Below are 461,373 nucleotides of genomic sequence, written 5' to 3'. Positions count from 1 at the left end.
TTGATTTACAGGCATTTTGTTTGACTTTGAACTTATTTCAAGGGAGGGAGACGGGTCTCGAACCCGCGACCTCTAGAACCACAATCTAGCGCTCTAACCGACTGAGCTACAACCTCCGTTTATTCTTCTCAAACACGGATAATCCCGTTTTCGAGGACACAAAAGTAACAAAAGGTTTACAGCTTGCAAGAGATTTTATCTAAAAATTTAGCAGCTGCAAACCCTTTGCCTATATATCAGACGATTACTTCGCCGAAGTGAAAAGCGCGTCAGCGGCTTTCCAATCCACTACATTCCAATATGCTTCGATGTAGTCAGGACGCTTGTTTTGGTATTTCAGATAGTAAGCATGTTCCCAAACGTCCAGACCGATGATCGGTGTGCCTTTTACTTCGGCGATGTCCATCAATGGGTTGTCCTGGTTTGGCGTAGAAGTGATCGCAACGCCGTCGCCGGATTTGATCAGCCATGCCCAGCCTGACCCGAAACGGCCGATGGCTGCTTTTTTGAATTCGTCTTTGAAAGCAGCAAACGAGCCAAATTTCGCATTGATCGCCTCAGCCAGTTTGCCGGTTGGCTCTCCGCCACCGCTTGCAGAAAGTGATTTCCAGAAAAAGCTGTGGTTCCAGTGCCCGCCGCCGTTATTCCGAACTGGCGCAGGCGCCTTGCTGATGTTTGCAATAATATCTTCTATTGTTTTGCCTTCCAATTCGGTTCCTGCTACTGCTGCATTCAGGTTGGTAACATAAGCCTGGTGGTGACGGTCATGATGTATCTCCATAGTCAATGCATCGATATGCGGCTCCAATGCATTGTTTGCGTAAGGTAAGGGATCAAGTGTAAATGCCATTTTCTGTGTAGTTTAAGATTAATAAATCTGCTTTATCAGTTGGCTAACAGCAGAAAAACGCTTTATGTTCTTAATTGCCTAAAAAATTTGAGCAGCAATTCCTGCGATTCCGCCGCCAAAATGCCCTTCGTGAGCTGGGTTTTTGGGTGTAAAATGGGTTTTCCAAGACGCGTGAAACCGCGCTTTTCGTCCGATGCCCCTATCACCACCCGCTTCATTTGTGTCCAGTATAAAGCACCCGCACACATGACACAAGGTTCGAGCGTGACGTACAATGTGCAATCGGTTAGGTACTTGGCACCCAAATGGTCTGAAGCCGCTGTGATCGCGATCATTTCGGCGTGGGCAGTTACATCGCGCAATAATTCAGTTTGGTTAAAGCCCTTTCCAAGGACCTTTTCGCCACTTACTACCAGTGCCCCCACCGGAACCTCGCCGGCGTCGTAGGCCTTATGCGCCAGCCGCAGCGCCTCGGCCATAAAGTAGCCGTCCAGAATGTCCGCTTGTATATCCATTTGGTTTATCAATAAAAAACAGGACATCGGTATGACGTCCTGTTTTGTTTTTTTTAATGCTCAATATTTAAGGTTTCATCACCCGCTGCACCGTGCTCTGATCACCGTTTTTGATGCGCAGCAGGTACAAACCGGATGGATAGCTGCTGAAATTGATCTCTGTCGTTTTTTCGCGGATCACATTTATCGCTCTCGACCGGCCGCTCAGATCAACCACCTCAACCGACGCCTGTTTTGGCACCAAGGTACCAGTGATCTCCACAATGCAATTCGCCTGGATCATAGTCGGATACACTTTCACCCAGTCGGCAGATTTCGATGGCTCTACGCCCAGGATCGGATCTACCTGCACCCTTGCCGAGCCGACGCCGTTTCCAATACCGCAGCCATTCGTTACTCTTGTGATGGTATAGGTCGAAGTTGTCTTTGGCGTTACCCTAAACGTATAGGGTGTAACGGAAGCTGTGATCAAGGTATCCTTCGTGCCATTGTTCAAGGTCAGTGTCCAGGGTGATCTGCCGGTGATTTCCGCTTTGAGATTCGCACTTTCACCTACCAGGATCGTTTGCGTGCCGGTCAATGTTGCTATCGGGAGCGGACTTGCGGTGATCGTAATTGCGCTGACACTACCTTTCACTGTAAATTCGGCATTCGCGCCTGAGCTGATCACCCGTACAAAATAGCTCCCGCCTTTGGTTGTATCAGGGAATGTCGCAGTTACGATGTTATTGGTCGCGGTCGATGGGATGGTCCGGAACTGCGCGTCTTCGTTGTTGGCCGCGATCTGTACTTTAAAGGTATTTTCAGAAGGAAAATCGCCAGACTGCTGGAAAGGAACGCTGAATGTTTTTCCTGCGCAAACTTCCGCAACAGATGGATTTCCTGAATTGATCGTCGGCACTTTCACCGTCACCAGCGCGCTTCCGATCGGCAAACCTTTGCCGCAAGCATTGGAAACCTCGGTCACGACATACGTGGTCGTCGTGCTCGGCTTCACTTCCACCTGGTGGTTCGATTGGTCGGTTGTGTCGGTCAAACCATTTGAAAGCGCATAAATCCAGGGACCGTCGCCGGTAAACTTAATGTTGATATTCGCCGTGCTGCCCAGATCAATGGTAGAGTTACCGGTAATCGTGGCCGATGGCAGCGACTTAATGTGAATTTTGATCTCTTCTTTCGGACTTTCGCAACCATTCGTAGCACCGGTTTGGGTTACAAAAAACGAGTAATCCTGTACCTTTTCGGTAAATGGCGTGAAGGGGACGCCCTGAAATTCCGTAGCATCCGCCGAGCGGTACCATTTTAAAACATTACCAGTCGCTTCCAATCTCGGTGCCACTTCATTCTGGCAATATGCAAGGGATGTTTTAGTGTCTGGAACCGGTGTTGTGTTGATTTTGACATCGATTTTCGCACGGTCGCTGGTACACCCTTCCAATGTTTGTGCCACGAAATAAGACTTTGTCCCACCCTCGGCAGTAGAAGGAGTTGGCGCAGTATTGCTTCCGCTTCCGCCAGTCTGGCTGTCATACCAGTTCAAAGTAGCATTGGTAACAGGCGTCGCAGTCAAAGGATCTACTTTGATAAATTGGCAATATTCGATTGAAGGCTTTTCGATTGTTGGAACATTCGGTAATTTCTTGATGCGCACCTTCTGCGCTACACGCGCCGGACTTTCGCAGTTTTTCGCTGATTTCTGTGTGACATAGAATGTCGCTTCGCCAGCAGTTTTAGCATTGACGGTCGGCGTAGTCGCAGAGCCGGTCCCGCCTGATGCTGCGGTATACCAGTTCAATGTGTTTCCGTCCGCCGCTTTTGTCGGGAATGTGTAGGTTGAATCTCCTCTTGTCTGGCAATACGCTTCGGAAAGTGCCGCCAGGTTTGCTGGTGTTGGATTGACGGTCACATCCAGCTTAGCGCGTGGGCTTTCGCAAGATAGTGATCCGTATGCGCTTAATTGCGTAACATAAAAAGAGGTTACGCCAGCGGTTGTAGTTAATGGAATAGGAGCCGTTCCTGTACCAGTACCACCTGTCAGGGCAGCATACCATTTATAAGTGGTCCCAGAGGGCGTCAGAGGATCGGCCTTGATGCCAACGCAATAGTCCAACGCTTTAACAGTCGGTGCCGCGGGAGTAGCGTTTACGACTACATCAATTTTAGCCCGTGGACCTTCGCAAAGTGTCGCAGCTGTCTGACTGACATAATAGCTGGTCGTTCCAGCTGTTGTAGTGACTGGGATGGGAGCTGCACCTAGCGCTGTCCCCCCTGTCGCAGTAGTATACCATTTTGGTGACGTTGCAGTAACAGTTAGAGCCGTTGCGTCAGAATTTTGGCAGATACTAACAGGCGAGGTAACTGTGGGCAGCGCAGACAAATTTTTGACAGTCACTTTCAATTCGCTTCTCGCGCTCTCGCAACCATTTACTGTCTGGCTTACAAAATAGCTTTTTGTACCCAAACTATTAGTAGTTGGCGTGGGCGCCGAAGCAGATCCGGTCCCGCCGCTGGACGCAGTATACCAAAGCAATGATGTGCCGGTAGCCGTAAGCGTTGGAGCAGTCGCATTTAAACAATAATCGATATTGTCGACCGCTGGTGGGGAAGTTTGATTAACTGTTACCTTGATTTCCGCCTTTGAACTTGTACAAGCACCAACCGTTTGTGTCACGAAGTAGGAAACTGTTCCAGCAGCATTAGTCGAAGGTGTTGGAGCAGAACCAAGAAGATCTCCATTTGCATTGTACCATTTGAGACCAATACCTGTTGCTGTTAGCGGTGTCACCGTTTTACCAAAACAATACGAAACGTCAGCTACTGTTGGCGCATCCGGCGGCGTACATGCGGTTACAGTAACTTTGATTTCTGCCCTGGCACTTTCGCAACCAGAAGCCGATGATTGCGTCACGAAATAACTTGTAACTCCAATTGTTCCGCTGGATGGTTTAGGTGATGTTGCCGATCCAGTTACATCACTTGAAGAAGTATACCATTTCAGATTAATTCCATCGGCCTCAAGTGCTTTCGTTGGAGCATTTAAAGTATAACTAACATTCGCAACTTTGGGTGGATCAGGAGGTGTGCAGGCCGCTACGATTACCTTAATTTCCGCCCTAGGGCTTTCACATCCACCTACCGTCTGAGTCACAAAGTAGCTGGTAGTTCCAGCAGTGGCAGTGGACGGTTTAGGCTTAACGGTTGTACCATCTCCTCCGGTTGCAGAAGTATACCATTTTAAATTTTCACCAGTTGCATTCAAAGTGAACTCTGGATCGCCGATTTTCTTGTTCACGTCGGAAACTGCCGGTGCGGCAGGGGGGGTGCACGCACTTATAGTTACGACTATCTCTGAGCGTTCGCTTTCACAACCATTTACGATTTGGCTTACCCAATAGCTTTTTGTACCAGCCACGGCACTTGATGGTTTTGGAGCTGCTGGAAGTGGGCTTCCCGCTGTCTCCACATCATACCATTTGAACGTAGCTCCGCTAGTTCCTGTAGGATCAGGAATTATTGCCGTAGATGCATTAAGCGTATATGAAATTGATGAAGAAAGCGGAACAGGTTTTACAGGAGCTTCCTTAATTGTAACAGTAACTTTTACTTTTGGGCTTTCACAAGCAAGTGCATAATCAGCAGTAACAAAATAATCCTTTGTTCCCACTGTGGATGTGGAAGGAGTAGGGGTTGTTTGGGTACCTCCACCTGTCTCACTTTCATACCAAGTTAATTGAGCGCTAGATCCACCAGGTGCACTGGCAAAAACCGCGTTTTTAAGAATATCAGAAGTTATTGCGGAATTCTGGCAAATAGGCGCTGGTGGAGTAACGCTAGGTTGATGAGCGACTTCGTAAACGTTTACCATTATTGTGGCCTTCCCACTTTCACAACCATTTACCGTTTGAGAATAAACATAATTTCCACCTATATGTGAGTACGATGTGTTTATAACAGGTGTTCCAGAAAGCGGTGTACCATCTGGAGCATACCATGTAAAGGTTGTTCCTGGAGTTGTCGAAACTGGAAGAGCGGCTTTTGTGTCACCAACACAAAAACCTGGATAGACTCCGCTATATGGCGTAGCTGGGGTTGCTTTGACACTAAATGCGGTACTTTCTGAACCCGCATTTGCCGGAGTGATAACTAGCACTTTCGCCTTATAACCCTCGCCAGCAGTTGCATTTGGGGGGACTGCTATATTTATCGGACTTGACGTACCAGTAGCAGTTTCCAATGGATTAGCAAATGATCCAGTCGCATCTGATAGTTGCACTGTATAAGTTGTCCCACTGGAAAAGCCTGATGCAGTAAATGCAACAGATATCGACCGCCCCGAGCATACGGACTCAGGCGTGACCTTAACCTCGGTGATCGTTTGCGCTAGTGAAATTGCCACTGAGAAAAGCGTGGCGAGAAATGTTAAAAAAAGGGCTTTGCAGGTAAATGTTTGTTTCATGTAATCGTCTAAATATCTTTCCTCTACCAGTTTGATTGGTAAAGTTAGAGATATTTTTCAAATACACTTAAACCACATTACGGAAGCTGGCTTTTCCTTTCCAGGAGCGAACTGTACACAATGTCCTGGATTTTTCGGCGTGTCCACTGGGTTGTAATCTTCGTATTTTCAGGATCGGGATTCACGCGATTGGACAAAAATATAAACAATAAGTCCTCTTCCGGGTCCATCCAAACCATGGTACCGGTAAACCCTGTATGTCCGAAGGAATTGACCGAAGCCTGGGGCGAAACGTACGAACTGCCGCCATCGCCGGGCGCTTTATCCCAACCCAAACCTCTGTGATGCGACTCATCATACACCCGCGAAAAGAAAGGGACCGTGGCTTGCTCGAAATACCGTTTTCCGGCATAATTCCCTTTCCAAAGGTTCATTTGAAACAAAATCGCCAGGTCACGCGCCGTACCAAAAAGCCCCGCATGTCCCGAAACGCCGCCCACAATTGCGGCCATTTGATCGTGCACGGTACCTTGCAAAAGTTGCCCGCGGAACCGGTAATCATTCTCTGTCGGTGCAATTTGTTTCTCGGGAAAACGTCTCAGCGGATTGAATCCCAGGTATGCCAAACCCAGCGGATCGTAAATGTTGGCCGCCACAAAAATGTCCAGCGATTGTCCGGTAATCCTTTCTACCACTTTTTGTAAGGTCAAAAACCCGAGGTCGCTGTACAGAAAACCGTAGCTGCCACTGCGCTCTTTCCGGTTGTTCATCGGCGACTCGATCACCCAATTCCACACCGAATCACGCAATGCTCCTTTGGCAAAAAGCTTCGGAGCCACCTGCAAATAATAGGACGTATCGGCCCGTGAACTGTAATATTCCGGAAGCAGCCCGCCCGCGCTGGTTTTGGTACGGTCCCAAAGCGGGGGATAAAATGATACCAGACCCGAGCGATGCAATAAGAGGTCACGAATGGTGAAATTCTGCTTATTAGTACCTACCAGTTCAGGCAGATAGGTTGATGCTTTCGTATCAAGATCAATTAGCTTGCGGTCATAAAGCAACATGATCGCCTGCAAGGTGGCGGAGACTTTGGTGACAGAAGCCAGGTCATAAATCGTTTCAGGCGTCACCTTTTCTGCCGTTTTATAACTCAGTCCGCCAAATTGTTTATCATAAATGACTTTACCCCTGCGCGCCACAAGAACTTCGCAGCCAGGAAAAACATGATCCGCGACGGACGCATTGGCGATGTCATCGATGCGTTTTAAAAAGGTACCATTCATGCCCACACTTTCGGGTGTTCCAAATGCGATGCGGTTGATCGAAGTCGTATTCACCCCAGTGCCAGATTTAAAAGAAAGCACCGAAACTGGCAGCTTGCCTTTCGAGCTCAGCGCGCCAAAAATCACCTGCGGCACAATTTCCTGCGGATCCTGACCATCCTGATTGGCACAAATTAAAACATCGGTTTCAGGAAAAAACTGAATGCTGTAAGGCGACCCGAAAAGGCACAGGATCACTTTTTTATTTTGTTGTTTCAACTGGCTGACAAAATCCGCCATGCCGGAAGTCACCCCGTAATTTCTTTTTGGGTTGGACGCAATGCCGTGAATGTCAACAATAACCGTATTGTAAGGTTGCAAATAAGTCAGCATCTGAGAAATCTGCTCCTGCGACGACGGCCCTTCATAAAATGCGTAAGACCGCATTGGCTTGTAAGTCGAAAGCATTTTTTGAAACGCGACACTGCTCCCCTCCCCGATGCTCACCGACGCCATATTCTGGTCCATCACCGAGCCGATCGGCAGCAGGTTATTATCATTTTTGACGACAGTGACGGAAGCCTCGCAAAGTTCGCGGTACAGTTCCTTGCTGCTTTCCTGGTTCAGGTCGGTATAAAGATTGTTAATGTCAATCGGTGTGTACTTGCTCAGTCCGGCCCAGTATTTAGCCTGCAAAATCCTTTTTACCTTATCATCAATGATTTTCTCGCTAATGATCTTTTTATCAATCGCTTCCTTGATCTTGGCGACAGTTTCGGCGATACTTTCAGGGTAAAGCAGCACATCATTTCCAGCTACAACCGCTTTCAGGTTCACGTCAGCAGCTTTACCATTTTTCAAAACACCTTTCATATTCATCGCGTCGGTGAAAACCAATCCGCGGAATCCTAAGTCTTTACGCAGCAAACCATTCACCACTTTATCAGAAAGCGAGCTGGCCTGGTTTGGCGTGCTATCCAGCGCCGGAACATTCAAATGTGCATTCAAAACACCCATCAAACTATCGGCAATCATTTCGCGGTAAGGATACAGGTCAGTTTCAGTCAGCTGCTCCAACGAATGTGTCAGTACCGGCAGTGTAAAATGAGAATCTGCATCTGTATCGCCGTGGCCGGGGAAATGTTTGGCAGTCGCGATCACTTTATTATGCTGCAAACCTTTCATATAAGCCACAGCCTTGCGGGTCACATTCTCGCGGTCTTCGCCGAACGAACGTATACCAATCACCGGATTAGCGGGATTACTGTTAATGTCGGCCACCGGCGCGAAGTTGATCTGGATTCCGAGGCGGCTGCATTGTCTGGCAATGTCGCTGCCCATGCGGTAAATGAGCTGGTTGTCCTGGATGGAGCCGAGCACCATTTGTTTCGGAAAAGAAATCGTGCTGTCTAGACGCATACCCAGGCCCCACTCGCCGTCGATGCCAATAAAAAGAGGAACTTTTGATTGCGCTTGGTAGCGGTTTGTGAGCTGCGCCTGCCCTACCGGACCGCCCTGGAAGAAGATAAGTCCGCCGATATGAAAGTCATTGATCAGGCGATCAATGTATTTATAATGTGCATCGTCACGGTTTGAAAATGTAGCCACCATGAAAAGCTGCCCGATCTTCTCCTCAGTGCTCATGGAATTCAGTGTGCTGTCGACCCACTCATTTTCAGGCAGGACAAGCACCGGATCAGCACGTTTTTTTGGGGCTTTTTTCAATTGCTTTTTAACAACCTTTGCCTCCCCAATAACCGGCATCCCAACACTCAAATGCTTCCAGGCTACGGAAGCGACCGATGTCAGAACAACCAATAAAATGACACTTGCAAGAACACGAAACCGGCCGAAAAACCAATTTTTCATATCTGGATCACTGACTTTAACGAGGGAATGTTAGGTTATTCGAATTTAACATTGATTCTCAGAGTTTATCAACAGTTACATGGATAACAATTTTCATTTCCGTTTTAATCCAAAAAAATGAAGTTTTAAGGCAATTCTAATAATTGTCTGAGCAACTACTTTCTTCACAATAAAGTTAGCTGCTACTCGCTCCGGGTAAGGTTTTTAAAAATTTCTTCCAGCGAATTCCCCGTCGAACGCAGTTCATCCAGCGAACTGTCGCTCACCACCTTTCCTTTATTAATGATAATAACCCGGTCGCACAAAGCTTCCACTTCCTGCATAATATGGGTCGAAAAAAGTACCGTTTTATCCTTCCCAGCCGTGCGGATCACCTCCCGGATTTCCTGTATCTGGTTGGGATCGAGGCCGGTAGTAGGTTCGTCCAGGATCAAAACCTGCGGATCGTGCAAAAACGATTGCGCCAATCCTACCCGCTGGCGGTAACCTTTGGAAAGCTGACCGATCTTCTTCTTTTTCTCCGGTTCAAGCCCGCACATGGCGATCACTTCTTCCACCCGCGTTTTCAATGTTGCACCTGACATTCCGTACAATTTCCCCGAAAAAAGCAGGAATTCCGTCACGAACATATCCAGGTAGAGCGGATTATGCTCAGGCAGGTAACCGATGGATTTTCTGGCGGGCATCGGCTGTTCAACCACATTAAAGTCCGAAACTTTCGCCAAACCCTCGGTCGGTTTAAGATAACCCGTTAATATCTTCATGGTCGTAGACTTACCCGCACCATTTGGCCCAAGAAAACCTACGATTTCCCCTTTTTTCAATGTAAATGAAATCCCATCTATCGCCCGCTGCGCCCCGTAAACTTTTGTGAGATTGGTTACTTCGATTGACATTTAGTCGGTTTTGAAAAGGAAAGAATAAAGGATGAAAAGGTGAAGGGTTATTGGTTAATGCTAGACTTTCAGGAACAGTTTGTTTCTGTATAACAAATACATAAATGCCCACTGGACGGCCAGAAAGGCGAAAACTTCACCCATCGCCTCAACCGGGTGAGGGAAGTAACTGAGTATCCCTCCAAAAAGTGCCTCGGCTGTATAACTGAATGAAATGAACCGGCCGATCATATAAATCACGATGGAATTCATCCCGATCACAACAAAAAACAGCGTCCATCTGCGGTAATTCAGCACGTCGACGATCCAGTAAAACAGAGCCAGCAGCAATGTGCTGAACCCGCCTGCGCAAAGCACGAACGAACTCGTCCAGAGATTCTTATTGATCGGGAAGAAATAATCCCAGACCAGGCAAACCAGCAAACTTACGATACCCGCGAAGAGCAGGTAAATCACTTTCATGTTTTTAGAAATAATCTCCTCGCTCGTTCTCAAAAGTTCACCTGCAAAAATACCCATCAATGCTGTCGCAATCGCCGGAATGGTCGAAACCAAACCTTCCGGATCATGAATCCCAAGATGCAAACGTCCGGGAATCAGCATTTTATCAAAATAACTGGCTGGGTTACATTCAATCGTCATGAGTCCGGCGCCACATCCCGGGACCGGGTAAAACTGCATAAATAAGTAGTAACCGATCAGCAAACCCGCGAACCAGATCCAGCGCGCTTTTTTTCCTGTGTATAAATAAATGATCTGGGCAAACATTCCCGCGAGACCTATCCGCGCCAAAACGCTGGGATACCGCATGTTATGCCACTCGGTTTCGAAAATTCCGTTATTGTAAATGATGCCCAGAAGTACCAGGATCAATCCCCGCTGAATTACTTTGCGGATCAGATCAGACGGTGGGACGCCTTTTTCAAGCCGGCTTCCCAGGGAAAATGGTACCGAAACACCGGCCATAAAAAGGAATGTCGGGAAGATCAGATCGTACGCCCGGAAACCGTTCCAATCGGGGTGGGTAAACTGGTGCGCCAGGAAAATCGCCCACGACCAACCGGTCACTTTGGCGAGCACAGCGAAAATTTCTTCGCCACCCGAAATCCAGAACATATCAAAACCACGCAATGTATCCAGCGACAACAACCTTTGCGGAGGGGTACTTTCTTTCATTTGATAAAAAAGGGTAAAAGGAAATAAAATTTGGAAAAACAGCCGGACATTGAAATAAAATATACCATACCTACTGCAAAGATGCTAAAAAATACTACTTACGAAGGTTAATAATACACATTTTATATTTTTCTGCAGCCGCTTTACGTTATAAGCATCACATTTTAATCCATAGTTAATCTCGCCCCATGAAAAAATTCCTGATGCTCTGTTTTGTAGTAACCGCCTTGTGGTTTACCGGCTGCGCAACTTCCAAGACTGCCAGCACGTCCAACCACGACGACGATTTCCAGACCGAAGAACAAATCTCCAACAGCAAGCTCAACAACCGCCGCCTCGAAAAGAACCTCGATAAGTTCTCCGCAGAACTGGACCTAAGCAAACGCCAACTGAAACAATTCAAAAAAATCGACCGCCGCTACGCCCGCCTGGAAAGAAAAATTTCCCGCAAAAGCGATTCAAAACGGCGTGATAAAAAACAGTTGGCCGAAGAAAAAAGAATTGAAATGATCGGAGTTTTGACTGCGGATCAGCAGCAGAGATTGGAAGCTTTGGCTAAAAAGAACCGGTTTAGCCTGGATCAGATTTTTGGAAGATAGAGGGTCAAAAACATGATGAAAATGGATTCAAATCCAAAATAATCATAATATAAATGGATTTAAATCCTTAAATATTATGATTAAAATGGATTTGAATCCAAAAATATTATAGTTTTGTTGGAACCGCTTATTGATATGATAGCCAGAAACCAGCTCAACTTCGCCCTAGAACACCTTTTCAAAAGGAAAGCCTTCATCATTTACGGACCCAGGCAGGCGGGCAAAACTACCTTCTCCGAGCAGCTTCTTGAAAATTTGGGCAAAAAGGTACTCCGACTAAATGGTGACGATGCTGATATCCGAGGCCTTTTTCTGAAACCAAATGCCACTTTACTGGAAAGAATTATAGGTGACAATGAAATCGTCTTCATTGACGAAGCTCAGCGAATCGCGGAAATTGGAATTGTTATCAAAATTATCGTCGATCAATTCAAGTCAGTTCAGGTAATCGCGACAGGCTCTTCTTCTTTTGAATTAGCAGGTAGCATTAACGAGCCCCTGACCGGCAGGCGATATGAAATGCGGCTTCTGCCCCTATCTTATGGCGAACTGATTAAGCACACAGATTTTCTAACCGAACAAAGGCTTTTGGAACAAAGGCTCATCTATGGATCTTACCCCGAAATTATCGTAGACCCGAATAATGCTGAAAAACATCTTAAACTGATTGCAAACAGCTATTTATACAAAGACCTTTTGATCTTGGAACAGATTAAAAAACCGGTGTTATTGGAAAAAATCGTGAAGGCGATCGCCCTGCAAGTCGGCAGTGAAGTGAATGTGACGGAAATAGGCAGGCTCGTGCAGGCCGACAATAAGACTGTTGAAAAATATATCGACTTGCTCGAAAAAGCATTTGTGATTTTTACGGTGCCGGCATTTGCAGGCAATGTGCGAAATGAAATTAAGAAAGGCCGGAAAATCTACTTTTATGATAATGGGATCATTAATGCAGTTAATAACAACTTTAATGCATTGAGCAGCAGAACCGACACAGGTGCATTGTGGGAAAATTATCTCATCAGTGAGCGTAAAAAGCTTTTAAATGAGAAGGAGATGGATGCGAAGATTTATTTCTGGCGTACCACGCAGCAGCAGGAAATTGACTATATCGAACAAACCGGAAACCAGCTCAGAGCCATTGAATTTAAATGGAGCGCAGCTGCTAAAAAAAGATTTCCATCCACATTTCTGGAAGCATATCCACACGCAAAGACCGAGATTATCACTCCTGAAAACAGGGACGATTTTCTGACAAAATAACTCTTACCTCAATCCTTCAAGCCACCCCTGCACGGTAGGTCCACTGATATTGAACAAAATTCCCGGCAAAATTCCCAGCAGAATCGTCAGTAAAACCAGTGGGAATAACATTCCTTTTTCCCTGATCGTCAAGTCAGTGAGCACTTGCGACTGGTGGTTTTTATACCAGAAGGCGCCGAAGAACATGCGCTGGTAGGTCCAGAGGAAGTAGGCGGCGGCGAGGACGATGCCTAATGTTGATACGGCAGGGATCCAGACGGGCAGGGAGTTGGATTGGAATGCGCCCATCAATGTGAACAATTCGCCTACGAAACCGGAAAATCCGGGTAAGCCCAGGGATGCAAAAAAGGCAATGCCGGTGATGATGGTGTAATGTGGCATGACGCCGATCAGGCCGCGGTAATGGTCGATGCGGCGGTCGTGGGTACGGTCGTAGAGGACGCCGGTGAGGAGGAAAAGCATGGCGGAAAGTACGCCATGGCTGACCATTTGGTAGATTGCTCCGTTGATACCTTCGGCGGTGAATGCGGCGATGCCCAGCAGTACGAAACCCATGTGCGAGACGGAAGAGTAGGCGATCATCTTCTTTAAATCGGTCTGCCCCAATGCATTGAAACCTCCGTAGACAATCGAAATCATTCCGAAAATTGCCAGCGGGATCATGCTGTACTGAGCTTCGAGCGGGAAAAATCCATCGACGATCCGGATAAAACCGTAACCTCCTATTTTTAACAAAATACCAGCCAGAACTACGGAAATGGGTGTAGGTGCCTCTACGTGGGCGTCGGGCAGCCAGGTATGTACCGGCACGACAGGAAGTTTGACGGCGAAACCGATGAACAAAAACCAGAATGCCAGCAGGCGCAAAGGAATGTCGGCGATGGAATATTGCGAAGTAAGACTGAGCAACGAGCCGGGAATGTAATTGCCGGGATCGGCCAGGTAGGCGAAACGGAATGTATGTATCAGCTGCTCCGGCGCGATTTTCCCGTCGATGAGCCACTGCTGGATTTGCGGAATAATGTCAGGATGCGCCGCATCGTCCATGCCCAAAATGCCGACTGCGCGCGCGGTTTCCAGCGGATCGATGACCGAAAGGTACAGGCCGATCATGACGATCAGGATCAGCAATGAGCCAAAAAATGTATAAATAAAGAATTTTAGTGCTGCATATTCTCTTCTTGGCCCGCCCCAAAGTCCGATCAGGAAATACATCGGCAGCAGCATGAATTCGAAGAAAAGATAGAAAAGGAAGAAATCCTGCGCCAGAAAACAACCGATCACACTACCCGTCAGCAGCAGGTACAATGCAAAATAAGCCCTCGTTTTTTGAACAATATTCCAGGAACTGACTACCCCTACCAGCAAAACGACCACCGCCAGCAGCACCAGTGGCATACTAATACCATCCACGGCCATGGCATAATCGATCGAAACGACGCCCAGCGAGCCGATAGGCAATGTAATCCAGTCGGTTACCTCACTAAACTGATGTCCCGGATTTTGATTTTGAAATGATGCATATAAAAGAATCGCCACCAGCAGATCCAAAACCAATGCTGCGAGGGCGATAATGCGGAAATTTTCGGTTTTCGGGGAAGGCCAGGCGGCGACGGCCAACGCGCCCAGCAAGGGTATGGCAACTAAGAGGGAAAGTATATGATCGATCATCAAATAGGTATTTAAATGCGGCCAGGCCCTGTTTTCAGAACATCATCAGCCACAAAATCAATAAAAATACGCCCGCTGCGGTAGCGACGTAGTAAGACTGGATTTTCCCATTCTGTACGTTGCGGACGGCTTGGCCGGCGGCACGAATTGAAAAAACAGTCAGGTTAACCCCGCCATCGACAAAAATCCGGTCGATCCAGGCGATCAAATGTGCGCCTATCACGCTCCACCTGGCAACAATGTCAATAAATCCATCAACAATCCGCTTTTCAAATATTTGCAGATATCGGGTAATGAAGGCAAAAGGCCTGATAAAGTAATGTTCCTGAGAATAATCCTGCAGCCAGCCGATTTTTACATTTGCCACTTCTGATTCCCGGGTTGAAGCTTTTATTGAAAACGGATCGTCCTTTTGAAACTGCCTGTAAGCCAGAAAAATAGCGATCAAAGTAGTTGCTGTCGCCACGATCGGTACCCAGAATAAATGTCCCGATTCTTCACCGCCGATGAAATGCAGGAACCACCCCTCGGCATTGAACGGATTGATTGAAAACCAAAAGAAAAGCGATAATGCGGACAGCAGCGCCATCGGCAGCCACATTACCGCAGGAGATTCGTGCGGATGTATCGAAGGAAAAGCTTCAAACCGCTTTTCACCAAAAAACACCAGCCAGATTTGCCGGGTCATATAGTAAGCTGTCAAGCCTGCCGAGAAGATCACGATAATCGGAAAAATGTAGCCTATCATCCCAAATTCCGAAGCCCACAAAAATCCTTCGGTAATGATGGCATCTTTGGAAAGAAACCCTGAAAACAAGGGCAACCCTGCCAATGCTGCGCCGCAAACCGCAAAGCAAATGAAGGTAACCGGCAGTTTTTCCCGCAATCCGCCCATCGTCCGCATATCCTGCGGGTCGAAATTTTCGTCTGAATTTGAGGGTGTTACTGCGTGGATTACCGAACCTGCCGAGAGAAAAAGTCCGGCTTTGAAAAATGCGTGCGTCACCAAATGAAACAATGCCGTTTGCCAGCTTCCAAAACCGACGGCGATCACCATCAGGCCCAGTTGCGACATGGTAGAATAAGCCAGCACGCGCTTGATATCCCAGGCATTCAGAGCTTTGAATGCGCCGGTGAGCATGGTAATGGTACCGATGATGGTGACGACCAACCGGGCATCGAAGGTGAGGAGGAAGGAAATTCTTGCCAAAAGAAAAATACCAGCCGCCACCATCGTAGCGGCGTGGATCAATGCGGAAACCGGCGTGGGGCCTTCCATGGCGTCGGGCAGCCAGCCGGAGAGTGGGAATTGAGCCGATTTTCCGACGCAGCCACCGAAAAGACACAGACCGATTGCGGTCAAAATTCCGGGATTAATGTCGGCAATTCTTAATGTTAGTACCTCAAAGTCGGTAGAACCTGTATAGTAAAACAACATTAATATACCCGTCAGAAATGCGGCATCACCGATACGGTTGAGCACAAAAGCCTTTTGCGCAGCCCAAACTGCCCTGGGTTTGAAATACCAGAAACCGATCAGCAGATAAGACGATAATCCCACCAGCTCCCAGAAAATGTACATCACCAGCAAGCTTTCAGCCAGCACAATGCCGATCATCGAGAAAAGGAAAAGCTGGATAAATGCGAAATAGCGGTGCAAATTGGCATCGCCATGCATATAAGCCGTGGAATATAGCTGCACCAGCGCGGCCACGAAATGCACGACCACCAGCATCACGCAGGTCAGAATATCAAAGCGAAAAGATAAGGTAATGTTGGTATCGCCGGTGCTCAGCCAGTCGAAACGGACAATGTTGATTGCTTCTGTATCAGCGTATTGGAGGGCGATAATTAGTCCCAGTGTTGTGACGCCTGCACTTACCCAGCCTGCCATTTTATTCAGACTTTTTCCGCCAAGCCAAAGCACCAGAAAACTTAGAAATGGCAGTCCCAGCAGCAGGCAGGCAGGTAAAAAGTATGCGGAATTGGGCATAAGGTGCTGGAAAACGATGGTTCGGCAAATATCCTGATTTCACAGCCGAATTCAAACAATGCTAGATCTCTTTCTCGATATCCGCGATGGCGCCCGAACCGTGCATTACCTGCAAAAGCTCTTTCAAATCGTATGTCGAGCGGTTGTAAGTATTCCCCAAAACAATAATCACCGCATCGTCCTCGGGCGCTATCCAAAGCATGGTGTTGTAGCCTTTCCACCAGCCGCCATGGTAAATGAAGCGCGGCGTATTGTCCTCCTTGGTGTGCATCCTGAACCCGTAACCGTAATTCCGGATACCTGCGCGTTCGAAACTGCGGGGCTTAAATGCCTCGTCGAGCAGCTTTTTATCGATCACCAAACCTTGTGTCAGACCATTATAAAAACGGTAAATGTCGCCCGTGGTGGAATACAAGCCTTTATCCCCGACTACATCATCATAATAATCTTTTTCCAGCCTGCGTCCGTACTGATGGCCGGCTGTGCGGCCGACGATGGCTTTGGCGGTGGTATCGGTGACCAGGAATGTATTGGTCATGCCGAGCGGTGTCAGAATTTCTGTGTTTAAAAAGGTACCAAAAGGCTCGCCGGTCACTTTTTCGACGATTGCCGCCAGCACGCAATAATTGGTGTTACAATAATTGAATGACCTTCCGGGCCGGTTGTAAGGAGTTGGCGTAGGTTTTACTTTGGCGTACCAGTCGAGAATGTCCAGGTTATCAGGATATTTCTTGCCGTGACGGACGCTGTCATCGAAAGAATAAATGTAGTTGGGAAGCCCGCTGCGATGACTCAGCAACATATCGACTTTCACGCCGTGATAAGGAAAATCTGGAAAGAACCTTTGAACAGAATCGTCAAGGTTAACCCTGCCTTCCTGTATTAATTTTAAAACCGCAACCGCCGTAAAAGGTTTGGAAAGTGACGCCAGCTGAAACCGTGACTCGCTCGTCAGACTGTCTTTTTCCTTCATGTGGGCAAAACCGAAAGAATTCTGGTACAGCAACTTACCTTTCTGGACAACCAGCACATTGCCATTAAAACCAGCCCGTCTTTTCCGCTGGAATATCTCTTCGATCTTGGCAATTTTGAGCGCAGTTTCAGCATCCGGCTTTTCCAGCGGAGCGGGGTCCAGGTTGGACACCATCTTGCCGTTCACCATTTTCGGTTCGTTTTCCGATTTGCCTTTCCTGACTAACCCCCAGGAAACCACCAGAATAACCAGGATAGACAACGCCATCCACCACACTTTCGGCTGCACTTTTCTCAACATAGGCTTGTGGCCTTTAATTTTTTCGGAACGTTGTAATCTAAACGATTGAATGTCGAAGAACTTCATATTTAGATTCTACAAATTAAACGCAGAATGGTTTATGGAACTAGTATTTTAACATGTTCTTTGCGTCCATTTTTTTGATAAGTTAATAAATACAAACCGGATTTCAGAGGCTTGTCAGGATACAAATGCATCCGATTTGTGCCTGCGGATTCAAAATGAAAGGAAATCGGAATTCCAGTAATGCTGGTCAGGTTGATTTGAGAAGGATCAACCGCCAGGCCGGTAAATGTAATTTTTTCAGGAGATGCAGGATTCGGGGCGACAATCAATGTGGTTTCCTGACGAACATTCACAACATCGATCACATTCGAAAATGAAAAGCTGTCGTCCTGATCAATCATTTTTAAGCGGTAATAACTCGTTGACGCAAGCGGATTTTCGTCTGTAAAATTGTACTGCGTCCGCCCCGCAGTTTCTCCCGCTGCGTTTAATGTTCCAATGGTTTCGAATATTTGCAAATCCGTACTACGCTCAATTTCAAATGCTTTACTATTCTTCTCCCAGGTTGTCTCCCAGCTTAGACCAATGTTACGCTCACGCTTTTCTGCTTTAAAATAAGTCAGATCGACAGGCAGAATAATCGCCAGCACCTGACCATTGATGATGATTTCATCAAACCACAATGTGCCGTAAATCGTGTTTGAACCATAACCGTAAATCCGCAGCGCAAAGGTATTGGCCGTCAAATTGTTGAAACTGACGGGAATGCTATAAGAATTAAACTTCGCCACATCGGATAATGTGTACGCCCCGAGGTCAGCCGAAAAATTATCCATGCTCGTCCGCACCTTGATCTGCGGCGGCCCGTCGGCAGAGCGCCGGAGCCGGAAAGAAATGGAGGTAATGTTGTATTTGAATGAATTGGCAGTGAATTTGAATTCTACATAACGACCCGCTGAAAAGCTGGCAGGCCACGGCCGCGCGACATATCCCGCCACAATCGCATCGCCAAATCCGTAGCCACCATTCAAAGCATACGTATTCGCCCCGCCGAAGAGCGCGGCATTGGAGGGAGAAAAATTCGCGTGGCTCGACACACCGATCAGGTTAAGATCCATCGCCCATTTCACCTGAAAATTGGTCTGCGCCTGAACATTAAAAACAAAAAACAGCATCGCGACCATCGCAATGCTGCTCAAAAATTGATTGTGGTTCCTTTTCATGTTTGTGTCGGTTTACAGTATTTGCTTTATGCAATACGATAAGCCGACGAAAAGGTAACAGGCTTGTAGAAGTGGATTTTTTGACCGAAGAATTTAGAACAAAGTAAACTGTGTCATTTTTATCGGGTGAAATGTCCCAATGATGACAAATGGATTAAGTGCCATCATGTGAAACTCCCGGGTGGTGCCCAAAAACAGATATAGGTCTTTCGTCTTGGCGAAATCATCAAAATATTTCTTCCTAACGTCATCACACGCTTTTGCTTCGTCACCCTCATGACGTTTCAAACAATTCCAATACAACATTCCGATTTCCCAATCCTCGATCATCATTGTCCTTTCAATACCATCGTCGCTGGTGAATTTGTATGAAAATTTATATGGAAGCTTTGGAACAACCTCGAATGGATTGTCTGAATTCTTGAAGAGATTTAATTGGCTCGCATTAGCTTTTAACATGTCGAGCTTCTTCTTATCCAATCCCTTTCCACTTTTTCAATTTTGAAGTCCAGAGTTGACTTGGGTTTGAAAACAGCCAAAGAAGTGTACAATTTACTGTCTTTCGCATTGGCAATCAGTGTCGTCATGTTCGTATGAACATTCCTTAGTACAATGTCCTTTCTAAGCCGCCAGGTACCGTTCTCTGAGCCGATACTTCCGACAATTTTGAATGTCGCATCAATTGATTTCGGCTTGTAACTTTCCGAACGAAAATCAGATTTATTCTTTTCTAGATCAATTTCAATCCAATTATATTTACTGTATTGCTTGTCATATTCAAGCTTTCGAAACGGAATTGGATAAATCCTGATCCAGCTTCCGTCTTCGAGGAAACCTGCGGTACAGACCAGTTCATCATACTTATTTGATAGTGTGGGATAAGTTTTGACCGCGATCAAAACCCTTGTTAGTGCCATTTCAGATATGTTTTAATTCAAAGTTCCATTCGGGTAAATTAATGATTGCTTCCGCTAAATGTTTTCTGTGGCACTGGCAAATGTTTGCTTCGAAACAAGTCAATGCAATTCGCTTCTTTTCTTTTAACAAGTTCAGGATTTGCCCCTGCTGACTTACCGTCTTTTTTAAATTTTGCTCTTTATATATTTCAAAAAGATAATCGTAATCTTTCTGAGTGTTAAGTTCTTGTCTTTGGTCAGATTTGATTCCAACCTCGGGAATATGCAGGTAATCAATGCCTAAATTCTCGCAAAAAGTTTTCAATTGCTTTTTAGAAAAACCAAACTTCATGCTCAGTGAATTATTCCTAACATCAACCAAAACTTTCACATCATTTTTAATAAGTCGATTGAGATATTCTTCCAAAGAAATTCCCTCATAGCCAATAGTATATAGGATCGTCTTATCATTAACAGGCTTTGCCTTTAAAACATCCTGGTACTCTTCATCAGTAAGGATCTCCTTTGCCTTGACACTGTTGATTGAATAATATTGATAATTCACATAGGTCAATCTAATCAGTGAATTTGTCGATAGATTGCTGTAAGAGTTTTTAACATCAACTAAGATTTTCTTGTCCCGCTCATTCAGCAGCTTAATGTAATTCTCCGTCCCAGTTTTAGTATAGCTTGCCTGATCTTCTGATAATTGTCCATGTCCAACCATCGCCACGAGGTCCGCATTGGCTGAAAAGGAATAGCAACCGTATTTATACGGAACAAAGTCGTAGTCACGCTTTGATTGCCTCTCGGTAAAAAGAAAAAGCAGCTTTTGTAAGGATATTTTGGGCAAATTTCCCTCAAAGGCTTGTAATAAGGCCAGTATGATTTTTCGTCTGTAAAACATGTTGTAAAGGTAGAGAAATAGTCACAAAGACGTTTCGAGTTGGCAAATGGATGAATTAACGGTAACCAGCTTCCAAATCCCCCTCCTACCCCCGATTTGCTTTTTTCCCCACAAAATCTGCATATTCGCATTCCTATTAATACAGCACAAATGAAAAACTTACACGATCTGCCCTGTCATGGTGCGGGCCGGCGAAAGCCCCCGGATGCACGTACTGTAGCATTAGGACACCTAAAACAGGGCGCCCACATTTATCCTAAAATATAGTACAATGAACAATCAAACACACTCTGCCGAGTCTCCGGACTCGATGTGCTTGGCTTATGGCCAGCAAGTGCAACAATTATTTGAACTCAACACCCCCGCTGAGATGGCCGAGCATCTGTGGGAGATTTACAGCGGTTTTCAATTGTATGATCACCAAGCCGGTCACAATCCGCGCAAGGTGGACATTTTCTACACTTTTCGCGATCTCGTGCACTTCTGCCAGAATGTGGCGGCGATGAAAGCGGCGTAGGAATGAAGCTTTGCTATTAGAAAAGAATGCCCAGGTGTCAGAAATACTACCTGGGCATTTATTTTACACCTCTACCTGTTTGCTAGTATCGCCCACCTTTCTCTTTTTTTCCTCTAATCTTCGAAAAGTGCTTACTAGTGATTTGGATTCGAAATGTTCAAGTGGATGAGAATTCCTTGAAAAACGAACCTCGAAAGTAATGTCAAGCGCTCTGGCCATTAAGGACAAAATTTCCAGGTTAGGCATCCTGTCTCCTCGAAATAGCTGGGTTATCCAGCTTGGAGATGTACCTATGGCCTGGGCCAGACTTTTCCGGGTCATCTTCTTTTCCTCCATCGCGTCATTTATTATTTCCAAGAATCGGGCAGCCAATACTAACGCATCTATTTTATTATCTTCTGACGGCGAAGACGCAAAAAGGTGAGCGTAGTCGGCTGAAACTTCGTGGTTATTACCAGACATAAATTTGCGGAAGTTAAAGATGAGTTATAATTGGGGCGTGTATGCATAATTCGCAATGGCTGTTATTTTCGATATTTCTTTGGCTTTGTTCTTTTGTGATTTCTTCTTTTCGTGCAGAATAGCCATGATAACTACGAAGCATCCCTTTTCAGATCTGATTTCCTTGCAATAGATCCTGTCATTACTCCCTCCCTTGAAAAATTTCATAGCAGTTACATCCTTGCACTTTTGATTAATATCCTCTTTGTCATAAGAGTCCGGCATTCTTATCTTGTTCAGAATGAGGTTCGAGATATATCTAAATTTGCTTTTATGCTTATCTGAGCGCGTCAGATATTCCATTATTTCAGCTTTGTTTCGAGAATCGACGAATATTGCCCTCATACGATCTTCGGAAATTACGATCTTTTCACATGCTCTTAGTTCCACAAAATTAATCTATAGGTAAATATTTATAATCAAAAACCACAAAAAAAGCTACGTCCAAATGGAAGAAAATTTCTGTTTTCCATTTAGACGTAGCTTCTTAAAAAAGTAACGCTCTCAGCCGTAAAAAGGCAAAGCGTTTATTTAAAGGTTAAAACTCCGCGCTCTTCGGATACCTCGGGAAAGGAATTACATCGCGAATGTTGCCCATGCCGGTCACGAACTGTACAAGTCGCTCAAAACCAAGCCCGAAGCCGGAATGTGGCGCGGTGCCGAACTTGCGGGTTTCGAGGTACCACCAGATGGTTTGCGGGTCGATACCTACCTCATTGACACGTTCCAGCAGTTTTTCGTAGTTATCTTCCCGCTGACTTCCACCGATAATTTCACCGATTCCAGGGAAAAGTACGTCCATCGCGCGGACTGTTTTTCCATCTTCGTCGAGCTTCATATAAAACGATTTGATCTCGCGCGGATAGTTGGTCAGAATCACCGGTCTTTTGAAATGTTTCTCTACCAGATACCGCTCGTGCTCGCTCGAAAGGTCGATTCCCCAGCCCACAGGATACTGGAATTTCTTTTCTTTATGCGGTTTTGATTTTAATAAAATATCAATCGCCTCAGTGTAAGTCAGTCGCTCGAAAGGATTGTCTACCACAAAGCTCAGCTTTTCCAAAAGCGGGATAGAGCGCTCATTCTGAGGCTTGTTCTTTTCTTCTTCCGCCAAACGGTTTTGCAAAAAGTTGAGATCATCCTTGCAGTTTTCCAGCGCATAAGTGATCACTTTTTTCACAAAATCCTCGGCGAGGTTCATGTTATCTTCCAGCTCGAAAAACGCCATTTCCGGCTCGATCATCCAGAATTCAGCCAAATGTCGGGTCGTATTTGAGTTTTCAGCGCGGAATGTGGGGCCGAATGTATAAATCTTGGAAAGCGCCATCGCACCCAGTTCGCCTTCCAGCTGACCGGAAACCGTCAGGTTTGCTTCTCTTCCAAAAAAGTCTTCTTTAAAGTTGATCGCACCTTCCTCAGTCCGCGGTAAGTTATTCAGGTCCAATGTGGTAACCCGGAACATTTCGCCCGCACCTTCCGCATCCGAAGCGGTGATCACCGGCGTGTGCAGGTAGAAAAATCCGTTATCATTATAATATTGGTGCACCGCAAAAGCCAGCGCGTGGCGAATGCGCAGGATCGCGCTGAAAGTGTTGGTCCGCGGACGCAAATGCGCGATTTCACGCAAAAATTCCAGCGAATGTTTCTTAGGCTGCAAAGGATAAGCGTCCACATCCGCCGCGCCATACACCAGAATGTCATTGATTTTGACCTCAACCGCCTGGCCAGAACCCTGAGAAGCAACCAGTTGGCCCTCGATTTTCAAACACGCACCGGTCGTAACAGTCAGCAACAACTCCGCCGAAAATTGGCCCGGCTCAGCCACGGCCTGGATATTATGTATGGTAGAACCGTCATTCAGCGCGATGAAAATTGCATTCTTGCTTTCCCTTTTTGTCCTGACCCAACCTTTGACGGTAACAGCCTGGCTTTCAGGAGCAGTTTGTAAAATTTCCTTGATTTGCAACGGTCCCATTTTTTGTCAATTCAATGTTAATGTCAATTATAAATGTCGCCCGGTTTCCCGAATGAGGCGCAAAATTACAAAAACCCGTTTTAAAACCTATCGACGCGCTACAACTAACTTTTCTGGTGGTTACCAACCTTGTAGACGCTGGAATTCGCTTAATTTTGCCGCCCTGTACTGCTAAAAAACACCACATTGAATAACCGACTTGCGCTCATATTATCAGTCATTTTCCACCCGCTGATCCTCACGACCTACCTTTTTGCCCTGCTGTTTTTTGTCTCGCCGGATCTGGTCGGGGTCAGTGCATTTGAGCTGCCTGCCCTTGGAAGCCTGCTGATGCTACTTTTCCTGAACACCTTTCTGGCGCCGACGATCATTATTTATTATTTCAAAAAGATGGGTATGATCAGCAGCCTGCACGTGGACAATCTGGAAGAGCGGAGGCTGCCTTTTCTGGCCTGCGTGATCATTTACGGCATTGCCACCTACCTTTTCGGCTGGCAGTTACAGCCCATCGACGAACTCGCGCCGCAGATTTCCGTGATCCTCGGCAGCGCCACACTTTCGCTGGTGATCGTCACGATGGTCAGCTATTTCTGGAAAATCAGCGCGCACGCGGTTGGTATCGGCGGGTCGATTGGCATATTGTCCGGACTTTTGATCCGGTTCGATGAAGGCACATTACTTATCCCGCTGCTCATCACGATCCTGATCGGCGGCTGGCTGCTCAGTGCCCGCCTACAACTCAATGCACATAATCCTTTGCAAATTCTTGTCGGCGTGCTTTGCGGCGTGCTGGTCAGTAGTATGACGGTCTATTTTTTCTTTTGATACAAACACTTCGCGCATTAATATGTATCAAAACATCATTTACGAAAGCAAAAACGGCATTGCGACCATCACGCTAAACCGCCCGGAAGTTTACAATGCGCTGAATCCTGTCATGATCGCCGAAATCACGCAGGCCATGCAGGAAGCCGAAAACGATGCGACAATAAGAGTGGTAATACTCACAGGCTCAGGCGAAAAAGCCTTCTGCTCCGGCGCTGACCTGAAAGATGCGCTCAGCTCACCCAAAAGTGCCTGTGAAATTTTGCAGGAATTTTACGACCCCATGATCCGCTCGATCCGCAACATTCCCAAGCCGGTCGTCGCCAAGCTCAACGGCCTGGCCGTCGGCGCCGGCTGCTCCCTGGCCCTGGCCTGTGACATAATCATCGCCAGAGAAGATGCTTATTTGAGTTTATTATTTGTTCAAATCGGCCTCATGCCCGACGCGGGTGCTACTTTCTCCCTCCCGCGCCGCGTTGGAATAGCCAAAGCATTTGAACTTTCTTCGACCGGCCGCAAAGTCTACGCACCGGAAGCCGAGCAAATCGGGCTAATCAATAAATCGGTTCCGGCCGAAGAACTGGACAGAGAAATCGAACAACTATCGAACTACTACCGATCGGCTCCTACCCTCGCCATCGCCGCCATGAAAAAAGTTTTGAACGAATCCTATCAGTCAAACCTGTCTCAAATCCAGGACTTTGAGCGTGAAAACCAGGAAATGTTGTTTAAAACGCGGGATGCACAGGAAGGTATTTCAGCCTTTTTACAAAAAAGAAAGCCTGATTTTCAGGGGGAATGATCTAGAAAAATATTTTTTAGCGCCTCACATTTGTTAAAAAGACCTCTTTTCCTATCTTTGCAGTCCCGTTTGGGAATTGGTTGCGTAGCTCAATTGGATAGAGCACCTGACTACGGATCAGGAGGTTTGGGGTTCGAATCCCTACGTGACCACTTAAAAAGCGCCCTTCGTGAGATTGGCGCTTTTTTGTTTTGTGTGTATAAACTGCAGTGATACCCTCTAATTCAACTGTAATTGGATGTTGGCCTTTTGATCCAAATAGTGATGAAACCGATCGGCTGCTAGTAATATTGACTAAAAAGCAATCTGAAAGCTCCGACGATTTGGCTTTGGAGTACTATAAAAATCGGGCTGACGATTTCAGGAGCAATGCCAGCGCAGTTATTAAGGCAGCAAAACCTTTGCATTAATCATCCAATAAATAATCTTCGGGATGAGTTCTCGAACGAAAGTTGGATCTTCCCAGGAGAGAAAGGTTTCACAAAGGACGGATTGATCTTCTGCGCGAATCGTAAGGGTAAATTTTCCAGTGAAAGGAGACACAAGTTGCATCCTGTTGGGGCTTTTGATAAATTCCTTAATACCGTTGATGCCCGCCAGACACTTGTCAAGATTATCAAAAATTTTAAGTGAGCGAAACAAGACCTGATCTTCTGGAATCACAAATTGCCAATGACAGGTTTCTGATCCAGTTCTTGTAAGCACTTCAAAGCGTGGTTGAGAATTGAGAGAACGCTGCTCGGCCGGACTGAGGTCGGGACTACGTAGGTGCAAATAATCAATCGCTTCATCGGTGTACGTGGGGGTAATTTCAAAAATCTTAAGCTCCTGATAAACAGTTTCTGATACTTTCTCGCCCGAGGTTGATTGAAAGAGTTTTACAAACTGCTGAGCCGTATACATATGAAAATACTGGCCTGTTTTTTCGTAAAATTCTTTGTGCAAAGCGGGGAGAGGACCTTGTTTTAATCCAGACTGTATTAGAATCCAATCTTCTTTCTGATCGTCGCTTATAAATATGATAGGAGTTTGGTCTTCCTTGGCCTTTTTAATCAATTCTTGCCAGATAATGAAGTCTCCGAAGCCAGCAAAAGGATCTTTTGGCCGATCATTTTTTTTATCTACCCAATCTTTAAAACCTGGTGGAACATTTGCACTGAGGCGTTTTTCACCCAATTCTAGATAGTTTTTCAATTCAATATCGGTAGGCGGAGTACCCATGCTATCTCCGACTATTTCAGCAATTTGGTCTAATATTTGGTCATGGGAAATTCGCGCCGCAAGGCTGTCTTTGGCAGATTCAATTTCAGCGTTGATTTTTTTGATAAGCTCTCCGAGGTCTTTCAAAAGTTCTACGCTAAGAAAAGGGTGCTTCCGATCATTTTCAAAGGCCTTCTGGACGCTACTCAAATTGTTCAGTGGCTCTTTATAGGAAGAAATTTGCTCGCTGATTATTGGGAGACGATTTTTAAAAAACTCCTTTCCAACCCAATAAGGCACCCATAATCGACCTTGCATTTTTGTTAAAATATCTATGAGTTGTTCGCGAGTTCCATCGGAGTAGCGATACAAATTAAGGAGTATGTTGGTATCCAGACAGAAGACCGCGTCTCTCCAAAGGTCTTTGTAGTGCTGTTCTGGCTTGCGAAAATGTTCATGGAAAAGTGCTCTCATGTACTTTTTGAATTTTTTAAGTCTCAGAAATCAAGTCATTGACCGGGCATTTCCGTTACAACTTTGCTAGTCACATTTTTATTAGGACTTGATTAACTATTGTCTTTGCCCGACTCCAATGTTCGGCTTGCTAGCTGGTTTAATTTATCGCCAAGTTCAACGGTTATTTCACCTCTACCGCCTGGAAAGAACCTTTTTCGTGAGTTACCCCCGCTTTTATACCAAAATGATAAGTCACGAAAATTTCCTTTTACAATCCCTCCACAGCCGCAGAGCGGCTTCCTGTTTCTAGAAAAGAATCACATTATTAGATTTTTTAGCCCCAGCGGGGCGACCTAAACAATTGCAGTTTTGTAGAAGGCTCCTAAAGGAGCCATTTCTGTCACATTTGAAAATATTTCTACAAACAGGCAGCCCGCCGGAGCTACATTGTTGCACTACCGCCCCCCAATCAACCGCTCCAACCGCCCCATCATGTCATCCTTCTCCTTCAACATCCGCTCATAAAGCGCAATCTTCTCTTCATGAATCTGAATGATCTTTTCGATTGGGTGAAAATTGATGGTGCCGTTATTGAAAGAATTCTCAAACGCCTTTTCGTGAAATGTATTTGAGATAATGTTGACAGCCTGTTCCTCATCAAAATTCCGGATCGCCTCAGCAGGAATTTTCAAGATAGCCGCGACTTGTTCCAGAATGCTCGAATCAATTTTTTCCTTCTGTTCGAGTAACGAGACTTTCTGCTGGTTCCAGTCTTCGCCGAGCTCGAATGCCAGGAAATCTTGCTTGATCCCAAGCATTTCTCGGAAGCGTTTCAGGTTACGCCCTTCGTGGATCTTCGGATTGGGAGTAGTATGTGTCATTGCGGAAAGGTTTTTTGGTTAAAAAGGCAATTTATACAAATCCGCCGGGAAGTTTCCGGGTAATTTACGGGCAGCCCGCGTAGGGCTTGTGATGTAAGTTACCGGGATACCCGCGCAGGGTAGTTGCATTGATAAGCACCCTGACCATCATTAAACCAACTAATAACAATTGGTTTCGATTATGACAGACTTCTTGCATTATATTTAGGTTATCTTTAGCCTTTCTTATGATATGGCTTCTTACCACCAAAGTACTGATCTCGAATTAGCTGCGCTGATAGCAAATGACGATGACCAGGCATTTGCCGAAATCTATCGTCGCTACAAAGGCGTGCTCTTTTTGCATGCTTACAGGATGCTGGGGGATCAGGAAGAGGCCAAGGACATTTTGCAGGAGCTTTTCACTACACTCTGGCTCAACAGAAAAGTAATCAAGCCGCACACCTCCTTCTCTTCATATTTATACAAGGCGCTTCGAAATCGTATCTTTGATGTCATTTCCCACAAGAAAGTGAAGCAAAAATACATTAGCTCGCTGGCTGCATTCATTGAACAAGGTGAATGTGTTACAGACCAGCAGGTAAGAGAAAAAGAACTCACAGTAATCATTGAGCAGGAGGTTTCTCTGCTACCTCCCAAAATGCGTGAGGTTTTCGAGATGAGCAGAAATACGGATCTTTCCTATAAGGAAATCGCACAGGAGCTCCATATATCAGACAAGACAGTAAAAAAACAGGTCAGTAATGCCCTTCACATTCTCAGGCAGAAGCTGGACCTGGCTTTCGTTCTGATGTTTATTTCTAAAGATCTTTAAAAAAGGTTAAATTTTTTTTGCGCTAGTCTACTACTTCCATCCACGCAGCCCGTCTTATGCACAGACGCAGAAAACATGGATAATGGACGAATCTCTGGCCAAGGAGTTATTTCAAAAATACAAAGACGGCACATTGACCGAGCAGGAAATGGCGCTGCTGGAAAGCTGGTATACTTCCCATGCAAAATCCTCAACGGTAACCATTACGACCAATGAGATGGAGCAGCACCTGGATCAGGTGTGGGAGTCCCTTCCGGTACACAAAGACAAGACTGCATCTTACAGCAGCCCGGTAAAACCTTTGTTTAAATGGGTCGCCGTCGCCGCTTCCATTGCGATCCTTGCTACAATCGGCGTGAATATTTTCATTAGACAAAAAAATACGCCCAAGATCGAAACCGTTGCCATGGTTCAGGATGCGGCACCAGGGGATAACAGAGCCAAGCTGACATTGTCAAACGGAACGAGTATTATGTTGCACGAAGCTGGCAACGGTAAACTGGCCCAACAGGGGCAGACTGCTGTGATCAAAACAAAACAAGGGGAAATTGTATATGAATTTGATATGCAGGAAGTTGACAGCCGCACAAAGAAAATCACCTACAATACCATTTCCACTCCAAAGGCAGGGCAATACCAGGTAAAGCTGCCCGACGGTACGCGCGTCTGGCTCAATTCGGCCTCATCTATACACTTTCCCACCGTTTTCCCGACAACGGAACGAATAGTTGAAATTGCCGGCGAAGCCTATTTTGAAGTGGCAAAAGTTACCAGAGATTCCAAGCGCGTGCCGTTTAAAGTAAAAGCAGGCAACCAGGTTGTAGAGGTGCTCGGCACACGCTTTAATGTGAATAGTTATGCCGATGAAGCTATCATTCAAACAACCTTAGTGGAAGGCAGTATCAAACTGGAATTGGCGGGAAAAGAAAATCAAGGCGTATTGTTGAGGCCAGGAGAGCAAGCTTTGTTAGCCAGGGATATGAAAAAGAGTACTGGAATAGCGGCTGGAATGTTTGAAGTCAAACAGGTGGATACAAAGACAGTCATCGCATGGAAGGAGGGATATTTTCGCTTCAACAACGTAGGCTTGCCCGAATTGATGAGACAGCTTTCACGCTGGTATGACATGGAGGTGGTGTATGAAGGGCCTGTCAAAGAGTACGAATTTGTAGGCCAGATCGAACGGAATACTAAACTATCAAAGGTCCTGCAGATACTCGAACTGGGGGATGTCCACTTCCGGATTGATAATAAGAAAATAGTAGTGACTAACCAACCCTCTGATTTAAACCCAAACCAGCCGATTATGGATAAATAAAAGATGAACATCTGACATTGAAATTCCAGGAATAAAAAAACCGTCTCAGATCTGACCTGAAACGGCTAGTTGATCCGGAATGCTCCCAGACCCGCAAAAGCGGAACGGGAAAAAACTGCCCTTTTTTGATGGAAAAACAATTTTTACAATCCAAACCCAAACAAAAATATGCAAATTATTTTACACAGGAAAGTGACGTGTATTAACATCCGTTACTCGCTTAAACTCCTTTTGATAATGAAACTGATAGCGCTTTTGATAGCCGTCGCTTGTGTTCATGTATCAGCCGACGGCCTCTCGCAGAAAATTGTAGTTTCTGTTAAAGACGCGACGCTCCCAAACGTATTTAACCGGATTGAACAACAAAGTGGTTACAAGTTTTTCTATGATAATAAAGTCATAAAGAAAGCCAGGAATGTGACTGCGTCACTTCAGAGCAGTTCTGTCCAGGAGATCATGGATGAGATATTGAAAAACCAGCCGCTTACTTATACAGTGGTGGATAAAACCATTGTGGTCAAGAAAAAAGTGGAAAAGCAGTCTGTTCCACAGTCCGGATTATCACCGGATCTTCCGCCACCCGGAGAAAGTGCCAATCCAGGCGTGCAGCAGGGCATGGAAAAAAGAATGCAAGGAATGCTCATCGATAAGCTGACCCGCGCTGAACAAAAGGACATAGCCGTGCGAGGAACCATTACGAATGTAGCCGGCGAAAGCCTTCCAGGAGTTAGCATTCTGCTGAAGGGCGCACAGCTTGGGACAACGTCTGATGAGAACGGGAAATTTCAAATTGATGTGCCGGATCAGAATGCAAGACTGGTTTTCAGTTATGTAGGCTACGTGTCTCAGGAAATTTCTGTGGGTGCGACAACCGTTTTGGAGATCAGGTTGGCAGAAGATGACAAAGCTCTGGAGGAAGTAGTGGTGGTAGGGTATGGTACGCAGAAGAAAACCTCAGTTACAGGAGCTATTGCTACGATGAAATCCGATGATGTCAAAAACAATCCGGTGCCCAACCTGTCGAGCTCGCTGGCTGGACGTTTAAGTGGGGTCTATGTAAGCCAGGCATCCGGTGCTCCAGGGTATGCTCCGCCTATCAGGATCCGATCTGTTAACACCTGGAAAACTACCGGTAACGACCCGTTATATGTGATCGATGGTGTGATCATGGACAAAAGAATGTTTGACGCACTGGATTATTCCGAAGTTGAAAATATTACTGTACTGAAAGATGCGGCATCCGGCGCGATATACGGTGCAAGAGCTGCCAATGGAGTAGTGCTTGTAACTACTAAAAGAGGGACATCCGGTAAGTTTCAGCTCAATTACAATTATTCATACAGTTTCGATAATCCATCCAAAATACCTAGTTATGTGGATGCCCGCGACATGGTCAGGCTCAACAATTATGCACGTACAAGCAGAGGCATCGCACCGGCCTATGACGCTGAGGAAGTTGCTTTTTTTGAAAATAATGATCCGGGACGAGGATGGTACACACAGGCCTACATCGATCCTGTACTGCAAAGACATTCTCTATCCGCCAGTGGTGGAAGCGACAAGGTGAAGTATTTTGTGGCCGGCTCCTACTTTGATCAGTCGGCCTTTATTAAAAATGCCGATTTTAAAAAGTATAATTTCCGCTCCAACATTGACGTCAATCTGACCAAAAACCTGACAGGTACCTTCAATGTCGCCTACAATGAGGGCAAAAAGACGCGGTTTGCCATGCAGGAGGACCTTGACGGCTTTGACACGAATCCGACTTTTGGTAGTTTGTGGGGCAGGTTGCTTTACTATTTACCTAACACAGGACCAAAGACATCAGATGGCAAATTCATCAATCCAGGCTGGATAGGCAATCCACTCGCCTTTGTGGAAGAAGGCGGCTCGGTTACGCGCACAGAACGAAACATTGCAATGGTTTTAGGGTTAACCTACAATGTTCCATTTGTTAAAGGGCTGTCTGTGTCAGGTAAATTCAGTCCGAACTACGAGGCCAGGACGATGAAGCTTCATGAGCTAAAAACAACGCTTTATGATGTAGTCAAAAAGGGAACCAATGGAGCCATTTTCACGGACGAGATTATCGGCAGCATAAAATCCGCTTATCCAAATAAAGAGCGGCTGGTGAAAACCCAGGAAGCAACCAACAATTACCAGTTGAACTTCAGCGCGAATTTTACCAAACAGTTCGGCAAGCATAACATCGACGCAATCGCAGTTTATGAGCAGAGCGAAGGCAAATACGATTATTTCTACGGTGTAAGAGAAAACTTCCCGCTTGTGCAAAAAGACCAGTTCTGGGCGACATCCTCGGCCAGGGCTGATTCCTATGTAGACGGAACAGAATCGGAAACCGGCCGCGCATCCTATATTGGCCGGATCATATACAGTTACGACGACAAGTATTTTCTTAATGCAACTGCTCGTCGTGATGGATCAATGCTTTTCGGACCGGAATATCGCTGGGGTTTGTTCCCTTCTGTATCGGCTGGGTGGGTATTGTCTAAAGAGAATTTTTTCAAAGTACGGCACATTGAATTTCTGAAACTGCGCGGGTCATGGGGGTTGGCCGGTAATGATGCTGTCGGCGGATGGAAATGGAGCGAATCGTATGGGGTAAACGGCGACTATCTGTTTGGAACTACGCCCCAGCCGCGAGTAGGTTACAATGGAATTGTGAACGAAAAACTTACCTGGGAGAAAACCAGTGAGCTTAATGTAGGCTTTGATACACAGATATTTGATCGTTTTTCACTATCCGGGGAATATTTCAAAAGACACAATTACGATATCCTTGACACCCGGATCGCTTCCCTGCCTAATTCTTTCGGAGGAAGTATGCCGCCAGAAAACTACGGGATTGTCGATGGACACGGTTATGAGATCGAGCTGGGCTACAATGGTAATGCCGGTGATGTAACGTATGGCATTAAAGGCAGCTTCTCGTATTCTAACAACAAGGTGAAAGTGAGGGACGTCGCTCAGAATGCCCAGGACGTAGATAACCCGAACGGGCGCCCGACCGACTATATCAGAATGCTTGTATCCTCTGGCATCATCCGTACAAGCGAACAATTGGACGCATTGCCATCGGGCTATACTATTTATGGAAAGCCAGCTGTTTTGGGTATTATCAATTTTGAGGATGTAAATGGTGCACAGGGCGTTCCTGATGGCAAGATCGATGATTACGACAGGCAGGTTTTGAAAGGCAAACATTCTCTTAATCCTTACACATTTGGATTAAATCTTAGGGCCAGCTGGAAAGGCATTGGACTGGACGTATTCGTGCAGGGTGTAACCGGCGGCTCGAAGCTCTATGACGATGGATATAGCAGAAGGTTTTTCGACGGCGCAAGACCACCTTCATTCTGGCTCGATTCTTGGTCGCCTGAAAATGTAAATGCGGCCTATCCGCAGCCGGTCACCTGGGACGCATCGAATGATCATTTGCCATCCACTTTCTGGTTAAAGAATGGCAGTTTCCTGCGCTTTCAAAACATAAATCTTAATTATTCGCTGCCCAAAACTTTGACTAAAAAGATCGGCATGTCAGCAGTGAGCTTTTACTTGTCCGGGGCAAACTTGCTTACACTTTCGAAATATGACTTTCATGACCCGAGCGTCGCAAGTATGAACGCATATCCGACGATGAAAACCTACACGATGGGCGTAAACCTCTCATTCTAATTAGTTTCCACTTTCTTATAGACTTACAGACATGAAAAAAACATATATATATATATCGAGCCTGTTTTGCCTGATGCTGCTGGCCGGCTGCGATCCTTTGGACAAAGCCAACCTTGCAGCCCTCAGCAGCGAGGACGTTCTCACAAACCCCAAAGTGGCTGAGGCTTATGTGAATGACATGTACGCCAACTTTATGCCGTCCTCATTTTCAGTTGGGCGACTTACGGATGAAACCATGGTGATCAACGGGGAGTATGCAGCAGGACTCAGTGATTATCTGAAAGGAACCCTGACCTCGGACACTTATAATGATTTTCCCTACGAAAACATCCGGAAAATCAACATTTTCCTTGCCCAGGTGGATAATGCAACATTCGATGAAAACGTCAAAAAGTCATTGAAGGGCGAAGCGCTTTTCTGGCGGGCATTTGCCTATTTCAGGATGGTCAAAGCTTATGGAGGGGTCGAGCTGATTTTAAAGCCAGAAGCGCCGGCCAACAAGGATGCGATTTTTGTACCCAGAAGCAAAACCTCCGAGTGTATTGCCCAGATTGTTAAAGACCTGGACGAAGCCATCACATTGGCAGAGCCACTCAGTACGATCGGACGGATTGATAAAGGTGCTGCCATGTCTTTCAAAGGACGCGTGCTGCTGTATTGGGCCAGCCCGCAGTTCAACCGTACGAACGATCCGGCGCGCTGGACAGCGGCCTATCAGGCAAGTAAAGATGCCCTGGCATTCCTGGATGCAAATGGCAAAGGACTTTATGCGAATTATAAAGACCTGTGGACTGATGAGATGAACAAGGAAGTGATCATGGTCAAACGGTTTCAGTACCCCGGGTTTTCGAACGGCTACTCGCAAGCGGGAATGCGTCCATTGCTTTACTCACGCGGGGCAGTAGGTGATAATGTTCCTTCTCTCGAACTGGTGAATGCTTATCCAATGAAAGACGGCTCGAAGTACGATCCAGCCAAAATGGACTATAGAACCCTGTTTAAAGACAGAGACAAGCGTTTTTATGCTTCCATCGCTTACAATGGTGCGGATCCTTATCTGGCTGAAATGTTCGGAAAGGAAAATATGTGGACCTATTACTATGATGCCGATGGTAACGCGGCTACGGGGATCAATGGGAAAGAAGCCAGGGCAGATAACAGCGAAAACCTGTATTCACATTCGAGTTTTTACCCTGCCAAAATGCTGGACCGTAACATTACCCGGACCACCGTAGAAGACGGGCAGGTTGACTGGATTGAGATCAGGTATGCAGAAGTACTCATGAACATGGCAGAGGCTGCCAACGAAATTGGTAAAGCCAGTGAGGCACTGGTTGCGATGTACAAAATCAGAAGCCGGGCCGGCATCGAGCCGGGAGCCAAAGCGAACTATGGCATCGCTGCAGCAACGCTTCCCGAGATCAGAAAAGCAATCATGGACGAGCGTTTAGTGGAGTTTGCTTTCGAGGGACAACGCTTCTGGGATTTGCGCAGATGGCGTATTTACAGCTCCACATTTAACAGTTTCAAGGATAAATACTTCCACGGATTACGGGTGGAATGGAATGGGACAGCAGCCGACCGGCCAAAAGGTATTGTTGATATTAACTCGATCGCCAGCAAATTTACCATCACCGAAACCCGCGATTACCAGCCGATCGTCATGCTGGATGAAGATAAGTATTCTTTTTTTGGTATTCCAAAAGCCATTCTGGACCGCAGCAGCAAAATCGAACAGAATAAAAGCTGGGGAGGCACATTCGACCCACTGCAGTAGTAATATTTTCAGCAAGAATTCCCTGAATAAATGATGGTTCCGGGAAAAATGCATGGACTTTCCTAAACCCTTTTAGATACGGGAGCGCGTTGCAGCGCGCTCCCTCTTTTTACCACAGGCTAAAAAGCAAGCTACATTTGCAGCAGGCCCGCCGGGTATCTTAAATCCTTATCCACAATGAAATACATTTTTCTAAGCATGCTGCTTTGTTTGGCCGTGGGCGTAACCGGGCAAAACAGCGAGAAATATATCTCCATCGAATCCGCTAAAAAGCAATATGCAAAACTAGCCGGGCAACCTTTTTATGTTTTTCAAGAAAACAGGGAAAACCCCATCCGGTGGAACGATTCGCTGAAGGTGTCCTGGTTAACCCAGGATATTACTAAAAAACAATTTGCACTCTCTGCGCGGCCCGGCGAATACTTTGTCTACCAGATCGGAGTCTGGGCAGGTAGCGGTAACATTCAGAACTTGGAAATAAAATTTTCAGATCTGAGAAGCAAGGATGGAAAAACGATCTCTTCAAAGCGGGTAAGTTGTTTCAATGCGGGCGGAATTGACTATCTGGGCAAGCCTTTTTCTAAAAAGATCAATATTCCGAATGGTAAGGTGCAGGCATTATGGGTGGGCGCAGATCTTACCGGTGTGACTAAAGGAATTTATAATGGTACCACTAACATATTAATCGATGGTAAAAAACAATCTATAAAAATACAACTCGCGGTTGACGGCAATGCTGTTGAAAACCACGGCTACAACGAGGGAAAAGGTTTATCGCGCATGAACTGGTTGAACAGTACTGTCGGCATCAATGAGGAAATCGCGAAAGGTTACCAGCCTGTGACCCGCAAAGACAAAACCCTGCATATCCTGGGAAGATCCTTTGTGATCGGAAACGACGGTATGCCAGCAGAAATCAACAGTTTTTTTACGAGTTCCAATCAAAGCATATCTGAAAAAAGTGAGCCGATCACTGGTGGCGCATTTCGTTTTGTAGTGGAAAAAGCAAATGGCGAGATTATAAGGCTAACGCCAGGAGCTGTGAAGTTTATCGAGGAAAAGGAAGACCATATCAATTGGCAGGTAAAGAACACATTGGCGGAATGCGAGCTGATGTGTTCCGGCAGCCTGAACTACGATGGATTTGTAGATTATAAAGTCTCTTTGAAGGCATTGAAGCAATTAAAAATCAAAGACATCCGTCTTGAAGTGCCGGTGACCAAAGAAAAAGCAACATACATGATGGGTCTTAACCGGGAAGGTGGCCTGCGGCCCAATTCCTGGAAATGGCAATGGGATACCACTAAAAATCAGGATGCACTGTGGCTGGGTGCGGTAAATGGCGGACTGCGCCTGAAATGGAAAGCGGAGAACTATAAGCTGCCGCTGGTTAACATTTATTACAAGTTCGAGCCCCTGCGTCTTCCTCCCTCCTGGGGAAATGAAAATAAAGGAGGCGTAAATGTGGAGCAGAAAGGCAATTCCGTCGAGGTGATGGCCTACTCCGGCAGCCGGGACATGGCCGCGGGCAGCGTGCTGAATTATGACTTTGAGCTTTTGATCACGCCCTTCAAAACCATCAGCAATGAAAAAAAATACGGCGACCGATACTTCCACGGTGGAGGCACTAATGCGATCAGTAAAATTGACAAAGCCGAAAAGGCCGGGGCCAACATTATCAACATCCACCACGCCGAAGACATTTACCCGTTCATCAATTATCCCTATCTCGATGAAAATACGACCGAACTGAAAACGCTGGTGGATAAAGCCCACAGCCAGGAAAAACGGCTAAAACTGTATTACACAACCCGGGAGCTCACCAAGAATATTCCCGAATTTCAGGCATTTTACAGTCTGGACGGAGAAGTACTATTTCCCGGACCGGGCAATGCGAGCCGGACGGAAGCATTGCACCCAAAAGGCCCTAATGAATGGCTGGTTAAGAATCTAAGGGAAAAATACGTTCCGGCCTGGTATAACCCTGTCAGCGAGGGCAAGTTCAAAGGCTCGTTCGATCTGTCGGTGATCACCACGCCCAACAGCAGGCTCAACAATTTTTACATCGCGGGGCTCGACTGGATGGTTCAGAATTTAAAGATTGACGGCATCTACATAGACGATGCCGCGCTCGACCGCTTTACCTTGCAGCGGGCCCGAAAAGTCATTGACCAGAACCGCCCGGAAGGTCGGATCGACCTGCATAGCTGGAACCATTTCAACAGTTGGGCAGGATTTGCCAGCTGCCTGAACCTCTATATGGAACTACTTCCGTATCTAGATCTGGTGTGGATTGGAGAGGCACGAGATTATAACCGGGCGCCGGATCATTGGCTCGTGGAAGTGTCAGGCATTCCGTTCGGCTTGCCGGGACAAATGCTGGAAGGCGGCGGTAATCCATGGCGGGGAATGGTTTATGGCATTACCAACCGGTCGGGCTGGACCGGCAACACGCCCGACGAGCTATGGAAATTTTGGGATGAACACAATTGCAAAGATAAAGAACTGCTTGGCTACTGGGACAAAAACTGCCCGGTTACGACCAATAACGAGCACATCATGGCTTCGGTTTTCAAAGGAGAAAACGAGAGCATTATTGCGATTGCCAATTGGGAGAAAGAAGCGCAGAGTACATCGGTTTTGATTGACTGGGATGCGTTAGGTTATGACGCCTCTAAATGCACTATCTCGATGCCATTTATCAAGAACTTCCAGGAAGAGCAGCCTCTCCAATCGCTGAGTTCCGTACATGTTCCGGGAGGTAAAGGGTTCATGATTGTGCTAAAAGAAAATAAATAACAGACTTATCAAGAATCGGTAAATGAGAAATAGTATCCGTGCCATTATAACATTTGTGATTGCCATGTATCATTTGGCAGGCACCCATGCACAGACCATTAATATTGACAACTTGCCTATTTACAATAAGCAAACATTGCGCAGCAAAACCGACTGGCTTATCACCGGCAATGCCCAGAAATCGGCTATGTACAAAACTCCGGAAGGGCACATGGTTTTGAGTAACGGGCTGGTGTCGCGAACATTCACGATTAACCCGAATGGTGCCACCATTGGACTGGACAACCTGATTACCAATGAAGCATTGGTTCGTGCGGTATCTCCCGAGGCGGTGATTTGGGTGAATGGACATGAGATCAACGTGGGCGGACTTACCGGTCAGCCTATTGGAAATTACTTGCTGCCCGAATGGATCTCCGGTATGAAAGCCGACCCGTATAGCCTGAAATTAATGTCTTATACTTCGTCGCCGATCAAAGAACGTTTCGAATGGAACCGCCATACTGAATGGTCGTCCCAGCAATTGCCCTGGCCGCCGAAAGGGATAGAAGTAGCATTCACTTACAAGGCCAACGAGGACGTAATCAGGAATTTCAAAGACCTGAAAGCACAGGATTCGAAAAGGGAAGTTTTGCTGAAAGATGATTTCATAAAGTTATCATCGGATTGGAATATTGTGTCGTCCCATACTTTGGCCAATGCGTTTAATAATGAAGGTAAGGCGGGAGAAATCCTCGCGCCGGCCAACGCGGTGGTTTTTGGAGAACGCGCGCTGCCACAGCAAACCAAAGTGATCATTTGCAAGCTCAATTCGGGAACGGATCAAAGTAGCGGATACGGTCCGGGCGTTGCATTGCAGTTTGAGGGTGACAAATCTTCTAAATTTCATCTGTCACCGGGTAACAAGCGTTTCCGCGTGTATCACGATGGTAAAAGCCAGGATTTTGAAGGTTTTGATACCGGCAAATCCTATTTTCTAAAAGTACTGCTGGCAGAAAAAAAGATGATCTGCTCGGTTTCTGAGGATGGAAAAACTTACCGGGTACTTACAGAGTTGCCGACCAGCACCTATCCGACACATATTCGGCTGGGGAAAACTGATCCGCGTGGGGGTAAAGTGAAAGGTAATGGTGTAGACGGGGCGGTGGGAAGAGGCAAAATAGAGCAATTACTTTTATTAGGTGGAAATCAAGGATCGGATGCCGATTTTGACTTTCTCGAAAGCCTGAAAGTGACGGTACACTATGAATTATATGACGGACTGCCCTTGATCAGCAAATGGTTGAGTGTGGCAAATGAAGGAAAATCAGAATTTATCGTCAACAATATAAAAAGCGAGCATCTGGCTGTAACCGAGGCGGAAAGTGCCGTGGAACACAAACAACGCTGGGAATTGCCGCCCATATTTGCCGAAAGCGACTTTGCATTTGGCTCTATGTCGCCAAATGCCGCGCAAAATGCCTGTGTGGAATGGAAGGTAGACTCGACTTATACGACGCAGGTCAACTATCTTTTGCAAACCCCCTCGCTGCTGGTATGTATGCCCAAAACCGGCATGGGACAGGAAGTTGCCGCCGGAGCTTCATTTGAAAGCATGCGGCTCTGGGAACTGATCTATGATAGCTACGACCGGGAACGCAGAGGCCTGAGTGAAAGAAAAATGTACCGAACAATATCGCCTTGGGTTACTGAAAATCCGGTGATCATGCATGTAAGCAGCGCCCAAGATCAGCCGGTGAAAGCGGCAATTGATCAATGTGCCGAAGTAGGTTTTGAAATGGTGATCATGACGTTCGGCAGCGGGTTTGATATCGAGAATACGTCGCCCGAAAACTTGCAGCGAATGAAGGCATTGAAGGATTATGCCAAATCGAAGGGTGTTGCGCTGGGCGGCTATTCGCTGCTGGCGAGCCGGGCCATTAACAAAGAAAATGATGTGGTAATGCCTGCTGGAAAGACGCCTGCATTCGGGAATTCTCCCTGTCTGGAAAGTGAATGGGGGAAGGAATATTTCAAGAAGCTATACAATTTTTACGAAACAACCGGGCATGATCTGCTCGAACATGACGGTTCCTATCCCGGCGATGTATGCGCCTCCACCACACATCCTGGCCACCGCGGGCTGGAAGATTCGCGCTGGAAGCAGTTCGGGGAAATTCAAAAGTTTTACCGCTGGTGTAGAAGCAGAGGCATTTACCTGAATGTACCGGACTGGTATTATTTGAACGGCAGTACCAAAGGCGCCATGGGCTACCGGGAAACCAACTGGTCATTGCCGCGTGAATTGCAGGAAATAATAGAGCGTCAAAACATTTATGATGGCACCTGGGAAAAAACGCCGTCGATGGGCTGGATGTTTGTTCCATTGGTCCAATATCACGGCGGGGGCGCAGCTGCAACCATTGAACCGCTTAAAGAGCACCTGCCGCATTACGAGCAGCGGCTGGCCAATTTATTTGGCGCAGGTGTGCAGGCGTGCTACCGCGGCCCGCAATTGTATGATGCCCCACAAACCAAAACAATGGTGAAAACTTGGGTTGATTTTTACAAAAAGCACAGAAGAATACTCGACTCGGACATCATCCACATCCGCAGGCCCGACGGCAGGGATTACGACGCGATCATGCACGTAGATCCGCATGGAAAAGAGAAGGGTTTGCTCATGATTTACAACCCGCTCGACCAGCCGATCACCAGGGAAATTGATATAGACCTTTACTATACGGGACTGCAAAGGCAGGTTAGTATTTCGGAAAATGAAGGGGCGGCTAAAAAAATGGCATTGAACGGTACTAAAATGACTTTGAAAGTCTCCATCCCGGCCAAAAGCCAGAAATGGTTTTTGCTGACACCTTAGTGCATTTACTTTTACCCACATTATCTCACCGACATGCGATTCTTGATACTTAAAACACTGGTTTTAAATGCATTAATTTTATTCTTCACTCCGTACTGCCATGCGCAGCATGACTTTGCTACTGACTATTTTAAAATCCATATCAACAATAAGGGATGGATTACAAGTATGAAGAATGTAACGGGAAAAACTGCTCAGCGGGAATTTAGCCCTGCTGACAAACCTTCGCCATTGCTTTCTCTTTACGATAGTAAAAAAGGGATATATTACCAGCCAACGAAGGCCACGTATAGTAAGTCAAAAAACACTTTTGCACTGCAATATCCCAATGGTTCGGTTGCCACTGTCGTATTGGTTTCTAACAAGAAGTATTTCAAGCTGACTTTGCAATCGCTTGGTCCCAAAAATGGTATCGACAACATTCAGTGGGGTGCCTATCATACCAATATCATCAACCTTTTTGGAGAAATTATCGGGGTTGCCCGCGATACCAGCGATGCTGTCAATTATGCGATTGGCATGCTGGCGCTGAACGATAATACTCTGGGCGGAACTTCTGAAACAATAGCCGACGCGGCGCCTTTTCAGTATATTATTCATAGTCCCGATAAAAAGCGCTTTCCGCTGCCCTCGCACCTGCAAGAAGGTCAGATTTTTCCCATTGGCGGAGACGGTATCAACGACGTCGCTTTCTACGCGCACAAAGAACCTTATTATCGGATTTTATATGGAAACGCAGCCCAGATCGATAGTCAGGGCAGAATCTCCATTGCGTACAGTTCGAGAGACCGGGCCCCGAAGCGGGAGGTTTACTTTTCGCTGATACCGAATATGGAAGTCAACAAACCAAATCACCTGGAAGTACAGCCGTTGCCTGGTATAGATTATAATGGCTCTTCGGTTGCGTTTTGGGGAAGTCCGGATAGTACGGCATTGCTGGATGTCGTGCAAAACATTGTGCTGTCGGAAGGCCTGCCTTATCCTACAATCAATGGAAAATGGGTAAAAGATCCGACCGCATTTGTTCCGGACGTCATCACTGTTGGTGGGGTGTATGATAGCATTGTACCCTATGCCCATCATTTAGGTTTTAAAGCAATCAGCTTATATGATCAGGGTTTCGTCAGGCCTGACCGAGCGAACGCGGGATATCTGGACGGAAAAAACTTTGAAAAGAAACCATTGAAAATGGCGTCCGGAGACAAATCGCATAAAGAATTTGCTGAAATCGCTGCCAAATCCGGATTGATCATTGGCCGCACGCCGATTACGACTGCGTTGGCTCCCGGAACACAGGATGCAAGCCCGGTTCCCGGTGTTAGTTTGTGTTATCAGCAAAAACGATTGCTCGTGAAGAGTATAGCGCCTGGCGATACGATTATTCTTGTCAATGATCCAAAAGATCTGGACGAAATCGCCAGCTGGGAAGGTCACGCCAAAAGCCTTAATATAATCAAGATCGGCAAGGAGCTGATTCATTATATGGGGGTTTCTGATTCAGCACCATTCCGGCTGCTCAATGTGAAACGTGGCTACTGGGAAACCACCGAAGGCAATCATGAAGCTGGGGATACAATCTACAAATTGCAGGTGACCATCAATTATGGCTACGACGGGCTCATTCCCAACATGCAATTGCAGGACAAAATAGCCGAATACTATGCCGACGTATGTAAGATCAATGGACTGGCATACTATGATTTTGACGGTCAGGAATTTTTGTTCAACAATGGTCACGGTTATTATTCCGTCAAACGGTTTTTCCATAAGATGTTTGAGCGGGCGAATAAGCTTGGTGTGCCGTATATCCGTTTCACTGGATCTACCTTGTCCGAAGGTTCCTGGCATTATCAAAGCATCTGGAATGTGGGCGGCGGTAAAAATCTTTATGACGTTGAAACCAGGGAATGGGGCAGTGCCACCAGCCAGGGCAAAGATCTGAGAGACGTCACGTATGCCAACTTCTTCCCATCCGGAATGGGCGCAAACTTCCCGATCAACGCAAAATCCACCGTCGCCGAATATGAGCACATTCAAGCAATTTCGGTAGGGATCGGCTCTACTTATAGTCTAAAACTTGATCAGAAAGAAGTCGAAAGCTGCCCACAAAAGGACGCCATTTTTAAAGCGATCCATACTTGGGAAAACGCCCGTGCTGCAAATGCCTTTCCCCGCTGGCTCAAAAAAGAACTTGCCGATCCTGTCAATCAATTCCATCTGGAAGAGCGCAGTGTTGATAGCTGGCAGCTGTATAAAACAGACTTTGATGGTAAAAATAGAAAGCCCTATTGTATGCTTAAACGAGATTAGAATTACATAAAAAGGGTTGATATTCTTATTCCTGTTAACCAACTTCTAAGGCACCAAAAAATTAAAAAAGGCCTGTAAATCAAAAGTTTACAGGCCTTTTTGTTTGCCAAAAAACCATATACGCGCCGCCGCACCCTCATGCCTGGCATACATTTTATAAAACAGGCCAGCCAAACTAAAAACCTGTTATTATGAAAAAGTTAAGTGTAATGTTAATGCTGTTGTGCAGTATGTCGGCGATGGTTGCGTGCAATGATGACGATGACGACCAGGACACGATGATCCCGGAAAGTGACCGCATGTTTGTAATGAATGCCGCCGATGGGGGGATGTTTGAGGTCAAAGCAGGCGAAATGGCCGTGGCAAAAGGTGACAGTTCCAAAACGGGTATGGTGATGGCGGGCGACTCGATGAGTGTCAAATCCTTCGGGCAAATGATGATCACGGACCATACCAAAGCGAATAACGAATTGAAAACACTCGCCGATAAGAAGGATGTGACCATTCCGACCACGCTCTCAGCTACCAAGCAAAAAATGCTCGATAGCCTTTCCGCAGCTTCGGGAACTGCGTTTAATATGATGTATACCAAAATGATGGTAAGCTCACATCAGGAAACCGTGTCTTTATTTGAGAAGGAATCGAGCTCAGGCCAGGATGCGGACCTCAAATCATGGGCTACCGCCACTCTACCGACGCTCAAACACCATTTGGAAATGGCCCAAATGATGCATAAACCCTGAGCTATTACTTAAATTGAATTACTTACATTTGAAAGCAAAAAGCCCGTGACATAACACGGGCTTTTTGCTTTATTAGTTCTATTAAATTTTTCCGGCAGTGCGGCAAGTAGCTGTCGGAGAACCATTATTCTTCATATGAGAATTCCAAAATCGCTCCCTCCTCTTCCGAACCTTTGGGATTTTCAGCCGACGGGCCTGACGTAACTGCGGAACTGTCTGTCACCAGGTAAATGCGGCGCCCGTCCGCGGAAACTGCGACGTCGCGGTAGCGAACCTTCTTGGAAAAATAGTCCGTTTCGCTCTCAATCTGCGTTCCGCCCTCTTTGAGTTTCAGACGCACAACTTTTCTACTTTTAAGAGAAGTAATTAACAGGGAGCCTTTCCAACCTGGTATGGCTTCCGAAGTATAAGCGGCAATGCCCGAAGGTGCCAGCGAAGGCCACTCGGGACTTTTTTTCCCTGCCCGGATTGTGTCCGCATAGGCATGTAACTCGCTGTTTTTGGTAGGAAAAAAGCTTTTAATTGGTGGCACGTAATTTTTTAGCAAGCCGGCATTCTGCTGTTCACTGACGATCAGCGGGTAGGTGCTGTTCCAGATTCCGGGGAGTGCTTCTTTATCAGTCACGCCGGCGCAAAGACCATTGTAGTTACCATCCGGATAGCCGATCACCAGCGGGTGACCGTAGTTACTGCCGCGTTTAATCACATTGATTTCATCGTCGGAAAACGGCCCGTGCTCAGAGGATATAAGCATTTTTTCACCATTCACCGGCATTTCGGCTAATCCCTGCGGGTTCCGATGGCCAAGGGTCCATACCGCATTACGTGACCGGCCGTTAAAAGGGTTATCGGCCGGAATCCATGCTTCCGGGGTCATTTTATCATTTTCCGGCTCCGTATTGAACCGCAGGATTTTGCCCTCGTACACAGAAATATCCTGTGCATGGTTTTTCCGCTCGGCATTCCTAAACTGCCCTGCACCCATATCGCCGACTGAATAGAACAGATAGTCCTTTCCGCCTACCTGTGAAATCAGCAACCTTCCTCCATTGTGATCATTACTGCCGGGAATGTTCTCACAAATGGTCTGCAAATTTTTCAGTTTACGGGCTTTCGGATCATATTGACAGCGGACAATTTTGGTTTTGAAATGAAAACCATGATCCTTCGGGTCCTGCCCATCGCCCTTCCGTTGTTTGCCCTCGAAATCGTACACAAACGCCAGATAAACAAAAGGTTTTCCGTTGAGTAGCTGCGGGTGCAGTGCCATGCCCATCAAACCACCCTGGGGGGACGGCTTTCCGCCATCAATGGAATCGTTAAGTGCGTCGTAGTCAGGAAAGCTTTTTTGGTCACTCAAATCCAGCAAAATTTCCTTTTTCCCACTACCCGGATCTATCTGCACAACGTGGTAAGCTTTGGATTCAGTAACCCACAACTGTTCGTCCGGCCCAAAAATAATTTCCCACGGCCCTGCAAGCCCTTTTGCAATCACCCGGTCTTTGAATTTTTCCTTACCTGGCCCCTGCGCCAACGCCGTCATGTGGAGTTGGAAAAGAATAAAAGCCGTGAAAAGCAGGGCACTTTTCACTTGGTTACGCAAGTCGCCAGCATGTTTCAAATGAATGTATCCGCAAAACCTGTTACTCTGCATTCGCCTCGTCATTAAAATCGTCGTTTCTGTTGCGCTCAACCCCATGCTGACCTGTGCCACCTTTGATCCGGTCACGCGCCTGTTGCTCGGTCAGATCTGCCTCATCCTGGTAATCATCCGTTTTTTCATCGTTGAAATTGTCGTTCGCATTTCTGCCTTTTGCGAGTGCCTTTGCAACTTCCGGGTCGCGCACTTCTTCATTTTGGTTTTCCAGATCCGAATTCATAAATGTTTGTAGTTAGTGAAGAACTTAATCGCGGCCAAATGTCAAAAAATGTGCCACGCCTGCAACCAGTGGCCACATCCAAACCTGCCATCTAACTAATTCGCTTAAAATTTCTGCAATCCTAACTCGTTGTGCCAGATTATACTTTGATGATTTTGAATACACCCTTATATTTATAGTATTATTACTACAATACTATATGAGATTAAACCTTTACTACATCCTCTTCCTTTTCCAATTTTCCTGCCTGCCTGTCTTTTCACAGACCGATCCTTTTCATTTCAAACACATTTCTGCTGAGACCGGGCTGGCAAATAATAATGTCAACTGCATATTTCAGGATCACCTCGGTTTCATCTGGATTGGCACAAATGGTGGGCTAAACCAGTACGATGGACACGATTTTAAGGTCTATCAAAATAAGGATTCGAACAAAAACAGTCTTACAAATAATCTGGTAACCAGCATTACAGAGGACAAAGCGGGGAACCTCTGGATCGCGACGAGCGGCGGCGGTCTTAACCGACTGGATCCGGCACGCAAGCATTTTAAAGCCTTTGTATCAGTAGCGACAAACAGGGGGACCATTTCCGGTAACTATATCAACAAAATCACATTCGACCGCCATGGCAAATTGTGGCTGGCAACTACCGGCGGACTTGATGAGTTTGATCCGGGCACTGGCCTGGCTATTGCCCATTTCAGGTCTGATCCGGGAAAGCCAGGCAGCCTGAGCGATGATAATGTTAACACCGTCTACTGCGACCAGCAGGACAATATCTGGGCCGGAACTTCCACCGGCCTGAACCTGCTGGACCGTAAACAAGCAGCATTCAGATTATTCAATTCGAATAAGAAATCGCCCGCATTTATTTCTGGAAACGATGTCAGGGCTATATTTCAAGATTCCCGTGGCAGGATATGGGTAGGCACAAACGGCAGTGGCCTCAATCTTTACGAGGCGGAAAAAGGGAGTTTCCGTTTATTCCAGCATCAGCCCAATGATGCGTCGAGCTTGTCCAATAACAATGTCACCAGCATCAATGAAAATGAAGGCGCGATATGGGTAGGGACAGAAAATGGCGGGCTGAATGTTCTCGACACCAAAAAATGGCGCTTCACAGCCTACGTGCACGATGAGGTAGATGTGACCAGCGTGGCGGGAAATTCGGTGGATTGTATTTTTAAAGATCGTCAGGATAACTTCTGGCTGGGCATTTACAGTGCAGGGGTCAGCATTTACAAATCGCACAACCATTTTGCACATTACCTGCACAGTTCGTCGCCAAACAGCCTTTCCAACAATTTTGTGATGTCTTTTAACGAAGACCTGCAAGGCAACTTATGGATCGGTACGGACGGTGGTGGACTCAACCGGCTGAACAGGGAATCGGGCCAGTTTACCACATTGAAACAGCAAACCGGGCGCTATGCTATTTCGGGAAACCATGTACTCAGCATTGTTTTGGAAAATGATCAGACACTCTGGCTCGGTACCTGGGGAAACGGCTTATGCCATTTCGACCCAAAAACGGGAAAACAGCAAACATTTAAAAAGCAACCCGGTGCCGCCGGCATTTATTCCAATGACATTTATGCGATTGCAAAAACTCGGGACGGCGCACTTTGGCTGAGCACTTACGGCGAAGGTATTGACAGATATGATCCTGCCACCGGCGTTTTCAAGCACTACCTCAGCGATCCGGCGAATAGCCAAACGCTTTCAGATAATACGGTCAGTTGTTTTTTAACTGATAAAAAAGGGAATTTATGGCTGGGGACAGACGACGGCAAGCTGAACCGGTACAACCAGGCGAGCGATTCCTTTACCCGCTTTCAGATACCCGGCTCCCAGGCGTTTTCCACTGCGGTAATCAACGCGATCATCGAAGACCGGAAAGGTATCTTGTGGATGGCCACATCCCGGGGCCTTTGCAGTTTTGATCCCCTGACCAGCAAAACAAAGAGATATACTGAGAGCGAGGGATTGATCAATGATGCTACCCAGGCCATCGTGGAGGACGATTCCGGAATGCTCTGGATCAGTACTGCAAACGGTATTTCAATGTTCAATCCTAAAACAGGTAGATTTCAAAATTATCCGGTAGAGTATGGGCTGCAGGCGAGAGAATTCAAGCAAAAAGCTGCGTTTAAGGACCGCCAGGGGAATCTTTATTTTGGAGGTGTAAACGGTTTCAACAGATTTAATCCACATTTTATCAAAAATGAGCACCGTACTTACCCGATCCTGATCACCAGTTTTACCATTTTCGACCGGCAAGACTTGGGTGATAAAAACAATGTAGCGCCCGACAGCACCAGCATTTCCGAAACGTCCCTCATGCGGCTGACTTACGACCAGTCTTTTATTTCTATCGGTTATTCTGCGCTTGATTTTGTTTCGGAAGGCAAGAATTATGCTTACATGCTCGATGGTTTTGATCACAACTGGAACTACGTCGGCAGCAAAAACACCGCCACTTACACGAATCTTCCGCCGGGTTCCTATACATTCAAAATCAAAGCGCAAAACGTTTCCGGTGAATGGGTGGCCGGCGGGCAAAACTTTCAAATTGTGGTGGCGCCACCGTTTTGGGCAACCTGGTGGTTCCGCCTGGGAGCAATTACTGCTTTTTGCTGTATTTTATATTTACTTTATAGTCAGCGAATTAAAGCGGTTGTACGCCAGAAAGAAAAGCTTGAAGAACTGGTGGAAGAGCGTACCATTACCACGCAGCAACAAGCACGGGAGCTTTATGTACAGTCCGAACATTTGCAGGCGCTGAACGAAGAGCTGCAGGCACAATCGGAGGAACTGCGGGCGCAAACCGATGAGCTTTACCAGCAGCACGAGCGGGCCCAGCTCGCCCGCGACGAAGCCGAGCAGGCCAACCGCGCCAAAAGCATATTCCTGGCAACCATGAGCCATGAAATCCGGACACCGATGAACGGGGTGATCGGGATGACTGCCCTGCTCTCGGAAACGGAACTCAGCCCCGAGCAACGCGACTACACGAATACCATCGCCAGCTGCGGCCAGACTTTGGTCAATGTGATCAACGACATTCTTGATTTCTCAAAAATCGAATCCGGCAAGATCGATTTGGAAGAGCATGAATTTGACCTGCGGCTCACAATTGATGAAATACTGGCACTATTTGCTCCCCAGTCGGCACACAAAAATATCGAGCTGTCCTGCGAGATCGACCCCCGCCTTCCGCACTACCTGCTCGGCGACAGCTCACGATTGAAACAAGTACTGGCAAACCTGATCAGCAATGCACTGAAATTCACAGAAAAAGGCAGCATTTCTGTTCGGGCCTACCCACGTGAAGAAGCGCGGGATGGCAAGATCACAGTCGGTTTTACGGTAACAGATACGGGGATCGGCATTCGGGAAGACAATCTGCAAAACCTATTTAAGGCTTTTTCGCAGCTCGATTCGTCGGTTAACCGGAAGTACGGCGGTACCGGCTTAGGCCTGGTAATTTGTGAGAGACTGGTCCGGCTGATGCAGGGAGGGATCACTGTGGAAAGCAAGGTTGGGAAAGGGTCATCATTTCATTTCCACATTGTAACCGGTTTCACAGAAAAAGTTTCGCCCAACCTGGCCGCGACCGTTGCGCCCAATCCCCAGGCGAAGCTGCTGGACAACGAGTTCGCCTCTCGCTTCCCTTTGCGCATTATGGTAGCGGAGGATAACCTCGTCAACCAGAAATTCATCGATTATGTGCTTGGAAAACTGGGCTATAAGAACATTACGATTGTAAATAACGGGACGCGGGCCGTAGAAGCACTTGCCCACCAGCCGTACCAGGTTATCCTGATGGACATTCAAATGCCGGAAATGGACGGTCTCGAAGCCACCCGGGTTATCCGCGAATCACGGGATCAGCAGCCATACATTATCGCATTAACCGCCAACGCCATGAGCGAAGACCGCCAGAGATGCATAACCGTCGGAATGAACGACTATATGTCAAAACCAGTAAAGCTCGAAGTGATTAAAGAGGTACTGGAAAAGGCCTTTTGCTGTCTGCAAACGGCGGTGGTTAGTGAGAGGACAGTCCAGCGTATGTAGGTAATATGAAACTCGCAGGAAGTTCGGTATCAGCCAATTTTCAAAGATCAAAAATCAAGTCTTTTTTATAAAAATCCCTGCTTAATATCCTAAGATACCCGCCTACCAGCCTCCAAAGACTTTCCGTATACCTTTTGTACACCTTACTGCACCGCCCTGTGCACCTTTTATACACCCTTTGAAATTGCATTACCCCTCGCCGGGCTGGTAAGTTTGTATCGTCGATTCAGGACACACATCTGGTCGGCGGATACATTCATTTTTTAACACTTATAAAAATTTCAAAGCCATGAAAAATCTAGTACTGAGTATTGCTTACCTCTTTTTATCATTTACATTATTCTGCTGCAACGATGCCAACAATCCGCAGCCGGTTTCGGCGCAAGGGGCTCAGGTTATGAGTGAAGCACAATCCGGGCCACTTACTTCGGCCATGCAGGTTAGTAATCCTATTACGGACCGACCGCGTCCGGGTTCGAAATTTGAGTGGCAGCTGGCAACGACCGCAACATTGCCTTACCTGAAAGGAATGAAACTGACAGCGCCGTTTGCCATCGTAGAGGAAGCGCAAGGTGACATTAGCTGGGGAAATTACGTGGGCTGCTACACCGAGCTGAAAGCCTGGACGATGCCTTTTGCCGAATTAGGGATCGTTGATGTGAAAACGATCACACCAGAATCCCTGAAAACATTGACCTATTATTTAGGAACAGTTTCTACGGCACCGGCAAATTCGACTTTTTGGAAAAATGAATTACCAAATGGAGCGGTGCTGGCTTACAAAGATGCGAAGGGTAAAATGACGCTTGTCAGAATCAAAGGCACATCTCCGCTGGTGATGGAAATTTACAAGGAACACTACTACACCATCTATTAAAAGAAAGAGGGTGCCTCAGTTAACTTTGAGACACCCTGCTTTTTAACATTAAGGAATAACCACAAAAGACGTTGTCGCCTGGCGATCAGCGCTTTTGATCTTGATACTGTATTTCCCCGGCGGGATATCCTGCAACTTTGGCCGGACGATCTGCTCCCCGGAATCGGTTTGCGGCGTCGGGTCTGAAAAAACAACGGCTCCCTGCACATTGTAAATCACCGTCGTAAATCGCTCGGTCGCTTTCAGACCGGTTATTTTAAAACCGATGTGTTTACTCTGCCCCGGATTTGGAAGTGCCGTCACCGTCAGCGCTGCGTCGCTTGCTTTAATGCTGATAATTGCGCTGTACTGGATCGTCCCGTCAAAATCCACTTGTTTGAGCCTGTAATAGGTATAAACCGGATAATCGTTAAAATCCTGTTGCTGATAACTATGGAGCGTCGCCGTGGAGCCGGCGCCTTTCACTTTGGCGACTGTAATGAAGCCGCGGCTCGGATTGAGCGTGCGCTCCACTTCAAAATAATCGTTATTGGTTTCCTCGCTGGTTTCCCAGGTTAGCGCAACATTTGCATCGTCAATCCTTTCCCCTTCAAACTTGATCAGCGTCACAGGCAAGCCACCCTGCTTACATACTACACCTGAGCAGTCACCTTCGTAAGGAACGCGGTCGTTCACCAACAAATTAGTGTAATAATCTGCCTGTGTCATAGCGAAAAGCGCATCGGCCGCTACCTTCTCGGGAGGGTCGGGCGCATTGTCTTGCGCCAGAACAGACTGGCAGCATGCAAAACAAACTGCGCAGTATAAGATGAATCTCATAAAATTCATTCGGTTGGCGGGTCGCTGATCAGTAGGTGTTGGTTGCAGTTTTCAGATTATACATGAAGGGCGAAGGATCGGCGGTCCACTCTCCGGTTTTGTCATTTTGTGAGTAGGTCGTAATCTTAATTGCTTCATAAGTCAGCTTGTAACTTTCTGCAATTTGTGTGCAACCCGATTCGCAGCCATTGGCAGCACTGGTTGCGTAACTCACAATAACTGGATTTCTAAGCTGGATTTTGTTGGTAACCACTCTGGTTCCATCACCGTGAGAAGCTGTTGTGGCTACGATTTCGACTTCATCAATCCGTGTGGGTTTCGTCATCGTGGCCAGTAATTTGTTTGAGGATAAGTCAGACAGTTTCGTGATTACCATCTCTTGAAAACTCACATTTCCAGGTTTTTGGCCAGCTCCGGCAGTCACAGAAAATTGCCTGCTGGAAATCTCTGTATAATCCTGAAAAGGACCAGCAAGACTTGCATCCCTGGTCAATTGGCCGGCTTTCATGTAATATTTTTGAGCAAAACTAACTTGTGTAAAAAAGCAAAACGCAAGCGTAACAAAAGGAAGCAAAAGTTTTTTCATTAATAGATTTGGTTAAGTTTATTTAAAAGTAATTCAAAAGCCCCGATTATTTCGGAACCTGTCGAAAAAGACGTAATATAAATTTGCCAAGAAATTTTAAAACGAGGTTAGACTTGATGACTGGTTCGCTTTGAGTTACAAAATGTCAATTCATTTGATATAAATAATAAATCACTACGTATACGCACCTGCTCCAACTTCACAGCCGAATTCATCCATGAACAGAAGAACTGCTATAACACACGTCGCGGCCCTGCTTGGCGGGGCATTTTCTGCGCCGACTTTGCTGGCCATGAAGCGCTGGGAAGACCGCGTGGCCCCGGAAAATTTTTCTGCGGAATTAACATTGACCGAAAACCAAAAATTGATCGTCGCCGAAGTGACTGAAATGATCATTCCCAAGACCGCTACACCCGGCGCGAAGGACGCGGGTGTTCCGGGTTTTATCGTGATGATGGTGCAGGATTGTTATAAAACGCCTGAGCACCGAAGCTTCGTGGAGGGACTTAATAATCTGGAAAAGAAGCAGTTCTTAACGATGAACCCGGAGCAAAAAACAGCGTTATTGACGCAGGTTGAGGCAGACGCTGTCGAAGAAATGAAGGCTTATCAGGTGCAGCAAACTAAAATGGGCGATAATGAAGACCGTGAACAAATGGCCGCCCAGGCAAAAGGCCTGCCTTACTGGCGACTGATGAAAGAGCTTACCATGCTGGGTTATTTTACGTCGGAGGAAGGCATCAAGTCATCTTTCGTATACGCGCCGGTTCCGGGAAAACTGGAAATGATCAAGATGCAGCCCAACCAAAAATCCTTCGCCTACTAGCTAACATTCACCATGAATTTGAATTTAAAATCGGATAAGACACATACATTCGACGCGATCGTGGTCGGCTCGGGGATGACGGGCGGCATGGCAGCCAAAGAATTGACAGAGAGAGGCTTGCAGGTATTAATGATCGAGCGCGGGCGGGAAGTGAAGCACATTGAAGATTACGATACCGCCATGAAAGGCCCGTGGGAATTTGAGCACCGCGGGAAAGTTTCGGTCCACTCGGCGGAAGAATATTGGGCAAACAGCCGGTTTGGGACATTGGCGAATGAAGAAACTGCTCCGTTTTTTACCGATGACAAAAAGAATCCATACATAGAAAAACGACCTTTTGACTGGATCAGGGCCTATCATACCGGTGGAAAATCGATGCACTGGGGCCGACAGTCGTACCGGATGAACAAGAAGGATTTTGAGGCAAATGCAAAAGAGGGCATCGCGATCGACTGGCCGATCCGGTACGAAGACCTGGAACCCTGGTACACGCATGTCGAAAAATTTGTAGGTATCAGCGGCCAGGCCGAGGGCTGGGACGTACTGCCCGACGGACATTATCTGCCCGCGATGCCGATGAGCGCGCCTGAACTTTATTTCAGGGAAACCATGATGAAAAAGCTGAACCGGCCGGTCACGATCGGACGCGTCGCTAACCTGACCAAGCCGCAGCCCTGGCATACCGAACTCGGCCGCGCATCGTGCCAATATCGTAGCAAATGTGCCCGTGGATGTCCTTATGGCGCTTATTACAGCTCATTATCGGGCTCCATACCTGCCGCAAGGAAGACCAATAAATTGACGGTTTTGCACGATACCATCGCCAGCGAGATCATTTACGACGAAAAAACGAAGAAGGCCAAAGGTGTCCGCGTGATCAACCAGAATACGATGGCGGTCGAAGAGTTTTTTGCCAAAATTGTTTTCCTGAATGCGGGCTCGATAAACTCGGCGGCACTTTTACTGAACTCAAAATCAACCCGTTTCCCGACCGGGCTCGGCAATGACAGCGACCAGGTCGGCCGCAACATTATGGACCATCATCTGGGCGTAGGCGCGAATGCGACGGTGGAAGGATTTGAGAATGATTACATTTTTGGTCAACGACCTAATGCGCTGTACATCCCGCGTTTCAGGAACTGGGGAACCGACAAAAAAGACTTTCTGCGCGGCTACGGATACCAGGGCGGCGCAAGCAAATCGGACTGGAAGCGGGGAATCACGATGAATGGTTTCGGGGCGAATTTTAAGGAAGATATGTCGCACCCGGGCGCGTGGACGATGGGTTTCGGAGGTTTTGGAGAAATCCTGCCGGATCCTGCAAACCGCATGTTTCTGGACAAAGAAAAGAAAGATAAATGGGGCATTCCCATGATCGTTTTCGACGCAGCTTTTGGCGAAAATGAGCTGGCGATGCGGAAAGATATGATGGCCTCGGCGGTCGAAATGCTGGATGCAGCTGGTTTCAAGAATGTTACCGGCTTCAACCGCACCGATACGCACCCCGGCCTGGGTATCCACGACATGGGCACGGCGCGCATGGGAAAAGATCCGAAAACATCGGTACTCAACAAATTCAACCAGGTGCACGAGTGCAAAAATGTCTTCGTAACCGACGGCACGGCGATGGTATCGTCTTCGTGCGTCAACCCGTCGATTACCTACATGGCGATGACGGCGCGGGCGGCCGACTATGCTGTTGCGGAGTTGAAGAAACAGAATTTATAATGTACCGGGAGGCTAACCGTATTTCGGTTGACTAAATAAGTCAGCGAAAAGGACCAAATGTCACTTCGCCATTCTGGTTCCTTTGATAAACGGCAATGCAGTTAGCCTCATATTTTTGATCAAAATGAGGCTCTGCGCCGGATAATTCAGCAGGTACAGGCTTGGCCGCATTAAAGAAATAAACCGTCGTAGTACCATACTTCGTGTAGGGCATCAGGTCACCATACTTCCTCATTTCACCCATCGCCGGCGCTTCCACAGAAACCGCATAAACCCGCGTAATCGGCCCGGTATTATTCTCATTCCGATAAACCGCCACTTCCTTGAAATCCCCTTTCAGGTCACTTGCTTTGGGCAGAGTTGCGGAATCGTAAATGATATAGCCGATAAGCAAAAGTGCGGCAAGGAAAAGGATGAGTTTTTTATTCATGTGTCAAAGGTAGTCTCTTCTTACCTTTTTTGATAGAGAGAATCCCCTGCGCCGGTGCTTTACTGGTTGAAACAACTCCCTGACAAATGTCTCGAAAACTACTACTCCACATCCTTTTTTTGATTTGTACTTCGGTGGCGGCGCAGCAAAATGCAGATTTTAATCTCGATTTTGAAAATGTAAAAACTCCGCAAAAGCTCCCTGCAAACTGGATGCAGTGGGGTACTGGCTACCAGGTAATTACCGATAGCTCGCACAAATTTGAGGGTGCGCGATCAGTGCTGATGAAGGCGCCGGAGGACATTAAGCCAGGTACATTCGGATGCGTAGCGAGCACACTGCCAGCCATTTATGAGGGTTCGGAAATAGAATTGAAAGGGTATTTGAAGTTTGAAAATGTCGTGGGAAGTGTGGGTTTAATGCTGCGGATTGACGGCAATTCGGGGCCTCTGCAATTCGAAAACATGCAAAGTCAGGGCATCCAAGGGACGCAGGATTGGACGCAGTACAGCATCAAACTCCCCTACTCTTCCAATGCAACCAAGATTCATGTCGGTGCATTGCTGGTTGGAAAAGGGGTGGTTTGGGTCGATCATTTTGAAATTTTCATCGACGGCAAGCCGCTTGCCCAGGCGCCTGGCCGAAAACCTGCCGCTGCCTTACTGGACAAAGAATTCGACGGAGGATCCGGCTTCACGATTTCCAAACTTTCTCCCACGCAAATCGATGACTTAACAAACCTGGGAATGCTCTGGGGATTTTTGAAATACCATCATCCAGCCGTGGCAAACGGTGATTACAACTGGGATTACGAGCTTTTCAGGATTTTGCCAAAAATTATGGCCAACATTTCCGCTACCGAAAAGCAGAGAATTATTCATCAGTGGATTACGAAACTGGGCCCGGTAAAAACTACTTCTAAACAATTTGATGAAAGTACAGCAGTGCTAAAACCACAACTGGATTGGCTTAAAAAAGCTGGCTTTGGAAAAGAGGTGGAAACGTTGCTCGACAGCATTCAGCACGCGTCCAGAAAGGATACCGGCTACTACATTGCCTTGCAGTCCGGCGTCGGCAACCCTGATTTTCAGAATGAGAATGCCTACGGCCAAATGTCTTACCAGGATGCAGGAATGCGGCTTTTGGGGTTGTTTCGCTACTGGAACATGATCGAATATTTTTTCCCGTATAAGCCTTTGATAAAGGAAGACTGGCACGCCGCGCTCCGTGAGTTTGTGCCAAAATTCGCGGAAGCCGGCGACGAAACTTCGTACAAATTGGCCACGCTGGAACTGATCACACGGGTGAAGGATACGCACGCAAATGTGTACAATCAAAGCCCATCTTTGGACAAATATTTTGGCAGCCGCTACTCCGCGGCGCAGCTTTCTTTTGTAGAGAACAAGCCAATAGTGACGGATTTTTTTAATGCTTCGCTCAGCAAGCAATCAGGGCTCGAAATTGGGGATGTGATTGAGGAAGTGAATGGTAAAAAACTGGGAGACATCATTAAAACCCAGCTGCGCTACACTCCTGGCTCCAATATGTCGACCAGGCTAAAAAATCTCGCACCCAATATGCTGCGTACCAATGATTCTCTGTTGACAATCCGCATCAAACGCGGGACTAAGACTATGAATTTAAAAGTGCCGGTTTACGGACAAGAGCAGGTCAACCTTTATGCGAATTATAACAAGAAAGACACCTGCTTCAAATTGCTCCAACCAGACATTGCCTATCTTTTTCCAGGTAAATACAAAAATAGTTATCTGCCAAAAATCCTGCCTGAAATCTCAAAAACAAAAGGTTTGATTATTGATATGCGGTGCTATCCTTCCGAATTCATGGTATTTACATTTGCACCTTATCTTTTGCCAGAAGCCCGTGCATTTGTAAAATTCACCACCGGGAGCGTCCAGAGTCCCGGACTTTTCACATTTACGCCGGTGCTGAGGACCGGGGCCAACAATCCCGACTATTATAAAGGTAAAGTGGTGCTGATCGTAAATGAAACCACATTAAGCCAGGCGGAATATACTTCTATGGCCTTCTCGACGGCGCCCAATATCACCATTATCGGAAGTACCACAGCCGCAGCCGACGGCAACGTGTCGCCCATCGTCCTGCCGGGCAACATCCGTACCGGTATCAGCGGAATCGGTGTATACTACCCCGACGGTCGGGAAACACAGCAAGTCGGAATTGTGCCGAATGTTGAAGTGAAACCGACAATAGCCGGCATTCAGGCCGGACGGGATGAGCTGCTGGAAAAAGCGGTGCAAATTCTTGGGGCTAAATAAATTAACCCCACCCCGCTATTTCAGAAAGTTATTAGGAGAAACACACCTTTTCCAATACTCTACAATCACCCGGATGGTCTCTACGAGTTCACTATAAGCGACTGGTTTTACAAAATAACCCTGTGCCAGTGCGTTGTATGCGCCTAAAACGATGTTTTGGTTGAGGCCAGTTGTGAAGTACAGGTAAGGAATGGTGAGCAGGTTGGTCTTGGCGTCGCCTTTTAATTTTCGTTTCAGCTCAATGCCATCCATGACGGGCAGATTGATGTCGGACAGGATCAGAAACGGCGCGGGAATATCGCCTTGCAGATAATGAATGGCGGAAGGGCCGTCGTCAAAATAAATGCGTTTATTGGTATAACCCAGTTCAACAAAAGCCTGCTCCATGAGGCTCTGATCTTCCAGATCGTCTTCAATAATAATAATCGAACCGTTTCTATTCATGTCAAGGGTAAGTGTCAGTTGGCAATAACGAAGTTAGCCGATTTTGCGGCAAAGCTGGCGAATAACTTCGAATTCCTGCGTAGACCACGTCAGCCCCAAACCGATTTTAGCGTGAGGAATGTGGGTTACCAAATCCTTGGCAACCCACATTTAATTCTAATACTTCAATTCCTTCAACTTTTTCGCAACGCGGTTTGCTACCAGCTGATATCCTTTGTCATTCAAATGGATTTCGTCGGTACTGTCGGCGGCGCGTAGTCCGCGGGGGAAATTCTTTTGGGCGATGTCAGATTCGTCATTTGAATCAGGTGTGTAATTGACTTCGCTCATTTCGGCGGGGGTGGGCGGTGTCATTTCGACGTATGCATTGCCGTATTTCGAAGCCAGTTTCTGGTTGATATCCATTACCTGATTGTAGTTGCTGGTGCCTTCATTGTCCGGGGTTGCCAGAAGGATACCAAGTACCACATACCGTTTTGGATCCGAAATGTAGGCGATGGAGCTGTCGAGGGCACTCATGATTTCGTCCTCGGCGTTGAAGTTGCCAATGTTGTTACGTCCATACCACAAAATCTGGGTGGCAGACCGCAGCCGTACGGCATCATCCAGTTCAAAAACCGAATCAGCCGGGATTTCAACATCACTTTCGGTCTCAGGCTTGATCGTATACACCTCATCTCCTTCAACTTTCCGGGTGATCGTGCATTTTACCCCAGCCACCGTTCCCGTGCGGCTGTAAGTATCATTGTTGATCGGTGTGGATAGAAATTCGTTGTTGATCTTGGTGACCTTTACTTCATTCACCCCGTCGAATTTGCCCTTGTCCACGGAAATTTTCAGCGGCATCCCACCTTGTCTGATGGCGATCGACAAGGCAATCTGGCCGACGATTCCGTCCGTGGCGACTGGCCGGGATTTCATTGCGGCAGCGACATAATTTCCATAAGGCATTGAGCCGCCCGCGCCAATGGTGAGACTGTCGCCGAAAAAGGCCAATGTCTTGTCGCCCACTGGTTCATAGTCGTCGGGATTTTTACCGCCTGTCCCCTCTTCCCCAACATTCCTTTTGGGGAACACCTCGTCGAGTAAACTGCTGCAAGAAGTCAGCAAACTTGTGGCCAAAATAGCCGCCCCAGATTGATGAAAAAATCGTCTGCGGGACAAAAAACGGTCCGGCCCCTTAGCGCCAGACTTAGTGTGATGGTCGTCGATCATTCGTTTAGAAGAACTTTGAGTTGATGAAGAGGGTGTTAAACAAGTCCCTCCTGCGGCATATCAATCAATAATCGTTCCAACTTTTTTCGAATTTTCAAACCTCATATTAGCCAAAAAAGCGACTTACGGTGACATATGAACGCAGCCCGCTATTTTGTTGTGTTACTAAATCCAGCTTATGACGTCTAAATTATAAATGGCGGTGAAAAGCTAGCACGATCAGCGCCATCATTTTTTTCGTCAATTTTTTAAATCCTCACAAAATGAGCTGGACAAGCATTTGGGTGCACATGGTATTTTCTACGAAGTATCGAACACCATTTTTAAATGACTCGATACGAAAACGGGTGTTTTATCACATGAAAGAAAATGCTGAGAAAAAAGACATTTGGCTAGATGTCGTTAACGGTTATCACGACCATGCACATTGTTTGTTCGTGCTGGGACGAGATCAAACATTAGCAAACGTGGCGCGGCTGATCAAGGGAGAGTCTTCTTGCTGGATTAATCAAAATAAACTGACCCGGGAAAAATTTAGCTGGCAGGATGATTACTGGGCCGTCGGTGTCAGTGAAACACACATTGCTCGCGTCCGGCAATATATCCTGAACCAGGAAGCGCATCACCGGAAAAAGACTTTTGAGGAAGAGATTGATCGTTTTAATAAAAAATACGGGTGGCAGCAGTTGAAGGATTGAATTTGCCGCGCGGTTTCTTAGCGTTAGCCGTCAGCTAAAGCTGGCGGTAAGAAAACAAAAATTGACTCCCCCTTTCCTTATCCGTCAGATAAATCTGTCGGCTAGCGAAGAAAACAAATCTTCCTCTCATTTTCCGTCAGCTTAAGCTGACGGCTATAGGGGGATGGAATATTGCGAAATCGCGGTACGAATGAATTTACATCGCCACCAGCCGCTTCACGGCAACAAACCTCTTGTGATAGTAGCTTGCATTGAGCAAATCGTAGCGGATGCCGCCTTTCCAGGCTGAGTGAATGAATTTTACGTAGCCGGGAGCAACTTCGGTGATTATACCAACATGCCCTATGCGGCTGCTTTTGGAGCTTTCGCCTTTGAAGAAGATCAGGTCGCCGGGCTTGGCGTCGTCGATATCGATGGTTTCGCCGTGCTCGGCTTGTGCGGCGCTGGAATGTGGCAGGGTAATGTTGAGCTTGTTGAAACAGTATCTTACAAAACCAGAACAGTCAAAACCTTTTTTGGAAGTGCCGCCGGAGCGGTATGGGATATGTAAATGTTTGTTGGCAAAGGTGACCAGCGACTGAATCGTACCGACGCTGTCTGCTGCGACGGTTTCTGATTTACTCTCGACCGGACGCAAAGCCTCCGCTTCGGACGGGTTGCTGAATGAAGAAACAGTTAGCAGGAGGGCAAAAACAACTATTGAACGAATCAAAAAATGCATGAACTAATGAAGGGTTCGGACTTTTACTGACAAACAATAGATTCTATGGTTTCAGATATTAAAAACCCTAGAAATGTAAAGCTAAACAGTTTTTTCTAATATCGGATTTTAATAAATCGTTAAATTTTGGAATATTTTGTAATTCACTTAGGTTTCAGCAAGTAGCACTGTTTTCGTTAAAGTAAAGGTTTAAGAGGCTTTTTGCCTACTTTTGCAGCCGAAACGAGCGTGCAGCATTTATTCAAAAACATTCAGATGAAAACAACCGACCGTTATCTTCAGCGCGGTGTGTCGGCTTCCAAGGAAGATGTGCATAAGGCCATTGAAAAGATCGACAAAGGCATTTTTCCAAAAGCTTTTTGCAAAATTGTCCCCGATACTTTGGCTGGCGACCCTGACTATTGCACCATCATGCACGCCGACGGCGCCGGGACCAAAACTTCTCTGGCGTACCTCTACTGGAAAGAAACCGGCGACATTTCGGTTTGGAAAGGCATAGCGCAGGATGCGATCGTAATGAATACCGACGACCTTTTGTGTGTCGGCGCGACGGGGCCAATGTTGTACTCCTCTACCATCGACAGAAATAAAAACCGCATCCCCGGCGAGGTGATCGCGGAAGTGATTAATGGAGCAGAGGAAGTGCTGGAAATGTTGCGCAGCTACGGCGTGGAAATTTATAGTACCGGCGGCGAAACGGCCGACGTAGGCGATCTGGTGAGAACAGTGACCGTCAACAGTACGGTGATTGCCCGGATGAAACGTTCGGAAGTGATTGATAATGCTAATATCCAGGCTGGCGACGTGATTGTGGGGCTGGCTTCCTACGGCCAGGCGACTTATGAAAATTTCTATAATGGCGGTATGGGCAGCAATGGTCTGACTTCTGCCCGCCATGATATTTTAGATAAATATTTAACCAAATATTCCGAAAGCTTCGACCCGGAAGTAAGTGAGGATCTGATTTACAGCGGCACCAAAAAACTCACGGACAATGTCGAGGGCGCGCCGGTGAATGTGGGCCAGCTGATCCTCTCTCCTACCCGCACCTATGCGCCGGTGGCCAAGGCCTTACTCGACGAGATGCGGCCAGACATTCATGGCATGGTACACTGCAGCGGCGGCGCGCAGACGAAAATTCTACACTTTGTTGATAACCTTCACATTATCAAGGACAATCTGCTTCCAGTCCCGCCACTTTTTAAACTGATCCAGGAAGAAAGCGGCACGAGCTGGCAGGAAATGTACAAAGTCTTCAATATGGGCCACAGGCTGGAAATTTACCTGCCCGAAGCCTTTGCGCAGCGCGTGATAGACATTTCAAAATCCTTCGGCATCGACGCGCAGATCGTGGGTAGAGTGGAAGCTTCGGAGAGCAAAAAGCTCACGATCCGCTCTGAATTCGGCGAATTTATTTATTGATTTTAGCTTAAATGTTTGAAAGCTTCCTGACCAGATCGGTTCAGGAAGCTTTTCTGATTTCATGACTGGTACAATCATTGCGATAGGCATTTTATTGTAGTATAAATTCTTTGTTCAACATAGAATTTATTTTGAAACAAATTTTGCCACACTTAAAATGATTGATGATGAAAAACTTTATCCTGCCAAAAATTGCGGTAACATTCATAATGTTGCTTTCCTACGCACTAATGCCAGCCCCGGCATGCTCGCAAAGTCCGGATGTGAGGATCGATTTAAATAATAACAACGGCTATATCAACGGTTTGTCAGCGGCGATCAATATGGTCCATGCAGGCGACGGCTCCAAGCGCATTTTCGTTGCCGAGCAAGGCGGGACTGTAAAAGTTTACCAGCAAAACGACCGGACAAACCCAACCATTTTTCTGAACATGAACAGCAACGGCCAGATCATCGGCAGCGGCGGCGAGCGTGGGTTGCTGAGCATTGCATTCCATCCGAATTATGCGGTAAACGGCTTTTTATATGTGTATTACACCAATGTGGCAGGCAACCTGGTGCTGGCTCGGTATACGGCTGCAACGCCTTCCGGCAATACTGTCCCGATTTCCAGCCGGGTGCAGATCCTCGAAATCCCGCATCCAGGCCAATCTAACCACAACGGCGGCGAGCTGCATTTTGGCTATGACGACGGATACCTGTATTTATCGACAGGCGATGGCGGAGGCAGTAATGATCCGAACGGAAATTCCCAAAATACAGCGTCGCTGCTGGGCAAATTGCTCCGTATAGATGTTGACGTTCCGGCCGGCTCACCACTGCCTTATGAAGTGCCGGCTGACAATCCCATCACCGGGTCGCTAGTGTATGCACGTGGATTGCGCAATCCCTTTCGATGGAGTTTTGACCGGGAATCGCATGATATCTGGATTGGTGACGTGGGACAAAATAATCGCGAGGAAATCGACCATTTATCTGCGGCAGACCTCAAAGGTGCGAATTTTGGCTGGCGGTGTTTCGAAGGTGAAATCGCCACGCCCACGATACCCAACCGCGACGGTTGCCCAACCCAGGCGAGCACGGTCGCACCGGTCTACACCTATCCCACCGGCACCGCGCGCGGAAGGTCGGTAATCGGCGGCGTGGTGTACCGCGGGGCGAGCTCGCCGCTCATGTACGGTTACTACATTGGAATGGACAATTCTTCGGGGCAAATCCATAAAATGCGGCCGGGACTTACGCCGGAGGCCTACCAGACTTCCCCGATCACGGGCATTACCGACATTGCGGAAGACGAAGACGGCGAGATTTACGCAGTGACCGGCAGCACCATCTACCGGATTTACACAGAAAGCCCGCTGCCCGTCAAGCTGATGAGCTTTTCCGGCGCGCCGGGCAATGAAGGTGTGAAGCTAACCTGGCAAACAACGACCGAAGAAGACTCAAAACTCTTTGAAATTGAGCATAGTGTGGATGCTATTACATTTGAAACGGTAGGCAAAGTTCCGTCGCAAAATTCCATCACTGGCGGCAGCTACCAGTTTTCTCACGCTACCAAAGAAGCCGGAATACATTATTATCGCCTGAAAATGATCGATACTGACGACACATTCGAACATTCCAGGATCATTGCTGTGGATACCGGCCCGGACGGACTGGCCGCAAATTTCATCCGGCCGTCGCTGATCACAAACCGGATCATGAACCTGGTACTCGACGAGCCTTTCGAATCCGTAGAACTGATCGGCACTGGCGGCCAGGTGATGCTACGGGAGGAAATCACAGGCAAAACCGGCGCGATCAACATTCCGTTTTCGTCGATCGCTTCCGGGATTTATTTGGTGCGGTTATCGGATCACGACCGTGTGGTGCAGCAGAAAGTGCTGGTGATGGAATGATAAGGCGGACGATTTTCTCAAAAAATACCAGATCACATCCCGCGATGTGAAATCCTATGCCATATCGCCGAAGGCCTCACCAGCCTCTGAATCGGCTAAAAGCTCTTATAGTGGGGTTACCATAAATAAGCATTGGCGGAATATTTGCCGGAAATTGAATATTTACATCTCGGTGGGGTTGTTGAGTTTTGTGAGGAAGAATCGGTTGATGTATTGATTACTTTTCAGCAATAAAAAATAATTTTGTAGTAACGGGATAAATCGAACTTTTTGAGAATATGACCTAAACCTTAAAACCCAGCGGCACGGGTTATTGATACAGCGTTATTCTCCAATATATAAGGTTGCTGATAAAGGCTCTTAAATAGTTTTGTTTCCAAGAGGCTGCGTTGATATTGAGTAATTGAATTATAAGTAAGACTACCAATTTCGATATTAATTTTCATTTGGTTAGTAACAATTTTCATATTGTCCTCTCCTTTTAAGGCAGGTTTTACATTCTCAGTTAGTTCCAAATCCGCTTCGATAACTTCAATCCATTTTTGTTTAATATCGTTAAGAGATGGAAGTAAAGATATTTTCTCTTCAAAAATATCCTTTATACATTTCAATAGATTATTTCCTATCGCATTATTGAACTGCCCAATTTCCTCTTCGGTTAAATTTTGATGATAATACTTACTCAAAGAATCGGATTTGTTAATCCATTGGCCTAGCGGTATTTGATTAATTGAACGTAAAATGCTCCCTTCAAGAATTGCATATTCTATTCCATAATGATAATCTTGTAATCGAACAACAATCATTAAGTCAACAGAAAACGGATTTTCTGCAACTTTAAACTCTTGAAATCTAATATTGTAAACCTCAAAAAAATCGTCTTTCTGATAGTTGTGAAAAATGTTCCCAATTTCACCAAGAAAGCTTATCGAGGAATAATACCATTCTCCAATTGCTTTGTCGAAAAATCGCTTTTCCTCATGATATGACATGAAGAGATCTTTAAATTCAGATATTGATTCTAACAACTTGACAAATAGAGGATAAACAGATTCTTCATACACCACATGCTGAGCTTCCAGAGACCGCTTTACCTCTATCTTATCCCGCCTTGCCTCTACCTCTTTTTTAAAAAGAGTAATTTTCTTTCTCAAATCACTAGGATCGTCAAGGCTTTCTCCATTTGCACCTCGAACATAAACATTAAGTGAAGAAATAAGAGCTTCCCCTATATAACTAACAAATGGCTCATAAATCCCAATATCTGCCTGACTTAAAGCCGCAAAATATTCATCTTTTTCACTATTCTTTACAACCGCAGGCGGGTAGCCAAATCGCATCAGAATTAAATTCATCAATAGCCGACTCATCCTGCCGTTTCCATCATCAAAGGGATGAATTGCTGTAAATCTATGATGAAATATAGAAGCAATTACAAGAGGATGAAGCTCTGCTATGCTGGATACTTGTTTATACCAGTTTAAAAGATCATTCATCAGAAATGGTGTGTCCTCCGGCGTCGCATAGTAGTGGATTTCACCAGTTCTGGTTTCTACATGATTTGGCATTCGCTTATACTCGCCCAGGTGTATTTTCCTTTGAACAGTTCTCCCATCCTCGGCTTTTGACAAATTTTCATAGGGCTTAACCAAAAGCATCTCATGCATGCCCCGGATCTCCTTTTCAGTGAGCTCTTCTCCGTGCTGGACAAAATGTGCCAGATAGTCAATCACCTGATTATGTCCTTCGATGTCAAAATAATCTTTAAGGGGTTTGCCTTTCGCTGTTACGCCGTGCATCAGTAGTGCCACCGTTTCTCCATAATCCAGAGAATTTCCCTCGATGGCGTTCGAATTGTAGTTCCACTCCAATCTCAATTTTTGCATAATGCGACCCTCGACGTCCTTTGCCAAAGGCCTTAAAGCATCAATTTTTTCTCTCAGAGAATTGACTTCTTGAATGACTTCCAGATCGTTAAGAGCTGAAAAAGATTCATTAATGATTAACTCCATTTTGAAGCAAGATAGGATATGTCTTATTGCGAATTAGCCGGTAGGCCAATTTATGCAATATAACCGGATTTAGGAATTTGCTTTTCTACCTACAAAATCTGCATATTCGCATTCCTATTAATACTAAGTCTTATGAACAATCTTGCAAGAAATGCCCTGTTATGGTGCGGGTCGGCGAAAGCCCCCGGATGTTTACTTAGTAACATTAGGACACCTAAAACAGGGCGCCCCAGTATCCATCCTATAATATCTAAGTACAATGAACAAACCAATTCCAGACGGGTCTCCGGACTTGTCACAACAAGCTTATGCCCAGCTCATTGAGCAGCTTTTCGAGCTCAATAAGCCTGCCGAGATGGCAGAACATCTTTGGGAGATTTATAGCGGGTTTCAGATGTTTGACCATCAAACAGGTTATAATCCCCGAAAGCTGGACATTTACTACACCTTTCGTGATCTGGTATTTTTCTGTCAGAATGTGGCAGCGATGAAGGCAGCTTAAACTGTCAACCTGAGCGGACAGGGCAACCGGTCCGTTCAGGTTAATATTAATTATTCCTTTGCAAACCCCACTTTAATCTCTCTAACCTCCCGCACCCACCGCGCCGGTTTCCTATCATGCGACACTATCATACGGAACGGCCCTTCGCCATTTCCAAGCGGCTGGCCGTCTTTTTCGAAAGCTACCATGATTGTCTGATCTGTAAACTCAGGATCGACTTCCGCCAGGGAATAGATCACTTCGTAGCCGTCGGCGGCTTTGATGAGGGCGAATTTGGCCAGGCTTTTGCCTCGCAATTTCGCGCCAGTGGTTACGCCCGCTTTTTCCAGGATTTCGATTAATGCTACGCCTTTGAAGTCGTGTTCGGTTCCGTCGCGGTCTTTCATTTTCTGGGTTACCGGCCTATAGGCGGAGAAATCTTCTTTTTTCAATATCAGCGGCGTAGCTACTTCTCCGCTCACGCTTAATGTTTGACCAAAGGAAAAATTGACCAGAATAATAGAAAGTGCGGCAGTAGCGGCGATTCGGGAAAGGAATGTTTTCAGCATTTCAAAGTGCGCTTTAAAAATGAAAGAAAGAATTTCAAGCGATATGTACGTACGGATATATCGCAAAGATAAACAGTGAACATTTAAATCAATAGCTTAAAATTCAGATCAATGCCTGAATTTCGTTTTCAGTGGAAATCACCTCCTGTAGCCTGGCGTCGAGTCTTTTATAGGCTGCGATCACGTTTTTTGCCGTTTCGGTCAGCTCGGTGCCGCCGCCCTGCTGGCCGCCTTTGTGGGTGATGACGTAAGGTTTCTGGCCGTGGGTGTTCATGTGGTCCACCATTGCCCAGGCTTTTTTGTACGACATCCCCATCGCTTTCGCCGCCTGCACGATGGAGCCGGTTTCGGCAATGCGTTCGAGCAACTCCACCCTGCCGGGACCAAAAAATTTCACGTCGTCGATGAAAACCCAATGCCGAAAATGTACGCTGATATTTTTGTCCATGATGTGCTGGTTAAGATCTTTCAAAAATAGGGACTTTGACCGCAAAAGCAGAAACAGGCTGCTTTGAGCTGCTTACAGCCGGTATTTCAGCTTTTTACTTCTACATTTGCGATTGAGCATTTTTGCGCTCTGCACCCTGATAGCTAACATTCATTTTTGAAAATACTTTAACACACAATGGGTTTTTGCCTGCTGCCTTTTTCTGTTGTTCTGATATTCGTCTTTTTCTTTCTCAGGTCGCGGCAGGCGGGCATTTATACCAATATCCGCCGGTCTTTTATCTTTTCTTTGATCGCCAATGCCGTCCTGATTTTCGGGTTTAATGAGCTGGCGTCTGCATTTAACATCCTGAATTCCAGTGCTGCTATCATTTTCTGGTTATCAGAGGTTGTCGCGGTATCCGGTTTTTTATTTTATCAAAATTCAATTAGTAAAATCAGTTTCTCGAAACTGGGCACATTAAGAAATGCTATCAAACTATCGGGATTTTCAAAAACCAATAAAATCATCGTTGCTGCGGCCCTTGTTTTTTACATAATTCCACTCCTTTTCCTCAGCATTTACGCATCGCAAAACAATTTTGACTCCCACAGCTACCACCTCAACCGCATCCTGATCTGGATCCAGAATGGCAATCTCGACCATTTCCCGACGGTACATTTGCAGCAAACCTATCTCAATGTTTTTGCCGAATACCTCGCGCTGGACACGTTCCTCCTCGCCGGCTCCGACCAGTTTACGGGTATCATTCAATTTGGCTCATTTTTAGGATCGCTGGCGGGGATAAGTCTTTTGGCAAAAAGATTTGGATTAAAACAAAACGGGCAACTGCTGGCCGCAGCATTGCAGCTTACATTACCCATCGGGATTTTCGAAAGTACCTCCACGCAGGTCGATTACTGCGCCTGCTTTTTCTTTGTCCTCTTTGTTTATTTCGGTTTTGAGCTGCTGCAAAAACCTTCGAATTCCACACTTTTTGTATTCCTGCTTTCGCTGGCTTTCGGTGGTTTTTCCAAATACACCATTTTTATTTTCGGGCTGCCTTTTGCGGTTTATTTTGGTTTCCGTATCCTGCTGCAATACCGGATTGCGTATGCTTTGAAAGTTTTGGTGCTGGCTGTCATTTTGTTGGGAGCGATTTTCGCGCCATTTTTTTACCGCAACTACGAAATCTTCGGGCATGTGATGCGGCCTTTGCGCGGGACGGCTTTTGCGTCGGAGGAATTGCCGGTGGATAAATATGGTTTGAAATACACCATTTCAGGTATCGTCAAAAATGCTTCGCTGAGCCTCGGTTTGCCGGATACGCGTTTTAATCAATTTCTGGAAAACAAGATCCGCGATTTTCATCATTTGATTGGTGTGGATGTGGACGATCTGGGCTTGCGGCTGGATGCTTTTACGGTGAAATATTCGGTGCATGAGGATATGATCCCGAATACGCTGCAACTTTGGATGATTGTTTTGTGCAGCATTCTTTTATTTTTTATAAAAGGCAATACAGAGTTTAAATGGCTGTGGATCTGTGCGGTACTGGGTTTTGTATTGTTTTGCACGCTGATGAAATTTCAGGCGTGGAGCACGCGGACACAGATGCCATTCTATACCATGGGCTCGCTTTTGATTGCCTATGTTTTTGTTCAAAAATTGAACTGGAAAATTGTCTGGCTGGCGGTGCCCATGATGCTCATTTCCAGTGTTTTTGTTTACGGTAACCCCAATAAAGAAATCGTTTCTATCAATTTTTTTACAAGGAAAATGCTCGGCCACATTCCGGTAGCTATTTGCGAAACCGGCGGCGCGCAGCAGGAATTGTATGAAAAAACGCTAGGTGCTTACTATGTTTTTCCGGGTGAAAATCATTGTCACCCGCTGAGAGACTGGCCGGGTTATGCCGAGCGGCGGAAAGTTTTTTCGCTGCTGGAAAAAGTGGGTTATTATGATGAAGATAAAGCTTCCAACATTTTCCGGATCGACCGCGCCCATGCGTATTTCCTGAGCCACCCGGATAATTTTGCCAACTTCAAACCGATACTCGATCAGGTCGATTGGGAACATAAAAATGTGGGAATACTCTTCCGTCAAAATGGTTATTACGACTATTGGGCAGCGATTTCCACCAAAACTGCGCATCCCGGCAAGATGCAGTACATCCGCTACAAAAAGGAATTCATGACGTTGCCCAATGCGCAGAAGGAATTTTGCTACGATTACATTCTATCGGACCTTCCCGCTGAGTTGGCGGCATTTGTCCCCGCTGCCAACATTGATACCATTTACACCACGCGGTTATTTCAATTGGTCAAATTGAAGAAGCCCAGTTGCGAGCGTAACCTGTATTGACGGTCGCAATCCTGAATTTTCCCGTAAATTTGCGCCATCATTTATCCACCCAAAACGCCTGCTATTTTGAAACTCTGGCAAAAGGAAAATACGATTACCTCTGAAAAAATTGAAAAATTTACGGTCGGCAAAGACCGTGAAATGGACCTCCATCTGGCCGAATTCGACGTCCTCGGCAACCTCGCCCACGCGACCATGCTGGAAACGATCGGCCTGCTGACAGCCGAAGACCTTACTGCATTGAAGGCCGAGCTGAAAGTGATCTATGCCGAAATTGAAAAAGGCGAATTTGTGATTGAGGACGGGGTAGAGGATGTACATTCTCAGGTAGAGTTGCTTTTGACGCGGAAACTGGGCGATACCGGCAAGAAAATCCATAGCGGACGCTCGCGGAACGATCAGGTGCTGGTGGATATGAAACTGTATACCCGCGCGCGACTTTTTGAAGTGGTGCAGGCGACGGAAAAGCTTTTTAATGTGCTGGTTCAAAAATCAGAAGAACATAAAAATGACCTGCTGCCCGGTTATACGCATTTGCAAATTGCGATGCCGTCTTCTTTTGGACTGTGGTTTGGGGCTTACGCCGAGGGTTTGATCGATGATATCATTCAACTAAATGCAGCTTACCGACTCGCCAACCGCAATCCGCTGGGTTCTGGCGCAGGTTATGGTTCTTCCTTTCCTTTAAATCGCACATTGACAACCGAGTTGCTGGGTTTTGAAGGCATGCATCACAATGTGGTTTATGCGCAAATGAGCCGCGGACGCACTGAGCAGGCAGCATTAACAGCAATTTCTTCTCTGGCGGCCACGGTTTCCAGACTGGCGATGGATGTTTGTTTGTACAATAGTCAAAACTTCGGCTTCATCATTCTCCCCGACGACCTCACGACCGGCAGCAGCATTATGCCGCACAAAAAAAACCCGGACGTAGCTGAACTCCTGCGCGCTAAAACCAACAGGATGAAAGCATTACCGATGGAAGTGACGATGGTGCTGAGCAACCTGCCGTCGGGTTACCACCGCGATATGCAACTTTTGAAAGAGATCCTGATGCCGGCATTCGACGAAATCCTGGATTGCCTGGATATCGCCGCATTCATGCTGGAACATTTGAAAGTGAAGCAAAACCTGCTCGACGACCCGAAATACGACTTGCTTTTCAGCGTGGAGCGGGTGAATGAGCTGGTGATCAGCGGCGTACCTTTCCGGGACGCGTATAAACAGGTAGGCGCCGAAATTGGCGACGGAAGTTATGTCGCGCCGCGTGAATTGAAACATTCTCACGAAGGCAGCATTGGCAACTTACAGTCTGCTGAAATCCGTGAGCGGATGCAGCGGGAAATTGCGGTTTTCGGATATGACAAAGTGCAGGCTGCATTACAAAAGCTGATCAGTGAATAAGTATGGTAGCATTCAGGGCAGGCGCTGTGGTTTCTGTTACGGTTTGGATTTTGGGATTTACATTAAATCCTGATCAAAAACCTGTCCCTGAACAACCGACTTTACATATTACCGCGCCTGACGGAAGGCAACTGGCGATGCAATATTGCCAGCGGTGCCATCTTTTTCCGGAGCCTGATTTGCTGGATAAAACTACCTGGCAAAACAACGTTCTGCCGAATATGGGTAGGCGGCTGGGAATTCCGGTGGCGAATGCTGACCAACTCATCGAGCCGGAACCGGCGGATCAGGAAATTATCAAGCAACTCAAAATTTATCCTGAAAAACCTTTAATTCCCGAAGCCGACTGGCAGAAAATCGTGGATTATTATGTAGGTACCGCGCCTGCCGAACCACTTCCGCAAAAACCTTACACCGCGCCGATTGAAGAGCTTACCTTGTTCAAAGCTGCTACGGTATCGATTGGTGATAAGTCAGTTCCAAAAACAACCTTACTCAAATACGATCCGGTTTCTTCGAGGCTGTACATTGGCGACGACCAAAATGCCTTGTACGCGCTGGACAGCACATTCCAGCTGGCCGATAGCTGGTGGATTGACACAGCACCGACGGACATTGATTTTCCTAAAAATGCGCCGCCGCGATTATTGACCATCGGTAAATTCAACCCGTCGGACCAGAAATTGGGAAGGTTAATGTCGCTTTCCAAAACAAAATTGCCGGCCAATGCGGTGAACATTCAAAACCTGCCGCGGCCGGTGCAGTTTACAGCGGGTGACCTGAACCTCGATGGGAAAGAGGATGTGATGATCTCTGGTTTTGGAAACAATGTGGGCAAATTGTTCTGGCTGGACGGTTTTCAGCCTGAAAAAGAACATATCCTGAAAGAATTACCGGGTGCGAGGAAAACCGAAATCCTCGATTTGAACCGGGACAAAAAGCCGGACATCGTCGCCTTAATGTCGCAGGCCTGGGAAGGGGTTTCGATTTTTTATAATGCTGGAAATGGGAATTTTAAGGAAAAGCAGGTGCTGAAATTTCCACCTTCTTATGGTGTCAATTATTTTGAAATGGCGGACTTCAATAAGGATGGTTTCAAAGATATCCTGCTAACAAATGGGGATAACTGGGACTTATCGCCGATCCGAAAGAATTACCACGGGGTCCGCATTTACCTGAATGATGGGAAAGACAATTTCAAAGAAACCTGGTTTTACCCGCTCTACGGCGCCAGCAAGGCAGTAGCGCGGGATTTTGACAACGATGGTGACCTAGACATCGCGGCGGTTTCATTCTATACAGACCTCGATAATCCAGCCCATGCATTTGTGTATTTGTCCAATGAAGGAAACCTCAAATTCAAGCCTTCCGCCACGCCCGAGGCGATTAATGGAAAATGGATGACCATGGAAGCCGCTGATTTCGACAAAGACGGCGACGTGGACATTGTACTCGGCTCCTACTTCCAAACCCTGGGCGAAATGACAAAGCTGATGTCGCACGGCGTTCTTACATTCCCGCAGCTTTTGATTTTGACCAACCAGAAAAAGTAGGCACAAAAAAATGGCCGACGCTCTGGCCGGCCATTTCAACATTCAATTCACTTTATTTCAAAGACTATTTCACATCCCAGAAAAGCTTGGTAGTCAGCTTGTCGCTTTCGCGTACCAAAGCGTAGTTGTCGGTATTGTAGGTGATCTCGTTTCCTGGGTAGTTCCATCTCACAGGAGGCGTAGTCTGGTTGTTGGCATTGTCCGTCTGGAATGTTAGCGCTGGCAGATCCAGTCTGCGGATATCCGCCCAGTTTTCGTAAGGCTGAACCACATTGTAGTGCAACCACTTCTGGGTAGCGATCAGGCTTAGTTTCGCAGCGCTGGTTGTTGCTTTTGTCCAGTTTACAGCGTCAGTGGCGATGTAAGCGGCAATCTGCGCATCGGTTGGCGAAACCGGTTTGGTACCCAATGTTGCATTGCTCAGGTTTGCAATTGCTGTGTAAAATTTCACAGATTGCGAGATGGCAGTTTCATAAGCTGTTTTAGCAGAACCATCCACACCAGTTCTCAGGTAATATTCCGCTTTGATCAGGTTAATCTCCGGCGCATTGATGATCACACCTGGGAAAAACTGGTTGGAGCTCAACACATAACGGTTGTAGATTGATACGGTACCCGTGTTAAAAAGCGCAGTTTGCGTTGCAGAAGTACCGATCGGGTCGATACCGATGTAAGCGCCTTTTGCATTTTCTCCCGGCTCAAAAAGCAGTTTCAGACGTGGGTCGGAAGTGCTGTTCATGAAGTCGATCATTTTCTTGCCAGCCGTGTTACCGTACCAGCCAGCCGAAGCCAGACCATCCTGGAAGCCTTTGGAGTTAACGTCTGTATTCACATCATACACATTGATCTGAATGTTCTGGTCATTGGTTTCAACCACAGGGTAAGTCGCAGGATTGTTCAGGATCTCAGCAATTTCAGTATTTGATCTTCCGGAAAAAGTAGCGGCAGCAGAAACACGGTTCAGCATGCGCAGACGCAGGGAGTTTGCAAAACGCTTCCACATTGTGATATCGCCTTTATTAACAAAATCCTGGGTCTGGAATCCTTTCAGGTAACCTGCACCTACTGTAATGGTATTCAGTTCAGTAGCGATGGCTTTCAAATCGTCCAGCATCATCGTGTAAAGCGATTCAGGCGAATCGAACTTTGCATTTGAACCTGCATAATCCCCACCATTTGTGCTCAGCATACCCGCTTCTGTGAAAGGGATCGCGCCGTGCAGATCCACCATACGCTGGGTATAGTTGTACAGATAAACTTTGGCGGTGAGCATGAAAATCCTTTTCGCAGCCTGCTCTTCGGCAGGTCTTGAATTATAAATCTTTTCAAGCTCGCGGTACTGCGCAAGGGAATTGTAATAGTTGAACCACATATCCTGCACACCAGCCGATGCGGGTACATATTGTCCCGATTCGTTTGGCCAGCCTACTGCCTGGTTGTAGCGGCTCAATGTTGTTCTCAGGGTTACGAAATACTGTCCGTAGCCTGGAAGGATGTAATCTTTGCTCGCGAACAAGAATCCTGTATACTGCTTCTCAACTGTTGACTCAGCAATTTTAGACGGATCGGCATACCTTTCGGTGAACTCGGATTCCTTGCAGGATGCTGCTACCAGCATAAGTCCTGCCAATATGAATGATGATATTTTTTTCATTGTCATGATCAGATTTGAAATTAGAAGCTGGCTCTCAACATTACACCCATCGTGCGGAATGAAGGGTTACTTCCCGCATTGTTGATGTTCTCGTACCACCGTGAGCTTACGCTGGTTTGTTCAGCATCCATGTCTTTGATGGTTCTGTACAAGAAGAAGAGGTTACGGCCAAACACAGAGAGTGATACATTCTGAGCTCCGATTTTTCTACCCCAGGTCGCCGGCAGTCTGTAAGCAAGAGAAAGCTCGCGCATTTTGAAGTACGTGTTTTCCTGTACGTACAGCTCGTAACGTGCGTTACCGTATTGAGGACCACCCCAGTTGTAAGTCGCATTGTAGTAAACTGCCTGCGAAACTACGTTCGTGTTAGTTTCGCCATTGGCTGTCACACCTTGCATCAGCATACCGTCGTGGTAAACCGGCTGACCATTTGGACCTGCGCTCTCGGTAGTTTGAACACCATTTCCGGCTGCGTCCACATAGTAAGAAAGACCGCCGTGCTCTGTATCCATTGCATTCAAGCTTTCTTTTGTCAAACCTCTTGAAGTCATCCAGTTGATACCGGTTGGCATCAGGTGACCGCCTACACGGAAGTCAATTACCGCATCCAGCGTAAAGTTTCTGTAACTGAAACTGTTGATAAAACCACCTGTCAGTTTAGGCATTGCATTACCTACCTTGATCCAGTTATCGCCATCCAGCTGGTACAAACCATTTGGTCCAACCACGCTTTCACCTTTATCGTTTTTCAAAACACCGTGTGCAAAAATGTCACCCATCGGACGGCCCACTACGGAGCGGATCTGCGCAGCATTACCATCGAAATCGGCATGCAATAACTCGGTAGAACCGTTAGCCAGTTTCTCAACCTTGTTTACGTTTCTCGACAGGTTCAGGGTAAGGTCCCAGTTCAGGTCGGTGGTTGTTTTTGCTCTCAGCGGGCTTACGTTGAATGCAACTTCAACACCCTGGTTGCGCAATGTACCAATGTTGGCAAGAATAGTTCTTGCACCAGAGGTCGCAGCAATGTTCAAAGGAAGGATCTGGTCAACGATCTGTGCATTGTAGTAAGCGATGTCCAGTCCGATGCGGTTGTTGAACAATTTCGTTTCCAAACCGAATTCAAATTCACGCTTCTGCTCAGGACGGATTTTATCATTGCCATAATCGGAGCTGATCGTCGTGTAAAGTACCGATTGGCCGCCTGGCTGCTGAATGTTCAGCGATCCCTGCTGGTAGGCATTGTTTGCCTGGTAAATGGTTGGGTAGTTACCCACGATACCGAAAGAACCTCTCAGTTTACCATAGCTCAGGAATTGAGGCAGCTGGAATGCGTCGGAGAACACAAAGCTGGCATTCACAGAAGGATAAACAAATGCATTGTTTCCTTTCGCCAAAGTAGAAGTGCGGTCTCTGCGGATCGTTCCTTCCACGAAGAAAATGCTCTTGTAGTCGAAGTTAACTGTTCCAATGTATGCGTCGCGCAGCCAGCGGCTTCTTGTCTGTGCGCCGCCTGGCGTATTCACACTCGCAGAAATATCGAAGAAATTCTCTGTGCTCAAACCGCCATTTACTGATCTTGACACAAATGTGTTCAACTGCCTGTTGGCAGAATAACCTCCTAAAACTGACAATGTCACATCAGACGCCAGCTTCTTTGTATATGTTAAAAGAAGGTCACCGTATACGTTGTTGTACTGGTTGTTGTTCATTCCGAAACCACCTGAGTAACCGAAAGCCAGAGGGACGCTGCTGTAATCATGGTTTTCCAATCTTTCGGAAGTATAATCCGTAGCAATACGTCCGCGCAGTTTCAGGCTTTCCAGGATCTGCCAGTGCTGGGTAATGCTGGCAATAATACGGTCGCTGTATTCAAACGACTGATTTTTTCTGGTGCTCCAAACGTAATCCGCGATATCGGATTTGAAACCATTGTAAATAATGTTTTCACCAGGCGTGAGGCTTGGGTTAGTACCCGTTACGTATTTGTAGCCGAGGCTTGTTTGATATTTGTCAAAATACCAGTCAGCCGACTCGAACCGGTTCATCATACCTGTAAAGTTGTTGATCATACGATCCACTTTGTAAGGACGGTTGCGGGTAGTCTGGTTCACGTAATTCACCATCAAATCCGTAGTCAGCTTTTTGTTCAGATTAAAGCTCGCATTCAGGTTTGCGATGTTCTTGCTGTTTTTGGAATTATAGCTGATCATTCCGTTGTCCTGACGGGTAAACGAGAAACGAATGTTTGCGTTGTCAGTCGATTTGGAGATGGAAAGGTTGACATTGGAGCTGCTCGCATTTTCGAACAAATCGGCGTAGCTGTTTCCTGATGGAGAGTACGGGCGGATTTTTCCGTCGAATGCCATCACAGGCTGTCCGTCGAATTTAGGACCAAAGTTTACCGTAGCACCCAACAAGCCACGGGTTTCTTTTACACCGTCACCGTTGGTATCATAGTAGATAAATCCCGCCGCATCCTGACCGCCATCGTTGTAGTTCAAAGGATAACCCGGACCTCTTACATCCTGGTAACGTGGCAGATAAGCAATTTTATCAACATTGTAGCTGGCGCTGAAATCAACACCGATCCCTTTTTTTCCTTTACCGGTTTTGGTAGTAACAAGCAGCACCCCGTTCACCGCCTCAGATCCGTAAAGCGCAGCAGCAGAAGCACCTTTCAATACTGAAATGTTCTCAATATCAGCAGGGTTCAAGTCCAGAAGACCATTACCCCGAATACGCTGATCGTTCCAAAAGTCACCGTTACGCGCTTCACCGTTACGTATTGGAATACCATCCAAAACGATCAATGGCTGCGTGTTACCTGTAATTGAGCTGAAACCGCGGATGTTGATACTCACACCCGAAGTAGCTCCACCCGGCGTTGCGTTGATCGTCACACCCGGAGCCTTACCGTACAATGCAGTTGCAAAGTTGGGGGAAGCGGTTTTCACCAGAGCGTCGGCATTTACAACCGACGTAGCATAACCCAGTGCGCGTTGTTCCTTGGCAATACCAAGCGCGGTAACCACCACTTCACCAAGCTGGTTGGCATCTTCTGTCAGCGCAATGTCCAGGACAGTCTGGTTTCCAATAACTGATTCAATGGTTTTGTAGCCGATGTAGGAGAAAACCAATGTGTTACCGGGAGCAGCAGCCAGGCTGAATTTTCCCATAACGTCGGTCGTGGTACCATTCGTGCTGCCTTTAACCAGCACAGATACCCCCGGAAGTGTGGAGCCATCGGCTGCTGATTTGACCGTTCCTGTAATCGTTTGAGCGAATACAGGAGCACTTGCCAGCATAAACATGACGACAAGCCTAAGTAAATTTTTGCCCATAAATGAATTAAGTAATTATTGAGGATTAGAAAATTAACACAATTTTAACAGTAATTTTTTTAAAGCAAACTTCATTCTTAAAAAAAATTACTAATTGTTCGGAAATAACTGCATCTCGCAATAAGATATTGCATCAATCCGAAAAAAGAGGAAGAGTATTTGGGATATAAGGGTGACGGCAGATATTACCCTAATTTTACGAAATCAGGTGGGCAAGGTTTGTTGCTAAATCGATTTCCGTAAATCCAGGAATCAGATTTCTAATTACGGACTCACATTATAATGTAATGATCGTCCCCGCCAGCCCCTCAACCGCCTGCAACAAATCAGCCGCGTGGCAAATCGTTACTGTTGAAACACCGGCTTCGAGTGCTGCGAAGGAGCTGTCCAGCTTGGGGATCATGCCTTTGTTGATGACGCCGGTGGATTTGTAATCGGCGTAAGTAGGCGGCGTGAGGGAGGAAATTACTGCGTTGTCGTCGTCAGGGTCGGATAGGACGCCCTTTTTTTCGAAACAATAGATCAGTTTTGTTTTGAAGAATTGGGACATCGCTACTGCCGTACCCGATGCCATGTTATCGGCATTGGTATTCAACAATAAACCTTCCGAACTGTATGTGAGCGGCGCGATCACCGGGATAAGTCTGGAAGTGAGCAGGGCGTTGATCTGCGTACCGTTTACTTCTTCAATGTCTCCTACGAATCCGTAGTCGATGGTTTTCACGGGACGCTTTACCGAGCGGATAATGCCGCCGTCGGCTCCGGTGAGGCCGATTGCATTGCAGCCCGCAGCCTGTAACTGGACTACGAGATTTTTGTTGACCAAGCCACCATATACCATTGTTACTACATCCAGCATCGGTTTGTCGGTGATCCGGCGGCCTTCTACCATTTGTGTTTCTATCTGCAAGCTGGCGGCAATCTGCGTTGCGATCTTGCCGCCGCCATGTACAAGTATCTTGGGCGCATTGATTTTCGCGAAGTCGTTCAGAAAAGCGGAACATGCCTCGGGGTTGTCGATTACATTGCCGCCGATTTTAATGATATATAAGGATTGGGACATCTGGGCCGGATTTATTGTGTCGGGATTCGAAGGCGGCAAAGTTAGCACAAACGCATTGTGACAGAAATGTGAATTTTAAATGATGAATTTTTTTAGCAAAATTACGTTGACTAACTCAAACCGGTGCGCGGTGCCGGTGAACCGCAGATGTATCCCACCAGCTATATGAAAAGGCGTTTTTTCTTCCTTCTGATCAGTGTTTGTTTTTTCCTCACGCAAACAACTTTTGCGCAAATTCAGAAAGCCAAGGCACATTGGACCTATACTTTTTCTAAACCCGAAGTCAAAAAAGGTGAGACCGTCGACCTGATTTTCAGCGCGACGATCGATAAGGATTGGTATATGTATTCCTCCGATTTCGATCCCGACCTGGGGCCGATGCTGACGACTTTTACATTTGAGAAGAACAATACTTTTGAGGTATCCGGGAAGCTTAAACCACAGAATCCGAAGACTAAGTTTGAAGAAGTTTGGGGTGGAAATGTTCGTTATTTTGAAGGAAAAGGTGTTTTTATACAAACAATAAAAGTACTCGCCGACAATCCGGTGATCAAAGGCACCTCCGAATACCAGACTTGCAGCCACGTAACCGGCTTATGTATCCCCGGAAATGAAGATTTTGAATTTAAAGGATTAAAAGTAGCGAGTGTCGGCGGAGCAACGCCCAATGTTGGCGCAGTAGTTGGCACGCAGGATTCTTCAACAGCCGTAGTCGCAACTCCGACGGATAATCTGGTCGATTCCGCATTTTCAAAAGATGCTCAGGGACCAGATTCTGCTTCAAAATCGGCCACCATTAAAACATCTGCAAATTCCGATGATCCTGCGGCAGGCAAATCATTGTGGGGTTTTGCGCTGGCTGCCTTTCTGTCCGGTCTGGTGGCTTTGTTGACTCCCTGCGTTTTCCCGATCATCCCGATGACCGTCAGCTTTTTCACCAACCAGGAAAAAGGCAAACTGAAAGCGCTCATATACGGCATATCGATTGTGCTGATCTATACATTAATAGGTACCGTAGTTTCACGGCTTAATGGTCCGGCTTTTGCCAACTTTCTGAGTACCCACTGGCTGCCGAACCTGCTCTTTTTTGGTATTTTCTTTGTCTTTGGACTTTCATTCCTGGGACTTTTCGAAATCGTTCTACCAAGCGGCTTTGTCAATAAAATGGACCAAAAAGCCGATCAGGGTGGTTATGCCGGGGTTTTCTTTATGGCATTTACCTTGGTACTGGTATCATTTTCCTGCACGGGACCAATCGTCGGGAGTTTGCTGGTAGCCTCGGCGGGTGGCGAAGTCGTGAAACCGATCATTGGCATGGCGGCATTTTCATCTGCTTTTGCAATTCCCTTTACCTTATTTGCGCTTTTTCCGCAGTGGCTGAAATCTTTACCAAAATCGGGCGGCTGGCTGAATACCGTTAAGGTGGTTCTGGGCTTCCTGGAACTTGCCTTAGCATTAAAATTTTTCAGCATCGCCGATCAGGTTTACCACTGGCGGTTGCTCGACCGTGACATTTACCTGGCATTCTGGATCGTGATTTTCAGCTTGTTGGGGTTTTATTTATTAGGAAAAATCAGGACGCCGCACGATTCTCCGCTTGAAAAAGTAAGTGTCCCAAGGCTTTTATTATCGATCGTCACATTCACATTCGTCGTCTATATGATCCCCGGCATGTGGGGCGCGCCGCTCAAAGCATTGGCCGGCTACCTTCCTCCGCAGCATACCCTGGATTTTGATTTAAACAAAAGAACCGCTGGAATCGCCTCCACCCTACCCCCCGGAGAATCCCGCAAATACGCAGACCTTTTTCATCTCCCCCACGAGCTGGATGGTTTCTTTGACTACAAAGACGCGCTGGCCTACGCCAAAAAAGTCAATAAACCCGTTTTCATCGACTTCACTGGTCATGGCTGTGTGAACTGTCGGGAAATGGAAGCCCGCGTATGGGTTGATCCGGCAGTGCAGCAACTCCTCCGCAATGATTTTGTGATCGTAGCATTGTACGTCGACGACAAAACCGAGCTCCCGGAAGCCAGCTGGTACACTTCGAAATACGATAACAAAGTCAAAAAAACCATCGGCGCCCAAAATGCTGATTTGCAGATCGTAAAATACAACAACAACGCCCAGCCACATTACTGCCTGGTAGATCACGAAGGAAACCTGCTGGTACCGCCAAAGAATTACGATTTGAAGCCTGAGAATTTTGTGGCGTTTCTAGAGAGCGGGAAGGCGGCGTTTAAAAAGTAGTATCTTTCTTTAAATTTTAGTTTATGGAAGAGTTGGCAAAGAAAGCGGCAGATTTTTTCAAGGACAAGCCAGTAAAAAAAGCTTATGTCTTTGGCTCGACCGCGCGGGGCGAACAAAACCTTTCCAGTGACATTGATATCCTGGTCGACCTGGATTACGAAAACGGTGCCGATTTTTTTACTTTTTTGGATATGCGCGACCAGTTATCCGAGTTACTTCAAACACCGGTTGACCTGGTGAGTTCAAATGGTCTTTCTCCCCATATTAAGCCTCATATTGATCAGGAAAAAAAACTGATTTATGAAAAGAGCTGACTTCGATGAGGCTCGCCTGCTGCACATTGCGGAAGCGATTGGTTACATACAAACCTTTACTATTAATAAAACGAAACAGGATCTTTACTCCGATCCGATGCTCCGATTTGCGATCGAACGTCAACTGGAAATTATCGGCGAGGCTGCCAATCATTTATCCGAAAACTTCAAAACTACGATACCGGAAATTGAGTGGCAGAAAATCATTGCATTCAGGAATTTCATCGTCCATGAGTATTTCGGAGTCGATCTTGAATTAGTCTGGGATATTGTCGCCAACAAGATACCCGAGCTGAAAGCTGCTTTGAAACTATAATGCAAGACCTCAGATCCCAATACCAAAGTCCTGGCCGAAGGGCTTCTTTTGTGGACAATTTCCTATCATTGCGGGAATTTTGAATGATATATACTTTCCTAAAAAACTCAATCTTTCATGACTAAGATTTGGTCGACTGCGCTGCTCAGTATTTTTTCTCTTGTACTTTTTGCCCAAACTCTCCGCCCGCCGGCTACCCCGCTTGTTTCCATTGATCCTTACACCAGCGTCTGGTCGTTTGGTGACCAGTTAAATGGCTCTCCAACAAAACATTGGACCGGCAAGCCGCAGCCGATGGATGGATTGATCCGGGTGGATGGGAAAACCTATCGCTTTATGGGCGCGCCGACGCCGGTGATGAAAACGATTTTGCCGACTGCTAAGCAAGGCGGGTATCTGGCTAGGTATACTACCGTAAAACCGGATGCAGATTGGTGGTATAAAGAGGGTTATAACATTACCAACTGGAAGCAGGTGCCTGCGCCGTTTTCGACCAAAGATAAAAATGACGCGATGCTGAGAAGCGGCACCGAGTTTCAAAAAGAGGTTTGGTATCGTCGCGAATTCACATTGACGGCTGCTGATTTTGAAAAGCCCACATTGAATATCTTTCACGACGACGATGTGCAGGTTTATATCAATGGTGTTCCTGCCTACGACTGCGGCCCTTGTTTTACAAGTGATTACGAATTCAAACCGATCAGCGCCCCGGCACGCAAGGCTTTAAAAAAAGGCAAAAATATCCTGGCGGTTTATTGCAAAAACGGCGTCGGTCCGGGATACATTGATGTGGGGCTGGCGGATGAAATTGCTCCGAAAGGCGACGATGTAATATTGCCAGCCAAGCAAACTGCTTTTGAAATGAAGGCTACGCAGAGCATTTACACTTTTGAAGCCGGGCCTGTGCAGCTAAAGGCCAGTTTTGTCGCGCCTTTGATCATGAAAGACCTTGAAATGATTTCCCGGCCGGTCAATTATGTGGTTTATGATCTGAAAGCAAACGATGGCAAAACACATCAGGTTGAAATCCTGAACTCGGTTTCCGGACTTTGGGCGGTGAATGATGCGAGCCAGAAAGTGGAGGGCAAAACTGAAAATCAGAATGGCCTTGTGACGCTTTCGCTGGGTAATGTTGAACAAAAGGCTTTGGTTAAAAAAGGCGATGACGTCCGCATTGATTGGGGGCGTGCTTATCTGGCGGCTGGTGCTGGCAATGTGAAAAGTTCTGCAATCGGAGCGCCGGAGGAATTGCTGAAATCGTTTTCAAAAAACGGCTCAATTAGTACGAATCAAACAAGCGCTGCATCGGCTGATACCAAATCCATGGGTGTCCTCCTTTCCGAAAAGGTAGGGAACGAAGGCAAATCGCTGCATGTGATGCTCGGTTACGACGACGGTTATTCCGTTTTATATTTTGGTCAAAACCTGCGGCCGTGGTGGAATAAGGATGGGAAAAACAGCATTCAGAATGAACTGAAAAATGCGGAGGCTGATTTTGCCAAAATCCTCAAAGAATGTGAGGCGACGGATGAAATGATCTATCAGGATGCGTTGAAAGCCGGAGGTAAGCAGTATGCCGAATTGTGCGTCCTCGCATACCGGCAGGCGATTTCGGCGCACAAACTGGTGGCTGATGCTACCGGCACGCCGCTGTTTTTTTCGAAGGAAAATTTCAGTAACGGTTCTATCGGGACGGTGGACATTACCTATCCTTCGGCACCGCTGTTCCTGCTATATAATCCGGTTTTGCTGAAAGGCATGATGGAGCCGATCTTTTATTATTCCGAAAGCGGCAAGTGGACAAAACCTTTTGCCGCGCACGATGTGGGCACTTACCCGCAGGCCACCGGCCAGACTTACGGTGAAGATATGCCCGTGGAAGAATCCGGGAATATGCTGACATTAACCTACGCGATTTGCAAGGCTGAAAACAACATTGATTTTGCCAAAAAACATTGGAAAGTGCTCACTACCTGGGCGAATTATCTGAAAAAAGAAGGTTTTGACCCTGCCAACCAGCTTTGCACCGACGATTTCGCCGGTCACCTGGCGCGTAATGCCAACTTATCGATCAAGGCAATTATGGGTTTGGCGTCTTACGCGAAAATGGCGGAGCAGCTTGGCGACTCTAAGGAAGCAGCGGAAGTAAATGCATTGGTTAAAGATTTCGCGCAAAAATGGATGCAGCTGGCTGATAGCGGCGACCACTACGCGCTTTCTTTTGATAACAAAAACTCGTGGAGCCAGAAGTATAACATTGTGTGGGATGAGCTCCTGAACCTGAACGTATTCCCCAAAACGGTAGCCGAAAAAGAGATCAAATACTACCTGACGAAACAAAAACCCTTCGGCCTCCCCCTTGACAGCCGCAAAACCTACACCAAATCTGACTGGATCGTCTGGACGGCCACACTAGCCAAAAACAAAGCCGATTTCGAAGCCTTAATCGCCCCTATTTATAAATACGCCAATGAAACCCCTGACCAGATCCCGCTCTCGGATTGGCATGAAACGGTGGACGGAAAGTCGGTTGGATTCCGGGCGCGGTCGGTTGTTGGCGGGTATTGGATGAAGGTTTTAGGGGAGCGGTGGAAGTGAGGGGGATAGATGTACGTTAGATTAAAATATTAAAAGGCTGCTCAGAATCTGATACAGCCTTTTAATATTTAATTGCTAAATACTAATTCAGCTGCTTAACCGCGTTGTCAGGCATCAAAATATGTGCATATGAGTATTGACCTGGATTTTCCGGTGCCGCGAAGAAAATAAAATCCATCTCCGGGCCAGGCGCAGTGAAAGTAAGTGTTTTCTCCACCCAAGTATTTTTAAAACTGGTAAAATCCACAGATCCATCATAAAACGTATTGCCTGATCGCACACTGAACATGGCCGTTTTTGCAAAGGTTGAGATACGGTTAGTCGTACCTGCTTTGGGTACAGTAGTGGCTACCCAAACAGTCAATGCGTATTTTTTTCCTGCTGTCAAAGACTTGATTTTAGTTGTAACAGAAGACATTGTACCGTGATTATACATACCTGACGTCGTGATCGTGACAAACGTATTGGTGGTCGACAGTCCTGGAATTGTGCATAGATTTTGAACCCAAGGTATTGTAGGTTTTCCCCACAATGATACCAAGTTAGAAACTCCAACCGGGTATAGAGTCTGATTTTGAGAAAAGCCCAGCGCGGTAGTCCTTTGCCAGTTTGCAGGAAGTTTATTCTCGCCAACTGTCGATTTTGTCGGAGAGCTGAAATACAAGCTTTCTGTCTTCAAATTCGAATTCTCATTCAAATGATCCGCTTTCGGTTCCGGTGTTTGGACTTCATTTTTTGAACAACTGCTTATCATCATAAGACAAGCCAGGCCCAGGGCCGCAGGTAATTTTTGTGTTAGATTCATTTTCTTAAATTTTAGTGTGATAGTTAATTAAAGCTTGACAGGCGCAACATTCTTCAACTCGTAAATGCCGTTGCTGGGGACAAAAAGGTTAGTAAAAGTGTAGGTGTCTTTGTCTGGCTCAGTAGCCTGGAAATAGAAGGGCGCGTTGTCCTTAGTAGGCGTGAAAGTAATGGTCTTCTTAACCCATTTCGCCTCATTTCCAGTAAGATCGACATTAACCGTCAGCGGCATGTCATTTGTGTAAGGATACATCTTGATTTTTGCTGCTTTAGCATATTTGCATGTACCATCGGCGTTAAAAGGCTCATTGCGAATCGTAGTTGCCAGGTACAATGTAATCGAGTACGTTTTTCCCGGCACCAGATTCTTGATTGTAGTGGTTACACCAGGGGCCCAGAAAGGTTTTGAATCATAATGATGCTTGGCTCGCAGGGTCAACATTTTGTAGGCGTTCAGGTATCCGGGTATATATGCCATTGGCTTTAACCATGGTCCCCACGGAAAGCCGGTCTCACCCCACACAGAATAAAACGATGATAGTCCCGAGAGAGGCCCATTATAGCCATCTGGAATTGCGTTGAGGCTTTGAGCCCAGTTTGCCGGATACTGAAATATTCCGGTAGTCGGCCCCTCTACTGGCGCAAAATAAGGGGCCAGTGTTACTTCTCCGTCTGTCTTCAAGCTGGAATGCCTATTGTCAGTGCCTGCCAGCGGCTGCGGGGTTTGTACATCGTCTTTCGAGCAGCTGCTTAGCATCATCATGCAGGCAAGGCCTAATCCAGCTGATAGTGTTTTTACTGTTTTCATTTGTTTACTGTTTTAGTTGAACATTTGATTTTGTCGACAGCAAAAGAAGTGGATCAACTTTGTAAAAAGCGTTTAGAATGATCCGGTGGAGCGGGTCGGTTATCCTGCGGTAAATGAGGCGATACCCTTCGAAATAATGGTTTTTAAATAAAATCAATTACTGATAACCCGCGCGTGGAATTACTTCGGCTGATTATTAACCGTTACTTATTGCACAAAATGGTTCTTCAATGATTATTATCATTTATGGTAATTAATGGCAACAAAAAGGCCGTCTCAGCTGATGTAAGACGGCCCTTATATATAACTTAGCCTCTTCTACTTCTGCCAGATTGCATTCTGACCTATGAAAAGGTGGGCATATGCCTTTTTCCCTTTTTGTGAGGAGGTAGCACCAAATGTGAACGTCATTTCCGTATCGTTGGCCACAAATTCAATGGTTCTTTTAATCCAGTTATTTTGTGGGTTAGCTAACATATAGGTGTCAAAAAACTGGTTCGTACCTTTTGCGCTTAATGTTACGAGCGCGTTGCCCACATAAGCTGCCGAAGCATTTGCCTTTGGACGCGCAGATGTAACATAAAACTCCATGACGTATGTATAGCCCGGCTTCAAATATTTAATTGTGGTTTTTGCCTGAGACATATCTGCTTTTTCCCATTTATAGTCAGTCGTTGATGTTACGGTGACAAAAGAATTCCACGGTTGGGCCGGAACCATCGGAAAATATTCGAGCCAAGGAAACGCTTTATTAGCCCATAGACCCATGCTGGTAGAAGTGCCGGCCGGATATGTTGCGGTGTTACTACCTTCACCTCCACCAGTAACTCGCTCCCACAAATAAGGAAAAGTATTGAAACCTCCATAAGATTTTGTTGGCGCAATCCAGGGAAGCGCCGCCGTTTTCAAATTCGAACTCGGATTCACACTTACCGCCTGCGGCTCAGGCGTTTGTACATCTTCTTTCGAGCAGCTGGTCAGCATTACCGCGCACGCCAGGCTCAAGCCAACGGACATTTTTTGTACTAATTTCATTTTTCTAGCTTTTGTAGTTAAACATTTGTTTTTGTTTGGGCTACAAAAGAAGTTTGTCCGCGCTGCACAATTGCCTTTAAACAAGCATTTGGCTGATATGGCTTATTCTGCGGTTATATTAGGTGACCTATTTGCAAATAGTACTTTCCATATAGGAGTATTTGCTAGTGGCGGATGCGAATAAGTACGATATGCTGCGCGGAGGGGTTTGGTTTTTTAGTAGAGAAGCTGATAACGCCGATCATTCATTGAGATATACCGCTGGATAATCCATTTTTAAATCGCAGGCATTACCTAAGAATTCAGACTTGGCTTTTTAAAAACAAAAAATGCCGCCCGGGAGCCCTGGGCGACATTTCAAGCATTTAAATGGTCCAAAAATCGGCCTAGTTGAGCTCTTTAATCGAAGTTTTATCGACATAAATATTGACCCAGGAATATTCACCTTTTCCAGCCAACTTGGGTGCGAAGGTAAACTGCACATCCTGGGAGATCGCCGTGAATATGATCGTTTTTGAAATCCACTGGCCTTCTTTTCCCGCAAAGTCGACATAGTCGCTGTTGGCAAAGCCAAAGTCAGCCCCCGAAGCATATTTGGCTATCTCTATTCCTTTCGAGTACGCGGCGGAAACCGCTCCGGGCCGCAGATCGCCGAGCGTAGTAGACACATTAAAAATGATCGCGTATTTCTTACCAGGTTTCAGATACTTGATCTTGGTTGTCACAGCCGACCGTTCTCCCTGCGGCGAATTGGGGGAAAATTGTGTGGTTGCTGTAAGGATCGTGGCATTTCCCGGCACAAAAACATTGGCTGTCAGCGGCTTAGCCCAGGGGAATTTCGTATCCCCCCACTGGTGCGTCAGAGTAGAAGTTCCTGTCGGCAAAGCCGCCATATCCAACGATTCATTTTCTCCGCGCTTCCAATTTGCCGGGTAAACATTCCATCCCACTGGACCGTTTGTAGACGGGAACGAAGGTGCAGCTGACAATACTGCATTAATTTGCCTAAGACTTGAATTTGCATTAACACTTTTCTCCTCCGGTTGCGGCGTTTGAATATCTTCTTTCGAGCAGCTGCTTACTATCATTCCACAGGCCAGGCTCAGGCCAACTGACCACATTTGTACTAATTTCATTTTTCTAGCTTTTGTAGTTAAACATTGTTTTTATTTTGGGCTACAAAAGAAGTTTGTCGTCTGCTATAAATGCCTAGAAACGAGCATCTGGCGGGGGTGGTTTATTTTACGGTTGCGGGAAGTGGGTGATTTGCAAATAGTACTTTTGGTACAGGAGTATTTGCTAGGGACGGGGACGAATAAGTACGATAAGCGGTTTGGGCAGGTTTGCAGTCCCAGCATTAATAATCCGCCTCATATCCATGCCCGCGGCTCGCGTAAAAGTTGAGCCACCTTGCGGCGGAGTAAAGAATGTGAATTTTGCTTGCAAGGCTATCCTCCGGTGAAGTTGGGGGGTAATCTTTGAGTCTTTAAATGCAGCAAATTGTTCTTATCAGCGATTTTATCCGCCACCTTTGAAACCCTTTCGGCATAAATCAAAGCCTGAGAAGCGAATTGTGTTTCCCAAGCCAACTCAAATAGGTCTGTACCTATAAGGTCCTCAGTATCTTTTAAAAACTGCGCTCGAAACACATTGATTTCCTCAACTCCGGATAAATACACGGATAACCCATCAAATTCAGTTGCAAGTTCGAGAACATAGTATCCATGATATTCCCTTTGAAAGTCACTTTTTGAAATTTTAGGCCAAGCCGCAAGCGAATCATATTTTAACCAAAGCCAATCGTCCGCAACCTTATCCCTTCCCACGATGGGAGCTCCTATTATGTCGAGAGGAGAATCTTAAATGTTATTCCATTCATTTCGAAGCTCTTCTCCACTTAAAACCCGACGACCCAGTAATTTTCCGAACCGTCCAGGCTTCTTTGCTTTCTCCTTTCCGGTAAGCACAAAATATATTTCTTCAAAACGTCTTTCAAATCCGTTTTTAGGTTTCCGCATCGGAATCCAATTAAGTCCCATACTGCCAGATTAAGTTTCTCGAAATAAGTAAAAAGCCCCCCTGGGTTCTGATTTATCCCCTATCATTTATCCAGAGGTCACTTTTACGTGACCAATGCCAATCCCCGATTTGCTTTTCTCCTCCCACTTCCCGAATTTTCGAATTCCTATAAACACAATACCAATGAAAACTCTTAGACGAACTGCCCTGTTATGGTGCGGATCCGGCGAAAGCCCCCGGATGCCTCGTATTGTGTGCATTAGGACACCTTAGACAGGGCTTTATTAATCCTAAAAACAACAATACAATGAACAAAACACACTCTCCCGAGTCTACGGACTCGAAGTGCGAGGCTTTTGCCGAGCAAATCCAGCAGCTCTTTGAGCTCAACACGCCTTCCCAAATGGCAGAGCATCTTTGGGAAATGTACAGCAGTTTCGAATTGTATGAGCAACAAACCGGCCACAATCCGCGGAAACTCGACATCTTTTACACTTTCCGGGACCTTGTTTTCTTCTGTGAAAAAATGGCAGCATTAAAAGCTGCTTAAGAATCCATTTTTTTCTTTTCCCGTCGGCTTAAGCCGACGGCAAGGGATTCAGAATGATCTGGAACGATCTTGTGTGAGTCAAATGATTTGAGTTGATTGAAATTGATCCAAAAAACAAAAATCCCCTTCCGGGGGATTTTTGTTTTTTAAGAGGAAGATTTACAGAATATTACGCTTCCAGAAGCAATTCTTCTTTTTTGGCTTTTTTCTTTTGTGAACGTTTCGCAAATCGTTCTTTGATCCGATCCACCACGTAATACACACTCGGAACCAAGAAAATTGTCAGTAAAAGTGAGCTTGTAAGACCACCAATAATCACCCATGCCATACCATTTTTGATTTCGGCACCGTCGCCGGAGGCGAGGGCGATGGGGAGCATACCGGCGATCATCGCGATGGTCGTCATCAGGATCGGGCGGAGACGTTCTTTGCCGGCTTCGATCAATGCATCTTTCAAAGCGTGGCCTTCTTCTTTTAGCTGATTCGTAAAATCGACGATCAGAATCGCGTTTTTAGCGACCAGACCGAGGAGCATGATCATACCGACAATCGAGAAAATCGTCAAACTTTCCATCGTCAAAGCCAATGCCGTCAGTGCGCCGACCAATGCTACCGGGATCGAGAACAAAACCACGAAAGGATAAATGGTACTTTCGTAAAGCGCCACCATGATAAGATAAATCAGCACGATACCCAGGATCAGCGCTACGCCCAGACTTCCAAATGCATCAGCCTGGTTTTTCAAATCACCACGGTATTCGATGAAAATACCCTCAGGCAACTTCACAGTGGCCATTTTTGCCTGAATGTCGGCACCGATAGAACCCGACGGACGACCTACTACCTGCGAGTTGATCGTGATCGAAGACAACCTGTCGATTCTTTGCAGGACGCTTTCGCCCATACCTTCCCGGATGGTCGCAAATTGCGCCAGCTCGAATGTTTGGCCCTGGTTATTTACAAATGTCAGGTGGCGGATATCGTCGGCTTTTGAGCGGTCGAACTGGTCGAGGCTGATCATAATGTCATATTCGCGACCATTTTGCTTAAATTTCGAGCGATCGTCACCACGGAATGCGGTTTGCAGCGCAGTACCTACTTCGGTTGCATTGATACCCAGCTCAGCCATTCTTTCACGGTCGAGCGTCACGCCTACTTCCGGTTTCGGATCATCCACGGAGTAATCAACATTCTGAGTTCCAGGGATCGACGCTACAATGTCCTTCACCTGCGCCGCAGTTTTCCGGATCACATTCATATCGGTCCCCTTAATCGCCACCTGGATCGGCGCCTGGTTGGCATTACCCGTAATCGAAGTCGGCGAAACGGTCACTTTCACGCCCGGTATCTGCAAAATTTCTTTTTGTATTTCAATCCCGAAATCTTCCGAAGAAATCGTTCTGTCCTTTTTATCAACCAGTTGCACCGTCAAATTTGAAATGTTGCTGCTTGACGTATTTCCAAGACCGGTATTGCTGTAACCCACATTGGTAAATACCTTGGTCACCTCTTTTTTGCTCAAAAGCAACTTTTCGACACGCTGAGAAACCTGGTTACTTTGATATACCGAAACCGTCGGCGCGAGTTCGAGTGAAATATTCAGCTCGCCGCGGTCGCTTTGCTGCATGAATGCCGCTCCGATAAATCCACCCGGTACCAGTGCGATGGAACCTACGATCAGCATCAGCGAAAGAATGAAAATGTATCTTTTGTGACCCAAAATCCAGGTCAGGATGCGACCGTACTCGTCTTTGATCCGATCCAGAAAATTTTCAAAAGCAATGTTCAAGCGGCCCCAGAGGCTGTTTTTACTTAAAACTTCGATTTTACCAAAACGCGAAGCTAGCAGCGGCGTCAATGTGAAGGATACGAACAAGCTCATCAATGTTGAGAAAACGACCACGAGCGAGAATTCCCTCAGAATGTTACCGATCAAACCTGAGGTCAAAGCCAGCGGAACGAATACCACGACGTCTACCAAGGTGATAGCCAGCGCGGTAAACCCAATTTCGCTCCGACCGTCCAGCGCAGCCTGCCGCTTGGCTTTGCCCATTTCCATGTGGCGGTTAATGTTTTCCAAGACCACAATCGAGTCATCCACGAGGATACCGACCACGAGCGAAAGCGCCATCAGCGTCATCAAATTCAGCGAAAATCCGAGCAAACTCATCAGAATGAATGTCGGGATCATCGAAGAAGGCAGCGCGACAAGAATAAACATCGAGCTTCGGAAACTGTGCAGGAAAAGCAGCATCACCACGGACACGATCAGAACCGCCAGTCCCAGGTCAAAAACCACCGCGTCCGCAGAAGCCAACGTATAAATCGACTGGTCGGAAGCAATGTTGAATTTCAAATCCTGGGCCGCATATTGCTTTTCAAGTATAGTCAGCCTTTCTCGGGTCAACTTACTTACATCCACTGCATTAGCGTCGGATTGTTTCTGAATTTGCACCGCAACCGAAGGCCGGCCATTAATGTGGTTCACGGCAGTTGCATCGGCGATCCCGTCAACTACCTCGGCCACATCTTTCAGAAAAATCTGTCCGCCAGTTTGCGAGCGACCGATAATAATATTTCTCAAATTCTCCACCGTAGTCAGTTTCGCATCAAAGCGGATCGACAGCTGATCGTCCTGCGTTTTTACCTGACCCGCTGGGTATGAAGTATTTGCAGCGTTTACTGCCTGTGCTACCTGCCCGATCGAGAGCCGGTAACCTTTCAGTTTTTCCTGGCTCACATTTACCTGAATCTGACGCTCGGTACCACCGATAATGGTCACCTGCCCTACTCCCGGCACGTTCGAAAGCTGCGGTTTTAGTTTATCGTCGAGCAAATCATATAATGCAGATGGCGATAAATTGGCAGTAACACCCATTCTCAAAACCGGAATTTCGTCGGTCGAGAATTTATTGATCACCGGGCGGTCGGCGTCGTCAGGTAAAAGAGAAATCACCTGCTCTACCTTGCGCTGGGCTTCCTGCTGCGCCAAATCGACGCTCACGCCTTGTTTCAGCTGAATAATCACCGACGAAACGCCTTCCTGCGAAGTGGAATTGATCTGGTCCAAACCTTCGATCGCAGAAACCGCGTCCTCGATATGTTTGGTAACATTGGTTTCAACCTCATCCGCCGCAGCGCCGCGGTAGGTTGTCATGACGCTTACAACATTGGCCTCGAATTTTGGCAACAAATTGTAAGACAACTGGTTATAGCTGATCAAACCGAAGAGTATCAATACTACGAATACTACGGTGATGAAGAGCGGTCTTTTTACGGCTACCTCTGTGATTGACATAATCTTGTAGTTTCCTGATGAAAATTATTTTGTGACATTCACCGCAGCACCATCGCTCAGGTTGATCTGACCGGTTGTGATCACTGTTTCGCCTGATTTCAAGCCACTTAACACCTCAATGTTACTGCCCAATTCACGTCCAACTTCTATTTTGCGCTGCTTGGCCACATTGTTTTCAACCACATATACATAAGGATTTCGGATACTTTCCACCAATGCGCTGCGCGGGATCAGCAGGGATTGCTGACTTGTTTTTTGAAGAAATGACACCGAAACAAATGTCCCTGCACGAAGCTGACCGGCATTTTTGATCACAATCTCCACCGGATAATTGTGCGATTCGTCACCCTGCGGCGCGATATAGGAAATCACACCATCGATTTTATTAGGATTAATGTCCGCGGCAACTTGTACATGCTGGCCTTCTTTCAATTTATACACATCATTTTCACCCACCATCACCTGCACTTTCAGCCGCGAAACATCCAGTACGGTACCGAGCGAAGTACCTACATTCACAAATTCACCTGGCTCAATGTTCTTTTTCACAATCCGGCCGCTGATCGGTGCCTGGATCGACGCGTCACTAATTTGCTGCTTGATCTGCTCAGCCTGATTCAAGGCATTTTCGTAGTTGTATTTGGTATCATTTACCTGTACTTCGGTGGCTGCATTTCCTGCCAGAAGCTTTGTATACCTCTCCGAATCTTTTTTCAGCTTGTTGATATTCAGCTCAGTGGCTTGCAGCGAGAGTTCTTTCAGCTTACTATCCACTTTCACCAATGTGGCTCCCTGATTTACGTAAGTTCCAAGCTCATATTTCACCGAAAGCACCTTACCGGCAGAAGTTGCCATGATTTCGGCTTCTTTAAATGGGATCAGACTTCCGGTTTTGACCAGCTGCTGGTCCGTGCTGCCTTCTTTCACCGTCGCGGCCGTCACCGGAATGGTAACATTCTTGGTATCAGGCATTTTTTTCTTCTCGTCCAGTTTGGACTTATTAGCAACCAGCCGGAAGCCGATGAGCAGGCCGATGACGAGGATAGAGCTGGCTATGATTATTTTTCGTTTCATGACTTTTCAATTTTGAATGACTGACCGGGCCGCCGGGCGATGAATGATAATTTTTATTGACTACTAATGACTTAATGACTATTAATGACCTTTTACGGAAGTGCTGTATAAAAATCGTTTAATGTGCCTTGCGACTGCTCGATGCCCAGTTGCGCCTGGTAGTAGCTCAGCATGGAGTTGATGTAGTTGCTTTGCGCTTCTTTGTAGGAGGTTTCAGCATTCAGCAGGTCTGAAAGCGGGATGGTACCTTCACGGTATTGGAGGGTTGTCACATCATACACTTCCTTTGCCAGCGTCACATTCGCCTCGTCGTTTGCCAGGTTCAGCTTCGCTTTTTGCAGCTGTGTGGTAGCATTGTGGTTTTGTAATTCGTAATTCTGGGTGTTTAGTTTCAGCTGTTCTTTTTGGGTTAATAAATTGAGATCAGCCTGCTTGTACTGGGCATCGCGTCGGAAACTATCGAAAATCGGAATGGTCAATTTCAGTCCCACAGCACCGTAACTGAACCAGTTTCCCCAGGACTCACCCAAATGACTTCCCAGCGCCTGCATACCGTAGCGGCCGTAGACCGAAACTTTGGGAAGATAACCTGCCTTAATACGCTCTTTTTCAATCTGCTGCAATTCCATATTCACATTCTGGATGCGAAAATCCGTCAGGTTCGAGGCATCAAACTTTCCCGGGTCCATCAGCTTAAATGGTTTGTCCAGAGGATTATCCGTCAGTTCCAGCTGCTCCGAGAGCGGCATACCCATCTGGAATTTCAGCTGGTTGTTTGCCAGAATCAGGTTACTTTCTGCCAATGTCAGCTGCGATTGAATGTTGTTCAAACTCACCTTCGTACGGTCGTAATCCACTTTTTTGATCACGCCATTGTCCAGTTGCAGTTGTAATGTTTGGAGGATACGGTTCGTTTTTTCAAGGTTATCTTTCAAAAGATCGATCTGTGCATTCGTCACAAATACCTGATAATAAGCATTTGCAATGTTATAAATGATCGTCTCCTGCGTCTTTTTCGAGTTCAGCTCGGCATTGGCAATGTTAGGCTTGTTGGCTTTGATACCGGCCAGGAGCTGCTGGTCAAAAATCACCTGATCGGCTTGTGCCGAAACGTTGGTGGTATACTTGGTACCCAGCGCCACCCGCCTATCTTCCCCGCCAAACAATGCACCCGGCAAAACCGTCGACTGCAATTTGAGGTTATCGTCCAGCGCACCATTACCTGCTACCTGCGGCAAATAGTAAGAAAGCGCCTCGCGCGACTGCTGGTTGGCAACTCCTTCCTGATACTGCGCAATTTTCACATTGCTGTTGTTCTTGACACCGTAGGCGATACAATCTCTCAGCGTAAGCCGCGTCGTCTGGGCCGACGCTGCCTGAGCTATGAGCACCGCAGCGAGCATCACCCATATTTGTTTCAGATTCATTGGATTTTTCATGTAATTATTGTGGCTAATCTTTTAGATAGTTGATACCTCTACTGGTGATATATCAACTATTATTTCAAAAAATTTTATTTTTCAATGACGGTGAGCACCCTGTCGAGAAAGCCGATAAAAGTCTTTCTCTCTTCCTCAGAGAAATGCTCCATGATCTGGTTATTAAATGCGATGGCTAATGTTTGGATACGTTCACAGACAAACTTTCCGCTTGGTGTAAGTGAAACCATATTCTTTCTTTTGTCCTCCATGTCACTTTCGATTTTCAGGAAACCATCTTTGTGCAAAGTCTGCACAGATCGCTGAATTCCTGCTTTATCCTTTTGCAACACATTGGCAATGTCCTGCTGCGTCATGGCATTAACCTGGAAATATACAACCATCAGGATAGGCAGCTGCTCGGCCAGTACCGGAATCCCCTCACTGATGAGTTGCGCATTCATTTTTTTGAAAACAACTTTGGTAACCGAGCCTAATTTGAACTGCAAAGAGTTCTTCATCTCTTCCCGAAGGTTTTCCCACTTGTTAATTCCTGCATCCATGTTGTTACAAAAGTAATTTGCGTTGACATATCAACCAAATGTTCAAAAGAAAAGTTTTGTAAGTGGAGAAAATTCAGGGATAGGCGGTTACAAAAAAACCCAGGACCTGAATCCTGGGTTTAAATGACTAAAGAAAGAGCTTATTACTTACTCAGTGTCTTGATCAGCATTCCCTTTGTCACCTTATCTGAAAGCGACATACCATTGATAATCGCCAGATCGTCCATTTGCTTGTCCGATTGGTTGCTGTCGCGCAAAGCATCTCTCAAAGATCCGTCGCGCTGAACCGTTTTGATGCGGATGCGGTCAGGCTGGCGGTTGATAATGTTGGGATCGGAAACCGATTTGAAACCCTCGGCCACCGATTTAAACTGACCCACACTGCCTCCAAAGTTAGATGCCTGTGCTATGCCATGAATCGCGTAAATGCTGCCGCCGTACTGGATCAGCCAGGTTGCTACCTGGATAGAATTGGCTGTCGCTGCTGCCGGCTGGCCGGTTTGGGTTTGTGCAGCCTGCGTCGAAATCATGACAATCGCCGGGTTACCATTGATGGTCGTCTTGTTATTTTCAGAAACCTGCAGACTGTAATTTTTAACAACCGTCTGTGCGGCTTCTTCCAAAGATTTGCCCGGCGCCAGCATAAAGAGCATCATAGACTTACCGTCTTTTGCTGCCATCTGGAATTGAGCCGGGGAGTTTTCATATTGCCAGCCGCTCGGTACCGGAAGTTGGAACCTTAATGTTGGGTGATAAAAGACATTGTTTTCAACAAAACCCTGCTTGGGATCTGTACCATATATAATGCCGTCGATTTTGCGTAAATAAGTGTCGCGGTTTACATTATATTTTGCAGGATGCGCGGTCTGATATTCCGTAGCCCACTTTTCAACTTTTGATTGCCGTCCGCCCGGATCTGGGTGGGTGGACTGGAATGTTGGGATAGACTGGCCGCTTTTGTCGCTAATCTTTTTTAATGTGCCAAAGAAATCCGCCATTTGATGAGCATCGTAGCCAATCTTGCTTGAATACTCCACGCCAATTTTATCTGATTCGGTTTCATGCTCGCGGCTATAACTTAAAAGTAGGAGCCCCAGTGCCTGCTGCGTCTGGTCGGCCAGACCGCGCACCGTTTCGGAAAGTACCATCCCGGCAAGCAAACCTACCTGACCGAAAATCTGTGAAGTCTGCTGACGTGCCGAGTGCCGTGCCGTAATGTGCCCGATTTCGTGACCCAAAACGCCGGCGAATTCTGCCTCATTATTGAAATGTGCCATAATGCCCCTTGTGAAATATACGTAACCGCCAGGCACAGCAAAAGCGTTGACTACCGGCGAGTCCACAATGAAAAATTGGTACGGCAAATCGGGCCGGTGCGAGATGTTGGCCATCGCTTTTCCTTTCTCGTTAATGAAGGCATTCAGGCTCTTATCGTCGTAAATACCCATCGTAGCGACGATTCCGGGGTGTGATTCGGCACCAAGGGCAATCTCTTTTTCCTTGGACATGAATATGATTTCCTTCTTGCCGGTGACAGGATTTTTGGAACACCCTGTCAACAAACTGATTGCGACAAGGCCTGTCAGAATGTGATTCTGAAATTTCACTTTCATACGTTTTTTGTAAAATGCGGTTGGACTACGGAGTTGTTCAAATCTAGTTTTAGTAACGGATTTATGCAAAGAATCATGCCAAATCACCTCATGGAAGGCAAACGTGGATTTCAATTAATTTTTACATTATCTGCTGTAATCTATAAATTACCATCGATTGGTACAGAAGTTGTCCAAAAACATTCCAAGCAAAACCGAAGCTTTATGCGCCATACTTTACATGCCCTATGAACCCGAAAAAGACCACATATAGTCTGCTCCCTTCCTGGCTGATCCGGTTTGATGTTTTTGGGCTTTTTGAAAAGGATCCTTTCGGCAACTTCCTGTTTATCAAAAGGGTACTGATTTTCATTTTAGGCTGGTTTACCTATTATCGCTACACGGCGGTCAACAAAATCAACATTATCGGCGGCGAGCAGCTCCTAGAATTGCCCGACAGCGGCGTGCTGTTTTTATCCAATCACCAGACTTACTTCGCCGACGTCATCGCCTTTTTCCATATTTTTTGCGCTGCCAAATGGGGCTACAAGGATACGCTTTCACCTCCTTTTTACCTGTTTTCCCCGCGTGCACGGTGCTATTATGTTGCGGCGGCGGAAACCATGAAGGAAGGTATTCTGCCAAAACTGTTCAGCATGGGCGGCGCGATCACCATCGAAAGATCGTGGAGGGCAAATGGGGAGAATGTAAAAAGAGAGCTGGACAATTCCGCGCAGGACCGCATTGGGCTGGGGCTCGGGCATGGGTGGGTGGTAAGCTTTCCGCAGGGTACCACCAAACCATACGCGCCGGTGAGGAAAGGCACCGCGCATTTAATCAAAGAACACAATCCGATTGTAATTCCGGTGGTAATCAATGGTTTCCGCCGGGCATTTGATAAAAAAGGGTTACGTTTCAAAAAGCGGAATACCAAACTAACCGTCTATTTTAAGCCTCCCATGCATTTCCTCCCCGATGAATCCGTCGAAAGTATGGTGCAGCGCATCACCAAAGCCATCGAGCAGGAAGCACCCAGCGATGGTAGCGCAGTTGTAAATTAACTTTCATGGTATGCTTTTTTCAACATATATACTATGGGTAAAAAAGTATTGATCACCGGCGGTACCGGCGTAATCGGAAAGCATTTGACTAAAATTCTTTTGGAAAAAGGATATGAAGTAGCTTATCTGAGCCGACAAAAAAAGAGCATTCCGTCTGTTCAGGTTTTTGAGTGGGACATTCAAAAAGGATACCTCGAAGAAGGCGCGCTCGACAATCTGCATTTTCTGATCCACCTGGCAGGCGAAGGTGTAGCCGAAGGAAAGTGGACTGAAAAACAAAAAAAGCTCATCCTTTCCAGCCGGGTAGATACGATCACATTTTTGACCAATCAATTAAAAGTGAAAGGTATTAAACCGGCGGCATTTGTATCCGCCTCCGGTAGCAGCTATTATGGCGAAGATACCGGCGATGTAAAACATACAGAATCCTCCCCGCCCGGCAACGATTTTTTATCATACGTGACAGTTGAGTGGGAAAAAGCCGCTGATCAAATTGCGGAAATGGGCGTTAGGACTGTAAAATTGAGGACCGGCGTAGTGCTGGATAAAGAAGGTGGCGCACTGCCGAGAATGGCCGCTCCTGCTAGATTAGGCTTCGGCGCCCCGCTGGGATCGGGAAATCAGTGGATACCCTGGATTCACATGGAAGATATTTGCAGCATGTACGTCGCGGCGCTGGAAGATGAAAGCTGGACAGGCGCTTACAATGCGGTGGCACCAAATCCGGTCACCAATGAAGAACTGACCAAACAAATCTGCAAAGCCCTCGGCAAACCCCAGTGGCTCCCTAATGTTCCGGCATTTGCGTTAAAATTGGTTTTCGGAGAAATGGCGAATGTGGTAATCGGAAGTAGCTACCTTATTAATGAGCGGATCTCGAAAACATCTTTCAAATACACATTTCCCAACATTGAAGCCGCAGTCAGGAAAGAGTTACAAGAAAACTGATAACTATTCCTCCTCTTCCTCAATGCTTAAAACCTGCGAAGTCGACAGCCACTTATCGCGCTGCAATTTGGCTTTGAAATCATCCAGCACATTCAGCTGAATGTTTCCATTACTGAAAGTCGACATTTGTAGACCTACAAAAGCCAGCGCTTCATTCAGCCTGTTTTCGAGCGGCTCTGCGGTAAAAATGCAGTCATGCCAGTACCATTCCAGCGATTCACCCGCCACTTCTTCTACAATTTGAATGTAATCTTCGAGCGTATAACCAATAAACGGTTTTCCAAAACGCACCCAGAGCAGCCGCATCACATCGTCCAGAGAATGTGCGTGATTGGTTTTCTTTCTGAGGTACAAATCGAGGATCAGTGCCGCCAGCGCACCTTTATGGTACACCGAGACTTTACGGTTCGGGATACCTTTTTCGTAACCATCAAGCCAGAGATCAAAAGAAGAATCAGCCAGGGATTGCGTGGCATAAGCAGCGGTTTCAAAATGCCGCTTCATGTACACCTGCAATTCCTTTATATAGGTATCGTGACTGAAAACCCCGGCGCGTTTCAGGAAAAGATCTCCGTAATAAGTGGTGCAGCCTTCGGCCACAAAGCAGGTGCGGAAGTAATTTTCTTTGGTAAAATCATAAGGCAGGAGCTCTTTCGGGCGAATGCGGATAATGTTCCAGGTATGAAAAAGCTCGTGTGAACTTACGCCCAGCAAATCGGCGTATAGACCTTCGCCCTCATCATCAGGCCCCAGCACGATCATCGTGGAATTCTGGTGCTCCACGCCGTGGTAGAATGCAGTGGGTAAAATCAGGTTTAGAAAATGGTAATCTTTTTCAGGAAACTCCTGCATCATTGCAATCTGCTCCCGCGAAAACCTTCTGAAATCCCGCTCGATCCGCCGCCAGTTGGGTTTCAGGTTTCCATGCATCCAGATCTTGAAATGTACCCCTCGGACATGATATTCGCATTTTTGAAGTGATTGCGAAGCCAGCAGCGGACTATCTACCAATTGATAAAAATCCCTCGCCGAAAGTGTATTCAATCCGCTCGAAGGCAGCCCGCAGGCGATCTGGTAACCCTCCGGCAAATCCAGGCGAATGGTATAAGGCTCCTGGATGCGGCCTTCGGTGTACATGCAGAAGTTGATGAAATTGAGGTACCATAACTCGCTGTCAATGTAGCTGCTGCCCGCATTCTGGATATTAGCGTAATATGTGTATCGGATGCTTACCTCGCTGAGACCAGCGGTTCCAACGCGCCAGCGGTCTTTGGTTACCTTATGAAGCGGCACTTTCTGGTTTCCCTCCGAAATCGCTTCGATAAATTGAATATTTTTGGCGAAGTTTTGAATTTCGTATCGTCCTGGTCTCCACGCTGGCAGCTGAACTTCGATAAAGTCGCTGCTGATTTCGGGAATGTTGTAAGTAATTTCTAAAAGGCGGGACTGAGGATCTGATACCGAAATGTGATAATGCATACGTCGTCAACAGGTATTTAGAGGAGCTTTTGAGCAATAGAAGGCAGGTAAACCAAAATCCGCGAATCCTGCGTTACTAGTTACCATTATATAAAATAAATGATTTTAAGATGAAAAGCAAAATCCTCCTATCCTGCATTTTCCTGCTCACGATACTGGCTAGTCTGCCACTCCTGGCGCAGGACGATTACTACCGTCCCGACTCGATCGGCAAGGAAAAACCGGTAGAAAAAGAGGTGCCGCCAGTGGAATATAAAAAGCCGGAAGCGCAAAAAAGTGATGTAGATTTCAGCCAGCGGCCCTTTAAGGAGCGTATCAGGCTGGGTGGAAGTTTCGGGCTGAGTTTCGGGACCGTTACCAATATTAATCTTTCGCCGATGGCTGGTTACGAACTCACCGAAAAGTTGGTGGCAGGTGTGGGACCAACATTGATGTATTTCAGATATAAATATTACGATATCAATACGGCTTATTATGGCGGCAGAGCTTTTATGATGTACCAGATCTTTCCGGTGGTGAATGTCATCGCCGAGTTTGAGTCGATGAATGTGGAGGGATCTTACCAGAAACGTCAGTGGCTCGGCTCTCCTTTGGTCGGGGCCTCCTACTCCACGCCGATCGGCGGAAAATTCATTAAAGCCGTGCATTTCACAGCATTATATAATTTGAATTACAATAATCAGATCGATAAATATAGCGGGCAGAACCTTTCACCTTATGGAAGCCCGTTTGTGTTCCGGGTAACATTTTTGTAAAAATGATACCTTATTAAACTTAAATATACCATCATGGAAAATCCGGTTTTAATTTTTGGCGCAGGCGATCTGGGATTGCAGGCGCTTGATATTTTCAGAAGAAATAATGTGCTCGTTTATGGTTTTCTGGACGATCATACGGAGCTGCAAGGCAAAGAATTCGGTGAGGTAAGTGTGCTCGGGCATACGGACGACACGAGTTATCTCAGCATTATCGGCTCCAAATGTGAAGTTTTCGTGGCTATCGGTGAAAAATCGGTGAGAGAGCGGATCGTCGAAATGTTGTCCGATGAATACAAAGCGATGCCCGTCAATGCGATTCACGACAGCGCGGTGGTTTCCGATATCGCCTCGATTGGTCACGGCAACTTTATCGGCGCCCGGACGACGATCGGTGCAGGTTCTAAAATCGGCCATCATTGTCTGGTGCAAACTGCTGCGGTTATCGATACTTCGGCTGAGATCGGCGATTTCGTGACCATCGGAGCAGGCGCTGTTATCAATGATCGCGTGCGGCTGAATGATGGTGTTTTTATAGGTTCGGGGGCGATTATCGTGGCCGGCATACAGGTTGGCAAAAACGCCCGCATCGGCGCGGGTTCTGTCGTGGTGGAGAATGTGCCAGCCGGAGCGACGTATTTTGGTAACCCTGCGAAGAAGATTTAATTCCTCCTTTGTTTTTTTATTAAACTGTAACCATTACTTTTGCAGTCCTTTTGACAGAAAAAGTGAAAGAGCTAAGTAAATATAACATAGACATTTACGGTTTGGAAGACAAACAGTATGACTATGACATGGAATCCGGCGACGCATTTTTTCAGGAATTAGAGCAGGACCTGATCGAGCAGGGACATTTCAAAACGCATGTTGTTTTGAACAAGTCGGCCACCATGATCCAGCTCAATTTCCACACCATCGGAAGTGTTACGCTGACTTGTGACCGCAGCCTTGAACCCTTCGAAGAACCGTTTGACTCCGATGAAAGGATCATTCTGAAATTCGGGGACCACGACGAAGAGCTGACAGACGAGATCGAGATCATCAACAGGAATACGCACAGAATCAACATAGCCCGGTACATTTTCGATTTCATCGCGCTATCACTTCCAGTGAAAAAGATCCACCCGGATCTGCGCAGCGAGGAAGACGAAGTGGAACTGGAAGAGGGTGAAGAAGACGGCGTATTAGTTTATTCTTCGGCTGACATGGAAGATCCTGAAACCGAGGAAGAAGAAAAAGTAGACCCCAGGTGGGAGGCATTGAAAAAATTGAAAGGCGAATAAAACCGTCGGTTAAAACCGACGGAGAATGAAAAATAGATCGTTTACCGTCGGCTTCAGCCGACGGCTAAGACAAAAAAGCAATACATAAACAAATAGACATAAAGCATCATGGCACATCCTAAGCGGAGACATTCTTCTACTCGTCGCGATACACGCAGAGCGCATGACTTCCTTACCGGAAAGCAGCTTGGTACAGATTCTTCAACCGGAGAAATCCACCAGTTACACCGCGCTCACATTCATGAAGGAAACTTGGTTTACCGGGGAAAAGTGGTAGTTGAGAACTACACCAAAACCGTTTAAAATCAGTCAATGAAGATATCAATTTCGCAGCAGCCCTATAAAAGTTGTTGCGAAATTCTTTTTTACTGCGGCACATCTGCTAAATTTACACCTTCGATTTCCAACTTATTAGTCTAAAATAACAGCGTGTAAATGAAAATTGCGGTAGATGCTATGGGGGGAGATTTAGCTCCACAGGCAATTGTTGAAGGGGTCATTCAGGCTTCTTCTGAACTACCATCGGAGGCGAGAATCGTTTTGATTGGCCGTGAAAGTGCGATTTGGGACATATTCAACCAGCATCATTTCACGCCTACTAATGTTGACGTCGTTCACGCAGAAGATGTTATTGAGATGGGGGAGCATCCTACAAAAGCCCTGTCCCAAAAACCAAATTCCAGTATCGGTGTTGGTTTTAAGCTGCTTAAAGAAAAGGAAGTTGATATTTTTTGTAGTGCCGGAAATACCGGTGCCATGCATGTAGGAGCACTTTTCAGCATTAAGGCGATTGAAGGAATCCTGAGGCCTGCCATTGCGGGATTTGTACCACAGGTCGGCGGCGGTTATTCGATTATGCTGGATATTGGCGCCAATGCCGATTGCAAACCCGAGGTACTGGCGCAATTTGGCGAAATCGGTTCCATTTTTGCCCAATACACGTTCCAGATCGAACGTCCCCGTGTAGCCCTCATGAATATCGGCGAGGAAGAACAAAAAGGCTCCCTCACCTCCCAGGCTACATTTCCTCTTCTCAAACAAAATAAGAAAATCAATTTTATCGGTAATATTGAAGGTAAAGACCTCTTTACCAATAAGGCCGATGTGATCGTAACCGACGGTTTTACAGGTAATATCCTGTTCAAGCTCGGAGAATCGCTTTACGAAATCTCGAAAAAGCGAGGTTTCCAGGACGATTTTATTGATCAGACCAACTACGAATCAATAGGGGGAAGCTCCATCATAGGTGTGAACGGCAATGTGATGATCGCGCATGGCATTTCTTCTCCCCTGGCAATCAAGAACATGATCGGCTGGGCTTATAAACAAGTAAAATCCAAGGCATATTTACATATTGCGCAAGCATTGAATTGATCCGGATACAGACAACCACATGTATAAAGCTGATACTGTCTTTTTTTACCAAAACCTATTCGGATTTTGAATAGTTAATTTATCATGACCCAAATAAGAGCCTCCATAACAGGAATACAAGGGTATGTGCCTGAATATATTTTGACAAATGCCGAATTGGAAACAATGGTTGCGACAAACGATGAGTGGATCGTAAGTCGTACCGGTATTAAAGAAAGGCGTATTTTGAAAGGGGAAGGTCTGGGGAGTTCACACATGGGTGCCGAAGCTGTAAAAGGTTTGCTTGCCAAAACCAATACGTCGCCCGGAGAAATTGATTTGCTGATTTGTGCTACCACTACACCCGACTTTGTTTTTCCCTGCACCGCAAATTTGATTTGCGATATGGTCGGCATCCGGAATGTCGGTAGCTTTGATATCCAGGCTGCGTGCTCCGGATTTTTATATGCATTGACATTGGGTTCCCAGTTTATTGAGACTGGAAAATATAAAAAGGTGATTGTTGTCGGTTCCGATAAAATGTCAGCGATCGTCGATTATACCGACCGCAAAACCTGCATTCTTTTTGGCGACGGAGCCGGCGCAGTTTTGCTGGAACCGGATACCGAAGGAAACGGAATCATTGACTCCATCATTAAATCCGACGGCGCGGGGTATCCTTATCTCAACCAGAAAGCCGGCGGAAGCAGATACCCTCCCACCCGCGAAACGGTAGATAACAGACAACATTTTGTGTACCAGGACGGCGCGCAGGTGTTCAAGTTCGCGGTTACCAATATGGCCGATGTGGCTGCCGAAATCATGGGCAGAAATGGCCTGACCGGCGACAATGTTTCGTGGCTGGTACCGCATCAGGCCAATCGCCGCATAATCGAAGCCACTGCCAACCGCATGGGCGTGGGGATGGAAAAGGTGATGGTAAACATTCAAAAATACGGTAATACAACAGCAGCAACCATCCCGCTATGTTTGTGGGATTACGAATCACAACTCAAAAAAGGCGACAATCTGATCCTGGCCGCTTTCGGGGGAGGATTTACCTGGGGCTCCATCTACCTTAAATGGGGGTACCAGGCCTAGTAAGTGATTTGAAAAGCTTTCATTTAATTTTATTGACACAAAATGGCAACTACTGCAGATTTGCGTAACGGACTGGTAATCAATTTCAACCATGATCTGTTTCAGGTAATTGAATTTCAGCACGTTAAACCAGGAAAAGGTAATGCATTTGTGCGTACCAAGCTGAAAAGCCTGACTTCCGGGAAAGTACTGGACAATACTTTCTCTTCCGGCGCAGGAATCACCCCTGTACGCGTCGAAAGACATAAATTCCAATATTTATACAAAGACGAAGTCGGCTATAATTTCATGAATGCCGAAACTTTTGACCAGGTTTTGATCGACGAAAAACTGGTAACCAATGCGGATCTGATGAAAGAAGGCCAGGAAGTGGAGATCCTGATCAATACTGAAACTGACGCAGCATTGCTTTGCGAATTGCCCCCTTTTGTTGAACTGGAAGTAACTTATTCAGAACCAGGTTTGAAAGGTGATACGGCCAACTCGCCCAAAAAAGCAATCGAAGTAGAGACTGGCGCGAGAATTATGGTTCCTTTGTTTATCGAGGAAGGCCAGAAAATCAAAGTCGATACCCGCACTTACGATTACGTTGAAAGAGTAAAATCATAATTATTTGTTTTCTGTGAGAGGTAAATGATCTTTCTCAAATACTTATAACTGAGCCGCATATTGGGTCAGTCAACACAGTTTAAATTACAATAAATGGAAACCAGAGAAATCCAGAAGCTGATCGATTTCATTGCCCAATCCGGTCTTGATGAAGTCAATATTGAAACGACAGATTTAAAAATAAAAGTAAAACGTTACGGCTCCGCGCCTGCTGTGGCCAGCGTTTCTACGGCCCCGGCTACGCCAGCCCCATCTTTTGCACCAGCGGTACCTACCACGGCGGTTACCCAGTCGGCTCCGTCAGAGGCAGTTGCTTCCAGCCAGTCTGCCACGCAAAACCTGATTACCATTAAATCCCCGATGATCGGAACATTTTATCGTGCATCAAGTCCCGAAACGCCATCTTTTGTGAGCATCGGCGACGAGATCAAGCCGGGTAAAGTCGTTTGCGTGATCGAAGCAATGAAACTTTTCAACGAGATCGAATCTGAAATCTCGGGTAAAATCGTGAAAGTACTGGTTGAAAATGCTACGCCTGTGGAGTTCGACCAGCCGTTGTTCCTCGTGGAGCCAGCCTGATCCAAAAGGCCGGTTTATTAAACTAAATTGATTTTCATGTTTAAAAAGATACTCATTGCGAACCGGGGCGAAATCGCCTTGCGTGTTATCAGGACCTGTCGCGAAATGGGCATTAAGACTGTTGCGGTGTACTCAACAGCTGATCGGGACAGCCTTCATGTAAGATTTGCCGACGAAGCGGTGTGCATCGGTCCTCCGCCCAGCCGCCAGTCATACCTCAGCATTCAGAGCATCATTTCCGCTGCCGAAGTAACCGGCGCCGACGCTATTCATCCGGGTTACGGCTTTTTGTCCGAAAACGCTGAATTCTCACAGATTTGCGCTGATTATGGTATCAAATTTATTGGTGCCACTGCCACGCAGATCAACGGAATGGGCGATAAAGCCACTGCGAAAGCGACCATGATCGCTGCCGGCGTACCGGTTGTACCTGGTTCAGAAGGTCTGCTTGAATCCATTGAGCAAGGAAAAAGACTTGCTGAGGGAATCGGATATCCGGTGATCGTAAAAGCTACTGCGGGTGGTGGTGGCCGCGGAATGCGGATTATCAACAAGCCCGACGAATTTGAAAAAGCCTGGAACGATGCCCGTACAGAATCTGCTGCGGCATTTGGCAACGACGGCTTATATCTTGAAAAATTTGTAGAAGAGCCCCGCCACATTGAAATCCAGATTATCGGAGATCAGTTTGGTAAAGTTTGCCACTTATCCGAGCGCGATTGCTCCATCCAGCGCCGGCATCAGAAACTGGTAGAAGAAACACCTTCACCGATCATTACGCCGGAACTTCGCGAGAAAATGGGTGCGGCTGCCATCAAAGGCGCGCAGGCCATCGGATACGAAGGTGCGGGTACCATTGAATTTTTGGTCGACAAGCACGGCGATTTCTTCTTCATGGAAATGAACACCCGGATTCAGGTAGAGCATCCTATCACAGAAGAGGTTACAGATTTTGATTTGATTAAAGAGCAGATCAAAGTGGCTGCCGGCGAGCCGATTTCAGGCCAGAATTATACGCCGAAATTGTATGCGATGGAATGCAGGATCAATGCTGAGGACCCGGCCAACAATTTCCGCCCGGCTCCTGGTAAGATCACTAATCTGCATTTCCCAGGCGGCCATGGTGTACGGATCGATAGCCACGTTTACAGCGGCTACACCATCCCACCAAACTATGACTCAATGATTGCGAAGCTGATCGTCAGCGGACAGTCTCGCGAAGAAGTGATTACCCGCATGAAGCGTGCTTTACAGGAATTTGTGATAGAAGGAATCAAAACCACGATCCCTTTCCACATCAAACTCATGGACGATCCCAGCTTCAAATCAGGAAACTTCACAACCAAATATTTGGAAACATTCGATTTCTCGACGCTCTGACTTTTGGTTTGATATAATGAAAAATGCCCTGTAAACGAGATGTTTGCAGGGCGTTTTTGGTTTTCTTGATTATCCCAATATTGCTTCCTCGGAAATGTCAGGATAGTCAGACATTAATTTATAATGCCGATTAAAGGCTTCCTGTCTCACTTTAAAATGTTCAGAAAGTTTACGAATGACTTCTTTTGACATGCCTTTTTTATAATGCAGGATTTCAGAAACGTAACCCTTACTTGTATTTAAAATACCGGCAATGTCACGCGCTTTTAGCTGATGATCAGCCATTAAAGATTGGAGCATTTCAACCGGATCATAATTTGGTAAAGTTTCTTGCTGTGCATCATAGGTTTCAATTAGCAGCGTCAAAAGCTCAATTTCATCCACAAATTGACTTGCATCCTCGAAATCGTCGAGCCTCTCCAATTCCCTGCAATATTCATCATACTGCTCTCTCGTCTTAATAACCTTATATTTCAAAACTTCCATCTTTAAAATTGATTAATCGAATATTGAAGCCCCCGTCTGCACAAAGTGGTGTATTCGGCATGGGTGCCAATCCAACATACATACAAGCGCACATTATTTGAGCCGAACACATACTTGCAAATCACCCGATAATTGTTTCCACCAATATCAAACACCGCACGTCGAGATCCATTTCCCAGAAAATCAGCCGTGGAAAATGTGTCCCTAATATCTTCCGGCGATTGCCAATCCGCCCATTTCAATCTTTCAAGCCAATCTTCAAAGGAAGTTTTACTTCTAGTATGCGCTCTTACAAAGTCATTGACACTTTGCTTCTTAATCAGATGGACTCTCATAAGTAAGTGTGTAAATATAAAAAAAGTTCTCATGAAGAGAACTTTCTACAATTTAGATTTTTAAGAATAATCAAACAACCCCAGGCAACGAATAAGGCGACCGGTATTTTCTCGTCAGCATCTTGTTAGCCTCATCATCCCCAACAAATTTCTCCGCTTTCGGGTCGAATGTCAATGCTCGTCCAGTTCGGTAAGCAATGTTACCCAAATGTGCCAGGCCGGATGATAAGTGCGCTGTTTCGACGGGTCCATTCAACAATTTTGGATCGCGTGCTACTACTGCGTCGATGAAATTTTTGAAGTGGTCGCCGCCAGCTTTTCTGGTGGGGCCGGGTTTCTTTTCTTTGCCCAGGAATGTTTCGTAGAAGTCGTAGCCTTTTACGACCATGTAGCCCTCAGAGCCGTAAAAGATGTTTCCGATACCCATGCCGCCTTCATCATTAGTCATCCACGGACGGACTTCAAATTCAATGATCTTTTTTTCTTTTGGATAAACAAATGAAGAACTCAGCACCTCCGGCGTTTCCTTCGCATCATTCCACAGGAATTTACCGCCTGACGAAGTGATTTTTTCCGGGAAACTTTCGACGCCCAAGCCCCACATACACATATCGGTTTCGTGGATTCCCTGGTTGCCGATATCGCCATTTCCGTAGTTCCAGTGCCAGTGCCAGTCATAATGCACGTAGTTTTTTGAGAATGGCTTCATTTCGGCCGGGCCAGTCCAAATATCGTAATTCAAACCTGCCGGTACTGCTTCCGTACCTCTATCGCCGATGTCCGGGCGCCATTTATAGACCAGGCCGCGCGCCATGTACACATTACCGATTAGTCCGTCGCGCAAATGTTTTACAGCTTCCTTTAATGCTTCCGAGCTGCGTAGTTGCACGCCGTGCTGCACCACTCTTTTATATTTATTTGCCGCCTCGATCATTTTGCGGCCTTCATGCAAATTGTGCGAACCTGGCTTTTCCACATACACATCTTTACCGGCCTGACAAGCCCAGATGGTCGCCAGTGCGTGCCAGTGGTTGGGCGTCGCGATACTTACCGCGTCGATGGATTTGTCGTCAAAAACCTTCCGAAGATCATTTTCGGTCTTTACTTTCTTGCCGGTTTTCGTTTCGAATTCCTTTGCCCGGGTTTGCAGAATGTTGTTATCCGGGTCGCAGAATGTGGCGACTTCCACGTTAGCCAGATTATTAAAACCGGAAATGTGCGACTGGCCGCGGCCATTTACACCCAATACCGCCACACGCACTTTGTCATTCGCGCCGAAAGCGCTGGCCGGAATAATGCTCGGAATAGAAAGTGCCACGGCAGCACCGGTCGAATTTTTGATAAAGTCCCTTCTTGAAACTTCGTTTGGTTTTTCCATGAGTATAAGGTTTAGAATCGCAAAACAAGTAAGGTAATGTTCTTGCATGCAATCGGTTAGACGACATTTAAGGTTGCATACCCTATCGGTTACTTATTAAAAAATACTGTTGAAATCCTCATTCGGACTATACCCGGTCACAGAATTTGTATGACGCCGTAGCCGCTCACGGTTAAAATCGAAATGACGCTGATCCAGAAAAAGATGTCGTAAATCACCGATGGCCTCAACATCTGGGGCAGTTCGCGATATCGGAATACCAGTGAGACGTAGACGACCAGCAATAAGAGTATGGAAGTGGCAATTCCGCCCAAAATCACCATCTGGACCGGCGACTGCATGAATAAAAACAGCACGCACCAGATGCCCGGCAAAGCCCAGGAAAGTATGCCGATCGTTTTTCGCTGCTCCTCCGAAGTATTGAATTTCATCCAGCCTAACTGCCCGAATGCATCTGCCCAAACCCTCGCCCAGCTGGCCGCTGCCGTAAAAAGTGTTGAGTACAAAACAAAAAATGCGCCGACCAAAAAGAGGTTTTTGGCCCAGGGACCCAATGTCTCGGTAAATATCCGCGAAAGCACATCGATCATTTCGTACCCTTCGGGCACATTGCCGCCGCTGTGCAGCACCGCCGCGCCCAGCAGGTAAAATGCTGCGGTCACCGCGGTATAAACCACCATCGATAAAACCGCATCGAGATACATGACCTTAAACCAGCCTTTGGCCCGCTCCGTCCACTCCGTGCTGCCGTCATTTGGGCCGGTGTAGGCGGCGTAGCCTTTTTCAATACACCAATAATTGTAGTACATGATTTCGTCGCCACCTACGCCGGTGATCCCGAAAGCCCCGAAGCCCATCGCTACCATACTGGCTGGTAATGTGAACTTTAAGCCCTCTTCGATCTGCGGCCAGTGGATGGCGTATCGCGTGCCTTGAAGTAAAATGAGCGAAATCAGGATAACCGCGGTGAACAGGATGATCATCACCAGCGCACCTTTTTCAATTGGTCCGTAGTTGCCGCGATACACGAGAAATGAAGTGAGCAATACCGCAATGATTGCCCACACATTTACTGGTATCGCCGGAATCGCCATACTTAACACAATAGCAACCCCACCCACGATCCCACCAACCTGCAAAAGCTTCAATCCCTGCAGCGATAGCCACAGCCAGATACTCCAATGCGCTTTGCCGAGCCGGAGCCCAGGCAGCTTATTGAAGTTATGCATGATGAATGTGCCGGTGTAAATGGCGTTTTTCCCGAATTCCAATTGAAGCGCCACTTTCGCCAGACAGCTCAGAATGATCAGCCAGAACATGACGAAACCTGCTTTGGCGCCTAATGCGGTGGTTGCGATGAGTTCGCCGGATCCGACGATGGCAGCCGAAAGTATAAAGCCGGGCCCGAGATAACGAAGTCTGCCCGAGAAGGTTTTGGGAGGAGAAAGTATCTTGGACATTTAATATTTTTAATGTCCAAAGTCAAATTTGTTTTCCGATTACTCTTTATTAATGCCACGAATACACGAATGATGCACGAATGTATTCGTGGTTGATTCGCGGCCGCCGCTGCGGTGTATTCGTGGCATAAAAACCTTATAAATTCCCAACAGCCTGATGAATCTGCGTCACCGTATCCGCATAATTATCTTCGCTGGGCAGTCCGAAAAGTGACTTTTCCTTGATGATTTTTGCCACGTTTTCCGGCACGAGTTCTTCCCAGCCAGGCTCGCCACGTTTTATTTTTTCCAAAACAAAATCGGTGGTAATGTGCATCCGCTCTTTGTTATAATTCCGGATATCCTCGATTTTATCATTAATAATCAGATACTGGAACAAAGGCCGCAAATGATCGGGTACCACAAAATTCTCGCAGCTGTAAACCGAACCGTCGGGTTGTAATGTAGGGTAAATGAACAACTTAACCTTCCTGCTAAACAATGTTGCGAAAGATTCCAGGATACCTCCCGGAAGAAATTCATAATGTTTTTCTTCAAAAATATCCTGCAAACTCGGACTTCCCAGCAGCAACCCTGCCTTTAATTTGGTAAGCCTCGACAAGAATGACACGAGCTTATAATATTCATGGTGATTCGAGATCATTACCATGTGGCCCAGCGAGCAAAGAATATCGACGCGGTCGAGAAAATCCTTTTCGTCAATGTCGCGGTCGCCCGCTTTGAGGTTATGCAATGTAAGTTCCGAAATCAGCACCACTTTCGATTCGTCGACATCCGGCTCGGCCAGAAATTGCTTCGTACCATTGCTGATCAGGTCAATATGCACATTCGTGATCGGCCGCAGACGGCCTCTCATCATGAGGATATGCTTTTTGTATAAGGCCTCCGAAGGTTGCAGCACGCCCCCATCGCTACCGAACAGCGCCGCATCTGTAAACCCATTTTTCACCAGACGAAGGCTCATTAGCCGGTTGTCCACCCTCGAAAAATCTGGCCCGCTGAAACGTACCATATCGATTTCGATACGATCCGTCGTCAGGTCGTCCATCAGCGAAAGCAGCAGGATTTCAGGTGATTTGTAATAAAAAAAACAGCCGTACATCAGGTTCACCCCAATGATGCCCAGTGCCTGCTGCTGCAAAATATTCTCATCGTCCCGCATCCGCACGTGGATCACGACGTAATTGGTCGGCCCCATCGGCGTGAGCTGGAACTGCAGGCCTATCCAGCCGTGTGATTCGTTGGTTTTCTGAAAGTTGAGTGCTACTACTGTATTCGCGAAAGCAAAGAACTGACTGTCTTCGCCGCGTTTTTCCGAAAGTCGTTTTTCGACCAGGTTATATTCCCGGTTGAGCATTTTCATCAGCCGCGATTCCACCACATACCTGCCGCCCTCTTCCGTCCCGTAAATCGCGTCACTGAATGTCATATCATAGGCAGACATCGTTTTCGCAACCGTTCCCGACGCCCCGCCTGCCTTAAAAAAATAAGCTGCTGTTTCCTGACCAGCCCCGATTTCAGCGAAAGAACCGTAAATCCGCCGATCCAGGTTAATTCTCAGTGCTTTTTGTTTTGTACCAAGGTTCTTTTCGTACATAACTTTAATAGGTAATATGAAACGCTATACTTGTAAATATAGGAAAAATACACGACCATATCATTACATTTAATAGTCTTGTGGCATGAGAATGGAAAAGTTCTAATTCTTAATGTTGGGTTAATTTCAATTTTAAATCAAAATATGGTCCCGGAAAGCCCCTATTTTTTTACCTACGGAACATTGATGAGCAGCTTCGAGAATCCTTTTTCGGAGAAATTAAGGTCAAATTCCAGCTTTATTGGCAGAGGTACATTTACCGGAAAACTGTACCGGATCAGCTGGTATCCCGGTGCGGTTTTTAATGTTTTGGAAAAAACGAAAGTGTACGGAGAAATTTACCGGCTGCATGCACAGGAAATCTGGAAGGAGCTGGACGAATATGAGGATGTGCTGGAAGACGAAAATGCCAGTTTGTACGTCCGCAAAATCATTCCGGTCACATTGGAAAGTGGCGGGGAAATTGCATGCTGGACTTACCTGTACAACCAGCCCGTAGAATTTTTGGAACAAATAAAAGACGGAATCTTTAAAAGCTAGGCTTGCAAGCTTTCGCCGATAATACGCAGGCCGTCCAATGTGAGTTTCCGGTCGATTTCTACAAATTCATCCTGCAAGGTTTCGATGATCGAGGATAACCCGCCGGTGGCTACGGCGATACATTCACCGCCCAGCTCAGCGCGGATGCGGGCTAATAATGATTTTACCAAACCTTCATAACCCAATAAAATTCCGGCCTGGATCGCCTCAGTAGTGTTTTTACCAATCGCAGTAGCAGGTAGTTGCAGCGGGACTTCCGGGAGCTGGGCGGTATTAGCAAATAAAGCTTTTACAGCTGTCACCAAACCAGGCAGGATTGCCACGCCCAATATTTTGCTTTCTTTTGAAACCGTCGTGAATGTCAGCGCGGTACCGAAGTCTACCACCACGCAATTCTCTTTGTACCTGTTACTTACCGCTACGGCATTGGCAATCAGATCGGCGCCAATCTCGTGGGGATGGTCGATTTCAATGCTGAGTGCGGGATAAATTTCGGGGCCTACCACAATGATATCTTCCCCAAACATCGTCCGTAACATGCGCTGGATCACCGGCGTCAGGGCGGGTACTACGCTGCACAAAACCACGGTTTCCACATCGCCAAACCATAATCCCGCTTCCAGGAAATGCAGCCGCAGCTTCGACTCATAATGTACCTCATTTTCCTGCACCAGCGAGCGCGTACGCCATATATGCTCCCAGTTTCCAAATTGGTACAGTCCAAAAACAGTGTCGGTATTACCCACGTCGACGGCTAAAAGCATACATTTGAATTAGATCCTGAGGCAAATTACGGGCATTAATCTATAATTTTATCAAAAAATCAGCCGAGCCGCCAGCCCCAACAATGATCGCAGACACTTATATGCACTTTTTAAATCGTTACCGCCTTCTTTTTCTGGGCTTTACCTTATTTTTCTTTTACCAAAAAGGTCACACACAGGCTATCCCGGAGTGGCAAGACCCCCAGGTAGTGGCCGTCAATACCGAAAAACCGCATACCGATTTCACACCCTATCCTACCGAAAAAAGCGCACTGCTCGGAGATAAAAAAACGCCCTTTGTGCAATCCCTGAACGGAAACTGGAAGTTTAAATGGGCGCAAAACCCTTCTAAAACGATCCTGAATTTTTATGATCCCAAAATGCCCGATGCAACCTGGGAGAACATTCCGGTACCCTCCAACTGGCAGGTATTCGGCGCGCGCGAAGGCAGGAGTTACGACAAGCCTATTTTTTCCAACATTAAACATCCTTTCAAAGCCACGCCGCCGAGAGTTACGGCGGATACGAACTCCGTGGGCATGTACCGGACCACATTCAATGTGGAGAATGTGGCGGATAAGCAGATTTTCCTGCAATTTGGCGGGGTGCAGTCGGCCTGCTATGTGTGGCTCAATGGCGAGGCGATCGGGTACCACGAAGACGGGATGACACCTTTTGAATTTGATGTGACCGAAGATGTAAAACAAGGCGCGAATGTGCTGGCCGTGCAGGTAATCAACTGGTCTGACGGTAGTTATTTGGAAGACCAGGATTTTTGGCGGCTCTCCGGGATTTTCCGGGATGTCAATCTTTTGCTGCTGCCCAAAGTGGCATTGACCGACTTCTCAGTCAGGACAATCCTTGACGCAAACCATGAAAATGCGACTTTAAAGCTGAGTGCTTTTGTTAAAAATTTCAGCCCGCAGGCGATCCACGCACACCAGGTTTTATTCACTTTATATGACGCCAATAAATCGGTGGTGGTGACGCCGGTGAGCCAGATGATCACCACTTTGGAAACCGGTAAGGAAAGTTCGGTGCGGGTGGACGTGCCTGTACCAAACCCAATTAAGTGGAATGCTGAGACGCCCTATCTCTATACATTGAGCATTCAGCTGATGAATTCCGACGGCAAAGTGATCGTCGCGACGAGCCAGAAAGTGGGTTTCAGGGATATTAAAATTAAGAATGGGCAGCTGCTGGTTAATGGAAAAGCGATCACAATTAAAGGCGTCAACCGGCACGAATTTGATCCCGAAACCGGCCGCGTGATCAGCCGGGAAACGATGGTCCGCGACATTACCTTGATGAAGCAAAACAACATTAATGCGGTCAGGACGTCGCATTACCCCAATAATTCAGAGTGGTACGACCTCTGCGACCAGTTTGGGTTGTATGTGATGGACGAGGCCAATATTGAAAGTCACGAGCTTTGGAGCAAAAATGTCATCCTCGCTGACAATCCGCAGTGGCGATTTGCCTTTCTGGCGCGGGGAAATGCGATGGTCGAGCGGGACAAAAACCATCCTTCGGTGATCATCTGGTCGCTGGGAAATGAGTCCGGGATGGGGCAGAACTTTACGGCCATGGGCGATTTTATCCACCTCGCCGATCCGACCAGACCGATACACTACGAAGGCCGGAAAGAGTACAAACCTACCACATTGAGCAGTTTTGACATTATTTCGGTCATGTATCCCTCAGTTCAGGATATGATGGATTTGGTTAAAAAAGATAAAACCCGTCCGCTGATCGTCTGCGAATATGCCCACGGTATGGGCAATAGCATTGGCAACCTGAAAGAATACTGGAATGTGATTGACCAAAACCCAACCATGCAGGGCGGCTTTATCTGGGATTGGGTGGATCAGGGTTTGAAACTCAAAAAGCCGGACGGAACCACATATTGGGATTATTTCAACTACATTGACGGCGCCAATGCCGGCGACGGACTGGTTAACCCCGATCGCACGCCGCAACCTGAATTGGCCGAAGTGAAAAAAGTGTATCAATACGTCAAATTCGAAGCGCCGGATACTTTGCGCAGCGCCGACAAGCAGATTGTCGTGCACAATGCATACGATTTTCAGCCTTTGAACGCTTACGAACTTGCCTGGACATTGCTGGAAAACGGCAAACCGGTAGGCAAAGGCGGCACAATCACCAACCTGGCAGCGATGGCATCGCAGAAACAGCAGCTGAACATTCCCTACCAGCTTCCTGCCACGCAAAAACCGAATGCTGAATATTTCCTAAACCTCAGCGTAAGATTAAAGGAAGCTTCCTCCTGGGCACCGAAAGGACATGAAATTGCATGGCATCAGATACCCATCGCGAAATCCGGCCCGGCAGCGCCGAATGTAAGTTTATATGGTGAAAAACCTTTGCGGATCGCGCAGATTAGTTCTGGCAGGATTTCCGTTTCAGGGCAGGATTTTGCGGTGACATTTGACAAAACAGCCGGTCGGATCATTTCTTTTAAAAACAAAAAAGAAGAAATGCTGGAAAGCGGACCATATCCCAACCTTTGGCGGGTACCAACCGATAATGATGAAGGCGGCGGCGCGAATAGTTTCGCTGCTAAATGGCGTGCTGCCGGGCTGGACACTTTGGAAGTAGTTTCTACGGAAATGAAAACCCAGAAACTTACTGCACAGATTTACCGCGTGACCATTGAAAGAACATTAAAAAGCGCAAAAGGCGAAGTTACCGTGCGCTCGGAATACAAGGTTTATGCCTCGGGCGATGTGCAGGTGGACAACAATTTTACATTCACCGGCGAGTGGCCAAACCTGGCAAAAGTCGGCTTGCAACTCGCCATGCCCGCAACATTTAACAAAACCCAATGGTACGGAAACGGCCCGCAGGAGACTTATGCAGACCGGAATACCAGCGGGAAAATCGGGATTTATGGCAGTACCGTAGCCGAGCAGCATTTCCCCTACATTGCCCCGCAGGAGAACGGAAACAAAACCAACGTGCGCTGGGCAACCATCACCAATGCCGAAGGTTTGGGCCTACTTGCGATCAGCGATTCCGTTTTTAACTTTAACGTACATGACTATACGGACAAAGCATTGCTTGCCGCCAAAAAACGTGGCTCAGTGCTTGAACGCGGCAATGTGACGGTCGCCAACATTGACCTGGCGCAAATGGGATTGGGCGGGGATGATAGCTGGTCGCCGCGGGTGCATGAAAATTACCTGCTGCCGGCTAAAAGTTATTCGTACAGTTTCAGACTGCGGGCGATTGACAATACTTCCAACATTGAGCAGATCACCAGAACGCAGCTGCCCTATACCAAAAAAGTATCGTCTAGTCAGAATGTTGCCGCTACGGATGAAGCTGTTTCGGCGGAAGACAATGCGGTAGAGGAAGAAGAAGTGGCAGCACCCGCGGAGCCAGTTCGCAAGCCGGTTGTGAGAAAAGCGCCGGTCAGAAAAAAACCGGTTCGCAGGAGAAGTTCTTCGCGACGCAGGAGAAGGCGTTAGACAAAAAGCCGGACCTAACACATCGGTCAGATCCGGCTTTTTGATTGCTTTATTTCTTCGGCGAAAGCGCGTATTCCGTCTTCACCGTGATAATCTGCGCGATTTTCACAAAAACCACCTGTGGCACTTCGATTTTGTGATCGGTCAGAGGTACTTCAAATTCAGAAGTAATTGTGATTTTTCCGCCCTCAATCTTCATTTTTCCTTTGATCGTCCGCTCTTTCGTCACGCCGTGCACGGTGAATTTTCCGGTTGCCGAGGCGTCGTATTCTCCGTCTTTTGAATAATCAGGAGCCTTGTCAATCGTACCGCTGAATGTGGCCGTCGGGTATTTGGCCGATTCAATGTAGTTTTCATTGAAATGTTCCTGCATTAATTTATTGGGAAAATCAAAATCGCGCATGTTCATCCGGATCGCGAGCTGATTGTTGGCCGTATTCAGGATCACCTGACATTTGTTATTCTTCGCATCCACATTCTCCAAAGGTGTTGCCGATATGAAACGCGTAAAGCCGGATGAAGTCGAAAACATGCCTCCCTGGGCGAAAACACTACCAGAACACAAAGCGATACTGAGCACGGTAAGCATGACCGCGCGACTCAAATGCAGTTTCATAGTTTGTTAGTTGGTCAGTTGTTGGATACTCTTTTATTCTTTTTATCGAAGCTGAATGTCCGCGACAGGTTGAAACCGTAGTGAATGTCGCCTTTGCCCCAGCTCCCCGCCGTCTCGCCGATGAATTGCTTTTCAATCATTCCCAGCGAGTTAGTAAAATGCAGCTGGAAAACGTGCCCGCCGGTTTCGATATCCACCCCGAACGACATGGAATCGTAGTAAGGCGCGGTCTGCGTATTTTTTTCTCTGGCCGTATAAAAATACTCACCATTGATAGATACCCGTTTCGAGATCTTGTACCGCCCGCCGATTCCCATCGCGAGCAGCACCTTTTCGTCGCCGGTTACATCCGGATGATTCCGGTGCAAAAAGCTTGGTGAAAGTTGCAGCGAAAGCCTTTCTCCGAATTTCCGGGCAATCAGGATCTGCGCAGTGTAGGTGATCTTATCCTGAAATTCGAGCTCTTTGTTGAGGGTAGCAATCGCCAGACTACCAAACGCCGTCACCGAAATGGGCATAGCGCCCGCGCCTGAACTTTGTTTCAGCAATTTCAACTTCCCCAAAAAATCATAGGCTTTCTGGTTCGTGCTGCGTCCTACCCCGATCATGAAATCGTCGGTGAGCCCGTACTCAAATCCTAGTCGCATCGTCGCCTGGTCTAGCCCAAAAAACTGGTACGCGCCGGAATTCAGCTTTCCGAAACGATGCGAGATCCGGAAGTCCATGTGCTTTTTCTTCATCGTCTCCACCGATTGTCCGTTGACAACCCGCGTCGATTTGAATGTGGCGGTAACCGGTACTTTTTGCGAACTATCCTGCTTGGAAAGCTCATTTAATAAATCATCTTGTGCGTAAGCACCTGTTGCTGAGCAAATCAGCAACACTATCAGGCGGAGTGACTTCATAAAGATGTGCAGTTTAAGCTGTAACTGTAAGTGTATTTCCGTCGGTAGACAGCGCCGTTTTGTAGGCTTTGAGGGCAGTTGTGGCAGGTCCTTCTTCTACCGCACCGGTTGTAGAAAATTCAGAACCATGATTTGGACACCTAAAATCGTTTTGCGCTGGACGGAACCCGATGGTAGTACCCTCATGTGTACACGTTTTCGAAAGCGCCACGTATGATCCGCTGGCGGTATGTGCCACAATCGTATCGCCGATTACCTGAAAACCTCCGGCGGCGGCTAGCCCGGTAGCTTTGGTAAGATCCACGGTAAAGTTGATCGCGCTGCCTGTCGTTGTTCCGCTGATGCCATTTGTACCTGTTCCAGTCCCCGGGTCAGGTGTAGGGTCATTGTCGCTGCTGGAACCGCAGGCGGTCATGGTGGTTCCGATGCAATAAAATGCCATCAATGTGGAGGTACTAAGCCCAAGGCTTCTCAGGAATTCTCCCCGTTTCATAGTTTCTGGTTTGTGAGTCTCCATGGTGATCTGTTTAGTATATAGATAAACTGTATTAGTGGAATTAGTAGATATAAATCCGGTATCAGGTAATGCTAGTATCTTACCTGTAAAACGCTGGCGTGTAACGTACGGACAGCCATGCACCTGTCGTAAACAGGTTTACCTTACCATAACCAACCCCTTTCAAAGGGATTCTTACGTACGGCTCGGCCAGGATGGAGAGTTTTCTCGTGATGGTATGCTCATAACCGACAGATGCATTCAGGTGACTGAGGAGAAACAAGCCTGTTTTACCTTCCCAACCTGGTCTTTGATTATGTTTATATTCTTTGTAATAATAGGTATACTTCTCCTTCTGAGCATAGTACGATGAAAATCCGGTCCCAGCAAACCATCTGGAATGTGGCATCTGCGCAATATCAAACCTTACTCCGATAGGAATTTCAAACATGGTACAAGTTCCATCTACCCCATAAGGAGTGTTGATATCCGTAACATATTTATTCAATTTATACTCACTGGCATTGGCGTAGTAATCTTTTACACTTCTTACCACACCTGCCTGCACATATAGTCTCTTGGAAATTCCATATTCTCCGAGCAATGAAAAGGCAGCGCCTGGTTTCGTGAAATTCTTGAAACCTACCGTACTCAGATCCGGAGAATAACCTAGTCTGATCGCCCACTTTGGTGATTCGATCACCTCAATATCTTTTGATCCGGCCGAAGATTCTGCTCGTATCTGATCATTTGGTTCTATTACAATACCAGGATAAGGAATGCTGTTTTTCCAGGTCAAAGACCTTCCGTCAAGCATCGAAGCAGAGATCAAAAGTTTTTGTTCTGAAACATTTGAGACACCTTCCAGATTTTTACCTTCAATATTGCCAGCTTCCGCTCCAACCCCGTCAGGACCAGTTACCTTCCTTGCCCCAAGTTCGGAGGCAACGGTCCTTCTAGAGTCGCTTATAAGGTTTTTGTTTTCACTGGATAAAATAAGAGCCCCGTCGCCTCCTCCCGTCTTTGAGCGGTTAGGCTCTAAGTACACTCCGCCTGCCTTAGATTGGCTCCGGGGCAATGATTTTGAACTACTGTTGATTCTATTTGCTAACTTCTCATCGTGATAAATCCTATTTACTTTCACCGGTTTCTCAATGCTGGCAACCGGCTTTTCTACTTTTACAGCAGGGCTTTCTTTAATGTTATTTTCTTTTTCTAAATCTATTGTCTTTTTAAAATCAGCATTTTCCGAAGCAGCATCTTCCGAACCTGCTATTTTTTCTGAACCAGTTATTTTTTCACGGTCTGCTGTTTTGTTCAAATCCTCAGTATTTGCTTCGGTAACATTCTCCGCACTGGTTTTCGGAGCTGCTGTCACCGTCGGCTGCTGCAATTTCCTGGCTTCTTCATTTCTGGAAGACACCCAGTAGTACGATGCGATTCCGGCCGGGATCAGCAGGAGCAGCATTCCCAGCGGCCACCATTTTTTGAGCCAGCCGCCCGCAGTCTTTCCATCCTGCTGGTCAAGCCGTTTTTTCAGACTGTCCCAGTCTGCTGGGTCAAAGTGTGGATCAAGCTCTTCGGATGACTTTCTGAAGAGCTTGTCCAGTTCGTCATCTGGCAACTCTATCATAGTCGTCAATATTAATTTTGGATAACATTTCTCTCAATTTTTCTCTTGCACGCGACAAATTTGATTTCGACGCTCCGACCGAAATACCCAGCTGCTCTGCAATTTCTTCGTGTGTATAGCCGTCGATCACTGATAAACTGAATACAATCCGGTAAGAGGGCGTAAGTTTCTGGATCAGGGCCACCAGCTCTTCATGGGCCAGTTTACTGATCACCGTTTCGTCAACAGACACCTGGTCGGCTACTTCCACATCATCAAACACATCCCTGCGCACTTCCTGCCGGTAATGGTCCAGCGCTGTGTTGATCATGATCCGTCCCAGCCAGGTCTTAAAAGGTCGGCTCTGATCGAAGCTTTCCAGCTTGGTAAAAACCTTTAAAAATCCGTCGTTTAGAATCTCTTTTGCCTCATCCCGGCTCCGTGTATAGCGTAAACATATACTCATAGCATAGCCGTAAAACTGTTTATACAACAGCTCCTGACTGCGGCGGTTTTTTTCTAAACAGCCGTCGAGTAGTTCATGAAGAACGGCGGAGTTATACTCGGGCATGCTATTCGCTTTTTTTCACTTATACGTGCAAACCAAAAAGACGGTTGCTTGAAAGCTTGAAAAATTAAAATAAACTTTATTATCTACTTTTACAATCTGAGTTTTTGCAAAAAAGACCCACTGTAATATTGTTTAAAAAGAATTGAATAAGAATGGCAAATAATGAAAATAGCAGTGACCGGACGGCTGTTCTTGGCGTGAAGAAAATGAGCTGGCAGGGATTGAAAACCACACTCGCCCTGCTGCGCTATCTACGGCCCTACCGGGGCACATTTATCATCGGAATGGTGTTCCTGGCGCTTTCTACTGCCACCTCGCTGGCTTTTCCGAAACTCGTCGGAAGCATTGTTGAGGTAGTGGAGGGTAAATCACAATATACGATCAACCAGATCACCGTCTTCCTCTTTTTTGTGCTGGTAGCCCAGGCATTATTCTCGTACTACCGGATTTATCTTTTTACCAAAGTCAGCGAGCTGGCGATGACCAATATCCGGAGGGATGTTTTCAGCAAGATTATCACACTGCCCATCGCATTTCTGGAACAAAGACGCGTCGGGGAGCTCACGAGCCGCATTACCTCCGATGTGTCGCAGCTGCAAGGTCTGCTTTCCTTCACCCTGGCCGAAATGTTCCGGCAGATCGCCACATTGGTTGTCGGTATCGGAATCCTTTTTTATACCTCCTGGAAACTGACCCTTTTTATGCTGGCCACATTTCCGGTACTCGTCGTAGCGTCCGTTTTCTTCGGCCGGCACATGCGGAAACTGGCTAAAAAAGCGCAGGACGAGCTCGCTGCCGCGAATGTGGTGGTGGAAGAAACATTGCAGTCCGTGAATGTAGTCAAAGCATTTACCAACGAACCGCTCGAAATTAACCGGTACCAAACCATCCTGCAAAGAGTGGTGGATTTGTCGCTATACGCGGCCAAGTTTCGCGGTGGTTTTGTTTCGTTTATCATTTTCGCCTTGTTTGGCGGGATCGTAGGTGTGATCTGGTACGGTGCCGGGTTGGTACAAGCCGGTGAATTCGGGCTTGCGGATCTGTTTACTTTTATTCTTTACACCACATTTATCGGTGCATCCATCAGTGGTATGAGCGACTTATATGCGCAGATAAATCGCGTCATCGGTGCATCGGAGCGGATTTTTGAAATCCTGGAAGAAACCCCGGAAGTGACGGTAGAAGAAGCCAATACGGCCGAAGCCGGACGCATGACCGGCGAGATCACCTACGACGATGTACATTTCTCGTACCCTTCACGAGCCGATTTGCCGGTTTTGAAAGGCATATCCTTTCACATCAATCCAGGTGAAAAAATCGCGCTCGTCGGGTACAGCGGTGCGGGAAAATCCACGATCGTGCAGCTGCTGATGCGTTTTTATAATCACCAATCCGGCGAGATACGCATTGACGACAAACCGCTGCAGGCTTTTGGCATTTCGGAACTTCGGAAGAACATTGCCATCGTGCCGCAGGAAGTAATGCTTTTTGGCGGTACCATTTACGAGAACATTGCCTACGGAAAACCGTCGGCCACGCGCGAAGAAATACAGGACGCGGCAAGGCGGGCACATGCATCTGAATTTATCGATACCTTCCCTGAAAAGTTCGAAACCATCGTCGGCGAGCGCGGTATCAAGCTTTCCGGTGGGCAGCGTCAGCGCATTGCCATCGCACGGGCCATTTTGAAAAACCCTAAAATCCTCATCCTCGACGAAGCTACCAGCTCGCTTGATGCCGAGTCTGAAAAGCTGGTGCAGATCGCGCTGGACGAACTCATGCAAAACCGCACGACCATTGTCATCGCCCACCGCCTGGCTACGATCCGGAAAGTGGATATGATTTACGTCATCCGCGAGGGCCGCATCGCCGAGTCGGGCACGCACCAGCAACTGACCGTCATGGACAACGGTCTTTACGCCAATCTCATCAAGCTGCAGTTTGAAACCGCCGAAAGTCATTAATGGAAAATAACATTGAAGTCAATCAATCTTCGTCCCAGGTTTTCTTTGAGACGGAGCTGAATAAAGCGCGCCAGGCGGAAGCCGGGGCCAGTGAACAATTCGCACAGTTATCCGTAGCCCGGGTCGCCATTTTCTTACTAATAATTGGCCTGGCGTGGATCTGGAACCGCACGGAACAAAACTTTTGGGGGATCGGTGTGGCGCTGCTGCTGGTTGTTTTTTTGTTTTTAATGAAAAAACATCAGCGCGTCAGAAGGACTAGGGATTTTCAAAAAAACCTGACAACGGTTAATGAGGACGAGCTGGAAAGGCTGGGATTTCGCTTTAAAAGAACTGATACCGGAGTCCAGCACCAGGAAAAAGACCACGCTTATGCGACCGATCTGGACATTTTCGGGGAATATTCTTTATACAAATTGCTAAACCGCACCCGCACCTCCGAAGGTAGCCGGCGACTGGCCAACTGGCTGAAAAATCACGCTGCGCCGGATGAAATTTCAAAGCGGCAGCAAGCATCTTCTAATTTCACCGAGCACCCGCATCTAATGCAGGAATGGGAAGCTACGGCGCTGCTCCACGAAGCGGCCGCCGGCAATGTGGGCGTGCTTCGCGCCTGGGTGGCCGAATCTCTGGCAACGGAACTTGCTGCTATGCTCCGTCTGAGGTGGTTTGCGGTCATCACCATCATCATTGCAATTTTGATAACTGCCGGGATTATCCCGACGTGGGTACTGCTGATTAGCTTTCTGGTCAATGGTCTTATTCTTAGGCGGTTTCTTCCCATCATTCAAGACATTACCAACCGCACCGGCTCGCTGGGCAAGACGCTGGTAGCTTATGGGGATTTGCTAAAAAATGCCGAAGCCGCACCATTCCAATCAGCCTGGTGGGCGCAGCGCCGCACATTGATCGATCATTCAGCCAGAGAGCTGAACCGTATCGGTCAGCTTTTTGAAAGACTCGATTACAGAAATAACCCATTTTTTTCACTGCTCATCGGGCTCCCGACCTTGTGGGACCTGCATTGCCTTGCTGCAATTGAAAATTGGAAAAAAGCCAATCACACCAAACTCCTTGACTGGCTGGACGTGCTGGCGGACATTGAAGCGATGAACAGCCTGGCCGGTCACGCATTTGCCAATCCGGAATGTGTTACCCCAAATGTGCTCTCGCAGGAAGCCGTTTTTATCAAAACTACGGCGATGGGACACCCGCTGATCCCGGCGCAAAAAAGGGTCAGCAATGATTTCGGCCTGGAAGGTACTGGCCACACGATGCTGGTAACCGGCTCCAATATGTCAGGAAAAAGTACGTTCCTGCGTACGATCGGGCTGAACCTGGTACTGGCGCAAATGGGCGCGGTGGTGAGCGCGACGGCATTCAGCTGTTCGCCGGTGCGGATTTTCAGCAGCATGCGCACCCAGGATTCGCTCGAAGAAAGCACTTCGTCTTTTTATGCTGAACTAAAAAGACTGCGAAAGCTTCTTGAACTGGCTGATGAAAATGCTTCCTCCGCGGTTTTTTATCTGCTCGATGAAATCCTGAAAGGTACAAACTCCGCCGACCGTCACCGGGGTGCCGAGGCGTTGATCCGCCAGCTGCATGCCAAAAATGCTTCCGGCCTGGTTTCGACGCACGATCTGGAACTGGGTGAGTGGGGCGCGACGGAAAATTATGTGCACAACTTTCATTTCCGGTCGGATGTGGAGAATGGCCAGCTGCATTTTGACTACCGGCTTTATGAAGGAATTTGCCGCAGTTTCAATGCTTCCGAATTGATGCGGATGATGGGCATTAACATTGACCTGACAAATAAACCGCTCCCGAAGTAGTCCGCCGGGTCGGTTTTAATGTTACAAAATGAATTACGTAACTTTACTCATTACATTTACGTTTATAAGTACTATAAAAAAAGGATGGTCCAAGAACCCTTCTCTGGTTTAATAAATTAACTGATAACGATTACAAAACCTGAATGGAAGTATTAATAATGGCGGGACAGCTCATATTGGGCTTGTCCATTTTGGTAGGATTACACGAGTGGGGCCACATGGCGGCCGCCAAGTTGTTCGGAATGCGGGTAGAAAAGTACTTTATTGGTTTCCCTCCAAAGATTTTCAGCATTACAAGAGGCGAAACGGAATATGGCATAGGCGCGATCCCCCTGGGTGGATTTGTGAAAATATCGGGGATGATCGACGAATCGATGGATACTGCCGCGATGGCACAAGAGCCGCAGCCGTGGGAATTCCGCTCGAAACCAGCCTGGCAGCGTCTGATCGTGATGCTAGGCGGTATCATCGTTAATGTGATCGTCGGGATTTTCATTTTTATAGTCATCGCTTATAAAGAAGGTGATAAAGTCCTTTCGGTAGACGAAGTCAATAAATATGGTATCGCGGCAGGCCCGCTTGCACAGGAAATCGGCCTTAAAACCGGGGATAAAATCGTTAAAGTCAATGGAAAGGCGATCACCGATTTCAGTGATGTGGTAAGCTCGGACGTATTCTTGGGCACAAACAGTTCCTACACCATTAACCGGAACGGAGAAGAAATCCAGATCGAGATTCCAAACAACTTTGTAGAGAAGCTGGACGGCAAAAAAGGCCCGGAAGCGAGAGGTAACTTTATTCGCGCCGCCGAACCATTTGAAATCGGTGAGCTGGTACCCGGCCTGCCTGCTGAAAAAGCCGGAGTAAAAACAGGTGATAAGGTGGTTTCGATCGCCGGAAAGCCGATCCATTTCTTTCATGAAATGCAAAATGAATTGCAGCAGCTGAAAGGAAAGAAAACGCAGCTGGTCATCCAGCGCGGCGGGGAACAGAAAACTTTGAATGTGGAAGTGTCGGAAGATGGCACGCTGGGTTTTTATCCGCTTAGTCTTTTGAAATATACCACCATCGAATACACATTGAACGAGGCGATCAAAATTGGCGCGAATGATGCATTCAAAGTGGTTTTTGACAACATTAAAGGTTTTGGTAAAATCTTCCGCGGCGAAGTCTCCGCCTCTAAAGCATTGAGCGGCCCGATCGGTATCGCCAGAATGTTTGGCGGTGTGTGGGATTGGGGACGTTTCTGGTACCTGACCGGCCTGCTTTCGATGGTGCTTGCCTTCATGAATGCATTGCCGATCCCTGCTCTTGACGGTGGACACGCCGTGATCCTTACCTACGAAATCGTTTCAGGCCGCAAGCCTTCCGACCGGTTTTTGGAAAATGCCCAGAAAGTCGGAATGGTACTTTTGTTGGGCCTGATGGCTTTTGCAATATTCAATGATGTCTGGAAAGCTGTTTTTTAACCCGGGAAAATGGAGCGTGTTGCTGCTCTGCCTGGCGCTTTCGCTTACTGGGTTACGGAACCACGAATACCACGTGTCCGTGACCCAGATGCTATACAATCCTTCTGCCAAATCATTTGAAGTGAGTATCAGGGCGTTTACGGACGACCTGGAAAAGGGTTTGTCGGAGGATAACGACAAGCGCCGGTTTACGATCAAAAATGATGACAAGAATGACCAGGCCGTCGAGCAGTATATCCGGAAGTCTTTTGTTTTTACAGACAGCCAGAAAAAGCCCGCCGCGATCCGCTACGTCGGGAAAGAGCAGGAAGAAGACGCTACCTGGATTTATCTGGAAATCCCTTTTCAGGGAACATTGAGCGGCTGCAAGCTCCAAAATACTACGCTCATGGAGGTTTTTGAGGACCAGGTGAATATGACAAACCTCAAAATTTCCACTGAGAAAAAGACTTTCCTGTTTAAGAAAGGTCAGACCACACATTCGCTTTAATACGAGAAAGTTTGTAGAAAAACTACTGCCACATTGTTTGGTGGCATAGGTATTTTTGTTTATACTAACCTTTCTTTAGAGAGTCGTTTTATATATATTGGGAAATGATTATCTGTCATTTTGACAGAATGCCTATGAAATTTGAACCTTCTGACTTATATAGTCGGCTACTTATGTCCGATTCGGATATGGATAGCCTTGAAATTGTCCCCCTCGGTAGCCCCGACGGCTCCGATGAGCCTTTTGAACTTCCCAATGAACTAGCCATACTGCCGATCAGGCAAACAGTACTTTTTCCCGGGATGGTTATTCCGGTTACCGTCGTGCGTCAGAAAGCCATTCGGCTTGTTAAGAAGATATACCGCAACTCAGACATAAACCAACGTATACTAGGCGCTGTTACTCAGGCGATTCCCAATAAGGAAGACCCTACGGCTGAGGACTTGTATAATGTAGGTACGGTTGCTCAAATACTGAAAATGATCACATTACCCGACGGGAATGTGACGATCATCGTGCAGGGCAGGCAGCGTTTTGAGATCAAGTCGATCGTGAGTGAGGAGCCTTACCTGACAGCCGAAGTACGCGGGATTGAGGATTCATTTGTAGGACCCACCAAAAAGGAGTCCAAGGCTTTACTGCAATCGCTGCGTGATGGTGCGCATAAGATTATGCGCCTCAACCCGGAAATCCCTCAGGAAGCCCGGATCGCGCTGGATAACATTGAAAGCCCGATTTTCCTGATTCACTTTTTGTCCTCGAACATTAATGTTGAAGTAGCTGATAAACAAAAGCTGCTGGAAGAAAGGAACGGCCACAAACAGGCGACGCTCCTGCTGCAATACATGATGCGGGAAATTGAAATGCTGGAACTGAAACGGGAAATTCAGACGAAAGCAAGCTCCGACATTGACCAGCAGCAGCGTGATTATTTTCTCCGCCAACAAATAAAAGTGCTGCACGACGAGCTGGGCATGGATAGCCCCGAGCGTGACCTGGACGATATCCGCCTGAAAGCCGGACAAAAAAAATGGTCGGACCAGACGCGGGCGCATTTTGAAAAAGAACTCAATAAGCTGCAACGCATCAACCCCATGGCGCCGGAATATCCCGTGACCATGAACTACCTCGAAACATTGGTGGATCTGCCCTGGGGACAATATACCAAGGACAATTTTGATCTGGTGCGGGCACAAAAAGTGCTGGACGCCGATCACTTTGGTCTTGAAAAAGTGAAGGAACGCATCATCGAATACCTGGCCGTTTTGAAGCTGAAAGGCAATTTGAAAGCGCCGATCCTTTGTTTGTATGGCCCTCCGGGAGTGGGTAAAACTTCACTTGGAAAATCCATTGCCAAAGCACTCAACCGGGAATACATCCGCATGGCACTGGGTGGTGTGCACGACGAGGCGGAAATCCGCGGGCACCGGAAAACCTACATTGGTGCAATGCCGGGCAAGATCATTCAGAACATTAAAAAGGCAGGTTCTGCCAATCCGGTATTTATATTGGATGAAATCGATAAGGTAAGCTCCGATTACCGCGGCGATCCTTCGTCAGCTTTGTTGGAAGTACTCGACCCAGAACAAAACTCTTCATTTACAGATAATTACCTGGAAGTCGAATACGATCTTTCAAAGGTATTATTTGTAGCCACTGCCAATGCGCTGGACACCATTCACCCGGCGCTGCGGGACAGAATGGAGATCATAGAAATGACCGGCTACACGATTGAGGAGAAATTACAAATCGCAAAACGGTATCTGGTTCCGAAACAACGCAAGGACCACGGTTTGAAAGCTACCGACGTGAAGGTAGATGATTCGGCATTGCTTAAAATTATCGAAGGCTATACCCGCGAATCGGGCGTCAGAAACCTGGAACAAAAGGTAGGCGGTGTGGTTCGGAAAATTGCAAAATCCGTGGCGATGGAGCAGGATTATCCCAAAACGATCAAAGCGGAGCACATTGAAAAATACCTGGGTGCGGAGATTTTTGATAAAGATCTGTATCAGGATAATGATTTTGCGGGCGTGGTAACCGGGCTTGCGTGGACTTCGGTAGGCGGTGAAATTCTTTTTATAGAAACGAGCCTGAGCCGCGGAAAAGGTAACCTGACATTGTCCGGCCAGCTTGGGGATGTGATGAAAGAGTCGGCGGTAGCAGCATTGTCGTACCTCAAAGCCAATGCCGATCGCATGGGTATTGATTACCGGATTTTCAATCACTACGACCTGCACGTGCACGTTCCTGCGGGCGCGGTGCCCAAAGACGGACCTTCTGCGGGTGTGACGATGGTGACTTCGATGGCTTCTATTTTTACGCAGCGCCGGGTGAAACCATTTATTGCGATGACCGGCGAGATAACCTTACGCGGAAAAGTGCTTCCGGTGGGTGGCGTGAAGGAAAAGATTTTGGCGGCGCGCCGGGCAGGTGTAAAAGAAATTATTCTTTGTATTAAAAATAAAAAAGACGTGGAGGAAGTGCCTGCGAACTACATTAAAGATCTGAGCTTCCATTATGTGGACCAGATCGATGAAGTTTTGGCTTACGCGCTTTTGCCGGATAAAGTTAAAAATGCGACAACCTTCATTTTCCCTGAAGAAAGAAGAGAAAAAGAGGAAAGCGGCTATGTAACGCTGAGTGTCTAGCCCCGATTTTTTAGTTAAGGTTCAAAATGAGAAAGAGACGTGTAAAAGCGTCTCTTTTTTTAGGGGCATACCTGCCCAAATCGCGTCAAACATATTGTACTTATCATTACCCAAAATGGCTTTACCACTTCTCTCTCCGGCATTATTGGATCAGCGCCCCGAGCTGCTCCCCAATCACCAGGCTTTACTGTCCCTTCCCGAAAAGATCATCCAGTTTGGCACCGGTGTTTTGCTCCGCGGCCTTCCCGATTATTTTGTGAATAAAGCCAATCAGCAGGGGATTTTTAACGGCCGGATCGTGGTGGTGAAATCAACTGGAAATGGGGGTACCGATGCTTTTGCGGAGCAAAATAATGTGTATTCGCATAGCATTCGTGGCATTGAAAATGGCAGCCAGGTGGACGAGACGGTGATCAATGCGGCGATTAGCCGGACACTTTCGGCGAGCACACATTGGGCGGATATCCTGCAATGTGCGCACAATGCTGAGCTGAAAATTGTTATTTCGAATACGACGGAAGTGGGTATTCAACTGGTAGACGATGATATTCTGGCTTCTCCGCCGGTATCGTTTCCAGGTAAACTGACGGCTTATTTGTATGAGCGTTTCAAAGCATTTGGCGGCTCGGAAGAATCGGGTATGGTGATTGTGCCAACGGAATTGATTGTGGGAAATGGGCCGAAACTGCGCTCGATTATTTTGGAACAGGCTACGAGACATAACTTGGAGGAGGCATTTATCCAGTGGCTTGAAAAGTCAAATCATTTTTGCAGCTCGCTGGTAGACCGGATCGTACCGGGCAAGCCCGATTCAGCGACGGTAAGTGAGATATGCGAGAAGCAGGGTTTTGAAGACAATTTGTTGATCGTTTCGGAGGTATACCGTCTCTGGGCGATTGAGGGTGATGAAAATGTGCGGAAGGTTTTAAGCTTTGCGGATGCCGACAGCGGCGTAGTGATCGAGCCTAACATTGATCTTTACCGCGAGCTAAAACTGCGTTTGCTGAATGGGACACATACATTGGCTTCGGGATTGTGCTTCCTGCATGGACTGGATACGGTGCGCGAAAGCATGGAAAATGCGGAAACCTCGGCTTTTATCGCGGACTTAATGTTGAATGAACTGGCGCCCGCCATACCTTATGAAGTGGATCCGCAAAGGGCTGCGGAATTTGGCAACCAGGTTCTGGACCGGTTTAGAAATCCTTTTATCCGCCACCAACTGATCGATATTACAGTACAGTACACCGCCAAAATGAAAATGCGGAACATTCCGACGCTTTTAAATCACTATGAAAAAACAGACGAGGTACCAATGCTTTTTGCCAAAGGTTTCGCTGCTTTTCTAAGATTTATGAAGCCAGTCGTGCACAAGGAAGGCGCATTTTACGGCGACCGAAACGGTGAACCATACTCCATCCGCTGCGACTCGGCCGCCTATTTCGACGAAAAATGGCAAAACGCCGCCTCCCCGCTCGACCTCGCCGACCAAGTCCTGAGCGATACCACATTATGGGACACCGACCTGACTCTGCTACCCGGCTTCGCCGACGCCGTGAAGGAAAACATGAAAGAATTAATCGACACCGACGATACCAGCATTAAGGTGACAGGGTTTTGAGATAAGATATGTGCGACCCGGTTATATTCGTGGACAATCTTATGTTTATATTTGAGAAAATACACCATTATGATTGTCCCTTTAAATATTCCTGTCCACGAATTTTTCAATGATGAAGAGCTGGTTGCGTTCAGCATTGCCAATCCGGAATTGGTAATTGAAAGGGATGAGCGCGGACAACTCTTCATTAATATGACACCCACTTTTGCGATCAGCAGTTCAAATAACAGTGAGTTAATTACAGAACTTGGCATCTGGAACCGTAAGTATAAAGCGGGCAAGGTCCTGGAATCCAACGGAGGCTATTTTTTGGCGGATTCTTCCATGCGCGTTCCGGATGTAGCGTGGATCAAACTGGATCGCTGGAAGGCATTAAGTATGGCGGAGAAGAAATCATTTCCGCATCTCGCGCCTGATTTTATCATAGAATTAAAATCAGAAACGGATAGTCTTACCGACCTGCAGGCAAAAATGATAAAATGGGTGGAAAACGGTGTGAGACTGGCCTGGCTTATTTGCACAGATCAACAGCTTACCTACATTTATACGCCTGATTCGCCGGTTTCGACTATAACATTTGACGAAATATTATCAGGCGCAGAAGTGCTGACCGATTTCTCGGTCAGACTCGGCGATATTCTTGAATACTAGTTACTTACCCCGAAACTCTTTCACCAGCGCGATGCTCTCCGCAACTTTTTGCTCGATCCAGGGATAATTTCCTTCGGCTACGACGTCTTTTGGAAAAAGATTGGATCCTAAACCAACTGCGTAAGCGCCAGCTCCAAACCATTCGTTGATGCTTTCGCGGGTGGGTTGGACGCCGCCGGTTACCATGATTTTTACTTTTGGCATCGGGCCGCGGATCGCTCTGACGAATGCTGAGCCTACGACTTCTCCCGGAAATAATTTCACGACTTCCGCGCCGGCTTGCTGGGCGTTATAGATTTCCGTTAATGTGGAAATGCCTGGTATCCAGGGAATGTTTGCCTTTTGGCATGCCTGGCCCACTTCCGGGTTCAGGCAGGGTGTTACGATAAAATCGGTACCGGCATCGATAAATTTTTGTGCAGTCTCGGCATCGTAAATAGTGCCGATCCCGAGTGATAATCCGGGCAGGCTTTCTTTGGTATAGGCCAAAAGCTCGGTAAAAACGTGATACGCATTCTCGCCGCGGTTGGTAAATTCAAATGCCCTGGCACCGCCGCGGTAACTTGCGTTGATCACTTCCTTGGCAATTTCTATGTCTGCGTGATAAAATAAAGGGACGATGCCGACTTCATTAATCAGCACCAATGTTGTTTCTCTGTCCATATTCTGGGGTGTTTATCTTTTGATCCTTCCCGAAGTTTCTCCTTTTCTGATCGCTTCCACTTCCGCGACCGTCGAAATTAATGCGTCTCCCTCGATCGTGTGTTTCAGCGCTGAAGCCGCTACGCCGAATTCCAATGCTTTCAGTTGATCGTCGAAAGTGATCAGACCGTGGATAAGCCCGGCGATGAAAGCGTCTCCTCCTCCTACCCTGTCGATGATCGGGTTGATTTCAATGTCGCCCGTTTCAAGCAGCTCTTTTCCGTTCCACAAATAGGCCCGCAAAAGGTTGTGAGAGGCGCTAATGGAAGTTCTTTTGGTATCTACAACCATTTTTACTCCGGGATAAGCCTTCTGTAAATTGACACAGGATTCGACAAAATCATTCCCGTCAATGTCAAAAATCTCCTTGATATTTTCACCGTTTGCAATCACAATATCCGTGTTAGCAGTGATTTCTGGCAGAATTTCCGTCGGCTTTTTACCGTATTTCCACAAATTGGGCCGGTAAAAAATATCTCCTGAAACAGTTACCCCCAATTTTTTGGCAGCCTTCACACCAGCGAGCAAAGTGTCAGCAGCACCCTGAGACAATGCTGGCGTAATTCCTGCCCAGTGAAACCATTTGGCATCCTTCAAAATCTCCTCCCAGTTCACATCTTCCGGCTGCATTTCGGCCAAAGCAGAATTGGCACGGTCGTACACGATTTGGCTTCCGCGCATGGCAACGCCGGTTTCGAGGAAATAAACAGCGATCCGGTTTCCGCCGTAGACAATGTGCGAAGTATCGAGTCCGATAAAATCGAGGTATTGGGTGGCAGCCCTGCCGATCGGTGAGTCGGGAAAACGGGTGACGTGTGCTGCGTGGTGACCCCAGTAGCTTAGTGCGGCAGACACATTGGCCTCGCCGCCTGCATAGGTTACATTAAACTGACGGGCTTGTTCGAAACGTGAGAAACCGGGAGTGGAAAGCCGCATCAGGACTTCGCCGAAGGAAACAATCTGAGCCATATTATTAACTATTGCCTGCCTGCTCCTTGAAGTCAGTTCCAGGACTTTGATAGATGAATGACGGTCAAAAATAAGGATTAAACATTAAAATAGCCCACAACAATCGGTCGGGGCTATCTTTAAAATGTCGTTAAAACCAGGTTTATTCTAAAAACCAAAGTACCTGTTGGCATTGTGATAAGAAATATCCTCCACCATTTTGCCAAGCCAGGGAATATCATTGGGTAACTCGCCATTTTCGACGTCGGCGCCGATGAGATTACACAAAATCCGGCGGAAATATTCGTGTCTCGGATAAGACAAAAAGCTTCTCGAATCCGTAAGCATTCCTACAAACTGGCTCAGCAGGCCCATATTCGATAATGCATTCATCTGGCGCTCCATACCATCTTTCTGGTCCAGAAACCACCAGCCGGAGCCGAACTGCATCTTACCTGCCACGCTACCATCGTTATAGTTACCCGTCATGGTAGCAAGCACCTCGTTATCAGATGGATTAAGATTGTAAAGTATTGTTTTCGCGAGTTGATTGGTCGAATCCAGTTTATTTAAAAACCGGGACAATGCCTGCGCCTGACTATAATCGCCAATGGAATCCCAGCCGGTATCCGGGCCGGTTTCGCGCAACATTCTCGCATTATTATTCCGTAAAGCCCCGAGGTGAAACTGCTGCGTCCAGGATTTGGCGTGATCCATTTTGGCCACTTCGTAGAGCAATGCCGATTTGAAAGCAGTCCGCTGCATTTCAGTTGGTAACTGACCATTAAATGCCAGATTGAATCCTTCCTTTGCCGCCGCCTCATCGTAAGTTGCATAAATGTGCTCCAAACCATGATCCGAAAGCTTCCCGCCCATCGCGGCAAAAAAGTCGTGACGGTTTTGCAAAGCTGCTAGCAAATCATCATACGTGCTGATTGTCAAGCCGGAAGAAGTTTCCAGTTTGTCTAAGTACTCTTTGAAATCTACCGGAGAGTCGATCAGCAGCATGGATTTATCAGGCCGGAACGTCGGTAAAACCTTGATATCAAAACCACTATCGGCGATTTGCTGGTGGTATTCCAGGTTATCGGTCGGATCGTCTGTGGTGCAGATCACTTTCACATTCATGCGTGTCAGCAGGCTTTTTACAGAAAAATCCGGCTGCCTCAGTTTCGCGGAACATTCATCGTATATCTCTCTCGCGGTATCTTTATTTAACAAAATATCTACGTCAAAATAGCGCAGCAATTCCAGGTGTGTCCAATGATAAAGCGGGTTACGCATCGTGTAAGGCACCGTCGCAGCCCACTGCTCGAATTTCTCCCAGTCGCTGACATCGCCCGTGCAATACTTTTCATTGATACCATTTGCGCGCATGGCCCGCCACTTATAATGATCGCCGTAAAGCCAGATCTGCGTCAGGTTTTCAAATTGCTTGTCGCCGGCAATCTGATCGGGTGGCAGATGGCAGTGGTAATCAATGATCGGCATTTCCTTCGCATAATCATGATAAAGGATGCGTGCCGTTTCGGAGCGAAGCAGGAAGTCCTCGCTGATAAAAGTTTTTTGCGCAGTAGCTATTGTTGTCATTTTAGTGAGTTTGAGCTGCCCTCTCAATGCCATATTCTAATCCCCGGAGCTCTGCCAGGCCGCGGAGCCTGCCGATAGCCGTGTAGCCGGGGTTGGTTCTTTTTGTCGCCGAAAGATCGTCGAGCATCCGGTGGCCGTGGTCCGGCCGGAAAGGCATGCGCAGATCTGTGCGTCCCGCCTCCTGTCTTTTTTTCTGTTCGGCTACCAAAGCTTTCATCACGCTGTACATATCCACATCCCCATCCAAATGATCGGCCTCGTAAAAACTGCCGTCAGGTTCGCGTTTTGTGGCCCGCAAGTGGATGAAATGTATCCTGCTTCCCAATCTGGTTACCATACCGGGCAGATCATTATCCGGCCGCACGCCATAAGATCCGGTACAAAAACAAATGCCATTTGCCTGATGATCAAAAGCATCCAGTAACATTTGGGCATCATTTTCAGTACTTACTACCCTCGGCAAACCCAGGATCGGATAAGGAGGATCATCGGGGTGGATGGATAACCTTACCCCCGCTTCCGCCGCTACCGGGCCGATGGCCTGGATAAACTGGTACAAATTCGTACGTAATTCCAGGTCCCCTACATTGTTGTAAGTTTCCAGCACTTTACGGAATTCTTCAATCGTGAAGCTTTCCTCTGATCCAGGCAAACCCGCGATAATGTTGCGGACAAGTTTATGAATGTCAGCCTCAGAAGCTCCGTCGAGCCATGCTTTTGCAGCTGACTTTTGTTCTTCGGTATATAATGCTGCTGCCTCGGGCCGGTTCAGAAGATAAAGATCAAATGCTGCGAAATGTGTTGCATCAAACCTTAACCCCGTCGAGCCGTCTTTCATCGGCGCATCCAGATCGGTCCTGGTCCAGTCCAGGATCGGCATAAAATTGTAGCAAACCGTATCAATGCCGCATTGGCCAAGGTTACGCAGTGTTTGCTGGTAGTTTTGAACGTATGTCTCAAAGTCCCCGGTGCGGGTTTTGATCGCTTCGTGGACCGGCACGCTTTCCACCACCGACCAGGTGAGGCCGGCCGCTTCAATGATGGATTTTCGTTCCTGAATGTCGGCGATTTCCCAGACTTGACCGTTGGGAATGTGGTGCAGCGCGGTGACGATGCCCGTCGCCCCGGCTTGGCGGATATCCTGCAAGGAAACCGGATCGTTTGGGCCGAACCAGCGCCAGGTTTGTTCTAATGCCATTTTTACTAAATCTTTTATGCTACTAATCGATGTTCCGGTACACGCTCGCGCAAAACTTTTAATGCCCGGCTCATCTGCGTTTCAACGGTTTTGACTGAAATTTCCAGGCGCTCGGCGATATCGCGGTAACGCAGCCCTTCCTCCCTGCTCAGCCTGAAAATCAGCTGGCATTGGCGTGGAAGCGCCTGGATACATCCTTCGATGTGTGCGTAAAATTCGTTAAAGGAAAGTTCTTCAACAGGCGAGAAGTGATCGGCATGGGTCATATTCCACTGAACCGATTCCAGCGACTCCCTCTCGTTCTGGCGATGTACCCGAAGTTTGAGATAATCGAGTGCCTGGTTGCGAACTGCCCTGTAAATGTAAGCCTGAAATGAAGTATGAACCTCAATCTGATCGCGATTTTTCCAAAGTTTTACAAATACATCAGAAACCACTTCTTCGGCAATTTCCCTCGTCACCACCACCCGCATGGCATAGTTGCACAGCGCCCTGTAATGATTTGTGAAAAGCTCGCGGAATGCCTGGTAATCTCCACTTTTTACGACTCTGCCGAACAGATTTTCAAGTACATTTTTTTGAGAATACACAGACTTAAGGTTGTTGGTAAATGATTGAGTCTCCATTTAACTGGGCTAGGTTAATTATAGAAAATTTCCTGGATGTGTAATGGGGACGGGTATAGGAAGACCGTCAGAATGATATCTAGTTAAAGAGAGATTCGTTGATACACAAAAATAAATCTTGAAAAAAAGCAATAAATCTACGCAACCGTTCCCGGAACCGTTCCCGATTACGCAATTTTTCCCGGAACCTGCGCGGATTTTTATTACTTTGTGCAACTTGAAGCGATGGGTGAATTTTTAGAAAATTTAGTACGATTGCATTATTCCAATAACATCATGAAAAAAGTTTCTATCACCATCAAAGAGATTGCCCGGCAGCTCAACATTTCAAAATCCACCGTATCCCGGGCCCTGCGCGACAGCAGTGAGATCAGCGAGGAAACGAAGAAAAGGGTGATCGATCTGGCGGAAAAACTCAATTACTACCCCAACCCCATCGCCATCAGTTTGTTAAAAAACCGCACGCAAACGATCGGCGTCATTGTGCCCGACATTGCGAACCGGTTTTATTCCTCGGCGATTGGTGGCGTGGAAGATATTGCGTACAGTCGGGGATACCATACCATGATTTACCAAAGTCACGAGCTGCTGGAACGTGAGCGCTCGGCGTCCAGACACATTGCTTCCCGCCGCGTTGACGGGCTGGTGGTGGCGATTTCCAGTCAGTCAGAGAATGTGGACCATTTTGTTTCCCTGCAGGAACAAGGTATCCCGGTGGTTTTTTTCGACCGTGTGAGTGATGCGATGCAGACGCATAAGGTGCGGGTAGACGATTACAAAGGCGCATTTGAGGCGACCGAACATTTGATCAAGCGCGGCTGCCGGCGCATTGCGCACATTGCGGGACCGAAGCCGGTATCCATCACGCGGTTCAGGCTGGAAGGTTATAAGGATGCGTTAAGGAAACATAATATTGAATTTCAGGAAGAGTGGGTTTTGCACAGCGAGATCACGCAGTCGGGCGGGACTGAGAGAACTTACCAGCTGATGGCTTTGCGGGAGCGACCCGACGCCATTTTCGGCGCCAGCGACCGGATTACGATGGGAATACATTGGGCGCTGCGGCAGCTGGGCTACAAAATGCCGGACGATGTAGCAGTGATCGGCTTTTGTGACCTTGCCATGTCGTCACTTCTCGACCCGCCGGTGAGCTCCATCACGCAGCCTTCCTTTGAAATGGGCCAGCAGGCGACTTCGCTTTTGCTGGATTTGATAGAAAGCAAAAATACCCCGGTCGAATTTGAGACCAGGGTACTTCCTTCTAATCTTGTTATTAATAAATCCTCGCTAAAAAACTAATCTTTAAGCGCCTGTTCCGCCGGTCAGTGATCTCAGCTTTCTGTCGAACTCGGCCAGGATGCGCTCTTTCATCTGCACTTTGCGCTTTTGAATGTTAATGCGTCCTGCGGCTTGTTTGTCTATCTCAGGGTCGCCAGTGGCAGTTCTGTCAAATTCGAGGATCGCAAATTCGAGGTCGCTCTTCTCGCGTTTGGCCAGCCATTCCAGCTCGCGGTACTTGGTGCGGATCTGCTCTTCCTGACTTTTCATTTCAAATGCAGGATACTTGCGGCTGATCACGCGCGCCAGGTAACTGAGCTCAAAAATCTTGTCGCAAATCATCCGGAAACGTTCTGCCAGCTCTTTGTCGGCCATTTTGAAAGGAATTTTGATCTCCTTCCATTTGCTCAGCAAAATTTTGGCTTCCTGCGATGCCTCAATGATATCCGGCCCTTTCAGCAATGCTTCGGCTTGTTGCAACAATTTCTGTTGTTCCACAATACGCGGGTCTACACGTACTTTTGGCTCGATACCTTTGGCCAGGTTATACTTGTCGTAAAACAGTTTCAGGAAGTGGCGATAAGCTTTGTTGACCTTGAAAAAACGTTTGGGAGGCACTTCTCCGACATTGTTCCAGGCATTGCGAACATCTCTTGCTTTTGCGTACGCATCGTCCAGGTCGCGGGAGTAGCTCAGTGTTTTCGTGATCTTGATCAACTTTTCGTACTCCTCGATACGCGCCTGGTTCACCCGGTTTTGCTCATCGAAATAGTCACGGCGGCGCTGGAAGAAATCGTCCAGGATTTGCTGAAAAGTAGTCTCAACTTCTTCCTGATACTCTTTTTCAACCGGTCCGGTGCGTATCCATTTCGCTTTGATTTCCTGGATCTGATCGGTAGCAGCTGCGTAATCTTCCACGGCGGCGGCCACTTTCACATCCTCTATCAATGCCCTTTTGATTTCCAGGTTTTTCAACTGGTTTACTTCAATCAGGCCTTTCAGGTATTCTTCTTTCTCTTCCAGTCTTTGCAGCAGGGGGACAAAATCGCCGAGCGCATCAAAACCTTTTAGCTTACGTTGCAGTTGGATCAGCTTGGTCAGATAGGAGCCTTTATTAAGTGCCTCGTCTATTTCCTGTTCCAGTTGCTCTACTTTGTTCAGGACAATGTTAAAACGATTCTTGAAATAATCTATCGCTTCCTGCTCTGTCCTTTTTACTTCTCCAATTTGCCGGTCGGGGAATTCCAGGTACCCCTTTAAAAATACTTTGCTGTCTTTGACGTAGCCGTATTCATCATTCAATGTGGCATTTTCCATTCTTTCAATTTTTTTATCTGCTAAGTGTAGGGATATATAACGATATTTGTTACGCACAAATTAAACAAAAAATGAGTAACGAAACCATTATTTTCTCAATGTCGGGAGTGAACAAAGTCATTCCGCCAAACCGGCATATTATTAAAAACATCTATCTATCCTTTTTTTATGGTGCAAAAATCGGGGTACTAGGTTTAAATGGTTCAGGTAAGTCCACACTGCTCCGTGTCATCGCGGGCATTGATAAAGACATTCAGGGAGACGTGGTTTTCTCTCCCGGCTACTCGGTGGGAATGCTGGAACAAGAGCCTAAACTCGACCCCAACAAAACGGTAAAAGAAGTAGTAGAAGAGGGTGTTCAGGAGATCGTCAACCTGCTGAAAGAATTCGATGAGATCAATGAGGCTTTCGGTGCGGAAGATGCTGATTTTGACAAACTGCTTGAACGCCAGGGAGAAGTGCAGGAAAAACTGGACGCTGCCGATGCCTGGAACCTGGACAACCGCCTCGAAATTGCCATGGACGCCCTGCGCTGCCCGCCTTCCGACACGCCGGTAGCTACACTTTCAGGTGGTGAAAAACGCCGCGTAGCACTTTGCAGGCTGCTCCTGAGGACGCCGGACGTGCTTCTGCTCGACGAACCTACCAACCACCTGGATGCCGAGTCGGTACTCTGGCTGGAAGAACATTTAAGACAATATAAAGGAACGGTTATCGCCGTGACCCACGACAGGTACTTCCTGGATAACGTGGCCGGCTGGATCCTGGAACTTGACCGGGGCGAAGGTATTCCGTGGAAAGGAAATTATTCGTCCTGGCTGGAACAGAAGCAGGAACGTTTGAAAAAAGAAGAAAAAACCGAATCAAAACGTCAAAAAACCTTGCAGCGTGAGCTGGAATGGGTAAGAATGGGCGCGAAAGGTCGTCAGGCGAAATCAAAAGCACGTCTCGGAGCATACGAAAGATTGCTCGGCGAGGAAGGCAGGGAGAAAGAAGAAAAATTGGAAATCTTCATTCCGGCAGGGCCTCGACTGGGTAATAAAGTCATTGAAGCACACAATGTTTCGATGGGATTTGGTGACCGCCTGCTTTATGAAAACCTGAATTTCTCGCTTCCGCCAAATGGTATCGTCGGCATTATCGGGCCCAACGGAGCTGGTAAAACGACACTTTTCAAACTGATCACCGGTCAGTTGAAGCCGCTTGAAGGACATTTTGATGTAGGCGAAACCGTGGAACTGGCTTATGTGGACCAGGAGCATGATAACCTGGACGCTAACAAAACGGTGTATCAGAGCATTGCGGACGGAAACGACTGGATCATGATCGGCGGAAAACAATCCAATGCGCGGGCTTATGTGAGCCGGTTCAATTTCGGCGGCGGCGACCAGGAGAAAAAAGTCGGTAACCTGTCGGGTGGAGAACGCAACCGGGTACATTTGGCAATGACCTTGAAGGAAGGCGGTAACCTGCTGCTGCTCGATGAGCCTACCAACGACTTGGACGTAAACACATTACGTGCTTTGGAAGAAGGTCTGGAAAACTTTGCAGGCTGCGCGGTAATCATCTCCCACGACCGCTGGTTCCTGGATCGCGTGGCAACACACATCCTGGCATTTGAAGGAGATTCTCAGGTTTACTGGTTTGAAGGTAACTTTTCCGAATACGAAGAAAACAGAAAAAAACGCCTGGGAACGGAATCTGTACCCAAACGAATCAAATACAAGAAGTTAGCATAAGAATATTCATCAGTATCCACCATCAATGAGTCAAAATCCAACTTCGTCAAAAATACATTTCATATCTATCGGTGGCAGCGTGATGCACAATCTGGCCATCGAGCTTCATTTGAAAGGTTATATAGTTACGGGGTCCGACGATGAAATATATGAACCCTCGTCGAGCCGGCTGGCAAAACACCATTTGCTTCCTCAGGAAATAGGCTGGTTTCCCGAAAAAATCACGGCAGATCTGGACGCCGTCATCCTGGGCATGCACGCCCGACAGGACAATCCCGAGCTGGCAAAAGCCCACGATCTGGGAATTAAAGTGTATTCTTATCCCGAATATATATTTGAACAAAACCAGAATAAGCAGCGTGTAGTGATTGCCGGAAGTCACGGAAAAACGACCATCACTTCTATGATCCTGCATGTACTGAAATTCAACAACCGGATTTTCAACTACCTGGTAGGCGCGCAGATCGAGGGTTTTGAGAATATGGTGAAGCTGTCCGATGAAGCGCCGGTGATCGTGATCGAAGGAGATGAATATTTCACTTCGCCGCTCGACCACACGCCGAAATTCATGCATTATCAGCCGCACATTGCATTAATCAGCGGTATTGCGTGGGACCATTACAATGTTTTTCCAACCTGGGAATCTTATGTAAAACAATTTGAACTCCTGGCAGATGCCATCCCAAAAGCCGGCGCGATCATTTTCGATGAAACCGATGATATGCTTGATGTGATCGGCCAGAAAGAACGCCCCGATGTAGTGAGCGCTCCTTATAATGTACATCCCAACAAAATTGAAAATGGTAAAACGATCCTGATCACGCAGGAGCAGGGAGAAGTTCCGGTGCTGGTTTTTGGAAACCATAACATGAAGAATATCAGCGGCGCACGGATCGTTTGCGAAAGGCTGGGTGTGACTGACGAGGATTTTTACGCGGCAATCCAATCATTTAAAGGTGCTTCCAAAAGAATGGAATTGCTGGGTGCCAATAGTTCCGTAAGCATTTACCGTGATTTTGCGCACGCGCCTTCCAAAGTGGAAGCCACCACTGCAGCATTAAAAGAGCAATTTCCGGAACGTACCCTCGTAGCCTGCGCCGAGCTGCATACTTTCAGCAGTTTGAACAAGGCTTTCTTGAAACAATACCGGAGAAAGCTGAAAGCCGCTGACATTGCAGTCGTATACTACAATCCACTTACCGTCGAGCACAAAAGATTGGAAGCGATTTCGGAGGAAGATATCCGGGTGGCTTTTAAGCGGGACGATTTAAAGGTATTCACGGATGCCGGCGAATTGACCTCATTCCTGAAATCGCTGAGCTGGGAAAATGCCAGTCTGCTGCTTATGAGTTCCGGCACTTTCGGCGATACGGATCTTAAAAAACTGGCGGAAGAAATTCTTGCAAAAGCAGAATAAGTAACTAATAATCACACATTTAAATAAAAAGTATGCAGTCCATAGTCGTTTATTGTGGTTCTAATCCCGGCAAAAAAGCATTATATAGTGAAGCTGCCTACGCGCTCGGCCACGAGCTGGCAAAGCGGAGTATTAAGTTGATTTACGGCGGCGGAAATATGGGTTTGATGGGCCGGGTTGCCGACGGGGCGATGGATCACGGCGGTTTTGTGACGGGTATCATTCCTAATTTTCTGTCAAAACTGGAAAATGCGCATAAGACACTTTCTGAACTGCATTTCGTGGAAACCATGCACGAAAGAAAGGCCAAAATGGTGTCCATGTCGGATGGCGTGATTGCGCTGCCGGGCGGATACGGCACATTTGATGAGCTTTTTGAAATATTAACCTGGTCGCAGCTGAGGATTTTCCACGGCCCGGTGGGTTTGTTAAATGTCAACGGTTACTACGACCTGCTTCTGGCTCAGCTGGATAAGATGGTGGAAGAAGGGTTTATGCATCCCGATAACCGGAAGCTGCTTTTGGTGGATGAAAACCCAGATGCGTTGCTGGAAAAAATGGAAATTTACCGCAAAGAAAATCCGGGAAATAAGCCTCTGGACAGGTCGTTATATGTAGACAATAATTAACTACCTCCCTTTGATGCGTCACTCACTACTGATCACAATTTTTACTTTGTCTGCTTCCCTGTGCGCCCACGCGCAGCTGGAAAATCTGGGAAAGACAGTCAACACCGAATACAATGAAATAAGCCCGATTATCGCCCCGGACGGGAAGACCATTTACTTTTCAAGGATAAGTCACCCGCAAAACACGCACGGCTCGAAAGGCAGCCAGGATATCTGGTATTCGGAGTTGAAAAACGACAAATGGTCGCAGGCAAGACGGCTTCCGCCACCACTTAATAAAGAAGATTACAACAGCCTTTACAGCATTACGCCTGACGGTAACACCTTGCTGATCAAGGGTTCGTATAAAAACGGGGTTTACGAAACCCGGGGATTTTCTACCAGTAAAAAAACTGCCCGCGGCTGGTCTGCTCCTAATAAAATTGAAATTCCCGGATATGCCAAGATCAGCAAAGGGCAATTTGATTGCGGCTATATGTCGACTGACGGCAAAGTACTTGTAATGTCTTTCAGTGAAAAAAAGAATAGCAAGACCGACGATCTTTATGTCAGTTTCAAGCAAAAAAGCGGAGAATGGACAAAACCGCTAAACCTGGGACCTGAAATCAATACCGAAGAATTTACGGAAACTACCCCTTTTCTCGCCCCTGACGGAGTAACATTGTATTTTTCCAGTGACCGGAAAGGCGGCCAGGGCAGCAACGACATTTATTACAGCAAGCGCATCGACAAGTCGTGGAAGCGGTGGAGCCGCCCGGTGAATCTGGGCCCAGCGATTAATACTGATGGTTATGATGCATATTATACGATTTCCGCGCTGGGAGATTATGCTTATATGATCTCTTTCAAAGGTACCGAGGGCAAAGGTGATGTCGTACGTTTTGACTTGCGCCCCAAAACGGTTCCGGCCGATACCACTGCCGAGGCGCCTATCGCCAACATTCCGGTGGCCGATCCTGTGGTGATGATCAGTGGAAAAGTGATCGATTCCAAAACCGGAAAACCGGTCGAGGCTACCATTATTTATGAAAACCTGGCGGATGGCGAGGAAGTGGGCACGGCTACGACAAACCCTACAACCGGAGAATACAAAATCGTACTTCCTTACGGCCAGAAATACAGCTGGCGGGCGGTAGCGCCAAACTTCATCGCCGAAGGTGAGAACATTGACCTGACCGACTCGACCGGCAGCGGAAAGGACAAAGGTTTTAGAGAAATTGCAAACAAATCACTGAAACTGATCCCGATAGAGGAAGGTCAGATCGTGCGGTTGAATAACATCTTTTTCGCCACAGGTAAGTCAACATTAAACCCCGAATCATTCCCGGAGCTGAACCGCATCGCGATTTCGATGACCGAAAATAAGACATTGACCATTGAACTGGGCGGACACACCGATAATACGGGTAGTGCGGAATCCAACATCAAGCTTTCGCAGGACCGCGCCGACTCCGTGCGGGAATATCTGATCGGCAAAGGCATCGAGCCCGACCGGGTAGCCAGCAAAGGTTACGGGGAAACTTCTCCGGTTGCGAAAAATGACACGCCTGAGGGCCAGCAGCAAAACCGCCGCGTGGAATTCAAGATTTTAAAGAAGTAGGTTTTCGTCAACACGCCGGATTTTCCTTTTATTTTTAGGGAAAATCATTTCTGTATGACCGCAAAACGTACGCCTGCACTTGGCTTTATCTTTATTACGCTTCTTATAGATGTGATCGGGCTCGGAATTATCATTCCGGTCATGCCAAAACTGATCAGCGAATTGACAGGGGACAACATTAGCGCCGCATCCCGGGACGGCGGCTGGCTTTTGTTTGCTTATGCTTCCATGCAGTTTGTTTGCGCACCCATCATCGGGGCTTTGAGCGATCAATTCGGTCGTCGGCCGGTTTTATTGGCCTCTTTATTTGGTTTTGGGATCGACTACATTTTCCTTGCTTTCGCACCTACATTGGCCTGGTTATATGTTGGCCGGATCATCGCTGGGATCCTGGGCGCCAGCTTTACGACGGGTGCGGCATACATTGCGGATATCAGTACACCTGAGAAAAGAGCGCAGAATTTTGGCTTACTCGGTGCAGCATTTGGGCTGGGTTTTATCATTGGGCCGGTGGTAGGCGGACTTTTGGGTCAGTTTGGCACCCGGGTTCCGTTTATGGCGGCGGCTGGATTTTCATTGCTTAACTGGCTGTACGGCTACTTTATTCTCCCGGAATCCCTGGCGCTTGAAAACCGCCGCAAATTTCAGTGGTCCCGTGCTAACCCTATCGGCTCGCTGCAAAACCTCAAACGCTACCCGGTTATTTATGGACTGATCTTTTCGCTGGGGCTTGTCTACATTGCGGTACATGCTGTCCAAAGTAACTGGGCATTTTATGTGATTGAAAAATTCAAGTGGGACGAGGCGCACATTGGTTACTCGCTCGGGGCAGTCGGCATTCTGAGCGCTGTGGTACAAGGCTATCTGATCAGGCTGATCTTACCAAAGCTGGGGCAGCGCAGAGGTGTATATGTGGGTTTGTTGCTGTATGCGCTCGGTTTTGTCTTGTATGCATTTGCTACCGAAGGCTGGATGATGTATGTTTTCATGATCCCGTACATTCTAGGCAGTATCGCAGGGCCTTCTATCCAGGGCATCATTTCTACGCAAGTGGCAGCCAATGAGCAAGGTGAAATTCAGGGTGCATTGACAAGCCTGCAAAGCCTTACTTCCATCATCGGCCCTCCGCTGATGACCAATCTTTTTTCCACATTCACGCGGCCTGAGGCGAAAATTTATTTCCCGGGCGCACCTATGCTTACTGCCGCAATCCTGACACTAGCCAGCACTATTTTGGCGAGAAGAAGTTTGAAGAAAAATTTGATTGAGCCTAGTAAAGAAGTACCAGGAAAATAAAAACCACCAGCCAGAGAGCGCCTGTAAAATGCCAGTATCGTGTAAAAAGCTTGATACGAAGCCGGTTTGGTGGGTTCACGCTATAAACGAAAGAATCGACGTAGCTCCGGTTTTTGATTGCCTTGCGGAATAGATAGATTAGGTAAAAAACACCGCCCAGAATGTGGGCCAAATGCAGACCGGTTAGCAAATAAATAAATCCCTGAGAAGTACTGGCACCAATAAACACCCCGGTTTTTACCATCTCGGCCCAGCCACCCACTTGCAGCAGAATGAATGTCAGCCCGAGCAGCAGCGTAGCGCCCAGGAATACCCGGTAATGCAAAAACCGCTCATTACTAAATGCCAGATGGGCTTCATGCAAAGTAATGCTGCTGAAAAGGATGACCAGCGTACTCAGCCAGAACATGTCCGGCAATGCTACCAGATGTCCGGTTTCCCGATGCATCCGCACCAGGAAGATGAGAAAAATAGATGTAAAAAGTAATGAGCTGCCCGCAACACCAAGCCAAAGCATGAACCCGAGCGGTTCACGTCGCTTTGTAAAAGGGCTTTCCCTTAATTTGGTAGTTGGTTTCGGACTCATTTAATAATGCAATAGGGATACAAAAGCATGTCGGCTGCTGAATATAACGACTATTTCAAGTAACCGGACATATTATATTTCTAATTTACTTTAAGTGACCTTGCCAGACTTTAAATTCCGGAAAAGTGGCTCTCAAATCTGTTTCCTGATCAAAAATCCCGAACAGTGTTGAACCCGACCCACTCATAGACGCATAAACTGCGCCAACGTTGTATAACTCGCTTTTTATTTCTTTTAAAAGCGTATACCTGCTGAAAAGTGTTGCCTCAAAATCATTTCTTACCCGGTCTTTCCAGCTGGTAATCGGGTCTTTCAAGATCTTACGCAAATCCTCTTCACTTGGTTGCGCCCTCACTCCCGCATAAGCCTCCGCAGATGAGATATGTATACCCGGATTGACGAGTACGATCCATTTTCCTTGTAAGCTCAATGCTATTTCTTCAAACTCATCGCCTTTACCATAACAGTAAGCCGGACGGTCAAGAATGAAAAAAGCACAATCGCTGCCCAATCTACGTGCGTAAGAAATTTGTTTTTCAACAGAAATTTCAAGGCTAAACAGTTGATTTAACGCTTTGATCGTAAACGCAGCGTCAGAAGAACCTCCACCCAGCCCCGCTCCGATCGGGATATGTTTGAGCAAATGCAAATTTACCGGCGGCAAATCGTAGTCACTGGCGATCAACTGGTATGCCTTGGAACACAGATTATCAGAGCCATCACCCGGTATTGTAATACCACTGGATTGAAAACGAAAATTGTCGGCAACCGAAATTTCTAGGGCATCGGTCCAATCTACCGGATAGAAACAGGACTCGATGTTGTGAAAACCATCCTGTCTTTTTTCTACAATGTTTAAACCAATGTTAATTTTTGCATTCGGAAATACCAGCATCATTCTGCGAAATTAGGCAACAGCCTTATCAAAAATTATTGCTCCCAGCGCCAATCCTGGCCGATAATCAACTCCTCTTTCAAACCTTGCGTGATCAGGAATTCTTTGGTTTTCTGGTCGGACAATCTTTTAACAGGTATGTCCGAGGTGTTCGCTAAGGCATACAAATACATGGAGGCAATACGGACCGTATTTTCAAGCTGCGCTTTATTTACCAAACTAAAATCGTCACAATCGGCGTGGTAACATTGCAGTACGCCCGGTTCCAAATTACCCGATAGCCCTGCAATGGGCACGCCTTGCAGCATAAACGGCTGATGATCGCTGTGCAAACCTGCCCGGTTGATCGTCTCATTTTTGTAATTTGGATCTACATCGTGTATCGCCGCACCGACATTCGCGAAAAAATCATTCATATTATCCCAGCCAAACGCATTCACGCCCTTCGGATCATTGGTCATGTCCAGGTTCATCATATAACTCACCTTGTCGAGCCCTCCCGACTTTTTCAGTTCGCTCACAAAATGTTTAGATCCCAAAAGCCCCTGCTCCTCGCCCATAAACAAAACAAATTGCACCGTCTTTTCAGGTTTGACCTTCAATGCTTTAAATGTTCTTGCTATATCCATCACTGCAAATGATCCGATACCATTATCGATCGCGCCGGTTGCCAAATCCCACGAATCAAGGTGCCCGCCGATGATCACTTTTTCATCCGATTTTCCTTTCAATGTGGCAATCACATTTCTGGCTTTGATCGGCTTCGACAGGTTGTGCATATCGATATGTGCTTCCAGCGGAGCTTCTTCACTTAGCCATTTTCTAATCTCCTTGCCGCTGTCATTAGATACGCAAACCGCTGGAATTGAAATAATTGCTCCGGTAACAGAAGCTGTGCCCGTCAGCAGAATTTTGCCCGGCGCGCCATTTACCATGATGACACCACGTGCCCCATACTTGATAGCCAATGCTGTTTTTTCAGAGCGGTGCAGGTTCTTTTTCCCTGTCACGCCCACCAGGTTAATGTTAGCCAGGGCGACTTTTCCCTTCACTTTTTCCTTGACGGCTTCGAAATCTTCCTCCAAGCCGTTTCCCACATCCACAATCTCACCCTGCAAGTTTGCCTCAACGGGAGAATGTGCGAGTGAAACCACGGGCACGTCCCTAAAATTATCGCTGCTGCCTGGCGCGATGGAGAGTGTGACAGTGTCGCGCATCCACGCTTCAACCTCAAACGGCTGGTAAGCCACATCGGTAAAACCGTAACTTTTCAAAAGCTTAAATGCGTACTCCTCGGCCTTTTCACCGTTGGCGCTGCCGGTTAGCCGGTGACCGATGGTCTTTGTAGCATCTTCGAGTGTAGTATAAGCCTTACTGTTTTTTCTGACCTCACTGTCAATTTTCGAGAAGGGCTTTTCCCATTTTTTTTCGCCTGGAAGAAACCCGGAAAAGGGCACAATCAACCCACCAACCAAGACTGCTAGTAAAACTTTTTTCATATTTCCCGATAAAGGATGCTGTGATTTAATCGTAATTCAAATATCCACGGATATTTGACCTTGTGCAAGATAAACACAAAATAGGCTCAAAATAGATTCCATGAAATCAATTATGTTATAGCGCATGCAGAATTTTTTCTACGCAGCACATAACGCCTAGTTCTATCAGCTTTCTGGTCGATTTGCAGCGCTATTAATTAAGTGTAAATTTTACACTTAATTAACTTCCTTTCCTTGAACTTTTTGACCAATTTTGTACTTTTCAACTCTTATATTTAAAAATTAAAGCATTCTGATCCATTAACCTGATATAACAATGTATTTTCTGGGGTTTGATTTAGGCAGTTCTTCCGTCAAAGCATGTTTGATACACGCAGACTCGGGCGCAGTGGTTGCATCCGCATTTTATCCCGAGCGCGAAATGACGATAGCCTCTCCCAAGCCAGGTTTTGCCGAACAACAACCTGAAATGTGGTGGGAAAACGCCTGCCTGGCTTCTAAATCTGTCATTCAAAAAGCGGGTATCCCGGCTGAGGAAGTCGGTGCAATCGGTATTTCCTATCAAATGCATGGCCTGGTAGTTATTGATAAAGACATGAATGTGCTGCGGCCATCGATCATCTGGTGCGACAGCCGGGCGGTGGAGGTAGGCAACCATGCGATGGAAACTATTGGGGAAGAATATGTTCTTCCACATCTGCTCAACTCCCCCGGCAACTTTACTGCTTCCAAGCTCGGCTGGGTGAAGCAAAATGAGCCAGAAGTTTTCGGCAAAGTATATAAATTCATGCTTCCTGGTGATTATCTGGCGATGAAAATGACCGGCGAAGTTGTCACAACCCCTTCCGGACTATCCGAAGGAATATTCTGGGATTTTGTCAACCAAAGACCTGCAGATTTCCTTTTCGACTATTTCGGTTTCGATGCTTCTTTGCTTCCCAATATCCTCCCCACTTTTGCAGAGCAGGGAAAAATCACTGCCGAAGCTGCTACGGCGCTTGGTTTGAGAGCAGGTATTCCCGTCACTTACCGGGCTGGCGATCAGCCTAATAATGCCTTCTCCCTGAATGTTCTGGAACCAGGGGAAGTTGCCGCCACTGCGGGTACCTCCGGCGTGGTTTATGGCGTGAGCGATCAGATCAAATTTGATGCTCAATCCCGGGTGAACACCTTCCTGCACGTCAATCCGGTTTCGAATGCTTCCCGCTATGGCGTTTTGCTTTGCGTTAATGGTACCGGTAGCCTGAATGGCTGGCTTCGTAATTCCTTGTTCCAGGGAAATGTCTCTTATCCCGAAATGAACCAGATCGCGGCGCAGGCACCGGTTGGCTCTGACGGACTGCTTTGCTTTCCTTTTGGAAATGGTGCCGAAAGAATGCTGGAAAACCAGGATCCCGGCGGAACATTCAAAGGGCTTCAATTCAGCCGTCACGGCGTAAGTCACTACACGCGCGCTGCCCAGGAAGGAATCGTTTTCGCCTTGTACTACGGGATGGAAATCATGGAAACCGTTGGAGTTTCTTTGAAAAACATCCGCGCAGGTGAGGCCAATATGTTCCTGAGCCCTGTGTTTCGCGAAACATTTGCGAATGTTTCGGGCGCGACTGTGGAACTTTACAATACGGACGGTGCACAAGGTGCTGCACGGGCAGCAGGCTTTGGTTTGGGCTATTACAAAACCCGCTCCGAAGCATTCACCGGCCTGACCGCGCTGCAAACCATTGAGCCACAAACAAATCTGACGGAAAGCACCCGTGAGGCTTACGCTAACTGGAAAGAAGCACTTTTGACAGAATTGTAATTACAGCCTGGCCTCATCACTTTTTCCAAGTATGGTGAGGCCAGCTCATAACATTCCCAAAATGCTTCCCGCAAACTGTTGAAGCCAAACAACATTATCCATGACTTCCGGCCGCAGCTGGCGCTTTGGAATATTCCTCCACTTTAAAGGCCTGGATTTCTGTGACATTCACTGTCTGATCTTCCTTATTCTGATATTGCCGGTAAACGATTTTACCCTCCACGGATACTAGCTTTCCTTTGTCCAGCAAGCTTTCGCAAATCTGCGCTAACTGCCCCCAGGCTACGATCCTGTGCCAGCTGGTTTGCTTGACTTCCTCATTGCTTTTATCAATATAATTTTCATTTGTGGCCAGGGAAAAGCTGGCCATTTTCCGCCCGTCGAAATCTTTTATTAAGACCTCACCTCCGACATTTCCGATTAGTCTGACTGAATTCATGACTGTACATGTTTAAAATAATTGTGAATAAACTCTGTCGCAGAACGACTTCACAAAAGTGCAGGATCAGAAACTTTCGATCCGGTTTTTAAACATTTGTAGTCGGATATAAACGTTTGCACCCGTTTGCAAACGGATAAATGGCCGTTTATGAAAAAAACGAATGAATGTATATATTGCGAGCAGAGAATATACACACTTGTCGACGCCCAAAACCGTCGGCCATAAAGGAGCATCGATGAAGAATTGCGATGAATGCGGGAGGTCAGTGATGGGCCGGGTAGACAAAAAGTTCTGCTCGGATATGTGCCGGAATACCTACAATAACCGGCTTAATTCAAGTTCTTACAACATTATCAGGAAAGTGAATAATCAGCTCCGGAAAAACCGGCGCATACTCGAACAGCTTTGTCCGGAAGAGAAAAATAAGACGACCAAAAGCGTCCTAACGGCAAAAGGATTCGATTTTACCCTGATCACCAACCTCCGCCCGACACTCAAAGGCAGCATTTATCACTTTGTATACGATTACGGCTATCTCGAACTGGAAAACGATTTTTATCTGATCGTAAAAGATAAAAGGTTGGAGAAATAGATATTTTTGCAACGATTTCAACCACATATCGAATGAAAAAAGTAAGCCTCAGCGACTCAGGACCCAAAGTATCGGAAGCAATTTATGGTTTTTGGAGATGGACGGACGAAGGTGCCGTCACCACTTCCCAGATCGAAAAAACGATCAATCTGTGTCTTGATTTGGGCATCAATACCTTTGATCATGCAGATATTTATGGTGACTTTACGATTGAGGAGCACTTTGGCAAAATCATTCAAAACAAATCTTTCAAGCGCGAGGATATCGTGCTTTTCAGCAAATGTGGCATCCGGAAATCGGCCGATAAGTATCTGACTTACTATGATACTTCTAGGGAGCACATTATGAATAGTATCAACGGTTCCCTGAAAAGACTTAAAACGGATTATCTGGACATCTTTTTGCTGCACCAGAGCGATTTTCTGTCTGATCCCGAAGAGACTGCGGGAGCACTGGCAGAGATTGTAACTTCCGGAAAAGCGAAACACATTGGTGTCGCCAACTTTACCGTTTTTCAGCACCAGTTGCTGGCTTCTTACCTCCGTATACCGATCGTAACCAACCACATTGAGCTGAATCTGATGAATACTTCGGCCATCGAGGACGGCAGGATTGATTTCATCAAACAAAGTTTTAGCAAACCGCTGGCCTGGGCACCTTTGGCAGGAGGAAAAATCCTGAACGGTACCGACGAAAAGGCTGTGCGGCTGCGGGCAAAGCTGGAAGAAGTAAGCAAAAAATACAATGCGAACATTGAGCAGACAGCGGTTGCCTGGCTCATGAAACTGGGCACTTTGCCAATTATCGGCTCACTTTCGGAGGCGCGGATAAGAAATGGTGCCAGCGCTTCGGACATTGCGCTGACGCGGGAAGATTGGTACGAAATCTATCAGGCGACCGGAAAATAAGATTTAGGGCGGCTACTTATTTAGCACAATCCGCCAGGTATTACCGCTGAACACCTGATATTTTTCAGAAAAATTACCCATGTTGATGGCGAGTGAAAAGTTGAGTAGACTATTGAAATAGCCGACATTATCTCCTTCTTTCACCTCGCCAAAAGTATTTACGTAGCGGACTTCACCTTCGTAAATCACCTTATTATTATTCAAAACCTGCACTTTGATCAGGTCACCGACCTTAACATTCAACTTTTCAAAAACCGGCTTGCCAATATTTGTCCAGACATTTCCATACTGAATGTCCAGGATCGGGATCCCGCCGGTTACTTTTCCATTTTCAAAAACCGCTTTTTGGTAAGGTATCGAAACAACTTCGGTCGCCAGCTTTTTACCAACCCCTTCAAATGTGATGACCTTCGCCGCAAGCCTTGCACCAGTGTACGCATATACGTCGCGACCGTGGAAAGTGTAGGACTCGCCTGAATTTTTCCGCCGGTTGACCGCCTCGTCGATTTCCCGGACTTCCTGGATTCCCATTTGTTCGGCTACCAAAGTCAGGGTACCATTGTCGGGCGTCACAAAGTAATGTCCTGTTTTGGTCAACATGACTACGGATTTCCTTTTTGTACCTACGCCAGGGTCAACCACCGACACAAAAACAGTCCCCGCAGGCCAGTAAGGCGCAGTTTGAACCAATCTGTAAGAAGCCTCCCAAATGTTATAAGCTGGAATCTCATGCGTCACATCAAACATTTTAATGTTAGGCGAAACGCCGGCCGCCACTCCTTTCATCGCAGAAACCGCACCATCTTTTAAACCAAAATCGGATTGAAAAACTAAAATGTTGTTTTGTGCAAACAATGTCAGAGGAAGCAAGAACAAAAAGAGGAAGCAGAATTTCCGGGTTATGCTCCGAGTGTCGCGAAAGGTTTGAAAGTGGAAAAGTCCAACCATAGGTCTGTTTAATTCATGTGTTAGAAATACAGTCTTTACAAAGTTAAAAACGTGGCATGACTTTTTGAAATACGGCGGCATCTACTCATCTACAATCAAGTATAAAATATGGCTGTCATCGGAGAGCTGATAAAGCGAGCAATTGACTTCACAGGAATGATCACGAGCGATCCCGACCCTGTCCACGCCCAGGAAAAAGTCCTGAGAAATCTGCTGGAAACTGCCCGGCTTACTGCATTCGGAAAAGCATACGGATTTACCCAAATACTTGAAAGTGATAACATTATTGAAGCTTTTCAGTCAGCGGTGCCGGTTCATGATTATGATAAACTGCACGGTGAATGGTGGCATTATCTGCTTGAAGGACACCAGAATGTAACCTGGCCAGGTGGTCAGCAATATTTCGCACTGAGCAGCGGTACCACCAGCAACAGCAAGCATATTCCGGTGACGGACGATATGCTCAACTCCATCCGCCGCGCCGGGATTTCCGAAATCACCAACATTAACGCATTCAATTTACCGGGTGATTTTTTTACCAAACAAATATTAATGTTGGGAAGCAGCACCAGCCTGATCCAGAAAGATGATCACCAGGAGGGCGAAATCAGCGGGATCAGCGCGGCTAACCTGCCGACCTGGTTTGGCGGGATTTATAAACCAGGAAGGGAAATAGCGGACATTCCCGATTTTGATGAAAAAATAAAAAGGATTGCGCAGGAAGCTGCCAGCTGGGATATCGGCTGTATCTCGGGCATACCGTCGTGGGTAGAGCTGATGCTGAAAGAGGTAATCAACTATAACAAGGTGGCCAACATTCATGAGATCTGGCCCAATTTGATGGTATACACAACAGGCGGCGTTGCGTTTGAGCCTTACCGGAAAAGTCTGGAAAAACTTTTCGCGCATCCGTTGATTTACATTGATACCTATCTGGCGTCGGAAGGATTTATTGCAATGCAAAAAAGGCCCGATACCTCTTCGATGGCGCTGTTTCCGGAAAATGGTATTTTCTACGAGTTTGTGCCATTTGATAATGATCATGTAGATGAAGACGGCTTGGTAAGACCGGACGCAAAAGCTTTTTCTCTCGCAAATGCGGAGGAAAATGTGGAGTACGTACTCGTTATTTCCTCCGTTTCCGGCGCGTGGCGGTATATGATCGGCGATACGGTAACGATCACCGACAAGCAAAAAGCGGAAATCAAAATTACCGGCCGGACAAAGCATTTCCTGAATGTGACGGGCTCCCAACTATCTGTTAATCAAATGAATGATGGCCTACGGGTTATTGAAAAGGAGTACGACGTGGTGATCAAGGAATTTATCGTGGCCGCAGTGCACCGGGGCGACGATTACATTCACAAATGGTTTTTGAGCTGTGATAAATCGCCGGACAAGGTGAAGGTGGCGGAGTCGCTGGACAATACATTGATGGAGAATAATAAAAATTACAAAGTGGCCCGGGGACGCGCATTGAAAGGAGTTGAAGTAGAGCTGATCCCGGAAGAAATTTTTTATAAATGGAGCGAAGAAACCAAAAAGCTGGGCGGCCAGATCAAAATCCCGAGGGTGATGAAGGAGCCCGATTTTCTGGAATTTGCAGCATTTGTGGAAAAGAACCTAGGAAGCCTTTAACTCAGCTTCTTCCAGTTTTCGGACCTGCTCGATAATGTCATTTGGCGATAGATACAGCCTCGCAATTTTGCTTTTATACTTTTCCGAAAGGTTGGCGTGATTGAGAATGAAATGTTTGGTCTGGACGATGTAGCGGCCCAGTCCATGATTGACCGCGTAGGTATCGGCAGCACGCTCCGCCTGCTTGATAAAGCTGGCAGAAAACAGGTACCCCAGGCCAAAACGGGCCATTTGTGCTACACTTTTACTTTCGTAATCCATAATGTGGCCCAGCTCGTGACCGATCCAGCCAACCATAATATCGGACGGAATCTGGTGGATCGGGATCGCGGAGGTTGTCAGGCGGAACATTGCGCTGATGTTAATGTTGTATTCCCTTTTGCCACTCAGCATCGTGCTGAATTTAGGCTGAGCCTGCATCACCGATTTCCTGATCCTGCGTTTGAACACAAAATGAATGCAGGTATCTCTCAATTCCGGGTAAAATGACAAGGCTTTTAAAACCTCGTTCTCAATAATTTTCGGGATTGTTTTATTCGATCTGTACGTCGAATAATCCGGCGCGGCGGTAACTTTCTCTGTTTGCAGCATAACATTTACAGCTGGACGTTTTGATACCAGGACTGAGAAAGGTTTTAAAAAATTGTTCCCGTGAATGCATAATTCGCTATTCCTTCAACTGCTTTACATCCAGCTTCCGGATAATTTCTTTTTTACTGAACAAAAGTCGCCAAACCGCAAAGCGCATGTCGTCGTTTTTCATGCATTCCTTGCAAATGATACTTTCCGCATCGACCGGAACATTGTATACCAGCAAAGTATCATTGAGCTGCTGCAAATTTTCTCCCGCTGTGGCTTTGCTTTTTGCGCTGAAAAGATAGGCGTCCAGAATTTCGCGCTCCTTAGGTGCCAGCTTCGGATTTTTAATGTCCTGCACGCCCAGCAGCTCAATATTAACACCATACTCTTTTTCCAAAGCGGCTATCACCGGAATGTTCCCAAGGTTTCTACAAAGTGTATCAGCCGTTTTTGGATCCTTCGAGAGCTGGGTATCTAGCGATTTTTCCGCGATTTGCGCAATTTTTTTGCCCCACTCATTGACGTAATAAACCAGCTGCGTGTTGGTCACCCGCTTGATCTGCGTCGCTTTCATCTCTTTATTGAGCTCCTTTGTATTTCCAACACGCCCGCCGGAATCACATCCGCCAAGTATTGCAGCAAAAAAAATGGCAACCAGTATTTTTTTCATTTTGTAAAATGGTTTCAAAAGCCTTTTGGCTGAGTTCCAGACCTTTTTCCTGGAAATATTCATAAACCTAAATTGCGTATCTTTGTGCCCCAAATGGCCCGTGTCAAAGATATTCAATAAAGATGATCGATAAATTAGAAGCTATAAAAGAACGTTTCGAAGAAGTTTCGCAACAAATCATACAGCCCGAAATCGTTTCGGATTCGGCGCGGTATTCCAAAATTAGCAAAGAATACAAGGATCTGGGCAGGATCGTTGAACAATACAACCTGTACCTGAAAATCCAGAAGGACATCGCGGGCACGAAGGAGCTCATCACCACCGAAAAGGATGAAGAGCTTCGCGAAATGGCGAAGGAAGAACTCGACGAGCTGACACCGAAACTGGAAGAGCTGGAACAATCGATCAAGGAATTACTCATCCCGAAAGACCCGAATGATAGCCGCAACATTATCCTGGAAATCCGGGGCGGCACCGGCGGTGATGAGGCTGCGATTTTTGCCGGTGATTTGTTCAGAATGTATCAGCGTTTTTTTGAAAAAATGGGCTGGCGGTCTTCTATCATGGATTTTACCGAGGGGACCAATGGTGGTTACAAAGAAATTATCTGCAAGGTCGAGGGCGAGGATGTTTACGGTAAAATGAAATTTGAATCCGGCGTGCACCGCGTGCAGCGCGTTCCGCAAACCGAATCGCAGGGGCGTATTCATACCTCGGCTGCTTCTGTGGCGGTCTTGCCGGAAGCCGAAGAAGTAGATGTGCAGATCAATATGAATGATGTCCGGGTGGATACATTCCAATCCTCAGGCGCTGGTGGTCAGTCAGTTAACACGACATATTCGGCGGTTCGGCTTACGCACATTCCTTCCGGGCTCGTTGTAAGTTGCCAGGATGAGCGGTCTCAGCTAAAAAACAAGGACCGTGCATTGAGCGTTTTGCGTTCGAGATTGTACGAGATCAAGCTGAAAGAACACAATGATGCGATCAGCTCGCAGCGCAAATCCATGGTAGGCAGCGGCGACCGCTCCGATAAAATCAGGACTTATAATTATCCTCAAAGCCGCATCACCGATCACCGCATCGGGTACACAGTTTATAATTTGCCCGCCGTAATGGAAGGTGACATTGCGGAATTCATTGAGCGTCTGCGCATTGCAGAAAATGCCGAGCGGATGCAGGAAGGTGAGACGGTTTAATTATTTAAAACTCAAAAATTGGATTGCTACTAATTCTCTCCCCACCTGTTGGACACCATCCAGGATACGCTGGGTCTGTTTTGCAGAAGGTTTCTTGATTCCATTAATGTATTGGGCCAGCAAGCTTTGACTCATGCCGATACGTCGGCCCAATACTTTCGCATTGATTACCTTATAAAATGCGAAAAAACTTGGAAGGTCTGGCCTCAAAATAATCTCATCAATCGTATACTTGAATCCCGCCTCCTCAAATCCGAGGTTCACAGCTTCGAGAATGTTGGCTTTCAGCTCCTCGAAATCTTCCCCCTCTGTTCCTATAAATTTGTCCAAAACCGTAGTGACGGCACTATATCCGACATCTTCCTTGATGATGTCCATCGTGATTTTTGGCTTTTTCATCTTTTATCAGTTTTGATTTCTGCCTGTTTTAAAATGGCTGTCAACAGACCTTTTTTCACTTCTTTCGAACCATGAAAGGGCACAATGAGCTGCGTAGGCTTGGTACGATGCTTCATGATAACATGGCTTCCCGATTGCCTAACTACGTACCAGCCATCTTTTCTCAAGATCTTAAATAACTCTCTGCTCTTCATACAAAAGTAATAAATATATTACCCAGGAGAACTTTCGTTTTCCTGAGATGCACATTAATTTGTAGGAAGTTGAGTGATTAAGCTTAAATCAGAAATGCGTTACTTCGCCGGAAAGCGCTCCGTGTAGGTCTTTGCTTTGTAAGTTTCGAAGGCTTCTTTTTTGTGGTAATCTTCGCCGATGAAGGTGATGATTTGGTGGAATTCTTTGGCTTTGAGGTAGCCGGGGAGCGGCTGGATCATGTTGAACTGGTCGTCGAGGAAGACGGTGGTGGGGTAGCTCGGCTGGTTGTTGGTTAGGGCAAGGGCGATTTCGTTGATGCCTCTTCCGCCTTGCGCCAGGTATTTGAAGTTTTGGTTACCGAGTTTAATCGCTTCTTTTTGCTCGGCGTCGAGCTTTACTGCGTAATACTTTTTGTTGACGTAGTCGATGACGGCTTTGTCTTTAAAAGTTTCGCGATCCATCACCTTGCACCAGCCACACCAGTCTGTGTACAAGTCGATTAACACTTTTCTTGGCTCCTTTTGAATTTTTGCATAAGCCTCTTCAATGCTCATCCACTGGATTTGCTCGGCAGGACGCTCCGCTGAATCGGATTTGAAACCGGTTGAAACTGTGAAGGTTACCAGGATCAGTAATGTGCTGGTGATGAGTGCTTTCATAGTGCATCTGCTTTCTTTGGCTAACAATTTACGAAAGAAAATAATTGTTCCTGATTATTCTGGTTGACCTTCGACATGCTCCTCCGTCAATGTTTTCTTTTTAGCCAATGAAATCATGATCCCGCCACCCACAATCAGCGCCATCCCGAACAATGTGAAAACCGACGGAAAGGCCTCTCCCATCAAAAAACCGATTAAAACTGAAAAAAGAATGTTGGAATAACCGATCGCGGCGACACGCCCGGCTTTATCATAAGTGAAGGATTGCGTCAGCATTTTTTGTCCCATCAATGCGGTCAATCCCAATGCCAGAAATCCGGCCCACTGAATTAAATGGTCGGGCCAGCGGAATGTACCGATCAGAAAATCAAGGTGTTCGACGGGATAGTACGTGCCGATCAGCATGGATACGATCGGCATTAGGATCCCGCTCAACATGAATGACAAAATAATGGCGCGGGTGTCGTAAACTGCGCCGAGCTGCCGGATGGATAAATAGGAGACTGCGGTCAACAATGCATTGCCCAAACCCAGGGCATTGTCCCGCAAAGAAATCGAAAGATCGGGCCGGAAAACGAACAGGATACCAGAAAAGCCAATAAATATCGCGAGCCACTCGCGGGAATTGAGCGTTTCGCCAATTAACAGCCAGGAAAATAATGCAAGAAAAATGGGATACGTATATTGGTAAGTCGAGGCGCGGCCCAAACCCAATGTTTGTATCGCATAAAAGAGCATGTATAGCGACAATGTTCCGACTACGCCCCTGAAAATCAGCAGCCCTAGCTTTCCACCTTGTTGCTTGCGCGGCCTACGCCAGATGCTGGTCAGGACGAATACCACTCCGACGATATTTCTAAAAAAAACGAGCTGTACAATATGAAATTCCTGACCGAGCCACTTCGAAATTGCAGAGGTCAAGGAAAAGAAAAAAGCGGCTCCCAGCATCAGGATAATGCCTTTTTGTGGAGAATCGGTAGACAGATTTTGAATGTTAGCAGCCAAACGAATAGCGTTTGGCCAAAGATAGCGCATATCTCAAAGAGACGAAAATCAATTCAAATCCCTACCTTTGCGGGCGTTTGGTGCCAAAGCTGGTTCAATCCAGCCAATGGCTTAATAGGGAATTCCGTCGAACCGGAAGCTGTCCCCGCAACTGTAAGTCTGCAAATCATTGACCCGATCTTCTTTGCCACTGTTTCTTGTAAACGGGAAGGCGCGGAGTCAAAAGACGAGCCAGGAGACCTGCCAAATGTTTGATCTGCGTGTTTTCGGAGGAAAAACAAAGGATCGTCCGCTTACTATTTACAACATTCAGGTGACCGTCGAACGGATTTTTATGGCTTTTTGCTGCGCGGGTGCGGGATTTTTCCTGTGTCAACCCAGCTATGCACAAAACGATAGCATTAGCCTTAATCCTGTGACTGTGAAGGGTTTTGTTCCTGAAAAATTCATGAGCGGGCTCAAAATCCAGCGGATTGACTCGGCTGCATTGGCGCAGTTTCAGTTTCAGAATATCAGCAACATTTTGTCTGCCTATACACCGATTGCATTTAAAAATTACGGTTCCGGACAACTGAATACGGCTTCTTTTAGAGGTACTTCGGCCAACCATACGGCGGTTTTGTGGAACGGGCTAAACATTAATTCGCCTTCGCTGGGACAGACGGATTTTTCGACGATACCCGTGATGGGTTTTGATAAATTGTCGGTTCAATATGGCTCGGCTGCCAGCATTGTCGGCTCGGATGCGGTGGGTGGAAGTATCCTGCTGGAAAGTGCGGCTTCGAGCGAACCGCTAAGAATATCCGCTGGTATTCAGCAGGAAAGCTTTGCGAATCGTCAGGTTCAGGCTTCGGCGCGCTACGGAAGCGTAATGAATAGTCAGTGGAAATTTTCGGGAAAAACAGCTTCTTATGCCGGGCGAATGAACAATCATTTTCCTTATTCGGAGAGAAAAAATTACCCGGTGCTTCCTTCGGAAACCATGCAGCGTGGGCTGGTGCAGGATTTTTTTTTACAATCTAAAAATGATCAGGAAATCTCCGCGCACATTTGGCTTACCCGTAACAAGCTGATTTTGACTCCGGATGAAATCGCGGCGAGGGAACTGACGTTGACCGAAGCTTACCGCACCATGCTGCGCTATCGGATTAAAGATTTGACATTCAGAACTTCCTGGGTGCGCGATATCATTGATTACGCAAAAGGCGATCTTGATAATCCCGACCATGCGGTGACGGATAAATTTACTAACCGCATTGAAAAAGATTTTGAGTGGCTGGCAGGCAAACTAAATAATGCGATTCAGATCAAGGCAGGTGGAGAGTGGAGCCACTACCGCGCGCACATTGCCGGTTATGAAAAACCGCTTATTACTGAAAACCGGGGTGATTTTTTTCTATTAACCCGCTGGCAGGCATTGAATCGGTTCTTGATTTCTGTAAATGTCAGGCAAGCTTTGGTAACCCGGTTCAGTCCGCCGCTGACGCCTTCGGCCGGGCTGGAATATTTATTGGTAAAAAAAGGAGGATATGCGCTGAAACTCAAAGGTTCTTACGCCAGAAGTTACCGGGTACCTACATTGAATGAGCGCTACTGGCGTGAATTGGGAAATCCTGACATTAAGCCTGAAACCGGCTGGAACAAAGAAATCGGTTTGGAACAAAGTTTTAAAACGGATGAAAATCAAATGTTGACGGCTTCATTGACCGCTTATCATAACCGGGTGAAAAACTGGACTTACTGGAATCCGGTGAAAAATTATCACGTCGAGAATTTGCAGCAGGTTCTGGCAAAAGGCCTTGAATTTCAGCTGGGTTGGCGCAACCAGTTCCAACATTGGAAATCGGGTGCGAATGTTGGTTATGCACTGAATAGCAGCCAGCAGGAAAAAGCCTATGATGCTTATTCGCAGGATGTAGTTGGGAAACAGTTGGTATTTGTGCCGCTGCATTCCGGAAATCTGACCGCATTTGCACAGTACAAAAACACCAGGTTAACTGCTCAGGTACAGGCGATTGGCAAACGTTTCAGCACATTCGACAACTCGCAATCACTGGATGCTTATGCACTGGGAAATCTGGTAGCCGAAACAACCATCTCTTTGAAAAAAGTATCTTTTCGCATTCAGGGACAGGTTAATAACATTACAAATACGTTTTATCTGAACGTAAGAAATAACGCGATGCCGGGAAGAAGCTTTTCGGTGAGCCTTATCGGGAATTATCAATCAATTTAAATAAACATGAAAAAACAACTAGCCAGATTATCAGCAGCGTTTTTGTTCTCACTTGTAATTTGGTCGTGTAACCAAAGTGACCCGGATCCGAAAGGCGATTACATCAGGGGTGTCTTTGTGATCAATGAAGGCAATTTTTCTCAAAATAACGGTACGATTTCCTTTTTGACCAGAGAACAAAATACTGCGGAAGCCGATATTTTCACAAAGGTAAATGGTACCGGACTCAAAGGCGGCGTGCAGGGATATGCGGTTTCGGGTGATCTGGGGCTGATTTTGGTCGACAATTCGGCGGCGGGACTAGACAAGATCGAGTTTGTGGATGCCAATACATTTACCAGCACAGGCAGCATCGGCTCGCCGGACATTGAAAATCCACGGGAAATTGTGGTAGCAGGCGCAGGCAAAGCTTATGTTTCCTGCTGGGGAACCAACGCGGATTACACTTACAAAACCGGCTACATTGCCGTAATTGATTTGTCCACGAAAAAGGTAATCAAGAAAATCGACATTGCGTCCGGGCCTGAGAACCTGGTATATAGCAATGGTAAACTTTACGTAGGAACTGTTTCTTACGGCGGTGGAAAATCGCTGACGGTAATCAACACCAGTACCGATGTAGTGGACAAGACGGTTGCCCTGGATGGTGCTGTGACGCCGATCGGTATCGATGCAAATGGAAAACTTTGGACGGGTGCAGGCTTGAAAGCCGTGCGGATGAATGCTGAAACTTATGCGGTAGAAGCCTCCATGCCGATCGGTACCGATGCTTCCAAATCAGCCGGAAATTTCGTTTTCAGTGGCGATTTGAAAACCATTTTCTTTATCCTGTCATACTCCGATGTCAACTATGTGACGCACGGTGAAACCTACAACTTTGCCGTGACCGACGCTCAGATCAATGTTACTACGCCGGTTATCAAACGTGTTTTCTCAGGGTTGGCGGTTGATCCTTCGCAGGGCTTGATCTACGCCGGGGTTACACCTTCGTATGCGCAGGCGGGTTATGCACTGCGCTACCGCGCCGACGGAACATTGGTAGATTCCATCAAAGTAGGCGTTGCTCCTACCGGTTTTGTTTTCAAATGAAAATGAGCTTTTTATAAAAAAAGGCCTCCCGAGTGTTCAGGAGGCCTTTTTTTATTTTCTTATCACTTGAAAAACCCTTGCGGGTCAGGCATTTTCGCTTTGAGTAACTCGACAAAATCGAGGTTCAAGCCCGAGAAATCCAGGTTTCTGCCCTTATGCAAATGTTCCCAGGACTTATCCAGCTCATTCAAATTATAATGTAAAAGAGCCAGATTATATTGTCCCAATGCGTAGCTCGAATCGATGGCGGTAGCATGTTTCAGCAACTCGCCGGCTTCGTCTAACTCTTCTTTCCGGCTGGTAATCGCATATAATTTCAGGTCGACTGTCGAAAGATCCACAAGCAGCGGAACATTGTCGGCTGCGAGGTTCACACCTTTGCTCAACATTCTTTTGGCGTCCACCCAGTTCTCGCGCTGGTAAGATACCACGCCTAAGCCCCAGTATGCCTCCACATTCTTATCATTCAGCAGCTGGGCAAGATTAAATCGGTAGCAGGCCGTATCCAGCGAGCCTTCCTGTAAATATTCCCAGGCGCGTGTAGCGAAAAAGGTACTGGCTTCGGTGCGGGTAGTGAAAGACTTGTCACATTCACTCAGAAATTTGATCTCTTCGTCGATCTGCTCGGAGGTTTTGCTGATCTCTCCAAACAGGGGAAGTACGCGTCTTTCTTTGAGTTCGAGGGGCTTTTTTGTAGAAACGTTTGTATCCGAGTTTGGACCGGCGCTCGCAAGATGAGTGTTCTGAGCCAGGCCAATTGCAGGTATTAAAATAGCAATCCAAACAGCAACAAAATCTTTCATAATTGACTTAAAATAGAGAAACAGGTTTTCTATTGTCCAAGTTAAACGGATTTCTCCAAATAGTATTGCATTATTTCCGTTTACTTCTGCCGTGCCCGTTCCGGCGGTTTTGGTTACCTTTTGCAGCCGTCCTGGCCGCTGGCCGGTATACCTTTTTCTTCTCGTGAAACGCCCCCAGAAACTCAGGATTCTCCTTCCTTTTCTGGTTGTCAATTTCTTTTAACATATCCTGGCGCTCGGTAAATGGTGTCGCCGCAATCTCTACATCGTCGGGCAGTTCCAGCCTGGGAATCTCCATCCGGATCATATTTTCGATCTTCGCAATGTGGTATTCGTCCGCGACGGTCATGAATGTGATGGCCTCGCCAATGTTGTTTGCCCGGCCGGTCCGGCCGATCCGGTGCACGTAATCTTCATAAATCAGCGGTACATCAAAGTTGATCACGTGGCTTACTTCCGTGATGTCGATACCCCGCGCCACCACGTCCGTAGCTACCATTACCCGGATATCGCCGGCCCGAAATGCTTCCATCGCGTTGATCCGCGTGTTCTGGCCTTTGTTGGCATGGATCACCCGCAGCTCGTCCTCACGGACTACCCTATCCAGCAAATTTTGATGTACCAGCCCAGCTACCTCCCGGCTTCTGGTAAAAATCAGGACGCGTTTGAATGTTTCCCGGTCTTTCAAAAGCGCAGTCAGCAGATTCATCTTCGTCCTGAAATTGGGGACTTCGTATAAGGATTGCGAAACCATTTCGGCGGTCGTCGCCTGCGGAGTGACTTCAATGCGGGTTGGGAATTCGAGAAATTCATGTGAGAGCCTTTCTACTTTTTCGGAGAAGGTGGCGGAGAAAAGCATGTTCTGCCTTTTTCTTGGAATAATTTCGAGCAGCTTGCGGATCTGCGGCATAAAACCCATATCCATCATTTTATCCGCCTCGTCCAGGATCATCACATTTAAATGCTTGACAATGACCTCTTCCTGAAAATAAAGGTCCATAAATCGTCCCGGGGTCGCAACGATAATGTCTACTCCTTTCCGGATTGATTCGATCTGCGTTTTTGGCCCGACGCCGCCGTAAAGTACCACGGTCCGGATGTCGGTATGCTTGCTGAGCTGGGTAACCGCTTCGGCAATCTGCATGGCCAGCTCGCGGGTTGGCGCCAAAATCAATGCCCTGGGATGCTCTCCCTGGGCATATTTGATCCGCATTAATAAGGGTAAAGTGTAGGCGGCGGTTTTGCCGGTACCTGTTTGTGCAATGCCTAAAATGTCCTGTCCTGCCAGCGCCAGCGGGATCGCCTGCTCCTGGATCGGGGTGGGTTCTGTGTAGCCGGCGTCTTCAATGGCATTGAGTAACTGCCGGTTAAGCTTAAACTGTTCGAATTTGTTTTGCGTGATCTGCATCCCGCAAAGGTACGAAAACTAGTACGGAAGCCCATTCTTACAGCTAAACTACCTCATCGACCATCTCCGCCGAACCGATATATACCGGTGAACGCTGGTGAAAAGAATCAGGAATAATGTCCAGAATGCTCCCAAAACCGTCAGTCGCCTTGCCGCCCGATTTTTCCGCGATGAATGCCAGAGGATAACATTCATAAAGCAATCTTAACTTTCCTTTGGGATCTTTTTTGGTTGACGGATAAAGGTATATGCCGCCTTTTAAAAGGTTTCGATGAAAATCCCCCACCAGCGAACCAATGTACCTCGCACTGAAATTCATGGCTTTACATTTCGTAATGTAGGTTTTTACAAAATCGGGGTAGCTGTTATAATGTCCCTCATTGACAGAATAAATGCTGCCGCGGACGGGCGAGCAAATGTTTTTATGTGATAAAATAAATTCACCCAGCGAATGATCAAATGTAAAACCATTCACCCCGTCGCCGGTTGAATACACGAGCATGGTTGACGAACCATATAATATGTACCCAGCCGCCACCTGCTTTCTGCCGCCCTGCAAAAAATCCGCCATCGTAGCTGGCTCGTTGATCGGGGTAATGCGACGGTATATCGAAAAGATCGTCCCGATCGACACATTCACATCAATGTTGGAGGAGCCGTCGGGCGGGTCCATCGCTACTACATATTTGCCGTGGTTGTTGCCTGTGTGTATAATGTCCTCGTCTTCTTCCGAAAGTATCGCACAAACCTCGCCGCCATTTTTCAAAGCCCTGATGAAGCGAATGTTGGCCACAATGTCCAGCTTCTGCTGATTTTCGCCCTGCACATTTTCGGTACCATTTCCACCGGCAATGTCTACCAGCCCCGCGCGGTTAATTTCGCGGTTGATGATCTTTCCGGCAAGTGCAATGTCACGCAGAAGCTGCGAGAGCTCTCCCGTGGCGTAGGGAAACGCGCTCTGGCTGTGCATAATAAAACGGTCGAGCGTTACGCCTACGGGTAATGCAAGTTCCTGAGCTGTCTTGGTGTTCATGGGCGCTGAGATTGTGTTCGAAAAGTGAAATTTAACTCTTCATTAAATACAATTCCAAGTCTTTGGCCCAATTAAAATTTTTTAAAAAAGAATATAATTTTATCTCAACTAAATAATTGTTTTATCCTAAGGGTGAGTATGTTATGTAATCGTCACTTGTATTTTTTGAGTTTTATCAAAAGCAAAAAAACAAAAACAGCACAGGATAGTTTCCCGTGCTGTTCTGTTTATATGTCAGCTATTTTGACTAACCCAATCTTGCGAGTGCCTCCTTCAAAACACCGATCCGCGCCTCGGCGTCGGCTTGTTTCTGACGCTCTTTTTCCACTACATCACCCTTCGCATTTTGTACAAAACGTTCGTTGGAAAGCTTTTTCAAAACGGAATCCAGAAAGCCCTGGGTATAAGCCAGCTCTTTTTCCAGATTCTCTTTTTCGGATTCAACATCCAGCTCATCGGCGAGGTTGATGAAAAACTCATCCGATTTCACGCGGAATGATGTCCCCTCTCCTTCCTCCGTCACGTAGCGGATCGCTTCCACATTCGCCAGCTTGATGATCAATGTTTCCAGACTTTCGTAGCGCTCTCTTGAATCCGTGCGGATCGCGAGCGGTAACGTTGTCTTTGGACTGATACCTTTTGAATTCCGCAGATTCCGGATCGACGAAATCAGCTCAAAAAGAATGTCAAAATCATTCAAAAGTGCCTGATCACTCTCTCCTGCCTGCGGAAAATGTGCGATACAAATAGAGTCATTTGCCTCACGCTCAATGATATTTTGCCAGATTTCCTCCGAAATAAATGGCATAAAAGGATGCAGCAGACGCATTTGCCGGTCGAAGAAATCCAATGTGGAATCATACGTATTCAGATCGATCGGCTGCTCGAAACCTGGCTTGAGCATTTCAAGATACTGCGCACAGAAATCGTCCCAGATCAGCTTGTACACCGAATTTAATGCGTCCGAAATGCGGAATTTGGAAAAATGATCATGTACCTCGGCCAATGTCTGGTTCAGCTTGCTTTCAAACCACTGGATCGCCAAAGCAGAACTATCCGGCTGTGGAATCTCGCTATCGACCGTCCAGCCTTTCACCAGACGAAACGCGTTCCATATTTTATTACCAAAATTCCTGCCCTGCTCCACGAGCTTATCATCGTAAGGCAAATCGTTTCCAGCCTGCGAGCTGAAAAGCATTCCGGTGCGAATGCTATCCGCGCCGTACTGGTCAATCAAATCAATCGGATCAGGCGAGTTACCCAGCGATTTTGACATTTTCCGGCCCAGCTTATCGCGGACAATTCCGGTCAGATATACATTTTTGAAAGGATAAGTACCTTTATATTCATACCCGGCAATGATCATCCGCGCCACCCAGAAAAACAGGATTTCAGGGGCCGTCACCAGATCATTGGTAGGATAGTAATAATTAATGTCTTCGTTATCAGGATCTTTGATACCATTAAAAACCGAAATCGGCCACAGCCAGGACGAAAACCAGGTATCCAGCACGTCGGGATCCTGGGTAATGTCCTCTTCGGTCAGTGCAAAAAGCTGGTACTCGTGCTGCGCCTTCCGCAAAGCCTCTCTCTTTGATTTCGCCACAATCATCGTCCCGTCTTTCAGATAATAAGCCGGGATGCGATGGCCCCACCAAAGCTGGCGACTAATGTTCCAGTCGTGCACATTCTCCATCCAGTGCCGGTAGGTATTCTTGAATTTCGGGGGCAGCAGCTGCACGGTATCATTCATCACATTTTCAAGGGCTGGCTTACTGATCTTCTCCATTTTCAAAAACCACTGCTCCGAAAGCCGTGGCTCGATCACCGAATTCGTCCGCTCCGAATGTCCCACATTGGATTTATATTCCTCGGTTTTCACCAGGTTACCCGATTCTTCCAGCAACTTGATGATTTTTTTACGGGCAACAAATCGGTCTTCACCCACCAGAATCTGCGCCTTTTCATTTAATGTACCGTCTTCATTGAGCAGGTCAATAATCGGCAAATCGTGTCTTTTGCCCAGCACATAATCATTGTTATCGTGCGCCGGGGTCACTTTCAGACAGCCGGTACCGAATTCCATTTCCACATATTCGTCGGCAATGATCGGTATTGTGCGGTCGATCAGCGGGATAGCGACCCGGCGGCCGATCAAATGCTGGTAACGCTCGTCATTTGGATTAATGCAAATTGCCACATCGGCCATGATGGTTTCCGGGCGGGTAGTGGCAATGATCATTCCCTCATCCGTCAGCGCCTCGCCGATTTCGTCCACCAAAGGATATTTCAGGTAAACCAGCTTCTGGTTCACCTCTTTCATAATAACCTCCTCATCCGAAACCGTCGTCCGCGCCTGCGGATCCCAGTTGACCATGCGGTGGCCGCGGTAAATTTCTCCTTTATTATATAAGTCAATAAATACGTCGATCACCGAATCATATAAGTCCGGCTCCATCGTGAAGCGGGTGCGGTCCCAGTCGCAGGAGGCTCCGAGCTTGCGGAGTTGTTTGAGGATAATGCCGCCGTATTTGTGCGTCCACTCCCAGCAATATTCCAGAAATTCGTCGCGGGTGAGGTCTCTTTTATTGATGCCGCGCTCTTTGAGCATCGCCACCACTTTGGCTTCCGTGGCAATCGAGGCGTGGTCGGTACCGGGTACCCAGCAAGCTTCTTTACCTTCCATGCGCGCCTTGCGGATGAGGATATCCTGGATCGTGTTATTGAGCATGTGCCCCATGTGCAGCACGCCCGTCACATTCGGCGGGGGGATTACAATGGTGTAGGGTTCCTTGTCAGGATTGGGTTTCGACTGGAAGAATTTGTTATCAATCCAATAAGAATACCATTTATCCTCGATCTCCTGAGGCGCATATGTTTTGGAAATCATTGTCGTAAGAAATTTGCTAGAACCGGTTTCCGGTCATCCTAAAAAGACGGCAAGTTAGGATTTGCAGCCGAAATTTCTAAACGAATTGTTCCTCTTTGCGGAGCGGCAGCCACACGGTAAATGTGCTTCCTTCGCCCGCTTTGCTATGTACGGTGACGGTTCCCTGATGCGCTTCGACCATTTTTTTCACATAACTTAATCCCAGCCCGAAACCTTTCACATCATGCACATTGCCGGTCGGTACGCGGTAGAAGGTGTCGAAAATCCGCTGTTGCTGCTCGCGGTTCATGCCGATACCTTTGTCGGCGATGGAGATGGCGATACCGTTGTTTTCATTATAAGTGCGGATGGCTAGGTGCAGCTTTTCGGGCGAGTATTTGATCGCATTATCGATCAAATTGTTCAGAATGTTTGAAATGTGAACTTCATCGGCGGAGACAATTTCATCGGTAGCTTCAAAATCCAGGTCCACTTCACCCTCTTTTTGCTCGATTTGCACACTTAACCCATTCAAAGCCTTGCCGATCAGATCGTGAATGTCGGCGTCGCTGAGCTTTAACTTGACGTGACCTTTGTCCAGCAAGGCCATTTGAAGCACTTTTTCGACGTGCGTCCCCAGCCTTCTGTTTTCCTCCCGGATAATGCCCAGGTAGCGATTGAGCCTGGTTCCATAATTTACATGCTCCGATGAAGCCGAATTTTCCTGCGCCATTTCCGCTGCCAATGCAATGGTAGAAATCGGCGTTTTGAATTCGTGGGTCATGTTATTGATGAAGTCATTTTTAATGTCCGACAATTTTTTCTGACGCAAAATGGTGGTTACCGCCATATAAAAGCAAGCCATAATCACGACGATCAAAATGCCTGAGCCGCCAAACATTACACCCATGTTGCTAAGGATATAGCGCTGCTGGTCAGGGAAATACACGTAAAGTGCATTCTGTGCATTCACTGTTTCATTAGGAAAAAGGGAGGCTTTGTATGACCTTTCTTCCCAGTCGCGCGCGCGAAGACTGACTGTCGAGAAAATCATGCTGTCTTCATTCTGGCCTCTGACGGCAAATTCGTAGGAAAGCGAAATGCCGTTTTGGATGAGTTCTTTTCTTAATAATGTATCCAGTAAAAATCGGTTAACCCGCTGCTCGATAGGTCTTTTGGTATAAATAAAATCCTTCATGACCTCTTTCAGCAACTCGGCGCGGTCGGGCTCGGCATGGATCATTTCGCGGTTACGCCGCGCACTTTTGTTTCTATTTATGTCCGCCACTTTTCGATTGGCCATGTTACCCGGAACAGAATCTGCCTTAAATGGTACGCCGTAGGATCCTGTCCTGGTTTTGGACTGCCCATCTACGCCTTTCATTGCATTACCGAGGCGTTTTTCTTCTTCGAGCCTGCGTCTCATAAATTCATCGATCCCGGCCGCGCCGTATTGCTGCGCCTGGAAAAATTCTTCCATGATTTGTTGCTGATGATCCACCATTACCCTGAAATTCGGGCTGAGTACGTCGGTAGGCACTGCTTCTGTAATGATCTGATAATGAATCTCTTCACCGTTCGGACCGATGGCAATTTCCATCCTCGGCTTGTAGGCCACGGCAGGTTCACGGGGAGTTTGCGTTTTGCGGGCAGCGACCCTTTTGAGAGGCATATCTCTCAACTGCGAGATCCGGTCGAGCTTGCTTTTTTGCTGCTCGGTTTCGATCCTTCTTTGGAGCAAATACATCATTTCCTGCTTTTCCAGGCGATGCACCACCTCCTGCACCGACTCCGAAACTTTATGATTGAACTGATCATTCCTGATCGCAATCGCCTCCCGGATCCAATACCATTGAAACCCAATCAGGCCGATCAGCGCCAGGCACATCAGGCCCACTATGATTTGAATTTTTCTTTTGGTCATAAATTTTGATTACCCATGCAACACCTCACCCTACAAAACCGACATTCTTGGCAATAACAAATTTAGCGCTTCCAATCCCGCACAATTTGTTTTTAACATTATTTAACAGCGGCCCGAAAAGCCTTCCAATAGTTTTGTAAATCGTTCACATATAACCGAATGTAACCTATGAAGACTGTTTTCTTAAAAAGATTAACCTGGTCGGTGCTACTGCTGGCAACACCCTGCCTGACCTATTCTGCCCATGCCCAAGCCGATAAGAAAGGTAAATCGGAGGATAAAAACGGAAAATCCAACATTCACATTGAGGTGAAGGAGGACGATAATGGAAAAGTTAAAAGCATCAGGAAGGATTATAAAGTAGATGCGATGTCGGACGATGAACGGGACAAATTTGTCGAAAAGGTGCTGGATTCGCTGGGTGTGGACAAAGGCAAAAAACAAAGCATTTCGATCATTGTGGACGATGACGAGGACGATACGGTCGCGAAGAAGAAAAGAAAAGTCATCATCGACCACCGCGACGACCGTGACCCGCTGGCTTTTCACTGGGACAATAATCTAAGCTATGATTTTGATTCTAAAAAATTCAAAAGCGGCGTACGGGAATTTGAAAGAGAATTCCGTCCCAAGGCGCGTGTTTTCATGAAAGACATGGAAAATTTTGGAAACCGCATGGGGGATGTTTGGGAACGTGAGGTAACCAAACCGGCCAGCGTACGCTCGCTGACAGCTTATTCCAACAATCCGGACAATGGTATTCTTAACCTGAGATTTGTGGTACCGGATAAAGGCGATGTTCGTATAGCTGTAACGGATACGAGAGGAAAAGAAGTCGGCGTGAAAGAAATCAAGGATTTTGAAGGTGAATTTGTCGGTCAGATCGAGCTTAAAAAGAATACGAAGGGAACATTATTCGTGACGGTTGTCCAGAATGAGGACGGCATGGTGAAGAGAATTGTGATCCCGTAACATTGAATTTTACATGCGTGATCCCCTCATTTAGAAGTAATGAGGGGATTTTTTATTTTCAAAAATTGGGATACAATTAGGCTGACATCTAGTAAGAATTGTAAATTTGCCCAAAATCACCTTCTACTGCGACATCAATTTCCATAGCTACGTATGCTGAATCTTGTACTATTTGGCCCTCCCGGCGCCGGGAAAGGTACCCAAAGTGAAAAAATTATTGCCAAATACAATTTAATCCACCTTTCGACCGGCGATCTTCTCCGCTCAGAAATTCAAGCAGGATCGGAATTGGGACTGAGGGCCAAAACATTGATGGATCAGGGCATTTTGGTGCCGGATGAAGTGGTGATCGGTATGATCGAAAACAAGCTGAAAGACCATCATGACGCCGCAGGATTCATTTTTGATGGTTTTCCAAGAACAGTAAAACAGTCGGAAGCGCTGGATGAGCTGCTGGCCCGCTACGACGAAAGCATTACTGTAATGATCGCATTGGTGGTGGATGATCAGGAATTATCGGCCCGCCTGCTCAATCGCGGTAAGACCTCTGGCCGTCCCGATGACCAGAATGAAGAGTTGATAAACAAAAGAATTCAGGAATATAATAACAAGACAAGGCCGGTGGCGGATTACTACCAGCAGCAGGGAAAATTTGTCGCGATCGACGGTATCGGCGAGATCGATTTTATTTTCGAAGAAATCACAAAAACCATTGCCCGCGTCAGCCAAGCCTGACCCGGACATTTTTCACTATACGACACATGGCTTCTTCCAACTTCATCGACTACGTTAAAATCAATGTGCGCTCCGGAGCAGGTGGGGCTGGTTCCCTGCATTTCCGGCGTGAAAAGCACGTTGAAAAAGGTGGTCCTGATGGCGGCGACGGCGGACGTGGCGGTCACGTGATCCTGAAAGGAAACAGCCAGCTCTGGACACTTCTGCATTTAAAATATACCAAACACGTCAAAGCTTTTGACGGAAAAGGCGGCGAGGGCGGCCGAAGAACCGGTGCAATCGGGAAAGACATTATTCTGGAAGTTCCGCTGGGCACGATTGCCAAGAATGCGGAGACCGGCGAAGAGCTTTTCGAAATCACTGAGGACGGCCAGGAAATGATCCTGCTCAAAGGCGGCCGCGGCGGAATGGGTAATGACCATTTTAAATCAGCTACCAACCAAACCCCACAACATGCACAGCCTGGCGAACCTGGTCTGGAAGAGTGGATCATCCTTGAACTAAAAGTACTGGCGGATGTAGGCTTGGTTGGATTCCCGAATGCAGGTAAGTCTACATTGCTATCCGTAGTATCTGCGGCAAAACCTGAAATAGCTGACTATCCATTTACTACGTTAGTCCCAAACCTTGGCGTAGTGTCTTACCGCGACTATAAATCATTTGTGATGGCCGACATTCCTGGTATCATCGAAGGTGCGTCGCAAGGCAAAGGATTAGGTTTGCGTTTCCTTCGCCACATTGAACGAAATTCCATTTTACTCTTCATGGTACCCGCTGATAGTGAGGACATTAAAGCTGAGTATCAAACCCTTCTACACGAACTTCAAGTTTACAATCCCGCGCTCCTCGAAAAAAATCGCATTCTGGCGATTTCAAAAATTGATTCCCTTTCTGACGCCGAACGTAGTATATTAGAACGTCAACTCCCTGAAAATGTTTCTACATTGTTCATTTCAGCAATAACTCAAGAAGGAATAGAACGATTAAAAGATTTGATATGGGAGTCGATCAATTTTCCGTTTTCGGTAGGCTAACATCGGTTCCCCGTATAATAATAATTTCTTGAAACAGGCAACCATTTGGTGCATATTGTGTGTCCGAGAAGTTACGTTAAAGCATATTTACTCACTATGAAACACTATCTACCATTTATACTTTGGGTAGGATTAAGCTTTTTTTCTTTCGAATCCATTGCGCAAATCAGCATAAGCTTTCCATCCGATCGTGCAGTGTTTCAGCGCGATAAAGGCAATCAGGCAACCCTATACATTGCAGGAAGCTACTCCCGGCCGGCAGACCGTATCGAAGCAAAATTGTCGGCAATGAATGGCGGCAGGGACGTTGATTGGACACCGATAGACACTAATCCACAGGGCGGTTTTTTTACTTCGAGTTTACCTAATGTGCAAGGCGGCTGGTACCGGCTCGAAGTCCGGGCAAAAAAAGGCGACCAGGTTGTAGGCAATTCTTCGTCTGTCGACCACGTGGGGATCGGGGAGGTTTTCATGGTTGCTGGTCAATCCAACGGTCAGGGATTTTATAATATGGGTGCCCCGGGAGCGTCTGACGATAGGGTTAATAGCATTGACCATAACAATATTATCTCTTCTGATAATCTTCCAAACTACCCCAGGTTCGCGCACGTCGACGGCGAATCGAATATTTCTCCAAGAGGACAATCAGCCTGGTGCTGGGGAAGACTTGGCGATCAGCTGGTTGCGAAACTGGGTGTGCCGGTATTGTTCTTCAACACGGCATGGACTGGCGCTGCGGTAAGGGCCTGGAAGGAAAGTATTAATGGCATTGCTTATTCTGTTTACGCACCCGTCCCTTTCGAACCATTTGGCATGCCTTATGGTAACATGCGGAATGTGATCCAAAAATATACGCCGGTTACTGGTCTGAGGGGAATTTTATGGTTACAAGGAGAGGCCGATAACTTTGCGAATACGGGTGCCGACAGCTATGCAAATGATCTGAGAACTGTTATCGAGGCAAGTCGGAATGAGTCTGGAAAAAACATTTCCTGGATGGTTTCTCTCACATCTTACGACAATCTGCACGGCACTGATTCCAGAGTCACAGATGGACAACAAAAAGTGATTAATTCGGTTTCCAACGTATTTCAGGGACCCAACACTGATTTAATTCAAATTCCCCGTATCGATGTTGAGGGTGTTCACTTTCAAAACGAAGGGCTTTCACAACTTGGGGACGCTTGGGCGCAGCAGTTGAATGACGATTTTTTTGCGAGGTCGGAGCCTTTTCAGGGCGTAAGTCCTTTAAAAGTTACGGCTAATTGTGCTGGAAACGGTAACCTTAATTTAAATGCCGATAATGCTGGCCTCGGCTCTTACAGCTGGAACACGGGGCAATCTTCTAATTCGATACAAGTTGGAAACGGCACCTATTCCGTTTCGGCTCGCGATGGCAGGGGTAACTACATTTTCTCGCCGGAAATACGGATTACAGAAAACATCCAGCCTTCCAAACCAATGATTACACTGGAAGGCAGCAACCCGGTTTGTCTGGGTAATACCGCAACATTGATTTCAAGTACTAATGATAATATTCGATGGAATAATGGGGCGACTAATGATCGGCTTCCTGTCACTACTGCCGGTGATTATTTTGTCACAACCAGAAATTCTTACGGCTGCGAATCGACCTCTGACAAGATCAGTATGAAAGTTTTCAATTCCCCACTGCCTGACAAACCCAAAATTACGGCATCGGGCGCGGTAACATTCTGTGACGGCGGCGAAGTAAAGCTAACATCGGATTCCAAAGTGGCGAGCGTGTGGTCGAGTGGAGAAAACGCGGCCAGCATTAATGTCAGATCGTCCGGAGAATATAAAGTTAAAGCATTGGATGATCTTGGCTGCTACTCACCAGATTCCGATCCTATCAATGTAAAAGTAAATGCCTTACCACAGAAACCTTTCATCTCAACCAGCGGTTCAACCGAATTCTGCGCCGGTGAAAGTGTAACATTGACTTCCAGTTTTGACACGGGAAACATTTGGAGTAACGCATCCGTAGACAAAGCGATTTCTGTCACGGCTACCGGAAAATTCACATTAAAGCAGCGTGATTCAAATGGCTGTGAATCAACATCCGACGAAGTTTCGGTAAAAGTAAACCCGCTTCCCCCAACCCCTGCTATCACCGCATTACGCCCTACGACTTTCTGTTTGCGGGATTACACCACATTGCAAAGCAGCGAGGCTTTTTCTTACACCTGGAGCAATGGTGAAACGGGACGCGAAGTAGAGATCCGGGCTTCCGGTAACTTCACGATATCTTCAAAAGATGAGCATGGCTGCGTTTCCCAGCCTTCTCCGGTGGTGCAGGTTGTTGTAAATCCTTTGCCTGTAAAACCTACCATCACAGCCGACGGCCCGATTGTTTTTTGTGCAGATCTAAGCGTCAATCTTCAGGCCTCAGCAGCCGCGGGTTTCCTTTGGAGCAACGGGGCGTCAACGCAGACCCTGAAAGTAACGAATGCTGGTACTTACTCTGTGCAGACCATCAATCAATTCCAATGTTACTCCGATCCTAGTAACCGAATCACGACGGAAACCCTGGCATTACCGCCGGCTCCAACTGTTCAGGCACTCAGCGCAACAACATTCTGCGATGGTGATACTGTGACTTTACTGGCGACAAAAGGGAATTTGTTTTTCTGGAATAATGGAGAGGAAGGCCCGACCGTAAAAATTGTCGAATCCGGCACTTATTCGGCGCGGGTGCAGGATACGAAGGGGTGTTATTCCCCTTATTCGAAAACAATTCCTGTTGAAGTAAAACCTTCCCCAAGCACACCCACCATACGGCAGATCGGAACATTCACTTTGCGTGCTGAAAACAATTTAAGCAGCGGCGAACACATGTGGAAATTCAATGATGTAGCGCTGACGGATACCGCGGCAGTGATTAAGGCTGTGCGTTCAGGTTCTTATGTTGTCAACAACACCATTATTTACAGCCCGACACTCACGTGCTACTCCGAATTCTCACAACCTTTCATGTTCGTGCTGGATACCAGCAATCCGGGTTTTGTAGCCTACCCGAACCCCAATCCAACCGGTAAATTGACCGTCGAAACCTTGCAGAATATCAACAACGCCGAAGTACAGATCATTGACAGTCGTGGTATAATCCACAGAATCTTCTATGTTAAGAAATTCGACAGCCAGCAGGTATTTAATCTCTCAGGACTTCCAAGTGGCATGTATGTTGTTCGTGTACACTCAGTTTCGTTCACTGCCTCACAAAAATTGTTCATTGTACAGTAGAAACAGGCACTTCAAACTCGCCAATCAAAAAAACCAAATAGTGCTATTTAAGCAAAATAATCTTTTACATTTGTGACTATTTTTCTCTAAGATCAAGCTCACTCAACAACTCAATCACGCAGAATATAAAAAACTTTACCCGTATCAGAATTACCAATGCGTTATAGAATTATTCTTCCGGTAGTGGCAAAGGCGCTGCTGTTGATATGTGCACTCTCTTCAACAGTATTTTCACAAATTCCACCAATAAAGATCACCTCACCTACTTTTCAGGCTGTTTATCAGCGAGACGTAATTGGCCAGCGGGAAATATCCGTATCCGGAACATTCAATGTTACGATGGATAAAATCGAGGTAAGGGCGGTTCCGGTAATCCAGGGCCAGGGAATTGATACGCCTTGGCAGACCTTACAAAGTGCACCAAAAGGTGGTGTGTTTACGGGAACTATTAAGCTTTATGGAGGCTGGTACACCATTGAAGTACGTGCACTTCTGGACGGAAAAATCGTGGGTCGTGATGTGCTCTCACGTGTTGGTGTCGGGGAGGTTTTTATTATCGCAGGCCAATCCAATGCGCAGGGTTTACGCGCTTATCCAGGCCCTTCGGCAGAAGATGACAGGGTTTTATATATTTCAAATTACAACAATGATACCCACGATTTCCTGACCGATCCGGTTCCACCTGCATTCGATAAAATCAATTCAAATCTTGGAATTATGTCTCCACGTGGACAGTCGGCCTGGTGCTGGGGTCTGCTGGGTGATATGCTGGTTCGGAAACTGAATGTTCCCGTTCTTTTTATCAATACTGCCTGGGAAGGGACGGCTATTGAAAACTGGTCGGCCAGTGCGCGGGGGGAAACGACAAAAAATAAATACGGAGGCTTCGTTTATCCTCCTCAAATGCCTTACGCCAACCTCAGAATCGCGGCAAGGAACTATGGAAACCAGTACGGCGTCCGCGCGATCCTGTGGATGCAGGGAGAAGCAGACGCACTTTTTAAAACGCCGACTGCTTTTTACAGAGACAATCTGCAATACATTATGAACAGGCTGGGCCTGGAAACGGGTGGTAAAAGGATCACGTGGGTAATTGCGAGAACTTCGCGTACTTCTGCCGGCTCCGACATTGCTTCAAGTATTAATCCTGCAATTGTTGCCGCTCAAAATGCCGTCTTGGAAACACCATTTAATCCAACATATCCCGGCCCGGAAACGGATCCGCTGGTTCCTGACCGCGGTGACGGTACGCACTTCGTAGGTAAATCGACTTCTGACACCGAGGGTACGCTGGCTGCGCTTAAAATCCTGGCAAATGCCTGGAACGAAACATTAGGAGCTGATTTCTTCTCGACTGTGCCACCGCTTTCACCAGCACCCGTACCGACAATCAGCGCGAATTGCGTGGCGGAAAACAATGCGGTGACCATTACTTTACCCACCGGATACAGCTCTTACGAATGGTCCACCGGGGAAAGAAGCAGTACCATCCGCGTATCATCAGCCGGAACCTACCGCGCGACGGTGAAAGATGATGCCGGCAACTCGATATTGTCTTCGGTAGTAGTTCTTGAAAACGACGCGAAGCCGGTAAAACCGACCATCGCGCAGCAAGGACAGCAGCAAGCATGTGCGGATTCTACTTTCCAGTTCTCGGTTTCGGATGGCAGCGACATTTACAGCTGGTACAAGGAAGGCTCCAACACGGCAATCGCCACAGGCGCGGCGGCCAGAATTGCTGAAAGCGGCAACTATTATGTAAAAGGCCAGAATGTCTTCGGCTGTATTTCCGAGAACTCCAATTCCTCTTCTTTAATTATCAGAGAAAAAATTTCGAAGCCTGTTATTGAAGCTTCCGGGCCATTTAGCATCACCGCCAAAATTGCAGAAACCGGATTGAACGAGGAGTATCTGTGGAGAAGACCTGATACGGAAACAGATACGATAGCCGACATTATCAAAATCCTGAAAAGTGGTGTTTATTCTACCAAAGCGAAAGTTGAGTTCAACCTGAATAACAATGTGCTGACCTGCTACTCTGACACAGTGGCGCATGAATTTAAAACCAATGAGGAAAACGAGGTAGTGATTTATCCTAACCCAAGTCAGGACACTTACGTGTACATCGAGTCGAGGGATAATATCAAAAATGCCCAGATCACTTTGTTCGATATTTTCGGAAGGGTTGTGAGCACCAGTTCAACCGCTTTACTGGACAGCCGCTTACAGATCAATGTGGGTACGCTTTCTACCGGCAAGTACATTATCCGTGTCACCGGCGAGGGACAGAGCCTCACCAAGCAAATTATAATACGATAAACATTATTTCTTCTTTATATACTAAATAAGCCTCGGAAATCCGGGGCTTATTTAGTATGATCCTAATTAAACAAAAGAAAAAGTAAAGAATTTGATTGATAAATTTGCAAAGGCTAATTTTGAGATACGGGAAAGAATGTGCCCGTAGACTACTTTTACACGCACGCTTCACCAGATCTTACCAGCGTATAAGTCAATGAAAAACACTTATCTTCCTTCCGATTACCTGCCAATTTTAGTTCAATTTCTGCTGGCTGCCGGGTTTATCGGCGGTACCATGATCGTGACCCACCTCATCGGGCCAAGCAGAAAAAGCAAGCTGAAAGACGATCCATTTGAATGTGGTATTGAGTCTGTCGGAGATGCCCGGACACCGATTTCTGTTAAGTACTTTCTCGTAGCCATTTTATTCGTGCTTTTCGACGTCGAAGTAATTTTCATGTATCCCTGGGCTGTAAATTTTAAAGGCTTAGGAATGTTTGGCTTTGTTGAAATGTTATTGTTTATGGCGCTGCTACTTTCCGGCTTTTATTACGTCATCCGCAAGGGAGTGCTCAACTGGGAAGAGTAGGCTTTAACATTGAAACACGGAAAAATTATGAAAGAAGTAACGATTGTGGAGGCCCCGAAAGGGCATAGCGGATCTGGTTTTTTTGCAACTTCATTTGACGAAGCGATAGGCCTGGCCCGCAGTTATTCATTGTGGCCGCTGCCTTTTGCCACTTCTTGTTGCGGTATCGAATTTATGGCAACAATGGGTGCGCATTATGATATTTCCCGCTTTGGCTCTGAACGCCCGAGCTTTTCCCCGCGCCAGGCTGATCTGCTGATGGTGATGGGAACCATCGCGAAAAAAATGGCGCCTGTTGTAAAACAGGTATACCTGCAAATGGCTGAGCCCCGCTGGGTAATGGCAGTAGGTGCCTGTGCATCCAGTGGTGGTATTTTTGATACTTACAGCGTTTTGCAGGGAATCGACAGAATTATCCCGGTTGACGTGTATGTACCAGGCTGCCCGCCAAGACCTGAGCAAATCATCGACGGTCTGATGCAAGTTCAGTATCTGGCACAAAATGAAAAATTGCGCCGCAGAAATACCGATGAGTATCAGGAATTATTAGCATCATATAATATTCAGTAACCCATTATGCTAACAAATCAGGAAGTCGCCGAGGCGCTTTTAGAGAAATTTGGCGATCAGGTTTTTGATTTTGAAGAACCTTTCGGGCTTCTTACACTTTCGACCACGCGGGAAGAAATTCTTTCTTTGATGGAATTTCTGCGCGACCATAAAACCTACCAGGTCATTTTCCTGACTGACCTCACCGGAATCCACTTCCCCGATGTACCGGGAAAAGAATTTATGGTGGTGTACCACATGCACAGCTTCATCCATAATTTCCGGATCAGGATAAAAGTGTCGCTTTCTGAGGCGGATTTGCACATTCCTACTGCTACCGGACTTTTTGCAAGTGCCAACTGGATGGAGCGCGAGACCTTTGATTTTTTCGGTATCCTGTTTGACGGTCACCCTAATCTGATCCGCATCCTGAATATTGAAGAGATGGATTACTTCCCGATGCGTAAAGAGTATGCAATGGAAGATGCCACACGTGAAGACAAAATTGACGCACTTTTTGGCCGATGATCTTATATTGAGTAACAATGGCAGATATTGAATTATTACCGCATAATGTTCCCTCGCAGGCCGAGTTACCCGAACTGGTTGAAGAACTGACCACCCTCAATCTCGGCCCTACACACCCTGCCACCCACGGTATTTTCCAGAACATCCTGAAAATGGATGGGGAAAAAATCGTTTCAGGCGAACAAACCATCGGATATATACACCGTGCTTTTGAAAAAATTGCTGAAAGACGGCCATTTTATCAGATCACGACCCTGACCGACCGCATGAATTACTGCTCCTCCCCGATCAATAACCTGGGATGGCACATGACGGTTGAAAAACTCCTGGGAGTGGAAGTTCCAAAACGCGCGCAGTACATCCGCGTGATCATGATGGAGCTTGCGCGTATCACCGACCACATCATTTGTAATAGTATCCTCGGCGTAGATACCGGCGCATTTACGGGCTTTTTGTACGTAATGCAAAAAAGAGAGGAAGTCTACGAAATTTACGAGGAAATGTGCGGCGCCAGACTTACCACGAATATGGGACGTCTCGGTGGCATGGAAAGGGATCTTTCTAATACCGCTATCCGTAAAATCCACGAGTTCATTAAATCTTTTCCACCGGTACTGAAAGAGCTTGAAAAACTGCTCAACCGTAACCGGATCTTCATGGACCGGACGATTAATGTGGGTTCTATTTCACTGGAACGAGCACTTTCTTACGGTTTTACTGGGCCTAACCTGCGTGCAGCCGGATTGGATTACGATGTACGGGTGATGAACCCATATTCTTCTTACGAAGATTTTGATTTCATTATTCCTGTCGGACAAAATGGCGATACATACGATCGGTACATGGTCCGTAATGAGGAAATGTGGCAGAGTTTGAAGATAGTAGAGCAGGCGATCAATAATTTACCGGAAGGTCCGTATTACGCTGATGCACCGGAATATTACTTACCTCCGAAACAAGAGGTTTACCGCAACATGGAAGCATTGATTTACCATTTCAAAATTGTGATGGGAGAAATTGATGCGCCGATCGGTGAAGTGTATCACGCTGTAGAAGGCGGAAATGGTGAATTGGGCTTTTACCTGATCAGCGATGGCGGCCGGGCTCCTTATCGCCTGCACTTCCGCAGACCAAGCTTTATTTATTATCAGGCCTATCCCGAAATGTGCAAGGGAAGCACATTATCTGATGCCATTTTAACGATGAGTAGCCTGAATGTTATCGCAGGCGAGCTTGACGCATAGCTTATTTTATAGATCATATCTAAGAAATGACGGAATCACCAAATCTGGTAGCGTTCACCCCAGAACGGCTTGAAAAAGTAAACGAAATTATTGCACGTTATCCGCAGGGCCGCCAAAAATCGGCTCTGTTGCCTGTTTTGCACGTGGCCCAGGAACAGTGGGGCTGGCTGAGCAGCGAAGTGATGGATTATGTTGCAGCAATCCTGAGCATTCAGCCTGTTGAAGTATACGAAGTTGCCAGTTTTTACACCATGTACCACCTTGATCCGGTGGGTAAGCATGTGATAGAATACTGCCGTACAGGACCTTGCTGCCTGATGGGCGGAGAAGATGTATATGGTTATCTGAAACAAAAACTGGGCGTCGGCGCGGGTGAAACTACGGCTGACGGACTGTTCACATTGAAAGAAGTTGAATGTCTGGCCGCTTGCGGCTGGGGGCCGGTTTTCCAGATTCGTGAGAAATATTACATGAACCTCACTAATGAGAAGGTCGACGAAATCATTGAAGATTTAAGTAAATAAGCCGTCAAGGCCGCCAATATTATCCTCAAATGGCTAGAAAAATATTAACGGAGCATATCAACGTCCCTGGAATCGAAACCTTCGACGTCTACCGGAAACAGGGGGGCTACACTGCCGTTGAAAAGGCATTGAAAACCATGACACCCGAAGAAGTGGTGGAAGAGGCTAAAAAATCGGGTGTTCGCGGAAGAGGCGGCGCCGGGTTTCCGATGGGAATGAAATGGGGCTTTCTGGCGAAACCAGAAGGTGTACCCCGCTACCTCGTCTGCAATGCCGACGAATCGGAGCCGGGGACATTCAAAGACCATCATTTAATGAAATCGATCCCGCATTTGCTGATCGAGGGAATGATCATTTCCAGCTTCGCATTGGGCGCTAATAAATCTTTCATCTACGTGCGCGGCGAGTTGCTTTACGTGGTTCGCATTCTTGAACAAGCCATTGAAGAAGCCAAAGCGCAGGGATTTTTAGGTAAAAATATTCTGGGTACCGGGTATGATCTTGAACTGGTTGTTCAGCCAGGCGGTGGTGCTTATATCTGCGGTGAAGAAACTGCGCTTTTGGAATCACTTGAAGGCAAACGAGGTAACCCAAGAAACAAGCCTCCCTTCCCTGCTGTGAAAGGTTTGTACCAAAGCCCGACGGTTGTTAATAATGTTGAATCCATCGCAAATATGTCTTGGATCATCAACAATGGCGGCGAGGAATATGCAAAAATAGGAATTGGAAGAAGTACCGGTACGAAGCTCATTTCAGCTTCCGGTCACATTAATAAGCCGGGCGTTTATGAAATCGAGCTGGGTGTAAGTGTGGAAGAATTTTTGAATTCCGACGAATACTGCGGCGGCGTTAGAAAAGGTCATCATTTGAAAGCGCTGGTTGCCGGCGGTTCTTCGGTACCCATTTTGCCTGCGCACCTGATCATGAAAACGGCCAATGGCGAAGATCGGTTGATGAGCTACGAATCGCTTTCCGATGGTGGTTTTGCAACCGGTACTATGCTCGGCTCAGGTGGTTTTATTGTTTTTGATGAAACTGCCTGTATCGTAAGAAATACCTGGAATTTCTCCCGTTTTTATCACCACGAATCTTGCGGCCAATGCAGCCCTTGCCGTGAAGGTACCGGCTGGATGGAGAAAATCCTGCACCGGATTGAACACGGTCACGGCAGCATGCACGATGTGGATTTGCTGGTAGATATCTCGAAAAAAATTGAAGGAAATACCATTTGCCCGCTGGGTGACGCGGCAGCCTGGCCAGTTGCCAGCGCAATCCGCCACTTCCGCGACGAATTTGTCTGGCACATTACGCACCCGCAGGAAGCTACACGCCCCGGTGCAGTGTATCAGGGAGAAATGGCGCTGGTATAATGGGGGTAAACAAAATATTGGTTTGGCTTAAAGAAAACTGTTTAACGTTAGCGCTCATTTTTGGATTGATTAGCTCATTAGTACTCGTTGCCGTCAAAATCCAGGCTTCTCTTGGGTATCACCCTGACATTTCAGGCAGTGAAGGCAGCACTATTGCGCCAATCCAGCTTTTGACGGCCGACCGCGACATTTATCTCGATCCCGAATCAGCACCGTTTCGCCTCACACAATACACGCCGCTTTATTTTGTCATCGTCGCATTTTGCTGTAAGCTGGTCAACTGGTCAGCCGTAGATGTGCATTACATTTATCTTGCAAGCCGCTTTCTTTCCAATATTTTTTCTTTGCTGGCGGTCTCGGTTATAGGTCTGCTGGTTTTTAATATTACAAAAAAGAAAATTGCGGGTTTTCTCTCTGCCCTATTTTTATATCAGATTTTAAGTTCCTGGTTTTTAACCATATCCCGCCCGGATAGTCTGCTTGTTTTGCTGATATCTTTTTATCTCTGGGCCGCATATCTTGCATTAAAAGACCGCGCAAATGATAACTGGTGGTTTCTCGTCATTTTCATTTCTGTTTCTGCCTTTTTTGTAAAACAAAGCGGCGCGATTTTGTCCATCACTCCCGGGCTTTTCTGGATTTTAAACAGACAGTGGAAAACATTGGCCAAGCTGACATTATTCGGCTTTGCTGTTTTTGGACTGTACCTCCTGATTTTACCAGTTAATAATGTTGCACTCTTCTTTACCAACATTATCGGTGGCGTAGCTAACTCTGCGAGCTGGAACTGGTTCTACGACTGGACGTTACAACATTGGCTGCTTCAATTTGCACCGCTGCTTGTGGCAAATGCATTGGTTAGCGCCTATATCATTTATCGAAAATCATCTCCATTTTATCTATTCCTGACGTTAGCCAGTTTCATGTTCCTCGTCTTCTCGACGATGGCAGCATTCAAAATTGGCGCGGGAGTGGGCTATTACCAGGATTATCTGATGGTTTCGGTTTTGCAGATCACATTATTCATTTGCGAAACTTATAATAAGCCTCTTTTCAATAATGTTTTTCTGAAAGCCGGTTTGTCCCTTTACCTGCTGGTCGCATTCTTTTACTGCCCGCTTTTCGTGCACATGAAGTACAAGGCAGGTAACTATATGAATTTTGAAGGCATTTATATTGAAGAGCGTGATGTTGCCAACTATCTTTATTCAGAGAAAAAATTGCAGGATGGCGACTGGGTATATGTTTGTCCAGGGGAGAATTTCAGAGGTTATTTTTTAAATCAGTTTTTAGTAAAAAATATATTGATACCTTTTCCCGACCTGGTTTTCCTGGCTGATAAAAATGGGACATTTCGGTACGATAAATTCAAAAGCATGGCCGTTAACAAGCAGATCAAATATGTGATAGCGAATAAAGGCACGAAGCCTGTCAACATTTTTGATTTTGATTTCGGGCAATCATTAAGATACAGTTCAACCATAGGCTCGTTTGACATTTACGAAGCTAATAATTGATATTATTTGGCATGGAAGAAGTAAAACCTCAATTAGTAAAAATCACATTCGACGGCATCGAAGTGGAAGTCGAGCCTGGTACGACGATCATGCAGGCGGCAAGAAAAATCGCCGAAGCTGATCCAAGCCAGTCGGGCCTGGTTCCTCCCGCAATGTGCTACTACAAGCCGCTGCCTACTTCGGGTGGAAAATGTCGGGCTTGTCTTGTAAAAGTGGCCCAGGGATCCGCGAAAGATCCGCGTCCGATGCCCAAGCTGGTGCCTTCGTGCATTACGCAGGTTCAGGAAGGTATGGTGGTTGAAAATACCACAAACCAGGGCGTACTGGATACCCGCAAGAGTATTGTCGAATTTCTGCTGATCAATCACCCGCTCGACTGTCCTATCTGCGACCAGGCAGGAGAATGTCACTTGCAGGATTTCGCATTTGAGCATGGATCTGTAAAAACACGCTACGAGGAAGACCGCCGGACTTTCGATAAAATCGACATCGGGCCTTTCATCCAGTTGCACATGACGCGCTGCATTCTTTGCTACCGCTGCGTGTACACAGCCGACCAGATCACCAACAAGCGTGTGCATGGTGTCATGAACCGCGGGGATGCGTCCGAAATCAGCACGTACATTGAAAAAGCGATTGATAATGATTTCTCCGGAAATGTGATCGACGTTTGCCCGGTAGGCGCTTTGACCGACAAAACATTCCGTTTCAAAAACAGGGTCTGGTTTACCAAACCGGAAGATGCACACCGTGACTGTGATAAATGCAGTGGAAAGGTGACGCTTTGGTACCGCGGCGAAGAAGTGATCCGCGTAACTGCCCGCAAAAATACCTGGGGCGAGGTTAATGATTTTATCTGCAACACCTGCCGTTTTGACAAGAAAAAAACCACTGACTGGGTCTTGGAAGGTCCTACCAAGGTAAAACGCAGCTCCGTTATTTCTGCAAACAAGTACCGTGCTGATCTGGTCAAAAAACCTGATTTCTCTCTGAAACTGGCCGCATCGCAATTCAAACCGATCGATGATCGCCGTGAATATGTGACCGACGAAGAAACGATCCGTCACCAGAGCATTGAAAACAACGATAAAGCAAACCACCGTTCTTTGCTGGCGAAAAACAATTGATCCTGCATTCAACGCATTATCTAATAGATTTTAAAAAATGGATTTAACCGAATTTCTGATCAAGACCGCAACGATATTCGTTGTTTTTGTCCTGACACTGGTCATCGCGATGTACTCTACCTGGGCTGAGCGCAAGGTGGCAGGTTTTATCCAGGACCGGCAGGGCCCGAACCGTGCAGGCTGGGGCGGTTTGCTGCAACCACTTGCTGATGCGGGTAAGATGTTTTTTAAAGAAGATTTTATTCCTGCTTTGGCCAATAAATGGCTTTTTATCGCCGGGCCGAGTTTGGCGATGTTAACAGCATTGCTGGCCAGCGCGGTAATACCTTTCGGCAGTACTTTCCGTTTTGACGGTCACGAAGTGGTTTTGCAAGGTGTCGAGTCCAACATTGGTATCCTGTACGTTTTTGGCGTCGTGGCGCTGGGTGTTTATGGGATCATGGTCGGTGGCTGGGCTTCCAACAACAAATTCTCTCTGCTCGGCGCTATCCGCGCGGCTTCACAGAACATTAGTTATGAAGTTGCGATGGGGCTATCATTAATCGCGATTCTGATGATGAGCAGCTCGCTTTCACTGGGTGAAATCGTCTCACAGCAGCATGGCGGCAACTGGAATATTTTTTATCAGCCGCTGGGCTTTATCATTTTCATCACCTGCTCATTTGCTGAATGTAACAGGGTACCTTTCGACCTTCCTGAATGTGAAACGGAGCTCGTAGGTGGCTATCATACAGAATACGGAAGTATGAAACTTGGTTTTTACCTTTTCGCGGAGTATATCAACATGTTTGTATCCTCGGCGATCATTTCAGTTTTGTATTTTGGCGGATATAACTACCCGGGTATGGATTGGGTTTACGCCCAGCTTATAAAAGCGATGGGACCTGAAACCGGCCATAACATTGCTACATTGATCGGTACTGCGGTATTTTTTGGCAAAGCTTTGTTCTTCATCTTCTTTTATATGTGGGTTCGCTGGACAATCCCACGTTTCCGCTACGATCAGTTGATGAACCTTGGCTGGAAAAAGTTAATCCCTCTGGCTATTTTTAACATTATTATTACTGGCGCGGCGGTGCTTTTCCTGAAACCTGCCATCACTGCCTGGTTAAACTAATTTCGGCTATGCAATTGACCAATCGCTCTAAGCAAGTCAGCAATAAAGAAATGACGTTGATGGAACGTGCATACATACCTGCCATTGCGACGGGTCTGGCGATTACCATCAAACACTTTTTCGCAAAAAAAGTGACCATTGAATATCCTGAGGTGAAACGCTATCTCGGGCCTGTCTTCCGTGGCCGCCACATTCTGAAAAGGGATGAAGATGGTCGGGAGCGCTGCACGGCTTGCGGCTTATGCGCTGTGGCCTGCCCGGCGGAAGCTATTCAAATGGTAGCGGCAGAAAGAGAAAAAGGGGAAGAGAATTTATATCGCGAGGAGAAATATGCGGCGGTTTACGAGGTGAACATGCTGAGATGTATCTTCTGCGGATTGTGCGAAGAAGCCTGCCCGAAACAAGCGGTATACCTCCGTCACGACGAATTTATCCCTGTATTCACAGAACGCGATCAGGTGATCTGGGGTAAAGATCTTTTGGTAGAAGACATGAATAACAGGTATACCCGGGAAGCCTGGACCAAAGAAGAGGCCCGCGCACTGGACGCAAAAAGAGCCAGCGGCGAAGCTACCAATGTTGTCCCAAGAGCAATTCCCTGATCACCAAGACTTTCAGTAGTTATAACAACCATGAATTCAGCTGTATCTTTTTTTTATTTCCTCTCGTTTCTGACCATCCTTAGTGCGGTCATGGTGGTTGTTTCGCGCAACCCTATTCATAGCGTACTGTATCTGATCCTGACGTTTTTTACACTTTCGGGACATTATATTTTATTGAATGCACAGTTCCTGGCCGCTGTCAATATTATCGTTTACGCGGGTGCTATTATGGTGCTTTTCCTCTTCGTGATCATGTTTTTAAATATGAAACAAGACCATGAAGAATCGAAAACCAATCTTACCAAAGTAGCTGCTACGATAGTTGGCGGGACTGTATTTGTGATCCTTTTCGGCGCGTACCGTAAAACGATTATTCCTTCATACGATCCGCAAACATTTGACTCACAGGTGGGTATGATTGAAAACCTGGGACATTTACTTTTCAGGGATTACCTGTTGCCTTTTGAGCTTGCATCCATTTTGCTGCTTGTAGCGATGGTTGGCGCAGTCATGTTGGGTAAAAGAGAAATCGGAGAAAGACACTTTTAAGCTTCAAAACATTCCAGTAAAAAGGGAGGTACTTTTCAGTATCTCCCTTTTTTGTGTTGTATCAAATCTCTGTTTACTCGCTGTCAACTTCGGTGTAAGCTTCTACCGGGATACAAGAACAGATCAGGTTTCTGTCTCCGTAGGCGCTATCGACCCGACTTACGCTTGGCCAGAATTTATTAAAGCGCAGGTATGGAAGTGGGAATGCTGCTTTTTCGCGGCTGTAAGATCTGTTCCAGCCTTCGTTGAGCAATACGCGGGAAGTATGCGGCGCGTTTTTCAAAACATTATCCGCACGATCCGCAACACCTTCTTCTATCTCCTTAATTTCCTTCCGGATAGAAATCATCGCATCGCAGAACCTGTCCAGCTCAGCTTTCGACTCCGATTCGGTAGGCTCGATCATCAATGTACCTGCCACCGGGAATGACAATGTTGGTGCGTGGAAACCGTAGTCCATCAAGCGCTTCGCCAGATCCTCAGCCTCTACCCCTACTGATTTAAACGAGCGGCAATCCAGGATCATTTCATGTGCGCAACGACCATTGGTACCTGTATAAAGTACGTCGTAATGTCCGCTCAGACGCTCCTTAATATAATTAGCATTCAGGATCGCGTATTTGGTTGCATTCGTCAGTCCCTCACCGCCCATCATCGCAATGTATGCGTATGAGATTGTCAGGATACTCGCACTGCCGTAAGGTGCCGCGGATACCGCACCCGCCTCGCCTGCCGGCAAATGATCAGGCTGTACGCTGAAATTGACGTGACCAGGAAGGAAAGGCATCAAATGTTCCGCTACTCCGATTGGTCCGACACCAGGTCCGCCGCCGCCATGAGGGATACAGAATGTTTTATGTAGATTCAAATGGCAAACATCTGCACCGATGCTCGCGGGGCTGGTCAGACCAACCTGCGCATTCATATTTGCACCGTCCATATACACCTGGCCGCCGTGTGCGTGAATCATTTCACAAATTTCAATGATACTTTCCTCATACACCCCGTGGGTGGAAGGATAAGTGACCATCAGGCAGGAAAGATCGTCGCGGTATTGCTCTGCTTTTGCTTTCAGGTCTTCTACATCAATGTTACCTCTTTCGTCACATTTGGTAACTACTACCTTCATGCCCGCCATCACTGCGGATGCTGGGTTTGTACCATGTGCCGACGAAGGAATCAAAGCAACATTACGATGCGCCTCGTCCCTGCTTTCATGGTAAGCGCGGATCGCCATCAAACCGGCATATTCGCCCTGAGCGCCGGAATTTGGCTGGAATGACATCGCAGCAAAACCGGTAATTTCACAAAGCCAGGTATTCAATTCACTCACAAGCTGGGCGTAACCTCCTACCTGATTGGTCGGTGCAAAAGGGTGAATGCTGCCAAATTCCGGCCAGGTTAGCGGGATCATTTCAGCAGTTGCATTCAATTTCATCGTGCAGCTGCCCAAAGAAATCATCGAGTGTACCAGCGACAAATCTTTGTTTTCCAAAGATTTCAAATAACGCAGCATTTCGTGCTCGGTATGATGCGTATTGAAAACCGGGTGGGTCAGGTATGCACTTTTTCTTTCCAGGTTTTCAGGAAAAGCAAATTCATATTCTTCCTCGATCACCATTTCCCCCTGGAAGCCCGACGTTTCTGCAAAAACATTCAACAATGAAATGACATCATCGAAAGTTTTACCCTCGTCAAATGCTACCGTGACGCTATCGTCTTTATTATATTTCAGGTTAATACCCCATTTCAAAGCCTGCTCCCTGATTTTTCTGGTGAGCGGCGTTTTGATGGTTACTGTATCGAAAAAGTTTTCGGTAACAACGTCATAGTTGAATTTCCTGATCGTATCAACAAAAAGGCAAGCCAGCCCGTGGACGCGCGAAGCAATAGATTTAATTCCCTCCGGCCCATGATAAACCGAATAAGCTCCGGCAATCACAGCCAGCAAAACCTGCGCGGTACAAATGTTGGAAGTCGCTTTTTCACGACGGATATGCTGCTCGCGGGTTTGCAAGGCCATTCTCAAAGCCCGGTTACCCTCTCCATCCACCGATACGCCGATAATACGTCCGGGCAAACTGCGCTTATAAGAATCTTTTGTAGCAAAATAAGCCGCATGCGGGCCACCATACCCCATGGGAACACCAAAACGCTGGGAAGAACCGACCACAACATCAGCCCCCATTTCGCCCGGCGATTTCAACAATGCTAATGCCAGCAAATCGGCAGCCACAGCGACAGTAACATTCAAATCATGTGCAGCCGCAATGAAATCGGTATAATCGATCACTTCACCATTTGTAGCCGGATATTGAACCAGCACACCGTAGAGGTTTTCGCTGGTCAGGTCAAAAGTGGCGTGGTTACCCACAATCACCTCAATGCCGATAGGCTTTGCGCGGGTACGGATAAGGTCGATGGTTTGCGGGTGACAAAGTTCAGAAACGAAAAACGTTTGAGCCTTTTTCTTGGCCGACGGTCTCAAACTATGCAGCATCGTCATCGCCTCCGCTGCCGCAGTAGCTTCGTCCAGCAGAGAAGCATTCGCAATCTCCATCCCAGTCAGGTCAGTCACCACCGTCTGGAAATTCAGCAGCATTTCAAGCCTGCCCTGTGCAATCTCTGCCTGATAAGGTGTATATGCCGTGTACCAGGCCGGATTTTCGAGGATATTTCTCAGAATTACATTCGGCGTTATCGTGTCATAATAACCTGTACCAATGTATGATTTCAGCACCGCATTTTTTGAAGCAATTCTTTTAATGCCCTGCAAAAACTCTTGTTCCGATTTTGGTCTCGGTAAATTCAGCGCTCTTTCCAGGCGGATTGCAGCGGGCAATGTCTGGTCTATCAACTCATCCAGGGAAGCGGCCCCTATCGTGCTCAACATTTCCTGCAATTCCTGCTCATCCTTGCCGTGATGGCGGCTTTCAAATTTATCCTGATTTCGAAGATTAACTTTCATTCAACGTTTAGCTTGCAATGCCGTTAATGTGGTTGTTTTAAAATACAAAAGTAAGCAAAACCAACCAGATCTTTTGAAATGACCGTTCTTGCCTACTCTTGAATATGTACAAAAAATGAAGTCGGAATGTTCCTAGTGGTTTGGACAGCCACAATCGGTTTTTCGCTTGAATATGCCCAGGATCTTTTTAGACCGCGGTTTCTTGTAACCCTTGTATTTTTTCTTTTTACCAAACATTTCCATTTTCGTGGATGCCGGTTTTGCATTGACAGTTTCTATGCCCGAAAACCCGCAGGTTAGCGTGAGCAGCAGAAGCCAGGGAGCAATTTTTCTCATAATCAACATTGTTTTGGAAAAACAGGACACTTATTCAACGCAGCCGTACCACAATCCTGTATATTAATTCAACGGTCATACAATTTCGATAATTCTCAGGCCTTTACCAATTCCAGGATCGTGATTTCCGGTAAAATTCCAACCCGGCCAGGATATCCGAGATACCCGAATCCGCGGTTCACATATAAGAATTGTTCATTTTCTTCATACAAACCCGCCCACTCCTTGTAGCGGTACTGCACCGGGCTCCACTTCACCTTACCTATTTCCACGCCAAACTGCATTCCATGGGTATGACCCGCCAGCGCGAGATCAATGTCCTTATATTTGGGTAAAACCTGCGCCTGCCAGTGGCTGGGATCATGGGAAAGTAAAATTTTCACCGGATACTCATCCGTATTCTGGTAAGCCTTTTCGAGGTTTCCGTATTTGGCAAAATTACCCGCGCCCCAGTTCTGGATACCAATTAATCCAATCGATTCGCCGTCAACCGTAATCGGCCGGTTTTCGTCCAGCATCAAATTCCAGCCCAGCATGTGATGCGCCGTCCTCAGATCCGAAAGGTTCCTGGTTTTGGCATCCACACTTGGCCACTGAAAATAGTCACCGTAATCATGGTTTCCCAAAACAGAATGCACGCCCAGCGGCGCCCGCACCTTATCGAAAATATTCATGTAATCCTTCACCTCAATCGCGCGGTCATTGACCAGGTCACCGGTAAAAAATGCAATATCCGGTTTCTCTCTCAGCAACATTTCCACGCCGCCTTTCACCGCTGTTTTATTAAAAAAACTACCTGAGTGAATGTCTGAAAGCTGCGCGATTTTCATTCCGTGAAATTGTCTTGGCAGATTTTTCAAAGGTACTCTCACCCGCCTGATCCTATAATCGTGCGCGCCGGAAATGATGCCATAAGCAAATGTGCCCATCAAAGCTGCACCCGCCGTCACTGCGGTAGTAGCCAGAAATTGAGAGCGTGGAATGGTCGGTTCACCAGTTTCAGGAGAAATAACTGCGGCCGAAGGAAAAACGAGGCTTACCAACCATTGAAAAAAGCGGCGTACGTCATCTATCAGAAGAATAAATACTGCCAAAACTTTTGAGAGATAAGGGATTGCGATGAAAGCAAAGAGGAATGTTCTCGTAGTACTTTTGAAATAATCGGGCGGCAAAAGCTGCATGGCAATGTAAGAAAGCAGGGTCAGAAAAGTAAAACCCCAGTAAGCGCCCCCGATCCAGCGCTGCGTGACCGGGGCTAGATTCCTGGTTGCGAAACGGAGGCCCTGCCATACGTACCAGTCAATCGCAATCAGTACGAATGTTAATAACAATAAAACTATGTTTCTGGACATTGTGAAAAATCAAATTGAAGTATTTCCGATAAACATCGGTCATTATCTTCTCGTTCGGTCTCGCAAACGGAATATTTGATAATTCGACGGCGGCCAGAAATGTGAAGGCCAGTGGCAAATTTTCAGAGCCGAACGGTTTTCGGTAATTTTGGAGCTCATTAATGATCCCGCAATGTCAAAGTTTGATTTTAAAAGATTCCACATTCGCTCCATGAACGCAGCCTCGGCCGAAGAGCGGGCGCAGATCAATCAGGAGTTGAAAGATTTATACGCTTCTTTGCCTGAGGATGAAAAAGTGATTTTCAATGAAGAGCTGCAAAAATTCCTGACCACGGAAGTAGGAAGAATAAAATCAGATTATGAATCTGTGAGCGGGCTAAACGGTCCTAACTAAGATTTTGGACTACAAAATCGGTCTAATAATCTTAATTCAGACGCGGATCGATGGGGTAATGTGCGATGGAACGATATTCGCCGCCCATGTTACGAAGGATTTCCCGCCAGAAATTTCCCGGAGGTGTCGAAAACAAAAAGTCCGAAGTTGTATTGGAAACAATCCATGAATCCTGGCTCAGCTCATCGTCCAGCTGCCCGCCGCCCCAGCCTGAATATCCGATAAAAAACCGGACATCATCCTGGGTTAATGTGTTCAAGTTGAGCAATGTTTTCACTGCGGTAAAATCGCCACCCCAGAAAACATCTTTCATAATTTCAACCCCGCCGGAAACCAGGTCCGGGCGACGGTGAATGAAGTGCAGGGTATTTTTTTCAACCGGGCCTCCCAGGTGCAATGTAATGTCCTGGTAGATCGTGTCGTCGAGCACATCTCCCAAAAACAATTCCGTGGTTTGATTGAGCACAAACCCGAAACTTCCCTGCTCATTATGCTCACACATCAGGATCACACCCCGCTCAAAATTCGGGTCTCCTAGATATGGTTTAGCGATCAACAGGCTTCCTTTTGAGACTTTCATGGCCGACGACATAACCCCACGGTTAAAGTTTGTAGTCCCCAATATATTTATTTTTTGGTAACAATTAAACTTCATTTGGCAAATCAGGAGCCACTTTTAACTATTTTTCCGGTCAAAGCGCGTAACAAAGTAACCACCAGTCAATAACATAGAATTCAAAATATGGCACTTATAAAATCCGTCCGTGGAAAACACCCGGTTTACGACGAAAGCTGCTGGTTTGCCGAGAACGCAACCATAGTTGGCGATGTGGAAATGGGCGAAAACTGCACCGTATGGTTCAATGCCGTCATCCGCGGTGATGTAAACAGCATCCGCATTGGCCACCACTCCAATGTGCAGGACGGCGCGGTGATACATTGCACCTACCAGCGTTTCGCGACGACCATCGGTAACTACGTTTCTATCGCCCACAATGCCATCGTCCACGGCTGCACCATCGAAGATCGCGTCCTCATCGGCATGGGCTCGATCGTCATGGACGGCGCAGTCGTCGGCGAAGGCGCCATCGTAGCCGCCGGGGCCATCGTCACCCAGGGAACCAAAATCCCCCCGGGAACCATCTACGCCGGAAATCCGGCTAAATATTTAAAAGATGTTTCACCGGAATTGAATGCGGTTATTGACAGGACTGCTAATAATTATATTGTTTATTCGGGATGGTTTAGGGAGGAGGAAAATGAAAGCAATGTTTAAACCCGAGCCTAACTCATCTCCTTCCGCGCATTCAAATACCCTTTCACAACCGTAAAAGTCGTAATCGCGAGGAAAAATAAAATAATGTACTGAACATAATCGACGATCCAGGGGAAGCGCTCGCCGAAGAGGTAGCCGCCGCCGGTGAGTGCGCCGATCCAGATGGCGCCGCCTGCCACGTTGTTGATTAGGAATGCGGGGAAAGTCATTTTGACCAGACCGGCCAGAATTGGGGCGAAAGTGCGGACTACCGGCAAAAACCGGCTGATAATCAATGTCCGGCTGCCGTAGCGTTCGAAATATTTGCGCGTCGTTTCAATGTGCTTTTTCTTGAAGAAAAATGAATCAGGCCGGTTTTCAAACATTCCCCCAAAATATCGCCCGAAAATGTAGCCCAGCAAAGAGCCCAGTACCGCGGCAGTGAACATGGAAATCAGAAGAATAGCGATTGGGACGTCCAGAATGCCTGTCCCGCAGAAAACACCAGCTAGAAAAACCAGGTAATCCCCGGGCAGGAAAAAGGCAAAAAAGAGTCCGTTTTCGGCGAAAACAATGAAAGTGATCACCAGTAAACCTCCTGTGCGGATGATTTCTTCGGAGTTAAGAATGTATTGAAAAAACTCGGCAATTGAATTCATAGGCAAGGCAAAAGGCTGATAAGCTCTTAAAATTAGGCATTTTCCGACAGTTCAAGCCATCTCATTTCCTTATCCTCCTGGCTTTGGGTAATCTCCTCAATTTGTTTTGACCATTTTGCCAGCTCATCATGCGAGCCGCCTTTGTTCAGGTTCGCTACCAATGTTTCCTTTGCTTTTTCCAGGTCGGCAAGCTCTTTTTCAAGCGTTTCCAGTTCCTTTTGCTCTTTGTAGCTGAGCTTACGCTTTGCTACTTGCGCCACAACCGGTTCTTTTACAGGAGTTACCGGCTCGGGCACTACCACTTTTGGTGCGGGCGCCTGCTGACCAGCCGATTTTTTCTCGGCTTCCTGCTCGTCCTGATAGTCACGCAGTTCTGTGTAATTACCCGGGAAGTCACTAATCTTACCTTCGCCTTCAAAGACAAATATGTGCTGTACCAGCCGGTCGAGGAAGTACCTGTCGTGGGAAACGATCAGCAGGCAGCCCGGAAAGTTGAAGAGAAATTCTTCGAGTACATTCAAGCTGGCAATGTCCAGGTCATTCGTCGGCTCATCGAGGATCAGGAAGTTCGGTTGCTTGATCAGGATTAAAAGTAATTGCAACCTTCTTTTTTCACCACCGCTCAATTTTGAAATAAAATCATATTGTTTGGAAGGAGAAAAAAGGAATGCTTGAAGTAAATGTCCGACAGTTACTGTCTCGCCCGTTCCCAGCTGAACTACCTCGGCCACATCTTTTACAATGTCAATAACCCGCTGATTTTCATTAAAAACCAAATCCGATTGACGGTAGTAGCCAAACTGTACGGTTTCGCCTTTTACAATTTCACCTTTATCAGGCATCAGTTCGCCGGTGATCATATTGAGCAATGTGGACTTGCCCATACCATTCTGGCCCACGATCCCTATCCGGTCGCCTTTTCGGAAGGTATATTCGAAATCCTTGATTAATGTGCGGTTATCAAAACCTTTGGTCACGTGGTTCAACTCAATGATCTTGCTGCCAAGTCTCGACGTACGGACATTAAGTTCCAGCTGCGTATCCGGCTTTTTCTGGCTGGCTTTTTCTTTGAGTTCTTCGAATGCATCGACGCGGTATTTTGCTTTCGTCCCGCGTGCTTTGGGCTGTCTGCGGATCCAGTCCAGCTCCTTCCGCATCAAATTTCTAGCTTTATCAATGCCCGCAGCCTCGATTTCCTCGCGTTCCGCCTTTTTTTCAAGGAAATAAGAATAGTTACCCTTATAACTGTAAGCCGATCCGTTTGCAAATTCCAGCATTTGATTACAAACCGTATCCAGGAAGTAGCGGTCATGGGTAACCACCAGCAATGTGGTGTTGGAAGTATTCAGGTAATTTTCGAGCCACTCCACGGTATCAAGGTCCAAATGGTTGGTTGGCTCATCCAGGATCAGTAAATCCGGATCTTCCAGCAGCACTTTTGCCATGGCCACCCTTTTGCGCTGGCCTCCTGACAATGTTCCGAAAAGTGCGTCGGTATGATGGATTCCAAGTCTGCCTAAAATTTCCTTTGTCCGGTATTCAAAATCCCACGCATTGTACTTGTCCATATCCTCCATTACCTCGGCCAGCTCGTCGTGGTTATCGGTTTCGATGGCGTGCTCGTACTTTTTGACAACTTGTGCTACCGGGTTATTGGAAGAAAAGATCACTTCAAGCACCGGGAGGGTTTCATCGAAAGCCGGACTTTGGTCCAAATAACCCACCCGAATGTCTTTCCGAATGCTGACTTCGCCCTGATCCGCCGGGATTTTACCTGTGAGAATGTTCAAAAAAGTGGTTTTGCCGGTTCCGTTTGTCCCGATCAGCGCTACTTTATCTCCCCTGCTGATCCCAAAATTGATGTTCTTAAAAAGCCACTGATCGCCGAATGACTTGGCTATATTTTCTGCTGAAAGATAATTCATGAGTAAATGTAAAATTCGAAGTCTGCAAAGTTAGGACAGATATCAAACAAGAAAGAAAAAATTCGTTTTAGTAGGGTAAATAGGCTAATATTGCCACTTATATTCAGTTAGATGGTTCCATTGAACACGTTTTTTACCATGTCCAAAAAATTTCTTTTCCTAATCTCAACAGTTCTCCTAACGTTCAATTCCTTCGCACAAGACAGTAATTTTAAAAGCTACACGCAGAAAATCGGAGGCAGTCCTCAGGTGTATGATATGGTCGCAATTCCCGGCGGCGAGTTTACGATGGGAAGCCCCGCAAGTGAAAAAGGCCGCAGAGCCGATGAAGGTCCCCAGCACAAAGTAAAGATCGAGCCTTTCTGGATGGGCAAATATGAGGTGATCTGGGATATTTATGATTTATATTCTTTTAAAAATATGGAAAAGGAAATGGCTGCAAGGCATCCTGATCCTGATAAATCCGTTCAGAAAACCGACGCAAGTACACGCCCCAGCCCTCCTTATGTAGATATGTCTTTTGGCATGGGCCGCGCGGGTTATCCGGCAATCAATATGACGCAATATGCTGCGATCCACTTTTGCAAGTGGCTTTACGAAAAAACCGGCATTTTCTACCGCCTGCCAACAGAAGCTGAGTGGGAATATGCCTGCCGCGCGGGTTCTAAAACCGCTTATTCATTTGGTGACGAATCTAAAATTGATGAATACGCCTGGTATCGCAAAAACAGTGACGCAGCCTATAAGAAAATTGGTCAAAAGAAACCGAATGCGTTTGGACTTTATGATATGCATGGCAATGTGATGGAGTGGACATTGGATCAATACATTCCCGACTATTATGCCAAACAACCTGCCGGCGAGAAATATGCGCCGGTGACCGAGCTTTACCCGACTGCTGTAAGAGGTGGTTCCTGGGATGACGAGCCTGCTGATTTAAGAAGTGCAGCTCGTACCGCTTCCAAGCCTGAGTGGAAAATCCTCGACCCGCAATTGCCGAAAAGCGAATGGTGGATGACCAGCGCATCATTTGTTGGTTTCCGCGTGGTACGCCCGCTGAAAACGCCTTCTGCTGAGGAGATCAATGCGTATTACAGCCCGAAATTGATTGAAGACTATTGATATATAAACTCTTAATAAAAAAGTAATGGAACAAAACAGACGCAATTTTCTGAAAGCATCCGGCTTGATCGCAGGAGGTGCTATGCTGAATCCGCTGGGCGGGTACGGCTTTCACAGTTCTGTCAATGAGACGATCAAAGTAGCGCTGATCGGTTGCGGAGGAAGAGGTACAGGTGCTGCTGCGCAAGCATTGAGCACTTCACAAAATGTACAAATCGTTGCGATGGCCGATGCATTCAAGGATCGCCTGGAAGAATCATACAAGAATTTGACTACCAAAAAATATAAGGATGCTTCTGGTACTACGGTTGATACAAAAACCAAAGTAGATGTTCCTGAGGACCGTAAATTTGTTGGTTTTGATGCATTCAAAAAAGCCATCGCTTTGAAGGATGTGGATGTCGTGATCTTGGCTACACCTCCGGGATTCCGTCCATGGCATTTCGAAGAGGCTGTAAAAAACAATAAGCACATTTTCATGGAAAAACCGGTGGCTACCGATGCGCCCGGAATCCGTAAAGTGCTTGAACTGGCTGAGGAAGCTAAGAAAAAGAAATTGAATGTGGTGGTTGGTCTGCAACGCCACTATCAGGCAAACTACCGCGAGGCGATCAAACGCATTCACGACGGCGCGCTGGGCGATATCGTTGGCGGGCAAGTTTACTGGGTCGGCAGCAGCCCCTGGATGAAGGAACGTCAGCCAAACCAGACGGAAATGGAATACCAAATGAGAAACTGGTATTACTTCAACTGGCTTTGCGGTGACCACATCAACGAGCAGCACGTTCACAACATTGACGTAGCAAACTGGGTGAAAAAGGGTTATCCTGTATCAATTCAGGGAACTGGCGGTCGCCAGGTTCGTACCGGTAAAGCTTATGGTGAAATTTTCGATCACCATACATTGGACCTGGTTTATGCGGATGGAACAACGATTTCAAGCCAGTGCCGTCAGTTTGAAGGTACCTGGAACCGGGTAGACGAAGCTTTCGTAGGAACAAAAGGTCGTATCGACAGTTTTGATGGCAAGAAGACAATTTTGAAAGACTACAAAGGCGGCGTCATGTATCAGCACGACGATAAAGGTGACAAAAACCCCTATCAGGTTGAGCACGACGAATTGTTTGCAGCGATCGCAAAAGGTGAATACAAATTTGCTGATGCTGAAAACGGCGCAAAAAGCACCATGACTGCCATCATGGGCCGCATGGCAACTTATTCTGGTAAGATGATCAAGTGGGACGAGGCTTTGAACTCCGACATTAATCTTTTCCCTGATAAACTAGCCTGGGACGCTTCTCCGAAAATTCTTCCTGGTGCGGATGGTCTGTACCCGGTTGCAATTCCTGGTAAGACGCAGGTTATCTAATTATCAGATAGATATCAACAAAAAATGGCTCCTCGCGAGCCATTTTTTGTTTGGATTGATAGCATTTACGGAAAGCGATATTTATATTCGGTAAGAATACCTCCGCCAGCATTAATTGTGAAACGAAAGTTTATTGTCAGTGAAATTGAGCCTGAGAAATGCCTTTCTGATTTTGCTCGCCGGTATGCTTCTGCTTGCCATCGGCTCCTTCCTAAATTCTTCCCAGGCAAAGCTAAGTAGCCCCATCATTCTGGGTGGCCTTATTATTGAGTTTATCGGCTCGATATGGCTGGTTTTGACTTTGAATCAGCGACGTAAAAAGCAAAAGCTTTGATTACAGCTTGCTTAATTTATTTCTGAGATAAAAATCCGCCAGTACAATCGCCGCCATCGCTTCTACGATCGGCACCGCTCTTGGCACTACGCAGGGATCATGTCTTCCTTTGCCCTGAACAATCGCAATGTTGCCTTCCTGGTCTACGCTCTCCTGATCCTGCATGATCGTCGCTACCGGCTTGAATGCTATTCTGAAATAAATGTCCTGGCCATTTGAAATACCGCCCTGGATACCGCCCGAATGATTGGTGCGGGTATTTACTTTACCATTTTCGTCTGTGTAAAAAGCGTCATTATGCTGCGAGCCCAATAATGTTACACCCTCAAAGCCGCTTCCGTACTCAAAGCCTTTTACCGCATTGATGCTTAACATCGCTTTTCCAAGCTCGGCGTGCAACTTGTCGAACACCGGCTCGCCCCAGCCTACCGGAGCGCCTGTAATCACACAATTCACGACCCCTCCAACAGAATCTCCCTGCTTACGAATACCATCGATATAATTGAACATTTGCTGTGCTACAACCGGGTCCGGGCAGCGTACATCATTGGTTTCGGTAAGAGACAGGTCGAGTTCGGAGTAAGATTTTTCCAGTTTTAATGTTCCAACCTGCGAAACGTATGCCTGAATATTGACGCCGGCTTCCTGCAACAAGGTTTTTGCCAGTGCGCCTGCTGCAACCCTCGCCGCAGTTTCCCGCGCAGAACTTCTTCCACCGCCGCGATAGTCCCGGATGCCGTATTTTTCCTGGTAAGTATAATCTGCATGCGACGGGCGGTATTGCGTCGCAATGTGCGAATAATCCTTGCTACGCTGGTCCTGATTGCGGATTAGAATTGCGATAGGCGTGCCCGTCGTTTTTCCCTCAAAAACACCTGAAAGTACTTCAAATTCGTCCGCCTCTTTTCGCTGCGTCGTAATACGCGATTGTCCGGGCTTGCGCCGCGTCAATTCACTTTGAATAAAATCCTGGTCGAATGTTACGCCCGCCGGGCAGCCTTCAATCACAACACCGATCCCGGCACCGTGTGACTCTCCAAATGTGGCAATCTTGAATATCTTACCGTAAGTACTTCCCATCAAATATTATTTTCTAAAAACCCAGAACATCGTCAGCAACAGTACGATTACTACTGCATTCGTCGCGTTCTTTAAAATCTTTTTGTAATCAAATAGCTGGCGGCTGCTGTCCAGACTTTCCAGATTATCATATAAACCTGCAGAGCCCGACAAGGATAAATTTGCCAGCTTGTAATCTTCGCCTTCCACTTTCAATGATTTGGCAGACTTTAATGTGTCATACTTCGCCGTAGCCAGGTTGAAAAATACCCACTGAAAATACCTGCCCATCGGAAATGTTCCATCCTTCCTCGGAACAACAAAATAATCAAATGTTTTCTCTCCGGCCACACTCTGATAACTTCGCTTTACAACCTGGCTTACCTCCGGAGGATAAATATCGAAGTAAGAATTTACCTGAATAACCGGCGCCGGGATCGCGGTAATGTTGCCTGTACCTTCCACTTTGAACATATACCGGATACTCTCTCCGGGATACACCAGATCCGCCGAAAGCGATTCCTTTAAAGCATAATGTCCCACCGCCACCTGATCCCGAAGCGGATGGTCGGGCAGCTGCTTCACCTGCACTCGCGAAGGTTTCGAGCGAAATGCTCTGATCACCTTATTAGCCACATTCACTTTTCCTTCATTATCCGTCACGAGCATATCCAGTTTGACAGACCGGAATAAAATGTCCTCTGTGGTGATGGGGAAAAGCCGCGCCTGATACATATTGTATTCGGTGTACTTTTTGCCGGAAATGGTCACTTTCCTTTTCACTATTTCCTCAATACCAACATTCTCTTCCCAGCAATTCGCCGGTCTCACGGCTTTCAGGATAGCTTGGAGCTGCTCATTGAACCTGTAAAATTCCATCTGCACCGGCGCATTTTCAGCGATATACAAGGAGACACGCAGCGCGAAGCCTTCCCGGATAAATACATTTTTCTTGTCTGTCTGTACGGATAGAAAAATCCCCTCCCCAATGTTGTCAAGCTCAGGTTCCAAGGTTTCCCCCTGCGCTATTGTCGGCTCATTCCCGCCATCATTACCCGCCGAAAATACCACAGTCGTTTCGTCCGCGTGAAGACGTTGTCCGTTGATGTTTAATATAAACTCAGGTACAAGATAACTTCCCGGTTTCGAAGCAAAATATTCCTGCGTAATGGTCTGTATGACCACTTTTTTTCCATCCACCGTACTTATCGAGCTGGTAGCAGACTTACTTCTTTTTTCAAGATCTTTTATTTCAGGAAACACAACAGCCGGGCGGTTTTCTGCATCACGGATAACAACAGATATTAGAAGTGGCTGTTCGATGGAAAGGTTTTTTTGACCGAATTCGATTGTAGCAGCGTCATTTACTACCTGCGCTCGGACTATACCCGAAAAACACAAAATAATATTTAATAACGCATATAACTTCATCGAAATATTTCGTTAACTTTATTAGGATTATGCTATTGTACGGATCTTTTTAAGATTTTTTCGTTATTCATTGACTTCCCTAAACCACAAAACTACATAATACTATGGCCTCGATGCTTGAATACATTAAAATTATTCTGCAAAAAGTTAGCTTCGATCGGAGATTATTTGAAAAAGAATTGAGAAAAGCGATTCGAATGTTAATGCCGGCCGAGGTGAAGCGATTAAGGCAGTGGTGCTACGATCATTACGCCACGATACATTTACCAGTTCTCAATACTTGCTTCGCGCGATTGTCATCGTTATAGAAGTTCTTACGTTAAGTCATACTATTTTTTAGGTCATAGAAAAAGAAACGGCCGTCTGGAATTCCAGACGGCCGTTTCTGCTTTTGAGATGCTACTCTTATTTTTTCTTAGGAGTCGCGGTTCCTGCTTTTGCTTTCGTTCCGGTGGTGCCGGTAGCCGCTGGCTGCGCAGCAGGTGCTACTGCTAATCCCAGCGCCTCTTTGGCGGAAGCATTATCAGGGTCGACTTTTAGAAGCTTCTCCCAATATTCCTTAGCCTTGGCTGGGTCCTTCAATGTTGTCTGCGCATAAAATGCCAGGTAACCATAAGCTAGTTTCAGATAGTTCTTATACTTGCTTGGATCCGGATCTTTCTCGGCAAGCTCAGTCAGCTTCTGATAATATGGTGCTGAAATCCCCTTGTCTATATTTTCCTGACGGTCGTAAGCATTGTATAATGTACTTGCTCTCCAATAGTATCCGTAAGGCCAATCCGGAAGTTTCTGAGTAACTGTGGCAAAAATAGAATCAGCTTTCAAAAACAACTCTCTTCTCATTGTTGCGATTTTTGCGCTATCAGCATAGTTAGAGTCTGTTTTTACAGGCAAAACATTTGCAGTCGCCATCTGGAAGTTTGCAAGACCAGTATAGTAGTAGTCATTTGCACTAGCCTTAGCAGTATCCAGGGAAATCCCTTTGCTGTAAGCATTGGCTGCATTTGGATAATCTTTCGCTGCATAGTAAAGTGCCGCAACCTCCTTGTAAGTAGCAGCAGCTTCCGATTTGCTGGTATCCATGTCAGCACCTTTCATGATATAAACCATACCGGTCGAATCATAACCCTTTCCGTCCGTAGCTTTCTGGTTATAAGCACGTCCCAAATATTTGTAGTCGTCACCGATTACTTTTTCAGGCGCAACTTTCAGGAACTCATTCAAGTTTTGGATAGCCTTGTCTGGATCATTTTGCTTAAAATAAGACCAGCCATACATTCTCAACGTGATCGGGTTGTTGATTTTCCCTTTGATGTCTTCCAATAATTGCAAAGACTTTGCATAATCGTCAGCTGTAAATGCAAACTGAGCAGCGCGCAGTTTCATTTCAGGGTCAGTTGTTCCGCTTTTCTGAATGTACAGGTCAAAATTTTCAGCTGCTTGCTTAAACTTTTGCGCCAAGAAATAAAGCTCTGCAAGGTCCTTGTAAGCAGGTGCAAAGTTTGGATCTGCTTCAATCGCTTTCTTATAGTTTTCAAGCGCCAGGTTGTAGTTTTTACCACGCAGATAAATAGAACCGATGCTGTTGTGAGCCAGTGCATAATTTGGTTTAGCTGTGAGTGCATATTCATAAGCAGTTACCGCATTACCACCTTCATTACGTAACATTAAAGCGTCCCCCTTTGCGATATACGCATCGGCAAGATTCTTATCACGTTTGATAGCCAGGTCTAAAAGTCTGATCGCTTCGGCAGGGTCGTTTGTTTTGTCAAACAATGTGTAAGCCTCACCGATTCTGAAAAGAACCTCTGCATCTTTACCTTTTTTCTTTTCAGCTTGGTCAAAAAGCTCTTTCGCTTTTGCTCTGTCGCCTTTGCCTAACGCTACTGTACCCTGTCCAACCATGTTCAGGTACGACTTATCGTCAATCTGAAGGCCTTTGTCAAATGCCTTCTGCGCTTCATCCAGTTGATTTGTTTTTATATAATAATAACCAAGATAATATTGGTTATCAGCCGAAGGAGTGCCCTCAGCTAACTTCTTGAACAATGCTCCTGCATCATTATAACGCTCGCCATGTATCAGCATCAGACCGTCTTGTACGGTTTGTGCCTTGACATTGACAAACGCTAATAAACCAATCACCAGTGCTACTAATTTCATTCTCATGTTTCTGTTCATTTTTTACCCGGTTAAAATAATGATAAAAAATTTGGCTTTTCAATAACAAATCCAAATCTATCCAATTGTTAAGCTAAAAATCCTTCCCGGTGGTAATCTCAATTTCACGCGGGTAGGGTACTGTGGGCAACAAACCCATTTTTTGAATAATCAATCCGCCAACGTCTCTGGCTATATAGGTCATCAATCCACCGCCCAATCCTGAGTAACCTTCCCGGCTCAAAATGTAAACGTCCCTGTAAAGTGGGTATCGTTTAAATTCCAGGCCTCCCTGGAAAGGTTGAATGTAATCAGTCAGTGAATCCGGATTCATTTTCTTCGATACGCCCAGTACATTAATTCCCTGGGAGAGCTCCTCTGATGCAAGTGAATGTCCGTCACTAATCCAGTTAACTCCAATAAAACCAAGATGTAAAGGGTCTTTTCTCACATCTTCAATCACCTTTTCGTTGGATCCTGCGGAAATAATCCGCAATCCCTGAATGTTGGTAATGTTGAATTTGTGTAAAACAAAATTAAGGTTGCTTGCATTCGCATTGTCAAATACCAGCGTGATCAACCCCTTCTGATTTCCTCCCTTCAACTGTGACCAATCCTTGATTTTACCTTCAAAAATTCCCTGAATTTCCGCCATCGTAACGAGACTGTCGGAATTCGCCTTAGTTGTTACGAGCGCCAGACCATCCGTCGCAATATGTTGAAACTTCTGGCTTCCCTTTTGCCTTTTGATGATTTCCAGTTCCTTTTCATTGAGCTGCCTCGTTGAAAAAATGATCCTGGCGCTGTCATTTAAAAGCTGGCGGATCGCCTCCTGCTCTGGCTTGTAATCTATTTTGAAATGCGCATTCGGATAAATTCCCTCGTAAGCGTTGGTCAATGCATTTACCAAAGGCTTAAACGACTCATCCGAAGCGATTGTAATCGTACCCTGTCGTGGATTATCGAGGTTTTTATTGGAGGATTCACATCCGAAAAAGCCCAATACCACACAAAACAAACAGCTCTTCAACTTGATATTCATGGCTCGTCCTGATTTCTTTTTCTCCAAACCCGGTAGCCTCTGTAGCCACCGTACACAATAAGTGTGCCAGCAAACGCATAACGGGCCAGACTACCGATTGGTAATAATCTAAAAGAGAAGGAGGAGAAGATCAAAAAGACCCCTCCTCCTATGTATGTCAGAGCCATTACTATAGAGGTTAGATCACCGATCTTCTCATGCAATGGTTTCTCCCTCATGAGTTACTCTAGCTGGAAATTGATAGGCAAGTTGTATTTAACACGAACTGCACGTCCTGACTGCTTTCCTGGTTTCCACTTCGGCATTGCTTTCACAACACGGATAGCTTCTTCATCGCAACCAAAACCCAATCCTTTCAATACTGCCACATCCTGGATACTTCCGTCAATGTTTACAACAAATGACATAAATACCCTTCCTGATACGTTGGCGCGTGAAGCTGCACTTGGATACTTAATGTTCTTACTTAAGTATTTGTACATTTCAGCAGTACCTCCCGGGAACTCAGGTTGTTGTTCAACGACCGTAAAAACCTTTTCTGGTTCTGGTGCTGCTTCAACTACCGCACCTTTGCTCGGAGCAGCAACTGCTTCCGGTGCAACGATAATTTCATTCGCGTTAGGATCACCTTCGATTGTTTTATCAGCAACAACAGCTTCTTTAATCTCCTCAACTGTTGGTGGTGGAACCTCTTCAGGAACTTCCTCATCCTTCTTAACCTCAGGAGGCAAGAATTTTACCGTGTTCACCTTAGGCTGTTCAACCGGCGGTGGTGGTGGCGGTGGTGGTTCGGCCGGATCAATTGGCGGCGGTGGTATTTTCATTAAATCCACCTCGACCATTACTTCTTCTTTCTCGTTGCCTGCTGTCAATTTATTGATGATTGACGGCGTAAACATGGCGAGAACGAAAAGAGCTGCTCCGATCAAAGTGGCCTTCGTAACATCTGCTCGATATCCTTTACGAAGTTCAAATGCACCGTACGCCTTGTTACGATCGGCAAACACTATATCATCAAGTGTTGCATTCGGGCTTATTTCTGCCATGGCGCTTTGATAGTTTTTCGTTTAAATTAATTTTTTGGAATGATCTTGTCTCCTAAAAGTGTCTTCTCAGAGTCAGTAAGTGTCTCAACGAGCGCGTACCTTTTAGATTTCGTGATAGCCATCTCATCCAATACATCAACCATGTTTTTATAGGTCGAAACCGGAGTCGGCTTGATTACCACTACAAAAGGATCATTTCCTTTTTCATCTTTTGGATTCGCTGCATTAATTCTCTTCGCTGACGCAAAAATCACACTTCTAAGGTCAAAACCGTAACGGGTGGTTTTCAAAGACTCCTTCGCCTTATCATCGTCAGCCGCAACGCCGTCGAGATAATATACATCGTCATTTGCTCCCATAAACAGGGTCAAAACTTTCGATGCTTTTAATGGCTCGGTTTTCTCCTGGTCTTTTTCATCCGTCTTATCAGGTACCGCCAATGTCATAGACGTTGGTTTCGACATCGTAGTCGCAAGCATAAAAAAGGTAATGAGCAAAAATCCAAGGTCCACCATCGGCGTCATGTCCACACGGGTGGACATTTTCTTGCCCCGAACCTTACCATCACCTTTACCGTGCCCACCACCCGATTCTTCAATTGCTGCCATTTTCTCTTAAAATTAAAATGATACCTTTTGAAACGTTACTCGTTCGTGTAACCTGCAGGTGCCTGTTCGCTACCAGTGATCAGGTTAAACTTGTTGATATTCTGCGATTGTAAATTGGCCAGCACATCTTTGAAAACAGGGAACTTCGCAAGGTTGTCACCTTTCAAAGCAATTCTCAATTGGCTGTTCGCTTTACGCGCCGCATATACCCAGTCAGCCAGTTCGCTTGCTCCCGTAGAGTCAACAGGGATACCAGGCTGTTTCACATTCGGCATCTGCTCTTTTGACATGTTCAGCCAGGGTTTCAACTGATTCAGAGGAAATCCAAAGCTGCTTTGAAGCGCAAACTTTGCTTTCTCAGTTTCAGTGAATGTAATCCCTTTCGACTGTCCAATGTTTTCCAGCATAGCTGCTCTCACCGGTTTTGCATCTACTCCGAAGAACACTTTACCCGCCTTGTCAATACTAATGATCATAATGTCATCATCCGGTACCTTGATCTGCGAAATCGATGAAGGAGTTGTAATCTCAGCCTCATTCGACTTAAAAGTCGCCGTCATAATGAAGAACGTCAGAAGTAAGAACGCTACGTCAGTCATCGCAGTCATATCCGTATGCGGGGCGTGCTTCTTAGGTCTTACCTTTCCCATATCACAAATATATAAGTTTTTTGTATATTAACGAAACTTCAATATTAATTAGTTCAAAAAACTATCAATAATGTGCAGCGAAGTTTGATTGAAGGCTCATGCCAATTTCATCAATGCTGTAAGTAAGATCGTCAACACGGCTGTTCAGGTAAGCGTATGAGATCGTAGCGATCGCAGAAGTACCGATACCAAGAGCGGTGTTGATAAGGGCCTCAGAAATACCAGTTGCAAGTGCAGCAGAGTCAGGTGAACCAGAAGTACCAAGAGCGGCGAACGCTTTGATCATACCGATTACCGTTCCAAGAAGTGCAAGAAGTGTAGATGCACCCGCAAGTGTAGCGATGATCGTCAGGTTTTTCTGCAGCATTGGAAGTTCAAGCGTAGTAGCTTCTTCAATTTCTTTCTGAAGAGCTGCCAATTTTTGCTCTTTGTCAAGTGCAGTTTCAGTAGTCAACTGCTTATATTTCAAAAGGCCTGCTTTCACAACATTACCAACAGATCCTTTTTGTTTGTCGCATTCTTTGATTGCTTCTTCGATTTGATTTTTGTCAAGCAGGCTTCTCAACTTGCGAACAAATGAATCAATGCTGCCTGAGCCGCTTGCTTTGTTCAAAGTGATCAGACGCTCGATTGTAAAGGTTAACACGATCAGGAAACAAGTCATCAAAATTGGTACGATAGGACCTCCTTTGTAAACGATTCCGTAGTAATCTCCATCGATTGGGCCTTTTGCGTGATCGCCATCTTTAAAGTGTTCGGGAGCTCCCAGAACGAAAATGTAAACGCATAATGCAATCGCAAATAGTAGAGGGATTACCAATGCCGGGTTCAAACCGCCTTTGCCTTTTGTTGCTGCCGCTGCAGGCTTTGGAGCTGGTGCCGGACTTGTAGCTTTCTTTTCCATCAGACTTACTTTTAAAGGTTAAATTGAGATTTTGGTTGTGAATTAAATAAAACTTTTGGTTAAAACTGGTTTTGGTAAAATAAAATTTTGATTGCGTTTTTGAATTATCGACTTCTACAAAAGTATGAGTTTTCCTTTTAAAAAAAAGCAAGCATTTCCTCAGATTTTTTCCCAGATTTTTCAACATTCATCCGGCGAATTGCATATTTTAAAGATTCCTTCACTTTGTAAATTCGCAGAAAATCTGGGTTTAATGCTCACTAAGAACAGTATATAGTGATTTATCAAATCAACATATAATTGTACTCTTTGCTTCAAAGTCTGCATACATGTTTTCAAAAGCGCAGGTTTGTATTTGAAAAAATTTCAAGATTACACTGGAAAAGCAAATATTATTTTTCTCCTACTATGTGTCGAAACAACAATTTTAAAACCGATTGCGGTTCCTTATACAGGATCGGGCATGATTGTCCAAAACCTGCAACCCGCCCGGCTGCATTTCTCCACAAAAGCCGATCGCTTTTCCGAAGCTAATTTCCACTGTTCCAATAAGGGAATCGCAAAAATCCGGTAATTTTGGTTTTCGACAGACAACCTGAGGTTAACTTAACAAATTCTTAAAATGAAGATTGACGAAGAGTCCCTGAAAAAAATCGCGCATCTGGCACGTCTGGAAATCAAAACCGGTGAGGAACAAGCGCTGCTTAAAAACATGGACTCGGTGCTGACCTGGATGGATCAGCTGAATGAAATTGATACTGAGGGCGTGGAGGCGCTCACCCACATTACCGGAGAAGTGAATAACTGGCGAGAGGATAAAGGCGCAAATTCCTTGACGAGAGAGCAGGCGGTAGCAAATGCGCCCGCGAAAAACGATACCTATATAATGGTGCCGAAAGTGATTGAGTAATTCTTGGACAATTTGTCCAGTTCGTTGTCAGAGGATCTGGAAAGTGTCGGCGTCGGATAAAGCCGGAAAACGATCACGGTAATGTTCCAGCTCCGTTTTAGAAAAGTGCACTGTTTTTTCCATTTCCAAATCTGCCAGCATATATTTCGGTTCGCCCAGAAAATCCAGGGCAACCGAGTCTCCCCGGTATTCCAGATTATTCCCATCGATGCCAATCCGGTTTACACCCACTACATAAGCCTGATTTTCAATCGCCCGCGCCTTTAACAATGTGTTCCATGCATTGGCCCGTTTTGCTGGCCAGTTTGCAACATATATAAGAAGGTCGTAAGGATCCTGAACCGAATTCCGGCTCCAAACCGGAAAACGCAGATCATAGCAAACCAGCGGACAAATTTTCCAACCCTTCCAGTTTACAGTCAGCCGGCTAGCTCCACTGGTATACACCTCGTGCTCACCTCCCATGCTGAAAAGGTGGCGTTTATCATTATAAGTGAATGAACCGTCGGGATTAACACAAAAAAGCCGGTTGTAAAATCGCCCGTCTTCCTTCACAGCAAAACTCCCGATCACCAGCGAACCAGTCTGCGCAGCGATTTGCTTCAACCATTTCGTAGTAGTCAGGTTCACCGGCTCCGCGATCGCCGTATTCATCGTAAAGCCGGAGTTGAACATTTCAGGAAGTACAATAACATCTGACTTCTCCGGAAGCGATGCAATTTTTTCTTCGAGCGAAGAAAGATTGGCCGTCACGTTTTCCCAGTACAAATCAGTTTGCACTAGCGTAACCGATAATGTATCAACTTGTTCCTCCTGCATTACAGTCATTTTAATGTGCGGCAGTTATTTGCGGCCCGGAAAACGCATTCTGTAATCTGCGTCAACATTGCCTTTCGAAATGTCCGTCAGCTTTTTCTTGATAAACTGCTTTTTCAATGTAGGCAGATAATCGACGAACAATTTCCCAAGCAGGTGATCATATTCATGCTGGATAATGCGAGCCGCCATACCAGAATATTCCTCCTCATGCTCATTCCAATCCTCATCCCGATAGCGGATCTTCAATGTTTCAGGACGGTAAACATCTCCTCTGATGCCCGGAATGCTCAGGCAACCTTCTTCAAAAGCCCATTCCTCGCCCGTTTCTTCTAAAATCTCCGGGTTGACAAACATTTTTTTAAAGTCAACCAATGACAAATCCGGCTCGTCATCCTCGTCGTCCTCATCCTTCTTGCTGAATGGCGTACCATCCACAACGAAAACCCTGATATTCATACCGATCTGCGGCGCCGCAAGTCCCACACCGTTGGCCCCGTGCATGGTTTCAAACATATCCGCGGAAAGTTTTTTCAGGTCAAGCTCATCTTTTTCGATAAACCTTGTGGCTTTTCTGAGGATAGGATCACCGTATGCAACTATTGGATAAATCATTTTTACTGAGACTTTTGTTCGTTTTTTGCTTGTACAATAATGCTACCTTCTGCTCTCCATAAACGATTGGAGAATGATCGTAGCGCTAATTTTATCAATGTTCCCTTTTTCCCTCCGATCACTTTTTTTCGAGCCCGCCGCAATCATCGATTGCAATGCCATCGACGACGTAAAACGTTCATCGTGTGCATGTACAGGGATATCTGGGAAATTTGTATTTAGCTGTTTGATAAATGCCTTCACCCTGGCAGCGTTCTCACTTTCGGTATTATCGAGGCGCTTTGGCATTCCTATAATGATCGCTTCAAGGGGTTCCTGGGTAATATATTTTTTCAGGAAATTCATCAGGTCGGCCGTCATGACCGTATCCAGTGCCGTAGCGATAATTTGAAGCGGATCGGTTACTGCGATACCGCTGCGCTTTGCACCAAAATCAATAGCCAGAAGACGTGGCATTTATATTAAAGAATGTTAATTATTTGTAAAGATACGCGCTTTCAATTAGCTTTTCCTGATTGCGCGGGCTAACAAATCAATTTTGGCGCCGCATGAAGTAATCCAATTATATTTGCCCTCATGATTGAAAAGCGCTGGAAACACTACCCTGAATTTACTCCTGAACAGCAGCGGGACACCGAGCTACTTGCAGATTCCCTAAAAATAAGTCCCTCACTGGCAACACTTCTTGTTCAGAGGGGCATACTCGATTTCGACCAGTCCAAAAGGTTTTTCCGCCCCGAGATCAGTCATTTGCACGATCCGTTTTTAATGATGGATATGGACCTGGCTGTCCGCAGATTACAAAAAGCGATCGAAGTCGGAGAGAAAATCCTGGTTTATGGTGATTATGATGTGGACGGTACTACTTCCGTAGCATTGTTCTACGGTTTTCTCAAAAAAATATACGCCAACATTGACTATTATATTCCCGACCGGTACGAAGAAGGTTACGGCGTGTCCTGGCAAAGCATTGACTGGGCTTCCGAAAATGGATTTACCTTAATAGTAACCCTCGACTGCGGCATCAAATCCGTGGATAAGGTCAGCGCGGCATCCGAGCGGGGCATCGACTTCATTATTTGCGACCACCACCGTCCCGGAAACGAGCTACCGCAAGCCATCGCGGTCCTCGACCCCAAGCGGGAAGATTGTTTATATCCTTATAAAGAGCTGACCGGCTGCGGCGTAGGTTTCAAATTATTACAGGCATTTTGTATCCGCAACGGATATGATACAGAAATCCTTTTTGATTTTCTCGATCTGCTCGTCATCAGCATTGCCTCCGACATTGTCCCGATTACCGGTGAAAACCGGGTGCTGGCCTATTATGGTTTGCAAAAATTAAATGCTTCGCCCCGAACCGGTGTGAAAGCCCTGATCAACATTTCGGGGATTACGGGTGTGCTGGATATTACAAATGTGGTTTTCGGGATCGGGCCGAGGATTAATGCGGCCGGCAGGATCAAGCATGCCAAAGAAGCGGTGAAATTACTGCTCTCGGAAATCGAGGAGGAAGCTTTTGAATTTGCACAGGAGATTAACAAACATAATATAGAAAGGCGGACGTTCGATTCCAGCATTACCGAGCAGGCGCTGTCGATGATCGAAAGCGACTCCTGGTTTTCGGATGCAAAAAGTACCGTATTATATAAGGAAGACTGGCACAAAGGTGTGATCGGGATTGTGGCGAGCCGGTGCATCGAAAAATACCATCGCCCGACCATCATTCTCACGCAATCCCACGGAAAAGCAGCCGGCTCGGCGCGCTCGATTCCGGGATTCGATGTGTATCAGGCCATCGAGGAATGTGCGGATTTATTGGAACAATATGGCGGGCATACCTTCGCCGCAGGCTTAACATTGCCTTTGCAAAACCTGGAAGCATTCCGGTCGCGTTTCAATGAAATTGTCAGCAGCCGCATCTTGCCAGACCAGCTGGTGCCGATGATCAACATTGACCTGCCGCTGCACCTGGAAATCATTACACCGAAATTTTATAACATTCTGCGCCAGATGGGTCCCTTCGGGCCAGGAAATATGACGCCGGTTTTCGAATCACGCAATGTTACCCTGGTGGGACGGCCGTCGCTGATGAAGGAAAAGCATATCAAATTTGATGTAAAACAAAACGCCTCGCAGGTTTTTACAGCTGTCGGTTTCGGAATGGCCCAGTTTTATCCTGATATCGTCAATGGCCGCTCGTTTTCCATTTGCTATGCTTTGGAAGAAAATACCTTCCGTGATAAAAAAACGTTACAACTCTCTTTGAAAGACATTAAGCTGCATTGAGCCAGCAAAAGCTCTGACTACAAATGATACTGAGAACAGAAAATCTCGTCAAAAAATATGGGGCGCGCTTTGTGAACAACAATGTCAGCTACCAGGTGGAGCAAGGCGAGATTGTCGGTTTGCTCGGCCCGAATGGTGCAGGGAAAACCACATCCTTTTATATGGCGGTGGGACTTGTAAAACCCAACAGCGGCAAAGTATATCTTGACGATAAGGACATTACCGGGCTGCCTATGTACAAACGCGCCCGCCTCGGGCTTGGCTATCTGGCGCAGGAAGCTTCTGTTTTCCGCTCATTGACAGTCGAGGAAAACATTAAGGCGGTTCTGGAACTGACTGATTTATCGCGACAAGACCAAAAGCAGAAAGTAGAAGAGCTGCTGGAAGAATTTCACCTCGGCCACGTGCGCAAAAGTAAGGGCATGGTACTCTCAGGTGGCGAGCGCCGCCGTACCGAAATTGCCCGCTCCCTGGCAGTAGATCCGAAATTTATTCTGCTGGACGAACCTTTCGCCGGGGTAGACCCGATTGCGGTGGAGGACATTCAGAGTATCGTGGCGAAGCTCAAACACAAAAACATCGGTATCCTCATCACCGACCACAATGTAAACGAAACGCTTTCGATCACCGACCGCGCCTATCTTTTATTTGAAGGAAAAATATTGAAACAAGGTAGCGCCGAAGAACTCGCTGAGGATGAGGTAGTAAGACGGGTTTATTTGGGACAGAACTTCGAGCTGAAAAGAAAAGTCTGATTTCAGCCAGCTTATCAATAGAAAAGGGAATGCTACAAGGCACTCCCTCTCTTATAATTATTCACCATGAACTGTATTACTTTCTAAAAAGAAAACAGCACTATTTTTTGGGGCACTTTTTACAGTGTTTACCACTCTTCTTATAGTTTTTGCAGCACTTTTTGAATACACATTCTTCACTATCCGCAAAGGATTTTATCCATTGATTATTCTCCTCAAAAACCATCGTGTACTCTGTCAACGAAAAAGCGCTCATCCCACATTGCTGTTAAAACATTTCAAAAGTAATACCTATTTAGAATCATTCAAATGTTTCAAGTGAATTATTTTGAATAAATCTAAATAGTAGTCCATCAAGGTATTTTTTCCCAGATCTCGTGCATGGGTTTTCCATCGCTACTTTTGCCGCTATGGTCCCACCTGCCATTATCCATTTTATAGTCAAATTTCAAAGAAGAGCCCACCCGGTTATTATCCTTTGAAAAAAACTGGATGCGCTCAGTATATTTTCCATCTTTTGCCGTATAAGTACCCCCGCCGGTTGCATAAAATGCTTTCGCCGCCGGATCGATCGCAAACCACTGAAACCGGGTTGCGGATAAAAGTTTTAGTGTTTTACGGGTGCCTTCCTGGTGGATCTTCACAAGCTCGCCACCTTCATTTGCTTTTTCTGTAATGTGCCAGGCGCCAGCCATCGGAGCCGTTTTTGCGTCATCCACCTTCATCCAAACCATTGCTTCTTCGTACCGCAATGTGAGAATGTCATCTTTTACCGTCACCGTAAAAACAATCGGGATACCGACTTTGGTGGTGTCGGCAGAATTGAATTCGGGCGTGTAAGTCATCTGGTCGCCGCTCATCGTAAACGGGCCGCCTTCGCTCCGCTCAAAATATTTGTTGTTGATACTATATGATGCAATCACAAGATAATTGTCCGCCACAATCAGGCTCGACGCACTTCCCGTAGGTTCCTGCGATTTCCACGCACCTTTCGGCACCTGCCCCATGGCAAGGAATGTTACAAATAAGAAAATGATGGTAAGAATATTTTGTCTCATCGTAAATCAGTTTTTATACTAGCACTATACGTTATCAAAATTGTGCCAAAACCTGATTTACCAAAACCATTCACCGGAGCACTTCACCCAGCACTTCCAACGATCGCACCTCTCCCAGCGTGTCCATGTGGATTTTGTAAAAAAATATCACCTTTTCCAAAATCCTGATTCGCCGCGTCCGGTCCAGCGAAATGTGCGTTCCGTAATCGCTATATAAAAGGTGCGCCGTAGCATCCTGCTCGATTTTATCGGGCATCTGCGAGTAATGATTATCCTTCAATTCCCTTTCCAGATCATCCATCGTTTCGATGCCAAAACCCAGGAAATTAGCGAGTTGTAGAAGAAACTGAATGTGGAAATTCTCAAAATCGGCCTGCGCATCATCTAGGAATAAAATCGAATGCTCGAGAAACTGGAACAACAACACATTGCTCTCCTCCTCTTTGAGCGTTTTACCCAAAATCTCCGTCACAAAAAGCGCCAGGCTTGACTTAATAATCTCATAAGGAACAGTTTGCAGTGGCGCGTAACATTTCAGTTCAGATATCCGGTGCATGGTATCCTCCTTACTTTTATGATACACCACCATATCCAACAGGCTTAGCGGCTGAAACAATGCAATTCTGTTGGTCCGCGACTTACTACTCCTGACACCATTCACGATATAGGTCTGAATGCCAAAGGCTTCAGTGTAAATTTTGGCAATGATCGACGACTCCCGGTACCGGATGTAACTGAGGGCGATGCCGCGGGTTTTATGGAGCATGTTATTTTTTAAACCTTTATAACCAAAAATAGTTATCTTTCTGTTAGCTAGCCCCGACGAGGTCTTTTACGCTTTCAAAAAGCAACCCAAAATTCGGGACGATTTGAAGATTTTTAAGCAGCAGGATTTGTACCTTTGTAAGATTAACGAACTAAACAAGATTATAAAATCGTTAAGCTAATATTAAGGAATGAGCTTTGCAGACTTGCAAACAAACAATATTTCTAACGCATTACTCTTCTTATGAGCGACGCCATCAAGCATGAGTGCGGCATAGCACTTATCCGTCTTAGAAAGCCTTACCAATATTACATCGACAAGTACGAAACGCCGCTTTACGCCGTACACAAGCTTTCGGTAATGATGGAAAAACAAGTCAACCGGGGCCAGGATGGAGCCGGAGTTGCCAACATCAAAATCGACGTTCCGCCCGGAAAACGATATATCAGCCGATACAGATCCGTAGAACCTCAGCCACTTACGGACATTTTTTCCAAAATTCACAAGAAATTCCGCAAAGGTTTAAAGAATAACAGGGACCGAGTAACCGACGGAAAATGGTTGCAGGAAAACCTGGCATTTACCGGCGAAGTCTGGCTGGGACATTTACGTTACGGGACGCACGGTTCCAATGAAGTGGAAAACTGTCACCCAATGTTGCGTCAAAGCAATTGGAGAAGCCGGAACCTGGTGATGGCGGGGAATTTTAACATGACCAATGTTGACGAACTTTTCGGCAAACTGGTTTCCCTGGGGCAGCACCCGAAGGAAAAAGTCGACACCGTAACGGTGATGGAAAAAATTGGACATTTCCTGGATGAAGAAAACCAGCGCGTATTCGAGCGGTTCAAGGGAATTTACGAAAACCCGACATTATCCGACGTCATTGAAGATAACATTGACCTCCCACGCTTACTTTACCGATCCTGCCGTGATTTTGATGGTGGCTATGCGATGTGCGGGTTAACCGGCTACGGCGCATCTTTCGTGATCCGCGACCCTGCTGGAATTCGTCCGGCATTTTATTATGCTGATGATGAAGTGGTTGTGGTAGCATCAGAAAAGCAGGCAATCAAAGCGGCGTTCAATGTTGACTACAATCAGATTACAGAAATTACTCCGGGCTCAGCCCTGATTATTGATAAAAACGGAGAATATAACGAGTTCCCGATCCTGCCAAGACTTGAAAAACGCTCGTGCAGCTTCGAAAGAATTTATTTCTCCCGCGGTACCGATCCGGATATTTATAATGAGCGCAAGCAACTTGGCAAACTGCTCATTCCGCAAATTCTCAAAGAGGTCAATTACGATCTTGAAAACACCATTTTCTCTTACATTCCAAACACCGCTGAAACTGCATTCCTCGGGATGATTGAAGGTTTGGAAGAATATCTTGCCAAGAAACGGAAGCAAGCTATCATGGAGGGCATCCTGTTTGAAGCTGATCTGGAAAAGGTACTTTCTTTCCGACCTAGGATCGAGAAACTGGTGACCAAAGATGTAAAGTCGAGAACATTCATCACTGCGGACGCCCTGCGCGACGATATGGTGTCCAGCGTTTACGATACTACGTTCGAAGTAGTACGTAAAAATGTGGATACCGTCGTAATTATCGACGACTCGATCGTAAGAGGTACTACCCTGGAAAAGAGCATTTTAACAATGTTGGATCGTCTGAGTCCGAAAAAGATTGTAGTAGCATCTTCCGCTCCGCAAATTCGCTTCCCGGATTGTTATGGCATTGATATGTCCCGCATGAAGGACTTTGTAGCCTACCGCGCGGTGCTCAAATTACTCGAAGAACGCGATCTGGAATATTTGCTGGAAGATGTTTACACACAAGCTGTGACCTCCATCGCCACCAAGAATCCGTATCATACCAATTATGTGAAGGCGCTGTACGATCCTTTCACCGACGAAGAAATTTCACAGAAAATCGCTGAAATAATCCGTCCAAAAGATCTGAACGCCGAAATCTCGGTCGTTTTCCAAACCGTTGAAAACTTGCATAAAGCATGTCCGCAACATTTAGGAGACTGGTATTTCACTGGTAACTATCCAACATTGGGAGGAAATAAAGTAGTTAACAAGGCATTCTCTAATTCTTACGAAGGTAAATTGGAAAGGGCTTATTAATGGCAAAATTTAAGTTGAAGAGATAGCCGTTCAAATTTTTGGACGGCTATTTTTTTGTAAAACATTTAAACCAATCTTCTATTCGTATAACTTGCCTCCACATTTAAAAACTTTGGTTACAAAATCACCAGCTCAATGAAATTAAAAACATTTTACTCTGTACTTTTTGTACTCTCCTTTATCACTTTCGCAGCTTCGGCCCAGACGACTGGTACACTGAAAGACATCAGCTTCCTGGAAGGACATTGGCTGGGAAATTATAATGGCGGGCCGATTGAGGCTTCGTGGACAGCGCCGGCCGGCAATAATGTGATGGGATATATCAGGATGATTAAAGATGATAAACCTGCTCTTTATGAGGTGTTTGCATTTGAGCAAACAGAAAAAGGACCAGTTGCGATGGTAAAACATTTCAAGCCGGGCCTGATTGCTTTGGAAGAAAAGGAAGTGTCAGATCGCTACAACTTTATCGAAGCCAAGAAAAATCAGGCGCTTTTTGAAAAAGATGATGTATCGGTGCGGATCATTTACGAGAGACGTTCACAGAATCAACTGGTGATCCAGCGCGGCAAAATGGAGGATAACAAATGGGTATTTGTTGATCTGTTTGTTTTTAACAGAATCCCTTAGAAAAATAATTACGCATTTTACGACAGCATTTCCGGACAGATTTGCTGTTTTTTTATGCCTAATTTTTTAAAATCAAATACACCCCAGCTACCAATAATGCTGCACCAGCGATTCTAGGCAATGTGATTTGATGCGCCGCAAATCCTTGAAAACCAAAATGATCGATCGTGAGCGCGGCGATCATTTGCCCGGCTACCACCAGACATAACATATTGGCAGGGCCGATCTTACGAATGATAAAAATAACGGTCAATACATAAAATGCGCCTAAAACGCCTCCCATAAAACGCTGCCAGGAAATATGGCGGAGATCGGCTAATGCAGGTACAGGATTCTGATTGAAACAAGCAAAAGCTACCAGCAAAACCATTAAACCAACAAGAAAAGAGGTGATAGCCGCCAAAATAGGATTATTGAGCGACTCGCGCAGCTGGGCATTTACTCCCGACTGGACAGTATTGAAAATCCCGATCAGGAAAGCGAAAAATAGAAAAAGCCAGTTCATTATGGCAGGGAAGATGATTTGATAGGCGAAATATATTGAATCGTCTGGAATTCGCTACTGCTTCAAGTCGCTTACTTCGTCGGGATCGACAGTTTTGTAACGCCCATAAACTCGGAGAATAATAGCCAAAGCTACTGTAACTTCCGCCGCGGCCACAACAATGACGAAAAGTGCGAAAAGCTGTCCAGTCAGTCGCTCCGGATCGTGCCTGCCAAAAGCTACCAGGTTGATATTCACCGCATTCAGCATCAATTCAATCCCCAATAAAATTCCGATGAAATGTCGCTTGGTCACCACGATGGCTAAGCCAATACAAAAAAGCAGCGCCGCTACGAGCAGATAATGTTGTATCGGTATCATCGTCAGGAGGTTGGGTTACGGTTCATGGCAAGGTATGCAGCACCAATCAAAGCTACCAGTAACAACACCCCCGCAATTTCGAAAGGAAGCAAATGACTGGTCATGAGCTCCACGCCAATTGTCTTAATCGTTGACTTATTGGTCATTACATCGCCTTTCATCCGAAAATCGGACGTAACAATAATCCGCAACATCACGACAAACAAGCCGGCGCCAACCAAAAAACCCCACACTTCACGCCTGATCAAAACCTCAATTCTATTATGCTTGGACGAATTGTCGTTCTTCGTAATTTTCTGCGTAAGCATGATTCCAAAGATCAGCAAAACCAGGATTCCGCCCACATAGATCATAATTTGCGAAACCCCCAGAAAATCTGCGCCTGCCAAAACAAACAAAGCAGCGACACCCAGGAATGTCAGAAAAAGCGCAAATGCTGCATGGATCAGGTTTTTTGAAAATAAAATGAAGAAGGCAGCAAAGATTGCCAAGGCTGAAAACCCGTAAAATGCTGCTGCTTCCATAATCTTAAATTAACATGCTATATTCCAAATAGGCACAGCCCTACTCTTTCGGCTTAGGTTTCATCGATGGTCGAAACGCTGGTTTCGGCTTCGGTGCAGGCGATTCCTCTTTTATTTCCTGAGTTGGCTCAGGTGAAGGACTCTCTATCGGTTTTTCAATACCCTCTTCCGAAACTACTTTCGGCTTCATAGTAGGCCTGAATGCAGGTTTTGGCGCAATCGGTGCTGCTGTAATTTCCGGCGCAGCATCTTCAACAGGTTTTTCAACCGGCTCCTCCGAAACCACCTTTGGCTTCATGGAAGGACGAAAAGGAGGTTTGGCCGCAGCCGGTTTTACTTCAACTGGTTCTGCCGGATTTTCTGAAATTGGCTTTTCAATATTCTCTTCTGCAACCGGCTTCGGCTTCATTACTGGCCTGAAAGGCGCTTTTGGCGCAGGTTTTTCAGTTTTCGCTTTACTTTCAACTACATTTTCTTCCTTCGCCTCAGCTACCGGAGCCTTGGGTTTAATGGTAGGCTTAAATACCGGCTTAGCCGCAGGTGCAGCAGGCGCCTCAGTTTGTGGCACAGCAGGCTTCGCAGCCGCTTTAAGTGCTTCTTTTTCTTTTTGAAACTGATCCAGCAGGCGACGTTTTTCATCGGCCTCATCCGGGGTAAGATTGGCATAGTTGTAAACCATGTCCCTCACATCCAGCTCGCTATAATCGAAAGTTTTGGTCATCGTCAAACATTCCGTCGGGCAAACCGTTGTGCAGAGTCCGCAGTAGCAGCATTTGGCCATGTCAATGTCAAACTTCGCCGCATACAACCTGATCGGCGAGCCGTCTGATGCGCGACCAACCTCTTCGATGGCGCGGATCGGCTCGATTTCAATGCAGTCTACCGGGCAAACTTTAACGCATTTATCGCAGACAATACAATCATCCATCTCATTATGAAGACGATAACGCCCATTGTCCGGGATAGGAATGGTTTCCAGGGGATACTGGATGGTGACCATTCCATCCTGCTGGTCGTAGAAATTACCCGATCTGATATCACCTGGTTTGCGGCGGTTACGCGCGCTCCAGAGGTGGCGCAGCGTCAGCTTCAAACCCGTCACGGTCGTGTTAATCCCCTCCGATATGTTCTTAAAATATGTTGACAAACCGCTCTACTTATCTGATTGCTTACCCTAGCCCAAAGATAGAGTAAACTTTTATCCAATATAACACTTATGCCGACGAATGCTCTGAACTGAGCAGGCGCTCCAAAGTTTTAAGATATTTCGCAGCCAGGAAGTTCCTGTCAAAATGCGCTTTTGCATATTGGTAGCCATTTTCGCCCTGCGTTTTTAGCAAATCCGAATTTTGCATATAAAATTCTATTTGCGCTGCAAGGTCGTCAGGACATTCCGGTTCAATGTATGAGCCTGCATCTGCTTCTTCAATCAACTTTCTTGAAATGCCGTCAATAGCCATCAAAACCGGCTTTTTGCAGGAAAAATAATCGAAAGTTTTGTTACTGTAAACCGTTTTGAAAATGTCAGCCTTTTTCAAAACCGAAATACCAATATCGGCAGCAGCAATAAACTTAAACACCTCAGACTTAGGCATGAGATCCATAAATTTAACATTCCTAAGACCCCGTTTTTCACTTTCCAATATCAAGTCTTTTTTCTGCGGCCCATCGCCAATAAGCAGGAAAAATGCTTTCGTATGATTCAACTTCTCAGCGGCGTCGAGCAGTTGAATCAAATGATTAGCCGCACCATGCGCCCCAACATAAATGATGACAAAACGATCACTCAATCCTAGTTGTTTACGGAAAATTTCTCTGTCAAAATCAGCAAGAGATGTCTCAGACAAACGAAAATCTGCTGCATTAGGCGCATCAAAAATTTTCCCACTGGCGACATTCATTTGCTTGATCAAAACTTCACGAAAAGCAGGAGTTAGCACTGCAATCAGTTTCGCCTTTTTATATAAATATCTCTCAAAAATCCTGGCAAATTTGATCAGCAAACGATTCTTCAATACTCCCGCGCCAATCGCCGACTCAGGCCATAAGTCCCTGACTTCCAAAACGAACGGAATACCTTTAAACATCGACATAACCTGCGCTACTAAGCCTACAAACAAAGGAGGAGAAGTAACAATGATCAAATCGTATTTCCCAGTTGCATGAAAAAGCCCGGCATAAATGGAAGAAATCACAAAAGAAAGAAACGCCCAGATACGTCCAAAAAAACCGTCATGATACCGAGCCGAAACCCGGCAGCGAATAATATTAACCCCATGAATGTTCGTGGATTTACTGATATAACCCTGCCGCCACCCCACATCCGAAGACATATAGTGTCCACTCCCTGCCAAAACCGTCACCTGATGCCCAGCCTCCACCCAAATCCGGCTCATCTCATTCCACCGGGAACCGCCGCCTGAGTTGTCTTCGAGGAAGAATTGGTGAATTAAGAGAATGTGCATCGGTTATTCGCTGATCAGGTAATGATCTTTCAAATAAGCCTCTGCACTACAGACACGGATTGACCGGCAATTTTGAAAGTCTTTGATGTTCCGAGTTAATAAGAAGTTTGCTCCTGAAAAAATGGCGAGTTCATACTGAACTGCATCCTCGAAATCATTGATATCCGGATTTTCCAAAGCGCTGGCCGCAATCCAGGCTGGAATGTTGATGATAGGGACAACTCTTGTAAACGAATTGATCATTGCCCTTGTAGCCGCCTCTCCGAAAGATTTTCGAACCTGATAATGTGTGTGGACCAGATTAATAACCGAAGTAGTTCCCTCGATCTTTCCTTCTGCAATTTGTCGAAGAACCGTTGCTGCCGGTTTTTCAAAGCCATTTCTTTTTAAAAAGTAATCAACCAAAATGTTGGTGTCCAGCCAAACCTTATGCATGCTTTCGTATTATGTGATTCCGAAAATCTTCCTTTTCATCGAAATCAGGAGTAGGCTTCAACCCTGCCTCGCGCTGCAACCGCGCGATAGTTTCTATGGCAGACAGTTTCGCGTTTACTTCTGAGCTTTCCGATTTCTCTTTTGACGTCGGAAATGCATTTTGGTAACGGTCGTCGAGCATTTTTTTTAAAAAATTTTCAATAATGTGCTCCACAGTGTCGCCATCGGCCTTTGCAAGTTGCGTAGCCTTCAAAAAATTTTCTTCGTCGATGTTGATTGTCAGTTTCATAGTCATAGCTGTTTTCTTAAAAATACAAATATCTGTTAAAACTCTCCCGTGTTCTTCTCACGAATCACTGTCCTAAAAAATCTTCCATCCGACGAAAAAACAATCCTCTTACATTCCTCTTTATTTCCATAATGATCCGAAAACCAGCCTTCGGCCACCTTTGGCTGAATTTCCAAGCCAGCCTTATCTTGACATTGAATGCTAAAATTTTCCATAGAAAAATTCGAGGGATGCCAGATTTGGTGAATGCTTAGACCCGTCAGAACATTACTTATTTCATCTTCAATCGTCCATAAATACTTCCCTTTTTGTTTGGCTACCTTTCTTTTATGTGTGATTCCTTTTCCCAAATGTTCGTAGCCTTCAAATTCAGCTTCAATAGATAAACGATCTTCGTCTTCCCAGCAACTGCCCGGCGCCTTTTCAATCCAGCCAGACCAAATAAAACGGGATACCCGCTTCATTTGATCGAAGTCACCGATCATAGCTGTGTTGTGCGACGCGGTTCCCTGAAAGTATCGCGAAAAATGTTCGTCGGTGTTGTATGAGTAGCATCCCGCGTCGCGCAGGATGTTTTCACCATTTACCCAAATGTCAAGATGCATGTTATCCGCTTGGAAAGGCCGGTTTCGGTAACTTCCGCAGCGTAGGAATGTAATGCTATTACTATCACGCAGAATGTAGTAGCCGCCGATTTCGAAGCTGGTTATATTTGACAGGTTTAAATCAGAGGTCTCACCACGCGGTCTGAAATTTCCTGCTAACCAATGTGCTTCTTCTTCCCATTTTCCTGGCCCATATCCCGGATCAACATTCAGCATAGTGGCCAATGCCGCTAACTGAGGCCGGAAATCTGGAAAATCACAAGAGGCAAGCGTAAAAAACAACGCGCCATCATTGTTGCCGTAATTCGGCAGGCGCCCGGTTTTATCATCCTGGCAAGTCCGCAGAAATTGCAAGGACTTTCGGGCGCGTTCAAAGATTGTTTCTGACCAACATTCTCCATTTACGTTTGCCAAAGCGATTGCCCAGCTTAGCAACTGCACGACGACCCGGTGATAGTTCATCGAGAATTGCAGGAATGTGCCGTCTTCATAGATCTGATAGGCTATTTCCTGCTCGAATAATCGTTTTCCCAATTTTTTCCAACCATTACTTTCAGGAAAAAACGGCAGCAGCAAGCCCACCACATAAAGTCCAAGGGATTCCGTCAGCGCGTGGTTATTCCGCACAGCAATCAGGGAAAAGTTGATGTTTTTCCTGACGTGGCACATTTGGTGTTGAATGCTGGAAATGATTTTGTTGAAAAGCTCCTGCGTGAGGTTTTCCGAGTACTTGTAATAATATAACGCAAAAAGCCAGTTCAAAACCCGCAGCGATATTTCCTGTCCACATTTCCAATTCGGCCCACAGTTGACGGGATTTTCTTTGATCCAATCTTCGATCAGATTAAAAACCAACTGAAATTGATCTTTCTCAAAATGATGGTCGTACCGGATCAAATCGTACAAAAATGTAAATCTTGACTTCTCCCATACATATTTGATATCACCAGCTTCTGCTGAAAAATCAGGAATTTTAGTCCAATGTTGGTTCTTAGGATAAGTATATCCGGTCTCAGGATTCGTATGCCAGTCGCTTACATGGTACCATTTGTGAGAAAAATAGGAGAAGATATTTTCTGAAATCCGGCTTGCATTTAGCTCCAAATCTGTCAAAGATTTGTCTCTTTTTACTTGAACATTATCAGGCTCAAAGAAAAAATTCACTTTCAAACTCCGCCAAGCAGCAATTGAAATAAATGCCTGATTTCTGACATTAGTAGAAAATCTGAGTCTCAGCAAACCTGTGCGAAGTTGCACTTCGCGCCAGAAACGAAACGCCGTATATCGCCAGCCCATATTTCGGCAAAAGTCGAAATAGCCTTTTATTGTATCCAGCCTCATCATGGCACATCAATCCACTTGGTATTGCGGATACTTTCAACTGCAGCGATCGTGGCCCTGCTGGTATTGACAATTTCGTCAAAGCTGATCAGCGTCTTACCAGACTTAATCGCTGCGAAAAGTTGCTCAAACTGCTCCTGATGACCTTTTTTCTTGCCAGCCCGGTAGCGGCTGAATCCTTTGAAACCATAGCCAGTCAGTTTTGAAAAATCGTCCAGGATTAATGTTCGTCCCTGGGAATAAACTTCGACGCGCTCTTTGGGATAGGATCTGTGGCCGTTTGAAAAATAATTTACTACGCCGGTCGAGCCGTCGGCGCAACGCATGGAAATGTTGGCATTTTCGCAGGTGGTGCTGCCGGACATGGCGTTTGTGCAAACTGCCGTGATGGGACTGCCAGTCAAAAAACTGACCAAGTCGATAAAATGGCAGGCTTCGCCGATGATCCTGCCGCCGCCAATTGCCGGATTATTTTGCCAGGCATGTTCAGGTAATGCCCCTGCATTAACCGTAATGACCACATTCATCGGCGCGCCGCCATCGAGCAGCGATTTCATTTTCGTGGCATAAGGTGAAAAGCGCCGGTTAAAACCGACAGTCAGACTAGCTTCCGACTTTTCCCAAACCGCAATGACTTCCTCCAACTCAGCCACATTCACCGCCAGCGGTTTCTCTACAAAAACATGCTTTCCTGCCGCCAGCGCCTCGGCGGCCATTTTTGCATGAAGGTTATGCCTGGTCGCGATGATTACCAAGCTCACTTCACTGTCGGCCAGTATCTCATGATAATCTGCCGTAGCGATCGGGATTTTATATTTCGGCGCCAATTCCACCGCATTCAATCCGCCAGCGCATCCAAGATATTTCACATTGGATTTTTTGAGTGCAGGCAGCAAAGTCATCCGCGCATAATTTCCTGCACCTATCACTCCGGAAACAATTTCAGTCGGCGGAAACAGAGCACTTTGCACCCTTTCAATTTTTTTGACTTCCGCAACCTTCGCGTAATCGATCGTCCAGGCAATGTTTTTCTTCATCGCATCGCCTGCATAGATTTTGGTAAAATCATCCAGCGGAACTGGCGTAGAAAGTAGCGGCTTGACATTCAGTAAACCTCTGGAAAGCATTTCGAGCACCGCCTGGAAGTTGCGATTTTCAGTCCATCGCACAAATGAAACCGGGTAATCAATTGCTTCTTGTTCATAGCCCGGATCGTAACGTCCGGGGCCATACGAGCAGGAGACCTGGAAAGTCAGCTCCTTTTTATAAAATTCCGCGCGGTTCAGTTTCAGTCCAACATTACCTGTCAAAACAATCTTTCCGCGCTTCCGGGCAATGTTAGCTGCCTGCGAAATGATTTTGTCCGACTTCGAGCTGGCGGCTATAATCACCCCATCCGCGCCGATACCATCAGTCACATTTCGAATGTGGTTTTCAACACTCTGAGTTTGAGGGTTAACCGTAATGATACCCAGGTCGGCAGCAAGTTTAAGTCGCTCATTTTCAGGCTCGACACCAATTACTTGGCAACCATTTGCTTTTAACAATGCTGCCGTCAGCCAACCGATCAATCCCAGACCAATCACAACAACCGTCTCACCCAGAGCGGGTTCCAACAACCGGATGCCTTGTAACGCTACCGCACCGAGTACCGTAAAAACAGCTTCTTCGTCGGGAACATTAGCCGGGATTTTACACACCAGATTGACTGGTACGCAGACAATTTCCGCATGCGGACCATTACTTACCACCCGGTCACCACATTTGAAATCCAGTACGCCTTCACCCACCGCAACTACCTCACCCACATTGGAATAACCCAGCGGAAGTAGTTCATCCAGCTTGTTTGAAACCGCCCTCATTGTGGGTAGCAACCCTTCTGTTTTGATTTTTCGTAAAACCTCCCTAGTGCGGTCTGCGTTGTGCCAGACTTTACTTAATAAATTGGCCCTACTGAAATCCAGGAGCATTTTTTCGGTGCCGGGAGATACCAGTGTTTTGTGCGTTCGGATGAGCACACAGCCTTTTTTGACGATTGGGGTGGGGACTTCCTGCAGGATGGTTGCGCCTGTACGCAGGTGCTGGGCGAGTTGCTTCATGTGATAGTGTGTGCAGCCTTCAAATGTTCTGGGTCGAACATTGCGGCGTACATGCAATCGCAAAAGTTTTAATATTTTTGGTAAAATCCAATTTCACATCGCGTACAAAATCCTTTACCGCTTCAATGAAAAAACAGCTCAACGTTGGCATCGTAGGTTACAAGTTTATGGGCCGGGCGCACAGCAACGCCTGGAAAAAAGCACCTTTATTTTTTGATATGCCGGTGACGCCGGTACTGAAAGCCGCGTGTGGAAGAAACGAGGAATCGGTGCGGGAATTTGCCGATAACTGGGGCTGGGAGGACATTGAGACGGATTGGCAAAAGCTGGTTACACGCCCGGATATTGACATTATCGACATTGCGCTGCCGCAAAACCTGCACTACGAAATCGCGCTCGCCGCGGCAAAAGCCGGCAAGCATATCTTCTGCGAAAAACCACTTTCGATGACCAGCGTACAAGCGGAAGAAATGTTGAAAGTGTGTGAAGAAAATAAGGTTACCCACTATCTCAACCACAATTACCGCCGGACACCAGCGGTGGCGCACGCCAAAAAAATGATTGAAGACGGCAAAATCGGGCGGATTTTTCACTGGCGCTGTGCGTACCAGCAAGACTGGATTGTGGACCCGGCATTTCCGCTAACCTGGCAGCTGCGCAAGGAAACTGCACAAGCCGGGCCTCAGTGGGATTTGAATTCGCATGCGGTCGATCTGGCGCATTTTCTGGTGGGCGACATTGATACGGTTTCGTGCCTGACAGCCAATTTTATCAAAGAGCGCCCGATTGCCGATGAAAATGCATCCGGTAGCCTCTCTGCAACTTCTCTCGGAACTGAAATGGGTGAAGTAACTGTGGACGATGCAGCATTAATGATGGTAACATTTAAAAATGGCGCGGTGGGGTCATTTGAAGCGACACGTTTTGCGAGCGGCAGAAAAAACCGGCTGACATTTGAAATTTACGGGAGCGAAGGCAGCATTACATTTGATCTGGAAAGAATGAATGAGCTGCAATATTTTTCGAGAAATGACGCCGAGGGGGACCAGGGTTTCCGTACCATACTTGCGACGGAAGCCGCGCATCCTTATGCCAATAACTGGTGGCCGGCCGGACATATCATTGGTTATGAGCACGCTTTCGTGCATGCGGTAGTCGATTTTGTGGACGCCGTGGAGAAAGGTATTTCTATCAAACCTGATTTTTCTGATGGTTTGAAAATCATTCAGGTTTTGGAAGCAGGACTTCGCTCGGCGGAAACGAAGCAGCAGGTCCAGCTATAATGTTATTTCACCATTCCCTTTTTAGTCAGCCAAAAATCATGACGAAAATGATCAGAAACATTTTACCGGGAAAATGCTGTAAAGCATTCATTTTGTGTGCAATAGCACTCCTTATTTCCACCAGGATTTTGGCACAAAACAAAAAAGGGAATGGTGATATTTATAAAAAAGACAACCTGATCGCGTGGTGCATTGTACCATTTGATTCCAAAAATCGTGGCCCGGTGGAGCGTGCGGAAATGCTGAACAAGCTGGGAATCAATAAGCTGGCCTATGACTGGCGTGAGAAACACATTCCGACATTCGATGCAGAACTGGACGCTTTGAAAGCCCATAAAATTAAGTTGCAGGCATTCTGGCTATACTCCGGCCCGCAGCCTGAAACGGACAAAAATTTTGCTGCGATCATTGATGTACTGAAACGTCACAAGGTCAAGACGCAGATATGGTGCATGGTCGGCGGAATCAAAGATCTGGACCAGATGTCGCAGCAGGAAAAAATAAATGCGCATGCCCGGGTCATCGCTTACATTGCCGACAAAGCGGCGGAAATTGGCTGCACCGTAGGCATTTATAACCACGGCGGCTGGTATGGCGAGCCTGAGAACCAGCTGGAAATCATCAATTATTTGAAAAAACCCAACATTGGTATTGTTTACAACTTCCATCATGCGGAGGAACAGCTGGAAACATTCCCGAAATTTTTTCCAAAAATCCTACCGCATTTAATGGCCGTCAACCTCGCCGGACTGATCAAAGGAAATCCGGTTAAAGTAGTACCGGTCGGACAAGGCGATGCTGAGCTGGAAATGATGCGGATTGTGCAAAACAGTGGATACAATGGCCCTGTCGGGATTATCAACGAAGAATTCGCTTCCGACGCCGAAGTGGGGTTGCAGATGAATATCGACGGAATGAAAAAGATTCTTGCCGAACTGGGCGATACCAGCGCACTGAGAACCTACCGTTAACTTGCCGGAAATCTTTCAGGCATACTCATTAAAAGTAATTTTAAAGGTTGTACCCTGGTTCACTTTACTGAAAACCTGTATTCTTCCTCCCTGCGCCTCGATCTGATTTTTGATCAAAAACAACCCGACACCATGCGCGTCTTTGTGATTATGGAAAGTTTTATAGAGCCCAAAAACCTTATCGGCGTGCAAATCCAGGTTGATCCCTTTCCCGTCGTCGGTGTAGCGCAGCTCTTTTATTCCTTCGCCATTGAGGTAAAATTTCAATGAAATGTGCGCGGGTGCATTGTCTCTTTTGTACTTGATACCATTCGAAATCAGGTTGATCAGGATACTTTCCATATAAGCCTGTGGGAAAATAATCGTGTCAAAATCGTATTTTAAATCCACGGTCGTACCAGTTTCGATGATGCTCTCGCTGAGGATCGAAAGCACACTGTTGGTCACCTTATAAATGTCCAGTTCCTCGCTTTCCGCGTTATTATCCCTGATCTTAATAATCTCCGAAAGATCGTTCAGCGTATGGTCAAGGTTTTTTGAAACTGTTTTAATCCTTTGAAAAACCGCCAGGTTTCCGTCTGACAGCGCAGGTTCGTCTACAAAAGTGGTCAGAGACTCAATGTTGCTGGAATGATCACGAAGGTTATTTGAAAGGATGTGGGTAAAGTTTTTAAGCTGGTTGTTCTGCTGGGCCATCTGGTCGATCGATTTGATCAGATTCAGCTCGGCCGTTTTGTATCGGTCAATGTCCATGATCACGCCGCGGATCTTGGTCACCTCATCATTTCGGTCGATGACCGCGCTGCCCGAAAAACGCACCCATTTTCCGTGCCTCGAAGTGCGCATTTTCAACTCATGGTCCCAGGAAGTTTTGGTACCGGCGGAGTTGAGCAAGGCCAGTTTGATCGTCATCTGGTCTGTCTCAGAGAAAAATTGCAGCAGATCTTCTTCCGTAACAATCAATGTTTCATCCATTTCAAAGATTTCCCCAGAGGTTTGCGTCCACTTGAATTCTTTGGTTGTCAGATCAAACTCCCAGCCGCCCAGCCTGCCCACTTCACCCGCCGCGGTGAGAAGAAATTCGCTCGCCGCGAGCTTTTCTTCAACAATGTTGCGCTCCGTGATTTCCTTCTGCAGATCAGACACCGACCTGATAGAAAGAATGTTGGGGAAAATTTTAAAAAGGTAGAAAACCGTCGTAAGAGAAACCGCCGCCGTGAAGAACCGCACCAGTGCACTAAGCCTGTAAACCGGCACCCAGAAAATCAGTGCATCGATAAAATGGGTTGTACCGCAGAGTACAATGAATGCTACAAAAAGCCAGATGGTTTTGGGAAAAGGAAAGTCACGCCGGGACATGACCACTTTCATCAAAAATACCGGAATGAGAAAATACGCACTCCAAATCAGAAGGTCCGAAATGATATAGAGCCAACCATGAAAGTCTGTCCACTCTCCGCAATACCACCTGGCCGGCCAGTTTTTAGTGCTTAAAATACCTTCAAAAAACCCGGTAATCTGCTCTGAAACGCCTGCTTTTTGATTTTGATTAATAATTGTACCGGTCTTGCACATGCGGATACTGTCCGCATCGGTGACACACAATATGTTTTCAGGTCTCATATCTTTTCATCATAGTAGGGAACGATATCGTTCGATCGTCGGACATAGTTCAGGTCCTTAGCGGAATATTTTAATACTCAACCCCTGCGGCTATGTCCAACAAAAAGTAATATACGTAATAGATGATGATCGAAAAAGTTTTACCCGGGCTTACAAATCTTTTTCCAGTGAAATCGTGCGTGTGTTTTGAAGATAGAAATGCAGGCAACGAATAATTTTGGGCATAAAAAAAGCATCGATTTCTCGATGCGCTTAGGCCAAAAACAAAAAAGCACCGATTTCTCGATGCTTTTCCTTCCGTGGGAGTTGAGGGATTCGAACGGCAGCGGCCGACCGTCCCCGACCCTCTGCTTGTAAGGCAGATGCTCTGAGGCTAAAAACAAAAAAAGCACCGATTTCTCGATGCTTTTGTCTTGTGGGAGTTGAGGGATTCGAACCCCCGACCCTCTGCTTGTAAGGCAGATGCTCTGAACCAACTGAGCTAAACTCCCTTTTCCCGTCGTTTGGGAGTGCAAATATGTGCGACTAAACTTTTTTCTGCAAACATTTCAGGCAAAAAAAATGAAATAATTTGCAAGACTCTGAGGATCAGCTAACAATTATTCGAAGTTCAGATACAGCGTAACTGTATGAGTTGTCATTTTCTGGATTCCTACGCCGGTTGAATTTTTTGTGGGCTGATACATATTTGTCAAACCTTGCGAAAAACGCAGCTCGGGTGAGAATTTGAAGAATTCGAAAAATTGCTCGTAACCTACCCCAAAATCAAGTGATACATCGCTTGACTTGGTATCCAGCCGCCCGCTCCCGCTGCCCCCGCGACTCCTTTTTACATTGGTTTCCAATCCGAGCGTCGCGCCGGCGAGCATGTACATACGCGAGTTTACGCGCCTCAACGATTTGTATTTCAGCATAATCGGAATTTCGATCCAGGTCGATTCCCGTTTTTCTGTCTTCTCGGTACCATTTGGATAGTTGAATTTGACATTACGGTCATAAAGCGAAACCGAAGGCGTCGTGCGCAAATCGAAATGATCCGTCAGAAAAGCATTGACGATAAACCCCATCCTGAACGCCGCGCTGGTGGGCGACTGGATCACATACGCCGAATCTTTCGGAATGAAATCGTTACTATGCTTAATGTTGAAACGCGTGAAAGGGACCGCGAACAAAATCCCGTAATGTATCGGCTTATCATCGTAATATTCAAGATGTTTTCTCCGGTAGCCGATGCCTTGTGCGTGTGTTTCGTGGGCTGTCAATGCCAGCAGCAGTATGCCAAAAATTACTTTTGACCGATGTAAATTGAACAGATCCCGAAGGTAAGTGGTATGCATTTGGTGTTTATGAAACCTGCTTTTTTATAAATTTCAAGAAAAGCCTCTCCATCTGGAAACGCCTGAACTGATTCGGGCAGATATGTATACGCCGAACTATCCTTTGAAACGGCATTACCGATGACAGGTAATATGTATTTGAAATAAAAATTATAAAGTTGCTTGAAAGGGAAACTTTTGGGCTTGGAAAATTCTACCACCACACAAGTCCCTCCTGGCTTCATCACGCGGTTCATTTCGGTCAACCCGGCCAGTAAATCCTGAAAATTGCGTACTCCAAACGAAACGATGATCGCGTCAAAATAATTGTTTGTAAAAGACAAACTTTCGGAGTCACCGCTTTGCATCGTAATGATGTCCTGCTTGCCCAATTTGGCGATTTTCTCGCGTCCCACGGCCAGCATTCCTTCCGAAATATCGACGCCAATGATCTTGTCGGGTTTCAGTGAAAGTGCCTCGATCGCAAAATCGCCGGTACCGGTGGCAATGTCCAGGATCACTTTCGGCTGCTGTTTTTTGAGCAGCTTAATCGCCCGCTTCCGCCAGTAAATGTCTACACCACCACTCAAAACATGGTTGAGCAAATCGTATTTGGGAGAAATGTTGTCGAACATTTCAGCTACCTGCTCTCTTTTACTTCCGTCTTTGTCCTTGTATGGTACGACACTCATTTTTGCTTCCGATAAATGCACTAGGGAACAAAACTAACAGATAAATACGGTTATCGCGTTCCCGCCGCGGTCCAATTTGGCGGCGAGTCTGTTACCTATCGCACAAACGCACGTCTAAAGGATCATAGAAACAAAATGTCTGATCCAAACCACATTGATATGCGCCCACTTATTCTCTTATTCAGTCTGCTAGCAATTTGCGCCCATGCTCAGCAAACCTGGCGAAAACCTTCTACGAATGGAATTAGCAGCAAAAAAAGTTACATCCGGAAAGACAGTCACCAATATTCGTTGACATTTCGCGGCGGGCTTACCCAATTTTTCGGCGAGCTTGGCGACCAGGATATGCGCAGTGTGATTGGCGTGAGTCTTGGAAAAAATTTCATTAAAAACTTCGCGCTGCACTTAGATTATAATGCCGGAAAAGTGGGCGGAGAAAAGCAGGCGTTCTTTAATTCTTATTTTATCAATGAGTTTATTACGATTGAATGTCTGGCAAAGTGGAACCTTACAGAGCAATTTAATCGGCTGGAACCGGGGCCAGTTAACTTTTTTATTTATGGAGGTTTAGGTCAAATTTATTTCAGTGCAAATGCATTTAACATTGACGACGACAAGCTGCTAAGATTCACAAATAGCCAGCTCAGTGCCAGAAACCGACTTTTTCTCCGCTGGGGACCCGCCAAAGGACCGACCGGAATCAAGAAAACGCGTGAGGGAATATTGCCGCTCGGAACTTGTCTGGAATATGAATTGCTACCGAATTGTAAGCTGGGGATCGATTACCGTTTTTACTTTGTAAGAACTGATAAAATGGACGCGACTTCCGGCAGGCGACTGATCAATCCGGAGGAAAGCGACAGTTACAGCGATACGCCCAATGATAAGTTCAGTTTTCTTTCTTTGTCCCTAACTTGCCGATTCGGAAAACCAAAATGAATCTAACCGGGTTGTACGCCCATCATGAACATGTCCGTTAACGCCGTTAAGTACAAGCTCTATCCAACGTTACTCAATGTTTTCGATCGTTTTGAAAAAGGCTATATTGATGAAAATGAACTGCTTAACAGAGTTAACCGGGTACCCGTCCCGCAAACCGAAGCCCAAAAGCGCGGTGCATCATTTGAAGAGGCGGTGATCAAAGGAATGGATGAAGATTTGTACGATTATCAAATCCTGGAAAAAGTCCGCGCGCTGCTCCCCCGTCCAATGCTGAAAACGCAGGTATACTGCGAATACCAGCTCGATGATGTTTTAATGTATGGTTATGTTGATGTTTTAGGCAAAATCATGGCCGTCGATATCAAAACCACCAGCAAATACGAACCCGGCTGCTACGCCATCAGCCACCAGAATTTTTATCTACCTGCACTACGCGGAAAAGGCATCCGCAGTTTGCGCTACATCATTACGGATTTTAAGGAGGTGTATTTTGAAGATTATGATCATACGCTGGATTTTGCACATCAGATTCAGCAGATCAAATCCTTCTGTGTGTTTCTTGAAACCCACCGCGACCGGATTACCGACCGGCGGATTTTTGGCGGCTAAGCCCCGACTGGCTCTTGTCATAGTCTTCTGCATCTAAAATGCGTTTGCCTGGTTACGAGATCCAAATTTTGTCTTCCTCAACGCATCGCGAAACAAACTTACTGGCCGAAGCCTCAGAATAATCCTCCACGAAACATTGAGCCGTCTGCGCATCCGAGAATTTTGCAGTTCTTTCCAACATTAACTCGGTACCTGTCGAGTTAGTAACGTATGTAGTGATACGGACGATTTCCTCACCGGATTCGGAGCAATCGCGATGCAAGCAAATTTGGGTTTGGGGATTTTGGAGAGGGATGATTTTGAAGTTCATTGTGTGAATAGTTTAGTTGATTGCTACTTTATTTTCGTGCTAAAAGTAAGCGGTGCAAAAATGATAATGCACAACGGATCTGATGTAAAGTATACGTTTATGAAAAAGTTTCGTGATATCAGAACGACGAAAATTATTACTTAGCGGTAGCCTTCTAATTAAGCTTCTCGCTGTAAGTATGTTAACAAATAACGTAAAGTACTATTAGGCAATTTCTATTTGAATTCATTAATATTTCTACATAGTATAGTACGATTACTATACTATTAAGCAGATTTACAAGATTTATCCGTTAGATAATCCTCTTCAACCGTTAGTTCAACGCTTTTTCCAAGGTTTGTAAAGTATTGGATATTTAAGCGCAGCATACAGAGTGCTGCAATTATTCATCCCTTTACAAACTATTTTTATGAAAAAACTCTCTCCGTCCAGGCGCGTTACACCGCACCTTTTAATTCTTCTTGTTCTTGTTTTTGCCCTGATAAACCAGTCTTGCCAGGATAATTTTGAAAGCGAAAATGCATCCCAGAGTCCTCAGAGTGCAACAGCCAGAACTGAAAATACAATGCTCAGTTACAATGACTTTCTGAAGCAGATTGAAGGCTTTAAAGACAAAGAACTATACGATCATTTCCGATCGAACGCCGAAGCTGGACTTCGGACAGCCGAAGAACCGCTACTCGATTTTCGGGTCAGACCGAGCACCACAGATAGCGTGAGAAGGATTTCAGTCAATAACCACACGACATATACGATCCCCGTATACAGACGATCGCACACCGGCGAGGTTTTTCGAAACATTATTATCGATTCAACCGATACTGGCGTCAAAGCATATCTTGCCTGGTATTTCCCGGACAAGAATTGGATAAGGGAGTACCGAAAAGACCGAAAACGTAGTTTCTACGGAACCGTGATCATGAACAACTACGACGACCTGCCTTCTAGCGGAAGACCTGGCGGGCGAGTGGATCAACAGCCGGTTTGTGCTTCTGTAATGGTACTGTCGGAGATTGTGGAACATTTATGCTGCCACAATGCACAGCACGCCTCCTGCAATTGTCCAAATGGAAGCAAGTATTCTTTTGAATTTCTTTATAATATAGTCACAACTTGCATTGATGCCTATATTCCTCCTTCAGGGGGCATGCCAGGTGGCGGAGGTACAGGAGGAGGAACGATACCAAATCCAGGCGGAGGATACGACCCCTGCAATGGTGGCGGCTTACGAACTTCAACGACTCCCTGCAATCCGAATCCGCAAAATCCTGGCCCTGTGGTTACAGCGAATGCGACGGTTGCACCGCTGATCAGCATTGCATCCAGCAAAGGAATCAACTTCACATCAACTGAAATCGCAATTCTTAATTCACAGGATATAACCATGGTCACTAGAATTAAGGACTTGATTTCTACTTTCGGAAACGCTGTTAAAACGGATTATAACAATTTAATGATGGTACTGACAGGCCGAGGTTTGAGTCCCTTGGAAGACCAGGGATTGGATGCACTTGGTGATAATATTGCAAGTTATAAGTTCACTATGCGGCTTATGTATGCGGCTAATGCCTATGCTGCTCAGACCAGTACTGCTCTGATGTTTAATTACTGTGGGTCAACATGCGCCACCTGTAAAGCAAATGCATTCAAGCATGCGCTCTTTCTAATTTTTAACGCCAAAACTTTTACCCAAAAATCTGCCGAAACGCTAGCAGGGGCACATGAATCGGGACAAGCTGGGTTGGATTCGAAGATGGATAAAGAAAATAATGCTGCTGGAAGTGCAATATTTTCTCACTTTAACGGCTCGGGTACTACCGAACAGTGGGTTAGTCGTGTTAAAACGGCAACAGACTTAGGCCAACAAGGGCTGGTATTTATAAAAGGCAATGCGCTGATAAGTACAAAGGAAGCAGATTCAACTTGTCCATAATAAAAAATTATTTATAGAACAGTCAACAAAATGGCCGTCCATGAGAAAGTTTCTATATGTCGTGTTCATCGTTGTCATTGGTTCGCCCTTTTTTTTTGTAATCTTCATAATAGCTTCCTTGATTGTCGATTCCTGTAAAACTGATGGAACATGTGACCAGCTGGAAAATATAAGCTTCAGAGGCATTCACTTTCAATTTCCTATTAGAGTCGGTGATGTGATGAAAACGAGAAGGAATGGGTTTTCCCGCTATTTTAACCACCTAAAAACTGAGGGAATGGCTGGCAAAAACATTTCCGAGGAATGGTTTTTCGAATGGGATTATGGAATGGGAGATCCAAAAGGATTACCTGATATCATCAGGAAACAGCTGATCTATGGCGTCGCATTCGATCTAATTGAGGACAGTTGCAAAACCGATCAGGAGATTATAGGAGAGCTTCAAAAGACGTATCCGGGAGATTACGAGTACTCGGAAGAATGGGGATTAAAGCGTTACAAATGGGAGCGGGATTGCCTGACCATTTTTGTGAAACGTAGGTATCATGAAGGAGGAATCAGTGTGCCAGAAGTTTCTTTTTGCTATGGACTTACTGACATGCAGACGCGGATGTACGGGCTATACACTGGGTACATTAACAGGTATCCGGACTAGTTCAAATTTTTGCAATTGGAAAAAAGAATCCTACGCAAACAACAAAAAAGCCGCTGCGATTGCTCGTAGCGGCTTTTTCTGTGGTGATGGACGGAATCGAACCGCCGACACAAGGATTTTCAGTCCTTTGCTCTACCGACTGAGCTACATCACCAGGCTCAATTGGTTCCTTTCGGGAGTGCAAAAATAGAAAGCTGTCCTGGCTTTCCAAATTGAATGCCAAATTATTTTTTGGAATTTAAGGCTGATTTTTTGCAAGTGTTTGGTATTCAGCAAGTGTTCGGCGCCGATTTTCCAAAAATTTCCAAATTAATTTTTGGAGATTGTCTTGGTACTACATTTTTCTCATATTTGTTTAGGTATGCTTGCATACTATTGAGCCGGTTTTACCATGGAAATTGTTCAGCAAGTCATATTTATCCTTCTCCTAGCGGCCACGGGTTGGCTTGTGGCGAGGCGCGTGGGCGTGATCGGTAAAACGATCAGACTTGGACGTGACGAGGATAGACGCGATCAGCCAGGAAAGCGACTTTCGATGATGCTGCGTATTGCTTTCGGGCAAAAGAAAATGTTTGACCGCCCGCTGATCGGCTTCCTGCATTTGGCGGTTTACCTTGGATTTGTTTTGATTAATGTTGAGGTTCTCGAAATTGTAATTGACGGCATTGCTGGTACGCACCGCGTTTTTGCGCCGATGGTTGGTGGATTTTACGGCATATTGATCAGCTTCTTTGAATTTTTAGCCGTGGGTGTGTTAGTCGCCTGCGTGATTTTCCTGATCCGCAGGAGCATTGTAAAGGTGCCACGATTGCAACCGGAGCGCCACCGCGAAATGCATGGCTGGCCTGCGCTGGATGGCAAGCTGATTCTCGTCTTTGAGATTGTGTTGATGATTGCGATTCTTTCCATGAATGCGGCGGATAGTGTTTTGCAGGATCGGGACAATGCACATTATACTCAAACAGGCACTTTTCTGTTTAGTCAATTCCTGAAACCCATTTTTGCAGGTATTAGTACGGAGCCGCTAATCATCATTGAGCGGTTTGCCTGGTGGTTTCACATTACGGGTATCTTCATTTTCGCGGTTTACGTCACCTATTCCAAACATTTGCACATTGTCCTCGCCTTCCCGAATACTTATTTTGCGAAGCTGGTACCGAAAGGAAAAATGGATAATATGCCGGTGATTACCAGCGAAGTCCGTATTATGCTCGGGCTGGATCAGCCGCAGGAAGGCGCTGTGGTGCCGGAACATTTCGGGGCGAAGGATGTCCAGGATCTGAGCTGGAAGAATTTGATGGACGCTTATTCCTGTACTGAATGCGGGCGGTGTACTTCGGCTTGTCCGGCCAACATTACCGGCAAAAAGCTCTCACCGCGCAAGATCATGATGGATACGCGCGACCGGCTGGAAGATGTGGGACGAAATATGCTGGCGAATAAAGGCGAATTTGTCGACGATGGGAAACAGCTGATCGGTGATTATATCCTTGAAGAAGAAATCCTCGCCTGCACTACTTGCAATGCTTGCGTGCAGGAATGTCCGGTGCTCATTAACCCGATGGACATTATTTTACAGCTGCGCCGCCACAACATTATGGACGAATCGAAAGCGCCGAATTCGTGGAATATGATGTTTCAAAACCTGGAAACGAACCAGGCTCCATGGAAGTTTTCGCCCGGCGACCGGCTTAACTGGGCACAGAAGCTGAATGAGTAAAACGCCTTTATTTTATCGATAAAGCGGTTTTTTAAATATAAAAATGGAAGAGCAAACATATAAAGTCCCGACGATGGCCGAAATGGCTGCGCAGAATGAGACGCCCGAAGTCTTGTTCTGGGTAGGCTGCGCCGGCTCCTTTGATGATCGGTACAAGAAAGTGACCATTGCTTTTACAAAAATCCTGAATAAAGCCGGGATCAAATTTGCTGTTTTAGGGACAGAAGAAAGCTGTACCGGCGACCCTGCACGGCGCGCAGGAAATGAATTTACATTTCAGATGCTGGCGATGTCCAACATTCAGGTGCTGGATATGTACGGTGTGAAGAAAATCGTGACAGCTTGTCCGCATTGTTTCAACACCTTAAAAAACGAATATCCCGAGCTGGGCGGAAACTACGAGGTGCTGCATCATTCAGAATATTTGCAGCAGCTCATCAACGAGGGCCGCATACGTACGCAAGGAAATCAGGCATTTACAGGAAAAAAAATCACATTTCACGATTCCTGCTACCTTGGCCGGGCAAATGATGTTTATGAGGCTCCGCGACACGTTTTAGAATCGCTGGACGCTGATTTGGTGGAGATGAAGCGGTGCAAAACCAAAGGTCTTTGCTGCGGCGCGGGTGGCGGACAAATGTTTAAAGAGCCCGAAAAAGGCAGGAAAGATATCAACATTGAGCGCATTGAAGAGGCTTTACAAACCGGCGCCCATACGATTGCCGTCGCCTGCCCGTTTTGTATGGTAATGATGACCGACGGGCTTAAAAACAAGGAAAAAGAGGATTCTGTCAAAATCTACGACCTGGCCGAACTCATTGCGCAGGCCGAAGGGTTATAATTAAACGTTATTTTTACGATTCAACCGCTGATCTACTATGTATATTCCTTTTAGCTCCATCGATTTACAGGCCAGGATCTGGATCTACCAGTCGGGCAGGGCATTGACCGACCAGGAAACCGGCATCATTACTGAAACTCTGAAAGCTTCGCTCGACGAATGGCAGGCGCACGGAAAAAAATTGACGGCTTCGGGAAAGATATTTGAAAACCGTTTTGTGGTAATCGCTGTGGATGAGCGCGATGAGCTGCCCAGCGGATGTTCGATTGATACTTCCACACATTGGCTGAAAGAAATCGGGCAGCGCATGAACATTGATTTTTTTGACCGCTCGCTGGCTTATCTGGATGATAATCATGAGGTTCAAACAATTCCTGTCCCCAAAATCAGACAAGCGGTGATGGATGAGATCATTCATCCGGATACCACCATTTTTGACAACCAGGTAAGTACGAAAGCGCAGTGGATGAACCGCTGGAAAATCCAGGCGTCACATTCCTGGCTGAGCCGCTATTTTTCCGAACAAACCAGCTCTTAAATCATTTTCATGAGGTTTTTAAAACTTGCCGTCCTGCTCATTTTTGGTGCATTTCTCACTTCCTGCAATGAGAATGTGGTGTACAATGCGCATGAAGATATTAAGGACGGACTTTGGTATATCAAGAATAAACCGACTTTCAAGGTGGAGATCAAGGACACGGTGCAGGCTTATAACCTGTACTATGTTTTAAGAAACGCGCTCCAATATCCTTATTATAATCTCTACATGAACCGACAGTTTATCGGACCGGACAATAAGATGATTACCAATACATTAGAGGAAGTTTTTTTATCTAATGAAACCACAGGAAAACCTTTCGGGAATGGTCTGGGCGACCTTTTTGATCATAAAATACCTTTTCTGAAAAACTATCATTTTCCCCGATCAGGCGTTTACACCTTTACACTTACCCAATCCATGCGGCAAAATCCGCTGCCTTTTATTCTAAGCGTGGGAATCAGCGTGGAGAAAGTCCAGCCGAAAAAAAATTAAGCATTTAACGAGCCTCCCGCAGGATTTCCGGCCGGGCCTGCTGTCGATGGTGGGAATGTTGACCCATCCGGCCTTTTCCGCGGTTTGTTGCGGTATCTGCGATAAGGTTTTTTCTTGAAATCTTTTTCAGCCGCCACTTCCTTCCTGATTTCCTCTTTTTCAGCTTCTACCTCGTGTACGGGTTCCCCCAACAAAAATCCGAAAGGTTCGAGACTTGGAATGGTATCGAGGATCACTTTCAGGATTGCGGTAACTGGTAATGCCAGGATTAAGCCGGAAAGTCCCCAGAGCTGCCCGCCCAAGAACAGGGCTACGATGGCAGCAAGCGGGTTTACGCTCACTTTTGAACCCACAATGTTGGGTGTAATAAAATTACCTTCCAGAAACTGCACAAAACTCATCACCCCTATCACTCCCACCGCATACCAGGGCGAATCCATCGTGACGATCGCCAATAAAGCGGGTAGTACCGAGCCGATCAGGATGCCGATATAGGGGATTAGAATTAAAAATCCAGCCAGAAATCCGAAGAAGATCGCGTGCGGGATGCCTAAAATGAGCAAACCAATACTGTTTAGCACACCTACAATCACAATTACCAGGAACAAACCGGACAGGTAGCTTTGGATCACTTCATAGATTTTTTTCAGCAGGACATTCAAATCTTCATTCGGCACATTCTTGATCGCTTTATGTACGAACATCCTGAAAAAATCGCGGTAAAGCAGGAAGAAGAAAATATATAGCGGAATTAAAACGAATGTTGAAATCGCGCCAGTGGTAGTTACCAGGGTGTTTAACAAAACGGCGCGCCCCTCGGTTAACGCATTCACCAGGTACTTTTTACCCTCACTTACCTGCTGGCTGCGACTGATGTTGAGATACTGCTCCCCCATCGTCAGCGTCTTGTCCATGATGATTTCAGCTTTTTCGGTGATCCTGGGCAGCTCCTCGGCAAAACTGCCGATTTGAAGAGAAACCACGTAAAGCAGTATGGCGATGACCGTAAATAAGGTGAGGATACTCAGCAAAATCGCCCCGATGCGCGGCACTTTATGTCTTTCAAGCCAACCACAAACCGGGTAAAGCAGGATCGCAAGCAGGATAGAAAATGCCAGAGGAATGATTGTTTCCCGAAGTACGTAGAGAATGTAAACTGTGGCGATGAGGGCGACCAGCGTGCTGGCCAGCTTCAGGTACAGGGGCGTTTCTCTATCTTTGTTTGGAACGGGACGTAACGTTGGATTCATGAATAAGGCAATATATGTGTGGTTTGCGGTAAAAACCCTGCTCTGTACCTGTCAACCTGATCAGAGAACGAATGATTTCAGGAAAGTCCGGTCACATTACAAAATTAGTAAAATAGGCAAGCTTCCCTCCCAGGCCTCCGAAAGTTCGGGACTGGCCAGAGCAGGCGGAAAAAGTACATTCTGGACGCACAATGACAGCGGCGGCAAGCCTGAACTATACGAGTTTGACCTCACAGGCAAGCTGATTTCAACAAAAAGCATTCCGGGTACGCAGAATGTGGACTGGGAAGATCTGGCGCAGGACCCGAGTGGAAACATTTACATCGGCGATTTTGGGAATAATGCAGGCACGAGGAAGTCGCTGGACATTTATAAGTACAATCCCACAGCTTCCACTACCGAGAAAATTTCTTTTCAATATCCCTTTAAAAAAGTCGATAAAGACGCTCCAAACGATTTTGAGGCCTTTTTTTATCACGATCAAAAACTCTGGCTTTTCTCAAAAAACTGGGGCAAGGACAAGTTTGTAAAAGTATATACACTTCCTGCCGAAAAAGGCACATACAAGCTGACGCCGGTCGATAGCATTCAGGTCAGCAGCCAGGTAACTTCGGCGGATATGAGTCCCGATGGGAAAACATTTGCCCTGCTGACCTACGGCAAAGTGCTCACTTTTGAAGTGTCGGGTGAAGAGATTAATTTTAAAAAACCGGTTGGCTGTTTCAGGCTTGTGAAGAAGCAATCTGAGGCGCTTATTTTTTTGAACAATACCGATATGCTGATCACAAACGAGCAGGGTGATTTCTACAAAATTACTTACCAATGATATTATGTTTGTGTTAATAATCCGCTTGTGCATGTAATGTGAACATCACATCCGCTAATTTCGAATCGCGTTTTAATCACAAAAACCATGAGCACCGCAAAATCTGCAGCATCAGCCCCGAAAGTCCTGGTCGTTGATGATGACTCCGATATCGTTGAACTGCTGGAATATAATTTAAACAAGGAAGGCTACTCTGTACAGACTGCCTCAAACGGGAAGAAAGCCATTGAGATGGCAAAGACATTTATTCCCGATCTGATCCTCCTCGACATTATGATGCCGCAACTCGACGGCATCGAAACCGGCCGGATCCTTCGCCAAAATCCCGAAATTAAAAACACCTACATTCTCTTTCTGACCGCCCGCTCCGAGGAATATTCCGAAGTGGCTGCATTTGACGTGGGCGCCGACGATTACATTACCAAGCCGATCAAGCCGCGGGCGCTGATGAGTCGGATCAATGCACTTTTCAGACGGGAAGCGCAGAAAGCCGAGTCGGGAGATACCATCGAAATCCGTGACTTGTCTATCAACCGGAAAAATTATACGGTGACGCAGGCGGGAGAAAAATCGGTGATCTTGCCTAAAAAAGAATTTGAACTACTTTTTTTCCTGGCGCAGACACCTAATAAGGTTTTCAGCCGCGACGAATTATTGCAAAAGATCTGGGGTGCAGACATTTACGTGCTCGAAAGGACCGTGGATGTACATATCCGGAAATTGCGTGAAAAGCTTGGCGACAGCTACATTAAGACCCTGAAAGGCGTCGGCTATATGTTCAGCAACGAAGATTAAGACTACTGTTCAATGTCTTCCGGCTTGATTTCTGCCGGTTCGTCCTTGCCTTTATTTTTCTCTTTGTCCTTATCCTTATCCCTTTTCTTGCGGAAGGCGAGCTTGATATTTACCTCGCCATTTTCGTCGATCGCGCGTAAAAATATCTTCGAGCCCTCCTTCTTTTCGGCATTGTTCGGATCGAGTACGTAGGTCGAATCCCGCTTTTTGAGGTTGCTCAGCGGGATCTGTATATTGATATCCGTTTTATTTCCGAAGCTGTAAATCCCGTCCAGATAGAGTGTCACGACGTTCGATTCTATCTCCATCGGTGCAATTTCTATTTCTTGTCCGCGCAGCTTGATGTCATTACGGATTGGCGCAAAACGAACTTCCTCAAAATTCCGCCTCTTGAAAATCAGCTTTTTAATTTTCATAAAAGGCTCAAAATTAATAATGTAACCATTTCTGAGATCGAAATGGAGCCTGCCCTGCATGGTTTCGGGCATTAGCTTAACATTGTTATTCAAACGGGTTTCAAATTCAAAATCCGTGTTCAGAACACCTTTCAAATTTTCGTGGGTGATCGCTTTCTGCCTGAAATCGTCGAACGAATAAAAAACAGAATGAACATCCGCATTGCCAATTTTCCCTTTCACTGCCAGCTTCGGCAGCCCGACGCCCGAATTATCCATCTGCCCCTCAATCCTGACATTACCACCTCCGAAAGCCTTCATCACGAAATATTCAATACTTACCGCATTGTCCTTGATCGTCACCTCTCCTTTTACATCCCTCGCCAGAAAATGCCTGTATGTCAGCTTCTTGGCATCGAGTTTGGCTGTAATTTCCATCTGGTCAATCGCGTCATCAAGCAGTTCGGATAGTTTCAGTTTCTTCTTCTTGCGGTTTGGCGTCAGCCGCGGCGCAAGTAAGGTTTCCAGCCAGTTGAGCTGCCAGTTTGGAATATTCAGGTCCACATTGGCTTTCAAAGGTTTAGGCGAACCGAACAAGTATGGGATCAGATCCAGCAGCCGGCCGCGCATGTAAAGCATATTTTGTCCGTCAAAAAAATGGACGTCAGGAAATGCCACCACTTGTTCGTTGAATGTAAAATCACCCTTGATCTTCGTCAAATGTACCCGCCGCGGCAGGTAGTCCATCCCAATATCATTTAGTGAGACTTTACCCGCGATTTTTCCGTCAAAACGGTCATTTACACGATCATAGAAGTTTTTAAGGCTACCATCAAAATGAAAATCGATCTTTGCAGAACCCGCTTTAAACTGGTAGCGCGACGGATCGAGTAAGTCACCCAAATTCGTCGAGTCTGCTTCAATGTGGCCGTCGAGGTAAGCCCGGGGATTCATAAAATCGTTGACAGCCAGTTTCAGGTTAAAGGGTATCGTTTCAAAAAACCCGGCCACTTTTGGCGCACTCAACCGTGAATTTTCAGGGTCAGGTTCACGCAAGGTATCTGCCTGGTTGGTGAAAGTCCCCGTCGCTCTCATGCCTCGCAATGTGCCGACGGGCAACTCATATTTGAAAGTATCGGTTTGAAAATAAACATCAACCCGCGGCTGCATACCAGTAAGTTCTCCCAAAACTTTTACCTGCGTATCCACAGTCGTCTGAATGCCTATAGAATCAATTTGCGTTTGCAGACGCGAGGTCAAAAGCGGCAGAGCGTCTTTTATCGCAATTTTTTTTGCTTCAAAATTCAGATTAAAATGTTTGAGAGAATCCGAGAAATCGAATGTACCATTGATTCCGATTTTATCCTGCGTGCTGCTTTCCAGTACCGAGGGATAGATGGTCAGCTTTTTGGCGTCCTCGTCAAAAGCCATCGCCAATGCCAGGTTCGTCTCCTGATTTACCAGAAACCCACCTTTTTTTGGCTTGAATGTCAATCCTTTAAAAAATACGGCGCCGCTGAAAACAGCATTCGTGGTAGTATCCGTGACGGTGATAATGTTGGTAGCATCCCGGAAAAGCGCGCCGTAATATTTCTGCTTGACGGAGTCGGCGTAATTGACCCCGAAATTGACGAACCGGAGATTGCCCAGCTTATCTAAAATGCTGTTATCGCTGTCTTTTTCTTTCTTTTCTTTTGATTTGGTGTTTGATTTAAAAAGGCTAAGGTTCGAGTATCCGTTACGCTGGACAAACATTTTCATCTCGCCATTTTCGATTACGAGATTTTTGACCTTAAAATTTCCTTTGTAAAAGCCACCAATATCCAGCGCCACATGCACGGCCTCGGCTACCAGGAAAGGTTTTTTATGCACTTTATACAAGCTATCTGTCAGCTTGACATCCGTGAGGGTAAAATTGAGTCCGAGTCCTCCGTAAAAAGGCCGGAATTTGAAGTCGCCGATTTCAATGTTGCCGCTGATGTTTTCATTCACTTTTTCCTGTACAGTCCGGAAAAGCTTTTCTCTGTTCCTGTAAACCCAGATTTCGATCGCTCCAAACAAGAAAACAGCACAGAGGGCTACAATTCCAAAGATTTTTAAAACTCTTGCAAACATGGAAAGAAGGGATTTTTAAGCATTCTTATCGGGAGGAAATGTATTTGCTCTCGCTGAAATGTTCTAGTTATTAATAACGTGCCAACGTATATCCTACCAACCGGGGAAGGCATCTTAATGGTTCATCTTCGCTATTCACGACAAAAAATAGTAGTTTTGCCGACTCTTTAGAGACATTTCTAAAATACGTTTCCCTAATATTTATTGAATAAAAAATGCTACTAAGCGAACAGGAAATACTGCGCCGTCAGAAGCGGGAGGAATTGGTCCGGATGAACATTGAGCCTTATCCGACGGAAGAATTTGTGGTAAACGCTTATGCCGCAGACATTCTTAAAAATTACGAGAACAATAAGATCGATTATAAACATGTGACCATGGCCGGCCGGTTGATGGGTTTCCGGATCATGGGCAGCGCCGCTTTTGCCGAGTTGCAGGATAGCAGCGGACGCATTCAGCTCTATTTCCGCCGGGACGATCTTTGCCCGGGAGAAGACAAAACCCTTTACAATACGGTTTTCAAAAAACTCCTCGACATCGGTGATATTATCGGGATTACCGGATTTGTTTTTACAACACAAACCGGCGAAATCTCTGTCCACGTTCAGGAATTTAAGATTTTAAATAAATCATTACGCCCGCTGCCGGTTGTAAAACGCGACGAGGAAGGTAATGTCTACGACGGCTTTACAGATCCGGAATTGCGCTATCGTCAGCGGTATGTAGATCTGATCGTGAACCCGGAGGTACGCGATATTTTTATCAAACGCGCCCGGATCATTACCACGATGCGCTCGTATTTTGATTCAAATAGCTGGCTGGAAGTGGAAACGCCGGTTTTGCAGTCGATCCACGGCGGCGCGGCAGCGAGACCTTTTGTCACGCACCATAATGCATTGGATCTCGGACTATATCTCCGCATTGCGACTGAGCTGCATTTGAAAAGACTGATTGTAGGTGGTTTTGAGGGGGTTTATGAGTTTGGAAAACTGTTCCGGAATGAAGGAATGGACCGGACGCATAATCCGGAATTTACGACCGTAGAGCTGTATGTGGCTTATAAGGATTACCTCTGGATGATGAAAATGACAGAGGAAGTGTTGGAAAAGGTGGCGCTCGCTGTAAATGGTACGACTAAAACCAAATTTGGCGATGTTGAACTGGACTTTGCAGGACCTTACCCAAGACTGAGCATCACCGACGCGATCAAACAATATACCGGTTTGGACGTGGAAGCTTTAGATGAAGTCGCGATCCGCGAGCAATGCCGCGCATGGGGCATGGATGTGAATGATAGCATGGGCAAAGGCAAGCTGATCGATGAGATTTTTGGTGAAAAAGTGGAGGAACACATTATCCAGCCCACCTTCATCATCGACCACCCGGTAGAAATGTCTCCGCTGACCAAAAAGCACCGGACCAAAAAAGGAATGGTAGAGCGTTTTGAGCTTTTTGTAAATGGCCGGGAAATCGCAAATGCCTATTCTGAATTAAATGATCCGATCGAGCAAAAAGAACGATTTGAGGATCAGCTGAAATTGAAGGAGCGCGGCGACGACGAGGCGATGGAAATGGATGATGATTTTCTGCGCTCGCTGGAATACGGCATGCCGCCTACCTCAGGTATCGGTATTGGTATCGACCGGCTTACAATGCTGCTGACCGATAATTCAAGCATTCAGGAAGTGATTTTCTTCCCACAAATGCGTCCTGAAAAGAAAGTTGAAGTAGCCAAAGAAAGTGATTACCTGAATGCGGGGGTACCGGCGGTTTGGATCCCGGCTTTGCAGCAAATGAACATTCAGACGATCGAGCAGCTGAAAAGCGCTAATCCGAACAAAATTTTCAATGATCTGGGCGGGCTTCGGAAGAAGCTAAAAATAGAAGAGAAATTACCTCAGCTGGACGATGTGAAGGTTTGGGTAGGATAAAACATTAAAAATGCCGCCTGATGGGGCGGCATTTTTAATGTTTGGAAAAAAAATATAACTATATCTTTTTTACCTGCACAGCGTTAAGTCCTTTTTTTCCTTCAACGACTTCGTATTCTACTTGGTCATTTTCACGGATGGTAAGTCCTCCCAATCCTGTCACGTGGACAAAGATGTCTCTGTTTGTGTCGTCTTCAACGATGAAGCCGTATCCCTTAGCTTCATTGAAAAATTTTACAGTACCTGTTGGCATAATGGTTGAAATAAAAAAATTGAAATAAGGTGAAAATACAAAAGAATCCGAAGCGTTTCAAAAAGGTGACTAAAAGACTTTACCAAATAATTGAGGGAGGCTCAACCTATTAGCAAAAGAAATTTTGGCAATTTTCATCAAGACATCTTGATTATAATGAACAACTTACAAAATCTTTAATCACAAAGAAACAAAAATTGTTTGTAAAACAATTTTTTTGCCCGAAGATTTTGCAAATTTACGAGTTACCGGTATTTCGCTATTTATCAGCCCTTTGAATAAATAATTTGCGCTGTAATTGTTTACGGCGGTGAAAAATGCTAATTATGAGGGGATTATTCAAAAACAGGTATGAACAAACTTCGGTATTTTGTTGAAGACCAAATATTTGGAGTATGCGCGAAGCTCGGCGAAAAGCTCAATTTCCCAGCCAGCAGCATCCGTAAATACTTCATTTATGCCACTTTCATGACCTTTGGCTCTCCCATTATCCTGTATTTGGTGCTGGCTTTCTGGATGGAAATCCGCCAGCATTGGAGAAAATACAACAGCCCTACGATTTGGGAGTTATAGCCGATTTAATGCCGGTTAGCTGATTAAACCGGTGCTTTCCAAGTACAAAATATTCCCACACAACACTTCTGTAATACAGCGGCGCCCTATAATTTGTGCGCGGATTTTGCTTTACCAGCATGGGGATCATCCTGTAAAAGGCGTAATGTGCCCTGATGATCGCGATGACGTCGGGCCAAGCGCCTGTCGCCATAAACCTTACGCTGGAAATCCCATCGAGAATCAACCTGATAAAAACCGTTTTCCACCGCCGTCCTTTTGGCAGGTTTTTAAAAAGCATGATCAGGTTGTTGCGATAGTTGAGGAAGGTTTTCCGGGGATTGGATTTGTGCAAAGTGCCTCCACCGACATGGTAGACCACTGATTTTCCACAATATGTAATCCGGTATTTCAAATTCAGCAGCCGCCAGCATAAGTCGATTTCCTCCATGTGCGCAAAAAAAGATTCGTCAAAACCGGAAGCCTTATGAAATGCCGACGCGCGGACAAAAAGGCAAGCGCCCGTGGCCCAGAACACATCTTTTTCGTCATCATATTGGGCCTGGTCCTCCTCCCGGGTATCGAAAATCCGTCCGCGGCAAAAAGGATAACCCAGATAATCCATGTAGCCGCCCGCGGCACCAGCGTATTCGAAGTGGGTTGGCAGGTCGTAAGCCAGAATTTTCGGCTGGCAGGCAGCGATTTTTTCGTCGGAATCCATGAAGGAAATCACTGGTGCAACCCAGTTTTCCGTCACTTCAATATCGGAATTCAGTAGAATGTAATAGTCGGAGTTGATTTGGCGCAATGCCTCATTGTAGCCGCCGGCATATCCCTTATTTTCAGCGATTTCCAGGATGTGCAGATCCGGATAATGTTGCTGGAGCCAAACCAGGGATTGATCGCTTGACGCGTTATCGGCGATCCAGATGTCGTGGCCATCTGAATATCTGACAATATTGGGAAGGAATTTTTCGAGATAGTGACGACCGTTGTAATTCAGGATTACAATCGCAACAGAGGATGCCATAAGTTATTTCATAAACCCACCCAGGTCAAGTCCGGGAATATTGGGGAGCACGCCGTCGGTCGCTTTCTGTAAATGTTCTTTAATTTTTGGTTCGATATTGTCAAATGCCTTGTTGACGGCAGCTACGATGAGATCTTGCAGCATTTCTTTATCATCAGGGTTGATCAGGTCCTGGTCTATTTCCAGGCCAATTACCGTTTTTTGACCATTCACTGTGGCTTTTACCATTCCTCCACCCGACTCAGCAGTTTCCGTGATGGTGCTGAGCTGGTCCTGTGCCTCTTTCATGCGGGATTGAAGATCTTTCATCTTGCCCATCAGCCCCATCATGTCAGCCATATTTCCGAACATATCTGTACTTTTTAAGTTTTAGCTTTTATAAAACTTGTTTTACGGAAATGGTTCCTACCGTAAAAGCATAAAAGTACCATTTTTTTCAACAGTTTGATTGATGTCGTCCACGAATGTCATTTTGTAGACATACGACCCAACAGGCGCATTTGACCCATTGATGGTCCCATCCCAGCTCTTTGTAATGTCATCGGAATAAAACACTACCTGCCCCCAGCGGTTCAGAATTGACAGGTTAAATGACTGTAACTGATCGGATTTCGCTTCCAGAAGATCATTATAACCATCGCCATTTGGAGAGAATGCATCCGGCATAAAAACACCGGCGCTTCTTTTGTAATTGATGATGTTGGAGAGGCTTTCGAACGTACTATCCGCAGATTCTGCTCTGACTTGAAAATTGTATTGCAGATCGCTCTGCGCGTTTAACTTGATAGTATAAACAGTTTTTAACTGGACAGGAATATTTTCTGCGCCACCCGATCCCAGTTGTATTACATTATAGTTAGTAACCCCGGCAAGTAATGGTGATTCCGGCGTCCAAACCAGATTGGTCAGTTCTTTTTTAAGCAGTATGGTGCACATCGGCTGGGAAACCGGAAGCTTCTGCCCGCAGGAATTTTGGTAGCTCAGCCGATAGCAATACGACATTTCACTCGTTTTGACATCGGGGTCCGAATATTCGCTTTGGTTATAAAGCGTAATAATTTTCTTGAAAGTGGTGCTGCCAGCTTCTGCTTTCTCGATCGAAAGATCATAAGTACTGTTTGGGCCAGCTCCCGGAACACTTGCTTTAATAACCACTAGATTTTCTCCCGACACAGACACTGATGCTTTTTCGAGCGGTTTCGCCGTCGAAACCTCAGTTTTCACGCCGACCGGCGCGGACGTTGAAGTAATACCGTTTATTTTAGCAATGATCTGATATTCAGAATAACTACCGCATTGTACATCTGGATCAGTAAAAGTTACCTCAGAAACTGAGCTGAAACTTTTTATAAGAACTCCGTCCCGCATTAAATCGTATCCCTCAAAATCAGCTGCCTCCGGATATTGACTCCAAGTCAGTACATTAGCGCCATTTTCTGACTTTCCTGACAAACTCATGCTACTGTAAGCCCGGCTCTGCGAAACTCCCTGACATAAATCTTGATAGGACAATTGAACCTGATAAGCCTGATTTACATTCAAACTGACAATGTCGAAAGGCTGCAAACCGCCCGAAGATCTACGGCCGGCTGTTGCATAAGTTCCGCCATTTGAGCGGTATTGAATTTCGGTGGGAATCGCAGTAACGCCGAGATAGTTAACTCTCAAAGTTCCGCTTCCCAGCATTTCAATTGATTTGATTGAAATATCATTTAGCTGAGATTGCTGAAATGAAATTGGCAACGAATTTACAGCGCCCTGGGTACAAGATTTGCCAATGTGCTGCCCGGTAATTTTTACAGTAGGACTGCTGCTGACATCGGTGTAGTTATGGTCAAAAACAAAGCTGTCACCGCTTTTATAAAGAGAAGTTTGCCCGTCGCCCCATTCAATCAGAACTTGATCGTAGCCGGGTATAACAAGATCTTCGGCAAGGATCAGGGTTATTTTTCCTCCGCCACAAGACGCATAGGTGGCCGAAACGGGCCGACTTTCATAAACGGTAATAACTTTGCAGGCATACACCACGCCTGCGCTGGTCACGGCTTGTTGAAATAACGTATACACGCCGCGGTTTCTGTAAGTAACGGAAGCTACATCTTGGATAGCCGGGTTTGTTGATCTGCCATCGTACGCAGCTGCATACGCAACAGAAAGTGCATTATTCAAGGTGTTCGTAATACGCACCGTTAACGGAGCGCAGCCTTCCGTGAAATCGACATCAAAACTTCCGCCGCCCCGATCGCACAATCCCTGCGCAAACGCCTTCTCAGGCAGCAACTTAAAAAGAACAATGAAAAGAAGAATGGGTAATTTTAATTTCATAAGTGTGTAAATATTAGGGTATAAAAATCGCTACGGAATTTAAAATTAACATTGATGAATGATAACAAAAATTCAAGAGTATGACTTTCGGGTGCGCTTTGGGGATGATTTAGTAACGGGATACAGCCAAAAGTATTATCCGTATTTTTAACCCGATCGAAAAATCCTACCTGATCAGCATAAAACTCCCGCTTTTTGAAACCGCCTGCCCGGATGCGTCGATCGCTTCAATTTTGTAAATGTAATAACCGCCCGCTGCCTCTTTACTATCGATTTTTCCGTCCCAGCTATCCGTTAAGTTGCTGGTATTGAACACCACTTCACCCCAGCGATTGAAAACAGACATTTTAAACTCAGAAATAAAATAAGCTTTAATTTCAAACCGCTCATTATAAGCATCGCCATTTGGCGTAAATGCATCGGGGATTAAAATGATCGGCTCTCTCCTGATCTTCAATATGTTAGACCTACTTAGAAAGCGGCCACCAGCGTCTTTTGCTTCTATCTGAAATGAAAATTCCGTTTCGGAACCCAGGTCCAATGTGTGGCTGGTACTGGTTTGTTTTGGAATAATATCCTGCGTATTCCCGCTGTCATCCAGCACAAACAGATCGTACGCATCAACTGCTTCTGTGAAAGGCTGATCAGCATTCCAGAAAATTTCAGCGGTACCACTTTTTAATAAAATCGAACATACCGGCGGACTGTAATCCGGGGAAGTGAGATTACAGGCGTTTTTATATTTAAACCGGTAACAATAGGAATTTTGGTTCGTATTGACATTCGTATCATCAAATTGCAGGCTGCCATTTCCCGGCGGAGAAATTTGGCTAAAATCCGAATTTCCCAAAACAGCCCGCTCCACGATCAGATTATACGTGCTCGTCAAACCTTCACCTGTCAACTCAACGGTTGTAGCTATCGTGCTTTCATCTTTGACAGTCACGCTCGCCTCGCCGACATCGGAAGGCGTAGAAGTTTTGGGTTCCAGGCTGACGGGTGCAGAGTAAGAGCGCACGTCATTTTCAATGATTGCGACGATCTCATACTTATAGGTTGTGCCGCATTTCACATCTTTATCCAGATAAGAAAGCTGGTCCGCCGAACTAAAAATCACCACTCCATCCCTTTTCAACTGATATTCCAGCAACTTTTCGGTATTAGGCTGATGCTCCCAGGAAACGGAAATGATCTCGTCCAGCCCAAAAGCACCTTCTTTGATGATCATGCTGCTCACGATCGGGCTTTCCATCACATTATCACAAAAATCTTTGGATGCCAGCCTGAACCTGTAAACCTGTGCAGGATTCAGTCCGCCGATTGTCACAGATTGCGCACCGGCAGTTTGTCCCGACTTACCGGTACCTACAAATTGACCATCACCTTTATCGATCAAAACCTCTGTCGGAACTTTGTCAATACCCTGATACAAAATTTTTGCCTCGCCGGTAGGCAGCATTTCCACACTCCGGATGCGGATGTCCTTTAATTGATCCGAGGCTGTTTGTGAAGTTAATGTGGTGGTTTTTAGAGAAGATTGGCAGGAGTCGTCCTTATATCCACCGGTAATTTTAATGTCGGGCCGGGGCGCGGTGGTGGGATAAGCATGTTGTAGAAACAGGGAGCCGCTGGCACCAGGCGTGAAAATCTGCTGAGTGCCGTCACCCCAATCAATTGTTAGATAATCATACGCGCCGGCAATGCTGTCATTCTGGATTTCCAGCTGGATCAAACCATTTTGGCAAGTTGTAATCTGTGCTTTTGGACCACGTACTTCCTTGACCAGCACATCTTTACATTGACTAAAACCGGTTCCGCCCACGCTGCCGAATTGTAGAATGGTATATGTACCGGGAAGCTGGTAGGTAAAAGAAGAGTCGGTCGAAACCTCGTTATATGCTGGCGGGGTATCTCTTTTTTTGTCAAAATTAAAAGCGTAGGCCACGCTTTCTGACTTGGGTTTCAGGTTACTGACTTTTACAGTAAGCGGTGCGCAGCCTTCCGTGGGCGTAATGCTGAATGCGCCTGTGGTTCCGCAAAATTGCGCTGAGGCATTTTCATGAACGAACAAAACAATGCTCAATAAAAATGCGATCAGCAGCCTAATGTTCATACGTGAGTAAAATTGTCCGGAAATAGTGCCTTGGGTTAATGCTTAAACCTGTGAAACGGATAAGGCAAATCCTTTGTTGAAATGCATAAAGGTTCAAAAATAGAACTTTCAACATTAACAAATACCTTTGCGCTTTAAAAACGAGTTTTGATTTAAAAGTATTTTTCATCAACCCGATTAATGAATACGAATAACAATCCGATTCAGCTGGACTCCATCGAGGAAGCGATCGAAGCTATAAAAAGAGGTGAGTTGATCATTGTTGTGGATGATGAAGACCGCGAAAATGAAGGCGATTTTATCTGCGCAGCCGAGCTGATCACACCCGAAATTGTCAATTTCATGGCCAGGGAAGGCCGCGGGCTCATTTGCGTCCCGATTACCGAGGAGCGTTGCGCCGAGCTCGACCTGGAAATGATGGTTAACACCAATACTGCCCTGCACGAAACTGCATTTACCGTGTCGGTAGATCTGCTGGGAAATGGTTGTACCACAGGTATTTCTGCCAGCGACCGTTCCAAAACCATCCAGGCATTGGTAAATCCCGCTACCAAACCTGCCGATCTGGGACGCCCTGGACATATTTTTCCTTTGAAAGCTAAAAAAGGCGGGGTACTCCGCCGGACAGGACATACCGAAGCCGCCATCGATTTCCCACGACTTGCAGGCTTGTCTTCGGCTGGTGTTTTGGTAGAAATATTAAATGAAGACGGTTCGATGGCGCGGCTTCCACAGCTGCGCGAAATCGCTAACCGATTTAATCTTAAACTGGTCAGTATCAAGGATCTGATCGAATACCGTCTTCGCGAAGAGTCACTAATCAAACGTGAAATCGGGGTAGATATGCCTACCAAATGGGGACATTTCGACCTGATCGCCTACCGTCAGATTAACACCGGCGACTTACATCTTGCCTTAGTAAAAGGTACCTGGGAAAAAGACGAGCCGATTTTGGTGCGCGTACATTCATCCTGCGTTACCGGCGATATTTTCGGATCCTGCCGCTGCGACTGTGGCCCGCAGCTCCACGCAGCGATGGATATGGTGGACAAAGCCGGCAAAGGTGTGATCGTATATATGAATCAGGAAGGCCGGGGTATCGGGTTACTTAACAAATTGAGAGCGTATAAGTTACAAGAAATGGGCCGCGATACGGTAGAAGCAAATCTGGAACTCGGTTTCCCGATGGACGACCGCGATTATGGTGTTGGCGCCCAGATATTGCGCGACCTCGATGTGACTAAGCTGCGGCTGATCACTAACAATCCTAAAAAGCGTGCAGGATTGATCGGATATGGTCTGGAAATCGTTGATTCTGTGGCGGTTGAGATTCCTGCAAATCCTTATAACGAAAAATACCTGCTCACAAAAAGGGACAAAATGGGACATAATCTTAGTAACCTCAGCCTTCCAGTAAGTAATAAATGAAGGCCTGATTTTTATAACCCGTTTCCCAGGCTATTTTAACAAGTTTTTGTTTTTCGATGGATATTAATCAGGTTTTTGAAGCATTTAATTCTCTGCGTGTATTGGTGATCGGAGATGTAATGCTGGACTCTTATGTTTGGGGAAAAGTAGACAGAATTTCTCCCGAAGCCCCTGTTCCGGTTGTGAATGTTCAAAAACGCGAGTATCGTTTGGGCGGCGCAGGAAATGTACTTTTAAATGTGCAGTCGCTTGGTGCAGAGGCAATTGTGTGCTCGGTAATCGGGACCGACAATGCCGGGGATCAGCTGGAAGGAAGTTTATTGGAAAAAGGCCTGAACTGCGAAGGCCTGATCCGCAGCGGCGACCGCATTACCACGATCAAAGAGCGCATCATTGCTGGTTCACAGCAAGTTGTACGTATTGATACGGAGACTGATAAGCCTATTTCCAAATCGGAAACCGCAAATCTGATTTCTAAGGCAAAGGAACTGATCCCCTCTTGCCAGGTGATTATTTTTGAAGATTATGACAAAGGTGTTCTCACTCCTGAATCAATTGCTGAGATCACCTCTTTCGCCAACGAACACAATGTTCCGACAGTGGTCGATCCAAAAAAGCGGAATTTTTTATCCTACAACCACACAACACTTTTTAAACCCAACCTGAAAGAACTGCGGGAAGGCTTGAAAGTTGATTTTAATGTAGATAACCCAGCCGAATTACAGGAAACTGTGCAGCTATTGAAGGATACTTTACAGGTTAGCGGAGCCTTGATAACACTTTCCGAAAGAGGCGTTTTTATTGATTATCAGGACGAAATCCATAAACTACCAGCACATATCCGGCAAATCGCTGATGTTTCTGGCGCTGGTGACACGGTGATCAGTATCGCTGCATGTTGTGTAGCATTAGGCTTACCGCCGAAAGAAATTGCCTCCATTTCAAATCTCGGCGGCGGACTGGTTTGTGAGCTGGTGGGTGTAGTACCAATCGATAAAAACCTGCTCAAAACCGAGGCTGCAAAATTGTATTAAACTGGATTTTACCAGTTGATTCCAGCCTCGCCAAAACCCATTTTCCGGACAAATTTGGAAGATAACCGCGATCTGCTCGTAATGTAGCGGACGCTCGCACCAATGTATGGCGTAGTCGCAGGCGTGTAAGAAGTAAGATTTTCTCGTGCGCTATTGAATGTCCGCAACTGCCTGAAAGTGGTCACCCCAGCTTCCAGCGACACATTGATCGCGGTAAACAAATGCGCATTGGCCGAAACGCCAATCTTGATATTTCTGTAATTTTCTCTTCGCAGCATTTTCTCTTCCGGCGTCTGAACCTGAAAACCGCCGCTGTAACCATTGAGGCCCGCCAGCATATCCACATTAAACCATTTGGTGGCTTTGTAATTCACATCCGCCATAAAAGGCAGCAGCGCAGAAGCACGCCAATGTCTGCCCAAACCCTTGTTTACGCCAAAAATGGGAATGAATCGCAATTTCTGGTTGTAAGCAATCACAGAACCGTACATAATCTGGGTCCGTAAACCCAGAATGTGCATCCGTGCCGCGCCGCCCCAGAAGAAAGGCTGCGGACTGAAAAATGTCTCATTCGTTTCCGTCATTCCCAAGCCGCCACCGTATACCCAGAGCCGGTCTTTGATACTCGCCTGCATCCGGATCACCCCCAGCGACAGCGTTTTATAGCCATTTTCGGGATTATTTTTTCCATCAATCGTCGGCTGGATTTGTGTGTACTGGGCAATCGCCACGGTGTGAACTGCGCGCAAATCCAGCTTTTTTCGCAAGCTATATCCCAGCTGCACTTCGCTTTGAATTGGAATGATTCCGAAAAATCCCGTCCGCGACACGCCATAATCCCTCGTCCCATCCAGCGATGCAGGAACCGTGTAATCTGCTTTCAAGGTGAGGTTTGGATAAAAAAGTCGGCTTAACCCAAAATGCTGGGCCGAAGCGACGTGCGCAAAAACCAGAAATACGAGAGCCAGCAGGTAGCGTGAAAGGATCATAGGAAGAAATTCAGGGGTGCGTTAATCTGGCACATAACGCGGAATTGAAAATAGGTATTGTACACCAGGATCATTGATATCTCCCGGTCAATTAGTATTTCACCGTTTATTTATTAGTTTTTATTCATTTGTATAAGATCGCCATCTTTACTAAGGTTTATTTCGGGTTAACACTACGCTTCATTCTTCTCTCAAAATCCGCAAAACTGATTTCCAGCGGCGGGTTTTCAATAAAAGAATTGGTAATGATAAGATGTTTCACATCTAGCTTTTCGGATGAAATAAAATCATAAAGCCTTTTTTCAACAGGATAAACAGTCCGGCTACCGGTCGCTGATTCTGAATGGATTCCTTTGTAGTAAATGAGTTTTTGTTTCGGCAGGTAGTAAAAAACGTGCAGCTGATCCCACTCGTCTTTCACGCCCGGATTCATCACAAAAATGCTGACACCATTTTTGGAAAAGCTTTGCTCATAAATAGTGAGCACGCCTTCCGCCTTTCTGGCCTTCCAGGTCGAATCTTCTGTTTTGTTATACAAATGCTCCCGTTCTTCCGACATCATACCATTTCCTTTTGGCGTGAATACGTGCGCGCCATGCCTGAAAAATGGTGCAAAAGCTGAAATCCAGGAGACATGCGCGGAACAAAACACGTTGCCGAACCGCCGCTCCGGAAATTTCGCGATTAAGGTCTCCACAAATTTTTCGGCAATCGCTTCGTGGTTGATCGGTTCCATAAATAGGTCAAGCGTTCCCTGGCCTGTTATCCTGACCAACGATTGCGCTTCCGAACCGTTCCCAAACTGCCGGATCACGAAAAGGCTGTCCCTTAGCGGGAACACCTTGAAGCGGGTCTTTTCCTCGTAAGTTGGCTCAGGCGCAAAAGTATTCTCATCCAGCCGCTTATTGATACTCACCCACTCCAAACGATATTTGACATCCACATTGATCCTGGTACTGATTTCCTCGACGATGCGCGGCAGTAAGAAGCCATCAGTTTTCTGATAGTTCAGGTACTTTGTAAAATCCTGATAATGTTCAGGTTTTGAGCCAATCAGCGGATCATTATCTATGTGTGAACGCGCGATCTGCGTAACCAGCCCGCTTTTTTTCTCAATATAAATGTCCAGCCAGCCGCTCCCCGTTCTGGCCTGGATCACGTGATTCTCCTCGTCATTTACGAGAGATATACCAGTATAATGTAATTCGGTTGTGTCAGCCGTCAAGACCTGCAAAAGTGCGATAGGATTTTCTGTCAGCAGATCGGCCATTTTTGTTTTCGCCCGGTCCAAAACATACCTTGATGTATCCATCGAACCTCTCAACGAATTATTTCTTAGCCCGATCGAGACGGCTTTATCCGACTTGAAATCAACTTTTACTTGCTTAATATTTCCCTGATACATTTCCGTCATGGATGCTGACAAGCGGCTGCTGGCTTCCTTCATACTTATTTCCAGCTGCTTTTTCATTGAATCGGGGGCTGCTTTCATAATTTCCTCCATCAAATCTTTGGCAGCGTCGGCGTGAAAAGGGTCAGCAACTGTTTGGCCCAGGCTTTCAAATGTTATTTGCAGCTCAAAGCTCGTCATCACTTTTCCCTCCGACATTTTCCGAAGTGATGTTTTCAAAATGTCCCTCGGCTGCTCATTTTGAGCATATAAAAAAGAGTGAGCCGATAAAAGGAGTATAAATGCTAGTACTAATTTCTTCATCCGGTGTATAATGTTTGCAGGCAAATCGTCGGGCAAACTTAACCAAATTAACATAATGAATAAGGCACTTTTATTCCTGATAGGCTTCATTCCTACGCTTGCTTTCGCGCAAAATTCGGAGGCGAGTTATGCTGAAAAACTGGGCTATCCGAAAGGAAAGAAGGTTTTGATCATTCATGTGGATGATGTCGGAATGTCTTACGAGTCCAATCAAGGCGCTATCAAAGCGATCCGCGAGGGTGTGGCGAACTCGCTGAGCGTGATGATGCCGTGCGGCTGGGTGCCGGGTTTTGTGAATTATTGGAAAGAAAATAAAGACATTGATGCAGGCCTGCATCTGACGATGACTTCGGAGTGGAAAGATTACCGCTGGGGACCACTGGCCGGGAAAACGAATGTAAAAGGTTTGACCGACAGCCAGGGCGCAATGTGGCGCGGCGTCGCTGATGTGGTTAAAAATGCTTCGCCTGATGAAGTTGAAACTGAAATCCGTGCGCAGCTCGACCGCGCCAGAACAATGGGTTTTGAACCGACGCATTTGGATTCGCACATGGGCACTTTGTTTGCTACGCCTGAATTTTTGGAAAGGTATCTTAAAGTCGGGATGGAAGAAAAAATTCCAGTCATGTTCCCTGGCGGGCATAACACAGCGATCCAGGCGGAAGAAAAAATGATCGCGGATAGATTTGAAATGACCCAAAAAGTGGGAAAACAACTCTGGGCCGCTGGCTTACCCGTCCTCGATGATCTCGAAAATTCAAGCTACGGTTGGAAAGGACCCGAAAACGGCGACAAATCGGAAAAAGCATTGCAGCAATACAAAACAGCCAAATACATCGCAGCACTGGGCAAACTCAAACCTGGCCTTACAATGGTGATCATGCACTGCACCATCCACACCGAAATCTTCCCAAAAATCTCCGACTCCTGGCCCACCCGCGAAGGTGATTTCCTGGCCATGATTGACCCAGAATTGAAGAAGTACATTGAAAAAGAAGGTATTGTCCTGACGACGTGGCGCGAAGCGATGCAGCGGCGGCAGAAGGTGAAGTAGTTGGTTATTCTCGCTGCTGACTTTCCCAGATTTTTTGAAGTTCCTCCACATCGGCGAGGTCTTTGATGCGGGCGGTCGCTTTTTTCTCAGTAATCAAATCTTTAAGATGGATTACGCGAAAAGGAACGCCTTCAAAATCAGCCTTTAATGATCTTTCATAACATTCGTCAAAATCATTTTCCGCAAATGCCTTTAGCGAATGTCCAAGGTCCAGCTCAAAACCCGAGATACCAAAACGAACCGACGTCCATCCGAAAATAAGCGGCATATCCCGCAGCAAATGAGCGCCCGGAACATCATTTTCGTTCAAAGCATTAATAAAGGCGACAGTATTTGAGTATTCATTTTTAATCCATAAATCCATATCCTGCGTGGTACGAATGTGTCCGTGCACAACTCCGGCCATTCCACCCACCATCATAAATTTCACCTCGTATTTGTTCAGACTTTGCAAAAGGTGAAGCACATCGTCGCTGCTGATATCCACTAAAATCGCATTTTTATTGATTGGATTTGAACGATATAGCTTGCCAGCCAGCTTGTTAAGCCTGGTCAATTTTTCCAAATTCTGTGTATAATGTGAATTCAGATCTGTGACGGACATGCTATGTGTTGAGCTTTGATGTGCAATAAAGTTAGTTAAATGCTCGGAGGATGAAAATCTTTCGAAAAGTCGTTACCCTACTTCACCCTCTCCAAATGCACTGCCACCACCTTATTATGCTGAGGGTCACCTGACTGATACAGCAGTACGCCATCGGATTTGTAATAGCTGAATTTTGTTTGGAAATCCATTTTGTCGCCTTCCCAGCTGGCATTCTCGTTGGTTTCTGATAAAGAAAAATTAGGCAGGACTTTCTTTTTGGTTTCGTCTGAGGTGAAAAAGAGCTGGAATTTGTGACCTTCTTCGCCTTTGATCAAGCCCGAAACATTGTAATGTTCGTCTCCTAACTTACTTGTTACCAATGCTTTTCCCTCAAATCTCGACTTCCAATTTGTGTGATCATAGCTAGTGTTTTGAGTGTCGAATGCGATTTCCCACCTGACCGAATCGGGCTCCGGGTTCAGGATTTCTAATATGATCTTTTTGCTGACTAAATCAGGATCTGCAAAGCTCCCCTGCCATTTTCCGATTAGCAAAGGTTTACTTTCGTCGCTGCTGAATGCCCAGGGACGGTCCCGGTAATCCATCGCTTTCCAGACGTAAAACCGGCCGACGCTGTACAGTGCAAACCCGACCAATACCAGCAGCGCAATGACGATGTATTTTTTCATGAGAGCCTGACATTCAGTTGAATTGCTAAATAAATATAGCAAAGCTACCTCAATTGACGCCCACGCAGGAGTAAACTATCTCGTAAAAATCGGCTGGTAAAAATGGCTTCACGAGGTAGCCGTCAAAACCATTTGACAGCGCACGCTCGCGCTCGTCTTCGAATGCCGATGCAGTTAATGCGACAATCTGAATGTCTTTGTCTTTTCCGCGAATCTGCCGGGTCGCTTCAAAACCATCCATGACCGGCATCCTTAAATCCATGAAAATCAGATTGTAATGATTGGCTGAATGCATTTCTACGGCCTGTTGACCGTCGGATGCGGTATCATAGGCGATTTCTTTTTGCTGTAAAAGCCGCGTGGCAAAAAGGAGGTTAATCGCATTGTCGTCGACGACCAAAACACGCGCATCGTCCCGGATTTGGGTATTGATGAGCTCCGCGGGCGGTTTCACTTCTGCCACCTTTTCTGTATAGGGTAACTCAATTTCAAACGAGAATGTAGATCCTTTTCCAAAGACACTTTCCAGCTTCAATTCCCCACCGAAAAGACGCACCAATTCTTTTGAAATAGCGAGACCCAGACCAGTTCCACCATCATGGCGTTTCACCATGCTCCTTACCTGCGTAAAAATCTCGAAAACGGTCTCTTGCTGCTCATTTGAAATACCTATCCCACTGTCAGTTACCGAGAATTCCAGTTTGATGAGCTCGGTATTCCGGCTGACTTCCTTTACTGAAAATTTAACAAAACCTTCGTCCGTAAATTTGATGGCATTGTGTACAAGATTAGTGATGATTTGGCTTAGCCGCACCTGGTCCACGAGAAGCTGCGGTAATGTTACCGTCTCAAATATCAGGTCCAGCTTTTTTTCCCGCGCTTTTAAAACAAATGAGTTATAAAGATTCCTGAAAAGCAGCTCCGGATTGAAAAGAATGGGTTGAAGTTTTACGTGATTTGAATTAATCTTATTGAAATCCAGAATGTCATTCACGACGGACATCAAATGCGTGGAAGAAAATTTCAATGTTTCGATCAGCTCTTTTTCTTCCTCTTCGCGCGATTGATTTTCTTCCAATAAATGCACAATTCCCACAATTCCGTTCAAAGGCGTGCGGATTTCGTGGCTCATCGTGGAAAGAAATTCTGATTTCGCCCGCGTCGCGCTTTCGGCTACTTCTTTTTGTTTTTCCAAAATCTCATTTTGCTCTGCGAGGGTATAGCGGTAAAAAAACTCCCGCTTGTCGCGACGTCCGGTAAACAAGATGATCACCGGAAAAAGCAGGTGTCCCATAAAGAAAAACAGGCCTCCCTGTGCCAGAAACTGATAAAAATAGCTGGGATGACCCCAATATAAAGCCGTTGGAAAAAACAGGAATACCAGCCCCGTGACAATAAATGCGTAAATCGCCGGCCAGCGGACGACCAGCATGATGAAAATCAGGCCGAGCGTCATGTTGAAAGTCGCGCGGTCGTAAGTGGCGTGCGGCACGGTAGCCAAAATGTAGGCGTGCACGGGTACCAGAAGCAGATACGTCAGAAATGCGGCCCGCTGCGCGGTAATTTTATTCAAATAATAAAAAGCCAGCACAACCGCGACCAGCGCACTGAAAATTAGCTCAGCCTTTAAAATGCCGAAAAAAGCAGGATTGTTTTTGATCAGGTAAACAACCGAAGTCACGGGGTATCCCAGCATAAATGCGAAGCAGAAAACCAAATTGCTCCACCGGGATTTTATTTCACTTTCCTTTTTCCATGCTTCATTAAATTCACCTGTGTAGTGAACATTATTCAAAAATTAAGAGAGTTTAAATCGTCGAGTATTTCTTCAAATGTGCCAACCTTAGCCGGACATTATCCAAATGTAAAGAATTCGCTACAAAAAATAGGGCACCCGACTGATCGGATGCCCTATTTTTTGTAAAACTATATCTACGAATCTTACAGATCGATCGCCTCGCCGTAAGCTGCTTCGGTAGCGCCTTTCAATGCTTCCGACATGGTCGGGTGCGGGTGGATAGATCCCAGGATTTCGTGGGAAGTTGTTTCCAGCTTGCGGGCTACAACTACCTCGGCGATCATTTCGGTAACATTGGTACCGATCATGTGCGCGCCCAGGAATTCGCCGTACTTGGCATCAAAAATCACTTTTACAAAACCATCCGTCGCACCGGCAGCAGTTGCTTTTCCGGAAGCTTTGAATGGGAATTTACCGACTTTGATATCGTAACCTGCTTCTTTGGCTTTTCTTTCGGTAAAACCAACAGACGCGATTTCAGGCTGGCAATAAGTACAGCCCGGAATGTTGCCATAATCAAGCGGGCTTGTTTTGTGTCCGGCGATTACCTCGGCGCAAATAATACCTTCGGCAGTAGCTACGTGCGCCAGAGCTGGGCCAGGCGTGCAGTCACCGATCGCGTAGAAACCTGGAACGCTGGTTTCATACTTTTCATTGACCGTAATTTTGCCTTTGTCAGTTTTAATACCGGTTTCTTCCAGACCAATGTTTTCCAGGTTTGCCACGATTCCGGCAGCCGAAAGCACTACGTCTACATTAAATGTCTTCTGACCATCAGGCGTTTTCACAGAAACCACACAGCCATTTCCACTGGTATCTACGCTTTCTACGGTAGAGTTCACGTAAGTTTCGATGCCCAGTTTTTTATACTGTTTTCCGATTTCTTTTGAAATGTCCTCATCCTCAACAGGAACGAGGTTTGGCAGAAATTCCACGACAGTTACCTTGGTACCCATCGAAGCATATACATAAGCAAATTCCATCCCGATCGCGCCGGAACCAACTACCAGCAAAGAAGAAGGCTGGTTTTCAAGGCTCATCGCTTTGCGGTATTCAATCACTTTCTGACCGTCGATTTTAATGTTTGGCAGCTCGCGGGCACGTGCGCCGGTAGCGATGATCACACCTTTGCTCGCTGTATAATCGGTTGTTTTTCCTTCTTTATCCGTCACTGCAACCGTCTTCTGGCCTTTCGCTTTTCCGGTACCCATGATGACGTCGATCTTATTCTTTTTCATCAAAAAAGACACCCCTTTGCTCATGGTATCGGCCACGCCACGGCTGCGTCTGATCACGCCGGAGAAATCCGCCGAAGAGTCAGCCACGTTGATACCGTAATCTTTTGCATGCTTGATGTATTCAAAAACCTGCGCACTTTTCAACAATGCCTTGGTTGGGATACAGCCCCAGTTGAGACAAATTCCTCCCAAACTTTCTTTTTCAACAATAGCAACTTTAAGTCCTAATTGGGAAGCACGAATGGCTGCGGGATAACCCCCGGGGCCGCTGCCAATTACAATCACATCATATGTCTGAGCCATTTTCCGGTATTTTTATTTATAGTAAATCGGTCGACTAAATTTCACGCAAAGTTAAGACGATTTGCGGGAATGCCTACATCTGTAAGGCCGCCTATTTGAGTGAAACTGACCATTCTTGTGAAATGTTATACCTTTGCTAAGTTATGCTTTGGCAGTGCTAGTTTTTCTCATAACACTTCATGCGTTGTCACCCTGAGCGGAGTCGAAGGGCTGCTACTGGTTAAGCACAATGTTAAGGCGCTTTGCCTAGCCAGTAACGCCCTTCGACTCCGCTCAGGGTGACAATGCGTACAACGAGGAAGAAGAAATAACTTCTCAAAAGGCAAATGTTTAACTTAAAAATTCAAAACTTCAAATGACAGCAGAGCAATTGAAAGACTTGAAGGCCCGTGTAGAGGCTTTGGGGAGGTATCTTTGACTACGGTAACCGAAAAAAACAATTAGAAGACCTTGAACAGCAGACTGTTCAGCCGGAGTTCTGGAATGATTCAGAACGTGCCGAGAAAACCATGCGGGAAATCCGCGGATTGAAATTCTGGACCAATGGTTACGAAGAACTGGCCCGCCTGCGGGACGATCTGGATACCATCTGGGAGTTTTACGAAGCCAAGGAAGCTACCGAAGAAGAGGTAGACGAAGAAGGCAAAAAGCTTTCCGACAAGCTGGAAGAGATCGAATTCCGGAAAATGATGGGCGAAGAAGGCGACGAGCTGCCTGCCGTGATCGAGATCAATGCCGGCGCCGGTGGTACCGAGTCGCAGGACTGGGCGTCGATGCTGATGCGTATGTACATTATGTGGGCCGAGAAAAACGGCTACAAAGTACGCGAAGTAGATTTGCAGGATGGCGACGTGGCCGGCGTAAAGTCGGTAACATTGGAAATCGACGGCGAGTATGCTTATGGCAATTTGAAATCGGAAAATGGCGTGCACCGCCTCGTCCGCATTTCACCGTTTGACTCAAATGCCCGCCGACATACTTCATTTACTTCGGTATATGTGTATCCGCTGGCTGATGATAACATTGAAATCGATGTGAACCTGGCCGACATTACCTGGGATACCTACCGCTCAGGCGGCGCCGGTGGACAGAATGTGAACAAGGTGGAAACCGCAGTTCGTCTGCACCACAAACCTTCGGGGATCATTATTGCGTGTCAGCAGGAACGTTCGCAGCTCATGAATAAGGAAGTGGCGATCAGGCTTTTGAAATCGCGTCTGTACCAGATCGAATTGGAAAAACGCAACTCGGCGCGCGCAGAAGTAGAAGCTTCGAAACGCAAGATCGAGTGGGGTTCTCAAATCCGCAGCTACGTGCTCGACGACCGCCGCGTAAAAGATCACCGCACCGATCACCAGACTTCCAACACCGAAGCCGTTTTAAATGGTGAAATCAACGATTTCATCAAGGCATATTTGATGGAATCGTAAGAATACTGAAACCTCCGGATGTTGCATTCGGAGGTTTTCTTTGTTTTTTGCTAATGTGCAGATTATGCATCTCCCCTACCACAAACTCGGCTCCGGCACGAACATTCTTCTCGCTTTCCACGGCATTGAACAAGATGGACTTAGCTGCTTTAAGCCTTTTGAAGAAACATTAGGGCAACACTATACCATTTATGCTTTTGACTTATTTTTTCATGGTCAACATAAAAGTGCTGACATTGAGCTCGTTACGAAAATTTCCTGGAAAGAGCAGATCCAACGTTTTTTAGTTCAAAACAACATTCAGCATTTCGATATTGCGGGTTTTAGTCTTGGCGGGAGATTTGCTTTGGCTACTTTGGAAAGCTTCCCTGAGCTGGTGGAGAATGTTTTTTTGATTGCGCCTGATGGGGTTTCCGAGCATCCGCTCTATAATTTGGCGACGCGCTTTAAAGTTACGCGCCGGTTATTTCGCTGGACGATGGAGAAACCGGCGGCATTTTTTGCTGTTGTGAATGTGATGAAAAGTTTGAAACTGCTCAATTCAAGCCTAGTACGGTTTACGGAACAGGTTTTGAATACGCCTGAAAAGCGACAAATAATTTATAGATCCTGGACCGCATTTAGCCCTCTTCGGTTTGATATTCCACAACTTTATGAGGTCAGCATCCAGAATCACATTCACATTTTTCTGATTACCGGGAAGTACGACAAGCTTTTAAAACCTGCTTCTGTCGAAAAGCTGGCGAAGCTCCTGCCGGCGGATCAGCACATTCAACTAAAAACCGGACATTCTCAGCTGGTTGCGCAGGCTGCTACGTGGATTTGCACATTATTTCGGTAAATTGTCCGAAATCAATTTCGAATTCATGGAGCAGGTTTTACCCAAGAACGACACCGGCTGGCGGTTAAAAGCAATCATTGGCGGCTCAGCCGGAAACCTCGTCGAATGGTACGACTGGTACGCCTACTCCGCGTTTTCCCTCTATTTTGCCCACACCTTTTTTCCGGATTCCAATCCGACCGTCCAGCTGCTTAACACTGCCGGGATCTTCGCCGTCGGTTTTTTAATGCGTCCCATCGGCGGATATGTTTTTGGTAAACTGGCCGATACTAAAGGCCGGAAAGTGGCCATGACATTATCCGTGCTGCTGATGTCTTTTGGCTCGCTTTTGATCGCTTTACTACCTGGTTATAACCGCATTGGCATTGCAGCGCCCGTTATGTTGCTGGTTGCGAGGCTGCTGCAAGGTTTGAGCGTCGGCGGAGAGTATGGTACCTCGGCGACTTATCTCAGTGAAGTTTCTACCGAAAAACGGCGTGGCTTTTTTTCCAGTTTTCAATACGTCACGTTGATCGGCGGACAGTTGATCGCGCTGGGATTGCAGCTGATTTTGCAGAATATCTTCCTGACAGACAAGCAAATGCACGATTGGGGCTGGCGCATTCCATTTGTTTTTGGTGCGGTGTTATCGCTCGTCGCCCTGTACTTACGTGCGCATTTGAATGAAACCGAGGCTTTTCAAACGAAAGATCTGAACGAAAAAAAGAAGGGCTCGCTGCGGGAGTTGATGAAACATCCGAAAGCCGTGCTGGTTGTGATCGGGCTAACACTGGGCGGCACGCTGGCATTTTACACGTACACCACTTACATGCAGAAATTTCTGGTCAACACCGTTGGGTTGACAAAATACCAGTCGACAATCCTGACTTTCTGTTCATTACTGATTTTCGCGCTGCTTCAACCAGTTTTCGGCGCTTTAAGTGATCGGATCGGCAGGAGGCCGCTGCTGATTTCGTTTGGTATTTTGGGTACCATTTGCACTTATCCGCTGCTCACCACCCTCAGCCATACTACCGGAATGTGGCCTGCATTTGGCCTGCTGATGGCAGCCCTCATCATTGTGAGCGGCTATACTTCTATCAATGCGGTTGTCAAAGCCGAGCTCTTTCCGGTGGAAGTCCGCGCGCTCGGGGTGGGTCTGCCCTACTCTTTGACTGTCGCATTGTTTGGTGGAACTGCCGAGTATCTGGCGCTCTGGGCTAAAAATCTTGGTCACGAAAGTTACTACTACTGGTATGTGACTATTTGCATCTTCTTCTCGCTCATTATTTACGTGAGAATGAAAGATACCAAGCACACTTCACTGATCGACAAGGAGTAAGCCGCCTGCTATTCACTTTTTTTATCATCGTCATAAGTAACTAATCGGTGGATCAGCAAATACCAAAGTTCTTCAAACCATAACAGGAGCAGTTTTATACAGATACTTGCGCTTGTATTCCAGCGGCGTCATATCGGTCACTTTCTTGAAATGCCGGTAAAAGTTGGAAACATTGTTGAAACCGCATTCGAAACAAATCACTTCCGTCGCCAGCTTATCCTCGATCAGAAGCCTGCAAGCCTGGCTGATCCGGATCTCCACCAGAAAATCGTTGTAGGTTTTTTTGGTCATCAATTTGAAATACCTGCAAAACGACGTGATCCCGAGGTTCGCAATCGCGGCTACATCCTGCAAGGTGATATCATTCCGGAAATTGGAAAGCGTGTAGGAGTAAATCTTGTTCAGCCGCGCAGTCTCCGTATCATTGGATTTGTAAAATGCGTGAGCCGAAGCAATTGTCTCATAGTCAGCGGCCTCCGCCAATATTTTCAAAATCGAAAGTAATGCGATCAGCCTGTCCAGGTTTTGCGCATTCACGGCTGAGTACATCAGCTGGACGATCTTTTCCTTCGCCTCGCCTTTGATCAAAAGTCCGCGACGGGCCTTTTCATACAATTTCGGGATCTGATAAGCTTCCGGCAGTTGCAGCAGGTCGCTCCCCAGGCAGTTGGGCAAAAAATGAATGATGATAACTTCTACGGAGGTGTTGCTCACACCTTCTTCAACCCGCCAGGTATGCGGCAGGTTTTCACCCATGAGGATCAGCTCACCGTCAGAAAAGTTGCTAATGTTATCGCCGATGAAGCGGACGCCTTTTCCTTTGATGAGATAATGCAGTTCCAGTTCCGGGTGGTAATGCCATACCGTCCCAAAACCTGAATCTTTGTCATGGCGAATACTAAATGAAGTCCGCGTCGAGGTCGGGACTTTGTGGAAATGCGGTTTCATTTTTTTAAGTCAATTCCCGACAGGGTTTAGGATAGAATGTCGGTGCATAACTGCAAAAGGAAATTTCCTGGTTATCTATTCAATTTTACCCCAGAATTTTTAGAAAAATACAATTCTGTCCTGCAAAACTGATAGTTTAATCCAAGTTACAAGATTAAATGTTACTCAATTGCCCTGAAATGAATTGATTTTGTCCAGGTACTGACCCCGCGCAGCAGGATCGGCGTACTTTTTCATCTGGCAAAAAATCTCATTTTTCAGGTTTAAAAAAAGATAGGATTGAAAGCTGCCTTCCGGGTTCAGCTGCACACGATCATTCCAGATCTTGGCAAAAACTTCTTTCGTAATGTTCTCGGCTTCCGTTTCGTCCTTTAAAATAATCGAACAAAACTTGAATGCCGTGACGTGAAAGTGGGAATAAAGCTGGTTAAAAGCAGCTTCGTCTCCCTGGGTAACCTGATACAGAATCTGTTGGTAAGGATAGGTCATGACAGGCTATTTCAATGGTGCAACCAGACTCTTTTTGAAAACATTACTAATACCCAAATCCAGATGGAGCTGCGCTATTTTATCCAGCAACTGGTCGGCGCGCAATTTCAGGTCGTCGGTGAGGACGCCCACATCTCTCCGGGTGTAGGTAGACATCGGAAAACCACGTTTTTGCAGACAATACTTCGCAATGGTAGGATATGCCGAATGCACAATATCCATGGATTCTACGAAAAACCGCTGTACATCAGCCACTTCCTGCTGTTTTGCAGGATCATTGTAGTTATTGCAAATCCAGACAATCAGCTCCGGATAAATATTCCCCTGAATGCAGGATAAACCCGCAGCACCTGCTTCCAGCGAAGCCACGGCATTGACCATATAGGCATCGTAAAGCCCAAACTTATAACCCTCGGCGGCTTGAATGCGTCTTATTACTTCTTCAATATCCAGGCAGGTATCTTTGTGGTAAACAATGCGTCTGGTTTGAACAAGCTCATGCAGGACGGGACTGTTGATCAATCTTTTGTAAGGCACCGGACATTCGTAAAAACCAAGCGGAATGTCATCGGTGAGGCTGATCAGTTCTTTGGCACGCTCGATAAAAACTTCATCTGACTCATCTTCCGCCGCCAATAGACTTGAAATAATGATCACCGCATCCACTCCGGTTTCATATATACGTTTTACAAATGCTGCCTGCTCGGCAATCGGGCCGCCAAATGTGCCCGTAGCCACCACGGGTATCCGGCCGTCCACCTGGTCTACCACGGTTTGCGTCACCAAAAGTCGCTCATCTTCCGTCAGTTCGTACATTTCACTGGAAAGACAATTGGCAAAAAGCCCGGCAGAACCCGCCTCGATATAAATGTCGGTTAATGCACGCAGCCCGTCGTAATCCACTTCTCCCGAATCCAGGAACGGGGTAAGCATGACAGGGATGAAGCCTTTCGGCAACGACTCGGAGCGGGAGGGAGCAGATTTCATGTGTTCAGGTTTTGTAAAGCGTTATTATTTTTTCTCAAAAACGACTTCCTGCCTCTCAGGAACCCGGCCTTTTATTTTTGTCAAAAGCACGCCCACGAGGAAGATGGTCAATGTTCCTACGACCATGATCATATTTTGATGGAGCGGGTTACGCAGGTAGGCATATTCGTCGGGCAGCTGTGACGAGAATGTCATCCAGATGATCACTACAATGCCTATCAATGTGGCTGTGAGCGCCTCGGTGTTGCGGGTACTTTTTGAAATCATACCCAGCAAAAACAGCCCCAGCATTCCACCGGCAAAGATTCCCGACAACATCCACCAAACATCTAGCACACTTTTCACGCCGATCATCGCAATCCCGGTGATCATGCCCAGCAAGCCAAAAACGGTCGTAGCAATGTAAAGCAGCCGCATTGATTGCGCCGAAGTGAGGTCCGACTTCACGTATTTTTGATAAATATCGACCGAAAAAACGGTGGCGGAAGCATTCATTCCTGAGCTGATGGTACTCATAGCGGCAGACATAATCGCGGCGATAATCAGTCCCAGTAAGCCTACGGGCACTTTGTTAACCATGAAATGCGGCATCACCTTATCGCCATAATCGGCGGGGGTTAATGTAGCGGCCAGCTGGGAAACGGCGCCCGCTGCGGCTCCGGGCAGCCTTTCCGCAGCGACCTGCATTTTAATGGCCTGCAAGAGCACCGGATTGCCCTGGTAGTAAGCAAAAAGGCAGGATCCCAGAAGAAAAAACATCAGTGAAACAGGCAAATACAGGTAAACGCACAGCCAAACCGAACTCGCGGCTTCTTTGATGGATGAGGTTGTATGATAGCGCTGCACATAATTTTGGTCCATCCCAAAATTGTTGAGGTTCATGAAAAAACCGTACAGCAACACGACCCAGAACGATGACTGTGTAAAATCCGGCGCAAAGGTGCCGAGACTGAATTTGTCGCCTTCTTTTCCAATGTCGATTATTTTTGTAAAACCTCCATCCACGCCATCTACCACGAGATAAAGGATAATCAACGCACCGATAGTTTTGATCACGCCCTGCGCTACTTCGGTCCAGATCACCGCCTCCATACCGCCCATCACCGTGTAAAGCACAATGCAGATTCCGACCACCACCATAATGGTCGACATCGGGTAGCCGGTCAAAGCTTGCAGACTTAATGCGATGCCAAAAAAAATCGAGCCCATTCTTGCCAGCTGCGTAAGCAAAAAGCAGATCACGGCATACGTCCGGGCCCAGGGGCCAAAGCGGTGTTCAAAATGTGTGTAAGCTGAAACTTCGCCGGAGTTTCTGTAAAAAGGAATAAAATATTTCGTTGCTGCCCAGGCTGAGAAAGGCATTGATAAACTAAAAACAAATGAATTCCAGTTGCTCCCGAAGGCTTTTCCAGGTACACCCAGAAAGGTATTGCTGCTCAGAAATGTGGCATAAATGGAAATTCCGATGGCCCAGCCGGGAATGCTTCCCGAGGCTTTTGTGAACTGTTCGGCGGTGGTATTTTTTCTTGAAAAGTATATCCCGACCCCGACCATACCGATCAGGTAGGCGATTACAATAAGCAGGTCTACGAGGGGTAAGGATTTCATCGAACTTTGGAGGTATTTATAACTTTACCACAAAGAAACAGGATGAAGTCTATGGGTTTGTGTCGTTTTGTGACCTTTTATTGTAGGATATTATCCTACAACCGGCACATTGAACAACATTCGGCTTATGATTCTACTATTTTTTTATCCTTGAAGAAATAACCGATTCCTACGGTGGAAATGACGATTAGGACAATCAAAATAATTTTTGTTGTCAAACCTTCATTCGGGTGTTCGAGGAGGTACCGGATGTCCTGCGCTTCTTTCCCGGCCCACACTGCCAGCACCGTACGTGGGATCATTCCCAAAGTACCGCCAGCCAGCACCTGCTTGAACCTGGCACCGGCCATCGCAAAAAATAAGTTGGTGATCGCGAAAGGGAGCACGGGTGAAAGTTTTGCGAAAAAGATCAGGCGGAGTTCATTTTTATAAAAGCGCCGCAAAAGGTTGCTGACCTGCGGATAGATTTGGATCAGGTAGCTGCGGATCGACTCGGCATGGAGAAAGTGCGCTGATACATATATGATAGCAATTGCACCGAGGTTGAGTCCGAACAACATCGGCAGCGAGCTCCAACCTAAAAAATAACCGTAAACCAGCGCCAGGAATGTCGGGGGTGTTAATGCAGCCGAAGAAGTAATTGTCAAAATGAATGTGATGCCGAGCCACCATTCGAAAGGCAATGTCCGCAGTAACTTTTCATGATTGATAGCCCATGCCGTAAGGATCGACGTGGTGACAAGCGGGACAACCGTCATTAAAATACTCACCACGACCGGTAACGAAATTTTTTTATGCACGGAAGTTTCCAAGGCTGATCAACATTAAACATTTACTCCGGTATGTGGATAACCACTTGTTTCGTCAAAAGGTTTTTGATATTGTTACCTTTTAGTAATCAATTTTCTAGCCACGAATAATGAAATTCGCAACCAAAGCCATACATGCCGGCGTGGAGCCGGATCCTACTACCGGTGCAATCATGACGCCGATTTACCAGACTTCCACCTACGTTCAGGAAAGTCCGGGGAAGCATAAAGGGTATGAATATTCCAGAACACATAACCCTACCAGGACTGCGCTGCAAAATGCTTTGGCCGCTTTGGAAAATGGTAAATTTGGCATTTGCTACGCCTCGGGCCTAGCTGCTACGGATGCCGTTCTGAAATTGTACAGTCCCGGAGACGAAATTATCGCCACGAATGACATTTACGGCGGCTCCTACCGGATTATGAAGCGCATTTACGAGAAATTCGGGCTGGTTTTTCGTTTTGTCGATATGAGTAACCCGGACAATGTGCAGGATGCTATTTCGGAAAAAACAAAAATGGTGTGGATGGAAACACCCACTAATCCGCTGCTGAAAATCATTGACATTGAGCAGATTGCCGGTTTATGTAAAGAAAAAGGAATCCACAGCGTCGTCGACAACACATTTGCATCGCCTTATTTACAAAACCCACTGGATATGGGCGCCGACATCGTCATGCATTCAGTGACCAAATATCTGGGCGGGCATTCGGATACGGTCATGGGCGCCTTGATTACAAATGATGACGAGTTGGCGAAGCAACTGGCTTTTATCCAGAATGCGAGCGGCGCTGTGCCCGGTCCGCAGGATTGTTTTCTGGTATTAAGAGGCATCAAAACATTGCATATCCGCATGCAGCGGCATTGTGAAAATGCTTTGAAAGTAGCGGAGTGGCTGGAACAACATCCCAAAGTCGCCAGAGTGTATTATCCCGGACTGAAATCTCACGCAGGATATGAGCTGGCAAGTCGGCAAATGCGTGGTTTTGGCGGAATGTTATCATTTGAATTGAAAGGAGATATTTACGCCGAAGCAGTGCAAACCATGGAGCGTTTGCAGGTATTTTCCTTGGGCGAATCGCTCGGCGGGGTGGAATCATTGTGCACGCATCCCGCGAGTATGACGCACGCCAGCATTCCCAAAGAAGAGCGCGAAAAAGTGGGTTTGAAAGATACGCTGATCCGTTTGAGTGTGGGTATTGAAGATGTGGACGATCTGATCGAAGACCTGAAACAGGCGATTGGTTAATCGGTTTTCAAGTTGGCATTAAATGTCAAAAAGCTTACTTTTGAAATTGCTTTTTACGACACTCAATAATCGAAATAACGAATGGAATTAACAGGAAAAGTGATCGCTTTGCTGCCCGAGGTACAGGGCCAGGGCAAAAACGGAACATGGCGCAAACAGGAATTCATTCTTGAAATTCCTTCTCAATATCCTAAAAAAGTCTGCATTTCGCTTTGGGGCGATAAAATTGATCAGGCTGATTTGGGCATCAACGACTCGGTGACAGCATCCATCGACATTGAAAGTCGTGAATATAACTCGCGCTGGTACACTGAGGTAAAAGCATGGAAAGTGGAAAAAGGCGGAGGCGGTAATGCGCCGTCAAATTCCGGAAGCGCGCTGCCGCCGGTGACGACATTCACGGAAGATGAATCCGACGATCTTCCATTTTAATCAAAAAAATCCCGGCTTTCGAGTCGGGATTTTTTATATGAGATTTGAAAAGACATTAATTGGATTGATAAGCCATCGACATCGTAAACTTGTCGATCATTTCCTGGGGATGTACTTCCAGCACCCGCGCCAGGACCATGACTACCAGCGTATTCGAAGCGATTTTTCGTGGGATACCCGCTACCGTCGCAAAAAGGTCAACCGTCACCGATTTCTTTTCATCGAGCAGCTTCATCAGTTTTTCCTCTTTATCCCCATATTGAAAACGGATATCCCGCTCTCCACGTCCCCGGCGCATGATTTCCTTCATTTCGCGACTCGCCTGCAATGATTTGTCCTCCACACGAATGTAAGCCTGGCGGTTGCCCGTATCGTCGATCACATAATGTGGTTTATCAATGCTGCGCGGCACGGTGATTATCAGCACATCGCGGTCGGGGCTGACGGGCACGCGTTCTTTTTTGTAGCTGATTTTGGGGAAAATGTACTTGTCGATGGCGCGGGAAAGCGTGAATTCGTCTTCCTCTGCATCTTTGAGGCCTTTGATTGTTTTGTCGTCACCGATCCCGACGAACAATTTGCCGCCACCCGTGTTTGCGAAAGCGACCACTTCGCGGACAATCTTTTCGGGATGATTGGATTTCAATTTGAATTCCGTATGCTCACCCTCACCTTTCTTCACCAATTCTTTCAACAATCGAAGTTCCATTAGTTGAAATGGATAGATTTGTGAAACAATATATGAAAAAAGGACAACACATTTTGTGTCGTCCTTCTATTTAATATTCATCTTCGTTGAAAAAGAAATCGTCTTTGGTGGGGTAATCGGGCCAAATCTCTTCAATGCTTTCATAAGGTTGCCCATCATCTTCCAGCTCCTGTAGGTTTTCAACTACTTCTAACGGAGCTCCTGTTCTGATCGCAAAGTCAATTAGCTCGTCTTTGGTAGCTGGCCAGGGAGCATCTTCAAGGTATGATGCGAGTTCGAGAGTCCAGTACATAATATTTTCGCCTATTAAGAGTTACTTTACTTTTTCTGCAAAAGTAAAAAATTTGACATCTTTTAAAAGCTTAAAGCGAAAAAAAACAAAAATAATTGCCAGACCAAAAAATATAATTTTATTTAACATTTAACTAATTAATTATCAAGTACTTACACTAATCAACCTATAATCAAAGTTTCCGCCGACATCCCCAAACCATATCCGATTTTACGTATCATTTGAAGCGTTACCAGCCGCCTCCGGTTAAGTACTTCCAACATTCCGAAGTAGCTGATGAGCCATTTTTGATCCTGTAAAAATTATTTTCCCAAAGCTGCTTTTCGTAATTTTCGTGCTTAATAACATTCAGAAATCATGACTATTGAAGTTTGTGCTTACTCGCTGGAATCTTGTATCAATGCCCAGGCAGGTGGTGCACGGAGAATTGAACTTTGCGGCGGATTGGGTGAGGGAGGTACTACGCCCAGCGCCGGGTTGATCGAAGTGGTAAGACAGCACATTGAAATTCCTATATATGTCATGATTAGGCCGCGGGGCGGAGATTTTGTCTATGATGTTTTTGAAGAAGAGATCATGCGGAAAGACATAGACCTCGCCAAAAAACGGGGTGCTAATGGTGTAGTACTAGGTATTTTAACCTCTGACGGACAAGTAGATATAGCCAGAACAGCAGCATTGGTCGATTATGCATATCCGATGAAAGTAACTTTCCACCGCGCCTTCGATTTGACGCCCGACCCGCATAAAGCACTCGCAGCCGTCATTGAAACCGGTGCCGAGCGCATTCTTACCTCGGGCCAAATGCCGAGTGCGATCGAAGGAATTTCACTCCTGTCTGAATTATCAAAAGCAGCAGCCGGAAAGATTGAGATCATGGCAGGCGGCGGGGTTAATCCGGGTAATGCAGCTGAATTCGTTTCTGCCGGGATCCACGCACTTCACCTTACCGCCAAGGCTTTTCGTCCGGGCCGGCAAAAATATTTCCCCAAAAACATTTCCATGGCCGGAGAAATACCCGATGAACGCTCGGTGCTGTACAGCGATCTTGCTGTAATTGAAGAAATTGTACAGGTAGTTTCATAAATTGGGGTACCTTATCCGAAGACCACGTCGCACCCTGCCTGTATGAAATTTGTCAAAGCGATCCTTTCCCTCGCCGTTACCATTGGCCTTGCCTATTATTTAAGTTGTCCACTCGGGCCTGCTCCGGCACTGGGGCCTTTTCTGAGCCCATTTACCGGTTTTTGGCAAAATGGTGAGGAAACACTGGACCCGAAAAGTCAGGAGGTACTGGAAGTCGCGGGGCTGAAAGATGAAGTGACGGTACGCTTTGACGATACAGGCGTGCCCCATGTTTTTGCCAAAAATAATTACGACCTTTTTTACACCCAGGGATACCTCACGGCCAAAGACCGCCTCTGGCAAATGGACTTACAAACCCGCGCCGCGGCAGGAAGATTATCTGAAATTTTGGGGAAGGTAACATTGGACATGGACCTCAGGAGCCGACGCCTGGGGATGGGCTACGGCGCTGAGGAAAACCTGAAAGTAGCGATGAGCGATCCGCGCTCGAAAGAAGCCTTGACCGCTTACTCGGCTGGTGTGAATGCCTACATTGAGCAGCTCTCTCCCAAGGATTATCCGGTAGAATTTAAGCTGCTGGGCTACAAACCGGAGCCGTGGAAGCCGATCAATACATTATATATGTTGGAACAAATGACATTGACGCTCACCAGTGCGCCGGATGAGCAGATGATGAGCAGTATTTTGAAAAAATATGGCAAATCTGTTACCAATGATCTTTTTCCGGATTATCCCAAATTGCAGGAAAGCCCGATCATTCCGGCGGGTACCATCTGGGATTTCAAACCGCTGGCTATACCAAAAGCCCCGGTGAAACCCGTACGCAGAGATAGCATTTCCTTTTTACAAAAATCTGGAAGCATTTTAGCAAGAGAGTCGCCCCGCGAAGACGGTATCGGGAGCAACAACTGGGCGATCGGCGCGGAAAAATCTATCACGGGATATCCGATCCTTGCCAACGATCCGCACCTCGATCTGAGCTTACCATCGATCTGGTACCAGATCCAGCTGCATTCGCCCGAATTCAATGTTTATGGGGTCTCACTGCCTGGTGTCCCAAGCGTGATTATTGGTTTTAACCAGAATGTCGCCTGGGGCGTAACTAATGTGGATGCAGATGTGACGGATACTTATAAGATTAAATTTAAGGACAACTCGCGGGAGCAATATTGGCATGATAATCAGTGGAAGCCGACGCGCAACCGTGAAGAAGTTGTTCAGGTAAAGGGCTCACTCACGCCTCGCAAAGAAACGGTGATCTACACGCATCATGGCCCTGTAACAGACTCGGACAGCGGCGCTGCGGTGCCCAATATGGCAGTTCGTTGGATCGGGCACCAGCCAGGCAATAGTTTTATCACATTTTATGAATTGAATAAAGCCAAAAATTACGATGATTATCGCAGCGCGCTCACACATTATCTTGGGCCTGCGCAAAATTTTGTGTTTGCCGATAACAGTAAGAACATTGCGATCACCGTAAATGGAAAACTGCCTTTGAAATACAAGGATCAGGGCAAATTTGTCCTCGACGGCACCAACCCCGCCACCGACTGGCATGGCTGGATTCCCTCGGAGCAAAATCCTTACGTCAGAAATCCGACGCGGGGTTTTGTGAGCAGCGCCAACCAGTCTTCTACGGACACGACCTATCCTTATTATATCAACTGGGTTTTTGCGCCATCCGAGCGGGCAATCAGGATTAATGAGCGGCTACAAGCGATGTCGAATGCAAATGCCGACAGTTTGAGATCCATACAAAATGACAATTATAACGTGCAGGCGCGGACGGTACTTCCGCGGTTACTGGAAATTTTGGAAACCAGTCCCCTGAACTCGGCCCAAAAAGCAGCCAAGATCATGCTCGCCAACTGGAATTATCAGAATAGTCCGGAATCGGTGGCCGCATCGATTTTTGAAGAGTGGATGCCTGCGCTACGTAGCGCTATCTGGAATGATGAGTTCGGCTCTCTGATCATTCCCACCCGCGACCGAACCTTATACCTGATCCTGAAACAACCCAATGAAAAGTGGTTCGACAATGTTAATACACCTGAAAAAGAAACACTGAACACATTGGTTTTCGGCACATTCAAAAGTTCTCTCGACACATTAACTTCACGTCATGGCGCGATGAATGCTTCCTGGGCCTGGTCAAAAGTGAAGGGTACGGAAATTAGGCATCTGAGCCGGAGTTTGAAACCATTTAATTCTAAAATACTTAATACCGGCGGGGGGAGCAGCATTGTGAATGCGATAACCAAACATAAAGGTCCTTCCTGGCGCATGGTGGTGGAACTTGGCCCTACGCCGCGGGCTTATGGCATTTATCCCGGCGGGCAGTCGGGCAATCCCGGAAGTCCGTACTACCTGAATCTTCTGGACAAATGGGAAAAAGGCGAGCTTAACGAGCTGATCTTTCTGAGGTCGCCTGATGAAAGGAATACGCATCTTTCCTCCAAAGTTATCCTCCGAAAAAAATAAGCCCCGCTATGAACATTATCCTGATCGTCATTTTATCGGCCGTACTTCAAGTCTTTGCGCCTTGGTGGGTCGTCGCAATCATTCCTTTTGTAATCCTTTTCTGGCGCCCGGCCTCTGCCTGGGACGCGTTCGGGGCGGGATTTTGGGGAATTGCCTTGCCCTGGCTGGCTTACGGCTACTATCTCCGTTTTGTGTCGGACAGCACCCTGTCCGACCGCGTCGCCGCGATCTTCTCACTTCCGAGCGGCATTTTGCTTTTATTGGTCTCCGGTTTAGTCGGCGGATTGGTCGGTGGATTTGCCGGATTATCAGGTTCTTTTACCAGACAAATATTCCATGGCCACCCGACGGCCGTCTCCACCCGGGCCTGAGCAGCGGGAAAGTTGGTTCTGTCCTTTTCCATTGTACTTAAACACAAATCATTATCTTTGCGGCTCGTTCAAAAAAACCAATAAAACTTAAAAACGTGAACAACAATACTTCCTTAATCTGGAACGTCGTCCTTTCTCTTGCCGTGGCGGTGTTATTCTTTTTACATTTTTCAAGCAAGTCTTCGTCAGACGCAGGAGTTGTTGCAGATGGTGGTGTGGTAGCCGGAAAACGTACGGTTTACGTGCAGGTTGATTCACTGCTGAAAAATTACGAATTCTTTAAGGATACACGTAAAGAGCTGGAAAACAAGAACTTCCAACTTGAAAATGAATTAACAACAAAAGGCCGCTCACTGCAAAATGAAGTTGCATTCTTTCAGCAAAGAGCACAAACAATGACGCCGGAACAAGCTCGTTCTACTGAGGCACAATTGATGAAAAAACAGCAGGACCTGGTTGCTTACCGCGATCAGTCGGCTCAGGCGCTGGGACAGGAAGAGGCTAAGAAAAACGAGGAGCTTTATAAAAACATCCGCGCTTATATCGAGAAGTATAACAAGGAAAATGGTTTCGAATACGTATTGGGCTATTCTTTGGGCGGCGGAATTTTGTTCGCTAACCCATCTCTCGACGTAACCCAGAAAATCCTGGACGGCCTGAACAAGGAATACAAATCAACCGGCAAACCTGCTGCGGCTGATACGACCAAGAAGAAAAACTAATTCATTTTCAGACATAAAAACCGGCTGTCTTCGCAAAAGGCAGCCGGTTTTTTTTATTTCAAAATCACCACTTTACCCGTTTGCGTTTTGATTGGCGCATTTTCCTGGTCATACAAGATGACTTTGTAAGAATACAAACCGGCAGTTTGTCTGTCGGGATACCAGTACCAATCCTTTTTCAGGGACAGGACTGAACTTTCAATGCTCTTATCTTCCACTAAAATTCCCTGCGAGTTGTAAATCAGGTATCTAATAGATTTTAAGTCAACTTTCTTGACAGATTTCAGTTCAAAACGCAGATAAGAAGATGCGGGATTTGGACTTACCACCAGCTCAATGTCCGGTTCTTCTTTTTCATTTATTTCAAAGCGAAGTCGATAAGGTTCGGAAGACGCGTTACCAGCTCTATCCCGGGCATTGACCAAAATCTCATAAATCCCTTTACCCAATTCGCTTTTTAAGCGCAATGTTAAAATGCGGCTACCCGCTGCATCCATGACAATATCACTAGCCGGATAGGCGACTTTTTCAAAATCACAGTCATCGTCCCCGCACTTTTTAATAAAAACGTCGATGAACGAAGTATCCGGAAAAAGCTGGCGATCATCGTTCAATGCAATGTTAATAATTGGATTCGAGCCGATTACTTCATCCTTTTGAAGCAACCGATCGTTAAAAGTCACATCTAGGAGCGGCGGAATGTTATCCTTCACATTCTCATAAGAAAACGTCGTTTTGTCTTTGACCAGATTCCAGTCGATTTCTATTTCAGCGGTGTTATTGTCCTCATTTAACTCGGCGATGGTTCTTTTTGAATCTAATTCACAACGAATCCTTTGAATGTCTTTGGAGTTCAGCAACGTTACCTGCCACTTTGTTTGAGAAGGAAATGATTTCAGCACTTGCTCCTTCACCACATTGCCCTTCTTGCCAAAATAAGTCAACCTTACGGGAACACTCTGCCCACCCACAAACCGTCCCTGGTTTGAAATAGAAATATTGATTTTCAGCGAATTAGAGTTGCCAATCGTTTGATCAGGCGATTGTGAAGATATGGAAATGCTCTGATCCGGATCGACATCATAATCAGGTTTATCAACCGTTACCAGCCGCAATGCGGGATCGCCTTGCAGGACTGACTGATGCACATTGGCAACGCTGAACTCATCCTTAAAATTGGTAACAATTTCCTGGACTAGTGCCTGCTGGATTTTACCAATAGAAAGATCCGTCGTAGCAGGATTCACGAACATGTTGTGATAGAGCTTTTCCAGGTATTTAGACGAAGGCCCGACGAAGCTTTCAAAAGAGTTGGCTATCACGGCAACCGTTCCTCGGTTAGGCGCCAGCAACCAATCCAGCGACAACGGCACCCGATCCGATGAAATTGGTGTTTTGGGCTTAAAATTGAAACGTGCACTAAAAATATCCCCCACGCCGCAACCATTGAAGTACATCATAGGGTATCTGTAAATGTTATTATACCCTCTCGGCGCGTCGGTAATATATCCGAAGTCTAGATCCGTAATATAAGTCGCGCCGTGTCCGAAGTAGGTCATAAGCCCTACGCCTTCATTTACGTCAGCTGTAATGTTCACTGGTTCAGTTTCCATGATTCCTTGCCGCTTGACATATGGTTTCACAGTTCCTCCAATCACACCATCATTCACCATCGGCTCCAATGCTTGCAAAAGTCCTTTTAGCTGCGTTACCTCTTCCGTACTTTTTCCGCCATTCAAATGAAGTATCTTTTTTCGCCAGCCGTAGTCTCCTGCGGTGTTCTGCTCATAATCTTTGACTTTCTGTAAATAATCGAGAACATGTTGGTTGGTTAAACCGGAAAGTCGACCGACAGGTATCGCGGGCACATCCTGGTTCGCCCCGGCCAACCCGGCTACGAGTAGTATATCCGAAGCAGGATAACCAATCGAAGGGACCTGGTCGGGCAGCTCTCTCAGTATTTTTTCATTATAAGTAATCGATTTCCCGATCAGAAACAAATACTTATCCTTCCCACCGTCTCCTAGCATATAAGCCATAAACTGCCTGATCGCCACCGGACTTGGTTCTCCGTAATTAAATTGATTGTAAATGTCCACCACATCGGCTACCATCGGCTTAAAACTTCCGCCCGAAGCCGACGCCCGGTATTTCGCATATTCTTCCGCACCGGAAAGCAGGTTATTCGTTGTAATTATGAAGTAGTTTGCCTCCTTAGGTTCGAGCCGCTTGAATGTGACTTCCCTTATTTTCTCTGGCGCAATGTTATTAATTTCTTTTGTCGCTAAGAGTGTCGACATTTTTCCCGGGAATCGGGGGATCATCAGATTCTGATAAGAGCCCTTTATGACGACCGGGTTATCATTGTCAGATATATCCAAAAATGTAGTTTGGGAGGACACACCTTTAATCTGAACCTTCGTCCAATTAGCGGTACCAGGAACTAACCTAAATTCTTTACTAGCTTTCCCATCCAGTTCGAGATCCTGAGAATATTGAATGGAGTAGTAAGCCAATGAAAACCTGTCGAACTTTTCGATGCTTGTGCTTTTTAAAACAAATACACCTTTGTTATCTTCTCCAACATCCCCGGGTTTTAGTTCGAAAGTGTATTCCGTAGCCGCAAAACCACTATTACTGATAGCGCCTACCAACCGCAAGGATTTTGTATTCCTGCCTAACCTTACCTCAATCTTGCGCTCATTACTATATCTACCGTGTATAAGCAGCTTGACACTAGCCTTCGCAAGTTTATCCGCTACGTGCCTTAATTCGAAATTCTGAATAAGTACACAATCTTTTTTCATCATAGGGCCTGTCTTACTGGCCGCCAGTTCAAAATAACTATTGATCAATTCCTTCTTGACGGCTGATTTTGTGCTTAATGAATATTCTTCATTAAAAACTTTTGTCTGCAATTCCTTATGGATTGTCTGCAACCCCAACTTCGAATCAACAGCCTGGTCCACCACCTTCGCCCTGCTTCCTGCCACATCCCCTACCGTCAAAAAATACGAACCTTCATCCGAGTACATGCTGAAATACGGGTTCAAACGCGAGCTCATCGGTCGGTAAAGCAAGGAATCACTACTGCCATCATTTGGCACACCGTAAAAAACTATTTCATTATTCGTGGTGCTGATGATCGCTACTTCCTTCCCCCGGTGCCAGAGTTGCAGTTTTTCAGGTTTATCGGTTGGGAAAGTTTTAGGGAGCGATGAAAAAGGAACCCGGTGCAGGCCTTTTGCGGTCACGCCTATCTTAATGTAGGGTTGGTCGTAGGCAATCCACTGGTTGGTGTATCCCGCTCCCGATTGGGCCAGGCCGGTTTGCTGAAAAAGTAATGCTGCGGCTAGCCAAATTGAGCGTATAAGAAGTTTGTATGTATAATGCATAAACGTGCTGATCATTGGGAACCAGCAAAATAGAACATTCAAAACGGGTTACCATTTCCGTTTATCCTGCGTCAGGAATCGGTTATCCATCGGTAACACTGGCCTCTTTAAATCTTTTGGTAAAAACACAAAAAACCGTTGCGAGAAGCTCGCAACGGTTTTGAGATTGATATTCCTTAAACTAAAATCTATGCGTTCTGGGACGAGAATTTCGCGCCAATGTATTCGCGGTTCATTCTGGCAATGTTTTCAAGGCTGATTTCTTTCGGACATTCTGCCGAGCAGGCGCCGGTGTTGGTACAAGCTCCAAAACCCTCTGCATCCATTTGGGCGACCATTTTCTCTGCCCGGATACTGCGCTCGGCCTGGCCTTGCGGCAATAATGCGAGCTGGGAAATTTTGGCTGACACAAAAAGCATGGCCGAAGCATTTTTGCAAGCTGCTACGCAAGCCCCGCAACCAATACAAGCTGCTGCGGAAAAAGCATCGTCTGCTGCATCTTTTGGAATCGGCAAACTATTGGCATCTTGCGCGTTACCGGTATTTACTGAAATAAATCCGCCCGCTGAAATGATCCGGTCGAATGCATCGCGATCGACTACTAAATCCTTGATCACCGGGAAAGCCTCGGCGCGCCATGGTTCTACAACAATGGTATCCCCATCATTGAACGACCGCATGTGCAGCTGGCAAGTAGTTACGCCCTTCAAAGGACCGTGCGGCCGCCCGTTGATATACATCGAACACATTCCGCATATACCTTCCCGACAGTCGTGGTCAAATGCCACCGGTTCCTTTCCTTCTTCAATGAGCTGCTCGTTCAACACATCGAACATTTCAAGAAATGACATATCAGGAGATACGTGGTCCAGTTTGTAGTTCTCAAAGCCCCCCGCCGTATCTTTATTACTTTGTCTCCACACTTTGAGAGACAAACTCATATTTCCTTCCATACCTATATCCTTTATCTGAGATTACTTTTTCTTATAAACTAAAAATTCACTATCGTAAGCAAGGTAATTCCTGCCGTATACTTTAAGCTTTTCCACGCTGTCTTTCTGACTGAATGTTTTGGCCAGATCATATTTTTGAGCAAAAACCTTTTGCTCTTCTGGTGTAGCATGACCCAAATCCCATGGCCTGAAAACCACCCAGTTAGGTTCTATATAATTGATCAGCTGCACATACGATTCCGTCTTTAACTTCTTTCTCGCATTGATCACCACCGTATTACACAAGCCCGGATAATCATACATGGTCAATCCTGAATAAAAACCAATGTATCCCAGCGGTTCCAGGAAAACTGTTTCCTTCGGGCTTTTTGATTCATCCTTTAACCAGAGACCGATCTTTTTCCGCAGACCATTTTCGATCACATCCTGCTGCGCGGTCATCTGCATCAATCCTCCGAAATAAACCCAAAGCTGCGCGGCAAGTATAAAACTCAAAACACCTACCGGGAGCCACTGACGGTTTAGATTAACAAAATTTCTGGCCGGCTGCGCCACTGCACACGCAATGCTGATCAGGCAAATCACCATCACCGCCGGAATGTACCAGGGGTAGATCGTCGGTGAAAAAATATTCAGGTACGATGCTACCAGGAATGCTGCGAATGAAAGAAATCTGGCATTCGCATTAACTTTTGGTATAACCCAAAGAAACACGCCCACGTAGGTAATCACTTTCATCACAAACAGCAGCAAAAACGGCCAGCTGTCGTAGTAATAATAAGCCGGAGCGAAGATCCACAAAAACGGTGCCTCGGACGAAACCAGTCCCATAAACACCGACTGGAAATAATGCAGCGTCCGATTGATGATGCTTTCGGCAGTTAATGTAAACCCTTTTGCCAGGATCGTATTCGGGACTGGGTTACCGTAGTACCACCATGCAAAAAGAATCCAAGGCAGATAAAACAGGATACCAATTAGTCCTCCCTGAAAAAACCCTTTGAAATACTCCCACGAGCGGTTTTTAAACAAAAGATAACCTAATAAAAGCGACCCGATATGGATAAAAGCATCCGGCCGGCTCCACATCAGGAATGCAAAGATCAATCCCAGTCTTAAAGGATTTGGCTTGACACTGATAAACAACTCTCTGATCAGCAGTACGATACCCAGCAGCATAAAGGCTGTTTCCATACCATTGATGCTGTAATCAATGCTCTTTTCATCAAAAACCAACGCCAGTGATACGAGCAATGCGGGTAGAAAAGCAGCTTTGATATTGTCAGTAAACAAATCAAAAACCAGCTTCACGACCAGCCCGATCAGTAACATATTAATGACCCGGAATGACCAGATCACGGCTTCATCGTCATGCGTAATGAAATTGAGCAGTGCAGGAACCAGCGTCCCGATCGGGGAAGTGAATGAATGCACGCGCTCATTCATATTAAATGTAAACCCTAATCCCTCCGACAGGTTTTTCGACGCTCTGAATGTAATGTACCAGTCCTCCCAGCGGTGATCGGTATAAACAGCGAAAAACAATGCCGATAGTGTGCCAAGAGCAAAAATGAACCAGGAAAAATATTTTGAACTAGTAAATGCCATATCTGACGATAGAGGTGGATAATCGGACTATTTGTAACTCCTTTGAGCGATTTTAATGTTTTCGTAAACCAGCTCTTCTTTGTGGAGTTCCCATTCTTCTACCCCTTTATGTTCCCAGGCCGATACGAACATGAAATTTTCGTCATCACGCATCGCCTCACCTTCTTCTGTCTGATATTCTTCCCGGAAATGTCCGCCGCAAGATTCGTTTCTTGTCAAAGCGTCGATACACATCAGCTCGCCCAGCTCAATAAAATCCGCAACGCGGTTGGCTTTATCCAGTTCTGGGTTAAAATAAGTAGCATTACCCATCACTTTCACATCAGACCAGAAGTCTTTCCGAAGCTGTCTGATTTCTAGGATCGCTTCTTTCAAACCCTGCTCATTCCGCGCCATACCGCATTTATCCCACATGATTTTGCCCAACCGGCGGTGGAAAACCTCGGGTGATGTTTTTCCCTGAATGGTCAGCAGCTTCTCGATTCTTTCTTTTACCTCACGCTCAGCAGTTACAAAAGCCTCATGATCCGTTGAAATTTTTCCGGTCCTGATTTCGCTGGCCAGATAGGCACCAATCGTATAAGGAATTACAAAATATCCGTCGGCCAGACCTTGCATCAGCGCCGAAGCTCCCAGACGGTTGGCACCGTGATCGGAGAAATTCGCCTCACCCAGAGAGTATAATCCTGGTACCGTGGTCATCAAATTGTAATCAACCCAAAGTCCGCCCATGGTGTAGTGGACCGCCGGATAAATACGCATCGGAACTTCGTAAGGATCCTCGCCGGTGATCTGTTTGTACATATCAAACAGGTTACCGTATTTCTCTTTCACAACCGCTTTTCCCCAGGAAATAATGTCCGCGTCGGAAGCATTGTGAATGTTGTTTTTATTGGCTTCTCCGCGACCGTAACGTTCTACCGCGGCGGCGAAATCCAGGTAAACCGCCAGTTTGGAAGTACCTACGCCGTATCCGGCATCGCAACGCTCCTTCGCTGCACGCGACGCAATGTCACGCGGAACCAGGTTACCGAAGGCAGGATAGCGTCTTTCCAGATAGTAATCGCGCTCTTCTTCCGGGATTTCATTTCCCGGACGGTTATCATTTTTTGCTTTGGGAACCCAGATGCGTCCGTCATTTCTCAATGATTCGGACATCAAAGTCAATTTCGACTGGTGCTCGCCGGAAACCGGGATACAGGTCGGGTGAATTTGTGTGAAGCAAGGGTTTCCAAAAAATGCGCCTTTTTTATGTGCTTTCCAGGCCGCGGTAACATTGCTGCCCATCGCATTGGTAGAAAGGTAAAATACGTTTCCGTATCCGCCGGTGCAAAGCAAAACTGCATGCGCGCCATGTCTTTCCAACTCGCCCGTAATCAGGTTTCTCGCAATAATACCCCGGCATTTACCGTCAATGTTGACGATATCGAGCATTTCGTGGCGGTTATACATTTTCACCGTACCCATACCTACCTGCCGCTGCAAGCCTGAGTAGGCACCCAGCAACAACTGCTGACCGGTTTGGCCTGCCGCATAAAATGTTCTTTGCACCTGCGTACCACCAAAAGAGCGGTTAGACAGCAAGCCGCCGTACTCGCGGGCAAAAGGTACCCCGGCAGCTACACATTGGTCAATGATATTTCCGGAAACTTCGGCCAGGCGGTGCACATTACCTTCTCTTGCACGGTAATCGCCTCCTTTAATCGTATCATAAAAAAGACGGTAGATGGAGTCACCGTCATTCTGGTAATTTTTAGCAGCATTAATACCTCCCTGTGCGGCAATCGAGTGCGCGCGACGTGGAGAATCCTGGAAACAAAAAGCCTTCACTTTATAACCCAGCTCCGCCAATGTAGCAGCAGCCGACGCACCGGCCAGACCGGTCCCAACAACGATAATTTCGAGGCTGCGTTTGTTGGCAGGGTTAACCAGAGGCACTGACGAGCGGTATTTGCTCCATTTAGTTTCTAATGGTCCTTGTGGTATTTTGGCATCCAAACGGGAAGAAGTTGCCATATCAGTTTTATTTAATCAAAATTTTGAGTGGATAATGTGCCGGATCGGCGTGCTTACCTGTGTTGCCGGGATTACTTTACCCAGCCCAGATAAATAGAAATCGGCATCAGCGCGAACAGGATCGGTACAACGATAGAAAACGCGGTACCTACGAAAGAAATGATGCCATTGTACTTGACGTGGTTCAACCCCAGCGACTGGAATGCGCTTTTGAAACCGTGCAGCAAATGCCAGAAAAGCGAAATGCAGCCGGCAACATAGATCAGTACCACCCAGATATTCTTGAAAATATCCAGCATCATGTCATATAATGGAAGTTCTTCGCCGGTCGTGAACTGGTTTGTCCTGTTAGGAATCCAGAAATGCGCGGTATGGATCACCAGAAAGATCAAAAGCAATGTTCCCAGCAGCCCCATGCTTCTCGAATACCAGGTACTATTGGCCGAAGGATTGTTGACATTGTAGCGGATAGGCCGTGCTTCGTTGTTATTTTTCCATAAAACAAGACCATCGATAATGTGGATCAGAAAGCCCGCAACCAGCCCGATTTCCAAAGTCCGGACGATGGGGTTGGTACCCATAAAATGGCCCCAGTGAGTGAAAGTTTCGCCGCCATCATTATAGAAAATCATGGCATTGATGCTGGCATGAATTACAAGAAAGCTTATTAAAAATAGTCCGGTAAGAGCCATCAGCAGTTTTTTTCCGATTGAACTCGTTAACGTTTGTGAAAACCACGACATAGCAAACACGAATGGTTTTAGTGCAAAAAAAAGAGGTATATTTAGAACGATTCAAAGGTATATCACAAACCTAAGCAAGGCAAAAAAACATGCTCCTTTTTGGCTGAGCCTGCACAATTTATAATCATTATTAAGAATTATTTTAAGCAAAAATAAGGTGCTTATCAGCAGATTCCGGGATTTCGGCGCACAGGGTTTTGATCCGCCACAGATTAACGAAATCGTCACTTTCCCTGCACACATTTTTGTTTAAATTTTTCGTTGAAAATAGTCGGAGGACGGTTACAAGAACCTCTGACCTCTATCTTCTAAGCTTGACCATATTTTCTATGCGATCGTTTTTACGAATAATTTTACTTTCCTGTGTTGCTTTGCTCTGTTTGGGTTTTGAGGCGATGGCCACGCACATTCGCGCCGGGGAAATTACGGCCAGAAGGATTTCGGCCACAACCCTCACCTACGAAATCAAGCTCACCGCCTACTTTGACATTATTAACGGGCCGGGTGCTGCTGATGCGCAAAACACGGTCGAGTTTACCATTGGAAACGTCAATTCGACAGGCACCCCGGTTATTTTGACGGCTCCACGGCAGGAATCCCAACCACCGAATATTGGAAATGGTACTACCCGCAATACCTATATTATTAACTATACTTTTCCGTCCACGGGAGAGTACCGTATTTCATTTGAGGAAGATAAGCGAAACAACAACATTTTGAATATAGGCCCTCCGCCTACTGAACAACTAAACTTCTACGTCAGCACGATCCTGGAAATCAACGCCAGCTTCGGCCAGAACCAGACGCCGGTGCTGCTCAATGCACCCATCGACCTGGCGGCTGTGGGCCAGCGCTATATCCATAACCCTAATGCATTTGATGCCGACGGGGATTCACTCGCTTACCGGTTGTTTACGCCACAAAGAAGCGGTGTCAATGGTGCAGGGATCAATTTACAATATGTTAATCCTAATCAAATTGGCGCGCCGGGCAAGACAGAATCAGGTGCCTCTCCTGCAACTTTTAGCCTGAACCGGCTGACGGGTGATTTGATCTGGGATGCGCCTGTTACCAAAGGTTATTATAATGTTGCTTTCATTGTCGAGGAGTGGCGCGACGGCGTGCTCATCGGGCAGATCGTGCGGGATATGCAGATCATCGTCGAAGATGCCCGAAACGACCGGCCGCTGATGGACCCGTTGAACGACATTTGCGTCGAGGCAGGGACATTGATCAACCAGCCCATCAAAGCCACTGATAAAAATGGCGACAGATTGACCTTGACTTCTACCGGCGGGGTGTACCAGAGTACATTGATCACGCCGGCGCTGGCTACTTTCAATGTGGCCAACCAGGGAGCCCAGAGCCCGGTCACCGGACAGTTTATCTGGCAGACTTCCTGTAACCATATCCGGCAGGAACCTTATGATGTGCTTTTCAAAGTCGAAGATGCCGCTGGGCCGGGCGTGCCAAACCCATCGCTCTTTCGCAAGCTGGCCGATATGACCACACTGAACATCCGGGTGTACGGGCCAAAACCTCTGGGCTTGCGGGCTGTGGCAGCTACCGATCCGGCGGGCGTGGCTTACCGCCTCAACTGGACTTCCTATAAATGCCAGGTGACCGGCGCCAAGATCATTGTCTACCGAAAAGAAGGCTGTACCGATATTTCCGAGGACGTCTGCCAGGAACCGGGCATTCTGCTCCGCGCGGGCTACGAAGAAGTTGGCCGCGTCAATTCCGACCAGACTACTTTCCTGGACAATAATGCAGGTGCTGGTCTGCGGGCCGGTATTTCTTATAGTTACCGTCTTTTGGTTGTTTTTCCAAGACCGGGCACCAATGTCAACGAGCCAGGCAGCTTGATCGGTGGCGGGGAAAGCCTTGCCTCTGATGAATTCTGTCTGAAACTGCCGATGCTGATGCCGGTCATTACCAATGTTACCGTCGATTCCACCAGCGAGGCAAAAGGCGTGATTTCTATCCGCTGGACCAGGCCTGCGGCTTCTGCCGGGCTTCCTGCACAGTACCGGTTGTTCCGGGCAGTGGGCCAGAGTGGCACTGCATTTACACAGATCGCTGCTATTAACACAAATCTGGCTGCTGGCGCCCCAGACACTTTCTTTGTTGACAGAAACCTGAATACTGTTGCAAACCCATACAATTACAAACTCGAATACTGGTACACCCAGGGCGGCAAGCTGGTCAAGTTTGATGAAACCAAAACAGCCAGCAGCGTCCGGCTCGAACAAGGCTCGGCAGACCCAGGAAGTGTCCGTTTGAACTGGTCGGCCCTGGTGCCCTGGGACAACACAGGCCGCACCCACCGGGTGTACCGCGAGGATAAAACCAAGCCCGGCACATTCAACCGCATTGCCGATGTGCCCGTGGAAGGCGCTTCCACATTTACGTTCCTGGATGACGGGGTAGATAGGTATGCAGCGGACGGGACTGTGAACATTACCATTGTGGATGATTCGACTTACTGTTATAAAGTAGAGACGGTCGGGTCTTATAACAACAGCCAGATCCAGCCTTCGGTACTCTTTAACTTCTCGCAGATCCTGTGCGTATCTTCTTCCGATACCACCAAGCCCTGCCCGCCGGTACTGGCGCTCGATCCTTTGAACTGCGATTCTTTGAACGCGCACCCGGATGCATTTTGTGACTTACCTGGTTTTACAAACCATTTGTCCTGGACTTACCCGGCATCGGTCGGCGGGAAAGACTGCGACCCGAATGTGGCTGCTTACAAAGTTTATTACGCCAGATATGAAGACGACCAGCCGGCATTGATCGCTACGGTCACTACCCCGCCTTCGCCGCTGGCCACCAATTACGACCACGAGGGGCTGAAATCTTTTGCCGGCTGCTACTATGTTACGGCCGTCAACCGCTTTGGGGCGGAAAGCGCGCCGAGCAATGTGGTCTGCAAGGATAACTGCCCCATGTTTGTACTGCCCAATGTTTTCACACCAAATGGTGATTTGAAAAACGATGTTTTCCAGCCGTACGAATGCCCTGCTTTTGTGCAGTCGCTGGAATTCAAGGCTTTCAACCGCTGGGGCGCGCAGGTTTTCACCACCAAAGACGTCAACATTAACTGGAACGGAAAAACCAATGCCGGCAAAGACCTGGCAGCCGGCCAATACTATTACGAGGTGACTGTTTACTTTGAATCTTCTAAAAAGGTCAGCGAGCCTACCATCATCAAAGGATGGGTGCAGCTGCTGCGCTAACCCGCCGCCTTTTTTCTTTCGACCGCAAGTATTTCCTTTGTAGCCCCGCCCGTAAAGTGCGGGGCTTTTTTTAGCTATTTTAGATCAAAAATTTACTTTTTGCGATCCGCTGGTAAAACGCACATTTTTATTCTATTTTTTCGTTTCGTTTACACCAGTTACCGGCAATAAACCGGCTTGGCTGCCACGTTTCCTTAGCTCTATCTTGTTCCTATGCTTACTGCTTTACGTACATTCATATTTACATTCTTCCTGGGCTTGCTGCTGATCGGCTACGATGCAATGGCCACGCACATTCGTGCTGGGGAGATCACAGCCCGGAGAATTTCGGCCACCATGCCTACCTACGAAATCAAGCTCACCGCTTACTTTGACATTATCAATGGCCGGGAAGCTGCGATCGGGCAGAATGATGTGACTTTTACCATCGGGAACGTCCAGTCTACGGGTAACCCGGTGATTATGAAAGCGCCGCGCGTGGAAAGAAACCCGCCGGATATCGGTAACAACACGACGCGCAATACCTATATTATTAACTATACATTTCCCTCAACTGGCGAGTACCGTATTTCTTTCGAGGAAGATAACCGGAACAATAACATCCTCAACATTGGTCCGCCACCCACCCAGAACCTGAATTTTTACGTCAGCACGATCCTGGAAATCAACGCCAGCTTCGGCCAGAACCAGACGCCGGTGCTGCTCAATGCACCCATCGACCTGGCGGCTGTCGGCCAGCGCTACATCCATAACCCCAATGCATTTGATGCCGACGGGGATTCACTGGCTTACCGGTTGTTTACGCCACAACGGAGTGGTGTCAATGGTGCAGGGATCAATTTACAATATGTGAACCCCAACCAGATCGGCGCGCCGGGCAAGACAGAGGCAGGCGCCTCTCCGGCAACTTTTAGCCTGAACCGGCTGACGGGGGATTTGATCTGGGATGCGCCAGTCACCAAAGGTTATTATAATGTGGCCTTCATTGTTGAGGAGTGGCGCGACGGCGTGCTCATCGGGCAGATCGTGCGGGATATGCAGATCATCGTCGAAGATGCTCGCAATGACCGGCCGCTGATGGACCCCCTAAACGACATTTGCGTCGAAGCAGGGACATTGATCAACCAGCCCATCAAAGCCACCGATAAAAATGGCGACAGGCTGACCTTGACTTCTACCGGCGGGGTGTACCAGAGTACATTGATCACGCCGGCGCTGGCTACTTTCAATGTGGCCAACCAGGGAGCCCAGAGCCCGGTCACCGGACAGTTTATCTGGCAGACTTCCTGTAACCATATCCGGCAGGAACCTTATGATGTGCTTTTCAAAGTCGAAGATGCCGCTGGGCCGGGCGTGCCAAACCCATCGCTCTTTCGCAAGCTGGCCGATATGACCACACTGAACATCCGGGTGTACGGGCCAAAACCTCTGGGCTTGCGGGCTGTGGCAGCTACCGATCCGGCGGGCGTGGCTTACCGCCTCAACTGGACTTCCTATAAATGCCAGGTGACCGGCGCCAAGATCATTGTCTACCGAAAAGAAGGCTGTACCGATATTTCCGAGGACGTCTGCCAGGAACCGGGCATTCTGCTCCGCGCGGGCTACGAAGAAGTTGGCCGCGTCAATTCCGACCAGACTACTTTCCTGGACAATAATGCAGGTGCTGGTCTGCGGGCCGGTATTTCTTATAGTTACCGTCTTTTGGTTGTTTTTCCAAGACCGGGCACCAATGTCAACGAGCCAGGCAGCTTGATCGGTGGCGGGGAAAGCCTTGCCTCTGATGAATTCTGTCTGAAACTGCCGATGCTGATGCCGGTCATTACCAATGTTACCGTCGATTCCACCAGCGAGGCAAAAGGCGTGATTTCTATCCGCTGGACCAGGCCTGCGGCTTCTGCCGGGCTTCCTGCACAGTACCGGTTGTTCCGGGCAGTGGGCCAGAGTGGCACTGCATTTACACAGATCGCTGCTATTAACACAAATCTGGCTGCTGGCGCCCCAGACACTTTCTTTGTTGACAGAAACCTGAATACTGTTGCAAACCCATACAATTACAAACTCGAATACTGGTACACCCAGGGCGGCAAGCTGGTCAAGTTTGATGAAACCAAAACAGCCAGCAGCGTCCGGCTCGAACAAGGCTCGGCAGACCCAGGAAGTGTCCGTTTGAACTGGTCGGCCCTGGTGCCCTGGGACAACACAGGCCGCACCCACCGGGTGTACCGCGAGGATAAAACCAAGCCCGGCACATTCAACCGCATTGCCGATGTGCCCGTGGAAGGCGCTTCCACATTTACGTTCCTGGATGACGGGGTAGATAGGTATGCAGCGGACGGGACTGTGAACATTACCATTGTGGATGATTCGACTTACTGTTATAAAGTAGAGACGGTCGGGTCTTATAACAACAGCCAGATCCAGCCTTCGGTACTCTTTAACTTCTCGCAGATCCTGTGCGTATCTTCTTCCGATACCACCAAGCCCTGCCCGCCGGTACTGGCGCTCGATCCTTTGAACTGCGATTCTTTGAACGCGCACCCGGATGCATTTTGTGACTTACCTGGTTTTACAAACCATTTGTCCTGGACTTACCCGGCATCGGTCGGCGGGAAAGACTGCGACCCGAATGTGGCTGCTTACAAAGTTTATTACGCCAGATATGAAGACGACCAGCCGGCATTGATCGCTACGGTCACTACCCCGCCTTCGCCGCTGGCCACCAATTACGACCACGAGGGGCTGAAATCTTTTGCCGGCTGCTACTATGTTACGGCCGTCAACCGCTTTGGGGCGGAAAGCGCGCCGAGCAATGTGGTCTGCAAGGATAACTGCCCCATGTTTGTACTGCCCAATGTTTTCACACCAAATGGTGATTTGAAAAACGATGTTTTCCAGCCGTACGAATGCCCTGCTTTTGTGCAGTCGCTGGAATTCAAGGCTTTCAACCGCTGGGGCGCGCAGGTTTTCACCACCAAAGACGTCAACATTAACTGGAACGGAAAAACCAATGCCGGCAAAGACCTGGCAGCCGGCCAATACTATTACGAGGTGACTGTTTACTTTGAATCTTCTAAAAAGGTCAGCGAGCCTACCATCATCAAAGGATGGGTGCAGCTGCTGCGCTAACCCGCCGCCTTTTTTCTTTCGACCGCAAGTATTTCCTTTGTAGCCCCGCCCGTAAAGTGCGGGGCTTTTTTAATTCACTACGAACAAACCTAAAATCGCTTATGAAAAGGGCATATATTTTCCCTGGACAGGGATCGCAATTCAAAGGCATGGGGCTGGATCTGTACCAGTCTTCCGACTCGGCCAAAACACTTTTTGACCAGGCCAATGAAATCCTGGGCTTCGAAATCACAAAAATCATGTTTGAAGGCACCGACGAGGAGCTGAAACAAACCAATGTTACCCAGCCGGCCATCTTCCTGCATTCTGTCATTTTAGCAAAAATCAACACCGACTTCGCACCTAATATGGTAGCCGGACATTCGCTCGGAGAATTCTCTGCACTGGTAGCGGCGGGCGCGCTATCTTTTGAAGACGGCCTTTCATTGGTTGCAAAACGTGCCGACGCCATGCAAAAAGCCTGCGAAATCCGTCCTTCCACGATGGCGGCGATCCTAGGTCTTGCCGACTCAGTCATCGAGGAAGTGTGCGCCGGGATCACAGACGAAATCGTAGTTCCTGCGAATTACAACTGCCCGGGCCAGGTTGTAATATCGGGTACGATCGAAGGCGTAGAAAAAGCTTGCGAGCTGCTGAAAGCTGCGGGCGCAAAAAGAGCCTTGATATTGCCTGTCGGCGGCGCATTTCACTCACCTTTGATGGAACCTGCACGAGAAGAACTGGCTTCCGCCATCCACGCGGCCCAGTTTCAGCCACCGATTTGTTCGGTTTATCAAAATGTAAATGCGAAGCCCGCTACCGAAGTTTCGGTCATCAAAGACAACCTCATCGCACAGCTGACGGCACCTGTAAGATGGACGCAATCCGTTGAGCAGATGGTCTCTGACGGTGCAGATACCTTCATTGAATGCGGTCCGGGCAAGGTTTTACAAGGCCTCGTGAAGAAAATAGCTGGCCAGGTAGCACTGCAAAGCATTTAATTTTTTTCTCCAAAAGCTTGACAACTTAAACCCGTCGCATTACTTTTGCACCACTGTTTACGGTTTTGGCCGATGGTGTAATGGTAACACAGGACATTTTGGTTGTCTTATTCAGGGTTCGAGTCCTTGTCGGCCAACAGTAAAGTAAAGAGCTCATCAAAAGTGAGCTCTTTTTTTGTGCTTTTCTTTTTAAGAATCAGTAAAAATTAACCGATGAATTAGCCATTTTTCTCTCTTAACTGCCCTTTTTCATAGATAAGTGCACTTTTAGGTAACAAAATTCAAAAATAGGTGACTTATACAGTTTTGTTAGTATAAAATTTCCTGATGAAATATTACATTTACCATGTATTAACCTAAACAGCACCCATATGAAAATTGACAAAGTGAAAAAGCGTGATCGTGAACGCACCAAGAGCAAGATACTCAAGGCCGTTGGCGAAGTAATCGAACAACATGGAACAGAAAAAGTTGGCGTAAACCTGATTGCAAGAACAGCAGGCGTAAACAAAGTTCTTATTTACAGGTATTTTGAGAGTGTGGACGGCCTGATGGAACAATATGTGCGGTCAGGAGAGTACACGTCTACGATGGGCACGGATTACATTGATGCGATCCCACCCTTGGCGCCCGACGAAAGAGGCAAGGCGCTGAACAGTTTAATGCTAACTTTCATGCATGACCTCAGAGAGCGCAAAGCCACGCGTGACCTGCTCAGATGGGAAATCGGCACCGGAAAATCCATGTTATCGGACGCCCGCAACCAGGTAGCTTCCCGTATCCTGAGCAAAATCGGCGATTTACCCTACTATAAAGACACCAGTGCACTTGTCACTTTTCTATCCGCCGGGATCTACTACATGGCTATTTCCACGGATTACCGGGAGAAAATGATCGATGTGGACCTGCATTCCGACGAAGGCTGGCAGCGCATCGAGAAGGTCATCGAAAGTATCATTGCAGACGTAAGAGGTTAAAACATTTGCCAAAGAGTCTTCCCGCCATCGGGAGGACTTTTTTTTGTAATTTGCCGGCCTTATGAGTGTTTTAAAAAAACTGGCCAGTGAAACTGCAACTTACGGGATCAGCACCATGCTGGGCCGCTTCCTGAATTACCTCCTCGTCGCATTACACACCGATCTTTTCGAACCAGAGCAAATTGCCGCGCAGGGGCAACTCTTCGCCTACGCCGGTCTTGGCCTCGCACTGTACACATTTGGGATGGAAACCGCATTCTTCCGTTTCGGGCGTGAAGAAAAGGACCGTCAGCAATATTATAATCTTGTCCAAAGCGCAGTCATTATTGTCAGCCTGGTCTGCTCCACGACAATGTTTGTTTTCGCGCAACAAACCGCCGATCTGATCCGATATCCGGATAGTGTTTCTATCGTGCGGATGTTCGCCGTCATCATGGCGACGGATGCCATCGTTTCTATTCCTTTTGCGCGGTTGCGGCTGGAAGGCAGGGGTAAAAAGTTTGTGATCATCCGCGTCGCAAACATTCTCATCAATATTTTCCTGAACCTTTTTTTCCTGCTGGTATGCCGCGATATTGCTGCGGGGAAATATCTGACATTCCTGAAACCGGCGATCGACGTCATCTACAACCCGTTGCACGCGCCGGATTACATTGTGATGGCCAATCTGATCGCTAATGTGGCTTTCTTCTGGATGCTGCGGAAGGAATTTGCCAATTTCCGGTTTGTTTTCAATGCTACTTTGTTCAAGCCCGTCTGGGTTTACGCTTTCCCGATCATGATCATGAACATTGGAGGGGTGCTGAACATGCTTTTCGACCGGGCATTTATCCAGTTTTTGTTACCGCAAAATTTTTATCCGGGCCGGAGCAATGAGGCTGCGATTGGGATTTATGTACAATGTTACAAGCTGTCTATTTTCATGAACCTCGCGATCCAGGCATTTAAATATGCAGCAGAGCCATTTTTCTTTTCAAAAGGAGAAGACAAAAATGCGCCACCAGTTTTCGCGATGGTCACCAAATACTTTATCATTATCTGCGTGCTGATGTGGGTCGGTATTTGTTTAAATCTTGATCTTTTCGCGGCGCTTTTCCTTAAAAAGAAGATTTATCACGAAGGTTTGGTGGTGGTACCCTGGCTGCTGGCAGGATATCTTTTCCTGGGCGTTTATTATAACCTCGCTACCTGGTTCAAACTGACGGATAAAACGCAATATGGTACCTGGCTGACATTAACCGGCGCGGCGATTACGATTACGACGAGTTTTATATTGGTGCCGCAAATTGGTTATCTGGGCTTTGCGATTGCTTTTGCGGCGTCAGGTTTTATTACGCTTTCGCTTTGCTATTATTTTGGGCAAAAATATTATCCGGTGCCCTACGATGTCGCTTCGGCGCTGGGATACATTGGCGGGGGGGCTTTGCTGATTTACGGGTCTTCACTTTTGAAGATTCCTAACTTACTGGTTTCCGTCCCGGTGCATATGGCGCTTTTTACGGCCTTTGCTGGGGTAGCATTTTTTTTGGAGCGGAAGAATGTGCCTTTTTTGAGGCGGAGGGCTTGATTTTTAATGCCACGAATACCCCGCAGCGGCGGCCGCGAATTGGACACGAATCACGGTTCCATTTCTCTTAGGAGCTTATTTGAAAACAGAAATTCTTTCAGTTCCGGCACGTCGGTTTTAATAATGTTGGAATTAACTCCTTCCCAAAGTTTTGCTCCCTGATATAAGAACATAATGTTCTGGCCAATTTCCATTACGGAGTTCATATCATGCGTGATAATGATCGTTGTGATTTCGTATTCCTGTGTGATTTCCTTGATCAGCTCATCGATTTTGACCGAAGTAAGTGGGTCAAGACCGGAGTTGGGTTCGTCGCAGAAAAGGTATTTGGGGTTCATGACGATGGCCCGGGCGATCCCTACGCGTTTTTTCATCCCGCCGCTGATTTCCGAGGGCATTCTCTTGGCGGCAGCATCCAATCCCACTCTTTGGAGACAAAAATTTACTCGCTCCTGCTTTTCCTGCATGCTTTGATCGGTCAGCATATCCAGTGGAAACCGAACGTTTTCTTCTACTGTTTTAGAATCGAATAATGCGCCGCCCTGGAAAAGAACGCCCATTTCTCGTCTTATCGATTGCTGCGTTTCTTTGTCACCGTTATAAAAATCCCGGTCATTGTACAGCACGCTGCCTTTGTCCGGCGTCACCAGCCCGATCATACATTTCAGCAAAACACTTTTACCCGTCCCGCTGCCCCCGATGATTAGGTTGGTTTCCCCTTTTTTAAATTCGGCCGTAATGCCTTTCAGTACCTCTTTGCCGTTAAAAGCCTTGGTAATGTTGCTTATCTGAATCATGTTTCAATAACAAAGAGGGAATGTTACAAAAGCAGCTGAGCCAGCAGGTAGTCTGCAATCAATACTGATATACAGCTGTTTGTCACTGCACCCGTGCTCGACTTACCTACTTCCAGTGCGCCGCCTTCTGTAAAGAATCCTTTAAATGATGATATAGTTGCGATCAGAAACCCGAAAACAAAAGGTTTGACACACATAAAAAAGATGTTGTAAGGCACAAAAGAATCCCGGATCCCGTACAAATAATCGCGCTGGGTAATTACGCCGGTTAATGTTCCGGCCAGATAACCACCTGTAATGCCAAGAAATGCCGCGAAGATGACTAGCATCGGGAATGTCAGCATAGCCGCGATGACTTTTGGAAGGACCAGATACGAAGAAGAATTGATCCCCATCACTTCCAGCGCATCAATTTGCTCGGTGATCCGCATGGTACCCAGCTCGCTGGCAATATTGGAACCTACTTTACCGGCCAAAACAATGCACGTAATGGTTGGCGCGAGTTCCAGAATTTCCATATCCCGCACAATTAGTGCCACGGTAGAAATGGGAATGATTGGACTAACAAGGTTATAAGCCGTCTGGATGCAGGATACCGCGCCGATAAACGTGGAAACAATCGCAACAATAAATATTGAACTTACGCCGATCCCCACACATTCTTCCATGAGCCTCCGCCAGTAAACCGAAAGCTTCTCCCCTTTTGAAAACAATGTCCCTAAAAAAATAAAGTATTTCCCGATTACAGACATGATATTCTAATTGTATTCAATATTTTCGGGGAAATTAGGCAAAAAAAGAAGCAATCAGAAAAATGAATCCACTTGCGGTGATTACCGGCGGGACAAAGGGAATAGGCAGGGCCGCGATCGAAAGATTTTTAACCGGTGGTTTCGATATCATTACCTGCGCGAGAAATCTGGACGACCTGAAAGCGTTAAAAGCAGAATACCAGGAGCGTTTCCCGGATTCGCATATACATTACTTCCAGGCCGATTTGTCTGTCAGAGACGAGCTCGACGAATTTGTAAAATTTATCCACTCCCTAAACCAGCCGGTAGAGGTACTTATTAATAACACCGGCGTATTTATTCCTGGGCAAATCCACAACGAGGCCGAAGGCACGCTGGAAAAGACGATGGAAACTAACCTGTACAGCGCCTATCATCTGACGAGGGGACTGGTTCCTGGCATGATGGAGAAAAAGAAGGGGCATATCTTTACGATTTGTTCCACCGCGAGCATTATCGCTTATCCGAACGGAGGCTCTTACTGCATTTCAAAGTTTGCTTTATATGGTATGACGAAGGTGCTGCGGGAAGAAATGAAACCGCATAATGTTCGGGTTACTGCCATTCTTCCAGGTGCTACATTAACCGATAGCTGGAAAGGTGTCGATTTGCCGGAAGAAAGATTTATCGGCGCCGATGACATTGCGGAGACGATCTGGTCGGCATTTACGCTTTCAGCGCGGGCAGTTGTGGAAGAGATTCTGGTGCGGCCGCAGCTGGGTGATTTGAATTGATTTGGTAAATCATCTGGCAATTTTACTAAATTGCGACATTTTTAAAATTATTTATTAAACCCATATTTCAATTCATGGAACAATACCTCGGTATAGACGTGGGCGGTACTAACGTAAAAATGGGGATCGTTGACGCTACGGATGGACGGATTTCAAATTTTTATAGTCACGATACCGCCAGCTGGCGTAATTCAGGCCATTTTATAGATCGACTAGGAGACGCAATTGCATTGCAGCTGGTTGAATATCCCGAGGTAAAAAGAGTTGGAATTGGCGTTCCGGGGCTGACCACCAGAGACCGGACTACCCTGATCGAAATCACAGCAATCCCCGAAATCGACGGCATTGCGATTGTTCCCGACCTGAAAGCAAGATTTCCTAACCACGATTTTTATTTGGAAAATGACGCTAATGCTGCGGCATTGGGCGAATACTATTTCGGCGAAGACAAGCTACCGGAGGATTACATTTTTGTAACGTTGGGTACCGGCATCGGCGGCGCGGCGATTATCGATAAAAAGGTATTCAAAGGCGGCGGCGGAAATGCGATGGAACCCGGGCACGTACCCTCCAAAAACGGCAAGGTGCTCGAACGCAACATTGGCAAAAAGGAATTGCTTGACCTGGCAAATTCCATGAGAGCAGCTTATACCGGCCAAACACAACTACCATCCGACGGAACAATTTCAACGACTGGCCTTGTAGCAGCTGCTGCAGGCGGTGACGAGCTGGCCAAACAGGTTTTTTACGAAATGGGCTACCTGCTCGGTGAAGGTCTGGTTTCCATGATCCGTATCCTCGACATTACTACGATCCTGATCGGCGGCGGTATCTCCGCTTCCTTCGAATACATTCTGCCTGCTATCAACGATCGTTTCAAATATTGGCTCACGCCTTACTATCTGAAAACGATCACCATCAAGCGTGCGACATTGGCAAATGATGCCGGTTTGCTGGGTGCAGCGTCATTATGTTTTGATTAACATTACAACTGTCACGTTGAGAATTACATCAACACACTTTCCACCTTCTAACTTTTTTGATGAAATTATCAGTAATTGTTCCTGCTTATAACGAAGAAAAGACAATCTGGAAAGTACTGGATAAGCTTAAATCTGTTGAACTGATTGGCGGCTTCCAAAAAGAGATAGTGATTGTTAACGATTGTTCAGCCGATAATACGGAAGGAGTTGCAAAGCGGTTTATTGAGGAAAATCCCCAGATCTCGATCACCTACTTCCGTCACGAATTTAACCAGGGAAAAGGGGCCGCGTTACATACCGGTATCCGGAGGGCTTCTGGGGATTACATTATTGTTCAGGATGCCGATCTTGAATATGATCCCCAGGAGTTCAACATTCTCTTAAAACCAGTCATTGAAGGTTATGCCGATGTGGTATATGGCTCCCGCTTTATGGGTGGGAGACCACACCGCATCCTGTTCTTCTGGCATACCATCGGGAATAAATTCCTGACATTCCTCAGCAACATGTTTACCAACCTCAACCTGACGGATATGGAAACATGCTACAAACTTTTCCGGGCCGATTTGCTCAAAGGCTTGGTACTCAAAGAAAACCGCTTTGGTTTTGAGCCCGAAGTCACCGCCAAAATTTCTAAAATCCCCAAAATCCGCATTTACGAAGTAGGTGTTTCCTACTACGGCCGCACTTACGACGAGGGCAAGAAGATCAACTGGAAAGACGGTTTCCGGGCATTGTATTGCATTGTGCGCTACGGCCTCGGAAGTTGATTCCTCACTAGGCAGAGATTATTTTTTCAGGATTTTACGAGACACTACCGAGCCGTCGGGCTTCGTGAGCGAAAGAATGTAAGCGCCTGCTGGAAGCACACTTACCTGCCATTTAAACTCTCTGTGCGCTTCGAGCTCAGTGGTTTTTAGTTTTTGTCCGGCAATGTTTTGCAGATTCAATGTGCCGGTCGTGGCATTCTTAAATTCAATGCTGATCTCATCGGCCACCGGGTTAGGATAAACATTCCAGAAAAGATCTTGTGTGCGGGGTTCCACTGCCAGCAGCGGCGACGTTTTAATGCTCACCGTTTTCGGCTCCGACTGCGATCTGCTGCTGAATGCCTGCACGCGATAGGTGTAAGTAGTCGCTGGAGAAACATCTTTGTCTTCGTAAGTCAATGCTTTGCTGTCGGTGGTTTTTATTGGTTTAAAATCCGCATCGCCTTCCGCTTTTCTTTCTAAGGTAAAAGTCTCCGCGCCGGTCGATTCCCAGGAAACAATTACCGTCGCCATATTCGATTCCTTGGCTTCCAAAGTCTTGAATGTCAGAAGATCACCGATGAGCACATCCTGAAACGAAAATGCGGGCAAACCTTTTTCGTTTTTAAGGAACGGACCGTAATATACACTCACCTTTTCGCCTTTGTAACTCGGCAAGTAAGTCAACGTTTTAGGCGTCGCGCCAGGTGACAATTTCAGTGTCAGCACGTTACCCTGGACGGTCCATGAAGCAATAGCGGCAGGTTTGGTTTCGTCGCCGTCGAAGAAGAAAACTTCTTTTAAACCTTTAAGAAACTTGGTTCCGGCTACATCTGAAAGCAAGGTATCTTTTGGCCAAACCAGCTTTTGCCCGGGCTCAAAAAAAAGGGTTAGCTCATCTTTTTTCTCAGAGCTGTAAAAAACTTTTTGAAGATCGGGGCAGGCGACATTACTCGTATCCGTTGATCCGTAATACATGGGATCTATAAAATGAAACAGCCTGCGGCCAAGCTCCTGATAACCCGTTAAATTATAGTGTATCCCATCAAATCCAGGCAGATCCGACGCACTGAAATGCTCTGTTTTTGGATAAACATACTTGGTCTTGCGCTGAAATTCCCGGATTTGTCCGGCCAAATAGTACGGACCGAATAAGACCGGAATTTGCAGGACAATGAATTTCTCAACCTGCGGGTAATCGGTTTGCCAGTAGCCGAAAAGCTTGTCGTACTGCTTTCCATAATCGGGAATATTTTCGATGGCATCCTGCTCGCCCTGGTACCAGAAAAACGCCCGGATCCGCTTTGCCTTCGCTGCCCTGATACGCCCATATAAAAGGCCGTACAAGGTAGGTGTATCCGGAAATGATGCATCACGTTCCAGATGCTGGCTGATACGCGACCCCGGCAACGCACCATTGATCACGCACGTAGGAATACCATGATTTTCAAGGATATACCGTTGCAATTCAATGCCCCAGGCGCCGGTATAAGGCCAGGACCAGGAAGACATGATCCACAGCGAATCGCCCGGTTGGATCTCCGGGTTACCGTCGGGAATCCGCGCGACGGTGCGTGCGTATTTGCTTGAAAATGAACCATATTGGATCGCGGATGCATTGGATTGGCCGCTGATCACGTAAAAATCACCGGCAACTACATCAATCCGCTTCACGATCATAGAAGAATCCGTGCCTTTTACCGCATAAACTTCAAAATCATAGTCAGCCATTTCCGCCTTAATTTTTGGTTTCAGGCTAAAATTGGCCGTCGTTTTCCCGGCGTAGTCGAGTACCGATTTATTGTAGCTGTAACGCTCTTTGTTGCGGTAAGTCACCACCGACACATGCTCCCAACCCGTGGCATCAATGTATCCCGTAATAGGTATCTCGGCAGTATTGTCATCTTCCCGGGCGTACAACTGCATATCTCGCGGCAATGCATTGAAAACCAGCGAATAAAATCGCTGACCATACCCCTCATTTGATAACCCGACAAAAATCAGGAGCAGAAAAAGAATGTTTTTATTCGTAAAGTTCATCTCATTCAAAAGCGATTATTTGATCCATTGAACACATTTCCAACCACCGGAATCCGTATAAAGATATTGGTATTATTTTGTATTTCCTGCCAATGTAATTTCCTGCTGCTCCGCAGAAAATCGCCAGTGATTTTCAAACATTGTGAGAAACCAGAGGCACATGATCAGCGGAAGCGAATATTTATCCCATGACAATTGCGCCTTCCCAAGCAGCAGAATGTTCACTAGTACCATCCAGCTTGCTAGGTTGAGCGGCGGCGCAAAAAACCGCATCAATGTTACCAGCATCAATAATCCAAAAACGATTTGCTTGATAAATCCGCTGATCCCGATCGTCATCAAAAGCTGATCGATATAGCCGAGGTAAGGCCAGGTAAAATAGGGGTTATAAGCTTGTTTTGCGGGAAAAAAGATAATCAGCACCATGACCAGCGCCAACATTAAACCAAAATACAGCGGATATTTTCTGGGAAAACTGATCAGATATCTAAGCTTTCCCGTAGAAAGCATTTCGGGGATCACATAATATACTGCCACCACCACCGACGAATAAATGAGGAAGCCAAAATTATACTGGACAAGCTTATCCGAATTATAATGCTGCTCGGCCATCACCGGCGCAGGCGCTGGGCCATGCCAAAGTAAAACCCAGGGAACAATGCTCAGCGTCGCTGCAGCATAAAATAGCCAGGTGCGGTTGGTGAAAATCCGGCTGAAAAATGTAGAAATGCTGCCGGATTCTTTTAGAATGTTAATGATCTCAAAAGCGACCACCGCCACCGGGAACGCCAGCATATATTGCCGGCAACATATTGCGCCGACGAAACATAACATGCCTACCCAATGTGCCTTTCGGACGTAGCCGATCACCCCGGCTAGGGTGAAAATCATGGCGAAAATGTCGGTGTAGTAATAGACGCTGACGAGGTAATAGTTAGGAAAAATCATCAAACCGGCCAGGCAAAGCCAGAAACGGCGCGAATTGGCGGGACTGTTCCAGATAAAAAGCATGAGCAAACCAAAGCTCGTGATAAATGTCAGTAACCTCAGAAATTGAATGTTATCGCCAAAAATCTTTACCACCCAGCCTCCCAGAATAAAAGGGATCGGCGTGTTCAGTTCGTTGTAGCTTTTTAGTAAATCGAGCGAAGGAAGCGGCTCTTTGCTGAAAAATACGGCAGTAGGCAGGTAGTGAAATTCGTCTTGGTAAAGACCCACCGTAAATCTTTCTTTCAGAAAAAAAATGAGGATAAATAACCCGAGGACAAAAAGAGAGGTGTATAGTTTTTTCTGATGCGTCATATTTTAAATGAAATTAACCTCCGTCGTCAGACGGATACCAAACTGGTTTTCAACAGATTCCTGAATTTTTTCTGAAAGTAATTTAACCGCATTACCGGTCCCGCCTCCATAATTGACCAGCACCAGCGCCTGTTTTTCGTGTACGCCAATGTTGCCTTCACGGTAACCTTTCCAGCCTGCTTTTTCGATCAACCAGCCTGCCGGGACTTTTACTTTTCCCGGTCCGGCCGGGTAGCCGGGCAGCTGTGCATATTTTTCTCGCAGCGCATTAAATTGATCCTCAGGTATTTCCGGATTTTTAAAAAAACTTCCGGCATTGCCGATCACCGCCGGGTCTGGTAGCTTGCTGCGGCGGATCGAAATGATTACGTCGCTGACGTCCCGGATCGTAGGATCGGTAACATTTTTTTCCTGCAAAGTTTTCTGCACATCCCCGTAGCCGACATTCAAAACCGGTTTTTTATTTAAAATAAAAGTAACCCCGGTAATCACATATTTTCCCTTCGCCTCTTTCTTGAATATACTCTCCCGATAACCAAACTGACATTCCGTATTTGTGAAGATTTTCGGCTCACCCGTTTGAATGTCAACCACTTCCACCGATTCGATCACATCTTTGACTTCCACGCCATAGGCACCGATATTCTGCATCGGCGCTGCCCCGATCGTCCCCGGTATCAGCGACAGATTTTCGACGCCGCCGTAATTATTTTCAACACAATACATCACGAACGCATGCCAATTTTCGCCTGCGCCCACTTTGAGCCAAACCGACGATTCGTCTTCTTTTATTTTTTCAATGCCACGAATTGCGGGATGAATCACCAGCGCGTCGATGTCTTTTGTAAACAAAACATTGCTGCCGCCGCCTAGTATGAATTTTGTGATATGCTTCCAGGAAGGGTCCAAAAGTATTTCCGTCAATTCCTCCGCGGATTTTACACCGACAAAGTATTGTGCAATTGCGTCAAATCCGAAAGTGTTGAAATCCCGAAGCGAAAAATTCGTTTGAATTTGCATTGAAAGTTTGGATATGGACGGTAAAGTTAGGTATTACATTCAAAATTAAGTGGTATGGTGATTCATCCAATTTTGTTTAAGTTTGTGGGTTCAGTTATAACTGTCCTGGATATGACGCTGAAAAAGAAACATTTGTGGACGCTGCTTCTTGGAATAATTATCATTTCCGGTTGTAGTAAAAAGTCAGTGGTCAGCTCGTCCGGTTCAGATTACAAGGAGGATTTGTCTGCTGTGCGTCCCCGGTTTGAGTATGTTGAGCCTGCCGTGGATAAGCCTAAGGCGGTAACAACACCCAAAACCAACCCAACCCCGAACACAGCTGCCGACAAGCCACTGTACGTTAATAAAAAGCTCGACACGGTGCTCGATACATTGGCAAAGCACAATAAATCGATCCGTTTTATCAATGGTTTCAGAATTCAGATATATGTAGGGAATGTAAGGCAGGAAGCCGACGGCGCAAAGTCGTACATTTACCAGGCTTTTCCGGACCTTAACCCTTATGTATCTTATACCCAGCCTACTTACCGTGTAAAAGTCGGCGATTTTATGTACCGGGGCGATGCGGAACAATACCTGGAACTGATCCGCGAGCAGTATTCCTCGGCGGTAATCCTGGCAGACCGGGTCGATATTAAAAGGAGCCTGATGGTAAGTCCGGTTTCTGACAACAATTAATTAAAATCTTTTTTAAACCGGATAATCACTTATCCACATATACATACTGCCAACTTATAATGAAAAAAGCCCTAATTACCGGTATCACCGGACAAGACGGTTCGTATCTGGCCGAACTCCTCCTCAGCAAAGGTTACGAAGTGCATGGTATCAAACGCCGCAGCTCACTTTTCAACACCCAAAGAATTGACCACATTTACGAAGATCCGCACGAAAAAAATGTGCGTTTCCATCTACATTATGGCGATCTGAGCGATTCGGCCAACATTATCCGCATTGTTCAGGAAGTTCAGCCTGACGAAATATATAACCTGGGTGCGATGTCGCACGTGCAGGTGAGCTTTGAAGAACCTGAGTACACAGCCAATGTGGACGGAATCGGCACCTTACGGGTTCTGGAAGCGGTAAGGCTTTTGGGTTTGACTAAAAAAACGAAAATATACCAGGCTTCCACTTCGGAATTGTACGGTCTGGTGCAGGAAGTACCTCAGTCTGAGCGCACACCATTTTACCCGCGCTCTCCGTATGCAGTAGCCAAATTGTACGGATACTGGATCACAGTTAATTACCGCGAGGCTTATGATATGTTTGCGGTGAACGGAATTTTGTTCAACCACGAATCTCCGCTGAGAGGTGAAACATTTGTAACCCGTAAAATCACCCGTGCAGTTGCCAGGATCGCTTTGGGCTTGCAGGATAAGGTTTATCTTGGAAACCTGGATGCACAGCGCGACTGGGGCCACGCCAAAGATTTTGTCGAGGCAATGTGGCTTATTTTGCAGCAGGAAGTGCCAGAAGATTTCGTGATCGCGACGGGTATCACCACCCGCATCCGTGAATTTGTGAGAATGGCATTTGCAGAAGTGGGTATCACGGTTGAATTCTCCGGAGAAGGTGTGGATGAAGTGGCAAAAGTAGCTGCCTGCGCTAATTCTGAGTTCCAGATCGAAATTGGTAAAGAAGTAGTAGCCGTAGATCCACGTTATTTCCGCCCGACGGAAGTAGAATTACTGATCGGTGATCCTTCCAAATCCATCGAAAAATTGGGCTGGAAACCTAAATATGATTTGAAAGCCCTTGTAAATGATATGGTTCAGGCAGATTTGACATTGTTCAAAAAAGACCGTCTTCTGGAAAGCAGCGGTCACCGCGTACCAAATTATTACGAATAAGATTCAGTGTAAAAAGAAGAAGCCCGGCAGATATCTGTCGGGCTTCTTCTTTTGTATGGTTTCTGATTAAATCGCGCCAGGTCCGCTTTTGATGGATTTGGCCACTTTGATCAGATCCTCAGGTTTTTGATAACCCAATAAAGTTTTCACTACCTTTCCTTTTTCATTGATAAAAAACAAGGTCGGATAACCTTCCAGCGGGTATTTGGCTGCCAGCGCAGGACCTTCGCCGCTTTCCATATCAAACTTCACATTGATAAACTTATCATTGAAAGCCGCAGCGACGTCATCACGGGTAAAAACGTTTTTCTGCAACAATTTACAAGGCCCGCACCAGGTGGTATACGCATCAAAGAAAATGATTTTTTTCTCTTCTTTTGCCTTTTTCAAAATGGACGCCCAGGAAGCTTCGGTAAACTGAATGCCTTTTTCTGCCGCCTTAACCTCTTTTTTGTGATCGTCTTTCGCTTGTGCAACTGAAAAGGTCAAAGCAAACATTGCGACCAGAAAACCTAAATTTCTCAGACTCTTCATTCTTTTTTAAGTTTTATTGAAATGATTAGTATAAACGAAAATACGCGCTTGTTTTATTTTATCCTATTTGTTTCAAAAAGGTAACTTTGCACCTCAACAACCATTTGAAAATCATGAAAGTTCAGGACGCGAAGTATGTGATGAGCAATTCCGATTACCAGAAATGCCCGGAGCCTGTTTTGCCAGAATATGCTTTCATCGGACGCTCAAATGTGGGTAAGTCTTCACTGATCAACATGTTGACCGGGAAAAAAGCATTGGCCAAAACTTCCCAGCAACCAGGAAAAACGCAGCTGATCAACCATTTTATCATTAATGACCTCTGGTACCTGGTGGATTTGCCGGGTTATGGTTATGCCAAAGTGAGCAAGACCGAGCGGGAGAAGTGGGAAAAAATGATCCACGATTACCTCTACAACCGCGAAAACCTCATCTGCACATTTGTGTTGGTGGACGTCCGGCATAGCGCTCTTGCAGTTGATTTAGACTTCATGTCGGCGCTGGGCGAGGCGGGCATTCCGTTTCACATTATTTTCACTAAAGCTGATAAACTCAAACCCGGGCAAGTGGCGAACCAGGTAGAAGCCTACAAAAATAAGTTGCTGGAATTATGGGAAGAAGTACCGCCGATGTTTGTGACTTCCGCGGAGAAAAACGAAGGTTCGGAAGCAATTTTAAAAACAATAGAAACTTATAACCAGTCGTTTGAGAGTACAAAGTAAGCCGCGGGTTGTTTAAGGGCTAATCTTTCCGTTATTTTGCGCAAAAATTGATCGGCGCCAAAGCCAACACGATCACTACGAATGATATAACCAAATAAAGTAAGAAAGGATGAGTGAAAAAGCAGAGTCAACCGGAATGGATTTACTCAAAGAAATAGCCAACGTTTCTGGCAAAGGCGGTTTGTTTCGGATTCTTAAACCCAGCCGTGCCGGGGTGATCGTTGAAAGCCTCGACGAGAAACATGAAAAAACGCTGATCGGGCCAACCGCGCGCGTTTCGGTTCTGAAAGATGTTTCCATTTTTACGGATGGCGAAACCGAGTCAGTACCTCTGGAAGATGTATTCCTGAAAATCCGCGAACTACACGGTGAGCAGATTGAGCTGAATGTAAAGACTTCTTCTGACAAAGAACTGATCGAATTCCTGGCTAAAATCCTGCCTGATTTCGACCGCTCGAGAGTGTACGTTTCGGATATCAAAAAGATCATTACCTGGTATAACCTGCTTTCTAAATACATTCCTGAGCTGTTTGTAGCAAAGGTAGAAGAGCCAGAAGCTGCGGCAGAAGCACCAGCCGAAGAAGCTGCACAGGAAGAACCTGCCAAGAAATCTTCGAAGAAAGAAAAAACCGACGCGTAACCGTCCACATGATATATTGAAAACCCTGTCCCTGCGACGGGGTTTTTGGTTTAAGCCCGCAACCTTCCCAGGAATGACCGACATTTCCAGTTACATCGACCATACGCAGCTCAGTCCCGCCGCGAGCGAAACGGATATCCGTAAACTTTGTGAAGAAGCGTGGCTCCAAAAGTTCAAAGGCATTTGCGTCGCGCCGACTTATGTGCCTTATGCCGTCGAAATGCTGGAATTCTGCCCGATTAGGATTGAAATTGTGACGGTGATCGGCTATCCTTTCGGCTTTTCTACGACGACGGCCAAAGTGGCGGAAGCTGCCCAGGCTTTGAAATCCGGTGCTACCGAGCTGGAAGTAGTGATGAATTTTTCGCAGTTCAAATCGATGGCTTACCTGAGCGTGCGGGAAGAGTTGCAGCAGATTTCGGAAATGGTGCATGCAAAGAACGCTTTGCTGACGATCATTCTGGAAACCGATTACCTGGATACATTTGATTTGTACACGGTTTCAGAAATTTGCATGGAAGCCAAGGCGGATTTTGTAAAACCATCCACCGGATTAAATGCCGCGCCAGACCCCGAAAACATTAAAAAGCTGCGCGCGCTGATTCCGGCCAATATCAAGATCAAGGCCGCCGGTAACATTGAAACTTATGACCAGGCGGTAGCGCTGATTGAAGCAGGTGCGGACCGGCTTGGCACTTCGTCGGGCATTGCGATTGTGGCCGGGAAATGAGACAGCGCGTTTTGCTGGTCAGTACCGTCCATCCCGCGACGGATTCCCGCATTTTTTACAAAATAGCACCATCGCTGGCAGCACATTATGAAGTATTCTTCATGCGGCCTGGCGCAGGAACCGGCAGGCATTCTGACGGATTTACCTGCATTTCGTTGCCTTTTTTTGAAAAGCTGATCTTCCGGCTGCTGCTTTCACATCCGGTCATGCTCTGGAAATGTTTGCGTCTTAAACCGGATCTTGTCCACATTTTTGTTCCTGAACTGCTTCCGGCAGCATTTATTTTCCACTGGCTCGGCGCAAAAGTGATTTATGAAGTGCAGGAAAATTTATACAAGAAATTCAGCATCAAGCAGTACAACAACAATCCGGTTTTCAGAAAGCTTTTCCGTTTTTTTGATCGCGCCGCGCGGAGAGATTTTCATTTGATTTTTACAGAAACCAGTTATCTGGAAGAATACAAGCGGCTGGCTAAACATCATGCAGTCGTGCAAAATTTTGTATCCCTGCCACAGATTGACAGCATACCCGAAAACCCATCGCCGATTTTGGCAAAACACCAATTCTTTTACGCCGGCGTCATTTCTGTGGAACGATGCTTTGATACGCTCATGCTGGCCTTCCAACATTTGAATCAACATTACCCTGATTTTCACGTACATTTTTTCGGGCCGGTGCGCCTGGGCGATCGGAAGCTTGATACGTTTCCGGGCTATAAAGAGTTTGGCGGGAACCTGACATTCTACGGATACCAGGACCAGAAAACCGCATTGCGCTTTGCCCGAAAATGCATTGCAGGAATTGCTTTGCTGAAACCTGTGGCTGATTACCCGGAATCTTATACCACCAAAATGTTCGAATATATGGCCCTTGGGCTGCCCGTGATCACCTCGGATTTTCCGCTTTACCGGCAGGTTATGGAACATTCGGAATGCGGCTTTTGTATCTCTCCATATAGTGCTGACAATCTGTATGAAAAGCTTCGCTGGCTTATCGAGCATCCATCCGATTGTTTGAAAATGGGTAAAAACGGCAGGAAATCCGTCGAAGCAATGTATAATTGGGCGGGCGAGGAGCAGAAGCTTTTGTCATTTTACAAGACATTGCCCTAAATAGCCCCAAGATTCATAGAAACAGCATTTTAGGTATCATTTTATAAATTTATTATTGAATTGTTCAAATATTAAGTACTACGATTTCTATGAAATATTTAACTTTCGAAATCAAATAGAATCGTAGTTTGCGGAGTCAACTTCTCAATCATGTATATTAATACAGTTAGTCATTACTTGCCAACCGAAGTTATTGGTAATGAATATTTTACAAACATCAACAATCTTTCGAACGAGTGGATTGTAGAGCGCACCGGAATCTCAGAAAGACGTAAGGCCTCTCCCGACGAAAATACTTCCACTATGGCGATGAAGTCGGTGGAATCCTTACTTGAAAACATTCCCTACAGCAAAAACGAGATTGATCTGATCATTGGGGCAACTTACACGCCTTACGATACCATTGTTACGCTGGCCCACGCCGTCCAGCATCAGCTGCAAATCCCCGATATTCCGGTCGTCAGCATTTCATCCGCCTGCTCTTCTTTATTGAATGCGATCGAAATTGTGGAAGGTTACTTCGCGATGGGCAAAGCGTCCAAAGCGTTGGTAGTGGTTTCTGACCATAACACGGCTTATTACAATGAAATGGATACGGTTTCCGGTCACCTCTGGGGCGATGGGGCTTCGGCGATGCTCATTTCCAAAGAGCGCCAGACCGACTCGGATATGGAGATCAAAAAACTGATCACCGGCGGCGCTGCTACCAGCGGAAAAGCCATCGAAGCAGTGGTTTTGCGTCCGAATCACCGTGGCGTCGTGATGCCTTACGGCCGCGATGTTTTCCAGAATGCCTGCGTGTATATGCCGAAAGTGAGCCAGCAGGTTTTGCAGGAATGCGGACTGACGATCAACGATCTGGATTATCTGATCCCGCACCAGGCGAACCACCGGATCAGCCTCAATGTCATCAACACATTGGGTATCCCGCCGGAAAAGCTGATTTCCAACATTCAATACCTGGGAAATACAGGCTGCGCGGGCTGTGCGATTGCATTATCGGAAAACAAAGACAAGTTTAAAAAAGGAGATAACATTGTAATTACCGTATTTGGCGGAGGCTATTCTTACGGCGCAATGTTGGTAACTGTTTGATAAAAAGTATTTTTGACATAAAAAAAGGGAAGCAGCTGTAAAAGTTGCTTCCCTTTTTTATGTCGTGCTGGCGCTGACTAGTTTACCTCTGGCTCCGAAAACATCGCTGGTCTCCAGACATTGTTTTCAGGATTCATATCCGGAAGGCTGTGCTCAGGATCGATGGTCACCGAGCGGATCGGCTGCTGCGTAGCGGCTTTGAATGTCCAGGAACCGCCTCGTTGCCAGATCTCTACCGGCAGTTCGATGCGGGTCTTTTTACCGCTGATTTCTTCAATATCCACTTTGGCAGGCATTGCCCACTGATCCAGGTTTTCGATTGTTATAAAAGAACCTTTTTGCGGGTTTTGCTCTACATAGCTTACGTCTTTCACGCTCTGGTCGAGTTTGTAGTTTTCGAAAAACCAGCCTTTCCAGAACCAGCCCAGGTCTTCGCCCGCAGCATCTTCCATCGTCCGGAAGAAATCATAAGGCGTCGGATGCTTGAATGCCCAGCGCTGCACGTACATTTTAAATGCGTAGTCAAAACGTTCTTTGCCTACCACCTGCTCGCGCAGCATTTTCAAGCCCAGCGCTGGTTTCAGATATGCTTCCCAACCCAGGTTATTTGGTTGAATTACATCGGGAATGGTAATGATCGGATCTGCTTTCGGGCGGAAGATCATCGGGGCAAGCCGCTGCAAATCATTCATGTGGGTCGTTTTGAACTCCCCGTTATTGAAATTATTAGTGGAAAGGAAATTGATAAAAGTATTAAAACCTTCATCCATCCAGGCATATTTACGCTCATTGTTACCTACGATCATCGGGAACCAGTTGTGACCAAATTCATGGTCAGTCACTTCCCAAAGCTCGTCTTTACGGCTTTTGCTGCTGCAAAAAATGATACCCGGATATTCCATACCACCCACAATACCAGCTACATTGGTGGCAACCGGGTACGTGAATTCATGCACATATCCCGAATAAAACTCGATGCTGCCCTTCACATATTCCGTCGAGCGGCCCCAGCCATCCAGTCCGCCATCTTCTGCGGGATATACCGACTGTGCGAGTGCGGTTTTTCCTTTTGGCAAATTCATACGCGCCGCGTCCCACACAAATGCTTTGGAAGTAGCCCAGGCGATGTCGCGGGCTTGGGTAATACGGAAACGCCAGGTCAGTTTGCCCGACTGTTTGGGGCGGGACTGAGGATTGGTAACTTCCTCGGCGGTACGGATCATGACGGTCGCGTCACTTTTCGCGGCATCTGCCAGTCTCTTACGCTGCTCGGCAGTCAATACCTCGGCAGGGTTCAGCAACTCACCCGATCCCACCACAATGTGGTCCCAGGGCACAGTAACATTGTATTCGAAGTCCCCATATTCCAGGTAAAACTCTCCTGCACCGAGGTAAGGCAGTAAATTCCAGCCTTCAATGTCATCAAAAACATTTACCCGCGGATACCACTGCGCCATTTCGTATACGATCCCGTTTTTCGTCTCCAATGTTCCCATCCGGTCGGAACCATACTCAGGAATTTTGAAAGAATAAGCAATTTTGATTTTAATGATATCACCATTTCCTTTCACCGGCGTAGCCAGGCGGATCTGCATGCGGGTATCGGTGATCTTATAAGTAGCGTCAACAAATTTGTCTTTGCCCTGCTGAATGCTCACGGACCTGATCGAATCGCCGCCGTTAAAACCGGTATTTCCAAAACGTCCGCCACTTACCGGTGTGGTCTTTCCGCCTCTCGACTGATCATTAAATGCATTCTGGTCGAGTTGCAGCCAGATAAATTCCAGCGTTTCGGGACTGTTGTTTTTATAGGTAATTTCCACATCGCCGCCAACCGTACCTTTCTCTTCGTCCAGCTCCACATTCACCTTATAGTCGGCGCGGTTCTGCCAATATTTTGGTCCTGGCGCGCCGCTTCCTGTACGATACTCACTTCCTGGTTGAAAATTAAACAGCGGGTGGAAAAGAATGTGTGCGTCGTAAGCCCCCTTCCCGGCCTCCTGTGCAATGCTGAAAAACGAGCCCAGAGAGCCGATTACCAGCATTCCCAAGCGAAATATTGAAATTTTCATTCTATTCATTAAAAATGGAAAATATAGGATTCTAAACGAGCAAGATACGCTTTTTCGCCTTTTTAAGAATAAAAAGTTTAACTTTTGGAGGCCGAAACAGGCTTCATTTGCCCCTTTCCTATTTTCTCAAAACAATCATGCGCAAGCGTTTTTCAGCCGATTCTTATGTGCAGGGCATTCTGGCCGGGGACAGGATCATGCTGGGCCGCGCAATCACCGTCACCGAGAGCCGCCTGCCCGAAGACAAAAAACTCGCCGCTGAAATTCTGACCCGAATCCTTCCGAAAACCGGCAAATCGGTACGCATCGGGATCACCGGCATACCCGGGGTTGGAAAAAGTACTTTTATTGAAGCATTTGGTGAATACCTGACTTTGCAGGGAATGCGGGTAGCTGTTTTGGCAATCGACCCTTCTAGTAAAAAATCCGGCGGGGCGATCCTGGGCGACAAGACGCGCATGGAAAAACTTTCGCACAATGTTCGCGCATTTATCAGGCCGTCGGCTACCGGCTTGTCGCTGGGCGGCGTGGCACGGAGTACGCGGGAGGCCATGTTGCTTTGCGAGGCCGCTGGTTATGAAGTGATTCTGGTGGAAACCGTCGGCGTGGGTCAATCCGAAACCTTGGTGAAAGGCATGACGGATTTTTTCCTGCTTTTAATGCTGGCTGGCGCGGGTGATGAATTGCAGGGAATCAAAAAGGGCATTATGGAAATGGTGGACGCCATCGCGGTCAACAAGGCGGATGGTGAAAATGAAAAAACGGCAAACCAGGCTGTATCCGAATATCAGAATGCTTTGCACCTCTTTCCTGCTGCTGAGTCGGGTTTTCAGGCAAAGGTGATCGCCTGCTCAGGTTTATACGGAAAAGGCATGGATACGATCTGGGAAATGATCGGCGAGTACCAGAAAATCACAAAATTGAACGGTTTTTTCCTGAAAAACAGACAGTTACAAAATGCCGACTGGATGCACGATTATATCCGGCAAACATTGGCTGATCTGTTCTACGAAAATGCGGAGGTGAAAGCGATGTTGCCCGCAATGGAAAATGCGGTAAGGGAAGAGAAACTCCTGCCACCTCAGGCAGCCAACGATTTGATAGACAAGTTTTTCAAGAGCCAAATTTTTATGAACAAATCGTAAATTTTTTAGGTAAAAACATTTTTAAACTATGTTTAGACGTTAAGTGTAACGTAAACAAATGATTAAACTACCACAACTTATTATGAGATTTACTCAAACCCTAAGCAAGACTACCTTCCTCGCATTTTTGTTCATGGCTATCGTGATCGTGGCCTGTAAAGATGACAAAGACGAACCAGATCCGGTAGTAGACACAAACCCGATCGTCGGTACCTGGCAGGTTACTGCCATCACGCCCGAAACCGCTGGCACCACCATTCCTGCATTGAGCCTTGTTACGACATTTGCTCCCTGCCTTATGAACTTGAAATTGACTTTTAAGGCTGATAACACAATTGCAACCGCCGACTGTCCAGAAGCGGTTTCTGCCATTGGTCCTTATGTCCCCGTTGGCAACGACTCAAAGTGGAAGGTTGACGGTGATAAGCTAACATTGTCGAATAGCTCATCCGCCCAGCAATTCAAATTCACGCAAACTGCTACGAACCTGACAATCATAGTTAATACAAACACCGACGCCACCAAGCCGCCGGTCAATGCGCTGCTGGTATTTAAAAGAATTTAATTCAAATTGACATATTATAAGACAAGAGCCGGGCGATGAACCCGGCTCTTGTCATTTATCCGCTGGTGTGGTCGCAAACGATCAGCCATTTTCCTTTTATTTTTTTCCACAACAAAGTGTAATGTCCTTCCAGATCACCTTTTTTCGGTCGCGTCAAATGAAATTTTCCTACTACGAATGCGACCCCCGGACCGGGGAATGAAAAGTTGAGATAGGTGAATTTCAGTTTCCCCATCGCCGCCAGATCGGGATAACGTTTCAGATAACCCTGATAAGTGGCCTTGTAACCATAGGTAATGCCGGTTTTTCCAACAAACATCAAAGAATCCGACTCCCAGTAAGCCTTCATAAATGCCGGAATGTTGCCTTTGTTCCAGTCTGCCACCTGCGTGTTTAGCCGCGCCATGATCTGCTCCTTGTCTCTGGCGGATTGTGCGCTGGCCAGGGTAGCCACCGACAGTAGTAATGCGGCAAAAAGCCAGTTTTTCATATTTTTTGTGGATTTTTGTAAAAGTTTTGGCCGATAGCTAAATATAGTGAAAGAATCTGCTGAACAAGGATTTACCATCACAGAAATACCATTTAAACGCAGCATGGGCAGATTTGATAATCTTTTCAAGAAGATGGACAGGCAAAAATATCCGTTCATAGACGGCCTGTACTATTTGTTCATTCTCGTATTTCTGTTTATCCTCTTCCTCTTTTTTGCCTGATCCAGTGAGCAACTACTTATTTATACTAAATCCCAATTCAGGAACGTCAATCGGGAAAAAGCCGGGATTTGTGAAGAGTACGATAGAAACGGTTGCGAGACAATCGGGACATCAGGCCAAAATCATTTTCACTGAAGAAAGGGCGCACGCTACAACATTGGTAGCCGAAAACCTGAAAATTGAAGAGTGGAAGGCAATTGTGGCGGTAGGCGGCGACGGGACTGTGAACGAAATCGCGCAGCCGCTCGTCGGGCTGGATACGCCCATCGGGATTTTGCCGATGGGCTCTGGAAATGGCCTGGCGCGGCATCTGGGCCTTCCGCTTACATTACCAGCTGCATTGAAAAGGTTATTTGAGGGTACAGTCACCACCATCGACAGCGCGCAATTGAATGATATACCGTTTTTCTGCACCGCCGGGATGGGGTTCGATGCGTACGTCGGGCATTTGTTCAGCCAGCAAAGTGAGCGCGGACTGGCTACTTATGTGAATGTTTCTTTCAAATCGTATTGGAGTTATAAGCCGCAAAGTTTCCGACTCAACGGATCGGATATCAATGCATTTTCACTTTCGTTTGCCAATGCCGGGCAGTTTGGGAACAATGCCTGGATTGCGCCTGCGGCTAGTTTGCAGGATGGTTTTCTGGATGTAGTCACCATCAGCCCTTTTCCAAAATGGTACGGGACTTCGCTGGCATACCAGCTTTTTACCCGTCAGATGAAAGCATCGCAATTTATCAGTTATCAAACTGTGAAAGAAGCATTTGTAGAAACCGAAACACCGCCGATGATCCATTATGATGGCGAACCTTTGCAGCTGGATACCAACAAAATCACGGTAAAGATCAGGCCGCACAGCCTCAAAGTCATTATCTGAAAATCTGCATTCAAATTTTAATGTTATGTCAAAAAAGAACCGCTCGGGCATCATTTATTCTACCAATCCCGAATTTGAATTCAATGATTCTGATGATGAGGAAGAGACATTAACGCCAGCACAGCAGGATTTGCGGGTGTGGCTCGACCGGAAAGGCGGCGGGAAGGTGATTACCGTCATCAAAGGCTATACTGGCAAAACCACGGATCTCGAAGCATTGGGCAAACAGCTGAAAGCGCTGTGCGGAAGCGGAGGCACGGTGAAAGACCGGGAAATCCAGATCCAGGGCGACCACCGCGACAAGGTGATTGCGTGGCTGGTTTCGAAAAATTATAAAGCAAAAAAAGCCGGAGGCTAGTCCGGCTTTCATTTAAAGAACTTTGGTTGTATCGATGGTAGTAGGCTCGACAGGTGGCGGAGGCGGCACATTCACCGGCGCATTGCTGCGGATACCTTCCAGCACCTCCACATTGGTCACAAAATATTTGGTATCCCCGTTCCAGGGCAATGTAAAAAATTTCTCTTCGTACGTGAGCGACACGCGGTGCCCGTTTTTGATCGCTTCTTCCAGCTTCGCAATCCCATCCTTATTTTTACTGCTCACCGAAAATACCCACTGCGAAGAATTCATGGTACCATCCCCCTCGTAAAGTCCGCCCATCCGCAATTCGCCTTCATAAGTTTTAAACAGATATCCTTTGTTGCTCAGCCTTGTAACAAAGCCGCCGCGTTTTCCTTCACTGTAATACCCGAAGGTCAGATAGTATAAGATCCCGAAAATGATTGCCAGAAAAATGGCGAAAATGACCCATTTACGCATAATAAGTTCGAAGGTTATGTGATAAGCTAAACTCGGAAAACCGTTTCATTAATCCTATTATTTTGCCCGTATTGCAATTACCGGATCCATTCTCGCGGCCAGCATCGCGGGTATGATCCCCGAAAGCACGCCGATGACGCTGGATACGCCCAGGCCTAAAAGTATATTTCCGGGAGTCAGCAAAATTTCGAGCGAACCCAGGGATATGAATGATAAAAGGTATACTAAAAATATGCCTACCAACCCGCCAACAAGACTTAGCATGACGGCCTCGAACAAAAATTGGAAGAGTATCGAGTAATTTTTGGCGCCCAGCGATTTCTGGATTCCAATGAGATTGGTTCGTTCTTTCACCGAAACAAACATAATATTGGCGATCCCAAACCCGCCCACCAAAATTGAAAAACTGCCGATCACCCAGCCAGCGATGGTCAGCACGGCAAAGAGTCCGGCGATGGCTTCGGCGGCGGCTTCGGGTCGGTTGAGCGAGAAGTTACTGCCTTCCCGCGGTTTAATGCCTCTTTTGGTACGCATCAGCCCGGTGATTTCGGCCTCCACTTCTTTCATGCCCTCGTCTTCCGGGAAGCCTTTTACCACAATGGTAACCCTCCTCCTGCCCGCCTGGAAAAGTTTGGTAAATGAGCTGAAAGGAATGATGCAGTTTTTGTCCGGACTACCACCAAAATCGATCAGGCTCTCCCCTTTCTTGACTTGCACACCAATGATTGTGAACTTGTTACCGGAAAGTTTAAACGTTTTCCCCACCGGATCGAGGCCCGGAAAAAGCTTCTCTGCAATGTCGGCCCCGACGATGGCCACATTTCTGGCATTGTTGGATTCGAGTGGAATAAAGTACCGGCCGGTCTGGATCGGAATGTCGGAAATCATATTATACTCGTAAGAAACGCCCTGGATTTGGGCATTAATGCTGTTTGAGCCGTTTTTAAGCGTGGTACTTCCGCGGAAATCCATGGCAGCTATGGCGCTGGCTTTTTCAAGATTGTCGTATAAAAATTTGTATTCGGCGTAATTCGGCTCGGGCCACTGGAAATATTTCCACCACTGATATTCGCCCCCGAAGCCCCACGGCCATTTTTGTACATAAATTACCTTATCGCCGATGAAGCTCATGCTATCCTTGATGCTGCGCTCCAGAGAATCGACAATCGTGAACACGGCCACGATGGCGAAAATGCCGACGGTTACGCCGAGCAGGGAAAGGATGGTACGGGTAATGTTGGATTTCAAAGCCTGCCATGCAAAGCGGAAACTCTCTAAAACCTGTCGTAAAAACTTCATAAGCAGCCTGGGGACAATGAATCTAAAAGTTAGCTGGAAAGTTTTTTGATGCGAAATTAATTAGTACAAAAGGCAAGAAAAACGCCCCGATTTGATAAATTACAACATTAACTTAACACATCCGTATGACCTTCCGCTACGCATTAATCCTTTTTGCCGCAGCATTTCCAGGCTTTTTATCCGCTCAAAACCCCGTAAAAGAATCGACCGGTTTTTACCAGTTTGAATCCGACGATCCGAATCAAAAACCATTTTTCAGCGACCGGCAGGGTGTTCTGGCAAAAAACGGCATGGTGGCGACCGCGCACCCGGAAGCTTCGAAAGTGGGTGTCGAAATTCTTAAAGCTGGCGGGAATGCGGTGGATGCTGCGGTAGCGATCCAGTTTGCTTTGGCGGTAGTGCATCCCTCAGCAGGTAACCTGGGTGGCGGCGGATTTTTGGTGTACCGGGACAAATCGGGCAAGACCGCCAGCATTGATTTTCGTGAAAAAGCGCCCGCCAAAGGTTTCGCCGATATGTATCTTGATAAAGACGGCAACATTATCGACAATGCCAGCACGCTCGGACGTTTGGCGTCGGGCGTTCCTGGCTCGGTGGATGGTATGGTGGAGGCGCACAAAAAATATGGAAAATTGCCGTGGAAGCAGTTGCTGCAACCCGCTATTGACCTGGCTAACAAAGGAGTAACATTGACGGAAAGAGAAGCCCGCGGATTGAATGCTGTTAAAACAGATGTGACGACGCTTAATCCCGGCACCAAATATTTTTTAAAACCGGATGGAAAAGATTGGGTTACCGGCGATGTGCACGTGCAGAAAGATCTCGGTAAAGTTTTGGAACGCATTCAAAAAAAGGGTCGGGACGGTTTTTATGCGGGAAAAACGGCGCGACGCCTTGTGAAGGACATTAATAAAAATAAAGAAGGAATCATCAGCAAAAAGGACCTCGCAGATTACCACGCGCAGTGGCGTGAAACCATCAATGAAAATTATAAGGGCCACAAAGTGATCACAATGGCCCCGCCTTCAAGTGGTGGCATTGCATTGATCCAGCTCATGCGACTCACGGAGCCGCACCCGCTCCGGGAGTGGGGCTGGCATAGCGACTCTACGATCCAGGTCATGATTGAAGCCGAGCGGCGCGTCTATGCCGACCGCGCAAAATTTCTCGGCGACCCAGATTTTGTTAAAATACCGACAGAGACTTTGGTCAGTAAAGATTATTTGAGAAGCCGCTGGGCCGATTTCGACTGGAATAAAGCGACCGATAGTAAGAATGTAAAGGGCGGCGTTTTTCCGGGCTATGAAAGTCTGGAAACCACGCATTTTTCGGTAGTGGATAAGGATGGCAATGCGGTTTCGCTCACGACAACCTTGAATGGTGGCTATGGCAGCCGGGTGGTGATCAAAGGCGGCGGGTTTTTTATGAACAATGAAATGGACGATTTCAGCATTAAAGCAGGCGCGCCGAATATGTACGGCCTGATCGGCAACAAAGCCAACGCGATCGCGCCGGGGAAAAGAATGCTGTCATCGATGACGCCGACGATCATTGAGAAAGACGGAAAATTATTGATGGTGGTGGGTACACCCGGTGGCTCTACAATTATCACGTCGGTATATCAGACGATTTTGAATGTGCTGGAACACGGTATGACCATGCAGCAATCGGTAAATGCGCTGAAATTTCACCACCAGTGGCTGCCCGATAAAACAACCTTTGAAGCCAACGCTTTCTCGGCAGGGACCATTCAGAAGTTGCAGGAAAAAGGCTATATCCTTGAACAACAACGCAATACCATCGGCCGCATGGATTGTATCCTGGTACTTCCCGACGGCTCACTCGAAGGCGGCTCCGATCCGCGGGGCGATGATACCAGCATGGGTTACTAGCAGATTTGCATGCTTTCAGCAGTAGGTAAGCTCCGCGATCAATGTGGCGTGCTGCGGATATAATGTTGTCAAACTGCCTTTCTGGGCCATTTCAAAATCGGCAAAATCAAATCCCGGCGCGACGGTGCAGCCTACCAATGAATAACTGCTGCCTGCCGCTGGCCTTGATCCAAACCACGCTCCGGCCGGAACCACGGCCTGGAATGTTTCGTCATTTTCCGGATTTGCGCCCAGCTTAATGATCTGCAAATCACCACTTGCCGGATCAATCACAAAAATTTCCAAAGTTTCTCCGGCATAAAAATGCCACATTTCATCGGACTGGATCCGGTGAAATGCAGAGAAATTACCGGTTTCCAGCAGAAAATAAATGCCGGTAGAAAATGCTCTTTCTCCACCAAATCTTGCCGGCAGCGCTTCCTGAGCGATTTTTTCCGTAGCACGGTAAGTTTCAGCATAGTATCCGCCCTCGGGATGAGGTAGCAGGCCGTATTTCTCGACCCAGTAAGTAGCTGGTTTCATAGAATCAGTTTATGACCGCTCAATAAATAGAGAATGATTGGGAAATTGAAAAAATGATTACTTTTGATCAATATTAATCATATACAATCAAAACTAGTCAAATGAAAAATGAAAGCATTAAAGTGGTCGGTGAGGAAGTTTTATCCGACAACTGGTACACCCTCCGAAAATATACCTACGATTATCAGCGCCCCGATGGCAGCTGGGAACGCCAGAGCCGCGAAGCCTACGATCGCGGAAATGGTGCAACGATTTTATTATACAACATTGAAAAACAGACTGTTGTCCTGACCCGGCAATTTCGCCTGCCGACTTACACAAATGGCAATGACACCGGCATGCTCATCGAAGCCTGCGCGGGATTGCTCGACCGCGATAACGCCGAAGACTGCATTAAGAGAGAAACCGAAGAAGAAACCGGCTACAAAATCAAATCAGTCCGCAAAATTTTCGAATCCTATATGTCGCCTGGCTCGGTGACGGAGATACTTTACTTTTTCGTCGCAGAATATTCTGAAGATATGAAAGTAAGTGACGGGGGCGGCTGCGAAACCGAGCAGGAGAACATTGAAGTCATGGAGATTCCATTTGCCGATGCTGTGACAATGGTAAGAAACGGAGAAATCAAGGATGCAAAGACGATTATGCTGGTGCAATATGCACAGCTGGAAGGGTTATTGGGATAGCTTACCCTTGTCATGCTGAGCGCAGTCGAAGCAAGTTTGAGCGACATAGCCCGGAACTTGCTTCGACTGCGCTCAGCATGACAAGGAAGTTTATGAAATCGGTTCGGGTATTGGGTCGGTTGAAGTGGTTGTTCCTGCTTCGCCTTTGCTCCCCACAAATTTCTCGTACAAATCTTTGAAAAATGCCTCAGCATCTGGGAAAGCGCTTTTTAATGTGTCGGCACCTTTTGTTTTGAGCTCATCAAAATATTCCGGTGCCTTATCAATTGCTCCTTCCGCGTCGGCTTTGAAGTTATTTGCTTTCGATTTCAAATCCTCCAAAAGCTTCTCACCTTCTTCTGTCTGAAGATACTTATGCGCTGCCACTCCGGCCGCTGCGCCCAGGATAAATGTGGCCAAATGTTTCGAATTGATGCCCATGATTTCCAGTTACTTGGTTGAATATGAAAGTTATAGAAACTCCTCCGCTTTATAAAACGAAAAATGATCCCGGCCCAATCCTTAAAAAATTGTGCCGGGATCATCCTGGAAGTTTACTTACTTAATCTCAAAAGCTGCCTGCATCCGGTAGCTGATCTTGATTTTCTGAAATTGCACATCGCTTTCTGTTACCGCATCAGCAGATTCGGCCTGCGAGAATGTTCTCATATTCGCTTTGGCAAAAACAGGCTGCGGGAAATACAGGTTTTCATCCAACTCTTTTATTTCCAAAACTTTACCGAGCTTCTGATCCAGGGACGCCACCAGATATGCCGCTTTGTCTTTGGCTGCTTTCAATGCGTCGATCTTCACCTGCTTTTTAAATTCCTCTCTTTTGGAGTGGTCCACGCGGGCAATGTTGGCAAATTGTACGCCGCGGCTGTCGATTTTGGACATGATCACATCCAGCTTGTCGGCACCGCTGACCTTTAACTCATATTGTTTACTTTCCAGGAAAGTGGCGGGCTTTTTCTTTTTATCAACATAATTCTGATAACCTCCCAAGCCACTTACCGACAATGCATCTTTGGGTAAACCGGCATCCGCAATCGCTTTGATCAGCTGTTTTTCAAGATTGCTGATAATCACTTTATCCTTCTGATTTTTTTCATCCTGATAATATTCCCGGAGCGAAATGCTAAAATAAATCTCGTCGGGCGCAACTTCCATTTCTGCAAAACCCGCTACTTCTATTTTCGGAACCTGTATCAGCTGCTCGGTTTGCACCTGGGCGAAGGCGGTGGACAAAGCAGTGGCAGCAAGTGCAAAACCTAATAAAAAGACCTTTTTCATGGCATTAATGAATGTTATATGTTTCAAAATGGGAACGCTGATCTGCCTGATCAACGAAATTTAGATGTAAAAATAGGCCGGACGGTTTAAATGGGTAATGTATAACAAATGTTAACAAGCCTGATTTCATCAAAATAAAAAAGTGGAAGAAAGCGCTAAAATGCTGCCTGTCTTCCACTTACTATGCTGATTCCTGAAAATTTGATCAGGTAAAATTTTGATAAATAGAGTCCATGATACGTACAAAATGCTGGTAGTCCGAATCATTCAGGCTGCCCCAGCCTTTTCTGCGGATGTCTGCCACGATCGGAAATGCCTGTTTATAGGTCGTTTCTCCGCTACTGGTCAGAAATAAATTAAACTTCCGGCGGTCGCCTGCTGCTGCTCCACGCTCTACCAGGCCCTTTTTTTCTAATAAATCGATGATGCGGGTAACGGTCGGCGGATCTTTGAACGTCATTTCGGCCAACTCGTTCTGGCTGATACCCTGCTTTCGGAAAATATGATCTATGAGCACCCATTGATCTACGGTCAGATCAAACCCTGCTTCGGTTAATTGCTTTTGCAGCGCGTTACGAATCTTCTTAATGGTCGTGTCAATCTTAAAGAAATAGGCACGATGATCCGAATGATGTGTCATTGTGGGAGTACGTTGAAGGTCAATGATGAGTATTCCTAGTATAAGCCTGCCCAACAATTCGTCTACTAATTATTGCATCAAAACTTCCATTCCGTCGTTTGTCCGGGCGCCACAATCAACGAAAGCCGCTTCTAGTACAGTAAGATGTTTTGAATGGCACCTTTTTGTATCATGCCTCAGCCACTCATTTCGGTTATTACCGCAACCTACAATCGAAGCAACATTCTCCCTTATTCCATTCAGTCGGTGTTGGACCAAACTTATACCAATTGGGAATTGCTCGTGATTGGCGATTGCTGTACAGATGATACCGAAGCGGTGGTAGCAGCATACAATGATCCAAGGATCACATTTTTCAATTTACCAGAGAATTTTGGAGAACAGTCTGAGCCCAATAACGAGGGTATGAGAAGGGCAAAGGGAGATTATATAGCTTTCCTGAACCACGATGACTTCTGGTTTCCCGACCACCTCGAATTTTCCCTACAATTTCTAATCTCATCAGGCGCCGATATCGCCCTCGCAGGTGGGTTTATAGATCATGGTGAAGCAAAACACGCATTTTTCCTGAGCGGGGTGGTCTCTGAAAAGCATGGTTATCATCCTTCACGGGTCTTTGTTTCTGCCTCTAACTGGCTACACAAAAAAGAGCTGGTCGAAAAGGTAGGGTTTTGGGGAGCGGCAAAGGATTTGTATACTGCTCCTTCTCACAATTGGCTGAAACGTGCGTACGAATCGGGTTGCAGAATATTACCTACGAAACACTTCACGGTCATTGCATTGCCTTCCGTTTCCCGAAAAGATGCCTATAAAGACCGAATCGTTGATAAAGCCCCATTTTATTCTGAACAATTAAGAACGAACCCGCATTTCAGGGAGCAGATGATTTCCAAGAACCTTTACAGATGCTTTGAAACCCTGTACTTCGACGAAAAAACATATTACTGGCGCTTTTTTACAAAAAGAATCAAAGAAGTGTTCATTAAATTGGGTCTGAATACCATAGAATTTAGTTCAAAAATGCGATATGGTAAGGGAGGACTTATTCGGAACTATCGCAAAACAAGAGGGTTAAATCCCCAGTAATTCCTTTATATTTTATACCGTTATGTTGCAAACATCAAAATGGACGGTCAGCGGTGCCATTAAAGACCCTAAAAGTATTACCGCCGAGTGGAGCCCCATCAACATGGCGCTTATTGACGGTGTTCAGGTGAAGGAAGTAAAAAATGTAATCAAAAATAATGGTCATCTTACCGAGATTTACAGAATGGACTGGGCATTGGACGATCTGTCGGTAGACCAGATTTTTCAGGTATCGCTCAACCCAAACGGAATTTCGGCCTGGCATGCGCATGAAGTTACGACCGACAAAATATTTGTTACTTCGGGTTCAATCAAAGTTGTTCTGTATGACGGCCGAGAAGGATCACCAACTTATGGGAAAATAAATGAATTCAGATGTGGTGCGTTAAGACCCATGCTGATCGTCATTCCGCCGAAAATCTGGCACGGCATCCAAAACTATACGAGTGAGCCAGGCGCGTTATTAAATATCGTGGATAAAGCCTATCAGTACGACGATCCGGATCATTGGCGGCTACCTTCAGATTCGCCGGAAATCCCCTATACATTCCAATAACATACATTGAAAACAAGCGGCGTACCGGATAGTCAGGTTGGTAATCTCGAAAATTCGATACTGTCCGGTATCCGGTGGAATTTGGTCCTCTCCTTCGCCGGGCAGTTTTGCAACATTGGTATCACATTGGTGCTGAGCCGCTTACTCGACCCGACTGACTTTGGCATGCTGGCCGCGGCCCTCGCGGTGGTAGTCGTGATCGAATCATTCGGGTCGCTCGGAGGCACCGCAGCATTGACGCAGCGATCATCGATATCGGATCAATTTTACACGGCAGTTTTTATCGTCGGAGGCGTTCTTGCTATTCTTATGATACTAGTCATCGGCGGTTTATCGCCCTTTTTGTCCGCATTTTACGGCAAGCCCGATCTGCAAAAAATATTTCTGGTACTAAGTCTTTCGATTCCTTTTCAATTCCTTGAAACATTTCCACTGGCCGAGCTGCAAAGACGGCTGGCCTTCGAGCGCATCGCGTCAACCACGTTTTTCACCATCATCATTGCCGGCGGAATTTCACTCTATCTGGCTTATGAAGGTTATGGCTGGATTGCGCTGGTGGTCCGGCTGCTTTTGTTGCAGATTTTAAGAACACTATCTTTCTGCTTCCTCGCATGGCCGAAATTCCATTTTGTTTTTGGTAAAAAAGAAATCCGTGAGCTGCTGCACTTCGGCATCCCCCAGTCCTTTTCACAATTTATTTCGCTATTTGGCCGACGTGTGGACGACATTCTGATCGGGAAATTTATGGGTACCGGCATCCTCGGGATTTACAGCCTGGCGTACGGCCTTTACACCTGGCCTATCGCCAACATTAAGGGCCGGATTTCGCAGGTGGCTTTTGCAGCCCTCGCAAAAGTCAATACCGACCGCGACGCGATGGCTGACTACTATTTGAAAGTTGTCTCACTGGCTACGCTGATCGGTTATCCGGCCATTTTCGGTTTCGCTTCCGTCTGCGATCTGGCGGTGCCGGTGGTGATGGGCGAAAAATGGCTGCCCGCGGTCAATGTGCTTCGGATATTGGGCATCGCCTCCCTTTTCGAAATCTGCATGTTTCCCGGTGCCATTTACCAGGCCACTGCCCGTACCCGCACTTTCCTGAAAGCCACCATTCTAGCGCGCGTCACGACCATAATCGGCATTCTGGCAGGACTTTATTTTGGGTTAACCGGCATTGCGGTCAGCATTGTGATCACGAGTTTTATCAGTCTGTTTATTTACAATTATTTTGTGCGCAAGCTGATTTCGGTCACCAATGTAATGCTGTTTCAAATTATGCTGAAAAACGGCATTTTCAGCGTCTTAATGTTCGCGGTAATTTTGCTTTTTCGCTTCGCCTCACAAGGTTACTTTTCGTCCGTCACCGAGTTGGTACTTTCCTTGATGCTGGGCGTCGTTTCTTATGGTTTGTTGATGAAAAGATTTCGCCCTGAGCTGTTGAGAAAAAATAGTATTGGCTAACAAAAAAGGCACCGGCGATAAACACCGGTGCCCTGAAAATAACCTTATCTACAGTACTAAGCCGAGTTCCTCGCTGCATTAATAATACCAAACATAGCCCTGATGATCAGCTGGTTGTATGTTTCCACATCTACCGGAAGCTCTTTCGGGTCCATCGCCAGCATTTGCAGCGCATATTGCTGGATCGTAATAAGCGGCAACACGATCCGCTCCCGTGTTTTGATCGAAACCTTGGTAACATTGTTACTTTCCAGCAGCTCTTTTTGCCCTGCAACATCGAGCAAAAGATCACGGGTCAGTAAGAACTCGTCATACATTTTGTCCCAAAACTCTTTGTAATCCTCATCATCACGCAGGTATTTTGTCGCCGGGAAAAATGCCTTCGTCAATGATTGCATGGAGTTTTCGATCAATGTGCGGAAAAACAGCGAGCGTTTGTATAACTCCTTGATTGCGTCAATCTTACCGTTTTCGCCAATCTGCTTAATCGCCGTCCCAAAACCGTAAAATCCGGGAACATTCTGCTTCATCTGCGCCCACGAACCGACAAAAGGTATCGCCCGGAGATCTTCAAATTTCAATCCCTCATCATCATTCCCGCGCTTTGTCGGGCGGCTGCCAATGTTGGTTTGTCCATAAAAACGCAGCGGCGTTTTTTTATCGAGATACTGGACAAATTTCGGGTGATTTTTGAGGTCGAGGTAGGAGTTGTAAGCCGCCTCCGCCATTTCCTCAATCAAAACTTTATCGTCTTCTGTCAGCTCATCTTCTGCACGGTTTCCGCGGAACAAATGATTTTCCAGACCTGCCGAGAACAATCTTTCCAGGTTATACATTGCCGTGGTAACTGTTCCGTAATTAGAACTAATCGTCTGTCCCTGAACAGTTAACTGAATTTCTTTATCCTCTATATCACTTCCCAGCGATGAGTAAAAACTGTGGTTATTGCCACCGCCACGAGCCGGAGGTCCGCCACGGCCATCGAAGAATGTGACTTTGATGCCAAACTCCCTCGAAACTTTCGTCAGCTCTTCCTTTGCTCTGTAAATAGACCAGTTTGCCCGCAGGTAACCACCGTCTTTGGTACCATCTGAAAAGCCCACCATAATCGTCTGGTGGTTTTCGCGGTTTGCCAGGTGTGACCGGTAAAATTCGTTGTTATATAATGTACGCATGATCTCCGGCGCATTCGCGAGATCGTCCACCGTTTCAAAAAGCGGCACCACATCCACGGCCAGCTTGCCATTTTCGTCAGCGATCAGGTTTTTGGCCAGCGCCAGCACCTGCATCACATTCAGCGCAGAAGTATTATTGCTGATCACATATCGGTGAGCGCCTTTTTCGCCATTTTTTTCCTGAATGGTTTTGATTGCCCGGATCGAGCCGAGAATATCTTTGGTCAGCTCGTCTTCATAATCTTCGTCACGGAGCGGAATGTTGAGTGAAAGCAGCAGCTCGATTTTCTTCGCCTCGTCCCAGCCTTCGTAATCACTATATTTCAGGAGTGGGATCTTCTTTTCCAGCCTTTTGAGAATATCTTCCCAGGCTTTCGCATGCTTACGGCTATCCTGGCGCACGTCCAAGCTCGCAAAAAAGAACCCGAACAGATTGAGTTTCAGGATAAAATTGTCCAGCAGCTCTACAAACAAGCCTTGGTGCTTGGTTACCAGTACTTCCCGCGCATTGAGTAATTCCTCTATCAGCTCCTGCGCACTTTCATAACCTTGTTCAAAAGGCCCGAAAATGGTGCTGTTCATCTTTTTCTCCGCCAGCGAAATCGCCTCATCTACCCCTTTGAAGGTCAACCTGCGTTTCAATGTGCGGATATCGCGGTAATAACCTCTCAAAACCGTTTCGCGCAGCCTGTCCGCTACCTTCAAGGTAATTTCCGGGTTCACAAACGGGTTACCATCGCGGTCGCCGCCAGGCCAGAAACCCAGCCTGAAAACATTCGGATAAGGCCAGTTATGCACGCTCATTCCCAGCCCGTTGATCAGTTTTTCCATGATCGCCGGGATGGCGTCGTAGTATACATTTTCGAGGAACCAGCACAAACTCACCGCCTCGTCAAAAGGCGTCGGTTTTTCGTGGTTAATAAATGCTGTTTTACCGAGTTGAAGCAGCAGTTGATTGACTTCCGTAAAATCGTTTATCCTGATCGCGTCCTCCAAATCATTGATAATTCCTAAAACCTTTCCGGAATAAAACTGGGTAGGATGCGCCGTCAACACGATCCGGACGCTGTAATCTTCCAGCTTGGTGAGGAGTTTCTTTTTCAGGTCATCACTGTCCAGCCTTTCGGTCAGGTAAGTAACAGAACCTTTTCCGCTGAGATCGTGGGTCTGATCAAAAGCCGCGTCTTCTACGGAATCAAATAAAACAACCTGTCTTTCAATGTATTGGATAAATTGAAAAAGTAAATCGGTGCGCTCTTTGGGTGAGGCAGTTTCCAGCAATTCGGAAAAAAAATGTTCCATAATCTCCTTCGGAGACTTCCCTTCCTGGAACCCGATCTCACTTTGCTGGGTAAGTATAGGAAGTAACGAGCCCGTCTGAAATACGCCACGATAGGGCAAACTCAAAAAAAGGCTATTAAAAATATTGTACTTCGTTACAACTGCGTCCTGGAAACTATTATTCATAATGGAGTGACGAAATTATCTTTGGGATTTCAAATATACTCTTTAAAAATGGCTTTCAGGCCTTTGGATGCGCCTGCTGATGCGTTTTTTTAAGCTTTTCAATCGAGTTGTGCGTGTAAATCTGGGTGGCTGCAAGATTGGCATGCCCGAGCAGTTCCTTGATAGCATTGAGGTCTGCGCCCCGGTTTAGTAAATGTGTAGCATAAGTGTGCCGGAGCACGTGCGGGCTCTTTTGGGAAAGTGTCGTCACAGCCGAAAGGTATTTTTTAACCACCCGCTGAACAAACACAGGGTATGCCGCCTTCCCGGAATCGGTGATAATCAGGCTTTTCGTATCTTCTTCCGGCGATCTTTGTTCCAGATACGCGCGCAGCAATGTCACCAGCGACGAAGATATGGGCACGATCCGCTCCTTCGCTCTTTTTCCAAAAACGCGGATTGTTCTTCCGATAAGGTCAACATTTGAAATGTCCAGATCAATTAACTCAGCGAGGCGGATGCCCGTGCCGTAAAGCATTTCGAGGATCACTTTATCGCGGATCCCCTGGAAATCTTCGGTAAAAAGACTGCCGTCAAAGAGCAGCTCCATGGATTTTTCCTCCACAAAAGCAGGCAGCTTTTTCCGGGTTTTTAATGCAGAAAGAATTTTGGTGGGGTCTTTTTCGATCAGGTTTTTTCGTCTTAAAAAACCGTAGAATGCACGAAGCGAGGCGATTTTACGATTAACAGAAGATGGATTTAAGCCTTCTTCCATCAAGCTTACCACCCACGACCGCAGCATGACAGACGTCGCTTTCTCAGGGGCTGTACATTCATATTGGAATTGCAGGTATTTCTGAAACTGGTCCAGGTCTGTCTCGTAGGATTTGACAGTGTGGACGCTGGCCCTTTTCTCAAACTTTAAAAATTCCAGGAACTTGGCGATCATGCCTGAAACATACAAAAAAGAGCTGTCCGGTACAAGACAGCTCTTTTTCAATATGGATACAATGATCCTGCAGAATATTCAGAAAACCACTCCTAAGAACTAGTCTTCTAGATGACCGTAAGTTTTTTCCTTGTAAACTGCACGCAAAACTTCGAAACGACGTCTTACAGAAGGTTTTTCGAAAGCTGTACGGGCACGAAGCTGACGCATTGTACCAGTTCTTTCAAATTTTTTCTTGTAACGCTTAAGAGCGCGATCAATCGATTCGTTGTCTTTAATGTTGATAATAAGCATGCTTATAAATTATAATGTTCTTTGAATTGGATTTCTGAAAATTCGGACTGCAAAGAAACGTGATATCAAACAGAAAATCAAGAGACAACTGATCATTTTTAGGTTATTTTTGCAAACACCGGCTTGAAAACCATATTATCAAGAGAATAAAAGCCCGCTATGAGCTCGAAACTGGGAATTATAGACTTAGGTACAAACACCTTTCACCTGCTAATCGTGGAAAAACACGAGACCGGTTTCACACATTTATTTCACGAAAGCCGGCCGGCCAGGATCGGTATGGGCGGGATCAACCGAAAAATTATCACGCCGGAAGCATTTGAACGAGCTGTCGCGGTACTCTTATTTTTCAGGGAAAAACTCGATCTATATGGCGTAGAGGCGGAAAATACATTTGCCTTTGGAACCAGTGCGATCCGTAATGCGGAAAATCAGCAGGATTTTTGCCGAGAAATATTAGAAAAGACGGGCATTAAAATCAATGTGATCGACGGAAACCGTGAGGCGGAATACATTTATAAAGGTGTAAAAGCAGGCGCAGATATCGGCGACGAAGCTTCGCTGATCATGGATATCGGCGGCGGCAGCGTGGAATTTATTATTGGAAACCAGTCGCAGATTTTCTGGAAACAAAGCTTTGAAATCGGCGGCCAGCGGCTGATGGAAAAATTCATGCGCCACGATCCGCTTTCCCAAAGCGACCGCAAAAGCCTCTATAATTATTTTGAAGAAAACCTGATTCCGCTGGCCAATGCGGTGCATCAATATGCACCGCAGAAACTGGTCGGCTCCTCCGGTTCCTTTGATACATTGGTCGACATGGACTTTCAATACCGCGAAAATACCTGGGCGCCAAAATCACAAACCGATTTTACCATTCCTTACACAGAATTTTACCGGGCTTTTGCATTAATCTTATCCGGTAACCACGATGAGCGCCTTCAAATCCCCGGCATGATCGAACTGCGTGTGGATATGATCGTAGTTGCAGTTTGTCTTATCGATTATGTGCTTAAAACTTACAATATCAACCATATACAAGTGTCCAGCTATGCGTTGAAAGAAGGTGTTCTCTCCGAACTTATGGCCCAATAAATGCGCTTTTTTTCTTAAATTTCAAGCATGTATTCCCTATATCAGGTTCCTTTTATCTTACCAATTAATTAAGCTTTATGAGATTATTCCGCTACCTTCTTCTGACGGGACTGGCGCTCGTGTACATGAATGAGGCGCACGCCCAGAGGAAAAAAAAGAAAGAAAAACAAGAAGACGTAAAAATTGAAAAGGCGGTCGACGCGATGGCTACGGCCGTGAAGGACAAATTAAAAGACGACAAAAAGAAGAGTCCGAAAGCCTTTAAAGACCTGATTGATACCAGCGCAGTAAGTCAGAAGGGCATGATCTCGGTCCACAAAATGGACGATAAATGGTATTTCGAAATCCCGGATTCGCTTTTGAATCAGGATATTATGGCTGTGACGCGCTATTCCAAAACGGCGGCGGGCGGCGGAATTTTCGGAGGTGAGGAAGTAAACCGGCAAATGATCCGTTTTGAAAAAGGCCTGGACAACAACCTGCTTTTGCGCTCGGTAACCGTCGTGATGACCAGTGCGGATAGTACGAAGCCCATTTTTCAGGCTGTCAAAAATTCCAATTCCGATCCGATTATTGGCGTTTTTGATATCAAAGCGGTGAAGAAAGCACCCGATACAAAAGCTTCGGTGATTGAGGTTACCGACTTTTTTAATGCTGACAATCAGGTTTTTTCACTCAGTTCGGTGAACAAACAGCTGTTAAAATTGAGCGGTTTCAAGAAAGAAGCTTCCTACATTGAAAAGATTAAAACCTTTCCAATAAATACAGAAATCCGGACGGTAAAGACATTTAATGTTACGCCGCAGCTTCTGTCTCCCTCACCTGCTCCGCAAATCGGCCAGTATTTGCCGTCAGGCCTGGACGCCGGCGTGGTTACTTTTGAAATGAATACCTCGCTGATTTTGCTGCCTAAAAAACCGATGCGGAAAAGGATTTTTGACAGCCGGGTGGGATTTTTTGCCAATCAATATGCTGTTTTCGGAGAAGAATCGCAGCGATCGGATACCGAGGTTTTTGCGGTAAGATGGCGTTTGGAGCCTAAAAATGAGGAAGATGCAAAACGTCAGAAAAACGGGGAATTGATCGAGCCGAAAAAACCGATTGTATATTACATTGATCCGGCAACACCAGAAAAATGGCGCAAATACCTGAAACTGGGCGTGGACGACTGGCAGGTTGCCTTCGAAAAAGCGGGCTGGAAAAATGCCATCCGCGGCGAATACTGGCCTGAGAGCGACACGACGATGAGCCTGGAAGATGCGCGCTACTCGGTGATCCGCTATTTCGCGGCCGACATTCAGAATGCGTACGGCCCGAATGTACACGATCCGAGAAGCGGTGAAATCCTCGAAAGCCACATTGGCTGGTACCACAATGTGATGCGCCTGCTGCGTAACTGGTACATTATCCAGGCCGCCGCAGTGGACCCGAATGCACGTAAAAAGAAGTTTGACGACGAGTTAATGGGCCAGCTGGTACGGTTTGTTTCTTCGCACGAAATAGGTCATACGCTCGGCTTACGGCACAATATGGGTGCCAGCTCGGCGACGCCGGTTGAAAAATTGCGTGATAAAACCTGGGTAGAAGAACATGGACATACCTCGTCGATCATGGATTATGCGCGGTTCAATTATGTTGCGCAGCCGGAAGATGGTATCACCAATCTTTTCCCAAGAATCGGCGATTACGACAAGTGGGCCATCCAGTGGGGTTACAGCAATTTCCCGGAAGCGCCGAGTACCGATGCAGAAAAGGCGATTTTGAACACGATGACCAAAGAGGCTTATAAGGACAACCGCCTGCATTTTGGGACGGAAATCAGCCCGTATGATCCTCGTTATCAGACAGAAGATTTGAGCGACAATGCGATGAAAGCGTCGGAATATGGGATTAAGAACCTGAAAAGAATTTTGCCAAACCTGATAGAGTGGAGCCGTGAGGATGGGGAAAGTTATAAAGAGCTGGATGAAATTTATGCCAATGTTGTCTCGCAATACCGCCGCTATCTCGGGCATGTGATTAAAAATGTGGGCGGGATTTACGACACCCCGGTTACCTACGATATGGAAGGTCCGGAATTCACGGCCGTACCAAAAACTACTCAGAAAGAAGCAGTTGCATTTCTGAATAATCAATTATTTAAAACGCCGGTCTGGCTTTTAGACCAAAATATTCTGGATAAAATCAAACCTGAAACCGGCGTCGAGGCGGTGAAAGCCTTGCAGGAATATGCATTAACTTCTTTGTTTGCCGGAGACCGTGCGGTGCGCCTGATGGAAACTGGCGTGACTGCTAAAAATTTCACTTTGGACGATCTCTTCACAGATCTGGAAAGTGGGATCTGGTCGGAAGTGAAGGCTGGAAAAAGCATTGACCTGTATCGCCGGAACTTGCAGAAAGTCTACGCGGAAAAGCTGATGGATATGTTGAAACCGGGCAAAGCGAATGTGCAGTCCATCCCGGTGGGAATCACGTATGGTTTTTCAACCCGGGTTGTTGAGTTGGAAAAAACGGATTTGCCATCGGTTGCGCGGGCGCATTTGGAAACTTTAAAAGCAGCATTGCCCGGCGCGATCGCAAAAAGCACCGATAAGATTACGAAGTATCATTTGCAGGATGTTTTGCAAAGGATCAAACTGGCGCTGGACCCAAAATAAAAATCACACAAAATGCCGGACATTACATCCGGCATTTTTTATAACAACACATACCTATGCTTGAAAAAATTCTGGCCGAACATGCAGGCTTTGAGCGGATTATCAGAAGTAAAAAGCCTTTTAAAAAGCTCGATTTTACTGCCAATAATCTGGATCTCGTCAATCGAAACCTCACTGAAACCACAGATTTCGCGGATTATGTTTTTAAAGAAATGCTGGCAGATAATACCGCAATCGGTATCGGCGGCTATGGTGAGGACCGGATCATTTACCGGCAGCGCAAACATTTTTCACAGGATTTGGAGAACCCGAGGAGCATTCACCTGGGTACCGATATCTGGGCAGCAGCTGGTGAGCCAATTTACGCCCCGCTCGACGGCATCGTCCACAGCTTTGCATTCAATGATCATTACGGCGATTACGGCCCGACAATTATTTTGCAGCACGAATTGGCAGGAATCACCTTTTTTACATTATACGGCCACCTTTCTCTGGCATCGTTAACCGGACTTCACAAGGGAAAAACCTTCAAAGCCGGCCAGCCCCTCGCTACCATCGGTCCCTACCCCGAAAACGGCGACTGGCCCCAGCACCTGCATTTCCAGGTCATCAAAGATATGGGCCACTACATCGGCGACTTCCCCGGCGTCAGCAGCACGCAGGATCTGGCACATTACCTGGCTCTTTGCCCGGATCCGAATTTGATTTTGAGGATTGTGGAAAATGAAACACCAATCACTTCCGATGAATCGTAGTCGCCGCAGACTGCGCGCCAGCCAGGATCGTGATATCTGCAATTGTAACCCTGTCAGGGGCGTTTACTGCGTATAAAATAGCGTCGGCAATGTCGGCGGCTTGAAGGGGATCGAAGCCCTGATATACTTTTTCGGCGCGGGTTTCGTCACCTTTGAATCTTACTAATGAAAATTCTGTCTCGACAGCGCCGGGAGCAACATTGGTTACCTTAATGCCGTGCTGGGTCAGTTCCAGGCGCATTCCTTCACTCACTACTTCGACTGCCGCTTTGGAGGCGCAGTAAACCACGCCATTTGGGTAAGTTTGTTTGCCAGCGATGGAGCTGATATTTACAATATGACCCTTTCCACGTTCCAGAAGCAGCGGTATCACGGCTTTGGAGACATACAGCAATCCCTTCACATTGCCGTCGATCATTGCATCCCAGTCGTCCGTATCACTTTCATCCAGAGAACCCAGGCCATGCGCATTGCCCGCATTGTTAACCAGAATGTCGATATTTTTCCAATCATCCGGCAGCGAGCCGATCATCGCGGTCACCGCACCTTTATCCCTGACATCAAAAATGAGCGTGGTAACCGTGACCTTGGAGGATAATTCCTGGGCAACTTCGTCGAGCTTTTCTTTACGTCTGCCGCAAAGGATCAAGTCGATTCCTGCTTCGGCGAAAATTTCTGCCGTGGCTTTTCCAATGCCGGAGGTTGCTCCGGTAATCAATGCTATTCGGGACATTTTGTGGTGGTTCTGTTCAGAAAATACTACTTGTTTTTGGGGATGTTCAGGCTACTGAATTTACCTTTTTCCAACTGGGCCGCCTGACTGAAAAGCTGAACCGCCTGCGCATACACATTGTCGGTCTGATTCAGAACCTGGAATACTTCATTATTCAGGCCATTTTTCTGTTTTCTTCCCCATACATACCGGCCAATAATGGCTTTGGTTTGGGAAGTGATCAGCGATTTGGAATGTGCCAGCTCTTTTTCATTTGGTTTGATCCCCGATTTTGTAGCGTCTTTTACCAGATCGGATAGCATGGCGTCTGTTACCTGGAATGTTTGCAGGAAATCTTTAAAGGGTTGTTTTTCAAGCTTCTTCTGATTTTCATTTGCATACCGGAGCGCATATTCGCGGATGATGTTTTTGGAATAAAGCTCAAATAAGTATTTGCTGTTCAGTAAAGTATCTTTTGGAACAAAAATATCCGGCGTAATCCCACCTCCGCCGTAAACGACCCGGCCGCCGTCGGTTTTATAAACTTTGCTTTTGTCAAACTTGATACTATCCGCATTGAAAAGCTCGCCGCTTTCATACCGGTGCGAAAGATCCAGACTGTAATCTTCGCCTTTTCCCATTTCATAAGGTTTTTGAATGCTGCGGCCGCTCGGCGTGTAGTATCTTGAAATAGTCAGGCGCAACTCAGAACCGTCCGACAATTTTATCGGCATTTGGACCAACCCTTTTCCGTAAGATCTTCTTCCCACAACCAGCGCCCGATCGTGATCCTGCAATGCGCCGGCGAGAATTTCCGATGCAGACGCACTTCCTTCATCCACCAAAACAATCAGCGGGCCCTGCTCAAACAAGCCATCAACGTGCGAGCGCGTCTTGCGGTCGAAGCGGCTGTCTTTGCCTTCGGTGTACACCAGCAGCTTATCTCCGGCTATAAATTCGTCGGCCATGCTGGTCGCACGCTCCATGTATCCGCCCGGATTTCCGCGCAAATCGAGGATCAGGTTTTTAAGACCCTCCGCTTTCAAGGTTTTTAATGCTGATTTAAATTCGTCAAATGTGGTTTCTGAAAAACGGCTCACTTTGATATAGCCAATTTCCTGGTTCACCATATACGATGCGTCCACGGAATAAGTCGGGATTCGGTCACGTACGACGGCATAGTTCATGCGCTCCTTCTGCCCCACTCTTTCAATCGACAAATCGACTTTTGTACCTCTTTTTCCTCTTAACAATTTGTAAACCTGTGCATTAGTGACGCCGGGGCCTGAAAGGTTTTCTTTATTTACAGAAATAATCCGGTCGCCGCTCTGGATCCCGACGGTTTCCGACGGACCTCCGCTCAGCGGCGTAACCACATATACCGTATCATTATAAATGTTGAATTCGACGCCGATTCCATCAAAACCAGATTCCAGCTGTGAGCGCGCGGCTGTTGCTTCTTCCGAATTGAAATAGGCTGTGTGCGGATCCAGCTTTTCAAGCATTTTGGAAATAGAAAAATCCACCAGCTCATCGGTATCCACAGAATCGACATAATTATTCTCGACCAGCATCAACACTTCGCGGTATTTGGCATAACCCTTGGCTACGTCCGAAAGCTTGCGCCCACCGCTGAAAAACGTGCTTCCCAGCAAAACCCCGGCAGCTAATGTGATGGCAATGATGATGGGGAGACGAATGATCGATTTCGAATTCCGAATCGGTGAACCGGATTTATCTGGACTCATACTGGTCAGTTTTAAAGGACTTAGTAAACCTGCCGGTCGGGCATGTTTCTCTAACGTGAAGTAAACGATTTTGATTGCCTAATGCAAGTGGCACAGGCGATTGATTCCTACCTGAAAAGTCACTTTAAATCGAGCCGGTTTTCAAACAAATGCCTTCAAAGATTCCGGGTTACGCATTGTATCTGGGTTCACGCAGTTCGCCGGATCTTCGCCCATCAGGATCCGTTTCATCGGCGCCTCCATTTTTTTCCCGTTGATTGTATAAGGAATGTCATTTACCTGCTCGATGGTATCGGGGACGTGCCGCGGGCTGTATTCTGTCCGCAAAACATCCTTAATGTGCTTTTTCAGCTCGTCTGTCAGGATTTTATCTTTTCCCAAAACCACAAAAAGCGAAATGGTACCCTCGCCGCTGGTTTTATCAAGATAAACTGCAAGACTGTCTTTTACATCCGGAATACTTTCTACCGCGCGGTAAATTTCCGCTGTCCCAATCCGCACGCCGCCGCGGTTCAATGTTGCATCGGAGCGGCCGTAGATGATCACTGATTTTCTGGTAGTTACCTTGATCCAGTCGCCGTGCCGCCAAATGTTCGGGTAGGTTTCGAAATAGCTGCTGAGGTATCTTTCGTCATTTTCATCATTCCAGAAAAAAACGGGCATCGAAGGCATCGGCTGGGTAATGACCATTTCACCCATTTCATTTAAAACGGGCTTACCATTTGCATCAAATGCTTCGATTTTGCAGCCCAGCATCCGACATTGAATTTCTCCGGCATAAACCGGAAGTAAGGGACATCCGCCCACGAAAGCGCTGCAAACATCGGTGCCGCCACTTAGTGAAATCAGCCAAACGTCTTTTTTGACTTGTTTGTAAATCCACTCATAAACCTCTGCGGGCAAAGGTGAACCCGTAGATCCCAACGTTTCCAAATGTGAAAGCCGCTCGGTGGTAATGCTGACGCCGCTTTTCATGGAGGCAATAAAATAAGCAGCGCCGCTGCCAAAATGCGTGATTTTGGCCTTTTCCGCCAAAGTCCATAAAACTTGCGAGGAAGGAAAAGCCGGGGCGCCGTCGTAAAGCACCAGGGTAGCGCCGCAAAGCATTGAGCCCAATGCATAATTCCACATCATCCAGCCGGTGGTCGAATACCAAAAATAGCGGTCGCCGGGCTTGACATTCTGGTGCAGCATCAATGCTTTCATGTGCTCGATCAGACAGCCGCCTACGCCGTGCGTGATGGCTTTGGGCTGGGCGGTTGTTCCAGAAGAATATAATATCCAGATCGGGTGATCGAATGCAACTGGCTCAAAATCAAGCCCGAAGTTTTGAATGTGCAGGATATCTTCCCAGGAAGTGAGCCGCTCGGGCCGGTTTTCAGAGAAAATATTATTGATTAAAACGGTGTCTTTCACCGAAGGCAATGCGTAGGATAACTCTTGCGCAAATGAAGTGATGTCGTAAGTTTTACCATTGTAGGTGTAGCCGTCCACAACAAAAAGTACTTTAGGCTCGATCTGCTCAAAACGCTCTAAAATCGCTCTTTTGCCAAAATCAGGAGAACAGGATGACCAGATCGCGCCGACTGCATTAGTCGCCAGAAAAGCCGTGACAGCCTGCGGAATGTTGGGCAAAACTGCCGCTACCCGGTCGCCAGGCTTGATACCGCGCTGTTTGAGCCAGGTTGCAATTGCAGCTACTTCCTCTTCTAATGTTTCCCAGGAAATTTCTTTGGGCTCCGATTTTTCGTTTTGGAAAATAATAGCTGGCCGGTCTTTGGTTTTATTCCTGAAAATGTGCTCCGCGTAGTTCAGTTTAGCGCGTGTAAACCATTTAGTACCGATCAGGCCGCTTTGTGGTCTTTGTAAAACTTCGAGGTATAAATCGTGGGATTTAATGTTGAAATAATGCCAGAGACTTTCCCAGAAATCTTCGAGATCTGTCACCGACCATTCCCATAAATCTTCGTATGAACGGAAATAAAGGCCTTTTTTGACGAACAGCCAGTCCATGAATTTTTTGAGATTGGATTGTTCCAGTAATGCTCTACCGGGCTTCCACAGTGGCTGGACCTGTACTTCAGACGACATATTTAAAGGATTAGGTGAAGGTATTCTCGCAAAACAGCCTAAAAACGGCCATTCTACAATAGTATTTATAAACGTTCGGTTATCACTTTTGACATAAAACGAAACAAAAAATTTTACCCCGAAAAAAGCGTATCTTTGCGCCCTTTAATATTCAACACAAGTACTCTGATCATCAGATACGTTAGATAGGGGATTTTAGTGGCATTCCAATAATCAGCTACATTAAATCACTATCAGTTACACAAAATTGTAAGAGGAAATTAAATCCAGTAGTGATACTGCATTCCTATGAGAAAAAGAACAACTCCCGGCGGCGGCGGCAGCCCCTTCAAAAAAGCGAAACCAGCAGTAGAAAGTCGTTTCAGCAAACCCAGCATCAAAAAGTCCAGCCTGAGAGTGACCGGGCAAACCGACAACAAGGCGCCGAAATCCCGCCCGAGCTTCGATCACGAAAAACCCAAAAACGAAAGACCCAGGTTTGACAAACCTGAATTCCGCAAGTTCGGATCAGACAGACCGGATCGCGGTCCGTCACGTCCTTTCAAACGCGAAGGCGATTCCCGCGGCGGCGATGACCGCAGAGACTCGGGAAGAAGCACGCCGGACCGATACGCTAAGACATTCAAGCCGCGTGAAGAATTTGGATCAAGAGAATTCAAGCCACGCGAAGAATCCAAATCGAGGGAATTCAAGCCGCGCGAAGATCGCAGACAGGACGAAGGAAGAACATTCGGCGACCGTCCTGAAAGACCGCGTTTTGAAAAAGGCGGCGATTCTAGAGAGTTCAAACCACGCGAAGACCGTCGGTCAGGTGAAGGAAGAACATTTGGTGACAGACCGGAAAGATCTCGGTTTGATAAAGGCGGTGATTCGCGGGAATTTAAACCACGTGAAGATCGGGGACAAGGCGAAGGAAGATCATTTGGCGACAGACCTGAAAGACCACGTTTTGAAAAAGGCGGCGATTCGAGAGAATTTAAGCCGAGAGAAAATGTTAGGCTGGGGTCGAGAAGACCTTTCGGGGATAAGCCTGCTTTTAAAAAAAAAGATGAGATAGCGGATTCTGATGAGCCAGGGGGCAGAGAACGTGCGCCGAGAAACGAGGAAGATGCAACTGGAAACCGTAGCGGATTAGACCGCAGGGTGGGCAGATTTGAAAGTGCGCCGAGATATAATCTCGCAGATTATGAGAAAAAAGGTGCTCCGAAAAATAAAGAAGAAAGCGACGAGATCCGTCTTAACCGGTACATTGCTAATGCGGGGATCTGCTCCCGCCGTGAAGCCGACGAACTGATTTCTTCCGGCCAGATTTCTGTAAATGGCAAAACCATTACTGAAATGGGCTACAAGGTTAAGCCGACTGACGTAGTGAAATATGGCAAGAAAGCTTTGAACCGGGAGAAAATGGTGTATATCCTGATCAACAAACCAAAGGATTACATTACCACCACCGACGATCCTGAAGAACGTAAAACGGTTTTGGATCTGATCGCTGGCGCTTGTTCAGAGAGAGTTTATCCTGTGGGCCGTCTTGACAGAAATACTACCGGACTTTTGCTCCTGACCAATGATGGCGAACTGGCTGAAAAGCTGACGCACCCGTCGGGCGGGATCAAAAAAATCTACCAGGCCGAACTGGACAAACCGATTACGACAGAGGATTTTGAGTTACTGCAAGCTGGCGTAGCACTGGAAGACGGTTTTATCCGCCCTGATGAAGTCGGCATCGTCACACCCGACGCGATGGTTGTTGGTCTGGAAATCCACAGCGGCCGCAACCGCATCGTACGCCGGATGTTCGAACATTTAGGCTACGAAGTTCAGAAGCTGGACCGTACTGTTTTCGCAGGTTTGAATAAAAAAGATTTACCACGCGGCAAGTGGCGCTTTTTGAGTGAGAAAGAGGTGATTAAGTTGAAATTCTTGCTTTGATTTAGGTAAATAGAAAAATAAATAGGGCTCCGATGCAAACATCGGAGCCCTATTTATTTAAATGCTATCTCAGATTTTACAACCTGAAACCGAATGAATAAACATCATAAGGCGCGTCAGGATAAAGTCCTTCAAACTGCACCATAGATTCTTCTTTTCCGGCGATCGCGGCTTCGAAATCCTTCACCGTTTTGACAGCTTTGCCATTTACTTTGGTAATGATAAAGCCTTCCTCTACTTGTGAGCGGCCGAATTTGCCACCTTCGATAGACAAAACTTTAACGCCGCCATCGATTTTATAACGTGACAAACGTTGTTTTTCCGTATCGCTCAGGTTACCGAATTGTGCACCCAAAGCATTCATGATCGCCGCAGTTTCGTCACGTTTCAGAATGTCCGAACCGCCGGTACGATTGCGCAATGTAATGCTCAGGTCTTTTTCTTTTCCTTCACGGTTGACCGTCAGGTTCACTTTATCGCCAGGCTTGTGCAAGCCGATAGACTGCTGCAATTCCGGAACTGAGTGAATATCCATGCCGTCTACTTTTACGATCACATCACCTTTTGCAACACCACCAGCTTTGGCAGCGCTGTTTTCAGTGAATTCACGCACATATACGCCATCATTTACTTTTACGCCATATTCTTCGGCTTTTCTACTGTCCAGATCATCCAGCTGGATACCCAGGTAACCACGCTGCACATTACCGAATTTGATCAGGTCACTTGATACTTTTTTCACAATGCTCGAAGGAACTGCAAATGCATAACCAGCAAAGCTACCTGTCGGACTTGCGATGGCCGTATTGATACCGATCAGCTCACCTTTCAAATTAACCAGCGCACCACCACTGTTTCCAGGGTTTACCACCGCGTCAGTTTGGATAAAAGATTCAAGAGGAGAATCACCGGCCGCCATAGAAGCAGGTGTAACACCATTACGACGGCTGTTTTGACCAATAATTCCAAGACCGCGGCCTTTTGCGCTCACAATACCCGCAGTTACTGTGGATTCCAGGTTGAAAGGGTTACCAACCGCTACTACCCATTCTCCCACTTTTACAGCATCAGAATTTCCCAGTACAACTGCCGGAAGATCCTTTGCCTCGATTTTGATAACAGCAATGTCCGTAGAAGGGTCAGTACCAATCACTTTCGCCCTGAACTTGCCTTTGTTATGTAAAGTAACTTCCAATTCCTGCGCACCTTCTACCACGTGGTTGTTGGTAACAATATAGCCGTCGTTGGAAATAATTACGCCCGAACCAGCGGCTTCCTGAGATTGTGGCCCGCGTGATCCGCCGCCGAAATCATCACCAAAAAAATCCCTGAAAATATCCGGAATCTGCTGCTGGCTGCGCGAAGGCTGGCGTGTGATAGTAGACTTAATGTGCACCACGGTAGGCGTAGTAGCCTCCGCAGCATATACGAAATCGCCAGGCGCCCCTACCGGCGAACCTGTGGAAGTGAAGCGCGCGATAGGCTCACGGCCGGCTTCCTTGAAAATTACATCTTTACCATTATCTGGACTTAACAGCTTAAAGCCGGCAAGAGTTGATGCACTGGAAATCAACCCAACCAACACTAAACCTTTCCAATTCGTTTTCATAGACATATGTTGGGGTTTTTATTTTTTTGGTGAACAAATAACGCAAAGCCAATAGTAAGTTATTCCCGTAGCAGGCTCATTTAACATATTTTAACAAAGGTATTTCATTTACCAATTTACTAAAATATCCTGCCAATCGAAATTGGGATTTACATGAATGGCCTCATAAAAAAGGGCGCTATTCTTTTGAATAACGCCCTTTATAGGATCCGGATGATTAAGCAATCTCAATCAAACGGGCTGGTTTTTCTTTCGCCTCTTCACGTTTCGGAAGTGCAATACTCAAAACGCCTTCGTTGTAAGTAGCTTCAATTTTATCGCCATCCACGGTGTTAGGCAAAGTGAAAGTGCGTTGGAAAGAGTTGTACTTGAATTCCCTGCGGGTGTACTTCTCGTTGCTTTCTTCTTCTTTCACTTCTTTTTGTGCAGAAATGGTCAGCTGGTTTTTTTCCAGGTTCAATTTAAAATCGCCTTTTTGAAGGCCTGGTGCAGCCACTTCAATGCGGAAACCTTCCTGGTTTTCAATAACATTCACAGCTGGTACACTTCCTGAAAAAGCAGGTGTGTTGTATTCGTTGAAAAGTTCTTTACCAAAAAATCCGTTCAAATAAGATGGACCTGCGAAATGTGTTTTGACTAACGTGCTCATTGTTTTATCAGTTTTAATGTTTTTGATTTAGAGTTTTAACCGTTGCGGTTCGTGAGGTAATCAACAACATTTGTTCCCAGCTACAAAAAGGAAGATTGAACTGACAAAAAGTCTTGAAATTTGAAATTCAAACAAAAATACAGACAAAATGTCCGTATTTTTATAATATTTCGAATGAAATTTTGACACAATGATACCTTAACTAGTACCAAAAGTACCAGACAGAAGCATTTTCAATAAATACTAGCGAAGTTCGAGGATAGCGCAGGCTTGCTCGGAAGCGGATTGTTCGGCTTTCTTTTTGGTAAAACCGTTACCGGTAGCGAAAGGCTCGTCGTTGACGAGGATCTGAGAAATGAATTCGCGGTGATGGCGGGTACCTCTTTCTTCGAGAATCTCGAAGCGGATTTCCTTGCCTTCACGCTGTGCCCACTCGATGATGAGACTCTTGAAGTTGGCATTGTTTTGGATAATGCTGTCCAGATCGTAGTGCGTGATCAGTTTGCTGATGATAAAAGTGCGGGTGAACCTGAAACCTTTATCAAGATAAATAGCGCCGACAAATGCTTCAAGCGCGTCGCCGTACATGGAAGATCTTGGCGACATGCCGCGTCGGTTTCCATCATACTCGATCAGATGATCAAGACCTAACTTCCGCGAAATTTGATTGAGAGACTCTCTATTTACAATCCGGGAGCGGATTTCGGTCAGAAAACCTTCGTCTTTGTAGGGATATTTTGTGAAGAGAAATTCGGCCACCACCATTCCTAAAACCGCATCCCCGAGATATTCCAATCTTTCATTGGATTCTCTAAAACCTTTGATAGCAGTCTCTTTGGAGGCCGAAGTATGGCGAAAAGCAAGCTGATATACCCCAAGATTGGAAGGACGGTCGCCGATCACATGTGCAATCGACTCTTTGAATTTTTTGTCCTCAGCACTTCCGGTCCTGAAAAGAGAAAGTATCGGTATTAAGATTCGCTTTGCCAAATGGTGAAAAGTTTATCAGTCTTCATACTTTTTGAAAATGACTGATGCATTATGTCCGCCAAAACCAAAGGTATTGCTCAGTGCATAATTTATCTCCCGTTTTTCAGCCTTATTAAATGTAAGCTTCAATCTCGGATTAATTTCCGGATCGTCAGTAAAATGGTTAATCGTAGGAGGTACTATCTGATCCCGGATCGCCATCACGCAGGCCGCGGCCTCGATAGCGCCCGCGCCGCCCAGCAAGTGGCCAGTCATGGATTTGGTAGAGCTGATGTTCAGTTCGTAAGCATGTTCGCCGAAGAACTTTTCAATCGCTTTGATTTCACCCGGATCTCCGATTGGCGTAGATGTTCCGTGCGTATTAATGTAGTCAATGTCTTCCGGCCTGATACCGGCATTTTCGACCGCATTTTTCATAACGATCTGCGCGCCAAGCCCGTCAGGATGGGGAGCTGTAATGTGGTATGCGTCTGACGACATTCCGGCACCGACCATTTCAGCGTAAATTTTGGCACCCCGGGCTTTTGCATGTTCCAGTTCTTCCAGGATGATCGCTGCACCTCCTTCTCCCAAAACAAAACCGTCACGGTCTTTATCGTAGGGACGGGAAGCTGTTTCAGGCGAATCGTTTCTTTCTGAAAGTGCTTTCAATGCATTGAACCCTCCCACACCGGCAATTGTAACCGCAGCTTCCGAACCGCCTGAGATACAGACATTCATCATACCCAATTTGATATAATTGAATGCATCGATCAAAGCATTGGTCGCGGATGCGCAGGCAGAAACTGTAATGTAGTTGGGACCCCGGAAACCGTAGCGGATCGAGAGAACGCCTGATGCGCTGTCCACGATCATTTTGGGGATAAAGAAAGGATTGAAGCGGGGTGTGTTGCCGTTTGTGGCAAAGTTGCTTACCTCCTCTTCGAAAGTTTTGAGACCGCCGATACCGGTACCCCAAATTACACCGGCTTTGTCGAGATCCACGGAGTCCTCGGCAAAGCCGGCGTCTTTCATTGCTTCGTCCGCAGCAATAACAGCGTATTGCGTGAACGGATCCATTTTACGAGCCTCCTGGCGGGGGATGTAGTTGTTGATGTCTAAGCCTTTGACCTCGCAGGCGAAGCGCGTGCGAAATTTTTCAGCATTAAAATGTGTGATAGGTGCTGCTCCGCTTACACCTGCCACCAAATTTGTCCAAAAGGTAGAAACATCATTTCCGATGGGCGTTAATGCACCCATCCCGGTAATCACAACTCTCTTAAAACTCATAAAATAGGGACAGAAATAGAAGATGATACTGGTGTAAAAACCGAATTACTTCACGTTTTCTTCCAGATATGCAACAGCCTGGCCTACAGTGCCAATGTTCTCTGCCTGATCGTCAGGAATAGATAGATTGAATTCTTTTTCAAACTCCATAATCAATTCAACGGTATCTAGAGAGTCTGCTCCCAAGTCGTTCTGGAAGTTTGCTTCCGGCGTAACCTCCGACTCTTCAACGCCGAGTTTCTCGACGATAATTTGCTTCACTCTTTCTGCAATTGCTGACATTTTATATTCACTTTTTGGTTAAAATCGCCACAAAGAAAGATAATACAGTTCACTTTTTCAAAATTTTTTTAGCCCTATCATTTTATTACGGACACTGTAATGCAAATAAAAAAAAGCAGAAAATCAATATCTTATCGTGGCAATGAAAGCTAAAATCAGCCAATACTCTGAAGAACATTGCGGATAAATGTACATTCGTGAAACATTTAACAGTCCACACGCATCAGCTATGCTTTCCATCCCAGATTTAAAAAATACCGATTCGCCCCTGTTTTTCCTGATGGCCGGCCCCTGCGCCATCGAAGGACGGGATATGGCGTTGCGCATTGCCGAACATATTTCAACGCTCACAGAAAAACTTCGCATTCCTTACATATTTAAAGGATCTTACCGTAAAGCAAACCGTACAAAAATTGATTCTTTCACAGGCATCGGCGATGAAAAAGCATTGAAAATACTTCTGGAAGTCCGCGAAACATTTGGTATACCTGTCGTAACAGATATTCACGAATCGCATGAAGCTGCCTTCGCGGCTGAGTATGTGGATGTTCTGCAAATCCCGGCATTCTTATGCAGGCAAACGGAATTGCTGGCCGCAGCAGCCAAAACCGGCAAAGCAGTAAATGTGAAGAAGGGCCAGTTCCTTTCCGGCGCTTCGATGAAATTTGCCGCTGAAAAGATTCATGAGGTAAATCCGGATTGTCAGGTGATTTTAACCGACCGTGGAAACAGCTTTGGCTACGGCGATCTGGTTGTGGATTACCGCAATTTGCCGGAAATGGCTGCATTTGGCGTGCCGATCGTGATGGATTGTACACATTCGCTGCAACAACCCAACCAAACTTCCGGCGTTACCGGTGGCAAACCGAAACTGATCGAGACAATTGCAAAAGCAGCAATTGCGGTAGGCGCCGACGGGCTTTTTATTGAAACGCATTTCAATCCGTCAGAAGCAAAATCCGATGGCGCAAATATGCTCCCGCTGGATCAATTAGAAGGTTTATTGCAAAAACTCGTGCGTGTGAAAGAGGCAATTCTATGATTTTCCAATTAAGCAAATTTCCACTTTACTGTTTTCTCTTTTGGTGCAGCCTGGCATCTCCTGCCACTTTTGCGCAAGGAGCTGACTCCACATTATGGGTCGTCAAGGCCGGGGACGTGATACCACCGGTGTCGCTGGCGCTGGCTGGGCTAATTGTCCAGGGGAAAATCAGCCGGCAGTTGCAGCGGCATGTTGTTTCGCAGTATCCCAACTTTCATACGAACGTCGACGATTATTTGCAATATGCGCCGGGTGTGGTGAGTCTTGGATTGGCGGCTGCCGGGGTCAAGGGCAAACATTCGCTTGGCGATCAGGTCATTCTCGCCATACTAAGCAATGTAGCCTCGCAAGGCATCACTTATAGCCTGAAAAGAATCATCCAGTATCCCAGGCCAAATGGCGAGGACAATCATTCATTTCCGTCGGGGCATAGTACCACGGCTTTCACCAATGCGACGATTCTGCATGAAGAATACGGCCAGCGCAGTGTTTTTTACAGCATTGGGGGTTATGGAACTGCCACCACAGTGGGAGCACTCCGCATTTTGCACAACAAACATTGGGCGGCCGATGTGTTAATGGGCGCGGCGGTCGGGATTGGGGCTACCAAAGTTTTGTACATTAGTTATCCCTGGCTGCAAAAAACGGTGCGTAAAATGAAGCACAAAAAATAATTTGAAACCAACTGACATAGGGTTGTCATAAGGCCAAGTTTATTTTGAATCAGAACTAAAAACTTATTCAAATGCTGATCAGGACCATTCACCCTATTCATGTTTTGTTTTTCGAAACCAAAACTTCGCTTAAAGAACTGTCGCAGCATGTTCGTCACGTGGCACGCAAGATTTACCAGGAGGCTGTGCGCAATGACCTGGAAATCACCGGACCGGTTTACTGGGTTTATGAAGGTGCCGACGGAAATCCGGAAACTGTGTTTTCGCTGACGATCGCGCTGCCGGTAAGTCCATCGGAGAAAATCCTGAATTCGGAATTCAAGACCAAATTCCTGGAAGAATTTAACTGTGTCACCGAGCAGCTTTTCGGGGACTGGAATGGTTTGGGGAAAGTTTATGGCTCCCTGATTTCGGATATCTTTTCGGGGAACAAGACATTATCTGGCAAAAACCGGGAGGTATATATCAATATGGACTTCGAAAATCCGGAGAGGAATATTACGGAAGTGCAGATTGGAATCTTAAATTAATTCGTGTTTGATTCGTGCATTCGTGGCATCAACCTTTTTGCCACGAATACACAAATGATACACGAATATTTTACAAATGATCTTCTTTTAGAAATGCTCTGAGTTCAGCGGGTTTATCGGATTGTAATCCATGAACGCCTTTTTGCAAAGTGGCTTTCCACGAAGCCGGGCCTTCCGATGGGCTTTGCACGTCGAGCCAGACAGCGATGCCGTGCGCCTCAGCTGCTTTTACAAGCTCAGGATCAGCAACATTATCCAGAACCTGGACATGTAATTTTTCCAGAAATGCCTGCAAATGTTCTTTATTCGTGACTTCTTTTGGCAGACTGGTCATCAGCGGCATTTTTGGGTCCGCATCTTTCCATTCTTTATACTGAGACTCTTTATTCAGGTAAACAACCACCTGATGCTCCATCCCCGCCGCCTTGATTTGCTTCAATGTTTCAGCAACGTCTGCATCTTTGAAATCAAGGTAAATGTTGATCTTATCCTTGCAAAGCGCCAAAACCTCCCGAAATTCAGGAATATGATGTGGCCTTTTATTCTTGTTAAATACCTGCAACTTCTCCACTTCCTCAAAAGTCATCGCCGCAATCTTGCCACTGCCATTTGTAGTCCGGTCGACGGTTGCATCATGTAAAACCACCAGATGCCCGTCTTTCGTAGTCCGCAAATCCACCTCGACATAATCCGCCCCACAATTAATCGCCTCTTTGTAGGAAGCCAGCGTATTTTCAGGCACATTGACGTGGTTCCCCCGGTGCGCGATGACCACAATTTTATTTTTAGACTTGGGCAGCGGCGCATGTTGCTGGGCAGCAACATTCAAAGCACACGTGATCAGGAGAAACAGGATGCCGGTTTTTTTAAAAGATAAGCTCATCTCAACTTAGGAAAATCAATGTTACTGAATCTCGAAACTCGACAAATTCACAAAATCCTGCACCCGCGCATTGATCTCTTCTCTTGAAAGTTTTACAAGACGCTCAGTACCAAATTTTTCCACACAAAACGAAGCCATCGCGGAACCATAAATGATGGCCCTTTTCATATTTTCAAAAGAAATATCATTGGTGCTCGCAAGGTAACCGATAAATCCACCCGCGAATGTATCTCCTGCGCCAGTCGGGTCGAACACTTCTTCCAGCGGCAATGCAGGTGCGAAGAAAATGCGATTGTCCTGGAACAACAGTGCTCCGTGTTCTCCTTTTTTGATAATCAATGTCTTAGGCCCCATTTCCATGATTTTCTTCGCCGCTTTTCTCAGCGAATATTCTCCCGAAAGCTGGCGTGCTTCCTCATCATTGATTGTGATCAAATCCACCATTTTCAAAACCGCTTTCAGATCTTCCAGCGCAATGTTCATCCAAAGGTTCATGGTATCGAGCATGATCAGCTTTGGGCGCTTCGACATTCTTTCAATGACTAGTTTTTGAGTCGCAGGGACCGTATTTCCCAACATTAAAAACTCGGTTCCCTGGTAAGACGCCGGAATGATCGGATCGAAATGCTCCATCACATTCAGCTCGGTAATGAGGGTATCGCGGCTGTTCATATCTTCATGGTACTTGCCCGACCAGAAGAATGTTTTTCCGTCCTGCACAATTTCAAGTCCTTCTGTATTAACGCCATGGTCTTGTAGCAGCCCAATCATTTCCTGCGGGAAATCACCGCCGACTACGGCAACCAGGTTATTTTCTTTAGTAAAATAAGATGCGGCTAGTGTGATGTAAGTGGCAGCCCCGCCAATAATTTTGTCTGTTTTTCCAAAAGGTGTTTCGAGTGCATCGAATGCAACAGATCCTACGGTTAATAAACTCATAAATAAGTACTATGTTGATTTTAAGATGGTTTCAAACTGATTTTCAAGCGCAAAATCGCTGCGAAGATAAACAAATCACCCGAATCACCTCTTTGGCCCCCGCCAATATCCCGAACCGTGCAAAGCAATCTTAGGTTATTTGTTATTTTTGCTTTCTGACGAATTTTATTCTCCACTATCAAATCACATACTTATTCATGGAAGCAGTTTCAGAAGCCAGAAGGCACATTGACAATGCAAAAGATTTCCTCAGCAACAACGCCAAAAAACAGGACGGACTTTATCAGGACAAAAAGTATGTCAAGATTGCAGGGCATACTGCTTACACAGGTATCTTGTTGGTGTTGAATGAAGTTTTAGGAGAAAAAAATAAGAAAACCCCGAAAAGCGTAGAGTGGTATCAGCATGAATTGAGTCGTATTGATAAAAGCCTGCTTGCCAAATTCACAACCGCTTACGAGCTTCTGCACATTAACATGGGGTATCAAGGTAGCAGAAGTGCTAAAATCGCCTCGGTAGGAATTCAGACAGCCGAACAAATCATCAACTGGGTGGAAACCCGACTTGCGAAAACGCAGTTAAAGAATCAGTAATCAAGTACCAGACATAAATGGCCGCACAAACTTTTCAGCCTCTTCGCATTTTTAATACACTTACCCGGCATAAAGATGTATTTGTTCCGATAGCACCTCCTTATGTGGGCATGTACGTTTGCGGGCCGACGGTTTATAATAATGTTCACCTCGGAAATATCCGGACTTTCCTTTCTTTCGATATTCTTTACCGCTACCTGACGCACATTGGATACAAAGTTCGGTATGTGAGGAACATTACGGACGTAGGGCATTTGGTAGGAGACGGCGAGGAAGGCGAGGATAAAATCGGCAAAATGGCGAAGCTGCAACAGCTGGAACCGATGGAAATTGTGCAGCGCTATACTAATGATTTTCATGAAGTTACCGCTACATTTAATCTAATTTCTCCTAGCATTGAACCTACTGCCACCGGACATTTGATCGAGCAGATCGAGGCGGTGCAGAAGCTGATCGACAAAGGTGCAGCTTATGAATCCAATGGTTCTGTTTATTTCGACATTAATAAATACCAGGCTGGCGGAAATGAATACGGCAAACTTTCCGGCCGCATTATTGAAGATCTTTTGAACGAAACCCGCGAGCTCGACGGCCAGGCTGAAAAACGCAATCCGCTCGATTTTGCGCTTTGGAAAAAAGCAAGTCCGGAACATATCATGCAGTGGGATTCGCCGTGGAGTATGGGTTTCCCGGGCTGGCATTTGGAATGTACTTGCATGAGCTCCAAGTATTTAGGAAAGCAATTTGACATTCACGGCGGCGGTATGGACCTCAAATTCCCACACCACGAATGTGAGATCGCGCAGGGAAAATCGCTCACCGACGAGGAGCCGGTCCGCTACTGGATGCATACCAATATGCTGACCGTCAACGGTCAGAAAATGTCGAAATCGCTCGGTAACTCATTTTTGCCTGCGGAGCTTTTTTCGGGAAATCATGACCTGCTCGAACAAGCTTACAGCCCGATGACTGTGCGCTTTTTTATGCTGCAAAGTCAATACCGGAGCACGCTCGATTTTTCAAATGATGCTTTAAAAGCTGCGCAAAAAGGCTATAAAAAGCTGGCGAACGGTCTGCGCAATGCCAAATTGCTGACTTATGTCCATGAAGAAGGAGTAACTCCTGACGAGAACAAGAAAGCCGACATTGAAAAATCGATCGATGGTTTTTACGCGGCGATGAATGATGATCTGAATACAGCCGTCGCTTTTGCGAACCTTTTTAACCTGCTGAAATACATTAATATGCTGAACATGGGTCAGCTGAAATCGGCTGCTCTCGGCGAGGATGCATTTATGGCATTGAAAAATAATTTTATCGTCTTTTTCGAGGAGGTTCTGGGTTTGAAGGAAGAGCTGGCCGAGGGGCACGCAATCCTGGACGGAATGCTGAATCTTTACCGCGAATTTAAACTGTCGCAGAACTACGAAAAAGTGGACGAAATCCGTTCTTACTTTAAAAATCAGGGCCTTGTGATCCGCGACACCAAAGTGCGTGTGGACTGGGCGTATGAAGAATAGGTAAAAATGTCGGCCTGACTCAGGTTTTACCCACGTAACAACACATTGGAGATGCTATTTTCTAAGAATTCCCTATCAAGAATACTGCCTGCCTTCGTTTCTTTTTCAATTCTTTTATATAGTTGTAACAGTAACAACAGTTCCGAACAAACTTCGGAGCAAAGTGCCCCGAAACTTGTCAAAAGTGCAGAATTCAATGCTGATTCCGCTTTTCAATTTGTTCAGAAACAAGTCGATTTTGGCCCGAGGGTTCCTAACACGCTGGCCCACAAGGCCTGTAAGGATTACCTGGTCGCCTCACTCAAAAAATACGGATTTCAGGTAACAGAGCAGGATTTTACCGCTACGACCTTTGACAATAAATCACTGAATGCCACCAACATTATCGGCAGTTTCAATCCCTCCGCCGCAAAACGCATTCTACTGACTTCTCACTGGGATTCCCGCCCATTTTCGGATCAGGATTCGATCGTGAAAGACAAACCGGTGATCGCAGCCAATGATGGTGCCAGTGGCGTCGGTATCCTGTTGGAAGTTGCCCGCACAATCTCTGCCCAAAGCGCAAAACCAGATATTGGCGTTGACATTATCTTTTTCGATGCGGAAGACTGGGGCAGCTCCGGTGAAGATACTACCCTGGAATACAGCGGATACTGCCTAGGTTCCAAACATTGGGCTGAAAATAAGCACGTGCCAAATTACACCGCCTATTTTGGCGTTTTACTGGATATGGCTGGCGCAAAAGGGGCTACCTTTTTTAAGGAAGGCTACTCAGTCCAGTTAGCAGATGATGTTGTGAGAACAGTCTGGACGACTGCGAGCAAGCTGGGTTACAGTAATTATTTTATCGACGAAAGGGGCGGTTCGATCACAGATGATCATTTGCCTGTTAATCAAAAGGCCCACATTCCCATGATCGACATCATCCATACCCGCCCAAACAACCTCTCGAAAACATTCTTCGACCAGTGGCACACCTCCCACGACACGATGGATAACATCGACCCAAAAACATTAAAAGCCGTAGGGCAAACACTCGTGCAGGTACTTTACCAGGAAGCAGCCGGGGAGGCGTTGTAACCTACATCCTCCTCACTACAATCCAAACATCCGTATTTCTCCCCTTATCGTCGCTGCACGAAATCTTCACTCTTCCGAAAGGCGGATTGATGAATACGGGTTCGTTGGGGGCGGCTTTTTTGCTTAGCTTGTCGTTGACGTACCAGAAAATTTCTTGTACATCATTGGCTGCCTGACATGCCAGCTGGATTTGTTGCGGCTCATTTTGGCGGATAAAATATTCGCTGCCCTCGTTTGGACTGACAATCAGCGGCGCGCCTTCATGGAAAACCCGCTCGCAAGCAGGGTTATGCGGCGGGATTTTTTGATAGGGAATCCGCTGCTGCTCATAAAATGCGATCAGCTCGGGCGCAATGTTGGGATAAGATCTTTTTTCAAAACCTTTTTCCGGAAGACAGTAGGTACAATAGGAAATCTTGCCCGCAACATCTGTAAAAACCCAGCGCAAATGCTGGCATTTCTGGTACGCAGAAACACCCACAATGTACTCATCGGGAATCTGATGGTCGCAAAATTCTGACGGAATATCGCCGCTGGCTGCGCAAACATTCCGAAGCGAAATGTTGGCCGGTGACCTGTACCAGCCTTTTGGCGAATTGTAGTCCAAAGCATTAAAAATCGAAAAAAGCAGTGGCGTGGCGGTATTGGCGCCGCTCAGCTCCGGCACACCTTCTCCCGAAAAATTCCCAACCCAAACCCCGATTGTATACCTTTTATTATAGCCAATGCTCCACGCATCGCGCTTTCCGTAAGAAGTTCCTGTCTTCCAGGCGATTTTGGGCAAATGATAAGTGTTGTCAAAATTGGTAGGCAAATCTGGCCGGGTAATCTGGTTGAGAATGTTGGTCACCAGGTAAGAAGCTTCCGGCGACACGATCGCGCTGCCTTTTTTATCAAGGGGACTATCAGCGGTATATCTGAGATTTTTGAAGTTTCCTTCATTCGCAAATGATGCAAAAAGTCGGGTAAGTTCTTCGAGCGTTACGCCGCAGCCGCCGAGGATCATGGAAAGTCCCAGATCTTTTGCCTGTTTATCAATGGTTTTAAAACCCGCTTTCCGCAGCTTTTCTACCAAAGCCGGCGTACTTACTTCCTTCAAAATCTTCACTGCCGGAATGTTCAGCGAGTTGGCCAGGGCAAACTCCGTGGTGATTGCACCATTAAAATGTTTGTCAAAATTCTCCGGTTCGTAGCCGCTGAAATTGCTGGGAACATCATTCAAGACTTTCTTCGGCGTGATAATGCCTTTGTCAAAAGCCGCCGCGTATAAAATAGGTTTTAATGTACTTCCCGGCGATCGCACTGCCCGCACGCCATCCACCTGCCCACCGTCAAAAGGATTGTTAAAATCAGCCGAGCCCACATATACCTCCACTTCCATCGTCTCATTATTGATCACCAAAACCGACGCATTGTGAATGTTCATCAACTTCCTCCGGTTAATGTAATTCTTCACCTGCTCCTCGATCTGGCTCTGAAACTGGCTTTTTATCGATGTCCGGATCACCGGCTGATTCGGAAATTGCTGTTTCAGTCGCAGCGATAAATGTGGCGCCTGCCGCGGGGCCAGCAGCCTTTTGATTTGCAAAGGTTCTTCCAGGGCATCTTCGATAATGTTTTTTTCAAACAAACCTTCCTTCTCAAATCGCACCAGCCACTCATTCCGGGCTTGTTTCAAAGCGTCATTCCGGGTACCCGGCCGCAGGCTCGATGGGCGGTTTGGGACGATGGTTAATGCGGTAATTTCTGCGAGACTCAGCAGTTGAGGCGGTTTTCCAAAATATAAAAGTGAAGCAGCCTTGATCCCCTCAATGTTCCCGCCATAAGGCACCAGGTTAATGTAGAGCTGCAAAATTTCCTCTTTGGAATAATGCATTTCCATTTGCAGCGACCTAAAAATCTCGATCAGCTTGTTCAAGTAAGTCCTTCGCCGCGGCTCGCAAAGTCTTACCACCTGCATGGTAATGGTCGAAGCCCCGGAAGTACGTTTTCCCGAAAAAACATTGCGCGCAGCGGCACGGAAAATCGCAAAAGGGTTGACGCCCGGATGATAATAAAAAAACTGGTCTTCTTTGTAAATCAATGTCTTACGCAGGAGCGGCGTAATTTCTTCGACACTCGAATAGAGCCGCCATTTATCATCTTTGCTTAAAAATGCGTGGATGACAACGCCTTTGCTATCGGTGATCTGTGTAGCGTATTGAATGTCAGGGCCGAAGGGAAAAATCAGGTCGGTTATAAAAAAAAGAAGCACCGCCGCGGCAAGCCACAACAACATTCTTTTGATCTTTTTCCTTTGCATTTCCGGGAGGGTGTGTCTGATTTTCTTTACTGCCAAAGATATGGTTAGTTTTGCCCACTTACTGTCTTAATTGCAGATAAAGCCAATCAAAATCCTATTATGTCCAAATACATTGCCGCTATTGACCAGGGAACGACCAGTACCCGCTGCATACTTTTCAATCATCAGGGACACATTGTTTCGGTAGGACAAAAGGAACACGAGCAGATTTATCCGAAGCCAGGCTGGGTAGAGCACGACCCAACCGAAATCTGGAAGAATACGCTGGAAGTGATCGCGATAGCGCGGATCAAGGCATCGGCCACTGCGGCGGACATTGCGGCAATAGGCATTACCAATCAGCGCGAAACGACGGTGGTTTGGAACAAGCGGACTGGAAAACCTTATTACAATGCATTGGTTTGGCAGGATACGCGTACTTCTGACCTGGTTTCAAAATATGAAAAAGAAGGCGGTCTCAACCAGTTTCGCGACATTACCGGGTTGCCGGTCTCTACTTATTTCAGTAGTTTAAAGTTAAAATGGCTGCTGGAAAATGTGGAAGGCCTGCGGGAAGATGCTGAAAAAGGTGAGGCGATTTTTGGAAACATCGACACATTCCTGATCTGGCACCTGACCGGCGGCGCGCATGGCGATGGCGGCATTCACGTAACAGATGTAACCAATGCTAGTCGCACCCAACTCATGAACCTCCGCACATTGCAGTGGGACCGGGAAATGCTCGCGGCCTACAACATTCCCGAAAAAATGCTGCCCGCCATCAAAAGCAGCAGCGAAATATACGGCCACGTCAATAACGAAATTCTTCCTGGCGTACCCGTAGCCGGCGACCTCGGCGACCAGCACGCAGCATTGGTGGGACAAACCTGTTTCGAGCCAGGCATGGCCAAAAATACGTATGGTACCGGCTGTTTTTTGGTGATGAATACTGGAAACGAATTGAAAACTTCTGAAAACGGTTTGCTCACAACAATCTCTTATAAATTTGGCAATGAGCCAGTTAAGTATGCGCTGGAAGGCAGCGTAGCGGTCACCGGAGCACTGGTGCAGTGGGTTCGTGATAATTTAGGCTTGATTAAAAAAAGCGAGGACATTGAAGAATTAGCCAGGTCTGTCGAAGATAATGGTGGAGCCTATTTCGTCCCCGCATTCTCCGGACTTTATGCACCCTACTGGCGCAACGACGCAAGAGGCATCATCGCCGGCCTGACCCGCTACGTCAATAAAGGCCACATCGCCCGCGCGGTACTGGAAGCCACCGCCTACCAAACCGTGGACGTAGTAAAAGCGATGGAACAAGACTCAGGAATAGAACTCGCCTCCCTCCGCGTAGATGGCGGCATGGTCATGAACCAATTACTCATGCAATTCCAATCCGACATTCTTGACACGCAGGTAGTTTGCCCGGCCGTAGCCGAAACCACAGCGCTTGGTGCCGCCTACGCCGCCGGCCTCGCCGTAGGCTACTGGCAAAACCTCGAAGAACTCAAACAAAAATGGGCCATCGCCCAAACCTGGAACCCGAATATGGAAGCAGAGAAGCGGGAAGGGTTTTATAATGGCTGGAAGAAGGCGGTTACGAAGTCTTATGGGTGGATGGAGTGACTACGCACCTATGTTAATGGCTAGATATTCTGTTGGGCTGAACGTCCGCTAATTATGTCTAGCCTGTTTTTGTAATTTGTAAGAACTGTACGCCAAAAATCCCCTCTCCTGCGATCGACGGCTGTCGTTACTAATGCTGCCGGGCAAGCGACCAAATTCCTCCCTCCTAGACCAGCTAGTGTGGGGATTCGATAATAGGCATAAACTGGATTATCTAACTCTATCGTCCATTTTCCTCCCAAAGCTTTTCGAAAAGTTTCGCCAACATATCTCGCCAAACCGTCAATAATCATCGCTTCCTCTTTGACCTTGGTTTCTGACAGATTATCATATCGATTTAACAACCATTCTTCAAGACTATCAAGAGATTCTACCGAGAAGTTAAGTCCTTGCCTAATACTCTCAGGGAATGATGCAATGAAAGAGTCCAGAGCGTCATCCATCTCGATTAGCCAACATTCAAAATGATCTCTTGAAACTTTATTGTGGATTAACATGACTCAAATTTTGCTTCAACCATAAGGAGACCGCTTTCGACTATTCAAAATCCTTAACCTTAATTTTACACATCTCACTAGTCGCCTCATTATGCCACACAATGCCCTCTATACCGCAATCAGAACCAATCAAACTTTTTTGCTCTTTAAGCCATTTCTTTAATTCGTTAAATTCAATAGGCACATTATCAAATGTTATTTTTTCTCGCCAAGATTTTAGTGAGAAGATGAAAAGGAAATGGCCCTTAATGTTTAGCGGATTACCCTGTATTTTTTCTCCAAAAGCCTCTGCATTCCACTCTCCGTCAGGGACATCCGATAAATCGGTGTGACTTGCAGCCTCAAAAATATACTTGTCAGCATTGTCGGCTGGGTTGGCATCGGTGTACCAGGGTTCAATAATCCCTTTTTCTTTTTCACTTTTAGTAGGATTTCTTCTTTTCTCTAACCTGACAAGTATGTGATTCCGCACCGTAATCCGAACATTAGTCCCATCCACCTTTTCTGTGGCCACAGCATTTGAAAAATCAAAGTCTGTGACAGCCAACTTGTCGATAACTTTTCTGTTTCCCTCCCAATTTCGCTCGAAAATCGTTTTAATCTTTTCCATAAAGTCTAGTAAGCTTACTGTACACCAAGTCACTTCAAGACTTGGCTCAGAAACCTACCCCACACACCCAAGCTTCCCAAAATCGTTTACCCTCCGGCCAAAATCATTTATCCATCGGCAAGCCCAACAATAAATGACAACACCTGACAATAAATAACTACAAATGACAAAGGCCCGAAAACCCTTTCCGACCCCACAGCCCTTTTAACCTTTTTATAATCTGTATAAACTACTTCTATTCTTGTGCTATCTGGCGTTTCGGCGTAACTTCGCGGCGCGAAAATCAAATTAGAGTAGCCTTATGCATACCCTGCGTCTCAAAAAGCCCATCGCTTTTTTTGATCTCGAAACAACCGGAGTCAATATCGTAAGGGACCGGATTGTGGAAATTTCGGTAGTGAAGGCTTTGACGAATGGAGAGACCGAAATTCGTACCCGGAAAATCAATCCGGAAATGCCTATCCCGCTGGAAAGCAGCCTCATCCACGGTATTTACGACGACGACGTCAAAGACGCACCTACATTCAAAGGCATCGCCCGCAACCTGGCATCCTTCCTCGACGGATGCGATCTGGCAGGTTTCAACAGCAACCGTTTTGACATTCCGATGCTCGTTGAAGAATTTCTTCGGGTCGGCGTGGAGTTTGATGTCAAAAACCGCCGGATGGTGGATACTCAGCGGATTTTCCACATGATGGAGCCGCGCAACCTGGCTGCCGCCTACAAATTTTACTGCGGCAAAACCCTCACCAATGCACACAGCGCCGAAGCTGATACACTCGCTACTTTTGAAGTTTTACAGGGACAAATTGCCCGGTATGAAGGCGTTACATTGACCGATGCACACGGAAAAGTAACCGAGCCGATTAAAAATGACATTGCCGCACTGCACGAGTTGACCGCCTCGCGCATCATTGATTTTGCAGGCAGAATGGTTTATAATGATAAAGGAGAAGAGGTTTTCAATTTCGGAAAACACAACGGAAAACGCGTGATGGATATCCTGAAAAACGAGCCGTCCTTTTTTGACTGGATGATGAAAGGGGAATTTCCGCTGGATACCAAAAGAAAGTTGACCGAAATTAAACTGAGGGCACTGACCCAACGCTGACATAATCCTTTTAGACTGGTTTGAGTAAGTGGTATTTATGTCTATTTTTGCCGGAAATCTATTTTTGACTATTTTAACCGAATATCCAATAAGGTAAACCTGCTATGATTCCAAACCCTAATTTACCAGAGGTTCACATACCGGCGGTTATTCAAAACATCCCCCTTCAGGCTTACCTAATCCTCAGCACCTTACTTTTTGTAATCGGCATCATTGGCGTACTGACGCGCAGAAATGCGATCATCATTTTTATGTCCGTCGAATTAATGCTGAATGCTGCGAACTTGCTGCTCATCGCGTTTTCATCATACCGATCTGACCCTTCCGGCCAGGTCTTTGTGTTTTTTATCATGGCAGTAGCAGCGGCGGAAGTAGCTGTCGGTCTGGCGATTATCGTAATGATTTACAGAAATACGAGGAACACTGATATCGGTTTCCTCAACAAGCTGAAATGGTAATCCTGCTTACACACAGCCTGTATATAATTAGAGATTAAAGTTTAAAATACATGTCTGAAACATTACTCATCCTGATCCCGCTGTTACCATTACTTGGTTTCCTCATCAACGGGCTCGGATTTCCTAATCTTCCGAAAGGGGCCGTAGGAATCATCGGAACATTGGCCGTCGTGGCAAGTTTCGTGCTCTCCATCATGACCTTCAATGCGTTTCTCGCCGGTGGCAGTCAGCCATTTATCGTGCCGCTTTTTGACTGGATCACTGTTGGAGAACTCAAAATTCCTTTTTCATTTCAAATTGATCAGCTTTCGCTTTTAATGCTGATGATCATCACGGGAGTGGGTTCGCTGATCCACATTTACTCGATCGGCTACATGCATCACGACGCAGGGTTTGGAAAGTTTTTCGCTTATCTGAACCTCTTTTTGTTTTTCATGCTCCTGCTTGTTTTGGGGTCGAATTACGTGATCATGTTTATCGGCTGGGAAGGTGTTGGACTTTGCTCTTACCTGCTGATCGGGTTTTGGAATAAAAACACAAACTACAATAATGCTGCGCGTAAAGCATTCATTATGAACCGCGTAGGTGACCTTGGCTTTTTGTTGGGGATCTTCACCATCATCGCTACTTTCGGTTCAGTTGAATATGCGGATGTTTTCAGCAAAGCCACTGGTTTCCAGGTCGGTGACCCGGTGATTGTGACCATCACATTGTTCCTATTCATCGGGGCGATGGGTAAGTCTGCACAGATTCCATTATACACCTGGCTACCCGACGCGATGGCCGGCCCGACTCCGGTTTCAGCTCTGATCCACGCCGCTACGATGGTTACCGCAGGGATTTACATGGTGATCCGATCTAACGTCCTGTACTCACTGGCGCCATCCACATTAGAAATTGTCGGCATTATCGGTGCGGCGACTGCATTGTTCGCAGCTTCTATTGGTCTTTTACAAAATGACATTAAAAAAGTACTGGCCTATTCTACGGTAAGTCAGCTCGGTTATATGTTCATGGGGCTTGGTGCGATGGCTTATTCGGCTTCCATGTTCCACGTCATTACCCACGCATTCTTTAAAGCACTACTTTTCTTGGGCGCAGGTAGCGTAATCCACGCAATGTCCGACGAACAGGATATCCGCTCGATGGGTGGTTTAAGAAAAAAATTACCGATTACCTTCCTGACATTCCTGATTGCTACGATTGCGATTTCGGGTATCCCACCATTTGCAGGGTTTTTCTCCAAAGATGAAATCCTGGCGCATGTTTTCGAGCATAACAAAATCCTTTGGGTGATCGGTGTGCTGGGCTCGCTGATGACCTCCTTCTATATGTTCCGCCTGCTGTTCCTGACATTCTTTGGAACATTCCGCGGTACCCACGAGCAGGAGCATCATTTGCATGAATCGCCTGCTTCGATGACCATTCCGCTGGTTATTTTGGCTGTACTCTCAGCTGTGGGCGGATTTATCGGAGTACCGGAAGCATTGCACGGTACACACTACCTGGCAGAATTCATGAGCCCGCTTTACGATGCGGCCCGCCAGGTGAATCCGGAAGCATTTGAGCCAACCATTCTTTCACATTCAGAAGAATATCTGTTAATGGGCATTTCGGTGGCGGTTGCGCTGGTTTCAGCTGTGATTGCTTATGTCATGTATGTTCAGAAAGCCGCTGTGCCAGAGGCAGACACCGTTGAAAAATCTGCCTTGCAAAAAGCAGTTTACAACAAATACTATGTGGATGAGCTTTACGATGCGGTTTTTGTAAAACCAATCAAGACGTTATCCAATGTGCTTTATAGTTTCGGCGAGTTTTTCATCGACCTGATCGTCAATGCTTTTGTAAAACTGACAAGCTTCCTGGCCGGCCAGTTGAAGAAAACACAATCCGGATCTACCGGCGATTACGTTTTTGCCATGGTTCTGGGCATTGTGGCCATATTGTTCTGGAAACTTTTACTTTGATCCGTCTTAACATAAATCCGTTCACCATCTATTGCTGACCGTTGACTTGACAATATGCTTACTCTTCTTTTAATACTTTTACCCATCGCGGCAGGCATCATCACCCTTTTATCCGGTGAGCGGCTAGCCAAACAGGTAGCTTTAATCGGCGGCCTGGCCTCGTTGGGCGTTGCAGTTTTTACCTGGCTTCAATTCGATCCGGCGGCAGGCAGTCAGTTTGGTTTCAAATACGCCTGGGCAGCTTCCGGGAGCATTTCTTTCGCTGCCGGCATCGATGGTATCAGCCTGGTGCTCGTTTTATTGACCACCTTCCTTACTCCGCTGATCATCCTTTCCGCATTCAAGCACGAATACAAAAGCACCGCTTCTTTCTACTCGCTGATCCTTTTCATGGAAGCCGCGTTAATCGGCGTTTTCACAGCAACAGATGCATTTTTATTCTACCTGTTTTTTGAAGCTGCATTAATCCCGGTATACTTCCTGGCAGCAGTCTGGGGCGGGGAAAACCGGGCGAAAGTGACGCTTAAATTCTTCATCTACACCATTTTTGGTAGCTTGTTTATGCTGGTGGCGCTGGTTTATCTGTACTATCAAACTCCCGGCGCACATTCATCCGAAATATCCGCATTCTACCAATTACAGCTGAGCCCGTTCCAGCAAGGATTTATCTTCTGGGCATTCTTTATCGCCTTCGCGATTAAAATGCCATTATTCCCGTTCCATACCTGGCAGCCAGACACTTACACCGAATCACCCACACAGGCAACCATGCTTTTGTCTGGTATTATGTTAAAAATGGGGGTTTATGGTTTAATCCGGTTCCTGCTACCAATCGTACCCGAGGGAATGGCGAACTGGGGACTGCTGGCCATGATCCTTTCCGTGATCGGTATCATTTATGGATCCATTATTGCCATTCAGCAGAGCGATATGAAGCGTTTGATCGCTTACTCTTCATTTGCGCACGTGGGTCTGATGGCGGCGGGTGTTTTTTCTTCGTCGGTAAATGGTTTGCAGGGCGCCTTAATTCAAATGCTGGCGCACGGTATCAATGTAATCGGTCTTTTCTTCATCGTTGACATTATTTATTCCCGCACCAAAACCCGCTATCTGGATCAGCTGGGCGGTATTACGCAAAGCACGCCGCATTTGAGTGTATACTTTATGGTGCTGCTGCTGGGAAGCGTGGCACTTCCGCTGACCAACGGTTTTGTAGGTGAATTCCTGCTGCTATCCAGCGTTTTCCAATACGACGGCTGGCTGGGTGCGATCGCCGGTTTGACGATCATTCTCGGGTCGGTTTATATGCTCCGGTTATTCCAGAAATCCATGTTCGGGCCAAGATCCAAGTGGGTAGAAGGTTTTCAGGACCTTACTGCCAGCGAACGTGCCGTATTGCTGCCACTCGTGATCATGGTTTTTTGGATAGGTATATATCCCAACACATTTTTGAAAATAACCGAACCTGCTGTAAGTCAACTTCTGCAACTGGTAAATAACTAAGTAGATATGTATCCCATAATATTATTATCGTTTTTTGGAGTCGTAACCCTGTTTTTGGGTTTTTCGAAATCAAAAAACATTTTATTGCCAGCAACGCTTCTTTTCCTTGTCATCGCGCTGGCGAGCAATTTTATCGAGTGGAACCAGGGCCCGCTGCTCTATTTCTACGATATGTTCCGGGTCGATAATGTGACGCTTTCATTCAGCGCGATCGTGCTGCTTTCGGCTTTTATGATAGTAGCTATCTCCGGTGGTTTTCAGGACAATGCGGATTCTGAGCCAGCTGAATATTATGGGTTAATGCTATTTTCTCTCGTCGGCGCGATCATGATGATCGGGTTCGAGCATTTGATCATGCTCTTTATCGGTGTTGAAATCCTTTCGGTTGCCATGTACGTGCTTACAGGAAGCAACAAACGTAATCTGCGGTCCAATGAAGCTGCTTTGAAATACTTTTTAATGGGTGCATTCGCGACTGGCTTTATGCTGTTCGGAATGACATTACTTTACGGCGCAACAGGTTCATTCAACCTGACGCACATTCAGGGATTTGCTTCAAATGTTCCTGCCGGAACGCCCTCCTACTTACTTTACGCAGGTTTACTACTGCTATTGATCGGAATGTTGTTCAAAGTTTCCGCCGCACCATTTCACTTTTGGACACCTGATGTGTACGAAGGTGCTCCTACCATTTTTACGACTTTCATGTCGACCATTGTAAAAACCGCAGGGTTTGCAGCATTGTATCGCTTATTAAGTCACTCCTTCACCGGTATTTACAGCTTCTGGTGGATCGTGATCGCACTGATCGCCGTATTAACATTACTCGTTGGAAATATCGGCGCGACCAGTCAGAATAGTTTCAAAAGAATGCTGGCTTACTCGGGTATTTCGCATGCAGGCTACCTGCTGATCGCGCTGACTTCTCTCACAAAACCTTCACAAAACGCCATTATTTTCTATTCCCTGGCTTACTCGCTATCAACGATCGCTGCTTTTGGGGTGTTAATGTTGGTATCAAAAGAAAAAACCATCGAAGGCCAACCCAACGAACGTTACGAAGCATTCAACGGACTCGCTAAACAAAATCCAGTTCTGGCATTCGTGCTGGCAGTATCCATGCTCTCACTGGCCGGTATCCCGCTGACGGCAGGTTTCTGGGGTAAATTCTACATCTTCACCAGCGCGGCAGAGAGGGGCATTATCTGGATTACGGTTATCGCCGTTTTGATGTCAACCGTAGGTATCTATTATTATTTCCGCGTCATCATTTCTTCTTACTTGAAAGAAGGCGATATGATCAAAATCCGCGTCGCGCCATTTTACCAGGTTGTGTTGTTACTTGCAACTTTTCTAACAATCCTTTTCGGACTTGCACCCGGGATTTTTGAGGGATTAATGTAGATTTTTCAAAACATTAAAAAAGGGGATTTTTTCTGTATATCAGAGAAAGTCCCCTTTTTGATTTTAAACCAAATAAAAAAAGACACAAAATTTCAGTTACCTCTTTACAACTGACGCGTAATCGATATATCCATCATCCTTGACGATATATCCATGAAGTCAGTAAACCAATCCCTCCAAAACTTCAAATGTAACCCCGAAGACCTGCTCGACCGGCAGCCCATCGTGCTCGACCAGCACAACATTGCGCAGGAAATCCGCGGAAGCATTATCCTCATTACCGGCGCCGCAGGATCCATCGGCTCTGAGCTAGCATTGCAAATCTGCCGACATAAGCCACAAGCATTAATTCTTCTCGACCAATCCGAAACCGGGCTAAATGATCTGGACATGAACATTCGTGAGAAATTTCCGAATGTAAATCTTCAATCCTACATCGCGAACATTACGGATGAGCAGCGCATGCGGCAGGTATTTTCGGATAAAAACATTCAGATCGTTTTTCATGCAGCAGCTTACAAACACGTTCCGGTCATGGAAAATCATCCATACGAAGCCATCAAAACCAACATTTTCGGCACTGAAATTTTAGCCAGCGTATCCCTCGAAAATCACGTCCGAAAGTTCCTTTTTGTATCTACAGATAAAGCCGTGAACCCCGCCAGCATCATGGGCGCTACGAAGCGTTTTGCCGAAATCCTCTTGCAACATTACAGCCACATTAGCCCCGGCAAAACCAAATTCATCATCACTCGCTTCGGAAACGTGCTAGGCTCAAACGGATCATTCCTGCACACATTCGAGCGCCAAATCCGCAGCGGCGGGCCGGTTACAGTAACTCATCCCGAAGTCCAGCGATACTTGATGACCGTCACGGAAGCCTGCCAACTCGTGCTGGAAGCGACGGCCATAAGTGAAGGAAATGAAATTCTGTTTTTTGATATGGGAAAGCCCGTTTACATCCGCCACATTGCGGATCGTATGATCCGGCTGGCTGGACTTCAACCTGGGAAGGATATTTACATCAAATACATTGGCCTGCGACCAGGTGAAAAAATCCGGGAGGAAATTGGTGATGCTAACATTTGCAATTTTTGTAAACATTCAAAAATGCGGGCAACAGCATTTTCCGATAATTCTCAGGTTTGCGCGAATCACATGATGTTTCTGTTGCAAGAAGCGCTTGCCTCAGGCGATGATAAAAAGATGGTTTCGGTGCTGAGAAAAGCTATTCCGGAATATCAAAGTGAAATTTTAAAACCTGAGATTCACAGCATTGACGTTCCCAAAAACCAAACTACCTAGCCACCACCAACCCATTCGTCCGCATAAAAACCAAACACCGCTCAAACCATTCCTGAAATGCTGGTTCTTTGAGATAGCCGTGCTCACCTTTGGAATAAATGTGCAAGTCGGCAGGAATATTTTTGGCGTTGAGTGCTTCGTAGAATTCAATGCTGTTCGATACCGGCACCACCGTGTCGTCCCCCGCGTGGGTCAAAAATGCAGGCGGCGTTGTTGTTGTGACCTGTAATTCGTTTGAAAAATATTTTAGCTTTTCGGCAGTTGGCGATTCGCCAAGCAAGTTTTTCGCGGAACCCCGGTGACCTTTGTCGAGAAATGTGATCACCGGATAAACCAGGATCATGAAATCCGGACGCAGGCTGGTTTTTTTAGGGTTTGCCACAAAGCTACTGTCATAATGTGTGCCCGCAGTTGCAGCCAGGTGACCGCCTGCAGAGAAGCCCATGATACCGATTTTTCCTGGATCAATTTTCCACTCGCCCGCACGTTCCCGCAAGGTTTTGATAGCCTGCTGGGCGTCTTGCAGCGATCCGATTGATTTATCTTGCATGATCCGGTCGCTGGGTAGTCGGTATTTTAAAACAAATGCGGCAATTCCGGCTTTGTTCAGCTCTTTCGCCACCTGGTATCCCTCCCGATCGATTACCAGCGCGCCATAGCCACCGCCCGGACAAACAATTATAGCCGTACCATTAGCGATATTGGCAGGCGGCAAAAAGATCCGTAAAGTAGGTTTTGAAACATTTCTCGCAACATTGTCCTTGATCGTTTCCTGGTCTTCCGCATTGTTTACGGCATTCGGGATTTTGTCCGGATAAAGCGGAATTTCACTTTGCGCGGCTGCGGAGGACACGAGCCCAATAACCAGCATTTTGGCCAGCAATAGTTTTTGAATTACCATAACTACATTAAAGTATATATTGACCTTGCCTTTGGTTCTAATATTTTTCTAATTCAGGGCCAGCCAAAAACTAGTTAAATTTCGGTTACCAATATTTTGATGGTATTTCCGGCGACTTAGAACTGCATTTAAGCCAAATATCCGGACGTTAATAAAGTAAGTCGGAGCACATAATAATTTACCGGTGACAATGCTTTTCAAAACCGTTTAATCAGTTGAATAGAATTGCACCTTTCCATGTTATTCGATTAGTTCTTTTATTAATAATATAATATTTACAAGAAAATAAAATCCGGTTTATTACTTTGCAGGGACATTCCCGGAAAAAAATAACTAGTTTTGCGCATTACCCGAAACGTGCACTACTTTCTTTGATACGTTATAGATGGTTGATTGAACTCTTTTACTTTTTTACGGCTTCATTATCCATATAATCCACAATAGAAGAATGAAATATCCAGTACATGCAGAAGACAGGTTTCAGTTCATCGACGAGGGAAAAGGCGAAACATTACTGCTTTTGCATGGCCTTTTCGGTGCATTAAGTAACTGGGACGGAATTATCGATCATTTTTCGAATCGTTACCGGGTGATCATCCCACTGCTTCCGATCTACGAACTCCCGCCGCGTGAAGCCGGTCTGGAAGCGTTACTGGCATTTCTGGAAGATTTTGTGGCTTTTAAAGGATTGACCAATGTTACTGTAATCGGTAATTCCCTCGGTGGTCACATCGGTCTTTTATATACTTTAAAAAATCAGAGTAACGTCCATAAGCTGGTCCTGACAGGAAGTTCAGGGCTTTTTGAAAACTCGATGGGCGGCTCTTTTCCAAAACGCGGTAGCTACGATTATATCAAGGAGCGCGTGGCGTATACTTTCTACGATCCTGAGGTTGCTACCAAAGACCTGATTGACGAAGTGTTTGAAACAACTTCCAGCATTCCAAAATGTATGAGCATTGTCGGTATCGCCAAATCTGCGCAGCGACATAACCTTGCAAAGGACCTGCACGAAATCACCGTCCCTACTCTGCTGGTCTGGGGATTGAATGATACCATCACCCCGCCACACGTTGGATACGAGTTCAATCGTTTAATTGCCAATTCCGAACTGCATTTTATTGATAAATGCTGCCACGCGCCGATGATGGAGCGCCCGCACGAGTTCAATGTTGTGCTGGAAAGCTTTTTGGAAAAGCACGTTACCGTACCCGTTGCCTGAGCTTCTTTCCGGGGAATTTCTTTTTTGGTACGATAGTTGACACATATATAGTTTTTTTATAGCTTCGAAAAATGACGTTCTGAATTTATGCTCGCTTCCTCTCTCATCAATCCTATGATTCCTGTCCTCAAACCAACCGATTCGGTAGGTACGGCGCTGGATTGGATGGATGAATATAGCGTGAAGCAGCTTGCAGTGGCAGATTCAGGCATTTATCAGGGAATTGTCTCAGAAGACATTCTCTTCGATGTAGTCGACAATACTGAACTGCTTGTCCGCCTCATTATTCAGCATAAAGATATTTTTGCTTCCGAAGACCAGCATCCCTACGAGCTTTTGCGTTTGGTTAATCAGTTTGGGTTAAAAGTAATCCCCGTTTTGCACGATGACCGTACTTTTGCCGGCAGTATCCTGGCGAGTGACCTGGTCGAACATTTTGTTAATGAGCTGGGTGTGCAGGAAAAAGGCGCCGTGCTTGTCCTGAAAATTGCAGAACGCAGCTATTCACTATCAGAAATCAGCCGCCTGATCGAATCAAACGGCACCCGGATTCTGAGCAGCTATTACTCTTCCGGCGAAGTTTACAATCCGTCCAATGAAGCCCGGCTTACATTGAAGCTGAACCGGACGCATATTACCCCCATCATCGCTACGCTCGAACGATTTGGTTACCAGATCGAAGAGGCGCACGCTAATGATCCCATCGAAAGTGTTGACCAGGAGCGACTGGATATGCTTTTGCGGTATCTCGCCACCTAGCAACTACTGCTTTTCTAAATCTCCCCCTGTTTTTGAATGGGCACATTTGTCCCTATCTTTCGGGTAAAACCATCTGTATTTACCTTTCCTTCATGAAAATAGCAATTCACGGACGAAATTTTAATGAGTCCGCCCGCCCGTTCATTGAAAACATGTTCAATGAGCTGCGTACAAGGAAAATCGAGGTCCAGTTATCACGCCCTTTCCGCACTTTTCTGGACCAGACCGGCATTTCGCACTATTCGCATTTGGTTTATGAAAAGCCGGAAGAGCTTTTCGATGCGCGCCTCGTAGTAAGTATGGGCGGCGACGGAACATTGCTGGAAACCATTTCGCATGTGGGCAAAAGACAAATTCCAGCAATCGGTATCAATGTTGGGCGGCTCGGTTTTCTGGCCACGGTATCGCCAGAAAGAATTGCAGATATGATCGCTGCGCTGGAAAGCAGTCAGTTTCGCATTGATGAAAGAACATTGGTTTCGATTGAATCCAACATTGATTTGTTCGACGGGTTGAATTTTGGGCTGAATGATTTTACGATCACAAAGACCGATACTTCGTCCATGATCACGGTGCATACCTATCTGAATCAGGAATTCCTGAATTCGTATTGGGCCGATGGACTGATCGTTTCCACGCCGACCGGCTCGACCGGCTATTCGCTAAGCTGCGGCGGGCCTGTGCTGGTACCACACTCTCAAAACTTTATTATCACGCCGATCAGCCCGCATAACCTCAATGTACGGCCGCTTGTGGTGGAGGATACCGCGGTGATCAGGCTGGAAGTGAAGAGCCGGAGCAACAATTTTCTGGTTTCGCTAGATGCCCGCTCGCGGGTGGTGGATGAAAATACGCAGCTGACAGTCAGAAAGGCTGATTTTACCGCGCGGCTGATCAAAATGAAAGACGACAGTTTTCTTAATACATTGAGAAGCAAACTTTCCTGGGGATTGGATATGCGTAACTGACACCGAATTTTAATTCTTATACAATATGAAACTCACTTACCACACTTTCGATCTCCAACTCAAACATACTTTCACCATCGCGCACGACTCCCGCGACGTGCAGCCGACCCTGATCGTAAAACTTTCCGACGGGAATTTCAGCGGATTTGGCGAAGCAACTTCCAATCCTTATTACGGCATTACGATTGAGAACATGATTTCTTCGCTGGAAACGGTGAAGGATTTTGTGGAAAATGGGCACTACGATTCTGCGGAAGAACTTTGGGATAAAGTACATGCTTCCCTCCTGTCAAATTCCTTTGCGCAATGTGCGCTCGATGAAGCCGCTCACGATTTTTTTGCCAAGAAAAAGGGGCAAAAGCTGTACCAAACCTGGGACTTATCAATTGACCACAATCCGCTCACGAACTTCACGATCGGCATTGATACCGTAGAAAAAATGGTGGCCAAGATGAGAGAACTACCCTGGCCGATCTATAAAATCAAACTCGGTACGAATGAAGATTTACTCATTGTTCAGGAATTGCGGAAGAATACCGATGCCGTTTTTCGTGTAGATGCTAACTGTGGCTGGACGGAAGCGCAGACGATTGAGCTTGCGCCAAAGCTGAAAGATTTAGGCGTAGAATTCATCGAGCAGCCACTTCCTGCCACTGATTTGGAAGGCATGAAGGAAGTTTTTGCAAAAAGCGCATTGCCTGTAATTGCTGATGAAAGTTGTATCATAGAAAGCGACGTCGCCAAATGTCAAGGATTATTTCACGGCGTGAATGTGAAACTCACCAAATGCGGCGGCCCGACTGCTGCCAAACGCATGCTAGCAGAAGCCCGCTCACTCGGCATGAAAACCATGGTCGGCTGCATGACTGAAAGCAGCGTCGGAATTTCACTCATCGCACATTTGCTGCCGCTTCTTGATTATGTGGATATGGACGGTTCTTTGCTGATCAAAAATGATCCTGCCACCGGCGTGACATTCAATTTTGGAAACATACTTTACGCAGCTGAAAACGGCAGCGGCGCTTCCCTCAAAGTTTATAACGCGTGAGCTTCTTCACAGCAAATCATCTTCCTGGTCGGATTGTCAAAACGCAGCAAGGCGCAGAATATCTGTGGTTTAGCGGCACGGATTACCTTGGCATGGCGCACAACGAAGCCTTTCGTAATTATTTGATAAAAGCTACGAAAGCTTACGGAATGCATTTTGGCAGTTCGAGAAACGGCAGTTTGCGCCTTGGCATTTATGAATCGGCAGAGACAACATTCGCCAATTTTATCGGCGCTGAATCTGCCTTACTTGTTTCCTCCGGAATGTGGGCGGGACAGCTGGTTTTGAAAGAAATTGAGGAGATTGTCAAAAGTGACGCGGGCGAATATGTTGTACATTATCACTACGCGCCGAAAGTTCACCCCGCTCTCTGGGGAAATCATTTCAAATCGAATGTAGATTCTTGGAAAGATTGGGCATTAGATACTACTTCAAAAATCAATGCAGATAACTCGTCCGACATTCACATAATTTGCTCGGATGCCATCGGTTCACCGCTCGTTGAAGCATTCGATTTTTCTATTTTTGGTCAAATTCAAATACTGAAAAATGTTTGGCTGATCATTGACGAATCGCACAGCGTTGGCGTACTTGGAAAAAATGGCATCGGGGTACGTGCACAGATTCCTGCTAGGTTAATTGAGAATACCATTTTTGTTTCATCCCTAAACAAAGGGATAGGGATACCTGCAGGCGCAATTTGGGGAAGTAAGAAAATCATTGACATGCTCCGCCAATCACCCTGGTTCGCCGGAGCTTCACCTCCTACACCTGCCTATATCGCCGCATTTCAACAAATACTGGAAAACAACATTTATCAAACCGAAAACCAGAAACTGCTCGGACAGATCCGCTATTTCTCAGGAATGTTAGCTGGTAACATTGAATTCTTATCAACACCCGATTACCCTGTTTTTTGCAGTACAAATCCGGATCTATACCAATTCCTGCTTGCAAACGGCATCATGGCATCCTGCTTCTCCTACCCTTCCCCAACCGACCCGCCGATCACCCGCATCGCCATCAGCACATTACACAAAAAAGAAGACCTCAGCCGGTTAGCCGAGGTCTATAACAGATTTTTCTAATAGTTTATCTAACAATTTTAGATTCATGAACAAGTCTATCCAAATCGATAGGAATATCTTTCGCTATCCATTTTGTGGTATCCTCGTCAGGCAATCCTTTAACATAAAAAATGTCACTGGATTTGTCTTTGCTTGTAATATTCTCGCTCTTCTTTTCTCGCGACCCTGGTCCCGATAATACGGATTTTCCCATTTCTTACTATAAAATAAGCCGTCAAAATTCTTCCTGACTCGCTCAACCCATAACAAAGATATCTTACTTCAGTTCCTGAGCCTCTTTTACTTAATCGAATTACGCGGCCAACATCATGAAAAATACTTTCAGATTCCCTGTTAGTAATACCATGTTTTTCAACCGACTTGATGATGTTTCCATCATCCCATTCAAAAAGTAACGCCATTCAAATCAACTATCCTTTTCCTTTAATCCTCAGTCGTCTCCGAACTAGAAATTCCCGATTTCGCCAGTGCCTGCTCCTCTCTTAGCTTTTCTCTCTCCACTTTTCCAGCCACGAAAATACTGATTTCGTAAAGGAGGAATAACGGTATGGCTACGATTACCTGGCTGTAAATATCTGGTGATGGGGTAATTACCGCTGCGATGATCAGGATAACAATCATGGCGTGTTTCCGGTATTCACGCATAAATGACGGGGTAAGTACCCCTACTTTGGCTAGAACGAAAACAACGATCGGGAGCTGGAATGCTACGCCGCAGGCAAGTGTTAATGTCGCTACGAGTGAAATGTAAGATGATAAGCTGAATTCATTGATGATCGACGGGTCCAGCGTAAAGTTAGCCAGGAAGTTGATAGCCAGGGGCGTAACAACATAATACCCAAAAAACACGCCTGAGAAAAACAGGAATGTCACATAAAAAACGGCTCCCCGGGCCGATGCCCTTTCAGAAGGTCTGAGACCTGGTTTGATAAACCGCCAAACTTCCCAGAACGCATAAGGAAAAGCAAAAACCAAACCGGCGATCACTGCCGAGGTCATACTCATCGTGAACTGATCACCGACGCCTATGGCTTGTAATTTGAAATTTAAAGCCTTGATACACAGCTCCTGATAGCCAACCACATCTGCGAGCTTACATAACATTTTGTAAGTCCAAAAATCGGGTTGCGAGGGGGCAATGATGACGTAGTGGTAAATTTCTTCAATGTAAACAAATGCGATGATGGCGAATATCAGAATGGAAGCGCCGGCGCGGATAACGTGCCACCTTAACTCTTCAAGGTGCCCGAGAAATGACATCTCTTTACCTTCTGCGTCTTCTTCCTCTTTTTCAAAATCCTGATCCAAGGGCATATCAATAATGTTACTAAAATTCTATTTACGTGAAAATGCAAAAACAGGATCAATCCCTGACTGCGAAAAACCGAAATTACTTAAAAAACCCGTCGAACTGGTCCGGCGGGTTTTTTTAATTCTAAGACTTTTATAAGATTATTCTGCAAAAGGATAATCATTCTCAACATACACATCGGTGTATGCTTCTTTCGGATCAGGAAACTCGGATTCTTCCGCGAACTGCACCGATTGCGCGACGATCTCTTTTATTTTTTTATCAATATTTTCAAGATCTTCTTCTGTCGCCAGATTGTTTTCAAGAATCACAGCACGGATTTGCTCGATCGGATCTCTGTGTTTGTACTCTTCTACTTCTTCTTTCGAGCGGTATTTCTGCGGATCGGACATCGAATGTCCGCGGTAACGATAAGTACGAAATTCAAGGAAAGTAGGTCCCTCACCTTTGCGGGCACGTTCAGCCGCGCGGGAAACCGATTCGTGGATCGCTTCCACGCTCATACCGTCAACCGGCTCAGAAGGAATGTCGTACGCCTCGCCCAATGTGTAAAGGTCGGTAACATTGGAAGTACGTGCTACCGAAGTACCCATCGCATAACCATTGTTTTCCACAACAAAAATCACCGGTAATTTCCAGCTCATCGCCATGTTCAGCGCCTCGTGGAATGCACCCTGGCGGATCGCACCGTCACCGAAGTAGCAGATGCACACATTATCAGTTTTGTTGTACTTCTCAGCAAATGCGATTCCGGCACCCAGCGGGATTTGCGCACCTACGATTCCATGACCACCGACAAAGCCTTTTTCTTTGTCGAAAATGTGCATGGAACCACCTTTTCCCTTGGTAGTACCCGTTTTTTTGCCGTAAAGCTCGGCCATGATTGCATTGGGCGAAGTACCCAAAGCCAGCGGAATCCCGTGGTCACGGTAAGCTGTAATGTACTTATCACCTTGTTTCAAAGCAGTTACAGCGCCCGATGAGCAAGCTTCCTGACCAATGTACAAGTGACAAAAACCGCGGATTTTCTGCTGACCGTAAAGCTGGCCCGCTTTTTCTTCGAAACGGCGTTGTAAAAGCATGTTCTCAAACCAGAACAAATAGCGGTCAGGGGCATGCTGTAATTTCTTGGGGGCTGAAGATTTCTTTTTTTCGGTAACGGTGGCCATGTATTTGGTTCTCGTTTATAAAGACAGAACTTTGTCTTAAGTTATGGTTTGAACAGAGTCTGTTGATTGCCGTACTCACGCAATGATCTGCGAAAATAAGCATAAACTCGATAACAAAGAAGTTCATGTGGCTAGAAAAGCTCCACCTTACATACTTTAAAAGTTATGAAGAGAAAGCCTTTACATTCGGTGAACATGTGAACTGTATTGTGGGGGAAAACGGCAGTGGAAAAACCAATTTACTCGACGCGATATACTTCCTGACACTCACAAAAAGTGCTTTTCATAATCAGGATGCACTGGGTATCCGCCACGCCAGAGATTTTTTTGTGCTGGACGGGATTTTTCAGGAGCCTTCCAGAAGAACACAGATCACGTGCAGCTTCCAGCGCGGCCAGCGCAAGATTTTTATGGCCGATAAAAAGCCTTACGACCGCCTTAGCGACCACATTGGCCTTTTTCCACTGGTACTCATCGCCCCCAACGATACCGACCTGATCCGCGACGGCAGTGAGGAGCGCCGCCGTTTTTTTGATGGCGTGCTTTCCCAGGCTGTGCCGGGTTATCTGCATGATTTTCTTCAATTCAACAAAATCCTCAATCAGCGAAACGGTCTTTTGAAGCTTTTTGCCGAGCGGAATTATCTTGACGAAGACCTGCTCGAAACATACAATGAGCCGCTGATTATTTTGTCCCAAAGAATTTACGCGCACCGGGTATCATTCATGAACCGCTACGTGCCGCTTTTCTATAAATATTATGATTTTCTGAGCAGCGGCCACGAGCAGGTGGATGTGGTGTATGAAAGCGAAGTTGCGAGTCCTGATTTTCCGTCGGAATTCCGGAGAAACAGAAGCCGCGACTTATATGCGCAGCGCACGGGAAAAGGGGTTCACAAAGATGAATATACCTTCGAAATCAATGGGGTAACATTGAAAAAATTCGGCTCACAAGGTCAGCAGAAGTCTTTTTTGATTGCCCTCAAACTGGCACAGTTCGAGCTTTTAAAAGAAGAAAAAGAAAAAACGCCCATCCTTCTCCTCGACGACATTTTCGACAAACTCGACGACCGCCGCATCAGCAAGCTCATCGAACTCATCGACACCGGCTTCCTCGGCCAGGTCTTCATCACCGACGCCCGCCCCGAGCGTTCACAAAAGATTTTGGAAAAAGTAAAAGCGGATGTAAGGTATTTTGAAATTGAAAAGGTTTTGGGTTGAACAAAAAAGCCAGATCTCAACGACCTGGCTTTCTTATCCGTTTTTAAACATATTTCAAATCCAGCTCTTTTGCGTGAGCGACGAATTCTTTTACTTTTTGTTCTTCTTCTTTTTTACAGATCATTAACACGCCGTCGTATTCGGCCACGATGTAACCGTCCAGGCCGCTGATTACTACCAGCTTTTCTTTTGGTGTTTTGATGATCGAGTTTGTGGTATTGAAAAGAAGCAGGTTGCCGTCGGTAACATTCAGGTTCGCATCTTTTTCGGATACTTCGTAGAGTGACTTCCAGGTGCCAAGATCCGACCAGCCGAAGTTGCTCAGTACCACGTGCACATTTTCCGCTTTTTCCATGATCGCATTATCGATGGAAATGCTGCCGCAGATCTGGTACGCGCGCTGGATGAAAGCATCTTCCGTCTCAACATAATAATGCGGCTCGCCACCGTCAAAAATTTCCGCAATTTCAGGCTGGAATTCGATCAGGGCTTTTTTGAATGCCTGAATGTTCCAAACAAAAATTCCGGCATTCCAGACGAAGTCTCCGCTATCCAAAAATTGCAGTGCCAGTTCGAGGTGCGGCTTTTCAGTAAAGGATTTTACTTTTTTGATCGTCATTTTATCCGGCACATACTGGATGTAACCGTAACCCGTATCAGGCCGGGTTGGCTGGATACCCAACGTTACGAGAATGTCCTCATTTCGCGTGGCGCCCAGTGCGATCCGGATCGTATCCTTGAATGCTTCTTCTTTGAGAATGATATGGTCGGCAGGTGCTACCACAACATTTGCATTTGGGTTACGCGAAGCGATTTTATAGCAGGCATAAGCAATGCAAGGTGCTGTGTTTCTGCGGTTTGGTTCGAGCAGGATCTGGTCGTCCACCAAAGCCGGCAGCTGCTCTTTCACCAGCTCTTTGTATTCCTGACTGGTAACGATATAAATGTTTTCGATAGGACAGACACCTTCAAAACGGTCGACTGTTTGTTGCAACAGCGACCTTCCTGTGCCCAGTACATCATGGAATTGCTTCGGGAAATCTGTTCTACTAAATGGCCAGAACCTTGTTCCAACCCCGCCAGCCATGATAATTACATAAGTATCCTGCATAGTGAAAGGTTATTTATTAAACATGCTTTTTAAGTCTTCAAAACTAACGATAAACATACAGTATGGTAAATTATAATGTTTAAAATGCTTTAAAATCACGCATTTAGCTCAATTTTCTGCGTCGCCTGGACATTCTTTTACCCGTTTTTTGAGATTTGTAACCTTTCTTAACTAAGAATTGAGCGATTTATTTTATAAAATTTTGCGAAATAATTATACATTTAATATACATTTTTCTCTCCTCTCTGTTCGGTCATTTGCTAACAATTCTACTCATTCTTCCGCCATGAAAAGTGATTCTCCGCGCCTGAAATATTGCGTTTTCATTTTGCTGCTGTTTTTCAGTTTTCCTATGTATGCGCAAATTACCCTCGAAGGTAAAATCGTCGAATCGGCGACGGGCAATCCGCTGGCCGGGGTAAGTATCCGCGTCAAAGGAAAAGTTGCTGGTACTATCACCGACGTCAAAGGCCAGTTCAGCTTTACTACCACTACCAACCCCCCGCTGACGCTGGTAGTTTCATCTGTCGGTTTTCAAACCAAAGAACTGGAAGTTGCCGGCGCTATTTCAAGCCTCGACATTCAGCTCGAAGAGCAGGCGGTACTCGGAAAAGAAATTGTGGTTTCGGCCTCCCGGATGGAAGAAAGTGTCATGAAATCGCCAGTAGCCATTGAAAAAATGGACATTCGTGACATTAAAAATACACCCGCCGCCAGTTTCTACGACGCCCTCAACAATCTTAAAGGTATCGACCTCACGACCCAGGGATTTTTATTCAAATCCGTCAACATGCGGGGATTCGGGAGTACCGGAAATACACGGACCGTCCAGATGATCGACGGCATGGATAACCAGGCGCCCGGCCTCAATTTTCCCCTCGATAACCTGATCGGCATGTCGGAACTGGACGTGGAAAGTATCGAAGTTTTGCCCGGCGCAGCTTCCGCATTGTACGGACCAAATGCCGTGAATGGTTTGATTTTGATGAATAGTAAAAGTCCGTTTCTGTACCAGGGTTTAAGTGCTAGTGTCAAAGGCGGTGCCATGCTCGAAGCGAACCGGACGAAGGCTACGACGCCTTTCGTAGAGGGTACGATCCGCTATGCAAAAGCATTTAATAACAAGCTGGCATTTAAAGTAAACCTTTCATACTTACAGGCAAAAGACTGGGAAACAACCAATTACACCAATTTGAATGTTGGCGGAAATGCAGATCCAAACCGCGGCGCAGGTACAGACCTGGATTACGACGGAACAAATACTTATGGGGACGAAATTCAGACAAATATTAATGCAGTCGCTAAAACGCTGGCGGCAAATGGCCTGATTCCTTCCTCCGCAGTATCACTGGTCCCCAATGTTTTCGTCAGCCGGACGGGTTATCGAGAGAAAGACCTGGTCGATTACAAAACGAGAAATTTGAAGGCCAATGCCGCCTTACATTACCGGATCAATGAAAAAATCGAGGCGGTGGCGCAGGTCAATTATGGGTATGGAACCACGGTTTACACAGGTACGGGCCGCTACTCGCTCCGGAATTTTAATTTAACCCAGGCGAAACTCGAACTGCGCGGCGACAATTTTACTTTACGGGCTTATACTACCCAGGAACGTTCCGGCAAATCGTATCTCTCCGGGCTCGCCGCGGTTTCCATGCTCAACGACATTAAGCCCAATGCAAACTGGTTTGGCGAGTACGTCGGCGCATTTGCTACGGCCCGCGCCGCGGGAGTTACCGAACAGGAAGCACATTTACTCGCCCGCCAAAATGCAGATAAAGGAATGCCCGCGCCTGGTACCTACGCATTCAACCAGCTTCTGGAAACTTACCGCAACAAAGCCATCGTAGACGGCGGCAGCAGCTTTGCTGATAAGACCAATATGTATCACTATGAAGGTTTTTACAATTTCAAAAACCAGATCAAGTTCATAGAGCTGATCGCGGGCGCCAATTACCGGCAGTACCGGCTGCGCTCGGGCGGAACATTATTTGCGGACAATAAAGAAGGCAGAAACGGTACTATCCCGATCAACGAATTCGGCGGTTTTGTGCAGGCCGGGAAAAATTTGCTGGCCAATCATTTAAAACTGACAGGCTCGATCCGATATGATAAAAACCAGAATTTTGACGGCCAATTCACGCCCAGAATTTCGGCAGTAACCACATTCGGTGACCATAACATTCGCTTGTCGTACCAAACCGGCTTCCGGATCCCGACAACGCAAAACCAATACATTGACCTGAAAACCCCGTCGGGAACATTGGTGGGCGGGTTGCCGGAATTCAATGAACGCTACCATCTTTCGAGCGGCATTTTGAGACAATATCTCTCGGAAGATGCGGTTAAAAAAATCGTAGAAACCGACCCGACCGTGCTTGAAAGCGCCAAAAGGTACGCTACCGCCGCGGTAACGCAGCAGGCAACTGTGGCAATCACGCAGGCGGTGACTGCGCAGGTTACTGCTCAGGTAAACCAGGCTGTGGCGGCAGGAACACTTCCCAATGACCCGAATGCAATCCAGGCTGCAGTGACCGCGGGCGTCAATCAGGCTTTGCCCGGCGTGCTTTCGGCGCAGCTTCCAGGCATTCTGGCATCGCAGGTACCCGGCCTTGTTCCAGATCTGGCGAAGGCTTATGCGCTGGCGAAGTTGCCGAAATACAATGCTGTGAAGCTCAAACCGGAGCGCATTGCTTCTTATGAAATCGGCTACAAAGCCGTCATCGCGCGCAAATTATTTGTGGACGCCTACTATTATGTGAGCAAATACAAGAGCTTCCTCGGCGGAGCGGTCGTTGTGGTACCTACGGCTGCGGCGGCTCCCGGCTTACCGATCGAATCGGGAATCGGGGTGGGAAATTATAATGGTTATGCGATGGCTGTGAATACGACGGAAACCATTACCACACAGGGATTTGCAGTTGGTTTGAATTATGCGTTGCCAAAAGGTTTTAATGTAGGTGGCAATGTCGCAAACAACAATCTCACCAATTTCAAACCTTCGGCCGAAGTTGAATATTCCCAGTTCAACACACCGAAATACCGGTTCAATGTCAGCTTTGGAAAACGCCTGACCAGCAGCAGCACCTGGGGTTTTAATGCAGTTTATCGCTACCAGCAAGCATTTACTTGGGAATCCAGCTTTATCGTCCCGACTTCAACCGACGTACCGATTTTTTCAAATACCAAAGTACCGGCGATCGGAAACCTGGATGCGCAGGTGAGCCGGAAAATCCCTTCCATCAAGTCGGTTATCAAACTCGGTGCGACAAATCTGTTTGGAAAATCGTACATACAAGCCTACGGCAGCCCGAATGTTGGTTCGACTTACTACGTGAGCATTACATTTGATGAATTGCTGAACTGAAACCTACTTCTCTCCGTAAGCCAGGTCGCCGGCGTCGCCGAGGCCTGGTACAATGTAGTATTGCTCGTTCAGTTTCTGGTCAATCGCGCCTAGCCAGAGACGGCAGTGCGGAATTCTTTTTTGCAGGAAATCAACACCTTCCGGACTGGCGATCACCGAGGCAATGTGTGTTTGTGAAGGAATACCAAACCGCAGCAACGCATGGTACACTTTTTCCATCGACCGCCCGGTAGCCAGCATCGGGTCGATCAGGACGAGGATTTTTCCGGTCAGATCAGGACTTGTGATGTAATCCATTTCTACCGTAAATTCTTCCTCTTCATTAATATGATGACCGCGGTAGGCGCCGATAAATGCATTGTCAGCTTTGTCAAACATATTCAGAAAACCTTCGTGCAGAGGTAATCCAGCCCTCAAAATAGTGGCCAAAACCACCGGTTGCAGCAGTGAGCGCGAAGGCGCCTGGCCCAGCGGTGTCTCTACTTTTTCGGTTTTATAGGTCAATGTTTTTGACAATTCGTAAGCCAGCAACTCCCCGATCCGCTCCATATTCCGCCGAAATCTCATGCGGTCACCCTGGCAATTTACATCTCGTAATTCGGCCAGATAATGGTCCGCGATGGAAGGTTTCTGGGAAAGTAAAAACATGGACATATCAGTTTTTAGAGGACTCCATGCAAGATAATACAAATTCATTGACGTAATTTGGAAGACTTAACCGAAAAATTATCCGCAAAAGCTGCGTTGATGTAACCAGCAGATTATTCTTGCCTATGTACCAGGGAATTATACGGCATCTCTTCACACTGTTTCTGGCGCTTACATCCCTTTCGTACGTACATGCTCAAAGCTCATTTATTCCTTTAAATGACGATTATTATCACCTCATCGACCGCCTGGAAATCAAGCGCGGAAAGCTCTCCGAAGGTTTTAATTATAATATAAAACCCTTTGAAAGAAAGGCCGTAGTATCCCTCACCGATTCCATTTTAAAAGAAGGTACCGTCAACCTCACCGACCGTGACTGGGAAACGATTGATTATATCCGGGAAGACAGCTGGGAGTGGACCAACGGAATGATATCTACCGACTCGGCGCAGTATAACAGGCTTGCGCGGCTCGGCTGGTTCAAATCGCCTCCACCAGGAAAAAAACGAAAGTTCTGGGAACATCCCGCCGACCTATACAGCATTCACAACAAGGATTTTGACCTGCATTTCAACTTTGTCACCACCAATTTTATTGGAAAAGACAATTCTTACGATACTACCCGCTTCAATACGCTTTGGGGTACCAGTCGGGGGGTGGAAATCAGGGGGATGATCAATAACAAGCTTGGTTTTTATACCTACGTTGCTGACAATCAGGGGCGTTTTCCAAGATACATTGGCGAGCATAAGATCGAAGATCCCAGGTTTCCAGGCGAAGGTCTGGCCAAGTACCATGAACGCAACGGTTCATTCGATTTTCTCACAGCCCGCGGGTACATCACTTTTCGGCCGCTGAAAAGTGTGAATGTTAAATTTGGCCACGATTATAATGTTTTCGGAAGCGGGTACCGTTCGCTGATTCTGTCGGATAACAGTAGCCCTTATCTTTTTCTGCGTTTGGATACGCAGCTCGGAAAGTTTCATTATACCAACTTGTGGACGAGCATGACCAACACTGGAAAAGATGCTTTTGCCGAAGAACTGAGGAGGAAAAAATTTGCCGCGATCCACCATTTGAGCGTCAATGTTACCGATAAACTCAACATTGGTGTTTTCGAAGCCGAAGTTTTCAACCGCGATTCTGTGGGTGGCGGTTATGACCTGAATTATCTGAACCCGATCATTTTTTACCGGTATGTAGAATCTTATATCGGAAGTCAGGATAATGCGCTTTTGGGTTTGGATTTCCGCTGGCTTGCAGGAAAAACAGCTTCTGTATACGGTCAATTCGTTCTCGATGAATTTTTGAGTAAAGAACTTTTTAACGGAAGTAAATTTTGGGGAAATAAATACAGCCTTCAACTGGGAGCCAAATACGTAGATGCTTTTGGAGTACCTAATCTGGATTTTCAGGCCGAATTTAACCTGGTGCGGCCTTACACCTACTCGCACAAAGACGGCGGACGTAACTATATGCATTACGGACAGGCGCTGGCGCACCCGCTAGGGGCCAATTTCAGGGAATTTGTTGGCATTTTACGCTACAAGGCAACTTCCAGGCTGACGGTTTACGGAACATTAATGAGCGCCATGCAGGGCAAGAACCCCACGACCGGCGATTACATGAATTTCGGGGGCGACATTTCTAAAAATTACGAAGAAAGAAGTATCAATCGAAACGGAGAATACGGGCAGAAAATCGGCCAGGGAATCAGAGCCACTACCTTATATACCGACCTCCGCCTCACCTACTCACTGGCACATAATTTGTTTCTGGACGGCCGCTATCTGATCCGGAAAATCTCGTCTGTTGACAAGAATGTTGCAGTTAACTCCAACATTTTTACCTTCGCAATACGCTATAACATGGCATTCCGTCAGCAGACTTTCTGAAATCAAACGTTCTGATTAATTACCAAAAAATGGAAACTGACCCACATGACTTGCGCAGCCTGATCAGGCTTGCATTACTGGAAGATATTGGCGACGGAGATCATTCGTCCCTTTCCAGCGTCCCCGCCGAAGCGACCAAAAGAGCCAAGCTGCTCGTCAAGCAGGATGGCGTGCTGGCCGGTGTGGAAGTAGCCCAGATCATCTTTCAGGAAGCCGCGTCTTTCTTCTCCGAAAATTTTCTTACGATCAATGTGTTACTTTTTGATGGAGCTGTCGTCAAAATAGGTGACGTGGTATTTACTGTCGAAGGAAGTGCGCAGCTGATTTTGAAAGCAGAGCGGCTTGTGCTGAATATCATGCAGAGGATGAGCGGGATAGCGACGTACGCCAGGCAAATGTCGTCACTTATCAGCGATTTGCCGGTGAAGCTGCTGGATACGCGCAAGACAACGCCGAATTTCAGGCTGTTTGAAAAAATGGCGGTAAAAATTGGCGGAGCGGTGAACCACCGCATGGGGCTTTTCGACATGATCATGCTGAAAGACAACCATGTAGACTATGCCGGCGGCATCGAACCCGCGATCACGCGCGCGAACCAGTATCTGAAAGACACAGGTAAAAAGCTGAAAATCGAGATCGAAACCCGCAATCTGGCGGAAGTAGATGAAGTTTTGCGGGTCGGGAATGTGGACATTATCATGCTGGATAATTTCTCGCTCGACGACATGCGCGAAGCAGTTAAAAAAATCGGCGGACGCTTTGAAACCGAAGCTTCCGGGAACATTACGGAGAAAACATTACGTGCAGTAGCCGAAACAGGTGTCGACGGGATTTCCAGCGGCGCGCTGACGCACCAGGCGAGAAGCCTGGATTTGAGTTTAAAAGCCTTCTAACCCTAACCAAAATACCCGGAGCGTATGCAGAGATATTTAAAAATAGCATACGCTTCGAAGCCGGCGGCACTCGTGCTGACATTGGCTTTTATCCCCAGATTCATTTTTGCCCAGGAACCTCCGCGTAAAGAAATCGACATTAACCAGTTCATCGCCGATCTTTTTCCCGTCCCGGCCGACGATAATGATAACTCCGAGCTCTACGAATCGTTATACCAGCTTTACGCCAGCCCGCTGGACCTCAATGTTGCATCCCGCGACGAGCTTTCGAATACCTTGATCCTTTCGGAAAAACAGCTGAATTCTTTTTTTGAATACCGTGAAAAACTGGGCGCCCTGCTCTCGCTTTACGAGTTACAGGCGGTTCCCGGTTTTGATCTGGAAACCATCCGGAGATTGCTGCCTTTTGTTACGGTAAATCCAGCGGCAGTTTCTTTGGGAAAATCACTTAAAAATCCTTCGCAGCATTTTCTAATGTTCCGCACCAGTAAAATTTTGGAAACCCAGAAAGGATTTAGCCCAGTAAGTCCTGATAGTCAATCCAGAACACGGTATGAGGGTAGTCCTTTTAATGGATATCTGAGATACAGGAATGCACGGAGCGGGTTTTACAGTTTTGGGATCACTTTGGAGAAAGATGCAGGTGAAAAATTCTGGGACTGGTCGGGTAAGAGGCAGGTTTACGGGATCGACTATACTTCTTTTCACGCCCAGATCATGAACCGCGGGAAACTAAAAAACCTGATCCTTGGCGATTTTCAGATGCAAGCCGGGCAGGGAATGGTGCTGGGTTCGGGCTTTTCGCTGGGCAAAGGTTCGGAGGTAATTAAAACCGTTTATCGGAGTACATTGGGTATGAAACCCTATACCTCCGCGCTGGAAGCCAACTTTATGCGTGGTATTGCCGCCACTTATGTTCCGATCAAACAACTGGAAACGACATTATTTTATTCAAGGGTAAAAAGGGACGCAAGCCAGGACGATTCGCCTGAAAAAATCATGACTTCCCTGCCGGTCACCGGCTATCACCGCACACCCACCGAGCGTGAGAAACACAATGTGCTAACCGAGCAAAATGTGGGTCTGCATGTTCTGTATAAGCTTTCCCAGCAAAAAGGCCAGGTTGGTTTGACGGTCTTAAATACACATTATGGGTCGCTGATCCGCAAAAGAGCGGCACTTTATAATCACTATGAATTTTCGGGAACACAGAATTGGGTCGCGGGTTTTCATGGCGATTATCGTTTTCAAAACTTACACTTTTTTGGTGAAGGCGCGATTTCAAAAAGCCGGGGAACTGGCGCAGTCGCAGGTATCATTGCGGGCATGGGCAGGCGGCTCGACATTTCGCTCCTTTTTCGGCATTACGACCGTGATTTTCATACATTCTATGGAAATGCATTCAGTGAATCGTCGCGGCCGATCAATGAAACCGGTGCTTATTTTGGGCTGAGATATGCTTTGACGCGCCGCTGGCAATTCAGCGGTTATTGTGATTTTTTCAAATTTCCCTGGCTGAAATATCAGATCGATGCTGCCTCCCAAGGTCATGACTATTACCTTCACATGCTCTGGAAGCCCAGTAAGCGTTTGAATGCCTATATTTTGTTTCATGAAAAACACAAGCAGGCCAATGATCCTGGAAGCGAAGAAGCTGTGGCTCCGCTGATTACGACGGTGCGTCGCACGGCAATGTTCAACCTGGAATATGAAAGACCGCTGCGTTTCTCAATCCGTACGCGTTTTCAATGTGGTGATTTTAATTATCAAAACATTTCGAGATCAAAGGGGTTGACGATCGCGCAGGACATTTCCTGGCATTTTCCAAGAGTTGAACTAAGCGCCCGGCTCGCCTGGTTTAATTCCGATGACTACGACAGCCGGCAATATGTGTATGAAAAAGATGTGTTGTACGCATTCTCTCTGCCCGCCTATTATGACGTCGGCACCCGGCATTATCTCATGCTCCGTTACAATTTGACCAAAAAAATGAAGGTGTGGCTTCGCTGGTCGCAGACGCGGTATAAAGACCTGGAAAAGATCAGCTCCGGCCTGAATGAGATTGACGGCAGCAGGCGTAGCGAGCTCAAAACGCAGCTGATGTACCAGTTTTGAACATATAAGAGTAAGAATTTTAACAGAACCCTATAAAATCAGATTTCCATGACACACGAAAAATTGGATGTGCTTAAAAAATATTTCGGGTACGATACATTCCGTCCGCAGCAGGCCGAAATCATCGATACGGTGATGGCAAATAAGGATTGTTTAGTGCTGATGCCGACGGGTGGGGGCAAATCGGTGTGTTTTCAGATACCTGCGATCCTCAAACCGGGGTTAACTGTGGTGATTTCTCCACTAATTGCGCTCATGAAGGACCAAGTTGAGGCGTTGCGTGGAAATGGCGTGAATGCGGCCTTCCTCAATTCCTCGCTTTCTTCGTCCGAGCAGGACCAGATTCTCTGGCAAGCTAAGTTGGGCGAGCTTAAACTCCTTTACATTGCGCCGGAGCGGCTTTTTTCAGGAAGTACTTTTGAATTTTTAAAAGATTGGAATGTTTCGCTTTTCGCGATCGATGAGTCACATTGTATCTCTTCCTGGGGCCACGATTTCCGCCCGGAATACCGGCAGCTAAATACGTTAAAACAACGTTTCCCAGATGTGCCCGTCATCGCATTGACTGCTACCGCCGACCGGGTTACCCGCCGGGACATTCTGAAACAGCTGCATATCGAACATGCGGAAACATTTATTTCCAGCTTCGACAGGCCCAATCTTAGCCTGAGCGTGCTGCCCGGCAGAAAGCGGCTGCAACAAATCCAGAGTTTTATCAATAAGCATGAAAATCAGGCGGGTATCATCTACTGCCTCAGCCGAAAAGGTACCGAAACCGTGGCGGCCAGCCTGCAAAGCGCTGGTTTCAAGGCAGAATATTACCACGCAGGTCTCGCCGCCGACAAGCGGTCGAAGGTGCAGGAAAAATTTCTGAAAGACGACATTCAGATCATCGTCGCGACGATTGCATTTGGTATGGGGATCGACAAATCGAATGTTCGCTGGGTGATACATTACAATTTGCCTTCGAATGTGGAGAGCTTTTACCAGGAAATCGGCCGGGCTGGCAGGGATGGTTCAGCCGCGGATACGGTGCTCTTTTACAGCTACATGGACATTATTACGAGGCAGGATATGATCAATAATTCCGATCAGTCGGTCGAGCAAAAGGAGCTGCTGCATGCCAAGCTGAACCGCATGAAACAATATGCAGAAGCCGATATTTGTCGCCGCAGGATTTTGCTCAGTTATTTCAATGAGGCGGTGGAAAAAGATTGCGGCAACTGCGACGTCTGCCAAAATCCCCGCACCCGCTTCGACGCCACTATCATTGCGCAAAAGGCCCTATCCGGCATCGCCCGCACCGACCAGAAAGTCGCGATGGGTATGCTGATCGACATTCTCCGTGGAAGCCGTAACCGGAACATTCTGCAATTCGGCTATGATAAGCTCCCGACTTTTGGCGCCGGCCACGATCTGCGCGGCGAGGAATGGTCGGAATATATTGGCCAGCTGCTCAATTCGGGCGTGATGGATATTGCTTATGATGAGGCACATACATTCAAATTAAATCCCGCGAGCTGGCAGGTTTTGCGGGGCGAAAGAAAAGTGGATCTCGTGAAATTCATCCCGCTGAGCGAGCGCAAAGCGCGGGAAGAAGAATTGGCCCCGAAAGAAAAACCGAAGCAGGAAATTATCCGTGATGCCTTGTTTGAGCGGCTGCGGATACTCCGGAAACAAATGGCCGACGCGCTGGCCGTGCCGCCTTATGTTGTTTTTACAGACGCGACACTTTCGGAAATGGCGCAGAAAAAGCCGGTTTCGGAGGCGCAGATGAAGGCGATTTCGGGTATCGGGGAAGAGCGGTTTCGCAGGTATGGAGAAACTTTCATCAAGGAAATTGTGGATTTCGCGAAGGAAAATACCAAGCCCGGCACCCGGGTGGTCAAGGGTTTGACCTTTGTAGAAACTTACGATTTGTACAAAGAAGGTTATTCGGTAAAAGTCATCGCCGAAAAGCGGAATTTGAATGCAGTGACAATTATCTCCCATCTTGTAAAACTGAAAGAAGACGGTCACGACATTAACCTGAAATCCCTCATCGACGACCGGGCTTACCAGACAATTATTAAGGCCGCCCAGGAACTGCAAATTGGCAAGAATGATCCATTAAAGCCTCTTTTCGAGCAACTTAACGAACAGTTTGATTACGGACAATTACGATTATCGCTAGCTATTTTGGAAGAAGAAAGAGAAAGGTCATTTTAAACGCTATATTTGTATAATTATATTTTAACTATTAGCATGAATCGACAAAATATTCTCTCTGGGTCTCCCTGGGAAGATAAAATGGGATACTGCCGCGCGGTACGTATCGGAAATATTGTAGAAGTGTCCGGTACCGTCGCCATCGTGGATGGTGAAAAAGTAAAAGCCGACGATGCTTACGCCCAGACCAACAACATTATTGAGCGCATCGCCAAGGTTTTGGAAGAAGCTGGCGCAAGTTTGAATGATGTGATCCGCACAAGAATCTTCACGACCGACATACAATACTTCGACGAAATAGCCCGGGCACACGGCGCATATTTTCTTGGGATCAAGCCTACCACCGGTATTTACGAAATCAGTAAACTGGTATCTCCTGACTATCTGGTGGAAATAGAATTTACAGCAATAGTTCAGTAATGTACTGGAATAATTAAAAAAAGCCCCTGACGTGATCTGAGAGGCATTTTTCAAATCAATTTATTTTTTAACGGTTACAACCGTCTGGCTTAAAATTTGCTCTTTGTGGTGTAGTTGTCTCACTTGGACGCGAAGAATTACGCATCTTAATATGAAAAACCATCTTACTTTAATAGTAGCATCGCTTTTACTGATACTGTGTGTCGTGGAAAAACACGCAAGCTACAAGGCCGAGAAAAATGTGAATGTGGAAAATATGTACAATTTCCCGGATAAGAATATCAACAACAGCTCCACATCGAATGAAAGTGACGGCGAGCTGATGGGAAAAACAAAATCCTTGTACGATCCTGCACAACTTTTCCAGTTTGCTTCTATGGATACTACCTCCCGGGTTGCTTCTGAAAAAGTGAATAACCAAAATTTGCTGAACATCCCACAAGCGAACAGAACAGCAAATTTTTAATTCCAGCTTGCTTAGCTGAACAGTCCCATAATATCTTCCTGGCTTAGTTTCTTGATAAAGCCGGATTCTCCGCCTACCAGGTCCTCGGCCAGGTCTTGCTTGCGTTGCTGAAGAAGCAATATTTTCTCCTCAATCGTGTCTTTACAGATCATTTTATAGGCAAATACCTTGCGGGTTTGCCCTATCCGGTGCGTTCTGTCAATCGCCTGCCGCTCAACAGCCGGGTTCCACCACGGATCGATCAGGTATACATAATCCGCTTCGGTCAAATTCAACCCGACGCCACCTGCTTTTAAGCTCATCAGAAAAACACGACAAGTTTGGTCATTCTGGAAGCGGTTCACCCGCCCGGCGCGGTCCACAGTCTGTCCGTCGAGATATTCATAAGGAATGTTGATCTTTTCCAAATGTTTACGGATCAGGTCCAACATCCCCAGGAATTGACTGAAAATCAGAATTTTATGATTAGAAGCATTTTCTTCGATCTCCCGAGTAATTTCTTCCAGCTTCGCCGATTCATTTCCAAAATCTTCGTCTCCCGACAAAATAGAAGGAGAATCGCAGATCTGGCGCAGCTTCAATAATGCTTCGAGAATGAGGAAGCTGCTTTTGTTCAGGCCGTCGGTCGCCAGTTTTTCGGCGATTTCCTGGCGGTAACGCTCGCGGAATGTTTCGTATACTTTGCGCTGCTTGTTGCCCATTTCGCAGAACAAGATTGTCTCCGTTTTGTCAGGCAAATCCGTCGCTACTTCCTCCTTCGTACGTTTCAGCATGAAAGGATAGACCAGCTTCCGCAATTCCGCAGCCTTTTCCTTGTCCTGATATTTGTCGATTGGCGTCGCGTATTCGGTGCGGAAAAAGTCGGCGTGACCGAGCATTCCCGGATTCAAAAACTCAAACTGCGAGTATAAATCGAAAGTATTATTCTCCACCGGCGTACCCGTCATCGTCAGGCGATTTTTGGCGTGCAGCAGCCGGGAAGCCTTGGAAGTCAGCGAGTCAGGATTTTTGATGGCCTGCGCTTCATCCAGAATAATGTAGTTGAAATCGAAATGCCGCAGCAACTCCACGTCGCTGCGCATGGTGCCGTAAGTGGTCAGGATAATGTCGTATTCTTTGAAAAACTCGATATCCTTGCGCCGCGCCATTCCGCGATGAACGAAAAGTTTCAAGTCCGGCGTAAATTTCGCTGCTTCCGCCTGCCAGTTGAAAATCAATGTGGTAGGTACAACAACGAGGTTCGTATTGGCTGGATTCTGGTTTTTCTGCTGCTGCAAGAATGTCAGCATCTGCAATGTTTTCCCAAGACCCATATCGTCGGCTAAGCAACCGCCCCAGCCGAATTCATCCAGAAAATGGATCCACTTATAACCTTCTTCCTGGTATTGCCGAAGCGTAGCATTAATGTTCTCAGGCAGCGCAACATTGGGTATCTGCTTGAAATTGAGGAGCTTTTGTTTTTTCTCCCACAATTCACGGAACACTTCCTCATTATCCACCTCGGAAACCAATTCGTCGATCAGCGAGAAATGTATTTTTGATAAATGGATTTTGTCATCATTTACGCGGCCGAATTGCAGCAGCGGTTCCAGCTTGGCAATCCATTCATCGGGCAGCACGCCGAGTGTACCGTCTTGCAACTGCACGTAATTCTGCTTTTTCAGCAACGCTTTTTTGGCATCTGCCAGCGAAACCACCTGATCACCGAAATTGATCTCGACCTTCATATCAAACCAGTCGATACCCGAAGAAGTGGTAACTTTCACGGTACCGCGGTTCGGGTTGAAGCGCATCTTTTTCAAATCGTTGAACCCGAGCAAGTCATAATGCTTCTTGCGCGCCGCGTCCACAAAATTGAAAAGCCAGCCCTCCTTCATTACCTGGTCAAAAGGCACATAAAAGAATGATTGGCCGGCTTGCTGTTTGAAATTCGGATGCAAGGATTTCACCCACTCCCAAACATTATTTTCAGCTGCTAAATCGCGTTCCTGAACGGTTATCTGGTTTTCACCAAAACTGGTTTTCGACCTCCGCTGATCGTGCAAAAATTCGATTTCGCCAGTTTCGCTGTCCGCCGACTCGTATATAAAACTAGGGACGATCAGCAGATTCGCGTCGTCTTCTTTCAGGTAAATCTTTGGTTTCTTGAATGTTAGCTGGCCGGAACTGACCTGGTGACGCGTCTGGAACATTACATCAAACTGCTCCGTCACCGGAATGATCCACTCTTTCAGAAAACTGTCGGCAAACTCTTTCTTAACCCGTATTTTAAATCCGTTCTGACTGAGATAGGCGACCATTTCAGCCTCACTAAGCCCTGCCCAGCGGAAAAGCAATTTCTCATTGTAAATCCCCAGCCAGAAACTGTCGAACGAAACGACTTTCTGCAATTCCAGCGGCGTACCGGCTTTCAGCTCGACGTACGGATTGAGGGTGATAAATTCTTTGTCTTCTGTCAAAACAAAAAACAGCCTGACTGGCTCGCGGTTCAATTCAAGCTGCACAAGCTGGTTGTTGCTGGTAATGTAATCGCCGTCGGCCAGGTATAAACGTTCGGGATCGAGGTCGTTGAAAACGCGGGTAAGCTGCTTTCCAACGTAATTTCTTGCCTCATAACGCTGGTCCGCCCCCACATCGTCGAAATGCAGATACGCATTATAGGCCCAGCCTTGCTTGCGCACAAATTTCTGCAAACCTTCCTCCCAATGTTTGGCGAGACGCACCAACCTGGCGTCGGATTCACTCAAAACAGGGATTTCATCGGCAGAATAATAGTTGCTCGACCCGCCGGCAATGTTCCGGATGTTGGTCAGCTTCTCGGATTTAGCGCTGTATTTGACGGAAAAAACACCGAAACCAATGTCCAGCAAATGATTTTTGCCTTTTGGCCAAAACACAAATATGGAAATCCGGTCCTCGTCTTCCTGACCGTTTTCACTGATTGAAATGTTGAAACCGTTATTCTGGGCAGGGAGGATCCGCTTTCTCAGCGACTTCCAGTCCTGGTAAGTCCCCACTTTTTGTACCGTCGGGTCAAGCTTGATCAGCATTAACCCGCCCTCTTCGTCCAGCCGGAAATCGAATTTATCTTTATACTGATCTTCCAGCGAATAACCGTATTCGGCGAGCAGGTTATTTTTTTCTTCCGTCAAATCCCGCATCACCTCGAATGCTTTTTCACCCAGCTCGTCGCGGAGTTTCAGCAATGCGGCCAGCTTATGTTCGCAAAGCGGTACCCACAACTTTTGGCCGCAGGTGCAGGAAGTATGTACTTGTCTTGTATTCTTAATGCGTTGAAAAGCAACCTGATAGTCAACACCGTTTTCTGTCACCAGACATTCGGCCTCGCCTTCTTTGGCAGAAACAATCTCCACCTCGTCAATCGCCGCGCGGTTTCGCCAGACTTCATCCTGCACCAGGCTTCTCAACTGAAACTCTTTCAGTTCCGGCAAATCCACCACCGTGTCGGCCATATCATGGACAACTTGTTTGATGGTCGGCATTTTATCGAGAATGTACAGGATCGCCGCGACGCGGTGCTTGCAGAGACCGTTTTTATCGGGACAAGAACATTCTGTGGTGATCTGGGGCGTAAGAAAATCCCGGATGTAGATCTGGTAAAACTGAATGGAATAGTCGCTTTTGACTTTGAATTCAGCATTCCCGGGGCCGTTGTAATCAAGTTTAGAAACTTTTAAGCCGCCGCTACTATAAATGGAACGTCCTCTCGATAATACATCTTTCTCCGTCCGCTTAATCAAGAAGTTCGATAACTTTTCCTTCTTTTCGTTTTCCATTTACCCTGCTTCCGTTTAAAATGCAAAAGTACGGTATGTTTCTCTTTTATAGAAACTCAACAGGAATATATGGTCGCGCAAAAACGTCTAGCTCACATAAGGTTGCACGAGCGTACCAATGTGCGCCGGGGCCCAGCTTTTATCAAGATAAGCCTGGATTTGTGTACCGACATTTGGGTATAACTGTTTGGAAACAAGCTCATTTATTGGTAGCCAGACTATTTCAAGCGCAGTCGTTTCTTCCGGATTTAAAACAGGCGTACCGGATGCAATTTCTGCCTGGAACACCATGTGAAGTGTTTCTTTTTTGATTTCCGGCCAAATCACTTCGCCCGAACAAATCATCCCGCTCACCTTTGCCTTAATACCCAATTCTTCATGAAGCTCCCGCGAAAGTGCCTCTGACAAACATTCTCCGGGATCAGGATTACCACCCGGCAATGCATATACTTCCGAGTCGCCATAACAATAGCGCAAGGTCAGAACCTTGTTATCCTGAATGATCAAAGCGGAGGGGCGGACGTTCATTTTTAAGCGATTACCATTTTTTCAATCAACAACATCAATATGTGTATCACTTTAATATGTATTTCCTGAATGCGATCTGCGTAGCCAAAATGCGGGACGCGGATCTCAATGTCGGACATTCCGGCGAGTTTCCCGCCATCCTTGCCGGACATAATGATCACTTTCATGCCTTTGGACTTGGCAGCTTCAACGGCGCGGATAATGTTGGCCGAATTTCCGCTGGTACTTAACCCGAGCAAAATGTCACCCGGCTGGCCCAATGCTTCCACATATCTTGAAAACACATATTCATAACCAAAATCATTACTCACGCAGCTGATATGGCTCACATCCGAAATCGCGATAGCAGGTAGTGCGCGGCGATTATCACGGTACCGGCCGGTGAGTTCTTCGGCAAAATGCATGGCGTCGCAATGTGACCCGCCATTTCCGCATGAAATGATTTTCCCTCCGTTATTGATCGCCTCCGCCATCAATGTTGCCGCGCTTTCTATTTTTTCAATGTTAGCCGGATCATTCAGAAAGTTATCCAGCACATTTTGCGCTTCTTTCAATTCCTGGCTTATAATTTCCTGGTAATTCATTTTTGAATGTGTTAATGCTGACCGCTTCTTAAAAAATTATGCTGGCTACGCGAAATGCCGGTGTTCTCAGGATCTGATCGCTTTCAAAACATGCGTTTTTCGGCCAGGACCTTTGTGCCGCTCCACCTTAAAACCGGCCGCCGCCAATGCTCTTTTTACAATTCCTTTGGAAGAATATGTTACCAATACGCCGCCCGGATGCGTTTGGGCCGCTACGCTTGAAAATATTTCTTCTGTCCAGAGTTCCGGCTGGGCGCGCGGATCGAAGGCATCATAAAAAATCACATCAAACATTTTGTCCGATGTGAAATCCTGGATGTGGGTATTTTCCTTTTGGAATATAAAAAATTCGGAAAGCTGATGAGTTTCAGACCATGATGCTTCGTGCAGTTTCAAAAATCCGCTGCCGCCAATTAAGGCCTCATAATTCAATGTTGCAGCTTCTTCCAATGTTACCGGATAAGCTTCCACGGAAATATAATGTACCGGCTTTTGCAGCGCGTCGGCCAGTTGCCAGGCCAGAAAAGCATTTAACCCCGTCCCAAAACCCATTTCAAAAACATGCACGGTTTCCGTGGCATTTTCGAGAAAAGGTTTCAAACCGAGGTTAATGTAAATGTGCTTTGACTCATTCAAAGCACCCTGAAGCGAATGATATTGCTGATTGAATTGTGCGCTGAACAAAGAATGCGAGCCGTCTTCCGTTACGATAAGGCGTTCCAAATAAGCCAGTTTTTAGTTTGGCTTAAATGTAGTTAAATCATTCTTTTCAGGGTAATCTGGGTAAAGAAAATATCCCCCTTGCGTTTTACCAGCAGGTCGATGTTCTTGCCGTCGCCGCGCTGCATCAATTTGTAAATGTCGCTGATATTCAGCTCGGAAGCCGACTGATCGTCGATAAAAAGCAGCTGATCACCTTCGAGTAAACCAGCACGCAAAGCCGGCGAATCGTCGGCAATGTGGTTGATAAAATACGAATGCAGGTCCCTGCCTTCGGCGCGCACTTCCATCCCACTCATATCGTGCTCGAATTTTTCACGCAACCGGCTTTTGATCGGTTTCAGCACCATGTAGCGTTCCTGGTAATTCATCGTCACCCTAAACCGCCGCAGCAGCTCGCAGCCAATGTTACCCTGCCGCTCGCTGCCCTCTTTTATTTTTGAACCAAAAGAAATACTGTCCGGAAAAGAGGCTACAATGTTGTCCATCTCAAACCTGCCGAGCCGAAGCCGGTCGATCCGGCCAAGATTTCCGTTGATTACACCATTTAAACCGCGGCCCAGCTGTGCACGGATCACTTTTTCGGGCAGTCGGAAAGATTCTTTGGGCGTGTTGTTCAAAAGCAACGCATGACCCGCGCCCGTATCGATCAAAACCCGGATCGGGTGCTCGCGACCGTCGGCGAAGAGGGTTACCGCGTCTGTAAAAGGCTTGGTATCCTCAATGATCAGCGGATGCTTGTCGCCTTTGTTTGATTTGTAATGATATTTTTCGGGGCGCATCAGGATCAGCTCTTTTTTGGCAAAGTCCATGGTTACCACGAAGTTGTTGAACACTTCATAACCAAAAATGCCATGTACCGGCACGCCGACATATTCGGAAAGCCTGAGAAAATCGTCTTCCAGCACCACAATGTTCTGGTGATTGGCCCTGAGCCGGCCCATCGCAAAACGATTGTCGATGGCCACATGCGCTGAAATAGATTTTCCCTCGCCGGCACCGGTGAGATTAACCTTCCGGGTTAAACGCAGCTTGTCGGGTTTGAGAATGTAGGGGTCTGTAACAATGATCGAGCTAACGCCAGTGTCGAGGATAAAACGCAGGGAATCAGTGTCGTTGATCTTCACATAAATGAGGATCAGGTTGGAATGCAGTTCAAAGGGAATGCGTGCAGATTTGTGGTTTTTTTCTAAAAAGTAGCCATACCGCTCCTCTGAAACCGGGGGAATGTCTGATGAGTTGGCTAATGCTGCGCGGGTAGTAAAAAGTATAATCGCTAAAAATAACCACTTAGACGTTTTCATCGTGGCCTCCTTTCTTTAAAATCTATTTTTCAAGTTGCTACGTTAACAATACAAAACACGCTGATTATAAATGGCTTAACTCTGTCTTTATATCTTGTGTAAACGTTAGTATTCAAATTGCACCCATTTGGTTAATTAAGTAAAAATAATATTTTTCTTCTCAATTAAACACAAAAAAATCTTCATAAGTACAAACTTTCAGAAATATTTTTATAGTAGTTGTAAAATCATGCAAATGATGAAATTATGGTACTTTTGTTGCGTAAAAAGACCTTTTTTCACAATAAAAAATTTCTCATGCGCAAGAAAATTGTTGCCGGTAACTGGAAGATGAATAAACTGATGGATGAAGCAGTTGCGCTCACATCCGAGTTGGTTAATATGGCAAAAGATGAAGTTCAAAATGACGCCAAAATCATCCTTTGCCCTCCTGCCATTTACCTTACTACCATCAAAAAATATATTGAGGATGCACCTAACTTTTCGCTAGCAGCGCAAAACTGCTCCGACAAAGTTTCCGGTGCATTTACCGGCGAAATTTCCGCTCAAATGTTGCAATCCATCGGCGTGGAATATGTGCTGATCGGCCACAGCGAGCGCCGCCAATATTTCAATGAAACCAATGCATTGCTGGCAGAAAAAGTGAATACCGCGCTTGCAAATGGGGTTTCTCCGATTTTCTGCTGCGGCGAATCGCTGGATCAGCGCCAGAATGAAGACTACATCGGATTTGTAAAAAACCAGATCACCGAAAGCCTTTTTCACCTGACGGAAGAAGAATTGCTTAAAGTAGTAATTGCTTACGAACCCATCTGGGCGATCGGTACCGGCCTGACTGCCAGCGCAGAACAAGCCCAGGAAATGCACGCCGCACTCCGCCAGCACATTGCTTCCAAATATGGCGCGAATGTTGCCGAAGAAATCTCCATCCTCTACGGCGGCAGCGTCACAGCCGCCAGCGCGCCAGAACTTTTCGCCTCACCAGACATCGACGGTGGACTTGTAGGCGGAGCTTCTCTTAAATCCAGAGAGTTTACGAATATTATTAAGGCGAGGTAGGAAGGGGTGATTTGTAGTCATTAGTGGTCATTGATTGTCATTTATAGTCAGGTGTTGTTTTTAGAATTTTACAACATCTGACTACTCCTGACAATACCTGACAACAAATGACCAAATGACCACAAATGACTATCCTATCACATCCCCGTCACCACAAACTCCACCCTCCGGTTCTTCTTCCTTTCCTCTGCGTTGCCTTTGCTGATGGGGCGGGTGGCTCCGTAGCCTTTGGCTTCGATGCGGGAGGCTTCGATGCCTTTTTCCGTGAGATAGGATTTGACGGCTTCGGCTCTTTTTCGGGACAATTCCAGGTTTTTGTCAAAATCACCGACATTATCGGTGTGTCCTTCCACGCGGATTTTTAGTGTTGGACTTTCTTCCATGATCTTCACCAGCCGGTCGAGCTCTGCGTTGGATTCGGGCAATAAGGTGAACTTGGAAGTTTCAAAATAAATGTTCGGCAGGGCGATGGTTTCACCTACTTTTTTCGGAACCCGCAGCTCTTCTTTTTCCGCGACAGAATTTGAAGTATCCACCGCAACTGGCTCTTCTTTCGGTTTTTGAACAGGCTCAGTTGTTTTTACAACCGGCTTTGGCGTCTTAGCCTGCTCTTTTTTCAAAGGGTTTTTAACGTGTATCCCGTAAAAATTCCATGATTGCGAGCCTTGTTGACTGCGACCTTCGTAAAAATCAAACTCTTCAATACCAGGCGTTAACCTCTCAAAATACGCGACAAAATCGACGGTTTCGCCGGAGGTTACTTCTCTTCTTTTGGTGGTCGGAATGTTCTCGGCTTTGATGAATTTAAATTTCTTGTCTATTTCACCGGGCTTGTACAATCTTGTCTCCGGATCGAGCCAGATTTCGTTGCCGCCGCCAAATTTATATTGCTGATCGGGGCCTTGCGGTAGTGGAAAACGGAATTGTTTTGGAAGGGGCTGACTGGATTTTGTTTCCGTAAATTGAAGATAGACAATTGTATAATTGTCGGTCAGCTCCACTTTTTTGATCTTCACATAAGGCTGCGACTGCTCGTCTACCTTGGGATTCTCGGTAATTTGTCCAAAACTGGCTTTGAATGAAAGTATAATCGCGACGGAAAATGCCAGTAGCAATTTGAATTTCATGGTATTAAATCGATGGTTAAAAATAAGTACCTGCAAGAACGCCCGAACATTCCTGATAGTTTGTTAAAATTTGTTAAACTATCTAAGTTACTGGTTCTCAGGAATAAATCGAGACCAGAATCCGGGATCGTAGCGCTCCCAGGCGTGACAGGCGAAAGGTAGCTGGTGGCCAGTCAGCTCGTAAGTAGCAGCAGGACTTTTTTCAAAAGCAAAACGCAGCGCTTCCTGCCAGGAGGGCGTTTTCAGGAATAATTTCATGGGAATGAGCCGCGTAGCTTCCTGCGAAAACAACATATCCTCATTCCCGACCCAGGCTGGATAAAATGTATTGTAAATTTTTAGATACCGGATAAATGCCGGAATGTGCCGCAGCGAAAGCCCGCCATTTAAAACAAACCGGCGGCTTGATAATGCATCCGCGAAAGTCTGAGCAGACGCGGCAGGTAATATGTCAAATTCAGGATTATGCAGCGACGGCGCGCCAATGTAATCGTATCCTTCCTGGCACCATTGAAGCAGCTCGTCACGAAAAACGAATGCATCGAGCTGGTAAATCAGCATGAATTTGAATGCTGAAAACTGTTTGTAAAAATCCAGGGAAATCAGCAGCCGGTTGTAGGCAGCAATGCCTTCAAAATGCTGGCTGTCCAGCGAGATGGCTTCGATTGAGGAATATTTTTTTGTAATAAAGTCAACACTGAGACTGCGCGGCTTGATGATTTTGATCGGATATCCTGCCAAAACTTTCAAACATTGCTGCAACGAAATCTCCTCATTTTCAGTGAGAAACGGTTGGTATACCGGTATAACTACAGCCACAGAAGATTTGTCGAGCATGCTTTTTCCCATGATTTATTCAAACAAATCGCCCATCGCGGGCAGCCACCAATCCTTGCTGCTAAACCGGTAATAACCTCTCAGTACCTGGTTCAAAACCGGACTTAATCTGCGGAGCCGGTTGCCGGGAAGCGAGGCGCGGGTATAATAATGTTTCTGCGACAAATACAGTTTGAGCAACTTTTCGCGCGGCACAAAAGGGATGGCGCGGAGCAGCAGGTATAGCTCATTCAGCTTATCAGCCTTTTCTCTCAGCGGGGCCAGTTTTCTTTCGCGGTCCCGCACAAAACGGTCTTTCAGCTGCACCTTCTCGATTTTACTTCCAAAACCGACCTGCTGCGTGGAATGCATCCGGTAGTAAATCAATGGTTCCGGAATAAAATCAATCTTTCCCTGCAAGCTCAGCACCACGGCCATCCAGGCATCGTGGATGAGGTCGGGGACGTGTGTTGGAAATGGTACGAGCCTTTCGAGGCAGGATTTCCGGATAGCCATCGTGGCGCCGGTTACTACAAATCCGGTATACAGGATTTCGTAGGGTTTCCCGCTTTTCCACCTGTTCTGACCGTTTTTATCAAATTCAATTTCCTGCCACATCGTCTTGCCGACGGGTTCGGAGTAATCATCCATGATCATTCCGTCGGAAAAAACTGCGTCGATATCCGGGTTTTGATTCAGATAAGTTACCTGCTTTTCCACCCGGTCATTTCGCCATCTGTCGTCCTGATCGGTGAGCAAAATAATGTCTCCCTGGCATAATGAGAGGCATTTTTCAAAATTTTTGGTCGAGCCGAGGTTTTGCTCGTTGATATGAATATGGACCGGAAATTTACTGGTAGCGGCGAATGCCTGAATGATCGCGATCGTATCGTCCTTGGACCGGTCGTCGCACACCACTAGTTCATCCACCAAAACTGTCTGGTCAGCAATGCTCTTCAACTGTTCGGGCAAATACTTCGCCCCGTTGTAAGTGCACATAGCCACTGAAACCATAATTGGCATTTAAAATTTGAGTACAAAATCGAAATTTAACACTTAATGCCCCCTTTTTCAAAAGCCGGGAAGCAACATTCACATTCTCTTCATCTTGAAACCACCTCTCCGCCAGGCAATGTGACCACCTTTTTGTCCACCGCCCAGGTCAGTATTTCCGAAAATTCGGCCGATTTATTACCGTCGATCAAAGACGTACTCCGATTGGCTTCCCACTTCCGAAGCGTAGCTGCGATCTGTGTATTTGACTTTTCCAGGGCACGTACATTATAATAGTAAGATCCCGCCCAGATCAGCGCAGCAAATGCACCCAGGATCTGCAAATGTTTCGTTTTCAGGATTTTTAAATCCATTAAAATCAGTATCAAAAAAACGGGTATCGTCGCTGTAAAGAACATATACCTCGGAGCGATGCCGCCTGCTGCTTTTGTTTCAAACCTGGAAATCGCTACGATGATCGCTGTCAGCACTGGTAAGGAAAATAGACTGTAAAGCAGCGGATTTTTGAATGCATATCCTTTGAAAAATAGCCAGATCCAGGTCAGAAAGACAAGCAAGCCTGCCAGCATACAGACCAGGATATTCATATTTTGTCCGGTACCTGGGTTGATATACAGGAAACTTCCGAGGAACGTAAACAACAAACGCGCCATCCATTCCACATTGAATCCTACGAGCGCGTCATTTTCGGCCGGAGGCTGGTAGAAAAAGGTGAATGTCAGCAGCGCAATACCTATAATTGTCCAGGCTGCCAGCAACTTCCACCGGCGATGGACGGCCAACAGAAAGCCTCCGAGAAAAAGTGCAAGAAAACCGTTGCCAAAAGAAATGACGCCGACCGTAGCCGCGATGACGGAAAATAAAAAATTCCAGCTCGCCGGATGGGTTGTTTGATTAAGCAAAAACAGGCAAAGAAAGGAGCAGAAAAATACCGTATAATGCTGAATTCCTCCCCAATAGTAAAATGTTACCTGCCAGAAACCCAAGCTGAAAAGAAAGGCGGCGGAGAGCAGGACGGTTTCGGGCACGAGCAATTTCTTTTGTTTCAATAAAACCAGCAATAATCCAAAAAAGGCAATTAGCAGAATATTTTGAAACAATATAAGATGTCTGAAATTGATCTCATGAAAGATGTAGAAATAAATCGCTGCAGCAGCTTTTGAAAAAACGATCCTGTGCTCGTTGTGCCGGCTCAGGAGGATATCTTTTTGAACATTTATAGGGTTATTATCGAAATAAAAGCGGCGGATAAAATTCAGCGTGGTGTCGTAATCATCAAAGGAAGGCGTGTTTTGGGCGTTTTTAAAAAGGGTATATAGAAAGATTAAAACGATAGCCAAGCTTAAACCTATTGAAAGATATTTACGCATATCTGATATTTTTGCTAGACCCCTGAATGGTCCCGAACGAATTTTAAAGTTACAAAACGCATTTGAATGGCCTTACCTGACATACTTAAGAAGGCGATCGTACATATGCCTGTCAAAGAAAAGGATAAATTACTGCTGAGGCTAATTACCAAAGACAAAACGCTTTCAGACAGACTTCATTTTGAGCTGATTGAGGACAGCTCGACCATTCCCGAGCGCCGCGAAGATATTACCGCGAACATTATCCGGACTTCAAAATTCAATCAGAACACGCCGGGCTGGATTTTGATGGATATGCGGAACCTCAGCGGTGACATTGCGTATCATGTGAAAGTGACCAAGGATAAGATCGGCGGATTGGAGCTTAACCTTTTTCTCCTGAATACTTTTATGGAGAAATATCCGGATATTCTGAAAACGTACTCGTCCCGCGCCGATACCTGCGCACTGTACATTGCCAAAAAAGCGCTGACGATTGTAAATCAGTTTAATAAGCTGGAAGAAGATTACCGCGTGGACTATCTGAAAGATGCGAACCGGATGCTGGCTTCGGTGTACAGCCTGTGTTCCAAAATGTACGCGCGCCAGCTCGAACTGCCGCAGGAGCTGGAAGGTTAATGTAATACAAACTAAAAATCCATATGAAAAAGACCGCCCTGCTGATCATCGACGCGCAATTTGATTTTTGTAATCCAAAAGGAACATTATATGTACCCGGCGCGGAAAAAGATATGGAGCGCATCGCCAACCTGATCGCGCTGGACGGGCCGAAGATCGACAGCATTTTCGTGACGCTGGATACGCATAAGGTGCTCGACATTGCGCACCCGCTTTTTTGGGAAGATCAAAACGGAAATACGGTCGCGCCATTTACATTGATTACCGCCGCGGCTGTGAAATCTGGAAAGTGGACGCCGCGGTACCACAAAGAATACGTGCTCGAATATCTCGAAAAATTGGAGGCGCAGGGCGAATTCAAACATTTCATCTGGCCAGAACATTGCCTGGTCGGCTCAAAAGGCGCTTCGCTCGACGAAACTTTAATGCATGCAATCCTGGCCTGGACACATTTTACGGGTCGTGATTATATCGCGATTTCAAAAGGTATCAATCCGCTGACCGAGCATTTCGGCGTTTTTAAAGCGCAGGTACCGGTGGCCGGAGCGCCCGAAACAGAGCTGGATACGGCATTTCTGGCAACATTGGAAACATTCGATACCGTACTTGTTGCCGGCGAGGCCCGCTCACATTGCGTTGCGACTAGCATAAATCAGATACTCACAAGTGCACCTGCATTGATACCCAAAGTAACAATTCTTTCGGATTGTATGTCCGACGTCACAAATTTCGGCTATCTTGCCGACCCGATTTTTGAGGAAGCCAGAGAAAAAGGAATGACTTTTTTGAAAGCTAGTTCGCTCATTCTCTGACGAAGCCCGCCAGCTTTTGCAGACTCTGGACGCCAAACTAAATAACTGCGGTTTTGGTTAACCTTAAGATCGGTGCATGACAAACTTGTACCGGATATTCAATTGAATTTTTCCTATGATGCATTTAGCTGTACCGCGGATTGAGGCTTCCCAATTCGATGATCTGGATCCACGAAAATACATTCTGATCAAAGGTGCCCGGGTTAATAATCTTAAAAATGTTGATGTAGCCATCCCCCGCAACAAGCTGGTCGTGATCACTGGACTTTCCGGCTCCGGCAAGTCGTCGCTGGCTTTTGATACCTTATTTGCGGAAGGTCAGCGGATGTATGTGGAAAGTCTCAGCAGCTATGCCCGCCAGTTTTTGGGCCGGATGGAAAAGCCTGAGGTTGAGTACATTAAAGGTATTTCCCCAGCGATTGCGATCGAGCAAAAAGTCAATACAAGAAATCCACGCTCGACGGTTGGTACTTCGACGGAAATCTATGACTATCTGAAATTATTATATGCAAGGATCGGCCATACTTACTCGCCGGTCTCGGGGAATCTGGTTAAAAAGGATTCGGTGACCGACGTGGTCAACTACATGCTGGGCCAGGAAGAAGGCACGCGGGTGATGATCCTGGCGCCGCTGCTGGTGCGCGAAGGCCGCTCGCAGCAGGAAGAAATGACGATTTTGTTGTCAAAAGGTTATAACCGGATTGTGCTGAATGATGAGGTAGTGCAAATTGAGGACGTGCTGGAAAATCCGGATAACTATTCGCAGGCTGGCAACCAAATCTTTATTCTCATTGACCGTGCGGGGATCAGGCATGATGACGAGGATACGCAATACCGGCTTTCGGATTCGGTTCAAACTGCTTTTTTTGAAGGTGAGGGCGTTTGTATTGTGGAGGTAGTGAATGTGGAAAAGCGCGTTTTTTCGGACAAATTTGAGTTGGACGGGATCACATTCGAAGAGCCGAGCGTCAATTTATTTAGTTTCAACAATCCTTACGGTGCTTGCAAAAGGTGTGAAGGTTTTGGAAAAGTGTTGGGAATTGATCCTGATTTGGTGATTCCTGATAAAAATCTTTCGGTATACGAAGGTGCGATTGCTCCCTGGCGCACCGAAAAAATGAATGAGTGGCTTTCGCCGCTGGTCCGTAATGCCGCGAAGTTTGATTTTCCGATCCACAGACCTTTTAAAGATCTTACCGCCGAGCAAAAAGAGCTGCTCTGGACTGGAAACAAGTATTTTCAAGGTATCAATGATTTCATCGCCGAGATCGAAACCCAGACATATAAGATACAATATCGGGTTATGCTATCCCGTTTTCGCGGCCGCACAACTTGCCCCGATTGCCGCGGTTCGCGGTTGCGGAAAGATGCGTCTTTTGTGAAAATCGGCGGCGCTTCTATTACGGATTTGGTTTTAATGCCGATCCAGGATGTTTCTACATTTTTTAAAAAACTGGAAGTAAGCCAGCACGACCGTGAAATTGCGCGGCGCGTTTTAACCGAAATCGAAACCCGCCTGGACTATATGATCCGCGTGGGATTGGGTTACCTGACATTAAACCGACTGACGAGCACATTATCTGGTGGTGAGTTTCAGCGCATTAAGCTGGCAACTTCGCTGGGAAGCGCGCTGGTAGGCTCAATGTACATTCTGGATGAACCCAGCATTGGGCTGCACCCAAGAGATACGCAGCGGCTGGTAGGCGTGCTGGAATCTTTGCGTGATTTGGGAAATACCGTGATCGTGGTCGAACATGAAGAGGAAGTGATGCACGCGGCGGACCAGATCATTGACATTGGTCCTGAGGCCGGTACGGGCGGTGGTCACGTAGTTTTTCAGGGAAATCAGGAAGATATCGCGGGTTTGCGTGACAGTGGTTTTGACCCGGATGAAGAGGATGTGAAGTCACATACGCTTGATTTTCTTTTGGGAAATGATTCGATTGAAGTGCCAAAAATCCGGCGCAAATCTCTGCATCACCTTGAAATAAAGGGTGCGCGTGAAAATAATTTGAAAGAACTGGACGTAAAAATCCCGCTTAATAATCTGACAGTTGTAACCGGCGTCAGCGGATCGGGCAAATCCACATTGATCCGGAAAATCCTCTACCCCGCCATGATGCGCCTCAAAGGGGAATTCAGCGAGGAAGTTGGGAAGTTTGATGAACTCTCCGGCAGCACCGACCGCATCGAGGCGATCGAAATGATTGACCAAAATCCGATCGGAAAATCGTCGCGCTCCAATCCGGTAACATACATTAAGGCTTACGATTATATTCGCCAAATGATGGCAGACCTGCCGCTTTCCAAGGCACGTGGCTACAAACCTTCCCATTTTTCTTTTAATGTAGATGGCGGCCGCTGCGAAATTTGCCAGGGTGAAGGTCAGGTAAAAATCGAAATGCAATTTATGGCCGACATTTATCTGACCTGTGAAGGCTGTAATGGAAAACGGTTTAAACAGGAAATCCAGGAAGTGCGCTACCAGGAAAAAGACGTCGCTGAAATCCTGGATATGACTGTGGATGAGGCGATTGAGTTTTTCCGAGAGTCCGAGCCAAAGCTGGCAGATAAATTGATGCCTTTGCAGGAAGTAGGATTAGGATATGTCGGTTTAGGGCAATCTTCGAACACATTATCCGGCGGAGAAGCACAGCGCGTAAAGCTGGCATCATTCCTCGGCAAAGGTTCTTCCAACAAAGGCAAAACGCTTTTCATCTTCGACGAACCTACCACCGGACTACATTTCCACGACATTAAAAAGTTGCTAAAAGCCATCAACGCACTCGTAGAGCAAGGCGACAGCGTGATCATCATCGAGCACAACATGGAAGTCATCAAATCCGCAGACTGGATCATCGACCTCGGCCCCGAAGGCGGCGACAAAGGTGGCTACCTCACATTTACCGGAACGCCGGAGGAAATGACGAAGCTGGAAGATAATTATACGGCGACATTTCTGCGGGAGAAGATTTGATTTTGAATAAAGTCACTTATCTTAGTGACAGAATTCACTTTGGGAGGGCTATGGCGCTATTAATGTTTGAGGATGATCTTGTTCCGTATGGTTCAAAACCTGCATTGGGGTTTCACATTGTTGAAAAATCAAGAGAGGGAGTTTTGCGCTCCGCTGCTGATGACGTGTCAAAGCTGGTCGGCCTCACCGACAATGAAATAGCTTATGTGTTAGGTATGACGCCGCGCAATCTTCACCGCATTCAATCGGAAAAAAAGCTAGGAACCGACGCTTCTGAGCGATTGATTCTGCTAAAAAACATTCTGACACACGCGCTGGATACTTTTGAAGGTAAAAAAAGTACGGTGCTCTACTGGCTGAGAACGCCAGTCCGCGAGCTGAATGATCAGTCGCCGCTGCAATTAATGGATACGATCACCGGTTTTGGATTGGTCGATGAAGTTTTGGGCCGTCTGGATTATGGTCTTCCAGCTTGATATGCATGCCGGTAGTTTACAGAATTGTTAGGGAAAAATTCAAATCACAAGCACTTTCAACCGAAGGAAGTCGACTTTACGGCGCCCGGTGGAATCCCAAAGGAACCGGCGTTTTGTACACTACTTCTTCTCCTGAGCTGGGTTTGGTAGAAACATTGGCCCACGCGCCTGGTGTGCGTTATGAGGATTTGCCTGCGTACTGGCTTTCTTCCATTCAAATCCCGGACGATATCCGCACATTTTCACGGAAGGAAATGCCTGATTTCTGGCAGGAAAAAACCTACGAACGGACGCAGCACTGGCTGAAAGATTGGTTGTTAAAACCGGATGTACTCGCCGTAGCATTGCCTTCCGTCATCGTCCCTTTCTCGCAAAACATTATTCTCCACCCACGGCACCCGCTTTTTGAGGAAATCACATTGATTGCTCAGGAAAGAATCCCGATTGATGAAAGGCTGTGGCGGGTAAATAGATTGTCAAAATAGCCCAAATATCCACAGAAACCGTAATATCACAGTAGAGAAAATCTGCGTGAGACTTATTGAAGCCTAAACATTACCCGCATCCAATGAAGCTATATAAAACAGAAAATGGCATTCTTCTTGAAAATGAGGACGTTTTTTATCGTTTGCATGAAACCGACTGGGACCTTGCCGTGAACCGGGACAACCTCCGCGAGTGGCTCGAAATTCAGATCGAATCTCTAATCCCGCTGACATTTACCGACGACATTCCGATGCCGGAAGTGCTCGCGCCGATCGGATCGCAGGAAGTGTGGGCTTCGGGCGTAACTTATTTCAGGAGCCGCACGGCGCGGATGGAAGAATCGGAAAAAGCCGGTGGAGGAAGCTTTTATGACCGGGTTTATGAAGCTGAGCGTCCGGAATTATTTTTTAAATCGACTGCCTGGCGGGTTGTAAGCCACAAAGGTGACGTGCGGATCAGGCGGGATTCATCCTGGGATGTGCCGGAGCCGGAACTGACGCTTTTTGCCTCTACTGCTGGTGTGCTGCAAGGATATACCATCGGTAATGATATGAGCTCCCGCAGCATTGAAGGTGAAAATCCTTTGTATTTACCTCAGGCTAAGTCATATACAGGAAGCGCAGCACTCGGACCCTGCCTTTATGTTCCCGAATATCCGCTTGGAGATGATACCACGATCGACTTGTCGATTATCCGCGATGGCGAGGAAGTTTTCAATGGCGAGGTAACCTTGTCCCAAATGAAGCGTAAACCGGACGAGCTGCTGCATTATCTTTTCCGCGAAATGGCATTTCCACAAGGCGCCTATCTCATGACAGGGACCGGCATCATTCCGCCTTCGGATTTTACATTGAAGCAGGGCGATGTGGTGCATATAACCATCGAACCAATCGGAACATTGACGAATACAGTTGGTTGAGGACGCCAATTTCAAAATACGGACATAAAAAACCCAAGACATAAGCCTTGGGTTTTTGGTTTTGTATGTAGCTAGTTTTTAAAACTTCTCAGCCCAGGTGCGACCCCAGGAAAGTGTAGATCACGCAGCGAACCATTGATACCAGCTTGGTTACCATTGATTCGTCGCCATCGTCGCTTTTTTCACTGTCGAAAAATGACATTGGGCCTTCTTCCAGCACTCTTTCATTAAGCGTCGAAGTTGCTGGCGCTTGGTTTGTCAAATCGACATTTACGAAAGCAGCTTGTTTTACCTGAACAGTTGCTTTTGCTTTCACAACTGTTTTCGCTTTTTTCACCACCACTTTTTCAGTGACGGTTTCCTTACCTGTCTGCAACTTTCTGTGTGCCACAAACATGTTGTGAGCGTATCCGGTTGCACCAGCTTGGTAGCTGAAAAGCGTTAATGTTAATATGAGCAGTTTAAGTGTTTTCATGGCTTTTGATTTTTCAGTCGTTCAGGTATAACCGGGGTTGAAATCGTGTTAACTAATTGACTCTACAAATATATATGTTTTGTTAGGTATCTTGCAATACATAGTACCTTGTTTTTAACAAAATTTAGGAAAATTTTTTACAAGGCTATTTTAAACGGCAATTATGTATCAGTTAACAGATGTAAAGTTAATATAAAAGGTTGCTGCAGAGGAATTAAAAAAGACGAACCGCAGATTTTGGTACCTGAAATGTCGGCGAGAGAAGATCAAATGAAAAATGCCGGAAGCTGATCGCTCCCGGCATTTACTATAAAGTATGTTTGAGAAATTATTTCTCCCTAAAAAAGATCGTGATCGGCACGCCTGAAAAATCGAAATTTTCTCTCATCCTGTTTTCCAGATACCTTAAATAAGGCTCTTTCACATGTTTTGGATTACTGCTGAAAAACACAAAAGTCGGTGAGGGCGTCGGCAGCTGGATCATATATTTAATGTTAATATACTTTCCTCTGTGCGCCGGCGGCGGATACTTCTCGATTTCGGCCTGCATCACATCATTCAGTTTCGAAGTCGTGATTTTCCTGGTTTTATTCTGGAAAACTTCCATCGCCTTTTCCATTACCTGGTGAATACGCTGTTTTTCAACTACCGAGGCAAAAATAATTGGCATGTAATTCATCGGCGCAAGTCTTTCGAGAAGCGCTTTTTTATAGGCATCCGCAGTTTTTGAGTCTTTTTCAACCAAATCCCACTTGTTGACCATAATCACAATCCCTTTTTTAGCCTTATCTGCCTGACCGATAATGTTGAGGTCCTGGCCTTCCAAACCCAAAGTAGCATCCAGCAAAACGATACAAACATCGGATTCCTCCATCGCCTTCATCGAGCGCAGGGTGGAATAATATTCAATATCTTCTTTTACGCGGGATTTCCGTCTGATCCCGGCGGTATCGGTCAGGATAAATTCCATCCCGAAAGCATTATAATGCGTATGGATCGCGTCACGGGTGGTTCCTGCGATATCGGTCACAATACTTCTGTCGGTGCCGGTCAGTACATTCAAAAAAGACGACTTACCCACATTTGGCCGTCCCATGATGGCGATGCGCGGAATACCGGCTTCCGGATCTTCCACGCCGGCGGTTTCAAAATGCGTGATAACCTGATCTAAAAGTTCTCCCGTACCAAAACCGGTTTGTGCAGAAATAGCGAAGATTTCATCCCCTAAGCCTAATTCATAAAATTCTGCGGCAGACTGGTAGCGCTCGGTCGTCTCCGCTTTGTTCGCTACCAGATATACCGGCTTGTCAAAACGTCTGAGCACATTCGCAAAATCTTTGTCCAAATCTGTCAGCCCCGACATGGTATCGACCATAAACAAAACTACCGTCGACTCTTCGATCGCCAGTTCCACCTGTTCGCGGATCGCGCCTTCAAAAATATCGTCGGAACCCACTACATAACCGCCTGTATCTATAACTGTGAAATACTGATCTGTCCACTCTCCGTAACCATAATGTCTGTCACGCGTGACGCCACTCTGATTATCCATAATCGCCTTGCGACTCTCTGTCAGCCTGTTGAATAATGTAGACTTGCCCACATTAGGACGGCCGACAATTGAAATAATATTTGCCATTTTTTACTAACTATTAATTGTGGTCCGGGCAACATGTCACCCTTCATGCATTGTTAAAATTTACTCCTGATATCCAAACTGGCGCAGCTTGTTTTCCTTGCTCCGCCAATCGGGTTCCACTTTGACGTGCTGTTCCAGAAAAACTTTTTTCCCAAAAAACGCTTCCAGGTCATGCCTCGCCTGCGAACCTACTTTTTTAAGCATTTCGCCCTTTTCACCTATAATGATCCCTTTCTGGCTCTTGCGTTCAACAAGGATCTCGGCACGGATGACGATAATGTCGTCCTTTTCTTTAAACTCGGTGATAACCACTTCGGAGCTGTACGGAATTTCCTGGCGGTAGTTTAGAAAAATCTTCTCGCGGATCATTTCGGAAGCGAAAAAACGCTCCGGCTTGTCGGTAAGTTCGTCTTCATCAAAATACGGCGGATGAAACGGCAGCCTGGTAATCACCGCATCGAAAAGCGTTTCAATGTTGGCATTTTCCAAAGCCGAAATCGGGATAATTGCCGCGGGATGAATCTCATTTTCCCACTCGCCCATTTTCAGCTTCACTTCCTCGTCATTCGACAAGTCTATCTTATTCAATACCAGCACAACAGGCGCATCTGCACGGCCTAATAATGGTAAAACTTCGTGATCTGAAACCTTCTCTCCCACTTCCACCACAAACAAAACCACGTCCGCATCTTCCAGGGATCCTTTTACAAAAGTCATCATGGAATCGTGCAGCTTATAGGCAGGTTTGATCACGCCCGGCGTGTCAGAATACACAAGCTGAAACGGAATATCTTCGTGCTTACCATTTAATATACCCAGAATCCGGTGCCGCGTTGTCTGTGCTTTTGAAGTGATGATCGACATTTTTTCTCCTACCAGCACATTCATCAGCGTCGATTTCCCAACATTGGGCTTACCTATAATGCTGACAAAACCCGCGCGGTGATTGCGGAGGGCAGGCGCTTTCGATTCTTCTTTTTCTTCCATAAAATCCCTTACTTCTCAATTATTCTGCAAAAGTACGGTTTTATGCCCAGCTAATTGCAATTGATAATGAGTATGATACGAGTTATCGAGAGAAAACAGGCAGAAATTTTTAACAAAAAGGTTGCATTGTTAAAATAGACGCAGTATGTTTGCACTCCATTTCAACAACACCGCGGGATGGAGCAGTTGGTAGCTCGTTGGGCTCATAACCCAAAGGTCGCTGGTTCGAGTCCAGCTCCCGCTACGGAGAAAAAAGCCACTTTAACGAGTGGCTTTTTTGTTTGCCCGGCATGGAAGACAAAAAGTTTTACAATCTTTTTCATAAATAAAATTTTTGTCTACCTTTGCAAGCCGAAATTGAGACTAGAAGAGATTTATATCGCAATAATTTGATACTGAGATGAAACGTACCTTTCAACCATCGAATCGCAAGAGGAGAAACAAGCACGGTTTCCGTGAGAGAATGTCAACGGCAAACGGGCGTAAAGTAGTAGCGGGCCGTCGCAAAAAAGGCCGCTGGAAACTGACCGTTTCTGACGAAAAACGCCACAAGCAATAATCCGCGTTTGTAAGTTTGAGTAGGAGACGTAAGTCGGGGACGCCGAGTCATTAGACAAAGTCTTTTCATAGTCTGATAAGTTTGTAACCATCAAGCTTATCAGACGTTTTTTTCTACAAGAACTTGAAACAAACATTTGGCAAAAATGAACGTCTTTGCAGCCCCCGAATAATCGGAAGGCTTTTCAAGCGAGGTAGCACGGAAATCCATACGTTCTACCTTTTTCCTTTCAGGGTACTGTACATTTACGAAACACAGTCCCCTCCCCCGCTTCCCCAGGTCCTTTTTTCTGTTTCCAAGAAAAGTTTTAAAAAAGCTGTCGACCGCAATCTTGTGCGCCGCCGCTGCAAAGAGGCCTATCGTCTCCAAAAAGAAAGCCTGCTTTCCCTGTCTGCCGAAGCCAGACCTTCCTATATCGCTTTTTTATATCTTGCAAAAGAAATAACTTCATATGACGTTATTGAAACGGCTATGAGGCAAACGCTCAAACGACTTGAAAGGCTGCCCTCTTCGCATCAGAGAAATCCATCTAATTCCTGACCATAGATGAAAAAATACCTTCGCTCCGTCCTGCTGGCTGTCCCGGTGATTGGCGGACTTGCATTCTTTTCCTTTCGCCAAGACGACCGTCTTTTTGAAATTGCCCGCAACCTCGACATTTATGCCACGCTTTTTAAGGAGCTGAATGCTTATTATGTCGATGAAATTAATCCTAACCTGCTGATCAAGACTAGTATAGATAATATGCTGCGGTCGCTGGATCCGTATACGGTTTACTATGCGGAGGATGACATTGAGGATTACATGACCATGACCACCGGGAAATATAATGGTATCGGTGCGATGATCAACTCGGCGGAGGGCAAGCATACGGTGATGATGGTGTATGAGGATACCCCTGCGCAAAAAGCGGGTTTACAGCTCGGCGACGAAATCACTAAAATCAATGGAATTGATCTTTCGACGAGAGAGGATTTTGATACCGGAAAATTGCTCAAAGGCCAGACGCAAACCAGTGTGACGCTTACCGTAAAACGCTACGGCATCACTAAGCCGCTGGATATTACACTGAACCGCGATATTGTAAAGGTGACCAATGTGCCTTATTATGGCATGCTCAATGAAAGTGTTGGCTACATTGACCTGAAAGATTTTACGGCCAGTGCTTCCCGCGAAGTGCGAAATGCATTCCAGGAATTGAAAGGCAAAGGCATGAAATCGGTGATTCTGGATCTGCGTGATAATCCGGGCGGGCTGCTGAATATGGCGATTGAAATTTCTAACATATTCATTGCCAAAGGTGAAGAGATTGTTTCTACAAAAGGTAAGGTAAGTGAGTGGAACAAAACTTACACCGCCTATAATCCTGCGCTGGATACGGACATTCCGGTTGTGGTTTTGACGAATAACCGCAGTGCTTCTGCTGCTGAAATTGTTTCGGGTGTGATCCAGGATTATGACCGCGGCGTGCTGATCGGGCAGCGGACTTATGGAAAAGGGCTGGTACAAACTACCCGCGATCTTTCTTACAATACAAAAATGAAGATCACGACTGCCAAATACTACATTCCAAGCGGCAGGTGTATTCAGGCGATCGATTACAGCCACCGCAATGATGACGGTAGCGTCGGTAAAATCGCGGATTCTCTGATGACCGAATTCAAAACGAAAAATGGGCGATCTGTTTTCGACGGAGGTGGTATCTTACCTGATATTCTGACAGAAAAAGAAACATATTCCCCTCTGGCTACTTCGCTTGGAAGAAATCGGTTGTTTTTCGACTACGGCGTCAGGTATCATTTTGAGCACCCAACTATTAAACCGGCCAAAGAATTTCATTTGACTGACGCTGATTATGCTGCTTTTGTAAAATGGCTGGGTGACAAAGAATATGACTATACCACCCAGGTTGAGCGCGACCTGAATGATCTGGAAGCTTCGGCCAAGAAAGAAAAATCGCTGGAAGTTATTGAAGATCAGCTGAAAGCATTGAAATCCAAGCTAAGCCACAGCAAGGATAATGATTTGCAGATTTTCAAACCGGAGATCAAGCAAATCCTGGAAGAAGAAATCATCAAACATTATTACCTTGAAAAAGGGATGCGGGAAGCTTCTTTCAATGAAGATCCGGAAGTGAAAGCGGCACTGGCCTTGTTCAAAGAGCCGGCGCGCTACAATGAAATTTTGAAAAAGAAATAATTTCCAGCCCGTCCAAGAAGACGGGCTTTTGCTTTTATGCTCCTACTTAGTATTGACACCTCCATCCGCGGCTGCTCAGTCGCGGTTCACAATGACGCCGGACTGATTGCCGGATACGATCTTTTTGCGGACAAATCTTCGTCGGCGATGCTGACCACGTTGATTAAAAACAGCATTACCGATGCTGGTTATCAATTGAATGACATTGACGCCGTAGCGATTGCAAAAGGGCCGGGATCCTATACCGGGCTGCGTGTGGGTGTTTCTACGGCGAAAGGGCTTTGCTATGCACTGGACAAACCGTTGATTGCGATCAACACCCTGGAAGCGATGGCTTTGCAGGTCGGCAGCTTTTTTCCGGGACATTTGCTTTGCCCGATGATCGATGCGCGCCGGATGGAAGTTTATTGCGCTGTTTTTGACGATCAAAATCAATTTGTCAGACAAACGGAGGCGGTTATTCTTGATGAAACTTCATTTCAGGATTTATTGGCAAATCATAAAATCGTCTTGTTCGGCGATGGCTCGGCGAAATGCAAGCCCATTTTTGGCGAACATTTGAATGCGATCTTTTTGCAGCAAAACATCAAACCTTCCGCCCGGACTGTCGGCGAGCTGGCTGTGAAAGCATTTGACGCAAAACAATTTGAAGATGTGGCCGCATTTGAGCCTTACTATCTCAAAGATTTTATGTCACCTGCCCGGAAGAAAACCAGCGCGCTGGTCTAGAAAAGTCAATTTCTCTTAACATTCAAAACAAAGTGCGCTCAAATGGTGTTAGCCATTTTGTAAAAAAGATTTTATGGAAACTGAGGAAATCGTCAACCGGGTAGCAAGTAGCGGGATCGTATCATTGGATCTGGAAGAACTTTACCATCCCGGCGAGCGCATTGTTTATGATATCAAGGATAACTTGTGGCAGGGAATGATCCTGCGTGAGAAAGATTTCAGAGAGTTTTTGAAAGCACACGACTGGTCTCAATATCAGGGGAAAAACATTTCCGTGATTTGCTCGGAAGACGCAATCGTGCCGACCTGGGCTTATATGCTGCTGGCTGTGTACCTGGAACCTTACGCTAACTCCATTGTTTTTGGCGACCTTAATGCGCTGGAAGACAAGCTTTTTTCAGATGCGATCCGAACAATTAATGTGGAAGAATTCAGAGGAAAAAGAGTGGTCGTGAAAGGCTGCAGCAAAGTGCCTGTGCCTGTTTCGGCTTATGTCGAAATCAGCCGGTTACTCAAACCTGTAGTACAAAGCTTAATGTTCGGCGAGCCTTGCAGTACGGTGCCCATTTATAAAAAACCCAAGTCCTCCACTTCTTCCTCAATCGACTGATCGCCGTCTTCTTTGATCAGTCTGAATGTCATCCGGTGGTAAGAACATGGTCCGTGCGTACCGATCGCTTTCCGATGATGGATAGTAGGATAGCCCACATTATGCTCCCAACCATAATGCGGATATTGGGCGGAAAGCCGGGACATTAATTCATCCCGGTAATTCTTTGCCAAAACCGAAGCCGCCGCAATCGACAAATAATGTGCATCACCTTTGATAATGCAGGTGTGCGGGATCATGGGGTAAGGCGTAAACCGGTTGCCATCAACCAGCAAATGTTCCGGTTTCATTCTTAGCTTGTCCACCGCCCGGTGCATGGCTAAAAAGCTCGCTTTCAAAATGTTGATCCTGTCAATTTCAACATTATCCACTTCTGCCACCGCCCAGCAAAGCGATTCGCGGATGATTTCCTTTTCCAGTTCCAGGCGCTGAATTTTGGTGAGCTGCTTGGAATCGTTCAGAAAAGAATGTTTGTAATCTCTTGGCAGAATTACCGCAGCAGCTACCACCGGCCCCGCCAGGCACCCTCTCCCGACCTCATCGAGCCCGGCCTCAATCACCTCAATGTTATAATACGGTCTCAGCATTAATCTTCCAGAATATTTGCCATGAATGTACTTTTCGTCCCGATGGCAATCAGTAAAAACGACACGGCCCAGTAAAGATAGATCCTGTAAAAATCTTTGATATCACGCGACAGCATATCTTTTGATTTTACTTTCTCCAACTGATCGATCTGTTTAAAAACAGTTTCGAGCGCAGAGTTATCGGTAGCACGAAAATACTTTCCATTGCCCAAACCTGCAATATTCTGTAACTCTGCTTCGTCGAATAATGCAGTCGAGCGGGTACTATCTGCCTGTGCTGCCTTCTTGGGCTGGCCTACTGAAATGGTGTACACTTTCATCCCGAATGCGCTGGCAAGCTGCGCGGCGGTCGTAGGGCCGAGGTTTCCGGAAGTATTATCACCGTCGCTGATCAGGATCGCCACTTTACTTTCGCCCTGCGTATCGCGCATCCGGTTTACGGCCACGGCCAGCGCACTGCCGATCGCGGTGCCGGCAGTGGGGATCATTTTGGGATTTACTTCATCCAGAAACCCGTAAAGTAGCTCATAGTCAGTGGTGAGCGGACAAAGCGATACGGCTTCGCCTGCAAAAATGATCAGCCCAATACGGTCCTGCAACCGTCCCTGAATGAATTTCCGGGCTACTTTTTTCGCTGCGGCCAGGCGGTTTGGCGTCAAATCTTTTTCCAGCATGGAATCCGAAATGTCGAGCAGGAGCATAATATCGATTCCTTCCGAATACTGGTCGCGGCGCTCGGAAATGACCTGCGGGCGCGCAAGGGCCACAATGATCAGGCAAACCCCTAATCCGACACATACCGGCTGCACAAATCGCAGTAGCGTGAGCCAGTCGGCCAGTCCCCCGGCGCGGGTATGGGTGATCGCCAGCCGCTGCTTGTGTTTTCTGTGAAAAGCAGTCCGCAGCCAGAAAAGCACCGGTACAAAAAGAAGCAGGTACAGCAGGTATGGATATGCCCAGTCATAAGACCGGAAAGTCTCGTAGGTAAACCATTTAAGTGAAAACCAGTTATCCATTTTTTAAACCACCGGGCTGTCCAGAATAAACCTGCGCCTGTTCCTGTAAATCCGGGTTGCGCCGGTTTTGAGCACTTCGAGGTACACATCCATATTTTTGGATTTTCCCTGTCCGCCGTATATGATGCCGTCCATGTTTTTCAAGGCGTCCGCCAGCTCGTCGTCCGGCATGTTATCAATAATTTCGCGGGTAGTGTACGTGGCAAAAGGTTTTCTTTCAAGCCTTTCGAGATAATTTTTCCAGACAATAATGGCTTTTTCAGCATCTTTAATGTTCTTCCTTTCCCGCGCATTCCGCATCAGACGGTTAAATGAGCGCAAATATTCCAGATGCCGCCGCTGCAATTTGATCAGCTGCCACTGCTTGTAAATGTCCTGCCCAAAAACCCAGTAAATGCTGCCTGCAATCCCAATTATTAATGCAAAAGAGCCGATCAGGATAGAAAAATTAAATTGTCTGGCCAGAGGCATCACGCGCGTCTCAGCTTCGAGGACTGCTTTATCCTTCGATTGGATCATGTTATTTTTTGCTAAGAAAACAGAATCCCTTTGTGTAAAAACAGCCGTGCAATCTTTCCTGTGAAAAACGTAAACCGGCAGCCGCAGTGATTGTACGGCCGAAACATCAAATGAAACCAAATGATACACCGCACTATCCAATGTACCTCTGCCGTCGGTGCTGGAAACAAAACTTTTGCGCGAAATCAGCTCAAAAGGCGAATAATTAAATAAAGTATCCGGGAAAAAAATTTCGGTCGCGGGGCTGTGGCGGACACTGAGGGCAAAATAAACGGGCTTTCCTACTTCAATGCTGTCTGTTAAAAATACGCCTGATGGTTTCAAATTCTGGCCCGAAGCAGCATTCAGGCAGAGGACGGACGTAAAAATTACGCCGGCAAGCCATCTCAATGTTGCATTCAAACTCGTCATGGATATCAGGGCTGGGAAGCAGAACTTTTGGTATAACGCCTGATTTTAAACAAATGGATCAATGCCGGAACATAATCTTCCTGGGTGTTGATCGCCATGTAATTTGCCCGGTTTTGGTGGCAGAGCTTCTTCAATTCTGCACTGCGGTTTCCAAACCGGTTCGACATTTCCTCGCGGTATTGTTTCGAAGAAGTATTGACCCAGACAGTACTTTGTTTCTCGGCGTCATAAAGCGGGATAATGCCAAGCCCGGGCAGGTTCACTTCTCTTGAATCGTATAAATGTATGACGATCAAATCGTGTTTCCGGGCGAGTGCTTTCAGGTTATGCTGGTAATTGATGTCGATGAAATCGGAAATCAGGAAAATCAGGCTCCGGCGTTTCAGCAGGTTTAAAGTAACCAGGATCGCGTCGGCAATGTTGGTTTTGGTAGATTCCGGTACGAGCTTGTATAGCTCCGAAATGAGGCCGTAACCATGCTTCATGCCGTCGGAAGGCCGGATATATCTTTCATTTTTATCAGAAAAACAGAGTAACCCGACGCGCGTTGCTTCCTGGATGGCTGAAAGTGTAAGTACGCCGCAAATTTCCTTGGCAATGTCGATTTTCAGCCGCCGGATCTCGCCTACCTGCTGGGATGCGCTGACATCAAGCATAAAAAATGCCGTCTGCTCTTTATCTTCTTTAAAAATCTTGATGAATGTGCCGTGGCCTTTTGCAGAAGTATTCCAGTCGATCGCCCGTACGTCGTCGCCGTATTGATAGAGCCGCAGGTCGTCGAATTCCAGCCCCGACCCTTTGAAAACTGAGTGAAAATTGCCGTGCCGCTCGCTGGTGACCGCCTTCCGCATCCTTATTTCATACTTTCTCAGCTTTCCCAGGAACTGCTCAAACATAAGTTTTGCGAAAAATTTGCAACCTTTGTTATCAAATGTATACAAACAAAGATATGCATTTTGATACTTATGCGGCGGTCGACCATGAATTTACGGTATGGGATAATGCTTTTTCTGACGCTTGGCTTGCAGGTTTTTGGCTGTAAGGAAGATGAGAAGCCTCCGAAAAACACTTTGTCGGAAGAACAAATGGCGACGATCCTGACAGACATTCACCTGGCAGAATCGCGGGTAAACCGGCTGCAATTAAGGTCGCTGGATTCGTCTTTAATGATTTTTAACAAATTAAAAGACGACGTCTGGAAGAAATATAAGGTGGATACCGTGGCCTATCGTGAAAGTTACGCGTATTATATGACGCGGCCGGAACTGATGACCCGCATTTATGAAAAGGTGAACAAGAAGATCGAGACGCGGGAGAAAAAGAATGACATTAAACTTTGAAAAAGCACTAATTCCTTCACACATAAAACTTTAAAACAGCCCTAGCTTGTGAATAATTGTATTGTAGTGATCCCAACCTACAACGAGATCGAAAATGTTGAAGCCATCATCCGAAAAGTATTCAGCCTGAATCATCCGTTTGACCTCTTAATTATTGACGACGGCTCGCCGGACGGAACTGCCAATGTGGTGAAAACTTTGGCAAAAGAATATGAAGGAAAGCTGCATCTGGTAGAGAGACAGGGGAAATTGGGATTGGGTACAGCATACATTCACGGGTTCAAATGGGCGCTGGAAAAAGGTTACGAGTATATTTTCGAGATGGATGCCGATTTTTCCCACCCGCCGGAAGATTTGGTGCGGCTCTATCGCTCCTGCGCCGAAGAAGGCAATGATGTCGCGATCGGCTCGCGGTACATTACGGGTGTAAATGTGGTTAACTGGCCGATCAACCGGGTTTTAATGTCCTATTTTGCAGGATATTATGTAAGAATGATCACCGGCATGCAAGTCATGGATCCAACCGCAGGCTTTATTTGCTACACTGCCAAAGTACTGAGGACCATCAACCTGGATAACATCAAATTCATCGGCTATGCATTCCAGATCGAGATGAAATTCAATTCCTGGAAATATGGCTTCAAGATCGCCGAGGTACCGATCATTTTTACAGACCGTACCAAAGGCGCATCGAAAATGTCACGCGGAATTTTTAAAGAAGCGATTTTCGGCGTGATCAGCCTGAAAGTGAATAGCTACTTCAAACGCTACATTCCTAAACATTAAGTTCGGAAATTGCCAGCCAGCTCATCAGTCCGGTGGAAATTTCCAGCGCATCTTCGTCAATGTCGAAAGTTGGGGTATGCACGCCGGAAATAATGCCGCGCGCCTCATTTCTGGTCCCTAACCGGTAAAAGCAGGAATCGACAACCTGGGAATAAAAGGCAAAATCTTCCCCCGCCATCCAGAGATCCAGGTCGATCACATTTTCGGCACCTACATAGCCTGTCGCGGCGGTTCTTACTCTTCGGGTCAGTTCCGGGTGATTTTTCAGGAAAGGATAACCCTTTAAAATTTCAAATTCACAGCTTCCGCCCATCGCCTCGGCAATGTTCTCGGCCATTTTTTTCATTCGTTTCAAACCATCTTCCCGCCACTCTTCGTCCATGCAGCGCCAGGTTCCCTGAATGGTTACTTCGTTGGGAATCACATTGGTAACCCCGTCCGCGATAAAACGCCCGAACGATAAAACAGCAGGATTTGCAGGATTTCTATTTCGGCTGATAATCTGCTGCAAAGCCACGATGATGTGCGATGCCATCAAAACCGGATCGACTAGCTGATGCGGTGCTGCGGCGTGGCCTCCTTTTCCTTTGACAGTCAGATAAAGTTCGTCGGTACTCGCCATGTACATTCCTTCGCGGAAACCGATTTTTCCCACCGGAATATTAGGTGCCACATGCTGGCCTACCATGCTGGTTGGTCTTGGATTTTCCAGAACACCTTCGCGGATCATTAAAGATGCCCCGCCCGGCGCTTTTTCCTCGGCAGGCTGGAAAACCAGTTTGATGGTTCCTTCAAATTCTTCTTTCAGTTGATTCAAAATCCGCGCGGTACCCAACAAGGATGAAGTATGCACATCATGTCCACAGGCATGCATCACGCCAGGAACCGTCGATTTATAGGGAACATCATTTGCTTCCAGGATCGGCAGTGCATCCATGTCCGCCCGCAAACCGACAACTCTTGACTCAGGATTTCGGCCCTCGATCAATGCTACCACGCCTGTTCCGGCGATACCTTCCTGTGGGCTTAATCCAATTGCAGTCAGCTCGGCAGCGACATATTTGGCTGTTTTGAATTCCTCAAAAGACAATTCCGGATTACTGTGCAGGTGGCGACGGTGGGCAATGATATCTGCGGACTGGGCTTTGGCAAGTGCCTTTATTTTTTCCTGAAGCTGGGACATAACAAACTAAAATCTAACGCTGACCAACATTTGATGAACTGAATCTCCCAAAGGTAACAATAAATAGAATCGCTCGCCGGAGAGTTCTTAAACCGCCATTTCGCGGCCCTTTTGATAAAGAGACACATTGCGGTGGATATTCTTCCAAAGAAAAAAACTAATTTTGACCAGACACGAATCAATCATTATACCACAAAATGGATCAAAAGGAGTTTTTAGAATCGCTGGTTTGTCCGCTTACTGGAACCCCGTTAACATTGGCCGCCGACGGCAAGACACTCACTAGCCAGGATGGTACCGTTTACGAAATTGGCGATACCGGCATCGTTAATATGTTATATCCCAAGGAATTACTGCCTGAAGATGCCCGCGAGCAATATCTTTATGATCAGGCATTTTTGAGATATGACAGAGGTGTTTCCTGGGTTTTCGAAACGCTCAACCATTCCGACGAAGCTTCTACAAGACAATTCTTTATTGATTTAATGGAGCTGAAACCCGGTATGACGGCACTGGAAGTAGGCGCTGGTACCGGTAAGGATTCCGCATTGATTTTGGACCGGGTAAGACCTGGCGGTACTGCGGTATTGTCCGACTTATCGCCCAATATGCTCAAACTGGCGCAGGATAAATTGTCCACCGAAGATGTGAATGTGCATTATTTCCTGGGCAACGGATCTTACCTTCCTTTTCCTGACGATACGTTCGACGCTGTTTTCCATTTTGGTGGAATTAATACGTTTTCAGAGAGAAAAAGAGCTTTTGATGAGTTGACCCGCGTGGTCCGTCCTGGTGGAAAAGTGGTTGTTGGTGACGAAAGTGTTGCGCCATGGTTGCGGAATACGCCTACTTACGCGACGCTTTTAAAGGCAAATCCATTGTTCCGTGCAGAGGTGCCTATTGAAGATGTTCCGGCCAACATTGAAAACTTCAAGCTGCATTACGTTTTCGGAAATGCATTTTATATCATGGAATACCGGGTTACTGCCAAAGCGCCGGAGGTGGACATTGATCTGCCGATTCCCGGAAAAGATTTCGTCGATACCTGGCGCATCCGTGCCGAAAAGGCCGTCGACTAGATTTTAGCTTTGTCAAATCATTAATTTTTCAAATCCATGTGGGTTAAAAAAGGAGTTGTATACAAGCCGGACGGCACATTGGCGCACAGTCTATCGCACGCGCAGGTACCTTTCGCTTACAAGCATAAAGATTTTCTTCGCATTTATTTTTCTTCCAGAGATTCAAAAGGCCAGTCACGCCCGACATTCCTGGATGTGGATTACGACGATCCGAAAAAGATCCTCTACATCCACGACAAGCCCATTTTGGAACTGGGTGGCCCGGGTGAATATGATGAAACCGGCGCGATGCCTTCCTGGTTTGTAGACCGCCCAAATGGTGATATCTGGCTGTATTACACCGGCTGGAACCGGACACACAACTCCTACCGGCTTTCGATGGGACTTGCGGTAAGTACGGATGGCGGTTTATCATTCAAAAAAATGTTTACCGGCCCCATCATGGACCGCAGCATTCAAAACCCGATCTGGGCAGCGCAGCCTTCGGTGATGATCGACGAAGACGGAACCTGGCGGATGTGGTACATTTCCGGCCACAAATGCGAGTACATCCACGATTATCCCGAGCCTTACTACCGAGCACAATCGGCTACTTCCAAAGATGGTATCCACTGGGAAATCAGCGACATTCCAACATTGGACTTCGACGATTTTCTGCATGCAGTAGGCCGCCCGAGCGTGTTCAAGGAAGATGGTATTTATAAAATGTATTACTCCTACCGCCACACCCGCGACTACCGCACGGATCGTAACCAGAGCTACCGCCTGGGTTACGCCGAGTCAGTTGACGGGACGAATTGGGAAAGAAAAGATCACCTGGTAGGAATTGAGAAATCCGACAATCCGGAGGATTTTGATTATCAAATGATCGATTACGCGAATTTCTACCAGCATAATGGCAAAAAGTATTTGCTATATAATGGTAACGGTTTTGGCGCTGCCGGATTTGCTTATGCAGTTTGGGAAGACTAAAATCCTTTCATGCACTGATTTACATCAGGACATTGATTTTCAGAGAGCATTAATTTTGAGCATAATCAAAAATTGATCTTACAATGAGTACACTTCAGGAACAGTTCAACAGTGAGGGATATGTCCTTTTGAGAGATTTTCTCGATAAGGACGTCATCAATAACATATACCGCGACGCGCGGGAAATTTTCAACAAGCAGATCAAACGAGTAACCGGAAAATCGGTGGATATCGATGACCGCGATGCTTTTGAGAATGCCATGTTTGAGTTTTTTGAGAAGGATTTCAATGCATTTGTCAATACCGGCAAAACAGTTCAGCATACATTTTCGCTGCACAGGCTGGGACTTGATCCGAAAATCGAGCAGCTTTTGAAGGATGTTGGTCTTGCCAATCCGATTATCGGAGCGCGCGCGGCGATGCAATTCAACAGCCGGTTTTTATCCAAAGACGGCAGTAAACATTGGAAACTGGACGCACACCAGGACTGGCGGACCGGCCAGGGTTCTCTGGACAGCGCGGTGATCTGGTTCCCGATGGTAGATGCGGGAGCGGATATCGGCGCTTTGCAAGTGATTTCGGGCAGTCACAAGATCGGCTTACAGGAATCGAGTACTTCGGGTTACCAGGGCGGGATTACCTCTACAATCAAGGATGAAGATTTTGTTCAAACGGAATTTCAAGTCGGCGATATCCTGATTTTTTCCGCATTTTTGATACACCAGTCTGGCAACAACATTACCCGCAACATCCGCTGGTCTGTACAATTGAGATATAACAACCTCGACGAGCCAACATTCATCGAGCGCGGCTACCCGATGGCCTACATTTACAAACCTGAAACTGAGCTGGTGACGCCCGACTTTCCAAGTGTGGCCCAGTTGAAAGAAGTTTTTAGTTGAGAATGAAAGTTTCCGTCTGCGTCCCTACGTACAACCACGAACAGTACATTACCCAGATGCTGGATGGGGCTTTGATGCAGCAGACGGATTTTGATTTTGAAATTGTGATAGGTGACGATGCTTCTACGGACTCGTCACCTATTATTATTCAGGAGTATTCTGATAAATATCCGGGTAAGATCAGGGCATTTTTACATAAGGAAAACCTGGGACCGAAAGAGCCGCGGGAATTTGCTGGCAGAAATAATGTGCTGCAACTTTTGAAAGCCTGTAAAGGTGAGTACGTCGCAATGTGTGAAGGTGATGATTACTGGACGGACCCGCTGAAACTCCAAAAACAAGTCAATTTTCTCGATAGCCACCCGGATTTTTCGGTTTGTCATCACAATATGCTGGTGACTTATGAGGATGGTTCTCCCTCGCATACATTTAATAAACCGGATCAAAAAGCAGTTTCGACGATCCAGGATATTCTGGAAGACAACTGGTTTTTTGCTACCGCCAGCTGGATGTACCGCAATCATTTCCTGACATTAGACTTCGCTGGCTGGCACGCCACCGCTGCTGCCGGCGACTGGGCGATCATGATCCAGCTCGCGGCGAAAGGAAAAATCGGTTACCTGTCCGACGTGATGGGGGTTTACCGCAAACACAGTGCCGGACTCAGCAATGTACATGCGAACACGAATCAAAAGTTTTTGGTCAACCGCCGGGCAATGTTTGAAAACGTAGATCAATGGCTCGAATACAAATATCATAACACCATTGAAAAGACGATTGCCCGCTACGATGAGCGCCTGGCCGCATTTGAAAAAATTGGCAGTTCGAATTAATAATCTTTAATTTGTACTGTTTCAACAATCCAGATATATGAAGTTAAGCGTCGTCATACCAGCTTATAACGAGGAAGAATCGATTACCCACACCCTGGTTTCGCTGCACACTACATTAAATAAATACAATATCCCGCATGAGATTTGCGTCACGAATGATAATTCGAAAGACGGTACGCTGCGGGTTTTGGACGAGCTTTCTTTACGGATTCCAACATTGGTTTACTACACAAACCCTGGCCCGAACGGTTTTGGCTATGCGGTGCGGTATGGTTTGGAGCGGTTCAAAGGTGATTGCGTAGCCGTTTTCATGGCCGATATGTCCGACGACCCGGAGGATCTGGCGAAATATTATTTCAAAATGCTGGAAGGGGATTATGATTGCGTGTTCGGTTCCAGATGGGAAAAAGGCGGCAAAGTGATCGACTATCCTGCCTTGAAAAAATTCATCAACCGTATTGCCAATTTCATTGTCCGCATTGTGATGGGTATTAAGTACAACGATACAACCAATGCTTTTAAGCTTTACAAACGCGAAACGATTGAAGGCATTAAGCCTTTTCTGGCGCCACACTTCAATTTAACCATCGAACTTCCCCTCAAAGCCATGGTGCGCGGATACAATTACGCGGTAGTACCAAACAGCTGGACAAACCGGAAATACGGTGAATCCAAGCTGAAAATCAAGGAAATGGGAAGCCGGTACTTCTTTATCTTAATGTACTGCCTGATCGAAAAATACTTTTCACAAGGTGATTTCATGAAAAAAACTTCGGCTCCTAAGAAAGAAGTCAGTCGCTGAGGAATAGCCACTTTGGAACAGCCGCTGAGGATCAGCCGTAACATTGATTATTTGATCCAATCCTGGATGAAATGCACTTTGTGGGCAATGTAGGAAATACCCAGTCCCCAGGTAATTGCGCTGATGGACATCCAGAGGAAAATTGCGTGTCGTGGTACCTTAAATGCTACTGCTAGAATTGGCCCGAAAATGGGTGTGAACAGAGGCGGCGTCAGAAATGCGATGCCGATAATGCCAAAACGTCTCCAAATGTTAACCGCCAGCCGGTTGGTTCTCGTGAATCTTTTAGGCGTCGACTTACGGTGTTTTTTGACAAGCGCCTGAATCCCTCCACCTATATACGTTAGCGTTAGTACCGTCACCATCATGCCGATAGCCGAGCAAATCGCCGTTTCAATCCAGGTCAGTTTAAGAATAACACCCGTGATGGGTCCTCCGAAAAACTTTAAGGTACTGGCAAGGGCAACAGACAAGTATTTTAGAAAGATGGTTTTCATTTATACTTTAACCTGGATCAATTCTGAGGCAAAGCGCCGCGTAACTTCGTTGGTTTCAACATAATCGGAATATGAAGGATTCCCGATGTAAGCTATTTTGGCGAGGCTTTCGACAATAACGTCCGAAATGTCCAGAAATCCTATCTTATCTTTCAGGAAGGCATCGACTGCAATTTCATTAGCGGCATTTACGATACAGGCGGCATTTCCGCCCTTTTCCAGCACTTCATAAGCAATCGCCAGGTTTCGGAATGTTTCCAGATCCGGTTTTTCAAATGTCAGTGATGGGTAATCCATGAAATTGAATCGCGGAAATGTTGATTTCAGACGGTACGGATAATGCAGCGCATACTGGATTGGCAATTTCATATCTGGCAAGCCCATTTGCGCTTTCATGCTACCGTCTTCAAACTGCACCAAAGAATGTACAATACTCTGGGGATGCACGATCACGTCGATTTGAGAAGCATTCAGGTTAAAAAGCCACTTGGCTTCGATCACTTCCAGACCTTTGTTCATCAATGTGGCCGAGTCGATCGTGATCTTGGCGCCCATGCTCCAATTGGGATGTTTTAAAGCCTGTTGCTTAGTTACCCCGGCCAGAAATGCGCGGTCTTTTCCGCGAAATGGTCCGCCGGAAGCCGTCAGGATAATTTTTTCAATCGGGTTATTTTCTTCGCCTGCCAGACATTGAAATATGGCTGAATGTTCAGAATCAACCGGATAGATGCTGACATTGTATTGTTTAGCCAAAGCTGTGATCAGCTCACCGGCTACCACCAATGTTTCTTTATTCGCAAGCGCAATGTTCTTTCCAGCTTTAATGGCGTGGATTGTTGGCAGAAGTCCGGCGTAACCTACCATCGCCGTCAAAACAATATCCACCGAGTCAGACTCTACAACCGACACCAATGCTTCGGAGCCGTGGTACACTTTGATCTCATAAGAAGAAAGCGCAGATTTTACTTTTTCAAAATGAGCACTATTGCAGATCACCACTTCCTGCGGTTGAAATTTGGCAGCTTGCTCAATCAGTAAGTCAGCATTATCGCCGCAAGTCAGGACAGAAACCGAAAAAACCTCCGGATTTGCCTCAATTACTTCCAGGGCCTGTGTCCCGATGGAGCCCGTAGAGCCGAGGATCGCTATATTTTTTTTCATTTCAAATCAATGTTGAGAATCTACGACCTATTCAATGCTATGAGTTCATCCGCGATCTTCCGGTCGTTCGATAACCTGGGTACTTTATTTTGTCCTCCCAATTTACCATTTGCCCGCATATAGTCGATGAAAGCATTTTTGCGCAACGGCACCAGCTGCAACTGCCGCAGAATGCTGCCCTGAATGAGGTCTTTATAATATATGTTGAGCTCGGTCAGCCTTCTGTCAATGTCGGCCAGAAATGCTTCCATATTTACGGGCATTTTGGCAAATTCGACCAGCCACTCATGATAAGGAAGTCCGCCATCTGCGGAATTTACCATGGGCGCGACGGTAAACTCGATGACCTCGACCTCCGGATGCCTTTCCAGCGCGTAGCGCAAGGCTTTTTCCACTTCCTCACCGATCACGTGCTCGCCAAATGCTGAGATGAAATGCTTGATCCGGCCGGTTACCAGAATTTTATAAGGATTGGTAGAAACAAATTTGACGGTATCCCCAAGAGAATATCCCCACAAACCTGCATTATTATTCACGATCACCGCATAATTCTTCCCGACTTCCACCTCCCCGATTGACAATCTTGGCGGGTTTTCGTCAAAAAAATGCTCGACCGGAATAAATTCATAAAATATACCGGTATTCAGAAGAAGTAAAAGTCCTTCATCATCCTGCACATTCTGGTAAGCAAAAAAGCCTTCCGACGCTGGATATAGCTCTATCGAATCAATTCTTTTTCCGATCGATTCGAACAGTTTGGCTTTATAAGGTTCAAAATTTACGCCACCATATATAAAGAGTGAAAAGTCCGGAAAAACGTCTTTGACCTTCTTTCCGGTACGCTCAATGATTCGGTCAAAATACATTTGCACCCAGGGCGGAATCCCAGAGATCAGCGACATCGGCTGGTGCAATGTCTCATCAATGATCTTGTCCAACTTAGTTTCCCAGTCTTCAATACAATTAGTTTCATAGCTGGGCATTTGGTTGGAACGCAGGTATGCGGGCACGTGGTGGTTCGAAATACCTGACAAGCGACCTGTCAGTACGCCGCCGGTGTCTGTCAGTACCGGGCTGCCGGACAAAAATATGAGCTTCTTGTCCAGGAAAGCCGATTTTCCGGTTTCATCAATATACGTCAAAATGGCATTGCGCGCCGAGTTGATGTGATTGGAGATGGAGTCTTTCGAAATAGGGATATACTTGGTACCCGAAGTAGTTCCCGAAGTCTTAGCAAAGTAGAGGGGTTTGCCCGGCCAAAGTATGTCATTTTGACCTTCTTTAATTTTAGCTACATACCCTTTGAGGTCTTCATAATCGCTGACAGGAACTGCCTGCCGAAAGTCGGAGTAGGTCTGGATATCCTTGAAAAAATGGTCTTTTCCAAACTCGGTCCCGGCCGCTTTTGCCACCAGTTCGAGGCGCCATTTTTCCTGCACTTCGACGCTCCGCGCCATCCATTCTCTTTGCTGCTGCACAATGTATTTTGCCAGCGGCCGACTCAATAGTGATCTGATTCCCATAGTAAACCAAAGGTACGCAGTATTTGTAATTTCTTTGCCCAATAAGCCTCAGAGCGGGCATTTTGGGGCATTTTAGGGCACAGGCCGAAATTTTTTAAATGCCTTTGTTTGTGGGATATAATCTGTAATTTTGCCAACCTGAAATCAAAGGGAGCGCAAATTTTAATAAATTATATGGGATTGTTTGATTTTTTGACTAGCGATATAGCAATCGATTTGGGTACTGCAAATACCCTCATCATTCATAAAGATACAGTAGTTGTTGACGAGCCTTCGATCATTGCCATGGACAAAACCACTGGCAAAGTTTTAGCCATCGGCCACACGGCGATGCAGATGCACGAGAAGACAAACGAGAATATAAAGACAATCCGACCACTGAAAGACGGCGTAATTGCTGACTTTACGGCAGCCGAAATGATGATCCGGGGAATGATCAAAATGATCGACACCGGTAGCCGCTTTTTTACCCCTTCCCACCGCATGGTGGTTTGTATCCCTTCCGGGATCACCGAAGTTGAAAAACGTGCTGTAAAAGATTCCTGCGAGCATGCCGGCGCGAAAGAAGTATATATGGTGCACGAACCCATCGCTGCGGCAATCGGTATCGGCATTGACATTACCCAGCCAAATGGTGTGATGATCGTGGATATTGGCGGTGGAACCACGGAAATCGCGGTTATAGCGCTGTCAGGCATTGTTTGCGAGCAGTCGGTACGTATTGCGGGTGACGTTTTTACAAGAGATATCGTCGATTATATGCGTCGTGAGCACAACCTTTTGATCGGTGAGCGTTCTGCTGAGCTGATCAAGATGGCGATTGGATCTGCTTCTCCTGAGCTGGAAGTTCCGCTCGACGATTACCAGATTCGCGGACGTGACTTGATGACCGGTATTCCAAAGGAAATTCGTGTAACGTATAGTGAGATAGCGTACTCTCTTGATAAGTCTATTTCAAAAATTGAGGAGGGTGTCATGAAAGCCCTTGAAATTTCTCCTCCTGAGCTTTCTGCGGATATTTTCAAAAACGGAATTTACCTGACGGGCGGCGGCGCGCTTATCCACGGACTCGACAGACGTATCGCCCAGAAAACCAAATTGCCGGTACACATTGCCGACGATCCACTGAAAGCGGTAGTAAAAGGAACCGGCGAGGTCCTGAAAAATCTTGAACTTTACAAGCCTGTCCTGATTTCTTAGGATTCAGCTCATTCACAGTTTGCTGATTTTTTTATTTTTACGCAATGTGCGTCGGACGCCGCACATCGTGTGCCGATTGATGAACTGTGTGTGAACATTTTAGCCCATGCTCCAACTTGTTGATTTCGTAGTCCGGAATCGTTTCTTTTTGGTTTTTGTATTGCTGGAAGTGCTCAGTGTGTGGCTTATTGTGCGTAGCAATACTTATTGGGGCGCGACTTATTTCAATACGTCCAATTACTATGTGGCTAAAACCCTGGCATTTTCGAATTCCGCCAGGGAATTCACCAAACTGGACGAAATCAATGCGGATTTGGCAGCTGAAAATGCACGTTTGCACGCACAGGTTACCTCGCTCACACAAAGACAGCCGCTCGACGCTCCGGCGGGCTATGTGCCAGATTCTGCGTTTGCCTCGCGTTTTACTTATACCATCGCGAAAGTGGTGGATAATGAAACCAGCAAAGCCAACAATGTGCTCACGATTGACAAAGGGGCCGTCGATGGTGTAAAACCGGGTATGGGTGTCATTTCGGCTACGGGCGTGGTAGGGAAGGTACGTTTTTGTTCTGCAAACTATTCAGTAGTGACTTCCATCCTGCATTCACAGTTTATGGTTTCGACCAAGCTTGTCAGGAGCAAAGAGATCGGCTATGCCAAATGGCCTGGAAAAGATCCTAATCTGATCGATCTTATCGACGTCTCGAAGTATACCAAAATATTCAAAGGAGATACCGCCGTAACATCCGACCAGAACTCTGTATTTCCTCCGGGTATTATGGTTGGAAAGGTCCAGAATGTGGCGGTTCACCCTAATCAGACCTTTTACAACATTACCTTGCGCCTGGCGACGGATTTCCGGAATCTCTCTTACGTGTATGTGGTGCAAAATCAACAACTTGTGGAGCAGGAAGATTTGAAGGCACGTACCCTGGAAAAGCGATGAGTTTACGCGAAGCAATACAATATTCCCTGATGATCCTGCTCTACCTGGTTTTGCAGATCTTCTTCATGCGCAACATTGTCTTGTTCAATTATGCATTCTGTTTCATCTACATTGCCGGCGTGCTGCTGCTTCCCGCTGACATTGACAGAATGTATTTGCTGCTGATTGCCTTCGCTATCGGCTTCACGGTGGATGTTTTTTCCAATACCTTCGGGATGCACGCCTCTGCGACCGTACTTATTGCTTACCTCCGGCCTTTCCTGATACATTACCAGATGAAGTCGCGCGGGGCCGAGCGAGCAGAGGTCGGGATCAGGGCGCAGGGGCTTGGCGCGTTCCTGTCATACGTACTGCCTTTGATACTTCTGCATCATTCCATGCTTTTTTTAATGGAAATGAACAATTTTGGAATGATCCTTTACACGCTGATCCGCATTGGTGCCAGCACATTGTTCACCACGCTACTTATTATCCTCCTGGAACTTTTTTCCAAACGCTAGTATGACATTTTGGCCGATGCCGGTTATTGGCTCGGAATTTGATGTTGATACATGGAAAGTGCTTCAAAAGCCATTCATCAATTTTTAATTTGTACGGTTTGGAGCTGTTGTTAATCTTTGTAAATTCAGCATTCCTATGTTAGTTGCCATGTCAGAAACGCTCACGACTAATGAATACACGGATGATCTTCGTTATGAAGTATTTAATCGTGAGTTCATGCCACACATCGACTCCATGTACAACTTCGCTTTCCGTCTTACCATGGACGAAGACGATGCAAATGACCTGGTTCAAGACACATACTTAAAAGCTTTTCGTTTTATTTCTTCTTTCGAGCAGGGTACTAATGCGAAAGCCTGGCTTTTCAGGATTCTTAAAAACAGCTTCATCAACGATTATCGTAAGAAGAGCAAAGAACCATCCAAAGTAGATTATCAGGAAGTTGAAACAACCTATAATTCCGAGGAAGCTTCTGACACTACTTACACGGTCGATTTACGGGCTGACGCAGTTCAGGAGCTGATTGGTGATGAGGTTGCAAATGCGCTCAATGCATTGCCTGTTGACTTCCGGACGGTGATTATCCTTTGTGATATCGAAGGTTTTACTTACGAAGAAATGGCCAAAATCCTGGACATTCCGATCGGTACTGTAAGATCAAGACTACACCGTGCGCGTAACTTATTGAAAGAAAAACTCAAGAGTTACGCAGCCTCAATGGGTTACGATTCATAGGTTGTGAAACTTTTTTTGCAACCTATTCGGTTATAGGGTACAACTGTACTTATTTCCACTATTCTTATTTCATTTTAAGTAATGAATGCATCAATAACGCCTTCTGTTACAGAAGGAGCGCAACAACCAATCATGAAGCATACCTGCGAGCACCATGCGGAGTGTATGAAGATCATTCAGGCTATCCTGGACGACGAGGCGAGCGAAGCTGAGAAAAATCACTTTCGCGAAAACATGGACAAATGCATTCCTTGTATCGAGGCTTATCGTTTGGAAAAATGCATTAAGGATTCTCTTAATATGAAAATTGAGAAAAAACCTTGCCCTCAAAGTATTATGGATAAGATTATATCAAAAATTAACAGTTAATCTGTTTTTGTGAAAGGTAAGCTTATCATATTTTCTGCCCCCTCCGGTTCCGGAAAAACAACTATTGTCAGACATTTATTGAAGAAATTTCCAGAGCTCCTGGCTTTTTCTGTATCCGCATCGACCCGTGAGCGCCGTGATCATGAGGTCGATGGAAAGGATTATTATTTTCTTGCCAAAAAAGATTTTCGCGAACGCATTTCCAATAATGAATTTGCAGAGTGGGAAGAAGTTTACGCCGGCAATTATTACGGCACATTCAAGACTGAAATACAGCGGCTTTGGGACGAAGGCAAACACGTGCTTTTTGACGTAGATGTGAAAGGCGGACTTAAATTAAAAGAAATTTATCGCGACGATGCGCTGGCTGTTTTTGTCAAAGTTTCTTCCGAAGATGAAATTATAAGAAGGCTGACATTCCGGGGCACAGAGACGGAAAAGTCGCTCGAAACCCGTCTCGGAAAAGTCCGGTACGAGCTGAGCTTTGAAGATAAATTCGATGTATCGCTCGTGAATGATAACCTCGAAGAAACGCTGGTAAAAGCTGAGCAGCTCGTTATGGATTTCATCGCGTCATAGTACCATGAAAATCGGGCTGTTTTTCGGATCATTTAATCCCATCCACATCGGGCATCTGATCATCGCCAACACCATGGCGACCACTACGGACCTGGAACAAGTCTGGTTCGTTGTTAGTCCTCAAAATCCCTTTAAAAAAAATAATAGCCTGCTGCACGAATTCGATCGCTACGATCTCGTACAGCGGGCTATTTCTGATAATACGGTATTGAAAGTCACGGACGTGGAATTTCACATGCCGAAGCCGAGCTACACCATTGATACGCTGATCCGAATGCAGGAAAAATTTCCGCAGCACGAGTTCAAGCTGATCATGGGAGAAGATAACCTGGCACAATTTCCGAATTGGAAGAACTACGAAAAAATCCTCGAATACACCGGCTTGTATGTGTACCCGCGGCCGAATTCAAAATCCCACGCTTTTGGAAATCATCCACAGGTAAAATTTGTAGAAGCGCCTCTGCTGGATATTTCCGCCACGTTTCTAAGGGCCTGCCTGAAAAAAGGCCAATCGATCCGGTATATGGTCCCTGAGGCTGTGGAGCAACTGATTAGGATCAAGAAGTTTTATTTATAATTCCGAAAGCGGCAGCTTCTGGTAAGTAATTTCAGAAAGTAACCCCACCGCATTAAATTTCAGAATCACTTTCTCCGCTTCGGATTTGGATTGAATGTTGTCGCACTGCGGGCCTTTCTCCAAGAAATAAACATAGTACTTCAAATTCCGCTCACCGAGCTGGTGAATGTCAGGCCGGCCTAGCAAATCGCCGATTTCATCCGCAAATTTTCCCATCAACTGACCTTGTGCGGCTTTAAAATCCTTTTCCAGTCCCACACGAACATTATTACAACCTTTGCGATCTGAGCGCCATTTTTTCAGGTCGAGACTGCCCAGCTTATCCGGCGGCGTGGAGCAGGCTGTGAGGGCAATAATGCAGAATATGACAAGTTTCTTATTAAATGTATAGGTCATTTTGATCGAGTTCGAAGCTGTTTGAAACAACGGGGCGAATCTAAGTATATAATTTTAGGAGATAAAAATGAATGTATAATTTAGCTTCGACCAAAACTTGCCGGCCAATGAAATTCATCTTGTCATGTTTCCTGTTTTTCGCTTTCGTGGCGTTTTCTTTTGGGCAAAATAACATTGCGCAGCCTTTGGACGGCACCGACTGCTCAAATCTGTTTTTCAGGGCATTATTGGAAGAAGATGTAAATAATGTCACCAATCTGATTTCCAATGATTTTACGATGGCAGGCTTTCAGGGGCAGACAATCGATGCGCAATTTTTGCAGCAAGCGATTTCGCAGGGACATATCAACATTGAATCCGGAATACTAACCGGCACCAATACCCGAAATTATGGTGACGTAGCGATTGTCACCGGCAAGTGGGATGTTGCTGCAAAGATTGAAAATAGCAGCTACCAGGGCGAACTTTCTTATATGACCGTTTGCGTCAGATCAGGTGGGAAATGGAAAGTAGTGGCGGTACAGCTTTCACCGAACCGGTAACATTATCCTGATACAAACATTGATTTAAAACAGAAAAAGGAGCCCAGAATGAGCTCCTTTCTGCATTTAAAATCTTTCGTATTTCTCTATACGTTCATCAGTGATTCACGACGGCGCATTTTACCAGCCGGGATACCAAACATCATTTTGAAGCGGCGGCAGAAATACGCGGTATCTTTATAGCCCACATCCGAACCGATCGCGCGGATACTTTTCTTGGAAGTACGGAGCAGGTCCACTGCTTTTTCCATGCGCTGATATTCAATGTAATCCTGTGGGTTGATACCTGTCAGCATTTTGAAATACTGGCCAACATAATCCTCGGATACATTCGCGACATTCGCCAATACTTTGTTTGACAAATCGCCGCCCAGGTTATCCTTAATGTAAGCGAAAATGTCGATCAGACGTGGATCTTTGAAATAAGTACTATTTGTTACAAGCTGCTCAACAAACAACTTGTTTTTCAGGATATAACGAATGATTTCGATCACAACTTCCTCCGTCTTGATCTTGATGATACGGCCTTTACCCGGCGTATCCAGCATATCTTCCGTCAGGATCTGGTTGATCGTCGCAGCGATCTGATCGTCTCTTTTGATCAGGAATGGAGGTACGTCAAGAGAAGTAAAAAAGTTGACCGTATCAAAAACTTTGGCTTCAAAAGATATCAGACCGAAAGAATTGGGCAGCTTTCCAATCAATGCAGGATCATGGCCGGCGTCGATGTAATTATCGCGGTTGGTCATGAACTCTTCGTTGGAAACAGTTTTTGCTGTCTGGGTATTTCCATATGTAACCGTTGCATGCTTACCACCTGGTATGAAAAGCATATCCCCCTCTTCTACCTTGTGCGACTCCTCAGCTCCGAAAGACACTTCCCCATCGTACAAAATATTTAGCGTGTTCTGAACGTCATAAAAATTTTTGATGGTGATGGGCTGTAAAATCCGGATATGTCTCGCTTTGACAAATTTTACCCCCAGCGACTCGATAATCTTATTATAATCTTCCATACCTGATATATTTAAAGGGTCTGCCCGGACCTATGTTTCTAATTTTGTACAAATCTAATAAATTGTACAAAACTAATACAAGAATATACTGACAAAAAAGTAAAAAAAAGTGATATTTTCATATCATTTTAATCCTAGATTTAGAATAAAAAGGATTCCTTATCCAAAAAGTTGGTCACTTAAGGAGTTCGCGGGCAATTACAAGTTTTTGTATTTCAGAGGTACCCTCATAAATCTGGGTAATTTTTGCGTCGCGCATCATACGTTCCACATGGTATTCTTTCACATAACCGTAGCCTCCGTGAATCTGGACGGCTTCTGTTGTAACCCACATCGCCACTTCGGATGCATATAGCTTTGACATCGCCGCCGCCTGAATGTAATCCTTATGCTCATCCTTCATCCGGGCCGCCTGATACACCAAGAGCCTCGCCGCCTGTATTTTTGTAACCATTTCAGAGAGCTTGAACTGAATTGCCTGATGTTCGCTGATCGGCTTTCCGAATGTCTTCCGCTCTTTGGAATATTTTAAGGATAGTTCAAACGCTCCGGCGGCGATTCCCAGCGCCTGCGCCGCGATTCCGATGCGCCCGCCATTCAATGTTCCCATCGCAAACTTGAAGCCGAAGCCGTCCTCGCCGATCCGGTTTTCCTTCGGAACCTTCACATCCGAGAACATTAAAGTATGTGTGTCCGAAGCCCGTATGCCCATCTTATCCTCTTTTTTCCCAACCGAAAATCCTTCCCAGCCTTTCTCGACGATAAAAACGTTGATTCCTTTATGTCCTTTTTCCGGGTGTGTCTGAGCTATTACCAGACAAACTGACGAAGTGTTGCCACTCGTGATCCAGTTTTTTGTACCGTTTAATAAATAGTAATCGCCCATATCCACGGCCGTCGTGTGCTGCGAAGTGGCATCCGAGCCTGCTTCCGGCTCAGACAGACAAAATGCGCCGATGATTTTCCCGGCTGCCAGCTGGGTCAGGTATTTCTGCTTTTGATCTTCATTTCCAAATTGCTCCAACCCCCAGCAAACCAAGGAGTTATTTACCGACATAATCACACCCGCCGAAGCATCCACCTTCGAAATCTCCTCCATCGCGATCACATAGGAGAGCGTATCCATTCCACTGCCGCCGTATTCCGGCGATGTCATCATTCCCATGAAACCCAGCTCGCCCATTTGTCGGAGCAGTTCCGTGTCGAATTTCTGAGCATTATCCCGCTCGATAACCTGAGGGAAAAGTTGATTTTGTGCAAAATCGCGGGCTGCTTCCCGCACTGCCAGATGTTCTTCGCTGAGGTTAAAATCCATAATGGTTTTCGATGCAGCTCATGCTGTAAACAGCATGGAATGTGGTGGATGACTTAAATCAAAAATAGGTTTTTGGCAAAAGGTATGCAAGCATACAATTTGCTAACCGATTAAAACTTTGGGTTTTGCTGCTCATTTTCAAGAAAACTTGTCTTAAGTTTGCGCTTCGTTACGACAAATTTGTCCATGCCCATACTCACTATTTTTTACATTAAGCTTTTCATTAACCTTGGATTAACGCTCGGAATCGTATGGACTATCAGCAAAACCGACCTTTTTTTCAAGTGGCAGCAGGAAAATGAAAAGCTGGTCTTTGGACTTGGTTTTGTCTTACTTCGCCTGATTCCCTGGATCGGCATTTTCCTCATCATTAACGAAGATCCCCGCGGCGATATACCTTTCTTTTTTTACAAAGCCGAAGCCGCGAAAGCCGGCGGTTTTGTATACCGTGATTTCTGGTCGTACCACGCGCCACTTTATGCCTACATTATAAGTATCCCTGTCTGGATCTGGCACAATTCGCGCGCGATCGTACTTTTTATGGTTTTGATGGAAAGCGGGATTTTATGGTTGACTTATCAAACCTATAAGAAGCGCTCTACCCGGGCATTGCAGCTGGCAATCATTTACCTCATGCTGCCCGCAGCATTTATGTACATTCTGGTCGATGGCCAGGAGGAAGTTTGGTTCTGGGGCGCGGCGCTGCTGATTTGGCGGTATACATTGAAACAAACCGTCAATTACGAAGTTGGCGCCGGTATTTTGTACGCGCTCGCTTTGCTGACTATTAAGGTAACATTCATTTTTCTGCTGCCGGCATTATTAATTAGTGTCAAAAAACCGGTTAAAATGCTGCTCGTAATGGCAGCGATCGGGTTACCTGCGGTGGGATTTCTATACTGGCAAATCGGCGACCTTTTCCTAATGCCGATCCAGCATACCGAGCAACTGATGACACCCAATTTGTTTTCAGTAAGCCGGCCGTTTGTTGAAATGATATTCCCGATCGATGAGAAAAAGTCAACATTGATCAATTGGATCGGTTTGCTCTTCACCGTTTTCATTCCTGCTTACTTTGCATTCAAAGCGCGACACAAACACGTCAACCAGGTTTTGCCGGGACTTTTTATTGCCTGCTTTGTTTGCATGATGATTTTCCAGGCCAGCGCGATGGGCGCGTATGTGATTGCCTATTTAATGGCGCTTCTTTTTGAAATCATCGACATTCGTAAAACGTGGCACGTTGCAGTTCTGCTGGCATTGAACTGGCTTACGGTCGTGCAGCCTTTTGTTTGGGTTTATATTAAACAGCCCGCCTACAAATCGCTGGTCGTGTTCGGTGACCCGTCTTTCCTTTTCGAATACATTTTGCAGATCCTGAATGTGCTATGCTTCCTCTGGATCTTACGTGAAACATATCGGAAAGTAGTCCTCTCCGAAAACCTGCGGCCAGCATGAGCATTGTAATCGCAAAACTGGCCATCAGCCTGCTGTGCCTACTTGGCACGGCGCTCATTCTTTTCAAAAAAGAAACATTAACCCGCTGGCTGGAAGGTAAATCGGTCACTACGGTACTTTCGGTAAGCTGGATTCTGCTGCGTTTGTTACCATTTATTGCGACTTATCTTATTGCAGGATTGCAGCCGACTTCCGATGTAAACGGATTCTGGGACGAAGCCAGCAAAGCCTCTCAGGGCCAGGCGGTTTACCGCGACTTTTGGTCACCTTACTCGCCTTTATACGCCTATTTTCTGGGGATTTTTGTCAAACTCTGGTATGATCCGAAAATGATCGTGCTCACGATGGCGATCATGGACGGCGTCGCGCTGCTGATATCCTACCATTTTTTCCGGCCGTTCCAATCAAAAGGGGCAATGTTGGTCAAATCGATCATTTATCTGCTGCTGCCCGGCTCGCTGGTACTATGCGTAATCGGCGCTCAGGAAGATGTCTGGATGTGGCTTTTCGTGACACTTGCTTATTGGGCCAGAGAGCGGACATTGCGCGTCGAATGGTATGCTGCCATCCTGGCGATCGGGCTATTGATGACCAAGGCCATTTTTATCCTGATCTTCCTCCCGCTTTTTATTCTTGAAAAAGAAAAAATCCGCTTCCTGATTCCGATTGCGATTATCGGAGTTGCGTCGCTGGCTATTTTGTACCCGATCGTCGGCTGGGAATTTATGCAGCCGCTGGACGAAGCCAAAACATTGCGCGCGCCAAACATTCAGTCTGTGATCAATCCCTGGTTTTTGAACAACATTGGCGTCGGTGAGAAATTCTGGAACTGGGTCGGACTGACCATTTCCGTCGGGCTGGCTTGTCTTTCAGCCTGGCGCCTTCGTAATGCTGATTTCAGGGTAATGCTTTCCCGCGTCTGGATCGTACTTTACGCGACCATGATGATCGTCCAGCAAAGTGCGTACAGCAATTACATTTTCCTTTTCCTGATACCGCTGGTTTTTGATGTGATCAACTGGAAAAACAAAACCCAGATTTCGCTGCTTTTCATTTTCAATCTCCTCTGCGTCATCCACCCCTCCTTCTGGTGGCGCCTGGGCATGCCCTGCTACATGACGCCAGGCGATACATTCGCCTCTTCGGATTTGTTGATTGACTATCTGATGCAGGTAAGCATTGTTGGTTTGACGGGGTATTTTATCTGGCTGGCATTTCCGAAGAAACTGGCTGTTTAACTTTCTCAGGGTAAACCAAATCTGCTGCATTTTATTTGGCAGGTTATTGCCTTCAATATGATAGGCAGAAGAATTATTATCTAATAGCCTACTCATTTTTAGAAATTTGCTTTGGCCACCATTACTTTCCAAATTGCGGCATACAACGATTTGGCTTTCAAGATGTCATCAAGCTTTCCTACCTGACAGAGTTCTAATATTAGCCTGGGACTTATAAATTTCGCCGCATAACGTAACTTCATTTTCATATCTTTTCGTGATAAAAAAAAGCAGGCATATTGATCAAAAACTCCCAGTTTTATTAACGCATTTATTGTCAACTCGTAATTTTTGTATTCAACATTCAACAGTGCATCGGTATAAATTGGATTACGGGATTTACCCATAGCATGGATAATTAATGGATATCCATTAGGCACAGCGGTCTGTTTTAGCAAATTAAGGACAAATGACAACGTTTCAGGATCACCCTCTCTTATGAGACGTTTTATAGTATCGGACCTTATTTGTTTGCCGTGAGAAGATAAGCTATACGCAATTTGATCAAAGACTTTGTTCATTTCCTAAGTGCATTTGATTCAAATATGCCCCGCATTATCTATTTTAAGGATTCTGTTTATTCTTCGGCTGAAATCATTTTTTAAACGGCGACTCCCTGAATATGAGCTTTCACGCTAGGCAAATGTGGGTTAAGCTTTTATAACAAAATAGCCCTCACAAAATGTGAAGGCTAACCTTGTATTTTTCTGAAAACCAGCGTCTACTCAATCACATCAAAACCGCAATAAGGCACCAAAATAGCCGGCACTTTTACGGTACCGTCCGCCTGCTGGTTATTTTCCAACAATGCAGCCAAAATCCGGGGCAATGCCAGCGCCGAACCGTTTAATGTATGCAGCAGCTGTGTTTTCTTATCAGCATTTTTGTAACGCAATTTCAAACGGCTCGCCTGGTAAGTTTCAAAATTGGAAACTGAGCTGCATTCCAGCCAGCGCTCCTGACCAGCGGACCAAACTTCGAAATCGTAAGTCAGCGCAGACGTAAAACCCATATCGCCGCCGCAGAGACGGAGAATGCGATAAGGTAATTCCAGTTTCCCGAGCAGGTTTTTCACGTGATTCACCATTTCGTCCAAGGCTTTGTAAGAATCTTCGGGACGATTGATCTGCACGATTTCCACTTTATCAAACTGGTGCAGCCTGTTCAATCCTCTTACATGAGCCCCCCAGCTCCCAGCTTCCCGACGAAAACAAGGCGTGTAAGCCACATTTTTAACAGGTAACTCGCTTTCTGCGACAATCACATCGCGATATAAGTTTGTGACCGGAACTTCGGCAGTCGGGATCAGATACAAATCATCAGCGGCATCGTGGTACATCTGACCTTCTTTGTCGGGTAACTGGCCGGTGGCAAAACCAGAATCAGCATTCACTACAATCGGCGGCTGCACTTCTGTGTAACCTGCTTTTCCGGCTTCATCCAGGAAAAAAGAGATCATCGCACGCTGCAATCTTGCGGCTTTTCCTTTATAGACCGGAAAACCAGCCGCGGTAATTTTGTTACCCAATTCAAAATCAATGATCGGAGCCTGGTTTTGCCCTAATTTTTTGATTAAATCCCAATGCGGCAATGCACCAGCCGGTAATGTTGGCTTTTCGCCGGTTTCCTCGACGGTCACATTATCCTCGGCAGCGCGGCCTTCTGGTACACTTTCGTGCGGTAAATTTGGCAGTTTTACTAGCTCCTCCAGCAAGCTGGTTTCGATCACTTTATGTTCTTCGTCAAGCGATTTGGATCTTTCTTTCAAAGCGGCGGTGTCTGCTTTGGCAGCTTCTGCCTCGGCTTTTTGTCCGGCCTTCATCAATGCGCCGATTTCCTTGGCTTTGTTGTTGGAGGCGGCCAATGTTTCGTCTAATGCCTGCTGCACTTCGCGGCGTTTGCGGTCCAGGTCAATGATCCGATCCACCGCATTTTCAGCGTCCTTGAAATGTTTTTTTATCAATCCGGCAATCGTCAGATCGCGGTTTTCTCGAATGAAATTCGTTTGTAACATCTGGCTTAGCTAGTCGCTTTTAGCAATAAATATGAAAGAAATGCTATCAGGGCGCCGTGAAAATATCTTTCATCGCATCCTCATAATAGAAAAGTCGCTCGTTGAGCACATTCAATGCTTCCGACTTATATTTCGAGTGGATCAGCAGCGAGAGGTTATGCTCCGAAGCGCCATACGAAATCATTCGTATAGGAATATGTTTCAATGCATCCAATACTTTTAGGGCAATTCCTTCCTTGTCTGCACTGAAATTTCCTACAATGCAAATGATATTCTGATCGCGGTCATGTTCCTCCAAATCAGCGAATTCCCGAAGTTCAGCACTGATCTTATCCAGGTTTTCTGAGTTGTCGATCGTCACAGATACCGAAACTTCGGAGGTTGTGATCATATCCACCGGCGTCTTGTATTTTTCAAACACTTCAAACACCCTACGAAGGAAGCCGTAAGCATTTAGCATACGGGTTGAGTGTATGTAAATGGCCGTAATGTTGTCCTTCGCAGCAATCGCCTTGATCTCGCGATCGGAAGTTTGATTGGCGATCAATGTTCCGGGCGCTTCGGGCTGCATCGTATTTTTCAGACGAACCGGCACGCCGCGTAACTTTGCTGGCGTAATTGTGCTTGGATGCAAAATTTTCGCCCCGAAGTAAGCCAGTTCAGCAGCTTCTTCAAATGTTAACTCGCGAATCGGAAATGTACGTTTTACGATCCGGGGATCATTGTTATGCATTCCGTCGATATCCGTCCAGATCTGAATTTCATCCGCACGTATTGCGCCGCCGATCAGCGAAGCCGTATAATCTGAGCCGCCGCGTTTCAGGTTATCTACTTCCTCGCGCGGATTGCGGCAGATAAAACCCTGGGTAATGATAGTTTGCTTGTCTGTATATTGGTTCAGGATCGTCACCAGCTTTTCCTCGATCGTTGCCAGCTCGGGTTCGCCGTCGGCATCAATGCGCATAAAATCGAGTGCAGATAGCAGGACTGAACTTTCGCCTTTTTCTTCCAGATAAGCCTGGAACATTTTGGTACTTAATATTTCCCCCTCTGCAACGAGCTCTTTTTCCTGTTTGATCGTAAAAGGCTTGATGCCCACCAGCGATTTAATGTAGCTAAATTCATTATCTACAATCTGCTGGCCTTGCGACAATCCCTCTTCGGTCGTATACAATTCTTTAATGAAGAGATTATAATGTGTCCGCAAATCCTCAATCAGCGCCGCTGCTTTTGTATCGTCAAATGCTTTGGCTGCCTCGCCAATTGCAATCAATGCATTTGTCGAACCAGATAACGCCGACAAAACGACAATTTTCCGGTTCGGATCACCATTAAGAAGTTCGCGGATCGAGTGCATGCGTTCAGGCTTCCCTACCGAAGTACCGCCAAATTTCCAGACTTGCATAATTTTAAATATGGGTTTTTTAGAAAATGTATACTTGTCATTTATGGTCATTTGTAGTCAAGTGTGGTCATTTATTGTTTTTTTATTGGGCTAAAAACATAATAACAATTAAAGACAACACCTGACAATACCTGACTACAAATGACAACCAATGACCTAATGACAATTAATGACTACTAATGACAATCAATGACTCCCATGCCTAGCAACCTCCGAATAAAGCCCCAGCATTTTAATTGCTGTCATGGCTGCTTCGTCGCCTTTGTTGCCGTGAATTCCTCCGGCCCTTTCCAGTGCTTGCTCCATGGTGTTTGGGGTTAGTACGCCGAAGATGACTGGCTTTTCAGTTTTTAGGCTAACATTGGTTAATCCCTGCGCTACTGCATGATTGATATAATCATTATGTTTCGTTTCGCCTTGAATTACTACGCCCAGTGCAATCACGGCATCGATGTCGCGGCGCAGTGCGTACCACAATGAGCCGGTTGTCAGTTCAAAACTTCCGGGAACATTTCCTCTTTCAATGTTCTCTGCTTCGGCACCGTATTGAATCAAGGTATTGTAAGCTCCTTCGAACAATTTTTCGGTCACTTCCGAATTCCACTCGGCCACCAGGATGGCGAATTTTCTTGAACTGATATCAGGGAGACCGTCGGTTTTGAAAACGCTCAAATTTTTATCTGCGCTTGACATTTCGATTCGTATTTGGGGTTTTGAAATCTTGAAAACACATCATAAAAAAAGGATAAAACCTTTGTCGGCTTTATCCTTTTTAGGAACAGAATGGTTAAACCATTATTTGCCGACCTGTCCTTCCAATAATCCCATGTACTTCTTCGCGTTTACCACTTCCGAGGAAAGTGGAAACTCGTCGATCACACGTTTATAGGAAGACACCGCGTCAGCAGGCTTACCCGCTTTTTCCTGGGCCAAAGCCAATTTCATTAAATATACCGGAGTAAAATATTCGTTCTTTTCGTAGTCAGCGGCTTTCTGATAGTAAGAAATTGCTTCTGCCGGCTGGTTTTTTTCAAGATAAGCGTCACCGATCAAAGATTGTGCACGTGCATGAACTAACAAATCCGAAGAGCTGAAAGATTGCAGGTGACTGATCGCATCATCGTATTTACCTTGTTTTAGTAATGCTACGCCCGCGTAGAAGTTTGCAAGATTGCTGGCGTCGGTTCCTTTATAACTGTCGGCAATTGACAAAAGACCTTCGTTTCCGCCGCTACCATTAAGCGCTTTTTGTAGTGAATCTGCTTCGAAATCATAAACAACACTCGCAAGCGCATTCTGAGCTGTTCCCTCCTGACCGTCGATATAAAAACGGTAACCTGCAAAAGCAACAATTGCCAACAATATCGCCCCTCCAATACCAAACAACACCTTACGGTTTTTAAGGAAAAAAACCTCTGCTTTATTGATCTGGCCGGCTAATGCATCCGGATTTTCAATTATTTCAAATCCGGACTGGTCCGTATTTTTCTTGCTCATATCAAATATTTCGAATTTGGAGTGCAAAGTTATGAAAACTAAACATATAATGGATATTGTTTCATCCAATTGTTTACTTCACCTTTCACTGACGCAATTTTAGCATCATTATCGTGATTGCTCAAAACCGTATCCAGCAGGTCTACAATGCGTTCCATATCGGCTTCAACCAATCCGCGGGTAGTCATCGCAGCAGTACCTACGCGGATACCAGAAGTGATCATCGGCGATTTGTCATCGAACGGAACCATGTTTTTATTAATGGTAATGTCCGCTTTGATCAAAGTGTTTTCAGCCAGTTTTCCGGTCAATCCAGAATCAACACCATTTTTCGTGCGCAGGTCGATCAACATTAAATGGTTGTCTGTACCGCCTGAAATGATCCGGTAACCTTTTTCTACAAATGCTTTGGCCATCGCCTGCGCATTTTTAGCAACCTGCGTCGCGTAGTTATAGTAGCCCTCGCTCAATGCTTCGCCGAATGCCACTGCTTTTGCGGCAATAATATGTTCCAGCGGCCCGCCTTGTGTTCCTGGGAAAACACCGGAATCGAGCAGTGATGACATGGTACGAAGTGCGCCTTTTGGTGTTTTGATGCCAAATGGATTTTCGAAATCATTACGCATCATGATCACACCGCCGCGTGGGCCGCGCAATGTTTTATGTGTAGTCGTAGTAACAATGTGGCAATGATCAAAAGGATCTTTCAAAAGACCTTTGGCGATCAGACCAGCTGGGTGGGCGATATCGGCCATCAACAAGGCACCTACCTGATCGGCGATTGCGCGCAGACGCTCATAATCCCAATCGCGGCTATATGCAGAAGCGCCACAGATCAAAAGCTTTGGTTTTTCTTTTACAGCAGTTTCTTCCACTTTATCCCAGTCGATCAAACCGGTTTCTGCATCAACCCCATAAAAAACAGGTTGAAAATATTTTCCTGAAATGTTAACCGGTGAACCGTGGGTTAAATGTCCGCCATGGGCCAGGTTGAAACCCATAATCTTGTCACCCGGATTAAGGCAAGCCACGAAAACAGCTGTATTAGCCTGCGCGCCTGAATGTGGCTGGACATTTGCCCAGGTTGCTCCAAAAAGTTCTTTCAGGCGGTCAATCGCGATCTGCTCAATTTCATCCACAACTTCACATCCACCGTAATACCTTTTTCCCGGCAGACCTTCGGCATATTTGTTGGTCAACACACTTCCCGAAGCTTCCATCACCTGGCGTGAAGTGAAGTTTTCAGAGGCGATCAGCTCTATACCAGATTCCTGGCGATATTTTTCTCTGTTGATCAGATCGAAAATGGTGGTATCACGTTCAACGCTTGTGAGTGTAGACATGGATGGTATCAGAAAAAATGGTGAAGATTCTTATTTGAGCCGCAAAATTACGACCATTTCTTTTGGAATAAAATAATAGGTCTTACTTTATGTATTAAAACCCGGCACTCGCTGTCTTAGTAACAAACGGTAGTAGTATTAATATTCCCAAAAGCAGTAATTTTAATGACAGTTATTTTTTAAATTATTTTAATAACATTGGATTTCCCTTGTATTTTTGTGGCCGATATGCTTGCGTGGTCGAGCACTTCGCACAAAAATCCAACAAATTTCAGTTTCTGTTGATTCTTGAACCCTAAATATTTCAAGTTAACTATGAGCCAGCAAACGGTGAATTCTCAAACAATTTTAATGCAAGCTTCAAACAATGGAAAGGGTACCAACGGTACCAAAGGTCAGCCGATCACCTACGAAAAAATACCTACTCAGATATTTGCCGATTCCAAAGAGGCTTCCAATGCGGTTGCGAGAGAAATAGCAGATTTGATCCGGCAAAAACAGAAAGAGGGAAAGCCTTGCGTACTGGGCCTTGCTACCGGATCTTCTCCCAAAACAGTATACGCGATCCTGGTCCGTATGCACAAAGAGGAAGGTTTGAGTTTCAAGAACGTGATTTCTTTCAACCTGGATGAATACTATCAGATGGAGCCAGACTCTATTTATAGCTACCACCGGTTTATGAAGGAGCAGCTTTTCAATCACGTCGACATTCCGAAAGAAAATTACTTTATCCCCGACGGTACCGTTCCGCCAGCATTGCTGCGCGATTACTGTATGTCGTATGAAAACAAGATCAATGCGGTTGGCGGGCTGGATTTTCAACTTTTGGGTATTGGTGGAAATGGGCACGTAGGTTTCAATGAGCCTGGTTCGCTGATCAACTCCCGCACAAGATTAATCACACTGGATCATTCTACACGGGTTGCCGCAGGATCTGAATTCGGTGGTCTTGCCAATGTTCCCCGCAAAGCGATCACATTGGGTATTGCGCCGATTTTGAATGCGAGACGCGTTGTTTTGCTGGCCTGGGGTGAGCGTAAAGCTTCTGTAATCCACGGTGCTGTGGAAGGTCCGGTGACGGAATTGAACCCCGCATCCTACCTGCAAGCACATCCGGATGTAACATTCGTAGTAGACGAAAGTGCTGCTTCGGAGCTTACCCGCATTAAAACGCCTTGGGCAGTTGATTCGGTGATCTGGGATAATAAAATGATCAAAAAAGCGGTGACGCATTTGTCATTAACATTGAAAAAACCAATCCTGAAACTGACGGATAAGGATTACAATGATAATGGTATGAGCGATTTGCTAGCGCAATATGGTGCGGCTTACGAGATCAACATTAACGTTTTCAATCAATTACAACATACAATTACGGGCTGGCCGGGCGGTAAGCCAAATGCAGACGATACACACCGTCCGGAAAGAGCGCAGCCTGCTAAAAAACGTGTTTTGATTTTCAGCCCGCACCCGGATGATGACATTATCTCGATGGGCGGAACATTCCAGCGGCTGGTAGATCAGGGTCACGAGGTGCACGTGGCGTACCAGACTTCCGGTAACATTGCGGTTGCCGACGACGAAGCTTTGCGTTTCATCGATTTTGTAGTGGATTTCAATAAAGGATTTGGGATCGATAGCCCTGAGACAAACAAGTTGTTTCTTGACGCGAAGGAATTTTTGAAACATACCAAAGACAGCGAAATCGATACCCCTGAAATACGCAAGGTAAAAGGTTTACTAAGAAGAGGCGAGGCAAAAGCTACCTGCCGCTTCGTAGGTATCCCGACAAGCCAGGCGCACTTCCTGAATATGCCTTTTTACGAAACAGGTACTGTTCAGAAAAAACCGATCGGCGAAGAAGATATAAGGATTATCGAAAGCCTGATCGATGAAATCAAACCGCACCAGATTTACGCGGCAGGCGATTTCGCGGATCCGCACGGAACGCACAAAGTGTGCTGGGATGCGATCGAGGCAGCATTGCAGCGTTCGAAACACAAGAATTTCATGAAAGATTGCTGGGTATGGTTGTACCGCGGCGCCTGGGCTGAGTGGGATATTTACGAAATTGAAATGGCGGTACCGATGAGCCCTGACCAGGTTTTGAAAAAACGTCAGGGAATTTTCAAACACCAATCGCAAAAAGATGGTGTGGTGTTCCAGGGAGAAGATTCGAGGGAATTCTGGCAGCGGGCCGAGGAGCGCAACCGCGGTACTTCCAAGTTGTACGATTCGCTGGGTCTGGCCGAGTACGAGGCGATGGAAGCCTTTGTAAGGTGGAAATTCTAAGCAATGTTATAAAGCAAAAGAGCCAGGATTAATCTCCTGGCTCTTTTGCTTTATAAAGGTTTTAAAATAAAATCTTAGCTACAATTCCATGTCCATCCACATGCGCTGCGCCATTTTTTCAACCATATTCACGACACCCTGAATGGCGCCGAAGATAATGCACAAAGGCAAAATGATCGGTAGAAAAATCAGCCACTGCAAGGCCATTGTGAAATTAAATCTTTTAAAAATGGGCGTTTTCATAACGAGATAGGTTAAACAACTTACGAGTTTAGTCTTACAAGATATGCAAATTATTTCTAGCCAACAACAAAAGACAGTTGATTCGTTCACATATTCTTAATCATTTCAATAATTTATATAATTATTTCTCAATGACAAAATAAAAATGTCGCTGCTCACTCATTTCCGTACATTAAAATAGAAAGGCGGGTGAAATTTTTTTTTGTTTATTTGTTATAGTAAAGTTTATCCCCGTTCCCCATGCCGTCATCGGACATCATTCAATTATTACCGGATTCTATTGCTAACCAGATCGCAGCGGGTGAGGTTGTTCAGCGCCCTGCGTCGGTGGTGAAAGAGCTCCTGGAAAATGCGATTGACGCTGGTGCCAGGCATATACAAGTCATTCTGAGAGAGGCGGGTAGAACATTGATCCAGATTATAGACGACGGCTCGGGTATGTCCGAAACAGACGCCCGAATGTGTTTTGAAAGACATGCCACTTCCAAGATCCGTCAGTCAGAAGATCTTTTCCGGATCCGTACAATGGGTTTCCGCGGAGAGGCACTGGCTTCGATCGCAGCGGTTGCCCAGGTTGAAGTCCGCACCCGGCAGGAGTCCGACGAACTTGGTACATTGATCCGCATCGATGGTTCTGAAATCAAAACCCAGGAAGCGGTCGCTACTTTGAAGGGTACCAACTTTTCCGTAAAAAACCTGTTTTTTAATGTACCTGCCCGCCGGAATTTTTTGAAATCCAATTCCGTGGAGATGCGGCATGTGCTGGATGAATTTCAGCGCATTGCTTTGTCACATCCGGAAGTAAGTTTTACGCTGCACCATAATGATACGGAGGTATTTAATCTCCAATCGGGCAAGCTCGTGCGCAGGATTATCGACATTTACGGAAAGAGTTACCGCGAGCAACTTGCATATTGCCAGGAAGATACATCCTACATTAATGTGAAGGGTTATATAGGTAAACCGGAGTTTGCCAGGAAGACGCGGGGAGAGCAATTTTTCTTTGTTAATGATCGCTACATTAAACACAGCTATCTGCATCACGCGGTGATCACGGCTTTTGACGGGACAATCCCCGAGGGCAGTCACCCTTTTTATGTGCTTTTCCTGGAAATCGATCCCTCACACATTGACATTAACATTCATCCTACAAAAACGGAGATCAAGTTTGACGACGAAAAGTCGGTTTATGCGATTGTTTTAGCGGCCGTAAAAAAGGCGGTAGGCGTTTATAATCTATCCCAATCGATTGATTTTGACGATAACATTAACTTCCTGAATCCGCCGCCATCAAATGACAACAATCTGATCCCAAGACCAGTCATGCCTGACTGGGCAGCTCAGCCGAAAAAAGGGGAGAAAGAGCCGTCGAGATCAAACCTGACAAATTGGAGCAAGCTTTTCGAAGGTCTTCAAAATTCCGAAGACCGCAGCCGTGAGCTGGCAGCATTTGAAGTGAGCTCCACTACCGTTTCTAGACCTGCTTACCAGGAGCAATCTAAAACCGTGGCCAGTAAAATTAACAGGATGGCTTCTGAGGTGATTGCCGCACCCGAAAGTGACGCAGTGCTGTTTCAGCTGCATAATCGCTATATTCTTTCTCAGGTAAAAGACGGAATAATGTTGATTGACCAGAAAGCCGCGTATGAACGGATCTTGTACGAACGATATCGTAAGATGCTGATTAATCGAAATGGTGCTTGTCAACAGCTACTTTTTCCAAAAAGGATCCGGCTCACACATTCGGATATGCAGCTGGTCCATGAAACCAAAAAAGAGATTCACAGCCTGGGATTTGAGTTTGATGAATTTGGATCTAATGAATTGATTATTCGCGGTATCCCCGCCGATTTGCCGGAAGAAAGTGAGCAGGACCTTTTTGAGGAGCTGATCGAACAACTTAAGCAAAGTTATTCCGACCTGAAATTAAATAAACCGGAAAGCCTGTCCCGGTCACTTGCTAGGCGGTTTTCAGTGAGATATGCGGTAAAATTGTCTTACCTCGAAATACACACATTGATTGACCAGCTGTTTGCGTCAAGTAATCCCAATAGGACGCCTGGTGGAGAGGCTATTATTGTTCTGCTTACGATGGATAAGCTTACCAGTATTTTTAAAAATTAAAATAAAAAGGCTTTTACCCGGCCTTCAATGTAAATCCTGATTATATAAAAATATGTTAGCCATAACCCCAACAGTCAGAAACCTGTTGATCCTGAATGTACTCTTCTATATTGTCGACGCCAACATTATCAACCTGAGCCACAACTTTGCGCTGGTATCGACGCTCTCGCCAGATTTTCATGCTTATCAGTTTGTATCCTACATGTTCTTGCATGGAAGCTTCACACATTTGCTGAGCAATATGTTCGGCTTGTTCATGTTTGGGCCGCTGCTGGAAAGAATGTGGGGACCGAAAAAGTTTTTGATTTTTTACTTTTTTACTGGTATCGGAGCTGGTCTTCTGTTTTCAGGAATTGATTATTTTGAGAACACCAACTTGCGCGATGCTGTTGAGATATTTACACAAAATCCTACGCCCGATGGGCTGGTGGACTTCATGAGCAAGCACGCAAGAGGCATTTACGAAGCCAACCTTGAGTTTTTGAATAAATTTGAAGAAAATCCAACCAATTCCAGCTATATTCAGGATAGCATAAATTTTGTCAACAGTTACTACGAGCGGTCGATCAACACGCCCATGGTAGGTGCTTCGGGAGCAATTTTCGGCATTCTCATGGCGTTTGGATTACTGTTCCCAAATACTGAGCTGTTTTTGCTCTTTGTTCCGTTCCCCATAAAGGCAAAATATTTTGTAGCCTTCTATGGGCTTTATGAGTTGTACTCAGGGATTCAAAATGCTCAGTCAGACAACGTTGCGCACTTCGCGCATATAGGAGGAATGCTATTTGCATATATATTGTTGCGTTACTGGGGTACGCAAAAAACAAATTTCTACTGATAAGATGAGCAATATTGTTGACGATGTAAAAAGGGAGTTTGCTAAATCGGAAAATGCACTCGTAAAGATTATTTTAATAAATACAGCGATATTTTTGGTATTGCTGCTGATGAAGATTGTGCTTACCCTGTCTCAATCTTCAGGTACCTACCTGGCAGTTATTAATATGCTTCAACTGCCCGCCGCGACAGATGAATTTATCTACAAACCCTGGACGCTGCTTACCTACTTCTTCACACACGACGATATCTTTCACATTCTCTTTAATATGCTGTTTCTCTATTGGTTTGGAAAACTGATAGACGAATATCTGGGAGCGAAAAGGGTTATTGCACTTTATATGCTGGGCGGAATCGCCGGCGGCTTGATTTACATTGTACTTTATAATGTGCTACCCTATTTTCAAGCGCACATTGAAGGTTCAAGAATGTTGGGAGCATCCGCAGCTGCTTTTTCTGTGGCAGTCGGTGCGTCGACTTTGCTTCCCAATTATACATTCAACCTCATTTTTCTAGGTCCGATCAGGATCAAGTTTATCGCGTTATTTTACATTATCCTTTCACTTGCGCAGACCGTAGGACCCAATGCCGGTGGTAATCTGGCACATTTAGGTGGTGCATTTATCGGGTATATTTTTATAAAATCTCTTCAAAATGGTACCGACCTTGGCAAGCCTATTTACGCTATCGTAACAGCCTGGTCTAGATTGTTTAGAAAAAGACCTTCCATGCAGGTAACTTATCGTGAAAGACAAGTGTACCGCAGCACAAGTGTTTATTCTTCATCGTCTTCAAATACCATTGAAATGCCCGACCAAATGGAAATTGATTCCATTCTGGACAAGATTTCAAGATCCGGTTATGAGAGCCTGACCAGGGAGGAAAAGCAAAAATTGTTCAAAGCTAGCCAGAGAAAATAAAAAGCAGACTTAGTTGCTATTTGCTTAATTTTGTTATGTTTTAAAAGCAAGCAATTGCTTAATATTTGATTTAGTAGCTTGCCATATGCTTATAACACCTGGAAAATTACTGGCCAAGATCGATTCTCCCGAGGATCTTCGCAAACTGGACATTTCACAATTACCCCAAGTTTGCAATGAATTGCGCCAGTTTATCATTGATAATGTTTCCGTTTATGGCGGTCATTTTGGAGCCAGCCTGGGTGTTGTAGAATTAAGCGTTGCCCTGCATTATGTGTTTAACACGCCCGATGACCAGCTGGTTTGGGATGTCGGACATCAGGCATACGGTCATAAAATCCTCACTGGCAGAAGGGATAATTTTCATTCAAACAGAACTTACGGAGGATTATCAGGCTTTCCTAAAAGAAAGGAAAGTATCTATGACGCCTTCGGTGTAGGACATTCTTCTACATCTATATCTTCTGCACTGGGCATGTCAATCGCGTCTGCCTTAGAGAAAAATTTCCAACGCCAGCACATCGCAGTAATTGGCGACGGTGCTATGACTGCGGGTTTGGCATTTGAGGGGATGAATCATGCGGGAGCGACGGATTCCAACTTGCTGATTATCCTTAATGATAACTGCATGGCGATCGACCCGAATGTAGGTGCTTTGAAGGAATATCTGACGGATATCACTACTTCTCAGACTTACAACAAGTTTAGAGACGAGGTTTGGAATCTTCTGGGCAAAATGAGCAACTTCGGAAAAAGCGCTCAGGAAATTGTCTCGAAAGTGGAGACGGTGATGAAAACCGCCATTCTCAGACAAAGCAATTTGTTTGAATCGCTTGGCTTACGATATTTTGGGCCCATTGATGGCAATGATATCAGCCATTTGACAGAGGTTTTGCGGGATTTGAAAAGTATTCCAGGTCCGAAGCTTTTACATTGCCTTACTGTAAAAGGAAAGGGTTATGGCCCGGCCGAAAAAGATCAGACTATATGGCATGCGCCAGGTGTTTTCGATAAGATTACCGGCGAAATAAAGAAGAAAACGCATACCACTCCCCAAGCACCGAAATACCAGGACGTTTTTGGACATACGATTGTCGAATTGGCAAAGAAAAATCCAAAGATTGTTGGCGTCACACCCGCAATGCCCTCTGGATCTTCACTGAATATCATGATGGAAGAAATTCCTGATCGTGCATTTGATGTTGGAATAGCAGAGCAGCATGCAGTGACCTTTTCTGCCGGCATGGCAACCAGAGGTGATGTTGTGTTTTGCAACATTTACTCAACATTCATGCAGCGCGCGTATGACCAGGTTATCCATGATGTCTGTATTCAGGAATTGCCCGTAATATTTTGCCTGGACCGGGCAGGATTGGTTGGTGCAGATGGACCAACACATCATGGTTTATATGACATTGCATTTATGCGATGCATTCCAAATATGGTCGTTGCATCTCCAATGAATGAGCAAGAACTCAGGAACATGATGTATACTGCTCAATTGGAATCTTTTCAATCCGGAAAATATGCCTTTACAATAAGATATCCGCGTGGAACCGGTGTGATGCCAAATTGGAAAACTAATTTTGAAGAAATTCAGATCGGAAAAGGCAGAAAAATCAAAGGTGGATCAGATTTAGCAATTCTTTCCTTTGGACCTATTGGAAACTTTGCACTAGAAGCTTGTCAGAAATTGGAGAAGCAAGGTATTTCCGCCGGTTTGTATGATATGCGCTTTGCAAAGCCATTAGACGAGTCTTTGCTGCACGAAATTCTTTCTTCCTACTCTCACATCCTTACTGTTGAAGACGGCTGCTTACAAGGAGGATTTGGAACTGCTGTCCTTGAATTTATGACAGATAATGGCTATTCCAACAAGATCAAGAGACTTGGTATTGCTGATACAATCGTTGAGCATGGTGAGCCTAATGAACTATATCGTGAGTGTGGCATCGATGCAATTGGAATCGCTCAATCTGCTCAGGAGTTTTTAAGCGTTATTCAAAAAGAGCTTATGAAGTTTTAAACCATTTAGTTAAAAATTAAAGGCCGCTCAGCAAAAATGCTTGGTGGCCTTTTTTATAAATGACATTTGGACATCTCTACCGCATAAAACGCAAAAAAGCCCCGTATTGCTACGGGGCTTTTGATGTTAATAATTGTGGCGACTACCTACTTTACCAGGTTTGACCCAAGTATCATCGGCGGTTCTGGGCTTAACTTCTCTGTTCGGGATGGGAAGAGGTGAACACCAGGCCAATA

At 46.4% G+C, this 461,373-nt stretch carries 402 protein-coding genes, 6 tRNA genes, 1 rRNA gene, 2 pseudogenes and 1 riboswitch; of the genes and pseudogenes, 207 read left to right on the top strand and 204 right to left on the bottom strand.

Annotated features, from left to right (window positions below; all coding sequences use genetic code 11):
- Window positions 1-41: 41 nt before the first annotated feature.
- The 4 genes from FEN17_RS12620 to FEN17_RS12605 form a co-directional block, all read right to left on the bottom strand.
- Window positions 42-117: transfer RNA gene (locus FEN17_RS12620), tRNA-His, on the bottom strand.
- A gap of 127 nt (window positions 118-244) precedes the next feature.
- A complete protein-coding gene (locus tag FEN17_RS12615; RefSeq protein ID WP_138365713.1) occupies window positions 245-850 on the bottom strand; it encodes a superoxide dismutase in 606 nt (201 codons plus the stop codon).
- Between the two features lie 62 nt (window positions 851-912).
- The gene (locus FEN17_RS12610; RefSeq protein ID WP_171037915.1) at window positions 913-1,365 is read right to left on the bottom strand and encodes a nucleoside deaminase; all 453 of its coding nucleotides are present in this window, start codon (window positions 1,363-1,365) and stop codon (window positions 913-915) included.
- 67 nt (window positions 1,366-1,432) lie between these two features.
- Window positions 1,433-4,828, bottom strand: a complete 3,396-nt coding sequence (locus FEN17_RS12605) for an Ig-like domain-containing protein (RefSeq protein WP_374756669.1) — start codon at window positions 4,826-4,828, stop codon at window positions 1,433-1,435.
- A gap of 10 nt (window positions 4,829-4,838) precedes the next feature.
- On the opposite strand from FEN17_RS12605, the gene FEN17_RS27275 reads away from it, so the two are divergent.
- Window positions 4,839-4,997 (top strand): hypothetical protein, encoded by a 159-nt coding sequence (locus tag FEN17_RS27275; RefSeq protein ID WP_171037913.1) that lies wholly within the window; start codon window positions 4,839-4,841, stop codon window positions 4,995-4,997.
- A 901-nt stretch (window positions 4,998-5,898) separates the two neighbouring features.
- Here FEN17_RS27275 and FEN17_RS12600 read toward each other — a convergent pair.
- From FEN17_RS12600 to FEN17_RS12590, 3 genes are all read right to left on the bottom strand, one after another.
- Window positions 5,899-8,955 carry a serine hydrolase domain-containing protein gene (locus tag FEN17_RS12600; protein WP_138365711.1) on the bottom strand — a complete coding sequence of 1,019 codons (3,057 nt, stop codon included), beginning with the start codon at window positions 8,953-8,955 and terminating at the stop codon, window positions 5,899-5,901.
- Window positions 8,956-9,137: 182 nt separating this feature from the next.
- Window positions 9,138-9,851, bottom strand: coding sequence for an ATP-binding cassette domain-containing protein (locus FEN17_RS12595; RefSeq protein ID WP_138365710.1), 714 nt, complete (start codon window positions 9,849-9,851; stop codon window positions 9,138-9,140).
- 60 nt (window positions 9,852-9,911) lie between these two features.
- Window positions 9,912-11,027: an acyltransferase family protein gene (locus FEN17_RS12590; protein ID WP_138365709.1), complete on the bottom strand. Its 1,116-nt coding sequence runs from the start codon at window positions 11,025-11,027 to the stop codon at window positions 9,912-9,914.
- Between the two features lie 188 nt (window positions 11,028-11,215).
- Between FEN17_RS12590 and FEN17_RS12585 the strand changes: the two genes are divergently transcribed.
- Both FEN17_RS12585 and FEN17_RS12580 read left to right on the top strand, forming a co-directional pair.
- Window positions 11,216-11,626 (top strand): hypothetical protein, encoded by a 411-nt coding sequence (locus tag FEN17_RS12585; RefSeq protein ID WP_138365708.1) that lies wholly within the window; start codon window positions 11,216-11,218, stop codon window positions 11,624-11,626.
- A 135-nt stretch (window positions 11,627-11,761) separates the two neighbouring features.
- On the top strand, window positions 11,762-12,889 hold the full coding sequence (locus FEN17_RS12580) for an ATP-binding protein (RefSeq protein WP_138365707.1): 1,128 nt from the start codon (window positions 11,762-11,764) through the stop codon (window positions 12,887-12,889).
- A gap of 3 nt (window positions 12,890-12,892) precedes the next feature.
- Here the strand turns inward: FEN17_RS12580 and FEN17_RS12575 are convergent, their stop codons facing one another.
- The 7 genes from FEN17_RS12575 to FEN17_RS12550 form a co-directional block, all read right to left on the bottom strand.
- Window positions 12,893-14,560, bottom strand: coding sequence for a complex I subunit 4 family protein (locus FEN17_RS12575; RefSeq protein ID WP_138365706.1), 1,668 nt, complete (start codon window positions 14,558-14,560; stop codon window positions 12,893-12,895).
- A gap of 34 nt (window positions 14,561-14,594) precedes the next feature.
- Window positions 14,595-16,553, bottom strand: coding sequence for an NADH-quinone oxidoreductase subunit L (nuoL, locus tag FEN17_RS12570; protein ID WP_138365705.1), 1,959 nt, complete (start codon window positions 16,551-16,553; stop codon window positions 14,595-14,597).
- Window positions 16,554-16,614: 61 nt separating this feature from the next.
- Window positions 16,615-17,826 carry a serine hydrolase domain-containing protein gene (locus FEN17_RS12565; RefSeq protein WP_138366919.1) on the bottom strand — a complete coding sequence of 404 codons (1,212 nt, stop codon included), beginning with the start codon at window positions 17,824-17,826 and terminating at the stop codon, window positions 16,615-16,617.
- 98 nt (window positions 17,827-17,924) lie between these two features.
- Entirely contained in the window at window positions 17,925-19,055 is a 1,131-nt protein-coding gene (locus tag FEN17_RS12560) for a T9SS type A sorting domain-containing protein (RefSeq protein WP_138365704.1), read from the bottom strand.
- A 93-nt stretch (window positions 19,056-19,148) separates the two neighbouring features.
- Complete coding sequence (locus tag FEN17_RS27480; protein ID WP_205748148.1) at window positions 19,149-19,514, bottom strand: DUF8757 domain-containing protein; 366 nt, start codon at window positions 19,512-19,514, stop codon at window positions 19,149-19,151.
- Window positions 19,508-19,972, bottom strand: a complete 465-nt coding sequence (locus FEN17_RS27475; protein ID WP_205748147.1) for a DUF8758 domain-containing protein — start codon at window positions 19,970-19,972, stop codon at window positions 19,508-19,510. The genes FEN17_RS27480 and FEN17_RS27475 overlap by 7 nt, the downstream gene beginning before the upstream one ends.
- 1 nt (window position 19,973) lies before the next feature.
- On the bottom strand, window positions 19,974-20,858 hold the full coding sequence (locus FEN17_RS12550) for a DUF488 domain-containing protein (RefSeq protein WP_138365703.1): 885 nt from the start codon (window positions 20,856-20,858) through the stop codon (window positions 19,974-19,976).
- 271 nt (window positions 20,859-21,129) lie between these two features.
- On the opposite strand from FEN17_RS12550, the gene FEN17_RS12545 reads away from it, so the two are divergent.
- Window positions 21,130-21,375 (top strand): hypothetical protein, encoded by a 246-nt coding sequence (locus FEN17_RS12545; RefSeq protein ID WP_138365702.1) that lies wholly within the window; start codon window positions 21,130-21,132, stop codon window positions 21,373-21,375.
- A gap of 63 nt (window positions 21,376-21,438) precedes the next feature.
- On the opposite strand, the gene FEN17_RS12540 is transcribed toward FEN17_RS12545, so the two are convergent.
- Both FEN17_RS12540 and asnS read right to left on the bottom strand, forming a co-directional pair.
- Entirely contained in the window at window positions 21,439-21,837 is a 399-nt protein-coding gene (locus FEN17_RS12540; protein WP_138365701.1) for a helix-turn-helix domain-containing protein, read from the bottom strand.
- A 577-nt stretch (window positions 21,838-22,414) separates the two neighbouring features.
- Window positions 22,415-23,851 (bottom strand): asparagine--tRNA ligase, encoded by a 1,437-nt coding sequence (gene asnS, locus FEN17_RS12535; RefSeq protein WP_138365700.1) that lies wholly within the window; start codon window positions 23,849-23,851, stop codon window positions 22,415-22,417.
- Window positions 23,852-24,037: 186 nt separating this feature from the next.
- Here asnS and FEN17_RS12530 point away from each other — a divergent pair, with 186 nt between their 5' ends.
- The 3 genes from FEN17_RS12530 (at window position 24,038) to FEN17_RS12520 (ending at window position 25,630) form a co-directional block, all read left to right on the top strand.
- A complete protein-coding gene (locus FEN17_RS12530) occupies window positions 24,038-24,676 on the top strand; it encodes a hypothetical protein (protein ID WP_229208805.1) in 639 nt (212 codons plus the stop codon).
- A 22-nt stretch (window positions 24,677-24,698) separates the two neighbouring features.
- A complete protein-coding gene (locus FEN17_RS12525) occupies window positions 24,699-25,478 on the top strand; it encodes an enoyl-CoA hydratase/isomerase family protein (protein ID WP_138365698.1) in 780 nt (259 codons plus the stop codon).
- A 78-nt stretch (window positions 25,479-25,556) separates the two neighbouring features.
- A tRNA-Arg gene (locus FEN17_RS12520) sits at window positions 25,557-25,630 on the top strand.
- 232 nt (window positions 25,631-25,862) lie between these two features.
- Here FEN17_RS12520 and FEN17_RS12515 read toward each other — a convergent pair.
- Window positions 25,863-27,152 carry a PIN domain-containing protein gene (locus FEN17_RS12515; RefSeq protein ID WP_138365697.1) on the bottom strand — a complete coding sequence of 430 codons (1,290 nt, stop codon included), beginning with the start codon at window positions 27,150-27,152 and terminating at the stop codon, window positions 25,863-25,865.
- A gap of 437 nt (window positions 27,153-27,589) precedes the next feature.
- Entirely contained in the window at window positions 27,590-28,015 is a 426-nt protein-coding gene (locus tag FEN17_RS12510) for a helix-turn-helix domain-containing protein (RefSeq protein WP_138365696.1), read from the bottom strand.
- 232 nt (window positions 28,016-28,247) lie between these two features.
- Between FEN17_RS12510 and FEN17_RS12505 the strand changes: the two genes are divergently transcribed.
- The 8 genes from FEN17_RS12505 (at window position 28,248) to FEN17_RS12470 (ending at window position 44,329) form a co-directional block, all read left to right on the top strand.
- Window positions 28,248-28,829: an RNA polymerase sigma-70 factor gene (locus tag FEN17_RS12505; RefSeq protein WP_138365695.1), complete on the top strand. Its 582-nt coding sequence runs from the start codon at window positions 28,248-28,250 to the stop codon at window positions 28,827-28,829.
- An 82-nt stretch (window positions 28,830-28,911) separates the two neighbouring features.
- Window positions 28,912-30,147: a FecR family protein gene (locus FEN17_RS12500; RefSeq protein WP_138365694.1), complete on the top strand. Its 1,236-nt coding sequence runs from the start codon at window positions 28,912-28,914 to the stop codon at window positions 30,145-30,147.
- Window positions 30,148-30,384: 237 nt separating this feature from the next.
- Window positions 30,385-33,843, top strand: coding sequence for a TonB-dependent receptor (locus FEN17_RS12495; RefSeq protein ID WP_171037912.1), 3,459 nt, complete (start codon window positions 30,385-30,387; stop codon window positions 33,841-33,843).
- A gap of 31 nt (window positions 33,844-33,874) precedes the next feature.
- Complete coding sequence (locus FEN17_RS12490; RefSeq protein WP_138365692.1) at window positions 33,875-35,620, top strand: RagB/SusD family nutrient uptake outer membrane protein; 1,746 nt, start codon at window positions 33,875-33,877, stop codon at window positions 35,618-35,620.
- 177 nt (window positions 35,621-35,797) lie between these two features.
- Complete coding sequence (locus FEN17_RS12485; RefSeq protein WP_138365691.1) at window positions 35,798-38,419, top strand: glycoside hydrolase domain-containing protein; 2,622 nt, start codon at window positions 35,798-35,800, stop codon at window positions 38,417-38,419.
- 22 nt (window positions 38,420-38,441) lie between these two features.
- Window positions 38,442-41,276: a hypothetical protein gene (locus FEN17_RS12480; RefSeq protein WP_138365690.1), complete on the top strand. Its 2,835-nt coding sequence runs from the start codon at window positions 38,442-38,444 to the stop codon at window positions 41,274-41,276.
- Window positions 41,277-41,309: 33 nt separating this feature from the next.
- Window positions 41,310-43,586 (top strand): hypothetical protein, encoded by a 2,277-nt coding sequence (locus FEN17_RS12475; RefSeq protein WP_205748146.1) that lies wholly within the window; start codon window positions 41,310-41,312, stop codon window positions 43,584-43,586.
- 191 nt (window positions 43,587-43,777) lie between these two features.
- The gene (locus tag FEN17_RS12470) at window positions 43,778-44,329 is read left to right on the top strand and encodes a DUF4142 domain-containing protein (RefSeq protein WP_138365689.1); all 552 of its coding nucleotides are present in this window, start codon (window positions 43,778-43,780) and stop codon (window positions 44,327-44,329) included.
- Window positions 44,330-44,453: 124 nt separating this feature from the next.
- Here FEN17_RS12470 and FEN17_RS12465 read toward each other — a convergent pair whose 3' ends face one another.
- The gene (locus FEN17_RS12465) at window positions 44,454-45,983 is read right to left on the bottom strand and encodes a PQQ-dependent sugar dehydrogenase (RefSeq protein WP_171037911.1); all 1,530 of its coding nucleotides are present in this window, start codon (window positions 45,981-45,983) and stop codon (window positions 44,454-44,456) included.
- A complete protein-coding gene (locus tag FEN17_RS12460; RefSeq protein WP_138365687.1) occupies window positions 45,973-46,209 on the bottom strand; it encodes a hypothetical protein in 237 nt (78 codons plus the stop codon). Before FEN17_RS12460 ends, FEN17_RS12465 begins: the two co-directional genes overlap by 11 nt.
- A gap of 199 nt (window positions 46,210-46,408) precedes the next feature.
- Between FEN17_RS12460 and FEN17_RS12455 the strand changes: the two genes are divergently transcribed.
- Window positions 46,409-50,290, top strand: a complete 3,882-nt coding sequence (locus tag FEN17_RS12455) for a two-component regulator propeller domain-containing protein (RefSeq protein ID WP_138365686.1) — start codon at window positions 46,409-46,411, stop codon at window positions 50,288-50,290.
- 289 nt (window positions 50,291-50,579) lie between these two features.
- Window positions 50,580-51,167 (top strand): hypothetical protein, encoded by a 588-nt coding sequence (locus tag FEN17_RS12450; RefSeq protein WP_138365685.1) that lies wholly within the window; start codon window positions 50,580-50,582, stop codon window positions 51,165-51,167.
- A 48-nt stretch (window positions 51,168-51,215) separates the two neighbouring features.
- Here the strand turns inward: FEN17_RS12450 and FEN17_RS12445 are convergent, their stop codons facing one another.
- Window positions 51,216-51,986 (bottom strand): T9SS type A sorting domain-containing protein, encoded by a 771-nt coding sequence (locus FEN17_RS12445; protein ID WP_171037910.1) that lies wholly within the window; start codon window positions 51,984-51,986, stop codon window positions 51,216-51,218.
- Between the two features lie 28 nt (window positions 51,987-52,014).
- Entirely contained in the window at window positions 52,015-52,572 is a 558-nt protein-coding gene (locus FEN17_RS12440) for a type VI secretion system tube protein Hcp (protein ID WP_138365683.1), read from the bottom strand.
- Between the two features lie 217 nt (window positions 52,573-52,789).
- Between FEN17_RS12440 and FEN17_RS12435 the strand changes: the two genes are divergently transcribed.
- Both FEN17_RS12435 and FEN17_RS12430 read left to right on the top strand, forming a co-directional pair.
- Window positions 52,790-53,398 carry a gluconate 2-dehydrogenase subunit 3 family protein gene (locus tag FEN17_RS12435; protein WP_138365682.1) on the top strand — a complete coding sequence of 203 codons (609 nt, stop codon included), beginning with the start codon at window positions 52,790-52,792 and terminating at the stop codon, window positions 53,396-53,398.
- Window positions 53,399-53,410: 12 nt separating this feature from the next.
- Window positions 53,411-55,126: a GMC oxidoreductase gene (locus FEN17_RS12430; RefSeq protein ID WP_138365681.1), complete on the top strand. Its 1,716-nt coding sequence runs from the start codon at window positions 53,411-53,413 to the stop codon at window positions 55,124-55,126.
- A gap of 40 nt (window positions 55,127-55,166) precedes the next feature.
- On the opposite strand, the gene FEN17_RS12425 is transcribed toward FEN17_RS12430, so the two are convergent.
- Entirely contained in the window at window positions 55,167-55,556 is a 390-nt protein-coding gene (locus FEN17_RS12425) for a hypothetical protein (protein WP_138365680.1), read from the bottom strand.
- A gap of 86 nt (window positions 55,557-55,642) precedes the next feature.
- Here FEN17_RS12425 and FEN17_RS12420 point away from each other — a divergent pair, with 86 nt between their 5' ends.
- On the top strand, window positions 55,643-57,856 hold the full coding sequence (locus FEN17_RS12420) for a S41 family peptidase (protein WP_138365679.1): 2,214 nt from the start codon (window positions 55,643-55,645) through the stop codon (window positions 57,854-57,856).
- Between the two features lie 15 nt (window positions 57,857-57,871).
- Here the strand turns inward: FEN17_RS12420 and FEN17_RS12415 are convergent, their stop codons facing one another.
- Both FEN17_RS12415 and FEN17_RS12410 read right to left on the bottom strand, forming a co-directional pair.
- A complete protein-coding gene (locus FEN17_RS12415) occupies window positions 57,872-58,300 on the bottom strand; it encodes a response regulator (protein WP_138365678.1) in 429 nt (142 codons plus the stop codon).
- A 156-nt stretch (window positions 58,301-58,456) separates the two neighbouring features.
- Window positions 58,457-59,515 (bottom strand): SGNH/GDSL hydrolase family protein, encoded by a 1,059-nt coding sequence (locus tag FEN17_RS12410; RefSeq protein WP_229208804.1) that lies wholly within the window; start codon window positions 59,513-59,515, stop codon window positions 58,457-58,459.
- Window positions 59,516-59,778: 263 nt separating this feature from the next.
- On the opposite strand from FEN17_RS12410, the gene tnpA reads away from it, so the two are divergent.
- Complete coding sequence (gene tnpA / locus FEN17_RS12405) at window positions 59,779-60,213, top strand: IS200/IS605 family transposase (RefSeq protein WP_138365677.1); 435 nt, start codon at window positions 59,779-59,781, stop codon at window positions 60,211-60,213.
- 196 nt (window positions 60,214-60,409) lie between these two features.
- Here the strand turns inward: tnpA and FEN17_RS12400 are convergent, their stop codons facing one another.
- On the bottom strand, window positions 60,410-60,934 hold the full coding sequence (locus FEN17_RS12400) for a C40 family peptidase (RefSeq protein ID WP_138365676.1): 525 nt from the start codon (window positions 60,932-60,934) through the stop codon (window positions 60,410-60,412).
- Between the two features lie 255 nt (window positions 60,935-61,189).
- Between FEN17_RS12400 and FEN17_RS12395 the strand changes: the two genes are divergently transcribed.
- Complete coding sequence (locus FEN17_RS12395; RefSeq protein WP_138365675.1) at window positions 61,190-62,356, top strand: AIR synthase-related protein; 1,167 nt, start codon at window positions 61,190-61,192, stop codon at window positions 62,354-62,356.
- A 164-nt stretch (window positions 62,357-62,520) separates the two neighbouring features.
- Window positions 62,521-64,254, top strand: coding sequence for a PQQ-dependent sugar dehydrogenase (locus tag FEN17_RS12390; protein ID WP_229208803.1), 1,734 nt, complete (start codon window positions 62,521-62,523; stop codon window positions 64,252-64,254).
- A gap of 290 nt (window positions 64,255-64,544) precedes the next feature.
- Here FEN17_RS12390 and FEN17_RS12385 read toward each other — a convergent pair whose 3' ends face one another.
- Entirely contained in the window at window positions 64,545-66,266 is a 1,722-nt protein-coding gene (locus FEN17_RS12385) for a Fic family protein (RefSeq protein WP_138365674.1), read from the bottom strand.
- Window positions 66,267-66,525: 259 nt separating this feature from the next.
- On the opposite strand from FEN17_RS12385, the gene FEN17_RS12380 reads away from it, so the two are divergent.
- The gene (locus FEN17_RS12380) at window positions 66,526-66,768 is read left to right on the top strand and encodes a hypothetical protein (protein WP_138365673.1); all 243 of its coding nucleotides are present in this window, start codon (window positions 66,526-66,528) and stop codon (window positions 66,766-66,768) included.
- Window positions 66,769-66,818: 50 nt separating this feature from the next.
- On the opposite strand, the gene FEN17_RS12375 is transcribed toward FEN17_RS12380, so the two are convergent.
- Both FEN17_RS12375 and FEN17_RS12370 read right to left on the bottom strand, forming a co-directional pair.
- Window positions 66,819-67,316, bottom strand: a complete 498-nt coding sequence (locus FEN17_RS12375; protein ID WP_138365672.1) for a molybdopterin-dependent oxidoreductase — start codon at window positions 67,314-67,316, stop codon at window positions 66,819-66,821.
- A gap of 103 nt (window positions 67,317-67,419) precedes the next feature.
- Entirely contained in the window at window positions 67,420-67,764 is a 345-nt protein-coding gene (locus FEN17_RS12370; RefSeq protein WP_138365671.1) for a winged helix-turn-helix domain-containing protein, read from the bottom strand.
- A 177-nt stretch (window positions 67,765-67,941) separates the two neighbouring features.
- Between FEN17_RS12370 and FEN17_RS12365 the strand changes: the two genes are divergently transcribed.
- The 3 genes from FEN17_RS12365 to FEN17_RS12355 all read left to right on the top strand — a co-directional run bounded on the left by FEN17_RS12365 (window position 67,942) and on the right by FEN17_RS12355 (window position 73,064).
- Window positions 67,942-70,107, top strand: a complete 2,166-nt coding sequence (locus tag FEN17_RS12365; protein ID WP_138365670.1) for a glycosyltransferase family 39 protein — start codon at window positions 67,942-67,944, stop codon at window positions 70,105-70,107.
- Window positions 70,108-70,173: 66 nt separating this feature from the next.
- Window positions 70,174-71,511 carry an argininosuccinate lyase gene (gene argH / locus FEN17_RS12360; RefSeq protein ID WP_138365669.1) on the top strand — a complete coding sequence of 446 codons (1,338 nt, stop codon included), beginning with the start codon at window positions 70,174-70,176 and terminating at the stop codon, window positions 71,509-71,511.
- Between the two features lie 2 nt (window positions 71,512-71,513).
- Entirely contained in the window at window positions 71,514-73,064 is a 1,551-nt protein-coding gene (locus FEN17_RS12355) for an FG-GAP repeat domain-containing protein (protein ID WP_138365668.1), read from the top strand.
- 64 nt (window positions 73,065-73,128) lie between these two features.
- On the opposite strand, the gene FEN17_RS12350 is transcribed toward FEN17_RS12355, so the two are convergent.
- The 3 genes from FEN17_RS12350 to argB form a co-directional block, all read right to left on the bottom strand.
- Window positions 73,129-74,718 carry a SusD/RagB family nutrient-binding outer membrane lipoprotein gene (locus tag FEN17_RS12350; RefSeq protein ID WP_310589759.1) on the bottom strand — a complete coding sequence of 530 codons (1,590 nt, stop codon included), beginning with the start codon at window positions 74,716-74,718 and terminating at the stop codon, window positions 73,129-73,131.
- A 20-nt stretch (window positions 74,719-74,738) separates the two neighbouring features.
- Window positions 74,739-78,062, bottom strand: a complete 3,324-nt coding sequence (locus FEN17_RS12345) for a SusC/RagA family TonB-linked outer membrane protein (protein WP_138365666.1) — start codon at window positions 78,060-78,062, stop codon at window positions 74,739-74,741.
- Window positions 78,063-78,339: 277 nt separating this feature from the next.
- Window positions 78,340-79,125, bottom strand: coding sequence for an acetylglutamate kinase (gene argB / locus FEN17_RS12340; protein ID WP_138365665.1), 786 nt, complete (start codon window positions 79,123-79,125; stop codon window positions 78,340-78,342).
- Window positions 79,126-79,290: 165 nt separating this feature from the next.
- Between argB and FEN17_RS12335 the strand changes: the two genes are divergently transcribed.
- The 4 genes from FEN17_RS12335 (at window position 79,291) to FEN17_RS12320 (ending at window position 84,603) form a co-directional block, all read left to right on the top strand.
- Window positions 79,291-81,375, top strand: coding sequence for a protein-disulfide reductase DsbD family protein (locus FEN17_RS12335; RefSeq protein ID WP_138365664.1), 2,085 nt, complete (start codon window positions 79,291-79,293; stop codon window positions 81,373-81,375).
- Between the two features lie 23 nt (window positions 81,376-81,398).
- Complete coding sequence (locus FEN17_RS12330; RefSeq protein WP_138365663.1) at window positions 81,399-81,689, top strand: nucleotidyltransferase family protein; 291 nt, start codon at window positions 81,399-81,401, stop codon at window positions 81,687-81,689.
- Window positions 81,676-82,005, top strand: a complete 330-nt coding sequence (locus FEN17_RS12325) for a HepT-like ribonuclease domain-containing protein (RefSeq protein WP_138365662.1) — start codon at window positions 81,676-81,678, stop codon at window positions 82,003-82,005. Before FEN17_RS12330 ends, FEN17_RS12325 begins: the two co-directional genes overlap by 14 nt.
- 117 nt (window positions 82,006-82,122) lie before the next feature.
- Complete coding sequence (locus tag FEN17_RS12320) at window positions 82,123-84,603, top strand: glutaminase family protein (RefSeq protein WP_138365661.1); 2,481 nt, start codon at window positions 82,123-82,125, stop codon at window positions 84,601-84,603.
- A gap of 82 nt (window positions 84,604-84,685) precedes the next feature.
- Here the strand turns inward: FEN17_RS12320 and FEN17_RS12315 are convergent, their stop codons facing one another.
- From FEN17_RS12315 to FEN17_RS12295, 5 genes are all read right to left on the bottom strand, one after another.
- Window positions 84,686-85,408: a hypothetical protein gene (locus FEN17_RS12315; RefSeq protein WP_138365660.1), complete on the bottom strand. Its 723-nt coding sequence runs from the start codon at window positions 85,406-85,408 to the stop codon at window positions 84,686-84,688.
- A gap of 27 nt (window positions 85,409-85,435) precedes the next feature.
- Window positions 85,436-86,215, bottom strand: a complete 780-nt coding sequence (locus tag FEN17_RS12310) for a hypothetical protein (protein WP_138365659.1) — start codon at window positions 86,213-86,215, stop codon at window positions 85,436-85,438.
- A gap of 318 nt (window positions 86,216-86,533) precedes the next feature.
- The gene (locus tag FEN17_RS12305; RefSeq protein ID WP_138365658.1) at window positions 86,534-87,250 is read right to left on the bottom strand and encodes a hypothetical protein; all 717 of its coding nucleotides are present in this window, start codon (window positions 87,248-87,250) and stop codon (window positions 86,534-86,536) included.
- Between the two features lie 386 nt (window positions 87,251-87,636).
- Window positions 87,637-88,386 carry a hypothetical protein gene (locus FEN17_RS12300; RefSeq protein WP_138365657.1) on the bottom strand — a complete coding sequence of 250 codons (750 nt, stop codon included), beginning with the start codon at window positions 88,384-88,386 and terminating at the stop codon, window positions 87,637-87,639.
- 312 nt (window positions 88,387-88,698) lie between these two features.
- Window positions 88,699-89,076 carry a hypothetical protein gene (locus FEN17_RS12295; RefSeq protein ID WP_138365656.1) on the bottom strand — a complete coding sequence of 126 codons (378 nt, stop codon included), beginning with the start codon at window positions 89,074-89,076 and terminating at the stop codon, window positions 88,699-88,701.
- A 500-nt stretch (window positions 89,077-89,576) separates the two neighbouring features.
- On the opposite strand from FEN17_RS12295, the gene FEN17_RS12290 reads away from it, so the two are divergent.
- The gene (locus FEN17_RS12290) at window positions 89,577-89,819 is read left to right on the top strand and encodes a hypothetical protein (RefSeq protein WP_138365655.1); all 243 of its coding nucleotides are present in this window, start codon (window positions 89,577-89,579) and stop codon (window positions 89,817-89,819) included.
- A gap of 169 nt (window positions 89,820-89,988) precedes the next feature.
- On the opposite strand, the gene FEN17_RS12285 is transcribed toward FEN17_RS12290, so the two are convergent.
- From FEN17_RS12285 to FEN17_RS12265, 5 genes are all read right to left on the bottom strand, one after another.
- Window positions 89,989-93,117 carry an efflux RND transporter permease subunit gene (locus FEN17_RS12285; protein WP_138365654.1) on the bottom strand — a complete coding sequence of 1,043 codons (3,129 nt, stop codon included), beginning with the start codon at window positions 93,115-93,117 and terminating at the stop codon, window positions 89,989-89,991.
- Between the two features lie 24 nt (window positions 93,118-93,141).
- Window positions 93,142-94,191, bottom strand: a complete 1,050-nt coding sequence (locus FEN17_RS12280) for an efflux RND transporter periplasmic adaptor subunit (RefSeq protein ID WP_138365653.1) — start codon at window positions 94,189-94,191, stop codon at window positions 93,142-93,144.
- Window positions 94,192-94,283: 92 nt separating this feature from the next.
- Window positions 94,284-95,630, bottom strand: a complete 1,347-nt coding sequence (locus FEN17_RS12275; RefSeq protein ID WP_229208802.1) for a TolC family protein — start codon at window positions 95,628-95,630, stop codon at window positions 94,284-94,286.
- A 74-nt stretch (window positions 95,631-95,704) separates the two neighbouring features.
- Window positions 95,705-96,172: a MarR family winged helix-turn-helix transcriptional regulator gene (locus FEN17_RS12270; protein WP_138365652.1), complete on the bottom strand. Its 468-nt coding sequence runs from the start codon at window positions 96,170-96,172 to the stop codon at window positions 95,705-95,707.
- Window positions 96,173-96,315: 143 nt separating this feature from the next.
- Complete coding sequence (locus tag FEN17_RS12265) at window positions 96,316-97,785, bottom strand: M48 family metalloprotease (protein WP_138365651.1); 1,470 nt, start codon at window positions 97,783-97,785, stop codon at window positions 96,316-96,318.
- A 227-nt stretch (window positions 97,786-98,012) separates the two neighbouring features.
- Between FEN17_RS12265 and FEN17_RS12260 the strand changes: the two genes are divergently transcribed.
- Together FEN17_RS12260 and FEN17_RS12255 are read left to right on the top strand one after the other, a co-directional pair.
- The gene (locus tag FEN17_RS12260; RefSeq protein ID WP_138365650.1) at window positions 98,013-98,825 is read left to right on the top strand and encodes a lysophospholipid acyltransferase family protein; all 813 of its coding nucleotides are present in this window, start codon (window positions 98,013-98,015) and stop codon (window positions 98,823-98,825) included.
- A 33-nt stretch (window positions 98,826-98,858) separates the two neighbouring features.
- Window positions 98,859-99,773, top strand: coding sequence for a TIGR01777 family oxidoreductase (locus FEN17_RS12255; RefSeq protein ID WP_138365649.1), 915 nt, complete (start codon window positions 98,859-98,861; stop codon window positions 99,771-99,773).
- Between the two features lie 3 nt (window positions 99,774-99,776).
- Here the strand turns inward: FEN17_RS12255 and FEN17_RS12250 are convergent, their stop codons facing one another.
- Window positions 99,777-101,252 carry a M61 family metallopeptidase gene (locus tag FEN17_RS12250; RefSeq protein ID WP_138365648.1) on the bottom strand — a complete coding sequence of 492 codons (1,476 nt, stop codon included), beginning with the start codon at window positions 101,250-101,252 and terminating at the stop codon, window positions 99,777-99,779.
- 110 nt (window positions 101,253-101,362) lie between these two features.
- Between FEN17_RS12250 and FEN17_RS12245 the strand changes: the two genes are divergently transcribed.
- The 9 genes from FEN17_RS12245 (at window position 101,363) to accC (ending at window position 108,312) form a co-directional block, all read left to right on the top strand.
- Complete coding sequence (locus tag FEN17_RS12245) at window positions 101,363-102,007, top strand: hypothetical protein (RefSeq protein ID WP_138365647.1); 645 nt, start codon at window positions 101,363-101,365, stop codon at window positions 102,005-102,007.
- Window positions 102,008-102,040: 33 nt separating this feature from the next.
- Window positions 102,041-102,673: an acetyltransferase gene (locus tag FEN17_RS12240; protein WP_138365646.1), complete on the top strand. Its 633-nt coding sequence runs from the start codon at window positions 102,041-102,043 to the stop codon at window positions 102,671-102,673.
- 62 nt (window positions 102,674-102,735) lie between these two features.
- A complete protein-coding gene (locus FEN17_RS12235) occupies window positions 102,736-103,290 on the top strand; it encodes a YceD family protein (RefSeq protein WP_229208801.1) in 555 nt (184 codons plus the stop codon).
- Window positions 103,291-103,398: 108 nt separating this feature from the next.
- Window positions 103,399-103,593: a 50S ribosomal protein L32 gene (gene rpmF, locus FEN17_RS12230; protein ID WP_138365644.1), complete on the top strand. Its 195-nt coding sequence runs from the start codon at window positions 103,399-103,401 to the stop codon at window positions 103,591-103,593.
- A 132-nt stretch (window positions 103,594-103,725) separates the two neighbouring features.
- Window positions 103,726-104,664, top strand: a complete 939-nt coding sequence (gene plsX / locus FEN17_RS12225; protein ID WP_138365643.1) for a phosphate acyltransferase PlsX — start codon at window positions 103,726-103,728, stop codon at window positions 104,662-104,664.
- An 84-nt stretch (window positions 104,665-104,748) separates the two neighbouring features.
- Window positions 104,749-105,744 (top strand): beta-ketoacyl-ACP synthase III, encoded by a 996-nt coding sequence (locus tag FEN17_RS12220; RefSeq protein ID WP_138365642.1) that lies wholly within the window; start codon window positions 104,749-104,751, stop codon window positions 105,742-105,744.
- 42 nt (window positions 105,745-105,786) lie between these two features.
- Complete coding sequence (gene efp / locus FEN17_RS12215) at window positions 105,787-106,353, top strand: elongation factor P (protein ID WP_138365641.1); 567 nt, start codon at window positions 105,787-105,789, stop codon at window positions 106,351-106,353.
- A 93-nt stretch (window positions 106,354-106,446) separates the two neighbouring features.
- Window positions 106,447-106,932: an acetyl-CoA carboxylase biotin carboxyl carrier protein gene (gene accB / locus FEN17_RS12210; RefSeq protein ID WP_138365640.1), complete on the top strand. Its 486-nt coding sequence runs from the start codon at window positions 106,447-106,449 to the stop codon at window positions 106,930-106,932.
- A 36-nt stretch (window positions 106,933-106,968) separates the two neighbouring features.
- A complete protein-coding gene (gene accC, locus FEN17_RS12205; protein WP_138365639.1) occupies window positions 106,969-108,312 on the top strand; it encodes an acetyl-CoA carboxylase biotin carboxylase subunit in 1,344 nt (447 codons plus the stop codon).
- A 69-nt stretch (window positions 108,313-108,381) separates the two neighbouring features.
- On the opposite strand, the gene FEN17_RS12200 is transcribed toward accC, so the two are convergent.
- The 5 genes from FEN17_RS12200 to FEN17_RS12180 form a co-directional block, all read right to left on the bottom strand.
- Window positions 108,382-108,798 (bottom strand): helix-turn-helix domain-containing protein, encoded by a 417-nt coding sequence (locus tag FEN17_RS12200; RefSeq protein ID WP_138365638.1) that lies wholly within the window; start codon window positions 108,796-108,798, stop codon window positions 108,382-108,384.
- Window positions 108,799-108,800: 2 nt separating this feature from the next.
- On the bottom strand, window positions 108,801-109,133 hold the full coding sequence (locus FEN17_RS12195) for a type II toxin-antitoxin system HigB family toxin (RefSeq protein ID WP_138365637.1): 333 nt from the start codon (window positions 109,131-109,133) through the stop codon (window positions 108,801-108,803).
- Window positions 109,134-109,203: 70 nt separating this feature from the next.
- Entirely contained in the window at window positions 109,204-110,511 is a 1,308-nt protein-coding gene (locus FEN17_RS12190; protein ID WP_138365636.1) for a Gfo/Idh/MocA family oxidoreductase, read from the bottom strand.
- A 137-nt stretch (window positions 110,512-110,648) separates the two neighbouring features.
- Window positions 110,649-111,971 (bottom strand): Nramp family divalent metal transporter, encoded by a 1,323-nt coding sequence (locus tag FEN17_RS12185; RefSeq protein WP_138365635.1) that lies wholly within the window; start codon window positions 111,969-111,971, stop codon window positions 110,649-110,651.
- 136 nt (window positions 111,972-112,107) lie between these two features.
- Window positions 112,108-113,568 carry a nucleotidyl transferase family protein gene (locus FEN17_RS12180; protein WP_138365634.1) on the bottom strand — a complete coding sequence of 487 codons (1,461 nt, stop codon included), beginning with the start codon at window positions 113,566-113,568 and terminating at the stop codon, window positions 112,108-112,110.
- Between the two features lie 144 nt (window positions 113,569-113,712).
- Here FEN17_RS12180 and FEN17_RS12175 point away from each other — a divergent pair, with 144 nt between their 5' ends.
- Window positions 113,713-114,108 carry a gamma-glutamylcyclotransferase family protein gene (locus tag FEN17_RS12175; protein ID WP_138365633.1) on the top strand — a complete coding sequence of 132 codons (396 nt, stop codon included), beginning with the start codon at window positions 113,713-113,715 and terminating at the stop codon, window positions 114,106-114,108.
- On the opposite strand, the gene FEN17_RS12170 is transcribed toward FEN17_RS12175, so the two are convergent.
- Window positions 114,105-114,872, bottom strand: a complete 768-nt coding sequence (locus FEN17_RS12170; protein WP_138365632.1) for a type III pantothenate kinase — start codon at window positions 114,870-114,872, stop codon at window positions 114,105-114,107. The genes FEN17_RS12175 and FEN17_RS12170 overlap by 4 nt on opposite strands.
- 83 nt (window positions 114,873-114,955) lie before the next feature.
- On the opposite strand from FEN17_RS12170, the gene lacZ reads away from it, so the two are divergent.
- Window positions 114,956-118,363, top strand: a complete 3,408-nt coding sequence (gene lacZ, locus FEN17_RS12165; RefSeq protein WP_229208800.1) for a beta-galactosidase, LacZ type — start codon at window positions 114,956-114,958, stop codon at window positions 118,361-118,363.
- A 49-nt stretch (window positions 118,364-118,412) separates the two neighbouring features.
- On the opposite strand, the gene FEN17_RS12160 is transcribed toward lacZ, so the two are convergent.
- The 5 genes from FEN17_RS12160 to FEN17_RS12140 all read right to left on the bottom strand — a co-directional run bounded on the left by FEN17_RS12160 (window position 118,413) and on the right by FEN17_RS12140 (window position 122,563).
- Window positions 118,413-118,979, bottom strand: coding sequence for a YceI family protein (locus tag FEN17_RS12160; RefSeq protein ID WP_138365631.1), 567 nt, complete (start codon window positions 118,977-118,979; stop codon window positions 118,413-118,415).
- 14 nt (window positions 118,980-118,993) lie between these two features.
- Window positions 118,994-119,884 carry a DUF5777 family beta-barrel protein gene (locus tag FEN17_RS12155; RefSeq protein ID WP_138365630.1) on the bottom strand — a complete coding sequence of 297 codons (891 nt, stop codon included), beginning with the start codon at window positions 119,882-119,884 and terminating at the stop codon, window positions 118,994-118,996.
- 13 nt (window positions 119,885-119,897) lie between these two features.
- Window positions 119,898-120,377, bottom strand: a complete 480-nt coding sequence (locus FEN17_RS12150; protein WP_229208799.1) for a QcrA and Rieske domain-containing protein — start codon at window positions 120,375-120,377, stop codon at window positions 119,898-119,900.
- Between the two features lie 103 nt (window positions 120,378-120,480).
- Complete coding sequence (locus tag FEN17_RS12145; RefSeq protein ID WP_138365628.1) at window positions 120,481-122,013, bottom strand: hypothetical protein; 1,533 nt, start codon at window positions 122,011-122,013, stop codon at window positions 120,481-120,483.
- Entirely contained in the window at window positions 121,994-122,563 is a 570-nt protein-coding gene (locus tag FEN17_RS12140) for an RNA polymerase sigma factor (protein ID WP_138365627.1), read from the bottom strand. The genes FEN17_RS12145 and FEN17_RS12140 overlap by 20 nt, the downstream gene beginning before the upstream one ends.
- Window positions 122,564-122,715: 152 nt before the next feature.
- Here FEN17_RS12140 and FEN17_RS12135 point away from each other — a divergent pair, with 152 nt between their 5' ends.
- From FEN17_RS12135 to FEN17_RS12105, 7 genes are all read left to right on the top strand, one after another.
- Window positions 122,716-124,527, top strand: coding sequence for an ABC transporter ATP-binding protein (locus tag FEN17_RS12135; RefSeq protein WP_138365626.1), 1,812 nt, complete (start codon window positions 122,716-122,718; stop codon window positions 124,525-124,527).
- Window positions 124,527-126,359: a MutS-related protein gene (locus FEN17_RS12130; RefSeq protein WP_138365625.1), complete on the top strand. Its 1,833-nt coding sequence runs from the start codon at window positions 124,527-124,529 to the stop codon at window positions 126,357-126,359. The genes FEN17_RS12135 and FEN17_RS12130 overlap by 1 nt, the downstream gene beginning before the upstream one ends.
- 143 nt (window positions 126,360-126,502) lie before the next feature.
- The gene (rseP, locus tag FEN17_RS12125) at window positions 126,503-127,828 is read left to right on the top strand and encodes an RIP metalloprotease RseP (protein ID WP_138365624.1); all 1,326 of its coding nucleotides are present in this window, start codon (window positions 126,503-126,505) and stop codon (window positions 127,826-127,828) included.
- Complete coding sequence (locus tag FEN17_RS12120) at window positions 127,803-128,318, top strand: DUF6702 family protein (protein WP_229208798.1); 516 nt, start codon at window positions 127,803-127,805, stop codon at window positions 128,316-128,318. The genes rseP and FEN17_RS12120 overlap by 26 nt, the downstream gene beginning before the upstream one ends.
- Window positions 128,319-128,452: 134 nt before the next feature.
- Window positions 128,453-130,969, top strand: coding sequence for an endopeptidase La (gene lon / locus FEN17_RS12115; RefSeq protein ID WP_138365623.1), 2,517 nt, complete (start codon window positions 128,453-128,455; stop codon window positions 130,967-130,969).
- Window positions 130,970-131,084: 115 nt separating this feature from the next.
- Window positions 131,085-132,590, top strand: coding sequence for a tagaturonate reductase (locus FEN17_RS12110; RefSeq protein WP_138365622.1), 1,506 nt, complete (start codon window positions 131,085-131,087; stop codon window positions 132,588-132,590).
- A gap of 69 nt (window positions 132,591-132,659) precedes the next feature.
- Window positions 132,660-133,241, top strand: coding sequence for a Uma2 family endonuclease (locus tag FEN17_RS12105; RefSeq protein ID WP_138365621.1), 582 nt, complete (start codon window positions 132,660-132,662; stop codon window positions 133,239-133,241).
- Here FEN17_RS12105 and FEN17_RS12100 read toward each other — a convergent pair whose 3' ends face one another.
- The 5 genes from FEN17_RS12100 to FEN17_RS12080 form a co-directional block, all read right to left on the bottom strand.
- Window positions 133,242-133,904 carry a bifunctional 4-hydroxy-2-oxoglutarate aldolase/2-dehydro-3-deoxy-phosphogluconate aldolase gene (locus FEN17_RS12100; protein WP_138365620.1) on the bottom strand — a complete coding sequence of 221 codons (663 nt, stop codon included), beginning with the start codon at window positions 133,902-133,904 and terminating at the stop codon, window positions 133,242-133,244.
- A gap of 12 nt (window positions 133,905-133,916) precedes the next feature.
- Window positions 133,917-134,912, bottom strand: coding sequence for a sugar kinase (locus FEN17_RS12095; protein WP_138365619.1), 996 nt, complete (start codon window positions 134,910-134,912; stop codon window positions 133,917-133,919).
- A 147-nt stretch (window positions 134,913-135,059) separates the two neighbouring features.
- Window positions 135,060-136,481: a glucuronate isomerase gene (uxaC, locus tag FEN17_RS12090; protein ID WP_138365618.1), complete on the bottom strand. Its 1,422-nt coding sequence runs from the start codon at window positions 136,479-136,481 to the stop codon at window positions 135,060-135,062.
- Window position 136,482: 1 nt separating this feature from the next.
- Entirely contained in the window at window positions 136,483-137,679 is a 1,197-nt protein-coding gene (gene uxuA, locus FEN17_RS12085; RefSeq protein ID WP_138365617.1) for a mannonate dehydratase, read from the bottom strand.
- Between the two features lie 14 nt (window positions 137,680-137,693).
- Window positions 137,694-138,269: an RNA polymerase sigma-70 factor gene (locus FEN17_RS12080; protein ID WP_229208797.1), complete on the bottom strand. Its 576-nt coding sequence runs from the start codon at window positions 138,267-138,269 to the stop codon at window positions 137,694-137,696.
- Between the two features lie 312 nt (window positions 138,270-138,581).
- Between FEN17_RS12080 and FEN17_RS12075 the strand changes: the two genes are divergently transcribed.
- Window positions 138,582-139,604 carry a LacI family DNA-binding transcriptional regulator gene (locus FEN17_RS12075; RefSeq protein ID WP_138365615.1) on the top strand — a complete coding sequence of 341 codons (1,023 nt, stop codon included), beginning with the start codon at window positions 138,582-138,584 and terminating at the stop codon, window positions 139,602-139,604.
- Between the two features lie 3 nt (window positions 139,605-139,607).
- Here the strand turns inward: FEN17_RS12075 and FEN17_RS12070 are convergent, their stop codons facing one another.
- Window positions 139,608-140,900, bottom strand: a complete 1,293-nt coding sequence (locus FEN17_RS12070) for a DUF349 domain-containing protein (RefSeq protein ID WP_138365614.1) — start codon at window positions 140,898-140,900, stop codon at window positions 139,608-139,610.
- A 71-nt stretch (window positions 140,901-140,971) separates the two neighbouring features.
- On the opposite strand from FEN17_RS12070, the gene ettA reads away from it, so the two are divergent.
- The 5 genes from ettA to FEN17_RS12045 are packed head-to-tail and all read left to right on the top strand — an operon-like array spanning window position 140,972 to window position 147,581.
- A complete protein-coding gene (gene ettA / locus FEN17_RS12065) occupies window positions 140,972-142,639 on the top strand; it encodes an energy-dependent translational throttle protein EttA (protein ID WP_138365613.1) in 1,668 nt (555 codons plus the stop codon).
- Window positions 142,640-142,664: 25 nt separating this feature from the next.
- Window positions 142,665-144,056, top strand: a complete 1,392-nt coding sequence (locus tag FEN17_RS12060; protein WP_138365612.1) for a UDP-N-acetylmuramate--L-alanine ligase — start codon at window positions 142,665-142,667, stop codon at window positions 144,054-144,056.
- Window positions 144,057-144,088: 32 nt separating this feature from the next.
- Window positions 144,089-144,685 carry an LOG family protein gene (locus tag FEN17_RS12055; RefSeq protein ID WP_138365611.1) on the top strand — a complete coding sequence of 199 codons (597 nt, stop codon included), beginning with the start codon at window positions 144,089-144,091 and terminating at the stop codon, window positions 144,683-144,685.
- 13 nt (window positions 144,686-144,698) lie between these two features.
- The gene (locus FEN17_RS12050; protein WP_138365610.1) at window positions 144,699-146,285 is read left to right on the top strand and encodes an OmpA family protein; all 1,587 of its coding nucleotides are present in this window, start codon (window positions 144,699-144,701) and stop codon (window positions 146,283-146,285) included.
- 54 nt (window positions 146,286-146,339) lie between these two features.
- Window positions 146,340-147,581, top strand: coding sequence for a TCR/Tet family MFS transporter (locus FEN17_RS12045; RefSeq protein ID WP_138365609.1), 1,242 nt, complete (start codon window positions 146,340-146,342; stop codon window positions 147,579-147,581).
- Here the strand turns inward: FEN17_RS12045 and FEN17_RS12040 are convergent.
- From FEN17_RS12040 to FEN17_RS12030, 3 genes are all read right to left on the bottom strand, one after another.
- A complete protein-coding gene (locus FEN17_RS12040) occupies window positions 147,556-148,098 on the bottom strand; it encodes a cytochrome c oxidase subunit 3 (protein WP_229208796.1) in 543 nt (180 codons plus the stop codon). The genes FEN17_RS12045 and FEN17_RS12040 overlap by 26 nt on opposite strands.
- 154 nt (window positions 148,099-148,252) lie before the next feature.
- Window positions 148,253-149,065, bottom strand: a complete 813-nt coding sequence (gene ispE, locus FEN17_RS12035) for a 4-(cytidine 5'-diphospho)-2-C-methyl-D-erythritol kinase (protein ID WP_310589758.1) — start codon at window positions 149,063-149,065, stop codon at window positions 148,253-148,255.
- A gap of 32 nt (window positions 149,066-149,097) precedes the next feature.
- A complete protein-coding gene (locus tag FEN17_RS12030) occupies window positions 149,098-150,561 on the bottom strand; it encodes a M28 family peptidase (RefSeq protein WP_138365607.1) in 1,464 nt (487 codons plus the stop codon).
- A 316-nt stretch (window positions 150,562-150,877) separates the two neighbouring features.
- Here FEN17_RS12030 and FEN17_RS12025 point away from each other — a divergent pair, with 316 nt between their 5' ends.
- A complete protein-coding gene (locus tag FEN17_RS12025; protein ID WP_138365606.1) occupies window positions 150,878-152,362 on the top strand; it encodes a xylulokinase in 1,485 nt (494 codons plus the stop codon).
- A gap of 94 nt (window positions 152,363-152,456) precedes the next feature.
- Here the strand turns inward: FEN17_RS12025 and FEN17_RS12020 are convergent, their stop codons facing one another.
- On the bottom strand, window positions 152,457-152,801 hold the full coding sequence (locus FEN17_RS12020) for a single-stranded DNA-binding protein (RefSeq protein WP_138365605.1): 345 nt from the start codon (window positions 152,799-152,801) through the stop codon (window positions 152,457-152,459).
- Window positions 152,802-152,964: 163 nt separating this feature from the next.
- Between FEN17_RS12020 and FEN17_RS12015 the strand changes: the two genes are divergently transcribed.
- Together FEN17_RS12015 and FEN17_RS12010 are read left to right on the top strand one after the other, a co-directional pair.
- On the top strand, window positions 152,965-153,396 hold the full coding sequence (locus FEN17_RS12015) for a hypothetical protein (RefSeq protein ID WP_229208795.1): 432 nt from the start codon (window positions 152,965-152,967) through the stop codon (window positions 153,394-153,396).
- A 32-nt stretch (window positions 153,397-153,428) separates the two neighbouring features.
- The gene (locus FEN17_RS12010) at window positions 153,429-154,304 is read left to right on the top strand and encodes an aldo/keto reductase (protein ID WP_138365604.1); all 876 of its coding nucleotides are present in this window, start codon (window positions 153,429-153,431) and stop codon (window positions 154,302-154,304) included.
- A gap of 12 nt (window positions 154,305-154,316) precedes the next feature.
- Here the strand turns inward: FEN17_RS12010 and FEN17_RS12005 are convergent, their stop codons facing one another.
- On the bottom strand, window positions 154,317-155,180 hold the full coding sequence (locus FEN17_RS12005) for an SAM hydrolase/SAM-dependent halogenase family protein (RefSeq protein ID WP_229208794.1): 864 nt from the start codon (window positions 155,178-155,180) through the stop codon (window positions 154,317-154,319).
- A 180-nt stretch (window positions 155,181-155,360) separates the two neighbouring features.
- Between FEN17_RS12005 and FEN17_RS12000 the strand changes: the two genes are divergently transcribed.
- Window positions 155,361-156,890 (top strand): GH3 family acyl-acid amido synthetase, encoded by a 1,530-nt coding sequence (locus FEN17_RS12000; RefSeq protein ID WP_138365602.1) that lies wholly within the window; start codon window positions 155,361-155,363, stop codon window positions 156,888-156,890.
- Here FEN17_RS12000 and FEN17_RS11995 read toward each other — a convergent pair.
- Window positions 156,876-157,481, bottom strand: coding sequence for a hypothetical protein (locus tag FEN17_RS11995; RefSeq protein ID WP_138365601.1), 606 nt, complete (start codon window positions 157,479-157,481; stop codon window positions 156,876-156,878). The genes FEN17_RS12000 and FEN17_RS11995 overlap by 15 nt on opposite strands.
- Window positions 157,482-157,557: 76 nt before the next feature.
- On the bottom strand, window positions 157,558-158,139 hold the full coding sequence (locus tag FEN17_RS11990; RefSeq protein WP_138365600.1) for a hypothetical protein: 582 nt from the start codon (window positions 158,137-158,139) through the stop codon (window positions 157,558-157,560).
- Between the two features lie 122 nt (window positions 158,140-158,261).
- Between FEN17_RS11990 and prfA the strand changes: the two genes are divergently transcribed.
- A complete protein-coding gene (prfA, locus tag FEN17_RS11985) occupies window positions 158,262-159,335 on the top strand; it encodes a peptide chain release factor 1 (RefSeq protein WP_138365599.1) in 1,074 nt (357 codons plus the stop codon).
- On the opposite strand, the gene FEN17_RS11980 is transcribed toward prfA, so the two are convergent.
- From FEN17_RS11980 to FEN17_RS11965, 4 genes are all read right to left on the bottom strand, one after another.
- Window positions 159,336-159,734 carry a helix-turn-helix domain-containing protein gene (locus FEN17_RS11980; RefSeq protein WP_138365598.1) on the bottom strand — a complete coding sequence of 133 codons (399 nt, stop codon included), beginning with the start codon at window positions 159,732-159,734 and terminating at the stop codon, window positions 159,336-159,338. It abuts the gene before it with no gap.
- Window positions 159,731-159,928: a type II toxin-antitoxin system HicA family toxin gene (locus tag FEN17_RS11975; RefSeq protein ID WP_138365597.1), complete on the bottom strand. Its 198-nt coding sequence runs from the start codon at window positions 159,926-159,928 to the stop codon at window positions 159,731-159,733. Before FEN17_RS11975 ends, FEN17_RS11980 begins: the two co-directional genes overlap by 4 nt.
- Window positions 159,929-160,027: 99 nt before the next feature.
- A complete protein-coding gene (locus FEN17_RS11970; protein ID WP_138365596.1) occupies window positions 160,028-160,588 on the bottom strand; it encodes a thioredoxin family protein in 561 nt (186 codons plus the stop codon).
- 54 nt (window positions 160,589-160,642) lie between these two features.
- Entirely contained in the window at window positions 160,643-161,623 is a 981-nt protein-coding gene (locus FEN17_RS11965) for a DMT family transporter (RefSeq protein WP_229208793.1), read from the bottom strand.
- 31 nt (window positions 161,624-161,654) lie between these two features.
- Window positions 161,655-161,855, top strand: a riboswitch (cobalamin riboswitch).
- Here FEN17_RS11965 and FEN17_RS11960 point away from each other — a divergent pair.
- Together FEN17_RS11960 and FEN17_RS11955 are read left to right on the top strand one after the other, a co-directional pair.
- Window positions 161,841-163,829, top strand: coding sequence for a TonB-dependent receptor plug domain-containing protein (locus FEN17_RS11960; protein WP_229208792.1), 1,989 nt, complete (start codon window positions 161,841-161,843; stop codon window positions 163,827-163,829). Its footprint overlaps the riboswitch before it by 15 nt.
- Window positions 163,830-163,835: 6 nt before the next feature.
- Window positions 163,836-164,918 (top strand): DUF5074 domain-containing protein, encoded by a 1,083-nt coding sequence (locus FEN17_RS11955; protein ID WP_229208791.1) that lies wholly within the window; start codon window positions 163,836-163,838, stop codon window positions 164,916-164,918.
- A gap of 62 nt (window positions 164,919-164,980) precedes the next feature.
- On the opposite strand, the gene FEN17_RS11950 is transcribed toward FEN17_RS11955, so the two are convergent.
- The 5 genes from FEN17_RS11950 to FEN17_RS11930 form a co-directional block, all read right to left on the bottom strand.
- Window positions 164,981-165,721, bottom strand: coding sequence for a tetratricopeptide repeat protein (locus FEN17_RS11950; RefSeq protein WP_229208790.1), 741 nt, complete (start codon window positions 165,719-165,721; stop codon window positions 164,981-164,983).
- A 70-nt stretch (window positions 165,722-165,791) separates the two neighbouring features.
- Window positions 165,792-167,129, bottom strand: coding sequence for a DEAD/DEAH box helicase (locus tag FEN17_RS11945; protein ID WP_138365593.1), 1,338 nt, complete (start codon window positions 167,127-167,129; stop codon window positions 165,792-165,794).
- 43 nt (window positions 167,130-167,172) lie between these two features.
- A complete protein-coding gene (gene fbp / locus FEN17_RS11940) occupies window positions 167,173-168,162 on the bottom strand; it encodes a class 1 fructose-bisphosphatase (protein WP_138365592.1) in 990 nt (329 codons plus the stop codon).
- A gap of 247 nt (window positions 168,163-168,409) precedes the next feature.
- Complete coding sequence (locus FEN17_RS11935) at window positions 168,410-171,052, bottom strand: valine--tRNA ligase (protein WP_138365591.1); 2,643 nt, start codon at window positions 171,050-171,052, stop codon at window positions 168,410-168,412.
- Between the two features lie 76 nt (window positions 171,053-171,128).
- Window positions 171,129-172,955, bottom strand: coding sequence for a sensor histidine kinase (locus FEN17_RS11930; RefSeq protein ID WP_138365590.1), 1,827 nt, complete (start codon window positions 172,953-172,955; stop codon window positions 171,129-171,131).
- Between the two features lie 168 nt (window positions 172,956-173,123).
- Here FEN17_RS11930 and FEN17_RS11925 point away from each other — a divergent pair, with 168 nt between their 5' ends.
- The 16 genes from FEN17_RS11925 (at window position 173,124) to FEN17_RS11850 (ending at window position 190,977) form a co-directional block, all read left to right on the top strand.
- A complete protein-coding gene (locus FEN17_RS11925) occupies window positions 173,124-173,927 on the top strand; it encodes a T9SS type A sorting domain-containing protein (protein ID WP_138365589.1) in 804 nt (267 codons plus the stop codon).
- 153 nt (window positions 173,928-174,080) lie between these two features.
- Window positions 174,081-174,662: an adenylate kinase gene (locus FEN17_RS11920; RefSeq protein WP_138365588.1), complete on the top strand. Its 582-nt coding sequence runs from the start codon at window positions 174,081-174,083 to the stop codon at window positions 174,660-174,662.
- A 26-nt stretch (window positions 174,663-174,688) separates the two neighbouring features.
- Window positions 174,689-175,696, top strand: coding sequence for a GTPase ObgE (gene obgE, locus FEN17_RS11915; RefSeq protein WP_138365587.1), 1,008 nt, complete (start codon window positions 174,689-174,691; stop codon window positions 175,694-175,696).
- A 96-nt stretch (window positions 175,697-175,792) separates the two neighbouring features.
- The gene (locus FEN17_RS11910; protein WP_138365586.1) at window positions 175,793-178,960 is read left to right on the top strand and encodes a sialate O-acetylesterase; all 3,168 of its coding nucleotides are present in this window, start codon (window positions 175,793-175,795) and stop codon (window positions 178,958-178,960) included.
- A 156-nt stretch (window positions 178,961-179,116) separates the two neighbouring features.
- A complete protein-coding gene (locus FEN17_RS11905; RefSeq protein WP_138365585.1) occupies window positions 179,117-181,279 on the top strand; it encodes a T9SS type A sorting domain-containing protein in 2,163 nt (720 codons plus the stop codon).
- A gap of 196 nt (window positions 181,280-181,475) precedes the next feature.
- Window positions 181,476-181,850, top strand: coding sequence for an NADH-quinone oxidoreductase subunit A (locus FEN17_RS11900; RefSeq protein WP_138365584.1), 375 nt, complete (start codon window positions 181,476-181,478; stop codon window positions 181,848-181,850).
- Window positions 181,851-181,877: 27 nt separating this feature from the next.
- On the top strand, window positions 181,878-182,420 hold the full coding sequence (locus tag FEN17_RS11895; RefSeq protein WP_138365583.1) for an NADH-quinone oxidoreductase subunit B: 543 nt from the start codon (window positions 181,878-181,880) through the stop codon (window positions 182,418-182,420).
- 6 nt (window positions 182,421-182,426) lie between these two features.
- Window positions 182,427-182,927 carry an NADH-quinone oxidoreductase subunit C gene (locus FEN17_RS11890; protein ID WP_138365582.1) on the top strand — a complete coding sequence of 167 codons (501 nt, stop codon included), beginning with the start codon at window positions 182,427-182,429 and terminating at the stop codon, window positions 182,925-182,927.
- A gap of 17 nt (window positions 182,928-182,944) precedes the next feature.
- Window positions 182,945-184,171: an NADH dehydrogenase (quinone) subunit D gene (gene nuoD, locus FEN17_RS11885; protein WP_138365581.1), complete on the top strand. Its 1,227-nt coding sequence runs from the start codon at window positions 182,945-182,947 to the stop codon at window positions 184,169-184,171.
- A gap of 26 nt (window positions 184,172-184,197) precedes the next feature.
- On the top strand, window positions 184,198-184,695 hold the full coding sequence (locus tag FEN17_RS11880; RefSeq protein WP_138365580.1) for an NADH-quinone oxidoreductase subunit NuoE family protein: 498 nt from the start codon (window positions 184,198-184,200) through the stop codon (window positions 184,693-184,695).
- 29 nt (window positions 184,696-184,724) lie between these two features.
- Complete coding sequence (nuoF, locus tag FEN17_RS11875; RefSeq protein ID WP_138365579.1) at window positions 184,725-186,065, top strand: NADH-quinone oxidoreductase subunit NuoF; 1,341 nt, start codon at window positions 184,725-184,727, stop codon at window positions 186,063-186,065.
- Window positions 186,066-186,130: 65 nt separating this feature from the next.
- Window positions 186,131-187,582, top strand: a complete 1,452-nt coding sequence (locus FEN17_RS11870; protein ID WP_171037908.1) for an ArnT family glycosyltransferase — start codon at window positions 186,131-186,133, stop codon at window positions 187,580-187,582.
- Between the two features lie 11 nt (window positions 187,583-187,593).
- Window positions 187,594-188,709 carry an NADH-quinone oxidoreductase subunit G gene (locus tag FEN17_RS11865; protein WP_138365577.1) on the top strand — a complete coding sequence of 372 codons (1,116 nt, stop codon included), beginning with the start codon at window positions 187,594-187,596 and terminating at the stop codon, window positions 188,707-188,709.
- 37 nt (window positions 188,710-188,746) lie between these two features.
- A complete protein-coding gene (gene nuoH, locus FEN17_RS11860; protein WP_138365576.1) occupies window positions 188,747-189,826 on the top strand; it encodes an NADH-quinone oxidoreductase subunit NuoH in 1,080 nt (359 codons plus the stop codon).
- An 8-nt stretch (window positions 189,827-189,834) separates the two neighbouring features.
- A complete protein-coding gene (locus FEN17_RS11855) occupies window positions 189,835-190,428 on the top strand; it encodes a NuoI/complex I 23 kDa subunit family protein (RefSeq protein WP_138365575.1) in 594 nt (197 codons plus the stop codon).
- Window positions 190,429-190,458: 30 nt separating this feature from the next.
- On the top strand, window positions 190,459-190,977 hold the full coding sequence (locus FEN17_RS11850) for an NADH-quinone oxidoreductase subunit J family protein (RefSeq protein WP_138365574.1): 519 nt from the start codon (window positions 190,459-190,461) through the stop codon (window positions 190,975-190,977).
- 73 nt (window positions 190,978-191,050) lie between these two features.
- On the opposite strand, the gene gcvP is transcribed toward FEN17_RS11850, so the two are convergent.
- From gcvP to FEN17_RS11835, 3 genes are all read right to left on the bottom strand, one after another.
- Complete coding sequence (gene gcvP / locus FEN17_RS11845) at window positions 191,051-193,945, bottom strand: aminomethyl-transferring glycine dehydrogenase (protein ID WP_138365573.1); 2,895 nt, start codon at window positions 193,943-193,945, stop codon at window positions 191,051-191,053.
- Window positions 193,946-194,077: 132 nt separating this feature from the next.
- The gene (locus FEN17_RS11840; protein WP_229208789.1) at window positions 194,078-194,281 is read right to left on the bottom strand and encodes a hypothetical protein; all 204 of its coding nucleotides are present in this window, start codon (window positions 194,279-194,281) and stop codon (window positions 194,078-194,080) included.
- 95 nt (window positions 194,282-194,376) lie between these two features.
- Entirely contained in the window at window positions 194,377-195,633 is a 1,257-nt protein-coding gene (locus FEN17_RS11835; RefSeq protein WP_138365571.1) for a metallophosphoesterase, read from the bottom strand.
- A gap of 172 nt (window positions 195,634-195,805) precedes the next feature.
- On the opposite strand from FEN17_RS11835, the gene FEN17_RS11830 reads away from it, so the two are divergent.
- A complete protein-coding gene (locus tag FEN17_RS11830) occupies window positions 195,806-196,027 on the top strand; it encodes a hypothetical protein (RefSeq protein WP_171037907.1) in 222 nt (73 codons plus the stop codon).
- Window positions 196,028-196,058: 31 nt separating this feature from the next.
- Here FEN17_RS11830 and FEN17_RS11825 read toward each other — a convergent pair whose 3' ends face one another.
- Complete coding sequence (locus FEN17_RS11825; RefSeq protein ID WP_138365569.1) at window positions 196,059-196,619, bottom strand: YqgE/AlgH family protein; 561 nt, start codon at window positions 196,617-196,619, stop codon at window positions 196,059-196,061.
- 150 nt (window positions 196,620-196,769) lie between these two features.
- On the opposite strand from FEN17_RS11825, the gene FEN17_RS11820 reads away from it, so the two are divergent.
- Entirely contained in the window at window positions 196,770-197,303 is a 534-nt protein-coding gene (locus FEN17_RS11820; RefSeq protein ID WP_138365568.1) for a gamma carbonic anhydrase family protein, read from the top strand.
- 8 nt (window positions 197,304-197,311) lie between these two features.
- Here FEN17_RS11820 and FEN17_RS11815 read toward each other — a convergent pair whose 3' ends face one another.
- The 4 genes and pseudogenes from FEN17_RS11815 to FEN17_RS28035 form a co-directional block, all read right to left on the bottom strand.
- Window positions 197,312-197,941, bottom strand: coding sequence for a DedA family protein (locus FEN17_RS11815; protein WP_138365567.1), 630 nt, complete (start codon window positions 197,939-197,941; stop codon window positions 197,312-197,314).
- 32 nt (window positions 197,942-197,973) lie between these two features.
- Window positions 197,974-198,201: an ABC transporter C-terminal domain-containing protein gene (locus FEN17_RS28045; RefSeq protein WP_445438706.1), complete on the bottom strand. Its 228-nt coding sequence runs from the start codon at window positions 198,199-198,201 to the stop codon at window positions 197,974-197,976.
- A gap of 291 nt (window positions 198,202-198,492) precedes the next feature.
- Window positions 198,493-198,975: pseudogene (locus FEN17_RS28040) on the bottom strand (ATP-binding cassette domain-containing protein); the annotation flags it as partial.
- Window positions 198,976-198,999: 24 nt separating this feature from the next.
- A pseudogene (locus tag FEN17_RS28035) lies at window positions 199,000-199,866 on the bottom strand (ABC-F family ATP-binding cassette domain-containing protein); the annotation flags it as partial.
- Between the two features lie 138 nt (window positions 199,867-200,004).
- On the opposite strand from FEN17_RS28035, the gene FEN17_RS11805 reads away from it, so the two are divergent.
- Complete coding sequence (locus FEN17_RS11805; RefSeq protein ID WP_229208788.1) at window positions 200,005-200,988, top strand: formylglycine-generating enzyme family protein; 984 nt, start codon at window positions 200,005-200,007, stop codon at window positions 200,986-200,988.
- Window positions 200,989-201,013: 25 nt separating this feature from the next.
- Complete coding sequence (locus tag FEN17_RS11800; protein ID WP_138365564.1) at window positions 201,014-202,357, top strand: Gfo/Idh/MocA family protein; 1,344 nt, start codon at window positions 201,014-201,016, stop codon at window positions 202,355-202,357.
- 334 nt (window positions 202,358-202,691) lie between these two features.
- On the opposite strand, the gene aroC is transcribed toward FEN17_RS11800, so the two are convergent.
- Window positions 202,692-203,771: a chorismate synthase gene (aroC, locus tag FEN17_RS11790; protein WP_138365562.1), complete on the bottom strand. Its 1,080-nt coding sequence runs from the start codon at window positions 203,769-203,771 to the stop codon at window positions 202,692-202,694.
- Window positions 203,772-203,777: 6 nt separating this feature from the next.
- Complete coding sequence (locus FEN17_RS11785; RefSeq protein ID WP_229208787.1) at window positions 203,778-205,013, bottom strand: BatD family protein; 1,236 nt, start codon at window positions 205,011-205,013, stop codon at window positions 203,778-203,780.
- Between the two features lie 272 nt (window positions 205,014-205,285).
- Between FEN17_RS11785 and FEN17_RS27665 the strand changes: the two genes are divergently transcribed.
- Window positions 205,286-205,489, top strand: a complete 204-nt coding sequence (locus tag FEN17_RS27665; RefSeq protein ID WP_138365560.1) for a hypothetical protein — start codon at window positions 205,286-205,288, stop codon at window positions 205,487-205,489.
- Between the two features lie 97 nt (window positions 205,490-205,586).
- Here FEN17_RS27665 and FEN17_RS11775 read toward each other — a convergent pair whose 3' ends face one another.
- From FEN17_RS11775 to FEN17_RS11745, 6 genes are all read right to left on the bottom strand, one after another.
- A complete protein-coding gene (locus tag FEN17_RS11775; protein ID WP_229208786.1) occupies window positions 205,587-207,344 on the bottom strand; it encodes a tetratricopeptide repeat protein in 1,758 nt (585 codons plus the stop codon).
- Between the two features lie 91 nt (window positions 207,345-207,435).
- A complete protein-coding gene (locus FEN17_RS11770; protein WP_138365558.1) occupies window positions 207,436-208,383 on the bottom strand; it encodes a substrate-binding domain-containing protein in 948 nt (315 codons plus the stop codon).
- A 221-nt stretch (window positions 208,384-208,604) separates the two neighbouring features.
- Entirely contained in the window at window positions 208,605-209,429 is an 825-nt protein-coding gene (locus FEN17_RS11760) for an energy transducer TonB (protein ID WP_138365556.1), read from the bottom strand.
- A gap of 26 nt (window positions 209,430-209,455) precedes the next feature.
- Complete coding sequence (locus tag FEN17_RS11755) at window positions 209,456-210,037, bottom strand: ExbD/TolR family protein (protein ID WP_138365555.1); 582 nt, start codon at window positions 210,035-210,037, stop codon at window positions 209,456-209,458.
- 35 nt (window positions 210,038-210,072) lie between these two features.
- A complete protein-coding gene (locus FEN17_RS11750) occupies window positions 210,073-210,687 on the bottom strand; it encodes an ExbD/TolR family protein (RefSeq protein ID WP_138365554.1) in 615 nt (204 codons plus the stop codon).
- 64 nt (window positions 210,688-210,751) lie between these two features.
- Complete coding sequence (locus tag FEN17_RS11745) at window positions 210,752-211,591, bottom strand: MotA/TolQ/ExbB proton channel family protein (RefSeq protein WP_138365553.1); 840 nt, start codon at window positions 211,589-211,591, stop codon at window positions 210,752-210,754.
- Between the two features lie 622 nt (window positions 211,592-212,213).
- Between FEN17_RS11745 and gatC the strand changes: the two genes are divergently transcribed.
- Window positions 212,214-212,501, top strand: coding sequence for an Asp-tRNA(Asn)/Glu-tRNA(Gln) amidotransferase subunit GatC (gene gatC / locus FEN17_RS11740; RefSeq protein WP_138365552.1), 288 nt, complete (start codon window positions 212,214-212,216; stop codon window positions 212,499-212,501).
- A gap of 27 nt (window positions 212,502-212,528) precedes the next feature.
- On the opposite strand, the gene FEN17_RS11735 is transcribed toward gatC, so the two are convergent.
- The 3 genes from FEN17_RS11735 to ruvX are packed head-to-tail and all read right to left on the bottom strand — an operon-like array spanning window position 212,529 to window position 214,388.
- Window positions 212,529-213,320, bottom strand: coding sequence for an amidohydrolase (locus tag FEN17_RS11735; RefSeq protein ID WP_138365551.1), 792 nt, complete (start codon window positions 213,318-213,320; stop codon window positions 212,529-212,531).
- Window positions 213,321-213,344: 24 nt separating this feature from the next.
- Window positions 213,345-213,932 (bottom strand): peptide deformylase, encoded by a 588-nt coding sequence (gene def, locus FEN17_RS11730; RefSeq protein ID WP_138365550.1) that lies wholly within the window; start codon window positions 213,930-213,932, stop codon window positions 213,345-213,347.
- A 42-nt stretch (window positions 213,933-213,974) separates the two neighbouring features.
- Window positions 213,975-214,388 carry a Holliday junction resolvase RuvX gene (ruvX, locus tag FEN17_RS11725; protein WP_138365549.1) on the bottom strand — a complete coding sequence of 138 codons (414 nt, stop codon included), beginning with the start codon at window positions 214,386-214,388 and terminating at the stop codon, window positions 213,975-213,977.
- A gap of 120 nt (window positions 214,389-214,508) precedes the next feature.
- Between ruvX and recJ the strand changes: the two genes are divergently transcribed.
- Both recJ and lptB read left to right on the top strand, forming a co-directional pair.
- Complete coding sequence (gene recJ / locus FEN17_RS11720) at window positions 214,509-216,221, top strand: single-stranded-DNA-specific exonuclease RecJ (RefSeq protein ID WP_138365548.1); 1,713 nt, start codon at window positions 214,509-214,511, stop codon at window positions 216,219-216,221.
- A gap of 23 nt (window positions 216,222-216,244) precedes the next feature.
- Window positions 216,245-216,976: an LPS export ABC transporter ATP-binding protein gene (gene lptB, locus FEN17_RS11715; RefSeq protein ID WP_138365547.1), complete on the top strand. Its 732-nt coding sequence runs from the start codon at window positions 216,245-216,247 to the stop codon at window positions 216,974-216,976.
- A 353-nt stretch (window positions 216,977-217,329) separates the two neighbouring features.
- On the opposite strand, the gene FEN17_RS11710 is transcribed toward lptB, so the two are convergent.
- Window positions 217,330-218,034 (bottom strand): DUF4488 domain-containing protein, encoded by a 705-nt coding sequence (locus FEN17_RS11710; RefSeq protein WP_138365546.1) that lies wholly within the window; start codon window positions 218,032-218,034, stop codon window positions 217,330-217,332.
- A 70-nt stretch (window positions 218,035-218,104) separates the two neighbouring features.
- Window positions 218,105-218,800 carry a DNA repair protein RecO gene (recO, locus tag FEN17_RS11705; RefSeq protein WP_138365545.1) on the bottom strand — a complete coding sequence of 232 codons (696 nt, stop codon included), beginning with the start codon at window positions 218,798-218,800 and terminating at the stop codon, window positions 218,105-218,107.
- A gap of 243 nt (window positions 218,801-219,043) precedes the next feature.
- On the opposite strand from recO, the gene FEN17_RS11700 reads away from it, so the two are divergent.
- Together FEN17_RS11700 and FEN17_RS11695 are read left to right on the top strand one after the other, a co-directional pair.
- A complete protein-coding gene (locus FEN17_RS11700) occupies window positions 219,044-220,936 on the top strand; it encodes an amidophosphoribosyltransferase (protein ID WP_138365544.1) in 1,893 nt (630 codons plus the stop codon).
- A gap of 135 nt (window positions 220,937-221,071) precedes the next feature.
- On the top strand, window positions 221,072-221,566 hold the full coding sequence (locus FEN17_RS11695; protein ID WP_138365543.1) for a DUF6265 family protein: 495 nt from the start codon (window positions 221,072-221,074) through the stop codon (window positions 221,564-221,566).
- 58 nt (window positions 221,567-221,624) lie between these two features.
- Here FEN17_RS11695 and FEN17_RS11690 read toward each other — a convergent pair whose 3' ends face one another.
- The 9 genes from FEN17_RS11690 to FEN17_RS11650 form a co-directional block, all read right to left on the bottom strand.
- Window positions 221,625-222,071 (bottom strand): DMT family transporter, encoded by a 447-nt coding sequence (locus FEN17_RS11690; protein WP_138365542.1) that lies wholly within the window; start codon window positions 222,069-222,071, stop codon window positions 221,625-221,627.
- Window positions 222,072-222,125: 54 nt separating this feature from the next.
- Window positions 222,126-222,431, bottom strand: coding sequence for an NADH-quinone oxidoreductase subunit NuoK (gene nuoK / locus FEN17_RS11685; RefSeq protein WP_138365541.1), 306 nt, complete (start codon window positions 222,429-222,431; stop codon window positions 222,126-222,128).
- A gap of 2 nt (window positions 222,432-222,433) precedes the next feature.
- On the bottom strand, window positions 222,434-222,955 hold the full coding sequence (locus FEN17_RS11680) for an NADH-quinone oxidoreductase subunit J family protein (RefSeq protein WP_138365540.1): 522 nt from the start codon (window positions 222,953-222,955) through the stop codon (window positions 222,434-222,436).
- Window positions 222,956-222,995: 40 nt separating this feature from the next.
- Window positions 222,996-224,102: a 4Fe-4S binding protein gene (locus FEN17_RS11675; RefSeq protein WP_138365539.1), complete on the bottom strand. Its 1,107-nt coding sequence runs from the start codon at window positions 224,100-224,102 to the stop codon at window positions 222,996-222,998.
- A gap of 67 nt (window positions 224,103-224,169) precedes the next feature.
- Window positions 224,170-225,420 (bottom strand): glycosyltransferase family 4 protein, encoded by a 1,251-nt coding sequence (locus FEN17_RS11670; protein ID WP_138365538.1) that lies wholly within the window; start codon window positions 225,418-225,420, stop codon window positions 224,170-224,172.
- 3 nt (window positions 225,421-225,423) lie between these two features.
- The gene (locus FEN17_RS11665) at window positions 225,424-225,855 is read right to left on the bottom strand and encodes a type II toxin-antitoxin system VapC family toxin (protein ID WP_138365537.1); all 432 of its coding nucleotides are present in this window, start codon (window positions 225,853-225,855) and stop codon (window positions 225,424-225,426) included.
- A complete protein-coding gene (locus FEN17_RS11660) occupies window positions 225,848-226,144 on the bottom strand; it encodes a DUF6364 family protein (RefSeq protein ID WP_138365536.1) in 297 nt (98 codons plus the stop codon). The genes FEN17_RS11665 and FEN17_RS11660 overlap by 8 nt, the downstream gene beginning before the upstream one ends.
- 35 nt (window positions 226,145-226,179) lie before the next feature.
- The gene (locus tag FEN17_RS11655; RefSeq protein ID WP_229208785.1) at window positions 226,180-228,045 is read right to left on the bottom strand and encodes a heparinase II/III family protein; all 1,866 of its coding nucleotides are present in this window, start codon (window positions 228,043-228,045) and stop codon (window positions 226,180-226,182) included.
- A gap of 44 nt (window positions 228,046-228,089) precedes the next feature.
- Window positions 228,090-230,189, bottom strand: a complete 2,100-nt coding sequence (locus tag FEN17_RS11650; protein WP_138365534.1) for a bi-domain-containing oxidoreductase — start codon at window positions 230,187-230,189, stop codon at window positions 228,090-228,092.
- Between the two features lie 125 nt (window positions 230,190-230,314).
- Between FEN17_RS11650 and FEN17_RS11645 the strand changes: the two genes are divergently transcribed.
- Window positions 230,315-231,472, top strand: coding sequence for a Gfo/Idh/MocA family protein (locus FEN17_RS11645; protein ID WP_138365533.1), 1,158 nt, complete (start codon window positions 230,315-230,317; stop codon window positions 231,470-231,472).
- 128 nt (window positions 231,473-231,600) lie between these two features.
- Entirely contained in the window at window positions 231,601-232,443 is an 843-nt protein-coding gene (locus FEN17_RS11640; RefSeq protein ID WP_229208784.1) for a sugar phosphate isomerase/epimerase family protein, read from the top strand.
- A 15-nt stretch (window positions 232,444-232,458) separates the two neighbouring features.
- Here FEN17_RS11640 and FEN17_RS11635 read toward each other — a convergent pair whose 3' ends face one another.
- From FEN17_RS11635 to ubiE, 4 genes are all read right to left on the bottom strand, one after another.
- Window positions 232,459-234,066 (bottom strand): sensor histidine kinase, encoded by a 1,608-nt coding sequence (locus FEN17_RS11635; protein WP_138365531.1) that lies wholly within the window; start codon window positions 234,064-234,066, stop codon window positions 232,459-232,461.
- Window positions 234,067-234,482: 416 nt separating this feature from the next.
- Window positions 234,483-234,557, bottom strand: a tRNA-Val gene (locus FEN17_RS11630).
- A gap of 108 nt (window positions 234,558-234,665) precedes the next feature.
- Entirely contained in the window at window positions 234,666-235,403 is a 738-nt protein-coding gene (gene porT, locus FEN17_RS11625; protein ID WP_138365530.1) for a type IX secretion/gliding motility protein PorT/SprT, read from the bottom strand.
- Complete coding sequence (gene ubiE / locus FEN17_RS11620; RefSeq protein ID WP_138365529.1) at window positions 235,352-236,074, bottom strand: bifunctional demethylmenaquinone methyltransferase/2-methoxy-6-polyprenyl-1,4-benzoquinol methylase UbiE; 723 nt, start codon at window positions 236,072-236,074, stop codon at window positions 235,352-235,354. The genes porT and ubiE overlap by 52 nt, the downstream gene beginning before the upstream one ends.
- 159 nt (window positions 236,075-236,233) lie before the next feature.
- On the opposite strand from ubiE, the gene FEN17_RS11615 reads away from it, so the two are divergent.
- Both FEN17_RS11615 and FEN17_RS11610 read left to right on the top strand, forming a co-directional pair.
- Window positions 236,234-237,013, top strand: a complete 780-nt coding sequence (locus FEN17_RS11615) for a hypothetical protein (protein ID WP_138365528.1) — start codon at window positions 236,234-236,236, stop codon at window positions 237,011-237,013.
- A gap of 30 nt (window positions 237,014-237,043) precedes the next feature.
- On the top strand, window positions 237,044-237,625 hold the full coding sequence (locus FEN17_RS11610; RefSeq protein ID WP_138365527.1) for a hypothetical protein: 582 nt from the start codon (window positions 237,044-237,046) through the stop codon (window positions 237,623-237,625).
- 52 nt (window positions 237,626-237,677) lie between these two features.
- On the opposite strand, the gene FEN17_RS11605 is transcribed toward FEN17_RS11610, so the two are convergent.
- Window positions 237,678-237,935, bottom strand: a complete 258-nt coding sequence (locus tag FEN17_RS11605; protein ID WP_138365526.1) for a hypothetical protein — start codon at window positions 237,933-237,935, stop codon at window positions 237,678-237,680.
- 409 nt (window positions 237,936-238,344) lie between these two features.
- On the opposite strand from FEN17_RS11605, the gene FEN17_RS11600 reads away from it, so the two are divergent.
- Both FEN17_RS11600 and FEN17_RS11595 read left to right on the top strand, forming a co-directional pair.
- Entirely contained in the window at window positions 238,345-239,868 is a 1,524-nt protein-coding gene (locus FEN17_RS11600) for a DUF6973 domain-containing protein (RefSeq protein WP_138365525.1), read from the top strand.
- Window positions 239,869-240,145: 277 nt separating this feature from the next.
- Window positions 240,146-240,523, top strand: a complete 378-nt coding sequence (locus FEN17_RS11595) for a hypothetical protein (RefSeq protein WP_138365524.1) — start codon at window positions 240,146-240,148, stop codon at window positions 240,521-240,523.
- Between the two features lie 81 nt (window positions 240,524-240,604).
- Here the strand turns inward: FEN17_RS11595 and FEN17_RS11590 are convergent.
- A tRNA-Phe gene (locus FEN17_RS11590) sits at window positions 240,605-240,677 on the bottom strand.
- A gap of 237 nt (window positions 240,678-240,914) precedes the next feature.
- On the opposite strand from FEN17_RS11590, the gene FEN17_RS11585 reads away from it, so the two are divergent.
- The 4 genes from FEN17_RS11585 to FEN17_RS11570 are packed head-to-tail and all read left to right on the top strand — an operon-like array spanning window position 240,915 to window position 244,117.
- On the top strand, window positions 240,915-242,243 hold the full coding sequence (locus FEN17_RS11585) for a 4Fe-4S dicluster domain-containing protein (protein WP_138365523.1): 1,329 nt from the start codon (window positions 240,915-240,917) through the stop codon (window positions 242,241-242,243).
- A 43-nt stretch (window positions 242,244-242,286) separates the two neighbouring features.
- The gene (locus FEN17_RS11580) at window positions 242,287-243,084 is read left to right on the top strand and encodes a (Fe-S)-binding protein (RefSeq protein ID WP_138365522.1); all 798 of its coding nucleotides are present in this window, start codon (window positions 242,287-242,289) and stop codon (window positions 243,082-243,084) included.
- A 37-nt stretch (window positions 243,085-243,121) separates the two neighbouring features.
- Window positions 243,122-243,622 carry a hypothetical protein gene (locus tag FEN17_RS11575; protein ID WP_138365521.1) on the top strand — a complete coding sequence of 167 codons (501 nt, stop codon included), beginning with the start codon at window positions 243,122-243,124 and terminating at the stop codon, window positions 243,620-243,622.
- A 9-nt stretch (window positions 243,623-243,631) separates the two neighbouring features.
- Window positions 243,632-244,117, top strand: a complete 486-nt coding sequence (locus tag FEN17_RS11570) for a gliding motility lipoprotein GldH (protein ID WP_138365520.1) — start codon at window positions 243,632-243,634, stop codon at window positions 244,115-244,117.
- On the opposite strand, the gene FEN17_RS11565 is transcribed toward FEN17_RS11570, so the two are convergent.
- On the bottom strand, window positions 244,114-245,367 hold the full coding sequence (locus tag FEN17_RS11565) for an AI-2E family transporter (RefSeq protein ID WP_229208783.1): 1,254 nt from the start codon (window positions 245,365-245,367) through the stop codon (window positions 244,114-244,116). The genes FEN17_RS11570 and FEN17_RS11565 overlap by 4 nt on opposite strands.
- On the opposite strand from FEN17_RS11565, the gene FEN17_RS11560 reads away from it, so the two are divergent.
- Together FEN17_RS11560 and FEN17_RS11555 are read left to right on the top strand one after the other, a co-directional pair.
- Window positions 245,366-246,193 carry an SdiA-regulated/phytase-like domain-containing protein gene (locus FEN17_RS11560; RefSeq protein ID WP_138365519.1) on the top strand — a complete coding sequence of 276 codons (828 nt, stop codon included), beginning with the start codon at window positions 245,366-245,368 and terminating at the stop codon, window positions 246,191-246,193. The genes FEN17_RS11565 and FEN17_RS11560 overlap by 2 nt on opposite strands.
- A gap of 87 nt (window positions 246,194-246,280) precedes the next feature.
- On the top strand, window positions 246,281-246,988 hold the full coding sequence (locus FEN17_RS11555; protein ID WP_138365518.1) for a response regulator transcription factor: 708 nt from the start codon (window positions 246,281-246,283) through the stop codon (window positions 246,986-246,988).
- 2 nt (window positions 246,989-246,990) lie between these two features.
- On the opposite strand, the gene FEN17_RS11550 is transcribed toward FEN17_RS11555, so the two are convergent.
- Entirely contained in the window at window positions 246,991-249,498 is a 2,508-nt protein-coding gene (locus FEN17_RS11550) for an AsmA-like C-terminal region-containing protein (protein ID WP_138365517.1), read from the bottom strand.
- Between the two features lie 215 nt (window positions 249,499-249,713).
- Here FEN17_RS11550 and lysS point away from each other — a divergent pair, with 215 nt between their 5' ends.
- Window positions 249,714-251,429, top strand: a complete 1,716-nt coding sequence (lysS, locus tag FEN17_RS11545; RefSeq protein WP_138365516.1) for a lysine--tRNA ligase — start codon at window positions 249,714-249,716, stop codon at window positions 251,427-251,429.
- Between the two features lie 58 nt (window positions 251,430-251,487).
- Here the strand turns inward: lysS and FEN17_RS11540 are convergent, their stop codons facing one another.
- A complete protein-coding gene (locus FEN17_RS11540; protein ID WP_026629450.1) occupies window positions 251,488-251,682 on the bottom strand; it encodes a cold-shock protein in 195 nt (64 codons plus the stop codon).
- Between the two features lie 351 nt (window positions 251,683-252,033).
- Between FEN17_RS11540 and FEN17_RS11535 the strand changes: the two genes are divergently transcribed.
- Window positions 252,034-252,255, top strand: a complete 222-nt coding sequence (locus FEN17_RS11535; protein WP_138365515.1) for a PspC domain-containing protein — start codon at window positions 252,034-252,036, stop codon at window positions 252,253-252,255.
- On the opposite strand, the gene FEN17_RS11530 is transcribed toward FEN17_RS11535, so the two are convergent.
- The 4 genes from FEN17_RS11530 to FEN17_RS11515 all read right to left on the bottom strand — a co-directional run bounded on the left by FEN17_RS11530 (window position 252,236) and on the right by FEN17_RS11515 (window position 257,702).
- Complete coding sequence (locus tag FEN17_RS11530) at window positions 252,236-253,264, bottom strand: glycosyltransferase family 2 protein (protein ID WP_138365514.1); 1,029 nt, start codon at window positions 253,262-253,264, stop codon at window positions 252,236-252,238. The genes FEN17_RS11535 and FEN17_RS11530 overlap by 20 nt on opposite strands.
- Window positions 253,265-253,267: 3 nt before the next feature.
- Window positions 253,268-253,615, bottom strand: coding sequence for a YbaB/EbfC family nucleoid-associated protein (locus FEN17_RS11525; RefSeq protein ID WP_138365513.1), 348 nt, complete (start codon window positions 253,613-253,615; stop codon window positions 253,268-253,270).
- Between the two features lie 54 nt (window positions 253,616-253,669).
- Window positions 253,670-255,589: a T9SS type B sorting domain-containing protein gene (locus FEN17_RS11520; RefSeq protein ID WP_138365512.1), complete on the bottom strand. Its 1,920-nt coding sequence runs from the start codon at window positions 255,587-255,589 to the stop codon at window positions 253,670-253,672.
- 166 nt (window positions 255,590-255,755) lie between these two features.
- Window positions 255,756-257,702: a T9SS type B sorting domain-containing protein gene (locus FEN17_RS11515; protein WP_138365511.1), complete on the bottom strand. Its 1,947-nt coding sequence runs from the start codon at window positions 257,700-257,702 to the stop codon at window positions 255,756-255,758.
- Window positions 257,703-257,882: 180 nt separating this feature from the next.
- On the opposite strand from FEN17_RS11515, the gene FEN17_RS11510 reads away from it, so the two are divergent.
- Both FEN17_RS11510 and FEN17_RS11505 read left to right on the top strand, forming a co-directional pair.
- Window positions 257,883-259,130, top strand: coding sequence for a bifunctional 3,4-dihydroxy-2-butanone-4-phosphate synthase/GTP cyclohydrolase II (locus FEN17_RS11510; RefSeq protein ID WP_138365510.1), 1,248 nt, complete (start codon window positions 257,883-257,885; stop codon window positions 259,128-259,130).
- 56 nt (window positions 259,131-259,186) lie between these two features.
- Window positions 259,187-260,164: a bifunctional heptose 7-phosphate kinase/heptose 1-phosphate adenyltransferase gene (locus tag FEN17_RS11505; protein WP_138365509.1), complete on the top strand. Its 978-nt coding sequence runs from the start codon at window positions 259,187-259,189 to the stop codon at window positions 260,162-260,164.
- An 8-nt stretch (window positions 260,165-260,172) separates the two neighbouring features.
- On the opposite strand, the gene FEN17_RS11500 is transcribed toward FEN17_RS11505, so the two are convergent.
- Both FEN17_RS11500 and FEN17_RS11495 read right to left on the bottom strand, forming a co-directional pair.
- The gene (locus tag FEN17_RS11500) at window positions 260,173-261,153 is read right to left on the bottom strand and encodes a hypothetical protein (protein WP_138365508.1); all 981 of its coding nucleotides are present in this window, start codon (window positions 261,151-261,153) and stop codon (window positions 260,173-260,175) included.
- A 157-nt stretch (window positions 261,154-261,310) separates the two neighbouring features.
- Complete coding sequence (locus tag FEN17_RS11495; protein ID WP_205748145.1) at window positions 261,311-262,921, bottom strand: hypothetical protein; 1,611 nt, start codon at window positions 262,919-262,921, stop codon at window positions 261,311-261,313.
- Window position 262,922: 1 nt separating this feature from the next.
- Here FEN17_RS11495 and FEN17_RS11490 point away from each other — a divergent pair, with 1 nt between their 5' ends.
- Window positions 262,923-263,921, top strand: coding sequence for a polysaccharide deacetylase family protein (locus FEN17_RS11490; RefSeq protein ID WP_138365506.1), 999 nt, complete (start codon window positions 262,923-262,925; stop codon window positions 263,919-263,921).
- A gap of 4 nt (window positions 263,922-263,925) precedes the next feature.
- On the opposite strand, the gene FEN17_RS11485 is transcribed toward FEN17_RS11490, so the two are convergent.
- From FEN17_RS11485 to lpdA, 4 genes are all read right to left on the bottom strand, one after another.
- On the bottom strand, window positions 263,926-264,525 hold the full coding sequence (locus FEN17_RS11485; RefSeq protein WP_229208782.1) for a DUF6036 family nucleotidyltransferase: 600 nt from the start codon (window positions 264,523-264,525) through the stop codon (window positions 263,926-263,928).
- 77 nt (window positions 264,526-264,602) lie between these two features.
- Complete coding sequence (locus tag FEN17_RS11480; protein WP_138365505.1) at window positions 264,603-265,196, bottom strand: hypothetical protein; 594 nt, start codon at window positions 265,194-265,196, stop codon at window positions 264,603-264,605.
- A gap of 49 nt (window positions 265,197-265,245) precedes the next feature.
- Window positions 265,246-266,892, bottom strand: a complete 1,647-nt coding sequence (locus tag FEN17_RS11475) for a response regulator (protein WP_205748144.1) — start codon at window positions 266,890-266,892, stop codon at window positions 265,246-265,248.
- Between the two features lie 245 nt (window positions 266,893-267,137).
- Complete coding sequence (gene lpdA, locus FEN17_RS11470; RefSeq protein ID WP_138365503.1) at window positions 267,138-268,535, bottom strand: dihydrolipoyl dehydrogenase; 1,398 nt, start codon at window positions 268,533-268,535, stop codon at window positions 267,138-267,140.
- A 355-nt stretch (window positions 268,536-268,890) separates the two neighbouring features.
- Here lpdA and prfB point away from each other — a divergent pair.
- The 3 genes from prfB (at window position 268,891) to FEN17_RS11455 (ending at window position 272,127) form a co-directional block, all read left to right on the top strand.
- Window positions 268,891-269,965, top strand: a protein-coding gene (prfB, locus tag FEN17_RS11465; protein ID WP_138365502.1) for a peptide chain release factor 2 whose coding sequence is annotated in 2 segments (ribosomal slippage) — window positions 268,891-268,950 and window positions 268,952-269,965 — 1,074 coding nt in all. Because the reading frame shifts where the segments join, the coding sequence is not laid out codon by codon here.
- Between the two features lie 64 nt (window positions 269,966-270,029).
- Complete coding sequence (locus tag FEN17_RS11460; RefSeq protein ID WP_138365501.1) at window positions 270,030-270,806, top strand: alpha/beta fold hydrolase; 777 nt, start codon at window positions 270,030-270,032, stop codon at window positions 270,804-270,806.
- A 1-nt stretch (window position 270,807) separates the two neighbouring features.
- Window positions 270,808-272,127 (top strand): MFS transporter, encoded by a 1,320-nt coding sequence (locus FEN17_RS11455; protein WP_229208781.1) that lies wholly within the window; start codon window positions 270,808-270,810, stop codon window positions 272,125-272,127.
- 72 nt (window positions 272,128-272,199) lie between these two features.
- Here the strand turns inward: FEN17_RS11455 and FEN17_RS11450 are convergent, their stop codons facing one another.
- The 5 genes from FEN17_RS11450 to FEN17_RS11430 form a co-directional block, all read right to left on the bottom strand.
- The gene (locus FEN17_RS11450; RefSeq protein WP_138365499.1) at window positions 272,200-273,075 is read right to left on the bottom strand and encodes an AraC family transcriptional regulator; all 876 of its coding nucleotides are present in this window, start codon (window positions 273,073-273,075) and stop codon (window positions 272,200-272,202) included.
- Between the two features lie 165 nt (window positions 273,076-273,240).
- Entirely contained in the window at window positions 273,241-273,564 is a 324-nt protein-coding gene (locus tag FEN17_RS11445; RefSeq protein ID WP_138365498.1) for an RNA polymerase sigma factor, read from the bottom strand.
- Window positions 273,565-273,570: 6 nt separating this feature from the next.
- Window positions 273,571-274,551 (bottom strand): dihydrodipicolinate synthase family protein, encoded by a 981-nt coding sequence (locus tag FEN17_RS11440; protein ID WP_138365497.1) that lies wholly within the window; start codon window positions 274,549-274,551, stop codon window positions 273,571-273,573.
- 24 nt (window positions 274,552-274,575) lie between these two features.
- Window positions 274,576-276,159, bottom strand: coding sequence for a sodium:solute symporter family protein (locus tag FEN17_RS11435; protein WP_138365496.1), 1,584 nt, complete (start codon window positions 276,157-276,159; stop codon window positions 274,576-274,578).
- A 125-nt stretch (window positions 276,160-276,284) separates the two neighbouring features.
- Window positions 276,285-276,971: a TVP38/TMEM64 family protein gene (locus tag FEN17_RS11430; protein WP_229208780.1), complete on the bottom strand. Its 687-nt coding sequence runs from the start codon at window positions 276,969-276,971 to the stop codon at window positions 276,285-276,287.
- Window positions 276,972-277,078: 107 nt separating this feature from the next.
- On the opposite strand from FEN17_RS11430, the gene FEN17_RS11425 reads away from it, so the two are divergent.
- Together FEN17_RS11425 and FEN17_RS11420 are read left to right on the top strand one after the other, a co-directional pair.
- Window positions 277,079-278,218, top strand: coding sequence for a cystathionine gamma-synthase (locus FEN17_RS11425; RefSeq protein WP_138365495.1), 1,140 nt, complete (start codon window positions 277,079-277,081; stop codon window positions 278,216-278,218).
- 81 nt (window positions 278,219-278,299) lie between these two features.
- A complete protein-coding gene (locus FEN17_RS11420; RefSeq protein WP_138365494.1) occupies window positions 278,300-278,650 on the top strand; it encodes a DUF3127 domain-containing protein in 351 nt (116 codons plus the stop codon).
- Between the two features lie 55 nt (window positions 278,651-278,705).
- On the opposite strand, the gene FEN17_RS11415 is transcribed toward FEN17_RS11420, so the two are convergent.
- Both FEN17_RS11415 and FEN17_RS11410 read right to left on the bottom strand, forming a co-directional pair.
- Window positions 278,706-279,359 (bottom strand): AlbA family DNA-binding domain-containing protein, encoded by a 654-nt coding sequence (locus FEN17_RS11415; RefSeq protein WP_138365493.1) that lies wholly within the window; start codon window positions 279,357-279,359, stop codon window positions 278,706-278,708.
- Window positions 279,360-279,429: 70 nt separating this feature from the next.
- Window positions 279,430-279,651 carry a DUF2795 domain-containing protein gene (locus FEN17_RS11410; protein WP_013927448.1) on the bottom strand — a complete coding sequence of 74 codons (222 nt, stop codon included), beginning with the start codon at window positions 279,649-279,651 and terminating at the stop codon, window positions 279,430-279,432.
- 357 nt (window positions 279,652-280,008) lie between these two features.
- Here FEN17_RS11410 and FEN17_RS11405 point away from each other — a divergent pair, with 357 nt between their 5' ends.
- The 4 genes from FEN17_RS11405 (at window position 280,009) to FEN17_RS11390 (ending at window position 284,314) form a co-directional block, all read left to right on the top strand.
- Complete coding sequence (locus FEN17_RS11405; protein WP_138365492.1) at window positions 280,009-280,737, top strand: copper homeostasis protein CutC; 729 nt, start codon at window positions 280,009-280,011, stop codon at window positions 280,735-280,737.
- Window positions 280,738-280,779: 42 nt separating this feature from the next.
- Window positions 280,780-283,221: a penicillin acylase family protein gene (locus FEN17_RS11400; protein WP_138365491.1), complete on the top strand. Its 2,442-nt coding sequence runs from the start codon at window positions 280,780-280,782 to the stop codon at window positions 283,219-283,221.
- An 8-nt stretch (window positions 283,222-283,229) separates the two neighbouring features.
- Complete coding sequence (locus FEN17_RS11395) at window positions 283,230-283,592, top strand: hypothetical protein (RefSeq protein ID WP_138365490.1); 363 nt, start codon at window positions 283,230-283,232, stop codon at window positions 283,590-283,592.
- Between the two features lie 95 nt (window positions 283,593-283,687).
- On the top strand, window positions 283,688-284,314 hold the full coding sequence (locus FEN17_RS11390) for an OmpH/Skp family outer membrane protein (protein ID WP_138365489.1): 627 nt from the start codon (window positions 283,688-283,690) through the stop codon (window positions 284,312-284,314).
- Window positions 284,315-284,367: 53 nt separating this feature from the next.
- Here the strand turns inward: FEN17_RS11390 and porU2 are convergent, their stop codons facing one another.
- The 5 genes from porU2 to FEN17_RS11365 form a co-directional block, all read right to left on the bottom strand.
- Entirely contained in the window at window positions 284,368-287,709 is a 3,342-nt protein-coding gene (porU2, locus tag FEN17_RS11385; RefSeq protein ID WP_138365488.1) for a putative type IX secretion system sortase PorU2, read from the bottom strand.
- A gap of 188 nt (window positions 287,710-287,897) precedes the next feature.
- Window positions 287,898-288,650, bottom strand: coding sequence for a succinate dehydrogenase/fumarate reductase iron-sulfur subunit (locus FEN17_RS11380; protein ID WP_205748175.1), 753 nt, complete (start codon window positions 288,648-288,650; stop codon window positions 287,898-287,900).
- Between the two features lie 33 nt (window positions 288,651-288,683).
- Window positions 288,684-290,270, bottom strand: coding sequence for a DUF8728 domain-containing protein (locus FEN17_RS11375; protein ID WP_138365486.1), 1,587 nt, complete (start codon window positions 290,268-290,270; stop codon window positions 288,684-288,686).
- A 27-nt stretch (window positions 290,271-290,297) separates the two neighbouring features.
- Window positions 290,298-292,286, bottom strand: a complete 1,989-nt coding sequence (locus FEN17_RS11370) for a fumarate reductase/succinate dehydrogenase flavoprotein subunit (protein ID WP_138365485.1) — start codon at window positions 292,284-292,286, stop codon at window positions 290,298-290,300.
- A gap of 71 nt (window positions 292,287-292,357) precedes the next feature.
- Window positions 292,358-293,029, bottom strand: coding sequence for a succinate dehydrogenase cytochrome b subunit (locus tag FEN17_RS11365; protein WP_138365484.1), 672 nt, complete (start codon window positions 293,027-293,029; stop codon window positions 292,358-292,360).
- 329 nt (window positions 293,030-293,358) lie between these two features.
- Between FEN17_RS11365 and FEN17_RS11360 the strand changes: the two genes are divergently transcribed.
- From FEN17_RS11360 to FEN17_RS11335, 6 genes are all read left to right on the top strand, one after another.
- Window positions 293,359-296,268: a T9SS type B sorting domain-containing protein gene (locus tag FEN17_RS11360; RefSeq protein WP_229208778.1), complete on the top strand. Its 2,910-nt coding sequence runs from the start codon at window positions 293,359-293,361 to the stop codon at window positions 296,266-296,268.
- A 213-nt stretch (window positions 296,269-296,481) separates the two neighbouring features.
- Window positions 296,482-299,394: a T9SS type B sorting domain-containing protein gene (locus tag FEN17_RS11355; protein ID WP_229208777.1), complete on the top strand. Its 2,913-nt coding sequence runs from the start codon at window positions 296,482-296,484 to the stop codon at window positions 299,392-299,394.
- A 101-nt stretch (window positions 299,395-299,495) separates the two neighbouring features.
- Window positions 299,496-300,374, top strand: coding sequence for an ACP S-malonyltransferase (gene fabD / locus FEN17_RS11350; protein WP_138365483.1), 879 nt, complete (start codon window positions 299,496-299,498; stop codon window positions 300,372-300,374).
- Between the two features lie 66 nt (window positions 300,375-300,440).
- Window positions 300,441-300,511 (top strand) — tRNA-Gln (locus FEN17_RS11345).
- Between the two features lie 234 nt (window positions 300,512-300,745).
- Window positions 300,746-301,351, top strand: a complete 606-nt coding sequence (locus FEN17_RS11340; RefSeq protein WP_138365482.1) for a TetR/AcrR family transcriptional regulator — start codon at window positions 300,746-300,748, stop codon at window positions 301,349-301,351.
- 61 nt (window positions 301,352-301,412) lie between these two features.
- Window positions 301,413-302,918 (top strand): lipopolysaccharide biosynthesis protein, encoded by a 1,506-nt coding sequence (locus FEN17_RS11335; protein ID WP_138365481.1) that lies wholly within the window; start codon window positions 301,413-301,415, stop codon window positions 302,916-302,918.
- A gap of 50 nt (window positions 302,919-302,968) precedes the next feature.
- On the opposite strand, the gene FEN17_RS11330 is transcribed toward FEN17_RS11335, so the two are convergent.
- Both FEN17_RS11330 and FEN17_RS11325 read right to left on the bottom strand, forming a co-directional pair.
- On the bottom strand, window positions 302,969-303,715 hold the full coding sequence (locus FEN17_RS11330) for an ABC transporter ATP-binding protein (protein ID WP_138365480.1): 747 nt from the start codon (window positions 303,713-303,715) through the stop codon (window positions 302,969-302,971).
- Between the two features lie 23 nt (window positions 303,716-303,738).
- Entirely contained in the window at window positions 303,739-304,467 is a 729-nt protein-coding gene (locus FEN17_RS11325; protein ID WP_138365479.1) for an MlaE family ABC transporter permease, read from the bottom strand.
- A gap of 62 nt (window positions 304,468-304,529) precedes the next feature.
- Between FEN17_RS11325 and FEN17_RS11320 the strand changes: the two genes are divergently transcribed.
- The 3 genes from FEN17_RS11320 (at window position 304,530) to FEN17_RS11310 (ending at window position 306,993) form a co-directional block, all read left to right on the top strand.
- Entirely contained in the window at window positions 304,530-305,240 is a 711-nt protein-coding gene (locus FEN17_RS11320; RefSeq protein WP_138365478.1) for an SDR family oxidoreductase, read from the top strand.
- A gap of 74 nt (window positions 305,241-305,314) precedes the next feature.
- Complete coding sequence (locus tag FEN17_RS11315) at window positions 305,315-306,223, top strand: ROK family protein (RefSeq protein ID WP_138365477.1); 909 nt, start codon at window positions 305,315-305,317, stop codon at window positions 306,221-306,223.
- 59 nt (window positions 306,224-306,282) lie between these two features.
- Window positions 306,283-306,993, top strand: a complete 711-nt coding sequence (locus FEN17_RS11310) for a glycosyltransferase family 2 protein (protein WP_138365476.1) — start codon at window positions 306,283-306,285, stop codon at window positions 306,991-306,993.
- An 18-nt stretch (window positions 306,994-307,011) separates the two neighbouring features.
- On the opposite strand, the gene FEN17_RS11305 is transcribed toward FEN17_RS11310, so the two are convergent.
- From FEN17_RS11305 to murB, 3 genes are all read right to left on the bottom strand, one after another.
- Complete coding sequence (locus FEN17_RS11305) at window positions 307,012-309,012, bottom strand: sialate O-acetylesterase (RefSeq protein ID WP_138365475.1); 2,001 nt, start codon at window positions 309,010-309,012, stop codon at window positions 307,012-307,014.
- Window positions 309,013-309,084: 72 nt separating this feature from the next.
- Window positions 309,085-310,314, bottom strand: coding sequence for a hypothetical protein (locus FEN17_RS11300; protein WP_138365474.1), 1,230 nt, complete (start codon window positions 310,312-310,314; stop codon window positions 309,085-309,087).
- A 3-nt stretch (window positions 310,315-310,317) separates the two neighbouring features.
- Complete coding sequence (murB, locus tag FEN17_RS11295) at window positions 310,318-311,334, bottom strand: UDP-N-acetylmuramate dehydrogenase (RefSeq protein ID WP_138365473.1); 1,017 nt, start codon at window positions 311,332-311,334, stop codon at window positions 310,318-310,320.
- A 111-nt stretch (window positions 311,335-311,445) separates the two neighbouring features.
- On the opposite strand from murB, the gene FEN17_RS11290 reads away from it, so the two are divergent.
- Both FEN17_RS11290 and gmd read left to right on the top strand, forming a co-directional pair.
- Window positions 311,446-312,012: an SPOR domain-containing protein gene (locus FEN17_RS11290; RefSeq protein ID WP_229208776.1), complete on the top strand. Its 567-nt coding sequence runs from the start codon at window positions 311,446-311,448 to the stop codon at window positions 312,010-312,012.
- Window positions 312,013-312,071: 59 nt separating this feature from the next.
- Entirely contained in the window at window positions 312,072-313,184 is a 1,113-nt protein-coding gene (gene gmd, locus FEN17_RS11285) for a GDP-mannose 4,6-dehydratase (protein WP_138365472.1), read from the top strand.
- Window positions 313,185-313,250: 66 nt separating this feature from the next.
- Here the strand turns inward: gmd and FEN17_RS11280 are convergent, their stop codons facing one another.
- The gene (locus FEN17_RS11280; RefSeq protein ID WP_138365471.1) at window positions 313,251-313,718 is read right to left on the bottom strand and encodes a thioredoxin family protein; all 468 of its coding nucleotides are present in this window, start codon (window positions 313,716-313,718) and stop codon (window positions 313,251-313,253) included.
- 113 nt (window positions 313,719-313,831) lie between these two features.
- Between FEN17_RS11280 and yihA the strand changes: the two genes are divergently transcribed.
- The 5 genes from yihA to FEN17_RS11255 all read left to right on the top strand — a co-directional run bounded on the left by yihA (window position 313,832) and on the right by FEN17_RS11255 (window position 318,017).
- Window positions 313,832-314,440 (top strand): ribosome biogenesis GTP-binding protein YihA/YsxC, encoded by a 609-nt coding sequence (gene yihA / locus FEN17_RS11275; RefSeq protein ID WP_138365470.1) that lies wholly within the window; start codon window positions 313,832-313,834, stop codon window positions 314,438-314,440.
- A gap of 109 nt (window positions 314,441-314,549) precedes the next feature.
- A complete protein-coding gene (locus FEN17_RS11270) occupies window positions 314,550-315,080 on the top strand; it encodes a DUF5606 family protein (RefSeq protein ID WP_138365469.1) in 531 nt (176 codons plus the stop codon).
- A 73-nt stretch (window positions 315,081-315,153) separates the two neighbouring features.
- Window positions 315,154-315,810, top strand: a complete 657-nt coding sequence (gene deoC, locus FEN17_RS11265) for a deoxyribose-phosphate aldolase (protein ID WP_138365468.1) — start codon at window positions 315,154-315,156, stop codon at window positions 315,808-315,810.
- Entirely contained in the window at window positions 315,807-316,922 is a 1,116-nt protein-coding gene (locus FEN17_RS11260) for a glycosyltransferase (RefSeq protein ID WP_138365467.1), read from the top strand. Before deoC ends, FEN17_RS11260 begins: the two co-directional genes overlap by 4 nt.
- Window positions 316,923-317,072: 150 nt before the next feature.
- Entirely contained in the window at window positions 317,073-318,017 is a 945-nt protein-coding gene (locus FEN17_RS11255; RefSeq protein WP_138365466.1) for a 3-oxoacyl-ACP synthase III family protein, read from the top strand.
- A gap of 77 nt (window positions 318,018-318,094) precedes the next feature.
- Here the strand turns inward: FEN17_RS11255 and FEN17_RS11250 are convergent, their stop codons facing one another.
- Window positions 318,095-320,089 carry a M1 family metallopeptidase gene (locus FEN17_RS11250; protein ID WP_138365465.1) on the bottom strand — a complete coding sequence of 665 codons (1,995 nt, stop codon included), beginning with the start codon at window positions 320,087-320,089 and terminating at the stop codon, window positions 318,095-318,097.
- A 137-nt stretch (window positions 320,090-320,226) separates the two neighbouring features.
- Here FEN17_RS11250 and meaB point away from each other — a divergent pair, with 137 nt between their 5' ends.
- Both meaB and FEN17_RS11240 read left to right on the top strand, forming a co-directional pair.
- A complete protein-coding gene (meaB, locus tag FEN17_RS11245) occupies window positions 320,227-321,234 on the top strand; it encodes a methylmalonyl Co-A mutase-associated GTPase MeaB (RefSeq protein ID WP_138365464.1) in 1,008 nt (335 codons plus the stop codon).
- Window positions 321,235-321,316: 82 nt separating this feature from the next.
- Entirely contained in the window at window positions 321,317-321,799 is a 483-nt protein-coding gene (locus FEN17_RS11240) for a lipocalin-like domain-containing protein (protein WP_171037905.1), read from the top strand.
- Window positions 321,800-321,854: 55 nt separating this feature from the next.
- On the opposite strand, the gene FEN17_RS11235 is transcribed toward FEN17_RS11240, so the two are convergent.
- Window positions 321,855-322,289, bottom strand: a complete 435-nt coding sequence (locus FEN17_RS11235; RefSeq protein WP_138365462.1) for a YybH family protein — start codon at window positions 322,287-322,289, stop codon at window positions 321,855-321,857.
- A gap of 227 nt (window positions 322,290-322,516) precedes the next feature.
- On the opposite strand from FEN17_RS11235, the gene FEN17_RS11230 reads away from it, so the two are divergent.
- Complete coding sequence (locus FEN17_RS11230; RefSeq protein ID WP_262711556.1) at window positions 322,517-323,389, top strand: diacylglycerol/lipid kinase family protein; 873 nt, start codon at window positions 322,517-322,519, stop codon at window positions 323,387-323,389.
- 25 nt (window positions 323,390-323,414) lie between these two features.
- On the top strand, window positions 323,415-323,747 hold the full coding sequence (locus FEN17_RS11225) for a translation initiation factor (RefSeq protein WP_138365460.1): 333 nt from the start codon (window positions 323,415-323,417) through the stop codon (window positions 323,745-323,747).
- Between the two features lie 12 nt (window positions 323,748-323,759).
- Here the strand turns inward: FEN17_RS11225 and FEN17_RS11220 are convergent, their stop codons facing one another.
- Both FEN17_RS11220 and FEN17_RS11215 read right to left on the bottom strand, forming a co-directional pair.
- Complete coding sequence (locus FEN17_RS11220; RefSeq protein WP_138365459.1) at window positions 323,760-324,209, bottom strand: DUF8785 domain-containing protein; 450 nt, start codon at window positions 324,207-324,209, stop codon at window positions 323,760-323,762.
- 57 nt (window positions 324,210-324,266) lie between these two features.
- Window positions 324,267-325,508, bottom strand: a complete 1,242-nt coding sequence (locus FEN17_RS11215; RefSeq protein WP_138365458.1) for an ABC transporter permease — start codon at window positions 325,506-325,508, stop codon at window positions 324,267-324,269.
- A gap of 125 nt (window positions 325,509-325,633) precedes the next feature.
- Between FEN17_RS11215 and ggt the strand changes: the two genes are divergently transcribed.
- Entirely contained in the window at window positions 325,634-327,400 is a 1,767-nt protein-coding gene (ggt, locus tag FEN17_RS11210) for a gamma-glutamyltransferase (protein ID WP_138365457.1), read from the top strand.
- A 15-nt stretch (window positions 327,401-327,415) separates the two neighbouring features.
- On the opposite strand, the gene FEN17_RS11205 is transcribed toward ggt, so the two are convergent.
- A complete protein-coding gene (locus tag FEN17_RS11205; RefSeq protein ID WP_138365456.1) occupies window positions 327,416-327,922 on the bottom strand; it encodes a cupin domain-containing protein in 507 nt (168 codons plus the stop codon).
- Window positions 327,923-328,023: 101 nt separating this feature from the next.
- Here FEN17_RS11205 and nudK point away from each other — a divergent pair, with 101 nt between their 5' ends.
- Entirely contained in the window at window positions 328,024-328,608 is a 585-nt protein-coding gene (nudK, locus tag FEN17_RS11200; protein WP_138365455.1) for a GDP-mannose pyrophosphatase NudK, read from the top strand.
- A 90-nt stretch (window positions 328,609-328,698) separates the two neighbouring features.
- Here nudK and FEN17_RS11195 read toward each other — a convergent pair whose 3' ends face one another.
- The 3 genes from FEN17_RS11195 to FEN17_RS11185 form a co-directional block, all read right to left on the bottom strand.
- Window positions 328,699-329,028 carry a YtxH domain-containing protein gene (locus FEN17_RS11195; RefSeq protein ID WP_138365454.1) on the bottom strand — a complete coding sequence of 110 codons (330 nt, stop codon included), beginning with the start codon at window positions 329,026-329,028 and terminating at the stop codon, window positions 328,699-328,701.
- 117 nt (window positions 329,029-329,145) lie between these two features.
- Window positions 329,146-329,880: an SIMPL domain-containing protein gene (locus FEN17_RS11190; protein ID WP_138365453.1), complete on the bottom strand. Its 735-nt coding sequence runs from the start codon at window positions 329,878-329,880 to the stop codon at window positions 329,146-329,148.
- Between the two features lie 205 nt (window positions 329,881-330,085).
- Entirely contained in the window at window positions 330,086-330,520 is a 435-nt protein-coding gene (locus FEN17_RS11185) for a MarR family winged helix-turn-helix transcriptional regulator (protein ID WP_138365452.1), read from the bottom strand.
- Window positions 330,521-330,691: 171 nt separating this feature from the next.
- Here FEN17_RS11185 and FEN17_RS11180 point away from each other — a divergent pair, with 171 nt between their 5' ends.
- The 3 genes from FEN17_RS11180 to FEN17_RS11170 are packed head-to-tail and all read left to right on the top strand — an operon-like array spanning window position 330,692 to window position 333,623.
- Entirely contained in the window at window positions 330,692-331,606 is a 915-nt protein-coding gene (locus FEN17_RS11180) for a glycosyltransferase family 2 protein (RefSeq protein WP_138365451.1), read from the top strand.
- 22 nt (window positions 331,607-331,628) lie between these two features.
- The gene (locus tag FEN17_RS11175; protein ID WP_138365450.1) at window positions 331,629-332,162 is read left to right on the top strand and encodes a cupin domain-containing protein; all 534 of its coding nucleotides are present in this window, start codon (window positions 331,629-331,631) and stop codon (window positions 332,160-332,162) included.
- 6 nt (window positions 332,163-332,168) lie between these two features.
- Window positions 332,169-333,623 carry a lipopolysaccharide biosynthesis protein gene (locus FEN17_RS11170; protein WP_138365449.1) on the top strand — a complete coding sequence of 485 codons (1,455 nt, stop codon included), beginning with the start codon at window positions 332,169-332,171 and terminating at the stop codon, window positions 333,621-333,623.
- A gap of 56 nt (window positions 333,624-333,679) precedes the next feature.
- Here FEN17_RS11170 and FEN17_RS11165 read toward each other — a convergent pair whose 3' ends face one another.
- From FEN17_RS11165 to rpsU, 3 genes are all read right to left on the bottom strand, one after another.
- Window positions 333,680-336,265, bottom strand: a complete 2,586-nt coding sequence (locus FEN17_RS11165) for a phosphoenolpyruvate carboxylase (RefSeq protein WP_138365448.1) — start codon at window positions 336,263-336,265, stop codon at window positions 333,680-333,682.
- A gap of 55 nt (window positions 336,266-336,320) precedes the next feature.
- Window positions 336,321-337,193 carry a tyrosine-type recombinase/integrase gene (locus FEN17_RS11160; protein ID WP_138365447.1) on the bottom strand — a complete coding sequence of 291 codons (873 nt, stop codon included), beginning with the start codon at window positions 337,191-337,193 and terminating at the stop codon, window positions 336,321-336,323.
- Between the two features lie 99 nt (window positions 337,194-337,292).
- Entirely contained in the window at window positions 337,293-337,487 is a 195-nt protein-coding gene (gene rpsU, locus FEN17_RS11155; RefSeq protein ID WP_026629542.1) for a 30S ribosomal protein S21, read from the bottom strand.
- Window positions 337,488-337,646: 159 nt separating this feature from the next.
- Between rpsU and FEN17_RS11150 the strand changes: the two genes are divergently transcribed.
- The 3 genes from FEN17_RS11150 (at window position 337,647) to FEN17_RS11140 (ending at window position 341,994) form a co-directional block, all read left to right on the top strand.
- Window positions 337,647-338,582 (top strand): Ppx/GppA phosphatase family protein, encoded by a 936-nt coding sequence (locus FEN17_RS11150; RefSeq protein ID WP_138365446.1) that lies wholly within the window; start codon window positions 337,647-337,649, stop codon window positions 338,580-338,582.
- A gap of 77 nt (window positions 338,583-338,659) precedes the next feature.
- Window positions 338,660-341,239 (top strand): zinc-dependent metalloprotease, encoded by a 2,580-nt coding sequence (locus FEN17_RS11145; protein ID WP_138365445.1) that lies wholly within the window; start codon window positions 338,660-338,662, stop codon window positions 341,237-341,239.
- Between the two features lie 56 nt (window positions 341,240-341,295).
- Window positions 341,296-341,994 (top strand): peptidoglycan DD-metalloendopeptidase family protein, encoded by a 699-nt coding sequence (locus tag FEN17_RS11140; protein ID WP_138365444.1) that lies wholly within the window; start codon window positions 341,296-341,298, stop codon window positions 341,992-341,994.
- Here FEN17_RS11140 and FEN17_RS11135 read toward each other — a convergent pair.
- From FEN17_RS11135 to FEN17_RS11125, 3 genes are all read right to left on the bottom strand, one after another.
- A complete protein-coding gene (locus FEN17_RS11135) occupies window positions 341,975-342,727 on the bottom strand; it encodes an SDR family NAD(P)-dependent oxidoreductase (RefSeq protein ID WP_138365443.1) in 753 nt (250 codons plus the stop codon). The genes FEN17_RS11140 and FEN17_RS11135 overlap by 20 nt on opposite strands.
- Before the next feature lie 26 nt (window positions 342,728-342,753).
- The gene (locus tag FEN17_RS11130) at window positions 342,754-344,454 is read right to left on the bottom strand and encodes a S41 family peptidase (protein WP_138365442.1); all 1,701 of its coding nucleotides are present in this window, start codon (window positions 344,452-344,454) and stop codon (window positions 342,754-342,756) included.
- A gap of 141 nt (window positions 344,455-344,595) precedes the next feature.
- Window positions 344,596-346,545 carry an acetoacetate--CoA ligase gene (locus tag FEN17_RS11125; RefSeq protein ID WP_138365441.1) on the bottom strand — a complete coding sequence of 650 codons (1,950 nt, stop codon included), beginning with the start codon at window positions 346,543-346,545 and terminating at the stop codon, window positions 344,596-344,598.
- A gap of 288 nt (window positions 346,546-346,833) precedes the next feature.
- Here FEN17_RS11125 and FEN17_RS11120 point away from each other — a divergent pair, with 288 nt between their 5' ends.
- Complete coding sequence (locus tag FEN17_RS11120; RefSeq protein WP_138365440.1) at window positions 346,834-348,477, top strand: pseudouridine synthase; 1,644 nt, start codon at window positions 346,834-346,836, stop codon at window positions 348,475-348,477.
- Window positions 348,478-348,553: 76 nt separating this feature from the next.
- Here FEN17_RS11120 and FEN17_RS11115 read toward each other — a convergent pair whose 3' ends face one another.
- The 5 genes from FEN17_RS11115 to FEN17_RS11095 all read right to left on the bottom strand — a co-directional run bounded on the left by FEN17_RS11115 (window position 348,554) and on the right by FEN17_RS11095 (window position 353,276).
- Complete coding sequence (locus FEN17_RS11115; protein ID WP_138365439.1) at window positions 348,554-350,086, bottom strand: Do family serine endopeptidase; 1,533 nt, start codon at window positions 350,084-350,086, stop codon at window positions 348,554-348,556.
- A gap of 217 nt (window positions 350,087-350,303) precedes the next feature.
- Window positions 350,304-350,735 (bottom strand): Hsp20/alpha crystallin family protein, encoded by a 432-nt coding sequence (locus FEN17_RS11110; RefSeq protein ID WP_138365438.1) that lies wholly within the window; start codon window positions 350,733-350,735, stop codon window positions 350,304-350,306.
- Window positions 350,736-350,978: 243 nt separating this feature from the next.
- Complete coding sequence (gene rnc / locus FEN17_RS11105; protein ID WP_138365437.1) at window positions 350,979-351,725, bottom strand: ribonuclease III; 747 nt, start codon at window positions 351,723-351,725, stop codon at window positions 350,979-350,981.
- Between the two features lie 15 nt (window positions 351,726-351,740).
- Window positions 351,741-352,994, bottom strand: coding sequence for a beta-ketoacyl-ACP synthase II (gene fabF, locus FEN17_RS11100; RefSeq protein WP_138365436.1), 1,254 nt, complete (start codon window positions 352,992-352,994; stop codon window positions 351,741-351,743).
- Window positions 352,995-353,039: 45 nt separating this feature from the next.
- Window positions 353,040-353,276, bottom strand: coding sequence for an acyl carrier protein (locus FEN17_RS11095; protein WP_015813362.1), 237 nt, complete (start codon window positions 353,274-353,276; stop codon window positions 353,040-353,042).
- 229 nt (window positions 353,277-353,505) lie between these two features.
- On the opposite strand from FEN17_RS11095, the gene kdsA reads away from it, so the two are divergent.
- The 3 genes from kdsA to FEN17_RS11080 all read left to right on the top strand — a co-directional run bounded on the left by kdsA (window position 353,506) and on the right by FEN17_RS11080 (window position 355,522).
- Window positions 353,506-354,318 (top strand): 3-deoxy-8-phosphooctulonate synthase, encoded by an 813-nt coding sequence (kdsA, locus tag FEN17_RS11090; RefSeq protein WP_138365435.1) that lies wholly within the window; start codon window positions 353,506-353,508, stop codon window positions 354,316-354,318.
- The gene (locus FEN17_RS11085) at window positions 354,315-354,992 is read left to right on the top strand and encodes a phosphatase PAP2 family protein (RefSeq protein ID WP_138365434.1); all 678 of its coding nucleotides are present in this window, start codon (window positions 354,315-354,317) and stop codon (window positions 354,990-354,992) included. Before kdsA ends, FEN17_RS11085 begins: the two co-directional genes overlap by 4 nt.
- Before the next feature lie 71 nt (window positions 354,993-355,063).
- Complete coding sequence (locus FEN17_RS11080) at window positions 355,064-355,522, top strand: GyrI-like domain-containing protein (RefSeq protein ID WP_138365433.1); 459 nt, start codon at window positions 355,064-355,066, stop codon at window positions 355,520-355,522.
- A gap of 70 nt (window positions 355,523-355,592) precedes the next feature.
- Here the strand turns inward: FEN17_RS11080 and FEN17_RS11075 are convergent, their stop codons facing one another.
- Together FEN17_RS11075 and FEN17_RS11070 are read right to left on the bottom strand one after the other, a co-directional pair.
- Complete coding sequence (locus tag FEN17_RS11075; protein WP_138365432.1) at window positions 355,593-356,405, bottom strand: glycerophosphodiester phosphodiesterase family protein; 813 nt, start codon at window positions 356,403-356,405, stop codon at window positions 355,593-355,595.
- 21 nt (window positions 356,406-356,426) lie between these two features.
- Window positions 356,427-357,344, bottom strand: coding sequence for a PfkB family carbohydrate kinase (locus FEN17_RS11070; protein WP_138365431.1), 918 nt, complete (start codon window positions 357,342-357,344; stop codon window positions 356,427-356,429).
- Between the two features lie 197 nt (window positions 357,345-357,541).
- Here FEN17_RS11070 and FEN17_RS11065 point away from each other — a divergent pair, with 197 nt between their 5' ends.
- Genes FEN17_RS11065 through FEN17_RS11055 form a run of 3 tightly spaced genes read left to right on the top strand, consistent with a single transcriptional unit; the run spans window position 357,542 to window position 360,537 of the window.
- Complete coding sequence (locus FEN17_RS11065) at window positions 357,542-357,937, top strand: DUF5618 family protein (RefSeq protein WP_138365430.1); 396 nt, start codon at window positions 357,542-357,544, stop codon at window positions 357,935-357,937.
- A gap of 17 nt (window positions 357,938-357,954) precedes the next feature.
- Window positions 357,955-359,457, top strand: coding sequence for a cysteine--tRNA ligase (gene cysS / locus FEN17_RS11060; RefSeq protein ID WP_138365429.1), 1,503 nt, complete (start codon window positions 357,955-357,957; stop codon window positions 359,455-359,457).
- A 51-nt stretch (window positions 359,458-359,508) separates the two neighbouring features.
- A complete protein-coding gene (locus FEN17_RS11055) occupies window positions 359,509-360,537 on the top strand; it encodes a M28 family peptidase (protein ID WP_138365428.1) in 1,029 nt (342 codons plus the stop codon).
- Window position 360,538: 1 nt separating this feature from the next.
- Here FEN17_RS11055 and pbpC read toward each other — a convergent pair whose 3' ends face one another.
- A complete protein-coding gene (pbpC, locus tag FEN17_RS11050; RefSeq protein ID WP_138365427.1) occupies window positions 360,539-362,839 on the bottom strand; it encodes a penicillin-binding protein 1C in 2,301 nt (766 codons plus the stop codon).
- A 99-nt stretch (window positions 362,840-362,938) separates the two neighbouring features.
- On the opposite strand from pbpC, the gene glpK reads away from it, so the two are divergent.
- Window positions 362,939-364,444 carry a glycerol kinase GlpK gene (gene glpK / locus FEN17_RS11045; RefSeq protein WP_138365426.1) on the top strand — a complete coding sequence of 502 codons (1,506 nt, stop codon included), beginning with the start codon at window positions 362,939-362,941 and terminating at the stop codon, window positions 364,442-364,444.
- 20 nt (window positions 364,445-364,464) lie between these two features.
- Here the strand turns inward: glpK and FEN17_RS11040 are convergent, their stop codons facing one another.
- Both FEN17_RS11040 and FEN17_RS11035 read right to left on the bottom strand, forming a co-directional pair.
- Complete coding sequence (locus FEN17_RS11040; RefSeq protein WP_138365425.1) at window positions 364,465-364,941, bottom strand: hypothetical protein; 477 nt, start codon at window positions 364,939-364,941, stop codon at window positions 364,465-364,467.
- 40 nt (window positions 364,942-364,981) lie between these two features.
- The gene (locus tag FEN17_RS11035; RefSeq protein WP_138365424.1) at window positions 364,982-365,551 is read right to left on the bottom strand and encodes an RNA ligase family protein; all 570 of its coding nucleotides are present in this window, start codon (window positions 365,549-365,551) and stop codon (window positions 364,982-364,984) included.
- 301 nt (window positions 365,552-365,852) lie between these two features.
- On the opposite strand from FEN17_RS11035, the gene FEN17_RS11030 reads away from it, so the two are divergent.
- The 6 genes from FEN17_RS11030 (at window position 365,853) to FEN17_RS11005 (ending at window position 373,299) form a co-directional block, all read left to right on the top strand.
- Complete coding sequence (locus tag FEN17_RS11030; protein WP_138365423.1) at window positions 365,853-366,662, top strand: 3'-5' exonuclease; 810 nt, start codon at window positions 365,853-365,855, stop codon at window positions 366,660-366,662.
- Window positions 366,663-366,766: 104 nt separating this feature from the next.
- On the top strand, window positions 366,767-367,120 hold the full coding sequence (gene nuoK / locus FEN17_RS11025; RefSeq protein WP_138365422.1) for an NADH-quinone oxidoreductase subunit NuoK: 354 nt from the start codon (window positions 366,767-366,769) through the stop codon (window positions 367,118-367,120).
- A 50-nt stretch (window positions 367,121-367,170) separates the two neighbouring features.
- Window positions 367,171-369,087, top strand: coding sequence for an NADH-quinone oxidoreductase subunit L (nuoL, locus tag FEN17_RS11020; RefSeq protein WP_138365421.1), 1,917 nt, complete (start codon window positions 367,171-367,173; stop codon window positions 369,085-369,087).
- Between the two features lie 54 nt (window positions 369,088-369,141).
- The gene (locus FEN17_RS11015) at window positions 369,142-370,590 is read left to right on the top strand and encodes a complex I subunit 4 family protein (RefSeq protein WP_138365420.1); all 1,449 of its coding nucleotides are present in this window, start codon (window positions 369,142-369,144) and stop codon (window positions 370,588-370,590) included.
- A 6-nt stretch (window positions 370,591-370,596) separates the two neighbouring features.
- Window positions 370,597-371,994 carry an NADH-quinone oxidoreductase subunit N gene (locus tag FEN17_RS11010; RefSeq protein ID WP_138365419.1) on the top strand — a complete coding sequence of 466 codons (1,398 nt, stop codon included), beginning with the start codon at window positions 370,597-370,599 and terminating at the stop codon, window positions 371,992-371,994.
- 153 nt (window positions 371,995-372,147) lie between these two features.
- The gene (locus FEN17_RS11005; RefSeq protein ID WP_138365418.1) at window positions 372,148-373,299 is read left to right on the top strand and encodes a UDP-N-acetylglucosamine 4,6-dehydratase; all 1,152 of its coding nucleotides are present in this window, start codon (window positions 372,148-372,150) and stop codon (window positions 373,297-373,299) included.
- Here FEN17_RS11005 and FEN17_RS11000 read toward each other — a convergent pair.
- Window positions 373,292-374,200 (bottom strand): alpha/beta hydrolase, encoded by a 909-nt coding sequence (locus FEN17_RS11000; RefSeq protein ID WP_138365417.1) that lies wholly within the window; start codon window positions 374,198-374,200, stop codon window positions 373,292-373,294. The genes FEN17_RS11005 and FEN17_RS11000 overlap by 8 nt on opposite strands.
- Window positions 374,201-374,648: 448 nt before the next feature.
- Here FEN17_RS11000 and FEN17_RS10995 point away from each other — a divergent pair, with 448 nt between their 5' ends.
- The 5 genes from FEN17_RS10995 (at window position 374,649) to FEN17_RS10975 (ending at window position 379,285) form a co-directional block, all read left to right on the top strand.
- Complete coding sequence (locus tag FEN17_RS10995; RefSeq protein ID WP_138365416.1) at window positions 374,649-375,422, top strand: alpha/beta fold hydrolase; 774 nt, start codon at window positions 374,649-374,651, stop codon at window positions 375,420-375,422.
- Between the two features lie 87 nt (window positions 375,423-375,509).
- Window positions 375,510-376,181 (top strand): CBS domain-containing protein, encoded by a 672-nt coding sequence (locus FEN17_RS10990; protein WP_138365415.1) that lies wholly within the window; start codon window positions 375,510-375,512, stop codon window positions 376,179-376,181.
- 92 nt (window positions 376,182-376,273) lie between these two features.
- Window positions 376,274-377,149: an NAD kinase gene (locus FEN17_RS10985; RefSeq protein WP_138365414.1), complete on the top strand. Its 876-nt coding sequence runs from the start codon at window positions 376,274-376,276 to the stop codon at window positions 377,147-377,149.
- A gap of 25 nt (window positions 377,150-377,174) precedes the next feature.
- Complete coding sequence (locus FEN17_RS10980) at window positions 377,175-378,197, top strand: dipeptide epimerase (RefSeq protein ID WP_138365413.1); 1,023 nt, start codon at window positions 377,175-377,177, stop codon at window positions 378,195-378,197.
- Window positions 378,194-379,285: an aminotransferase class I/II-fold pyridoxal phosphate-dependent enzyme gene (locus tag FEN17_RS10975; RefSeq protein ID WP_138365412.1), complete on the top strand. Its 1,092-nt coding sequence runs from the start codon at window positions 378,194-378,196 to the stop codon at window positions 379,283-379,285. The genes FEN17_RS10980 and FEN17_RS10975 overlap by 4 nt, the downstream gene beginning before the upstream one ends.
- Window positions 379,286-379,398: 113 nt before the next feature.
- Here the strand turns inward: FEN17_RS10975 and FEN17_RS10970 are convergent, their stop codons facing one another.
- From FEN17_RS10970 to pdhA, 3 genes are all read right to left on the bottom strand, one after another.
- Window positions 379,399-379,686: a BrnT family toxin gene (locus tag FEN17_RS10970; protein ID WP_138365411.1), complete on the bottom strand. Its 288-nt coding sequence runs from the start codon at window positions 379,684-379,686 to the stop codon at window positions 379,399-379,401.
- Window positions 379,687-379,708: 22 nt separating this feature from the next.
- Entirely contained in the window at window positions 379,709-380,599 is an 891-nt protein-coding gene (gene tatC, locus FEN17_RS10965) for a twin-arginine translocase subunit TatC (RefSeq protein WP_138365410.1), read from the bottom strand.
- Window positions 380,600-380,737: 138 nt separating this feature from the next.
- Window positions 380,738-381,766, bottom strand: coding sequence for a pyruvate dehydrogenase (acetyl-transferring) E1 component subunit alpha (gene pdhA, locus FEN17_RS10960; RefSeq protein WP_138365409.1), 1,029 nt, complete (start codon window positions 381,764-381,766; stop codon window positions 380,738-380,740).
- A 125-nt stretch (window positions 381,767-381,891) separates the two neighbouring features.
- Here pdhA and recF point away from each other — a divergent pair, with 125 nt between their 5' ends.
- A complete protein-coding gene (gene recF / locus FEN17_RS10955) occupies window positions 381,892-382,986 on the top strand; it encodes a DNA replication/repair protein RecF (protein WP_138365408.1) in 1,095 nt (364 codons plus the stop codon).
- A 43-nt stretch (window positions 382,987-383,029) separates the two neighbouring features.
- Here the strand turns inward: recF and FEN17_RS10950 are convergent, their stop codons facing one another.
- Window positions 383,030-384,097, bottom strand: coding sequence for a mannose-1-phosphate guanylyltransferase (locus FEN17_RS10950; RefSeq protein WP_138365407.1), 1,068 nt, complete (start codon window positions 384,095-384,097; stop codon window positions 383,030-383,032).
- 286 nt (window positions 384,098-384,383) lie between these two features.
- Here FEN17_RS10950 and FEN17_RS10945 point away from each other — a divergent pair, with 286 nt between their 5' ends.
- Complete coding sequence (locus FEN17_RS10945) at window positions 384,384-387,464, top strand: carboxypeptidase-like regulatory domain-containing protein (RefSeq protein ID WP_138365406.1); 3,081 nt, start codon at window positions 384,384-384,386, stop codon at window positions 387,462-387,464.
- Between the two features lie 3 nt (window positions 387,465-387,467).
- Here the strand turns inward: FEN17_RS10945 and upp are convergent, their stop codons facing one another.
- A complete protein-coding gene (upp, locus tag FEN17_RS10940; RefSeq protein ID WP_138365405.1) occupies window positions 387,468-388,112 on the bottom strand; it encodes a uracil phosphoribosyltransferase in 645 nt (214 codons plus the stop codon).
- A gap of 125 nt (window positions 388,113-388,237) precedes the next feature.
- Here upp and FEN17_RS10935 point away from each other — a divergent pair, with 125 nt between their 5' ends.
- From FEN17_RS10935 to FEN17_RS10910, 6 genes are all read left to right on the top strand, one after another.
- Complete coding sequence (locus FEN17_RS10935; RefSeq protein WP_138365404.1) at window positions 388,238-390,007, top strand: capsule assembly Wzi family protein; 1,770 nt, start codon at window positions 388,238-388,240, stop codon at window positions 390,005-390,007.
- Window positions 390,008-390,036: 29 nt separating this feature from the next.
- A complete protein-coding gene (gene nadC / locus FEN17_RS10930; RefSeq protein ID WP_138365403.1) occupies window positions 390,037-390,900 on the top strand; it encodes a carboxylating nicotinate-nucleotide diphosphorylase in 864 nt (287 codons plus the stop codon).
- Between the two features lie 24 nt (window positions 390,901-390,924).
- Window positions 390,925-393,015 (top strand): ComEA family DNA-binding protein, encoded by a 2,091-nt coding sequence (locus FEN17_RS10925; protein WP_138365402.1) that lies wholly within the window; start codon window positions 390,925-390,927, stop codon window positions 393,013-393,015.
- 48 nt (window positions 393,016-393,063) lie between these two features.
- A complete protein-coding gene (gene recQ / locus FEN17_RS10920; protein ID WP_138365401.1) occupies window positions 393,064-395,223 on the top strand; it encodes a DNA helicase RecQ in 2,160 nt (719 codons plus the stop codon).
- Window positions 395,224-395,259: 36 nt separating this feature from the next.
- Complete coding sequence (locus tag FEN17_RS10915; RefSeq protein ID WP_138365400.1) at window positions 395,260-395,643, top strand: RidA family protein; 384 nt, start codon at window positions 395,260-395,262, stop codon at window positions 395,641-395,643.
- 151 nt (window positions 395,644-395,794) lie between these two features.
- On the top strand, window positions 395,795-396,109 hold the full coding sequence (locus FEN17_RS10910; RefSeq protein ID WP_138365399.1) for a hypothetical protein: 315 nt from the start codon (window positions 395,795-395,797) through the stop codon (window positions 396,107-396,109).
- An 11-nt stretch (window positions 396,110-396,120) separates the two neighbouring features.
- Here FEN17_RS10910 and FEN17_RS10905 read toward each other — a convergent pair whose 3' ends face one another.
- The 5 genes from FEN17_RS10905 to FEN17_RS10885 form a co-directional block, all read right to left on the bottom strand.
- On the bottom strand, window positions 396,121-399,906 hold the full coding sequence (locus FEN17_RS10905; protein ID WP_138365398.1) for an SNF2-related protein: 3,786 nt from the start codon (window positions 399,904-399,906) through the stop codon (window positions 396,121-396,123).
- A gap of 87 nt (window positions 399,907-399,993) precedes the next feature.
- A complete protein-coding gene (locus FEN17_RS10900) occupies window positions 399,994-400,434 on the bottom strand; it encodes an NUDIX domain-containing protein (protein WP_138365397.1) in 441 nt (146 codons plus the stop codon).
- Between the two features lie 2 nt (window positions 400,435-400,436).
- Window positions 400,437-401,018, bottom strand: a complete 582-nt coding sequence (lpcA, locus tag FEN17_RS10895) for a D-sedoheptulose 7-phosphate isomerase (RefSeq protein WP_138365396.1) — start codon at window positions 401,016-401,018, stop codon at window positions 400,437-400,439.
- A 66-nt stretch (window positions 401,019-401,084) separates the two neighbouring features.
- The gene (mnmC2, locus tag FEN17_RS10890) at window positions 401,085-401,741 is read right to left on the bottom strand and encodes a tRNA (5-methylaminomethyl-2-thiouridine)(34)-methyltransferase MnmC2 (protein ID WP_138365395.1); all 657 of its coding nucleotides are present in this window, start codon (window positions 401,739-401,741) and stop codon (window positions 401,085-401,087) included.
- Between the two features lie 32 nt (window positions 401,742-401,773).
- Entirely contained in the window at window positions 401,774-403,042 is a 1,269-nt protein-coding gene (locus FEN17_RS10885) for an aspartyl protease family protein (RefSeq protein ID WP_138365394.1), read from the bottom strand.
- A 297-nt stretch (window positions 403,043-403,339) separates the two neighbouring features.
- On the opposite strand from FEN17_RS10885, the gene tpiA reads away from it, so the two are divergent.
- Window positions 403,340-404,101 (top strand): triose-phosphate isomerase, encoded by a 762-nt coding sequence (tpiA, locus tag FEN17_RS10880; protein WP_138365393.1) that lies wholly within the window; start codon window positions 403,340-403,342, stop codon window positions 404,099-404,101.
- A gap of 137 nt (window positions 404,102-404,238) precedes the next feature.
- On the opposite strand, the gene FEN17_RS10875 is transcribed toward tpiA, so the two are convergent.
- The 4 genes from FEN17_RS10875 to FEN17_RS10860 form a co-directional block, all read right to left on the bottom strand.
- Window positions 404,239-405,228 carry an OmpA family protein gene (locus FEN17_RS10875; protein ID WP_138365392.1) on the bottom strand — a complete coding sequence of 330 codons (990 nt, stop codon included), beginning with the start codon at window positions 405,226-405,228 and terminating at the stop codon, window positions 404,239-404,241.
- Window positions 405,229-405,315: 87 nt separating this feature from the next.
- Window positions 405,316-406,077, bottom strand: a complete 762-nt coding sequence (locus FEN17_RS10870; protein ID WP_229208774.1) for a DUF5672 family protein — start codon at window positions 406,075-406,077, stop codon at window positions 405,316-405,318.
- Window positions 406,078-406,080: 3 nt separating this feature from the next.
- Entirely contained in the window at window positions 406,081-407,058 is a 978-nt protein-coding gene (locus tag FEN17_RS10865) for a glycosyltransferase family 2 protein (RefSeq protein WP_138365391.1), read from the bottom strand.
- Between the two features lie 89 nt (window positions 407,059-407,147).
- The gene (locus tag FEN17_RS10860) at window positions 407,148-408,398 is read right to left on the bottom strand and encodes a hypothetical protein (protein WP_138365390.1); all 1,251 of its coding nucleotides are present in this window, start codon (window positions 408,396-408,398) and stop codon (window positions 407,148-407,150) included.
- A 96-nt stretch (window positions 408,399-408,494) separates the two neighbouring features.
- Here FEN17_RS10860 and FEN17_RS10855 point away from each other — a divergent pair, with 96 nt between their 5' ends.
- The 6 genes from FEN17_RS10855 to FEN17_RS10830 all read left to right on the top strand — a co-directional run bounded on the left by FEN17_RS10855 (window position 408,495) and on the right by FEN17_RS10830 (window position 414,716).
- A complete protein-coding gene (locus FEN17_RS10855; RefSeq protein ID WP_138365389.1) occupies window positions 408,495-409,046 on the top strand; it encodes a hypothetical protein in 552 nt (183 codons plus the stop codon).
- Window positions 409,047-409,069: 23 nt separating this feature from the next.
- The gene (locus tag FEN17_RS10850) at window positions 409,070-409,858 is read left to right on the top strand and encodes a cysteine hydrolase family protein (protein ID WP_138365388.1); all 789 of its coding nucleotides are present in this window, start codon (window positions 409,070-409,072) and stop codon (window positions 409,856-409,858) included.
- Window positions 409,859-409,973: 115 nt separating this feature from the next.
- Window positions 409,974-412,835, top strand: coding sequence for an excinuclease ABC subunit UvrA (gene uvrA, locus FEN17_RS10845; RefSeq protein WP_138365387.1), 2,862 nt, complete (start codon window positions 409,974-409,976; stop codon window positions 412,833-412,835).
- A 50-nt stretch (window positions 412,836-412,885) separates the two neighbouring features.
- Entirely contained in the window at window positions 412,886-413,311 is a 426-nt protein-coding gene (locus tag FEN17_RS10840) for an Xre family toxin-antitoxin system antitoxin (RefSeq protein ID WP_138365386.1), read from the top strand.
- 5 nt (window positions 413,312-413,316) lie between these two features.
- Window positions 413,317-413,796 (top strand): RES family NAD+ phosphorylase, encoded by a 480-nt coding sequence (locus tag FEN17_RS10835; RefSeq protein ID WP_138365385.1) that lies wholly within the window; start codon window positions 413,317-413,319, stop codon window positions 413,794-413,796.
- Window positions 413,797-413,879: 83 nt separating this feature from the next.
- Window positions 413,880-414,716 carry a fumarylacetoacetate hydrolase family protein gene (locus FEN17_RS10830; protein WP_138365384.1) on the top strand — a complete coding sequence of 279 codons (837 nt, stop codon included), beginning with the start codon at window positions 413,880-413,882 and terminating at the stop codon, window positions 414,714-414,716.
- A gap of 88 nt (window positions 414,717-414,804) precedes the next feature.
- Here FEN17_RS10830 and FEN17_RS10825 read toward each other — a convergent pair whose 3' ends face one another.
- The 3 genes from FEN17_RS10825 to era all read right to left on the bottom strand — a co-directional run bounded on the left by FEN17_RS10825 (window position 414,805) and on the right by era (window position 417,817).
- On the bottom strand, window positions 414,805-415,191 hold the full coding sequence (locus tag FEN17_RS10825) for a hypothetical protein (protein WP_138365383.1): 387 nt from the start codon (window positions 415,189-415,191) through the stop codon (window positions 414,805-414,807).
- A 328-nt stretch (window positions 415,192-415,519) separates the two neighbouring features.
- A complete protein-coding gene (gene der / locus FEN17_RS10820; RefSeq protein ID WP_138365382.1) occupies window positions 415,520-416,830 on the bottom strand; it encodes a ribosome biogenesis GTPase Der in 1,311 nt (436 codons plus the stop codon).
- Between the two features lie 60 nt (window positions 416,831-416,890).
- Window positions 416,891-417,817 carry a GTPase Era gene (gene era, locus FEN17_RS10815; protein WP_138365381.1) on the bottom strand — a complete coding sequence of 309 codons (927 nt, stop codon included), beginning with the start codon at window positions 417,815-417,817 and terminating at the stop codon, window positions 416,891-416,893.
- Window positions 417,818-417,988: 171 nt separating this feature from the next.
- On the opposite strand from era, the gene FEN17_RS10810 reads away from it, so the two are divergent.
- The 6 genes from FEN17_RS10810 (at window position 417,989) to FEN17_RS10785 (ending at window position 421,914) form a co-directional block, all read left to right on the top strand.
- Window positions 417,989-418,061, top strand: a tRNA-Met gene (locus FEN17_RS10810).
- Between the two features lie 156 nt (window positions 418,062-418,217).
- Window positions 418,218-418,376 carry a 50S ribosomal protein L34 gene (rpmH, locus tag FEN17_RS10805; protein ID WP_015813300.1) on the top strand — a complete coding sequence of 53 codons (159 nt, stop codon included), beginning with the start codon at window positions 418,218-418,220 and terminating at the stop codon, window positions 418,374-418,376.
- 123 nt (window positions 418,377-418,499) lie between these two features.
- Entirely contained in the window at window positions 418,500-418,916 is a 417-nt protein-coding gene (locus tag FEN17_RS10800; protein WP_138365380.1) for a ribonuclease P protein component, read from the top strand.
- Between the two features lie 6 nt (window positions 418,917-418,922).
- Entirely contained in the window at window positions 418,923-420,575 is a 1,653-nt protein-coding gene (locus FEN17_RS10795) for a S41 family peptidase (RefSeq protein ID WP_138365379.1), read from the top strand.
- Between the two features lie 36 nt (window positions 420,576-420,611).
- Window positions 420,612-421,304 carry a tRNA (adenosine(37)-N6)-threonylcarbamoyltransferase complex dimerization subunit type 1 TsaB gene (gene tsaB, locus FEN17_RS10790; protein WP_138365378.1) on the top strand — a complete coding sequence of 231 codons (693 nt, stop codon included), beginning with the start codon at window positions 420,612-420,614 and terminating at the stop codon, window positions 421,302-421,304.
- Between the two features lie 73 nt (window positions 421,305-421,377).
- Entirely contained in the window at window positions 421,378-421,914 is a 537-nt protein-coding gene (locus FEN17_RS10785) for a DUF2480 family protein (protein ID WP_138365377.1), read from the top strand.
- Here FEN17_RS10785 and rnhB read toward each other — a convergent pair.
- From rnhB to FEN17_RS10765, 4 genes are read right to left on the bottom strand one after another with little or no spacing between them, the layout of a single operon-like run.
- Entirely contained in the window at window positions 421,872-422,501 is a 630-nt protein-coding gene (gene rnhB / locus FEN17_RS10780) for a ribonuclease HII (RefSeq protein WP_138365376.1), read from the bottom strand. The genes FEN17_RS10785 and rnhB overlap by 43 nt on opposite strands.
- Window positions 422,501-423,517 (bottom strand): VWA domain-containing protein, encoded by a 1,017-nt coding sequence (locus FEN17_RS10775; RefSeq protein WP_138365375.1) that lies wholly within the window; start codon window positions 423,515-423,517, stop codon window positions 422,501-422,503. Before FEN17_RS10775 ends, rnhB begins: the two co-directional genes overlap by 1 nt.
- A gap of 3 nt (window positions 423,518-423,520) precedes the next feature.
- Window positions 423,521-424,447 (bottom strand): hypothetical protein, encoded by a 927-nt coding sequence (locus tag FEN17_RS10770; RefSeq protein ID WP_229208773.1) that lies wholly within the window; start codon window positions 424,445-424,447, stop codon window positions 423,521-423,523.
- 5 nt (window positions 424,448-424,452) lie between these two features.
- On the bottom strand, window positions 424,453-425,343 hold the full coding sequence (locus FEN17_RS10765; RefSeq protein ID WP_138365374.1) for a DUF58 domain-containing protein: 891 nt from the start codon (window positions 425,341-425,343) through the stop codon (window positions 424,453-424,455).
- A gap of 84 nt (window positions 425,344-425,427) precedes the next feature.
- Here FEN17_RS10765 and FEN17_RS10760 point away from each other — a divergent pair, with 84 nt between their 5' ends.
- Both FEN17_RS10760 and FEN17_RS10755 read left to right on the top strand, forming a co-directional pair.
- Entirely contained in the window at window positions 425,428-425,787 is a 360-nt protein-coding gene (locus FEN17_RS10760; RefSeq protein WP_138365373.1) for a DUF4296 domain-containing protein, read from the top strand.
- Window positions 425,788-425,835: 48 nt separating this feature from the next.
- Window positions 425,836-426,573, top strand: coding sequence for a polyprenol monophosphomannose synthase (locus tag FEN17_RS10755; protein ID WP_138365372.1), 738 nt, complete (start codon window positions 425,836-425,838; stop codon window positions 426,571-426,573).
- Here the strand turns inward: FEN17_RS10755 and FEN17_RS10750 are convergent.
- A complete protein-coding gene (locus FEN17_RS10750) occupies window positions 426,563-427,756 on the bottom strand; it encodes a M20 metallopeptidase family protein (RefSeq protein ID WP_138365371.1) in 1,194 nt (397 codons plus the stop codon). The genes FEN17_RS10755 and FEN17_RS10750 overlap by 11 nt on opposite strands.
- 197 nt (window positions 427,757-427,953) lie before the next feature.
- On the opposite strand from FEN17_RS10750, the gene FEN17_RS10745 reads away from it, so the two are divergent.
- From FEN17_RS10745 to FEN17_RS10725, 5 genes are all read left to right on the top strand, one after another.
- Window positions 427,954-428,835, top strand: a complete 882-nt coding sequence (locus FEN17_RS10745) for a class I SAM-dependent methyltransferase (protein WP_138365370.1) — start codon at window positions 427,954-427,956, stop codon at window positions 428,833-428,835.
- 36 nt (window positions 428,836-428,871) lie between these two features.
- Window positions 428,872-429,807, top strand: a complete 936-nt coding sequence (locus tag FEN17_RS10740) for a glycoside hydrolase family protein (protein ID WP_138365369.1) — start codon at window positions 428,872-428,874, stop codon at window positions 429,805-429,807.
- Between the two features lie 83 nt (window positions 429,808-429,890).
- Entirely contained in the window at window positions 429,891-430,709 is an 819-nt protein-coding gene (locus FEN17_RS10735; protein WP_138365368.1) for a phytanoyl-CoA dioxygenase family protein, read from the top strand.
- A gap of 2 nt (window positions 430,710-430,711) precedes the next feature.
- Entirely contained in the window at window positions 430,712-431,542 is an 831-nt protein-coding gene (locus FEN17_RS10730) for a glycosyltransferase family 2 protein (RefSeq protein ID WP_138365367.1), read from the top strand.
- 37 nt (window positions 431,543-431,579) lie between these two features.
- The gene (locus FEN17_RS10725; RefSeq protein WP_138365366.1) at window positions 431,580-432,344 is read left to right on the top strand and encodes a glycosyltransferase family 2 protein; all 765 of its coding nucleotides are present in this window, start codon (window positions 431,580-431,582) and stop codon (window positions 432,342-432,344) included.
- Between the two features lie 47 nt (window positions 432,345-432,391).
- Here FEN17_RS10725 and FEN17_RS10720 read toward each other — a convergent pair whose 3' ends face one another.
- The 3 genes from FEN17_RS10720 to FEN17_RS10710 are packed head-to-tail and all read right to left on the bottom strand — an operon-like array spanning window position 432,392 to window position 435,525.
- On the bottom strand, window positions 432,392-432,841 hold the full coding sequence (locus FEN17_RS10720) for a hypothetical protein (protein ID WP_138365365.1): 450 nt from the start codon (window positions 432,839-432,841) through the stop codon (window positions 432,392-432,394).
- Entirely contained in the window at window positions 432,842-434,002 is a 1,161-nt protein-coding gene (locus FEN17_RS10715; RefSeq protein ID WP_138365364.1) for a 1-deoxy-D-xylulose-5-phosphate reductoisomerase, read from the bottom strand. It abuts the gene before it with no gap.
- A 20-nt stretch (window positions 434,003-434,022) separates the two neighbouring features.
- On the bottom strand, window positions 434,023-435,525 hold the full coding sequence (locus FEN17_RS10710) for a GH3 auxin-responsive promoter family protein (protein WP_138365363.1): 1,503 nt from the start codon (window positions 435,523-435,525) through the stop codon (window positions 434,023-434,025).
- Window positions 435,526-435,699: 174 nt separating this feature from the next.
- On the opposite strand from FEN17_RS10710, the gene FEN17_RS10705 reads away from it, so the two are divergent.
- From FEN17_RS10705 to nadD, 7 genes are all read left to right on the top strand, one after another.
- Window positions 435,700-436,725, top strand: a complete 1,026-nt coding sequence (locus FEN17_RS10705) for a rod shape-determining protein (RefSeq protein ID WP_015813280.1) — start codon at window positions 435,700-435,702, stop codon at window positions 436,723-436,725.
- 106 nt (window positions 436,726-436,831) lie between these two features.
- On the top strand, window positions 436,832-437,671 hold the full coding sequence (gene mreC / locus FEN17_RS10700; protein ID WP_138365362.1) for a rod shape-determining protein MreC: 840 nt from the start codon (window positions 436,832-436,834) through the stop codon (window positions 437,669-437,671).
- Window positions 437,668-438,171, top strand: coding sequence for a hypothetical protein (locus tag FEN17_RS10695; protein ID WP_138365361.1), 504 nt, complete (start codon window positions 437,668-437,670; stop codon window positions 438,169-438,171). The genes mreC and FEN17_RS10695 overlap by 4 nt, the downstream gene beginning before the upstream one ends.
- 136 nt (window positions 438,172-438,307) lie before the next feature.
- On the top strand, window positions 438,308-438,907 hold the full coding sequence (locus FEN17_RS10690) for a sigma-70 family RNA polymerase sigma factor (protein WP_138365360.1): 600 nt from the start codon (window positions 438,308-438,310) through the stop codon (window positions 438,905-438,907).
- An 81-nt stretch (window positions 438,908-438,988) separates the two neighbouring features.
- Window positions 438,989-439,276, top strand: coding sequence for a phosphohydrolase (locus tag FEN17_RS10685; protein WP_171037904.1), 288 nt, complete (start codon window positions 438,989-438,991; stop codon window positions 439,274-439,276).
- Window positions 439,277-439,285: 9 nt separating this feature from the next.
- Window positions 439,286-439,855, top strand: a complete 570-nt coding sequence (gmk, locus tag FEN17_RS10680) for a guanylate kinase (RefSeq protein WP_138365359.1) — start codon at window positions 439,286-439,288, stop codon at window positions 439,853-439,855.
- Between the two features lie 4 nt (window positions 439,856-439,859).
- Window positions 439,860-440,432, top strand: a complete 573-nt coding sequence (gene nadD, locus FEN17_RS10675; RefSeq protein WP_138365358.1) for a nicotinate (nicotinamide) nucleotide adenylyltransferase — start codon at window positions 439,860-439,862, stop codon at window positions 440,430-440,432.
- Here the strand turns inward: nadD and FEN17_RS10670 are convergent.
- Window positions 440,427-440,828 (bottom strand): hypothetical protein, encoded by a 402-nt coding sequence (locus FEN17_RS10670; protein WP_138365357.1) that lies wholly within the window; start codon window positions 440,826-440,828, stop codon window positions 440,427-440,429. The two genes, nadD and FEN17_RS10670, sit on opposite strands and share 6 nt — an antisense overlap.
- A gap of 107 nt (window positions 440,829-440,935) precedes the next feature.
- On the opposite strand from FEN17_RS10670, the gene FEN17_RS10665 reads away from it, so the two are divergent.
- Complete coding sequence (locus FEN17_RS10665; protein WP_138365356.1) at window positions 440,936-441,370, top strand: nuclear transport factor 2 family protein; 435 nt, start codon at window positions 440,936-440,938, stop codon at window positions 441,368-441,370.
- Between the two features lie 86 nt (window positions 441,371-441,456).
- Here the strand turns inward: FEN17_RS10665 and FEN17_RS10660 are convergent, their stop codons facing one another.
- Window positions 441,457-442,386 carry a helix-turn-helix domain-containing protein gene (locus FEN17_RS10660; protein WP_138365355.1) on the bottom strand — a complete coding sequence of 310 codons (930 nt, stop codon included), beginning with the start codon at window positions 442,384-442,386 and terminating at the stop codon, window positions 441,457-441,459.
- A gap of 175 nt (window positions 442,387-442,561) precedes the next feature.
- A complete protein-coding gene (locus FEN17_RS10655; protein WP_138365354.1) occupies window positions 442,562-443,701 on the bottom strand; it encodes an acyl-CoA dehydrogenase in 1,140 nt (379 codons plus the stop codon).
- A 186-nt stretch (window positions 443,702-443,887) separates the two neighbouring features.
- Here FEN17_RS10655 and FEN17_RS10650 point away from each other — a divergent pair, with 186 nt between their 5' ends.
- Together FEN17_RS10650 and FEN17_RS10645 are read left to right on the top strand one after the other, a co-directional pair.
- Window positions 443,888-445,159, top strand: a complete 1,272-nt coding sequence (locus tag FEN17_RS10650) for a hypothetical protein (protein WP_138365353.1) — start codon at window positions 443,888-443,890, stop codon at window positions 445,157-445,159.
- Window positions 445,156-446,397, top strand: a complete 1,242-nt coding sequence (locus FEN17_RS10645; protein WP_138365352.1) for a hypothetical protein — start codon at window positions 445,156-445,158, stop codon at window positions 446,395-446,397. The genes FEN17_RS10650 and FEN17_RS10645 overlap by 4 nt, the downstream gene beginning before the upstream one ends.
- A 98-nt stretch (window positions 446,398-446,495) precedes the next feature.
- Here FEN17_RS10645 and FEN17_RS10640 read toward each other — a convergent pair whose 3' ends face one another.
- From FEN17_RS10640 to glyA, 6 genes are all read right to left on the bottom strand, one after another.
- The gene (locus tag FEN17_RS10640; RefSeq protein WP_138365351.1) at window positions 446,496-446,957 is read right to left on the bottom strand and encodes a hypothetical protein; all 462 of its coding nucleotides are present in this window, start codon (window positions 446,955-446,957) and stop codon (window positions 446,496-446,498) included.
- Between the two features lie 200 nt (window positions 446,958-447,157).
- Entirely contained in the window at window positions 447,158-448,450 is a 1,293-nt protein-coding gene (gene serS / locus FEN17_RS10635) for a serine--tRNA ligase (RefSeq protein ID WP_138365350.1), read from the bottom strand.
- 46 nt (window positions 448,451-448,496) lie between these two features.
- Window positions 448,497-449,855, bottom strand: a complete 1,359-nt coding sequence (locus tag FEN17_RS10630) for an aspartate kinase (RefSeq protein ID WP_138365349.1) — start codon at window positions 449,853-449,855, stop codon at window positions 448,497-448,499.
- 186 nt (window positions 449,856-450,041) lie between these two features.
- Window positions 450,042-450,548: a 6,7-dimethyl-8-ribityllumazine synthase gene (gene ribH / locus FEN17_RS10625; RefSeq protein ID WP_138365348.1), complete on the bottom strand. Its 507-nt coding sequence runs from the start codon at window positions 450,546-450,548 to the stop codon at window positions 450,042-450,044.
- A gap of 102 nt (window positions 450,549-450,650) precedes the next feature.
- Window positions 450,651-451,352, bottom strand: coding sequence for a tetratricopeptide repeat protein (locus FEN17_RS10620; protein WP_138365347.1), 702 nt, complete (start codon window positions 451,350-451,352; stop codon window positions 450,651-450,653).
- A gap of 38 nt (window positions 451,353-451,390) precedes the next feature.
- Window positions 451,391-452,695: a serine hydroxymethyltransferase gene (gene glyA, locus FEN17_RS10615; protein WP_138365346.1), complete on the bottom strand. Its 1,305-nt coding sequence runs from the start codon at window positions 452,693-452,695 to the stop codon at window positions 451,391-451,393.
- A 351-nt stretch (window positions 452,696-453,046) separates the two neighbouring features.
- On the opposite strand from glyA, the gene nagB reads away from it, so the two are divergent.
- Window positions 453,047-454,987 carry a glucosamine-6-phosphate deaminase gene (gene nagB, locus FEN17_RS10610; RefSeq protein ID WP_138365345.1) on the top strand — a complete coding sequence of 647 codons (1,941 nt, stop codon included), beginning with the start codon at window positions 453,047-453,049 and terminating at the stop codon, window positions 454,985-454,987.
- 78 nt (window positions 454,988-455,065) lie between these two features.
- On the opposite strand, the gene FEN17_RS27270 is transcribed toward nagB, so the two are convergent.
- Window positions 455,066-455,230 (bottom strand): hypothetical protein, encoded by a 165-nt coding sequence (locus tag FEN17_RS27270; RefSeq protein WP_171037903.1) that lies wholly within the window; start codon window positions 455,228-455,230, stop codon window positions 455,066-455,068.
- A 240-nt stretch (window positions 455,231-455,470) separates the two neighbouring features.
- Here FEN17_RS27270 and mutL point away from each other — a divergent pair, with 240 nt between their 5' ends.
- The 4 genes from mutL (at window position 455,471) to dxs (ending at window position 461,137) form a co-directional block, all read left to right on the top strand.
- Window positions 455,471-457,354: a DNA mismatch repair endonuclease MutL gene (gene mutL, locus FEN17_RS10605; RefSeq protein ID WP_138365344.1), complete on the top strand. Its 1,884-nt coding sequence runs from the start codon at window positions 455,471-455,473 to the stop codon at window positions 457,352-457,354.
- Between the two features lie 52 nt (window positions 457,355-457,406).
- Window positions 457,407-458,192, top strand: a complete 786-nt coding sequence (locus tag FEN17_RS10600) for a rhomboid family intramembrane serine protease (protein WP_138365343.1) — start codon at window positions 457,407-457,409, stop codon at window positions 458,190-458,192.
- 4 nt (window positions 458,193-458,196) lie between these two features.
- Window positions 458,197-459,111: a rhomboid family intramembrane serine protease gene (locus FEN17_RS10595; RefSeq protein ID WP_138365342.1), complete on the top strand. Its 915-nt coding sequence runs from the start codon at window positions 458,197-458,199 to the stop codon at window positions 459,109-459,111.
- A gap of 85 nt (window positions 459,112-459,196) precedes the next feature.
- Entirely contained in the window at window positions 459,197-461,137 is a 1,941-nt protein-coding gene (gene dxs, locus FEN17_RS10590) for a 1-deoxy-D-xylulose-5-phosphate synthase (RefSeq protein WP_138365341.1), read from the top strand.
- A 133-nt stretch (window positions 461,138-461,270) separates the two neighbouring features.
- Here dxs and rrf read toward each other — a convergent pair.
- A 5S ribosomal RNA gene (gene rrf / locus FEN17_RS10585) occupies window positions 461,271-461,373 on the bottom strand; the annotation flags it as partial.

This window comes from Dyadobacter luticola, assembly GCF_005860805.1.
Lineage (GTDB): Bacteria > Bacteroidota > Bacteroidia > Cytophagales > Spirosomataceae > Dyadobacter > Dyadobacter luticola.
This window is presented reverse-complemented; position numbering and strand designations above follow the sequence as displayed.

Excerpts from the sequence above, each read along its gene's own strand:
- FEN17_RS12615 (WP_138365713.1), bottom strand. The coding sequence starts at position 850 with ATGGCATTTACACTTGATCCCTTACCTTACGCAAACAATGCATTGGAG.
- FEN17_RS12610 (WP_171037915.1), bottom strand. The coding sequence starts at position 1,365 with ATGGATATACAAGCGGACATTCTGGACGGCTACTTTATGGCCGAGGCG.
- FEN17_RS12600 (WP_138365711.1), bottom strand. The coding sequence starts at position 8,955 with ATGAAAAATTGGTTTTTCGGCCGGTTTCGTGTTCTTGCAAGTGTCATT.
- FEN17_RS12595 (WP_138365710.1), bottom strand. The coding sequence starts at position 9,851 with ATGTCAATCGAAGTAACCAATCTCACAAAAGTTTACGGGGCGCAGCGG.
- FEN17_RS12590 (WP_138365709.1), bottom strand. The coding sequence starts at position 11,027 with ATGAAAGAAAGTACCCCTCCGCAAAGGTTGTTGTCGCTGGATACATTG.
- FEN17_RS12585 (WP_138365708.1), top strand. The coding sequence starts at position 11,216 with ATGAAAAAATTCCTGATGCTCTGTTTTGTAGTAACCGCCTTGTGGTTT.
- FEN17_RS12580 (WP_138365707.1), top strand. The coding sequence starts at position 11,762 with ATGATAGCCAGAAACCAGCTCAACTTCGCCCTAGAACACCTTTTCAAA.
- FEN17_RS12575 (WP_138365706.1), bottom strand. The coding sequence starts at position 14,560 with ATGATCGATCATATACTTTCCCTCTTAGTTGCCATACCCTTGCTGGGC.
- nuoL (WP_138365705.1), bottom strand. The coding sequence starts at position 16,553 with ATGCCCAATTCCGCATACTTTTTACCTGCCTGCCTGCTGCTGGGACTG.
- FEN17_RS12565 (WP_138366919.1), bottom strand. The coding sequence starts at position 17,826 with ATGTTGAGAAAAGTGCAGCCGAAAGTGTGGTGGATGGCGTTGTCTATC.
- FEN17_RS12560 (WP_138365704.1), bottom strand. The coding sequence starts at position 19,055 with ATGAAAAGGAACCACAATCAATTTTTGAGCAGCATTGCGATGGTCGCG.
- FEN17_RS27480 (WP_205748148.1), bottom strand. The coding sequence starts at position 19,514 with ATGTTAAAAGCTAATGCGAGCCAATTAAATCTCTTCAAGAATTCAGAC.
- FEN17_RS27475 (WP_205748147.1), bottom strand. The coding sequence starts at position 19,972 with ATGGCACTAACAAGGGTTTTGATCGCGGTCAAAACTTATCCCACACTA.
- FEN17_RS12550 (WP_138365703.1), bottom strand. The coding sequence starts at position 20,858 with ATGTTTTACAGACGAAAAATCATACTGGCCTTATTACAAGCCTTTGAG.
- FEN17_RS12545 (WP_138365702.1), top strand. The coding sequence starts at position 21,130 with ATGAACAATCAAACACACTCTGCCGAGTCTCCGGACTCGATGTGCTTG.
- FEN17_RS12540 (WP_138365701.1), bottom strand. The coding sequence starts at position 21,837 with ATGTCTGGTAATAACCACGAAGTTTCAGCCGACTACGCTCACCTTTTT.
- asnS (WP_138365700.1), bottom strand. The coding sequence starts at position 23,851 with ATGGGACCGTTGCAAATCAAGGAAATTTTACAAACTGCTCCTGAAAGC.
- FEN17_RS12525 (WP_138365698.1), top strand. The coding sequence starts at position 24,699 with ATGTATCAAAACATCATTTACGAAAGCAAAAACGGCATTGCGACCATC.
- FEN17_RS12515 (WP_138365697.1), bottom strand. The coding sequence starts at position 27,152 with ATGAGAGCACTTTTCCATGAACATTTTCGCAAGCCAGAACAGCACTAC.
- FEN17_RS12510 (WP_138365696.1), bottom strand. The coding sequence starts at position 28,015 with ATGACACATACTACTCCCAATCCGAAGATCCACGAAGGGCGTAACCTG.
- FEN17_RS12505 (WP_138365695.1), top strand. The coding sequence starts at position 28,248 with ATGGCTTCTTACCACCAAAGTACTGATCTCGAATTAGCTGCGCTGATA.
- FEN17_RS12500 (WP_138365694.1), top strand. The coding sequence starts at position 28,912 with ATGGACGAATCTCTGGCCAAGGAGTTATTTCAAAAATACAAAGACGGC.
- FEN17_RS12495 (WP_171037912.1), top strand. The coding sequence starts at position 30,385 with ATGAAACTGATAGCGCTTTTGATAGCCGTCGCTTGTGTTCATGTATCA.
- FEN17_RS12490 (WP_138365692.1), top strand. The coding sequence starts at position 33,875 with ATGAAAAAAACATATATATATATATCGAGCCTGTTTTGCCTGATGCTG.
- FEN17_RS12485 (WP_138365691.1), top strand. The coding sequence starts at position 35,798 with ATGAAATACATTTTTCTAAGCATGCTGCTTTGTTTGGCCGTGGGCGTA.
- FEN17_RS12480 (WP_138365690.1), top strand. The coding sequence starts at position 38,442 with ATGAGAAATAGTATCCGTGCCATTATAACATTTGTGATTGCCATGTAT.
- FEN17_RS12475 (WP_205748146.1), top strand. The coding sequence starts at position 41,310 with ATGCGATTCTTGATACTTAAAACACTGGTTTTAAATGCATTAATTTTA.
- FEN17_RS12470 (WP_138365689.1), top strand. The coding sequence starts at position 43,778 with ATGAAAAAGTTAAGTGTAATGTTAATGCTGTTGTGCAGTATGTCGGCG.
- FEN17_RS12465 (WP_171037911.1), bottom strand. The coding sequence starts at position 45,983 with ATGCAGAGTAACAGGTTTTGCGGATACATTCATTTGAAACATGCTGGC.
- FEN17_RS12460 (WP_138365687.1), bottom strand. The coding sequence starts at position 46,209 with ATGAATTCGGATCTGGAAAACCAAAATGAAGAAGTGCGCGACCCGGAA.
- FEN17_RS12455 (WP_138365686.1), top strand. The coding sequence starts at position 46,409 with ATGAGATTAAACCTTTACTACATCCTCTTCCTTTTCCAATTTTCCTGC.
- FEN17_RS12450 (WP_138365685.1), top strand. The coding sequence starts at position 50,580 with ATGAAAAATCTAGTACTGAGTATTGCTTACCTCTTTTTATCATTTACA.
- FEN17_RS12445 (WP_171037910.1), bottom strand. The coding sequence starts at position 51,986 with ATGAGATTCATCTTATACTGCGCAGTTTGTTTTGCATGCTGCCAGTCT.
- FEN17_RS12440 (WP_138365683.1), bottom strand. The coding sequence starts at position 52,572 with ATGAAAAAACTTTTGCTTCCTTTTGTTACGCTTGCGTTTTGCTTTTTT.
- FEN17_RS12435 (WP_138365682.1), top strand. The coding sequence starts at position 52,790 with ATGAACAGAAGAACTGCTATAACACACGTCGCGGCCCTGCTTGGCGGG.
- FEN17_RS12430 (WP_138365681.1), top strand. The coding sequence starts at position 53,411 with ATGAATTTGAATTTAAAATCGGATAAGACACATACATTCGACGCGATC.
- FEN17_RS12425 (WP_138365680.1), bottom strand. The coding sequence starts at position 55,556 with ATGAATAAAAAACTCATCCTTTTCCTTGCCGCACTTTTGCTTATCGGC.
- FEN17_RS12420 (WP_138365679.1), top strand. The coding sequence starts at position 55,643 with ATGTCTCGAAAACTACTACTCCACATCCTTTTTTTGATTTGTACTTCG.
- FEN17_RS12415 (WP_138365678.1), bottom strand. The coding sequence starts at position 58,300 with ATGAATAGAAACGGTTCGATTATTATTATTGAAGACGATCTGGAAGAT.
- FEN17_RS12410 (WP_229208804.1), bottom strand. The coding sequence starts at position 59,515 with ATGATCGACGACCATCACACTAAGTCTGGCGCTAAGGGGCCGGACCGT.
- tnpA (WP_138365677.1), top strand. The coding sequence starts at position 59,779 with ATGAGCTGGACAAGCATTTGGGTGCACATGGTATTTTCTACGAAGTAT.
- FEN17_RS12400 (WP_138365676.1), bottom strand. The coding sequence starts at position 60,934 with ATGCATTTTTTGATTCGTTCAATAGTTGTTTTTGCCCTCCTGCTAACT.
- FEN17_RS12395 (WP_138365675.1), top strand. The coding sequence starts at position 61,190 with ATGAAAACAACCGACCGTTATCTTCAGCGCGGTGTGTCGGCTTCCAAG.
- FEN17_RS12390 (WP_229208803.1), top strand. The coding sequence starts at position 62,521 with ATGATGAAAAACTTTATCCTGCCAAAAATTGCGGTAACATTCATAATG.
- FEN17_RS12385 (WP_138365674.1), bottom strand. The coding sequence starts at position 66,266 with ATGGAGTTAATCATTAATGAATCTTTTTCAGCTCTTAACGATCTGGAA.
- FEN17_RS12380 (WP_138365673.1), top strand. The coding sequence starts at position 66,526 with ATGAACAAACCAATTCCAGACGGGTCTCCGGACTTGTCACAACAAGCT.
- FEN17_RS12375 (WP_138365672.1), bottom strand. The coding sequence starts at position 67,316 with ATGCTGAAAACATTCCTTTCCCGAATCGCCGCTACTGCCGCACTTTCT.
- FEN17_RS12370 (WP_138365671.1), bottom strand. The coding sequence starts at position 67,764 with ATGGACAAAAATATCAGCGTACATTTTCGGCATTGGGTTTTCATCGAC.
- FEN17_RS12365 (WP_138365670.1), top strand. The coding sequence starts at position 67,942 with ATGGGTTTTTGCCTGCTGCCTTTTTCTGTTGTTCTGATATTCGTCTTT.
- FEN17_RS12355 (WP_138365668.1), top strand. The coding sequence starts at position 71,514 with ATGGTAGCATTCAGGGCAGGCGCTGTGGTTTCTGTTACGGTTTGGATT.
- FEN17_RS12350 (WP_310589759.1), bottom strand. The coding sequence starts at position 74,718 with ATGAAAAAAATATCATCATTCATATTGGCAGGACTTATGCTGGTAGCA.
- FEN17_RS12345 (WP_138365666.1), bottom strand. The coding sequence starts at position 78,062 with ATGGGCAAAAATTTACTTAGGCTTGTCGTCATGTTTATGCTGGCAAGT.
- argB (WP_138365665.1), bottom strand. The coding sequence starts at position 79,125 with ATGTCCCAATCCTTATATATCATTAAAATCGGCGGCAATGTAATCGAC.
- FEN17_RS12335 (WP_138365664.1), top strand. The coding sequence starts at position 79,291 with ATGAAAAGGCGTTTTTTCTTCCTTCTGATCAGTGTTTGTTTTTTCCTC.
- FEN17_RS12330 (WP_138365663.1), top strand. The coding sequence starts at position 81,399 with ATGGAAGAGTTGGCAAAGAAAGCGGCAGATTTTTTCAAGGACAAGCCA.
- FEN17_RS12325 (WP_138365662.1), top strand. The coding sequence starts at position 81,676 with ATGAAAAGAGCTGACTTCGATGAGGCTCGCCTGCTGCACATTGCGGAA.
- FEN17_RS12320 (WP_138365661.1), top strand. The coding sequence starts at position 82,123 with ATGACTAAGATTTGGTCGACTGCGCTGCTCAGTATTTTTTCTCTTGTA.
- FEN17_RS12315 (WP_138365660.1), bottom strand. The coding sequence starts at position 85,408 with ATGAATCTAACACAAAAATTACCTGCGGCCCTGGGCCTGGCTTGTCTT.
- FEN17_RS12310 (WP_138365659.1), bottom strand. The coding sequence starts at position 86,215 with ATGAAAACAGTAAAAACACTATCAGCTGGATTAGGCCTTGCCTGCATG.
- FEN17_RS12305 (WP_138365658.1), bottom strand. The coding sequence starts at position 87,250 with ATGAAATTAGTACAAAAAATGTCCGTTGGCTTGAGCCTGGCGTGCGCG.
- FEN17_RS12300 (WP_138365657.1), bottom strand. The coding sequence starts at position 88,386 with ATGAAATTAGTACAAATGTGGTCAGTTGGCCTGAGCCTGGCCTGTGGA.
- FEN17_RS12290 (WP_138365655.1), top strand. The coding sequence starts at position 89,577 with ATGAACAAAACACACTCTCCCGAGTCTACGGACTCGAAGTGCGAGGCT.
- FEN17_RS12285 (WP_138365654.1), bottom strand. The coding sequence starts at position 93,117 with ATGTCAATCACAGAGGTAGCCGTAAAAAGACCGCTCTTCATCACCGTA.
- FEN17_RS12280 (WP_138365653.1), bottom strand. The coding sequence starts at position 94,191 with ATGAAACGAAAAATAATCATAGCCAGCTCTATCCTCGTCATCGGCCTG.
- FEN17_RS12275 (WP_229208802.1), bottom strand. The coding sequence starts at position 95,630 with ATGAAAAATCCAATGAATCTGAAACAAATATGGGTGATGCTCGCTGCG.
- FEN17_RS12270 (WP_138365652.1), bottom strand. The coding sequence starts at position 96,172 with ATGGATGCAGGAATTAACAAGTGGGAAAACCTTCGGGAAGAGATGAAG.
- FEN17_RS12265 (WP_138365651.1), bottom strand. The coding sequence starts at position 97,785 with ATGAAAGTGAAATTTCAGAATCACATTCTGACAGGCCTTGTCGCAATC.
- FEN17_RS12260 (WP_138365650.1), top strand. The coding sequence starts at position 98,013 with ATGAACCCGAAAAAGACCACATATAGTCTGCTCCCTTCCTGGCTGATC.
- FEN17_RS12255 (WP_138365649.1), top strand. The coding sequence starts at position 98,859 with ATGGGTAAAAAAGTATTGATCACCGGCGGTACCGGCGTAATCGGAAAG.
- FEN17_RS12250 (WP_138365648.1), bottom strand. The coding sequence starts at position 101,252 with ATGCATTATCACATTTCGGTATCAGATCCTCAGTCCCGCCTTTTAGAA.
- FEN17_RS12245 (WP_138365647.1), top strand. The coding sequence starts at position 101,363 with ATGAAAAGCAAAATCCTCCTATCCTGCATTTTCCTGCTCACGATACTG.
- FEN17_RS12240 (WP_138365646.1), top strand. The coding sequence starts at position 102,041 with ATGGAAAATCCGGTTTTAATTTTTGGCGCAGGCGATCTGGGATTGCAG.
- rpmF (WP_138365644.1), top strand. The coding sequence starts at position 103,399 with ATGGCACATCCTAAGCGGAGACATTCTTCTACTCGTCGCGATACACGC.
- plsX (WP_138365643.1), top strand. The coding sequence starts at position 103,726 with ATGAAAATTGCGGTAGATGCTATGGGGGGAGATTTAGCTCCACAGGCA.
- FEN17_RS12220 (WP_138365642.1), top strand. The coding sequence starts at position 104,749 with ATGACCCAAATAAGAGCCTCCATAACAGGAATACAAGGGTATGTGCCT.
- efp (WP_138365641.1), top strand. The coding sequence starts at position 105,787 with ATGGCAACTACTGCAGATTTGCGTAACGGACTGGTAATCAATTTCAAC.
- accB (WP_138365640.1), top strand. The coding sequence starts at position 106,447 with ATGGAAACCAGAGAAATCCAGAAGCTGATCGATTTCATTGCCCAATCC.
- accC (WP_138365639.1), top strand. The coding sequence starts at position 106,969 with ATGTTTAAAAAGATACTCATTGCGAACCGGGGCGAAATCGCCTTGCGT.
- FEN17_RS12200 (WP_138365638.1), bottom strand. The coding sequence starts at position 108,798 with ATGGAAGTTTTGAAATATAAGGTTATTAAGACGAGAGAGCAGTATGAT.
- FEN17_RS12195 (WP_138365637.1), bottom strand. The coding sequence starts at position 109,133 with ATGAGAGTCCATCTGATTAAGAAGCAAAGTGTCAATGACTTTGTAAGA.
- FEN17_RS12190 (WP_138365636.1), bottom strand. The coding sequence starts at position 110,511 with ATGGAAAAACCAAACGAAGTTTCAAGAAGGGACTTTATCAAAAATTCG.
- FEN17_RS12185 (WP_138365635.1), bottom strand. The coding sequence starts at position 111,971 with ATGTCCAAGATACTTTCTCCTCCCAAAACCTTCTCGGGCAGACTTCGT.
- FEN17_RS12180 (WP_138365634.1), bottom strand. The coding sequence starts at position 113,568 with ATGTACGAAAAGAACCTTGGTACAAAACAAAAAGCACTGAGAATTAAC.
- FEN17_RS12175 (WP_138365633.1), top strand. The coding sequence starts at position 113,713 with ATGGTCCCGGAAAGCCCCTATTTTTTTACCTACGGAACATTGATGAGC.
- FEN17_RS12170 (WP_138365632.1), bottom strand. The coding sequence starts at position 114,872 with ATGCTTTTAGCCGTCGACGTGGGTAATACCGACACTGTTTTTGGACTG.
- lacZ (WP_229208800.1), top strand. The coding sequence starts at position 114,956 with ATGATCGCAGACACTTATATGCACTTTTTAAATCGTTACCGCCTTCTT.
- FEN17_RS12160 (WP_138365631.1), bottom strand. The coding sequence starts at position 118,979 with ATGAAACTGCATTTGAGTCGCGCGGTCATGCTTACCGTGCTCAGTATC.
- FEN17_RS12155 (WP_138365630.1), bottom strand. The coding sequence starts at position 119,884 with ATGAAGTCACTCCGCCTGATAGTGTTGCTGATTTGCTCAGCAACAGGT.
- FEN17_RS12150 (WP_229208799.1), bottom strand. The coding sequence starts at position 120,377 with ATGAAACGGGGAGAATTCCTGAGAAGCCTTGGGCTTAGTACCTCCACA.
- FEN17_RS12145 (WP_138365628.1), bottom strand. The coding sequence starts at position 122,013 with ATGATAGAGTTGCCAGATGACGAACTGGACAAGCTCTTCAGAAAGTCA.
- FEN17_RS12140 (WP_138365627.1), bottom strand. The coding sequence starts at position 122,563 with ATGCCCGAGTATAACTCCGCCGTTCTTCATGAACTACTCGACGGCTGT.
- FEN17_RS12135 (WP_138365626.1), top strand. The coding sequence starts at position 122,716 with ATGGCAAATAATGAAAATAGCAGTGACCGGACGGCTGTTCTTGGCGTG.
- FEN17_RS12130 (WP_138365625.1), top strand. The coding sequence starts at position 124,527 with ATGGAAAATAACATTGAAGTCAATCAATCTTCGTCCCAGGTTTTCTTT.
- rseP (WP_138365624.1), top strand. The coding sequence starts at position 126,503 with ATGGAAGTATTAATAATGGCGGGACAGCTCATATTGGGCTTGTCCATT.
- FEN17_RS12120 (WP_229208798.1), top strand. The coding sequence starts at position 127,803 with ATGATGTCTGGAAAGCTGTTTTTTAACCCGGGAAAATGGAGCGTGTTG.
- lon (WP_138365623.1), top strand. The coding sequence starts at position 128,453 with ATGAAATTTGAACCTTCTGACTTATATAGTCGGCTACTTATGTCCGAT.
- FEN17_RS12110 (WP_138365622.1), top strand. The coding sequence starts at position 131,085 with ATGGCTTTACCACTTCTCTCTCCGGCATTATTGGATCAGCGCCCCGAG.
- FEN17_RS12105 (WP_138365621.1), top strand. The coding sequence starts at position 132,660 with ATGATTGTCCCTTTAAATATTCCTGTCCACGAATTTTTCAATGATGAA.
- FEN17_RS12100 (WP_138365620.1), bottom strand. The coding sequence starts at position 133,904 with ATGGACAGAGAAACAACATTGGTGCTGATTAATGAAGTCGGCATCGTC.
- FEN17_RS12095 (WP_138365619.1), bottom strand. The coding sequence starts at position 134,912 with ATGGCTCAGATTGTTTCCTTCGGCGAAGTCCTGATGCGGCTTTCCACT.
- uxaC (WP_138365618.1), bottom strand. The coding sequence starts at position 136,481 with ATGACAACAATAGCTACTGCGCAAAAAACTTTTATCAGCGAGGACTTC.
- uxuA (WP_138365617.1), bottom strand. The coding sequence starts at position 137,679 with ATGGCATTAGAACAAACCTGGCGCTGGTTCGGCCCAAACGATCCGGTT.
- FEN17_RS12075 (WP_138365615.1), top strand. The coding sequence starts at position 138,582 with ATGAAAAAAGTTTCTATCACCATCAAAGAGATTGCCCGGCAGCTCAAC.
- FEN17_RS12070 (WP_138365614.1), bottom strand. The coding sequence starts at position 140,900 with ATGGAAAATGCCACATTGAATGATGAATACGGCTACGTCAAAGACAGC.
- ettA (WP_138365613.1), top strand. The coding sequence starts at position 140,972 with ATGAGTAACGAAACCATTATTTTCTCAATGTCGGGAGTGAACAAAGTC.
- FEN17_RS12060 (WP_138365612.1), top strand. The coding sequence starts at position 142,665 with ATGAGTCAAAATCCAACTTCGTCAAAAATACATTTCATATCTATCGGT.
- FEN17_RS12055 (WP_138365611.1), top strand. The coding sequence starts at position 144,089 with ATGCAGTCCATAGTCGTTTATTGTGGTTCTAATCCCGGCAAAAAAGCA.
- FEN17_RS12050 (WP_138365610.1), top strand. The coding sequence starts at position 144,699 with ATGCGTCACTCACTACTGATCACAATTTTTACTTTGTCTGCTTCCCTG.
- FEN17_RS12045 (WP_138365609.1), top strand. The coding sequence starts at position 146,340 with ATGACCGCAAAACGTACGCCTGCACTTGGCTTTATCTTTATTACGCTT.
- FEN17_RS12040 (WP_229208796.1), bottom strand. The coding sequence starts at position 148,098 with ATGCTTTGGCTTGGTGTTGCGGGCAGCTCATTACTTTTTACATCTATT.
- ispE (WP_310589758.1), bottom strand. The coding sequence starts at position 149,065 with ATGATGCTGGTATTTCCGAATGCAAAAATTAACATTGGTTTAAACATT.
- FEN17_RS12030 (WP_138365607.1), bottom strand. The coding sequence starts at position 150,561 with ATGAAAAAAGTTTTACTAGCAGTCTTGGTTGGTGGGTTGATTGTGCCC.
- FEN17_RS12025 (WP_138365606.1), top strand. The coding sequence starts at position 150,878 with ATGTATTTTCTGGGGTTTGATTTAGGCAGTTCTTCCGTCAAAGCATGT.
- FEN17_RS12020 (WP_138365605.1), bottom strand. The coding sequence starts at position 152,801 with ATGAATTCAGTCAGACTAATCGGAAATGTCGGAGGTGAGGTCTTAATA.
- FEN17_RS12015 (WP_229208795.1), top strand. The coding sequence starts at position 152,965 with ATGAATGTATATATTGCGAGCAGAGAATATACACACTTGTCGACGCCC.
- FEN17_RS12010 (WP_138365604.1), top strand. The coding sequence starts at position 153,429 with ATGAAAAAAGTAAGCCTCAGCGACTCAGGACCCAAAGTATCGGAAGCA.
- FEN17_RS12000 (WP_138365602.1), top strand. The coding sequence starts at position 155,361 with ATGGCTGTCATCGGAGAGCTGATAAAGCGAGCAATTGACTTCACAGGA.
- FEN17_RS11995 (WP_138365601.1), bottom strand. The coding sequence starts at position 157,481 with ATGCTGCAAACAGAGAAAGTTACCGCCGCGCCGGATTATTCGACGTAC.
- FEN17_RS11990 (WP_138365600.1), bottom strand. The coding sequence starts at position 158,139 with ATGAAAAAAATACTGGTTGCCATTTTTTTTGCTGCAATACTTGGCGGA.
- prfA (WP_138365599.1), top strand. The coding sequence starts at position 158,262 with ATGATCGATAAATTAGAAGCTATAAAAGAACGTTTCGAAGAAGTTTCG.
- FEN17_RS11980 (WP_138365598.1), bottom strand. The coding sequence starts at position 159,734 with ATGAAAAAGCCAAAAATCACGATGGACATCATCAAGGAAGATGTCGGA.
- FEN17_RS11975 (WP_138365597.1), bottom strand. The coding sequence starts at position 159,928 with ATGAAGAGCAGAGAGTTATTTAAGATCTTGAGAAAAGATGGCTGGTAC.
- FEN17_RS11970 (WP_138365596.1), bottom strand. The coding sequence starts at position 160,588 with ATGAAAGCACTCATCACCAGCACATTACTGATCCTGGTAACCTTCACA.
- FEN17_RS11965 (WP_229208793.1), bottom strand. The coding sequence starts at position 161,623 with ATGCGCTATCTTTGGCCAAACGCTATTCGTTTGGCTGCTAACATTCAA.
- FEN17_RS11960 (WP_229208792.1), top strand. The coding sequence starts at position 161,841 with ATGTTTGATCTGCGTGTTTTCGGAGGAAAAACAAAGGATCGTCCGCTT.
- FEN17_RS11955 (WP_229208791.1), top strand. The coding sequence starts at position 163,836 with ATGAAAAAACAACTAGCCAGATTATCAGCAGCGTTTTTGTTCTCACTT.
- FEN17_RS11950 (WP_229208790.1), bottom strand. The coding sequence starts at position 165,721 with ATGAAAGATTTTGTTGCTGTTTGGATTGCTATTTTAATACCTGCAATT.
- FEN17_RS11945 (WP_138365593.1), bottom strand. The coding sequence starts at position 167,129 with ATGCAGATCACGCAAAACAAATTCGAACAGTTTAAGCTTAACCGGCAG.
- fbp (WP_138365592.1), bottom strand. The coding sequence starts at position 168,162 with ATGAACACCAAGACAGCTCAGGAACTTGCATTACCCGTAGGCGTAACG.
- FEN17_RS11935 (WP_138365591.1), bottom strand. The coding sequence starts at position 171,052 with ATGATTTCCAAAACATATGCGCCTCAGGAGATCGAGGATAAATGGTAT.
- FEN17_RS11930 (WP_138365590.1), bottom strand. The coding sequence starts at position 172,955 with ATGACCAAAAGAAAAATTCAAATCATAGTGGGCCTGATGTGCCTGGCG.
- FEN17_RS11925 (WP_138365589.1), top strand. The coding sequence starts at position 173,124 with ATGAAGACTGTTTTCTTAAAAAGATTAACCTGGTCGGTGCTACTGCTG.
- FEN17_RS11920 (WP_138365588.1), top strand. The coding sequence starts at position 174,081 with ATGCTGAATCTTGTACTATTTGGCCCTCCCGGCGCCGGGAAAGGTACC.
- obgE (WP_138365587.1), top strand. The coding sequence starts at position 174,689 with ATGGCTTCTTCCAACTTCATCGACTACGTTAAAATCAATGTGCGCTCC.
- FEN17_RS11910 (WP_138365586.1), top strand. The coding sequence starts at position 175,793 with ATGAAACACTATCTACCATTTATACTTTGGGTAGGATTAAGCTTTTTT.
- FEN17_RS11905 (WP_138365585.1), top strand. The coding sequence starts at position 179,117 with ATGCGTTATAGAATTATTCTTCCGGTAGTGGCAAAGGCGCTGCTGTTG.
- FEN17_RS11900 (WP_138365584.1), top strand. The coding sequence starts at position 181,476 with ATGAAAAACACTTATCTTCCTTCCGATTACCTGCCAATTTTAGTTCAA.
- FEN17_RS11895 (WP_138365583.1), top strand. The coding sequence starts at position 181,878 with ATGAAAGAAGTAACGATTGTGGAGGCCCCGAAAGGGCATAGCGGATCT.
- FEN17_RS11890 (WP_138365582.1), top strand. The coding sequence starts at position 182,427 with ATGCTAACAAATCAGGAAGTCGCCGAGGCGCTTTTAGAGAAATTTGGC.
- nuoD (WP_138365581.1), top strand. The coding sequence starts at position 182,945 with ATGGCAGATATTGAATTATTACCGCATAATGTTCCCTCGCAGGCCGAG.
- FEN17_RS11880 (WP_138365580.1), top strand. The coding sequence starts at position 184,198 with ATGACGGAATCACCAAATCTGGTAGCGTTCACCCCAGAACGGCTTGAA.
- nuoF (WP_138365579.1), top strand. The coding sequence starts at position 184,725 with ATGGCTAGAAAAATATTAACGGAGCATATCAACGTCCCTGGAATCGAA.
- FEN17_RS11865 (WP_138365577.1), top strand. The coding sequence starts at position 187,594 with ATGGAAGAAGTAAAACCTCAATTAGTAAAAATCACATTCGACGGCATC.
- nuoH (WP_138365576.1), top strand. The coding sequence starts at position 188,747 with ATGGATTTAACCGAATTTCTGATCAAGACCGCAACGATATTCGTTGTT.
- FEN17_RS11855 (WP_138365575.1), top strand. The coding sequence starts at position 189,835 with ATGCAATTGACCAATCGCTCTAAGCAAGTCAGCAATAAAGAAATGACG.
- FEN17_RS11850 (WP_138365574.1), top strand. The coding sequence starts at position 190,459 with ATGAATTCAGCTGTATCTTTTTTTTATTTCCTCTCGTTTCTGACCATC.
- gcvP (WP_138365573.1), bottom strand. The coding sequence starts at position 193,945 with ATGAAAGTTAATCTTCGAAATCAGGATAAATTTGAAAGCCGCCATCAC.
- FEN17_RS11840 (WP_229208789.1), bottom strand. The coding sequence starts at position 194,281 with ATGAGAAAAATTGCTCCCTGGCTTCTGCTGCTCACGCTAACCTGCGGG.
- FEN17_RS11835 (WP_138365571.1), bottom strand. The coding sequence starts at position 195,633 with ATGTCCAGAAACATAGTTTTATTGTTATTAACATTCGTACTGATTGCG.
- FEN17_RS11830 (WP_171037907.1), top strand. The coding sequence starts at position 195,806 with ATGTCAAAGTTTGATTTTAAAAGATTCCACATTCGCTCCATGAACGCA.
- FEN17_RS11825 (WP_138365569.1), bottom strand. The coding sequence starts at position 196,619 with ATGTCGTCGGCCATGAAAGTCTCAAAAGGAAGCCTGTTGATCGCTAAA.
- FEN17_RS11820 (WP_138365568.1), top strand. The coding sequence starts at position 196,770 with ATGGCACTTATAAAATCCGTCCGTGGAAAACACCCGGTTTACGACGAA.
- FEN17_RS11815 (WP_138365567.1), bottom strand. The coding sequence starts at position 197,941 with ATGAATTCAATTGCCGAGTTTTTTCAATACATTCTTAACTCCGAAGAA.
- FEN17_RS11805 (WP_229208788.1), top strand. The coding sequence starts at position 200,005 with ATGTCCAAAAAATTTCTTTTCCTAATCTCAACAGTTCTCCTAACGTTC.
- FEN17_RS11800 (WP_138365564.1), top strand. The coding sequence starts at position 201,014 with ATGGAACAAAACAGACGCAATTTTCTGAAAGCATCCGGCTTGATCGCA.
- aroC (WP_138365562.1), bottom strand. The coding sequence starts at position 203,771 with ATGGGAAGTACTTACGGTAAGATATTCAAGATTGCCACATTTGGAGAG.
- FEN17_RS27665 (WP_138365560.1), top strand. The coding sequence starts at position 205,286 with ATGGCCTCGATGCTTGAATACATTAAAATTATTCTGCAAAAAGTTAGC.
- FEN17_RS11775 (WP_229208786.1), bottom strand. The coding sequence starts at position 207,344 with ATGAAATTAGTAGCACTGGTGATTGGTTTATTAGCGTTTGTCAATGTC.
- FEN17_RS11770 (WP_138365558.1), bottom strand. The coding sequence starts at position 208,383 with ATGAATATCAAGTTGAAGAGCTGTTTGTTTTGTGTGGTATTGGGCTTT.
- FEN17_RS11760 (WP_138365556.1), bottom strand. The coding sequence starts at position 209,429 with ATGGCAGAAATAAGCCCGAATGCAACACTTGATGATATAGTGTTTGCC.
- FEN17_RS11755 (WP_138365555.1), bottom strand. The coding sequence starts at position 210,037 with ATGGCAGCAATTGAAGAATCGGGTGGTGGGCACGGTAAAGGTGATGGT.
- FEN17_RS11750 (WP_138365554.1), bottom strand. The coding sequence starts at position 210,687 with ATGGGAAAGGTAAGACCTAAGAAGCACGCCCCGCATACGGATATGACT.
- FEN17_RS11745 (WP_138365553.1), bottom strand. The coding sequence starts at position 211,591 with ATGGAAAAGAAAGCTACAAGTCCGGCACCAGCTCCAAAGCCTGCAGCG.
- gatC (WP_138365552.1), top strand. The coding sequence starts at position 212,214 with ATGAAGATTGACGAAGAGTCCCTGAAAAAAATCGCGCATCTGGCACGT.
- FEN17_RS11735 (WP_138365551.1), bottom strand. The coding sequence starts at position 213,320 with ATGCAGGAGGAACAAGTTGATACATTATCGGTTACGCTAGTGCAAACT.
- def (WP_138365550.1), bottom strand. The coding sequence starts at position 213,932 with ATGATTTATCCAATAGTTGCATACGGTGATCCTATCCTCAGAAAAGCC.
- ruvX (WP_138365549.1), bottom strand. The coding sequence starts at position 214,388 with ATGCCACGTCTTCTGGCTATTGATTTTGGTGCAAAGCGCAGCGGTATC.
- recJ (WP_138365548.1), top strand. The coding sequence starts at position 214,509 with ATGATTGAAAAGCGCTGGAAACACTACCCTGAATTTACTCCTGAACAG.
- lptB (WP_138365547.1), top strand. The coding sequence starts at position 216,245 with ATGATACTGAGAACAGAAAATCTCGTCAAAAAATATGGGGCGCGCTTT.
- FEN17_RS11710 (WP_138365546.1), bottom strand. The coding sequence starts at position 218,034 with ATGAGACAAAATATTCTTACCATCATTTTCTTATTTGTAACATTCCTT.
- recO (WP_138365545.1), bottom strand. The coding sequence starts at position 218,800 with ATGCTCCATAAAACCCGCGGCATCGCCCTCAGTTACATCCGGTACCGG.
- FEN17_RS11700 (WP_138365544.1), top strand. The coding sequence starts at position 219,044 with ATGAGCGACGCCATCAAGCATGAGTGCGGCATAGCACTTATCCGTCTT.
- FEN17_RS11695 (WP_138365543.1), top strand. The coding sequence starts at position 221,072 with ATGAAATTAAAAACATTTTACTCTGTACTTTTTGTACTCTCCTTTATC.
- FEN17_RS11690 (WP_138365542.1), bottom strand. The coding sequence starts at position 222,071 with ATGAACTGGCTTTTTCTATTTTTCGCTTTCCTGATCGGGATTTTCAAT.
- nuoK (WP_138365541.1), bottom strand. The coding sequence starts at position 222,431 with ATGATACCGATACAACATTATCTGCTCGTAGCGGCGCTGCTTTTTTGT.
- FEN17_RS11680 (WP_138365540.1), bottom strand. The coding sequence starts at position 222,955 with ATGGAAGCAGCAGCATTTTACGGGTTTTCAGCCTTGGCAATCTTTGCT.
- FEN17_RS11670 (WP_138365538.1), bottom strand. The coding sequence starts at position 225,420 with ATGCACATTCTCTTAATTCACCAATTCTTCCTCGAAGACAACTCAGGC.
- FEN17_RS11665 (WP_138365537.1), bottom strand. The coding sequence starts at position 225,855 with ATGCATAAGGTTTGGCTGGACACCAACATTTTGGTTGATTACTTTTTA.
- FEN17_RS11660 (WP_138365536.1), bottom strand. The coding sequence starts at position 226,144 with ATGAAACTGACAATCAACATCGACGAAGAAAATTTTTTGAAGGCTACG.
- FEN17_RS11655 (WP_229208785.1), bottom strand. The coding sequence starts at position 228,045 with ATGGGCTGGCGATATACGGCGTTTCGTTTCTGGCGCGAAGTGCAACTT.
- FEN17_RS11650 (WP_138365534.1), bottom strand. The coding sequence starts at position 230,189 with ATGAAGCAACTCGCCCAGCACCTGCGTACAGGCGCAACCATCCTGCAG.
- FEN17_RS11645 (WP_138365533.1), top strand. The coding sequence starts at position 230,315 with ATGAAAAAACAGCTCAACGTTGGCATCGTAGGTTACAAGTTTATGGGC.
- FEN17_RS11635 (WP_138365531.1), bottom strand. The coding sequence starts at position 234,066 with ATGAGACCTGAAAACATATTGTGTGTCACCGATGCGGACAGTATCCGC.
- porT (WP_138365530.1), bottom strand. The coding sequence starts at position 235,403 with ATGCATACCACTTACCTTCGGGATCTGTTCAATTTACATCGGTCAAAA.
- ubiE (WP_138365529.1), bottom strand. The coding sequence starts at position 236,074 with ATGAGTGTCGTACCATACAAGGACAAAGACGGAAGTAAAAGAGAGCAG.
- FEN17_RS11615 (WP_138365528.1), top strand. The coding sequence starts at position 236,234 with ATGCGCCCACTTATTCTCTTATTCAGTCTGCTAGCAATTTGCGCCCAT.
- FEN17_RS11610 (WP_138365527.1), top strand. The coding sequence starts at position 237,044 with ATGTCCGTTAACGCCGTTAAGTACAAGCTCTATCCAACGTTACTCAAT.
- FEN17_RS11605 (WP_138365526.1), bottom strand. The coding sequence starts at position 237,935 with ATGAACTTCAAAATCATCCCTCTCCAAAATCCCCAAACCCAAATTTGC.
- FEN17_RS11600 (WP_138365525.1), top strand. The coding sequence starts at position 238,345 with ATGAAAAAACTCTCTCCGTCCAGGCGCGTTACACCGCACCTTTTAATT.
- FEN17_RS11595 (WP_138365524.1), top strand. The coding sequence starts at position 240,146 with ATGGCTGGCAAAAACATTTCCGAGGAATGGTTTTTCGAATGGGATTAT.
- FEN17_RS11585 (WP_138365523.1), top strand. The coding sequence starts at position 240,915 with ATGGAAATTGTTCAGCAAGTCATATTTATCCTTCTCCTAGCGGCCACG.
- FEN17_RS11580 (WP_138365522.1), top strand. The coding sequence starts at position 242,287 with ATGGAAGAGCAAACATATAAAGTCCCGACGATGGCCGAAATGGCTGCG.
- FEN17_RS11575 (WP_138365521.1), top strand. The coding sequence starts at position 243,122 with ATGTATATTCCTTTTAGCTCCATCGATTTACAGGCCAGGATCTGGATC.
- FEN17_RS11570 (WP_138365520.1), top strand. The coding sequence starts at position 243,632 with ATGAGGTTTTTAAAACTTGCCGTCCTGCTCATTTTTGGTGCATTTCTC.
- FEN17_RS11560 (WP_138365519.1), top strand. The coding sequence starts at position 245,366 with ATGAATAAGGCAATATATGTGTGGTTTGCGGTAAAAACCCTGCTCTGT.
- FEN17_RS11565 (WP_229208783.1), bottom strand. The coding sequence starts at position 245,367 with ATGAATCCAACGTTACGTCCCGTTCCAAACAAAGATAGAGAAACGCCC.
- FEN17_RS11555 (WP_138365518.1), top strand. The coding sequence starts at position 246,281 with ATGAGCACCGCAAAATCTGCAGCATCAGCCCCGAAAGTCCTGGTCGTT.
- FEN17_RS11550 (WP_138365517.1), bottom strand. The coding sequence starts at position 249,498 with ATGTTTGCAAGAGTTTTAAAAATCTTTGGAATTGTAGCCCTCTGTGCT.
- lysS (WP_138365516.1), top strand. The coding sequence starts at position 249,714 with ATGCTACTAAGCGAACAGGAAATACTGCGCCGTCAGAAGCGGGAGGAA.
- FEN17_RS11540 (WP_026629450.1), bottom strand. The coding sequence starts at position 251,682 with ATGCCAACAGGTACTGTAAAATTTTTCAATGAAGCTAAGGGATACGGC.
- FEN17_RS11535 (WP_138365515.1), top strand. The coding sequence starts at position 252,034 with ATGAACAAACTTCGGTATTTTGTTGAAGACCAAATATTTGGAGTATGC.
- FEN17_RS11530 (WP_138365514.1), bottom strand. The coding sequence starts at position 253,264 with ATGGCATCCTCTGTTGCGATTGTAATCCTGAATTACAACGGTCGTCAC.
- FEN17_RS11525 (WP_138365513.1), bottom strand. The coding sequence starts at position 253,615 with ATGTTCGGAAATATGGCTGACATGATGGGGCTGATGGGCAAGATGAAA.
- FEN17_RS11520 (WP_138365512.1), bottom strand. The coding sequence starts at position 255,589 with ATGAAATTAAAATTACCCATTCTTCTTTTCATTGTTCTTTTTAAGTTG.
- FEN17_RS11515 (WP_138365511.1), bottom strand. The coding sequence starts at position 257,702 with ATGAACATTAGGCTGCTGATCGCATTTTTATTGAGCATTGTTTTGTTC.
- FEN17_RS11510 (WP_138365510.1), top strand. The coding sequence starts at position 257,883 with ATGAATACGAATAACAATCCGATTCAGCTGGACTCCATCGAGGAAGCG.
- FEN17_RS11505 (WP_138365509.1), top strand. The coding sequence starts at position 259,187 with ATGGATATTAATCAGGTTTTTGAAGCATTTAATTCTCTGCGTGTATTG.
- FEN17_RS11500 (WP_138365508.1), bottom strand. The coding sequence starts at position 261,153 with ATGATCCTTTCACGCTACCTGCTGGCTCTCGTATTTCTGGTTTTTGCG.
- FEN17_RS11495 (WP_205748145.1), bottom strand. The coding sequence starts at position 262,921 with ATGTTAATTTGGTTAAGTTTGCCCGACGATTTGCCTGCAAACATTATA.
- FEN17_RS11490 (WP_138365506.1), top strand. The coding sequence starts at position 262,923 with ATGAATAAGGCACTTTTATTCCTGATAGGCTTCATTCCTACGCTTGCT.
- FEN17_RS11485 (WP_229208782.1), bottom strand. The coding sequence starts at position 264,525 with ATGTCCGTCACAGATCTGAATTCACATTATACACAGAATTTGGAAAAA.
- FEN17_RS11480 (WP_138365505.1), bottom strand. The coding sequence starts at position 265,196 with ATGAAAAAATACATCGTCATTGCGCTGCTGGTATTGGTCGGGTTTGCA.
- FEN17_RS11475 (WP_205748144.1), bottom strand. The coding sequence starts at position 266,892 with ATGCTGGGATACCCCGTGACTTCGGTTGTTTACCTGATCAAAAACAAT.
- lpdA (WP_138365503.1), bottom strand. The coding sequence starts at position 268,535 with ATGGCTCAGACATATGATGTGATTGTAATTGGCAGCGGCCCCGGGGGT.
- FEN17_RS11460 (WP_138365501.1), top strand. The coding sequence starts at position 270,030 with ATGCATCTCCCCTACCACAAACTCGGCTCCGGCACGAACATTCTTCTC.
- FEN17_RS11450 (WP_138365499.1), bottom strand. The coding sequence starts at position 273,075 with ATGAAACCGCATTTCCACAAAGTCCCGACCTCGACGCGGACTTCATTT.
- FEN17_RS11445 (WP_138365498.1), bottom strand. The coding sequence starts at position 273,564 with ATGACCTATCCTTACCAACAGATTCTGTATCAGGTTACCCAGGGAGAC.
- FEN17_RS11440 (WP_138365497.1), bottom strand. The coding sequence starts at position 274,551 with ATGAAATCTGCTCCCTCCCGCTCCGAGTCGTTGCCGAAAGGCTTCATC.
- FEN17_RS11435 (WP_138365496.1), bottom strand. The coding sequence starts at position 276,159 with ATGAAATCCTTACCCCTCGTAGACCTGCTTATTGTAATCGCCTACCTG.
- FEN17_RS11425 (WP_138365495.1), top strand. The coding sequence starts at position 277,079 with ATGAAATTCGCAACCAAAGCCATACATGCCGGCGTGGAGCCGGATCCT.
- FEN17_RS11420 (WP_138365494.1), top strand. The coding sequence starts at position 278,300 with ATGGAATTAACAGGAAAAGTGATCGCTTTGCTGCCCGAGGTACAGGGC.
- FEN17_RS11415 (WP_138365493.1), bottom strand. The coding sequence starts at position 279,359 with ATGGAACTTCGATTGTTGAAAGAATTGGTGAAGAAAGGTGAGGGTGAG.
- FEN17_RS11410 (WP_013927448.1), bottom strand. The coding sequence starts at position 279,651 with ATGTACTGGACTCTCGAACTCGCATCATACCTTGAAGATGCTCCCTGG.
- FEN17_RS11405 (WP_138365492.1), top strand. The coding sequence starts at position 280,009 with ATGACTATTGAAGTTTGTGCTTACTCGCTGGAATCTTGTATCAATGCC.
- FEN17_RS11400 (WP_138365491.1), top strand. The coding sequence starts at position 280,780 with ATGAAATTTGTCAAAGCGATCCTTTCCCTCGCCGTTACCATTGGCCTT.
- FEN17_RS11395 (WP_138365490.1), top strand. The coding sequence starts at position 283,230 with ATGAACATTATCCTGATCGTCATTTTATCGGCCGTACTTCAAGTCTTT.
- porU2 (WP_138365488.1), bottom strand. The coding sequence starts at position 287,709 with ATGCATTATACATACAAACTTCTTATACGCTCAATTTGGCTAGCCGCA.
- FEN17_RS11380 (WP_205748175.1), bottom strand. The coding sequence starts at position 288,650 with ATGAGTTTGTCTCTCAAAGTGTGGAGACAAAGTAATAAAGATACGGCG.
- FEN17_RS11375 (WP_138365486.1), bottom strand. The coding sequence starts at position 290,270 with ATGGCATTTACTAGTTCAAAATATTTTTCCTGGTTCATTTTTGCTCTT.
- FEN17_RS11370 (WP_138365485.1), bottom strand. The coding sequence starts at position 292,286 with ATGGCAACTTCTTCCCGTTTGGATGCCAAAATACCACAAGGACCATTA.
- FEN17_RS11365 (WP_138365484.1), bottom strand. The coding sequence starts at position 293,029 with ATGTCGTGGTTTTCACAAACGTTAACGAGTTCAATCGGAAAAAAACTG.
- FEN17_RS11360 (WP_229208778.1), top strand. The coding sequence starts at position 293,359 with ATGCGATCGTTTTTACGAATAATTTTACTTTCCTGTGTTGCTTTGCTC.
- FEN17_RS11355 (WP_229208777.1), top strand. The coding sequence starts at position 296,482 with ATGCTTACTGCTTTACGTACATTCATATTTACATTCTTCCTGGGCTTG.
- fabD (WP_138365483.1), top strand. The coding sequence starts at position 299,496 with ATGAAAAGGGCATATATTTTCCCTGGACAGGGATCGCAATTCAAAGGC.
- FEN17_RS11340 (WP_138365482.1), top strand. The coding sequence starts at position 300,746 with ATGAAAATTGACAAAGTGAAAAAGCGTGATCGTGAACGCACCAAGAGC.
- FEN17_RS11335 (WP_138365481.1), top strand. The coding sequence starts at position 301,413 with ATGAGTGTTTTAAAAAAACTGGCCAGTGAAACTGCAACTTACGGGATC.
- FEN17_RS11330 (WP_138365480.1), bottom strand. The coding sequence starts at position 303,715 with ATGATTCAGATAAGCAACATTACCAAGGCTTTTAACGGCAAAGAGGTA.
- FEN17_RS11325 (WP_138365479.1), bottom strand. The coding sequence starts at position 304,467 with ATGTCTGTAATCGGGAAATACTTTATTTTTTTAGGGACATTGTTTTCA.
- FEN17_RS11320 (WP_138365478.1), top strand. The coding sequence starts at position 304,530 with ATGAATCCACTTGCGGTGATTACCGGCGGGACAAAGGGAATAGGCAGG.
- FEN17_RS11315 (WP_138365477.1), top strand. The coding sequence starts at position 305,315 with ATGGAACAATACCTCGGTATAGACGTGGGCGGTACTAACGTAAAAATG.
- FEN17_RS11310 (WP_138365476.1), top strand. The coding sequence starts at position 306,283 with ATGAAATTATCAGTAATTGTTCCTGCTTATAACGAAGAAAAGACAATC.
- FEN17_RS11305 (WP_138365475.1), bottom strand. The coding sequence starts at position 309,012 with ATGAACTTTACGAATAAAAACATTCTTTTTCTGCTCCTGATTTTTGTC.
- FEN17_RS11300 (WP_138365474.1), bottom strand. The coding sequence starts at position 310,314 with ATGACGCATCAGAAAAAACTATACACCTCTCTTTTTGTCCTCGGGTTA.
- murB (WP_138365473.1), bottom strand. The coding sequence starts at position 311,334 with ATGCAAATTCAAACGAATTTTTCGCTTCGGGATTTCAACACTTTCGGA.
- FEN17_RS11290 (WP_229208776.1), top strand. The coding sequence starts at position 311,446 with ATGACGCTGAAAAAGAAACATTTGTGGACGCTGCTTCTTGGAATAATT.
- gmd (WP_138365472.1), top strand. The coding sequence starts at position 312,072 with ATGAAAAAAGCCCTAATTACCGGTATCACCGGACAAGACGGTTCGTAT.
- FEN17_RS11280 (WP_138365471.1), bottom strand. The coding sequence starts at position 313,718 with ATGAAGAGTCTGAGAAATTTAGGTTTTCTGGTCGCAATGTTTGCTTTG.
- yihA (WP_138365470.1), top strand. The coding sequence starts at position 313,832 with ATGAAAGTTCAGGACGCGAAGTATGTGATGAGCAATTCCGATTACCAG.
- FEN17_RS11270 (WP_138365469.1), top strand. The coding sequence starts at position 314,550 with ATGAGTGAAAAAGCAGAGTCAACCGGAATGGATTTACTCAAAGAAATA.
- deoC (WP_138365468.1), top strand. The coding sequence starts at position 315,154 with ATGACCGACATTTCCAGTTACATCGACCATACGCAGCTCAGTCCCGCC.
- FEN17_RS11260 (WP_138365467.1), top strand. The coding sequence starts at position 315,807 with ATGAGACAGCGCGTTTTGCTGGTCAGTACCGTCCATCCCGCGACGGAT.
- FEN17_RS11255 (WP_138365466.1), top strand. The coding sequence starts at position 317,073 with ATGTATATTAATACAGTTAGTCATTACTTGCCAACCGAAGTTATTGGT.
- FEN17_RS11250 (WP_138365465.1), bottom strand. The coding sequence starts at position 320,089 with ATGAAAATTTCAATATTTCGCTTGGGAATGCTGGTAATCGGCTCTCTG.
- meaB (WP_138365464.1), top strand. The coding sequence starts at position 320,227 with ATGCGCAAGCGTTTTTCAGCCGATTCTTATGTGCAGGGCATTCTGGCC.
- FEN17_RS11240 (WP_171037905.1), top strand. The coding sequence starts at position 321,317 with ATGAGATTTACTCAAACCCTAAGCAAGACTACCTTCCTCGCATTTTTG.
- FEN17_RS11235 (WP_138365462.1), bottom strand. The coding sequence starts at position 322,289 with ATGAAAAACTGGCTTTTTGCCGCATTACTACTGTCGGTGGCTACCCTG.
- FEN17_RS11225 (WP_138365460.1), top strand. The coding sequence starts at position 323,415 with ATGTCAAAAAAGAACCGCTCGGGCATCATTTATTCTACCAATCCCGAA.
- FEN17_RS11220 (WP_138365459.1), bottom strand. The coding sequence starts at position 324,209 with ATGCGTAAATGGGTCATTTTCGCCATTTTTCTGGCAATCATTTTCGGG.
- FEN17_RS11215 (WP_138365458.1), bottom strand. The coding sequence starts at position 325,508 with ATGAAGTTTTTACGACAGGTTTTAGAGAGTTTCCGCTTTGCATGGCAG.
- ggt (WP_138365457.1), top strand. The coding sequence starts at position 325,634 with ATGACCTTCCGCTACGCATTAATCCTTTTTGCCGCAGCATTTCCAGGC.
- FEN17_RS11205 (WP_138365456.1), bottom strand. The coding sequence starts at position 327,922 with ATGAAACCAGCTACTTACTGGGTCGAGAAATACGGCCTGCTACCTCAT.
- nudK (WP_138365455.1), top strand. The coding sequence starts at position 328,024 with ATGAAAAATGAAAGCATTAAAGTGGTCGGTGAGGAAGTTTTATCCGAC.
- FEN17_RS11195 (WP_138365454.1), bottom strand. The coding sequence starts at position 329,028 with ATGGGCATCAATTCGAAACATTTGGCCACATTTATCCTGGGCGCAGCG.
- FEN17_RS11190 (WP_138365453.1), bottom strand. The coding sequence starts at position 329,880 with ATGAAAAAGGTCTTTTTATTAGGTTTTGCACTTGCTGCCACTGCTTTG.
- FEN17_RS11185 (WP_138365452.1), bottom strand. The coding sequence starts at position 330,520 with ATGACACATCATTCGGATCATCGTGCCTATTTCTTTAAGATTGACACG.
- FEN17_RS11180 (WP_138365451.1), top strand. The coding sequence starts at position 330,692 with ATGCCTCAGCCACTCATTTCGGTTATTACCGCAACCTACAATCGAAGC.
- FEN17_RS11175 (WP_138365450.1), top strand. The coding sequence starts at position 331,629 with ATGTTGCAAACATCAAAATGGACGGTCAGCGGTGCCATTAAAGACCCT.
- FEN17_RS11165 (WP_138365448.1), bottom strand. The coding sequence starts at position 336,265 with ATGAATAATAGTTTCCAGGACGCAGTTGTAACGAAGTACAATATTTTT.
- FEN17_RS11160 (WP_138365447.1), bottom strand. The coding sequence starts at position 337,193 with ATGATCGCCAAGTTCCTGGAATTTTTAAAGTTTGAGAAAAGGGCCAGC.
- rpsU (WP_026629542.1), bottom strand. The coding sequence starts at position 337,487 with ATGCTTATTATCAACATTAAAGACAACGAATCGATTGATCGCGCTCTT.
- FEN17_RS11150 (WP_138365446.1), top strand. The coding sequence starts at position 337,647 with ATGAGCTCGAAACTGGGAATTATAGACTTAGGTACAAACACCTTTCAC.
- FEN17_RS11145 (WP_138365445.1), top strand. The coding sequence starts at position 338,660 with ATGAGATTATTCCGCTACCTTCTTCTGACGGGACTGGCGCTCGTGTAC.
- FEN17_RS11140 (WP_138365444.1), top strand. The coding sequence starts at position 341,296 with ATGCTTGAAAAAATTCTGGCCGAACATGCAGGCTTTGAGCGGATTATC.
- FEN17_RS11135 (WP_138365443.1), bottom strand. The coding sequence starts at position 342,727 with ATGTCCCGAATAGCATTGATTACCGGAGCAACCTCCGGCATTGGAAAA.
- FEN17_RS11130 (WP_138365442.1), bottom strand. The coding sequence starts at position 344,454 with ATGAGTCCAGATAAATCCGGTTCACCGATTCGGAATTCGAAATCGATC.
- FEN17_RS11125 (WP_138365441.1), bottom strand. The coding sequence starts at position 346,545 with ATGTCGTCTGAAGTACAGGTCCAGCCACTGTGGAAGCCCGGTAGAGCA.
- FEN17_RS11120 (WP_138365440.1), top strand. The coding sequence starts at position 346,834 with ATGAGAAAAAGAACAACTCCCGGCGGCGGCGGCAGCCCCTTCAAAAAA.
- FEN17_RS11115 (WP_138365439.1), bottom strand. The coding sequence starts at position 350,086 with ATGAAAACGAATTGGAAAGGTTTAGTGTTGGTTGGGTTGATTTCCAGT.
- FEN17_RS11110 (WP_138365438.1), bottom strand. The coding sequence starts at position 350,735 with ATGAGCACGTTAGTCAAAACACATTTCGCAGGTCCATCTTATTTGAAC.
- fabF (WP_138365436.1), bottom strand. The coding sequence starts at position 352,994 with ATGAGTTTTAAGAGAGTTGTGATTACCGGGATGGGTGCATTAACGCCC.
- FEN17_RS11095 (WP_015813362.1), bottom strand. The coding sequence starts at position 353,276 with ATGTCAGCAATTGCAGAAAGAGTGAAGCAAATTATCGTCGAGAAACTC.
- kdsA (WP_138365435.1), top strand. The coding sequence starts at position 353,506 with ATGCTTTCCATCCCAGATTTAAAAAATACCGATTCGCCCCTGTTTTTC.
- FEN17_RS11085 (WP_138365434.1), top strand. The coding sequence starts at position 354,315 with ATGATTTTCCAATTAAGCAAATTTCCACTTTACTGTTTTCTCTTTTGG.
- FEN17_RS11080 (WP_138365433.1), top strand. The coding sequence starts at position 355,064 with ATGCTGATCAGGACCATTCACCCTATTCATGTTTTGTTTTTCGAAACC.
- FEN17_RS11075 (WP_138365432.1), bottom strand. The coding sequence starts at position 356,405 with ATGAGCTTATCTTTTAAAAAAACCGGCATCCTGTTTCTCCTGATCACG.
- FEN17_RS11070 (WP_138365431.1), bottom strand. The coding sequence starts at position 357,344 with ATGAGTTTATTAACCGTAGGATCTGTTGCATTCGATGCACTCGAAACA.
- FEN17_RS11065 (WP_138365430.1), top strand. The coding sequence starts at position 357,542 with ATGGAAGCAGTTTCAGAAGCCAGAAGGCACATTGACAATGCAAAAGAT.
- cysS (WP_138365429.1), top strand. The coding sequence starts at position 357,955 with ATGGCCGCACAAACTTTTCAGCCTCTTCGCATTTTTAATACACTTACC.
- FEN17_RS11055 (WP_138365428.1), top strand. The coding sequence starts at position 359,509 with ATGCTATTTTCTAAGAATTCCCTATCAAGAATACTGCCTGCCTTCGTT.
- pbpC (WP_138365427.1), bottom strand. The coding sequence starts at position 362,839 with ATGCAAAGGAAAAAGATCAAAAGAATGTTGTTGTGGCTTGCCGCGGCG.
- glpK (WP_138365426.1), top strand. The coding sequence starts at position 362,939 with ATGTCCAAATACATTGCCGCTATTGACCAGGGAACGACCAGTACCCGC.
- FEN17_RS11040 (WP_138365425.1), bottom strand. The coding sequence starts at position 364,941 with ATGTTAATCCACAATAAAGTTTCAAGAGATCATTTTGAATGTTGGCTA.
- FEN17_RS11035 (WP_138365424.1), bottom strand. The coding sequence starts at position 365,551 with ATGGAAAAGATTAAAACGATTTTCGAGCGAAATTGGGAGGGAAACAGA.
- FEN17_RS11030 (WP_138365423.1), top strand. The coding sequence starts at position 365,853 with ATGCATACCCTGCGTCTCAAAAAGCCCATCGCTTTTTTTGATCTCGAA.
- nuoK (WP_138365422.1), top strand. The coding sequence starts at position 366,767 with ATGATTCCAAACCCTAATTTACCAGAGGTTCACATACCGGCGGTTATT.
- nuoL (WP_138365421.1), top strand. The coding sequence starts at position 367,171 with ATGTCTGAAACATTACTCATCCTGATCCCGCTGTTACCATTACTTGGT.
- FEN17_RS11015 (WP_138365420.1), top strand. The coding sequence starts at position 369,142 with ATGCTTACTCTTCTTTTAATACTTTTACCCATCGCGGCAGGCATCATC.
- FEN17_RS11010 (WP_138365419.1), top strand. The coding sequence starts at position 370,597 with ATGTATCCCATAATATTATTATCGTTTTTTGGAGTCGTAACCCTGTTT.
- FEN17_RS11005 (WP_138365418.1), top strand. The coding sequence starts at position 372,148 with ATGAAGTCAGTAAACCAATCCCTCCAAAACTTCAAATGTAACCCCGAA.
- FEN17_RS11000 (WP_138365417.1), bottom strand. The coding sequence starts at position 374,200 with ATGGTAATTCAAAAACTATTGCTGGCCAAAATGCTGGTTATTGGGCTC.
- FEN17_RS10995 (WP_138365416.1), top strand. The coding sequence starts at position 374,649 with ATGAAATATCCAGTACATGCAGAAGACAGGTTTCAGTTCATCGACGAG.
- FEN17_RS10990 (WP_138365415.1), top strand. The coding sequence starts at position 375,510 with ATGCTCGCTTCCTCTCTCATCAATCCTATGATTCCTGTCCTCAAACCA.
- FEN17_RS10985 (WP_138365414.1), top strand. The coding sequence starts at position 376,274 with ATGAAAATAGCAATTCACGGACGAAATTTTAATGAGTCCGCCCGCCCG.
- FEN17_RS10980 (WP_138365413.1), top strand. The coding sequence starts at position 377,175 with ATGAAACTCACTTACCACACTTTCGATCTCCAACTCAAACATACTTTC.
- FEN17_RS10970 (WP_138365411.1), bottom strand. The coding sequence starts at position 379,686 with ATGGCGTTACTTTTTGAATGGGATGATGGAAACATCATCAAGTCGGTT.
- tatC (WP_138365410.1), bottom strand. The coding sequence starts at position 380,599 with ATGCCCTTGGATCAGGATTTTGAAAAAGAGGAAGAAGACGCAGAAGGT.
- pdhA (WP_138365409.1), bottom strand. The coding sequence starts at position 381,766 with ATGGCCACCGTTACCGAAAAAAAGAAATCTTCAGCCCCCAAGAAATTA.
- recF (WP_138365408.1), top strand. The coding sequence starts at position 381,892 with ATGTGGCTAGAAAAGCTCCACCTTACATACTTTAAAAGTTATGAAGAG.
- FEN17_RS10950 (WP_138365407.1), bottom strand. The coding sequence starts at position 384,097 with ATGCAGGATACTTATGTAATTATCATGGCTGGCGGGGTTGGAACAAGG.
- FEN17_RS10945 (WP_138365406.1), top strand. The coding sequence starts at position 384,384 with ATGAAAAGTGATTCTCCGCGCCTGAAATATTGCGTTTTCATTTTGCTG.
- upp (WP_138365405.1), bottom strand. The coding sequence starts at position 388,112 with ATGTTTTTACTTTCCCAGAAACCTTCCATCGCGGACCATTATCTGGCC.
- FEN17_RS10935 (WP_138365404.1), top strand. The coding sequence starts at position 388,238 with ATGTACCAGGGAATTATACGGCATCTCTTCACACTGTTTCTGGCGCTT.
- nadC (WP_138365403.1), top strand. The coding sequence starts at position 390,037 with ATGGAAACTGACCCACATGACTTGCGCAGCCTGATCAGGCTTGCATTA.
- FEN17_RS10925 (WP_138365402.1), top strand. The coding sequence starts at position 390,925 with ATGCAGAGATATTTAAAAATAGCATACGCTTCGAAGCCGGCGGCACTC.
- recQ (WP_138365401.1), top strand. The coding sequence starts at position 393,064 with ATGACACACGAAAAATTGGATGTGCTTAAAAAATATTTCGGGTACGAT.
- FEN17_RS10915 (WP_138365400.1), top strand. The coding sequence starts at position 395,260 with ATGAATCGACAAAATATTCTCTCTGGGTCTCCCTGGGAAGATAAAATG.
- FEN17_RS10910 (WP_138365399.1), top strand. The coding sequence starts at position 395,795 with ATGAAAAACCATCTTACTTTAATAGTAGCATCGCTTTTACTGATACTG.
- FEN17_RS10905 (WP_138365398.1), bottom strand. The coding sequence starts at position 399,906 with ATGGAAAACGAAAAGAAGGAAAAGTTATCGAACTTCTTGATTAAGCGG.
- FEN17_RS10900 (WP_138365397.1), bottom strand. The coding sequence starts at position 400,434 with ATGAACGTCCGCCCCTCCGCTTTGATCATTCAGGATAACAAGGTTCTG.
- lpcA (WP_138365396.1), bottom strand. The coding sequence starts at position 401,018 with ATGAATTACCAGGAAATTATAAGCCAGGAATTGAAAGAAGCGCAAAAT.
- FEN17_RS10885 (WP_138365394.1), bottom strand. The coding sequence starts at position 403,042 with ATGAAAACGTCTAAGTGGTTATTTTTAGCGATTATACTTTTTACTACC.
- tpiA (WP_138365393.1), top strand. The coding sequence starts at position 403,340 with ATGCGCAAGAAAATTGTTGCCGGTAACTGGAAGATGAATAAACTGATG.
- FEN17_RS10875 (WP_138365392.1), bottom strand. The coding sequence starts at position 405,228 with ATGAAATTCAAATTGCTACTGGCATTTTCCGTCGCGATTATACTTTCA.
- FEN17_RS10870 (WP_229208774.1), bottom strand. The coding sequence starts at position 406,077 with ATGGGAAAAAGCATGCTCGACAAATCTTCTGTGGCTGTAGTTATACCG.
- FEN17_RS10865 (WP_138365391.1), bottom strand. The coding sequence starts at position 407,058 with ATGGTTTCAGTGGCTATGTGCACTTACAACGGGGCGAAGTATTTGCCC.
- FEN17_RS10855 (WP_138365389.1), top strand. The coding sequence starts at position 408,495 with ATGGCCTTACCTGACATACTTAAGAAGGCGATCGTACATATGCCTGTC.
- FEN17_RS10850 (WP_138365388.1), top strand. The coding sequence starts at position 409,070 with ATGAAAAAGACCGCCCTGCTGATCATCGACGCGCAATTTGATTTTTGT.
- uvrA (WP_138365387.1), top strand. The coding sequence starts at position 409,974 with ATGATGCATTTAGCTGTACCGCGGATTGAGGCTTCCCAATTCGATGAT.
- FEN17_RS10840 (WP_138365386.1), top strand. The coding sequence starts at position 412,886 with ATGGCGCTATTAATGTTTGAGGATGATCTTGTTCCGTATGGTTCAAAA.
- FEN17_RS10835 (WP_138365385.1), top strand. The coding sequence starts at position 413,317 with ATGCCGGTAGTTTACAGAATTGTTAGGGAAAAATTCAAATCACAAGCA.
- FEN17_RS10830 (WP_138365384.1), top strand. The coding sequence starts at position 413,880 with ATGAAGCTATATAAAACAGAAAATGGCATTCTTCTTGAAAATGAGGAC.
- FEN17_RS10825 (WP_138365383.1), bottom strand. The coding sequence starts at position 415,191 with ATGAAAACACTTAAACTGCTCATATTAACATTAACGCTTTTCAGCTAC.
- der (WP_138365382.1), bottom strand. The coding sequence starts at position 416,830 with ATGGCAAATATTATTTCAATTGTCGGCCGTCCTAATGTGGGCAAGTCT.
- era (WP_138365381.1), bottom strand. The coding sequence starts at position 417,817 with ATGGAAGAAAAAGAAGAATCGAAAGCGCCTGCCCTCCGCAATCACCGC.
- rpmH (WP_015813300.1), top strand. The coding sequence starts at position 418,218 with ATGAAACGTACCTTTCAACCATCGAATCGCAAGAGGAGAAACAAGCAC.
- FEN17_RS10795 (WP_138365379.1), top strand. The coding sequence starts at position 418,923 with ATGAAAAAATACCTTCGCTCCGTCCTGCTGGCTGTCCCGGTGATTGGC.
- tsaB (WP_138365378.1), top strand. The coding sequence starts at position 420,612 with ATGCTCCTACTTAGTATTGACACCTCCATCCGCGGCTGCTCAGTCGCG.
- FEN17_RS10785 (WP_138365377.1), top strand. The coding sequence starts at position 421,378 with ATGGAAACTGAGGAAATCGTCAACCGGGTAGCAAGTAGCGGGATCGTA.
- rnhB (WP_138365376.1), bottom strand. The coding sequence starts at position 422,501 with ATGCTGAGACCGTATTATAACATTGAGGTGATTGAGGCCGGGCTCGAT.
- FEN17_RS10775 (WP_138365375.1), bottom strand. The coding sequence starts at position 423,517 with ATGGATAACTGGTTTTCACTTAAATGGTTTACCTACGAGACTTTCCGG.
- FEN17_RS10770 (WP_229208773.1), bottom strand. The coding sequence starts at position 424,447 with ATGACGAGTTTGAATGCAACATTGAGATGGCTTGCCGGCGTAATTTTT.
- FEN17_RS10765 (WP_138365374.1), bottom strand. The coding sequence starts at position 425,343 with ATGTTTGAGCAGTTCCTGGGAAAGCTGAGAAAGTATGAAATAAGGATG.
- FEN17_RS10760 (WP_138365373.1), top strand. The coding sequence starts at position 425,428 with ATGAATTTACGGTATGGGATAATGCTTTTTCTGACGCTTGGCTTGCAG.
- FEN17_RS10750 (WP_138365371.1), bottom strand. The coding sequence starts at position 427,756 with ATGTCCCAGCTTCAGGAAAAAATAAAGGCACTTGCCAAAGCCCAGTCC.
- FEN17_RS10745 (WP_138365370.1), top strand. The coding sequence starts at position 427,954 with ATGGATCAAAAGGAGTTTTTAGAATCGCTGGTTTGTCCGCTTACTGGA.
- FEN17_RS10740 (WP_138365369.1), top strand. The coding sequence starts at position 428,872 with ATGTGGGTTAAAAAAGGAGTTGTATACAAGCCGGACGGCACATTGGCG.
- FEN17_RS10735 (WP_138365368.1), top strand. The coding sequence starts at position 429,891 with ATGAGTACACTTCAGGAACAGTTCAACAGTGAGGGATATGTCCTTTTG.
- FEN17_RS10730 (WP_138365367.1), top strand. The coding sequence starts at position 430,712 with ATGAAAGTTTCCGTCTGCGTCCCTACGTACAACCACGAACAGTACATT.
- FEN17_RS10725 (WP_138365366.1), top strand. The coding sequence starts at position 431,580 with ATGAAGTTAAGCGTCGTCATACCAGCTTATAACGAGGAAGAATCGATT.
- FEN17_RS10720 (WP_138365365.1), bottom strand. The coding sequence starts at position 432,841 with ATGAAAACCATCTTTCTAAAATACTTGTCTGTTGCCCTTGCCAGTACC.
- FEN17_RS10715 (WP_138365364.1), bottom strand. The coding sequence starts at position 434,002 with ATGAAAAAAAATATAGCGATCCTCGGCTCTACGGGCTCCATCGGGACA.
- FEN17_RS10710 (WP_138365363.1), bottom strand. The coding sequence starts at position 435,525 with ATGGGAATCAGATCACTATTGAGTCGGCCGCTGGCAAAATACATTGTG.
- FEN17_RS10705 (WP_015813280.1), top strand. The coding sequence starts at position 435,700 with ATGGGATTGTTTGATTTTTTGACTAGCGATATAGCAATCGATTTGGGT.
- mreC (WP_138365362.1), top strand. The coding sequence starts at position 436,832 with ATGCTCCAACTTGTTGATTTCGTAGTCCGGAATCGTTTCTTTTTGGTT.
- FEN17_RS10695 (WP_138365361.1), top strand. The coding sequence starts at position 437,668 with ATGAGTTTACGCGAAGCAATACAATATTCCCTGATGATCCTGCTCTAC.
- FEN17_RS10690 (WP_138365360.1), top strand. The coding sequence starts at position 438,308 with ATGTTAGTTGCCATGTCAGAAACGCTCACGACTAATGAATACACGGAT.
- FEN17_RS10685 (WP_171037904.1), top strand. The coding sequence starts at position 438,989 with ATGAATGCATCAATAACGCCTTCTGTTACAGAAGGAGCGCAACAACCA.
- nadD (WP_138365358.1), top strand. The coding sequence starts at position 439,860 with ATGAAAATCGGGCTGTTTTTCGGATCATTTAATCCCATCCACATCGGG.
- FEN17_RS10670 (WP_138365357.1), bottom strand. The coding sequence starts at position 440,828 with ATGACCTATACATTTAATAAGAAACTTGTCATATTCTGCATTATTGCC.
- FEN17_RS10665 (WP_138365356.1), top strand. The coding sequence starts at position 440,936 with ATGAAATTCATCTTGTCATGTTTCCTGTTTTTCGCTTTCGTGGCGTTT.
- FEN17_RS10660 (WP_138365355.1), bottom strand. The coding sequence starts at position 442,386 with ATGGAAGATTATAATAAGATTATCGAGTCGCTGGGGGTAAAATTTGTC.
- FEN17_RS10655 (WP_138365354.1), bottom strand. The coding sequence starts at position 443,701 with ATGGATTTTAACCTCAGCGAAGAACATCTGGCAGTGCGGGAAGCAGCC.
- FEN17_RS10650 (WP_138365353.1), top strand. The coding sequence starts at position 443,888 with ATGCCCATACTCACTATTTTTTACATTAAGCTTTTCATTAACCTTGGA.
- FEN17_RS10645 (WP_138365352.1), top strand. The coding sequence starts at position 445,156 with ATGAGCATTGTAATCGCAAAACTGGCCATCAGCCTGCTGTGCCTACTT.
- FEN17_RS10640 (WP_138365351.1), bottom strand. The coding sequence starts at position 446,957 with ATGAACAAAGTCTTTGATCAAATTGCGTATAGCTTATCTTCTCACGGC.
- serS (WP_138365350.1), bottom strand. The coding sequence starts at position 448,450 with ATGTTACAAACGAATTTCATTCGAGAAAACCGCGATCTGACGATTGCC.
- FEN17_RS10630 (WP_138365349.1), bottom strand. The coding sequence starts at position 449,855 with ATGCAAGTCTGGAAATTTGGCGGTACTTCGGTAGGGAAGCCTGAACGC.
- ribH (WP_138365348.1), bottom strand. The coding sequence starts at position 450,548 with ATGTCAAGCGCAGATAAAAATTTGAGCGTTTTCAAAACCGACGGTCTC.
- FEN17_RS10620 (WP_138365347.1), bottom strand. The coding sequence starts at position 451,352 with ATGAGCAAGAAAAATACGGACCAGTCCGGATTTGAAATAATTGAAAAT.
- glyA (WP_138365346.1), bottom strand. The coding sequence starts at position 452,695 with ATGTCTACACTCACAAGCGTTGAACGTGATACCACCATTTTCGATCTG.
- nagB (WP_138365345.1), top strand. The coding sequence starts at position 453,047 with ATGCAAGCTTCAAACAATGGAAAGGGTACCAACGGTACCAAAGGTCAG.
- FEN17_RS27270 (WP_171037903.1), bottom strand. The coding sequence starts at position 455,230 with ATGAAAACGCCCATTTTTAAAAGATTTAATTTCACAATGGCCTTGCAG.
- mutL (WP_138365344.1), top strand. The coding sequence starts at position 455,471 with ATGCCGTCATCGGACATCATTCAATTATTACCGGATTCTATTGCTAAC.
- FEN17_RS10600 (WP_138365343.1), top strand. The coding sequence starts at position 457,407 with ATGTTAGCCATAACCCCAACAGTCAGAAACCTGTTGATCCTGAATGTA.
- FEN17_RS10595 (WP_138365342.1), top strand. The coding sequence starts at position 458,197 with ATGAGCAATATTGTTGACGATGTAAAAAGGGAGTTTGCTAAATCGGAA.
- dxs (WP_138365341.1), top strand. The coding sequence starts at position 459,197 with ATGCTTATAACACCTGGAAAATTACTGGCCAAGATCGATTCTCCCGAG.